The following is a 461373-nucleotide window of genomic DNA, read 5'->3' as shown; positions in this document are numbered from 1 at the left end:
CACTGGCGGAATCCATCACCCAGGCGATCAGGTCAAGACCGTCGACCATCGGTTTGACGGTACCGAGACTCACTAGCAGACGTTTACGGTCGGGCGTCCTCTCCCACCACGGTTCCCACACCGCGCCGCCGTTGTACGGGACGTACTGCATGGGAATAATGGGTTCGCCGTCGTTTTCAAGAATGCTCATGCTCGGTGGTGTTACGTCGATCCAGGCCATATCGCGCGGTGCGGCCCCAACGCCGTGGCGATGATAGGCGTCCGCGAGCGAACGCGTTACGCCTTTGATATGCCAGGGCGTATGGCCGAAGCCGACGGTTTGCATTACGACCGGTATATCGTATTTGGCGGCAATCAGAGGCCCGATGACGCCGAGCGGCGGGTAGATGATGAGATCGGGCCGCCAGTGTCCGGCAAACTCCACCAGGTGGTCGGCCATCTCTTCGCTGAAGAATGAGAAGTTGCCCATTTTTGTGCCGATGTTACTTTCTTTTCGCTGTGCCTCGCGACGGCGATAGTCAGCTTCAGAATCAAAACCGGGTGCGGCGTCAAATACCACCAGCCCCGCTTCTGCCGCTTTTTGGGCGAATTTTCCTCCGCTGGCGATCAGCACTTCATGGCCGTTAACGCGAAACGCCTGTGCCAGAGACAGCACAGGATACAGCAGCCCATAGAGAGGCGGGCCTACAAACAAAATACGCATGAGAAAATCCCTCTCCGCTTGACGAACTAAATCAGGAAGTCGACGCAGTCATATGCCAGCAGCAGGACGTTAATTTTCGTTAAGCCTGCTTTGACAGACGCCGCGTCCTTTTTGAGTTTCACCAGCCTGACGGACGGTCCTGTCGGTGACTATTCCGTGACGTAGGCGGGTGAATCGGGAATTCCTTGTCCCGGCTTCCATTAACGCTTTCGCGCCGTTGTCCTGTTGAATAGCCCAAACGGCGTCGTGCTGCCACGCCGCGGTGTTCTGATGCATTTGTTGAGTGTGAGACCGGTCAACAAACCTGGAGAGGCTTGTTTCCTGATACCTCTGTATACCTTGCCAGATAAACCATCAATGCAAATGCTAATGATAATAATTACTATTATCATATTTGGATTGCAACTATAATTAAGCACGTAATGCACAATGATTCGTTTATGGGAAAAATCGCAGGTTGGGCTCAGCAAAAGGGGACTCTGTGGATTATGCATTCACGTTCGTGCAGACATTTCGGATGGAAAATGTCATGTCTTGAGCAGAACGTGAAGGTAAGCACACAGGATGATGGGCTGGTCACTCAGCGCGCAGAACGACGATGCCCGGTTTTGCGCGCATGTATTCCAGAAACGCCGAATCCACCACTCTTCTGTTTGCATCCAGTGAGGAGGCATTTCTGAACCATACCTGACCGTCGTGGCGGACCACTATACCCACATGCGAAACGTCCAGCCCCTCAAGCGGAGAATAGACGCCGACATAATCTCCGGTTTTCAGACGGTCCAGTACCTGCTGAGTGATGGCGTTTCCAGAAATATAATTAATTTTACGGTAATGGATGCCCAGGCCGGGGATGTACTCACTCCCATCCGGTTTGCGGTTAAGTTGCTTGTCGACGACAACATAATCAGGGCTAATATCCGGCGTAACGTCCCGGGCATTGCGTGGTTGTGTGGCGAACCAGTCAGAGAAGAAGTGCCGACGGCTGAGATAGTCAACATTCCCGTGGGTGTAACGAACCTCCGCCACATTATGCAGAAATGTTGTCTCGTCATGGCTGCGCGTCAGGGCCTCGACGTAATCCACCAAAGTAAAACAGTCCACGCCGTTGAAATTCGCGACAAGCGCTTCGGGAGTGTCGGGCCCTCCGATAAGCGTGTCAGCCTGGTAAGGCGTACCGAGAAAAGCAGACGACACGCGGCTGATAATCTCCCCGTGTTTTTGACCTGAAAAAGGGATGACATCCGACCGGATTATCCGGCTGACTTTTTCCGCCGTCACGCTGTCCATGAGGGTCTGATATTTTTCTGTATGGGGTATGGCACAGGAAGTCAGATATACCGACATCAGTAAAACTGTCCATGCTTTTATTTTCACAGTCATCTTCCTTAAAGGTGCAGGTGGGACTTTTACCTTTAAGAAAGATGATTGTAATTGAAATAAAAAATCGCTATTGGTTTATTCCCGGTTGAAAAATCAGGAACTGAATAATGAAAAATGTGAAAGCCATCATACGACCTGACGCTCTTATGGGGTCTGATCGCTCAGTGATGTCTTTATGCATGTGGTTGCCGGAAATTTTATCGATTCCGGCGCAGAATCCCACTCTGGCGGCGGTTTACAGGCGGACCTGGAGATTCTGCGTAATGGATTGCGGGGTGGAAAAATCCGATGACGTTATTTCACCAAATAGCGCGGTGTTTACTTCCCGTAAATACTGGCGATGTTACTATGATGCCTGATTCACTGCTGTTTATCGTTATGGAAAACCTGCGTAATGCTAACAAAATTCCCTCCCCGACGCGTATTGACCTGTGCTGCGGCTCTGCTAATTATTTTTAGCATCGCCTTGTTTTTCTTCCTGAGAAGCCCCGAGGTCCCTGAGTATGTTACCGCTCCAGTACGCATCGGCGATATTGAAAACGCCGTACTTGCTACCGGTCGAATTGATGCGATTGAGCGGGTCAACGTTGGGGCACAGGTTTCTGGCCAGGTTAAGTCGCTGAAAGTGAAGTTAGGCGATCGTGTCACTAAAGGACAGCTCATCGCTGAAATTGATGACGTGCCGCAGCGTAATGATTTACGCAACGCAGAAGCTGCTCTCAACGTGGTAAAAGCGGACCTTCAGGCTAAGCAGGCGCAGTTGAAGCAAGCCTCATTGCGTTTTAAGCGCCAGCGCCAGATGCTAAATGAGGATGCCAGCTCAAGAGAAGATTTCGAAACGGCTGAAACCACGCTGGCCAGTACCCGCGCTGAGTTATCGGCACTGAACGCCAAACTCGTCCAGGCGCAAATTGATGTCGACAAGAAAAAGGTCGATTTGGGTTATACAAAAGTTGTTGCTCCCATGGACGGCATTGTTATTGCCGTTGTCACCCAACAGGGCCAAACGGTTAACTCCAGCCAAAGTGCGCCGACCATTATTAAACTCGCACGTCTGGACGTGATGACAATTAAAGCCCAGATCTCTGAGGCGGATATCACGCGAATTTCACCGGGACAGAAAGCCAGATTCACCATTTTCTCTGAGCCGGATAAGCATTATGACGCCACGTTACGTACCGTAGAACTGGCCCCTGAGTCGGTTATGAAAGATGATAGCCTGGCCAGCAGTAGCTCATCCTCGGGGTCAGGCACGTCAAATGCTTCGGTGTACTACAACGCGCTGCTGGATGTTCCCAATCCAGAAAATCGGCTGCGAATTGCCATGACAGCACAGGTGACCTTGCTGGCTGGAGAAGCTAAAAATACGTTACTGGTGCCGATTCAGGCTGTGCACAAAGTGAGTGGCAACAAGCAGCAGGTGCAGATATTGACCAGTGATAACCGGCTGGAAACCCGTGAGGTCAAAACCGGCATTACTAACAGTGTGGATATCCAGATCCTGGACGGTGTAAAAGTCGGGGAACATGTTGTGTTATCGCAGCCGGGTGAAAAAGCGCCCGGGGAAGGGTTTGTATCTTGAGTAATATCATAGAACTCAAGGGCATCAGCCGCACCTACCGGAACGGTGGACAGGATCTCACCGTGCTTAAAGGGATTGATTTGACTATCGCTGCCGGGGAGATGGTCGCGATCATCGGTGCCTCCGGTTCCGGTAAGTCAACCCTGATGAATATTATGGGCTGTCTCGATGTCCCTGATTGTGGCGACTACTATATCAGCGGTCAAAATGCCGCCCAGCTTTCACCTGACGATCTGGCAAGGATCCGCCGTGAGCACATCGGTTTTATCTTCCAGCGTTATCATTTAATGCCCGACCTGAGCGCGTTAAGTAACGTTGAAATTCCGGCGATTTATGCCAATAGCGAGCGCGAAAAGCGCCGTCTGCGCGCGGCGACATTGCTTGGAAGACTCGGGCTGGAAGGTCGTGAACATCATAAGCCGGGAGAGCTTTCAGGCGGCCAGCAGCAGCGTGTAAGTATTGCCCGCTCGCTGATTAACGGCGGTGAAATCATTCTGGCGGATGAACCCACCGGCGCGCTGGATACGCAGTCCGGTCAGGAGGTACTGTCAATACTCAGTGAACTGAATCAGCGTGGCCATACCGTGGTTATGGTGACACATGATATGAAGGTAGCGCAGCATGCTAACCGTATTATTGAGCTGCGTGACGGTGAAATTATTTCTGATACCGGCAGTCGTGTTATCTCCGGGATTGCCCTTAAACGACCTGACAGCGTTCAGCAAAGCTGGTGGCAAAGTATTGTTGATCGTACCCGTGAATCCCTGCACATGGCGTTAAAAGCGATGAATGCGCATCGCCTGCGCACGACGTTAACCATGACGGGCATTATTTTTGGTATCGCCGCGGTTGTTACGGTGGTGGCATTGGGTGAAGGCGCGAAACAGCGAACCCTTGATAATATCAAGGAGCTTGGAACCAACGTGGTGAGCATCTACCCGGGAAGGGATTTCTTTGACGACAGCACCGAAGCCATTCGTACACTGGTCCCGGCAGACGCCGAAGCATTAGCAAAGCAGGGGTTTGTTGACAGCGTCAGCCCCGAAGTTAACGCTTCCGACAACATTCGCTTTCTGGGTAAATCCGCTACCGCCACGATCAACGGCGTTGGGCGCGATCATTTTCGCGTAAACGGTATTGAACTGTTGCAGGGATCAACTTTCCAGGACGATCGAAATGCCTCGCAGGAAGTCATCATTGATGAAAACGCCCGCAAGGCGTTATTTGACGATGCGGGACTCAAGGCACTTGGGCAAATCGTTTTTCTGGGTTCCGTGCCTGCACGGGTTGTCGGCATCGCCAAAGGGAACAGCCGAAGCTATGCGCCTAATCGCATTAACGTCTGGATGCCTTACAGCACGGTGATGTACCGAATGACAGGAAAACCGGTGTTGACCAGCATCAGCGTAAGGCTTAAGGATGATGTTGCCAACGAGGCAGCGGTCAGCGCTATTTCTCAGCTTCTTACCCAACGCCACGGCGTGAAAGACTTCCAGCTTTATAATTTCGAGCAGATTCGACAATCAATCGAACGGACCTCAATGACCTTTAGCATCCTGATTCTGATGGTGGCCTGCATCTCACTGATGATCGGCAGCATTGGGGTGATGAATATCATGCTGGTGTCGGTCACGGAACGGACCCATGAGATTGGCGTGCGAATGGCGGTCGGTGCGCGTCAGGGCGATATCATGCAGCAGTTTATGATTGAGGCTGTGCTGGTATGTCTGATAGGCGGAGTGTTAGGTATTGCACTGTCGTATGCTGCCGGAGCGCTGTTCACCGCGCTGGCAGGGGGCCTTTTCACCGCCATTTATTCGTGGCAGGCCGCTGCTGCCGCATTCTTCTGTTCAACGTTAATCGGCATGATCTTTGGTTATCTCCCTGCCCGCAAGGCAGCAAGGATGGATCCGGTCGTTTCACTGGCCAGCGAGTAACGCATGAAAATATTATCCCCTTTAACGGTATGCCTTGCTGTCCTGCTTAGTGCTGGCTGCGCCGACTCTCTGAAAAGCGACTATCAGCCTCCTGAGGTGAAATACCCTGCCAACTGGTATCAAGCGGATGCTGCGGAGGAGAGGATGCCGTTCGACTGGCAGGCCTTTAACGATCCAGACCTCGACGGCTGGCTGCGGCAGGTGATGGTGCGCAATAACGATGTCGCTAGAGCGGTATTGCGTGTGTATCGCGCCCGCCTGGACGAAGAGCGGATCGGCATCGCAAACGATCCGGGACTCAAAGGTTCGCTCGCGCTTGACGGTAAAAAACAGCTGAACAGCTCAGCCAACTGGAGCAGGGGCAGCGTTGCCAGTATTAATACCAGCTATGAGCTGGATCTGTGGGGCAAAATAGCGCGGCAGCGCGATGCGAAGGCGTGGGCACGTTTTGCCTCGGAAGAGGATCTGCGTTCTGCCCGCCTGACGCTGCTTTCAAATGCCAGTAATAATTACTGGCGCTTAGGCTTTATTAACCAGAAGCTGTCTGTCCTGCAACAAAGCATCGACTATGCAAAAGAGACGCTGCGCCTGGCTAACGCGCGTTATGCCGCGGGCGGTGCCTCCTCTCTGGATGTTGTGGATGCGCAGCAGGGCGTGCTTTCGCAGGAAAACAGGCTGGCAGCGTTGAAGAATGAACGTTTACAGGCGCTCAATCAGCAAGCCGTTTTGCTTGGAACCGCGCCGGGCAGCGCGATAGTCGAACCGAAAGCGTTACCAATGGGACCACTGCCGCAGGTCAGTGGAAAGATCCCGGTCAACGTGCTGCGGCATCGACCCGATATCAGCGCTAAAGAGTGGCGGGTACGGGAAGCATTGGCCACCGTTGATGTCCAGCGTACTGCATTTTATCCAGCGTTTAGTCTGACCGGCTCGCTTGGCACCAGCAGCAGCAGCCTTATGGCCTTCCTGGAAAATCCTGTAGGCTCTGTTGGAGCAAACCTGACCCTGCCGTTCCTGGAATGGAGAGAAAGGGGCATGGACGTGAAGATTGCCCGCAACGACTACGAGCAACGGGTTCTGGAGTTTAAACAGGAACTTTACAAGGCGATGAGTAGCATAGAAGATGCGCTTGCTTTGCGTCATCAACTCCTGGAACAGGAGACGCTTCTACGTGAAGGCCTGGAACTGGCGAAAAAATCAGAGAGGCTAAACGAAGTTCGCTACCGCCAGGGCGCGGTGCGAATTTCTTTCTGGCTTGATGCTCAGGAGAAACGCCGTCAGGCCGAACTGGCACTGTATGAAAATCGCTTTAACCAGTTAAATAATCTGGCAAAAATCTATATGGAGTTCGGCGGTTCGGTATCTTTCCCCTGAAGTGCGCAGACTCATTTACGTCTGGCAGCAAAAGGACTTGCTGCCACGGCGCTGTTCGCAAGACATCCCTCGTCATTATTCAAACCCATCTCACAAAAATCGTTCCTCCCCTTTGATCGAAATTTCATCTCCGGCTATATGACTAGTCATATCATTTAAATGACTAGTCATACAGGAGGCAACCATGAATCAATCACTGCCAGCAAACTTCTTATGGGGCAACTCGGTGTCGAGCATGCAGACGGAAGGGGCATGGAACGAGGGCGGAAAGGGGATGTCGGTGTACGACATTCGCGAAGCCGGTGAAAATATCTCTGACTGGAAAGTGGCGACCGACTCTTACCACCGTTACCGGGAAGACTTTGATTTGATGCAGGATCTGGGCATGAACTGCTACCGCTTTCAGATCTCCTGGAGCCGCGTCTGCCCGCAGGGTGACGGCGACTTTAACGACGAGGGTATCGCCTTTTACGACCGCTTTATCGATGATTTGATCGCCCGAGGCATTGAGCCGATGGTCTGCCTCTACCACTTCGATATGCCGCTGGCGCTGGCGCAGGAGTACAACGGATTTAACGATCGTCGCGTCGTGGAGGCGTTTATCCGCTACGGCAAAAAAATGATCGACTGCTACGGCGACCGGGTGAAGTACTGGCTGACCTTTAACGAGCAGAATATTTTCCACATGCCGATAGCCTTCCGCATCTCCGGCTATATGAAAGGGGAGGAAACCCTGCGCGAGCTGTACGAAGTGCAGCATCACACCATGGTGGCGCACATGGCGCTGACCGAGTATCTGCACCAGTCCCGGCCAGGCCAGCTGATGGGCGGCATGCTGGCGCACCAGCTGATCTACCCCGCAACCTGCAAGCCGCGCGATATCTTCTGCGCCCAGCAGTACGACGAATTCCTCAACCAGAACCTGCTGCGCGTCTTTGCCGGCCAGGGCTACAGCCCGGCGGTGATGGCGGTAGTGGAGCAGCAGGGCTTTGGCGATATCTACCGCGCTGAGGATCTGGCGCTGTTCGCCCGCACCAAAAACGATTTTATGGCCTTTAGCTATTACGCCAGTAAAACGCTGGACAGCGACGCGATCCCGGAAGGTACGCCGGTTAACTATTACCTGCAGCACGGTGAAAAGAACAACCCGTATCTCAAGGCAACGGAATGGAACTGGCAGATCGACCCTATGGGCTTTCGCACCATCATCACCCGCTACGCCAACGACTGGCGCATGCCGGTGTTCCCGATTGAAAACGGCATTGGCGTCATTGAGTCCTGGGACGGCGTGAACCCGATTGAGGACACGTATCGCATCGACTATCACCGGGCGCATATCGAGGCGATGAAGGCGGCGATGTTTGAGGATGGCGCCGAGGTGATGGGCTATCTCGGCTGGGGGTTAATTGACATCCTCAGCTCGCAGGGCGATATGCGCAAACGCTACGGCGTGGTGTATGTCAACCGTGAAAACCACGACCTGAAAGACCTCAAGCGCGTGCCGAAGAAAAGCTACGCGTGGCTGAAACAGGTCATCCATACCAACGGACGCGAGATGTAAGCCGTACGCTGCCAGGCCGTTTTTGTGACTGATTGATGGGAAATATCCGCTATGTCTGAAGCAAAAATAACACCGCATATGCAGTCTTTTGTCGACAAATTTGTAGAGTTCTCGGCGCGCCTGGCAAACCAGGTGCACCTGCGCTCGTTGCGCGATGCCTTCGCCACGGTGATGCCGATTTTCATCCTCGCCGGGCTGGCGGTGCTGGTGAATAACGTGGTGTTTCCGTGGATCTTTGAAGGCGACACGTTGGCGCAGTTCAAGGTGTGGGGCGAGGCGATAATCAACGGTACGCTGAATATCGCCGCGCTGCTGCTGGCCCCGATGATTGCCTGGGCGCTGGCGCGTAACAAAGATTTCGACAATCCGGTCTCGGCAGTGGTTATCGCCGTCAGCAGCTTTATCATCATGATGCCGATGCAGCTTTCGCTCACGCCTGCAGGCAGCCAGACGGCGGTCAACGTTACCCAGGTACTGTCGTTTGGCAATATTGGCAGCACCGGGATTTTCGCCGGGGTGCTGATTGGCCTGCTGTCGACGGAAATCTTTATCGCCATTTCGCGCCTTAAGGCGCTGCACATTTCTCTGGGGGAAAATGTCCCACCTGCGGTGAGCAAATCCTTTACCGCGCTGATCCCGACGATCATCACGCTCTCTCTGTTTGCCGTGCTGGCCGCCGTGCTGGCGAATGTCCTGCACACGGATCTGATCCACCTCATTACCACCTTTATCCAGCAGCCGCTGCGCCTGATTAACACCAGTCTTCCGGGGACGATTTTTATCTACAGCTTCGGCAACTTCCTCTTCACGCTGGGTATTCACCAGTCGGTGGTCAACAGCGTGATTCTGGAACCGTTCCTGCTGATTAACACTAACGAGAACATGCTGGCCTTTGCTAACGGTCAGCCGATCCCGCATATCATCAACAACATCTTTGTCCCGACCTTTGGCATGATCGGCGGTACGGGCAGCACCATTTCGCTGCTGATCGCCATTTTCATCTTCTCGCGGCAAAAATCGGCGAAGCAGGTGGCCCGTCTGTCCCTGGCGCCCGGCCTGTTTAATATCAACGAGCCGGTTATCTTCGGCCTGCCGATTGTCTTTAACCTGCCGCTGATGATCCCGTTTGTTCTTCTGCCCGCTATCGGCATCTATTTCGCCTGGCTCTGCACCACCCTGGGGTTGATGTCGCGCTGCGTGGTGATGATCCCCTGGACCACGCCGCCGATCCTCAGCGCCTGGCTGGCAACAGCGGGGGACTGGCGTGCCGTGGTCGTGCAGTTGGCAATCATGACATTTGGTGTATTCTTCTACCTGCCTTTCCTCAAAATAGCCGAGAGAGTGGCGCTGAAAAACAGCGGGATAGAAAACTAAACAGAAGGACAGGACGATGGCGGCGAAGTACATCACCATAGCGCGGGAAATCAAGAAACGCATTATCAGCCAGCAGTACGCCGCCAATGAACCGCTGCCGGACCAGTTCGCGCTGGCGGCGGAGTTCAGCACCAGCCGGATGACCATTCAGCAGGCGATGCGCCAGCTGATTGTCGAAGGGCTGGTCTACACCCGTCAGGGGCAGGGGACGTTTATCCGCAAAAACTTCCTCCAGCTTTCGCAGTGGGATCTCTCCGGCAGCGACTACTTTGGCGCGACCAAAACCTGGGCACACCTTGGCACGGTGAGCAGCCAGGTGGTGCATTTTGAACTGCGCTTCCCCAACGAGAAAGAGCAGGCCTCGCTGATGATTAACGGCGATGCGCCGGTCTATGATTTTATCCGCCTGCGTCTGCTGAACGGCGAGCCGATGTCGCTGGATTCCACGGTCATGCCGCTGAACCTGGTGCCGGGGTTAAACAAGAGCCATCTTGAAAGTTCGGTGTTCCAGTATGTGCAGGAGACGCTCGGGCTGAAGATCATGGGGTCGTATCGGGTGGTGCGGGCGTTAAAGCCCAACGAACTGGATATGCAGCACCTGGTCTGCGAGCAAACCGACCCTGTGCTGGAGGTAGAGCAGGTAATCTATCTTGAAGACGGTACGCCGCTGGAGTACGCCCACTGCCACTATCGGTACGACCACGGCGGGATTGTTATCGTAAATAACGGATAAAAAAAAGCGGGCCTCGAGGCCCGCTTTTTTATGCGTGTTGCTATCAGTTCAGACGCACCGGCATACCGGAACGGTTCTGGATCGCCTGATCGACAACGGTCGTGTCAACATCGGCCTGAGAGGTCACGGCCTGTACCGCGCTGGTCAGGGTGATTGGCACGATTTCGTTGTTGTTGATCTGGTCTTCGCTGGTGGAGAGCGGGTTATGCACCTCAATGTAACGGCTGCCGTCTGGCTCCGTTGTCGCTTTCACCGGTTCATTGATGAACTGCACGCGCGTACCCACCGGCACGTTGTCGAACAGGAATTTGATGTCGTCGTTACGCAGACGCACGCAGCCGTGGCTGACGCGCAGGCCGATACCGAAGTTAGCGTTGGTACCGTGGATAGCGTACAGACGGCCAATGTACAGCGCATACAGACCCATCGGGTTATCCGGGCCGGCAGGGACGACGGCTGGCAGCGGCTCACCGGCAGCGATGTATTCCGCGTGCATTTTGGCGGTTGGCGTCCAGGTTGGGCCGGCTTTCTTACGCTCGACTTTAGTCGTCCAGTTCAGCGGGGTGTCTTTACCGAGCTGGCCGATACCGATTGGCAGCACGATCACGGTGTTGGTGCCTTTCGGGTAGTAGTACAGACGCATTTCCGCGCTGTTGATCACGATGCCTTCATGAACGGTATCAGGCAGGATCAGCTGCTGAGGAATGTTCAGTACGGTGCCTGCTTTTGGCAGGTACGGGTCGACGCCCGGGTTGGCTTCCAGCATGTTAGACAGACCAAGCTGGTATTGCGCAGCGTAGTATTCCAGCGGCTGGGTGTTGCCCTCTTCAACGGTGACAACCTGGTTTTGACCTACCAGACGGCTTCCGTCTGTCGGCAGGGGATAAGTCACCGCAGAGGCGGTTTTGCAAAAACCTACGACGGCTAACGCTGCCGCAAAAAGCGTTGTTAATTTCATGTTCATGTTTTGCGAGGTATCTAAGCCATTCCGGCGATGAGTTGATAAGTCTGAATCTGTGATGGGAGCGCATTATATGTGCATTCCTGCTCACTGGGAATTCAGATGTGTACGAAATCACATTTTTTTCGAATTTGTTAAAGTTTAGTGCATTGCTGCAACACGGGATCTCAATTCGGAATTGTGGCATAATGCCGCGTTTATCACACTTTTCGCAGGAATCTCTCCGTGTTAGTTACCAGCAACGTCACTATGCAGTTTGGCAGTAAGCCGCTGTTCGAAAATATTTCCGTCAAATTTGGCGGCGGCAACCGTTACGGCCTGATTGGTGCCAACGGTAGCGGAAAATCCACCTTTATGAAGATCCTCGGCGGTGATTTGGAGCCGACGCTCGGCAACGTGTCGCTCGATCCTAACGAGCGTATCGGTAAGCTGCGTCAGGACCAGTTCGCCTTCGAAGAGTTCACCGTGCTCGACACGGTGATCATGGGACACGGAGAGCTGTGGGAAGTGAAGCAGGAGCGCGATCGCATCTACGCCCTGGCCGAGATGAGCGAAGAAGACGGCTATAAAGTGGCCGATCTCGAAGTGCTGTACGGTGAAATGGACGGCTACTCAGCCGAAGCGCGCGCGGGCGAGCTGCTGCTGGGCGTCGGTATCCCTGTTGAACAGCACTACGGCCCGATGAGCGAAGTCGCGCCGGGCTGGAAGCTGCGTGTGCTGCTGGCGCAGGCGCTGTTCTCAAATCCTGACATCCTGCTGCTCGATGAACCGACGAACAACCTGGACATCGATACCATCCGCTGGCTGGAGCAGACGCTGAACGACCGCGACAGCACCATGATCATCATCTCGCACGACCGTCACTTCCTGAACATGGTTTGCACCCACATGGCGGATCTGGATTACGGCGAGCTGCGCGTTTACCCGGGCAACTACGACGAATACATGACCGCGGCAACCCAGGCGCGTGAACGTCTGCTGGCTGATAACGCCAAGAAGAAAGCGCAGATCGCTGACCTGCAGTCCTTCGTCAGCCGCTTTAGCGCCAACGCCTCAAAATCGCGTCAGGCAACCTCGCGTGCCCGTCAGATTGACAAGATCAAGCTCGACGAAGTCAAAGCGTCAAGCCGTCAGAACCCGTTCATCCGCTTCGAGCAGGACAAGAAACTGTTCCGTAATGCGCTGGAAGTGGAAGCCCTGGCAAAAGGTTTTGAAAGCGGTCCGCTGTTTAAAAACTTCAACCTGCTGCTGGAAGTGGGCGAGAAGATTGCCATCCTCGGTGCCAACGGCGTGGGTAAATCCACAATGCTGAAAACGCTGGTGGGCGAACTGCAGCCGGACAACGGTACCGTGAAGTGGTCCGAAAACGCGCAGATCGGTTACTACGCGCAGGACCACGAGTACGAGTTCGAAAACGACCTGACGGTCTTCGACTGGATGAGCCAGTGGAAGCAGGAAGGCGATGACGAGCAGGCGGTGCGCAGCATTCTGGGGCGTCTGCTGTTCAGCCAGGACGACATCAAAAAGCCTGCCAAAGTGCTCTCCGGTGGTGAAAAGGGCCGCATGCTGTTCGGCAAACTGATGATGGAAAAACCGAATATCCTGGTGATGGATGAACCTACCAACCACCTGGACATGGAATCTATCGAATCGCTGAACATGGCGCTGGAGATGTATCAGGGGACGCTGATCTTCGTCTCTCACGACCGTGAGTTCGTGAGCTCCCTGGCGACCCGCGTGATTGAGATTACGCCAGAGCGCGTGGTGGACTTCACCGGTAACTACGAAGATTACCTGCGTAGCAAAGGTATCGACGGCTAAAAAATGCCGGGTGGCGGCTTCGCCTTTCCCGGCCTACATTCTGTTCCCTCTCCCCGTGGGAGAGGGTTAGGGTGAGGGCATCAGGCCGCACTACACCTCCCATTCACCCCCTTCAATACCATTGACCCGCAGCGTACGTTTTTCCCCCGCCGGTAACGACACCTTCAGCACCTTCCATGCCGGACGATAGTCGCCGCGTGCCGCAATATTCAGATGAATGCTCGCCCCGTCGCACACCATTTGCCACTCAACCCACAGCGCATTGCCCTGCTGGTAGCCCCAGCTCTCGCCGTCGTCCTCAAACAGCAGGCCCGACGTCGTCCCCACGCCTTTCACCGGGAACAGCTTCAGCTCGCGGGTATCGTCTTTTTCAGCACTCACGTGGGTAATGCGCTCGCTCAGCGGCAAACCGGCCCCGGCGCGTACCAGCAGCGGCAGGGTTTCCAGCGGCGCGTCGCGGACGATCCACTGGCCGCCAGAGAACCACTCGTGGGTGTAATAGTCATACCAGCCGGTTACGTTATCCGGCAGCCAGACGCGGCGCTCGCGCTGACCGGCGTCGACAACGCTTGCCACCAGCAGGTCACGACCGAGCAGGAAATCATCGCACTCTTCAAAGGTCTGCGGATCGTGTTCGTGGTCGAGAAAGGTCGGGCGCAGCATCGGCTCGTCGTCCGCATGCGCCTGCCACAGCAGGGTATAGAGATACGGCAGCAGGCGGTAGCGCAGCTCAATCGCGCCGCGAATGGCAGGCGTGACGCCCGGATACATCCACGGCTCGTTAACGGTGCAATCGTCGTTCCACGAGTGGATGGTAAAACGCGGATGCATCACGCCGTTCTGCACCCAGCGCACGAACAGCTCGGCATCGGGCTTATCGCCGGAGAAGCCGCCCACGTCGTGACCGGCGTTAAACAGCCCGGATAAACTCATGCCCAGCCCCATGCGGATGTTATAGCGCAGGGTGTCCCAGTTGGTGCGGTTATCGCCGCTCCAGGTCTGGACGTAGCGCTGCATCCCGGCGCAGCCGGAGCGGGAGATAAGATACGGGCGTTTTTCCGGGGCAAAGCGCTGCTGCGCTTCCAGCGAGGCGCGCATCATCAGTAGCGGCATCACCGGGCGAATGTGTTTGATGGCAATGTCGTTGCCAAAGCCATGACACCGCGCTTCTCCGTCCCACACTTCATACTCGTTGTTGTCGTTCCAGGTGGAATCGATGCCCATCTCCAGCAGCTGCGTGGTGACGCCGTTCTGCCACCACTGCACCGTCTGTGGGTTGGTAAAATCGAGGTGCGAGCCTTCATCATCCCAGAAGCTGGAACGTTCTGGTGCATCGGTTTCTGAATCACGAATGAACAGGCCTCTTTCCGCCACCTCGTTATAGCGCGGATGATCCTGCAGCAGGCACGGCTTGATGTTGGCGGCCAGTTTTAACCCGGCGTCATGGAACGCCTGGCTCATCACCTTCGGCTGCGGCACTTTGTCATGGTTCCAGTTAAAGACGTAGCGCTTGCCGTTGATCGAGGTATACCCGGACGAAAGCTGGAACGAATCGCATGGAATAGCGTGCTCCTCACACAGGCGGATAAAGTTCATCAGCTGGTTTTGCGCGTCCGGCGCGTCGGTGTAGTGCATGGTTGACCCGCTGTAGCCCAGGCTCCATTTCGGGCCGAACAGCGTTTTACCGGTCAGACGCACAAAGGCTTTGATGACGTCCAGCACCCGCTTACCGGTGAAAATGTAGTAATCGATATCGCCTGCTTCCGCCTGCCAGCGGCGGTAGGCGGTGTGGTAGTTGTCGATCTCGTTGCCCAGATCCAGCCAGCAGCTGCTCAGGTTGTCGTAAAACAGGCCGTAACTTACGTCGTCGCGGCGGGTAAGGGTGAACGGAATATGCTTGTACAGCGGGTCGGTGCTGACGGCGTTATAGCCCATCGCGTCGAGGTTTCGCATCTCGTAGCGTTTACCGTTGCGCTGCAGATCGCCCGATTTTTCTCCCAGCCCGTAGAAGCGCTCGTCCTTGCGGCGGCTCAGGTAGTGCGCCACGCCGTCGCCGTGCGCGTTAAGCAGGTAGGCGCTGGTCGGACGGTCACTGACCAGCGGGTTCCATTGGCCGTCGTCACTGCGGTAATGCCACTCCAGCCACAGCGGCTGGTGCACGGTGACGCGCAGTTTGTCGGTGGCCATCGTCAGCACATCGTCTTGCTGCGAAAGCGTCCAGCAGGGGCAGGTGAAGCCGCTCAGATCGTCGCGGTGGCGGCCTTCCCACGGTACGTCTTTCTCCGGCGCGATGCTCCAGGTGCGGTCCAGCGCCAGCTCGCCTTTGCGTTTAATCAGCACGCGGAACAGGTTCTCTTCCAGCACGTACAGGCACAGGCGGTGCTGATTATCGACCAGCAGTTCCAGATGGTTCGCGGACTGCGTATCGACGGTCCAGTTTTTCAGGGTTTTCATATGCAATACATCCACTATCAGGCGCGCGTGGCGCGACGTTCAGCAATAAATGCCACCAGGAAAACAGCGCCAATCAGGTCAAAGAAACCCATGGCAATGAACAGCGGGTTAAAGCCAATTTTGTCGGCGGTCACCCCAATCAAAAGAGAGAACAGGAAGCTGGCGATCCACGCCGCCGAGCCGCGCATGCCGTTGACGGTCGCCATCTGGCCTTTGTCGAACGACTCCACGACCAGCGCGCTCAGCATGCAGGAGATAATCTGGTGCCCGAAGCCGCCGATGGAGATCAGCGCGATGGTGATATACGGGTCACGGGTTATCGCCACGACGGCGAGCGAGATCATCAGGAATGCGCCGGTTACGGAGCTGGCGACCACGGCGTTCACGCGTGAGCAGCCAAACAGGCGGGTGTACAGCCGGGTAAGGTAACCGCTCGCCACGCTGCCGAGATCTGCTGCCAGGAAGGGGAGCCAGGCGAACGTCGCAATCTGCTTCAGGTCCATCCCGTGCTGTTTGGCGAGGTACAGTGGCACCCAGAAGCTCAGTACCGCCCAGGCAGGCTCGGCCATAAAGGCCGGAATGGCGATACCGTAAAAGCGTTTGTTCTTCGACACGGTTTTCAGCGCGGTGAGGAAGGGGAGTTTGACCGGCGGTGGCTCGTTATCCTTTTTAATAAACGCCAGCTCCTCGTTGCTGAGGTTCGGGTGCTGCTCCGGGTTGTGGTAGAACGCCCACCATAAAATCACCCACAGCAGCGCCAGCACGCCGGTAAACATAAACGCGCCCTGCCAGCCGAACGAGGCATGGGCAAAGTAGATGATGGGCGGGGCCAGCATTGCGCCGACCGAGAAGCCCACGCCCGCCCAGCCAGCCGCGACAGGACGTTCCGATTTCGGGAACCATTCGCCAATGGTTTTGGCGTTCGCGGGTGTGGCGGCCGCCTCAGAGGCGCCCATAAAGAAGCGCAGGATCGCCAGATGCAGCCAGCTTCCGGCCCCGGCATGAAAAATACACATCAGCGCCCACAGACCGGCGCACACCATAAAGCCAATCTTCAGGCCGATAACGTCAATCAGCCAGCCACACAGGGGCTGAAAAAGGGTGTAGGCAATCTGGAACGCCCCGACGATCCAGGAGTATTGTTCGGTGGTGATCCCCAGGCTCTCTTTGAGCTCGGGCGCGAGGATCCCCAGCGAGTTACGGGTGATGTAGTTAACGGTCACGCCCAGTAAAAACAGGACCAGAACGTACCAGCGCAGGTTCTTAATCACGCGGCGGGTTTTGCTTGCCGCAAGGGGTGTATTGATGTCCTGACTCATTTTGATCTCCACAAGACGGACGGCAGGATAGAGAAAGTAAGTTGTCACACACATTTTTATATTTCGCTGAATAGTAACGGTTTTATGCATTAAACCTGTTATACCAATTCGATGCGTTTTGTGTGATAACTGCACAGTAGGGGAGAAAGTGGCTGGACGACAGGGGATTTTATGCAAAACTTTTCATGATCCTTTGTGATTGATCGTTCGTGGCCTGTGAAGCTAAGTTATTGAGCATTGGCGGCGATATGAAAAAATTTTCATGACACAACCGGAGCCAGATCACAAAATGGACAAAAGGTTAAAAATCACTCAAATCGCTGAGCGCACGCAGCTCTCGATCAGCACCGTTTCGCGCGTGCTGGCGGGCAAAGCCAACACCAGCGAACGTGCGCGGGCGAAAGTGCTGGCCTGCGCGCGGGAGCTGGGCGTGATGGACGGTCTGGCAGCGGGCCGTCTGCTGCTCAATAGCCTGGTGATTTTTGCCCCCCAGCGAGCGTTTGACGAACGGTCCGATATCTTTTACTACCGCGTGATCCAGAGCATCAGCAAAGGGCTGGCCTCGTACGAGGTGCGTCTGCGCTACTGCGCGCTGGAGGAAAACGACAGCGACGCTCAGCTGTTTCTGACGCGCATGAACGAGCCGGATACCCAGGCGGCGATCCTGCTGGGTATCGACGATCCGCACATTCACGATCTGGCGGTCGACGTGGGCAAACCGTGCATGCTTATCAACTGCCGTGACCGGCATATGCGCTTGCCTGCCGTTGCGCCGGATCACCGTGCGATTGGCGAAAGAGCGGCGGAGTACCTGTTCGAGATGGGGCATCGTGAGGTGATGACCGTGCTCTGTCTGCGGCGCTATACCATGGAGCTGCGTCTGTCGGGGATCCGCGATGCGTGGCGCACGCATAATCTGAGCTTCGACGACAAACGCGATCTGCTGGAGGTGCAAAGCTTCAGTGCCAAAGAGACCGAGCGCGCGGTCAGCGAATGGCTCGGGCAGCGGCAGGGAAAAGAGCTGCCCACGGCGTTTCTGGTAGGCGGCGATTTTATGGCGGCGGGCGCCATCAGTGCGCTGCAAAATCACGGGCTGCGGGTTCCGCAGGATGTTTCGGTGATGAGCATCGACGGCTTTAATCTGGCGGCGATTCAGGACGTGCCGTTAACCGCAGTCCACGTCCCGCGCGATGAGCTGGGCGTGGAGGCGGTGCACATGCTCCAGCAGCGGTTGATGCGCCCGGACGCCCCGGTCGGCACGCTGTTGCTCAACGGCACGCTGACGGTAAGGGAGTCGGTACGGCGGATACGTCAGGGCAAGCGACGCACCGCCGTCGAGCGGGAAGGGCTGTACGACGATTAGGCCATGCCCAGCGCCCGTTTGCCGTGGATGTTCAGGTCGTTCAGGGTAAAGCGATCCTGCCACGTCTGTTCGTAATCCTCGCGCGGGAAATCGCCCGGCGACGCGCCGGTGTCGAGCGCGGCTTTGACCTTCTTCGCGTAGGCGAGGTTTTTCTCGCACATCGGCGCGGCGGGGATATACATCACGTTGCCCCAGCCCTGCTGGTTTTCAACCGGCGCAACGGAGTGGATCACGTCGCAGTGCCACCAGACGGAATCTCCGGCTTCCAGCGCCGGAATGCTGGTCAGCGCCTCGATAAGCAGCGGGTGCCACTTCTCTGAAACCGGCAGTACGCGTCCCGGCGCGACGCCGCACAGTTCGTCCTCGGGTACATCGTCCAGCAGCGGACGCAGCAGAATATAGGCCATCGCTTCCGGGATCGGCACCACGTGCAGCAGACCCTGACCGGGGATCATGTCCGACAGCGCCGTCCAGCCCTGGAAGGTGCGGAACACTGAACATTTGGTGGTGTTATCCACGGTGTATTCTTCCACCTCGGTACGGTGCGCGGCGTTCCACGGATCGTATTGATCGACGTTGCCGTCAAACACCCGCGCGAAGACCTGCTGATAGGCCGGAAGCAGCCAGCGTTCCAGCGCGCCGGAATCGGTGTGTGCGCCCAATCCTTTCGAGGTGGTTCCCGGCGGGCGGCGGCGAATGCGGTCCGGATAAATCACGCTGACGTCCGGGTCGAACCACCGTTTGCCGTTGCTCTCGAATGTCCATAAACGGTTCAGGAACGACTGTACCTGGGCCATCTCCTCGCTCTGGCGCGCCTGCATTTGCGCCTGCGACCAATAGATCGGGTAAATCTCCGGGCGAGAGGCCGTCAGGCTCCCGAAGAAGTTATCGCCCGGCCCTTTATACACCTCGTCAAAGTGGTTGAGATCGAGGTAATCGAGCATCGACTTATCCCACGCCAGCGCCTGCTCGCGGGGGAAATGACCTTTGATCACCGCACAGCCGCGACGTTTTACCGCGTCGCGCTGTTCCGCAGTTATCGTGCCGTTTTTGACATCCGCAAACGGGATCACCGGCCAGACGCTTTCGCCTTTATTCTTCAGCGCATTAATTTCCGCCACGCGGGTGGCAATCTTATCGCTGAGCTTGTCGAACACCGCCTGAACGTCACCGATCTGTGCGCGTAACTCGCGTTTCAACTGACGTATCGCCGCTTTGTGGTCCGCAGGCAAAATTTCACTGGTAAACGTCATTACTGCCTCGCATCTTTCATTCGAAAGTAAAGTTATCTACAAGTGATACTCTAAGTTAAAAATAAGTTAATGCAAGTTTAAAAACTTGACCTGTGCCACAGGATGGGAAACGCGTGCGGTGCCGGAGCGATGCCCCGGCAGGAGAAGGATCAGATGTCGAACGGGGAGTGAGCGTCGAGCACGGCCTGAATAACGTTCAGCGCGCCCTGATGATTGTTATCGTCGGTGCTGTAGCGGCTAATGTCCTTGATGCTTTCAGCCGCGTTGCCCATGGCAAAGGAGTACTTCACCAGCTTCAGCATTTCCGCGTCGTTGCCGCTGTCGCCGATACCCACGCACGCCTGCGGGGAGATTTTCCAGCGCTTCAGCAGGCGACTGATGCCGTTGGCTTTGTGCAGGCCGGGAATGATCAAATCGACAAACCCGAAACCGCTGGTGACGGGTTTCATGATGCCGTCCAGTGACACGTGCAGTTTGTCGACAAGATTCGGGATATCGCTGTCCGGCAGGTTGAGGGAGAACTTGAACAACACGTCGTCGATTTCACGGTAGTCGCCGATGCGCTTCAGACGGTGGTAGTGCTTTGACATCAGCGCCACAAACGCCTCGGGGGCGCGATCGCTCACGTAGGCGCTTTCCAGCCCGCAGGCGACAAAGTTCAGCCCTTTGTCTTTCAGCAGTTCGCCAATGACGATTTGCGCCTCGTGGCGGGTCAGCTCGCCGTGGAAAATCTGTTCGCCATGATCGAACACCAGCGCACCGTTCTCCGCCACAAAGGAGATCTGATTTTTCAGCTCCGGGAAGAAGGAGATTAGCTGGTAGTACTGGTTGCCGCTGGCAACAATAAATTCAATATCACGGGCCTTAAGCTGTTCGAATTGTGCCTGAAAGCGGTCGCGATCGTACTGCTTGGCGTCATCCAGGAAAGTACCGTCCATATCGGTGACGATAACTTTTACGGTCATACTGTGCTCCAGAGTCACTTCGTTTTGAAACATTCTAATAACAAGGTGACGGGGAGCACAAATTTAATTTCATTCGAAAGTAAAACAAAACGGCAACCGAGGCTGCCGCTGAGTGGTTTCTCCCTCTCCCCGTGGGAGAGGGCCGGGGTGAGGGCATCTGCGTGCGCGTTTCCCCCTCACCCTAACCCTCTCCCTCAAGGGAGAGGGGATAACGCGTTACAACGTGTGCTCGGTACGCGCAATGATATCGTCCTGCGCATCCGGGGAAAGGGCGGTGAAGAACGCCGAATACCCTGCGACGCGCACCACCAGATCGCGGTACTGGTCCGGGTGTTTCTTCGCTTCCAGCAGCGTGTCGCGCGACACGATGTTGTACTGGATGTGCCAGCCCTTGTGCACCTCGAAGAAGGTGCGCAGCAGCACCATCAGCTTCTGACGATCGCTGTCGTTTTCAAGCGTCGACGGGTTCAGCTTCTGGTTGAGCAACACGCCGCCAAGGATCGCTTCGGTCGGCAGTTTGCCCACGGAGCCAATCACCGCCGTCGGGCCGAGGTGGTCCGTGCCGGAGGCCGGGCTTGCCCCTTCCGCCAGCGGCGTATGCGCCTTACGTCCGTCCGGCGTGGCCATGGTTGCGGCACCAAAAGGCACGTTGGCGGAGATAGACGATGTCCCGGCGTAGTAATTACCGCCAATCGGGCCGCGTCCATAGCGCGGGTTGTGGTACTGCTTCAGCTCTTCAATGTAGGTCTGATAAGCCCGGGTCAGCAGCATGTCCACGCTGTCATCGTCGTTGCCATACTTCGGCGCGCCGTTGATCAGACGCTGGCGCAGCTGTTCGTGCGTCAGCCCGTCGAAGTCATCCGCCAGAGCGGCGGCGAGCTGCTGCTGGCCGATGGTGCCCTGCTCGAACACCAGTTTCTTCACCGCGGCCAGGCTGTTCCCGAGGTTAGCAATGCCCACCTGCAGGCCGGATACCCAGTCATACTTCGCGCCGCCCTGTTTGATGCTTTTCGCGCGCTCGATGCAATCGTCCACCAGCGCGGAGCAGAGAATGTCGTGGACGTTCTCTTCCAGCATGGTGTCCACCACGTACTCAATCTCGATGGATTTACGGGTGTAATAACGGATCTGGGTATCCCACGCCGCCATCACCTCCTCGAAGTTATCGAAGTTGCCGGCAGAGAGCGCTTTCTCCTGCGGCAGGAATACCTTACCGCTGGTGGCGTCGCGGCCACCTTCCAGCGCGGCGAGCATCACGCGGGCAAAGTTGATAAAGCTCATGCCGGTACAGCGATAGCCCCACTTGCCGCCGACGGCGGTTTCAATACAGCCAATTGCCGCATAGTCGTAGGCATCGTCTTTCTCGACGCCGAGCTTGATGAATTCCGGAATAACGATTTCATCGTTGTTAAACGCCGGCATCCCAAAGCCGCAGCGGATCACCTGCACGCAGGCGTCGAGGAAGTCGTTGCTCATGCCCGCATGGTAACGCACGCTCAGGTTTGGCTGGGTGGAGCGCAGGCGGCCGCAGGATTCGAGAATGGCGTAAGAGAGCGGGTTCACCGCGTCCATCGGCTCGCCGTTAACCAGCGTCTGCCCGCCGATGGTGACGTTCTGGTACAGCGGGCTACCCGCCGAAGCTTTGGAGTGCGAGCCGGAGCGGATTTTGTTGACCTCCAGCAGCTTCAGCCAGCAGCTGTGCAGCAGCTCAATCGCGTGCTCGCGGTCAAGGCTCTGGTTCAGCTCCACGTCGCGGCGGTAGAACGGATAGAGATACTGGTCCATGCGGGCAAACGACACCGAGTGGCCGTTGGACTCAATCTGCAGGATCAGCTGGATGAAGTAGCACAGCTGCAGCGCCTGCCAGAAGGTGGCTGGCGGCTGGTGGGCAATCACGTCACAGTTTTCCGCTATTGCCAGCAGTTCGTCGCGGCGGCTTGCACGCGTCTCTGTCGAGGCCATATCGCGGGCCAGCGCGGCGAAGCGTTCAATGTGCAGGCTAACGGCGTCCAGCACGATATCGATCGCCTTGAGGAACTGGTCGCCGTGCAGATCGTCCAGCACCGTCAGGTTGATGCGCGAGCGGCGCTCGGCCACTTTGGCGCGCAGGCCGTCGAGGCCTTTCTCCAGCAGCAGCGGGAAGTTCACTGCCAGGTGCGCGTCACCGGAGGTCATGTTGCCTTCGGCTTTGATAATGCCGGTCTCCAGCAGGCCTTTCTGCTCGTCGGTGAACATGCCGTAGCAGCGGTCCTGTACCGTCTGGCCGCGCCACCATGGGCAGATGTCATGCAGCACGCGTTTGTTCTCTTCGCTGACCGCAAAGCCTGCGCCGGGGCGGTCGGCCAGATCGTCTATCTCTTTTTCAATCCACGAAACGGTATATTCCGGGAAAATCGGCGCGGCGCGGACTTCGCTCGCCTGGTTACCGACGATCAGCTCGTCGTGCTTGATCCAGATAGTACGCTGCGCCAGGTGATGCGCCAGCGCCAGGGCACGACGCACCGGGATCGGTTTGTCCATGTGCTGCTGGTACATTTCGGTGTAGTGCTGCGCGCGCTCGGTGCAGACCGGCGGCTTCACAATATGCACCAGGGCGGTTTTGTGCGCTTTAATTCGCTCGCTGAGGGTGGTGAGATTCAGGGTCGTCATAAGTTTATCCTCGTAAGGTCGCGGTTAACCCTTTGTGGCAGGCATACTGCTGTGCAAAGTCCAGCAGGGCAGGGTTATCCAGCGGTTTGTCAGGGGCAGAGTAAGGTTGACCGAGCAGGGTGTATTTGTTCATGCCCAGCGTGTGATACGGCAGAAAATGAATGTCGCGGACGTTGAGTTCGTCGGCGGCGAAGTTGGTGATGGCGGTAATGGACGCTTCATCGGCATTAAAGCCCTGAATCAGCGGCACGCGGATGGTGATGTTTTTCCCTGCCGCCGCCAGACGCCGGAGATTATCCAGGATCCGTTTCGCTGAGCCGTCGGTCCACTGTTTGAACACGTCGCCATCGACGTGCTTCAGGTCGGCCAGGAACAGATCGACATACGGCAGTGAGGGGGCAATAGAGTGCCAGGGGACATGCAGGCAGGTTTCTACGGCGGTATGAATGCCGTGCTCGTGGCTGGCTTTAAACAGATCGTGGGCCAGCGTCGGGTTCATGAAGGGTTCGCCGCCGGAGAGGGTAATGCCGCCGCCGCTACGGTCGTAAAAGGGTTTATCGCGCAGGACGGTAGCCATGATCTCCGCAACCGGCTGCGTGTCTCCGCAGACGGTGAGCGCCTGCGTCGGGCAACAGTCGGTAAGGGCGTCGAGCGTCTCTGCATTCAGCCTTTCCCGATGGATGACCAGCCCGTTCAGCGCACGCTCGATAATGCCCGGCGCGGACTGCTGACACAGGTCGCAACCGTCCAGGCACAGACGCGCATCAAACAGCACGTCGCGGGTGCGGGAGCGGCTTTCCGGGTTCTGACACCAGCGGCAGCCCAGCGAGCAGCCTTTCAGGAACACCACGGTTCGAATTCCGGGGCCATCATGGGTAGAGTAACGCTGAATATTGAAGATCATTTTTTAGCCCTCAGGTTGCATATGAAGATTAAATGACTTTCGAATGAAAGTTATCTTGATGCAGGTCAACTCCTGAGCAGGTTTTATCGTGATAGGTTAGGTACAGGCTAATTTTGAGGGTGACATCATGGAACTTTATCTCGACACATCTGACGTTGCGGCAGTGCGTAAACTGGCGCGTATCTTCCCGCTGGCGGGTGTGACCACCAACCCGAGCATCGTTGCCGCAGGCAAAACGCCGCTGGACGTGCTGCTGCCGGACCTGCACGACGCGCTGGGCGGGAAGGGGCGTCTGTTTGCGCAGGTGATGGCGACGACGGCCGACGGCATGGTAGAGGACGCGCGTAAACTGCGCGCGATTGTTCACGACCTGGTGGTCAAAGTGCCGGTGACGGCAGAGGGGCTGGCCGCCATCAAACTGCTGAAAGCGGAAGGTATCCCTGTGCTGGGGACGGCGGTGTATGGCGCAGCGCAGGGGATGTTGTCTGCGCTGGCGGGGGCGGAGTATGTGGCACCTTACGTGAACCGCGTGGACGCGCAGGGCGGGGACGGGATCCAGACCGTGATTGAGCTGCAACAGCTGCTGACCCTGCATGCCCCGCAGTCAAAAGTGCTGGCTGCGAGTTTCAAAACCCCGCGTCAGGCGCTGGATTGCCTGCTGGCGGGCTGTGAATCCATCACCCTGCCGCTGGACGTGGCGCAGCAGTTTATTACTTCACCGGCTGTGGATGCGGCGATTGTGAAGTTTGAGCAGGACTGGCAGGGCGCGTTTGGGCGGACGTCGATTTGATTCTGTTGCCGGGTGGCGCTGGCGCTTACCCGGCCTACGGTTTTCTCCCTCTCCCTGTGGGAGAGGGCCGGGGTGAGGGCATCAGGCTGCAACAAGGCTTAACCGCCGCACACCTCACATCCCGGATTGCGCATTAACTTCATCTCGCGGAACTGGCAGGTCATCGCGTCGTACATCACGATTTTCCCCGCAGCAGGCGTACCGTAATGCGCCAGCACCTTGATCGCTTCCATTGCCTGCAACGAACCTATCACGCCGACTAACGGCGCCATCACGCCCGCTTCGACGCAGGTCAGCGCATTCTCGCCAAACAGGCGGCTCAGGCAGCGGTAGCAGGGCGCGCCGTCGGCGTAGGTGAAGACGCTGATGTGGCCCTCCATGCGGATCGCCGCGCCGGAGACCAGCGGGACTTTGTGCGCAAAACAGCCTGCGTTGAGCTGGTTACGAATGGCGACGTTATCGGTACAGTCGAGAACCAGATCATGCTGCGCAATCTGTGCGGAGAGCGCTGCGTCATCCAGCGCGGCGTCAATGAGCGTGAACTGAACGTTGGGATTAATACGCGCCAGCGCCGCCTGGGCAGATTCCACTTTCGGCTGACCCAGGGTTGCGTCGCTGTGCAGCGTCTGGCGCTGCAGGTTCGATACCGAGACGGTATCAAAATCCAGCAGCGTCATCTGGCCCACGCCCGAGGCGGCGAGATACTGTGCAGCAGCGCAGCCCAGGCCGCCGAGGCCGACCACCAGCACGCGCGCGGCCTTGAGCGCTTCCTGCCCTTCGAAGTCAAACCCGCGCAGGACGATCTGGCGGTTGTAGCGCATCATCTCCTGGTCGCTCAGTTCCACCGTCATCTTAGCCTCCGAACAGGTGGTTAAAGCGTTCGACCTCAACCCATTCGCCCGCTTCTACGTTGCCGCGCTCGCGCTCCAGCACGATAAAGCAGTTGCCCTGGCTGAAGGAGCTAAAGATGTGCGACCCCTGATGACCCGTAGTGCTCACCTCCAGCTCGCCGTCGGCACCCGTTGCCAGAATGCCGCGCTGGAAATCGAGACGGCCCGGCGATTTTTTCAGGCGCGTCGCCGCCCGCACGCGCAGGCGTTCAGGCAACGGGCGGGTATGGCTGCCAGAAAGTTTGGTCAGCAGCGGGATCACCAGCTGGTAGAAGGTGAGGGCCGCAGAGACCGGGTTGCCCGGCAGGCCGCAGAACCAGCTGTGCTCAAGCTTGCCGAAGGCGAAAGGTTTGCCCGGCTTGATAGCCAGCTTCCAGAAGGCGATTTCACCCAGTTCGTCGAGGATGGTTTTCGTGTAATCCGCTTCGCCAACCGATACGCCGCCGGAGCTGATCACCACGTCGGCCCAGTTATCTGCTTCAATAAATGCCGCGCGCAACCGATCGGGATCGTCAGGAATGATGCCAAGGTTAATCACCTCGCAGCCCAGCTGCTCCAGCATCAGGTGTACCGCCAGGCGGTTAGTGTCGTAAATCTGGCCGTCCTGCAGCGGTTGGCCCGGAAGGCGCAGCTCGTCACCGGTGGAGAACACCGCCACGCGCACCTTGCGAATCACCTCGATGTCGGCAATACCGAGCGAAGCCAGTACCGGCAGTTCGCCAGCCGTCAGCTTTTGCCCGGCGGCAAACACCGTGGCGCCAAGGGTGATGTCTTCGCCCGCGCGACGAATGTTCTGGCCGGCCCTGACGCTGGCGGTAAACCGCACGCCGTCGTCGGTCTGTTCGGTCTCTTCCTGCATCACCACGGCTTCGCAGCCTTGTGGGACCGGCGCGCCGGTCATGATCCGCACGCAGGTGCCTTCAGGCCATTCGCCGCTAAACGGCTGGCCCGCAAATGCTTTACCCGCCACCGGCAGCGACTTGCCCGTCTGGAGATCCGCCAGGCGCACCGCATAACCGTCCATCGCAGAGTTATCGAACCCGGGCACGTTGAGTGGGGAGACGATATCGCGCGCGGCAATCCGACCGAAACAGCGCACCAGCGGCAGCGATTCTGCGTCTTGCAGCGGGGAAATGCGGTCGAGCATCTGCGTGAGTGCCGTCTCAAGCGGCATCAGTCCGGCGTTAAAATCCATGGGTGGCTCCTGCACAGTAACAACGAAAGCGTCCATTATGGCAGAAAAGTGCCGCTAACAGTATGACCCGATGGGTGTACGCTTTACATCACAGTGGCGTCTTTCTATATTCAAAAATCATCTGAAGTTTCAGCGACGATAATGATATTTATAGAAAAAGCCGCAGGTCTGGCTAACGGGTGATGGGAAATGGTCAAAGCGGTAATCGCGATTCATGGTGGCGCCGGGGCAATCACCCGCGCAATGCTCAGTCCCGAACAGGAAAAGCGGTATATTGACGCGCTTTCTGCCATCGTGGAAACCGGCCAGCACATGCTGGAAGCCGGGGAGAGCGCGCTGGATGTGGTCACCGAGGCCGTGCGTCTGCTGGAGGAGTGCCCGTTATTTAATGCGGGGATTGGCTCGGTGTATACGCGCGATGAGACGCACGAGCTGGATGCCTGCGTGATGGACGGGGTGACCCTGAAAGCGGGGGCCGTGGCGGGCGTGAGTCATCTGCGTAACCCCGTCCTGGCGGCGCGTCTGGTGATGGAGCAAAGCCCGCACGTGCTGCTGACGGGAGCAGGCGCGGAACAGTTTGCCCATGATTGCGGGATGGAGCGGGTATCGGCCGATCTGTTCTCGACCCCGGCGCGCTACGAGCAGCTGCTGGAAGCCCGTACGGCGGGCATGACCCGGCTCGATCACGATGCGCCGCTGGACGAGCGCACTAAAATGGGCACGGTAGGTGCCGTGGCGCTCGATAAGGCGGGCAACCTCGCCGCCGCCACCTCGACTGGCGGAATGACCAACAAACTACCGGGTCGGGTAGGCGACAGCCCGCTGCCGGGTGCGGGATGCTATGCCAATAACGCGACGGCGGCGGTCTCCTGCACCGGCACCGGGGAAGTGTTTATCCGCGCGCTGGCGGCGTACGACATTACCGCTCTGATGGACTACGGCGGGCTTAGCCTGGCCGAAGCCTGTGAGCGGGTGGTGATGGAAAAACTGCCGGCGCTGGGCGGCGTCGGCGGCGTCATTGCGGTGGATCGTGAAGGCAACGTCGCGCTGCCCTTCAACAGTGAAGGGATGTATCGCGCCTGGGGTTATGCCGGTGACGAACCCAGTACGGGAATTTATCGTGAATAAGGGGGCAAAACGTGCCGCACGCTGAAGCGATGGACAGCCGGGAAGTACTGTCCGTCCATCAACTGAACATTGCGTTCCAGGAGGAGCGGCAGTTCATCCCCGCCGTGCAAAATTTATCGTTTTCGCTGAACCGCGGCGAAACGCTGGCGATTGTCGGTGAGTCCGGTTCCGGGAAATCGGTCACCGCGCTGGCGCTGATGCGTCTGCTGGAACAGACGGGCGGGCAGGTCACCAGCGACAGGCTGCTGCTGCGTCGTCGTAACCAGCAGGTGACGGATCTCAACGCCCTGAGCGCCTCGCAGATGCAGCGCGTGCGCGGGGCGGACATCGCGATGATCTTCCAGGAGCCGATGACCTCCCTGAACCCGGTCTTTCCGGTGGGCGAACAGATCGCCGAATCAATACGCCTGCATCAGGGGCTGAGCGGCGATGAGGCGCTCCTTGAGGCGAAGCGGATGCTTGACCGGGTGCGCATTCCCGAAGCGCAATCGATTTTAGGGCGTTACCCGCACCAGCTCTCCGGCGGGATGCGTCAGCGCGTGATGATCGCGATGGCGCTGTCGTGCCGTCCGGCCGTGCTGATTGCTGACGAACCGACCACTGCGCTGGATGTCACTATTCAGGCGCAGATCCTCCAGCTTATTAAAGTGCTGCAGCAGGAGATGGAGATGGGGGTGATCTTTATCACCCACGATATGGGCGTGGTGGCGGATATCGCCGATCGCGTGCTGGTCATGCATCAGGGCCAGGTGGTGGAAACCGGACGCGTGGAGCAGATTTTCCATGCTCCGGCTCATCCCTACACCAAAGCGCTACTGGCGGCGGTCCCGCGCTTGGGGGCCATGAGCGGCAGCGATTTACCGCGCCGATTCCCGCTGATTATTCAGGGCGAGGAACCGCAACCGGAAGTCGAGCAGGATACCGTGGTGGCGGGCAAGCCAATTCTGGAAGTGCGTAATCTGGTGACCCGTTTCCCGCTGCGCAGTGGCATCTTCAACCGCGTAAAACGCGAAGTGCATGCGGTGGAAAACGTCAGTTTCGACCTCTGGCCGGGCGAGACGCTGGCGCTGGTGGGCGAGTCCGGCTGCGGGAAATCCACCACCGGACGGGCGCTGCTCAGGCTGGTGGCGTCTCAGGAGGGGAGTATTACCTTTAACGGTGAGCGTATCGATACCCTTGCGGACAGCAGGCTGCAGGCGGTGCGCCGGGATATCCAGTTTATTTTCCAGGACCCGTTCGCCTCTCTCGATCCGCGCCACACGGTAGGCTATTCCATTATGGAGCCGCTGCGGGTGCATAACCTGCTCGACGGCGAAGCCGCCCAGCGTCGCGTGGCCTGGCTGCTGAAGCGCGTGGGCCTCAAGCCGGAACACGCCTGGCGTTATCCGCATGAGTTTTCCGGCGGCCAGCGCCAGCGCATCTGTATCGCGCGCGCGCTGGCGCTGAACCCCAAAGTGGTGATTGCAGACGAATCCGTCTCGGCGCTGGATGTCTCAATCCGCGCGCAAATCATCAATTTGCTGCTCGATCTTCAGCGCGATTTAGGCATCGCGTTCCTGTTTATTTCTCACGATATGGCCGTGGTGGAACGGATAAGTCATCGTGTGGCGGTGATGTACATGGGGCAAATTGTGGAGATTGGCCCGCGGCGGGCGGTCTTTGAGAACCCGCAGCACCCCTATACCCGCAAGCTGATGGCGGCGGTGCCGGTTGCCGATCCTGCCCATCGCCACGCCCGGCGCGTGCTCCTGCAGGATGAAATGCCGAGCAATATTCGTAAACGGGGTGAGCACATGGAGCGCGTGGCGCTGCGTGAGGTCGGCCCCGGACATTTTGTGACCCCCCCGCGCCAGGACAATGCCTTCTCGCGGTTATAACTTACAACAGGCAGGAGAACACCATGGTTAAATTTGTTGCCCGGACAGGGTGGTTAGCCGCGAGCGTGGCGCTGGCACTGGCCGCCGCCCCCGCATTTGCTGCCAAAGATGTGGTGGTCGCAGTGGGGTCTAACTTCACCACGCTGGACCCGTATGACGCAAACGACACTCTGTCACAGGCGGTGGCGAAATCATTCTACCAGGGGCTGTTTGGCCTGGATAAGGATATGAAGCTGAAAAACGTGCTGGCTGAGGGGTACACCGTCTCCGATGACGGGCTGGTGTATACCATTAAGCTGCGCAGCTGCGTGAAGTTCCAGGACGGGACCGATTTCAATGCTGAGGCGGTGAAGGTCAACCTTGACCGCGCCAGCAACCCGGACAACAGCCTCAAGCGGTATAACCTGTATAAAAATATCCGCAGTACCGAGGTGGTGGATCCGACCACGGTGAAAATCACCCTGAAAGAGCCGTTCTCGGCCTTTATCAATATTCTGGCGCATCCGGCGACGGCCATGATCTCCCCGGCGGCGCTGAAAAAATATGGCCAGGAGATCGGCTTTCACCCGGTGGGCACCGGCCCGTACGAGCTGCTGACCTGGAACCAGACCGACTTTGTGAAGGTGAAGAAGTTCGACGGATACTGGCAGCCGGGCCTGCCGAAGCTCGACACCATTACCTGGCGTCCGGTAGTGGACAACAACACCCGCGCGGCGATGCTGCAAACCGGCGAGGCGCAGTTTGCCTTCCCGATCCCCTATGAGCAGGCTGCGATTTTGCAGAAAAACAGCAAGCTGGAGCTGGTTGCCAGCCCGTCCATCATGCAGCGCTACATCAGCATGAACGTGACGCAAAAGCCGTTTGATAACCCCAAGGTGCGTGAAGCCATCAACTACGCCATTAACCGTCAGGCGCTGGTGAAGGTGGCCTTCGCGGGCTTCGCCACGCCAGCAACGGGCGTGCTGCCGCCGTCGATTGACTATGCCCAACAGTACCAGCCGTGGCCGTACGATCCGGCTAAAGCGCGCGAGCTGTTAAAAGAGGCCGGCTTCCCGAACGGCTTTAGCACCACGCTGTGGTCTTCCCATAATCACAGTACCGCGCAGAAAGTGCTGCAGTTCACCCAGCAGCAGCTGGCGCAGGTGGGGATTAAGGCGCAGGTTACCGCTATGGATGCCGGACAGCGTGCGGCAGAAGTGGAGGGCAAAGGCCAGAAAGAGAGCGGGGTGCGGATGTTCTACACCGGCTGGACGGCCTCGACAGGTGAAGCCGACTGGGCGCTGTCGCCGCTGTTTGCTTCACAGAACTGGCCGCCAACGCTGTTTAACACCGCGTTTTACAGCAACCCGCAGGTGGACAAAGACCTGGCCGACGCGCTGAAAACCACCAAACCGGAGGAGAAAGCGCGCCTTTATAAAGAGGCTCAGGACACCATCTGGAAAGAGTCACCGTGGGTCCCGCTGGTGGTGGAAAAACTGGTTTCTGCGCATAACAAAGCGCTGACCGGCTTCTATATCATGCCGGACACGGGCTTTAGCTTTGATGACGCGGATTTAAAATAAGATAACCCATGTTGAATTATGTGTGTAAACGGCTGCTGGGGCTTATCCCGACCCTGTTCATCGTGGCGGTGCTGGTGTTCCTGTTTGTCCATCTGCTGCCGGGCGATCCGGCGCGGCTGATTGCAGGGCCAGAAGCCGATGCGACGGTGATTGACCTGGTGCGCAAACAGCTGGGCCTCGATCAGCCGCTGTATAAACAGTTCCTGCACTACATGGCGAACGTGCTGCAGGGGGATTTTGGTACCTCGATGGTCTCGCGCCGCCCGGTGTCGGAAGAGATTGCCAGCCGCTTCATGCCGACGTTCTGGCTGACCCTTGCCAGCATGGGCTGGGCGGTGCTGTTCGGCCTGGGGGCCGGGATTGTCGCCGCCGTGTGGCGCAACCGCTGGCCGGATAAGCTCGGCATGGCGCTGGCCGTGACGGGGATCTCCTTCCCGGCTTTTGCGCTCGGCATGCTGCTGATGCAGATTTTCTCCGTAGAGCTGGGCTGGCTCCCGACCGTCGGGGCCGATACCTGGAAGCACTATATTCTGCCCTCCCTGACCCTGGGCGCTGCCGTGGCGGCGGTGATGGCGCGCTTTACCCGCGCCTCGTTTGTTGAGGTGCTGAGCGAGGATTACATCCGCACCGCGCGGGCGAAAGGGGTGAGTGAGAAGTGGGTCATTCTTAAACACGGCTTACGTAATGCGATGATCCCGGTGGTGACGATGATGGGGCTGCAGTTTGGCTTCCTGCTGGGCGGCTCTATCGTGGTGGAGAAGGTGTTTAACTGGCCGGGGCTGGGGCGTCTGCTGGTCGACTCGGTCGACATGCGCGATTACCCGGTGATTCAGGCGGAAGTGCTGCTTTTCTCGCTGGAGTTTATTCTTATCAACTTAGTGGTGGATGTGCTTTACGCCGCCATTAATCCGGCCATCAGGTACAAATAAGATGCGATTGTTGAACTGGCGACGTCAGGCCATTTTAAACGCGATGCCGGGGGTGAAACCGGACCATATCCGCACCCCGTGGTTCGAATTCTGGCGGCGTTTTCGCCGTCAGCCCGTGGCGATGGCGGCGGGGCTGTTCGTGCTGCTGCTGATCGCGGTGGCGATCCTCGCCCCGTGGATCGCCCCCTTTGATGCGGAAAACTATTTTGATTACGACCGCCTGAACGACGGGCCGTCGATGATGCACTGGTTTGGCGTTGATTCCCTGGGGCGCGATATTTTTAGCCGCGTACTGGTCGGGGCGCAGATTTCGCTCACCGCCGGGGTGTTTGCCGTGCTGATTGGCGCGGTTATCGGAACGGTATTAGGCCTGGTTGCCGGGTATTACGAAGGCTGGTGGGATCGCATCATCATGCGCGTGTGCGACGTGCTGTTTGCCTTCCCGGGCATTCTGTTGGCTATTGCGGTGGTCGCCATTATGGGCAGCGGCATGGCGAACGTGATCATCGCGGTGGCCGTGTTTTCCATCCCGGCCTTTGCACGCCTGGTACGCGGCAATACGCTGGTGATTAAGCAGCAGACCTTTATCGAGTCGGCGCGCAGCATGGGGGCCAGCGATGCCACGATCCTGTTCAGCCATATTCTGCCGGGCACGGTGTCGTCCATCGTGGTCTATTTCACGATGCGTATCGGGTTGTCGATTATTTCGGCGGCCAGCCTGTCGTTTCTGGGGCTGGGCGCGCAGCCGCCCACGCCGGAGTGGGGCGCGATGCTCAACGAAGCCAGGGCGGATATGGTGATTGCCCCCCACGTCGCCATCTTCCCGAGTCTGGCGATCTTCCTGACCGTGCTGGCGTTTAATCTGTTAGGGGATGGACTGCGCGACGCGCTGGATCCGAAAGTGAAAGGGTAATTCGAGAGGGATTGTGATCCCCTCTCCCGGTGGGAGAGGGGCAGGGTAAGGGCAGAAATTACACCCGGCTTCCCCACAGGTCATACTCGTCAGCGTTTTCAACTTTCACGCGAATGATATCACCCGGTTTCACGTTGGTTTCGCCGTTCAGGTAGACCGCACCGTCGATTTCAGGGGCGTCCGCCATGCTGCGGCCAATGGCGCCTTCTTCGTCCACCTCATCGATAATGACCAGCACTTCACGGCCCACTTTCTCCTGCAGACGTTCGGCGGAGATCTGCTGTTGCAGCTGCATGAAACGGTTCCAGCGCTCCTCTTTTACCTCTTCCGGCACCTGATCCGCCAGTTCGTTAGCGGTCGCGCCGTCCACCGGGCTGTATTTGAAGCAGCCTACGCGATCCAGACGGGCTTCTTTCAGGAAGTCGAGCAGCATCTGGAAATCTTCTTCGGTTTCGCCCGGGAAGCCAACGATAAAGGTCGAACGCAGGGTCAGGTCCGGGCAGATCTCACGCCACTGCTTGATGCGCGCCAGCTGGCGGTCAACGGAGCCAGGGCGTTTCATCAGCTTCAGAATGCGCGGGCTGGCATGCTGAAGCGGGATGTCCAGGTACGGCAGGATTTTGCCTTCCGCCATCAGCGGGATCACATCGTCAACGTGTGGATATGGGTAGACGTAGTGCAGACGCGTCCAGATACCCAGCTTCGCGAGCTGTTCACACAGGCCGACCATGCTGGTTTTCACCGGTTCGCCGTTGTGGAAGCCTGAACGGTGCTTGACGTCAACGCCATAGGCGGAGGTGTCCTGCGAAATCACCAGCAGCTCTTTCACGCCAGCATCGGCCAGACGTTTAGCTTCGGCCAGCACCTCGCCGATCGGACGGCTCACCAGATCGCCACGCATGGACGGAATGATGCAGAAGGTGCAGCGGTGGTTGCAGCCTTCGGAAATCTTCAGGTAGGCATAGTGGCGTGGGGTCAGCTTCACGCCCTGTTCCGGCACCAGGCTCAGGAACGGATTGTGCTTTGGTTTTGGCACATAGTGGTGCACATGTTCCAGCACCTGCTCGTAGCTGTGCGGACCGGTGATCTCAAGAACCTTCGGGTGCACTTCGCGGATTTGATCCACTTTGGCACCCAGGCAGCCGGTCACAATCACTTTACCGTTTTCCGTCAGCGCTTCACCAATGGCTTCGAGCGACTCCTGAACCGCGCTATCGATAAAACCGCAGGTATTCACAATCACCATGTCAGCGTTGTCGTAGCTTGGCACCACGTCATAGCCTTCGGTACGAAGTTCGGTCAGGATGCGTTCAGAATCCACCAGGTTTTTCGGGCAGCCGAGGGAGACGAAGCCAATCTTCGGCGGGTGCGTAACATTGCTCATAGGTTAAAAATTCATCAATTATGGAGTTATCAGGGCGGGATTTTACAGCGTATCGCGGGCGATTTATACACTCTTTGCGGGGCAGATGACGCTCCCGAACGTTGTTACATTGTAAAGAATGTTAATCAGTTACGATTTATTGATCTCATACATTACATTGTACAAAAAATAACCTTATGCTCATTATGCAACATGGCTGACAGAGGAGGAAAAAGCATGTCCGTTGACAGACTGAAGCGCGATCTGCTGAACAAGCTGATCAATGCCCGCATCGACCTTGCCGCCTATCTGCAGTTAAGAAAAGCGAAAGGCTATATGTCAGTCAGCGAAAGCGAACATCTGCGTGATAATCTGTTTGAACTGTGCAATTTCATGCGTGAAAAAGCCCCGATCCTGAAAATGGAGTACGACGAGAGCGAACTGATTGCCCTGCGTCGTGCCGCCGAAATGCTCACCGCAGCAGGGGTATGCCTGATGACCGGACGTCATGACTGCCCAACGTTTATCGCCGTTAACGCAGAGAAGCTCGAAAACTGCCTGACTACGATCTCGCTATGCATTATGTGTCTGAACGAGCACGCGAAGCTCGAACAGCACTAAGCCCCGGGGGAGGCAACTCCCCCTTCTGATTAAGCTTTTGTAAAAGTGGTAACGCGCCCGGACGTTGTGGCTAATCTTTATGCCATATGCTGATAAAGGAGCGCGTTATGCATCGATCCTCGCTGATTTTCCTCCCTGCGTTATTTTTCCCCGTCTCGCTCCTGGCTGCGCCCAATGCGGTTAAGGTTGAGGTGCTGCAAAACCGACTCGATCACCCCTGGTCGATGGCCTTTCTGCCCGACAACAAAGGCCTGCTTGTCACCCTGAAGGGGGGCCAGCTTAAGCACTGGCAGGCCGGGAAGGGGTTATCCGATCCCATCGTCGGTGTGCCAAAGGTATGGGCGAACGGCCAGGGGGGACTGCTGGATGTTGTGCTGGCCCCGGATTTTGACACATCGCGCCGGGTGTGGCTGAGCTACGCCGAAGCGGGTCAGGACGGGAAAGCGGGCACGGCGGTGGGCTACGGCAGGTTGAGCGACGATCTTTCGCGCATTGAAGCCTTCCAGGTGGTCTTCCGCCAGATGCCGAAACTCTCCACCGGTAACCATTTTGGTGGCCGACTGGTGTTTGACGGTAAAGGCTATTTATTCATCGGCCTTGGGGAGAACAACCAGCGTGCAACGGCGCAGGATCTCGACAAACTGCAGGGCAAAGTGGTTCGCCTGACCGAAGAGGGTAAAGTCCCGCCTGATAACCCCTTTGTGAACACCGCCGGCGCACGGCCTGAAATCTGGTCCTATGGCATTCGCAACCCACAGGGCATGGCGATGAACCCGTGGAGCGACACGCTGTGGCTTAATGAGCACGGCCCACGCGGCGGGGATGAGATTAATATCCCGGAAAAAGGCAAAAACTACGGCTGGCCGCTGGCTACGCACGGTATTAACTATAGCGGCCTGAAGATCCCGGAGGCCAAAGGCGAGCACGTCGAAGGCACAGAAAAACCGCTGTTCGTCTGGAAAGTCTCCCCCGCGGTAAGCGGCATGGCGTTCTATAACAGCGACGTTTTCCCGCAGTGGAAAAACAGGCTGTTCATCGGGGCGCTGAAAGAGAAGGACGTTATCGTGCTGAACGTTGATGGCAACAAGGTGACGGAAGAGGGACGGATCCTGGGGGACAGAGATCAGCGTATTCGCGACGTGCGCGTCGGGCCGGATGGTTATCTGTACGTCCTGACCGACGAGACGGACGGGCAACTGCTGAAAGTCAGCCCGTCCGGCGGGTGATCAGCTTACCGGGATCATCACGGTTTTACGGTACGCCGGGCGCTCACTGAGCTGCGCGAGCCAGCGCTCAAGGTGCGGGCGCGGCGTCCATTTAAGCCCCAGGTTGGTCAGGTTCCAGACGAACGGCGCAACGGCAATGTCGCCTGTGCCAAAGGCATCGCCGGAGAACCAGGCGTGTTGAGACAGCTCCTCGTCCATCATGGCGAACAGCCCTTCGCAGGCGTCCTGCGCGGCGTGAATGGCAGGATAATCGCGCTCGGGTTCTGGCGTGCGCACAAGGCCCATCAGGATCACGCGGTGGGTCGGGGAGAGCGTCTGGTTCGCCCAGTCCATCCATTTTTCTCCCTGCGCACGGCTGGCGGGGTTTTCAATCCACAGACGGCTCTGGCCGTACTGGGCGGCCAGATACCGCACGATAGTATTCGACTCCCAGAGCGTGACGCCGGTCTCTTCGTCGCGCAGCAACGGCACCAGGCCATTCGGGTTCATGGCGAGATACTCGGCCTCTTTATTCACCCCAAACTGTAAACCTGCCATCACCTGCTCAAACGGTAAATCCAGCTCTTCCAGCGTCCACAGAACTTTCTTCACGTTGGTCGAGTTGTTCCTGCCCCACAGCGTAATCATTGTATTCCCCAAATAGTCAAACCTGAGAGTCGCCATGGTGAGATAAACCTAACAATTACGCAACAGAAGAGAAAAAAATCCCGTGAATCGAAGCGTATCCGTCGGGTATTGCATAAACTTTAAAAACTTTACCTGGTTGAGGTTTCCTTAACAGTTGTAGTGCGCTATTACTCATCGCTTGTTGCGACACGGTGATGTGACGTAATTTTTAGAATGGACACTCGGGTGGCATTTATGACGCTAAAAACTTCTTCTCTGCGCAGCCTGGCGGCGGGCTCTGCGCTTCTTTTCCTTTTTGCACCCACGCTCTATGCGGCGGAACAGGCGGCGCCCGAAGCGCCTCCGGTTGATGCGCGTGCCTGGATCTTAATGGATTACGCCAGTGGTAAAGTGCTGGCGGAAGGGAACGCCGACGAAAAACTGGATCCTGCCAGCCTGACCAAACTGATGACCAGCTATGTGGTGGGTCAGGCGCTGAAGGCCGGAAAAATTAAGCTCGATGACATGGTGACCGTCGGGAAAGACGCGTGGGCAACCGGTAACCCGGCGCTGCGCGGTTCATCGGTGATGTTCCTGAAACCGGGCGATCGGGTATCGGTCTCCGACCTGAACAAAGGGGTGATTATCCAGTCAGGTAACGATGCCTGTATAGCGCTGGCGGATTACGTGGCGGGCAGCCAGGACTCCTTTATCGGCCTGATGAATGGCTATGCGCAAAGGCTGGGTCTGACCAACACCACCTTCAAGACCGTTCACGGTCTGGACGCGCCGGGGCAGTTCAGTACCGCGCGTGATATGGCGCTGCTGGGCAAAGCACTGATCCACGACGTGCCGGAAGAGTACGCCATCCACAAAGAGAAAGAGTTTACCTTCAACAAGATCCGCCAGCCGAACCGTAACCGTCTGCTGTGGAGCAGCAACGTGAACGTCGACGGCATGAAGACCGGGACGACGGCAGGTGCGGGTTATAACCTGGTGGCATCCGCCACACAGGGCGATATGCGCCTGATTTCGGTCGTGCTTGGCACCAAAACCGACCGCATTCGCTTTAACGAATCGGAAAAACTGCTGACCTGGGGCTTCCGCTTCTTCGAAACCGTCACGCCAATCAAGCCGGATGCGACGTTCATCAGCCAGCGCGTCTGGTTTGGCGATAAGCGCGAAGTGAATCTTGGCGCGGGCGAAGCGGGTTCGGTGACCATTCCTCGCGGTCAGCTGAAAAACCTGAAAGCCAGCTATACCCTGACCGATCCGCAGCTGACCGCGCCGCTGAAAAAGGGCCAGGTTGTCGGGACGATTGATTTCCAGCTGAACGGTAAATCCATTGAGCAGCGTCCGCTGATCGTCATGGAGGCGGTCGAAGAGGGCGGCTTCTTCAGCCGGATGTGGGACTTTGTATTAATGAAATTCCACGGATGGTTTGGCAGCTGGTTTAGCTAAGGGTTTGCCGGGTGGCGTTGCGTTAACCCGGCCTGCAACGGCTCGAACCCAGGCCGGGTAAGGCGAAGCCGCCCCCCGGCGAACCAGAGTGTATTGCGGCCTGATGCCCTCACCCCAACCCTCTCCCACGGGGAGAGGGGGAAAACACGGGCCCGTAGGCCGGGTAAGGCGAAGCCGCCCCCCGGCGAACCAGAGTGCGTTGCGGCCTGATGCCCTTACTCCAACCTGTCCCACGGGGAGAGGGGGAAAACACGGGCTCGTAGGCCGGGTAAGGCGAAGCCGCCACCCGGCGAACCAGAGTGTGTTGCTGCCTGATGCCCTTACTCCAACCTGTCCCACAGGGAGAGGGGGAAAGCACGCACCCGGTAAAACCTCAATACATCAACTTCACCTGCTGCGTTTTCGCGCAGGCCACGATGTCATCATCCGGGCGGCAGTCGCTGACGATGGCGTCAAACTGTGCCAGCTCGCCCATTCTCGCCGGACGCACCTTGCCAAATTTACTGTGATCCACCACCAGCACGTGGTACTGCGCTGCATTGAGCGCCCAGTGCTTCACCGGCAGTTCTTCCAGGTTAAAGCAGGTCGCCCCCTGGCGCACATTGACGCCCGCCGCGGAATAAAACGCGATATCCGGGCAGACATTACTCAGCGTGTCGTGCAGGTTAAGCGGCTTGAAGATGGCGTTGCTGGCATGGAACTCGCCGCCGCAGAGGATAACCCGGCACTCGGGTTTCTCCTGTAACGCCAGAAAGGTGTTCAGGGAATAACAGACCGCCGTGAAGGGGATGGCGCTGTCGATGGCTTCGATGATCCACGGTGTGGTGGTGCCACAGTCAAAAAACAGGGTTTGATGCGGCTGGACCAGGGAGGCGGCAAGCCTTGCGGCCCGGCGTTTCTCTTCAACCAGGCGCGTTTTTTGATCGCTTATCAGATAGTGGCTGGCGCTGCGGGGTTCCAGGACAATGTACCCACCCAGCAGCACCACGGGCGCGCTGTTGCTGTTCAGGTCACGACGAATGGTCATCTCTGAAACGCCAAGCAGCGTGGCGGCCTCTTTGAGATGCAGCTTATCACTGCGCTTCAGCGCCTGTAGCAGCTGGGCTATGCGGTCATCGCGGCGTGTTTCCATAGATCCTCGGGCTGAAAAGTGAACCCCCGCAGGGCGGGGGGTCAAGTGTAACCTGTCAGCGCGGGGTTAGTCACGTATCCAGCCTTTACGGATCGGCAGCGCGAAGAGGGTACGGTACACCCCAGACAGCCCGCGATGCAGCGCCGGACCAAAGAGGCTCCAGAGAATAGCCGCGCTGACGCAGCCAATCAGCCCGACCAGGAACCCGCCGACCATATCCAGCGGCCAGTGAACGCCAAGATAGACGCGAGACCAGGCGATAGCGAGCGCCATGGCCATCAGCAGCGCACCGGACCACAGGCGATGCCAGAACAGGAATGCCAGCGCAAAGGTGAAGATCACCGTGCCGTGGTCGCTCGGGAAGGAGTCGTCCGGGGCGTGATGCAGGAAGTTATAGCCGACGTGATCGACAAACGGACGGTCGTGCGGGAAGGCGTGGCCGAGCAAATAGCTTGTCACCACGCTGACGCCGATAGCCATTGCCACTTTGATCACCAGCTGGCGCTGCGCATCGACCTGCTTGCGCGGCCCCCACAGCCACAGAATAACGGCCAGCACGGGCACTATGCTTATCACATCGCGCGCGATAAAGGTGGCAAAATCGATCATCCACGCCGGGGAAGCGGGGGTGGCGTTAATCAGATAGAACAGACTGTAATTTAGATTTTCTAACATACCCTCGTCACTTTTTTGCAAACCAGGTAGAAACCAGCCCGTAGACGGCCACCTGAGAAAACCAAACCCACCACCCGGCCCACAGGTTGTGAGAGAAAAAATGCGCGCCGCGCATAACCTGCCCGTAGCCCATCGCCAGCCCGGCAATCACGCCCAGTGCGACACAGGCCCAGGCCAGTCGCGGACGTTCGCGCCAGAAGGCAAAAAACAGCCCCATCAGCATAAAGCCGCTCGATGCATGCCCGCCGGGGAAACAACGCCCGGGGCCGCTGCCCTCAGGGACCGCGCTAAACAGCGGGTACGAAAGCGCTTTTCCGCCGTACTCCACCAGGTCCCACGGGCAGCTGTGGTGGCTTATGCTTTTCAGCGCACCGACCACCAGCGCACCCAGCCCCATCAGCAGGGCGGCAGTGACCAGCCGGGTATTGCGTCGCCAGGCCCCGATAATCAGCGCCAGCGCGCCAGTTGTAATCGCAACGTATTTCGCCAGCCGGTGGTTGATCAGATCCAGCAGGTGATTTTGCTGTAGCGGAAAACCGTGTGTCGCCGCGTCATACCAAAAGCCGGTGATCCATTTGTCGAGCGTTTCATCGCGAGACAGCCAGATAAACAGCACCGCGAGGATTAACAGCACGAAAAGCTGATAACCATAAAAGCGTACCGGTAATCGGTAAAGGGATTTAGTCTTATCTGTCTGTAAGTTAGATAATTCTGAAGGGCTGACGCCGTGTGCCATAGTCAAGGTCATTAACGGGAAAAAAGGCTATCTTAAAGGGGGCAACTTAAGGAAACCTTAAACGACAACGATACGTGCTTTATTTCTGTTTCGTCTCGATTATTTACTATCTCAGGCTGCGGCAATTCATTACACTCATCGCGATTTTTTCTTTATAAAGAGATGGCATGTTAAACCGTTCTTCTTCCGGTAACCGTCTGGGTCGTCAGGCGTTACTTTTCCCTCTGTGTCTGGTGCTCTACGAATTCTCTACCTATATCGGCAACGATATGATCCAGCCCGGGATGCTGGCCGTTGTCGAACAGTACAACGCAGGTATTGAATGGGTGCCGACCTCCATGACCGCCTATCTGGCTGGCGGCATGTTTCTGCAGTGGCTTTTGGGGCCGCTGTCGGATCGTATTGGCCGCCGTCCGGTGATGTTGACCGGCGTGGTGTGGTTTATCGTGACCTGCCTCGCCACGCTGCTCGCGCAAAACATCGAGCAATTTACCCTGCTGCGCTTCCTGCAGGGGGTGAGCCTGTGCTTTATCGGCGCGGTGGGCTATGCCGCCATTCAGGAATCGTTTGAAGAGGCGGTCTGTATCAAAATTACGGCGCTGATGGCTAACGTCGCGCTGATTGCGCCGCTGCTCGGGCCGCTGGTGGGGGCGGCGTGGGTACACGTTGCACCGTGGGAAGGCATGTTTGTGCTTTTCGCCTTGCTTGCCGCCATCTCCTTCTTTGGCCTGCACCGCGCCATGCCCGAAACCGCTACGCGCCTGGGGGAGAAGCTCTCCCTGAAAGAGCTGGGCCGGGATTACAAACTGGTTCTCAAGAACGTTCGCTTTGTGGCGGGTGCGCTGGCGACGGGCTTTGTTAGCCTGCCGCTGCTGGCGTGGATTGCCCAGTCACCGGTCATTATCATCAGCGGCGAGCAGCTCAGCAGCTACGAGTATGGCCTGCTGCAGGTGCCGATTTTTGGCGCGCTGATTTTGGGTAACCTGGTGCTGGCCCGCCTGACCGCGCGCCGCACCGTGCGGTCGCTGATCGTTATGGGCGGCTGGCCGATTGCGGCAGGGCTGATGGTGGCGGCGGTTGCAACGGTTGCGTCCTCCCATGCCTACCTGTGGATGACGGCGGGGCTGAGCATTTATGCCTTCGGGATTGGCCTGGCGAACGCCGGTCTGGTGCGTCTGACGCTGTTTGCCAGCGAGATGAGTAAAGGCACGGTGTCCGCCGCAATGGGCATGTTGCAGATGCTGATCTTCACCGTGGGAATTGAAGTGAGCAAGCACGCCTACGCTTTCGGCGGCAATGGGCTGTTCAGCCTGTTCAACCTCGCGAACGGTCTGCTGTGGGTGGGGCTGATGGTGGTATTCCTGAAAGATAAACGCGTCGGCAGCGCGTTACAGCCGTAAGCGAATTGCCCTCTCCGTGCAGGAGAGGGCCTCAACTCAGTTAAACGGCGCTTCCCCGTTCAACGCTTTTTCAATGATATCCAGCACGCCTTCCTCGTTATTGTTCGGGGCTTCGTAGTGGGCGATGGCCTTGATGTGCGGTCCGGCATTGGCCATTGCAAAGCTGTAGCCCGACTGGCGCAGCATTTCCACGTCGTTGCCGCTGTCACCAAAGGCCAGCACTTCGCTGTCCTCAATGCCCCAGCGCTGTTGCAGGATCCGCAAACCATTCGCCTTGTGCACGCCCGGGATAATCAGGTCGATACTGCCGTGGCCGGTGGTCACCGGCACCATAATGTCGTTGAGCTTTTCATGCAGCAGAGCCTGAATGCGCGGGATCTCGTCATCGGAGACGTTAAGCCCGAACTTGAAGAAGATATCGTTCAGGTTGCCAAAATGGCTGACCTTCTCCAGACGGTGATAGTATTTCGCCGCGATGTCGTGGAAGGCGTCGTCATACTCTTTTAGCGTGTAGGCGCTGCTTTTGCCGCAGGCGATAATCTCAATCCCCACGACGTCGTTAAGCACGGCGGCGACGGTATCAAAGTGTTCTTTCGACAGTTCGCCGTTAAAGACATCTTCCCCGGCGCAGACGACCCAGCCGCCGTTCTCGGCCACAAAGGCAATCTCATGGGCGATCTCCGGGAAAAAGGAGATCAGCTGGTAGTATTGATTCCCGCTGGCCACCGCAAAGCGGATGCCCTGAGCTTTCATACGCGCATACTGCGCCAGAAAACGCGGCCGGTTATAGGTTTTGGCATCGCTCAGGAAGGTTCCATCCATGTCTACTGCAATCAGCTTAACGCTCATATCCATTCTCCAGTGTCTGTTCTGCTTCCGGTTTTGCGACCGCACGCGCCACCAGTGCGGCAATAATCACTAACCCTAACACCACCAGCATCGCGCTGCGCAACCCGTAGTGCTCACCCAGGAAGCCGAGCAGCGGCGGCCCCACCAGGAAGGCGAGATAGCCGGTGGTCGCCACCACGCTGACCCGCGTTGGCGCGTCCGGGCCGGTATCGCTGGCGGCGGAAATGGTCAGCGGGAAGCCGAGCGAGGCGCCCAGGCCCCAGAGGATAACCGAGACACCGGCAATCCAGTCGACATCCACAAAGATGATCATCGCAATACCTAACCCGCCCAGCAGGGCGCTGGCGCGAACCACCGCCACGCGGCTGTAACGGTCGATAAACCAGCCGCCGGTAAAGCGCCCGACCGTCATGCCGAGCGTAAATCCGGCATAAATCAGCGAGCCGGAGGTGGGACTGAAGCCGTGACCGTCAACCATCAGCAGCGGCAGCCAGTCGTTGGCGGAGCCTTCGGCGAAGGCCATCGCCAGCACCACCACGCCGATGAGCATGAGCTGAATATCGCGATAGAACGGCAGCCCTTTCGCCGCAGATTTTTGCTCCCCGGTCGAGTTTTTGCCCGTACCGTCGGGGATGGCCCGGATGCCGGTCAAAATGGGGATAATGCATACCAGCGCCGCCAGCAAAATATGCAGATTCGCCGCAATGCCAAACGCCGTCAGCGCCATGCCAACGCCCGCGCCCGCCAGCGTACCGAGGCTGTAAAAGCCGTGCATCATCGGCAGCACCGTTTTGTTCACCTCGCGCTCAACGGCTGCCCCTTCAACGTTGATCGCCACTTCCGCCGCGCCGAAGCTGCCGCCAAAGACCGTCAACCCCAGCGCAAACATCAGCGGAGAAGCAAACCACAGCGCCACGCTCAGGACCACCATGCCCAGCACCGCGCAGCACATGGTGGTGCGGATCACCGCCCGCGTGCCAAAGCGCTTCACCAGCCAGGCGGAGCACAGAATGCCGCTCATGGAACCAATCGACAGACCGAACAGCACGATGCCCATCTCCGCGGTTGAGACGGATAAAATGTCGCGGATAGCGGGCGTACGTGTCGCCCAGGAGGCCATCAGCAGCCCGGGAATAAAGAAGAACATAAACAGCGCCCACATGCGTAGCTGCAGGGCTTTACGAGGGGAGGTCAGCGTCATTGGGTTAGCACCAGAAGTACAACAATAGCGACAACACTAGCAAGTTTGTGTACATTTGTACATAAACTACATGAGGTATTTATGAGCAGACCCCCCAACGATCCTCATCGCCGCGAGAAAATCCTCCAGGCGACCCTGGATACCATTGCCGAGCACGGGATCCACGCCGTCACGCACCGTAAAATCGCCAGCTGCGCAGGCGTGCCGCTGGGGTCGATGACCTACTATTTCGACGGCAAGGAGCCGCTGCTGGAGGAAGCGTTTACGTGGTTTACGCGGAAGATGTCGCAGCAGTATCTGGATTACTTTGCCGGGGTCAGCGGGCCGGAGATGGCGTGCGAGTCCATCACAACCTTAATCCACAGTTCGGAAGTGACCACGCCGCACAACATGGCGCTGATGTACCAGCTGTACGCCTTTATGAACCGTAGCGCGGCGCTGAAAACCGTGATGCAGGACTGGATGAAAATGAGCCAGACCACGCTTGAACAGTGGTTTGATCCGGCGACGGCCCGCGCGCTGGATGCGTTTATCGAGGGGATGACGCTGCACTACGTTACCGACAGAGTACCGTTAACGCGGGAGGAGATCCGCACGATGGTGGGGAGAATTGCAGGCGAGGGGAGCCGCACAGCCCTGCGCTAAACGGCAGGGCCAGTCGGGACTATTTCCCGCGAATTTTGTTTCCCGACGCGTCGACCACCGCTTCGCCGTCCTCTTTGGTAAACGCCGCGCGCTGCGGATCGGGTAAAATATCCAGCACGCGTTCAGAAGGGCGGCACAGGCGCGTCCCCAGCGGGGTCACGACAATCGGGCGATTGATGAGGATCGGGTATTGCAGCATGAAATCAATCAGCTGTTCGTCGCTGAACTGCCCATCGGCAAGCCCGAGTTGCGCATAGGGCTCGACGTTCGTGCGCAGTAAATCCCGTACCGAGATGCCCATGTCCGCGATCAGCTTACACAGCGTTTCGCGCGACGGCGGCGTGTCGAGATACAAGACGATCTCGGGTTCATTACCGCTGTTGCGGATCATCTCGAGAGTATTGCGCGAGGTGCCGCAGTCCGGGTTATGGAAGAGGGTGATGTGGCTCATATCGGTTACTCACTGCAGTGTAAAAGAGAGTCGTAACGCCAGCGCGGCGAGCGTCACGAACAATACGGGCACGGTCATGATGATGCCCGTTCGGAAATAATAGCCCCAGGCGATCGACATATTTTTCTGCGCCAGCACGTGCAGCCAGAGCAGCGTCGCCAGGCTGCCGATCGGCGTGATTTTGGGGCCCAAATCGCAGCCAATCACGTTGGCATAAATCATCGCTTCTTTGATCACCCCGGACGCGGTGCTCCCCTCAATCGACAGGGCGCCAATCAGCACCGTCGGCATATTGTTCATCACCGAAGACATGAAGGCGGTAATAAAGCCGGTGCCCATCGCGGTGGCCCAGAGTCCATGCTGGCCCAGCATAGACAACACGCCGGATAAGGAGTCCGTCAGCCCGGCATTGCGCAGACCATAAACCACCAGATACATTCCCAGCGAGAAGACGACGATTTGCCACGGTGCCCCGCGGAGCACTTTGCCGGTATTGATCGCCTGTCCGCGTTTCGCCACGGCAAATAAAATTAACGCGCCCGACGCCGCAATGGCGCTGACGGGAATGCCGAGCGGCTCAAGCACAAAGAACCCGATCAGCAGCAGAAGCAGCACGACCCAGCCTGTTCTGAAGGTGGCGACATCGTGGATGGCAAGGGCGGGCTGGCGAAGTTTCGCCAGCTCGTAGGTCGGCGGGATCTCTTTGCGAAAGAACAGGTGCAGCATCACCAGCGTGGCGGCGATGGCCGCGATATTCACAGGGACCATGACCGAAGCGTATTCGCTGAAGCCTAGCGTGAAGAAATCTGCCGAGACGATGTTAACCAGGTTCGAGACAATTAACGGCAGGCTTGCGGTGTCGGCAATAAACCCCGCCGCCATCACAAAGGCGAGGGTGGCCTGTTTGCTGAAGCCCAGCGCCAGCAGCATCGCGATGACGATAGGCGTTAATATCAGCGCAGCGCCGTCGTTGGCGAACAGCGCCGCCACCGCCGCGCCCAGCAAAACAATATAGGTAAACAGCAGCCGTCCCCGGCCGTTGCCCCAGCGGGCGATGTGCAGCGCCGCCCACTCAAAAAAGCCGGACTCATCCAGAAGAAGGCTGATGATAATGACGGCGATAAAGGTCGCTGTCGCGTTCCACACGATATTCCAGACCACCGGAATGTCGTTAATATGAACGACTCCGCTTACCAGCGCCAGCACGGCACCCAGCGTGGCGCTCCACCCGATGCTTAGCCCTTTGGGTTGCCAGATAACCAGTACCAGCGTGAAGAGAAAAATAGCCCCTGCCAGCAACATCGTTTTACTCCGTTATATATGTTTTAGTGAATGTGTGAGTTCTGCTCAACACGAGCCCGCCCTGTTTTTGAGCTTCAGGCGGGTCTCCTCTCTCAGGCAGTTCCAGCTGCTGTCGATAATGGCGGCCGCCCACGCCGGAATGGCGGGTGACAATCGGTAATAGACCCACTTGCCGTCCTTGCGATCGAGCACCAGCCCGGACTCGCGCAGCAACGCCATATGACGGGAAATTTTAGGCTGCGACTCACCGGTCACCGCGCAAAGATCGCAGACGCACAGCTCGTCCGCCTCACGCAAAAGCATCACGATGGACAGCCGCGTTTGGTCTGAAAGAGCCTTGAAAAGGTGGACGGGGTGTTGCATTGGGAGTCCTGGATGTTGGGTGAGATATATATGGTTAAGCATATATATTTGGGCGGGGGAAGGGAAGAGGTAAGCCAGATATAAAAACGCTCGATGCCAGGAGTAGCCCTGACCGGAGGCTTGCATGCGTGATTATTTAGATAACAGACAGACTTAAATAAAAAGCCCAGGAGTAAATTGTGCTGCCATTATGCCGCCAATGGCAATTCTGATGTATTTATAATGTTTGATTTTCAAGCATAAAAAAGACAACAAAAAACCCATCAACCTTGAACCAAAACGGCGGGGTTGATGGGCTCCACAAATTGGGGACATCAAAGAAAAGCAGTGGCAATAGTTATGACTGCCCCCTTTCTTAAAAGTTCTGCGCATCACGAAAATATTTTCGTCCGTGCGCAAACTTGAGAGTTATCCGAGTCCCGGCCAGATGATGATGATAAGCGTACCCGCCAGCGTCAGCAGGACGTTAGCGATTGCATAGGTGCCTGCGTACCCCAGTGCCGGGATATTGCTGCGCGCGGTATCGCTGATGATTTCCATCGCAGGCGCGCAGGTACGTGCGCCCATCATGGCACCGAAGAGCAGGGCGCGGTTCATGCGCAGCACGTAGGCACCAAACAGGAAGCAGATCACCACCGGCACCAGGCTGACAATCAGGCCGGACACCAGCATTTGCCAGCCGACTGCGCCAAGGCTGTTGCCAATGCCGCTGCCCGCGCTCAGGCCAACACCGGCCATAAAGACCATCAGCCCAAACTCTTTCACCATGTTGAGCGCACCCTGTGGGATATAGCCGAAGGTCGGGTGGTTGGCACGCAGGAAGCCCAGCATGATCCCGGCGAACAGCAGCCCGGCGGCGTTACCGATGCCAAAGCTAAAGTTGCTGAACTGGAAGGTGATCATCCCGATCATCAGGCCCACGATAAAGAAGGCGCAGAAGGCTAGCAGGTCGGTGACCTGGCTGTGAATGGAGATAAAGCCGATACGGTCTGCAACGGTTTTCACGCGGCGCGCGTCGCCGCTCACCTGTAACACGTCACCTTTGTTGAGCACCACGTTATCGTCGATAGGCATCTCAATCTGGCTGCGGATCACGCGGTTCAGGAAGCAGCCGTGGTCGGTCAGCTTCAGCTGAGCCAGGCGGCGACCAACGGCGTTGTGGTTTTTGACCACAATCTCTTCGGTGACGATACGCATGTCCAGCAGGTCGCGGTCAAAGACCTCTTTGCCGTTACGGAAGCTCGGGTCGAGGCGCGCATGGGCATCCGGATAACCGACCAGCGCGATGTCATCGCCCATCTGCAGCACCGCGTCGCCGTCCGGGTTCGCCAGAATACCGTTGCGGCGAATACGTTCGATATAGCAGCCCGTCTGGCGGTAAATGCCCAGCTCGCGCAGGTTTTTACCGTCGGCCCAGGCCACCAGCTCTGGCCCTACGCGGTAGGCGCGGATCACCGGCAGGTAAACTTTGCGTTTGGAATCGGTATCCAGACCGCGCTCGCGGGCAATCTGCTGGGCGCTGGTCTGCAGATCCTGATGCTGGAGTTTAGGGAGATAACGCGCGCCGACGATCAGGCTCACCAGCCCAATTAGGTAGGTCAGGGCATAGCCAAGGCTCAGATGGTCGAGCGCGGTGGACAACTGCGCTCCGGCCATCCCGGAGTGGCGCAGGGTATCGCCCGCACCCACCAGAACCGGGGTGGAGGTCATCGAGCCGGCAAGCATACCCGCCGTCAGGCCAATGTCCCAGCCAAACAGTTTACCCAGGCCTAACGCAATCAGCAGCGCGCTGCCAACCATCACCAGCGCCAGCATCAGGTAATTTTTGCCGTCGCGGAAGAAAATTGAAAAAAAGTTGGGACCCGCTTCAACACCCACACAAAAAATAAACAACATAAAGCCTAAGTTGAGGGCGTCCGTGTTAATGCTGAAATGCTGCTGACCTAATAATAAAGAGACGACTAAAACGCCAATGGAATTACCAAGTTGAACCGACCCGAGGCGTAATTTTCCCAGGCAAAGGCCCAATGCCAGTACCACAAATAATAACAGGATGTAATTCCCATTTAACAAGTCTGCGACGTTTATATTCACGGAGGCTAACTTCTTGTTTACCAGTAAGTTGTTGAATGAAGTGGTTTTTTGGGCTACTGTTTTGGATGACAGGGCAGCGTTTCAGCATTTCCTGTTTCTTTCTTAATTCCCAAAAACACTAGCAGGTGGGTAGTTTAGTCGTATTAGCTAACGACGGCTACTCATTATCGCACAACGCTGTGCGAGCTTTGGCAAGGATTGCCGCAATGCTTTATCTGACTGGGCGTCCACAGGACGAAGGTGTATTTGATAGAGAAACATCAGGAGGATAGTTTGAATTTAAGGCGAAACTGGGTGGGCGCGATCAGCTGTTTTTTGCTGTTTACCGTTGTCTGCCTGTCGTTAGCGTTTAATGTAAAAGGGGCGTTTCGTGCATCCGGCCATCCTGAGCTGGGTTTGCTCTTTTTCATTCTGCCGGGCGCGGCGGCCAGCTTTCTCTCTCGCGGGGGCGAAGTGTTTAAGCCTTTGCTGGGAGCCATACTGGCGGCACCGCTGTGCCTGCTGTTGATGCGGCTGGTATTGACCTCTTCCAGAACCATCTGGCAGGAGCTGGCGTGGCTGTTAAGCGGCGTGTTCTGGTGCGCGCTGGGGGCGCTATGCTATTTATGTATCAGCAGCCTTTTGCAGCGGCGGCACAAACAATAACGCCCTCATAATGAGGGCGTTTTACGCTTACTGAGCAGCAAACAGGCCCAGGTTTTCTTTGGCGTAGGCTTCAAAATCGGTGAAGCCGCCAATGTGTTGCTGGTCGAGGAAAATCTGCGGTACGGTTTCAACCGGTTTACCCACGGTTTTTTCCAGGTCGGCTTTGCTGATCCCTTCCGCGTGGATGTCCACGTAGCGGAAGTTGAAGTCATCCCGCTCTGCGGTCAGTTTCTCAGCCAGTTCTTTTGCGCGCACGCAGTAAGGGCATCCTGGACGACCAAAAATCACTGCAAACATTTCTCTCTCCTCAAAAAACAAGCCTGACGGCGAATACGACGTATAGTGCACGATAACCTGCCGTCATGGAAAGAAGGTTTCACCTGTCGCTTTAATATCTTCGAGCTATGTTTCGCCAATTACAGCGCGCGGATCATTGCCTATACTGGCTGCGATACGTTTTAAGCAAGACAAAGAGAGACACGATGACGCCAACGATTGACCTGCTCCGTTCCCACCGTTCCATTCGCCACTTTACGGATGAACCAATTACCGAGGCCCAGCGCGAAGCCATTATCGACAGCGCGCGAGGAACGTCCAGCTCCAGCTTCCTGCAGTGCAGCTCTATTATCCGCATTACCGATCCGGCGATGCGTGAAACGCTGGTGACGCTGACCGGTGGGCAGAAGCACGTAGCCCAGGCGGCGGAGTTCTGGGTCTTCTGCGCCGATTTTAACCGTCACCTGCAAATTTGCCCTGAGGCGGAACTGGGCCTCGCCGAACAGCTGCTGCTGGGCGTGGTCGATACTGCCCTGATGGCGCAAAACGCCTTCACGGCGGCGGAATCGCTGGGGCTGGGCGGGGTTTACATCGGCGGGCTGCGCAATAATATTGAAAGCGTAACTGAGCTGTTAAAGCTGCCAAAACACGTCCTCCCGCTGTTTGGCCTGTGCCTGGGCTGGCCTGCGGATAACCCGGATCTCAAACCGCGTATCCCCGCAGCGATGCTGGTGCATGAAAACCACTACCAGCCGGTCGACCAGGAGGTCCTGAATCAATACGATGAGGAGCTGGCGAACTACTATCTGACGCGCGACAGCAACAACCGCCGCGATACCTGGACTGACCATATCCGTCGCACCATCATTAAAGAGAACCGTCCGTTTATTCTCGATTATCTGCACAAGCAGGGCTGGGCGACGCGATAGTCCATTCATCCTGTGCCTCGCTGCGTGTATGATACGCAGGCTTTTACCAGGTCTTTAGAGAGGTGCAGGGTGAAAATTGCCATATTGTCCCGGGATGGAAAGCTCTATTCATGCAGACGCCTGCGGGAAGCCGCGGCGAAGCGCGGGCATCAGATCGAAATCCTCGATCCGATGTCCTGCTATATGAACATCGATCCGGCGGCATCATCGATTCATTATAAAGGCCGCAGGTTGCCGCATTTCGATGCGGTGATCCCCCGCATCGGCTCTCAGATCACCTACTACGGCACCGCTGCGCTGCGTCAGTTTGAGATGCTCGGCAGCTATCCGCTAAACGAGTCCGTCGCCATTTCGCGCGCCCGCGATAAGCTCCGCTCGCTGCAACTCCTGGCCCGACAGGGTATCGACCTGCCCGTTACCGGCATCGCTCATTCACCGGATGACACCAGCGATCTGATCGACATGGTGGGCGGCGCGCCGCTGGTCATCAAGCTGGTGGAAGGCACGCAGGGCATTGGCGTGGTGCTGGCCGAAACGCGCCAGGCGGCGGAAAGCGTGATCGATGCCTTCCGCGGACTCAACGCCCATATCCTGGTGCAGGAGTATATCGAAGAGGCCAAAGGGCGCGATATTCGCTGCTTTGTGGTCGGCGATGAGGTGGTGGCAGCGATTGAGCGTCAGGCCAAAGAGGGCGATTTCCGCTCGAATCTGCACCGCGGCGGCGTGGCGCGTATCGCAGAGATCAGCGAACGAGAGCGCGTGATTGCGGTAAAAGCGGCGCAGACGCTGGGGCTGGACGTGGCGGGCGTCGATTTGCTGCGCGCAACGCGCGGCCCGCTGGTGATGGAGGTCAACGCCTCTCCAGGGCTGGAAGGAGTTGAAAAAACCACGGGCGTGGACATTGCGGGCAAAATGATCGCCTGGATTGAATGCCACGCGACCCCGGGATTTTGCCTGAAAACGGGCGGTTAAATAGATTATCGCGCACTTTTTGCGTACTCTAAGCGAAGTTATTATTTAAGAGGCTGCACAGCGATGGATTTACAGGTCGTTCCAACACTGGATACGTTACGTCAATGGCTCGATGATGCCGGAATTACCTTCTTTGAATGCGACTCCTGCCAGGCGCTGCATCTGCCTCACATGCAAAATTTCGACGGTATTTTTGATGCCAAGATCGATCTGATTAATGACGTCATTCTTTTCTCCGCGCTGGCCGAGGTTAAACCCTCTGCGCTGCTGGCGCTGGCGTCCGATCTGTCTGCCATCAACGCCAGTTCTTTGACGGTGAAAGCATTTCTCGACATACAGGATGATAATCTGCCGAAACTGGTGGTGTGCGAGTCTTTATTCTCCGGGGCAGGGTTATCCTTCAAGCAGTTTGCCTGGTTTATGCGCATGGGCGAAGAGCAGATTTCCATGGTGATGATGGAAGCTAACGCGCATCACCTGTTGTACAGCGCCGAAGATGATGCAGAGAATAATGATGCATCTCCCACTTTTCTGCACTAATGCTGTCTGAGCATGGCGCAGTCGCTGCCACGGCGGCTGCGTAACGCCGTTTTTTCTGCTGTCTTAAACCCTCCTTTCAAGATTATTTCACCTCCTCAAAGGCCATTTCGGCTTATCACATAGACATATTCTGCATAAAAAATTGATAAAAGGCGTTTTTTCGTCTGGGCTATAGCCCGGGACAAGGGCTACAGTTATTCTTGCGATGCTTACAAAAGCGAGCGGATCCTGCCGGAAAAATCTTTTATTCCTTTTCGGCCAGAGCGACAAAGTATGCATGATTCTTGCATATCGTCAGAGTGCACAGTTTTAGTTCGTGTGTTAACGAGCTTTCAGAAGGAATAACGATATGATCACCTTGAATAAAAAATGGGTATCGGGTCTGGTTGCGGGTGCTCTGATGGCCGTCTCTGCCGGCACGCTCGCTGCGGAACAGAAAACGCTCCACGTTTATAACTGGTCGGACTATATTGCGCCGGACACCGTCGCAAACTTTGAAAAAGAGACCGGCATTAAGGTCGTGTATGACGTGTTCGATTCCAACGAAGTGCTGGAAGGTAAACTGATGGCGGGCAGCACCGGCTTTGACCTGGTGGTGCCTTCCGCCAGCTTCCTGGAGCGCCAGTTGACGGCAGGAGTGTTCCAGCCGCTGGATAAGAGCAAATTATCCAACTGGAAAAACCTCGATCCGGAAGTAATGAAGCTGGTCGCCAAACACGACCCGGACAACAAGTACGCCATGCCTTACCTGTGGGCCACCACCGGCATCGGCTATAACGTCGATAAAGTGAAAGCTGTGCTGGGGAAAGACGTTAAGCTCGACAGCTGGGACGTGGTGCTTAAGCCGGAAAACCTTGAGAAGCTGAAAAGCTGCGGCGTCTCCTTCCTTGATGCGCCGGAAGAGATTTTCGCCACCGTGCTGAACTATCTGGGCAAAGATCCCAACAGCAGCAAGGCCGATGATTACACCGGCCCGGCCACCGATCTGCTGCTGAAGCTGCGCCCGAACATTCGCTACTTCCACTCCTCTCAGTACATTAACGACCTCGCCAACGGCGATATCTGTGTGGCGATCGGCTGGGCGGGCGACGTCTGGCAGGCAGCAAACCGCGCGAAAGAGGCGAAAAACGGCGTGAATGTCTCTTACTTCATTCCGAAAGAGGGGGCGCTGGCCTTCTTCGACGTCTTCGCCATGCCTGCGGATGCGAAAAACAAAGACGAAGCGTATCAGTTCCTGAACTACCTGATGCGTCCGGAGGTGATCGCCCACATCAGCGACCATGTCTATTACGCCAACGGTAACAAGGCTTCCACCCCGATGGTCAGCGAAGCGATCCGCAATAATCCGGCTATCTATCCGCCAGCGGACGTCTTTGCCAAGCTGTTCACCCTCAAAGTGCAGGACCCAAAAATTGACCGCGTGCGCACCCGTGCGTGGACCAAGGTGAAAAGCGGTAAATAAACCGCTGTCGTAGGCCGGGCAAGCGAAGCGCCCTCGGCAACAGGTGCACCGTTCTGGTGCGCCTGCACCCTGATTTGATCTTTGCCGGAGAACACCCCGTGAATGACGTGATCCCCCGCCCGCAGGCGAAAGTCCGTAAAGCGCTGACCCCGCTTCTTGAAATCCGTAATCTCACCAAATCCTTCGACGGGCAACACGCCGTGGACGACGTGAGCCTGACGATCTACAAAGGCGAAATTTTTGCCCTGCTTGGCCCGTCCGGCTGCGGTAAATCGACGTTGCTGCGCATGCTGGCCGGTTTTGAACAGCCGACCGCCGGGCAGATCGTGCTGGACGGCGTCGATCTCTCCCGCGTGCCGCCGTATCAGCGCCCGATCAATATGATGTTCCAGTCCTACGCGCTGTTCCCGCACATGACGGTTGAGCAGAACATCGCCTTTGGCCTGAAGCAGGACAAACTGCCGAAGGCGGAGATTACCGAACGCGTGGCCGAGATGCTGAGCCTGGTCCACATGCAGGAGTTCGCCAAACGTAAACCGCACCAGCTCTCCGGCGGTCAGCGTCAACGCGTGGCCCTGGCCAGAAGCCTGGCGAAACGCCCGAAGCTGCTACTGCTCGACGAGCCGATGGGGGCGCTGGATAAAAAGCTGCGTGACCGCATGCAGCTTGAGGTGGTGGACATCCTTGAGCGCGTCGGCGTGACCTGCGTGATGGTAACCCACGACCAGGAAGAGGCGATGACCATGGCCGGGCGTATTGCGATCATGAATCGCGGTAAATTCGTGCAGACCGGCGAGCCGGAGGAGATTTACGAGCACCCGACCACCCGCTACAGCGCGGAATTCATCGGCTCGGTGAATGTCTTTGAAGGGCTGCTGAAGGCGCGCGAGGACGACGGGCTGGTGATTGACTCTCCGGGGCTGGTTCACCCGCTGAAGGTTGATCCTGATAGTTCGGTGGTGGATAACGTACCGGTGTACGTCGCCCTGCGCCCGGAAAAAATCATGCTCTGTGACGAGCCGCCAGCCGATGGCTATAACTTTGCCGTGGGTGAGGTGGTGCATATCGCCTATCTGGGCGATCTCTCTATCTACCATGTGCGTCTACAAAGCGGGCAGATGCTCAGCGCCCAGCTGCAGAACGAACACCGCTATCGCAAGGGCCAGCCGACCTGGGGCGACGAAGTGCGCCTGTGCTGGGATGCGGACAGCTGCGTCGTGTTAACGGCATAAGGAGCGATCGTGAGTACACTTGAACCTCCAGCCCGCGTCAAACAACCGGGCGGTTTTCGCCACTGGCTGACGCGTATGCAGATGGCGCACGGGCGCAAGCTGGTGATTGCCCTGCCGTACGTCTGGCTGATCCTGCTGTTCCTGCTGCCGTTCCTGATTGTCTTTAAGATAAGCCTGGCGGAGATGGCGCGGGCGATCCCGCCGTACACCAACCTGATGGACTGGGCCGACGGGCAGCTGACGCTCACCCTTAACCTCGGGAACTTCCTGCAACTCACCGACGATCCGCTGTACGTGGAGGCCTACTTGCAGTCGCTGCAGGTGGCGGGGATCTCGACGATCTGCTGTCTGCTGCTGGGTTATCCGCTGGCGTGGGCGGTGGCGCACAGTAAACCCTCGACGCGCAACATCCTGCTGCTGCTGGTGATTTTACCGTCGTGGACCTCGTTCCTGATCCGCGTCTACGCGTGGATGGGTATCCTGAAAAACAACGGCATTCTCAATAACTTTCTGCTGTGGCTTGGCGTCATCGACCAGCCGCTGACGATCCTGCACACCAACCTCGCGGTGTACATTGGGATCGTTTACGCCTATCTGCCGTTTATGGTGCTGCCGATCTATACCGCCCTGACGCGCATAGACTATTCGCTGGTGGAGGCCTCGCTGGATCTCGGCGCGCGTCCGCTGAAGACCTTTTTCAGCGTGATCGTCCCGCTGACCAAAGGCGGCATTATTGCCGGGTCGATGCTGGTGTTCATCCCGGCGGTAGGGGAGTTTGTGATCCCGGAACTGCTGGGTGGCCCGGACAGCATCATGATTGGCCGCGTGCTGTGGCAGGAGTTCTTTAACAACCGCGACTGGCCGGTGGCCTCTGCGGTGGCGATCGTGATGTTGCTGCTGCTGATCGTGCCGATCATGTGGTTCCACAAGCACCAGCAGAAACAGATGGGAGACCACGGATGAACAACTTACCGGTAGTGCGCTCCCCGTGGCGGATCCTGATCCTGGTGATTGGCTTCACCTTCCTGTATGCACCCATGCTGATGCTGGTGATCTATTCCTTTAACAGCTCGAAGCTGGTGACGGTGTGGGCGGGCTGGTCGACGCGCTGGTACAGCGAGCTGTTCCACGATGATGCCATGATGAGCGCGGTGGGGCTGAGCCTGACCATCGCGGCGCTGGCGGCCACGATGGCGTCGATACTCGGGACGATCGCGGCGATGGTGATGGTGCGGTTCGGGCGCTTTCGCGGCGCAAATGGTTTTGCGTTTATGATCACCGCCCCGCTGGTCATGCCGGATGTTATTACCGGGCTGTCGCTGCTGCTGCTGTTTGTCGCCCTGGCGCACGCCATCGGCTGGCCGGCAGATCGCGGGATGCTGACCATCTGGCTGGCGCATGTCACCTTCTGCACGGCCTACGTGGCGGTGGTGATCTCCTCGCGACTGCGGGAGCTGGATCGCTCCATCGAAGAGGCGGCAATGGATCTGGGTGCCACGCCGCTGAAGGTGTTCTTTATCATCACTCTGCCGATGATCATGCCGGCGGTCATTTCCGGCTGGCTGCTGGCGTTCACGCTCTCTTTAGACGATCTGGTCATCGCCAGCTTTGTCTCGGGGCCTGGCGCTACCACGCTGCCGATGCTGGTCTTCTCCAGCGTACGCATGGGGGTGAACCCGGAGATCAACGCCCTGGCCTCCATCATCCTTGGGGTGATCGGAATTGTCGGATTTATCGCCTGGTATTTGATGGCGCGCGCGGAAAAACAGCGTGTGCGCGATATCCAGCGTGCAAGACGCGGCTGAAGCATTTAAAATTTCCAGTGAAGTGCCGCGCAAGACGCGGCACTGTTTTTCAGGGAAGTAAAAACATTGGGATTCTTTCAAAAAACACGTCATACGCATGCTCGTCCGAACGTCCCTGCGCTGGTGCAGGTGGCGGCGCTCGCCATTATTATGATCCGCTGTCTGGACGTGTTGATGATCTTCAACACCCTGGGCGTGCGCGGCATGGGAGAATTTATTCACCGCAGCGTCCAGACCTGGAACCTGACGCTGGTCTTTATGAGCAGCCTGGCGCTGGTATTTATTGAAATTTACTGTGCCTTCTCGCTGGTGAAGGGGCGCAACTGGGCGCGCTGGACCTATCTGCTGACCCAGGTGACTGCCGCCACCTACCTGTGGGCCGCCTCGCTGGGCTATGGCTACCCGGAGCTGTTCAGCATCGCGGGAGGCTCTAAGCGCGAGATATTCCATTCGCTGGTGATGCAAAAACTTCCGGATGCGCTGGTGCTGTGCCTGCTCTTTGCACCCGCCGCAAGCAGGCGGTTTTTCCGTCTGCAATAATGTGTATAATCGCAGCCCCCGCCATTCTTAAGGTTTTCATATGCAGTGCGCACTCTATGACGCCGGTCGCTGCCGCTCCTGTCAGTGGATTGAACAGCCGGTCTCCCAACAACTCGCCGCCAAAATGGCCGACCTTCAGCAGCTCCTGGCTGACCATGCGGTGGGCGAGTGGTGCGCACCCGTCAGTGGGCCAGAGCAGGGTTTTCGCAATAAGGCCAAAATGGTGGTCAGCGGCAGCGTGGAACGACCGCTGCTGGGTATGCTGCACCGCGACGGCACGCCGGAAGATTTAATCGACTGCCCGCTGTATCCAGAATCCTTTAAACCGGTTTTTGCAGCACTCAAGCCGTTTATCGCCCGCGCCGGGTTAACGCCCTATAACGTTGCCCGCAAGCGCGGCGAGCTGAAATACCTGCTGCTCACCGAAAGCCAGAGGGACGGCGGCATGATGCTGCGCTTTGTGCTGCGCTCAGAATCCAGGCTGGAACAGCTTCGCGCAGCGCTGCCGTGGCTGCAACAGCAGCTACCGCAGTTAAAGGTCATCACCGTCAATATTCAGCCGGTGCATATGGCGATCATGGAGGGGGAGAAAGAGATCTTTCTTTCCGGGCAGCACGCGCTGGCAGAGACCTTCAACGGCGTGCCGCTGTGGATCCGCCCGCAGAGCTTCTTCCAGACTAACCCGACGGTGGCGAGCGCGCTGTACGCCACCGCGCGCGACTGGGTTCGCGCCCTCAATATCGGCCATATGTGGGATCTGTTCTGCGGCGTGGGCGGCTTTGGCCTGCACTGCGCCACCCCGGAGATGCAACTGACCGGGATTGAAATCTCCGCCGAGGCGATTGCTTGCGCGACGCAGTCCGCCGCCGAACTGGGGTTAACAAACCTCCACTTCCAGGCGCTGGATTCGACCCAGTTTGCGACCGGGCAGGGCAACGTGCCGGAATTAGTATTGGTCAACCCGCCGCGCCGCGGCATCGGCAAACCGCTTTGCGATTATCTGAGCCAGATGGCACCGGCGTACATCGTCTATTCCAGCTGCAACGCCCGGACGATGGCGAAAGATATTGCTCACCTGCCGGGCTACCGCATTGAACGCGTTCAGCTTTTTGATATGTTCCCGCATACCGCGCATTACGAAGTGTTGACGTTGTTAGCCAAAGCGTAGGCCGGGTAAGGCGTAGCCGCCACCCGGCATAAACCCCGCACAATGTTCAACAAAATGTGAACTCTTCCCGCCCTCAAAATCAGGTAAGCTTACCTCATAAGAATTGATTAAAGGCTTACCCATGAAGCAAATCCTGCTGGTGGAGGACGATCGCGATATCGCGGCGCTCCTGCGCCTCAACCTGGAAGACGAAGGCTACACCATTACCCACGAGCCTGACGGGGGCAACGCGTTACGCCTGCTTGAAAAACAGCCCTGGGACGCGGTGATCCTCGACCTGATGCTCCCCAGTGTCGACGGCCTCGAAATTTGTCGCCGCATCCGCCAGATGACCCGCTACCTGCCAGTGATCATTATCAGCGCCCGCAGCAGCGAAACCGACCGTATTACCGGCCTCGAAACCGGGGCCGACGATTACCTCGCCAAACCCTTTTCGGTGCAGGAGCTGATTGCGCGCATTAAAGCGCTGTTCCGCCGCCAGCAGGCGATGGGGCAGGCGCAGAACGACGGACACATTCACGCGCACGGCCTGACGCTGGATCCGCTGGCGCGCACGGTGCGGCTTAACGGGCAGGAGGTTGATCTCACCCCGCGCGAATTCGAGCTGCTCTACTTTTTTGCCCGCCACCCCGGAGAAGTCTTTTCGCGTCTCGAACTGCTGGAGCAGGTCTGGGGCTATCAGCACGAAGGCTACGAGCACACCGTTAACACCCACATCAACCGCCTGCGGATCAAGATTGAAAAAGACGCCGCCGAGCCGGAGATCGTGCGCACCGTCTGGGGCAAGGGCTATAAATTTGCGGAGCTGAACGACGATGCGCCGCTTTAGCCTGAGCCAGCGTCTGACGCTGCTATTTATCCTGCTGATGATGCTCTGCGCCACCGTCGCCTGCGCGGTGCAACTCTACACCAGCATGCAGTACGGTAACGCCATGGTTCAGCGCCTGTCCGGCGGGCTTGCCCAGCAAATTGTGCAGCGTGAGCCGATTCTCGATGCGCAGGGCACCGTTGACCGCAGCGCGCTGAAACCGCTGTTTGACCGGCTGATGACCTTTAACCCGAGCGTCGAGCTGTACGTTATCTCTCCCGATGGTGACGTGCTGGCCGATGCTGCGCCGCCGGGCCATATCCAGCGGCAAAAAATCGACCTTGCGCCCGTGCAGTCCTTCCTGAGCGGCGCCTCAATGCCGGTGCTGGGTGACGATCCGCGCAGCCAGAATAAGAAAGTGTTCAGCGCGACGCCGCTGCGCCAGGACGGGGAGCTGAAAGGCTATCTGTACATCATTTTGCAGGGCGAGGAGTCTAACGCGCTGGCCGGGATGGCCTGGCACAAAGCGCTCTGGAGCACCGTGCTGTGGTCGCTGCTGTGGGTGGCGCTGTTTGGCCTGCTGGCCGGCGTTTTGATTTGGTACTGGGTCACGCGTCCGGTTAAACAGCTTACGCACGAGGTGACCGGGCTTGAGCACGACAGCATCACCGCCATCAAACAGCTGGCGGCAGAGCCGCTTGAGCCGGCCCTGAACGACGAAGTCGCGATCCTGCGCAATACCTTTATCGAGCTGGCTCGCAAAATCACCTCTCAGTGGGATCGACTGGCCGACAGCGACCGCCAGCGCCGGGAGTTTATCGCCAATATCTCGCACGATCTGCGCACGCCGCTGACCTCGCTGCTGGGCTATCTGGAGACGCTGTCGCTCAAATCCGCCACGCTGACTCCGCAGGAGCATCAGCAGTATCTCGCGACCGCCCTGCGTCAGGGGCAGAAGGTGCGTCATCTGTCGCAGCAGCTGTTTGAGCTGGCGCGGCTGGAGCATGGCGGCATCAAACCCCAGCGCGAACGTTTTGCCATGGCGGAGCTGATCTCCGACGTGGTGCAGAAGTTCGAGCTGGCCGCGCGCACGCGTGAGCTGAAGCTGCATGTTGACGTGCCGGGGCCGCTGCCGCTGGTCAACGCCGATGTGTCGATGATCGAGCGGGTAGTGACCAACTTGCTGGATAACGCCATTCGCCATACGCCCACCGGTGGCGAGATCCGCCTGACGGTGTGGCAGGAGAATGGGCAGTTGCAGGTTGAGGTGGCAGACAGCGGAACGGGCGTCGATGACGCGCTGCGTGACGATCTGTTTCAGCGTCCTTCTGCGCTCAATCCACAGGCATCGCGGGAAAACCGGGGCGGGTTAGGGCTGTTGATCGTGAGAAGAATGCTGGAACTGCACGGCGGCGGGATTGGGCTGATGGAGTCGGTGAGCGGGGCCAGGTTCAGGTTTTACGTGCCACTGTGAGAAATCGCCGGGTGGCGCTGCGTTTTACCCGGCCTACAGACCACCCCCGTAGGCCGGGTAAGGCGAAGCCGTCACCCGGCAAAAGGAATTACTGCGGGAACCACTGCTCGCTGATTTTCTGGTAGGTACCGTCAGCTTTAATCGCTTTCAGCGCGCCGTTCAGTTTCTCCAGCAGGGCTTTGTTGTCCGGACGCACGGCAATGCCCAGACCGGTGCCGAAGTACTGCGGATCGGTCACTTTCTCGGTGGCGGTACCCAGCTGCGGGTTGGTTTTCAGCCACTCGTTAACCACGGCGGTATCGCCAAAGACGCCATCGATACGGCCATTTTTCAGATCGATAATCGCGTTCTGGTAGCTGTCGTAGGCCATGGTTTTCACTTCAGGATGTTTGTCCTGCAGGTATTTCTGATGCGTGGTGCCGTTTTCCATCCCAATGCGTTTGCCTTTCAGCTGATCGAAAGCGGTATAAGCACCTTTCTTCGCAATCACCACGGCTGAGTTTGCGTAGTACGGGTCGGTGAAGGAGACCTGCTTGCTGCGCTCCGGCGTGATGTCCATCCCGGAGATCACCGCGTCATATTTTTTGAATTTCAGAGACGGGATCAGGCTGTCGAACGCGTGGTTCGTGAAGGTGCAGTCGGCCTGCATCTGTTTGCACAGCGCTTTTGCCAGGTCGATATCAAACCCGACGATCTGGTTGCTGGCATCCAGCGATTCAAACGGCGGATAGGTGGCGGAAACGCCGAAATTGATTTTATCCGCAGCGGATGCGCCAGCGGCAAAGGTTGCCAGTAATGCGGCCAGGACTAACTTTTTCATTGTACGACTCCCGTCTGTAGGTCTTATGAAAGTACAATGCCATTTAATGAATTTGTATGCAATATAAATGATTAAATATTTATATAGGGATAAAAAAAAGCGGATAACCAGAAAGTTACCCGCGTTTATTAATCACATTTATGCATTTCTTGCCGGATGGCGCTGCGCTTCCCCGCCTACGATCTGCGCTCGAACGCCAGCGCTTTACGTTCAATCAAACGCATCATCAGGGTCAGCAAACCGTTGACCACCAGATAGACCAGACCCGCCGCGCCAAACACCATCACGTCGTAGGTGCGTCCGTACAGCAGCTGTCCGTGGCCCATCACTTCCATCAGGGTGATGGTATAGGCCAGGGAGGTACTTTTGAACACCAGCACCACTTCGTTGGAATACGAAGAGAGCGCACGCTTAAAGGCGTAGGGCAGCAGGATCGCCAGGGTGTCTTTCTTGCTCATGCCGAGCGCCCCGCAGGACTGCCACTGGCCTTCCGGGATGGCGCGAATGGCCCCGTAGAACAGCTGGGTGGTGTAGGCCGCACTGTTGAGCGAGAGCGCAATCAGGGCGCACAGCCACGGCTCCGAGAGCAGATGCCAGATAACCGGATACTCCTGCAGCGACGGGAACTGACCCGGGCCGTAGTAAATCAGGAAGATCTGTACCAGCAGCGGCGTACCGGTAAACAGCGTGATATAGGCGCGCACAATCCACACCAGCACCGGCGTTTTCAGCGTCAGGATGATGGTGAAGATCAGCGCCAGGATCAGCGCCACCACGATGGAGGCGACGGTCAGCGTCAGGCTGGTGTGCAGCCCTTTCATCAACTCGGGTAAATAGTCAAGCATCAGCCTGGTCTCCGTTCAAAACGCGTTGCACGCAGATCAATACGCTTGAGGATGTACTGGCTAAGCAACGTGATGACCAGGTAGATAGCCGCCGCCACGATGTACCAGGTAAACGGCTCCTGAGTGCGGGTAGCGATACTCTTGGTTTGCAGCATTAAATCGTTAACGCTGATCAGGCTGACCAGCGCGGTGTCTTTGAGCAGCACCAGCCACTGGTTGCCCAGCCCCGGCAGCGCGTGACGCCACATCTGCGGCATTACCAGACGGAAGAAGATCGCCGCTTTCGACAGCCCCAGCGCCTGGCCGGACTCCCACTGGCCCTGCGGTACCGCTTTCAGCGCGCCGCGCAGCGTTTGCGAGGCGTAGGCGGAGTAGAGCAGGGAGAGGGCAATCACGCCGCACAGGAACGGGCTAACGTCGAAGTTTTCAATCTGCATCTGCACCGGGATCTGTGCAAAGCCAAGATTGATGTTAAAGCCGTCCGACAGGGTTAACAGCAGCTGTGAGGAGCCGAAATAGATAAACAGGACCACCAGAATCTCGGGTAGCCCACGCAGCACGGTCACCAGCGCGGAGCCTGCCCATGCGACGGGACGCCATTTCGCTGACTCCCACACCGCAAAGAACATCGCCAGCACGAGGCCGATAATCAGTGCACAAACGGCAAGGCCGACGGTCATCCCGGCGGCGCTTGCTAAAGGAAAAATTTCATTCATCAGGAATTACTTCTGGAACCATTTTTTGTAGATGGTTTCGTAGGTGCCGTCTTTCTTCACTTTCTCCAGCGCAGCGTTGAATTTCTGCTGCAGCTCGGTGTTGCCCTGACGCACGGCAATGCCCAGGCCGGTACCGAAGTAATCTTTGTCGGTCACTTTGTCACCCACGGCGGCCAGCTTGTCGTTGGCTTTCAGCCATTCAGTGACAACTGCCGTATCCCCGAACACCGCATCGATACGACCGTTTTGCAGATCCAGCTTCGCATTCTGGTAGCTGTCATACGGCACGGTGGTGATTTCCGGATGCTTATCCATGATGAATTTCTGGTGCGTCGTGCCGTTCTGCACGCCCACTTTCTTGCCTTTCAGCAGATCAACAGAGGCGTATTTCCCTTTCTGACCGATGAACAGCGCAGAATTGTCATAGTAAGGGGTGGTGAACAGAACCTGTTTTTCACGCTCAGGGGTGATGTCCATGCCTGCCATTACGGCGTCGATACGACGGAACTTCAGGCTTGGGATCAGGCTGTCGAAGGCCTGGTTGCTGAAAGTACAGGTCGCATCAATCTCTTTACACAGGGCGTTAGCCAGGTCCACATCAAAGCCGACAATCTTATTGTTGGCATCAATGGATTCAAACGGAGGATAAGACGCTTCAGTGGCGAAACGAATGGTCTGAGCTGCGGTAGCGGAAAGGCTGACGCTAGCGAGCAGCGCGGCAATCAATACTTTTTTCATTATCTTTTTCCCTAACACATCAGTGTGATAAGTAGTTTTTGAAGGCGTCGGTTTGCGGTTGAGTGAAACAACTCGCATCACCTTGCTCAACGATATACCCGTTTTCCATGTACACCACGCGGCTGGCGGTTTTGCGCGCCACTTCCACTTCATGGGTAACGATGACCTGCGTAATATTGGTTTCCGCCAGTTCACGAATAATGCTGACGATCTGGGCGGTAATTTCCGGGTCCAGCGCGGCGGTAGGCTCATCAAACAGCAGCACGGCTGGCTCCATCATCAGCGCACGGGCAATGGCCACGCGCTGCTGCTGACCGCCGGAAAGGTGCAGCGGATAACGATCGCTGTACGGCTTAAGGCGCAGACGCTCCAGCAGCTTTTCGGCACGCGCCATCGCCTGGTCTTTGCTTAAGCCAAGCACGCGGCACGGCGCTTCAATAAGGTTCTGCACCACCGTAAGGTGAGGCCAAAGATTGTATTGCTGGAATACCATGCCGACGTTTTGACGCAGTTCGCGGATCGCTTTATCAGAAGGCGTTTTGGCGAAATCGAAATGGTTACCGGCGATCGCCAGCGTACCTGAACGGGGCATTTCAAGCAGATTAAGGACACGCAGAAGAGAGCTTTTACCCGCGCCGCTTGGGCCAAGTAAAACCAGGGTTTCGCCTTCGGGGCAGCTCAGCGTGATGTCGAACAGCGCCTGGTGTGCGCCGTAGAAGCAGTTAATGCCGTTTAGTTTAATACTCATCGGGGCAGTCTTTACTCATCCAGGCAATCTATAGCAATTGAGGCCGCAGATAGTACCGTTGACAGAATAGTTATGCAATATTTCTGCGTTAAAAGTTAAATATAACCCGTTAACTCCTCTAAACATAGCACAAAATAGCGATGCTCTAAGACCGCGAGAATAAATGTCGGCATTCCATCAGAAATGCCGGACATTTTACCGGGTTAACACATTTCCACCGATGGGTTTAGCGGTTCTCAATCGACTGGCGAAGCGTGCCTGCCGGGGCATGAACGTTGCCGCCGATGTAGCGCACGTCGTCAACGGCCCAGCACTGGCCCTCGCGGATCATCAGCACTTCATCCTGCCAGGTCTGGGAGCCCTGGGTCAGTTTTACGCGCAGTGGAATGTTGCGCGCATCGGTGTTTGGGATGGTGGACGCGCTGGAGACCTCGGCGCTGTCCGGCAGCGTTGCACGGCTTGAGAACGGATCGGCGCTCAGCAGGGCGTTATGCTGAGGATTGCGCGACGCATCGTTAAGCAATTTTACCAGGCCATCGCTCAGATAAGGGCGCAGGGCAGTCATGTCGTTACCGCGATGCTGAATGCGATAATCATAGAATTGCTGCGCGACGGCATCCGGGCCACCCTCGATGCAGGGGCCGCTGCGGGTACCAATATCCTTAAAGGCGGGTGTCACCGGGGTGGTGCACGCGCTGAGCACCAGCGCGCAAGGCACTAAAAGCGTTAAAGCAGAGTAGCGCATGTTGATTTCCTTATTTATTAACTATCCTTTCAATCATAGCGTAACGAACCGATAATGCTGATGAAGTTATGGCCTAAGGCATTGAACGCTAAAGAAGGAGATTAACCATGCAATTTTCAACGACCCCAACCCTGGAAGGGCAGCCTATTACCGAATATTGCGGCGTCGTCACGGGCGAAGCCATTCTGGGCGCCAACATCTTCCGCGACTTTTTTGCCGGGATCCGCGATATCGTCGGCGGACGTTCTGGCGCGTATGAGAAAGAGCTGCGTAAGGCGCGAGAAATTGCCTTCAAAGAGCTGGGCGAGCAGGCGAAAGCCCTCGGGGCGGATGCGGTGGTCGGCATTGATATCGACTACGAAACCGTCGGCAAAGATGCCAGTATGCTGATGGTCAGCGTCAGCGGTACGGCGGTGAAAACCCGTCGATGAAACGTACGCTCTCAACGCTCCTGCTGGCGCTGATGCTGGCAGGCTGTGCCACGGAAAAAGGCATCGTTGATAAGGGTGCCTACGAGCTGGATACACGCCATCAGGCGCAGGCGGCCTACCCGCGTATCAAGGTGCTGGTTATTCACTATACCGCCGATGATTTTGATACCTCGCTTGCCACGCTGACGGACAAAAATGTCAGTTCGCACTATTTGATCCCCGCCCGTCCACCCGCGCCCGACGGCAAACCGCGCATCTGGCAGCTGGTCCCCGAAAGCGAGCTGGCCTGGCACGCGGGCATCAGCTTCTGGCGCGGAACCAATCGCATAAACGACACCTCGATAGGCATTGAGCTGGAAAATCGCGGCTGGCAAAAAGCGGCAGGCATGAAGTATTTCGCGCCGTTTGAACCGGCACAGATCGCCGCGCTGATCCCGCTCGCCAAGGATATTGTCGCCCGCTACAACATTAAGCCCGAAAACGTGGTGGCCCATGCGGATATCGCCCCGCAGCGCAAAGACGATCCGGGGCCACTTTTCCCGTGGCGTGAGTTGGCGGAGCAGGGTATTGGCGCCTGGCCCGATCCGCACCGCGTCGCCTTTTACCTGGACGGACAGCCGCCTTATCAGCCGGTGGATACCGCTGCACTGCTCGGTCTGCTGGCGCGCTATGGCTACGAGGTGCCGGAAAACAGCACCGCCGCGCAGCAAAAGCGCGTCATTATGGCTTTCCAGATGCATTTTCGCCCGTATCGCTGGGACGGTGTAGCCGATCGGGAAACCATGGCGATTGCTGAAGCGCTTTTAGAAAAATACGGACAGGGGTAATCCTTCGGGATTACTCCGAACCTGGTAGTTTTACTTTTACTTTCATCAGATTAATCCTAGATTCAATCTAAATTAATTTTTAGTAAATTGACTTAAATTTACCCGCATTTAATATAGACACATAGCTTGCTAAGTAATCATAAAAAATAAACAAGACGATTTTCTCTCATTTCTTTTTTTGCCAGTCAGGACCTCATTTTTAGGTTTCGGTTTTCTTCCGTAACCTCATTTTATTTTAACTTTAATCTTATGCGGGTATAACAATGTTAAGTATCTACGGTAAAAAATTACGTCCTCAACAGGAAATGGAAACCATTATTTCTGCAACCTCAGGTTATGAAGAAAAAACCTTAAAGAAATGGCAAAAAATTTCCACGTCTGATTCAGGCAAAATCCATATCATCGTCAGCGGTGACGTGGAGTTCCGCCGCGAATCTGACGAGCTGTGCATGTTCTCTCTGCAAGGGCAGTGCATCTTCGGCCTGTCGTCCATTTACTATAACTCATCCCATATGTACGGCCTGGTGCGGGCCAACACGGTGGTTCGCTCCATCGACAAAGAGGAGTTTATGGCGTTAATGACCGACAAAAACCTGTGGCCGCAGCTGACAAAAGTGCTCTCCTGGTACATCTGCATGCTCAGCAAGCGTGACGATGTTCTCGTTGCCCGCAGCGCCTATTCGGTTGTACGTGAATTCCTGTTAGAAATTAATGAGCTGATTGTTCATCATCAACGCGATATTAATGTTTATGATTATATTCAGGAATACACCAACCTGGCCCGCAGTACCATCATTAAAATTCTCTCCGACCTGAAAAAAGGTCAATATATCGTGGTGGAAAAAGGACGTCTCCTGAATCTCACTACGCTGCCAGAAAAATATTAATCACTCCAGCCGATCTCCTTTTTGACTTAAAGGAGACGGCGCTTTCTCCTGATGAGTATCGTTAATATGTGATATATCCTGCGTTTCATCAATCGGCGGCGCGGGCGTTTTTCCTTGAGAATAATCTTGCTGTTGTTCTTTTAATGCCTTCATAAACAACGTCTTCAGGGACGATGAATCGTCATCGGACTCTGCGCTCGCCGCGTCATGTTCTTCCGTTCCGGGAAGGGTATCCCGCGAGGTATCGTGCTCGGGTTCTGCAACGCCGTCCGGCGCCTGCTGCCAGTCTGCATCGTCACTGTTAATCGGTACATCCTGCATCGCGGGAACATCCTCATGCACCGGGATCGGCTTAGGCTGCGGATGCGGGAATGGCTTGCTGACATAGATGTAATGCATATCAGACAAGGTGGCTTCCGGCTTCACCGTGTTGACCTTCGTTGTGACCGGCGCAGGGTGGCGCAGGTTCCAGTAAACGTGCGCGTACAGTCCTGCGCCAATCAGGACGCACAGCCCCAGCAGCCATAAGAAGGTGGTGCCGAAGATTTTTTTCAGGCCGGGGAAGCGATACGAAAACCAGACCGCTTCCCCGGTCTCGTAGCTGCGCTGGGCAGCGAGACATATCGTAGACATTATGATTTCTTCTCTTGCGTGGTCGCATCCGATCCCGACTGCGATGCCTGGATCAGCACGCTGGGGGTAGTATTGGTTTCACGCATCAACTGCATCAGCGTATCTTCGCCGGGGATGCCATCGACATGGAGATCCATTTTTTGCTGGAACTCACGGGTGCGTTTCATCATTTCAGCGGTCCAGCTCTGCGCGTGGGTTTCAGGCTCCGCAAGCGCCTGGCTCAGCTGCTGATCGAGCCATTCCAGATCTTTACCGCTGCTGGCAGCGCTGATTTCGTCTTTGCCCTGCGGCGTCAGGCGATGCAGCTGGGTGTAGTTCCCCGTCGCATGCTGGCTATACCAGTTGCGGGTCACCTGCCAGGTCCGGCCGTTCATTAAGAGATCCAGGGTGTTATCCCCGACGCGGGCGACAACGGCATAGTTAAGGTGGCCGCCGGTGTGCATTTCGCTGACCCACGGATACCCCTCTTTTGCCAGTTCACTCAGCGGCGCGTTGCCCTGGCGACACATCAAATTCACCTTCGACGCGTTCTGGCACAGCGCATCGTCGGCGGAAGCGTCATACCCCCACATCTGATAAAGCTGATGCATGGCATCCGGCTGGTTAACCACTTCGTGGTCGATAACCGGTACAACCGGTGCCTTTTTAGGCGGCGTCTGCTGTTTCCAGCTCACCGGGACGGGCAGTTGCACCGGCAATTTTGCGGTGATCGCCGAGGTCATATACCAGCCGCAGGCGGCAAACAGCACCGACGCAAATAAACCGACGGTCGCCAGGCGCGTCCCGTGTTTTTTGGCCGGTAAAATTTCGCTGGTGGCCAGACGTAAATGACGTGGACCCACCGCCGACGCACGCTCTGTCCAGGCGGCAAGCAGGGCGAGGTGGGCCAGGGCGTTGAATTTACTGATGCTGCCTTTGGTCAGCGTATGCATTTTGCGCACGCGGGCCGGGGCGAGCGGTGACGTTTCACAGCCGTTGTCTTCGCACTGGGCCTGAACATAGCTCAGGGTTTCTCGGCAGGTCATGGATCGCAGGGTGTGGTGGGTGTGGACATACTCCTGAAGGCCGGAGTGCTGCATCAGCACCGCTTCCTGCTCGGCTGACCCCATCAGCACAATCGACAAGCGAAACTCCAGCTCCTGTGCGCGGGTCAACAACATGCCCAGGACCTCACGGCAGTTATCCTTCATGGCTTCCATGTGAGAGACGATCACCACTTTGCCGGCAGGTTTGCGTGAAGAGGCAGAGTCCTGCCACTGGCGGATCACGGCGTCGATGGCCTGAATGCGGGTTTTACTCTCTTTCGTACCTGGACTGAGCTTGTACAGCAGGCTACTGGCGCTCAGTTTAGGGAAAGCGTTAATCGCAAGGACCGTCTGGCTGTGAGATTTCAGCGCATCGCTGAATTCGCCGAGCAGGGGGGCATCGTTGCAAAAGAGTCCCGTAATACCCGCCTGCTGGGTTTTTTCCTTCAACAGATTAAAGATGTCCTGATGATAAGGCACAAAAAAATCACCCGAGGCGCGAGTGACTTTTTTAAACGGCGGCTTCTGGAAATTAAAATGACTCTGATACATACGACTTACCGTCTCTTCACATGAATAGCAATAGTGCAGAAAAGTACGTTAAGCCCGTCGGGTGGTCAATTTGCCATCAGGGTAAAAATAACCTGTTGTGACCCTCTAACATCCCGTTTTTTCTCGGTCAATATTTTTCTTCATCAAAGTTAATGGCGAAGCAGGTGGTCGCTTCGCGAGCAGATAATTACTATTTATGTCACATATTGGCGCAGCACGATGCTGCTTATTATCGCTTTGCTAAAGGCCAGATGAATAATGAGGTTCTCATTTCTTCCCCGGTTGATGATGCCCTGTATTATGTTTTTGACCCTGATTTTTTGCGGTCAGCAGGGATACGTCATCTTTAAAGATTATAAAAGAGTGTCAAACAAACTGGCGAACGCGAATGTAAAACCGCAAAAAAAACGTCAGGATGAAAAAGCGTTTGCGCTTTTCACCGCCGCCGTCCGTCAGCAAAGTCTGCCAGCTGCGGCAAAAGCCCCACTGGCTGCTGAAATCGAAGGTATTGTCAGCAGCGACGAGGCGTGGCTGTCGTTTGCCGTGATTAAAACGCCTGCGGGCCAGAAAAGCTACCGGGAGGGGGAAAACCTCACCGGATTTGACGATGCGTATATCGAAGAAATTAACAGCGATAACGTGGTGGTCAACTACGCAGGCACCGAGCAGGTGCTGGCGCTCAAAAAACCAGACTACTTTAAGGGCGGCGTCGACAGCGGCCCGGTAACCAAATCGACAAAAGATCCAGGCGCGGACAGTGTGCATCTGGATGATTATCTGGTGTTAAAGCCGTTAATCGAAAAGGGCGAACTGGAGGGATATAAGATCAATCCACGCAATGCCTCTGCCTTTTATAGCCACTCCGGCCTGCAAAAAGGCGATGTGGCGGTGAAAGTCAATTCTGTCGATATGACCAAACAAGCTGAAGCAAAAAACATTATTGCCAGCTGGTCAAAAATGAAAGAAGCGGAGGTCGTTGTGAAACGTCACGCTCACCTTGAAAATATTCGGGTTAATGTTCTAAACAATTAACAAGTGTACAGACATGAAGAAATTTCCATGGGCGTGCGTGGCGCTGACCGCATTGTCGTTATATTCCGGTTCGCTGTTTGCAGCTAACTTTAGCGCAAGTTTTAAAAATACCGATATCCGTGAATTTATCGATACGGTTGGTCGTAATCTTAATAAAACGATTCTGGTCGATCCTTCCGTTCAGGGAACGGTCTCGGTCAGAACCTATAACGTGCTGTCGGAAGATGAATATTATCAGTTCTTCCTGAGCGTGCTGGACCTGTACGGTTTGTCGGTGATCCCGATGGACAACGGGATGGTGAAAGTGGTGCGCTCAAGCGTAGCACGTACCGCTGGCGTGCCGCTGGCGGACAGCAAAAACCCCGGCAAGGGCGATGAGATCATCACCCGCGTCGTGCGGATGGAAAACGTGCCGGTGCGTGAACTGGCCCCGCTGCTGCGCCAGCTTAACGACGCCTCGGGCATCGGTAACGTGGTGCATTTCGAGCCGTCTAACGTGCTGCTGTTAACCGGTAAAGCCTCGGTGGTGAACCGCCTGGTGGACCTGGTGCAGCGCGTTGACAGAGACGGCGTGCAGCGCCGTGAGATCGTGCCCCTGCGCTACGCCTCTGCCAAAGAGCTTTCGGAAATGTTGAATAATCTCAACAACGAAGAGCAAAAAGGGCAGAACGCGCCGCAGTTGGCGACCAAAGTCGTGGCCGACGACGAAACCAACAGCCTGGTGATCAGCGGGTCGGAAGATGCGCGTTCGCGCACCCGCACCCTGATCGGCCAGCTGGATCGCGAGCAGAACAACGAGGGTAACACCCGCGTGTTCTACCTGAAATATGCTAACGCCGCCAAGGTGGTTCCGGTGTTGACCGGCATCGGCGAGCAGCTGAAAGACAAACCGGGCGCGCCGAAAAGCAAAACCGCCACGGCCTCAAGCGATCTGAATATTACCGCCGACGAGTCCACCAACTCACTGGTGATCACCGCCCAGCCTAACGTGATGAACTCGCTGGAAAAAGTGATCGACAAGCTCGATATCCGTCGTCCGCAGGTGCTGGTGGAAGCCATCATTGCGGAAGTGCAGGACGGTAACGGCATGGATCTGGGCGTGCAGTGGACCGGTAAGCACGGTGGCGTTCAGTTTGGCGCAACGGGCCTGCCTATCAGCCAGGTGAAAAACGGCACCATGAAAGGCACCGCGTTTACCGGCCTGGCGACCGGCTTCTTCAACGGCGACTTCGGTGCGCTGGTGACCGCGCTCTCCACCGGGTCGAAGAACGATATTCTCTCTACGCCGAGCGTCGTGACGCTGGATAACAAAGAAGCGTCGTTCAACGTGGGTCAGGATGTGCCGGTACTGTCCGGTTCCCAGACCACCAGCGGCGACAACGTCTTTAACTCCGTGGAGCGTAAGACGGTGGGTACCAAGCTGAAGATTGTGCCGCAGATCAACGACGGCGACATGATCCACCTGAAGATTGAGCAGGAAGTGTCCAGCGTGGACGCCAGCGCCACCGAAGATGCGAGCCTCGGCCCGACCTTTAACACCCGTACCATCAATAACGAAGTGATGGTACACAGCGGCCAGACCGTGGTGCTGGGCGGCCTGATGGAGAACGTCACCAAAGAGACCGTCTCCAAGGTGCCATTGCTGGGGGATATCCCGCTGGTGGGCCAGCTGTTCCGCTACACCTCCGAGGATACCTCGAAGCGTAACCTGATGGTGTTTATCCATACCACGGTGCTGCGCGACGACGATAACTACAGCGCCGCGTCGAAGGAGAAATATGACCAGATCCGCGCGCGTCAGCAGCAGCGTCTGGAAGAGCAGAAGCTTGGGATCGTGACGAACGCCAACAACCCGGTGATGCCCGCTTACCCGAGCGAGCCGTCAGTGAGCGCTGCGCCGGTGAAAGCCAGCGCAACCACGACGCGTAATCCGTTTAAACAATAAGGCGGAGGCGCAACGTGGACGAACTGAGCAAAACCCTGTGCAGCAGTAGCTACGCAAAAGACAACGGCGTGCTGTTTTATAACGATGACGTTTATGTCCGTGACGATGCGCCTGCGTTTGCGCTGCTTGAGATGCGTCGGGTGCTGGGGCGGTCCTTTGTTCCCGTCACCCTGACGCCGGAAGCGTTTGAGGAGCTGCTGGCGAAAATCTGGCAGCAGAGCAGCGGCGTGTCGCAGCAGCTGGTTGACGATATGGATGCCGACATCGACTTAATGGCGTTAACCGAGGAGATCCCCGACAACGAGGATCTGCTGGATAACGACGAAAACTCGCCGGTGATCCGCCTGATCAACGCCATTCTCGGTGAAGCGGTGAAAGAGGGTGCCTCAGATATTCATATCGAAACCTTCGAGCGCACCCTGAGCATCCGTTTTCGCGTTGACGGCGTGCTTCGCCCGGTGCTGCAACCGGCGCGCAAGCTCGCGCCGCTGCTGGTGTCGCGTATTAAAGTCATGTCCAAACTGGATATTGCGGAAAAACGCCTGCCGCAGGATGGCCGTATTTCACTGCGCATTGGCCGCAAGGCCATCGACGTGCGTGTCTCGACCATTCCGTCACAGTACGGCGAGCGCGTGGTCATGCGTTTGCTGGATAAAAGCAACCTGAAGCCGGATATCAACAAGCTCGGGCTGATTGATGAGGAGCTGGAAAAGTTAAAAGGGCTGATCGACCGCCCGCACGGCATTATCCTGGTCACCGGGCCGACAGGCTCCGGTAAAAGTACCACGCTGTACGCCATTCTGTCGGCGCTGAACGGCCATGAACGCAACATCCTGACCGTTGAAGACCCGATTGAATATGAACTGGAAGGGGTGGGACAGACGCAGGTTAACCCGCGCGTGGACATGACCTTTGCCCGCGGGCTGCGCGCCATTTTGCGCCAGGACCCGGACGTGGTGATGATCGGGGAAATCCGTGACGGTGAAACCGCGCAAATCGCGGTGCAGGCGTCGCTGACCGGTCACCTGGTCATGTCTACGCTGCACACCAACAGCGCCGCGGGCGCGATTACGCGTCTGCGCGACATGGGGCTGGAGTCGTTTTTAATTGGATCATCGTTGCTCGGTGTCATTGCCCAGCGTCTGGTGCGTCGGCTGTGTACCCACTGCCGCACCACCAGTCCGCTGGATGACAATGAAAAGGCGCTGTTCAGCTTTATGCCCACGCCACCGAAGGCGATTTATCGTGCGGTTGGCTGCGAACATTGCCGCCAGAGCGGCTATCAGGGGCGCGCGGGTATCCACGAGTTCCTGGTTGTTGATACGCCGATGCGCCGCGCCATTCACGAAGATAAAGACGAAATGTCCATCGAAACGCAGCTCTTTAAGCAGGCCTACAGCCTGCGTGAAAACGGGCTGCTGAAGGTGATTAGCGGCGTGACCTCCCTTGAAGAGGTGATGCGCGTTACCGCCGAACGCGGGGGAGACGTCTGATGGCCTTCTACGCATGGACGGCTACGGACGCGGCGGGCAAAAGCCAGCGCGGCACGCTGCAGGCGGAAGGGCAAAAGCAGGTTCGCCAGTGGCTACGTGAGCAAAAGCTGATGCCGGTGAGTATCAGCGAAACGCGCGAAGCGGCGGTGGCCGGAAAAGCCAAAACCGGGACGAAGCTCTCCACGCCGGTGCTGTCGATGTTCACCCGTCAACTTTCGACGCTGGTCAACGCGGCGCTGCCGCTGGAGAGCGCGCTCAAAGCGATTTCCAAACAGACGGAAGACAAAAAGCTGGCGGCGATGGTGGTGGAGATCCGCGAGAAGGTGGTGGAAGGGCATACGCTGTTTGACGCATTCAGCCAGTTCCCGCGCACCTTCGACAAGCTCTACTGCACCCTTGTGATGGCCGGTGAAAAAACCGGTCACCTGGGCGACGTGCTGGAAAAGCTGGCCGAGTACAACGAGCAGCGTCAGAAGATGAAAAGCAAGCTGACGCAGGCGATGGTCTACCCGATCACCCTGACGGTGGTCGCCATCGCGGTGATCAGCATTCTGCTGGTGGCGGTGGTGCCGCAGGTGATCGAACAGTTCACCCACATGAAGCAGCAGCTGCCGATCACCACCCGCACGCTGATTGCAGTGAGCGATTTTTTACAGGCTTACGGTATTTATATCGCGGGCGGCATCGGCGGGGGAATTGTCGGCTTCAAAGCCTGGGTCAGAAACGTCAAAAACCGTTTTCGCTGGCACAGCTGGCTGGTTAACGGTTCGCCGATTAAAAAGCTGGTCTGCGCCATTAACAGCGCGCGCTATATCCGTACGCTGAGCATCCTGCAGGCCAGTAGCGTCCCGCTGCTGGAAGGGATGTACATCGCGATGGACGGGATTGAAAACCTCTATGCCCGGCAGGTGCTGGAGCAGGCGGCGGATACCGTACGTCAGGGGGCCTCGCTGTATGCCGCGCTGGAACAGGCGAAGCTCTTTCCGCCGACCATGCTGTATATGATCGCCTCCGGTGAGGAGAGCGGCGAATTAGGCAATTTGATGGACCGCGCGGCGGAAAACCAGGAGTCGGCGCTGCAGCATCGAATTACGTTAACACTGTCGGTATTTGAACCGGCGCTGGTGGTCAGTATGGCGACAATTGTTTTATTCATTGTGCTGTCAATATTACAACCGCTTCTGCAACTTAATAACATGGTAGGGTAAATAATGGCTGTAAAACGTAAAAACCTGGCTCGCCAGGCGGGCTTCACATTGCTCGAATTAATGGTGGTAATTGTTATTCTCGGCGTGCTGGCGAGTATGGTGGTACCGAACTTAATGGGCAATAAAGAGAAAGCTGACTCGCAAAAAGCGACCAGCGATATTGTCGCGCTCGAAGGCTCTCTGGATATGTATAAGCTGGATAACCACCGTTATCCGACCACCGAACAGGGCCTGCAGGCGCTGGTCACCAAACCTGAAATCGCGCCAATTCCGAACGGCTACCGCGCTGACGGCTATATTCGCCGCCTGCCGCAGGACCCGTGGGGCAGCGACTATCTGATGGTCAGCCCGGGCGAACATGGCGCGGTTGACGTATTTTCCGCAGGCCCTGACGGTGAAGCCAATACCGCAGATGATATTACTAACTGGTCTCTCGATAAAAAAGAGAAATAATGAATAAGCAACGCGGGTTTACGCTGCTGGAAATTATTCTGGCGCTGGTGATATTTGCCAGTTGCGCCATGATGGTGGTGTCGACAATACCTTCACGTAGCGGTGCGGATATATTTGGACAGCAGTTAAAAGCCCTCGTTGATTATGGTTCTGACCGTGCGGTGATGGATGGAAATATCGTTGGGTTAGTGATTACCGCGGATAAATACCAGCTGGTGACGCTTGACGTTAAAAGCGCAGAACAGCGCTGGGTGCCGTTAACCGCAGGGCGTATTACAACCAAAGGTGATTTCCCCGAAGAGATGCACGTTTCTCTGTCGCCGCAGCGGCTGGCCGCCACGATCGATGCCGATCCGCAGATTGTGTTTTTACCTGACGGCGAGATTGGCCGCTTCACGCTGTCGCTGCAAAGTTATGACAAGCAGCACCGCTTCCGCGTGGTGTCGCAGGGTGCCGCTCCGGTATCGGTAGAGAACGATGACTAAAGGCAAGAGAACGCAAAAGGGGATGACCCTGCTGGAGGTGATGGTCGCGCTGGTCATCTTCTCTACCGCCGCGCTGGCGCTGATGAACTCGGTGTCGCTTAACGTGCGTTTCACCCAGGGTCTGGGCGAAACGCTGCAGGCCAGCTGGGTGGCGGAAAACCAGTTAGCGGAAGCGCAGCTCACGCGATCCGATTTCCCCGACGCCGAACAGCAGGGAACCGAGACCATGGGCGGGCGCAGCTGGAACTGGCGCAAGCAGCGTATCAAGAAGGCCGATGGCGTGTGGGCCAATGAGATCCGCGTCTATGCCGAAGGCGACGAAAGCCAGCCGGCCATCACGCTGCAGATTATTCCGCCGGGAGAGATCAAGTGAACAACACGCGACGCCAGCGCGGTTTTACCCTGCTGGAGATCATGATTGCCCTGACCATCTTTGCGGTGATCAGCACGCTGGCCTGGCAAATTCTCGACGGTGCCATGCGGACCAGCTCCGCGACCGACGCCAGTGCAGCAAAGCTTAACCAGCTCCAGCGCGCCTGGAGCCTGATGGAGCGCGACTTCTTTCAGCTTCAGGCGCGCGCGCCGCGCAACGAGCCGGATCTGTTTCGCCAGGATGACAACGGCCTGGAGATGACCACGCTCAACGGCGTGAGCGGCACGGTTCAGCTGGAACGCGTGCGCTGGCGGCTGGAGGAGGGGCGGCTGTATCGCGACGTCTGGCCCGCGATTGACGGCCCGGCGGACGTCAAGCCGGAAGCGGTGCCGATCGTCAACGAGGTGAAATCCCTGGAGTGGCGTTTCTACCGCAACGGCTGGCTGAAAAGCTGGACGGATGCAGGCCATCAGCCTGATGGCGTGGAGGCGACGCTGACAATGGAGAATGGCGATACCTGGCGCTGGGTGTTTACTACCCCGGGGGATCTGCCTGCGCCACAAGTCGCGCCAAAAGAGGGCGGCGAAACGCCTGCTCCGACAGGTGACAAGGTTCCTGCAAACGGCGCAACGCCGCCGGTCGCGCCACAGCCTGTGCCCGGGAGCAAACCATGAATCGCATCGCTAAACAGAAAGGGGTTGCGCTGCTGGTGGTGCTGATCCTGCTGGTGATGATGTCGGCGCTCGCCGCCAAAATCAGCCAGCAGTTCTGCCGCAACCTGCAAAAAACCCATTATCAGGTGGGCCAGCAGCAGATCCGCTGGGCCATTCAGGCGCAGGAAAAAGAGATAAAAGACCGTTTGCAGACCGATGCGAGCGGCGAAAGTAAAGCGCTGGCACCCGACGGTGACTGGCATCAGCCGCTGGAAACCCAGGGCGATGACTACACCGTGGTGGGCCAGGTCGAGGACGCGCAGGACTGCTTTAACGTCAATACCCTGCTGGCGGCGGAGAAAACCCCCGCCGCGACGGATGCGGCCGCCGTGCCGGAAAAACCGCGCAGCGAGAAGAGCCTTGAGCAACTCCTCACCGAAAGCGGCTTAAGCCAGGCAAACGCCGAAGAGGTGTATCAGCAGCTGGTGGATTATCTCGACGGTGACGCGACCACGGTAAAAGAGGGCGCGGAGAGCGACGCCTGGGCCGGGGTGATACCCGCCCGGCAACCGGCAAACCAGATGATGCGCACCATTGCGGAAATAAAGCAGCTGCCGGCGTTTCCTGCCGCCGCGTGGCCAAAGGTCAGCAAACTGCTCTGTGCGCTGCCGGATACGGCCACCAAAGTGGACATCAACACCCTTGATCCGGCGCGGGCTGCGGTAGTCGCGGCGCTCTTCCCCGGGAAATTAACCGAAGAAGAGGCCCGGCGTCTGATTGAGGCCCGTCCGGAAGAGGGATGGGAAAGCATGGAAACGTTCAGCAAAGCGCTGGAACAGAATTTTCCGCAGCTAAAAGATGATTTGCCCCAGGTGGCTGAACTGATAGCCATTAATAGCCGATATTTCCGCGTCAACTATACCGGCAACACTGACGAGCTAACGCTTCGCGTGGTGAGCCAGCTTCAGGTCAATAACGAAGCCGGTGAGATCGTGACGTGGCAACGTCGTTACCGAATGATTGAATAACCAAAGTCGAACTCTATGAAACAGGTGCTTTTTATTCGTCCCGACAGCCGCAAGGACGGGAAAATATGGTGGTGCGGATCCGGTAGTCAGGAGGTGGGTACTCTGGACAGCCTGGAGGCGCTTGCCACCCTGGCGGACCATCCTCTGGCGGCGCGCGTCTGCCTGCTGCTGCCCGCCAGCGACATGATCTTCCGCCACTTTACGCTGCCAAAGAAGATGGCCTCGCAGGCGACGGCGTTCTCCTGGATGGCGGAAGAGACGCTGATTGGTGACGTGGATAATCTCCACTGGACGGTGCTGCACAAAAAAGGGCGCGAAGTGGATGCGGTGGCGATAGACGCCACGCGTCTGCGTCACTGGCTGACCCGCTGCCGCGACGCCGGGCTTCAGGTGATCCAGGCGCTGCCGGATGCCTGGCTGCTGCCCGTTTCAGCGGGCGGCAGTACGCTGGTTTCACTGGACGATAACTACTGGCTGCGGCTTAGCGACCACACCGCAACGGAGGTGGATGCCACCCTCGTTTCGCTGCTGATGCAAAAAGCGGGCGAGGGGGAGATCTACTGTTACGGCGACGCCCCTGCCGGCGTTGACGCAGACACGCTGCCCTGGGTGCACCCGCTGGTGCTGATCCAGCCCCAGTGGGAGAAATGCCGCATCACGCTTCTGCACGGCGAGTTCAGCGACGCAGCCGCCAGTGCGAAAGTGGAAAAAAGCCTCAGAAGAGCGATGGTGGCGATGGGCATTCTGTCGCTCGGCCTGCTGTTAGGGCCGCGCGTGGGGATGGCATGGATGCTGGTGCAGCAGGAAAACCGCGTGCAGCAGGAGATTGTGGAGGTTTATCAGCACCACTTCCCCAGCATGCGCCAGCAAACCAACATCAAGTACCACTTTGGTCAGAATCTTAAGAAGCAGCGCAAAGGATTCTTCCTGCAGCTCGACGAGCTGGCGCAGATTAAGCAGACAGTCCCGGCGATGGAAATTGACCTGCTGGAATATGACAGCAATCAGGATGCATTAACGCTGAGCGTCAGCGCGCAAAACCAGCCAGCGTTACAGGAATTTATTAATCAGGCGAATACGAAATTTGATTTTACCTTACAGCCTATTTCGAAGGACGCGCCGTACACCGCCATGATAACAGGGAAATTTAAATGAAAGAGCGAATTGCGCAGCTGAAATCACGTTATCAAAACTATTCAGCTCGCGAAAAAACACTATTTAAGGCCGGAGCGATAACCCTGTTCTGCGCCGTGGTTTATTATGCAGGAGTTACCCCGTTGGATAATATTATTCAAAATAGCCGATCAACGCTGGCGCGCCAGCAGGAAACGCTGAACTGGATGCGCACTGAAATTGATAAAAACCATCTTCAGGTGCAGCAGATTAAAACCAATAATCCCCGCAGCGTAATTGAAAGCAGCGCGCATGAGATTGATCTCTCCCTGACGGAGCTGCATCAGGATGGGCAGTCGCTGGCGTTTGTGGTGCCCCGGGTGAACGTGTATGAGCTTAAAAACTGGCTGCGGGAAATCAACCAGACCTCCGGCGTCCGGCTGGAAAAGATGACGCTGAAACCTGTCGATCATCTTAGCGACGTGCGGGCAGAGATTCAGCTTACCTGGAAAAAGAACGCATGATGACGCTCCTGCCAATCCGGGAGGTTTACCCGATTGGGTTTGCGGCGATGAGTACCGCGTTAGGCGCGATAGTCGGGAGTTTTCTCGGCGTGGTGGCCGAGCGCGTCCCGGCGATGGTGCTGGAGGAGGACGGGAGCGGTAATTTGCTTTTTCCCGCCTCGCACTGCCCGGACTGTCAGCACGCCCTGGCGGCCTGGGAAAACATTCCGCTGGTAAGCTGGCTTCTGCTGCGCGGACGGTGCAGCCAGTGTCGACGCCCCATCCCGCTGCGCCTCTTTTTCATTGAACTGATTACCGCACTCTTTTTCGGCACCACCGCCTGGGCCGTTCCTGGCCTTCAGGACCTGTTTTCACTCTGGCTGATGGCGGCGTTTTTGCTGCCGTTAGCGATGATCGACTGGCGCTATCAGCTGTTGCCAGACTGCCTGACGCAGCCGCTGCTGTGGGCCGGATTGCTGGTCCATGCCTGCGGAACGGGCCTGCCGCTGCGTGATGCGCTCTTTGGCGCCGTAGCGGGGTATCTGTCGCTGTGGCTGCTGTACTGGGCGTTTCGTCTGACGACCGGCCGGGAAGGGCTGGGATACGGTGACTTTAAGCTGCTGGCGGCGCTGGGTGCCTGGTGCGGCTGGCAGGCACTGCCAACAATTGAATTACTGGCCGCGCTCAGCGGTATTATTGGGTATCTCGTATTTGCTGCGCAGAATAAAAATACCCAAACAATTGCTTTCGGACCTTATTTAGCGTTCGCCGGTATTGCCGTTATGGCTGGACAGATTTTCTCTGTCACTTTCTAAAAAAACGGTCAAGTTTTTTTTAAATCTTTTTCGATAAGCAAACAGAAGGAATCTGTTTTGCCTTATGTGTATCGTAAAGAACATAAGCTACACGGAATTGCGGCTTGTGTTTTTTTATGGAGGAATACAGCACATTATTATTGTTTTTGGTAACGGGTCGTTTAGTTGTAAATAAAGTATGCCATGTTTTAAGGAAGACATGGTGAATTACGTTCACGAATGAATTTATCAGGAAATAAAAATGAAATTTTTGAAGCCTAAATATCTGGCGCTCTTTGTTGCTGCCGCAACAAGCTCAGTATTTGCAGCTGCTCCGGGCACACCGTCTCTTACCAGCGGCAACGACAAATTTGCGCTGGTTGAAGTCGACCAGGCCGCACAGGACTACAACAGCCTGCTTAAAGTCCACAAAGACGGCGTAGACGTGAAAGTTGAGTGGAACGTCTGGAGCGGCGATGCGCCTACCTCCGCGAAAGTTCTGCTGGACGGCAAAACCGTCTGGACCGGTGCAGGCAGCACTGCAGGCTCTGCGACCTTTAAAGTGAAAAAAGGCGGCCGTTATCAGGAGCAGGTTGAACTCTGTAACGACAGCGGTTGCACCAAAAGCGCCAGCAAGTTGATCATCGTTGCGGATACCGACGGTGCCCACCTGCTGCCGCTTACCACGACGCTGCAGGAAAACAACAAAGCCTTCGCCACCCACACTAACAAAGTGGTTGCCGCCTACTTCCCTGAGTGGGGCGTATACGATCGCGGTTTCCCGGTTGATAAAATCCCGGTTGATAACCTGAACCACATCATTTACGGCTTCATCCCAATGTGTGGCGACAACATCAACGCCAGCGCGGCCTCCTCCGGTGCCCTGGAATCCCTGAAGCGCGCGTGTGCTGGCCGCCAGGACTACACCGTGGCGATCCACGATCCGTGGGCTGCGCTGCAGATGCCACAGAAAGGCGTGACCAACTGGGACGACCCGTACAAAGGGACCTACGGTCAGATGATGGCGCTGAAAAAAGCGCATCCGGGCCTGAAGATTCTGCCATCCATCGGTGGCTGGACGCTTTCTGACCCGTTCTTCCAGCTGCACGACAAAGTGCTGCGTGACCGCTTCGTTGGCTCCGTTAAAGAATTCCTGCAGACCTGGAAATTCTACGACGGCGTGGATATCGACTGGGAATTCCCGGGCGGCGGCGGTGAGAACGCGACCCTCGGCAACCCACAGGTTGATAAAGAGACCTACACCCTGCTGATGCACGATCTGCGCCAGATGCTGAACGGCCTCTCCGCTGAAACCGGTCGTCAGTACGAGCTGACCTCTGCTATCGGCTCCGGCTGGGACAAAATTGAAGACGTAGACTACAAAGCTGCTCAGCAGTACATGGACTACATCTTCCTGATGAGCTACGACTTCTACGGCGCGTGGAGCAACACCGACCTGGGCCACCAGACGGCGCTGTATGCACCGTCCTACAAGCCTGACACAGCGTACACCACCGACAACGCGGTTAAAGCGATGCTGGCGCAGGGCGTACAGCCAGGCAAGATCGTGGTGGGTGCTGCAATGTATGGCCGCGGCTGGACGGGCGTTCACGGTTACACCGGCGACAATCCGTTCACCGGCACTGCAACCGGCGCAATCAAAGGCACGTGGGAAAACGGCATCGTTGACTACCGCAACATCGTAAACGACATGAAGGGCAAACCAGGCTGGGAGTACAAATATGATACTACCGCTGAAGCGCCATACCTGTTCAACAAGTCTACCGGCGAGCTGGTGACGTACGATGACGCGCGTTCCGTTAACGCTAAAGGTAAGTATGTCCTGAACAAAGATCTCGGCGGCCTGTTCGCATGGTCCATCGAATCTGATAACGGCGACATCCTGAACGCCATGAACGAAAGCCTGCTGGGCAGCTCTTCCGGTTCCGATGAACCTGTGGTGACCAACCATGCGCCAGTGGCTTCTGCGTCTGACGTGACCGTGACAGGCCCGGCAACCGTGACGCTGGACGGCTCTGCCTCCACCGATCCGGACGGCGATGCGCTGACCTACAAATGGACCCAGATTTCTGGTTCTACGGTCACGCTGACCAACAGCACCAGCAAGAAAGCGACCTTCAACGTCCCTGCGGTGACCAGCAACCAGTCCATGGCCTTCCGCCTGACGGTGAAAGATCCGAAAGGCCTGACCAGTACTGCTGACGTTCAGGTTGTGAACAAAGCGCCTAAAGCGAACCAGGCACCGGTGATCAACCAGATGGAAAACGTGACCCTGGAAGCGGGCCAGTCTCTGTCCCTGCACGCTCAGGCTGCGGATCCGGACGGCGATGCACTGACCTACTCCTGGAGCATTCCGGCTGATATGAACGCGACCGGTACCGACACCGCGAACGCCACTATCACCGCGCCAGAAGTGAGCTCCGAATCGTCTTACACCCTGAGCGTTGTCGTCTCTGACGGCAAAACCAGCGTGCAGTCAAACGTCCAGGTAACCGTAACGCCTAAAGCCGCTCCGGCTCCGGCGGATGAAGATACTAACCCGTCTGACGAAGGCACCACCCCAGCTGACGAAGGGACGACCCCATCTGATGAAGGTACTACGCCAGCAGATGAAGGGACGACCCCGGCAGACGAAGGTTCCGCAACCGGCAGCTGTGATGCACCTGTTGATGCCAATGCCAGCAAATATGCAGCATGGAGCGCAAGCACCGTGTACAACGGCGGCGATACCGTCAGTTCTGACAACCTGGTCTGGAAAGCGAAGTACTGGACTCAGGGCGACAAACCTGGCTTCGGTTCAGAAGCCTGGGAACTGGTCAGTAACGTGAAGTTCAACTGGCGTGCGGAAGTCGTTTATAACGGCGGCGAAACCACTACCTACCAGGGTTCTGTATACCGTGCGAAATGGTGGACGCAGGGCGACAAACCAGGCAACAGCGATGTATGGGTGAAAGAAGGCGCAGCAACAGACTGCAAATAATCTTCTGAGCCTTAAATTGCGGGCGTGACGTTCGCCCGCAATGACTGGCTGTTCCCGCGTTGGGTGCAGCCAGTTCTTTAAAGTTAGCAGGTACGCGCAAGGAGAAGAGAGTACATATCAAGCGAGTGAAATAATGAAACGCCTAATATTGTTGTTGATGATTTTTAGCCAAAGTGTATTTGCGAACTGCTGGGATACCGCTGCACATCATTATCACGTCGATCCCTATTTATTATACGCCATCGCAAAAGTTGAATCGGGAATGAATCCCTACGCCGTCGGCAAAAATCATGACGGAACCCGCGATGTGGGGTTGATGCAAATAAACAGCTCGCACTTTAGTGAACTTGAACGCCGCGGTATAGATGAGCGACGCCTGATGGCTGAGCCTTGTACCTCGATTATGGTCGGCGCATCCATTTTGTCCGGCATGATCAAAGTGTACGGATATAACTGGGAAGCCGTTGGAGCCTATAACGCCGGGCTTAAAAAAGAGAACTATCCGCAGCGCATGATCTATGCCCATAAAGTGTGGCGTAAATATCAGCAGATTAAAGCGAGCCGATATTATCAGGATTGATTTTTATTTTTTGAAGCGTGCCGTCAGGCGCGTTTCAAAAAGTGAAAAAGACCGCATCTCTAGGTTTATTTATTAAAGGACTAATACATAAGCCGGAAATGTAATTCTCATTGTTGCTGAAAATAAACAGGACTATTTAAGATGACCAAAAGGACATTACTGAGCGTACTGGTTGCTGGGGCATGTATTGCTCCATTCATGGCTCAGGCAACGATGCTGCAGGAAACCAGCAGCGAGCCATACACCATCAAAGCCAGCGACCTGGCAAAAAAAGAGCAGGAACTGACCAACTTTCCCCTGATGCAGTCGGTGAAAGCGACCATCCGCACCCTGGATAACAGCCTGGTGGAGCAGATTGAACCGGGTAAAGCCACTAACCCTGCTAATGTGAAGCGCGTTGAAAGCATTCTCAAAGAGAGCGACTGGGAATACCTGTTCCCACTGCGCGCCAAAGAGTATAGCTACAGCAACTTCCTGAAGGCCGTGGGTAAATTCCCGGCGCTGTGCGATACCTACAATGATGGCCGCGACAGCGACGCCATCTGCCGTAAAGAGCTGGCGACCATGTTTGCTCACTTCGCGCAGGAAACCGGCGGTCACGAAAGCTGGCGTCCGGAAGCCGAATGGCGTCAGGCGCTGGTCTACGTGCGTGAGATGGGCTGGAGCGAAGGGCAGAAGGGCGGCTATAACGGCGAATGTAACCCGGACGTCTGGCAGGGTCAGACCTGGCCATGCGGTAAAGACAAAGACGGCGACTTCGTGAGCTACTTTGGCCGCGGCGCGAAGCAGCTGTCTTACAACTACAACTACGGTCCGTTCTCCGAATCCATGTTCGGCACCGTGCGTACTCTGCTCGACAAACCTGAGCTGGTGGCGGACACCTGGCTGAACCTGGCGAGTGCGATCTTCTTCTTCGCCTATCCACAGCCGCCAAAACCAAGCATGCTGCAGGTTATCGACGGAACATGGCAGCCGAACGATCACGATAAAGCTAATGGCCTGGTGCCGGGCTTCGGCGTGACCACGCAGATCATCAACGGCGGCGTTGAGTGCGGCGGCCCGACTGAGATTGCCCAGTCGCAGAACCGTATTAAATACTACAAAGAGTTCGCCAACTATCTGAAAGTGCCGGTCCCGGAAAACGAAGTACTGGGCTGCGCTAACATGAAACAGTTCGATGAAGGCGGCTCCGGCGCGCTGAAAATATACTGGGAGCAGGACTGGGGATGGAGCCCGGATACGCCAAGCGGCTCAACCTACGCGTGCCAGCTGGTGGGCTACCAGACGCCGTTCAGCGCCTTCAAAGCGGGCGACTACACCAAGTGCGTGCAGAAGTTCTATAAAGTTAACATCGTTAACGACGACGGCACCCCGGCTGATGGCAGCGTAACGCCGACGCCAGCACCAACGCCGACGCCATCTGAAGATGTGACGCCTGCTCCAGTACCGTCTGAAGACGTGACGCCAGCGCCATCCGACGATACCACGCCATCTGAAGACACCACCCCGGCGGTTGTCAATCACGCGCCTGTCGCGCAGATTGCTGGCCCAATCGGTGCGGTAGAAGCCGGTGCGCAGGTTTCCCTGAGCGCGGAAGGGTCCACCGATGAAGACGGTAACAAACTGACCTACACCTGGCGCTCCCAGGATGGCCAGACCGTGACCGGTGATGACAAAGCCGTAGTGACCTTTACTGCGCCAGAAGCGGCGACGGCGAAGCAGTATGAAGTTAGCCTGACCGTGAGCGACGGTGAGCTGAGCAGCACCACGTCTTACCTGCTGAACGTGAAAGCGAAAGCGGCGACGCCATCTGATGAAGGCACGTCCGGTTCTTACCCAGGCTGGAGTGCGAACGATAAGTACAAGGAAGGGGATATCGTGAACAACCACGGTAAACTGTTCCAGTGCAAACCGTTCCCGTACAGCGGCTGGTGTAACAACTCTCCGACGTACTATGAACCAGGTGCAGGCCTGGCATGGTCCGACGCCTGGACGGCTCTGTAATCACAAACGGCAACCTTCGGGTTGCCGTTTTTAATTTTATGCTGTCACTCTTTCGTTCCACGAATCCTTGTACAGTATATTTCCGTCGGTGTATTTCCATTCAATTGATTCATAACGGATCTCAATTTCTTCCATATGTTTACTTGCGATCCCAAATGGAAATAAAACGGGAGAAATCTTTGTGATTTTCACATTCTCCAGGGTTATATTAAAATATTCCACCTCTATCCCTGCGTCATTAATCCTGTACATTTTGATTATCGCCTCTTTAAAGATCCTACCCTGGCATAAACCCCGAAATAAAATTGGTGTGAGGCGATCAATTTCTTTTTCAAATGTGACAGGAACATGAAGTCGTGTTCCAGTAAGTTTCCCTGTATTATGATCGGCAGGTATCCATACGGAATGATTGAATCATTTAAGCTCAGTGGAACCCAATCGTGTCGGCATTAAGCATTCACCAATTAAAGGTGAATTATTTTCATCGGTAAGCCAGATATGTGCTGGTATAGACATTTATTTTTTTCTCTCATAAAAAAATGAAAAATATAGAACGGTAACAATTATAATTCCGACTACGCCAATAGTAATAGCAGGATTATCAATATATTTTACAGGTATATATGATAATAAAATTATAACTAAAATCGTTAAGTACGTTTTCAATTGTAGTATTAAATCATCAAAGATAAGCCTAAATATTTCTTTTAATATCTTATTCATAGGCCAGTCATTCGTTTTAATGCATTAATTATTTCAGCATTAGATGCTGTGCTTATATTTATATAACCAACATCTAAGACTAATGGTTCTATTAAAAAGTACATCATTTCAAGGTTTTCAGTGTAAAGAGCATTATAGTACAGCGGCAGAAAATATTTTAAATTATGCGCACTATCAGCAGCATGTTGAACCGTACCGTATGTGCTTAATGCTATTAACCCCCCTGATGTAAGGCCACCAATTTTTTTCATCAATGCACTTTGTATTACTCCATTGATTTTACTCCCGTAGCAAATATATCTTACAACAGAATAGACTAGTGCAAGTCTTGAAGTTTGCATAACTGAATAGTGTGTTGTAGGCGGCACAACTTTTCTAAGAATAATGTTTCGTTCACTTTCATCTTTATTCTTAAGCAATGTCTGAACATAAATTAATATCATCCTAAAAATTATATTTCTATGCTTATAAAGTTCATACAAACCTAGCATAAAACGCTTATCTTCATTTCCAAGCCGTTTACAAACATCTTTATATTTTTCTGTAAAGCAAGAAGTGTAATAAAGTGCTCTTGTTGCACCATCACCAAGATTACCCAAATAATCAATAAAGCCATCCTTGACACCAGCCATAGCTTTATCTAATCTTAAGGCTAATTCTTTGTCGGTTCCTATTTTTTTAATAATAAAGTTACTGTAATACATAATATTTTCCTGTGATTTGATACGTTGATCATCTTATACGTTTCGCTTTGTTTAAAGTGATCACGCTCTCAATTCTTGTAAATAGTAAAAAAGCCACCTTCATATTATTTAGATAGATAGGTGGCTTTAAATAATTAAACTGGTGAATGTAATGTATAATTAATTGTTGTCCATTATTTCTTTCAACTTACTTTCCCATTTTCAAAAGGGCTTCCAGTTATTCATCATTATAATCATATCTGTCATAATGCACGCTTGAAGAATCATTCATTGCATGATTCTGTATTCTGTCACGAATTTCTTATGTTATTTTATTTTGACATCTTTCCCTGTGGGAGAGGGTGAGGAAATCAGGCCGCAATGCGCTGTATTTTGCCGGGTGGCGGCTTCGCCTTACCCGGCCTACGGGTACGTGCATGAGGGCAGGGGGGAGGGAATCAGGCCGCAATGCGCCGTATTTTGCCGGGTGGCGGCTTCGCCTTACCCGGCCTACGGGTTCGTGAATGAGGGCAGGGGTGAGGGCATCAGGCCGCAATGCGCTGTATTTTGCCGGGTGGCGGCTTCGCCTTACCCGGCCTACGGGTTCGTGCATGGGGGCTGGGGTGAGGGCATCAGGCCGCAATATGTGTATTTTGGCCTATCCGGCTAGCGGTGCAGTTTCCCGTGATCCCGTAGCCACGCCGCTGTACGCACAATCCCTTCATCCAGCGACACCACCGGCTTATAGCCCAGTTCACGCTCGGCGCGGGAAATATCCAGCGTAAAATCAAAGTTCAGCTTCGATACGCCATAGTGCGTCAGCGCCGGCTCTCTGGCCGATTTATTGCCAAAGCGTTCCATGCTGCGGGCGATCATATCCAGCATCGGATACGGCACCGAGCGAATGCGGCAGTGGATGTTTAGCTCATCGATCAGGCGCTGAACAATGCTGCGCAGCGTTTGCGGTTCGCCGTTGGTGATGTTATAGGCCCGGCCTGACACCAGCTTATCGCAGTCAGGCTGGCTGGCCAGCCACATGGCGTGGACGGCGTTTTCATAGTAGGTCATGTCTACCAGCGCATCGCCCCCGCGCGGGAGCAGCACGCTGCCATAGTGGTGCATCATCTGCGCCAGTCGCGGGATAAACACCTTGTCGTGCGGCCCGAAAAGGCTCTGCGGACGCAGGACGGTAAAGCGGGTATGCGGGTTTGACTGCGCCAGCAGGTCGATCACCTCTTCGCTGGCAGCCTTGCTGCGGGCAAATTCACAGGCAAAGCGCGCCGGACGGAAATCTTCCTGAATATGGCGGTGGTGATGATAATCAAAATAGAGTGACGGGGAAGAGATATGAATGAAGTTACGCACGCCCCAGGCGACGGCCCATTCACCCAGACGGCGCGTGGCGCGCACGTTGGCGAGGTCGAACGCTTCCTGCGTTCCCCACGGGGAGGTAAAACTGGAGCAGTGCCACAGCGTATCAATACCGGCCAGCATCACTTTGGCCTGAGAGGAGACCAGCTCCGTCAGGTCGGCATGGACAAATTCAGCGCCCATTTTTTGCAGCAGCTTGCCCATCGCTTCATTGCGACCGGTCGCCCTGACGCTGATGCCTTTGTTGCGCAGAAATTCGACCGCATTTCGGCCTAAGCCGCTGGTCGCCCCGGTCACCAGTACCTTCATATCAATCCACTGTGTTGAAAAGAATTTCGTGCGCATTCTTTCGTGAATTACGGTCGTATGCAATGGGAAACGTGAAAGAATAAGCGTTTTATTTAGATCTTTTCCCGCTTTGCTTCTGCAATTTGCGCAATGCGCTTCGCCATGCCGCGGAAGATAAACAGGTGCGCCGGGATCATAAACAGCCAGTAGAACAGCCCCGGCATACCGTGCGGATGCCACCAGGCACGGACGTCGAGTTCACGGCGATCGCCCTTGTCTTTCAGCGTAAAGCAGAGCCGCCCAAGCCCCGGCGCTTTCATGCCAAACAGCAGCGCCAGCTGCTTTTCAGGCTCAACGATAATCACCTTCCAGCTGTCGACCGTATCCCCCACCTTAAGCCAGGGATGCGCCGGGCGGCCTTTCGCCAGCCGATGACCGACCAGCAGATCCAGCGCGCCCCGCGTTTGCCAGAGAATATTGCCGAAGAAATAGCGCTCTTTGCCGCCAATCTGGTTGATGGTTTCCCACAGCGATGCCAGGCTCGCCTGGGTTGTGACGGTAAAGCCGGCCTGCTTCGGGTAGTAACCGTACTCGGGGCGCCAGCGGGCAAAGGCCTGCGCGTCGTAGCCCCAGTCGCTGGAGTTGACCAGCTTCTCTTCCTCTTTCAGGGTGTGGCGCACGGCGTCGTCAAAGCGGATCAGATCCTGCGGGATGAGGGCGCGTAGCGCGCGATCGTCGGCTAACAGATCGTGTTTCAGCCCCTGAATCAGCGCTTTCGCGGTGGTTGGCGGCACGGAGGTGATGACGTTTAAAAACCACACCGAGATCCAGCGGGTCGGGAAGGGGATCGGCACCAGCCAGCGGCGGCGTCCGCTTACGCGCATAAAATGCTCGAACTGCTCCTGATAGCTCAGCACCTCCGGGCCTGCGGCTTCCAGCACACGATGCTGCTCGCCCGGATGGTCCAGCAGTGCAACCAGATAGTGCAGCAGGTTCTCCAGCGCGATGGGGGTGGTGCGCGAGCGCACCCAGCGTGGCGGCGTCAGGATCGGAAGGTTATAGACCATGTCGCGCATCACTTCGAAGGCGGCAGAACCGGCACCGACGATGATCCCGGCGCGCAGTTCGGTGACCGGGATGGCGGCGCTGCGCAGGGTCTCTGCCGTCAGCTGGCGGGCGCGAAGATGGTCGGACTGCTCGCTTTCCGGGGCCTGCAGCGAGCTTAAAAAAATCACCTGTTTTACCGGCGTTTGCAGCAGGGCGTCGCGAACGTTCATCGCCACCTGGCGCTCGTGAGCGATGAAGTCGCCGCCTTCGCCCATGCTGTGAACCAGGTAATAAAGCGTATCGACCCCTTCCAGCAGCGCGGGCAGCTCTTTCGGCCAGGTCAGGTCGACGCTGTGGCAGGTGACGCCGGGCAGGTTTTGCTTTTGCAGGCGCTCAACGCTGCGTGCCACCGCCAGCACCTGATGCCCCTGCTGGCTTAACGCGACGGTCAGATGCTGGCCGATATAACCGCTGGCGCCGAGCACCAGAATACGTTGTGGCACGTTGCTCTCCTTAATTAACGCTGTAAAAACGCCTGCCAGTGTTTGACCACGTCCGTGAGCTGCTCGCGGTTGACGTCGAGATGCATGACCAGGCGTACCACCGGTGAGGCGTTGATCAGCACGCCACGCGCCTTCATAAATTCACCCAGCGCCGCAGCGTGCTCGCCGCCCACGCGGACAAACAGCATGTTAGTGTCGTGGCGCATGACGTCCGCGCCAATCTCACGCAGCTGTGCCGCCATCCACGCGGCGTTCTCGTGGTCGTCCTTCAGGCGTGCAACGTTGTTGTTCAGCGCATACAGCCCGGCTGCCGCCAGGATCCCGGCCTGGCGCATTCCGCCGCCGGTCATTTTGCGCCAGCGATTCGCACGCTTGATGTAATCCGCGCTGCCGACCAGCAGCGAGCCAACCGGCGTGCCTAATCCCTTCGAGAGGCAAATGGTGAACGAGTCACAATATTGAGTGATGGCTTTCAGCTCGCAGCCGTACTCGACCACCGCGTTGAAAATGCGCGCGCCGTCAACGTGCAGGCCCAGCCCGCGCTCGCGGGTAAATTCCCACGCCGCTTTCAGGTATTCGCGCGGCAGGACTTTGCCGTTATGGGTATTTTCGAGGCTCAGCAGCTTAGTACGGGCAAAGTGGATGTCGTCGGCTTTGATTTTCGCAGCGACTTTATCCAGGGGAAGGGAGCCGTCCGGCGCGGCGTCAATCGGCTGCGGCTGAATGCTGCCGAGCACCGCTGCGCCGCCGGCTTCGTACAGATAGTTATGCGCACCCTGGCCGACAATGTACTCTTCGCCGCGCTCGCAGTGGCTGAGCAGCGCCACCAGGTTGGCCTGGGTTCCGGTCGGCAGGAACAGCGCCGCCTCTTTACCGCTCAGCTCTGCGGCATAGCGCTGCAGTTCGTTAACCGTCGGATCATCACCGTAGACGTCATCCCCGACCGGGGCGACCATCATTGCATCAAGCATGGCGCGGCTCGGCCGGGTGACGGTATCACTGCGTAAATCAATCATCTCACATCCCTATAGTTAAAAAGGTAATGTGAGATGTTTTACCTGAGCCAGTTGGTTTTTGCCAGTTCCATCACCTCGTCACCGCGTCCGCTGATAATGGCGCGCAGCATATAGAGGCTAAAGCCTTTGGCCTGCTCCAGCTTGATCTCCGGTGGGATCGCCAGCTCGTCTTTGGCGACGACGACGTCCACCAGCACCGGACCGTCGATGGAGAACGCGCGCTGCAGGGCTTCATCAACCTCTGAGGCTTTCTCCACGCGGATGCCGGTGATGCCGCAGGCTTCGGCGATGCGGGCAAAGTTGGTGTCGTGCAGGTCGGTGCCGTCCGTCAGGTAGCCGCCAGCCTTCATCTCCATCGCCACGAAGCCCAGCACGCTGTTGTTGAAGACCACGATTTTGAGCGGGAGCTTCATTTGCACCACTGACAGGAAATCCCCCATCAGCATGCTAAAGCCGCCGTCGCCGCACATCGCCACCACCTGACGTTCCGGTGCGGTAGCCTTCGCGCCCAGCGCCTGCGGCATGGCGTTTGCCATCGAGCCGTGGTTGAACGAGCCGAGCAGGCGGCGTCTGCCGTTCATCTTCAGATAGCGTGCTGCCCAGACGGTCGGCGTGCCGACGTCGCAGGTGAAGATGGCGTCATCGTCCGCGAAGCGGCTGATCTGCTGAGCCAGATACTGCGGGTGAATTGCCTTGTCGCTTGGCTTCGCGAGGTCGTCCAGATCCTTGCGCGCATCGCGGTAGTCGCTCAGCGCTTTGTCGAGGAATTTACGGTCGGTTTTCTCTTCCAGAAGCGGCAGCAGGGCGCTAAGCGTGGACTTAATATCGCCTATCAGCGCCATATCGACCTTACAGTGCGACCCGATGCTGCCCGGGTTGATGTCAATCTGGATGATTTTTGCATCCGTCGGGTAAAACGCGCGGTACGGGAACTGGGTGCCGAGCAGCACCAGCGTATCGGCGTTCATCATGGTGTGAAAGCCGCCGGAAAAGCCGATCAGCCCGGTCATGCCGACGTCGAACGGGTTGTCGTACTCGACGTGCTCTTTGCCGCGCAGGGCGTGAACAATCGGCGCTTTAAGCTTTTCAGCAAACGCCAGCAGCTCCTGGTGCGCACCCGCACAGCCGCTGCCGCACATCAGGGCGATGTTGCTGGAGTAGCGCAGCAGTTGCGCCAGCTTTTTCAGCTCCTCTTCGGCAGGGGTGACCACCGGCTGCGGCGCGTGATACCAGTGGCTGCTGGCACCCTCCGGCGCGGCCTTGAGCGCCACGTCGCCAGGCAACACCACCACCGAAACGCCGCGGTTCAGCACGGCTTTGCGCATTGCAATCGCCAGCACCTGCGGGATCTGCTCCGGGGATGAAACCAGCTCACAGTAGTGGCTGCATTCACGGAACAGCTCCTGCGGATGCGTCTCCTGAAAATAGCCGCTGCCGATTTCGCTCGACGGGATATGGGCGGCAATCGCCAGCACCGGAACATGGTTACGGTGGCAGTCGAACAGGCCGTTAATAAGATGCAGGTTACCCGGCCCGCACGATCCCGCACAGACCGCCAGTTCACCCGTAAGCTGCGCTTCTGCGCCTGCGGCAAAGGCGGCAACCTCCTCATGGCGGGTCGGCATCCATTCGATGGTTTTCATCTTATTGAGGCTGTCGCTGAGTCCGTTCAGGGAATCGCCGGTGACGCCCCAGATACGTTTTACGCCAGCCTGTTCAAGGGTTTTCGCTATGTAAGCAGCCACGGTTTGTTTCATGGGTGTCCTTCTCCTTTTTGTGATATCGCTTACAAGCTTAGAAGAAAGTCGGCGCATTGCCCGTTAAATCCCCCGTTGCGCACAGCGATTTGCGGGAGCGTGGTGGGTGTTGTTCATGGGGAACTACCACACCAGTGCGGGTGAAAACCCTTTTTTTTAGAGCATGTGTAAGTTGTTGATTTTTCATGGAGCGGTGGAGGTGCCTGGAAAAAGGGTGTGCAGAAGAATGTGAGGGGATAAGATTTATTTTACAATGAGATAGGTGTAGATTGTGTGAGTTCACTGCCGTACAGGCAGCTTAGAAACCGATCCTCACGCCGACAATCAGTTTGTCGGGGTTCACTGCCGTACAGGCAGCTTAGAAAATTGACGGTTCGTTAGTCGTCATGATTGACTGGTTCACTGCCGTACAGGCAGCTTAGAAATGATTGCGCAGTGGTTCCAAGATGGCGAGCTAGTTCACTGCCGTACAGGCAGCTTAGAAAGCAGGCGGCAGGCCATGATGTAAGCCCGCAGGGTTCACTGCCGTACAGGCAGCTTAGAAATAAAACGTGGTTCTGGCAGGACGTCTACAGCCGTTCACTGCCGTACAGGCAGCTTAGAAAATTCCCGGCACCGCGTCGCCAACCAAGTCAGCGTTCACTGCCGTACAGGCAGCTTAGAAAAGCGATACCGCTATCCCCAGAATCGCTATCACGTTCACTGCCGTACAGGCAGCTTAGAAATTTAACTTACAACTACATTAACGGGACGTGGAGTTCACTGCCGTACAGGCAGCTTAGAAAGTGCGAGTGACATGTCGCCATCGGCCTTCGAAGTTCACTGCCGTACAGGCAGCTTAGAAATAGCATAGTATGCCCCGACTCGAGCGCGTGCAGGTTCACTGCCGTACAGGCAGCTTAGAAAAGTTCGTGGCAATCACCTGGCTGCGCGTCGAAGTTCACTGCCGTACAGGCAGCTTAGAAAAAAGGCACTGTTAAGCCCAACGGGTAGACCAAGTTCACTGCCGTACAGGCAGCTTAGAAAGAGTGACCGAGCAACATCGCCACTGCGATTTCGTTCACTGCCGTACAGGCAGCTTAGAAACCGTAAAGCCGTGAAGTACAGCGATTTCGAAGAGTTCACTGCCGTACAGGCAGCTTAGAAAGTTAGCGGCTTCTGCTGTTCTCATTCTCTTTTGTTCACTGCCGTACAGGCAACTTAGAAAATATTGCGATCCCTTTGTGAAAAGAGGAAAAAGTTCACTGCCGTACAGGCAGCTTAGAAAATTACGCCCTCCGCTGATAACGAGTCGGCCAGGTTCACTGCCGTACAGGCAGCTTAGAAATGTATCGCGAACAGTTACAGCCTCGGCTGGGAGTTCACTGCCGTACAGGCAGCTTAGAAAGCACACGTCTAGTTTGTGGGGACTTATGCTGGGTTCACTGCCGTACAGGCAGCTTAGAAAAGTAGCGGCAATTTCTGCGCGCACTTTATTGAGTTCACTGCCGTACAGGCAGCTTAGAAAGAAGAGAGGATCTCAGAGTCATATTTTTGGCCGTTCACTGCCGTACAGGCAGCTTAGAAATATGTTGTGCGCATCCCTACAGTTTGCTTTTGGTTCACTGCCGTACAGGCAGCTTAGAAAATCGAACGGGAAAACACTGGCCCCTTTAATATGTTCACTGCCGTACAGGCAGCTTAGAAAGGAGCCGGACATCGACTTTTCGGCAGTCTACGGTTCACTGCCGTACAGGCAGCTTAGAAACTGAAGACGGAGATCACGCCGTTCGAGTTGGCGTTCACTGCCCCACAAGCAGCTTATAAATCCCCACCACACTCCCCGTAGGTCGGGTAAACGCAGTGCCACCCGACAAAAAAGCCCGGTGGCGCTAACGCTTACCGGGCCTGTGAGCGAACCTTTACGTTTTATGCGAGGACAAGATCGCCCTGCGGATGACAGGAGCAGGCCAGCACGTAACCGTCGGCGATTTCTGCGTCCGTCAGCGTCATGGTGCTGCTCACGGTATATTCGCCGGAAACCACCTTCGTCTTACAGCAGCCGCACACGCCAGCGCGACAGGCCGCGACTACCGGCACCTTGTTGCTTTCCAGCGCTTCCAGCAGCGTGGTGCCCACGCGGCCAAAGAAGGTTTGCGCAGGTTGCAGCTTAGTGATCTTGATCCCGCTGGTTGCCGCTTCGGCGACAGGCGTGAAGAACTGCTCTTTAAAGAAGCGGGTCACACCCAGCGCTTTAACCTCTTTTTCCACGATATCCATGTACGGCGCAGGGCCGCAGGTCATCACGGTGCGGGAGGCAATATCCGGCACGCTTTGCAGCAATTCCCGGCTTAAACGACCAGAGACAAAACCGTGGGTAGCGTTATTTTCCGCTACCAGCGTGACCGGGTAGTTACGCCACTCCTCGGCAAAAATCACATCGTCTGGCGAGCGGACGCTGAAGATCACCTGCACGTCGGCCTGCGGGCGGTTTTTCGCCAGCCAGCGGCGCATTGACATTACGGGCGTCACGCCGCAGCCGGCGGCCAGCAGCAGGAATTTATCATCGGCTTTGTCGTCACAGGTAAACTCGCCCTGCGCGTCTGAAAGCCAGATGTAATCCCCACGCTTCACGTCGCGGGTCAGCCATTCGGAACCTGCACCCTCATCAATGCGACGGATGGTAAGCGTAATGTACTCGCTCACGCCCGGCGTGGAGGAGAGGGTGTAGGCGCGCAGGGTGTCCGCAGAGTTGCGGACACTGACCAGCGCATACTGACCTGCACGATACGGATAGTAGTCATGGCACAGCAGTGACAGCGTCCACACATCCGGCGTCTCCTGATGGATGTGATGAACCTGCATCCGCCACGGACATTGTGAGGTTGGCATGGTCATGAATCTCTCCTTACGCGCTCAGCAGCTCTTTCATATCTTCTTCAACGGTGGTCACGGAACGCAGACCAAATTTCTCGTTCAGCACGGCCAGCAGGTCCGGCGTCAGGAAGCCAGGCGCGGTCGGGCCGGTCACGATGTTGGTCACGCCCAGTGAGAGCAGGGTCAGCAGGATGACAATCGCTTTTTGCTCGAACCAGGAGAGCACCAGTGACAGCGGCAGGTCGTTCACGCCGCAGCCCAGTTTCTCTGCGAGTGTAACGGCCAGAATGATGGCTGAGTAGGCGTCGTTACACTGACCGGCATCGACCAGACGCGGCAGGCCTTCGATGTTGCCGAAGTCCAGCTTGTTGAAACGGTATTTCCCGCACGCCAGCGTCAGGATCAGGCAATCATCCGGTACGCTGGTGGCGAAATCGGTGAAGTAGTTACGCTCGCCGCGCGCGCCGTCACAGCCGCCAATCAGGAAGATGTGGCGCAGTTTTTCACGGCTCACCAGGTCGATGAGGGAATCCGCCGCACCCAGCAGGGTTTCGCGGCCAAAGCCCACGGTGATCAGGTGTTCAATTTCGCTGTAAGGGAAGCCAGCCATCTGCTGCGCCTGGGCGATAACCGGGCCGAAATCGTCGCCTTCGAGGTGGCTCACGCCCGGCCAGCCGACGATGCTGCGGGTCCAGATGCGGTCATCATACGCGCCCACGGTAGGGTCGATGATGCAGTTAGAGGTCATCACGATTGGGCCAGGGAAGCGGGCAAATTCAACCTGCTGGTTCTGCCAGCCGCTGCCGTAGTTCCCGACCAGGTGTTTGAATTTACGCAGCTCCGGGTAGCCGTGTGCAGGCAGCATTTCGCCGTGGGTATAGACGTTAACGCCGGTGCCTTCGGTTTGCTTCAGCAGGTTGTAGAGATCTTTCAGGTCATGCCCGGAGATCAGGATACATTTGCCTTCGGTCGCTTTAACGTTGACCTGGGTTGGCGTTGGGTGGCCGTAGGTGCTGGTTTCACCGGCATCCAGAATGCTCATCACCTTGAAGTTCATCTGGCCGATTTCCATTGAGCACTCCAGCAGAGCGTTCATGTCGGAAGGCCAGGTGCCGAGCCATGCCATGATTTTGTGGTACTGGGCATAGATGTCGTTGTCGTACTGGCCGAGAACGTGCGCATGTTCCATATAGGCCGCGGCACCTTTCAGACCGTACAGGCACAGCAGACGCAGGCCAAGAATGTTCTCGCCAATCGCCGCTTTGTCTTTGTTCGGGGTAAATTCCGCCGCCTGACGCTGCAGGTCGCCCAGGTCGTCGCTCACCAGCTGCAGCTCGGCCATTGGGTTATCCACGCGCGCGCTTGCGTCGGCGTTCAGGCATTGGGCCTTCAGCGCTTCACGCAGGGCAATGGCTTCGCGGGCATAGCCGACGATGCGAGGAGAATCAAAGTTAACGTTGGTCAGCGTGGAGAAAAATGCGCGTGGCGCGAAGCTGTCGACGTAGTGGTCGATAATACCGTATTCGCGGGCTTTGAATGCCCATGCGGAAAGCCCTTGCAGGGAAGCGATCAGCAGATCCTGCAGGTCTGACGTCTCGGCGGTTTTACCGCACATCCCCTGCGCCCAGGAGCAGCCATTGCCTGCCGGAGTACGGATGGTTTGTTCACATTGCACACAAAACATAATCACACCTGTTAAAGTTATATTTGATATACATGTTTAAGGTTATGCCTGTGCCACAGCGGAGAAAAGGGGTTTCTTCTACAAAATAGAGGGATATTGATTTAGCGCAATTTTGGCGGCCTGAATCGGCCGCCTCGTGACGATCAGGCGGAGAAAAAGGCCATCAAAACAGGGACCAGCAGGCTTAAAATAAACCCGTGTACGATGGCGGCAGGGACCATCTCAAGGCCACCTGAACGCTGCAGGACCGGCAGGGTGAAGTCCATCGACGTGGCACCGCACAGGCCGAGCGCGGTGGAGCGGCTGCGGCGCACCAGACCGGGGATCAGCATGATGGCAATCAGCTCGCGCGCCAGATCGTTAAAGAACGCCGCGCTGCCAATGACCGGGCCGAACGATTCGGTCAGCAGAATGCCGGAAAGCGAATACCAGCCAAACCCCGAGGCCATCGCCAGCCCGGTTTTCAGCGGCAGGCCAAGAATAAAGGCGTTAATGACGCCCGCCACCAGGGAACTGACCACCACGATCACCGCCACCATCATACCGCGACGATTAAGGACAATCTGTTTTAAGGTCATGCCGTTATTGCGCAGCTGAATGCCAATCAGGAACAGCAGGAAAATCAGGGTATATTCGCTGGCCTCGGTGGCATGCTGTAAAAAAGACCATCCGGTCAGTCCCAGCAGAAAACCCAATACCACGACACCGCATAATTTTAACGATTCGAGCGCCATGGCAATACGGGACGGCAATTTTTCCTGATGGTGGGTATTTTTCCATGGAATAGATCGTTCCAGCCAGAAGAGGGCGGCAATATTACAGGCTAAAATAACCACTGCCGTCACAGCAGAATAATGCAGGATGGAAAGTAAATTGGTCGCCAGGTTATCCAGGAACGCCAGGCTGATCCCCATAAAGAAAAGAATAACGTAGACAATCCAGCTGAGAAAACGGTTGATGAGCCTTAAGGCTGATTCACGACGCAGCGGAATGAGGTAGCCCACAATCAGGGGCAGAAGAATGATGAGGAGTCCTGAAAACATGAACAGCCGGTCCTTATGGGGTATTTGTTAAGCGCCAAAGACACTACCCAATAACGGCTGCCCAGTAAAGCCACAAAAATAAACCGGGTGGGACCCGTAGGCCGGGTAAGACGAAGCCGCCACCCGGCACAATACCGCGCGTTGCAGTCTGATTCCCTCACCCCAGCCCTCTCCCACGGGGAGAGGGAGAAAACACGCATTCTCTGCCACAGGGAGAGGGAGAAAGAGAAAAACGTTAATCGCGTTTTTCCAGCAGGGTGCGGTAGAGCAGGCCGCCCAGAATACCGCCGACGATCGGCATCACCCAGAACAGCCACAGCTGCTCAAGCGCCCAGCCGCCCTGGAAAATGGCGACCGCGGTGCTGCGCGCCGGGTTAACGGATGTGTTAGTGACGGGAATGGAGATCAGGTGGATAAGCGTCAACGCCAGGCCAATGGCAATGGGGGCAAAACCTGCGGGCGCGTGTTTATCCGTTGCGCCGTGGATCACCAGCAGGAAGCCTGCGGTAAGGACAATCTCAATCACAATTGCAGACAGCATAGAGAAGCCGCCTGGCGAGTGCGCACCATAGCCGTTAGAGGCGAAACCGCTGGCTGCGGCGTCAAAGCCCGCTTTACCGCTGGCAACAACGTACAGCACTGCGGCGGCAATAATACCGCCCACAACCTGAGCAATAATATAACCAAGGATATCTTTCGCCGGGAAACGACCGCCTGCCCATAAACCTAAGGTTACCGCCGGGTTAAAATGACCGCCGGAAATAGGGCCGACGGCATAGGCCATGGTTAATACGGTCAAACCAAAAGCCAGCGCCACACCGACAAAACCAATGCCTAATTCCGGAAATGCGGCTGCAAGAACGGCGCTACCGCAGCCACCAAACACCAGCCAGAATGTACCAAAACATTCTGCCGCCAATTTTCTAAACATAACCACCTCAAATAATAAACTACCGCACACGTATTGCCGCGCGCGGGGGATATCGTCAAAAAAGGATGACGATTTAAAGAGCCGCTATTTTAAAAACCCATTCCATACCTTCGCCACTCAAATAAATTCGTTTAATTTGATTTAAGGCAAGGTGTTGTGAATCCTTGCTTCAGATTGACCTTACACAGGCAATGGGTATTTCTTGACAAGACTATTCATATCTTGCGGTGTTCCGAAAGCGTGCATCCCGCTATACTGCTGATAACTTGAAGGAAAAAGTGGCCATCTCGCGGGGGATTTATGCTTCTCGAACGTGTGGAAATTGTCGGGTTTCGCGGTATTAACCGTTTGTCGCTGCAGCTTGAGCAGAACAACGTCCTGATCGGTGAGAACGCCTGGGGTAAATCCAGCCTGCTGGACGCGCTGACGCTGCTGCTTTCGCCTGAAGAAAAGCTCTACCATTTTGTTCATGATGACTTCTGGTTCCCGCCGGGCGATGTGACAGGCCGCGAGAAACACCTGCATATTATTCTGACCTTCCGTGAGTCCGAGCCGGGGCGGCATCGCGTGCGCAGGTTCCGCCCCATGTCGCCCTGCTGGGTACCGTGCGCCGATGACTATCACCGCATTTTCTATCGTCTGGAAGGGGAGCTGGCCGGGACGGACAGCGTGTTAACCCTGCGCGAATTTCTGGATGAGAAAGGCAACCCCATTCCCCTGGAGAATATTGACGAACTTGCCCGCCATCTGAACCGGCTGATGCCCGTGCTCCGGTTGCGCGACGCGCGTTTTATGCGCCGTATCCGCAACGGCACGGTTCCGGATATGCCGGACGTTGAAGTCACCGCCCGCGAGCTGGATTTTCTGGCGCGCGAGCTGGTCTCCCGGCCACAGAATCTTACCGACGGGCAGATCCGCCAGGGGCTTTCGGCCATGGTACAGCTGCTGGAGCACTATTTCTCCGAGCAGGGGATGTCGCCTTCCCGCCACCGGCTGATGCGCCGCCGCTCCCACGATGAACAACGCAGCTGGCGCTACCTGGATATCATCAACCGGATGATCGACAGGCCCGGCGGGCGCACGCATCGGGTTATTCTGCTGGGGCTGTTCTCAACGCTGCTGCAGGCGAAAGGCACCGTCCGTCTGGACCGCGATGCGCGGCCGCTGCTGCTGGTGGAAGACCCCGAAACCCGTCTGCATCCGATCATGCTCTCTGTAGCGTGGCATCTGCTCAATTTGCTGCCTCTCCAGCGCATCACGACCACCAACTCCGGGGAGCTGCTCTCCCTTACGCCGGTCGAATACGTCTGTCGCCTGGTGCGCGAGTCATCCCGCGTCTCCGCTTACCGGCTGGGGCCGGGCGGCTTAAATGCCGAGGACGGGCGGCGCATTGCCTTTCATATCCGCTTTAATCGCGCCTCCTCGCTTTTTGCGCGCTGCTGGCTGCTGGTGGAAGGGGAAACGGAGACCTGGGTGATCAACGAGCTGGCGCGCCAGTGCGGTCATCATTTTGATGCCGAAGGGATCAAGGTGATTGAGTTTGCCCAGTCCGGGTTAAAACCGCTCATTAAATTTGCCCGCCGGATGGGCATTCAGTGGCATGTGCTGGTAGACGGTGACGAGGCGGGGAAAAAGTACGCCTCCACCGTGCGCAGCTTGCTGAACAATGACCGGGAAGAAGAGCGCGATCATCTGACCACGCTGCCCGCGATGGACATGGAACACTTTATGTATCGTCAGGGTTTCGATGATGTGTTTCACCGCGTGGCCATGGTGCCGGTGGATGTCCCGATGAATATGCGTCGGGTCATCGCCAAAGCCATTCACCGTTCGTCAAAACCGGATCTGGCGATTGAGGTGGCAACGGAAGCGGGAAGACGCGGCGTGGAGTCGGTGCCGACGCTGCTGCGCAAAATGTTCTCCCGCGTGCTGTGGCTGGCACGCGGGAGAGCGGATTAACTGCGGCTGGCCTGGGCCACCTGGGCGATCAGGCTGTCGAGCAGTTCATAGCGGCGGCGGTATTCTGAGCGTTTTTTGCTCGCTATCTCTTCCATTGGTTTGCGCGGCATGGTCAGCGGCAGGGCAAAATTGCCGTCGTCCTGCGGTTGGCCGCCAATCGAGCGCCAGAAGCTGTCGTAATCGGCCAGCAGTTTTCCCTCTTTTTTCTTGCGGTAGCGCCAGCTGCGATAGATATGGGTGGCGTTACTCACCGCGATAATCTGCTCTACCGGGAAGGCCGCGCCAAGCGTCATGGCCGCTTCCACCAGCAGGCGTTTCGGGAATAACCCGTGGCAGGCTTTGGTCGCACCCTGAATCAGCTCGTGCGGGACGTGCGCTTTGGCGCCCTGAAGCCCGCCAATAAAGAGGGTGGATTTTCCGTTAAACTCGCATAACGTGAAGGTCATCTCGGCCAGCACGGTATGTTGATGGTCGCAAAAGGCGAGAGTCGCTTCGCCTTCTTTATCCAGAAACGCGTCTGCGCACAGGCGAACGGTAAACTGCTGTTCATCTTTACCGGTTAAGGTCAGCAGCGTCACACCCTGATTTGACAGATAACCGTTGAGCAGCGCAGCAGGAAGATGACGACTCATGGCCTGATAGTGCCAGTTAATTGACGCCAGCGCGCGTGCGCGGTCCATATTGACGGTCAGCCACGGGCGATGCAGGCGGCACGGCAGGCCGGGCTGTACCCGAAGCATTTGCATAAGACGCGGTTGCTTTGCCAGGTCTGCCAGCAGCCGGGCGGTGCTGAAAGGCGTGGTCAGCGAACGTAACAGGAATTTACGCCGATAGGCCGGGTTTTGCCACGCCAGGCCCGGAGTGAGGGTACCGCGCGCCAGGCATTTGAAAAGCTGCCAGCCGGATTTGGGTTGTGGCAGGTGTGAATAAGGTGTATCGACGATGGAAGACATGATAGATCCTGCTTCTTAGGGAATAGCGCTATTTCAGCAGGGGATTTATCAACATCTCGTCAACAAATTCCGACGTTGTCAGGAAAGAGGGGGTTTCGTTGACGAGTGGTTTAGATAGAATCAGCAGTTATGATTGCCAGAACATTTATTTGGAATATTTATGAACCTCAAGGGAAAACGCGGAAAACTGTTTCTGCTGTTGGCGGTAGTGGTATTAGCGGGTGGATTCTGGCTATGGCAGGTGCTTAACGCGCCTGTACCTCAGTATCAAACGTTGATCGTTCGTCCAGGCGAGCTGCAACAAAACGTGCTGGCGACGGGCAAGCTCGATGCCCTGCGCAAAGTTGACGTCGGCGCGCAGGTTAGCGGCCAGCTGAAAACGCTGTCGGTCGAGATTGGCGATAAGGTCAAGAAAGGCCAGCTTCTGGGGGTAATTGACCCGGAGCAGGCAGAAAACCAGATCCGTGAAGTGGAAGCCACACTGATGGAGCTGCGCGCCCAGCGTAGCCAGGCGCTGGCCGAGCGCAATCTTGCGCAGGTCACGCTGACGCGCCAGCAGGCGCTGGCAAAAACGCAGGCGATCTCAAAGCAGGATCTGGACACGGCGGCCACCGAGCTGGCGGTAAAACAGGCGCAGATCGGCACCATCGACGCGCAGATCAAACGCAACCAGGCCTCGCTGGATACGGCGAAAACCAACCTCGACTACACCAAAATCGTCGCGCCAATGGCCGGCGAAGTGACCCAGATCACCACGCTCCAGGGGCAAACGGTGATTGCGGCGCAACAGGCACCGAACATTCTGACGCTGGCGGATATGAGCACGATGCTGGTCAAAGCACAGGTGTCCGAGGCGGATGTGATCCATCTTAAGCCGGGTCAAAAAGCCTGGTTCACGGTGCTGGGCGACCCGCAGACCCGCTATGAAGGGGTGTTGAAAGATATCCTGCCGACGCCTGAAAAGGTTAACGACGCTATCTTCTACTACGCCCGTTTCGAGGTGCCGAACCCGCAGGGCGTTCTGCGTCTGGACATGACCGCCCAGGTGCATATCCAGCTGACCGCCGTGAAAAACGTGCTGACCGTTCCGCTCTCTGCGTTGGGTGAAGCGGCAGGCGACCGCCGCTATAAGGTTAAAGTACTGCGCAACGGCGAGACCCGCGAGCGTGAGGTCACAATCGGCGCGCGTAACGATACCGACGTGGTGATCGAGAAAGGGCTGGAAGAGGGCGAAGAGGTGGTCATCAGCGAAAGTTTACCCGGAGCCGCTAAATGACGGCGCTGCTTGAGCTGAATGATATTCGTCGCAGCTATCCTTCCGGAGACGGGCCGGTGGAGGTGCTCAAGGGCATCTCCCTGCGCGTTGAAGCGGGCGAGATGGTGGCGATTGTGGGGGCCTCCGGCTCCGGCAAATCCACGCTGATGAACATCCTCGGGTGTCTGGATAAGCCGACCAGCGGCACCTATCGGGTAGCCGGGACGGACGTCTCGACGCTGGACAGCGACGCGCTGGCGAAGCTGCGTCGGGAACACTTCGGGTTTATCTTCCAGCGCTATCATCTGCTGTCGCACCTGAGTGCGGCGCAAAACGTGGAAGTGCCTGCCGTCTATGCGGGTGTGGAACGCAAAAAACGCCTGGAGCGTGCGAAGGCGCTGCTCACGCGGCTGGGGCTGGCGGAGCGTGTGGACTATCAGCCGTCGCAGCTATCCGGGGGCCAACAGCAGCGCGTGAGTATCGCACGCGCCCTGATGAACGGCGGGCAGGTGATCCTCGCGGATGAACCCACCGGGGCGCTCGACAGCCATTCCGGTGAAGAGGTGATGGCGATCCTCCACCAGCTGCGCGATCAGGGGCATACGGTGATTATCGTTACCCACGATCCGCAGGTGGCGGCGCAGGCGGAGCGGATTATTGAGATCCACGACGGCGAGCTGGTCAGCAATCCGCCGCCGCGTGCGTCCAGAGCGGCCGCGCCGAAAGAAGCGCTGCCTGTTTCAACGGGCTGGGGACAGTTCTCCAGCGGATTTCGCGAGGCGCTGACCATGGCCTGGCTGGCGATGGCGGCCAATAAGATGCGCACATTGCTGACCATGCTCGGTATCATCATCGGCATCGCCTCGGTGGTGTCGATTGTGGTGGTGGGAGATGCCGCCAAGCAGCTGGTGCTGGCGGATATCCGCGCGATTGGCACCAACACCATTGATGTCTATCCCGGCAAGGATTTTGGTGACGACGAGCCGCAGAATCAGCAGGCGCTGAAATATGACGACCTGGCGGCGCTCCAGAAGCAGCCGTGGGTTAACTCGGCGACGCCTGCAGTATCGCAGAACCTGCGTTTGCGCTACGGCAACATTGACGTCGCGGCCAGCGCAAACGGCGTGAGCGGGGACTATTTCAACGTCTACGGCATGACCTTCAGCGAGGGCGCAACCTTTAATGCCGAACAGCTGGCGGGCAGGGCGCAGGTGGTGGTGCTGGATGCCAACTCGCGCAAGCAGCTGTTCCCGGATAAGGCCAGCGTGGTGGGCGAAGTGATCCTCGTCGGAAATATGCCGGCCACGGTCATCGGCGTGGCAGAAGAAAAGCAGTCTATGTTTGGCAGCAGCAAGATCCTGCGCGTCTGGCTGCCCTACAGCACCATTTCCGGGCGCATTATGGGACAGTCGTGGCTTAACTCCATCACCGTTCGTGTGAACGAGGGCTACGACAGCGCGCTTGCTGAGCAGCAGATTGAGCGGCTGTTAACTTTGCGCCACGGGAAGAAAGATTTCTTCACCTGGAACATGGACGGGATCTTGAAAACGGCAGAAAAGACCACACGTACTCTACAGATGTTCCTGACGCTGGTGGCGGTGATCTCTTTAGTCGTCGGCGGTATTGGGGTGATGAATATCATGCTGGTGTCGGTCACGGAGCGTACGCGCGAGATTGGCATCCGTATGGCGGTGGGTGCCCGCGCCAGTGACGTGTTGCAGCAGTTTTTGATTGAGGCGGTGCTGGTGTGTCTGGTGGGCGGCGCGATGGGCATTGCGCTGTCGATGATGATTGCTTTCGCGCTCCAGCTCTTTTTACCCGGCTGGGAGATTGGTTTTTCGCCGCTGGCAATTCTCACCGCGTTTTTGTGCTCAACCTTTACCGGCATCCTGTTCGGCTGGCTACCGGCACGCAATGCGGCGCGGCTCGATCCGGTGGATGCCCTGGCGCGGGAATAACCCGAAAATAAAAATGCCAGCCGATCGGGCTGGCATTTTGTCTGCAGGGTGTACACAATGAAACTAAGCGCTATGCAACCGCTTCAGCTTCTACGGGCACGATAAGACTGGCGTGATTGCCTTTTGGCCCCTGGTGTACATCGAACCGAACGGATTGCCCGGCTTTGAGCGTCCTGTAACCATCCATCTGAATGGTGGAATAGTGAGCGAAGATATCTTCGCCGCCGCCTTCAGGGCAGATGAAGCCAAACCCTTTGGCGTTGTTGAACCACTTAACAGTACCCATTTCCATGCTTCGACATCCTTCGTAAATCTTATAAATTAAGATGGAATGAACCGGTGGTGGAGTGGGGGCTGTTCAAAACCTCGCCAACTCACGCTTGTACAATTTAGATAAACGAAAGAAGCCGTCAAGCGTTTGGCGCTGGAGTTGGGACAATAATCAACCAAAATTTGAGGCAGTTAACGCTATTGCAGCGGTTTGTGACAGACATCGCGGATGACAGTAATAGATGATTGTTATCTAACTTCTGAGGTAGATTCAACGTGGTTATGCAAAATGGGTAAGACCAACGATTGGCTGGATTTTGACCAGCTGGCGGAAGATAAAGTGCGCGACGCGCTAAAACCGCCATCTATGTATAAAGTTATGTTAATGAACGATGATTACACGCCGATGGAATTTGTTATTGACGTGCTACAAAAGTTCTTTTCTTATGATGTAGAACGTGCAACGCAACTGATGCTTACCGTTCATTATCGAGGCAAAGCCATCTGCGGCATCTTTACGGCAGAAGTGGCGGAAACCAAAGTGGCGATGGTGAACGATTATGCGAGGGAGAACGAGCATCCGTTGCTGTGTACGCTGGAAAAAGCCTGATAAGGCATAAAATTGGGGGAGGTGCCTATGCTCAATCAAGAACTGGAACTCAGTTTAAACATGGCTTTCGCCAGAGCGCGTGAGCACCGACATGAGTTTATGACCGTCGAGCATTTACTGCTCGCACTGCTTAGCAACCCATCTGCCCGCGAAGCGCTGGAAGCCTGCTCCGTGGATCTGGTGGCGCTACGTCAGGAACTCGAGGCCTTCATCGAACAAACCACACCGGTGCTGCCAGCCAGTGAAGAAGAGCGCGACACGCAGCCGACGCTCAGTTTCCAGCGCGTGTTGCAGCGTGCGGTATTCCACGTCCAGTCTTCCGGGCGTAGCGAAGTGACTGGCGCGAACGTATTGGTCGCCATCTTCAGCGAGCAGGAGTCCCAGGCGGCTTATCTGCTGCGCAAACATGAAGTCAGCCGACTCGACGTGGTGAACTTTATCTCTCACGGTACGCGAAAAGACGAGCCGAATCAGGCATCCGATCCCGGCAACCAGATTAACAACACCGATGAGCAAGCAGGCGGGGAGGATCGTATGGAAAACTTCACCACCAACCTTAACCAGCTTGCTCGCGTGGGCGGTATCGACCCGCTGATTGGCCGCGACAAAGAGCTGGAGCGCGCGATCCAGGTGCTGTGTCGCCGCCGTAAAAACAACCCGCTGCTGGTGGGGGAATCCGGTGTCGGTAAAACGGCGATTGCCGAAGGCCTGGCCTGGCGGATCGTGCAGGGCGACGTGCCGGAAGTGATTGCCGATTGCACCATCTATTCGCTGGACATCGGCTCGCTGCTGGCGGGCACCAAATACCGTGGCGATTTTGAAAAACGCTTTAAGGCGCTGCTGAAACAGCTGGAGCAGGACACCAACAGCATCCTGTTTATCGATGAAATCCACACCATCATCGGTGCAGGTGCCGCCTCCGGTGGCCAGGTGGATGCCGCTAACCTGATCAAACCGCTGCTTTCCAGCGGCAAGATCCGCGTGATGGGCTCCACTACGTACCAGGAGTTCAGCAACATTTTCGAGAAGGACCGCGCGCTGGCGCGTCGCTTCCAGAAAATCGACGTCACTGAGCCGTCGGTCGACGAAACGGTGCAGATCATCAACGGCCTGAAAACCAAGTACGAAGCGCACCACGACGTGCGTTATACCGCGAAAGCGGTGCGTGCGGCGGTGGAGCTGGCGGTGAAATACATCAACGATCGTCACCTGCCGGATAAGGCCATTGACGTGATTGATGAGGCAGGGGCGCGTGCGCGTCTGATGCCGGTCAGCAAGCGTAAGAAAACCGTTAACGTGGCCGATATTGAGTCCGTGGTGGCACGTATCGCGCGTATCCCTGAGAAGAGCGTTTCTCAGAGCGACCGCGACACGCTTCGCACCCTCGGCAATCGCCTGAAAATGCTGGTCTTTGGTCAGGATAAAGCCATTGAGGCCTTAACCGAAGCGATCAAGATGGCCCGCGCCGGGCTGGGGCATGACCATAAGCCTGTTGGTTCCTTCCTGTTCGCTGGCCCAACTGGCGTCGGAAAAACCGAGGTGACGGTGCAGCTCTCTAAAGCGCTGGGCATTGAACTGCTGCGCTTTGATATGTCCGAGTATATGGAGCGTCACACCGTCAGCCGTCTGATTGGTGCGCCTCCGGGCTACGTGGGCTTTGATCAGGGCGGCCTGCTCACCGACGCGGTGATCAAGCATCCGCACGCGGTACTGCTGCTCGATGAAATCGAGAAAGCGCACCCGGACGTGTTCAACATCCTGCTGCAGGTGATGGACAACGGGACGCTGACCGATAACAACGGGCGCAAGGCGGACTTCCGCAACGTGGTGCTGGTGATGACCACCAACGCCGGCGTACGTGAAACCGAGCGTAAATCCATCGGCCTGATCCACCAGGATAACAGCACCGATGCGATGGAGGAGATCAAGAAGATCTTCACGCCGGAGTTCCGTAACCGTCTGGACAACATTATCTGGTTCGATCACCTCTCTACCGAAGTGATCCATCAGGTGGTGGATAAGTTCATCGTCGAGCTGCAGGTTCAGCTGGATCAGAAAGGCGTGTCGCTGGAAGTCAGCCAGGAGGCCCGCAACTGGCTGGCCGAGAAAGGCTACGACCGTGCGATGGGCGCGCGTCCGATGGCGCGAGTGATTCAGGATAACCTGAAGAAACCGCTGGCGAACGAGCTGCTGTTTGGCTCGCTGGTGGACGGCGGCCAGGTCACCGTAGCGTTGGATCAGGCCAAGAATGAGCTGACCTACGACTTCCAGAGTGCGGCGAAGCACAAGCCGGAAGCGGCTCACTGATTTTAAACATCAGTCTTAAAAACCGGGTGAAAGCCCGGTTTTTTTATGGCTGGACAGAAGCCAGTAATATTGCGCGCATCTGCCTCCTTTTCTATAAAAGAAAAGGAACGAGGTGAGGGGGATATTTCTGGGGTGGGGATTATGGAGGTTTTTACACTTTTCACTTCCTGACGTAATGGAAAAACCCTTTTTTTAATCCCTTTCGTAAGGTATTGATTTATGGTTGGGTTATTTGAGCGCTGGAAAAAGGGGTTTAAGCAGGAATATTGCTTTTATTTTTCTTAAACAATAGGATAAGTGAGTTCTCTTCCAGTTCACTGCCGTGCAGGCAGCTTAGAAGGAGAGAGTCATTCTCGTCGTCAAACGTGTAGTGTTCACTGCCGTGCAGGCAGCTTAGAAGAGTAATTTTAGATTGCGCGTATCGATATTCAGGTTCACTGCCGTGCAGGCAGCTTAGAAGTGACACCGGAAGTAAAAGCCAGCCTGTTAGCCCGTTCACTGCCGTGCAGGCAGCTTAGAAGAATGATTGTCATCATGCAGCGTATCCACTACCGTTCACTGCCGTGCAGGCAGCTTAGAAGAATGGTTACAGCGATACCCATGATGGCAACAACGTTCACTGCCGTGCAGGCAGCTTAGAAACCCATCAGGTAACCAGAGGCAAGAAAGAAGAAGTTCACTGCCGTGCAGGCAGCTTAGAAATGCTGCTGAATGGTTCCGCGCTCGTTTTTGATGTTCACTGCCGTGCAGGCAGCTTAGAAATGAATTGAAAATGGCACACCTCATAAACAAATTGTTCACTGCCGTGCAGGCAGCTTAGAAACAGGACGAGCTGCAAGAACGCTATACAAAATCGTTCACTGCCGTGCAGGCAGCTTAGAAAGTTTGAGGGTGAATGGCTCATTCAGATACACGAGTTCACTGCCGTGCAGGCAGCTTAGAAATGTAAAGCGATGGCGCGCTCTGTTGCTTTGGAGTTCACTGCCGTGCAGGCAGCTTAGAAAGCGAACTGCTGGGTTAAATGAGGAAATAAAAAGTTCACTGCCGTGCAGGCAGCTTAGAAAGCGTAGTTAAAAGCCTATTGGCGGCAGCCAGCGTTCACTGCCGTACAGGCAGCTTAGAAACAGAACAATAGGACATCGGTTTGCGATTCTGCGTTCACTGCCGTACAGGCAGCTTCGAAATGGCGGTTTATCAGCGACGACAACGACCATTATGTTCACTGCCGTACAGGCAGCTTTTAAAGTAAACCAGCCGACAGTGCGCCGCACCGCTAGTTCACCGCCCTGCAAACAACCCATAAATCCCTACAAATTCCCAACAGTAATTCATCACCAAAAATAATATATTCAATCAAGAAATTAATCATTCCTCTCAATATCATTCATCAACTCATTACACCCATATAAAAACAAAAGTACGTATATTTATTTTGTATGGATAATTTATTTATATGAATGCCAATAATGATTAATAACAAAATTAGACCGTTGCGTGCGAAAATACCTGTCAACATCACGACTTATTTGAAATAGATCACATCCAGGACCTGCAAAATGCCGATACCATAAACGCCATTGATATTTCATTTGATGTATTTTATGTCGCAGCCAACTATTACCCCCTCAGATTTGAAAACGATTCTTCATTCTAAACGTGCAAATATCTATTACCTGGAAAAATGCCGCATTCAGGTGAACGGTGGGCGGGTAGAGTATGTCACGCAGGAAGGTAAAGAATCGTTTTACTGGAACATCCCCATTGCGAATACGACGGCGGTAATGCTGGGAATGGGGACGTCGGTCACCCAAATGGCCATGCGGGAATTTGCGCGGGCGGGGGTGATGGTGGGCTTTTGCGGTACAGACGGCACACCGCTTTATTCCGCTAACGAAGTGGATATTGATGTCTCCTGGTTATGCCCGCAAAGCGAATATCGGCCCACTGCGTATCTCCAGAACTGGGTCTCATTCTGGTTCAACGAAGAAAAACGGCTGCAGGCGGCAAAGCAGTTTCAAATGATCCGGCTTCAGCAAATAGAGAAACACTGGCTGAGCGCGAAAATGCAGCGCGAAGAGGCTTTCCAGCCTGACAAAACCCGGCTGCTGGCGTCTCTGGCGCGCGCCCGGGAGAGCATGTCGGACGCCGCCGATCATACTTCGTTGATGCTGAAAGAAGCGCTCCTCACCAAATCCCTCTATAAACAGGTCAGCCAGGCGGTCGGCTACGGCGATTTTAGTCGCGCAAAACGCGGTGGCGGTGTGGATATGGCTAACCGGTTTCTCGACCAGGGTAATTATCTGGCCTACGGACTGGCGGTGATGCACGGCAAAACCCGTCGGGGCGGGCTGGTCTTCGATCTTGCGGATCTGATTAAAGATGCGCTGGTGATGCCCCAGGCGTTTATCGCGGCGATGCAGGGAGAAGACAACATGCAGTTTCGCCAGCGCTGTATCAACGCCTTTCAGCAGGCCGACGCGCTGGACGTCATGATCACGACGCTTCAGGAAACGGCTTGCTCACTGGCGGGTGTGGCAGAATGAACGTCCTGATTATCTCCCGCTGTACCAAACGCGCCCGTGAAATCAGCTGCCAGATTATTGACCAGTTTGCCGAACGCACCGGCGACGCGGCCTGGCAAACCCCCATAACCCTTGATGGCCTCAATACCCTGCGAAAATTATTGCGCAAACACGCGCGACGTAATACCGCGGTGGCCTGTCACTGGATTAAAAAAAGCGGTGAGACGGAATTGCTCTGGATCGTGGGCAACCTGCGTCGCTTCAACGCTCAGGGACGCGTGCCGACAAACCGCACGACGTCCAACGTGTTGAAAAGCGGAGCTGAACATCACTGGCACTGCGCAGAAAGTATTGCGCTGCTGGCCGCCATCGCCGGCCTGTTTCACGATTTTGGTAAGGCGGGAAAATGCTTTCAGCAGACCCTGACGGGTAAAAGTGATTATCGCTGCCAGCCTTATCGCCATGAATGGATTTCAGCCCGGCTGTTTCAGGGGTTTGCCGCAGGGCAGACCGACGAGGCGTGGCTGGCATCGCTTGAGCACCTGAAGCCTGCCGACGAAACGCGAATGCTGAAAGCAATGCTCAAGGAGCCGCAGCTGACGGACGGCAGTCCGTTAAAGGGACTGCCTCCGCTGGCGAGGATCGTGACATGGCTGATCCTGTCTCATCACCGCCTGCCGCAATCCCTGCAATCCAGACCCAACCTTCAGTACTGTGACGGCTGGCTTGATCGGCAACTGAATGTCCACTGGAACGCCCTCAATCATCAGATCAATGAGAAACATAAGTGGCAAGCCAGCGATTTAAAAAGCGTCTGGACATTCCCCAACGGTACGCCGTTTAAAAGCGCCGTCTGGCGTGAAAAAGCCAGGCAGATCGGCAGGCGTGCCCGCCATGCAGCGTCGTTACGCCAGTATGGCACGCTGGACAATCTGTTTACCGCGCACCTTGCCCGTCTGTCATTGATGCTGGCCGATCACTTTTATTCTTCACAACCTCCCTGCGCCCAGTGGCAGGCGCAAGACCTTGATCTGTGGGCCAACAGCGATCGCGCCACCACTCAGCTAAAACAAAAGCTGGATGAACATAACACAGGCGTGGCGCATCACGCCCTGCTGCTGGGGCGATCGCTGCCCTGGCTGCGGCGTTCGCTGCCTGCGATTGCGCGGCACAACACCTTTCGCGAGCGGGCGAAGGGCGAGCGGTTTCAGTGGCAGAACAGAGCCTGGGATGTCGCGTCGGCGCTGCGCGAACGCAGTGCAGCGCAGGGATTTTTTGGCATCAATATGGCGTCTACGGGCTGCGGTAAGACCTTCGCCAATGCCCGCATCATGTATGCCCTGGCGGATGAGCACGAAGGCTGCCGCTTCAGCATCGCACTGGGCCTGCGTACCCTGACGCTGCAAACCGGGCAGGCGCTGCGCGAACGTCTGAGACTGGATGAGGACACGCTTGCCGTGGTCACCGGTTCGGCTGCCGTGCGTGAACTTTATGAACGACAGCTTAAAGAGCAGAAAAAGCAGGAAGAGCCGGACGACAATAGCGCCAGCGACGAAGGATTTTTCGCCAGCCATCAGTACGTTCACTATGAAGGCAGCGTGTGTCAGGGAATCACGCAACAATGGCTCTCTTCCGAGCCCGCGCTTAACCGGCTGGTGAGTGCCCCGGTGCTGGTCACCACCATCGATCATCTGATGCCTGCCACCGAAGGCATTCGCGGCGGCAGGCAGATCCCCGCGATGCTGCGCCTGATGACCAGCGATCTGGTGCTGGACGAGCCTGATGATTTTGATATTGACGACCTGCACGCGCTCTCCCGGCTGGTTAACTGGGCCGGGATGCTGGGTTCACGCGTGCTGCTCTCGTCTGCAACGCTGCCGCCCGCGCTGACGCAGGCCCTGTTTGAGGCCTATCGGGCGGGGCGGGAAGCGTATCAGCAGGCATGCGGTGAACCGAACAGGCCTGTGAATATTTGCTGCGCCTGGTTTGATGAATACGGCGCGCAGTCCCAGGATGTGGCTGATAGCGGGATGTTTCAGCAGGCGCACGCCCGGTTTGTCGCCGGGCGGTTGAAAAAGCTTCCTCAACAACCCGTTCTGCGCAGGGGGAAACTTGCCCGCGTCGAGCCTGAATCTCCCGATGTGCAGGCGGTGATTTCTGCGGTCGCGAAAACGTTGCATCAGTACATGCCTGAACTTCACCATGCTCACCACAGCGTGCATAACAGCGGCAAAAGGGTTTCATTCGGCCTGATACGGCTGGCCAATATTAACTCGCTGGTGGCCGTGGCGCAGGCGCTGATGACCATGCCAGCACCGGAAAATACCTCCATCCACTACTGCGTGTATCACGGGCGGCACCCGCTGGTGGTGCGCTCGCATATTGAAGCCCGGCTGGACAGTGCCTTTACGCGCCACGATCCCGACAGTATCTGGCAGCTCCCCGAGGTGAAACAGGCGCTGGAATCGCCCTGCCAGCACCATCTTTTTGTGGTGCTGGGGACCTCTGTTTTAGAAGTCGGGCGCGATTTCTGTGCAGACTGGGGGATTATCGAACCCAGTTCCATGCGCTCGCTGATCCAGTTCGCGGGCCGCATTCAGCGCCATCGTCAGTTAGTGCCAGAGACTGAAAATCTGGTGATTCTGAACCGCAACATTAATGCACTGCGCGGCGAGAGTATTGCGTACTGCAAGCCGGGTTTTGAAACGGAAAAACACGCGTTCAGCGATCATGATTTGCAGACGCTGCTGCCCGCGTCGGCGTATTGCGCCATTAATGCCATACCACGAATAACGGATGCCCTGGCGGATAACGCATTTGCCGCTCAGGAACACACCCGGCTGCGCGCCGCGCTGCTGGATGCCGCTGACAAGAATGAGGCCATCGCTGCCCACTGGTGGAGACTGCCGCTCACCTGGTGCGGCGAGCTGCAACGGCGCACGCCGTTTCGTCAATCGGCATCACAGGAAACGTTTTACCTGGGAATGCAAGAGGAAGACGACAAGCCCGCTTTTTGTCTGATACAGACCAACGGCGGCCTGAAAGATGCGGGGCGATTTGAACGCCAGGAGATTACGCTGGCCGCCGGCGTGGAGCCGTGGTTTGCAGTGGACTATCAGGAGATATTGCTGGCGCAGGCCGAGGCAAATCAGATGGCGCTGGAGGCGGTGTCAAAGCGATATGGGGAGATAACGGTGAGAACGGGAGAGGAGGATGCAATAGAACAATGGCGATACCACCCGATTCTGGGTGTTTTCAGAGATTATTACTAAATTGTCAGGAGCAGGTATGTCTGTAGAAGCACTGACCGCTTTTATTGCTGAATACATTGCCGCACGACGGCAAACGAAGCTGGAAGCGTTTGATAAAGAAGCAGCAAAGCGTGACGAAGCGGATCGCGCAGCTCTGGCAAGTGAACGCAGGGAGCTTGAGCTTCGCTATGATCCGCAGACGTGGCTCACCGATGCTGCACGACGAGCCGGGCAGATTAGCCTGGTCACCCATGCGGCGAAGTTCACGCACGGGGATTCAAAAAGCAGCAGCCTGTACAGTGAAACGACGCAGAAGGAAGGCTATCTCAGCAGCGCCGCGTTAGACGACGTCGAGCCGGATGCCGTCGGGAACGCCGCTGCGCTGGACGTCGCAAAGCTGCTGCAAACCCGCGTTGAAGGAGATTCGCTCCTTGCCTGCCTGAAACGAGGTGACTATAGCCCGCTTGCTGCCTTCACGGAGGATGCGGCTCAACTCGAGGAATGGATTATCGGTTTTTCCCGTGCGCTCACGCCCGGTGAGCCCACTTCGCACAAGCTGGCAAAGCAGAACTATTTCCCGGTGGGTGACGATTACCATCTCCTCAGTCCTCTCTTTGCCACCTCGCTGGTGCATGCTTACCACCAGAAAATGATCGCGTTTCGTTTCGGTGACGATGTAAACGCCATCCGCAAAGCGCGACGCGAGAAAACCTGGCATTCGCAGCCTCTTGTGCTCTTTCCTGAAAGCGCTGAAATGCATTTTGGCGGTACCAAGCCACAGAATATCTCCTATCTGAACAGCGTGCGCGGCGGGCGGGTCTGGCTGCTTTCGGCGCAGCCTCCGCAGTGGAAGCGTGCGGATAAACCCCCGGTAACTTTGCGCTCGGTATTTACCGAGGGTGGCCAGTTTGACCGCAGAGCAAATGTGACGGTGCAGCGGCTGGTAACACTACTTACGCGATCAACGGATTACAACAATCGACGCATCCGTGAAGCACGCGATAATTACATCGACGATCTTATCGATCTTCTGTTTCTTGTGGTGTCAGAACTTCAGCGTGAAGAATGGCAAAACTGGACGCTCAAATGCCCGACGCTGAAAACACACCAGCAGCTCTGGCTCGATCCGTGGCGAACCAAAACCGACGAGGCATTTCGTAAAGAGCGGGATAAAGACGACTGGCTGGAAGAAGTCGCCGCAGATTTTTCTATATGGCTGAACACTCGCTTGCGTAAAAATTTACCCGACGTTGGTGCAGTGGAAAAACGGGAATGGGCGACGCGCGAAAAGCTTCGTACCAATCTGCGTGAAACGGAAAAAATGCTCCGGGAGGCGCTGAAATGAGCACGCTGATCCTTTTACGCCACGTGCGCGTTGAAAACGCCAACGCCATTGCAGGCATCACTTACGGTTTTCCGGCCATCACCCACTTTTTAGGTTTCACCCACGCGCTGTCGCGCATCCTGACGCAAACGCACGGGTTGACGCTGGAAGGCTGTGCCGTTGTCAGCCACGGACATCAGATCCACGCGCACACGTCTGGCCGCGACTATCAGTTTGCCCTGACGCGCAACCCGCTGACCCGCGAAGGTAAAACCGCCTCCTTCAACGAAGAGGGCCGGATGCATATGACCGTCTCCCTGCTGCTGGAGTGTCACGGTGAAATCCTTAACGGCGATTACGGGCAGCAGGCGCTGGCAGAGTTTCTGAAAGCGCGTTGCCCGACGCTGCGCCTGGCGGGCGGCATTATCGTCAGCATTAAAGATATTGCGGTTATGGATAAGCCGACGACGGATGAACAGCTGGCTTACCTGAAGTGGCAGCTGACGCCGGGCTTTGTCCTGCGCGATCGCAGCGCCTGGCTTGGCGAGCATCATCAGAACCTGCTCCAGGATAACCCGCAGGCCACCATGCTGGACGCCTGGCTCGATTTTGCCGCCCTGAAATTCCAGGCTGAAACGCTGGAAGAAGACGATATCCAGGAAGGTGAACCAGCCGCCTGGCAGCGCGTTCCCAAACCCTACCCGGGGTATCTGGTTCCGCTGATGACGGGTTACCAGCGCATTTCTGAACTCTACGCGCCGGGGGTGGTGACCCATGCCCGGGACGACCAGACGCCGTTTGCCTTTACCGAAGCGGTGTATGGCGTGGGCGAATGGTGTGGACTGCACCGCATTACGTCGCTGGAGGATATTTTCTGGCGCTACCACACCACGGAAACCGGCTACTACTGCCAGGGTGCCAACGCGCCGCAGGCAGCAAAACAACATTCATAAAAAGGACTATCACATGGCAAAGGCTCCAACTGCCGTTAAAACGGCTTCTGTACTGGCATTCGAACGCAAGCTGGCAACGTCAGACGCGGTAATGTATGCGGGGAACTGGCAAGGAACTGACTGGCAGCCGATCCGGCTTCAGGAAAAGGCGGTGCGCGGAACGATTTCCAATCGTCTGAAAAATGCGCTCCTTAACGACACAACGAAACTGGATGCGGAAATCCAGAAAGCCAACCTGCAGCGCGTGGATGTGGCGGCGCTGCCGGCAGAGGCCGATACCCTCCAGGTGAGATTCACCCTGCGCGTGCTGGGCAACCTTTCTGTGCCGTCGGTTTGTAACGATCGCGCCTATCAGGATGCCCTGCAGCAGGTTATTGAAGGTTACATTGCCGAGCATGGGTTTAGCGTGCTGGCCCACCGCTATGCCACCAACCTGGCGAACGGTCGCTTCCTGTGGCGCAACCGCATAGGTGCAGAAAAAATCGAGATTACGGTGAAGAAGGGGAGTGAGACCTGGACGTTCAACGCCCATGACTATCCGCTGCGGGATTTCTCCACCCAGGATGAGAAGCTAGAAACGCTTTCCCGGGAAATTGAGAAAGGAATGCGCGGTGAAAGCTATGTCCTGCTCGAGGTCAGCGCTAACGTTCTGCTGGGGAACGGGCAGGAAGTGTTTCCATCGCAGGAGCTGGTGCTCGACAGCAACAGTGATAAGAGCCGCCTGCTTTATCAGGTCGATAACGTTGCGGGTATGCACTCGCAGAAGATCGGCAATGCGGTCCGAACCATTGATACCTGGCATCCACGCGTTGACGAACTCGGCGCGATTGCCGTGGAGCCATACGGTTCAGTCACCAGTCGCGGTATTGCATGCCGCCAGCCGAAAGAGAAAACGGACTTTTATACGCTGCTGGATAACTGGGTGACGAAAGGGCACAAGCCAGAGGTAGATCAACAGCATTACGTGATGGCGATTTTGATCCGCGGCGGCGTGTTTGGCGAGAAGAGCGAATAAGGAGTCATGATGGATCACTACCTTGAGATCCACGTACGGCCCGATCCCGAGTTTCATGAAGAGATGCTGATGGCGGCACTCTTTGCCAAACTTCACCGGGCGTTAGGCGCGCGGGGAAAGGGCGATATCGGCGTGAGCTTTCCGTTGCATAACCTTAAGCCAGGCACCTGCCTTCGTCTGCACGGCAGTGCGCCCGCGCTGCAGGCGCTGGAGTCGACAGCGTGGCGAAAAGGGCTGACGGACTATTGCCATTGTTCGGACGTGCGCCCGATTCCGGCGGGAGTGAGCTGGCGCTGCGTGAGCCGCGTGCAGGTGAAAAGCAGCCCGGAGCGGTTACTGCGTCGTTCGGTCAAAAAAGGCTGGCTGACGGAGGAAGAGGCCCGGCTGCGGCTGCCGGGCATGAGCGAACAGCAGACCGATTTACCGTGGCTCACTTTGCGCAGCCTGTCCACGGGGCAGACGTTCCGTCTGTTTATACGCCATGGTGAGATCGGCAATACGCCCGTTCCGGGGACGTTTTCCACCTACGGATTAAGTGGCACAGCAACCATCCCGTGGTTTTAAGCTGCCAGATATCCGATAAAACCCTGTAAAAAAATAAGGCCGGGAAAACCCGGCCTTATTTCATATTCATCTGCCATTACAGGCGAAAACGATTAGCGACTACGGAAGACAATGCGGCCTTTGCTCAGGTCGTACGGGGTCAGTTCAACAGTCACTTTGTCGCCCGTTAAAATGCGGATGTAGTTTTTGCGCATTTTACCGGAGATGTGCGCAGTTACCACGTGACCGTTTTCCAGCTCTACGCGAAACATGGTATTAGGCAACGTATCAAGTACGGTACCCTGCATTTCAATATTGTCTTCTTTGGCCATCTAATCCTCTGGGGTATCACTACCAAGTTTTGAACCGGCAAGATAATGCCGAAATTCATCAATTAAGTAAAGAATTGCGCGTTTAAAACGCAGCAAAACAGTCTCAGCGTATTGCCCAGGCGTCACGGTACAACCGAACAGGAAGCGCATTCGTAAAGGGGAGACAACAGGATAAACGTCAGGACGTTATCTGAAGCGGGGGTCCCAAACGGCGGCGGGGCAACAGGCAGAACCTATTCTGCGGCGTAATTATAACACCCTCATAAAAAATGTGCGGAAAACATTTAGGCTCCGGGCATAAAGAGTGTTCGGGGTAGCCAAAAATCGCGCGGGAGCGTCTCCTGGCGGCAGGTATCCAGGTGTTCAATGTAATGGCGACGGGGGATTTCAACCGCGCCCAGCGAGGCGGTATGGTCATTAAGTACCTGACAATCCATTAGCTTTCCGCCGCGCCCGGCAAATTCCTCGCAAAAAACCAGCAGTGCCGTTTTGGATGCGTTTACGGCGCGGGAGAACATCGATTCACCGCAGAACAGCGTGCCCTGAGCAACGCCGTACATGCCGCCAATCAGTTCGCCGCCCTCATTCCAGACCTCGATTGAATGCGCATAGCCAAGCTCATGCAGTTGATGGTAAGCGGTAATAATGTCGCGCGTGATCCACGTGCCTTCATGACGATCTTCGGCGCAACCTTCTATGACCTGGCCAAAGGCGTGGTTCAGGGTGACGCGCCAGGTTGACCTGGCGTGAAAACGTTTCATGCTGCGGCTCAGGTGAAACTGCGCGGGCCACAGCACGGCACGGGGATCGGGCGACCACCATAAAATGGGATCGCCGGGGGAAAACCACGGGAAAATGCCGCGCTGGTACGCCATCAACAGCCGCGCCGGGCTGAGATCGCCACCCAGGGCCAGCAGCCCGTTAGGCTCACGTAGCGCGCCCTCCGGGGAGGGGAACGCAATATTATGACGAGAAAGCTGGACCAGGCGCATGACAGCAAAACTCCAGTACGCGAGTAGTATCGGTACAATATTAGTCTACAGACGTTGTTTAAACTGGTAGTAGCGACCCTGTTTCGCCAACAATTCTGCGTGACTACCTTGCTCAATAATGTGTCCGTTGTCCATCACAATTATCCGATCAAAGCTCGCCAGGCCGCGCAGACGGTGGGTGACCATCAGCACGGTTTTGCCTTCCATGACGTTTGCCAGTAAATCAAGAATTTGGCTCTCGGTGGTGGCATCCAGCCCCTCGGTGGGTTCATCGAGCAGCATCAGCGGCGCATCGTGCAGCAGCGCGCGTGCAATCGCCAGACGGCGCAACTCGCCGCCGGAGAGCTGACGTCCGCCTTCTCCGAGCCAGCTGTTTAACCCCTCGTCTTCGAGCAGTTTATGCAGCCCGACCTGCTCCAGCATCGCACGCAACGCGTCGTCAGATGCCTGAGGGGCCGCCAGAAGCAGGTTATCGCGAAGCGTAGCGCTAAACAGATGTACGCGCTGTGGCACGACGCTGACGGTCCGACGTAAGCTCTGCTCGCTAAAGTCGGCCAGCGGCGTGGCGTTAAGCTGAATGTGACCCTGTTGCGGATCCCAGGCGCGCGTTAACAGCTGTAAAAGGGTCGATTTGCCGCAGCCGGTACGCCCAAGAATGGCAATACGCTGGCCCGCCTTCACCGAAAGGTTAATGCCTTCCAGCGCATTCTGCGCCTGGTTGTCGTAGGCGAAGGTGACATCGCTGAGCGTCAGGGAAACCTGGTCGGGCACGGCAGTTTGCGCTGCGGTGAACGTAACCTGCGGATCCTGCTCAGCGATCTCCGTAATGCGCAGGGCAGAGGCGATAACCTGGCCGAGATGCTGAAACGCCCCCGTAACCGGGGCAAGCGCTTCAAAAGCCGCCAGCGCACAGAACACAAAGAGGGCAATCAGCGCGCCGGGCTGGGTGTTACCGCCCACGCCGCCCGAGGCCATCCACAGCATAGCGATGACCGCCACGCCGCCGATTAACATCATCACAGCCTGTGAGAAGGCGGTCAGCTCTGACTGGCGGCGCTGGGCTTCGTGCCAGTTCAGCTCGGTGCTTTCCATGCGCGCGCGGTAGCGTTTGCTGGCACCAAAGATGGTGAGTTCGGCCTGACCCTGCAGCCAGGCGGTCAGCTCCTGACGGTACTCTCCACGCAGGCGCGTCAGGTTTTCGCCAGTGGACTTACCGGCACGATAAAACAGCGGCGGCAGGACAATCAGCGTCAGCAGCATGATCCCGCCGAGCGTCAGGGCAATCGGAACATCGAGAACGCACAGCCCCAGTGTGACCACCACAATCACCACAAACGCGCCGACGATCGGGGAAATCACCCGCAGGTACAGATGGTCCAGCGTATCGACATCCGCCACCACGCGGTTAAGCAGTTCGCCCTGACGAAAACGGGCCAGCCCGGCAGGGGAGAGGGGCAGCAGTTTGCTGAAGGTGTAGATACGCAGGTGCTGAAGCACGCGGAACGTCGCATCGTGGCTGACCAGACGCTCAAAGTAACGCCCGGCAGTACGGGTAATGGCGGTGCCACGGACGCCCGCCGCCGGAAGCATGTAGTTAAAACTGTATAAGCCAGCGAAACCCGCGACGGCGGAGGCAGACAAGAACCAGCCGGACAGTGTGAGCAAACCAATGCTGGCAAGCAGGGTCACGATGGCGAGGATTATCCCCAGCGTCAGCATCCATTTGTGGCGTTTATACAGTGCGAGGTAAGGTAACAGGGCGCGCATCAGATATCCTCCTGACGGTTCGCCAGCAGAGTGGCAAACGCCCCCTGCGAAGCAACAAGAGAGGCGTAATCGCCTTGTTCCACGAGCTGACCGTTTTCCATAACCCAGATCTGATCCCACTCGGCAATCCCTTCCAGCTGGTGCGTAACCATCAGGGTGGTTTGCTGCACGGACGCGGCATTCAGGGCCGCCATCACGCGCTGTTCACTGTGTGCATCCAGGCTGGCGGCAGGTTCATCCAGCAGCATTAGCTGGCAGGGATTCAGTAACGCACGGGCAACCGCAATGCGCTGCGCCTGACCAACGGATAGCCCGGCGGACTGATCGCCGACCACCGTGTCTACGCCCTGCGGGAGCAGCGGCAGAAACTCGCTGACCCAGGCGCGATCCAGCACCGACTGCAGCTCATCTTCACGGGCATCCGGGCGAGCCAGAAGCACATTTTCGCGAAGCGTAGAGGCAGGCAGTTGCGGATTTTGACCGACCCAGCTCAGCTGTTTGCGCCAGGCGTCGGGGTCCAGATCGCGCAGCTCGGTTTTGTTGATTTGCAGCGAGCCGGTATAGGCCATAAACCCGGCGAGGGCGTTCAGCAGGGAGCTTTTCCCGGAACCACTGATCCCGACCAGAACCACACGTTGCCCGGCCTGGAGAGTAAAGTCCAGCGGGCCTGCCAGAACGTTGCCCTCGGGGGACAGGACGCAAAACTGACGCGCTTCGATGGTCACCGGCTCTTTGGCATTCAGCGTGATTTCACCGCGCTCCGGATGCGCCAGCGGCGTCTCCATGAAGGTTTTCAGGCTATCGGCTGCGCCTACCGCCTGCGCTTTTGCATGATAAAAGGTGCCGAGATCGCGAAGCGGCTGGAAAAATTCCGGTGCCAGTATCAGGGCGAGGAAACCGGCGGAAAGGGTGACCGCCGTGCCGTAATGGCCGAAATCCAGGGCACCGAGATAGGAGAAGCCAAAGTAAACCGCCACCAGGGCAATCGACAGGGAGGTAAAGAACTCAAGCACGCCAGACGAAAGAAACGCCAGACGGAGCACTTCCATGGTGCGCTGGCGAAAATCCTGCGAGGCCAGACGGATGTTCTCGGTTTCTGCTTCACCCCGGCCAAAGACGCGCAACGTTTCCATGCCGCGCAGGCGGTCAAGGAAATGGCCGCTTAAACGGCCCAGTGCGAGGAAGTTACGGCGGTTGGCATCCGCAGCGCCCATTCCGACCATCGCCATGAACAGCGGGATCAGCGGGGCGGTGCCCAGCAGAATCAATGCCGCGACCCAGTTAATCGGGAATATCGTGATAACGATAAGCAAGGGTACGAAAACAGCCAGCGCCAGCTGGGGAAGGTAGCGGGCATAGTAGTCGTGCATATCGTCGATCTGCTCCAGGATCAGCGTCGCCCAGCTTCCGGCAGGCTTACCCTGGATCCACGCTGGGCCAGCTTCCTGAAGGCGATCCAGCACCTGACGGCGTATCGCATAGCGAATTTGTTGCCCGGCGTGGAAGCCGACGCGCTCGCGCAGCCAGACCACCCATGCACGCAGGACAAAAACCAGCACCAGAACGACAAACGGCATTAGCAGCGCTTCGCGCGGGATGTTCTCCATGATCATATGGTTGAGAATGCGGGCCAGCAGCCATGCCTGGGCAACAATCAACAGACCGCTGATTAGCCCCAGAACGCGGGAAAACATAAGCCAGCGGCGGGAAAGAACGCTTTGCTGTTTTAGCCAGCGGGTTAATTCTTGTTGACGGTTTTTTTCCATTGCGTACTTTGCAGGTGACGTTATAAGAAATTAGACACCAGCATGTTACACGCGGGGCAAAATAAAGGCGACCAGTGGCCGCCTTTATTTACGTTTGTTACTGACTTGTAAAGATTATTTGGCCTGCTCAGCCAGTCCGTCCAGATAGCGTTCGGCGTCCAGCGCGGCCATGCAGCCGGTGCCCGCAGAGGTGATCGCCTGGCGGTAAATATGGTCCATCACGTCGCCTGCAGCGAACACGCCCGGGATGCTGGTCTGGGTCGCGTTGCCGTGAATACCAGACTGAACCTTGATGTAGCCGTTTTCCAGCGCCAGTTGACCTTCGAAGATGCCGGTGTTTGGGCTGTGACCGATTGCCACAAACAGACCCGCCACGTCCAGGGATTCGATGTTATCCGCGTTCTGGGTATCGCGCAGACGCAGGCCGGATACGCCCATCTGATCGCCAGTGACCTCTTCCAGCGTGCGGTTGGTGTGCAGCACGATGTTGCCGCTCGCCACTTTATCCATCAGACGTTTGATCAGGATCTTCTCCGCGCGGAAGGTTTCACGACGGTGGATCAGGTGAACCTCTGAGGCGATGTTCGCCAGATACAGCGCTTCTTCTACCGCCGTGTTGCCACCGCCAATGACCGCCACTTTTTGATTACGATAGAAGAAACCATCGCAGGTTGCGCAGGCAGACACGCCGCGGCCTTTAAACGCTTCTTCAGACGGCAGGCCGAGGTAGCGAGCAGATGCGCCGGTCGCGATGATTAGCGCGTCGCAGGTGTATTCGCCGCTGTCGCCCGTCAGGCGGAACGGACGGTTCTGCAGATCGACTTTGTTGATATGGTCGAAGAGAATTTCAGTTTCGAACTTGGTCGCATGCTCGTGCATACGCTCCATCAGCAGCGGCCCGGTCAGGTCGTTCGGGTCGCCTGGCCAGTTTTCGACTTCGGTCGTGGTGGTCAACTGACCGCCTTTTTCCATGCCGGTGATTAATACCGGCTGCAGGTTAGCGCGTGCAGCGTAGACCGCCGCGGTATATCCCGCAGGTCCAGAGCCAAGGATTAGCAGCTTACTGTGTTTAGCCGTGCCCATGAGATCCCCATTGTTGTTGGCAGACGTTTGGCTGGATTGTAGGGAATTTGTTGCCGTAAAAAAAGAGCACAGCAGTTTTGATACCGATATGTGCAATAGCCACGAGCGATGGAAGTGGCGCTATAACATAACGCTTCATCTGTGAATCCGCTCGTTTATAAGACAATAAAATGAGGATTAATACCCTGCCGTAATGAATATCCGGCATGTTGTACTAAAAATCGATGTTTTGCTTTGACAATCCCCTGCGCTTTTGCGAAAACATTCAAGGAAGAAAAAAAACCGCGTTAACTGCATGTCGCATAGACATGCACGTAAATGCCATTTTTACCGGGTCAGTGAAATCTACGCATGGCGTGGACAGACGCCATACGTGATGTCGGTGACGGCCTTCGGGCAACGGTTTTCTTACCATCAGAACCCGAATCTGCGTCGCGTCTAATACATAACCAGGCGATGTGATAAACAACGGGTACAGGCTCTGAACAGTGATGTGCACAGGGTCCAGGCAGGAGTAGGGAAGGAATACAGAGAGACAATAATAATGGTAGATAGCAAGAAGCGCCCTGGCAAAGATCTCGACCGTATCGATCGTAACATTCTTAATGAATTGCAAAAGGATGGGCGTATTTCCAACGTCGAGCTTTCAAAACGTGTGGGACTTTCCCCGACGCCGTGCCTCGAGCGTGTGCGCCGACTGGAAAGACAGGGTTTTATTCAGGGCTATACGGCTCTGCTGAACCCGCATTATCTGGATGCCTCACTTCTGGTATTTGTTGAGATTACTCTGAATCGTGGCGCACCGGATGTGTTTGAGCAATTTAACTCCGCTGTACAAAAACTTGAAGAGATTCAAGAGTGTCACCTGGTTTCCGGTGATTTCGACTACCTGTTGAAAACCCGTGTGCCTGATATGTCCGCCTACCGTAAGCTGCTGGGTGAAACCCTGCTGCGTCTGCCAGGCGTGAACGACACCCGTACCTACGTGGTGATGGAAGAGGTCAAACAGAGTAATCGTCTGGTTATTAAGACCCGCTAACACGGAACAGGTGCATTATCAGCGTAGTTTGATTACACTCCTGTTAATCCATACAGCAACAGTGCCGGGGATACCCGGCGCTGTTGTCCGTTTTAGCAAACAGGCAGGATATGCCTGATACCTGGAGAGCCTTTCTTGAGCCAGGAATACACTGAAGACAAAGAAGTCACACTATCGAAGCTAAGCAGCGGACGTCGTCTCCTTGAGGCGTTACTGATTGTTATTGCCCTTTTTGCCGTCTGGCTGATGGCAGCGTTACTGAGTTTCAATCCTTCCGATCCCAGCTGGTCGCAAACCGCCTGGCATGAGCCTATCCATAATTTAGGCGGCGTTCCCGGTGCCTGGCTTGCTGACACGCTCTTTTTCATTTTCGGTGTGATGGCGTACACCATTCCCGTCATTATTATTGGCGGATGCTGGTTTGCCTGGCGTCACCGTCAGAACGACGACTACATCGACTATTTTGCGGTTTCACTGCGCCTGATAGGGGCGCTGGCGCTGATCCTGACCTCCTGTGGTCTGGCGGCCATTAACGCCGATGATATCTGGTACTTTGCTTCCGGCGGGGTGATTGGCAGCCTGTTAAGCTCCGCCTTGCAACCGATGCTTCACAGCAGCGGCGGCACGCTGGCATTGCTTTGTATCTGGGCCGCCGGTTTGACGCTGTTCACCGGCTGGTCGTGGGTGAGCATCGCCGAGAAGATTGGCAGCTTTATCCTGACGGTTCTCACTTTTGCCAGCAACCGCACCCGCCGCGATGATACGTGGGTCGATGAAGACGAATATGAAGATGACTATGAGGATGACGATGCACCCGTTGAACGTCGTGAATCCCGTCGTGCACGCATTCTGCGCGGTGCGCTGGCGCGTCGTCAGCGCGTAGCGGAAAAATTTGCCAACCCGCTTGGCCGTAAAACGGATGCGGCGCTTTTCTCTGGCAAACGTATGGATGAAGAGGATCGGGTTGAGTACCGCGCCGGGGGCAGCGCCGTTGATCCGGATGACGTTCTTTTCTCAGGGCATCGCGCAACGCCAGACGATTATGACGAGTACGATCCGCTTATGAGCGGTCACTCTGTCACGGAGCCGGTTGCCGCTGCTGCCGCGGCGACAACCGCTGCGCAGGCTTATGCTGCACCGGCTGATGCAGTCATGCCGTCCGCGGCTGTACCCGCGCCGGATTCTGTGATTCAGCAGCCGCAGGTTGCCTGGCAAACCGCGCCGGGTGTCCACACGCCAGAACCGACTATTGCGCCGGAGCCGGAAAGCTATGTGCCCGTGCAGCAGGAGCCGTGGCAGCAGCCTTATCAGCCAGAGCCTGCTTACGCTCCGCAAGAGTATCCGCACTACGAGCAGCCGGTGGCCCAGCCGTATCATGAACCTGCGCCTGAGCCGGTTGAACCTGCCCAGCCGTATGCTGCGCCTGAGCCGGTTGAACCCGTGCAGCTGTATGTCGCTCCTGCGCCAGAACCGGAACCAGTGGAAGAGGCGAAACCGTCTCGTCCGCCAATGTATTACTTTGAAGAGGTTGAAGAGCGCCGCGCCCGCGAACGCGAGCAGCTGGCGGCCTGGTATCAACCTGTGCCGGAACCGGCGCAGCCAACGTCATCACCTGCACCGTCTGTTTCCGTACCACCGGTCGACCCAACGCCAGCCGTTGCGCCAGTGGCTGAAAGCGTTAAACAGGCGACGGCTGCCGCCGCCGCAGCGGCACCGGTATTTGGCCTGGCCGGAGGCGCACCGCGTCCTCAGGTAAAAGAGGGCATTGGTCCACAGCTGCCTCGCCCTAACCGCGTGCGCGTACCTACTCGCCGCGAGCTGGCCTCCTACGGTATCAAGCTGCCTTCTCAGCGCATGGCGGAAGAGAAAGCGCGCGAGGCTGACTACGAAGATGATGGCGATGAGCTGCATCAGGATGAGCTGGCTCGCCAGTTCGCCGCACAGCAGAATCAGCGTTACGGTGATGAGTATCAGCACGATGTGCAGACTACCGAAGACGATGATGATGCCGCAGAGGCAGAATTAGCACGTCAGTTTGCGGCCACGCAGCAGCAGCGCTACTCCGGTGAGCAGCCGTCTGGCGCAAATCCGTTCTCGCTGTCGGATTTCGAATTCTCGCCGATGAAAGATCTGGTGGATGATGGCCCGAGCGAACCGCTGTTTACGCCGAGCGTCATGCCGGAAGCGGAACCCGTTCGTCAGCAACCGGCTCCACAGGCTTATTCGCAGCCGCAGCAGCCGGCTCCGCAGACTTATGCCCAGCCGCAGCAGCCGGCTCCACAGGCTTATGCGCAGCCGCAGCAGCCGCAGTTCCAGCAGCCACCGGCACAGCCGCAGGAGAGCCTTATTCATCCGCTGCTGATGCGTAACGGCGACAGCCGTCCGCTGCAGCGTCCGAGCACGCCGCTGCCGTCTCTGGATCTGTTAACGCCGCCACCGGCAGAAGTCGAGCCTGTCGATACTTTTGCGCTGGAGCAGATGGCCCGTCTGGTGGAAGCTCGCCTCGCGGACTTCCGCATCAAGGCCGATGTGGTGAACTACTCACCGGGTCCGGTGATCACCCGCTTCGAGCTGAATTTGGCCCCGGGCGTTAAGGCGGCACGGATTTCAAACCTGTCCCGTGACCTGGCGCGTTCGCTGTCGACGGTTGCGGTGCGTGTGGTTGAAGTGATCCCAGGCAAGCCGTACGTCGGGCTTGAACTGCCGAATAAAAAGCGCCAGACCGTTTACCTGCGCGAAGTGCTGGATAACACCAAGTTCCGTGACAACCCATCCCCGCTGACCGTGGTGCTGGGCAAAGATATCGCGGGCGACCCGGTGGTCGCCGATCTGGCGAAAATGCCGCACCTGCTGGTAGCGGGTACCACCGGTTCCGGTAAATCCGTCGGTGTGAACGCCATGATCCTGAGCATGCTTTACAAAGCACAGCCGGAAGACGTGCGCTTCATTATGATCGACCCGAAAATGCTGGAACTCTCCGTCTACGAAGGTATTCCGCATCTGCTGACCGAAGTTGTGACCGACATGAAAGATGCTGCTAACGCGCTGCGCTGGAGCGTCAATGAGATGGAACGTCGCTACAAACTGATGTCGGCGCTGGGCGTGCGTAATCTGGCGGGCTATAACGAGAAAATTGCCGAGGCGGCACGCATGGGCCGTCCGATCCCGGACCCTTACTGGAAGCCGGGTGACAGCATGGATGCGCAGCATCCTGTACTGGAAAAACTGCCTTACATCGTGGTGCTGGTGGACGAGTTCGCCGATCTGATGATGACCGTGGGTAAGAAAGTCGAAGAGCTGATTGCTCGCCTGGCGCAGAAAGCGCGTGCGGCCGGTATTCACCTCGTTCTGGCGACCCAGCGTCCGTCCGTTGACGTTATTACCGGGCTTATCAAAGCGAACATCCCGACCCGTATTGCGTTTACCGTCTCCAGTAAAATTGACTCGCGTACCATCCTCGATCAGGGCGGCGCAGAGTCATTGCTGGGTATGGGTGACATGCTGTACTCCGGCCCGAACTCGACCTCTCCGGTGCGCGTACACGGCGCATTTGTCCGCGATCAGGAAGTGCACGCGGTTGTTCAGGACTGGAAGGCCCGCGGTCGTCCGCAATACGTGGATGGCATTACCAACGACACCGAAAGCGAAGGCGGCGGTGGCGGGTTTGACGGCGGCGAGGAGCTGGATCCGTTATTCGATCAGGCGGTTAATTTCGTCACCGAAAAACGCAAGGCCTCTATTTCCGGCGTGCAGCGTCAGTTCCGTATCGGCTACAACCGCGCGGCGCGCATCATCGAGCAGATGGAAGCGCAGGGGATTGTCAGCGAGCAGGGGCATAATGGTAACCGTGAGGTGCTGGCTCCACCGCCGTTTGAATGATCCTTCGAGATTGCAAAGAAGGGTAAATCAGTCAAAATTAAGCATATTCTTCTGTCACCTGCCTGCGGGCAGGTCCAGAATAGAAACGGAACCCGCTTCGGGACGACGTATTTTAAGGAATAAGAATGAAAAAAATCGCAATCGCCTGTGCATTACTTACCAGTTTTGTTGCCAGCAGCGTCTGGGCTGATGCCGCCAGCGACCTTAAAAGCCGCCTGGATAAAGTGAGCAGCTTCCACGCCAGCTTTACCCAAAAAGTCACAGACGGCAGCGGCAACGCGGTGCAGGAAGGCCAGGGAGATTTATGGGTAAAACGCCCTAATCTGTTCAACTGGCATATGACACAGCCGGATGAAAGCATCCTTGTGTCTGACGGCAAAACGCTGTGGTTCTATAACCCGTTTGTTGAGCAGGCTACCGCGACCTGGCTGAAAGACGCCACGGGCAACACGCCGTTCATGCTGATTGCCCGTAACCAGGCCAGCGACTGGCAGCAGTACAATATCAAGCAGACCGGTGACGAGTTTGTTCTGACGCCAAAAGGCAACAACGGTAACCTGAAACAGTTCACCATCAACGTGAGCAGCAACGGGACCATTAATCAGTTCGGTGCAGTTGAGCAAGACGATCAGCGCAGCAGCTATCAGCTCAAATCACAGCAAAATGGCGCTGTCGATGCATCGAAATTCACCTTTACCCCGCCGCAGGGCGTAACGGTGGACGACCAACGTAAGTAAGAGGCATGAGTGGGCAACCTGTCGCTCGATTTTTCAGATAACGCGTTTCAACCTCTGGCCGCGCGTATGCGGCCAGAAAATTTAGCGCAGTACATCGGCCAGCAGCATCTGCTGGCTGCGGGAAAACCCTTGCCGCGCGCCATTGAGGCCGGGCATCTGCACTCCATGATCCTCTGGGGGCCGCCGGGAACCGGTAAAACCACCCTCGCAGAAGTGATTGCCCGCTACGCTAACGCGGATGTTGAACGTATCTCCGCCGTCACCTCCGGCGTGAAGGAGATCCGCGAGGCTATCGAACGCGCGCGACAGAATCGCAACGCCGGGCGGCGTACCATTCTTTTTGTCGACGAAGTCCATCGCTTCAACAAAAGCCAGCAGGATGCTTTCCTGCCGCACATTGAAGATGGCACCATCTTCTTCATTGGTGCGACCACCGAAAACCCGTCGTTTGAACTCAATTCAGCGCTCCTTTCCCGGGCGCGTGTCTATCTGCTTAAATCGCTGACGACCGAGGATATTGAGCACGTCCTGACGCAGGCCATGAGCGATAAAGCGCGCGGCTACGGCGGACAGGATATCGTTCTGCCTGACGAAACGCGTCTGGCGATAGCGCAGCTGGTGAACGGCGATGCGCGCCGGGCACTCAATACGCTGGAAATGATGGCCGATATGGCCGAAGTTGACGATGCCGGCAAGCGCGTGCTGAAACCTGAACTGCTCACTGAAATTGCGGGTGAGCGCAGCGCACGGTTCGATAATAAAGGCGATCGTTTTTACGATCTTATCTCGGCGCTGCATAAATCCGTGCGCGGCAGTGCGCCGGACGCGGCGCTGTACTGGTATGCGCGCATTATCACCGCCGGTGGCGATCCGCTGTACGTGGCGCGTCGCTGCCTGGCCATTGCCTCGGAAGATGTCGGCAATGCCGATCCGCGTGCGATGCAGGTGGCGCTCTCCGCCTGGGATTGTTTCACCCGCGTCGGGCCTGCTGAAGGCGAGCGCGCCATTGCCCAGGCGATTGTTTATCTTGCCTGTGCCCCGAAAAGCAACGCCGTCTATACCGCCTTTAAAGCGGCTATGGCCGACGCGCGCGAGCGCCCGGATTACGATGTCCCGGTTCATCTGCGCAACGCCCCGACCAAACTGATGAAAGAGATGGGTTACGGGCAGGCGTACCGCTACGCCCACGATGAACCCAACGCCTATGCTGCCGGAGAGGAGTATTTTCCGCAGGAGATGGCACAAACCCGCTACTATCAGCCGACAAACAGAGGTCTTGAGGGCAAGATTGGCGAAAAGCTCGCCTGGCTTGCCGGACAGGATCAAAATAGCCCTATAAAACGCTACCGTTAGCGCTAACGTTGCGGTAATGTTGGCAATCTATACCCGTTATACTTCAAGTTGCATGTGCGTTGGCTGCGCTTGCTCACCCCAGTCACATAGTTTTCTATGCTCCTGGGGAATTCGCTCGCTTGCCGCCTTCCTGCAACTCAAATTATTTAGGGTAAAAACCTTGTGGCCGCAGGCTGTGGTCACTTTTCCTCTTTTAATTCGATAAGCACAGGATAAGCATGCTCGATCCCAATCTGCTGCGTAATGAGCCAGACGCAGTCGCTGAAAAACTGGCACGCCGGGGCTTTAAGCTGGATGTAGATAAGCTGCGCGCTCTTGAAGAGCGTCGTAAAGTTCTGCAGGTACAAACTGAAAATCTGCAGGCAGAGCGTAATTCTCGATCGAAATCCATCGGCCAGGCGAAAGCGCGCGGGGAAGACATTGAGCCATTACGCCTGGAAGTGAACAAACTGGGTGAAGAACTGGATCAGGCGAAAGCCGAGCTTGACGTTCTTCTGGCCGAAATTCGCGATATTGCGCTGGCGATCCCAAACATTCCTGACGACAGCGTGCCTGTGGGTAAAGACGAAAACGACAACGTTGAAGTGAAACGCTGGGGTACGCCTCGCGAGTTCGACTTCGAGGTTCGCGATCACGTTACGCTGGGCGAAATGCACGCGGGGCTGGACTTTGCGGCCGCGGTTAAGCTGACCGGCTCACGCTTTGTGGTGATGAAAGGCCAGATTGCCCATCTGCACCGCGCGCTGGCGCAGTTCATGCTGGATCTGCACACTGAACAGCACGGCTACAGTGAAACCTACGTCCCGTATCTGGTTAACCACGATACGCTGTACGGTACGGGCCAACTGCCGAAATTTGCCGGCGATCTGTTCCATACCCGTCCGCTGGACGAAGAAGCGGACAGCAGCAACTACGCGCTGATCCCGACGGCGGAAGTGCCGCTGACCAACCTGGTACGCGATGAGATCATCGACGAAGACGATCTACCGATCAAACTGACCGCGCACTCTCCGTGCTTCCGTTCTGAAGCGGGTTCTTACGGTCGCGATACCCGCGGTCTGATCCGTATGCACCAGTTCGATAAAGTCGAGATGGTGCAGATCGTGCGTCCGGAAGACTCCATGGATGCGCTGGAAGAGATGACCGGTCACGCGGAGAAAGTGCTGGAGCTGCTCGGCCTGCCGTACCGCCGTATGGCGCTCTGCACGGGCGACATGGGCTTTGGTGCCTGCAAAACCTTCGACCTTGAAGTCTGGGTGCCTGCGCAGAACACCTACCGTGAAATCTCCTCCTGCTCTAACGTCTGGGATTTCCAGGCGCGCCGTATGCAGGCACGTTGCCGCAACAAATCCGACAAGAAAACCCGTCTGGTTCACACCCTGAACGGTTCGGGTCTGGCTGTAGGCCGTACGCTGGTTGCCGTGCTGGAAAACTACCAGCAGGCGGACGGTCGTATTGAGATCCCGGAAGTGCTGCGCCCGTATATGAAAGGCCAGCAGTTCATCGGCTAACGAAAGCCGTAATGTAAAAAGCGCCTCCCGGCGCTTTTTTTATGCCCCTCGTTTGATACTAAGCAATAACCCCTCCCTCTAAAGTAGTAATACTTCGGTAGATGATATTTAGCGTAACTCGCTGAAAACGAAGTACTTCGTTATAAATAAAAATATACAGCGGCTGGGGCCGCCTCTCTTTTCTTTGTGAGCAACCAAAGTGAGTTTTTATGAAAATCAAAGCGCCTGATGCATTAATGGCTGCCGAGGTCACTCGCCGTGGGTTAATGAAAACCACGGCAATAGGCGGCCTGGCCGTTGCCAGCAGCGCCTTCACGCTCCCTTTTTCTCGTCTGGCTTCGGCGGCGGATGCACTGTCTCCGTCTGCTGCCCAGGAAAAAGTGGTGTGGAGCGCCTGTACCGTGAACTGCGGAAGCCGCTGTCCACTGCGTATGCATGTAGTGGACGGTGAAATCAAATATGTCGAAACCGATAATACCGGGGATGACAATTACGAAGGGTTACACCAGGTCCGTGCCTGCCTGCGCGGGCGCTCTATGCGCCGTCGGGTCTATAACCCGGACCGTCTGAAGTATCCGATGAAGCGCGTAGGCAAGCGCGGGGAAGGTAAGTTCGAGCGCATCAGCTGGGACGAAGCCTACGACATCATCGCGACCACGATGCAGCGGTTGATCAAAGACTACGGCAATGAGTCCATCTACCTGAACTACGGTACGGGCACGCTGGGCGGCACCATGACCCGTTCATGGCCACCTGGAAAAACGCTTATCGCCCGCCTGATGAACTGCTGTGGCGGTTATCTTAACCATTACGGCGACTACTCTTCAGCGCAGATCGCTGCGGGGCTTAACTACACCTACGGCGGCTGGGCCGACGGCAACAGCCCGTCCGATATCGAAAACAGCAAGCTGGTGGTGCTGTTCGGTAATAACCCCGGCGAGACGCGCATGAGCGGCGGTGGGGTAACCTACTATCTTGAGCAGGCGCGCGCCAAATCAAACGCCCGAATGATCATCATCGATCCGCGCTACACCGATACCGGAGCAGGGCGAGAAGATGAGTGGATCCCCATTCGTCCGGGCACCGATGCGGCACTGGTCAACGCCCTGGCGTGGGTGATGATCACCGAAAATCTGGTCGATCAGCCTTTCCTCGATAAATACTGCGTCGGCTACGATGAGAAAACCTTGCCTGCCAGCGCGCCGGCCAACGGTCACTATAAAGCCTATATTCTCGGCCAGGGCAGCGATGGCGTGGCGAAAACGCCGGAGTGGGCTTCCACTATCACTGGTATTCCGGCTGAGCGCATTGTTCAACTGGCGCGCGAAATCGGCTCGGCGAAACCGGCCTATATCAGCCAGGGCTGGGGACCACAGCGTCACGCCAACGGTGAAATCGCCACCCGCGCGATCTCTATGCTGTCGATTCTGACGGGTAACGTCGGCATTCACGGCGGTAACTCCGGCGCGCGTGAAGGCTCTTATGAAGTGCCGTTTGAACGTATGCCCACGCTGGACAACCCGGTACAGACCAGTATCTCCATGTTTATGTGGACCGATGCCATTGAGCGTGGCCCGGAAATGACCGCCCTGCGCGACGGTGTGCGGGGCAAAGACAAGCTGGACGTGCCGATCAAGATGATCTGGAACTACGCCGGAAACTGTCTGATCAACCAGCACTCTGAGATCAACCGCACGCACGAGATCCTGCAGGACGACAAGAAGTGCGAAATGATTGTGGTGATCGACTGCCACATGACCTCGTCGGCGAAATATGCCGACATTCTGCTGCCGGACTGCACCGCCTCCGAGCAGAGGGACTTCGCGCTGGACGCCTCATGCGGCAACATGTCCTACGTGATCTTCACCGACCAGGCCATCAAGCCGCGCTTCGAGTGCAAAACCATCTATGAGATGACTACCGGGCTGGCGAAACGTCTGGGCGTGGAGCAGCAGTTTACCGAAGGGCGTACTCAGGAAGGGTGGATGCGCCACCTGCATGAACTGTCCCGCCAGGCCATCCCGGACCTGCCTGACTTCGACACCTTCCGCAAGCAGGGGATGTACAAGCAGCGCGACCCGGAAGGGCACCATGTGGCTTACAAAGCCTTCCGTGAAGATCCGCAGGCGAATCCGCTGACCACGCCGTCGGGCAAAATTGAAATTTACTCCGAAGAACTGGCGAAAATTGCCTCCACCTGGGAGCTGCCGGACGGGGATGTTATCGATCCGCTGCCTATCTATACGCCTGGATTCGAAAATTATAACGATCCGCTGACGGCGAAATTCCCGCTGCAGCTGACGGGCTTCCATTACAAAGCCCGCGTTCACTCCACCTATGGCAACGTTGACGTTCTGAAAGCCGCCTGCCGACAGGAGATGTGGATCAACCCGATGGATGCTAAAGCGCGTGGCATCAGCAACGGCGACCGTGTGCGCATCTTCAATGGCCGCGGTGAGGTGCACATTGAGGCCAAAGTCACACCGCGCATGATGCCTGGCGTTGTCGCGCTGGGGGAAGGGGCCTGGTATAGCCCGGATGCAAACCGCATCGACCAGGCAGGCAGTATTAACGTACTGACCACGCAGCGCCCGTCGCCGCTGGCGAAAGGCAACCCGTCCCACACGAACCTTGTTCAGGTTGAAAAGGTGTAAGGAGTAACCGATGACAACCCAGTATGGATTTTTTATTGATTCGAGTCGGTGCACCGGGTGCAAAACCTGCGAGCTGGCCTGTAAAGACTACAAAAACCTCACCCCGGACGTCAGCTTCCGCCGTATCTACGAATACGCGGGCGGCGACTGGCAGGAGGATAACGGCGTCTGGCATCAGAACGTCTTTGCCTACTATCTGTCCATTGCCTGTAACCACTGCGAAGATCCGGCCTGTACCAAGGTCTGCCCGAGCGGCGCGATGCACAAGCGTGAGGACGGTTTTGTGGTGGTGGACGAAGATGTCTGTATCGGCTGCCGCTACTGCCACATGGCCTGCCCGTACGGCGCACCGCAGTATAACGCCGCCAAAGGCCACATGACCAAGTGCGACGGCTGCCACACCCGCGTGGCGGAAGGCAAAAAGCCGATCTGCGTTGAGTCCTGCCCGCTGCGCGCGCTGGACTTTGGCCCGATTGAGGAGCTGCGTAAAAAGCACGGCCAGCTGGCGGCGGTTGCGCCGCTGCCGTCCGCGCACTTCACGAAGCCGAGCATTGTGATAAAACCTAACGCCAACAGCCGCCCGACCGGGGATACCACCGGCTATCTGGCAAACCCGAAGGAGGTGTGAGATGGGAAGTGGATGGCATGAATGGCCGCTGATGATCTTCACGGTCTTTGGGCAGTGCGTGGCGGGCGGGTTTATCGTGCTCGCGCTGGCGATGTTAAAGGGCAATCTGAATGCCGAACAGCTGCAGCGTCTGGTACTCAGCATGTTTGGCCTGTGGGTGCTGATGGGGATTGGCTTTATCGCCTCTACGCTGCACCTGGGTTCGCCGATGCGCGCCTTTAACTCCCTGAACCGCGTGGGTGCCTCTTCGCTCAGTAACGAGATTGCCAGCGGGGCGATCTTCTTTGCCGTCGGCGGCCTTGGCTGGTTGCTCGCGGCGCTGAAAAAGCTCCCTTCAGGGCTGCGTAACCTGTGGCTTATCGTGACGATGGTGCTCGGCGTTGTGTTCGTCTGGATGATGGTGCGGGTGTATAACACCATCGACACCGTGCCGACGTGGTACAGCGTCTGGACACCGATGAGCTTCTTCCTGACGATGTTTATCGGTGGGCCGATCCTGGGCTTCCTGCTGCTGCGTGTGGCGGGCGTGGATGGCTGGGCAATGCGTCTGCTGCCGGCGGTTTCGCTGCTGGCGCTGGTGGTCAGTGCGATGGTCGCCCTGATGCAGGGTGCTGAACTGGCAACCATTCACAGCTCCATTCAGCAGGCGTCCGCGCTGGTGCCGAATTACGGCACGCTGATGGCCTGGCGTCTGGCGTTGCTGGTGGTTGCGTGCGTATGCTGGATTGCGCCTCAGTTGAAAGGCTATCAGCCTGCGCTGCCGTTGTTGTCGCTGGCCTTCGTGCTGGTGCTGGCAGGGGAGCTCATTGGTCGTGGCGTCTTCTACGGATTGCATATGACCGTGGGTATGGCTATCGCCAGTTAATCATACTCTTCGTTATAAAAAGCCGGGACAGCGTGCCCGGCTTTTCATTTTTCAATCATGAAATTTTTCGACTGTCGTTTGGCTTCGATTTTAGCCATAAATAAATAAAAACAAATACATAATAAAAATTTATAACTCGCCCGGCATGGGCTGGATGAGTTTTTTAAATCGACGAGGAACATATTGTGCGAGCGACCTGAAACGGCGGATTGACTTTGTTTTTGCCAGTGGCATGATGCGCACGAAATCTGAACTTCCTCACGGTTTTTAATCCATGACTACCTATACCCGGCCAGTGCTCCTGTTGCTCTGTGGCCTGCTTTTGTTGACCCTGGCGATCGCCGTGTTAAACACGCTCGTCCCGCTTTGGCTCGCCCATGAAAACTTACCGACCTGGCAGGTGGGTATGGTTAGCTCGTCCTTTTTTACGGGTAACCTGCTCGGCACGCTGCTTACCGGCAGCCTGATAAAGCGCGTGGGATTTAACCGCAGCTACTATCTGGCCTCGCTGATTTTCGCCGCCGGATGCGCCGGACTGGGCCTGATGGTCGGCTTCTGGAGCTGGATGGCCTGGCGCTTTATCGCGGGCGTCGGCTGCGCGATGATCTGGGTGGTGGTGGAAAGCGCCCTGATGTGCAGCGGCACCTCGCGCAACCGTGGACGCCTGCTGGCGGCCTACATGATGGTCTATTACATCGGTACCGTGCTGGGGCAACTGATGGTCAGCAAACTGCCGACCGATCTGGTGAGCGTCCTGCCGTGGGTGACGGGCATGGTCCTGGCTGCGATCCTGCCGCTACTGTTCACCCGCATCGTGAACCAGCACAGTGAACATCAGGAAGCCACGCACGTCTGGCCGATGCTCAGATTGCGCCAGGCGCGTCTGGGCGTGAACGGCTGTATCATCTCCGGTATTGTGCTTGGCTCGCTCTATGGCCTGATGCCGCTTTATCTTAACCACCAGGGCGTCAGCGACTCCGGCATTGGCTTCTGGATGGCGGTGATGGTGAGCGCAGGCATCGTCGGGCAGTGGCCTGTTGGTCGCCTGGCCGATCGCTTTGGCCGTTTGCTGGTTCTGCGCGTGCAGGTCTTCGTGGTTATCATGGGATGCCTGGCGATGCTCAGCAACGCCGCGATGGCGCCCGCGCTGTTTATCCTGGGCGCAGCGGGCTTTACTCTCTATCCGGTGGCGATGGCCTGGGCCTGTGAAAAGGTCGAGCACCACCAACTGGTGGCGATGAACCAGGCGCTGCTGCTGAGCTACACCATCGGCAGTTTATTAGGGCCAACCTTTACCGCCATGCTGATGCAAAATTATTCTGACAACCTGCTGTTTATTATGATCGCCAGCGTGTCGTTTATTTACCTGCTCATGCTTTTGCGAAAAGTGGGAGAGCACCCGACGCCGGTTGCCCATGCCTGATGAAATAAAAGCCTGTCGATGACGGGCTTTTTTGTCTCCATCACATATCAGAGTTTTACGCATTGTGTGTTTATTGCGCCAGGCGATAATTCAGGTGAGTTCTATCACTAAAAGGCAGCCATCATGTCTACTCGTCGTCTTACCACTACTGCCCTGGTCGTAGTGTTGTCTTTAACCTTTGCCAGTGCGCCGGTTATGGCCAACCCCGGAAACGGGAATGGAAATGGTCACGGTAATGGGCAAGGCAATAGCGGCAACCATGGGAACGGTAATTCCGGCAACCATGGCAATAAGCACAATAACGATAACCAAAAACCGGGGAAATCGAATAAGAGCGTGAGTGATGATGTCGACGCCCGCGTGAGCTTCGATCATGCCCGTCATCTGGCGTTGAACTACGGTTTGACGGGTTATGATTCACTGCCGCCGGGCATTGCGAAGAACCTCGCGCGCGGTAAACCGCTGCCTCCGGGCATTGCGAAAAAAACGGTACCCGCCTCTATGCTCGGCCAGCTTCCGTCTTATCCCGGATATGAATGGCGGGTGGTGGGGGATGACCTGGTCTTAATTGCGCTCAGCACGGCCATCGTCACGACCATTATTAACGGCGTATTTAAATAGAATACAAAAGGGCCCGGTTTAACCGGGCCCTTTTTTTAATACATCACCTTGTGACCGTACTGCTCAAGAATACCTTTGACGCGCTCCATGGTCTCTTTCTTCGGCGGCTTAACGCCATCGAGCTTATACTCTTCACCCATCGCCACCCACTTATGTTTACCCAGTTCGTGATAGGGCAGCAGCTCAATTTTCTCGACGTTGCCCATGTCGCGGGTAAATTCGCCCAGACGATGCGCGGAGTCGTCGTCATCTGACCAGCCCGGCACCACCACATAGCGGATCCAGGTTTTAATACCTTTGCCCGAGATGTATTTCGCAAACTCCAGCGTACGGTGGTTGGACACGCCCACCAGATTCTGGTGGATCTCGTCGTTCATCTGTTTGAGATCGAGCATCACAAGATCGGTCACTTCAAGCAGCTCATCAATGACCGGATCGTAACGGCGCACAAAGCCGTTGGTATCAAGGCAGGTATGAATGCCTTCTTTGCGGCAGGCGCGGAACCAGTCACGCACGAACTCTGCCTGCAGGATCGCCTCGCCGCCGGATGCGGTCACGCCGCCGCCGGATGCGTTCATAAAGTGGCGGTAGGTCACCACCTCTTTCATTAAATCTTCAACGGTGACCTCTTTCCCGCCGTGGGTATCCCACGTGTCGCGGTTGTGGCAGTACAGGCAGCGCATCAGGCAGCCCTGGAAGAAGGTAATAAAGCGGATCCCCGGGCCATCGACGGTGCCACAGGATTCAAAGGAGTGAATGCGACCAATAGTTGACATTGCGGTGATATCTCCGAATTTGGCCCATCCGGGGGCCTATGTAGTTGCACAGCTCAAAGGCTATGTCGAGTCTGTTTTGGCTGTTATCCATTAAGTATAGATAGCGGACAAAAGAGACTGATGAAGCGAGGGTGTTAAAAAGGCCCCACTTGCGTGGAGCCTTTATTGTACGCCTTTTAACGCGTGATTTCAGTCAAATCCACTTACATGGACTGAGTGAAAGTACGGGTGATAACGTCCTGCTGCTGTTCTTTAGTCAGGGAGTTAAAACGTACTGCGTAGCCAGATACGCGGATGGTCAGCTGAGGATATTTCTCAGGGTGTTCCATTGCGTCGAGCAGCATTTCACGGTTCATCACGTTCACGTTCAGGTGCTGACCACCTTCGATGGACGCTTCGTGGTGGAAGTAACCATCCATCAGACCCGCGAGGTTGGTTTTACGCACTTCGTCGTCTTTACCCAGCGCGTTTGGCACGATGGAGAAGGTATAAGAGATACCATCTTTCGCGTAGGCAAACGGCAGTTTAGCAACGGAGGTCAGAGAGGCAACAGCACCTTTCTGGTCACGACCGTGCATTGGGTTAGCACCTGGGCCGAATGGCGCGCCAGCACGACGACCGTCTGGGGTATTACCGGTTTTCTTACCATACACAACGTTAGAGGTGATGGTCAGAACAGACTGAGTCGGGATAGCGTTACGGTAAGTCGTCAGTTTCTGAATTTTCTTCATGAAACGTTCTACCAGGTCAACCGCCATGTCATCAACGCGAGAGTCGTTGTTACCAAACTGCGGATATTCGCCTTCGATTTCGAAGTCGACAGCCAGACCGTCTTCGTCACGAATTGGTTTAACTTTCGCATATTTGATTGCAGACAGGGAGTCAGCTGCAACGGACAGACCCGCGATACCGCATGCCATGGTGCGAACAACGTCACGGTCGTGCAGCGCCATCAGAGAAGCTTCGTAGCTGTACTTGTCGTGCATGTAGTGGATAACGTTCAGCGCAGTCACGTACTGCTTAGCCAGCCAGTCCATGAAGTGGTCCATGCGTTTCATGACTTCGTCATAGTTCAGCACGTCGCCTTTGATTGGTTCAGACTTAGGACCAACCTGCATTTTCAGTTTTTCATCAACGCCGCCGTTGATTGCGTACAGCATGGTTTTCGCCAGGTTTGCACGCGCACCGAAGAACTGCATTTGCTTACCAACAACCATTGGGCTTACGCAGCAAGCGATAGCGTAGTCGTCGTTGTTGAAGTCCGGACGCATCAGGTCATCGTTCTCGTACTGCAGAGAAGAGGTATCGATGGACACTTTAGCGGCGAATTTCTTGAAGTTCAGAGGCAGTTTTTCAGACCACAGAACGGTGATGTTCGGCTCCGGAGAAGGACCCATAGTGTACAGGGTGTTCAGGAAGCGGAAGCTGTTTTTGGTTACCAGGGTACGGCCATCAACGCCCATACCGCCGATAGATTCGGTTGCCCAGATTGGGTCACCAGAGAACAGCTCATCATATTCTGGGGTACGCAGGAAGCGAACCATACGCAGTTTCATGACCAGGTGGTCAATCATTTCCTGAGCGTCTTGCTCGGTGATTTTGCCAGCTTTGATGTCACGTTCGATGTATGCATCCAGGAAGGTGGATACACGACCGAAGGACATGGCTGCACCGTTCTGAGACTTAACTGCGGCCAGGTAGCCGAAGTAGGTCCACTGGATAGCTTCCTGAGCGTTAGTCGCAGGACCAGAGATATCGCAGCCGTATTTCGCTGCCATTTCTTTGATCTGACCCAGCGCACGGTGCTGTTCAGCAATCTCTTCGCGCAGACGGATAGTCGCTTCCAGGTTTACGCCGTTTTCCAGATCAGACTGCAGGGAAACAAACTGCGCGTATTTGTCTTTCATCAGGAAGTCGATACCGTACAGCGCAACGCGACGGTAGTCACCGATGATACGGCCACGGCCATACGCATCTGGCAGACCGGTCAGAACGCCAGACTTACGGCAGTTCAGAATGTCTTTGGTGTAAACATCGAATACGCCCTGGTTGTGGGTCTTGCGGTATTCGGTGAAGATTTTTTTCAGCATTGGATCCAGCTCGCGGTTATACGCTTTGCAGGAACCTTCAACCATTTTGATACCACCGAACGGGATAATCGCACGTTTCAGTGGCGCTTCAGTTTGCAGACCAACGATTTTCTCAAGGGCTTTGTTGATGTAGCCAGCATCGTGAGAAGTGATGGTGGAAGCAACGGAGGTGTCAAAATCAACTGGCGCGTGAGTGCGGTTTTCCAGTTTAACGCCTTCCATTACGCTGTCCCACAGCTTGGTGGTCGCGTCAGTTGCGCCAGCCAGGAAGGATTCGTCACCTTCATACGGGGTATAGTTTTTCTGAATGAAGTCACGGACGTTTACTTCATTCTGCCAGTCACCTTTAGTAAAACCTTCCCAGGCTGTGGCTAACTTTTCATTAAGCTCGGACATGTAACACCTACCTTCTTAAGTGGATTTTTTATTTACTGCCTGAGGAAACCATTAATGATGGTCGCCGCCACGCAGGTAAATGACCCAGTATGTCAACCCAACTAATAAACCCCCACCGATAATGTTCCCTATAGTGACTGGGATCAGGTTATCAGTAATGAAATTCATAATAGTCAGGTGAGAGAAACTATCCGGGGTTGAACCAACTGCAGTCCAAAACTCCGGGCTCGCAAAGTTGCGGATTACGATACCCATCGGGATCATAAACATGTTCGCGATACTGTGCTCAAAGCCGCTGGCAACAAACATCGCAACCGGCAGAACCATAATCATGGCTTTGTCCATCAGGCTACGACCCGAGTAGCTCATCCATACAGCCAGGCAGACCATCAGGTTAGCCAGGATGCCGAGAGCAACGGCTTCGATAAATGTGTGATGCATTTTGTGGTCGGCGGTTTGCAGGACGTTCAAGCCCCAGCCGCCGTTGGCGGTCATGTACTCGCCAGAGAGCCACATCAACAGAACAAAGAGCAGACAGCCAATCAGGTTGCCAACGTATACGTTAAGCCAGTTGATTGCCAGTTGACCCCAGGTAATTCGTCCGCTGGCTTTCGCCACAACAATCAGCACCGTCGAGGTGAAGAGGTCGGCGCCGCAGATGACGCAGAGGATAAGACCCAGTGAGAAGCAGATACCGCCAATCAGTTTGGCTATGCCGAAAGGCATGGCAGCAGTACCGGTAGTGGCAGTGATGTAGAAGACGAAGGCGATTGAGATGAACACACCGGCCGTGATCGCCAGATAGAACGTCTTCATCGGGTGCTTCGTTGCTTTATAGACGCCCGCTTCCTCGGCAACTTTTGCCATCGCAGCAGGGAGTAAAAGATCAAAAGGGTTGTCAGCTTTCACACTAACTCTCTCTTTATTAAGTCGGCGACGAGATACTAACAAAGCATTATAGAAGAGAAATTGATATAGATCATATCTCGCCTGGCTTATAGGCCCGCTATGTGTATGGTTTTACAGCAAAGGCGGAGTAAGTATTTGATTATCCGTATAAAAATAAATTTTAAAAGTTACAAAAAGAGTTGAGTTTTTTTGGTTCACCCCCTCTGAAACGGTTAATTAAAATGGAGTATTTGCCATAATAAGTAACAGTAATATCCAGGTAAGTATTCATATATTTACCCGTATTTAACTTAATTATTACATTCAAACATCATTGCTTATAAAATAAAAAAACGGGGCAATGAAATTGCCCCGTAATATAGCCCAGACGACAGAATACGCCTACTGCCAATAATGTTATATGCGCTTATTTTGACCAGTACGCCGCTTTGGCTTTCTGCAGCTTCTCATAGGCTTTCAACAGCGACTGATGCGCAGGGAAGGCGTGAAGATCGCTGTCGACAGCCTGCAAACCGTAGAATGGCTCTTCACCGCTCAGCGCCGCGCTGGCCGCTTCAACCGCCTCTGCGCCGTACATACGCACGAAGGCATTAAGATATTGCAGCGGCTCGCGGTCTTCTTCCTGAGAGAGCAGCAGCAGCGTCTGCAGGCAGCGGTAGTAATTGGTGCGCTCGGCAGAGAATACGGACTGGTTGAATTCCATGGTCCATTCCGTCCACGCAAGAGCCTGATCCAGATCGCCGCCCGCCAGCGCCAGCATTGCCTTCAGCTCGCCAATGCGCAGGGTATACCAGCCGTTGTCTTTTCCGGTTGCCAGACCCAGCAGTTCACGCACGCGGGTAAAGTCATCGTGACCTTCTTCGTCCAGCTGGGCGATCAGGTTCAGATAATCTTCTTTCTTCCACTCGCTGCCCGGCAGGGACAGCAGCGTTTCACGCAGGTGTGCGCCCATGCTGTTATTTGCCAGCCACAGATCTTCTGCCGGATAGATGTCGGACATGCCCGGAACAATAATGCGGCACGCGTATACGCTCAGGTGTTCGTAATCCGCAATGTAAACGTCCTGGTCTTCCGCTTTAAAGATGGCCATCAGGGTGGCGAACTCTTCTTCCGTGGTGCCGGCAAAGCTCCAGTCCACGAACGGATAGTCTGCGTCCTGCTTAAACATATCCCAGGAGATCAGGCCGCTGGAGTCGATGAAGTGCGTTTCGAGATTGGTGTGCTCGGCCACTTCTTCGTCATCAAACGTAGGCGGCGTGAACACGTCCAGATCTTTCAGGCTACGGCCCTGCAGTAGTTCGGTTACCGTACGCTCCAGCGCCACGCCGAAGTCCGGGTGAGCACCGAAGGAGGCGAAGCAGGTTCCGTTTGCCGGGTTAAACAGCACCACGCAGATAACCGGATACTTGCCGCCCAGCGAGCCATCGTAGGCAAAGATAGGGAAACCTTCCGCTTCGAGTTTGGCGATGGATTCCACCACGCCCGGATAACGCGCCAGCACATCGGCCGGGATTTCAGGCAGGCTGATAGATTCGGCAATAATGCGGTTTTTAATATGGCGTTCAAACACTTCAGACAGACCCTGAACGCGCGCTTCGTTGCGGGTGTTCCCGGCGGACATCCCGTTGGATACGTACAGGTTGCCGACGATGTTCATCGGAATATAGACGGTCTGTTCATCCGACTGGCGGGTGAACGGCAGGGCGCAGATACCACGCTCTTCATTACCTGACTGCAGATCGATCAGCATGCTGGCGGTCAGTTCGTTTTCCGGATCGTAAAACGCACGCAGGCGCGCATCCAGAATGCCCTCCGGCAGTGCGTCGTCTTCGGTCAGCGGGAACCATTTTTCGTTCGGATAGTGTACGAACGGACCATTGGCAATGGTTTCGCCCAGCCAGAAATCGGCGAAAAAGTAGTTGGTCGACAGACGTTCAAAATACTCACCCAGCGCAGAGGCCAGTGCCGCTTTTTTGGTCGCACCTTTACCGTTGGTAAAGCACAGCGCACAGTCTTTGTCGCGAATATGGACGGACCAGACGTGAGGCACCGGGTTCAGCCAGGAGGCTTCTTCGATATTAAAGCCCAGGTCGGTCAGTTTCTGCTGGAAGCGAGCGATGGAATCTTCCAGAGCGGCGTCTTTGCCGGGGATAAACGTTTGAGTCATGGCGTTCACTTTTATCGTACGTAAAGCGCGCAATGATACGGGTTTTGCGTGACGGGTGCTATCTTCGGCGAAAATAAAAGGCTGGACTATGCTTAGAGTCAGTAACCTACTGTTAAGGCATAGAAAAATGAAAGCATTTGATCTCCAGCGGATGGCGTTTGATAAAGTTCCTCCCGAGTTTTTAGGCGAAGTGGCGCTGCGCAGCCTCTATACCTTCGTGTTGGTCTTTCTGTTTCTCAAAATCACTGGCCGCCGCGGCGTCCGCCAGATGTCGCTCTTTGAGGTGCTGATCATCCTGACGCTCGGCTCGGCGGCGGGGGACGTGGCCTTTTATGACGATGTCCCCATGGTGCCGGTGTTTATCGTCTTCCTCTCGCTTGCCCTGCTGTACCGGCTGGTGATGTGGCTGATGTCGAAAAGCGAAAAGCTGGAAGATCTGTTTGAAGGCAAGCCGGTGGTTATTGTGGAAGAAGGGCAACTGGCGTGGGAAAAAGTGCAACGCGCCAACATGACGGAATTTGAATTCTTCATGGAACTGCGTCTGAACAGCGTCGAGCAGCTGGGCCAGGTCCGGCTGGCTATTATGGAAACCAACGGGCAAATCAGCGTTTACTATTATTCTGACGATGAGGTTAAGCCCGGTCTGTGTATCTTGCCCGATAATTTAATTGAGCGATTTACCACCGTCCCCGACGCCGGAGAATATGCCTGCATAAAATGCAGCCATGTGATTCCGATGCAGGCAGGTTCTCATCAATTATGTCCGCGCTGTGCCAATCCAGAATGGACCAGGGTTAGCAGGGCTAAACGTATCACCTGACAGCCATTTTGTCGGTTTCTTATGAACAGGGTGGCAGATTGTTTTGTGTGACGGCGGACACATTTTACCGCTCGTCAGTTTTAGACATTGCGGCGCGTGTCACTGAATGATAAAACCGATATCCACAGTTATAACTTATGGCTTTTAGCGTGGTGAGGGGAAATGACTCAAGTCTTTAATTTCAGTTCAGGTCCGGCAATGTTACCGGCGGATGTACTCAAGCAGGCTCAGCAGGAGCTGTGTGACTGGAACGGTCTGGGTACGTCGGTGATGGAGATCAGCCACCGTGGTAAAGAATTTATTCAGGTGGCGGAAGAGGCAGAAAAGGATTTTCGCGATCTGCTGAACATCCCCTCGAACTACAAAGTATTGTTCTGCCACGGCGGGGGACGCGGTCAGTTTGCTGGCGTTCCGCTCAATATTCTGGGCGACAAAACGACCGCTGACTACGTTGATGCGGGATACTGGGCAGCCAGCGCGGTGAAAGAGGCGCATAAATACTGCACCCCAAACGTCATCGACGCCAAAGTGACCGTTGACGGCCTGCGTGCCGTGAAGCCAATGAGCGAATGGCAACTCTCCCGCGATGCGGCTTACCTTCACTACTGCCCGAATGAAACCATTGACGGCATCGCCATTCACGAAGAGCCAGATTTCGGCGAAAACGTGGTCGTGGCGGCGGATTTCTCCTCCACCATTCTCTCCACACCGCTGGATATCAGCCGCTACGGCGTGATTTACGCCGGTGCGCAGAAGAATATCGGTCCTGCCGGCCTGACGCTGGTTATCGTGCGGGAAGACCTGCTCGGAAAAGCGCATAAAGCCTGCCCGTCGATTCTGGATTACACCGTCCTGAACGATAACGATTCGATGTTCAACACCCCGCCGACCTTTGCCTGGTATCTCTCTGGCCTGGTCTTCAAATGGCTGAAACAGAACGGCGGCGTGGCGCAGATGGACAAAATCAACCAGCAGAAAGCCGAACTGCTGTATGGCGTCATTGATAAGAGCGACTTCTACCGCAACGACGTCGCAAAAGCCAACCGCTCCCGCATGAACGTGCCGTTCCAGCTGGCGGACAACGGCCTGGATAAGCTTTTCCTGGAAGAGTCCTTTGCTGCAGGCCTGCACGCGCTGAAAGGCCACCGTGTTGTTGGCGGCATGCGTGCCTCCATTTATAACGCCATGCCGCTGGAAGGCGTTCAGGCGCTGACCGACTTCATGATTGACTTCGAACGTCGTCACGGTTAATTGCACCGTTTTTCACCCCCGTAGCCTGGCTGCGGGGTTTTTATTCAGTTGAGTTGAGAGTTAAGTTTCATGGAATCCCTGACGTTACAACCTATCGCGCGGGTAGATGGCACCATCAATCTGCCTGGTTCAAAAAGTGTCTCGAACCGCGCTCTGCTGCTGGCAGCTCTGGCAAACGGCACCACCGTCCTCACGAATCTGCTGGACAGCGATGACGTGCGCCATATGCTTAATGCGCTGAAAGCGTTGGGAGTTCACTACACGCTCTCCGAAGACCGTACCCGCTGTGACGTCACCGGCAACGGCGGCGCGTTACGCTCGTCTGAGGCGCTGGAACTGTTTCTCGGCAACGCCGGGACGGCAATGCGCCCGCTGGCGGCGGCGCTGTGTCTCGGCAGCGGCGACGTTGTGCTGACCGGCGAGCCGCGCATGAAAGAGCGTCCGATTGGTCATCTGGTGGATGCCCTGCGTCAGGGCGGCGCGCAGATTGACTATCTGGAGCAGGAAAATTATCCGCCGCTGCGTCTGCGCGGAGGTTTCACCGGCGGTCATGTTGAGGTTGACGGCAGCGTGTCAAGCCAGTTCCTGACGGCACTGCTGATGACCGCGCCGCTGGCACCGCAGGACACGACGATTGTCATCAAAGGTGACCTGGTCTCTAAGCCCTACATCGATATCACGCTGCACCTGATGAAGACCTTCGGTGTTGAGGTCGACAACCAGTCGTATCAGCGTTTCGTGGTGCGCGGTGCGCAGCAGTATCAGTCGCCGGGCCACTATCTCGTTGAAGGGGATGCCTCGTCAGCCTCCTATTTCCTGGCGGCGGGCGCGATTAAAGGCGGCACTGTAAAAGTCACCGGTATTGGCCGCAACAGCGTGCAGGGCGATATTCGTTTTGCTGACGTGCTGGAGAAAATGGGCGCGGTTGTGACCTGGGGAGAGGATTTTATCGCCTGCACCCGCGGTGAACTGAACGCCATTGATATGGACATGAACCACATTCCGGATGCGGCGATGACCATTGCGACGGCGGCACTGTTCGCCAAAGGCACCACGACGTTACGTAACATCTACAACTGGCGCGTGAAAGAGACTGACCGCCTGTTTGCGATGGCGACCGAGCTGCGTAAAGTGGGTGCAACGGTTGAAGAGGGTGAAGATTACATTCGCATCACACCGCCGGCAACGCTGCAATTCGCCGAGATTGGGACTTACAACGATCACCGCATGGCGATGTGCTTCTCGCTGGTGGCGCTGTCCGATACGCCGGTCACCATCCTCGATCCGAAATGCACGGCAAAAACCTTCCCGGACTATTTCGAACAGCTGGCCCGCATTAGCACGCTGGCCTGATAACGTTCTGCCGCATCTCCCGATGCGGCATTTGCTTACGCTTTCTGACACGCATTCCCGTCCATTTCTTCTACACTCTGCTTCATTAATTCCGTAATTTGCACGCAAAGGTAACAGTTGCGTACATTGGCGCGTATAATGCGCGGCGTTTATGTTAACGGTATGCCTTTATTAAGGAGAAAACGATGACGGCAGTTGCCCCGGTAATCACCATTGATGGGCCAAGTGGCGCAGGGAAAGGGACCTTGTGCAAAGCGATGGCAGAAGCCTTGCAATGGCATCTTTTAGATTCGGGAGCAATCTATCGCGTGCTGGCTCTGGCTGCACTGCATCACCATGTGGATGTTGCCTCAGAAGAGGCCCTGGTTCCCCTGGCTGCCCATCTGGATGTCCGTTTTGTCTCAACCAACGGCAACCTTGAAGTGATCCTTGAAGGGGAAGACGTCAGCGGTGAAATCCGTACCCAGGACGTCGCGAATGCGGCCTCTCAGGTCGCCGCGTTCCCACGCGTACGCGAAGCACTGCTGCGCCGCCAGCGAGGTTTCCGTGAGGCCCCTGGGCTGATTGCTGACGGACGTGACATGGGAACGGTGGTTTTCCCTGATGCACCAGTGAAGATTTTCCTTGATGCCTCTTCGGAAGAACGTGCTCAACGCCGCATGCTTCAGTTGCAGGAAAAGGGGTTTAGTGTTAACTTTGAACGCCTTTTATCCGAGATAAAAGAGCGCGATGACCGCGATCGTAACCGCGCCGTCGCCCCACTTGTTCCCGCAGAAGATGCATTAGTTCTGGATTCCACCAGTTTAACTATTGAGCAAGTGATTGAAAAAGCGCTACAATATGCGCGCCAAAAACTGGCACTCGCGTAATCGCGACAGATTTAGCAGTACCCCCGCTGCAAAGGATTGACGGCGGGTATGTGAAACAACCCCATCCGGCACGGAGCCAGGTGGACGTTAATATTAACCTGAAGATTAAACATGACTGAATCTTTTGCTCAACTATTTGAAGAATCCTTAAAAACAATCGAAACCCGTCCGGGTTCCATCGTTCGCGGTGTTGTTGTTGCTATCGACAAAGACGTAGTACTGGTTGACGCCGGTCTGAAATCTGAGTCCGCCATTCCGGCTGAGCAGTTCAAAAACGCCCAGGGCGAGCTGGAAATCCAGGTCGGTGACGAAGTTGATGTTGCACTGGACGCAGTAGAAGACGGCTTCGGCGAAACCCTGCTGTCTCGTGAGAAAGCTAAACGTCACGAAGCATGGATCACGCTGGAGAAAGCTTACGAAGAAGCTGAAACTGTGGTCGGTGTTATCAACGGCAAAGTTAAAGGTGGCTTCACTGTTGAGCTGAATGGTATTCGTGCGTTCCTGCCAGGTTCACTGGTAGACGTTCGTCCAGTCCGTGACACCCTGCACCTCGAAGGCAAAGAGCTTGAGTTCAAAGTAATCAAGCTGGACCAGAAGCGTAACAACGTTGTTGTATCCCGTCGTGCCGTTATCGAATCCGAAAACAGCGCAGAACGCGATCAGCTGCTGGAAAACCTGCAGGAAGGCATGGAAGTCAAAGGTATCGTTAAGAACCTCACTGACTACGGCGCATTCGTTGACCTGGGCGGCGTTGATGGCCTGCTGCACATCACCGACATGGCGTGGAAACGCGTTAAGCACCCAAGCGAAATCGTGAACGTGGGCGACGAAATCACTGTTAAAGTGCTGAAGTTCGACCGCGAGCGTACTCGTGTATCCCTCGGCCTGAAACAGCTGGGCGAAGATCCATGGGTAGCTATCGCTAAGCGTTACCCAGAAGGTACTAAACTGACTGGTCGCGTTACCAACCTGACTGACTACGGCTGCTTCGTTGAAATCGAAGAAGGCGTTGAAGGTCTGGTACACGTTTCCGAAATGGACTGGACCAACAAAAACATCCACCCATCCAAAGTTGTTAACGTTGGTGATGTAGTGGAAGTGATGGTTCTGGATATCGACGAAGAACGTCGTCGTATCTCCCTGGGCCTGAAACAGTGCAAAAACAACCCATGGCAGCAGTTCGCGGAAACCCACAACAAGGGCGACCGTGTTGAAGGTAAAATCAAGTCTATCACTGACTTCGGTATCTTCATCGGCCTGGACGGCGGCATCGATGGCCTGGTTCACCTGTCTGACATCTCCTGGAACGTTGCAGGCGAAGAAGCAGTACGTGAATTCAAGAAAGGCGACGAAATCGCTGCAGTTGTTCTGCAGGTTGACGCAGAACGTGAGCGTATCTCCCTGGGCGTTAAACAGCTCGCAGAAGATCCGTTCAACAACTGGGTTGCACTGAACAAGAAAGGCGCAATCGTAAACGGTAAAGTGACTGCAGTTGACGCTAAAGGCGCAACCGTAGAACTGGCTGACGGCGTTGAAGGTTACCTGCGCGCTTCCGAAGCTTCACGTGACCGCGTTGAAGATGCAACTCTGGTTCTGAGCGTTGGTGACGACGTTGAAGCTAAGTTCACCGGTGTTGACCGTAAGAACCGTGCAATCAGCCTGTCTGTTCGTGCGAAAGACGAAGCTGATGAGAAAGATGCAATCGCAACTGTTAACAAACAGGAAGATGCAAACTTCTCTAACAACGCAATGGCTGAAGCTTTCAAAGCAGCTAAAGGCGAGTAATATCAGGTTCTCTCCTTCTCTTGACCTGTAAAGCATTTACAGCGCAAAGGATGTGAGGCGGACTTGACAGATTGCAGGATTCATCCTGTAATCAATAACAAAGGGCGGCTACGGCCGCCCTTGTTTAATGAGCTGTTAAGCTAATTGGTTTGAAAGGAACCGGAGGAATCATGACCAAGTCAGAATTGATTGAAAGACTTGCCAGTCAGCAACCGCATATCCCTGCCAAGGCAGTGGAAGATGCCGTAAAAGAGATGCTGGAGCATATGGCCACCACTCTTGCCCAGGGCGAGCGCATTGAAATCCGCGGTTTCGGTAGTTTTTCTCTGCACTATCGTGCACCACGTACCGGGCGTAACCCGAAGACGGGCGATAAAGTTGAGCTGGAAGGTAAGTACGTTCCGCACTTTAAGCCGGGTAAAGAGCTGCGCGATCGCGCCAATATTTACGGTAACTGAGTTTAGCCATCGGGTTAAACTGGGTTAAAAGAAAGCACCTGCGGGTGCTTTTTTTGTTTTTCTCGCCTTAGATCCTGAAGGCACCTCGCAATGCTTTCTGTCCTTCCTGCAAACGAGTGAAAAAGTTTACAGCCAGGGCTGTAACGTGCATTTTTTCTGTCTGACCACGCCCTGAACTGCCCGCATACTTCCCAAAACAGGGAGGGACATGTGGGAATATCCGTCATCAGCGTCTGTGCCATTCTGGCCATTATTCCATTGTATTGGTTACCCGTACTGCCAGGGCTTCATAGCGTCTGGGTATTGATTGCGGCCGGGGTAGCACTTGGCGTTCAGAAAAAAAATGCACTGAAACTAACGGGGGCAGGATTACTCTTTTTTTGCTGGGGCATTCTCGCCGCGCAAGAAAGCGTCTGGCCTATGGCGCATTTAACCGCGGGGCCACAGCAGGCCGAGGTGATGATCACCGCCACCGATGGGGCAACGATGCATCAGGGAAAGATCGTTACCCTGAACGGAAAACGCTGGTGGGCCTCAACGGGTATCACGCTGTATGGAAACTATCTGCCGCAACCCGTGTGCGTGGGACAGCGCTGGGCTATGACGCTTCGCCTGCGGGCGGTGCATGGTGAACTCAATGATGGAGGCTATGACACGCAGCAAAGCGCCATTGCCCGCCATCAAACGCTGAGCGGGCGGTTTACTCAGGCCACGATCGTCGACGCGCATTGCAGTTTACGCGCAACCTATCTGACATCACTGCAAAACAGGCTCACGTCCTATATATGGGGGCCGGTAATGTTGGGGTTGGGTATGGGAGAGCGGCTTAACGTCACGCGCGAAATAAAGGATCTGATGCGTGAGACAGGGACGCTGCATCTGATGGCGATATCAGGATTGCACATTGCGCTGGCGGCATCCCTCGCCTGGTTGCTCGCCCGGGGACTTCAGTTTTTATTACCGGTGCACTTGATCTGCTGGCAGGTACCGGTGCTGGCGGGGCTGCTCTTCGCTGTGTTTTATTCGTGGCTTACCGGCATGCAGCCGCCCGCGCTACGAACGGCTGTTTCGCTTGCCGTGCTCGCCGCGCTGCGGATAAGTGGCCGCCAGTGGTCCTCCTGGCAGGTCTGGCTGAGCTGTGTCGCGATGATTTTGATCCTCGATCCGCTGGCCGTGCTGTCACAAAGCTTTGCGCTGTCGGCTTTTGCCGTTGCCGCGTTAATTTTCTGGTTCCAGTGGCTGCCGTTGCCAGACTGGCGCTGGAGCCGTCGGTTACGCCCAATCGTGAATCTGGTTCACCTGCAGGCGGGAATGCTGGTGCTGCTTCTGCCGCTGCAGGTATTGATATTTCACGGCGTGAGTCTCTCCTCGCTGGTGGCAAACCTTTTTGCCGTGCCGCTGGTGACGTTTGTTTCGGTCCCGTTGATTCTGCTCGGCATGGCACTGCATTTACTTCCGCTGACCTCGCTGGAAACCATAATCTGGTTTGCCGCGGATAAATCCCTCGGTGTGCTCTTCTGGCTGTTAATGCGCTTGCCGGATGGCTGGCAGGGGGTCGATCAGCGCTGGCAATATCTCACCTTATTCCCCTGGTTTGCCCTGATTGGGTGGCGTTTCCGTGCATGGCGTGTTGTTCCCGCGGTGTGTCTGGCCACAAGCGTGATGCTGGCGTTTCCACTCTGGCGCGCGGATAAAAACGCGGGCTGGACCCTGCATATGCTGGATGTCGGACAGGGGCTGGCGATGGTGGTGGAACGCCACGGCAAAGCGATCCTGTACGATACAGGTCTCGCCTGGCCCGGGGGAGACAGCGCCCAGCAGCTCATCATTCCCTGGCTACGCTGGCATAACCTGAAACCAGAAGGGATTGTCCTCAGCCACGAGCACCTCGATCACGCTGGAGGGTTAGCATCTTTGCAGAAAACGTGGCCACAGCTGTGGGTCAGAAGCCCGTTGGGGTGGGCCGGACATCTTCCGTGCTTTCGTGGGCAGCGGTGGCAGTGGCAGGGGTTAATCTTTACCGTGCGCTGGCCTCCGGCGGGCTTTGTGGGGAAGGGCAATAATCGCTCCTGCGTTGTTAAAATTGATGATGGTGAGCAAAGCGTGCTTCTGACAGGGGATATTGAGGCAGCGTCTGAACAGGCGATGCTGAGCCATCGCTGGCGCGATCTTACGTCTACACTGATTCAGGTACCTCACCATGGCAGTAATACATCGTCATTTGCCCCCATGGTGCAGCGTGTTGAAGGCAAAATAGCGTTAGCTTCTGCGGCGCGTTATAACGCCTGGCATTTTCCTTCAGCGAAAGTGGTCAGGCGTTACATGAAAGAGGGATATGCCTGGTTTGACACGCCGCATTCCGGGCAAATTTCGGTAACATTTTCGCTACATGGCACGCAAATCCGACGGTTACGGGATGGCTGTTTACCTCGTTGGTATCATCAGTGGTTTGGCGTGCGCGTAGATAACGGGTAGAATATGCGGCTATTTCAACAAATGCTGGTTTTTTGAATGCATAACGACAAAGATCTCTCCACGTGGCAAACGTTCCGCCGACTCTGGCCGATGATTGCACCTTTTAAATCAGGCTTGATCGTGGCGGGCGTAGCGTTAATCCTCAACGCAGCCAGCGATACCTTTATGCTATCGCTTCTTAAACCGTTACTGGATGACGGTTTTGGTAAAACAGATCGATCGGTGCTGCTATGGATGCCGCTGGTGGTTATTGGCCTGATGATCCTGCGCGGTATCACCAGCTACGTCTCCAGCTACTGCATCTCCTGGGTATCGGGAAAAGTGGTAATGACCATGCGTCGTCGACTGTTCAGCCACATGATGGGCATGCCGGTCGCATTCTTTGACAAGCAGTCTACCGGCACATTGCTGTCGCGTATTACCTATGATTCAGAACAGGTTGCTTCTTCCTCGTCCAGCGCGTTGATCACCGTGGTGCGTGAAGGTGCTTCGATCATCGGCCTGTTTATCATGATGTTCTACTACAGCTGGCAGCTGTCGATCATTCTTATCGTTTTAGCGCCGATTGTTTCGTTCGCTATCCGCCTTGTTTCTAAGCGTTTCCGCAATATCAGTAAAAACATGCAGAATACGATGGGGCAGGTGACTACCAGCGCAGAGCAGATGCTCAAAGGTCATAAAGAAGTGTTGATCTTTGGTGGCCAGGAAGTCGAAACCAAACGTTTTGATAAGGTCAGCAATAAAATGCGTCTGCAGGGGATGAAGATGGTGTCGGCCTCTTCCATTTCCGATCCGATTATTCAGCTGATTGCTTCTCTGGCGCTGGCCTTTGTTCTGTATGCGGCGAGCTTCCCGAGCGTGATGGATACCCTGACGGCAGGTACGATTACCGTTGTCTTCTCGTCTATGATTGCGCTGATGCGTCCGCTGAAATCGCTGACTAACGTCAACGCGCAGTTCCAGCGCGGGATGGCGGCGTGCCAGACCTTGTTCAGCATCCTCGATTCCGAGCAGGAAAAAGACGAAGGTACGCGCGAAATTGTCCGCGCCAAAGGAGACCTTGAGTTCCGCAATGTCACTTTCACCTATCCTGGCCGCGAAACGCCTGCGCTGCGTGATATCAGCCTTAATCTCCCGGCGGGTAAAACCGTTGCGCTGGTTGGGCGTTCTGGCTCCGGTAAATCAACGATTGCCAGCCTGATCACCCGCTTCTACGACATCGACCAGGGCGAGATTCTGCTGGACGGTCACGATCTGCGGGAATATACCCTGCAGTCGCTGCGTAACCAGGTTGCGCTGGTTTCCCAGAACGTACACCTGTTTAACGACACGGTTGCCAACAACATTGCGTATGCGCGTACGGAAGAGTACAGCCGCGAGCAGATCGAAAACGCCGCTCGCATGGCCTATGCCATGGACTTTATCAACAAGATGGATAACGGCCTGGATACGATCATCGGCGAGAACGGCGTTCTGCTCTCTGGTGGTCAGCGCCAGCGTATTGCCATTGCGCGTGCCCTGCTGCGCGACAGCCCAATCCTGATCCTTGATGAAGCCACCTCTGCGCTGGATACCGAGTCTGAGCGTGCCATCCAGTCCGCGCTGGATGAGCTGCAAAAGAACCGTACGTCGCTGGTCATTGCGCACCGTCTGTCGACCATTGAAAAGGCTGACGAAATTGTTGTCGTTGAAGATGGCGTTCTCGTTGAACGCGGCAGCCATGCCGATCTGCTGGCTCACCGCGGCGTGTATGCCCAGCTTCATAAGATGCAGTTTGGTCAATGATTGCACGCATCTGGTCAGGTGAATCTCCTCTCTGGCGACTGCTGCTGCCGCTCTCCTGGCTGTATGGCCTGGTGAGCGGTGCTATTCGCTTGCTGTACCGGCTTGGGCTGAAGCGTGCATGGCGAGCGCCGGTGCCGGTTGTTGTGGTGGGGAATTTAACCGCAGGCGGAAACGGTAAAACGCCGGTGGTGATCTGGCTGGTGGAGCAATTGCAAAAACGCGGTATCCGCGCCGGGGTTGTGTCGCGGGGGTATGGCGGAAATGCGGTGCAGTATCCGTTGCTGCTGACCCCTGATACCACTACCGCCGAAGCGGGTGATGAGCCGGTGCTGATTTTTCAGCGTACCCACGCGCCGGTAGCAGTCTCGCCGGTGCGCAGCGAGGCTGTGCAGGCCCTGCTGGCAGAACACTCGGTTCAGATTGTCATCACTGACGATGGCCTGCAGCATTATGCCCTCGCGCGTGACAAAGAGATTGTTGTCATTGACGGTGTTCGCCGTTTCGGGAACGGCTGGTGGTTACCGGCCGGGCCAATGCGTGAGCGAGCCTCTCGCCTGAAAAGCGTTGATGCGGTTATCGTCAACGGCGGTGAAGCCAGAGCGGGGGAGATCCCGATGCACCTTCATCCGGGGCTGGCGGTAAATCTGCTTACCGGTGAAAGGAAAGCGGTCGCCCAACTGACCTCACTGGTGGCGATGGCGGGCATTGGCCATCCTCCGCGTTTCTTCGCGACGCTGGAACAGTGCGGCGCAAAACTTGAAAAGCGTGTTCCGCTGGCCGACCATCAGGCGCTGGTACCGGAGCAGGTTAACGCCCTGGCGTCGCCTGAGCAGACGCTGATCATGACCGAAAAAGACGCGGTGAAATGCCGTGCCTTCGCGAAAGAAAACTGGTGGTATCTGCCGGTTGACGCTGAGCTTAGCGGCGAGCAACCGGAGCAACTGCTTAAAGAACTGATTGCGTTAGTGCATTAACAGCAACTGCGGTTCTGGTGGCGCTTTTACGGACAGGAAAACGCATGTCTTTACCGCAACTCTCGCTTTCAGCCGCACGTCATCTTCACCTTGCCGCGCAGGGGCTTTTGAAAAAGCCGCGTCGTCGCGCTCAGCCCACCGATATTCTCTCTACCGTGCAGCGCATGTCGCTACTGCAAATCGACACCATCAATATCGTGGCGCGCAGTCCTTATCTGGTGCTGTTTAGCCGTCTGGGGAACTATCAGCCTCAGTGGCTCGACAACGCCCTCAGGCAGGGCGAGCTGATGGAATATTGGGCGCACGAGGCCTGTTTCCTTCCGCGCAGCGACTTCGCGCTGGTCCGCCATCGGATGCTCTCCCCGGATAAGATGGGCTGGAAATACCGCCAGGAGTGGATGCTGGAGCACGCCGCTGAAATTGAGCAACTGATCGCGCATATTCAGGAGAAGGGGCCGGTACGGTCCGCTGATTTTGAACATCCCCGTAAAGGGGCCAGCGGCTGGTGGGAATGGAAGCCGCACAAACGACATCTGGAAGGGCTATTTACTTCCGGCAAAGTCATGGTGATTGAGCGGCGTAACTTTCAGCGTGTATATGACCTGACGCACCGCGTGATGCCGCACTGGGACGACCAGCGCGATCTCCTCACTCAGGAGGCGGCTGAAGCCGTCATGCTTGAGAACAGCGCCCGCAGCCTGGGGATTTTCCGCCCGCAATGGCTGGCGGATTACTATCGTCTTCGCCAGCCTGCGCTGAAACCGCTGCTGGAGAGGTGGCAGCAGGAGCAGCGTGTCGTCCCCGTTTCGGTGGACACGCTGGGCGAAATGTGGCTGCATGCGGATCTCCTCCCGCTGCTGCCACAGGCGCTTGATGGCAAACTGCAGGCAACCCACAGCGCGGTACTCTCGCCATTCGACCCGGTAGTCTGGGACAGAAAACGGGCTGAGCAGCTCTTTAATTTCAGCTACCGGCTGGAGTGCTATACCCCGGCACCGAAACGCCAGTTCGGTTACTTCGTGTTACCGTTACTGCACAAAGGGCAGCTTGTCGGGCGGATGGATGCCAAAATGCACCGCAAAACCGGCACGCTTGAAATCATTGCGCTTTACCTTGAGGACGGCGTGAAAGTCACCGCGACCTTAGAAAAAGGATTAACGTCCGCGATTAGCGAGTTTGCGCGCTGGCAGGACGCCCACCGCGTGACGCTGGGGCGTCTGCCCGACGGGCTGTTTAACGCCTGTCGACATGGCTGGGAAACAGGCACTCCCTGAAAAAGGAATGTGTTAAGATTTAGCGATTACCCCTACGGAGGAACTATGGATCACCGTTTACTTGAAATCATTGCCTGCCCGGTATGCAACGGCAAGCTGTACTACAGCCAGGACAAACAAGAGCTGATTTGCAAACTGGATAGCCTGGCGTTCCCGCTGCGTGACGGTATTCCGGTCCTGCTGGAAAACGAAGCCCGTTCCCTGGTCGCGGAAGAGAGCAAACCATGAGTTTTGTTGTCATCATTCCTGCCCGCTACGCCTCAACGCGCCTGCCGGGTAAACCGCTGGTGGACATCAACGGCAAGCCGATGATTGTGCACGTTCTTGAGCGTGCCCGTGAATCGGGTGCCGAGCGCGTGATTGTTGCCACCGATCACCCGGACGTGGCGCGTGCGGTGGAAGCGGCAGGCGGAGAAGTTTGCATGACCCGTGCCGATCATCAGTCCGGTACCGAACGTCTGGCGGAAGTGGTTGAAAAATGCGGCTTCAGTGACGACACGGTTATCGTGAATGTCCAGGGCGACGAGCCGATGATCCCGGCGGTTATCATTCGTCAGGTGGCGGAAAATCTGGCGCAGCGTGAGGTGGGGATGGCGACGCTCGCCGTGCCGATTCACCACGTAGAAGAAGCCTTCAATCCGAATGCGGTGAAAGTGGTGATGGATGCCGAAGGGTATGCCCTCTATTTTTCACGCGCTGCAATTCCCTGGGATCGCGATCGTTTTGCCGTCTCAAAAGAGGCGATTGGCGACACCTTCCTGCGCCATCTGGGCATCTACGGCTATCGCGCCGGTTTCATTCGCCGTTATGTCACCTGGGCACCAAGCCCGCTGGAACATATCGAGATGCTGGAGCAGCTTCGCGTCCTGTGGTACGGGGAGAAGATCCACGTTGCGGTTGCCCAGGAAGTGCCGGGTACTGGCGTAGATACCCCTGACGATCTTGAGCGCGTTCGCGCCGAAATGCGTTAATTTTTCCGTCGTCCCCCCGCCTGGGGGGACAGTTTCCCGCCAGGTTATTTCCCTTTTCAGTGCCTTAATTGATCTCTGTCGGGTGACATCTTCCCCTGACGCGCTCATTATAAAAGCAGTAGTCTTAATGGGGGTAATCTCATATGGAACAACTGCGTGCCGAACTTAGCCATCTGCTCGGGGAGACATTAAGCCGGGTGGAGTGCGTGAATGAAAAGGCCGATACCGCGCTTTGGGCGTTGTATGACAGTCAGGGAAACCCGATGCCGCTAATGGCGAGGAGTTTTTCCTCGCCGGGCGTTGCCCGACAGCTGGCCTGGAAAATGTCGATGCTGGCGCGCGAAGGGACGGTCCGTATGCCGACAGTCTACGGTGTGATGACCCATGAGGAACATCCCGGCCCGGACGTGTTGTTGATTGAGCGGTTACGCGGTGTCCCGGTGGAAGCCCCGGCGCGCACGCCAGAGCGCTGGGAGCAGTTAAAAGACCAGATTGTGGAAGCGCTGCTCGCCTGGCACCGGCAGGACAGCCGTGGTCTCGTTGGCCCGGTTGACAGCACGCAGGAGAACCTGTGGCCGCTCTGGTATCGCCAGCGCATTGAGGTGCTGTGGGGAACCTTAAACCAGTTCAACAACACCGGCCTCACCATGCAGGACAAACGCATTCTGTTCCGCACCCGGGAATGCCTGCCGGCCCTGTTCGAAGGTTTTAACGACAACTGTGTGCTGGTACACGGTAATTTTACCCTGCGCAGCATGCTTAAAGATCCGCGCAGCGATCAACTGCTGGCGATGGTCGGGCCGGGCATCATGCTTTGGGCACCGCGTGAGTACGAGTTGTTCAGGCTAAGCGACAGCGGCGCGGCAGAAGGTTTACTCTGGCACTACTTGCAGCGCGCGCCGGTGGCAGAGGCCTTCCTGTGGCGGCGCTGGCTCTACTTGCTCTGGGATGAAGTCGCGCAACTGGTCAATACCGGGCGTTTCAGTCGCGCCAACTTCGATCTTGCGGCAAAATCACTCCTGCCGTGGCTCGCCTGACACACCTTTGAGCCACTGCCAGATCCGCCCAAGCGTCTCATAGCCCACGCGATCGCTGTGCATTAACCACACCGGGGACGGGATCGCCCGCTCCCACGGATTCAGCGGTGCGGTGATGGCCAACTGGTTAGCCGGTGCCGGCAGCGGGTGTAGCCCCTGGCTCTCAAAGAAAATCATCGCTCTCGGCAGATGGGAGGCAGAGGTTACCAGCAGGAACGGAACGTCGCCGATGGCTTTTTTCACCGCGGCGGCTTCTTCTTCAGTGTCTTTGGGGCTGTCCAGCGTGATGATTGACGAGCGCGGTACGCCCAGCGATTCCGCCACTCTCGCCCCGGCTTCCGCCGTGCTGACCGGGTTCGTTTTCGCGGCGGCACCGGTGAAAATCAGTTTGGCACCCGGATTAGCCAGCCACAGGCGAATGCCTTCATTAAGCCGCGGCAGGCTGTTGTTGATCAGATTTGAACTGGGCGCCCAGTCCGGGTCCCAGGTATACCCTCCGCCGAGCACGACGATATACCCCACTTTCTGATTGCCCTGCCAGGTTGGATATTTATTCTCAATGGGGCGCAACAGCCCATCCGCCACCGGCTGCAGGCTTAACAGCAGCAGCGCCAGCCAGCCCAGGGTAATAAGCGATTTTCCACTTTTCTGGAAACGGCTAAACCACACCAGCGCCAGACCAAGCGCGATGACGAGCAGCAGCAGGGGAAGGGGAAGCATCATGCCGCCGATGTATTTTTTTAGGGTAAAAAGCATCCTTTTTGGTTCCTTTTTTAACCATATAGCAGGTGAATGCCAGTGATATTACACCAGAGAGGTTCATTCTCCGCTCGGGTGTGACAAAATAGCGGTTTTGCAGTTAGCGAGTGGAACTCTCCCAATGCGGGATCGCAATTTTGATGACATCGCGGAAAAGTTTTCGCGCAACATTTATGGCACGACTAAAGGCCAGCTGCGTCAGACGATCCTCTGGCAGGATCTCGACAAGCTTCTTGCCGACTATCCGGGCCAGAGGTTGCGTGTGCTTGATGCGGGCGGTGGCGAAGGCCAGACTGCCATCCTGATGGCACAGCGGGGTCATCACGTCACCTTGTGCGATCTCTCTGCTGAAATGGTGGCGCGTGCCCGGCAGGCGGCAGACGAGAAAGGTGTGAGCGACAACATGCATTTTATACATTGCGCCGCTCAGGACATTGCGCAGCATTTGGAAACGCAGGTTGATCTGATATTGTTTCATGCTGTGCTGGAATGGGTGGCCGATCCGCAGGCGGTGCTAAAAACGCTGTGGTCGATGTTGCGCCCGGGCGGGGCGTTATCGCTGATGTTCTACAACGCAAACGGCTTGTTAATGCGAAACGTGCTGGTGGGCAATTTCGGCTACGTTCAGCAGGGCATGTATAAAAAGAAACGGCGCACGCTGTCGCCGGATTTTCCGCGTGAACCGCAGCAGGTCTATGGCTGGCTGGAGGAGATCGGCTGGGAGATCACCGGTAAAACGGGCGTGAGGGTGTTTCATGACTATCTGCGTGATAAACAAAAACAGCATGACTGCTTAGACGCCTTAACAGAAATTGAAACGCGGTACTGCCGCCAGGAGCCTTATTTAAGCCTTGGCCGCTATATCCACGTCACCGCGCGCAAGCCGCAGATGCAAGGATAATCTATGAGTGAATTTTCCCAGACAGTCCCCGAACTGGTTGCCTGGGCCAGAAAAAATGATTTCTCCATCTCGCTGCCGGTAGACAGACTCTCTTTCCTGCTGGCGGTGGCTACGCTGAACGGCGAGCGGCTTGATGGTGAAATGAGCGAGGGTGAACTGGTGGATGCCTTCCGCCATGTCAGTGATGCGTTTGAGCAAACCAGCGAAACCATTAGCGTGCGTGCCAACAACGCGATCAACGACATGGTGCGTCAACGTCTGCTGAACCGCTTTACCAGCGAGCAGGCGGAAGGAAACGCCATTTATCGTCTGACGCCACTGGGTATCGGCATTACCGACTATTACATCCGCCAGCGTGAGTTTTCGACGCTGCGCCTCTCTATGCAGCTCTCGATTGTTGCGGGCGAGCTGAAGCGTGCCGCGGATGCTGCAGATGAGAATGGCGATGAATTCCACTGGCACCGCAACGTCTACGCGCCGCTGAAATATTCGGTAGCCGAGATCTTTGACAGTATCGATCTGACCCAGCGTCTGATGGACGAACAGCAGCAGCAGGTGAAAGACGATATCGCACAACTGCTGAATAAAGACTGGCGGGCGGCCATCTCCAGCTGCGAACTCCTGCTGTCAGAAACCTCTGGTACGCTGCGCGAACTGCAGGACACCCTCGAGGCGGCAGGGGATAAGCTGCAGGCTAACCTGCTGCGTATTCAGGATGCCACGCTTGCCCACGACGATCTGCACTTTGTCGACCGTCTGGTATTTGATTTACAAAGCAAGCTTGACCGCATTATTAGCTGGGGCCAGCAGTCGATTGACCTGTGGATTGGCTACGACCGACACGTGCATAAATTTATCCGTACCGCGATTGATATGGATAAAAACCGCGTCTTTGCTCAGCGTTTGCGCCAGTCGGTACAGACCTATTTCGATGCGCCCTGGGCGCTGACCTACGCAAGTGCCGATCGCCTGCTGGATATGCGCGATGAAGAGATGGCGTTGCGTGATGAAGAAGTGACCGGTGAACTGCCACCGGATCTGGAATTCGAAGAATTCAACGAAATTCGCGAGCAGCTTGCGGCGATGATCGAAGAACAGCTCGCGGTCTACAAAACCAGACAAGTGCCGCTGGATCTTGGTCTCGTGGTGCGCGACTATCTGGCGCAATATCCTCGGGCGCGCCATTTCGATATCGCCCGCATTGTCGTCGACCAGGCCGTACGCCTGGGCGTCGCGCAAGCAGATTTCACCGGGCTGCCGCCGAAGTGGCAGCCGATTAACGATTACGGAGCCAAGGTACAGGCGCATGTCATTGACAAATATTGAAAACGTGATGCCAGTTAAGCTGGCACAGGCGCTGGCGAATCCGTTGTTTCCGGCGCTGGACAGCCAGCTACGTGCCGGTCGTCACATTGGCCTTGACGAGCTGGATAATCACGCCTTTTTGATGGACTTCCAGGAGTATCTGGAAGAGTTTTACGCGCGTTACAACGTTGAGCTTATTCGTGCGCCGGAAGGTTTTTTCTATCTGCGCCCGCGCTCCACGACGCTCATTCCGCGCTCCGTGCTTTCCGAGCTGGACATGATGGTCGGGAAAATTCTCTGCTATCTCTATCTCAGCCCGGAACGTCTGGCGAACGAAGGTATTTTCACGCAACAGGAGCTTTACGATGAGCTGCTGGCGCTGGCGGATGAAAGCAAGCTGCTCAAGCTGGTGAACAACCGTTCGACGGGGTCAGACCTTGATCGTCAGAAATTGCAGGAAAAAGTTCGCTCTTCTCTGAACCGTCTGCGCCGACTGGGTATGGTCTGGTTTATGGGCCATGACAGCAGCAAGTTCCGCATTACGGAATCAGTCTTCCGCTTTGGTGCCGACGTGCGCGCGGGCGACGATGCGCGTGAGGCGCAGCTACGCATGATCCGTGACGGTGAAGCGATGCCGGTGGAAAACCATTTGCAGCTCAATGATGAGCATGAAGAGAATCAGCCGGAAAGCGGGGAGGAAGAGTAATGATTGAACGCGGTAAATTTCGCTCACTGACGCTGATTAACTGGAACGGCTTCTTTGCCCGAACCTTCGATCTGGATGAGCTGGTCACCACGCTCTCCGGCGGTAACGGGGCGGGTAAATCCACCACCATGGCGGCGTTCGTCACGGCGCTGATCCCCGATTTGACCCTGCTGCACTTCCGAAACACCACCGAAGCGGGCGCGACAAGCGGCTCCCGTGACAAAGGCCTGCACGGTAAGCTGAAAGCGGGCGTCTGTTATTCGGTGCTGGACGTGATCAACTCCCGTCATCAGCGCGTGGTGGTTGGCGTGCGTCTGCAACAGGTGGCAGGCCGTGACCGTAAGGTTGATATCAAACCTTTCGCCATTCAGGGCCTGCCGACTTCCGTGCAGCCGACCGCGCTGCTGACGGAGACCTTAAACGAACGTCAGGCGCGCGTGCTGACGCTTCAGGAGCTGAAAGACAAGCTTGAAGCTATCGAAGGCGTGCAGTTTAAGCAGTTCAACTCCATTACCGAATACCACTCCCTGATGTTCGATCTGGGCGTGGTTGCCCGTCGTCTGCGGACTGCATCCGACCGTAGCAAATATTACCGTCTGATCGAAGCGTCCCTGTACGGCGGTATCTCCAGCGCCATTACCCGCTCGTTGCGCGACTACCTGTTGCCAGAAAACAGCGGCGTGCGTAAAGCCTTCCAGGACATGGAAGCCGCACTGCGTGAAAACCGCATGACGCTGGAAGCGATCCGCGTGACCCAGTCTGACCGCGATCTGTTTAAACATCTGATCAGCGAAGCCACTAACTACGTGGCGGCAGACTATATGCGTCACGCCAACGAGCGCCGCATACATCTCGATCAGGCTCTGGAGTACCGCCGCGAACTGTTTACATCCCGTAAGCAGCTGGTGGCTGAGCAGTATAAGCACGTCGAAATGGCGCGCGAACTGGGTGAGCACAACGGTGCGGAAGGGGATCTGGAAGCCGATTACCAGGCCGCCAGCGATCACCTGAACCTGGTGCAGACCGCGCTGCGTCAGCAGGAAAAAATCGAGCGCTACGAAGCGGATCTCGATGAGCTGCAAATTCGTCTTGAAGAGCAAAACGAAGTGGTGGCCGAAGCCGCCGATCTGCAGGAAGAGAACGAAGCGCGCGCCGAAGCGGCCGAACTGGAAGTGGATGAGCTGAAAAGCCAGCTCGCCGATTACCAGCAGGCGCTGGACGTGCAGCAGACCCGTGCGATTCAGTACACCCAGGCGCTGCAGGCCCTGCAGCGTGCGAAAGAGCTGTGTCACCTGCCGGACTTAACGCCAGAGAGCGCGGAAGACTGGCTGGACACCTTCCAGGCGAAAGAGCAGGAAGCCACCGAGAAACTGCTGTCGCTCGATCAGAAAATGAGCGTGGCGCAAACGGCGCACAGCCAGTTTGAGCAGGCATACCAGCTGGTCGTGGCGATCAATGGCCCGGTTGCGCGTAGCGACGCCTGGAGCGTTGCCCGCGAACTGCTGCGTGACGGTATGAACCAGCGCCATCTGGCCGAACAGGTTCAGCCGCTGCGTATGCGTCTGAACGAACTGGAACAGCGTCTACGCGAACAGCAGGAAGCCGAGCGTCTGCTGGCCGATTTCTGCAAACGTCAGGGCAAAAATTACGATTTCGACGATCTTGAAGCCCTGCATCAGGAGCTGGAAGCGCGAATTGCTTCACTTTCTGACAGCGTTTCCAGCGCCAGCGAACAGCGCATGAACCTGCGTCAGGAAATGGATCAGCTCCAGTCTCGTTCGCAAAAGCTCCTGCAACGCGCGCCGATCTGGCTTGCCGCGCAAAGCAGCCTGAGCCAGCTCAGCGAGCAGTGCGGGGAAACGTTTGAATCCGGCCAGGACGTTACGGAATACCTGCAACAACTGCTGGAGCGTGAGCGTGAAGCGATCGTTGAGCGTGATGAAGTCGGTAACCGTAAACGTGAAGTTGACGAAGAGATTGAACGCTTAAGCCAGCCGGGCGGTGCAGAAGATGCGCGCCTGAATGCGCTGGCGGAACGTTTTGGCGGCGTACTGCTGTCGGAAATTTATGACGACGTGGGTCTGGATGACGCGCCGTACTTCTCGGCGCTGTACGGCCCGTCGCGTAATGCGATCGTCGTGCCCGATCTGTCGCAGATTTCTGAGCAGCTGGCCGGTCTGGAAGATTGCCCGGAAGATCTCTATTTAATCGAAGGGGATCCGCAGTCATTCGATGACAGCGTGTTCAGCGTGGACGAGCTTGAAAAAGCGGTGGTGGTGAAAATTGCCGACCGCCAGTGGCGCTATTCTCGCTTCCCGGAACTGCCGCTGTTTGGTCGTGCCGCGCGTGAAAACCGTATCGAAAGTCTGCATGCTGAACGTGAAACGTTGTCAGAGCGTTTTGCCACCCTGTCGTTCGACGTTCAGAAAACCCAGCGTCTGCATCAGGCCTTCAGCCGCTTTATCGGTAGCCATCTGGCGGTGGCGTTTGACGCCGACCCGGAAGCCGAAATTCGCAAGCTCAACACCCGCCGGGGTGAACTGGAACGCGCGCTGGCGAATCATGAAAATGATAACCAGCAGAGCCGTGTACAGTTCGAACAGGCGAAAGAGGGCGTAGCCGCGCTCAACCGCATTCTGCCGCGTCTTAACCTTCTGGCGGACGAGACGCTGGCCGATCGCGTCGATGAAATTCAGGAACGTCTGGATGAAGCGCAGGAAGCGGCACGTTTCATTCAGCAGCATGGTAATCAGCTGGCGAAACTGGAACCGGTGCTTTCGGTGCTCCAGAGCGATCCGGAACAGTATGAGCAGCTGAAAGAAGATTACGCCTGGTCTCAGCAGGTACAGCGCGAAGCCCGCCAGCAGGCATTTGCCCTGACGGAAGTGGTGCAGCGTCGCGCCCACTTTGGCTACTCTGATTCCGCTGAAATGCTCAGCGGTAACAGCGATCTTAACGAGAAACTTCGCCAGCGTCTTGAGCAGGCGGAAGCGGAACGTACCCGCGCCCGTGAAGCCATGCGTACGCACGCTGCGCAGCTGAGTCAGTACAGCCAGGTCATGGCCTCGCTGAAAAGCTCCTATGACACCAAGAAAGAGCTTCTTAACGATTTACACAAAGAGCTGCAGGATATCGGGGTTCGCGCCGACAGCGGCTCGGAAGAGCGGGCGCGTATTCGTCGCGACGAGCTGCATGCCCAGTTAAGCAACAACCGTGCGCGCCGTAATCAGCTGGAAAAAGCGCTGACCTTCTGTGAAGCGGAGATGGACAACCTGACGCGTCGCCTGCGCAAGCTGGAACGTGACTATCACGAAATGCGCGAGCAGGTTGTGACCGCCAAGGCGGGCTGGTGCGCGGTGATGCGCATGGTGAAAGACAATAACGTTGAGCGTCGTCTGCACCGTCGCGAGCTGGCCTACCTTTCCGGGGATGAACTGCGCTCCATGTCGGATAAGGCATTGGGTGCGCTGCGTCTGGCGGTAGCGGATAACGAACATCTGCGCGACGTGCTGCGCATGTCCGAAGATCCAAAACGTCCAGAGCGTAAAATCCAGTTCTTCGTGGCGGTTTACCAGCACCTGCGCGAGCGTATTCGCCAGGATATCATCCGCACCGACGATCCGGTCGAAGCCATCGAGCAGATGGAAATCGAGCTGGGTCGCCTGACGGAAGAGTTAACCTCCCGCGAGCAGAAGCTGGCAATCAGTTCCCGCAGCGTGGCAAATATCATCCGCAAAACCATTCAGCGCGAGCAGAACCGTATTCGTCAGCTGAACCAGGGACTGCAGAGCGTGTCGTTTGGACAGGTTAACAGCGTGCGTCTGAACGTGAACGTACGTGAGGCCCACTCGACGCTGCTTGATGTGTTGTCCGAGCAGCACGAACAGCATCAGGATCTGTTTAACAGCAACCGCCTGACCTTCTCGGAAGCACTGGCGAAGCTGTACCAGCGCCTGAACCCGCAGATTGATATGGGGCAGCGCACGCCGCAAACCATCGGCGAAGAACTGCTGGATTACCGTAACTATCTTGAGATGGAAGTGGAGGTCAACCGTGGTTCAGACGGCTGGCTGCGCGCCGAGTCCGGTGCGCTCTCAACAGGTGAGGCTATCGGTACCGGGATGTCTATTCTGGTGATGGTGGTGCAGAGCTGGGAAGATGAGGCGCGTCGTCTGCGCGGCAAAGATATCTCCCCATGCCGCCTGCTGTTCCTTGATGAAGCGGCGCGTCTTGATGCCCGCTCTATCGCCACGCTGTTTGAGCTGTGCGACCGTCTTGATATGCAGCTTATCATCGCGGCACCAGAGAACATCAGCCCGGAAAAAGGCACTACCTATAAGCTGGTGCGTAAAGTCTTCCAGAACAGCGAGCACGTACACGTCGTGGGTCTGCGCGGCTTTGCACCGCAGCCACCGGAGTCGTTACCCGGCACGGCTGACGCTTCCTGAGGCGTTTTGTTACAAAGAGCGGCGCAGTAGCGCCGCTTTTTTTATTCACTTAACTTGTGCTGATAGCGGGGTTATCTTTAAACTTCTTTACATAAGGCAAGGCAACTGCGGTTATGCCTTCCTATACTAACTAAACATAAGCCCCAGAATGATGGGCATGTCGTGAAAAACAGGGGGCAAGGGATGTTGCTAAAGAAAAATCGTGGTCGTCAGCTGTCAGCGCTGGGTTTGTGCCTGACAGTGATGTTTGCTCCACTGTTTACCGCACAGGCGGATGAGCCTGAAGTTGTGCCTTCGGACAGCTCTGCAACGACGGGTACACAACCGATGTCGCTGTCTCTGCCGCTGGATCAATCTCCGGCGACGGCGATCATGGCGGGAATCCGGCCGCTACCCGAAGGGATCGACACTGGTTCACTTCGCCAGCAGCTGATGACGGGCTTGCCGTCAGGCTACACGCCAGCCTATATCAACCAGCTCACGCTGCTGTATGCCGCGCGTGATATGAAACCTATGTGGGAAAACCGCGACGCGGTGCGCGCGTTTCAGCAACAGCTTGCGGAAGTCGCGATTGCAGGTTTCCAGCCGCAGTTCACCACCTGGGTGGAGCTGCTGACCGACCCTTCCGTTACCGGCCAGGCGCGGGATGTGGTGTTGTCTGATGCGATGATGGGCTACCTGCAGTTTGTGGCGGGCATTCCGGTTAATGGCAACCGCTGGCTGTATAGTCAAAAGCCTTACAAGCTGGCGACCCCGGCGCTGTCAGTGATTAACCAGTGGCAGCTGTCGCTGGATAATGGTGAACTGCCGCGCTTTATCGCAAGCCTTGCGCCTGCGCATCCGCAATACGCCACGATGCATCAATCCTTACTGGCGCTGGTGGCGGACTCGCGGCCGTGGCCGCAACTGCGCGCCACCGCGACGCTTCGCCCTGGCCAGTGGAGCAGCGATGTTCCCGCCCTGCGTGAAATCCTCAGCCGTTCCGGCATCCTCGACGGCGGGCCTAACATTGCTCTTCCTGGCGACGATTCGCAAAACGTGGTGGTCAGCCCGTCTGCCCCGGTCAAAGAGAAAAAAGCCGTAGGGCTAAACAACAAGCCCGCGGCGTACGATCGTGAACTGGTGGCAGCCGTGAAGCAATTTCAGGCCGCGCAAGGGCTGGGGGCTGATGGCGTCATTGGTCAGTCCACGCGTGACTGGCTGAACGTCTCTCCTGCGCAGCGGGCAGGGGTGCTGGCGCTGAATATCCAGCGTTTGCGTTTGCTGCCGGGTACGCTTTCGACCGGCATCATGGTCAATATTCCTGCTTACTCTCTGGTTTATTATCAGGACGGAAACGAAGTGCTGGCGTCCCGCGTCATTGTCGGGCGGCCAGATCGTAAAACGCCGATGATGAGCAGCGCGCTGAACAATGTCGTGGTGAACCCGCCGTGGAACGTTCCGCCGACGCTTGCGCGCAAAGACATCCTGCCTAAGGTGTGGAACGATCCGGGCTATCTGGAACGCCACGGTTATACGGTGATGCGCGGCTGGAACAGTAAAGAAGCGATTGACCCGTATATGGTCGACTGGTCTACAATTACGGCCTCGAACCTGCCGTTCCGTTTCCAGCAGGCACCGGGCGCGCATAACTCGCTGGGACGTTACAAGTTCAATATGCCGAGTTCCGACGCTATCTATTTGCACGATACGCCAAACCATACCCTGTTCCAGAAAGACACCCGCGCACTCAGCTCCGGCTGCGTTCGTGTAAACAAAGCGTCTGAACTGGCGAACATGCTGTTGCAGGATGCCGGCTGGAACGATACGCGGATCTCTGATGCGCTGAAACAAGGTGATACCCGGTACGTGAATATCCGCCACAATATTCCCGTCAATCTTTACTACCTGACGGCGTTTGTCGGGGCCGACGGGCGTACCCAGTATCGTACAGATATTTACAATTATGATCTCCCCGCGCGATCCGGCGCACAAATTTTGCCAAAAGCGGAACAATTAATCAGGTAAATGAAGTAGTTCGGGAAAAATGATTGTCGTAAGTTATGGTGAATACGGGGCAATATGGCTGTAGGCCGCGTATTTACTGGGGTTGGGCGCCTTGACGTTGTCGGCTTTGCCAGTTAAGGTGCCCTTCGTGCGCTAAGCATATTGACGATTTCATTGACCTGTAGACCTGATTATCATGGACAAATTTGACGCTAATCGCCGCAAACTGCTGGCGTTAGGTGGTGTTGCGCTGGGCGCAGCGGCCATCTTGCCGACGCCAGCATTTGCCACCCTCTCGACCCCACGTCCGCGTATTTTAACGCTCAACAATCTTCACACCGGTGAGTCGCTTAAAGCGGAGTTTTTCGATGGCAGAGGCTATATTCAGGATGAATTAGCAAAACTAAACCATTTTTTCCGTGATTTCCGCGCGAATAAAATAAAAGCCATCGATCCAGGACTGTTTGATCAGTTGTTTCGCCTTCAGGGCCTGTTGGGGACCAGCAGACCTGTGCAGCTCATTTCTGGCTATCGCTCGCTCGATACCAATAACGAACTGCGTGCCCACAGCCGTGGGGTAGCGAAAAAAAGCTACCACACCAAAGGGCAGGCAATGGATTTCCACATTGAAGGCGTTTCGTTAGCCAATATTCGCAAAGCTGCGTTATCTATGCGCGCAGGTGGTGTAGGATATTACCCACGTAGCAACTTTGTGCATATTGATACCGGGCCGGTCAGGCACTGGTAATAACGAAACACAGGAGCAGTATGAACTATCGTATTATTCCGGTTACCGCGTTCTCCCAGAACTGTTCATTAATCTGGTGTGAGCAAACCAAACTGGCCGCGCTTGTTGATCCCGGCGGCGACGCTGAGAAAATCAAGCAGGAAGTCGCTGCAAGCGGCGTCACACTGATGCAGATCCTGCTCACTCACGGTCACCTTGACCACGTGGGGGCAGCAGCTGAACTGGCGCAGCACTACGGTGTGCCGGTTATCGGTCCGGAAAAAGAAGATGAGTTCTGGCTTGAGGGGTTACCTGCCCAAAGTCGCATGTTTGGCCTTGATGAGTGTCAGCCGCTGACGCCCGATCGCTGGCTGAACGAAGGAGATCGTGTAAGCGTAGGGAATGTGACGTTACAGGTGTTGCATTGTCCCGGGCACACGCCGGGCCATATCGTCTTCTTTGATGACCAGTCGCGTCTGCTGATTTCCGGCGATGTGATTTTCAAAGGTGGGGTAGGACGCAGTGATTTTCCGCGCGGCGATCACGGACAGCTGATCCAGTCGATTAAGCAGAAGTTATTGCCGTTAGGCGATGACGTGACGTTTATCCCCGGGCACGGTCCGATGTCGACGCTGGGCTATGAACGGGTACACAATCCGTTCCTTCAGGATGAAATGCCTGTCTGGTAACCAGAATGAAAAAAGCCTGCATATGCAGGCTTTTTTGTGGGCGCGAGTTACAGAACGGCGACAATCGCCTCGCACAGCGGTGCCATATTATCTGGCGTCATGCCCGCCACGTTTACGCGGCCAGAGGCAACGGCGTAGACGCCGAACTCTTCACGCAGACGCAGAACCTGTTCTTTAGTCAGGCCGCTGAACGAGAACATGCCGTTTTGCTTGATGATGAAGCTGAAATCACGGTCAGCCCCTTTCTCCGCCAGCGTGCTCACAAACAGCAGACGCATGCGCTGGATACGCTGGCGCATATCGTTCAGCTCCTGCTCCCAGATCGCGCGCAGCGCGTCGTTGCTCAGGATGGTCGCCACCACAGAGGCACCGTGTGCCGGTGGGTTAGAGTAGTTTGCACGGATCACGGATTTCATCTGGCTGAACGCGCGGTCGACGGTCTGATCGTCGGCGGCGACCAGCGTACAGGCACCCACGCGCTCATTGTACAGGCCGAAGTTCTTGGAGTATGAGCTTGCGACAATCAGCTCCTGATGAACAGCCGCGAACGCGCGCAGGCCTTCGGCATCTTCTTCCAGCCCGCGAGCAAAGCCCTGGTAGGCGAAGTCGAACAGCGGCAGCCAGCCTTTTTCAACGGACAGTTTTGCCAGCTGTTCCCACTGTTCCAGCGTCGGATCGATACCGGTTGGGTTATGGCAGCAGCCATGGAACAGAACAACGTCACCCGCCTGCGCGTCGTTCAGGCTGGTCAGCAGACCGTCAAAGTCCAGCGCGTGGTTTGCTGCATCGTAGTAAGCGTATTCACACACTTCCAGACCCGCAGAGTTAAAGACGTTTTTATGGTTTGGCCAGCTTGGGTTGCTGACCCAGACGCGCTTAACGGAGGTGTTTTTCGCCAGGAAATCCGCCGCAACGCGCAGGGCACCGGTGCCGCCTGGCGTTTGTGCTGTACGAGCGCGTTTGCTGCTCACAATCTCACTGCCTTTACCGAACAGCAGTTCCTGCGTGCAGCGACCAAATTCAGGGATACCATCAATACCGAGGTAGTTCTTGGTGGTTTCGTTTTCCAGCAGGTACTGTTCCGCTTTTTTAACGCTGGTCAGTACCGGTGTTTTGCCGGTTTCATCTTTATATACACCAATACCCAGGTTGATTTTGCCAGGGCGGTCATCGGCACGAAACAGATCGGCCAGGCCCAGAATTGGGTCGGCAGGAGCGGCGGTAATGTTCTCAAACATGACGAAGTTCCATTGTGATTACAGAAGTGAAATCCGCTATCAGGTTAACGGTAGATTTACAAAATGCCAACCGTTTGCGACGAAAAGCGTGCAGCTTCTCAAAAGTCGCCATTTTTTGCTTTCAGGCAAAAAAAAACAGGGCCGAAGCCCTGTTCATTAAGCATATAACATTGTGGCGTGCTGATTAGAACTGGTAAACGATACCCAGAGCAACGGTGTCATCATTGTTGATACCGAGCTTGTTGTCGTCTTTCAGCTGGTTGATCTGGTAGTCAACATAGGTGGACATGTTTTTGTTGAAGTAGTAAGTCGCACCCACTTCGATGTAGTTGATGAAGTCTTCGTCGCCGATACCTTCTACGTCTTTCGCTTTAGATTTGTAGTAGGAAATGGACGGACGCAGGCCGAAATCGAACTGGTACTGTGCAACAACAGAGAAGTCCTGAGACTTGTTAGCGAAGCCACGGCTGCCCAGACGCGCTGCGTTCTGCATTTCGCCGTACAGTGCTGCCAGGTAGATGTTGTTCGCGTCGTATTTCAGACCGGTCGCCCACTGCTCAGCTTTATCACCGTTACCCCATTCCAGAGTCTGCTGGTTGTTGGTACGGTCAGCGGCGCCGTAAGCACCCAGTACTGCGAAGCCATCAAACTCGTAGCTCAGAGAGGTTGCCCAGCCGTCGCCGTTAGAACGGGTAGCGTCGGTACGCTCGTTTTTACCCAGGTACTGAACGCCAAAGTTCAGACCGTCAACCAGACCGAAGAAGTTGTTGTTACGGTAAGTTGCCAGACCACCGGTACGGCCCGCGAAGAAGTCATCGCTTGCGCCAGTGTCGCCGCCGAACTCAGGTAGCATATCGGTGATACCGATAACGTCATACACCAGACCATAGTTACGACCGTAGTCGAAGGAGCCTGCGTCACCGAATTTCAGACCTGCGAATGCCAGACGAGTTTTGTTGCCGCTCTGTGCGTCGCTGCCTTCAGAGTTGTTACCCTGGAAGTTGTATTCCCACTGGCCGTAACCGGTCAGCTGGTCGTTGATCTGGGTTTCGCCTTTGAAGCCCAGACGCGCGTAAGTCATGTCGCCATCGTTGCCATCATTGTCAGAGAAGTAATGCAGGCCAACAGCTTTCCCGTAAAGATCTAATTTGTTGCCGTCTTTGTTATAGATTTCTGCAGCGTTAGCTGCACCGGCTACCAGCAGGGCAGGGATAACCACTGCCAGGATATTGCGCTTCATCATTATTTATTACCCTCATTGGTTTTTTTATGACACTCGCCACTGCCGCCAATAAATTCTGTCAATAAATATTTCCGGAACTATTGATGAGAGTTAGGTGTCTTTATGTGTCTGACAGGCATCTTTCCATTCATAGAACCGTTTCGCTAGCCTGAAAGTGCTACAATCCTCAAGATTCAGTAACAAAAAGAAATAATGTGTAAAAATTTGTGTATTTTCGGGAACTTTGTGAACCACCTCAAACTTCAGAACTGATTGCCTAAATAAACAGCGTTTTCATTCCTATATATATGAATTTCTTATATTTATTTTCGATAAAAGGATTTCATATAAACAGAAGTTAAACGGTGCATCTTTTCTTATGACCACGAATAGCCTTCCGGAAGGCTGCATAGTGGCGTTAATTTTGTGCTATTGCTTAAGAATTCAATAAGCACAATAAGACTGTGGTTTATTTTTTGTTCGCAGATGTTTCGTGGAAATAAAACGTAACAAGCAGGGGATTTGACGGGGTTGCAGCTTAATCAAGCTGACTTTGACCTGACGAAAATTGACATTGCAGAATAAAATAATGGCCAGCATGTGCTGGCCATTATCATTGATAACGCGATTAGAAACTGGCGTTACGCGGCGTGCGTGGGAAAGGAATCACATCACGCACGTTCTGTACACCGGTGACGTAGGCAATAAGACGTTCAAAGCCAAGGCCAAAACCGGAGTGCGGAACGGTGCCGTAACGACGCAGATCGCGATACCAGCCGTAGTCAGCAGGGTTAAGACCCATCTCTTCCATACGGGCGTCCAGCACGTCCAGACGCTCTTCACGCTGAGAACCGCCGATGATTTCGCCGATGCCCGGCGCAAGCACGTCCATCGCTGCCACGGTTTTACCGTCTTCGTTAAGGCGCATGTAGAAGGCCTTAATGTCTTTCGGATAGTTTTTCACAACCACCGGTGCTTTGAAGTGTTTCTCTGCCAGATAACGCTCGTGTTCGGAGGAGAGGTCAACGCCCCAGTAAACAGGGTTCTCAAACTTCTCGCCGCATTTTTCGAGGATAGCAACCGCATCGGTGTAATCCACCTGCGCAAAGTCAGCGGAAACGAAACGCTCAAGACGGGCAATCGCGTCGTTATCCACGCGTTCAGCGAAGAATTTCATATCATCAGCACGTTCTTCAAGAACCGCTTTGAACACGTACTTCAGCATGGCTTCTGCCAGGCCTGCTACGTCATTCAGATCCGCGAAAGCCACTTCGGGCTCCAGCATCCAGAACTCCGCCAGGTGACGGCTGGTGTTGGAGTTTTCGGCACGGAAGGTTGGGCCGAAGGTGTAGATTTTAGACAGCGCACAGGCGTAGGTTTCGCCGTTGAGCTGGCCGGACACCGTCAGGAAGGCTTCTTTCCCGAAGAAGTCTTTGTCGTAATCCACTTTGCCTTCCGGCGTGCGCGGCAGGTTTTCCATATCCAGCGTTGAAACGCGGAACATTTCGCCGGCACCTTCGGTGTCAGACGCGGTGATAAGCGGGGTAGAGACCCAGAAATAACCCTGCTCATCGAAGAAGCGATGCAGCGCCTGCGCCAGCGTGTGACGCACGCGGGCAACCGCTCCAATCAGGTTGGTGCGCGGACGCAGGTGCGCCACTTCACGCAGATACTCAATGCTGTGGCGTTTTGCCGCCATCGGGTAGGTATCAGGATCTTCAACCCAGCCCGTGACTTCGATAGCGGAAGCCTGAATTTCGAAACTCTGACCCTGACCAGGCGATGCCACAACCACGCCGGTGACAATAACGGAACAACCCGTTGTCAGGTGCAGAACGTCATCATTGTAATTGGGCAGAGAATTATTGATGACGGCCTGTACAGGATCAAAGCAGGAACCGTCATAGACGGCGAGGAAGGAGATGCCAGCTTTAGAATCTCGGCGAGTACGCACCCATCCGCGCACGGTGACTTCTTGGTCAACGGCGACACGGCCCTGGAGTACGTCGGCTACAGGCACAACGCTCATAATATTCTCTCTGTTAATAGTCGGAAAAAATAAACACTTGTCCGCCCTTATAGGGGGGATATCTATGTTACCTGGCATCCGCCATCAGACAAGCAGATTTCGCAGTCAAAAGAGAAGAAATCAGAAATAAATAAGGTGAGAGGGAGCCTGAAAGGCTCCCTGAGGCGGTCAGCTTGCTTTTTTAACCTGCGGCAGATCGAAGGCTTCGCGCAGGGCGCGGACAAATGCTTTGTCGTGACAGATGGTTTTGCCTGGGCTGTCAGAGAGTTTTGCCACCGGCTTGCCGTTACATTCCACCAGCTTTATGACGATGTTCAGCGGTTTTACCTGTGGGATATCACAGGTCAAACGGGTCCCGATACCGAAACTCAGGTTCACTCGGGAAGAGAAGTGGCGATAAAGGTCGACGGCTTTCGCCAGATCGAGGTTATCGGAGAAGACCAGCACCTTGCTCATTGGGTCGATGCCCAATTTTTGGTAATGGGCGATGGCCTTCTCGCCCCATTCAACCGGGTCACCGGAGTCATGGCGCAAGCCCTGATAGCGTTGTGCAAACTCAGGACCAAAGTCACGCAGGAACGCGTCCATGGTAATGCAGTCAGTGAGGGCGATACCTAGCTGGTCAGGGTACTCGTCCAGCCAGGCGGCAAGCGCAGCGCGCTGGCTGTTGGCAAGGTCGGGGCTGATCTGCTGGTGTGCCTGGAACCATTCGTGTGCCTGGGTGCCCATGGGGGTCAGATCCAGACGACGGGCCAGGTCATAATTGCTGGTGCCTACAAACCATGGTTCCTGCTTCAGACGCTCAACAATGGCCTGCTGTACCTCGCGGGAGAAACGGCGGCGCGTGCCGAAGTCCATCAGACGGAAGCGGGACATATCCAGCCCTTCGGTCAGATGCGAGAATTCAACGAGTTTATGTTCAAGCGAAGCAATCGCCTGCTCAACGCCGGTGTCGGGCGAGCGGTAGCGGTGGGCCAGTTCACTGATGACGGCCAGCAGCGGCACTTCCCACATAATGACTTCACGCCACGGGCCTTCAAGGCGAATGTCCAGCTTGCCATTGTCATTGGTCACGGTCACCTGATCGGGGTTATAGCGGAACTCGCGCAGCCAGTTCAGGTAATCGGCGTGGAAGAAAGGCAGGCCCGAAAGCCAGTGATATTCGTCGTCCTGCAGCGCCAGATGCCGCATGGCATCGACCTGTTCACGAATGGAATCTGCGTAGATACCCAGCAAGTCGTCGCCCCGGCAGCGAAACTCAGCCGCAACCTGAACGTCATGGTAATGGTGAAAAACGGCTTGCTGCATATGCAGTTTATACGCGTCGGTATCCAGCAACGTATGCAGAACAGGAGAAGCGAATCGAGTCATAGGTGCGCAGTAGCATCCTCTCACAGGAGCGTTTAGTACATTAAACAACTCCGGAGTATACCTTGTTTAGTGATTTATTGAACCCCGATCACAACATAAGCTGACTTTAGGGTCGAGCGCATTTCGTGCCCCTGTTAAATAAATGTAGCGAAAAAGCGGTTTGTAACTGAAAAGATGAACATTCTGCGTAGCGCGTTTTACGCAACAGGAATATATTGAAACGTTACTCGACAAACGATGCATAAGGTTTTCTATGACACAACAGCCTCAAGCCAAATACCGCCACGACTACCGTGCGCCGGAATACCTGATTAGCGATATCGATCTGACTTTTGACCTGGATGCCACTAAAACCGTTGTAACGGCGGTAAGCCAGGTGACGCGTCAGAGCGCGACGGCCGTCCCGCTGCGTCTTGATGGTGAAGACCTGACGCTGGTTTCTCTGCATATTAATGACGCCGCCTGGACCGACTATAAAGAAGAAGACAATCAGCTGGTCATTAACAACCTGCCTGAACGCTTTACCCTGCGCATCGTGAATGAAATTAGCCCTGCCGCCAACACCGCGCTGGAAGGGCTTTACCAGTCAGGCGTGGCGCTGTGCACCCAGTGTGAAGCGGAAGGTTTCCGCCACATTACCTGGTATCTGGATCGCCCGGACGTTCTGGCGCGCTTCACCACCAAAATCATCGCCGATAAAACTCTCTATCCGTTCCTGCTTTCCAACGGTAACCGTGTGGGCGAGGGCGAGCTGGAAAACGGACGTCACTGGGTACAGTGGCAGGATCCGTTCCCGAAACCATGCTACCTGTTTGCGCTGGTGGCGGGTGATTTCGACGTGCTGCGCGACACCTTTAAAACCCGTTCCGGACGCGACGTGGCGCTGGAACTGTTCGTTGACCGTGGCAATCTCGATCGCGCGCCGTGGGCGATGACCTCGCTTATCAACTCCATGAAGTGGGACGAGGAGCGCTTTGGCCTCGAATATGACCTCGACATCTACATGATCGTCGCCGTCGACTTCTTCAACATGGGGGCGATGGAGAACAAAGGCCTTAACGTCTTTAACTCGAAATATGTCCTGGCGCGTACCGATACCGCGACCGATAAAGATTACCTGGATATCGAACGCGTCATTGGCCACGAATATTTCCACAACTGGACCGGTAACCGTGTGACCTGCCGCGACTGGTTCCAGCTGAGCCTGAAAGAGGGCTTAACCGTGTTCCGCGATCAGGAGTTCAGCTCCGATCTGGGTTCGCGTGCGGTTAACCGCATCAACAACGTGCGCACCATGCGCGGCCTGCAGTTTGCCGAAGATGCCAGTCCGATGGCGCACCCGATTCGTCCGGACAAAGTGATTGAGATGAACAACTTCTACACCCTGACGGTGTATGAGAAGGGCGCTGAAATCATCCGCATGATCCACACTCTGCTGGGCGAAGAGAATTTCCAGAAAGGGATGCAGCTCTACTTCGAACGTCACGACGGCAGTGCCGCCACCTGCGACGACTTCGTGCAGGCGATGGAAGATGCCTCAAACGTCGACCTGTCTCATTTCCGCCGCTGGTACAGCCAGGCCGGTACGCCGATTGTGAGCGTAAAAGACGACTACAACCCGGAAACCGAGCAGTATTCTCTGACCATCAGCCAGCGCACGCCGCCAACGGCTGAGCAGGAAGAGAAACACCCGCTGCACATTCCGTTTAGCATTGAGCTGTACGATAACGAAGGGAACGTCATCCCGCTGCAGAAGGGCGGCCATCCGGTGCACCACGTGCTGAACGTTACCCAGGCAGAGCAGACCTTTATCTTCGATAACGTTTACTTCCAGCCGGTGCCAGCGCTGCTGTGCGAATTCTCTGCCCCGGTGAAGCTGGAGTACAAGTGGAGCGATCAGCAGCTGACGTTCCTGATGCGTCACGCGCGCAATGACTTCTCTCGCTGGGATGCGGCGCAAAGCCTGCTGGCAACCTACATTAAGCTCAACGTTAACCGTTACCAGCAGGGCCAGCCGCTGACGCTGCCGGTGCATGTGGCCGACGCGTTCCGTGCCATCCTGCTCGATGAGCAGATCGATCCGGCCCTGGCGGCGGAAATTCTGACGCTGCCTTCTGCCAGTGAAATCGCTGAGCTGTTCGACATCATCGACCCGATTGCGATCGTGACCGTTCGCGAAGCGCTGACCCGCACCCTGGCGACCGAGCTGGCGGACGAATTCCTGGCGATTTACAACCTCAACAAGCTGGATGCCTATCGCGTAGAGCATGAGGACATCGGTAAGCGCTCCCTGCGTAACACCTGCCTGCGCTACCTGGCCTTCGGTGATGTCGAGCTGGCGAATACGCTGGTAAGCAAACAGTACCACGAGGCGGACAACATGACCGATGCGCTGGCGGCGCTGGCGGCAAGCGTTGCTGCCGAACTGCCGTGTCGCGATGCGCTAATGCAGGAGTACGATGACAAATGGCATCAGGACGGCCTGGTGATGGACAAGTGGTTTGTTCTGCAGGCCACCAGCCCGTCGGCAGATGTGCTGAGCACCGTGCGCAGCCTGCTGAAGCACCGCTCCTTCACCATGAGCAACCCGAACCGCGTACGTTCTCTGATTGGTGCATTTGCCAGCGCCAACCCGGCAGCGTTCCACGCCGAAGACGGCAGCGGTTATCAGTTTATGGTTGAAATGTTGACCGAGCTGAACAGCCGTAACCCGCAGGTGGCGTCACGTCTGATTGAGCCGCTGATCCGCCTCAAGCGTTATGACGCCGAGCGTCAGGCGAAAATGCGCGCCGCGCTGGAGCAGCTGAAAGGGCTGGAAAACCTGTCTGGCGATCTGTACGAGAAGATCGCTAAAGCGTTAGCGTAAAAAAATTGCCCGGTGGCGCTGCGCTTACCGGGCCTACATAGGGTTTTCGCCCTCTCCCTGTGGGAGAGGGCCGGGGTGAGGGCATCAGGCATTCGCCGTAATCAACGCCCGCTCATTCACCCCGCGCTTCATCACCCGATCCAACACTTCCGCTTCCAGCTCCGCCAGTCTTGCTGACCCCACGCGGCGCGGGCGCGGGATATCCACGCTCAAATCCAGGCCAATTTTCCCTTCTTCTATAAGCAACACGCGATCGGCCATCGCAACGGCTTCGCTGACATCATGCGTTACCAGCAGTACCGTAAACCCATGTTCCTGCCACAGGGACTCAATCAAGGCCTGCATCTCAATCCGCGTCAGGGCATCGAGCGCGCCGAGCGGCTCATCCAGCAGCAACAGCCCCGGACGGTGGATCAGCGCGCGCGCCAGCGCCACGCGCTGCTTCTGCCCACCGGATAACGCCACAGGCCATTCACCGGCGCGATCCGCCAGGCCCACGGCGGCCAGCGCCTGCCTTGCCGCCTCCCGCCAGTCACCTTTCAGGCCCAGCCCAACGTTATCGATAACCGTTTTCCACGGCAGCAGGCGCGCGTCCTGAAACATCATGCGGGTATCATCCTGAATATTTGCCAGCGGCGTGGTACCAGCCAGAATATCGCCGCCGTTTGGCGCCTCCAGCCCGGCCAAGAGCCGTAGCAAGGTACTCTTTCCGCCGCCGCTGCGGCCCACTACCGCCACAAACTGTCCGGCGGGAATATGTAAATCCAGTGCGTTCAGAATGGAGTTATCGCCGTAGCGTTTCGTGACGCCGCTGAGCAACAGCGGCGTTCCCTGGTTAAGTCGGGCAGTGTTCATGCTTTAGCCTCCTGAGGGGAATAGGCCGGGTTCCAGCGAAGCCAGCTGCGTTCCAGCCACTGGGCGCTGACGTCGGCGAGTTTGCCGAGCAGGGCGTAAAGAACGATGGCGACCACCACCACGTCCGTTTGCAAAAACTCACGGGCATTCATCGCCAGATAGCCGATGCCGGAGTTGGCCGAAATGGTTTCTGCCACAATCAGGGTCAGCCACATCAGCCCGAGCGCGAAGCGCACGCCAACCATGATTGAGGGCAGGGCACCCGGCAGGATCACATGGGTAAAAAGCGCAAAGCCGGATAGCCCATAGCTGCGCGCCATCTCCACCAGTCCACGATCGATATTGCGTATGCCATGCCAGGTGTTGATGTAAATCGGGAACAACGTCCCGAGCGCCACGAGGAAAATTTTGGCGCTTTCATCAATGCCAAACCACAGGATCACCAGCGGGATCAGCGCCAGATGCGGCACGTTGCGCAGCATCTGTATCGACGTATCCAGCAACCGCTCACCCCAGCGGGACAAACCGCTAATCAGCCCAAGCGTCAGGCCGATGCTTCCACCGATTGAGAAGCCGATCACCGCGCGCCATGAGCTGATAGCCAGGTGCTGCCACAGCTCACCGCTCACGCTCAGCGACCAGAACGCTTCGACCACGCCCTCCGGAGAGGGCAGAATGCGGCTGGATAACCAGCCAGCAGACGACGCCAGCTGCCAGACGAGGACAATACCGACGGGTAAAAACCATGGAGCAGCGCGTAACAGCCATTTTTGCGGGGTGGCAGACATAGCGGCTCCTTAGCTCTGTGCGACGCGGCGCGGAATAAATTCATTCGCTATCGCTTCGCCCTGCAGTTGATGCTGTTGAGGCTGCGGGATCGCCGGAATGGCAACATCCAGATGCGGGAACAACAGCTCGCCGACCTTGTACGCCTCTTCAAGATGCGGATAGCCCGAGAGAATAAAGCTGTCGATACCGAGATCCGCATATTCGTTAATGCGCGCCGCCACGGTCGGGCCATCCCCCACCAGCGCAGTGCCCGCTCCGCCGCGAACCAGGCCAACGCCCGCCCACAGGTTTGGACTGATCTCCAGGTTCTCGCGCTTGCCGTTATGCAGCGAGGCCATGCGGTGCTGCCCGACGGAATCGGTTTTCGCAAACGCCGCCTGTGCTTTCGCGATGGTGGCATCGTCAAGGTGGGATATCAGCTTGTCTGCCGCCTGCCACGCCTCTTCGTTGGTTTCGCGCACAATCACATGCAGGCGAATACCGAAGCGCACCTGACGGCCATGCGCTGCGGCTTTGGCGCGCACCTGCGCAATCTTTTCTTTTACCAGCTCGGGCGGCTCGCCCCACGTCAGATAGAGATCGACCTGCTCGGCTGCCAGATCCTGCGCGACATCAGACGAGCCGCCGAAATAGAGGGGAGGGCGGGGCTGCTGGAGCGGCGGGAAGTAGAGCTTCGCGTCTCGAACATGAATATGTTTGCCCTCGAAGGTGACGGTTTCACCTTCGAGCAGGCGTCGCCAGACGCGGGTAAACTCTGCGGAGGCTTCGTAACGCTCGGTATGATCGAGAAACACGCCATCGCCCGCCAGCTCCTGCGGGTCGCTGCCGGTCACCAGGTTAAACAGGGCGCGTCCGTTAGAAAGCCTGTCCAGCGTCGCAGCCTGTCGTGCCGCCACGGTGGGGGAAACCACGCTCGGACGCAGGGCGACCAGGAATTTCAGGCGCTGCGTCACCGGGATCATCGACGCGGCCACCAGCCAGGCATCTTCGCACGAGCGCCCCGTCGGGATCAGCACGCCGGTAAAACCGATTCTGTCCGCGGCCTGCGCAATCTGTTGCAGGTAGCCATGGTCAACCGGGCGAGAGCCCGCGTCGGTGCCAAGATAGTGCCCATCGCCGTGGGTCGGTAAAAACCAGAAAAGGTTAAGGCTCATGATTTTGCTCCTTCTTTGCCTGCGGGTTGCCAGATACGGTCGCGGATATCCACCTGTTTGGGGACCAGGCGGTTTTGATAGAAGAGATCAGCGGTTTGCTGCTGGAGAGCGGCGACGTGGGCGTCCACCGGGGCGATGGTGGTGGGCGGCCGATGGTCGAGATAGCTGGCGATCACCGGCTCGGGCAAGCCCATCGTTTTCGCCAGCAGGGTGATGCTCTCCTGGCGCTGGCTTTGCGTCAGCGCATCCGCCTGGGTAAAGGTCTCCAGCACGCCCTGTATAAAGGCTCCGTTCTTTTCGGCATACGGGCGTGCCGCCAGGTAAAACGAGCCGGTCTGTTTCAGCGTGGTACCGTCTTTCAGGACGCGCACGCCACCCTGCAGAAGCGCGGCGGAGTAATACGGGTCCCAGATTGCCCAGGCATCCACGTTTTTCTGCTGGAACGCCGCGCGGGCGTCAGCTGGCGTCAGGTACACAGGCTGGATATCGGCGAACGTAAGTCCAGCCTCCTGCAACGCACGCAACAGCAGGTTGTGCGAACTGGAACCTTTCTGGAAAGCGACCTTATGTCCTTTGAGGTCGGCGACGCGTTTTATGTCGCTATTTTCCGGCACCAGGATCACTTCGGCCTTAGGCTTGGCAGGTTCAACACCCACGTACACCAGATCGGCCCCAGCCGCCTGGGCAAAGATCGGCGGGATATCGCCGGTGCTGCCAAGATCGATACTGCCGACGTTAAGCGCCTCCAGCATCTGCGGACCGGCCGGAAACTCCACCCACGAAAAGTGCGTATCCGGGTAGCGTTTTTCCAGCAGCTTATGACTTTTTGCCAGCACCATGCTGACGCTGCCTTTTTGATAGCCGATACGCAGGCTTTCCGGCGCCGTCTCAGCCGCATGGCTCAGAGAGGAAATGGTCAGCACGCCTGCCAGGGCGAGACGGGTCAACATTTTACGCATGAGCCACTCCTTGAGATGTCCACGCGGGTACCTGCACATCACGGCGGTGCAAAGCCTGCCAGAAGGTTTCGAGGGCGCTATCGAGGCGGGTCTGCAGGTTCGGCGTGAACTGCGGTTTATGCTGATAATCGATGACCTGAGAATCGTCGGCGAATACGCCGTGCAGGATCTCCTGGGCCTTCAGGGCGTTCAGCACCGGCTTCAGGGCATAATCGACGGCCAGTAGATGGGCGACCGTTCCCCCTGTCGCCAGCGGCAGCACCACTTTGCCGTCCAGCGCACGTTCGGGCAGCAGGTCGAGCAGGGTTTTCAGCCCGCCGGCAAAAGAGGCTTTATATATCGGCGTCGCGACGATCAATCCGTCTGCGTCCTTGAACTGCTCGGTCAGGGCCATCAGCGCCGGGCTGTCGAAACGGGCATAAAGCAGATCTTCGGGTTCAAAGTTATGCAGGTTCCAGTGGCACACCTCCACGTCCAGGGCGCTGAGCCTGTCGCGGGCGTACTCCAGCAGAGCGCTGGAACGAGAAGGGAATCGTGGACTTCCGGCCAGGGTGATGACGCGCATGCTTTCTCCTTATAACTAATTGTTTGCTTTTATCTAACATTCATAACAATTTTCAGGAGTGTGACATCGCAGGCTTATTCCACTAAATGATTTATCCGCAATTAAACTGCCGGAAACTGCATAAGAAACGAACGGCGAAGTAAACGATTGCGTTTTAACCCGCTTTTTTTGCCACAGGTCAATTCCCTTTCCGGGCCGGATCGCTGATAATCCCCTCCCGGTTTGCACACCGGGAATCCAGGAGAGTTCATGTACTACCCCTTCGTTCGTAAAGCCCTTTTCCAGCTCGATCCTGAGCGCGCTCATGAATTTACATTCCAGCAGTTACGCCGTATTACCGGAACGCCGCTGGCCGCTCTGGTGCGTCAAAACGTGCCGGAAAAACCTGTGCAATGCATGGGGCTGACCTTTAAGAACCCGCTGGGCCTGGCTGCTGGTCTGGATAAAAATGGCGAGTGCATCGATGCCCTGGGCGCGATGGGCTTTGGCGCCATTGAAATCGGTACGGTGACCCCGCGCCCGCAAACGGGTAACGATAAGCCGCGCCTGTTCCGCCTGGTTGAAGCCGAAGGGCTAATCAACCGTATGGGCTTTAATAACCACGGCGTCGATCATCTGGTCGAGAACGTGAAAAAAGCCCATTTCGACGGCGTATTAGGCATCAATATTGGCAAAAATAAAGACACGCCGGTCGAGCAGGGTAAAGATGACTATCTGATTTGTATGGAAAAAGTCTATGCCTATGCCGGATATATTGCGGTCAATATCTCCTCACCCAATACGCCGGGCCTGCGTTCACTGCAATATGGTGAAGCGCTGGACGATCTGCTTAGCGCGATAAAAAATAAACAAAATGCACTCCAGGCGATCCACCATAAATATGTGCCGGTGGCAGTGAAGATCGCACCCGATCTTTCAGTTGAAGAATTGATCCAGGTCGCCGACAGTTTAGTGCGCCATAATATTGATGGCGTCATTGCGACCAATACCACCCTCGATCGTTCTCTGGTTCAGGGAATGAAAAACTGTAACGAAGCGGGTGGGTTAAGCGGACGTCCAGTACAATTAAAAAGCACTGAAATTATTCGGGCATTGTCTGCTGAATTAAAAGGTCAGCTGCCGATTATTGGCGTGGGCGGTATCGACTCGGTTATTGCGGCGCGCGAGAAGATGGCGGCTGGCGCTTCGCTGGTCCAGATTTATTCCGGCTTTATTTTCAAAGGCCCGCAATTGATTAAAGAAATCGTCACGCATATCTAATCTTTTCCCTTTATCAGACAACCAGGGCTTTATTTCCAGCCCTGGTTGATTTATATTCCCTCGTTGTTGCTTATTTAGACGTTATGGTCTTTTATTAATGTTGCTAAAAGCGAGACGGCAAACGAGACATTTTTAGAACAGGACGTTCGGGAAGGGGGGAAGTCACATGCGAATTAAACCTGACGATAACTGGCGCTGGTATTATTGTGACGAGCACGATCGAATGATGCTCGATTTAGCCAATGGCATGTTATTTCGCTCACGTTTTGCGCGCCGAATGTTGACCCCGGATGCCTTTGATCCGTCAGGATTTTGCGTTGATGATGCCGCGCTGTATTTCTCTTTCGAAGAAAAATGCCGCGATCTGGAACTCACTAAAGAACAACGCGCTGAGCTGGTGCTAAATGCGCTGGTCGCGATCCGTTTCCTGAAACCGCAAATGCCCAAGAGCTGGCATTTTCAGGCGCACGGCATGAGCTGGACGCCTGCCGTGGGTGATGCCGCCAGCGTAAACTTAAGCGATACCGCGGAAGAGGTGAGCCTGCTGGTGGTTGAGCCGGGTGAAAACGCCGCGCTTTGTCTGCTGGCCCAGCCCGGTGTGACCATTGCCGGTCGAGTGATGCAGCTTGGCGATGCGATCAAGGTGATGAATGACAGGCTGAAGCCCCAGCTTCGTGTGGATGCCTTCAGCCTTGAGCAGGCCGTTTAAGCCTCTAACTGTACCGACGTTTTTGGAATACAGCTGCAGCAGAGGATCGTACCGTCATCCCCAATCGCGGATTTCTTCAGACCCTGGACTTCGCCACTCACCAGCTTGATTCGACAACATCCGCAGATGCCCGCCCGACAGGAATACGGCACGCGAATGCCCGCCTGTTCCAGCTGCTCCAGTAACACCTGTTGATTATTGCCACGGATCGCTTTGCCTTCCCAGTGAATATCGACAGCCGCGCTTGCCTCTGTGACGACGTCCACGAACGCATCTTCCTGACTCGCACCGTACACTCTGGCAGGCCCACGGGCGAGGATCTCCACCTCGTCACCCACGCGGATCACACCGCTGGCGCGGGGGATCAGGTTCTGGCCGAAATCGACATCGCCGTTATCCTGGGCGGTACGGAACGACTGCAGCGTTTTCAGCGGTTCACCGGAAGGATGCTTCTGGCCTTTCTCCGGGCTGACGGTGGTGAAGATACAGCGGCTGCACGGCTTCACCACGTCAAAAATGACGCTGCCGATGCGGATCGTTTTCCAGGTGTCTTCTTCCCAGGCGTCTGCTCCGGTTACGACCAGATTGGGGCGGAACTGCTCCATCTGGACGCTGGCGCGACAGCGGCTCTGCAGATCGCGCAGCGAGGCTTCGTTTGTCAGCAGGTAAGGAAAACCGTCGGCAAAGGAGAGGGGAACTGCATCGTGGCGCTTAACGCGACGCGTCAGCGCCGGACCCACCCAGCGCAACTGGACGTCGCGGGAGAAGTACCCGGTTAGCCAGCGGTTAATCTCGTCCGGGGCAATGCGTGCGGTAAAATGATTCCCCCACACTTCCGTTGGCGCGTCGACTGGCGCAAAATCAGCAAAGCGGATCACCGCGCTGGCACCGTCCGGTGCGGTCAGGTGCAGGCCGTCATGCAGCGGCGAAGGGGTAAAGCGAACCATTTGCGGGAACTGGCGCGCGGTGATAAACGTACCGTCAGGCTCGGTGACCATAAAAATACGATCGAAGGCAAAACCGCTCATGTCAGCGAGCGCGTGAGACACGCCAATCCCGCGCATGGATTTTACCGGATGAATAAAAAGCCTGGATAACGTTGCCACCGCACACTCCTGCAAATGAAAATAAGCCTTCAACTTTATGACATACACGCCATATTAGCTATAATGCGCGACAATTTTCTAAGAGTAAAAGTGACGATATGAATTCTCTGTTTGCCAGTACGGCCCGTGGGCTGGAAGAGCTGTTAAAAACTGAACTGGAAGCCTTAGGCGCGCAAGCGTGTCAGGTGGTTCAGGGTGGTGTCCATTTCGAGGGCGACACGCGGCTTATTTACCAGAGCCTGATGTGGAGCCGTCTGGCGTCGCGCATCATGCTGCCGATGAAAGAGTGCAAGGTCTACAGCGATCTCGACCTCTATACCGGCGTTCAGATGATCGACTGGACAGAGATCTTCTCCCCTGACGCAACCTTTGCGGTGCACTTTAACGGCGTCAACGATGAGATCCGCAACAGCCAGTACGGTGCCCTGCGCGTAAAAGACGCCATCGTGGACTGTTTCACCCGTAAAAATAAGGAACGTCCGAACGTCGATCGTGAAAATCCCGATTTGCGGATCAACGTCTGGCTCAATGGCGACACCGCCAGCATCTCTCTCGATCTGAGCGGAGCGGGCTTACACCTGCGCGGCTATCGCGACAGCACCGGTATGGCGCCCATTAAAGAAACCCTCGCCGCCGCCATTGTTATGCGCTCTGGGTGGCAACCGGGTACCCCGCTGCTCGATCCGATGTGCGGTTCCGGTACACTGCTGATTGAAGCGGCCATGCTGGCAACCGACCGTGCGCCAGGGCTGCACCGCGGGCACTGGGGCTTCAAAGGGTGGGCACAGCACGACGAAGCGATCTGGAAAGAGGTGAAAGCCGATGCGCAGACCCGTGCGCGTAAAGGCCTGGCAGAATATACCTCCCATTTCTACGGCTCTGACAGCGACGCACGCGTCATTGAACGCGCGCGCAGCAACGCCCGCCGTGCAGGTATCGGCGAGCTGGTAACCTTCGAGGTAAAAGACGTTGCCAACCTGACCAATCCGCTGCCAAAAGGCCCGTACGGCACCGTTATCAGCAACCCGCCATACGGTGAGCGCCTTGACAGCGAACCGGCGCTGATTGCCCTGCACAGCCTGCTCGGTCGCAACATGAAAGACCACTTCGGCGGCTGGAACCTGTCGCTGTTTAGCGCCTCGCCTGAGCTGTTAAGCTGCCTGCAGCTGCGCGCCGATCGCCAGTTTAAGGCCAAAAACGGTCCGCTGGATTGCGTGCAGAAAAACTACCATCTGGCAGAGAAAACGGCGGACAGCAAGCCTTCTGGCGTGGCGGAAGATTACGCCAACCGTCTGCGTAAAAACCTGAAGAAGTTTGAAAAGTGGGCGAAACAGGAAGGCATTGAATGTTATCGCCTGTACGATGCCGATCTGCCGGAGTATAACGTGGCGGTAGACCGCTATGCGGACTGGGTAGTCGTTCAGGAATATGCCCCGCCTAAAACTGTTGATGCACAGAAAGCGCGTCAGCGTATGCTGGACGTGATCGCGGCGACCATCAGCGTGCTGGGTATTGCCCCTAACAAGCTGGTCCTCAAAACCCGCGCGCGCCAGAAGGGTAAAAATCAGTACCAGAAGATGAATGAGAAGGGTGATTTTATCGAAGTGGGTGAATACAACGCCCGTCTTTGGGTCAACCTGACCGACTATCTTGATACCGGACTGTTCCTCGATCACCGTATTGCCCGTCGTATGCTGGGCCAGATGAGCAAAGGTAAGGACTTCCTGAACCTGTTCTCCTACACCGGCAGTGCCAGCGTCCATGCTGGCCTGGGCGGGGCGCGCAGCACGACCACCGTCGACATGTCTCGCACCTATCTGGAATGGGCCGAACGAAACCTGCGCCTGAACGGTTTGACCGGGCGTCAGCATCGTCTGATGCAGGCCGACGTGCTGGGCTGGCTGCGCGACACCCATGAACAGTTCGATCTGATCTTTATCGATCCACCAACGTTCTCTAACTCCAAGCGTATGGAAGATAGCTTTGATGTTCAACGCGATCACCTGCGCCTGATGACCGACCTGAAACGCCTCCTGCGCAAGGGCGGTACCATTATGTTCTCGAATAACAAACGCGGATTCCGCATGGATCACGACGGCCTGGCCGCTCTGGGACTGAAAGCACAAGAAATCAGTCAAAAAACGCTGTCTCAGGACTTCGCCCGTAATCGTCAGATCCATAACTGCTGGTTAATCTCCGCGGTCTGAAAGGAAAATTAAATGTCACTAATTAGTATGCATGGCGCCTGGCTGTCCTTCAGCGATGCGCCTCTTCTCGACGACACTGAACTGCATATCGAAGATAACGAGCGCGTTTGTCTGGTAGGCCGTAACGGCGCGGGTAAATCCACGCTGATGAAGATCTTAAACCGTGAGCAGGGTCTGGATGACGGACGCATCGTTTACGAGCAGGATCTGATTGTTTCCCGCCTGCAGCAGGATCCACCGCGTAACGTGGCGGGGACCGTGTACGACTTCGTCGCGGAAGGGATCTCTGAGCAGGCTGAATACCTGAAGGGCTATCACGAAATTTCGCATCTGGTGATGACCGATCCGAGCGAGAAAAACCTGAATGAGATGGCGCGCCTGCAGGAGCTGCTGGATCACCACGGCCTGTGGCAGCTTGAAAGCCGTATCACCGAAGTGCTGGATCAGTTAGGCCTGGATGCGGACATGGAATTGGCGTCGCTCTCCGGTGGCTGGCTGCGTAAAGCGGCGCTTGGCCGCGCGCTGGTCAGCGGCCCGAAAGTACTGCTGCTGGACGAACCGACCAACCACCTGGATATCGAAGCCATCGACTGGCTGGAAGGGTTCCTGAAAACCTTCAACGGCACGATCATCTTCATCTCGCACGACCGTTCGTTTATTCGCAATATGGCCACCCGCATTGTCGATCTCGATCGCGGTAAGCTGGTGACCTATCCTGGCGATTACGATACCTATCTGCTGGAAAAAGAAGAAAACCTGCGCGTTGAGGAGCTGCAAAACGCCGAGTTCGACCGCAAGCTGGCGCAGGAAGAGGTCTGGATCCGCCAGGGCATTAAAGCCCGTCGTACCCGTAACGAAGGCCGCGTGCGCGCGCTGAAAGCGATGCGCAACGAGCGCAGCGCCCGCCGTGAAGTGATGGGTAGCGCGAAGATGCAGGTAGAAGAAGCCGCCCGCTCAGGCAAGATTGTGTTTGAGATGGAAGATGTCAATTACCAGGTCGACGGCAAAGTTCTGGTGAAAGATTTCTCCGCGCAGGTACAGCGTGGCGACAAAATCGCGCTTATCGGCCCGAACGGCTGCGGTAAAACCACGTTGCTGAAGCTGATGCTGGGTCAGCTGCAGGCTGACAGCGGCCGCGTGCACTGCGGTACTAAGCTGGAAGTGGCCTATTTCGACCAGCACCGCGCGGAGCTGGATCCAGACAGAACGGTGATGGATAACCTTGCCGAAGGTAAGCAGGAAGTGATGGTCAACGGCAAGCCGCGCCACGTGCTGGGCTACCTGCAGGACTTTCTGTTCCACCCTAAACGGGCGATGACGCCGGTACGCGCGCTGTCCGGTGGGGAACGAAATCGTCTCCTGCTTGCACGTTTGTTCCTGAAACCGAGCAATCTGTTAATTCTCGATGAACCGACCAACGATCTGGATGTCGAAACGCTGGAACTGCTGGAAGAGTTGATCGACGGCTATCAGGGCACCGTCATGCTGGTGAGCCACGATCGTCAGTTCGTTGATAACACTGTTACCGAATGCTGGATCTTCGAAGGCGAAGGCCGCATTGGTCAGTACGTGGGCGGGTATAATGACGCGCGTGGACAGCAGACGCAGTCCCTGGCGTTAAAGCAGGCGAAAGCCAAAAACGTCCCAGAACCTGCTGTCGCGAAAGCAGAAAGTGCAAAAAAATCACCTGCTAAAATGAGCTATAACCTGCAGCGCGAGCTGGAAGCATTGCCGCAGCGTCTTGAAGAGCTGGAAGCGGCGCTTGAAGCGCTGCAAACCCAGGTGGCGGATGCCTCCTTCTTTACGCAGCCTCACGACTATACTCAGAAAGTACTGGCAGACCTGTCCCAGGCAGAGAAGGCGCTGGAAGAGGCGTTTGAGCGCTGGGAATACCTTGAATCACTGAAAAACGGCGCATAACAGGGATCAACAATGTGTGACCAGCACCATGCCGACCGACATATATTATGTTCGCAATGCGATATGCTCGTGGCGATACCAGAGCTGGGTCACGGACATAAGGCGACGTGCCCGCGCTGCGGAGCAACCTTAACGACGGAGTGGGACGCGCCAAGGCAGCGTCCTACCGCCTACGCTATTGTCGCGCTGTTCATGCTGGTGCTCTCGAATCTCTTCCCCTTCATTTATATGAAGGTGGGAGGGATGACCAGCCAGGTCAAATTACTTGAAATACCGGGGGTGATGTTCACCGAAGATTACGCCAGCCTCGGTACCTTCTTTCTGTTATTCGTCCAAATCGTTCCGGCGTTTTGCCTGATCGCCATCCTGCTTCTGGTCAACCGCGTCCGGATGCCCACGCCCGTTAAAATCAGGCTCGCGCGAACCCTGTTCCTGCTGAAAAGCTGGGGAATGGCAGAGATTTTTCTGGCGGGGATCCTGGTGAGCTTTGTGAAGCTGATGGCCTACGGCGACGTCGGGATTGGCAGCAGCTTTATTCCCTGGTGTCTCTATTGTGTGCTGCAGCTTCGTGCGTTTCAGTGCGTGGACCGACGCTGGACGTGGGACGACATCGCGCCTGCTCCCACCCTTAACCAGACGGTTAAGGTGGGCGTGCCCGGTATCCGCCAGGGGCTGCGCTCCTGCTCTTGCTGTACTGCCGTGCTGCCGGCCGATCGGGAAGTGTGCCCGCGCTGTGGAACGACGGGGCACGTGCGGCGTAAAAATAGCCTGCAGTGGACCATGGCGCTGCTGTTGACGTCGATCATGCTCTATCTGCCCGCCAATATTTTGCCGATCATGATTACCGATCTGCTCGGTGACAAAATGCCCTCGACAATCCTTGCCGGGGTCATTTTGCTGTGGGGGGAGGGGTCCTACCCCGTTGCTGGCGTGATATTCATTGCCAGTATTATGGTGCCCACCTTAAAGATGATCGCCATCGCCTGGCTGTGCTGGGATGCGAAAGGGCACGGCAAGCGCGACAGCGAACGTATGCACCTGATTTATGAAGTGGTGGAGTTCGTCGGGCGATGGTCAATGATCGATGTCTTTGTGATTGCGGTGCTCTCTGCGCTGGTGCGTATGGGGGGACTCATGAGTATTTATCCCGCGCTGGGCGCGCTAATGTTTGCGTTGGTCGTGATTATGACCATGTTTGCGGCCATGACCTTCGACCCTCGTTTATCGTGGGATCGTGAGCCAGATTCAAGCCATGAGGAAGAGTTAGAGCATGGAAAATAAGAGTGGAGAGGCGAAAGTGCGCAAGGTCAAGAACTGGTCGCCGGTGTGGATTTTCCCCATCGTGACCGCGCTGATCGGTGCATGGATCCTGTTTTATCATTACAGCCATCAGGGACCGGAAGTCACGCTTATCACCACTAACGCGGAAGGCATTGAGGGTGGGAAAACCACCATCAAAAGCCGCAGCGTGGACGTCGGTGTGGTAGAGAGCGCGACGCTGACGGATGATTTAACGCACGTTGAAATCAAGGCGCGCTTACATGCCGGGATGGAGAAGCTACTTCATAATGATTCCGTATTCTGGGTGGTTAAACCCCAGGTCGGAAGAGAAGGCATCAGCGGCTTAGGCACGCTGTTGTCCGGCGCCTATATTGAGCTGCAGCCGGGGAGCAAAGGCACCCAGCCTGCCCAGTATCAGTTGTTAGACTCACCGCCGCTTGCGCCACCGGATGCAAAAGGGATTCGCGTTATCCTCGACAGCAAAAAAGCCGGTCAGCTCTCGCCTGGCGACCCGGTATTGTTCCGGGGCTATCGCGTTGGCTCGGTTGAAACCAGCACTTTCGATCCGCAAAAGCGCACCATCAGCTATCAGCTGTTTATCAATGCGCCAAACGATCGTCTGGTGACCAGCAACGTTCGTTTCTGGAAAGACAGCGGGATCGCCGTGGATCTGACCTCTGCCGGAATGCGCGTTGAAATGGGATCTCTGACCACGCTCTTTGGCGGTGGAGTGAGCTTCGATGTGCCAGAGGGGATCGACATCGGGCAGCCTGTTGCTGAGAAAACCGCCTTCAGGCTCTTTGACGATCAGAAAAGCATTCAGGATGCGCTCTATACCGATCACATCGACTACCTGATGTTCTTTAAAGATTCCGTACGTGGCCTGCAGCCGGGTGCGCCGGTTGAGTTCCGTGGGATCCGCCTGGGTACGGTCGGACAGGTACCGTTCTTCGTTCCAGGCCTGCGTCAGGTGCTGGACGACGATTATCGCATTCCGGTGCTGATTCGCATTGAGCCAGAGCGTCTCATCAACCAGATTGGCGAAAATCAGGATATCGGCGCGCATATCACCGAGCTGATGAACCGCGGGCTGCGCGGCTCGCTGAAGACCGGCAACCTGGTGACGGGCGCGCTGTATGTCGATATGGATTTCTATCCTAAAGCACCTGCCATCACCGGCCAGCGCGAATTTGGCGGCTACAAAATCATTCCAACGGTCAGCAGTGGTCTGGCACAGATCCAGCAGCGTCTGATGGATACGCTGGATAAGATTAACAATCTGCCGTTGAACCCGATGATTGAAGCGGCGACCAACTCGCTGAGTCAGAGCCAGGCGACCATGCGCCGTCTGCAGACCACGCTTGATAATATCAACAAGATCACTGCAAGCCAGTCCATGCAGCAGCTGCCGCAGGACATGCAGAAAACGCTGCGTGAACTGAATCGCAGCATGCAGGGCTTCCAGCCGGGATCGGCGGCCTACAATAAGATGGTGGCCGATATGCAGCGTCTTGATCAGGTGTTGCGTGAACTCCAGCCGGTTCTGAAAACGCTCAACGAGAAGAGCAACGCGCTGGTGTTTGAAGCGAAAGATAAAAAGGATCCTGAGCCTAAGAGGGCGAAACAATGAAAAAATGGCTGGTAATTGTCGGAGCGCTGGTATTAACGGCCTGTAGCTCGGGGAGTGAAAATAAAAGCTACTATCAGCTGCCGTTGAACGCCCAGTCGGGCGCGCAAAGCAGCGCTTCGCAGGGTAACCGTCTGCTGTGGGTAGAACAGGTAGCGGTTCCGGATTATCTGGCGGGTAACGGCGTGGTGTACCAGACCAGCGATGTCCAGTACGTGATTGCCAACAATAATCTTTGGGCCAGCCCGCTGGATCAGCAGTTGCGTAACACGCTGGTGGCGAATCTGAGCAGCCAGCTTCCCGGGTGGATTGTCGCGTCTCAGCCGCTGGGAAGCGATCAGGATACGCTGAACGTCACGGTAACGGGCTTCCATGGCCGCTATGACGGTGCCGTGGTGATCAGTGGCGAATGGCTGCTGAATCACCAAGGACAGCTGATTAAGCGCCCGTTCCATCTGGAAATGAAGCAGCAAAAAGATGGTTATGACGAGATGGTGAAAGTGCTGGCCCAGGGCTGGGCACAGGAATCGGCGAATATCGCGCGTGAGATCGCCCGGCTTCCATAAGTAAAATTCATAATCAAAAACCGCCGTCAGCCATCCGCTCACGGCGGTTTTTTTTTCGGTTTACCATCAGGTTGTTACTTGTGCTTCATCACATTTTTTGTACAAATGAACTTCCGTATAGTTCACAAATATGACATCCGTATGAATTTTGACCGTTGACGCAGAAGATGATTCGGGTTATTCGTTTACTGTGCTTGCATACTTTGCAACCACTGTTTTCTTTCCACCAGACAAAAGAATGAGGGAAACGAGGCATGAAGAGACAGAAACGAGATCGCCTGGAAAGGGCTCATCAACGTGGTTATCAGGCTGGCATCGCCGGACGTTCAAAAGAAATGTGTCCCTATCAAACCTTGAATCAGAGGTCGCAATGGTTAGGGGGCTGGCGAGAAGCCATCGGAGACAGGGCAGTACTTGCTTGATAACGTCTCTTTAAAAAAGAAACCTCCGCACTGCGGAGGTTTCGCCTTTCTGGGGAGTGCTACAGCGCGGTCATCAGAACGCGGAGGTGTCCTGGAACAGACCCACTTTAAGATCGCTCGCGGAGTAGATCAGACGACCGTCTACCAGCACTTCGCCATCCGCCAGGCCCATGATCAGGCGACGGTTAACAATACGTTTGAAGTGAATACGGTAAGTCACTTTCTTCGCAGTAGGCAGAACCTGGCCGGTGAATTTCACTTCGCCCACGCCCAGCGCGCGGCCTTTACCTTCGCCACCCAGCCAACCCAGGTAGAAGCCAACCAGCTGCCACATAGCGTCCAGGCCCAGGCAGCCAGGCATTACCGGATCGCCAATAAAGTGGCAACCGAAGAACCACAGGTCCGGGTTGATATCGAGTTCCGCTTCAACATAACCTTTATCAAAGTTGCCGCCGGTTTCGGTCATTTTCACGACACGATCCATCATCAGCATGCTTGGGGCCGGTAACTGCGGGCCGTTAGCGCCAAACAGTTCACCACGACCAGAGGCAAGAAGGTCTTCTTTTGTATAGGATTCGCGTTTATCTACCATGTTCTCAGTAAGCCTTATTTTAGTGAAGCACGCAGGATAGCTAACACGTGTACGCTGAACAAGTCCGATCAGTTCGGACTAAACCAGCTTAACCAGCGTAATGGCCATGGATAACGATGGCGTGCATCCTGTTGTGTCGCCTGAGCGATGCGTTCCTGAATGGTCTGCATGAGGGTTGTCTGGCCTTCACCATCCCAGTTCAGGTTTGTCAGTAAGGGTAGCGCATCCTCAATGCCTTCGATGGCCCAGATGGCGAATTGCTCCTGTTCTACGGCCTCGAGCAACGCCTGGCTAAGGCTCAGATGGCGAGCGTTCGGCGCAGGAATGATCACACCCTGTTTGCCGTTCAGGCCGCGCTGCTGGCAGATGGAGAAGAAGCCTTCGATTTTCTCGTTCAGGCCGCCAACCGGCTGAGCGCGACCAAACTGATCGACTGAACCCGTAATCGCAATATTCTGGTTAATGGGCACTTCTGCCAGGGCGCTGATTAACGCACACAGCTCCGCCATCGAAGCGCTGTCACCGTCTACTTCACTGTAGGATTGCTCAAAGGTCAGTGAGGCCGAGAAGGGGATCTGCTGCTCAAGCTGCAGTTCCGACATCAGGAACGCCTGCATGATCATCATGCCTTTGGCGTGAATATTCCCGCCCAGCTCTGCTTTACGCTCAATGTCGGTAAACTCACCGTCACCAACATGAACAACGCAGCTGATACGGGAAGGTTCGCCAAACGCGCGCGGGTGCCCCGGGAACTCAATCACGGAGAGGGCGTTAATCTGCCCAATACGCTCGCCTTCGGTTTCGACGAGGATCTGCTCCAGCAGGATCTCATCCTGCATGCGCTCGGCCAGATATCCTTCGCGCCATTCACGCTGCGCAAGCATCTGGGAAAGTTGCTCGCTGCTGAAGGCCGCGTCACCGCTTATCACGCCCACTTCGCGCAGCTGTCTGGCGATCCACAGCGGAGAGAGCGGCAGGGTTTCCTGATCGCCGGTGTAGCGTACGGCTTCCCGGATGAGACCGGGCCAGGCATCCGGAGCAGGCGTTGGCAGCGAAGCACGCTGCGCCAGGCCCATCACCCAATGGCACCATTGCGCCATATCATCCGCATCGGTTATCTGGAGCGTATCTTCAAATTCGCTGTAAATAGCCTGCTCGGCCAGTTCTGGCTCCATTTCCTGGAAATCGGCCAGAGATTCACGATCGCCGGTCAACACCACGGTAAGGGACAGCGGCATCGACGGTACTGCGACGGGAAGAGGGCGCGATTCATCGTAACTCACCCAGTCGAAGCGCTGCTGGGTCACGATCGTTTTCAGGCGCATCCAAAGCAGCGGCTGAGAGAGGAGGGTGCGCAGCGAGATAATCAACACGCCGCCATTTGCGCGGTGCACCAGCCCCGGCTGCAGCGTCAGCTCGCCGTTAAACTGACGGAGGCAGCCAAAGAGCTGTTCTGCTTCTGCCCAGTTGGTGGTAATGACATCCCCTTTCGACGCAAAAAGCCCATCCGCCTCGTCAGCGGGTGTAAAGGTGATATGTTGCCCTGCGATACGATAGTGGCCGCCAAAGACGTCGTTCGTTTCTGACCGCAACTGGCGCATGGCATCACCCAGAAGCGTCAAATACTCGGCTTCTTCCGGGGCTTTGAGCAGCATGAAAGGAGATGTCGCCCACGGGCTTAACACCTGCTCCAGCGCATAATGCAAACGCGGTTGTGTATCGCTAAGTATGAATTCGTTTTCTTTTGTGAGGTCTGGCTGTGCAAACAGCTCCTGATAGCTCTCGGTATCGGGAACCAGGTCACGCCATGCAAGTTTCGTAATGGTCAAAGTTGATGTTTTTTAGTCAGATGTAAAACCGTGGAGTATACCGTAAGCGGAGGCCTCTTCCCAAGCGGGAATGGGGATTTCGACAGGGGATTCTCCTGCAATGCTGCACAGGTTATGATTTCTTTTCAGCAGATTGCTAAAAAACTGATATTCTGAACAGAGTTACGTGGTAACACTGAGATCGCAATGAAATATCAACAACTGGAAAACCTCGAAAGCGGCTGGAAATGGAAGTACCTGGTCAAAAAGCACCGTGAGGGCGAGTTGATCACCTGCTACCTCGAAGCCAGCGCGGCGCAAGACGCCGTAGATATTTTGCTGACCCTCGAAAACGAACCGGTATTGGTTAACGGCTGGATTGAAAAGCATATCAACCCGGCACTGTTGAACCGGATGAAGCAGACGATTCGGGCGCGTCGCAAGCGGCATTTTAATGCCGAGCATCAGCACACCCGTAAAAAATCAATCGATCTGGAGTTTATGGTCTGGCAACGGCTGGCGGGGCTTGCGCAGCGGCGCGGGAAAACCCTGTCGGAAACGGTGGTGCAGCTGATTGAAGATGCGGAACATAAAGAAAAGTATGCCAGTCAGATGTCGACGTTGAAAAACGATCTGCAGGCGCTGCTGGGCAAAAAATAGTTTCTGGCTTTCTTCAGGCAATAAAAAACCCCGCAATGCGGGGTTTTTTTATAAGACGCTAACTTATGCCGCTGGCTGAGTTACAACGTCTTTGATGCCTTTAACTTCGATCTCTACGCGACGATCTGGAGCCAGGCAGTCGATCAGTGCAGCGCGAGGTTTCACGTTGTCACAGGTGTTGCCAGTCACTGGGTTAGATTCGCCCATACCACGTGGGGAGATCTTGTTAGCTGGGATACCTTTAGATACCAGGTAATCAACTACAGACTGTGCACGTTTCTCGGACAGACCCTGGTTGTAAGCGTCAGAACCGATACGGTCGGTGAAGCCCAGAACCACTACAGAACCGTCTTTAGGATCCAGGTTGCTCAGCTGGGTGTACAGCTGATCCAGTGCCTGCTGACCTTCTGGTTTCAGGGTAGCTTTGTTGAAGTTGAACAGAACGTCAGACTTCAGAGTGAAGTGCTTGGTCTGTACTTCTGGCGCTGGAGCCGGTGCTGGAGCTACGACTGGCGCATCTTCCTGCTGACCGAAACGGTAAGAAACACCAACGCTCAGCATGCCGTTGTCTGGACGAACGCCAACGGTAGCACCGTCGCCGATGTTGTTAACCCACTGGTATTCCAGACGGGTAGCGATGTCACGGGTCATAGCCCACTCAACGCCACCAGCGAATACTGGGGAAACGCCAGTGTCATGGTCGTCGCCAGCGATGCTGTTGCTGGAGTCTGCACGCCATACCATGCCGCCCAGACGGGTGTACACGTCCAGATCGTCAGTTACTGGGTAACCCAGTTTAGCGGTCAGCTGAACGCCTTGAGCTTTGAAAGCGCCATTTACGTTGTCGCCTTTGTATGGCATACGACCTAACCAGTCGTAACCCATTTCAAAACCAACATACGGGTTAACCTGATAGCCACCGAACGCGCCTGCACCCAGCTGGCTCTCGTGAGTTGGGCCATCGTTGTTCAGGCTGCTGTTGTACCAGCCGGTGTCATGGAACTGAGACCAGCCCAGTTTACCACCTGCATACCAGGTATTATCTTTCGGAGCGGCCTGCGCTACGGTAGCGAAGCCAGCCAGTGCCACTGCAATCGCGATAGCTGTCTTTTTCATTTTTTGCGCCTCGTTATCATCCAAAATTTGCCATGAAGATCTCCACGGAGAAATCACGGTTAAATCCTTCACCGGGGGGCGTGGTCAAATATAAGTCTACCGATATCTTCGGCTTAGGCCGAGCACCCCTAGCGATGTAAAGTCTACAACGTAGATGAAAACTTACAAGTGTGAACTCTGTCAGGCATATGAAAAAAAAAGTTCCGTATAGCGAATATTTAACATTTTACGAACGAATTTTGTACAGTAAAATTAACGAGAACCGCTCCAGACAAGCCTTGCCGCAGGTTTTGCTTTTTGAACTATTTACACAACTGAGTGTCGAAAAAAATTCCAGGAAAACTCTTAAATTTACTCAGTGATACAAATTCGAGTGAATTTTTAGCCCTGAATGTTGTCCTCTGCGATAAGAATCGGCACGTACGGGACGCATAATAAACCCGATTGCATGACCATCTTCTGCTGCTTCGGTCAAACGATGATGCTCTTCTTCCGTCAGTTCTTCCGACAGCCACCCGATCACCACGCTGTAATTTCCGGTGCGTAACGCGCGGATCATCGACTCAACCGTATCACACGGGGAGAGTTGGTTGATCTGCATCACCTTGGTCAGCGGCAGGCCCGCAGACTGAACCCATTCCCGGCTTAATTTTTGCTGTGGCGTCAGCCAAAGCTGCCAGCGCGATTGTTGTCCGAGCTGTTGTAACAGCGGCAACAGCAACAGCTGCGTTAACATGGGCTGGTCTTCACGATAAACCACTTCACTGATAAGACCTGTCGACACGCGACCGGTGGAATTTTGCGCGACATCGCCAGCAGAAGTTGAGAGAGATGTTGAGCGATTTGCATAGCCTGAAGTGTACATATTCATTCCAGCCCTGTAGTTACTGTATGGATATACAGTAACCCCTGTGTGCATAAAGATCAACCTCATTTTCGGAAAGCAACTCGCAAATTTGGTCCTTTCCTGGCGTGTCCGAAAAAATCATCTTGCTCATGAGCCATAAGTTGCCTATGTTCCTGCTAACGGATCCGCTAGTGATAAATTTTGTCGTTAATAGTTGATTTTTAATGGAAATATCATGAAAAAGATATCATATGAACGGATTTATAAATCGCAGGAATACCTCTCCCCTCTGGGTGAAATTCACCATCGGGCGCTGTTCGGCGGCTACACCCTGGCGGTAGACGATGCGGTGTTTGCCATGGTGTCAGACGGTGAACTTTACCTGCGTGCCTGCGAGGAGAGCGCGACCTATTGCGTCAAGCATCCTTCTTCTTTCTTAACGCTTGTTAAGCGAGGCCGCCCCGTCCTGCTGAATTACTATCGCGTGGATGAAGGGCTGTGGCAGGATCGGCAAAAACTGCTTCAGCTTTCCACTTATGCCCTCGATGCGGCACGAAAAGAGCGTAGCCTGCGCTATCAACGAAACCGGCTCAAGGATCTGCCTAACCTGACTTTCCAGATTGAAGTGTTGCTCTACGAAGCCGGCATTACGAATGAAGAGACGTTGCGGGAACTCGGCGCAAAGACCAGCTGGCTAAAAATTAGATCGAAAAACCGGGCGCTCAGTATCAAGGTGCTTTTTGCCCTTGAAGGGGCCATTGAGGGGATGCATGAGGCGGCACTCCCGGCGAACATTCGCCGGGAGCTTACGGAGTGGTTTAATACACTGCCTGAGGTGCAGGAGAGTCGTTCCGCCAGGTAGCAATCTGCTGTTGCAGTCGGCAAATTTCCGGCAGCAAAGCAATAAGCAGGCCGATCTGCTGCAAAACCAGCGGAGCTTTGTTGTCGGTTCCCGGATCGAGATGCGCAATTCGCTGGGACAGTTCATCCAGCGCCTGCTGAACTTTCGGCTCGTCGGCTGGCTGATGGTGAAGGGCATCGTCGACGTAGCACACAGCATCATCCAGCAGGTTCAGGATGGCGGTGTTTTTCAGCTTCTCGCGGTGGGCACCCAGCGTGGAAATATAGCTGGTAAACGTATGGTTCAGGCACAGCAGGCGAAAGGCGGTTTCCCGGATGTCGGGTGTGGCCCGGGGTTCCGTAGACATATTCGAGACCACGGAAGCCAGTTCGGCATCGCTGTTGTGCGCATCCCGGCGGGCTATACGGTAGGCCAGACGGTTATCACGCCCCTGGTGGTATTGCTCAAGAATGGCGTCAAGGTAACGACAGTTTGCGTTCATCGCTCTGTCTACCACGCGCGGCAGATTGCGAAAACGCCAGTCGGGCCAGATAAAACTCACCGCCGCCCAGGCGATAGCGCAGCCGATTAAAGTATCAATCACGCGCGGCAGGGCAACCTCGAAGCCTTCGCCCAGCAGGTTGAAGCAGAGCAGCACTAGCAGGGTAATGAACATGGTGGCATGCGCGTACTGGACGTTTCGAAACGCAAAGAATAACACCCCCGTTATGACGATAAGAATGAGTTGCCCTTCAACGGACGGAACGAAATAGAGCACCGGTAGCCCAATAGCAACGCCCACCAGCGTACCGATAACACGCAGCGCAAGGCGGTGTCGCGTGGCGTTATAGTTAGGCTGGCAGACAAACAGGCTGGTCAGCAGGATCCAGTAACCGTGTTGCAGGCCGGTTATCTGAATGAAGGCATAACCCACACACAGTACCAGCGACATCCTCAACGCGTGGCGAAACAGCGCGGATTCCGGCGTGAAGTTGCGGCTCAGGCGCAGCCACATGTCGCTAAATCCGTGCAGGCTATCGTCCGCCAGCTGGTTTTCGGCATCGTTACCCGGCAGGGCCATCGCCTGCTCGGATTCAATGGTCGCCAGCTGAGCATCAATCGCCCGCAGGTTATTGAGCAGAAAACCGAGTGCCTTGATCTGCTCCGGCGACGTTCCACTGGCCTGCACGCGATCGAGCGCCGCATCAAGATGGCTAAAGGCATGTTCAAAACGCGGGTCATGCTGGTAGGGCGTGCGCAGCAGTATGGATCGCGCCAGCTGCTGGCAGGCCTGGGACTGCATCGACAGCAGCCGCTGGAAACGGAACATCACGTCGCTGTAGCGGAACTTCTCACGCAGAGCCGCATACTGCACGTGCGAGGAGCTTGCGCGCTCGTGGATATCCTGCGCGACAAAGTAATAGTGCAACGTTCGGCGGGTGCCGCGCTGTCCGCGATCGCCGCGCAGACGGGTGAGCAGCGAGGCTTTAGTCTGGTTTAACGTCGCCACCAGTTGGCCATTCGCCAGCGCCAGATTGTAAAGCGGTGCCTGGCTCTCTTCGTCGATATCCGGGTCAAAAAGCCGGGATTTCAGTTCGAGATACTGGGCAAGCTGTTCATAGCTCCGCGCCAGGTTGTCCTGCAACGCCCGCACGGGAAAAATCAGATGCCCGGTTAACGTCAGCAGGTTGTACCAGATTGCGCCGAGTAACAGCAGAACGGGCTGCTGATACCATTGATCGTAAAGAGAGACGCCCAGCATGGTGTAGATCGCAATCAGCAGAGCGCCAAAGGCGATAGTGGCATAGCGTTGTCCCAGCCCGCCCAGCAGGATAAAACCGCTGGTCGAGAGCGTCAGCCCCAGGGCAAACAGCCACGGCCAGGGAAACAGCAGCTCAACCGAGGCTGAAGCAATGAAAAAACAGATCAGGGTGATGACTAAATTGCGCAGACGTCCTGTCAGGCGGTCGTCCAGGTCGGCCAGCGCCCCGGCGACCACGCCGAGGGTGAGTGGAATGGTAAGCTTTACGTCATCGAGCCACCACGGCAGGGCGACCGTGCCACACAGGGCGATAAAAATCCTGGCGTTGTATAGCCAGGTACTGTTCCAGGTATAACGGCGAATCAGTGGGCTTAGCATGAGCTCGGCCTGTCCTTATTTACTGGAAACGACGACGGGCATTGGCTTCACGCGCGGCGCGCGCCACTTCTACCGGGACGACACGACGCCCAACCGGCCACAGGGCAATGGCGGCAATTTTGAAATTCGCAATCCCAACCGGGATGCCGATGATCGTGATGCACAGGGCGATACCGGCAATGATATGCATTACGCAGAGCCACCAGCCGAAGAAGATCAACCACAGAATATTCAGCAGGGTGCCGCCGGTGTTCATCAGGGCGTTTTTACCGTCGGGGTTCAGTTCGTCAACGTGAACCGCCTCATTCCCGAAAGGAATGAATGAAAGCCGGGTGATTTCCCAGCATGAGCGCGTCAGCGGCAGGGTGAAGATGAGCACGATGCTCACCAGCGTGGCAAAAAGCCATGAAAGGGTGGTGGCAAAACCGCCAAGGACAAAATTCAAAACATTCAGAACGGTACGCATAAACCCGCATTTCCTTTCGATATGATTAACGCGAAGTGATTGTAACGTTTTTTGGGCTGGAGCACCTTAAAACTGGCAGTTAAACTGTCAGACAAAATATCACTCGTGGATCCGGCTGGATATGGAACTGAAAGCAACTTCAATGGGCAAACGCCTGGCGCAGCACCCTTATGACAAGGTTGTCCTCCTCAATGCGGGAGTGAAGGTCTCCGGGGAGCGCCATGAATACCTCATTCCGTTTAACCAACTACTGGCCATCCATTGCAAGCGCGGGCTGGTATGGGGGGAGCTGGAGTTTGTGCTGCCGGACGATAAAGTCGTGCGCCTCCACGGGACGGAGTGGGCGCAAACGCAGCGCTTCCATCACCATCTCAGTACGCGCTGGCAGCAGTGGAGCGAGGACATGAGCGTCATTGCCGCCCAGGTGTTGCAGCAGGTGCTGGATGACATCGCCCACAGCAACGAGCAGCAAAAATGGCTAACGCGCCAGCAAACCGCCGGGTTGCAGCAAAAGATAAAGCACGCCCTAACCGCGCTGCCGCTTCCCGCATCGCGCCTTGATGAGTTTGAAAATTGCCGTGAAGCATGGCGCACCTGTCAGGCCTGGCTGAATGATATCGATAAGCGCCGTCTGGCGCATAATCAGGCCTGGACCGATGCCATGCTCACGCAATATGCCGATTTCTTCAGAACCGTGGAATCATCGCCGCTTAACCCTGCCCAGGCGCGCGCCGTGGTGAACGGGGAATCGTCGCTGCTGGTACTGGCGGGGGCCGGGAGCGGTAAAACTTCCGTGCTGGTGGCGCGGGCAGGCTGGCTGCTGACAACTGGCGAGGCGGTAGCGGACCAAATTTTACTTCTGGCATTTGGCCGCAAGGCCGCGCAGGAGATGGATGAGCGCATTCAGTCGCGTTTGCATACTCAGGATATCGCGGCGCGAACCTTCCATTCGCTGGCGCTGCATATTATCCAGCAGGGCAGTAAAAAAGTACCTGTCGTCAGCAAGCTGGAAAACGACGCTCAGGCCCGACAGGCACTGTTTGTGAAGACGTGGCAGCAGCAGTGCAGCGAGAAAAAAGCTCAGGCAAAAGGGTGGCGTCAGTGGCTGGAAGACGAGCTGAACTGGGAGGTGCCGGAAGGCAGTTTCTGGCAGGATGACAAACTGGCACGCCGTCTTGGCTCGCGCCTCGATCGCTGGGTGAGCCTGATGCGCATGCACGGTGGCTCTCAGGCTGAGATGATTGAAAGCGCACCGGAGGCGATCCGCGCCGTATTTTCGAAGCGAATCAAGCTGATGGCCCCGATGCTGAAAGCCTGGAAAACGGCGCTGAAGGCAGAAAATGCCGTCGATTTCTCCGGGCTTATCCATCAGGCGGTCATCATTCTGGAAAAAGGGCGCTTTGTCAGCCCGTGGAAGCATATCCTCGTAGATGAATTCCAGGATATCTCCCCGCAGCGTGCCGCACTGCTTTCAGCGCTACGGGCGCAAAACAAACATACCTCGCTGTTTGCCGTCGGCGATGACTGGCAGGCAATCTACCGATTTAGCGGGGCACAACTCGCGCTCACCACCGCCTTCCACCACTATTTTGGCGAGGGCGATCGCAGCGATCTGGATACCACCTACCGTTTTAACTCGCGTATTGGTGAAATTGCCAACCGCTTTATTCAGCAAAACCCGCATCAGCTGGCGAAGCCGCTCAACAGCCTGACGACCGGCGATAAAAAAGCGGTCACCCTGCTGGCGGACGAACAACTGGAGCCGCTGCTGGATAAACTTAGCGGCTACGCCAAACCCGAAGAGCGCATTCTGGTGCTGGCGCGCTATCACCATCTTAAACCGGCGGCGCTGGAAAAGGCGGCTACCCGCTGGCCGAAGCTTCAGCTCGAATTTATGACCATTCATGCCAGTAAAGGCCAGCAGGCTGACTATGTGATTGTGGTTGGGCTGAAAGAGGGGAGTGATGGGTTCCCGGCGCCGGCGCGCGAGTCGGTGATCGAGCAGGCCCTGCTGCCGGTGCCAGAAGATTTTCCGGATGCCGAGGAGCGACGCCTGCTGTACGTGGCGTTAACCCGCGCGCGTCATCGGGTATGGCTGCTGTTTAATAAAGAGGCGCCATCGACGTTTGTTGATATTCTCAAGAGTCTTGACGTGCCGGTGGCGAAGAAGCCGTAGCAAAGTTGCCGGGTGGCGGCTTCGCCTGACCCGGCTGGCAAAATCTGCAGGCCCGGGCAAGCGTAGCGCCGCCGGGCAAACAGGCTACTTCAGTCTTTCAGCCAGATAGCGCGGGTAATCCGGGATCAGGATCTCAACCGGCGCGCTGAACTGCGGTGACTCAATAATAAAATCCGCCGTCGACACGTTGGTCGCTACCGGGATGTTCCACACCGTTGCCAGGCGCAGCAGCGCTTTTACATCCGGGTCGTGGGGAACCGCGTTGAGCGGGTCCCAGAAGAAAATCAGCACGTCAATTTTCCCCTCGGCGATCTGCGCGCCCACCTGCTGATCGCCGCCCATCGGGCCGCTCATCATGGCGTTGACCTCTAACCCCGTTGCCCGGTGGATCAGGTTCCCGGTCGTTCCCGTGGCGGAAAGGGCGTGACTGGCCAGCAGTGGCTGATGGCGGCGCACCCAGTTAAGCAGCATGTCTTTGCAGTGATCGTGTGCCACCAGTGCAATGTGTTTACGTGAAGGCAGCGTGCGTGTTGTCAGTTCCATAATCTTATCCGTGAGGTTATCTGACTACACGATGACGGGAACCGCCTGATGCTGCAAGAGAAAGGGCAAAAAAATGTGGCTTATGACGAAGGTTGTTGCTTCACCCATTGCAGAAAACGGGCCCGCGTGTCCGGGTCGGCCTGCTGGAACCAGAACTTCAGGCGCTGCTCGGTGAGCGTCTGGGACTGAGGCGGAATGACATCCAGCTCAGAGACGCCGGACAGCAAGGTACTGTCGTCCGCCATCATCGTTGCAAACTGGGGCAGCGACGCGGGTTTACCGGCTTTATTGTAGATCTCGGTATCCGCCTCGTAGTTGGCTCCCTTCGCGGTTGCGGTTATCGCCAGAATGTCCAGCTTCACCGGGATGGGCATGGCATCCCCGTCCAGCAGTTCTATGCGCGGCGCGGAATCAAACGCGACCGACTCTTTTTCGGTTTCCAGGCGCGGCAGATGAAAGTTAACCTGGCTCACGCGCTGGGTGTTAAAGCTGATAATCAGCGGCGGGGAGATGTACATACGCTGTTCGTGATTCGAAAGGCGAACTGTTTTTTCGACCCGGAACACTACCTGATGCGGCCCGTTATCCAGCTCGATGCTGTCAGCACCCCGCAGGAGCGAACTGGACACCTTTTTCCCGTCCAGCACCAGCAAATCGATATCCGTAGAGAGCCGCAGCGTGGTTGCGAAAACGCAAACCGGCATCACTAACGCAATCACAGCAGAGATAATGCCGGTTTTCATAGTGCGCTCCTGTCTAAACGCGTGTCGCAATAATGTATCTAAATTTTTCGATAATCACGTTTACTAACATATAGACATATTCCGCTGTTTTGCCCTCATACATCGGTATGGGATGGATGGTTGGGATGTCCGCGATGGCGTACACTTTAAAAAAAGCCTGGAGAAAGAAGATGAAAGAGAACGATATTGCCGAGATCCTGACATCGACACGCACCATCGCGCTGGTGGGGGCGAGCGATAAACCCGACCGTCCCAGCTATCGGGTGATGAAATACCTGCTGGATCAGGGCTATCACGTTATTCCGGTTTCGCCAAAGGTCGCCGGTAAAACCTTGCTGGGCCAGCAGGGTTACGCGTCGCTCGCCGACGTGCCGGAGAAAGTGGATATGGTTGATGTCTTCCGCAACTCTGAGGCGGCATGGGGTGTAGCGCAGGAGGCAATCGCCATCGGGGCAAAAACGCTGTGGATGCAGTTGGGTGTGATCAATGAACAGGCTGCGGTGCTGGCGCGCGAGGCGGGGCTGGCAGTGGTGATGGACAGATGCCCGGCAATTGAAATTCCCCGGCTGGGGCTGACAAAGTAATATAAAAAAAGCCCGGTTATCGGGCTTTTTTACAGCGTTAGTTACGCAGCCTTGGAGCCTGTAACTGTTTGCGGATGGTTTGCGCTAGCTCATCCATGGTGGGTTGTTCCGGATGCTCATCCCGCTGTTCGCCGCTCAGCTGCGCTTCGGCAAGATAGGTGTGAACGGCCTGACCGTCATCATCTTCCATTACCACATGATACCAGGGCGCGGCGCGAAGCTCTGCGTTAACCGCCAGCTCATCTGCCGACGGTTCATCAAGGGAATACTCCGGGTCGATATCCACGACCACACCCAAATACCCTAGCAAGGTGTGGCGGACCTGCTGGCCGATACCGAATTTGCTGGCAATCATAGTCACCTCCCGGGAAACATTACTTACACTCTATGTGCGGGCAATATTTCTCTTTTCAAGTTACATGACGCGACAGGCAAACCCTTTCAGATACAGCCCTTCCGGGTAGGTAGCGATCACAGGATGGTCTGCTGCCTGACGGAACTGCTCTATAAATTGTACATCACGACCCGCATCTATTGCGGCATCCGCGATGATTTTCTGAAATAAATCGGTGGTCATCAGCCCCGAGCAGGAGAAGGTCAACAGCACGCCGCCAGGATTCAGCAGCTGAATGGCCAGCATGTTGATGTCTTTATACCCACGGCACGCGCCCATCAGCTGGCTTTTGTTCTCCACGAATTTCGGCGGGTCCATCACGATGACGTCGAATTTTTCGCCCTGATCGCGGTATTTGCGCAGCAGCTTAAAGACGTCGTCACGCACGAACTCGGCTTTGCTCAGGTCCAGCTTGTTCAGCTCAACGTTTTGCTTTGCCACGTCCAGCGCTTCCTGAGACGTATCCACGCTCACCACCTGAGCACAGCCGCCCATCAGCGCAGAGACGGCAAACCCGCCGGTGTAGGAGAAACAGTTCAGGACGCGTTTGTTGGCAACGTACTGGCGCGTCGCCAGACGGCTGTCGCGCTGGTCGAGGTAATAACCGGTTTTATGCCCGCCCTGGATGTCCACCAGCAGCTTCATGCCGTGCTCTTCGATAGGCAGCAGGGCAGGTGGCAGTTCGCCGGTGACCGGGCCTTGCGTCAGCTCCATACCCTCTTTTTTACGCACCGCCACGTCGCTGCGGTCGTATATGGCACATTCCGGGAACTGAGACTGTAAGGCGCTGATCAGCGCGGCACGCTGATATTCCGCACCTGCGCTCAGCAGCTGCAGCACCAGGAAGTTGCCGAAGCGGTCAATGGTCACGCCCGGCAGGCCATCGGACTCGCCGGCAATCAGACGATAGCTGTCCAGCCCGTCACGCTGTGCCAGCCACTCGCGCCACTGGTGCGCCTGCTGCAGGCGACGAACAAAGAAATCGATGTCGATGGTTTCATCTTTATCGAAGGTCCACACGCGAGCGCGGATCTGAGACGCAGGCGAGTATGCGCCGCGCGCTAACCATTTCCCCTGATGGTCAACGATATCAATGGTCTCACCGAGGCTGGCTTTGCCTTCCATGCGGGCAACCGCGCCGGAGAAGACCCAGGGATGACGGCGCAGTAATGACTTCTCGCGCCCTTTGGCTAACACTAAACGTACACTCATAATTTGCTATTCTGTCGATTCCAATGAAATGGCCGCCATTTTCCCGAGTTCAGTGAGGAAATGCAACGCGCCAGACGGATAAGGAGAAGGAAGATGTCAAAAGTCTGCACAATCGCGTGGGTTCACGGCATGGTTCAGGGCGTCGGGTTTCGTTACAGCACCCAGCGCGAAGCACTCCAGCTTGGGCTGACGGGCTATGCGCGCAATCTGGACGACGGCAGCGTGGAGGTTTTAGCCTGCGGCGAGGCGGAGCGGGTGGAAACCCTGATAGCCTGGCTGAAGGCGGGCGGGCCGCGCAGCGCCCGGGTTGATAAAGTCTTAACGCAACCGCATCAACCCGACCGGGAATACGCTGACTTCGGTATTCGCTATTAAATACACTTCACCGGTTTTGGCAGGCCGGCAATTTTGGTCGCCTGCTTGGCCGGGCCTTTCGGGAACAGACGGTACAGATAACGGCTGTTGCCTTTCTCTTCACCAAATGTGTTCGCCATCGCCTTCACCAGCATACGGATTGCGGGTGAGGTGTTAAATTCGAGATAAAACTCGCGAACGAAGCGCACCACTTCCCAGTGCTCGGGGGAGAGGGTAATGCCTTCTTTTTCGGCAATCACTTCCGCCAGCGCTTCGCTCCACTGACCGCTCTCTTTGAGATAACCGTCGTTATCGGTTTCGATCTCTTTACCTTCAAAGTTCAACATAGCCTTTCACACGTCAGTCAAAAACCGCGGCAGTGTACCAAAAAACAAAGCCCCGCATAAGCGGGGCTGAGTTCATAGCACTGTTGATTAATCGCGGCTTGCAAAGCCCAGGATGCTCAGCAGGCTGACGAAGATATTGTACAGCGACACATACAGGCTCACGGTAGCACGGATGTAGTTGGTCTCACCGCCGTGAATGATGTTGCTGGTTTCATACAGAATGGCGCCCGATGAAATCAGGATGAACACCGCGCTGATAGCCAGGTGCAGGGCAGGCAGCTGCAGGAAGATGTTCGCCACCATACCAATCAGCACCACCACGATACCCGCCATCAGCATCCCGCCGAGGAAGGACATGTCTTTCCGGGTGGTCAGCACGTAGGCCGAGCAGCAGAAGAACACCAGTGCGGTACCGCCCAGCGCCATGCCGATCACGTCACCCATACCGGCCGACAGATAGGCGTTCAGAATCGGCCCCAGAATGTAGCCCAGGAAGCCGGTAAAGGCGAATGCGGACAAAATTCCCACCGGTTTGTCAGCGGTTTTGTAGGTCAGGAACATCAGACCGTACATCCCCACCAGCGTCAGGATCAGACCCGGAGACGGCAGCATCAGCACGGTGCTGGCCGTGGCGGTGATAGCGGAAAACGCCAGCGTCAGGCTGAGCATGAAATAGGTGTTGCGCAGCACTTTATGCGTGCTGAGTAGCGATGTGAGGTCGCGTGAAGAACTTACAATACGATCCATGAGTCACTCTCTTATGACAGATGTAATTAACGGCAAGAATAGGAAACGGGACGCCAGACTCAAAATGGTTTTACCCATCTTTACTCAGCGCCTTAGCGCCGTGGCTGGTTATTTATTCTACAAAAATGGCATTTGGCAGAATGAACGGCGTTATAAAGATTTTATCCAGATCGGGCTCTTATAGGTTACTGAAAAATATTGCGTTATTACAGCCGCGGCGCTAAGAGTTATTGCGGGATCGTCAGAATACAGACAATAAGGCGAAGGAAATGAAACCACAAACACGCAATATCTTTACACTCTCTTTGGTCACCGCCGCGCTTCTCGGTGCGAGCGCACCCTCCTGGTCCGCCAGCGTGCCGGCAGGGACTGAGCTTGCGCAAAAGCAGGAGTTGGTCCGCAACAACGGTAATGAACCGGCGTCGCTGGATCCTCATAAGGTGGAAAGCGACGTCGAATTCAATATTATCAGCGATTTATTCGACGGGCTGGTAAGCGTTTCTCCGAAGGGCGAGATCCAGCCGCGGCTGGCGGAGAAATGGGACAATAAAGACAACACCGTCTGGACGTTCCATTTGCGTCCGGGCATCACCTGGAGTGACGGTACGGCCATCACCGCGCAGGATGTCGTCTGGAGCTGGCAGCGTCTGGTTGACCCAAAAACGGTGTCACCATACGCCAGCTATCCCGGCAGCATGCACATTGCTAACGCTGCCGACATTGCCGCAGGCAAAAAGTCTCCCGAGACGCTGGGCGTAAAGGCGATTGACGATGCCACGCTCGAGGTGACCTTAAACCAGCCAAACGCGGCCTTCCTGGCGATGCTGGCGCACCCGTCGCTGGTGCCGATTGATAAGGTGCTGGTGGGACGTTACGGCGAGAAGTGGACTAAACCTGAGCACATTGTCACCAGCGGGGCGTACAAACTGTCGCAGTGGGTGGTGAACGAACGCATCATCGCCGAGCGCAACCCACACTACTGGGATAACGCCCATACCGTCATCAATAAAGTCACCTATTTGCCGATCACCTCCGAGGCTTCGGACGTCAACCGCTACAAGGCGGGCGAAATCGATATCGTTTATACGGTCCCGATCAACCAGTTTGCGCTGCTGAAAAAAACGCTGGGCAGCGAGCTGGACGTTTCGCCGCAGCTTGCAACCTACTACTACGAATTCAACACCGCTCGTCCGCCGTTCAACGATGCCCGCGTGCGCAAGGCGCTGAACCTGGCGCTGGATAAAGAGATCATTGCGGAGAAGGTGTTGGGGCAGGGGCAGCGTCCCGCCTGGCTTATCAGCCAGCCGGATATCGGCGGCGTGACGTTAAAAAACCCGGATTATGCCAGCTGGCCGATGGACAAGCGCATTGCCGAGGCGAAAAAGCTGCTGGCAGAGGCCGGATTTAATGCCGATCATCCCCTCAGCTTTAATCTGCTCTATAACACCTCCGAATCGCATCAGCGCATTGCAATCGCCGCCAGCTCAATGTGGAAGAAAAATCTCGGCGTGGAGGCGAAGCTGCAAAACCAGGAGTGGAAAACCATGCTGGATACCATGCACACCCACAACTTTGACGCGGTGCGCTACGCGTGGATTGCAGACTACGACGACGCCTCCACCTTCCTGAACAACTTCCGGACCGGCGATAGCCAGAATACCACCCAGTACAGCAATCCAGAGTATGACCAGGCGATGATAAGCGCCGCTAAGGCCAAAACGGCGGAGGAGCGCGGTACGTTTTATCAGAAGGCGGAAGATCTGCTGAGCCGCGACGTGCCAGCCATACCGGTTTATCACTACGTTCGTACGCACCTGGTGAAGCCGTGGGTCGGCGGGTTTACGCCGGATAAGCTCGGGTACTACTACACCAAAGATATGTACATTAAGAAGCACTAAGCCGTAGCGGGGAGATTTTGTGCTGAGAAAATGGCCGATTTGTCGTCTATTCAACCGATTAAACGCATTTTGGCTATTTTTCAGGCGAACGATAAGGCTGATGCTTTACAGGGCGCGGGCAGGTGTTTATAGTTCGCCTCACTTAGGAAGCGTGGCCGAGCGGTTGAAGGCACCGGTCTTGAAAACCGGCGACCCGAAAGGGTTCTAGAGTTCGAATCTCTACGCTTCCGCCAAATTTGAAAGCCCTGCGATAGCAATATCGCGGGGCTTTTTGCTTTTTTGACCCTGAATCGAAAAATAGAAAAAATGTTGCTTTACAACGCGCTAATAGATGTTTATAGTGCGCCTCACTTTGGAAGCGTGGCCGAGCGGTTGAAGGCACCGGTCTTGAAAACCGGCGACCCGAAAGGGTTCTAGAGTTCGAATCTCTACGCTTCCGCCAAATTCGAAAACCCTGTGATAGCAATATCACAGGGTTTTTTCGTTTCTCGCCTCCAGCTTAGCCGCGCACGACCTCCTGCAGGATCCCCAACGCTTGGCTGAACTGCGCGTCCGGGATGGTCAGCGGATAGAGGAAGCGGATAACGTTGCCGTACTGCCCGCAGGTCAGCAGCAGCAGCCCTTTCTCGAGCGCTTTCTGCTGGATCCGCTGCGCAATGGCGGCGGAAGGTTCGCGCGTCGTCGGGTCAAAAAATTCGGCGGCAATCATCGACCCTACGCCACGCACGGCGGCAAGCGACGGACAGCCGCTTTTGATCTCCTCAAGCGTTGACTTCAATCTGTCGCCCAACTGCCGGGCACGTTCGCACAGTGCCTCGTTATCGATGATGTTCAGCACCGCATGCGCGGCGGCTATCGACAGCGGGTTCCCGGCATAGGTACCGCCCAGGCCGCCCGGCGCAGGAGCGTCCATGATGTCCGCTTTACCGACGACGCCTGAAAGCGGCATGCCGCCCGCCAGGCTTTTCGCCATTGTCATGATATCGGGCTTGTCGTCATAGTGGTCCATGGCGAACAGTTTGCCGGTGCGGGCGAAGCCGCTCTGCACTTCGTCGGCAATCATCACAATTCCGTGGGTGTCACAGAGGCGGCGAATGGCGGCAACCAGTTCCGCTGGCGCAACGTTAAAACCGCCTTCACCCTGCACGGGTTCGAAGATAATGGCTGCCACCTGTTTCGCCTCGATATCGGCCTTGAACAGGCGTTCAATCGCGGTGAGGGAATCCTGGGTGGTCACGCCGTGCAGTTCAGAAGGGTACGGAACGTGGTAAACGGAGCCGGGGAAGGGGCCAAATCCCAGTTTATAAGGCGCGACTTTGCCGGTCAGCGCCATGGTCATGTAGGTCCGGCCATGGAAGCCGCCGCCAAAGGCAATCACACCAGGGCGGCCAGTATGGGCGCGGGCGATTTTAATCGCGTTTTCCACCGCTTCTGCCCCCGTTGAGAAGAAGGCGGTTTTCGCCGGGCCCGGGATCGGCGCCAGCTCGTTGAGTTTCTCGGCTAAGGAGACGTAGCTCTCGTAGGGCACAATCTGATACGCCGTATGGGTAAACTGCTGGAGCTGTTTTTCCACCGCGCTTACCAGTTCAGGGTGGCAATGGCCGGTGTTCAGCACCGCAATCCCGGCGGCAAAGTCGATATAGTCATTGCCTTCCACATCGGTGAGCGTGGCATTCCTGGCCGAGCGGGCAAAGAAATTGCACATTACGCCCACGCCGCGCGGCGTGGCAGAGAGTCGACGCTGATGAAATTCATTATTGCTCATGATAAAGACCCTTATTAAAACGCCAGTCGATGAAGGAAATTACACGCCGAGACGGTCGCGCAGGCTGTAGTACGCCGCGCCCATGGCGGTAAACGGAATGCGCAGGCTGCGTCCGCCGGGGAACGGGTAATGCGGCAGGTTGGCAAAGGCATCAAAACGCTCGGCGTCGCCGCGCAGCAATTCTGAAATCAACCGGCCGGCGAGGTGCGTACAGGTCACCCCGTGCCCGCTGTAGCCCTGCATGTAGTAGATGTTGCTGTCGAGGCGGCCAAACTGCGGCATGCGCGACAGCGTTAGCAGGAAGTTGCCGGTCCAGCGATAGTCAATTTTTACGCCTTCAAGCTGCGGGAAGGTTTTCAGCAGTTTCGGCATGACCAGACGCTCCACATCCTCGGGATCGCGCGCGCCATAGACGACACCGCCACCGTACAGCAGGCGGTTGTCGGCGGTCAGACGGTAATAATCCAGCAGATAGTTACAGTCTTCCACGCAGTAGTTGTTAGGCAGCAGCGAGCGGGCAAGATCGTCAGAGAGCGGAGCGGTCGTGACCACCTGCGTGCCGCAGGGCATGCTGCGCTTCGCCAGGTCCGGCTCTACTTTGTCGCCCAGATAGGCGTTACCGGCGACGATAACGTAGCGCGCGGTCACTTGCCCTTTAGCCGTGGAGACCACCGCCGGACTGGTGTGCGCAATGTGGGTCACCGGAGACTGCTCGTAGACGCGTCCGCCGTTCAGACGAATCGCGTCCGCTTCGCCGATGGCTAAGTTCAGGGGATGGATATGCCCGCCGCTGCGATCCAGCAGCGCGCCGGTGTAGCGTTCGCTGTTCACCTCGCGGCGGATAGCGCTGGCGTCAAGCAGCTCCAGCTGCGTGTTGCCGTAACGCTCCCAGTTCTCCTTTTGCTCTTCCAGTGTTTCGAGCTGTTTATGGTTGAGCGCCACGAACAGGCCGCCGGGGCGATAATCGCACTGGATCTGGTAGCGCTGAATACGCTCACGAATAATCTCCCCGCCTTCGAACATCATGCTGCCCAGCATGCGGGCCGTATCGGGACCGTAGGTTTTCTCGATAACGTCGATGTCGCGGCTGTAGGAGTTAACCAGCTGGCCGCCGTTGCGTCCGCTGGCGCCAAAGCCGATGCGCGCCCCTTCCAGCAGCACCACGTCGTAGCCCATTTCGGCAAGGTGCAGGGCAGAGGAGAGGCCGGTGTAACCGCCGCCGACCACGCAGACGTCGCAGCTAATTGATTCGCTCAGCGTCGGGAAGGGTTCATATTTATTGGCGCTGGCGGCGTAATAGCTGGTGGTATGTTCAGTCATGATTAAGGCTCCAGGGCAATCCAGATGGTTTTCAGTTCGGTGAATTTTTCAAGCGCGTGCAGGGACTTGTCCCGCCCGTTGCCGCTCTGCTTATAGCCGCCAAAGGGGACGGTCATATCGCCATCGTTGTAGTTGTTCACAAAGACCGATCCCGCTTTCAGACGGCGGCTCATGCGGTGGGCGCGGGAGAGATCGCGCGTCCATACCGCCGCGCCAAGGCCGTACTGGCTGTCGTTCGCCAGGCGCAGCGCCTCCTCTTCGGTTTTAAAACGGGTAACAACCAGCACCGGGCCAAAAATTTCCTCCCGGCAGATAGCCGCCTCGGGCTTGACGTCGACAAACAGGGTGGGACCAACGGCGGCAGGCCAGGCGCTGTTACGCCCGTCGAGCAGCAGAGTGCCGTTATTCATTCCGTCGCGAATAAAACCGTGCACCGCGTCGGCGTGACCGGCGTCAATCAGCGTACCCATGGTGGTGTCAGGATCCAGCGGGTTGCCCGGCTGCCAGTTCTGCGCCTCGGCTTTCAGGCGGCTGAGAAACGCGTCAGCGATGCTCTCCTCCAGCAGCAGGCGTGTACCGGCGATGCAGACCTGACCCTGGTTGTAGAAAATGCCCGCAGCGGTGGTGCTGACGGCTTTGTCGAGATCCGGGCAATCAGCGAAAACGATATTGGCGCTCTTACCACCCGCCTCCAGCCAGACGCGCTTCATATTGCTGTCGCCCGCATCTTTCAGCAGCTGTTTCCCGGTGCGGGTTGAGCCGGTAAAGGTCATCACCTCCACGTCCGGATGCAGCGCCAGCGCCTGGCCCGCCTCGTGACCAAAACCGCTGATCACGTTGAGCACGCCGTCCGGCAGCCCGGCCTCTTTCGCCAGCGCTGCCAGCCGGATAGCCGTCAGCGGCGATTTTTCAGAAGGCTTGAGGATGACGCTGTTGCCCGCCACCAGCGCCGGGCCGAGCTTCCAGCAGGCCAGCAGCAGCGGGAAATTCCACGGCACAATGGCCGCCACCACGCCGACCGGCTCGCGAACGATCATGGCCAGATCGTTATTCCCCGTGGGCGCAACTTCGCCATACACCTTATCGGCCGCTTCGGCGTACCAGCGAATGGCGCGCGCGGCACCGGGAATATCGTCCCGCAGGCTGTGACGGACAGGCTTGCCGGTATCCAGCGTTTCCAGCAGCGCTAATGTTTCGCGGTCGCGCTCGATCAGGTCTGCAAGGCTGTTGAGCACCGCTTTACGTCGGGCAGGAGAGGCCTGCGACCATTCGCCACGATCGAAGACCGCACGCGCGGCCTCAACCGCCCGGTCGACATCGGCCTGTTTGCCGCGTGCCACCTGCGCCAGCGTCTTTTGCGCCGCCGGGTCCAGCGTGTCGAACGTGGAATTATCGGCGGCATCGCAATATTCGCCGTTAATAAATAAACGCGTTTCGATGTGGATATTTTTCGCTTTATCCTGCCAGTAGGTCAGGTCCTGAAAATGCATATTCACTCCTTCCTGTCGCAATCAGATAAATAAAGGCGGTCGCAGATAACAGGCGTCAAAAGGCCGCAGGGCGTCCCAGGTGATGACCTGTTAAATACCGTCAATAGGGCTTTTTATAAGCCCCGACAATAAGGCGTTATCGTCGGGGCGGGTCTGAAATCAGAATGTGGTGGGGGTGTGGGCACTGATAATTCGGCAAATCCCTGCCGAGGTGTTGCTGAAGCTGTGCGGTATGCCGGTATTAATGGCATAGCTCTGCCCTGCAACCAGGTGATAGTGCTGACCGTTAATGGTCAACATAATTTCACCTTCCAGAACGGTGCCTATCTCCTCACCCTGATGTTTGATTCTCTCCCCGGTTGTGGTTCCAGGCTGGTAAGTTTCAAAAATCATCGCCAGCGTACGGTTCGGGTTTCCGTTGTGAACCAGCTTCATCGAAACGCCCTGACTGCCCATTTCGATAAGATCGTCCTGATTGATAACCACCTGCGGTTCATCAGGCTTTTCGGGTTCAGAAAAGAATTCCGAGAGCGACAGCCCATAGACTTTCAGCAGCTTTTGCAGCGTACTGATGGCAGGACTGACTTTGTCCTGCTCTATGGTGCTGATGGCACTGTGTGTCAATCCAGACAGTTCGGCGGCACGGCGTTGTGAGAGACCCAGCTGTTGGCGGATCTCAGACAGACGTTTCCCTGGCGCCAGTCCGTCATCGCTCATAGTTGCATTTCCTTAACTGTAGTGGTCAAAGCCGCTGTTTTTCAGCAATGTGGCTCTGACAGGCGGTGATAAAACCCTCAAACAACATACGCGACAGGGCATATTCGCTACTGTTCCATTCGGGATGCCATTGTACGCCAAGCGCGAAAGGATGGTCATTTACGCTGACCGCTTCCACCAGCCCGTCTGTGGAACGTGCTTCCACACGCAGCCGTGGCCCTAACGTTTTTGCTCCTTGTCCGTGCAGCGAGTTTACCCAAAACGTGTTGCAGCCCGGTATCAACTGAGAAAGTAAACCTCCTTCCTGAACCTGTACTTCATGAGAGGGCGCGTACTGCATCTCAGCCGGCAGTTCAGGATCTTCGCGATGTTCAAGCAGCGCTGGCTCATCGAAAAGACGACGATACAGAGTCCCTTCGGTGGCGACAACCAGTTCCTGTAAACCACGGCAGATGGCGAAAATGGGGATGCGCCTTTCGAGCGCGGCGCGGAGCAACGCCATGCTCAGAAGATCACGCCCGGGATCGGCGTCAGGCTCATCGCCGTTTTCACCATAAAGGTGCGGCTGCACGTTGCTGGGGCTGCCCGGCAGGTAAATGCCGTCAAGCTTTGAGAGTAAAACAGAAAGCAGCTCTGGCTCTGCCAGCGCGTGGGGCAGGGCAATCGGTAATCCGCCTGCGTGAATAATGGCATTCAGGTACTTTTCTTGCAGGGTCTGGGTCTCATGACCCTTAAGCCTGTTTCGACACATCACCACGCCAATAACTGGCTTGTACATTATATTTTCCATGATCGCCCTCACAAAGTGGACTAAATTTAGGCCGGTTTCGCATATTAAACGGCCATTTCGTTCAATATTTTCTCAATCTAGCAGTGGGATCTGCCATTTGCAAACTTAATTTAACATTTGACAAACAATTTGTTTGCATACAGATTCGATAGTATGGACATTATATTTGACAGTCGAAGTCCGCGAACGCAAACCCAAAACGGTGGTAAATCATGGAAACCAATATCGTAGAAGTTGAGAACTTTGTGCAGCAGTCGGAAGAGAGGCGGGGCAGCGCATTTAGCCAGGAGGTGAAGCGCTATCTGGAAAACTATCCGAATACCCAGTTTATCGACGTACTGCTTACCGATTTGAACGGGTGTTTCCGCGGCAAGCGCATTCCGGTTGCTGGCCTGAGCAAGCTGGAAAAAGGCTGCTACTTCCCGGCGTCGGTCTTTGCCATGGACATTCTCGGTAATGTGGTGGAAGAGGCCGGATTAGGGCAGGAGCTGGGTGAGCCGGATTGCACCTGCGTCCCGGTGCCGGGCACCTTAACCCCGTCAGCCGCCGACCCTGAATATATTGGTCAGGTTCAGCTGACGATGATTGATGAAGATGGCGCTCCCTTTGACGTTGAGCCACGGAACGTTCTCAACCGACTCTGGCAGCAGCTGCGCCAGCGCGGTCTGTTCCCGGTGGTAGCGGTAGAGCTGGAGTTCTATTTACTCGATCGCAAACGCGACGCCGAAGGGTATCTCCAGCCACCGTGCGCGCCGGGTACCGACGTGCGTAATACCCAGAGCCAGGTCTATTCCGTCGACAACCTTAACCACTTTGCCGACGTGCTGAACGACATTGACGAGCTGGCGCAGCTCCAGCTGATCCCCGCCGATGGCGCGGTGGCGGAAGCGTCGCCGGGGCAGTTTGAAATCAACCTTCACCATACCGAAAACGTGCTTGATGCCTGCGATGATGCGCTGGCCTTAAAACGTCTCGTGCGTCTGATGGCGGAAAAACATAAGATGCACGCCACGTTTATGGCGAAGCCGTACGAAGAGCATGCGGGAAGCGGGATGCACATCCACATCAGCATGCAAAACAGCAAAGGCGAGAACGTGCTGGCTGATAAAGACGGGGAAGATTCCGCGCTGCTGAAGCGGGCGCTGGCGGGGATGATCGACCTGATGCCCGCATCGATGGCGCTGCTGGCACCCAACGTCAATTCGTATCGCCGTTTCCAGCCGGGGATGTATGTGCCAACCCAGGCGTCCTGGGGGCATAACAACCGCACGGTTGCCCTGCGCATTCCGTGTGGCGATCGCCATAACCATCGCGTCGAGTATCGTGTGGCGGGAGCGGATGCTAACCCGTATCTGGTGATGGCCGCCATCTTCGCCGGGATCCTGCACGGGCTGGACAATGATTTACCGCTGCAGGAAGAAGTGGAAGGTAATGGGCTTGAGCAGGACGGGCTGCCGTTCCCTATCCGCCAGAGCGACGCGCTGTGGACGTTTATGCAAAACGACGATCTGCGCGAACGTCTGGGCGAGCGTTTCTGCCATGTTTATCACGCCTGCAAAAACGATGAACTGCTGCAGTTTGAGCGTCTTATCACAGAAACCGAAATTGAGTGGATGTTGAAAAACGCCTGATATCGTGCCCCGCGAGGGGCCAGTTGAGACAGTCTAATAAGTAGCATCATACGGTCTGCGCGGAGCCTGGCCGAAAAATCTGCTGGTGATCCAGCCATTTCCCGGGTGTCGCGTTAAGGAGCGCAGGCGGCAACGGGGCTTCAGTTAACGACACTGTGTGTGACGAGGAAATGAAATGATGCAGATGTTCAAATATCCGCAAGGTGAGGGAGGCCACGCTCTCCTTCGCCCTGAATGCCAGACCGCGCTGTCCTGCTGTGACGTACTCTCTCCCTTTTTATTATTTCCTCCCTTGCCAGGCAGGTGTGTCCTGAGGCGCATGCCCCGACACGCAACCCTAAGCATGGGAGGTCAGGTCTATGGCGACTAATACCTCTCTGAACGCCCCGTCAGCCGTTGAAAAACCCCGCCTGCGCAAGTCGCTAAAGCTTTGGCAGGTGGTGATGATGGGGCTGGCTTACCTGACGCCGATGACGGTTTTCGACACCTTCGGGATTGTCTCCGGCATCAGTAACGGCCACGTGCCAGCCTCTTATCTGCTGGCCCTGGCGGGCGTGCTGTTCACCGCCATCAGCTACGGCAAGCTGGTGCGCCAGTTCCCGGAAGCGGGATCGGCGTACACTTACGCGCAAAAATCAATTGGCCCGCACGTAGGCTTTATGGTGGGCTGGTCGTCGCTGCTCGACTACCTGTTCCTGCCGATGATCAACGTCCTGCTGGCAAAAATTTATCTCTCCGCCATGTTCCCGGAGGTGCCGCAGTGGATCTGGGTGGTCGGCTTTGTCACCATCCTGACGCTGGCAAACCTGAAAAGCGTGAGCCTCGTTGCCAACTTCAACACCCTGTTCGTCCTGGTGCAGGTGTCGATCATGGTGGTCTTCGTGGTGCTGGTGGTGCACGGGCTACACAACGGCGAGGGGGTGGGGACCGTCTGGTCGCTCCAGCCGTTTATCAGCCAGAACGCCCATCTGATACCGATCATCACCGGGGCAACCATCGTCTGCTTCTCGTTCCTCGGGTTTGATGCCGTTACGACGCTCTCCGAGGAGACGCCGAACGCCGCGCGGGTCATTCCGAAAGCGATCTTCCTGACCGCGCTGTACGGCGGGCTGATCTTCATCATCGCCTCGTTCTTTATGCAGCTCTTCTTCCCGGACATTAGTCGCTTTAAAGACCCCGACGCGGCGCTGCCGGAAATTGCGCTGTACGTGGGCGGCAAACTGTTCCAGTCGATTTTCCTCTGTACCACGTTTGTTAATACGCTGGCGTCGGGGCTGGCGTCGCATGCCAGCGTTTCTCGTCTGCTGTATGTCATGGGCCGCGACAACGTCTTCCCGGAGCGCGTGTTTGGCTACATCCACCCGAAGTGGCGCACGCCTGCTTTGAACGTGGTGATGGTTGGCGTCGTTGCGCTTTCCGCGCTGTTCTTTGATCTCGTCACCGCCACGGCGCTGATCAACTTTGGCGCGCTGGTCGCCTTTACCTTCGTCAATCTGTCGGTGTTTAACCACTTCTGGCGGCGCAAAGGCTACAACAAAACGTGGAAAGATCGTTTTCACTATCTGTTGCTGCCGCTGATCGGCGCAGCAACGGTCGGCGTGCTGTGGATCAACCTTGAAGCGACGTCCCTGACGCTGGGGCTGGTGTGGGCCGCAGTGGGTATTCTGTACCTGACCTACCTGACCCGACGCTTCCGTAAGCCACCCCCGCAGTATCAGGCCGCCAAGGTTGAGCAGGCCTGGGATTCCTGATTGCTCCCCATGGCGCGCGCCGTCGTTGAAAAGGCGCGCGCCGTTCATCCATTACTCCAGGCCCAGCGTGTACTGCGCAATTTTGAAGTAGATAATCAGACCGGTGCCGTCGATAAGCGTGGCGATAAACGGCGCGGAAACCACCGCCGGATCGATACCGCAGCGCTTAAGCACCATCGGGATCACCGAGGAGACAATCGCGCTCCACAGGGTGATGCAGACAAGCGTCAGGCTGACGATAATCGTAATCTCGACCCCGATACCCATCATCCAGGCCCGGAAACAGCCCGCCATGCCCATGGTGATGGCAATCATCATTGAGGTGGTCATCTCTTTACGCAGCACGCGTCCGACATCCTTCAGCCCGACTTCCCCCAGCGCCATGGCGCGTACCAGCGTGGAGGTGATCTGCGTCCCGCTGTTCCCGCCGGTGCCGATCAGCAGCGGAATAAAGAACGCCAGCGCGATGGCGGACTCCAGCGCTTCTTCGAAATGCTGGAGCACCGTGCTGGTGTAAGCCTCCGCCACGAACAGCAGCAGCAGCCAGACCGCGCGCTTCTTCCACAGACTGACCGCACTGGTCTCAAGATAGGGCTTTTCCAGCGGCAGGGTGGCGCCCTGAAGCTGGGCATCCTCGGTGACATCGTCTTCCAGCAGATGGGCAATTTCGCGCTCGGTCAGGCAGCCCACCAGCTTGCCGTGGGTGACCACGGGCACGACATCTGCGCTACCGTGGGCCAACAGCCCGGCGATATCAGCGCGCTCATCTTCCGGTTTTACCTGCACAAACTGTGAAATCATCAGCGCTTTTACCGGCTGTTCCATATCGGCGGCCTGTAATAATTTACGCACGGCAACCATGCCCGCCAGGCGGCCACTGTCTTCGATAAAAATATGCGACGGAATATCATCGTCTTTTAATTTTTCGAAAAAATGCGCGCGTGCCAGCGCCACGCTTAATGAAATATCGAGAACAATAAAGTCGGTATTCATATATTGCGCAACGGCGCTGTCATTGAATGCCAGAGAGTGATTGTGAATAGCGTAAGACATAGTGAATTCCCTTTGAATAATAAAATCTCTCAGGGGCGAGCAAGACAGGGCATGTCGAAGAAGAGATCCCCACGTCCTGGGTTCAGCACTGTACACCGTATCCCGCAAGGGAAGTTATACTGACAAAGCCTTGATTCGACAGTGCCTGTTTTACCCTGTGCCGGTTCTCTCGAACCCACCAGAGCGATAACGTGTATTTGTACAGGAGCCTCGCCATAACGAGATCGTTGTAAATCGAGGGGAATAATACGCATTTTTTAACGGCGTGCTGTGGAATTTAAATGACGTTTATGAAGCGTTTAAAAGAATATATTTTTTAAGATGATTGATGTGCGGTTTAATAACGCCTCCGCAGAGGCGTTGATTGTTCACTTATTCGTTATCCAGTACGCGCTGGCGAATTTCCGCAGGATAACCCTGGTCAAAAGAGGCATGCAGATGGCGAGTGGTTTGCAGGGTATCAAAGACCACTTTCGGCCCTTTGCCCGCGACGTACTCCTCTTCGTCGTAGCACTGGGGCAGGCGAATCACCCGCCGATCGTGAAACACCGCGCGGCGGCCAACAGGATGCACGCGGGTCGACAGCACCCACACCACCTCGCGCAGATTGGTGGGGTCGAAATCGTCATCCACCACGTACACTTTCGGGATAAACACCATCGCGTCGGTACTAAACAGCACCTCACCGATACGCTGTGACAGCGCATCGCTGGTCATGCCCGGCAGACGTTCCCGCCAGTTTTGCGGCATCACTACCAGCAGCCAGTGCACGGTTGAATCCTCCGGGATCCAGGCAGTTTTGACGGGCAGGTTTGCGTCGCGCAGGTGGGTTAACGCATCGGCAGCCAGCCCCATGGCCCACAGGGTGTGAGACTCATCGGTTGGCCGTCCGGTGATCGACATCGGCCAGATCGGGTCATCGCGGTGGGTAATGGTGTCGACGTGGAAGGTGGGCTGCGCCGAAGAGCCTTCGCCGAGATAACCGCCGTACTCCCCGTACGGGCCTTCCTGGCAGTCGCGCTCGATGGAGACGTGCCCTTCAATGACAATTTCCGCGGTAGCCGGCACGTCCAGATCGATACTCACGGCCCTGACCACCGGGACCGGCGCACCTGCCAGCGTGCCGATGTAGTCAGCCTCATCGGCGTGGGCCGGAATGGGGATCCCGGAGACGCAGGAGATGGCAGGGGCGGGCCCCTGAACCAGCGCATAGGGCATCGGCTGCCCCCGTTTGACCCATTCGGTCCAGATTTGCCCGATATGCTGGCTTGGCACGATCAGCCCTACCATGCGCTTACCGTCAACCTTCATCACCCGGGCAATCGACCAGTTGACCCATTTGCCGTCTGGCGTTTTGACGATCAGCGTGCCCCAGGTATTGGCATAGCGACCGCCGTCTTTATCATGCGCAAAGGGGATTGGGAAGCGGTCCAGCGTGGCCTCGCCACCGCGTAAAATATTCTGCTGGCAGGGGGCGTCGGCGGATCCCACGCGCACGGGCGGGATACCGGGCTGGCTGCGCGCTGCCGACAGGGCTTCGATAATCTCGGGTCCGCTGGCGTTGGGTGCCAGCCCTAACGACATGGCAACCCGGGCGTAGGGCATGTCGGCGCGGGAGGAGAGGCTCGCCGGGGCACCAAACAGGCGAAAGCCCGGGGCCACTCCCGCAACGTTGTGGAACAGCGGGGCAGGAGACTGAGTTTCGTAGCTGCGGCGGGTTATCGCGCTCGGTTCATAATCGCAATCAACTTCACGAGTAACGTGCGCAATGTCGCCCATCTCATCCAGCGCAGTGATAAAACTTCTTAAATCATCATAATATTTCATGCGGCACTCCTCAGGCCTGGCATGGAAACATCCTGTAGAATGCGATAAAGTCCGTTCAGGTTTATAGTTTAAGTTCAAACTGTTTGTGTTCGAACTATATGTTTGTCGTTATCAGGAGTCAAGAGAGCCGATGTCAGAAAAGCCCGATCTCATTCTTGCCGCGCCGCTATGGCCACACGGTGACAGTTCGTTAATGCATCTGATGCGTCGGGCAGGGCAGTACTCCTCGACGTGCTGGTCAAAGTGCGTTGATACCGGGCTCTCTGCGGTGCAATACGCCATACTGGTGGTGCTGGCCGAAGAAACCGTCTGCGACCAGCAAACGCTGGGCAACCGGGCGGGGTTTGATAAAGCCACCGGAACCTATGTCATCGATCGCATGACCAAAAGCGGACTGCTCAACGTGCAGACCGACCCTGCCAATCGTCGCCGCAAGCGGGTCACGATGACCGCCGACGGGGAAGCGATGCTCGCCCGAATGATTGAGCAGGCGAAAAATGCCGAAAAAACTATCGCAGCGGGGCTGGACGCGCAGGACATCGCCGATCTCAAGCGCTTGCTGAGCAAGCTGGGCGGATTGCAGGAGCTAACCTAATGTCCTTACTCCACGCCGGACCGAAGCCGGATTTGACCATCGGTTTTTTGCTGATGCCCCAGTTCACCCTGGCATCCGTTGCCGGGCTGGTGGAGTCTTTGCGCTTTGCGGCAGATGAATCCTTCTCCAGTCGCCAGATATTCTGCCGCTGGGAGTGGATGACCTGCGATAACCAGCCGGTCACGGCCAGCTGCGGGCTGCCGGTCTCCCCGACGGCGACGCTCGATTTCAGTAAAGCGTGGGACTACTTTGTGGTGGCGGGCGGGCTGCTTGAGGAGACGCGCAACCCGCCGCCCTGGCTGCTGCAGGCGCTGCGCGAGTTGCACGCGAGGAATATCCCGATAATCACCCTGTGCAGCGGGGCATTTGTGGCGGGTAACGCCGGGCTGCTGGACGGGCGTCACTGCGCGATCCACTTCACCACCCGCGACGAGTTCCGCATGCGTTTCCCCAGGGCGATTCCGGTCATCGACAAAACCTACATCAAGGACGGCGGCATTATCTCCTGTCCCGGCGGCACGGCGATCGATCTGGCGGCCGATCTTATCCGTCAGCACTGCGGGCTGGTTCGCTCCCAGAAGGTACTGAAATATCTGCTGGTGGACGACGCCAGTCAGCCCGCCGGTAAGGCGAAGCAGAAAGCCCCACTCAACGCCCCGGACGTGTATGAAAACGAACTGGTGAGCAAGGTGATCGGCTTTATGAAACATCATCTTGATTCACCGATCCCGCTGAGCGACGTAGCGACGTTTGCGGGCGTCACCTTCCGCCAGCTCAATTTGATTTTTACCAAGTGCACCGGCCATTCCGCAGCGGTTTACTGGCGCACCCTGCGCCTTGAGCAGGCCCGTAAGCTGATGGCAGACTCAAGCAACAGCATTACGGCCATCGCTGCCGCCACCGGCTTTTCGGACGCCTCGCATCTGATCGCGTGGTTTCGCAAGCAGTACGGCGAAACGCCCAGCTCGTTTCGTAAACGGCGTCGGGAAGTTGAGAAACTGGTGAGGGAATAACGCAGTTTGCGTGCCGGGCCAGCGCAGCGCTACCCGGCGTAAGACGTCAGAAACTCTGCCGTTTCGGCATGACCGCCTGAATGGAGACCTTGTCACGCGGAGGCGTCTCTTCAAGCGATGAGGCATCTTCCAGGCTACGGGCAGTGGTCTCAGGTGCAAGGAACCATGACACCACCAGGCCAAAGAAGGTGATGGCCGCCGCAATATACATCGTCGGGCCTATGCCCAGGCTTTGCAGTGATACCGGCACCAGCCAGGTCCCCACGGCCGCGCCAATACGCGACAGCGAAGTGCCAACGCCAACTGCGCCCGCGCGGATTTCGGTGGGGAAAATCTCGTTCGGGTAGACCAGCTGCAGCACCTGTGCGCCGCCAATGAACAGGGCGTACAGGCCAAACATCAGCAGGATCACCGCAGAGGGGCCGTCGCGCAACAACCCTAGCAGCAGCAGCGCCAGACCCGACCACAGGAAACTGTGCAGCAGCAGCCTGCGGCGGCCAAGGATGTTTACCAGGCGGGTAGCGATAACGCAGCCGACCACAAACAGCAGGGTAATGGCAACCGAGCCGTAGGATGCCCAGCCGCCGGTCAGGTGCAGCGCGTCCAGCACTTTTGGGGCAAAGGCGTACACGGCGAAAACAGGGATGACGGAGCAGGTCCAGAAGACGGTGACAAACGCCATCCGTTTGCCATAGCCGGAATGCAGCAGGCTGGCAAAGGAGAGGTTTTTGCTCTCGGCCTGCACGGGCAGGTTATCCAGACCAAAACCGGGACCATAGACGCGGCGAATAATCGCTTCGGCCTCTGCATGACGCCCTTTACTCATCAGCCAGCGCGGCGATTCCGGGGTACCCAAACGGACCAGGAACAGCAGCACGCCAATAACGGCGGTGCTGGCAAGCGCCAGACGCCAGGCGTCAGGCCCGCCAAATCTGAGGATGGCTTCGCCCGTCAGATAGGCGGTTGCCGCCCCCGCGAACCACAGAATAGTCAGGGTGGCGAGACAAGGCCCTCGATTTTTCTTTGGCAGAAACTCCACCAGGAAGGCGGTTGCTACCGGGTACTCAATCCCCACGGCCACGCCATTCATAAAGCGAAGGGCAAACAGCATCTCGCCGCTCTGCACCCAGTATTGCGCCACGGAGCAGACCACGAACAGCGTCGGGCCAACGAAATAGAGCACGCGGCGGCCGAGTCGGTCGGTCAACGCGCCGCCGATAAACCCGCCGAAGAAAATACCGATCAGCGCCGAGGCGGCAATCAGCCCCTCCCAGAAGGCGCTCAGGCCCAGTGCGGGCGAGACTTTCATCATCGCGATGCCGATGATGCTCAGCACGTAGCCATCGACAAAGGATCCGCCGCCCGATCGCACGGTCAGCAGTCGGTGGAAACGATTAAGGGGAACATCTTCTACAGAAATGGTCTTTGACATGGTAACTCCTGTCTTTCCCCGACGTCGTTGAATTAACGGCTGTAACAGTCCTTAAAAGCGATGTAGGCTTATTACAGGCGCACGCAGACGGTGCCGTTAATCAAACGATTACGGTATAAATGTCGGTCAGGTAAAATAAGTAAAGCGTGATGAATAAACGGGCTTTTCTGTTATTGAGAGTTTTTCATTATCAATACTCCTCCGGTGCAGGATGGTCGGATAAGATGTTTTTTTATTATTAAGGTCTTACTTACTTTCATTGATGACGGGTAATTTCTTTGCGGCCACGCTGCGGGTAGACCACCAGCACATCAGCGACCCCAGGCTCACCATCGCGGTTCCTTGCCAGAAGGAGAGCGTCAGATGTGAGTTCAACATAAACGCGGCGAGCACCGCCGAGATAATCGGAATAAAATACGAAGCGGCAGCCAGTACCGTCACGTTGCCGTGAAGAATACCGACGTTCCAGGCGGCGTAACCAAAGCCCATGGCGATGGCGGCCAGCAGCAGGCTAATACAGGCGTGCCACGAAAGCACAAATTCCGGCTGCGGCGACGTCAGGTATTTCACCCATAATGTCAGGGCGGTTAACATAAAGAACAGGGTGATCCCGTTACTGCCTTTGGCAATTATTTTGGTAACCACACAATATATTGCCCAAATAATGGCACCGCTAAAGGCCAGTCCATAGCTGAGCGGGTTTTCCATGACGTTGCGCGTCATTTCGCTGAACGAAAATCCCTGTTCCCCGCCTAATACCCGGCATATTCCTGCGACCGCTAAAATCACCCCCGGAATAATCAGCGGGCGGGTTTTTTGCCGGTTGACGATCACCGCCAGCAGGATGGTCATGCTCGGCCAGAGATAATTCACCATCCCGACTTCAATGGCCTGCCGACCCGAGTGGGTAAAGCCCAGCGACAGTGACAGACAGAGTTCGTAGCACACGAACAGAATGCTGCCGAGGATCAGATAGCCCGGCGGAAACTGCCGCAGCTTCGGAAAGCCAACGGTGAACAGCAGCAGCACTGCGCTACAGCTGTAAATCAGTGCCGCGCCGCCCACCGGCCCGAAGCCTTCGCTCACGCTTTTAATCAACCCAACGATCGCGCTCCACAGCAGGATGGCGAGTAATCCGATAAGCGTGGCTTTCTTCTGGGGCATACCCTGTACCTCTGTTTACATTTGGATCACAACCAGGGCGGCTGGCTGTTAAATTCTGGTTAAATCTTGCCTTAAAACTATGCCGCCGTCGGAGCGCTGTAAATACGTCCAGGACGCCAAAAATTCTGGAATGTGATCGTTATCTGAAATCATGTAGAAAATTACTACGACGAAAAATAACTTCTAATACATTGATATTTAATGTTTTTATTTTTAGTGTGCGTAGAAATATACAACAGAAGCGTATTTATTTTGTATTTTTTATGTATACACAAAATATTCATTTATTGACCTCCTTCACGCCGATGTGCAAATTTTTAACAAACGCAGCCTGGCGGGCTGCCGTATCGACCCGAGGGTCGCGCATTTCTCTGGAGGTTAACGTGTTAACATTTGAAGGTATTTACACCCCGGCAATTACCCCTTATGCGGCCGATGGCAGCATTGATTTTGCGCGCTTCGCCGAGGTGCTGGAGTCGCTGATTGAAGCTCGCGTTCACGGCATCATCATCGGCGGCTCAACAGGTGAGTATTATGCCCAGAGCGCGCAGGAGCGTAAGGCGCTGGCCGAACATGCGCGTCAGGTGATTGGCACTCGACTCCCGCTGATTGTCGGCACGGGGGCAACCCGCACCGAAGACGCGGTGGACTATGCGAAGCACGCCCGCGAAATCAAGGCCGATGCGATTCTGGTGACCTCGCCGCCGTACGCGCTGCCGACCGAGCTGGAAAACGCCCATCATGCGCTGACGGTCGATAAAGCCGCCCAGCTGCCGATCATGCTCTATAACTATCCCGGCCGGATGGGGATCACCATGGGTGAAACCTACTTCCGTGAGGTGAGCCGCTCGTCCAACGTGGTCGCCATCAAAGAAAGCTCGGGCGATTTTAACAACCTGCACCTGCTGGCCTGCACATTCCCTGATATTGCGCTCTCCTGTGGCTGGGACGATCAGGCGCTGGAATTCTTCGCCTGGGGCGCACGCAGCTGGGTGTGCGCCGGGTCTAACTTCATTCCGCGTGAACACGTGGCGCTGTATGAGGCCTGCGTGGTGGAGAAAGACTTCGACAAAGGTCGTCGGATCATGGCGGCCATGATGCCGCTGATGCATTTCCTGGACGGCGGCAAGTTTGTACAGTCCATCCGTTACGGCTGCGAACTGAACGGCCTGACATCCGGTCAGGTGCGCGCGCCGTTACAGGATCTGAATGAAGCAGAAAAAGCGCAATTGAAAGCGGTGATTACTGAAGTTAAACGCAACGTGGCGGCGGTAACGTCGGCGTAAGGAGAAAAGATGAACAAGCTTCAGACGCTCGGGGACGTGATGCGCCTTACGGACCATCTTCAGATCCCGGATAACGCGTTTATCAATGGCCGTTTCACCGCGGCCCATTCCGGCCAAACCCTGACAACCTATAATCCGGCGACCGGTGAACCCCTGGCCGCAATCGCCGCCTGCGATGAAAACGACGTGAACGCGGCAGTCAGCGCGGCGCGTGGTGCATTTGAGACAGGCAGTTGGCGCAAGCAGACGCCGGGTGAACGTAAGGCGGTCTTGCTCAGGCTGGCGGCGCTGATGGAGCAGGAGTGTGAGTCGCTGGCGGCGCTGGAAAGCCTTGACAGCGGCAAGCCGTTCAGCGAGTGCCTGGCGGTGGACGTGCCGGAAACTATTCATGTTCTGAAGTGGCACGCGGAAGCCATCGACAAGCTGTATGACCACACCGCGCCAACGGGCAACGCGCTGGCGCTGGTGGTGCGTGAGCCGATTGGCGTGGTGGGCTGCGTCCTGCCGTGGAACTTCCCGCTGCTGATGCTCGCCTGGAAGATCGGTCCGGCGCTGGCGGCAGGCTGCTCCGTCGTGGTTAAACCGGCAGAGCAAACCTCGCTGACGTCGCTGCGCGTGGCGGAACTGGCGTATGAGGCGGGCGTTCCGGCGGGCGTGCTGAATATCGTCACCGGAACCGGCAAGGCGGTTGGTGAGCCGATTGGGCTGCATCCCGACATCGACATGGTCAGCTTTACCGGATCGACCGCAACCGGGCGTCGTTTCCTGCATTACGCCGCCGAATCTAACCTGAAAAAGGTTGTACTGGAGTGCGGCGGCAAAAATCCGGCGCTGGTGTTTAATGATGCCGATGATGTCGCGGCGGTTGCCGGGCATGTGCTTAACGGTGCGTTCTGGAACATGGGCGAGAACTGTTCTGCCACGTCGCGCCTGCTGGTGCAGGAAGGGATAAAAGAGGCGCTGCTGGCAGAGATGGCGAAACAGATCGGCACCTGGACGATGGGCAATCCGCTCGATCCGAACAACCGTCTGGGAACGATGGTCTCGCCGGAACACTTCAGTAAGGTAAGCCGCTATCTTGATATTGCGCGTCAGGAAGGGCTGCGCGTGCTGCACGGCGGCAGTACGGAGAAGGGCGCTTATGTGCAGCCGACGGTGATCGACGGCGTTACGCCGGAAAGCGCGCTGTTCCGCGAGGAGATATTCGGCCCTGTGCTGTGCGTCACGACGTTTAAAACCGAAGCCGAAGCCGTTGCGCTGGCGAATGACACCCCTTACGGGCTGGCTGCGTCGGTTTATACCGGCAGACTCAATCGCGCCGTTCGCGTCTCCCGTGCTATTCGCGCCGGGACGGTGACCGTGAACTGCTTCGGGGAAGGCGACGCCACGACGCCATTTGGCGGCTATAAGCAGTCCGGTTTTGGCGGGCGTGATAAGTCAGCCTTCGCGCTCGATCAGTACACCGAACTGAAAACCATCTGGATTGACGTTTCTGATGAGGATGACTGAGGAAATTTGCCGTCGCGCGCCTTTATCTGTAGGTTAATCAGCATTACAGGCAGTTTCAGGAGGCGATAATGAGAACGGGCAAAGCTGCGCTTTATGAGGATCTCAAGCGGCTTATCTTGACGATGGAACTGGATCCCGATGCGCTGCTGGATGAAGCCAGCCTGACGGCGCAGTACGGCCTGTCACGCACCCCGGTACGCGAAGTGTTTCAGCGCCTTGCGGGGGAAGGGTATCTCGAGATTGTCGAAAAGCGGGGCGTAAGGGTGATCCCCATGAGCCACGCTACGCTGCGCAACTTCTTCCTCGTGGCCCCGATGATCTATGCCGCGGTGGGGCGCCTGGCGGTTCAGCATTACAAGCCTGTGCAGTTAAAGGCGCTGAAAGAGGCGCAAAAGCGCTTTCGCAAAGCGGTTCAAAACCAGGATGCCGACGCGCTGGCGCTGGAGAACAACCGCTTTCACGAGATCATGGGCGAGATGGCGGCGAACCCCTATCTGCAGCCGAGCCTGGGCCGTTTGCTGATAGACCACTGCCGTATCGGCCACACCTTTTTCCGTCCGCAAAATGAGGACATGGAGCGGCGGTTACTGTTGGCCGCCGATCATCACGATGCGTTTATCGCCGCGCTGGAAGCACGCGATGAACAGACGGTAGTCGATCTGGTATTTGAACACTGGGAGCTGTCCCGGGAAAACATGGAGATCTTCATTGCGCCGCAGGGGCTGAAGGCCGATGAGCGCGTTTAGATATTTGATTAATCTCACCTGACGTTCCGCCCGCGGCCTCCGCTGGCGGGCGTTTTTCACGACATTTTTTTCCTTTATTCGCCGTTTATCGGGGGCTTTTCTACGCCCAAAATTAACCTGGATTTAACTATTTTTATACTTGTTGTATACATGAGATATACATCACGTATTCATTATTCCAGTCTGGCTACCATGTTTTTCAGCAACGCTTAGTGGTCGTAAGCGAAAAGAAAAAATGACAGCGTACCGGAGTAAATCACGTGCAAAAGATCACCTCACTGCCTGCCGATGACGCCCTGCCAGGGTGGTATCACACCAGTCCATCGCGCATCCCTCGTCCTGCCCATGTAGGGCAAAAACATGCCCGCTGGGCGATCGTTGGAGCTGGATTAACCGGGCTTGCCGCCGCCCGACAGATGGCGCTGAATTTCCCCGATGATGAAATTGTCTTGATTGAGGCGCAGGAGGTGGGCTTTGGCCCGTCCGGTCGCAACGCGGGCTTTGCCATCGACGTCCCGCACGACATTGGGGCGAAGGACTACATCGGCGATGTCAAAACGGCAAATCTGATCCTCCGGCTCAACACGCTGGGGCAAAACTATCTGCGTGAGGTTGTTCAGGAGCACGGTATTGCGTGCCAGATGTCCGAGTCCGGGAAATACCAGGCGGCGGTTGGCGAGCAGGGGATAGCGATTCTGGAAGCTTATCGCAGGGGGCTGGAGAAGATTGGCCGGGAAACGCAGATGATTGCGGGTCACGATCTTCCCGACCACATCGGCACGTCGTATTACAAACAGGCGCTTTATATTCCGGGCACCATCCTTTTGCAACCCTCGGCGCTGGTAAAAGGGCTGGCAAACAGCCTGCCCGCGAACGTCACGCTCTATGAGTACACGCCCATTACGTCGATAAACTACGGCGACAAAGTGACACTGGTGCATGATAAAGGCAGCATCACGGCAGATACGCTGATTCTGGCGAACAATGCCTTTGCGTCGCACTTTGGCTTTCTGCGCGGACGCCTGCTGCCGACCTTCCTGTACGGTAGCCTGACGCGGCCCCTGACCGCTGCTGAGCAATCTCAACTCGGCGGCAAGCCGGTCTGGGGGGTGATCCCGGCGCATCCCTTTGGCAGTACCGTGCGCCGGACGGTGGACAACCGCATCCTGGTGCGTAACAGCTTCAGCTTCCATCCGGATGGTCGCCCGCGCGAGCAGCACCTGAAACGGTTTATCGCCAACCACCGTAAATCCTTTGAACGCCGCTTCCCGACCCTGAAACAGGTGGATTTTGAATACTCCTGGAGCGGTGCGATTTGCCTGTCGGAGAATCACGAGGGCTTTTTCGGCCAGCTTGCGCCAAACGTGTACGGCGCGCTGTGCTGTAACGGCCTGGGGATCACCCGCGGCACGGCTACCGGCAAGCTGCTGGCGGATATGATTGCCGGCGAGCGCAATGAGCTGATTGATTTTCTTGCCGCCTCGCCGGGGCCGAATAAGACGCCGCCGGAGCCGTTCCTCTCTGTAGGCGTTAACTCGGTGCTCAGGTGGGGGCAGTACCGGGCAGGGCTCGAGGTCTAAGCGGTTTAGACGCCATTCAGGCACGTTCGTTTCTAATAGCAGGACTGACGAAACAACGATCCGGAGTGAAGCATGGCGTGGCTGGACAATCTGCTGAACCATTTTGCGCACTACCCGGCGCATCTGTTCGCGCTGCTCTTTGCAATGGCGCTGGCCAAATCGACGGTTATCATCTCCTCCGTGCTTCCGCCCGCCTCGGTAATGCTGATCGCTGGGATTGCTGCGGGCCTGTCCAGCCTGCATCCGGGGCTGGCGTGGCTCGCCGTCGCGCTGGGTGCCGCCCTGGGATCGGTGCTCAATTACCACCTCGGCCAGCGGATGGGGAACACGCGCACCATTACGCGGCTCACCGCAAAACATGCCGATACGTTTTTGCGCGTGCAGCACCGGCTGCAGAAAAACGACATCCTGGTACTGTTCACCGCGCGCTTTCTGGCGGTACTGCGCTATATCGTCCCGCTGACCGCCGGTATGCTAAGGCTGAACGCCGGCAAAGTGTATCTCGTGAGCCTGATTTCAGCCTGCGTCTGGGCAGCGTTATACGTTGCTGCGGCCATGGGGATCGCGATTTTCTAATCTTATGAGCGGTTTGAGAAATGCTTCCCGGAAAATTGTCATCAATCTGTCACACTTAACGCGACATCAAAACCGAGTGAGGAATAAGGGATGAGAAAAGCACTACTCGCTGTTGCAGTGGCAGGTTGCGTATCAGTCACCTTTGGCGCTCAGGCGCAGGACACGCCCGAAGGATACCAGCTGGAACAGGTCTTAATCATGAGCCGCCACAACCTGCGCGCGCCGCTCGCCAATAACGGCAGCGTTCTGGAGCAGTCCACGGCGAAGCAGTGGCCTGAGTGGGATGTGCCGGGCGGCCAGCTGACCACCAAGGGCGGCGTGCTTGAAGTCTACATGGGCCACTATATGCGCGAATGGCTGGCAGCGCAGAAGATGGTGACCTCCGGTGAATGCCCGCCAGCCGACACCGTGTATGCCTACGCCAACAGCCTGCAGCGCACCGTGGCAACCGCGCAGTTCTTTATTACCGGGGCTTTCCCGGGCTGCGACGTGCCGGTGCATCATCAGGAAAAAAAGGGCACCATGGACCCGACCTTCAACCCCATCATTACCGACAGCTCGCCGGAATTCCGCGAAAAAGCGCTCAGTGCGATGGCATCAGAACGACAGAAAATGCAGCTGGACGAGAGCTACAGGCTGCTGGAGCAGATGACCAACTTTGCTGATTCGCCGTCCTGCAAGGAGAAGAAGATCTGTTCCCTGACGGATGCAAAAGATACCTTCAGCGCGGACGTCGACAAAGAGCCGGGCGTCTCCGGGCCGCTGAAAACAGGGAATTCACTGGTGGATGCCTTCACTCTGCAGTATTACGAAGGGTTCCCGATGGACCAGGTCGCGTGGGGCGAAATCAAAACCGACCAGCAGTGGCGCGTGCTGTCGAAGCTGAAAAACGGCTATCAGGACGCGCTGTTTACCTCTACAGCGGTGGCACAAAACGTCGCGAAACCGCTGGTGAAGTATATCGACAAGGCGATGGTCACCGACCGGACCACCTCGCCAAAAATAACGCTGCTGGTGGGTCACGACTCCAACATCGCCTCGCTGCTGACGGCGCTGGATTTCCAGCCGTATCAGCTTCATGACCAGCTGGAGCGCACGCCGATTGGCGGGAAAATCGTCTTCCAGCGCTGGCACGATAAGAACGCCAACCGCGAGCTGATGAAGATTGAGTATGTCTACCAAAGTACGGAGCAGTTGCGTAACGCCAGCGTGCTGTCACTGGCATCCCCGGCGCAGCGCGTGACCCTGGCGCTGAAAGGGTGCCCTATTGATGCAGACGGATTCTGTCCGATTGATAAGTTTGATGCGGTAATGAACAGCGCGGCAAAATAGCGGAAAATCCCCCGCCGCGGCGGGGGACATTGTCAGACGTTTTTACGTTCGATGGTTTGCTCACCCCAGAACAGGGAGTCTTTGTCCGTTTTCCCGAAGGCCAGTTCCAGAACCTCATCGCTGCCTTCTTCCCATATCTGCTCTGCCAGCTTCTCGTCATATTTTGCGACTTCAAAGATAGCTTCGGCGATCTCCGGCGAGGTGTTGCGTAAACTGGCCCATTCACCTACGCGGTGGGCTTTCGATTCTTGAGTTGGCATGCTTGTCCTCCTGTTGGGTTAGCCGAAAAGTTTTTTGGCCAGACCCGCGACGTGTTCACCCTGATAACGGGCGATGGAAAGCTCTTCATTACTTGGCTGGCGAGAGCCGTCGCCACCGGCAATGGTGGTTGCGCCGTAAGGTGTGCCGCCCCGAACCTCAGACACATCAAACAGCTCTTGCGCGCCGTAGCCAATCGGCACAATCACCATCCCATGATGAGCAAGGGTAGTCCAGGTTGAGGTAATCGTCTGCTCCTGGCCGCCGCCGGTCCCGGTTGAGCTGAATACGCTCGCCAGCTTGCCGTACAGCGCGCCAGACGCCCACAGTCCTCCGGTTTGGTCGAGGAAGGTGCGCATCTGGCCTGACATATTGCCGAAGCGTGTTGGGGTGCCGATGATAATGGCATCGTAGTCGGCCAGCTCCTGCGGCGTGGCCTGCGGGGCGTTTTGTGTTTTTCCCCCGGCTTTGGCGAACGCCTCGGCGTTCATGGTTTCCGGTACGCGCTTCACCACAACATCCACGCCGTCTACTCTGTTTGCGCCTTCTGCAACCGCGTGAGCCATGGTTTCAATGTGTCCATACATGGAATAATAGAGCACCAGAACTTTTGCCATTTTGCATCACTCCTCGTTTGTTGTTCTGACAGCGAATCGCTGCGTTACTTTAAAGATATGTTGTGATGGGCAGACTGCAACTTTTCAGGCCATTTCTTTGATTTATAACAATATGTTAAAGTTTCGTCTCTGTAGCAAAATGAAACAACTTTCGGCCGTCAAATTTTTGGAATGATAAGAGAGGCTTATGGATGACCGTCACGTTATCTCATACAAAAGGCTCAGATCATGTTGCAGGATATTACCTCTGGCTTGCCGGATAGCCCTACTCCGCTAAGCTTAGTTTCACGCGACGCAGATAAAGGTACTGCGCTGACGTCGCCAGGTGAAAGAATACTCTTTTACTGAATGCAATATGATGTCTAATGTTTCACACTCTGGAGGTTAGAGATGGCAAACCATCGTGGTGGTTCAGGTAATTTCGCAGAAGACCGTGACAGAGCATCAGAAGCAGGTCGTAAAGGTGGCCAGTCAAGCGGGGGTAATTTCAAAAATGACCCTCAGCGTGCATCAGAAGCTGGCAAAAAAGGGGGCAAAAACAGCCACGGCAGCAGCAACAAGTAGTACGCCGGGTTGACTCCCTGCCGCCGGGTCTCCCGGCGGTTTTTTTATGCCCGTAACATTGAACTGGAACGCAAGGCATCGCACACTAGGGCATTGATTATTTTCGCCGGTGCCGCATGTCAGTTTCACGCCTTACACTCTCCATTAAACCCCAGGAAGCCATTCTCATTTTGATCACCATGTTCTGGGGCGGAACCTTCCTCGCCGTCCAGTACGCGGTCACCCTGAGCGATCCCTTCTTTTTTGTGGGTCTGCGCTTTGCCACAGCGGCGATTGCCGTGGCGTTAATCTCACTGAAAACTCTGCGCGGGCTGACGCTCAAAGAACTGAAGGCCGGTGTGGCAATTGGTATTGCCATCGCCATGGGCTACAGCCTGCAAACCTGGGGGTTGCAGAGCATCTCCAGCAGTAAATCTGCATTTATTACCGCCATGTACGTGCCGCTGGTGCCGCTGTTGCAGTGGCTCTGTCTGGGGCGGATGCCGGGGCTGATGTCCTGCATCGGGATTGTGCTGGCCTTTATTGGCCTGATTTTGCTGGCCGGACCGGAAAATAACCTGCTGGCGCTGGGGCCGGGCGAGCTGATCACCCTCACGGGTGCCATTGCCATTGCGGCAGAAATTATTTTGATCAGCGCCTGGGCGGGAAGCGTGGACGTTAAGCGGGTGACGGTGGTGCAGCTTGCCACCGCCTCGCTGGTGGCGTTTGCCGCCATGGTTCCGGCGGGGGAGTCGGTTCCGCCAATGTCCACCGGGCTGGTTGTGGTTGCCCTGGGGCTGGGCATTTTCAGCGCCATTATTCAGGTCACCATGAACTGGGCGCAGCGCAGCGTATCACCCACGCGCGCGACGGTTATCTATACCGGTGAGCCGGTCTGGGCGGGTATTTTCGGGCGCATCGCCGGCGAGCGTCTGCCGCTGCTCGCGCTGCTGGGGGCGGCGTTTATCATCGCGGGCGTGCTGGTCAGCGAGCTAAAGCTCAGGCGCAAGAAAAAGACGCGAGTCTGTGACGAGCCGGGAGAGCAGGTATGAGCCCGCGCGCAGCGCCAAAAACCGGCAAGCGTTCCCTGGCCGTCAGCGCCAAAAAGCAGGCCATTCTCAGCGCGGCGCTTGAGACCTTCTCGCAGTTTGGCATTCACGGCACGCGTCTTGAGCAGGTCGCTGAACAGGCCGGGGTGTCGAAAACCAATCTGCTCTACTACTACCCGTCAAAAGAGGCGCTCTATGTGGCGGTGATGAAGCAGATCCTGGATATCTGGCTCGCGCCGCTGAAAGCGTTTCGCGAAGAGCTGGCACCGCTGGTCGCCATCGGGGAGTACATCCGCCTGAAGCTCGAAGTTTCCCGCGACCATCCGCAGGCGTCCAGGCTGTTCTGTCTGGAGATGCTGCAGGGCGCGCCGCTGCTGCAGGCTGAGCTGACGGGCGATTTAAAGCAGCTGGTTGACGACAAGTCGGCAATCATTGCCGGATGGGTAGCCGCCGGGAAGCTGGCTCCGGTCGACCCGCAGCATCTGATCTTTATGATTTGGGCCTCAACGCAGCATTACGCTGACTTTGCGGCCCAGGTGGAAGCAGTGACCGGAAAAACGCTGCGGGATGAGGCGTTTTTCCAGAGCACCCTTGAAAACGTCCAGCGGATGATAATCGAAGGGATCCGCGTGCGTTAGTGCGCCGGGGGAAGGGGGCAGCTCAAATCGCCCTCTTCACACTGCATTAAGGACGCAAGATAGGCCTCGCGCTCGGTGGTTTTTTCCGCCAGACACTGATTGGCGATCATCGGCTGGACGCTGCCCCCCGCGCTGCCGGAGGCGGCAAACGCGCAGTCTGCATCCCTTAAGACAATCCATGCCTGCTGCGCTTTTTTCAGCAGCGGCTGCTGTGCGGCGTCGGCGCGCTTCATCACCGTCTGATACGTTTGGTTCAGCTTTTTATCTGCTGCCTGATACTGCTGCGCGGTACAGCTGTTCATGTCCGCCTGGGTGTTGGCGCTGGTGCAAACATCGGCCAGCGCGCTGGTGCTAAACAGCAGTGCGGCGCCCGCAATAAGTAATGGTTTCATCTTCTCTCCCTACAAAAAAGCCGGATGCGCTGCGCTTATCCGGCCTACGGTAACGTATGTAGCCCCGGTAAGCGTAGCGCCACCGGGGGATTTTACACAATTAGCCGATAGTCATCAGGCTGGCGTTGCCCCCTGCGGCGGCGGTATTCACGCTGAGCGAGCGTTCAACGTACAGACGCTCCAGCAGCAGATTTGTTTCACCGCGGGCAAAGCCCTGCACCGACACGATGGCCCCGCTGCGGGCCGCCACCTGCTCGCACAGTTCGCGCAGCTGATCCGAGTCGCCGTGGTAGATCACCGCGTCAAACGGCTGGGTGAGAAGCGCATCCGGTTTCGCAAAGTGAATGCGGGCGGCCACCTCTTTCGGCAGTTGCTTGGCGAGATCGCGGTGCAGTGCGTCTTCCGGCCACAGCACCTCACAACCCGTGGCGGCAGCGGCGGCCAGCTGAACCAGCGCGTCCTGCTCGTTATCGGCCATGCACAGTACGCGCTCGCGCGGCATCAGCGTCCAGGTGTTGCGCTCGCCGGTCGGCCCCGGCAGCAGACGCTGGGTACCAGCCTGCGCCAGCTCGCCGTACTGCTGCGCCAGGGTGCGCAGTTCCGGACGCTTGTCGGCCCATTTGATGAGCGCGTCCAGCGGCTGCGTGAGCGCGGCCTTGAGCTGCGCATCTACCGGGTAGGCGGCATCCTGGCGCGCCAGGGTAACGCTCAGCGCATTTTCCGGACGGTTTGCCAGCAGACGGTACAGGTACATCGGTCCACCCGCTTTCGGACCGGTGCCGGACAGGCCTTCGCCGCCGAACGGTTGCACGCCCACCACGGCACCCACCATGTTGCGGTTGACGTACAGGTTGCCGACTTTCGCGCTGCCGGTAACCTGAGCGATGGTTTCATCGATGCGGGTATGCACGCCAAGCGTCAGGCCATAGCCGGAGGCGTTAATCTGCCCGATAAGCTCGTTCAGGTTGTTTCGGTTGTAACGCACGACGTGCAGCACTGGCCCGAAGACCTCTTTTTTCAGCTCGTCGAAGCTTGCCAGCTCAATCAGCGTTGGCGGGATAAAGGTGCCGGTCTGCCATTCGCGGGCGTCTTCGCTGTTCTCACGCACCGCCTGGAACACCGGGCGGCCTTTGGCACGCATCGTCTGAATGTGGTTCTCGATATTCTCTTTCGCCTCGGCGTCAATCACCGGCCCAATGTCGGTGGTGAGGCGTCCCGGGTTGCCCATGCGGCATTCGGCCATCGCGCCGCGCAGCATTTTCAGCGTATGGTCGGCAATGTCATCCTGCAGGCACAGCACGCGCAGGGCCGAGCAGCGCTGACCTGCGCTGTCAAACGCCGAGGCCAGAACGTCAACCACCACCTGCTCGGTGAGCGCGGAGGAGTCGACGATCATGGCGTTCATCCCGCCGGTTTCCGCCACCAGCGGCGTTGGGCGTCCTTGCGCATCCAGACGCGTGGCGATGTTGCGTTGCAGCAGCGTCGCCACCTCGGTGGAGCCGGTAAACATCACGCCGCGCACGCGGTTGTCTGAGGTCAGTTTTGCCCCAACCGTTTCACCGCGGCCCGGCACCAGCTGGACCACGCCCGCAGGCACGCCCGCTTCGCGCAGGATAGCGATACCCTGGGCGGCAATCAGCGGTGTTTGCTCGGCCGGTTTCGCCAGCACGCTGTTGCCTGCGGCGAGAGCGGCTGCAATCTGGCCGGTAAAGATCGCCAGTGGGAAGTTCCACGGGCTGATACAGACAATCGGGCCAAGCGGACGGTGCGTTTCATTATCGAAATCATCGCGTACCTGCCCGGCATAGTAATGCAGGAAGTCAACCGCCTCGCGCACTTCGGCGATGGCGTTGCTGAAGGTTTTACCCGCTTCGCGCACCAGAATGCCGATGAGCTGCTGCATCTGATCTTCCATCAGCACCGCCGCGCGTTCCAGAATGGCGGCACGCTCCTGCGGCGGCGTCGCGAACCAGATTGGCGCGTTGTTCACCGCGCTCTCCAGCGCCTGCTCCACTTCCGCTTCCGTGGCTTCACGCGCGTAGCCGACGATATCTTTTGGCTCCGCCGGGTTGATCACCGGCTGCATTTCACCGTCGTCGACGGCGTGCTCAAGAATCGGTTTTGCCTGCCATTTCTGCAACGCGCTGTTGAGCAGGGCAGAGGAGAGGGATGCCAGACGGTGTTCGTTGGCCAGATCCAGGCCCGCGGAGTTAACACGGCCTGCGCCGTACAGTTCGCGCGGGAGGGCAATTTTCGGATGCGGCAGACCAACCTGACCTTCCTGCGCCGCCATTTTTTCAACGGCCAGCACCGGATCGGCCACCAGTTCATCCAGCGGCAGCGTAGTGTCGGCGATGCGGTTGACGAAGGAGGTGTTCGCGCCGTTTTCCAGCAGACGACGCACCAGGTAGGCCAGCAGAGTTTCGTGCGTCCCGACCGGGGCATAAATACGGCACGGGCGGTTCAGCTTGCCGTCGGCCACTTTGCCGGTCACCTGCTCGTACAGCGGTTCGCCCATGCCGTGCAGGCACTGGAACTCGTACTGTCCCGGATAGTAGTTCTGCCCGGCCAGGCTGTAGATTGCCGCCAGCGTGTGGGCGTTGTGGGTGGCGAACTGCGGGTAGATCAGGTTCGGCACGCCGAGCAGTTTTTTCGCACAGGCGAGGTAAGAGACGTCGGTGTAAACCTTGCGGGTGTAGACCGGATAGCCTTCCAGGCCTTCCATCTGCGCGCGTTTGATTTCGCTGTCCCAGTAGGCGCCTTTCACCAGACGGATCATCAGGCGGCGACGGCTGCGGGAGGCGAGATCAATCAGATAGTCAATGACGAACGGGCAGCGTTTCTGGTAGGCCTGGATCACAAAGCCAATCCCGTTCCAGCCCGCCAGCTCCGGTTCAAAGCACAGTTTTTCCAGCAGATCGAGGGAGATCTCCAGACGGTCGGCCTCTTCGGCGTCGATGTTAATCCCGATGTCGTACTGACGCGCCAGCAGGGTCAGGGATTTCAGGCGCGGATACAGCTCTTCCATCACCCGGTCATACTGTGCGCGGCTGTAGCGCGGGTGCAGGGCAGAAAGCTTGATGGAGATGCCCGGCCCTTCATAAATGCCGCGCCCGTTGGAGGCTTTACCGATGGCGTGGATCGCCTGCTGGTAAGAGACCATGTACGCCTGTGCGTCGGCGGCGGTCAGCGCCGCTTCGCCCAGCATGTCGTACGAGTAGCGGAAGCCTTTGTCCTCGAGCTTGCGGGCATTTGCCAGCGCTTCGGCAATGGTTTCCCCGGTGACGAACTGCTCGCCCATCAGGCGCATCGCCATGTCCACGCCTTTACGGATCAGCGGCTCGCCGCTCTTGCCAATGATGCGGTTCAGCGAGCGGGAGAGATTCGCTTCGTTATGGGTTGATACCAGTCTGCCGGTAAACAGCAGCCCCCAGGTGGCGGCGTTGACGAACAGCGACGGGCTGCGGCCAATGTGTGACTGCCAGTTGCCGTTGCTGATTTTGTCGCGGATCAGCGCATCGCGGGTGGCTTTGTCCGGAATACGCAGCAGCGCTTCCGCCAGGCACATCAGCGCCACGCCTTCCTGAGAGGAGAGGGAAAATTCCTGCAACAGGCCTTGCACCATCCCGGCGCGGCCGGTGGCATTTTTTTGGTTACGCAGCTTGTCGGCCAGCTGATACGCCAGGCTGTGTGCCTGAGCGGCGATATCCTGCGGCAGGCGGGCCTGCTCCAGCAGCATCGGCACGGCGTCGGTTTCGGCCCGACGGTAAGCGCCGGTAATGGCTGCGCGGCTGACGGACTGCGGCAGGATCTGCTCGGCGAACTCCAGGAACGGCTGATGGGTCTCTTCGACAACAGCGGCGGTTTCTTCGCTTTCGTTCGCTGCGCCGGCGAGCAGGGCAGGCAGCTCGGGCAGCCCTTCGTCGCTCTCCAGCCTTTCGAGATAATTATAGATCGCCTGCTTGATTAGCCAGTGCGGCGTGCGGTCAATGCGGGTCGCCGCGGTTTTAATCCGTTCGCGGGTAGCGTCATCCAGCTTAACCCCCATGGTGGTCATCCCCATGCCAAAACTCCTGTTGTTCTGTAAGCGTGTTCAATCGTTAGCGTGAAATATCCACCATGTTGCAACTTTGTGCAACCGTGTTAAATGTGACCTGTGCTGCAAGCTGGCAAATGGCTTAATTGTTAATGGCTGGTTAGCTAAAAAATGACGAAGGCGAGGTCGACCGTGGCGCGGTTTCATGCGGAACTTAACAGTTTTGAAAGGTGCAACCCGTAAAAGCGTGAGCGAGTGCAACCTATAGGAAAGACGTATCAAACCTGGGATGTATTTGATGTAAATGCCGTGTTAAATCGTTTGTGTGCGAGCACTGCTTCCGGCAGGATACGCGCGGCCAACAGAAATACAGACACTCATTACCCCGTTCCGGTAATGACATAACAAGGCAACCCGGACGGTTGTCGCTCGACAATTTGGAGAATTTGAATGGCAATTAGCACACCGATGCTGGTGACATTTCTCGTTTATATCCTCGGCATGATCCTGATAGGGTTTTTGGCATGGCGTTCAACGAAAAACTTTGACGACTATATTCTGGGCGGTCGCAGCTTAGGCCCGATGGTGACCGCGCTCTCTGCGGGTGCCTCCGATATGAGCGGCTGGCTGCTGATGGGGCTGCCGGGCGCGATTTTCATTTCCGGGATTTCAGAAAGCTGGATCGCCATCGGCCTGACCGTCGGCGCATGGATCAACTGGAAGCTGGTGGCGGGCCGCCTGCGCGTCCACACCGAAGCCAACAATAACGCCCTGACGCTGCCGGACTACTTCACCGGCCGCTTCGAAGACAACAGCCGCATCCTGCGTATTATCTCTGCGGTGGTGATCTTGCTGTTCTTCACCATCTACTGCGCCTCCGGCATCGTAGCCGGTGCCCGTCTGTTCGAAAGCACCTTCGGCATGAGCTATGAAACCGCGCTGTGGGCCGGTGCCGCCGCAACCATCATCTATACCTTCGTGGGCGGGTTCCTGGCGGTAAGCTGGACGGATACCGTGCAGGCCAGCCTGATGATCTTCGCCCTGATCCTGACGCCGGTGATTGTGATTTTCACCGTCGGCGGTTTTGGCGAATCGCTGGAAGTGATCAAGCAGAAGAGCATCGAAAACGTCGATATGCTGAAGGGGCTTAACTTCGTGGCCATTGTCTCCCTGATGGGCTGGGGTCTGGGCTACTTTGGTCAGCCGCATATCCTGGCGCGCTTTATGGCGGCGGATTCTCACCACACCATTGTCCATGCACGTCGCATCAGTATGACGTGGATGATCCTCTGTCTGGCTGGTGCATGTGCGGTCGGCTTCTTCGGGATTGCGTACTTCAACAACAATCCGGCGCAGGCAGGGGCGGTGAACCAGAACGCCGAGCGCGTGTTTATTGAGCTGGCGCAGATCCTCTTTAACCCATGGATTGCCGGTATCCTGCTGTCTGCGATTCTGGCGGCGGTGATGTCGACCCTGAGCTGCCAGCTGCTGGTCTGCTCCAGCGCAATCACCGAAGACCTCTACAAGGCGTTCCTGCGCAAAGGGGCGAGCCAGAAAGAGCTGGTTTGGGTGGGACGTATCATGGTGCTGGTGGTGGCGCTGGTCTCCATCGCGCTGGCGGCTAACCCGGAAAACCGCGTGCTGGGGCTGGTGAGCTACGCGTGGGCAGGCTTCGGCGCGGCCTTTGGTCCGGTGGTGCTCTTCTCGGTACTGTGGTCGCGCATGACCCGTAACGGCGCGCTGGCGGGGATGATTATCGGTGCGGTCACCGTCATCGTCTGGAAACAGTTCGCGTGGCTGGGCCTGTACGAAATCATTCCGGGCTTCATCTTCGGCAGCATCGGCATTGTGGTGTTCAGCCTGCTTGGCAAGGCACCGTCTGCTGCGATGCAAAAACGCTTCGCTGAAGCGGACGCGCATTACCACTCTGCACCACCGTCTAAGCTGCAGGCAGAATAATTTTTCCACGTCACACCGTAGGCCGGGTAAGCGCTAGCGCCACCCGGCTTTTTTCTTGCCAAAATCCGTCATTTACGGTGATATCGCTGCACTTATAACGATGAGGATAGCGAACAATGACAATTAAAACAGGGTTGATAGTGGCGGCATTACTGATGCTGGCAGGCTGTAACGCGCCCGCGCAACGCACAGCCGTGGAGACCTGCAAAGCAGATAACCAGATGCAGCAGACCACGCTCTATTTCGGTTTAAACCGTCCTGCTGGCGCGCAGATCACCGGCAACGAGTGGCAGCAGTTTGTCGATCAGGACGTGACGCCGCGTTTTCGCGACGGCTTAACGGTGTTTGACGCGCGCGGTCAGTGGCTGGGTAACGATGGAAAAGTGGCGCGGGAGCCAAGCAAAGCGCTGATGCTAATCCATGCTCACGATGCGCAGAGCGAAAAGAATATCGAAGCGTTGCGCGGGATCTATAAATCTCGCTTCGCGCAGGAGTCGGTGATGCGGGTCGATCAGCCGGTGTGCGTGCAGTTTTAATAAAACCAGGCCTGGTGGCGGCTACGCCTTACCGGGCCTACAAATCCCGTAGACCCGTGCAAGCGAAGCGCCACCCGGCAAAGCATCTTACAATACCAGCCCCGCAAAACTCGCCGACAGCAGGCTCACCAGCGTTGCGCCATACACCAGACGCAGACCGAAGCGCGAGACCACGTTGCCCTGACGCTCGTTAAGGCCTTTAATCGCTCCGGCGACAATGCCGATAGACGCAAAGTTAGCGAACGACACCAGGAAGACGGATAAAATGCCCAGCCCGCGCGGTGACATCTGATGGGCAATTTTTTGCAGCTCAATCATCGCCACAAACTCGTTCGCCACCAGTTTGGTTGCCATAATGCTGCCGGCGTGCAAGGCATCGTGGAGCGGGATCCCAATAAGCCACGCCAGTGGATAGAAGACGTAGCCCAGGATCTGCTGGAAGCTCATACCAAATACGCTGGAGAAGAGGGCGTTGACCGCACTAATCAGCGCAATAAAGCCAATCAGCATCGCCAGAATAATCATCGCTACTTTAAACCCGGCCAGAATATATTCGCCGAGCATTTCAAAGAAGCTTTGCGATTCATGCAGTTTTTCCAGCTTAATCTCTGATTCCGCTTCCGGGCGCGCCGGGTTAATAATCGAGAGAATAATAAAGGTGCTGAACATGTTGAGAATAAGCGCCGCAACGACAAATTTGGCGTCGAGCATGGTCATATAGGCCCCGACAATCGACAGGGAAACGGTCGACATGGCGGTGGCAGCCATCGTAAACAGACGGCGCGAGGAGAGATCGCCCAGGACGCCTTTGTAAGCAATGAAGTTTTCCGACTGGCCGAGGATCAGCGAGCTTACCGCGTTAAACGATTCCAGCTTGCCCATGCCGTTCAGCTTTGACAGCAGCGTGCCGATCACGCGAATAAAAATCGGCAGAATACGCCAGTGCTGGAGAATACCAATCAGCGCCGAAATAAATATAATCGGGCACAGTACGCCGAGGAAAATAAACGCCAGCCCTTTTTCACCCATCCCCCCGAAGACAAAATTCGTCCCTTCGGCCGCGAATTTCAGCAGGGATTCAAAGAATCCCGAGACATAACGAATAATAAACAGGCCGCTTTGCGCGTGCAGGAAAAAAAAGGCCAGCGCAATTTCAATAACGATCAACTGTAAGACAAAGCGAATACGAATTTGGCGGCGATCGAAACTCACCAGCCAGGCAAGGGCGAGGATTATGACCAGCGCCAGCAGGAAATGGACAATGTTATACATAGTGTGGTTACGGTTGGTTTTTGAGGCGGACATTTAGCCACAGTGCCGATTAACCGTAAATGGGCATTTTCGTTATAACTTATAAACTTAATCATAACTACGCTAACTATTACCCGGCGATCCGTTTACATCTCGTCATCAAAACGCCCCATATTTCGCTTGTTTTTCTTTCCGCCGTAATGATAATCACTATCAAAAGAATTTACCTTTCTTTGCATCAGTTGACCGCGATAAACATTTAAGGTGTCGGCATGTTTGTTCCATTTCTCATTATGTTACGTGAAGGCCTTGAAGCGGCCCTGATTGTCAGCCTTATCGCCAGTTATCTGAAGCGAACCCAGCGCGGGCGCTGGATTGGCGTGATGTGGGTGGGCGTTTTTCTGGCGGCCGCACTCTGTCTGGGGTTGGGCATCCTTATCAACGAAACCACCGGCGAATTCCCGCAGCGGGAACAGGAGCTGTTTGAAGGGCTGGTCGCAGTGATTGCGGTGGTGATCCTCACCTGGATGGTGTTCTGGATGCGCAAAGTGTCGCGCAACGTGAAGGTGCAGCTGGAGCAGGCGGTGGACAACGCGCTGCAAAAAGGCAATCACCACGGCTGGGCGCTGATCGCGATGGTCTTTTTCGCCGTCGCGCGTGAGGGTCTGGAATCGGTGTTCTTCCTGCTGGCGGCATTCCAGCAGGATGTCGGCATCTGGCCGCCGCTGGGTGCCATGCTCGGGCTGGCAACCGCCGTCGTGCTCGGCTTTCTGCTCTACTGGGGCGGCATCCGCCTTAACCTGGGCGCGTTTTTCAAATGGACCAGCCTGTTTATTCTGCTGGTCGCGGCCGGGCTGGCGGCGGGGGCGATCCGCGCCTTCCATGAAGCCGGGCTGTGGAATCACTTCCAGGACGTGGCGTTTAACCTCAGCGGCATTCTCTCCACCCATTCTCTGACCGGAACGTTACTGGAAGGCATTTTTGGCTACCAGGAAACGCCGAGCATCAGCGAAGTGGCGGTGTACTTCCTCTACCTTATTCCGGCGCTGGTGCTGTTCTTTATGCCTTCGCGCCCCAGCACTCAGCCGTCGCAAATCGCGCCGTGAAGTGCACAATTTAGTTACAACATACTTTTAAACGGGAAAGGTCATGGCAATTCAATTTCGTCGTAGTGCGTTACAGGTTGGTATGGCGGCGCTCTTTGCGTCTGCATTATCCGCGCAGGCCGCTGATATTCCGCAGGTGAAAGTCACCGTGAATGATAAGCAGTGTGAACCGATGACCATCACGGTTAACAGCGGTAAAACCCAGTTTATTATTCAAAACCACAGTCAGAAGGCGCTGGAGTGGGAGATCCTCAAAGGCGTGATGGTGGTGGAAGAGCGCGAAAATATCGCGCCGGGCTTCACCCAGAAGATGACCGCTAACCTGCAACCGGGTGAATATGACATGACCTGCGGTCTGTTGACGAACCCGAAAGGGAAACTGATCGTTAAGGGCGAAGCCACTGCTGACGCGGCCAAAGGGGATGCCCTGCTGAGTCTGGGTGAGGCCATCACCGCGTATAAAGCGTATGTCACGAAAGAGACCGCGGATCTGGTTGCCGGGACAAAAGCCTTTACCGACGCGGTGAAAGCAGGGGATATCGAAAAAGCGAAATCCCTGTATGCCCCAACCCGCCAGCACTATGAGCGTATCGAACCGATTGCCGAGCTGTTCTCCGACCTCGACGGCAGTATTGATGCCCGCGAAGATGACTACGAGCAGAAAGCAGCCGATCCTAAATTCACCGGCTTCCACCGCCTTGAAAAAGCTCTGTTCGGCGACAACGCCACCAAAGGGATGGAGAAATACGCGGAGCAGTTGAACAGCGACGTGCTGGACCTGCAAAAACGCATCAGCGAGCTGGCGTTCCCACCGTCAAAAGTGGTGGGCGGAGCAGCAGGCCTGATTGAAGAAGTGGCGGCGAGCAAAATCAGCGGTGAAGAAGATCGCTACAGCCACACCGACCTGTGGGATTTCCAGGCGAACGTTGACGGCGCGCAGAAGATTGTTGATTTGCTGCGTCCTCAGCTGCAGAAAGAGAACGGCGAACTGCTGGCGAAAGTCGATGCTAATTTCAGGAAAGTCGACGCTATTCTGGCGAGGTACCGCACCAAAGACGGATTTGAAACCTACGACAAACTGACCGACGCTGACCGTAACGCGCTGAAAGGCCCTGTGACCACCCTGGCGGAAGATCTGGCTCAACTGCGCGGCGTGCTGGGTCTGGACTGAGTAGAATGAACAAGCAAGACGAGTATGACGTCGCACAACCGTCGCGACGTCGGTTACTGAAAGGGGTAGGGGCGCTCGGCGGCGCGCTTGCCCTGGCGGGAGGGTGTCCGGTGGCACATGCGGCAAAACCGCAGAGTGCCCCCGGCACGCTGTCACCGGATGCCCGCATGGAGACCCAGCCGTTTTACGGCGTGCACCAGTCGGGCATTTTGACCCCGCAGCAGGCCTCCATGATGCTGGTGGCTTTCGATTCGCTGGCAAGTGACAAAGCCGACCTGGAGCGTTTGTTCCGCCTGCTGACGGCACGTATCGCGTTTCTCACCGCGGGTGGACCAGCCCCGGATACGCCAAATCCGCGCCTGCCGCCGATGGACTCCGGTATTCTGGGGCCGTTTATCGCCCCCGATAATCTGACAATCACCGTATCGCTGGGTGAATCTCTGTTTGATGCGCGCTACGGGCTGACCAAACAAAAGCCCATTTCGCTGCAAAAGATGACGCGTTTTCCCAACGACTCCCTCGACGCGGCTCTCTGTCACGGCGATCTGCTGCTGCAGATCTGCGCCAATACGCAGGACACGGTGATCCACGCCCTGCGGGACATTATTAAGCACACGCCGGACCTGCTGAGCGTGCGCTGGAAGCGGGAAGGGTTTATCTCTGACCACGCTGCCCGCAGTAAAGGAAAAGAGACTCCGGTCAACCTGCTGGGCTTTAAGGACGGCACGGCCAACCCGGACAGCAGCGATGCCACGCTGATGAACGAGGTGGTCTGGGTGACCGCCAGCCAGGGGGAACCGGCATGGGCGGTGGGCGGCAGCTATCAGGCGGTGCGGATCATTCAGTTCCACGTCGAGTTCTGGGATCGCACGCCGCTTAAAGAACAGCAGACGATCTTCGGTCGCGATAAGCAAAGCGGCGCGCCGCTCGGCATGAAGAACGAGCATGACGTGCCCGACTATGCCCGCGACCCGCAAGGGGACGTGATTGCGCTGGATAGCCATATCCGGCTCGCCAATCCGCGCACGCCAGAAACACAGTCCAGCCTTATGATGCGCCGCGGCTACAGTTACTCCCTGGGCGTGACAAATGCCGGCCAGCTCGATATGGGGCTGCTGTTTGTCTGCTACCAGCACGACCTTGAGAAAGGCTTCCTGACCGTGCAGAAGCGGCTCAACGGCGAAGCGCTGGAGGAGTACATTAAACCTATCGGCGGTGGCTATTTCTTTGCTCTGCCTGGACCGCGCACGCCAGATGCCTATCTCGGTCAGGGTCTGATCGAAGCCTGATAATCGTCCCTGCGATTGTTCGCAGGGACATTATTTTTCGCGATGACTATCTTGTTGTTATTTTTCTGTAATATTTCTATATAAGACTGAATCCACTGCAGGTACAGTCTTAAAAGTTGCATTATGGTAAAATAAATGTTGCATTTATGATAATCCCTGATGTACTTAAGATAAGACAGCGGTAGTTCCCGGCAGTGAAACTGATTCACTATGGAGATCGCGAATGGTAGCGTCCTGTACTGGACAAGGTAAACGTAACACCCGCAGCACCCGGCGCGGAGGCTCTGACTCCGGCAGCGATCTCTTCACTACAGATTTATCCCCCTCAACGCAACACCCTCTTACTACCGACGTGCAAAATGGTGCGCGTAGCCGTTTTGTGTCGTCATCCGGCAAAGCAAGCAATGGCTTACAAGGAAGCCAACCCTCTGATGTTTGTGCGCATAATCGTGCCGACGCTGGCGCGTGTGATGAATACCAACAACTCAAGGTGCTATCCATGGGAAGACAAAAAGCAGTGATCAAAGCTCGTCGCGAAGCAAAACGTGTGCTGAGACGGGATTCACGTAGTCATAAACAGCGTGAAGAAGAGTCGGTCACCTCGCTTGTGCAGATGAGTGGCGTAGAAGCAATTGGCATGGCGCGGGACTGCCGTGATACTTCCCCAATTGTGGCGCGGAATGAAGCTCAGGCGCACTACCTGAATGCTATCGAGAGTAAACAGCTCATCTTTGCAACCGGTGAAGCCGGATGCGGGAAAACCTGGATTAGCGCGGCCAAAGCGGCAGAGGCGCTGATCCATAAGGACGTGGACAGAATTATTGTCACCCGTCCGGTACTGCAGGCTGATGAAGATCTCGGTTTCTTACCCGGAGATATCTCAGAGAAGTTTGCCCCCTACTTCAGGCCCGTCTATGACGTGCTGGTGAAGCGGCTGGGCGCATCCTTTATGCAGTACTGCCTGCGGCCAGAGATTGGCAAGGTGGAAATCGCGCCGTTCGCCTATATGCGCGGACGTACATTTGAAAATGCGGTCGTGATCCTTGACGAGGCTCAGAACGTGACCGCTGCGCAAATGAAGATGTTTTTAACGCGCCTCGGGGAGAACGTGACGGTCATCGTCAATGGCGATATCACCCAGTGCGACCTGCCGTCGGGCGTCAAGTCCGGCCTGAGTGACGCCATGGCTCGTTTTGAAGAAGACGAGATGATTGGGGTGGTACGCTTTACCAAAGATGACTGCGTGCGTTCGGCGCTGTGCCAGCGAACGCTTCAAGCGTACTACTGAGTGACGTGTTGTGTTCAAGGCCCGGGGAACCGGGCTTTGTTTTTTTGTGCAGTTTGTTGCGCCGGGTGGCGCTGCGCTTACCCGGCCTACGGGGCCGGTGCGGTTTTACCAAAGGTTAGGACGTTTTCCCTCTCCCCTGGGGAGAGGGTGAGGGGCCCAGACCGCACAAGGGTAGTGTGCAACATGCAAAAAAAAAGCCCGTACTTTTGTACGAGCTCTTCTTCAAATATGGCGGTGAGGGGGGATTGACTCGCTGCGCTCGCCCTTCGGGCAGCCTGTTCGCTGCGCGCCCAGTCTGTCCAACGGGCTGCCGCCCGTTGTCGAACCCCGGTCGGGAGTTCTCATCCCCCGGGGGTGTGCAACATGCAAAAAAAAGCCCGTACTTTCGTACGAGCTCTTCTTCAAATATGGCGGTGAGGGGGGGATTCGAACCCCCGATACGTTGCCGTATACACACTTTCCAGGCGTGCTCCTTCAGCCACTCGGACACCTCACCATATTGTTTTGCTGCCTGACCGCTTGGGGGGCAACGGGGCGCTACTATAGGGAGTTGCGCTAAAACGGTCAAGCAGATTTTCTGTATTCGTGCTTGTTCGGTTAAGCCTTAATCAGCTTAGGTCGCAGCACCGGGTATTAACGCTGTGAATCGAGCATTTCGCCGTTTTTCACAACCTCCTGCGCCTTGCCGTAGCTTTCGATCAACAGCTGATAGGCCGGGAAGATATGCGTATAAACCTCAGCCCACTGTGCAGCGTCTTCACGATTCCATGTCCGCTGGATCTCGGAGGCCACGGCAGCGGTATCCATTGGCACAACGCCCGCCTGAACCACACGGGCCAGGGTGATCTCCTGCGCCATTTTGCTGTAGGTGCCAGAGGCATCAATCACCGCAAACACTTTATAGCCGTCCGCCACCGCGCTGATGGACGGGAACGCCATGCAGACGCTGGTGATGGTCCCGGCAATAATCAGCGTGTTACGCCCGGTGGCTTTTACCGCCGCCACAAACTCCGGGTTATCCCAGGCGTTAATCTCACCTTTTCGGGCTACGTACTGGGCGTGCGGCGCGTTGGCGTGGATCTCCGGGATCAGCGGTCCGTTTGGCCCCTGCGGAACGGATGCAGTGGTAATCACCGGGATCTGCGCAAGCGTTGCGATTTTTGCCAGTGCTGCCGCACGGGCGCGCAGTTCCGGCATAGGCATGTCACCAACGGTCTGGAACAGCCCGCTCTGATGATCGATAAGCAGCATGACCGCATCATTCGCATCAATGACCGGGCGGGAACCGTTAAAATTTGCAGGTGTAGACATGTTCTTCTCCTTTATGACGAGAGGATCTGACCAAAACGGCCTGAGTTGAAATCACGGATAGCTTCTGCGATTTCGGTTTTACTGTTCATCACAAACGGGCCGTAACCGACGATCGGCTCGTTCAGCGGTTCGCCCGCCATCAGCAGCACTTTGGTATCGCTGTTGGCTTCCAGGTGGACGCTGTCACCTTGCTGGCTGAGCACCACCAGCTGCGCTTCACCCGCCTGGGCAGTGCCGTTCACCGTGACACTTCCTTCCAGCACCACAAGCGCTGTGCTCCAGCCTTCGGGCTGATGGAACGTGTGGTAGCTTCCCTGATTCAGCGCCATATCCCAGACGTTCAGCGGGGAGAACGTTCGGGCCGGGCCGTCAGTCTCGCCGTAGCGGCCTGCGATCACCCGCAGCGTTCCACTGTCGTCCGGCAGCGTCACCACCGGGATCGTCTCTTTGGTGATGCTTTGATAGCCGGGTGCGGCCATTTTGTCTTTCGCAGGCAGGTTAACCCACAGCTGCATCATTTTGAGTTCCCCTCCTTTTTGCGAGAACGCGCTGGAGTGAAACTCTTCGTGCAAAATGCCCGAGCCTGCCGTCATCCACTGCACATCGCCCGGTCCAATCACGCCGCCTTGTCCCGTCGAATCGCGATGCTCCACTTCGCCGGAATAGACAATGGTGACCGTTTCAAATCCACGATGAGGATGCTGACCAACGCCGCGTTTTGCCCCGTCAGCCGGGAAGGTAAAGGGACCGGCGTAGTCCAAAAGCAGGAACGGGCTGAGCGGTTCACCGTGCGTCTGATAAGAAAACATCGAGCGAACCGGAAAACCGTCGCCGACCCAGTGCTGTCGCGGTGCGGTATAAACGCCTGTGACCTGTTTCATGATGAACTCCTGATGTTCTGATGATGTAATTAGCTTATATTCAGGTCTAATATTCCGGTAGAGCGTGAAAATGACACTCACTGTTCCGTTTGTGGAACGATGGAGAGGGTATGCAGGATCTCAACGATTTAGCCTGGTTTGTGAAAGTGGTCGAGCACGGAGGATTTGCGGCAGCGGGGCGGGCGCTTGATGAGCCTAAATCGAAACTGAGCCGCCGGATAGCTCAGCTGGAGGAGCGGCTTGGCGTGCGCTTAATTCAGCGTACCACGCGGCAATTTACGGTGACGGAGGTCGGGCAGACGTTCTATCAGCACTGTAAGGCAATGCTGGTGGAAGCAGAGGCGGCAGAGGAGGCCGTGGCTGCGCTGCAGGCCGAACCGCGCGGTATCGTCAGGATCACCTGTCCGGTTACGTTGCTGCATGTCCACGTAGGGCCAATGCTGGCACGCTTTCTGGCGCGCTATCCCGGCATCAATCTGCAGCTGGAGGCAACCAATCGGCGGGTCGATCCGGTTGCCGAGGGGATTGATGTGGCGATCCGCGTGCGGCCGCGTCCGTTTGATGACAGCGATCTGGTTCTAAGGGTGCTGGCCGACAGGGGACATTGTCTGGTGGCGGGGCGGCAGCTGGTTGAACGCCTGGGCGCACCGCTTACCCCCTCGGCGCTGAACGACTGGCCGGGCTTAAGCATGGGAGCCGGTAAACAGGTACATAAATGGGATCTCTGCGGTCCGCAGGGCGCAAAAGCGGAGATCCATTTCACGCCGCGCTTTATTACCACCGACATGCTGGCGCTACGCGAAGCGGCGATGGCGGGTGTGGGCGTAGTGCAATTGCCGATTTTGATGGTAAAAGAGCAACTTGCCTCCGGTGAACTCGTTCGGGTACTGGAAGACTGGGAGCCAAGGCGAGAAGTGATCCACGCGGTTTATCCGTCCCGGCGCGGGCTGTTGCCATCCGTCAGAACGCTGGTGGATTTTCTCACCGAAGAGTATGCACGTATGGTGGAGGAGTAATAATCCCCTCTCCCCTGGGGAGAGGGCTAGGGTGAGGGGCCCAGACCGCACAAGGGTAAAGTGCGACATGCAAAAAAAAAGCCCGCATTTTCATGCGGGCTCTTCTTTAAATATGGCGGTGAGCGGGGGATTGACTCGCTGCGCTCGCCCTGCGGGCAGCCTGTTCGCTGCGCGCCCAGTCTGTCCAACGGGCTGCCGCCCGTTGTCGAACCCCGGTCGGGGGTTCTCATCCCCCCGGTAGTGTGCAACATGCAAAAAAAGCCCGCATTTTCATGCGAGCTCTTCTTCAAATATGGCGGTGAGGGGGGGATTCGAACCCCCGATACGTTGCCGTATACACACTTTCCAGGCGTGCTCCTTCAGCCACTCGGACACCTCACCATATTGTCATCCCGTTGTTGTCGGGACGGGCGCTAATGTAAGGAAAAGCCGAACTGCCGTCAACTCACTTTTTCAGTAATGTCGTGCGTTTAGACAAACTTCAGGCAACCTGATTCCTAAATGCACGGAAACCGTCTTTTTTATCAGCAACGCGGATGACGATGAAATTTGTTATGCTGGCAATCCAGTTGAAAATGAAAATAAAACAGCGCAATAAAAGGCAGGAATGACTATGGATATTATTTTCTATCACCCCACTTTTGATACGGCTTACTGGATTAATGCACTTTCAGCGGCGCTGCCGGGCGCACGGGTACGTGAGTGGAAACGCGGTGATAACGACCATGCTGACTATGCGCTGGTCTGGCACCCGCCGGTAGAAATGCTGCAGGGCCGCGAGCTGAAAGCCGTATTTGCCCTGGGCGCTGGCGTGGATTCGATCCTCAGTAAACTGAAAGCCCACCCGGAAATGCTGCCGGAACATATTCCGCTGTTCCGCCTGGAAGACACCGGCATGGGTCAGCAAATGCAGGAGTATGCAGTTAGCCAGGTACTGCACTGGTTCCGCCGTTTTGATGACTATCAGGCGTTGAAACAGCAGGCCCGCTGGGAGCCGCTGTCTGAGTACCCCCGCGAGACCTTCACGATTGGTCTTCTCGGGGCCGGCGTACTGGGATCGAAAGTGGCCGAAGCCCTTGCCCCGTGGGGGTTCCCGCTGCGCTGCTGGAGCCGCAGCCGCAAGGATTATCCGGGGGTAGTCAGCTTTGCAGGAACACAGGAGCTGCCAGCGTTCCTGAAAGACACCCGCGTGTTGATAAACCTGTTGCCAAATACTGCTGAAACCGTGGGCATCATCAACGGCGAACTGCTGAACCAGCTGGCAGACCAGAGCTACGTCATGAACCTCGCGCGCGGCGTTCACCTTGTGGAAGCCGATCTGATTAAAGCTCTGGACAGCGGTAAGCTGAAAGGTGCAATGCTCGATGTCTACAGCCGTGAACCGTTGCCAGAAGAAAGCCCGCTGTGGGCGCATCCGCGGGTGGCGATGACGCCGCACATTGCGGCGGTCACGCGGCCTGCCGAAGCCGTGGCGTACATTTCTCACACCATCAGCGAGATTGAAAAAGGAAAAACCGTCACCGGTCAGGTCGACAGACAGCGTGGATACTGACAGTAACCCGGCGTTGGCCGGGTTTTTGCTAATATTCGCCGCTGATAACTGCTATCCTTTGAAAAAATAGCCGAGGAGAGAAAGATGTATCCCGTTGACCTGCATATGCACACCGTCGCCAGCACTCACGCCTACAGCACCCTTCATGACTACATCGCGCAAGCAAAGCGTAAAGGCATCAAGCTGTTTGCCATTACCGATCACGGTCCTGATATGTCTGATGCACCGCACTACTGGCACTTCGTGAATATGCGTATCTGGCCACGCCTGGTGGATGGCGTCGGGATACTGCGCGGCATCGAAGCGAACATTAAGAATACCGACGGTGAAATTGACTGCACCGGCCCGATGCTGACCTCGCTGGATTTAATTATTGCTGGCTTCCATGAGCCGGTTTTTGCGCCGCAGGACAAAGAGACCAATACCGCGGCGATGATTGCCACCATTGCCAGCGGCAATGTGCATATCATCAGCCATCCGGGAAATCCGAAGTACCCTGTTGATATCGAGGCGGTTGCGCAGGCTGCGGCGAAACACCGCGTGGCGCTGGAGATAAACAACTCCTCTTTCGTTCACTCCCGCAAGGGCAGTGAAGCTAACTGCCGCAACATTGCTGCGGCGGTACGGGATGCTGGCGGCATGGTAGCCCTGGGATCCGATTCACACACGGCGTTTACCCTCGGCGATTTCAGCGAGTGCCTGAAGGTGCTGAATGACGTTGGGTTCCCGGAGGAGCGGATCCTGAACGTCACCCCGCGCCGCATGCTTGATTTTCTGGAATCGCGCGGAATGGCGCCGATCGATGAATTTGTCGACCTTTAATTACGTAACGGAATAAAAAAATGAATGAGTTTTCCATCCTCTGCCGCGTGCTGGGTACGCTCTATTATCGTCAGCCGCAGGATCCGCTGCTGGTTCCGCTCTTCACGCTGATTCGTGAAGGGAAGCTGGCGCAGAACTGGCCGCTGGAACAGGATGCGTTACTGGAGCGGCTGCAGAAGAGCTGCGATATGCAGCAGATTTCAACCGACTTCAATGCCCTGTTTGTGGGCGACGAGTGTCGCGTTTCGCCGTATCGCTCTGCGTGGCAGGAAGGCGCAACGGAAGCGGAAGTGCGCGCCTTTTTATCCGAGCGCGGTATGCCGCTGACGGATACCCCGGCCGACCACATCGGGACGCTGCTGCTGGCGGCCTCCTGGATTGAAGATCATGCGGGCGACGATGAAAATGACGCCATCCAGACCCTGTTTGAAGAATACCTGCTGCCATGGTGTGGCACCTTCCTCGGCAAAGTGGAAGCGCACGCGACATCTCCTTTCTGGCGAACGCTGGCCCCGCTGACCCGTGACGCTATTGCCGCAATGTGGGATGAACTGGAAGAAGAGAGCGAAGAGTGATTTGAATCACATAAGTTCTGCAACGATACATTTCATCTTGCACATAATGTGCTCATGATCGCATTTTCATGGCGCGCTTCTGCTAATATGCGCGCCATGAACATATTACTCTGCATTGCACTTACAACAGGCATTCTCTCCGGGCTGTGGGGATGGGTGGCCGTGTCTCTCGGTTTGCTGAGCTGGGCCGGTTTCCTGGGCTGCACTGCCTATTTCGCCTGCCCTCAGGGCGGCCTGAAAGGGCTGTTTATCTCTGGCTGTACGTTGATGAGCGGCGTTGTCTGGGCGATGGTGATCATGAAGGGCAGCGCGCTGGCACCGCACCTAGAGATTCTGGGGTATGTCATGACGGGCGTGGTGGCCTTTTTGATGTGCATTCAGGCGAAACATCTTCTGCTGTCGTTTGTCCCGGGTACCTTTATGGGCGCTTGCGCAACTTTTGCAGGGCAGGGTGACTGGCAGCTGGTGGTGCCATCGCTGGTGCTGGGCTTACTGTTTGGTTATGCGATGAAAAACAGCGGCCTCTGGCTGGCTGCCCGGCGGGAGCGAACGCAAAACGCCACGGCACTCAGTGAATAAAAAAAGGCGAGATAACGTTCTCGCCTTTTTTATGCGCGTCGGATCAGGATTCCGGCGGAACGGACATTTCGCGGTATTTTACCAGAACCGGGTTTTTCGCTTCGGCCTTGTTCTGCAGATCCCACAGTCCGCGGTCGATCCCGTCGTTAATCAGGAAGATAACCCCCGTTTCGATGGCGGACATCAGACACATCATCACCGGTTCGTTAGAGGTATAGCCAATTTCACCCTCAAGCAAGCGCTGGTAGTCGATGAAGCGGAACACCCCAGCCTGCACCTCATACGAGAGGATGGTTTTGCTGGTGGTGACCGACGACAGCACCTCCCCGGTGCTGACATTGACCACGCGCAGGTTCACCGCTATTTGATCAAGTTGATACTGGGTATCTGCCCCAATACCAAAATAGCGCGCACCCACGCCGCCGGATTTAACGTTGCTTTCATAACCGATTATCGAGCCTTCGATCATGACGTTGGCCGCCGCCAGCGATTGCAGCGGCATACGGTTGTTATTCGCCACGGTGCCATTTTCCTGCGCGGCACGAATGATTTTACGCTCGTTCAGCAGGTTCTGTAGCCCCTGACGTTCCAGCGGAATAAACCAGCGTGAATCCTTCAGAGCGGTGACCAGCATCGCGGTGGCGCTTTGCGGCACAGCCGTAGAGAAGTTACTGGCCGGATAAGGCTTAAACTGTCCCGTTTCATCCTGAATATTGTAAACCGAGACGAATATCTTTCCGGTAGGCGACGGGAGATGCGTTAAATCACGGTAGCTTTGGGCCCGAGGCATTAATGTCGGTTTTGCACCTTCTTTTGGCGGAGCAGTTAAACATCCGCTTAATAAGCACACTGCAACAATTAACAGGAAGCGCTGCATGGTCATTGTCCTTATTTCGTGGTTGTTTAGAAATCAGCGGCGTTATTTTGTAAACCGGACACCTGAATGGTGGATGTTTTCCCCGTTTTACGATCAGTCACATTGAGCTGAAGCTGTCCGTCTTTATTGGCTATATCGACAATAAAGTCATTCGTCACCATTCGCCCGGGTTTACCGGTATTAATATTGGTGAGTAAGCCGCCTAAAATCTGCGACTGAATCGCCTGGGTGAAGTTGTCCAGCGCAGAGGGCGTGTCAACGCTGTAGTCCTCATAGCTGGGGTCTTTGTACGAGTTTTGAGCCTGAGCTTCGTTGAGCAGAAATGCCCCGTTGTTAGGGTTGCCACCAAAGTTAGGGTTACGAAACTGGAACGTCATATTCCCGGCCCAGCTTACAGGTGTAATAAGCATTAACGAAACCACTGCATATGCAATACGCATGACAGCCTCCGAATATTGGGTGACTAGAATTCGTCTTTTGCTAAATCGCGGGTGCTTAATAGCGCTTTATCTATTTGCAGGCGATTAATAGCGTCTTCAGTATGTGCCAGTGCTAAGTCAACGTTTTTATCGAAGTCTATTTTGGTGGGGAATAAAAATGTCTGGTAAATAACGTCCTGATTGGCCGTTATGGTTATCCAGCTTCCCCATCGCGCACTGGGCCGTTCGTTAATCGTGATATTTCCAGGATACGACGTGTCCCATTTATCGCTAAAAGCACGGTAAAAATTGTGCCCGACGGACGAGACGGTGTGGTCAGTTAACAGCCCGGGAACTTCAACCTCTACGGCCTGGAGTTTCCCGGCAGCGAGCAGAATGCCCGCTGCGGCAATCCAACTCAACGTGCGTTTCATGTTATTAACGCCTGAGGTTATCGTTTGCCCATGACACCGCCTGGGTCCGGTTTTTAACGGCTATCTTCTTGAAAAGATTATAAAGATGCGTCTTTACGGTATTTTCGCTGATAAATAACGAACGGGCGATTTCAATATTGGAGGCGCCTATGCGCAACTTGTTGAGGATCTCTTTCTCACGGTGAGTGAGAAGGGCAGATTCTGAACTGTTGTAGCGATAGTTTCCGGAATGGGTGATGAGATAGCTGGCAAGCTTCTGCGAAAAATAACATTCACCGCGCAATATCCCCTGCAACCCTTCAACGACACGGCCTTCCTCTTCAGTGACGTAAAAAACGCCATTGATATGCGGCCAGCTTTCAATGTCTCTGAACGGATACTCATCAGGGGTATTCAATAACAGCACACGGATATTATTGTTTTTCCTGCTTAAGTTATCTTGCCAGTAATGGATAAGCTTTTTATCCGCTTCCATCATATCAAGAAGAATGATGCTGCCTGAGGCAATATCATCAAAAGAGCGTTGAATATTGTGCAGTTTACCGTTCAGTGCGAGCGATTGCTTTAAATGTTGTAATAAGGCGGTCGCTTGTAAAGAAGGCTTTGTGATCAACAGTAACGTATGACCCTGTAAACTATGGACTTCATTAAACATGATGAAACCCCACTTTTTAGGACACCTGGCAGCTGCCCTCTTAATTAAAAGAGGGCACCAGAAGTACTGACAGATGTTGCACTGCTGTGTGTAAAATCAGACCATAACCTCCAGCAGGAGGTAAATATAAAACGAATTGCTTACTTCTGATTTCAATCTAGCTATTACGAATTTTAAAGCAAGTGTTAATGGTGTAACAAGATGTAAAAATCAATATTAATTTGTGAAATACTAGGCGGAGAATTGTGAGGATTTGATAGGAAAGTTGTACAGAGTAATAATTATGGACAGTTTTTAAAAATCATACAAATAAATGTATCACCATGATTTTAAAGCGATATATTTATTGTTCCTCGCTGCTGTTAAGGTATGACTCAGCAAAAAAATCTACGCCTGAAAAATCCATGGGAATCATCTTAAGAAAACACGATTTGTGTCACGGCATGAACAAGATGTTGTTAAGCGAAACGGTAAACAGGCTCTGGATAAGGCGCGGCAGCGCGTTCTCCGGTGTGATGCAGGGCTTAACGGCGTCGCAGAATAAAAACTCACATTATCTGAACGCAGCGCTTTTTTGGCCTTATTTAATACTTTGAGGTGATGCCCTAAATAAAAATAAGCCGCGCGGGTGAGATATTTAAAATGTTTCGGCGGACATACTCATCACCGTAACGACGCGTTAACAAAATGATGAATGAGTTAACACGAGGTCACATAACTGTTGATATATAGCCAGGTCCAGGGTGACAACATGAAAAACAGCTCGTTATTTATGATGTTTACATTACTGGGAGTGCCTGGGTTTGTCACCGCGGCAGGTTCAGATTTAGCACATGCTGAATATAACTTCGCGGTGAATGAATTAAGTCGTTCCTCATTAAATCAGGCAGCCATTATTGGTCAGCAGGGCGTAAATAATGACGCTCAGGTTCGGCAGGGCGGTTCTAAATTACTGTCTGTTGTCTCCCAGGAGGGGACAGGAAACCGAGCGAGAGTTGATCAATCAGGGACTTATAACTTTGCCTATATCGCGCAGAGTGGCAGTTCGAACGATGCGAGTATTACGCAAGGGGCATTTGGTAACACGGCGATGATTATCCAAAAAGGCTCGGGTAATAAAGCCAATATTACGCAGTACGGTACGCAGAAAACCGCAGTTGTAGTGCAAAGACAGTCGCAAATGGCCATTCGCGTTATTCAACGCTAGCTGTTTCGCGGCGACTTTAATCAATCCGATGGGGGTTTACCATGAAATTTATCAAAGTGGCAGCACTTGCAGCAATCGTCGTTTCAGGTAGTGCTATGGCAGGTCTTATTAATCAAGGCGGCTGGGGTCATGGTGGCGGTCATAATAATAATGGTCCTGATTCAACCCTGAGCATTTACCAGTACGGCGGCGGTAACTCAGCTCTTGCACTGCAATCAGACGCCCGGGATTCCTCCCTGAGCATCAGCCAGAGCGGTGGCGGTAACGGCGCGGATGTCGGACAAGGTTCCGATGACAGCACCATTACCCTGACCCAGAACGGTTTCGGTAACAGCGCAACGCTCGATCAGTGGAATGGTAAAGACTCCACAATGACCGTGAGCCAGTTTGGTGGTGGTAACGGTGCGGCGGTTGATCAAACGGCTTCCGGCTCTACTGTGACTGTTCAGCAGGTTGGCTTCGGTAACAACGCGACAGCGCATCAGTATTAAGACAAACTTCAGTTCGACATAAAACAGGGCCTGCGCCCTGTTTTTTTTCGGGAGTTCATCATGCATACCTTAGTCCTCCTTGCTGCGCTCTCCAGCCAAATTACCTTCAAAACCTCGCAAGAGGGCGAGATGACCACCATCATTCCGCAGGTCACCCTGACGCACGCCTGTCTTTGTCAGGTACATATTGATTTTAGCCGCCATGGACTGGGGGGCAACAGCACCTCGACGCAGCGAAATACCTTAAATATTCCCGCCAATCAGCCGATAGATCTTTCACGCCTGAGCGTTAATATTCACGCCCTCGACTCGGTAACGCTTGTAGTTACTGTCTCCGACGGCGAATCGTTACATTTAACGCAACGCTGGCCGTCCTCTGAGTGATGACGTCATAATATTCATCAAATCAATAATTTGTGTGAGATGGCGCCACCCGGGAGTTATTACTATGATCATGAGAGCGGCGCTACGTGGCCGCAAGGGATCAGAGTGACGTTTTGGCTGTACCAAGGAACATATCAACCCCTCAAGGACGATTTATCATTGAGGAGCTACTGATGGCTGCGTCCATTTCCCGATTCATCTCTGGCATTGCTTTTATCTGTACCGCTGCGCTAACTCCCGCGATGGCGGCCACCACGGCGCAGGGCGGCGTGATCCACTTCCGCGGGCAGATCGTGGAAGACCCTTGCGTGGTAAACCCTCAACATCAGAAATTTGCGTTAACCTGCCCTCAAAACGGGCGGATGCAAACAACGCACATCAGTTATCAGGATGCCCTGGATGGACATCATACGTCTGCAAATACGGTGCAGGTCAGCATGAAGTACCTGGATCCAGAGAAGAAATTAGCGGTCGTTGAACTCGACTACCGTTGAGTCTTTCTTGCCCCGTCTCAGGCCGGGGGCCATTCAAATCCCTTTTTCATTGAATTCCCTCTGCTATACACTGAACCGAAAGGTGGAGAGCAGGGGGAAATATGAAACCACAAATAGAGATCGTCCAGGGCGATATCACCACGCTACGGGTTGACGTGATCGTCAACGCGGCAAATCCATCGTTAATGGGGGGCGGGGGTATTGATGGTGCCATCCATCGGGCTGCCGGACCGCAGCTGCTTGAAGCCTGTAAGGTGGTGCGCCAGCAGCAGGGCGAGTGCCCGCCGGGGCATGCTGTCATTACGCTCGCGGGCGATTTGAACGCCAAAGCCGTCATCCACGCCGTGGGGCCTGTCTGGCACGGTGGAGACCGTAACGAGGCCAGCATACTGGAAGAGACCTACCGTAACTGCCTGCGCCTCGCGGCTGACAATGGCTATAACACCATGGCATTTCCGGCCATCAGTACGGGCGTGTACGGCTATCCGAAAGCCGAGGCCGCCAGGATAGCCGTAAACACGGTTTATCACTATCTCTCGCTCAAGCCTGTGCCGGAGAAGGTCATTTTTGTCTGTTTTGATGAAGAGACGGCGCGTCTGTATGAGCAGATGCTGATCCAGCGCGAGCAGGAGTTAGGTATCGGATAAAAAAAGCGGCGCCAGATGGGCGCCGCTCTGCTATCAGGCTTTAACCTGCGGTTTGCCGGAGAAGAGGAAACGCAACAGCGGGATCCGCAGGTGGATCTCGTACAGCACAATCGCAATCCCAATCACAAAGACCAGCCCGGTAAAGAAGCCCACCGTATTCGAGGCAATGTGCGGGGTGATAAACGCCCCGAAGAACAGCGTTAACGGGTGATGCACCAGATAAATAAACAGTGACGCATTGACGAAGTAGGTAACGCGGCTGGATTTAAAATTCAGCAGGCGATGGCCCAGAGCGAACACCACGTTCACCATCCACAGCCCCATGAGCGTGGTAATCACGCTCTCGGTTTCATACATCCACGCGTCGTCGCTGCCGTAGCGTTGGTTCAGCAGATAGGCTGCAAACGCCAGCGCCGCGCCCGCCGCACACCACGGAGAAGGGGTCGTGAAGAGCGATTTCAGCTGCGGATAGACAAACGCCAGCGCCCCAATCAGGAAGAAGGGGAGGTAGAACAGCGTTTGCATAACGACGAAATTAAACAGCCCGTCGCTCAGAATCGGTGGGTAGACGATAAACAACGTGCGTCTGATGGCGGCATAGATTATGCCCAGCACCAGAAAGAGCAGCGACAGTTTGCCGAGGGTAATGTTGGCAAAGAACGCATCGGATTTTTCGCTGACGTGGCGGCGCAGCCGGGAAAAGAGCACCAGACTCACCGTAGTGAGCACGACCAGCACCAGCAGGAACCAGAGGTGAGAAACTAGTTCCCAGACCAGGGTGTTGTACTTTTCATACAGCGAAAGCGTAGGCCAGTTTGCCGCCTTACCGTTGACATACTGCAGCATAATAAATTGCGGCAGCGTAAGCAGGGGAATGGCGGTTAACATCGGGATGCCCACGCGCTCCACGCGCACCTTCCACCAGCGCTTAAGCGGATAGCGCAGGAAAAGCATGTAGGAGAAGTAGCCCGAGATGACGAAAAACACCTGCATACGGAAGGCGTGAATAAAGTCATTGAACAGCGTAAGCCACCAGGAAGGCGCAAGACTGTTAACGTGCCAGGTGTGGCTCGAGTAAATCAGTGAAATATGGAACGGGATCCCTAAGAGCATCAACCATGCCCGGATCGAGTCGAGGAAATATTCGCGTTGTACGGGTGTTGTGCTCATATAACTTTGTGCATTCTCAGACTTTTCGCCTTATCCCTAAGACTCATAATGGTTACATTCGGAGCCAACCCTACACCAAGACCGACACCCTGTCTCCAGGATAAGCACGCAAAGTGAAAAGCGGGTTCTTTCATTTGCTTAATCCATGAGCCAGCGAGCTGAACAAAGCAGTGATAATGTTGTCGGATTGCCTGAGTTTCCATTAAAATGGATCGGATCGATATAAGCACACAAAGGGGGAAGTGCTTACTTATTATGAAACATAAACAACAAATGATGAAAATGCGTTGGTTGGGTGCTGCAGTGGTGTTATCACTGTATACCTCATCGGCTCTGGCCTTTAACATCGATGACGTCGCAAAACAGGCAAAATCGATGGCGGGGAAGAGCTACGAAGCGCCGAAAAGTAACTTGCCCTCCGTTTTCCGCGACATGAAATACGCGGACTATCAGCAGATCCAGTTCAACCATGACAAAGCGTACTGGAACAACATTAAAACCCCGTTCAAGCTTGAGTTTTATCACCAGGGTATGTATTTCGACACCCCTGTTGCCATCAATGAAGTGACGGCGACCGCGGTCCGTAAAATCAAGTACAGCCCGGATTATTTCAATTTTGGCGACGTACAGCACGACAAAGACACGGTGAAAGACCTCGGCTTCGCAGGCTTCAAGGTGCTTTACCCGATCAACAGCAAAGATAAAAACGACGAAATCGTCAGCATGCTGGGCGCCAGCTACTTCCGCGTGATTGGCGCAGGGCAGGTGTACGGGCTTTCCGCGCGTGGCCTGGCCATTGATACGGCATTGCCATCCGGTGAAGAGTTCCCGCGTTTTCGCGAGTTCTGGATCGAACGTCCTAAACCTACGGACAAACGTCTGACGATTTATGCGCTGCTGGACTCCCCTCGTGCGACCGGCGCTTATCGCTTCGTGATCATGCCGGGCCGTGACACGGTTGTTGACGTGCAGTCCAAAGTGTACCTGCGCGATAAAGTAGGCAAGCTGGGCGTGGCACCGCTGACCAGCATGTTCCTGTTCGGCCCTAACCAGCCGTCTCCGGCAACCAACTTCCGCCCTGAGCTGCACGACTCCAACGGTCTCTCCATCCATGCCGGTAACGGCGAATGGATCTGGCGTCCGCTGAACAACCCGAAACATCTGGCCGTCAGCAGTTTCGCTATGGAAAACCCGCAGGGCTTCGGTCTGCTGCAGCGTGGCCGTCAGTTCTCTCGCTTTGAGGATCTGGACGACCGTTACGACCTGCGCCCAAGCGCCTGGGTAACGCCGAAAGGTGACTGGGGCAAAGGCAAAGTCGAGCTGGTTGAAATTCCAACCAACGATGAAACCAACGACAACATCGTCGCTTACTGGACGCCGGATCAGCTGCCGGAAGCCGGTAAAGAGATGAACTTCAAGTACGCGATTACCTTCAGCCGTGACGAAGATAAACTGCACGCGCCGGACAATGCGTATGTGATGCAGACGCGTCGCTCTACGGGCGATGTGAAGCAATCTAACCTTATCCGTCAGCCGGACGGCACCGTCGCGTTTGTGGTGGATTTCACCGGCCAGGACATGAAAAAACTGTCCCCGGATACCGCAGTGACCGCCCAGGCCAGCATCGGTGATAACGGTGAGATTGTGGAAAATGCTGTGCGTTATAACCCGGTAACCAAAGGGTGGCGTTTAACCCTGCGTGTGAAAGTGAAAGATCCGAAACAGACCACTGAAATGCGTGCTGCGCTGGTCAGTGAAGATCAGCCACTGAGCGAAACCTGGAGCTATCAGCTACCTGCCAATGAATAATACAACTGAATATATTGATGCGATGCCGCTGACGGATATTGAAAAAGCGGCACTGCCCAGGAGCGACATTCAGGCGGTGCATGCCGCCCTGGATGGTGAACATCGTCACTTTACCCGTGAGGATGATTCACCGCTCGGGTCAGTCAAAATGCGTCTGGAGCGTACGTGGCCGGACTCGCTGGCAGAAGGGCAGCTGATTAAGGACGATGAAGGGCGCGACCAGCTTCAGGCAATGCCGAAAGCAACGCGTTCCTCGATGTTCCCCGATCCCTGGCGCACCAACCCGGTGGGCCGCTTCTGGGATCGCCTGCGCGGGCGTGAAGTTACGCCGCGCTATCTGTCCCGTTTGACCAAAGAAGAGCAGGCCTCTGAGCAGAAATGGCGTACCGTGGGTACGCTGCGTCGCTATACCTTGCTGCTGCTGACGCTGGCGCAGACGGTCGTTGCGACGTGGTACATGAAGACGATCCTGCCTTATCAGGGCTGGGCGCTGATTAACCCTGCTGACATGATAGGCCAGGATATCTGGGTCTCCTTTATGCAGCTGCTGCCGTATATTCTGCAGAGCGGCATCCTCCTGCTGTTCGCCGTGCTGTTCTGCTGGGTATCGGCCGGGTTCTGGACCGCGCTGATGGGCTTCCTGCAGCTGCTGATGGGCCGCGACAAATACAGCATTTCCGCGTCGACGGTCGGGGATGAACCCCTGAATCCCGAGCATCGTACCGCGTTGATTATGCCTATCTGTAACGAGGACGTTGACCGCGTATTCGCGGGTCTTCGCGCCACCTGGGAGTCCGTTAAGGCGACCGGCAACGCGGCGCATTTCGACGTCTACATTCTTAGCGACAGCTATAACCCCGATATCTGCGTGGCAGAGCAAAAAGCCTGGATGGAGCTGATTGCGGAAGTGCAGGGCGAAGGGCAGATCTTCTATCGCCGTCGTCGTCGTCGCGTGAAGCGTAAAAGCGGTAACATCGATGACTTCTGCCGTCGCTGGGGCAACCAGTACAGCTACATGGTGGTTCTGGATGCTGACTCGGTGATGAGCGGCGACTGTCTGAGCGGCCTGGTTCGCCTGATGGAAGCTAACCCGAATGCCGGGATTATTCAGTCCTCGCCAAAAGCGTCCGGAATGGACACGCTGTACGCACGCTGTCAGCAGTTTGCGACGCGCGTTTACGGGCCGCTGTTTACCGCGGGTCTGCACTTCTGGCAGCTGGGTGAATCCCACTACTGGGGTCACAACGCCATTATCCGCGTGAAGCCGTTTATCGAGCACTGTGCGCTTGCGCCGCTGCCGGGCGAAGGCTCCTTCGCAGGCTCTATCCTGTCGCATGACTTTGTTGAAGCCGCGCTGATGCGCCGTGCAGGGTGGGGCGTCTGGATCGCCTACGATCTGCCAGGCTCCTACGAAGAATTGCCGCCGAACCTGCTGGATGAACTGAAGCGTGACCGCCGCTGGTGTCACGGTAACCTGATGAACTTCCGCCTGTTCCTGGTGAAAGGGATGCACCCGGTTCACCGTGCGGTCTTCCTGACGGGCGTGATGTCTTATCTGTCTGCACCGCTGTGGTTTATGTTCCTGGCGCTGTCGACGGCGTTGCAGGTTGTCCACGCGCTGACGGAACCGCAATACTTCCTGCAACCGCGCCAGCTGTTCCCGGTCTGGCCGCAGTGGCGTCCGGAACTGGCGATTGCGCTGTTTGCGTCGACCATGGTGCTGCTGTTCCTGCCAAAACTGCTCAGTATTGTGCTGATCTGGTGTAAAGGCTCTAAAGAGTACGGTGGTTTCTGCCGCGTGACGCTGTCGCTGCTGCTGGAAGTGCTGTTCTCCGTCCTGCTGGCACCAGTACGTATGCTCTTCCACACCGTATTTGTGGTGAGCGCGTTCCTGGGCTGGGAAGTGGTCTGGAACTCGCCGCAGCGTGACGATGACTCCACGCCGTGGAGCGAAGCCTTTATGCGTCACGGTTCGCAGCTGCTGCTGGGGCTGGTGTGGGCGGCCGGGATGGCGTGGCTGGATCTGCGTTTCCTGTTCTGGCTGGCTCCGATTGTCTTCTCCCTGATCCTGTCGCCGTTTGTGTCGGTGATCTCCAGCCGCTCAACGGTTGGCCTGCGCACTAAACGCTGGAAGCTGTTCCTGATCCCGGAAGAGTATTCCCCGCCGCAGGTGCTGGTGGATACCGACCGTTATCTCGAGCTGAACCGCAGCCGCTCGCTGGCAGATGGCTTTATGCACGCGGTGTTTAACCCGTCGTTTAACGCCCTGGCCACCGCAATGGCTACCGCGCGTCACCGTGCCAGCCATGTACTGGAGATTGCCCGCGATCGTCACGTTGAGCAGGCGCTGAACGAGACGCCGGAGAAACTCAACCGCGACCGTCGTCTGGTGCTGCTGAGCGATCCGGTAACAATGGCGCGCCTGCACTACCGCGTCTGGTCTGCGCCGGAGAGATACTCGTCGTGGGTGAGCCACTACAATGAGCTGAAACTGAATCCGCTGGCACTGAAGGCGAAGTAACGCTTCTTTGCCCGGCGGCGCGACGCTTGCACGGGCCTACACATAAACGTAGGGCGGGTAAGCGAAGCGTCACCCACTAAATAAAATACCGGCTTAATCGCCGGTATTTTTTATGAGGTAAGGCATGAAAATAATCGCAGTGGTGGTCATGGCGATGCTGCTCAGTGGCTGCGGCAGCATCATCAGCCGTACCATTCCTGGGCAGGGCCACGGGAATCAGTATTACCCTGGCGTCCAGTGGGATGTTCGCGACTCAGCGTGGCGTTACCTTACGGTGCTCGATCTGCCGTTCTCGCTGATCTTCGACACGCTGCTGCTGCCCATTGACGCCAGTCACGGCCCGTACGAATAAGCGTTAATTAACGCTCGTCCCACTCATCCGCTGCGGCCTGGCCCTCTTCGGTATCCAGCGGCGGTTCGAGCTGAAACTCACCTTCATCCCATTCGTGCAGCGTATTCTCTTCAAGCCACTCCTGACGCAGTTCGATTTCATCGTAGTCGCCGTCAAAGACAGCCTGCGCACCTTCACCACTCAACACCGGCAAACATTCTCCGTCCTGGCCATCATCGGCAAAGAACTCGGCCTGCCACATAATATCGCCATCCTGCAGCACATATTTTTGAATGTTGAGCTGTTGCACGTCAGCATCTTCTTCCTCAAGGCCGGGTTTATCGGCGAGGAACTCTTCGCGAGCGGCATCAATAGCTTCTTCCAGCGTGGCGTACATGGTCATCGGTGTCTCCCTGTTTTTCGATAAGGTATTCAGGGAAAGAATAGCTGAATATGAGATTTTGCAAGTATGAAAGCGCAAATAAGCCGTCACGCTTCTGACTTCTTCACGGGTGTGCGTAACGCCCGTGAAAGGCTAAACCACGAGTACACGGCGTTAAACAGCACGACGCATGCCGTCACGATAAAGACGGTACGGAATCCGAAAGTGGCAGAGACTCCCGCGCCGACAAGCGGCCCGGTGACGTTACCGATATCGCGAAATGACTGGTTGTAGCTGAATATCCGCCCGGAAATTTGGTTGGTGGAGTTATAGACCAGCAGGGTTTGTACCGCGGGAAGCAATGCGCCATCCGCCGCGCCCAGTAAAAAGCGCAGTACCCCCAGCTGCCACGGGGACTGTACCATCGACATCGGGATCAGCAGCAGGACAGAAATCACCAGGGCGCAGATCAGGATCTTCTCCGGGCCAACCCGATCGCCCAGCTTGCCAAGCCGCGGCGCGCTCAGAAGCGCTGCCACGCCAGGGACCGAGGCGATAAGCCCGCTGATAAACGCGATATTACTGACATTTCCGGCAAGTTCACGCACGTAGAGCGTGAGGATGGGGGCGATCGATCCGGTTGCCACCTGGATAATCATGGTGGTGACGAACAGGCTCAACACCAGCCTGGGGTTTTTTAACGACCCCAGCACATCCCGGGCGTGGAGCATCTCTTTTTTGGGCACGGGGGTGAAGTTTTCGCGAATACAGGCAAGCGTAACGATAAAGCAGAGGAACAGGACGCTGGCGGTAATAAAGAATACCGGACGCAGGCCGTAGGTGTCCGCCAGCAGACCGCCCGCAAGCGGCCCCAGCAGTGCGCCGCTCACGCCGCCGGTCGACAGCGTACCTAACGCCCAGCCGCTTTTATGGCGGGGGATCTGTGTGGCAATCAACGCATTGGCATTCGGGACAAAGCCGCCCAGCAGGCCAAGCAAGGCGCGTAATATCAGGAACTGCCAGACGTTCTGCGCCACCCCCATCAGCAGCATAATGATGGCCATCCCAAGCGCGGAGCGCAGCAGCATGATTTTTCGCCCCTTACGGTCGGCAAGACCGCCCCAGAACGGCGAGGCAATGGCGGAGAACAGGAAGGTGATACTGAATACCAGCCCGGACCACATATTGAGCTCGCTGTGGCCCGTCACGCCCAGCTGCTCAACGTAAAGGGGGAGGAAAGGCATCACGAGGCTAAAGGCCGCACCGGTAAGAAAACAGCCAAACCAGGCAACCGCGAGGTTACGTTTCCAGTTTATGGGGGCATCTGAGGGTGACATAACGTTCCGCATGATGAGGTGCAGCGCACCGTGAGCAGTAGGGTAATAAGCCTGCTAATTATGCGCCTGGGTTAGGGTTGTCGCAATGTCGGGGAGCGTTTAAAGCTAAAACAGGTGCGGCCAGAGGCTGGCCGCATCAGCATTAATAGCGAGAAGGTACGCCTTCGGGGCGCGTTTTAAAGCGGCGGTGCAGCCACATGTACTGCTCCGGGGCGAGCATGATGCACTTCTCGACGACGCCGTTCATCCAGCGAGCGGTGGTTTCCGCGTCGTCCAGCGGGGGGGGCATTTCTGGCTCCAGCATGATCAGCTGATAGCCTGAACCGTCCGGTTTGCGGCGGGGCACAAACGGAACAATTGCCGCTTTCGACATTCGCGCCAACATCCAGGTACCGCTGGTGGTTGCAGCCTGCTCAACGGCGAAAAAGGGAACGAACACGCTGGCTTGACGACCGTAGTCGTGGTCGGGGGCATACCAGATCACTTCGCCTGCTTTTAAGGCGCGGATCATGCCTTTGAGATCTTTCCGGTCAATCATGCTTTTATTGGAACGCATGCGGCCCCAGGTCTGGAGCAGATCAATCACCGGGTTATCGTTCGGACGGTATACGCCAATGCCCGGTGCCTGCATACCAAACATGCGCGCACCAATCTCGAGGGTCAGGAAGTGGATGCCGATCAGCAGCACGCCGGTCTGATTAGCCTGAAGGGTATGAACCGGTTCCATGCCGGTGCCGGCCACTTCCGTCCAGCGCGCCATGCGTTTATCGGACCAGAACCACGCCATGCCCGTCTCCATCAGGCCCATGCCGACGGATTCGAAATTCTTCACGACCATCTCATGACGTTCGGCTTCGCTCATCTGCGGGAAACACAGTTCCAGGTTGCGCCAGGCGATCCGCGCGCGGCGTTTCATCAGATGCCGGGCGAGATGCCCCAGCCCTTTACCCAAACGGAAAATGACAGGATAAGGAAGTTGTACGATAAGCCACAACAAGCCAATGCCTAGCCAGGTTAACCAATAACGGGGGTGTAGGAGGGCGGCAGTAAATTTGGGTAACTGGGTCATGTCTGTCCTGTGTTCTAACGTCCTGAGTGGCCATTGTCTCATTTTTTGAGGCATAGCCAAAATATCTGTCATCGAAACGCGCACGAATGCAGCAAATGTTAAGCCTGATTAATCAGACAGGGAGAAATGTAGCGTAAATTGTATGGATGTAAATTGTTATTGTTTGCTATATGATGCCGACCGAATTTTATTTCTCTAACGATTGCAGGACTTGTACACCATGCCAGTGTTACACAACCGCGTGTCGAATGAGATGTTGAAAGCGCGTATGTTGGCCGAGACCGAACCGCGTACCACCATCTCATTCTATAAATACTTCACCATCGTCGATCCGCAGGCGACCCGTGACGCCCTTTACCAGGCCTTCACGGCGCTGAACGTTTTCGGCCGCGTCTACCTGGCGCGTGAAGGGATCAATGCCCAGATTAGCGTGCCGGAAAGCAACGTGAGCGCCTTTCGCGAGCTGCTTTACGGCTTTGATCCGGCGCTCAACGGGCTGCGCCTGAATATTGCCCTCGACGATGACGGTAAATCCTTCTGGGTACTGCGCATGAAGGTGCGCGAACGCATCGTGGCTGACGGGATCGACGATCCGAGCTTCAACGCCAGCGATGTGGGCGACTATCTCAAAGCGGCTGAAGTGAATGCGATGCTGGACGACCCGGATGCGGTGTTCATCGATATGCGTAACCACTACGAATACGAAGTGGGGCATTTTGAGAACGCGATGGAGATCCCGGCCGACACGTTCCGCGAGCAGCTGCCGAAAGCCGTTGAGATGATGCAGGAGCATAAAGATAAAAAAATCGTGATGTACTGCACCGGCGGGATCCGCTGTGAAAAAGCCAGCGCGTGGATGAAGCACAACGGTTTTAATAAGGTCTGGCACATTGAGGGCGGCATCATCGAGTATGCCCGCCGCGCCCGCGAGCAGGGGCTGCCGGTACGCTTTATCGGGAAAAACTTCGTGTTTGATGAGCGCATGGGCGAGCGTATCTCCGAGGACGTCATCGCGCAATGTCATCAGTGCGGTGCGCCGTGCGATACCCACACCAACTGCAAAAACGATGGCTGCCATCTGCTGTTTATTCAGTGTCCGGCCTGTGCCGAGAAGTTTAACGGTTGTTGCAGCGAGGTGTGCAGTGAAGAGAGCGTGCTTCCTGAAGAGGAACAGCGTCGGCTGCGCGCGGGTCGTGAAAACGGCAATAAGATTTTTAATAAATCTCGCGGTCGTTTAAATACCAAACTGGGCATTCCTGACCCTGAATAATCGTCACGCCCGGCATAGCGAGAGCCTGCCGGGCGTCATTATTACGACTTCTGCTGAACGCCTTCCACAGAAATAATCAGGTCCACGTCCTGAGACGCCGGGCCTAAATCCGTCGTGATATTAAAATCTTTCAAACGAATTTTACCGGTCGCTTCAAAACCAGCGCGTTTACCACCCCAGGGATCGTCACCCTGGCCGATTAATTTCGCATCAAGGGTGACTGGTTTGGTCACACCATTGAGAGTAAGGTTGCCGGTAATATCCAGCTTGTCGCCATCCTTTTTCACTTCAGTCGACGCGAATGTTGCCTGCGGGAATTTCGAGACGTTCAAAAACTCCGCGCTGCGCAGGTGTTTATCACGTTCCGCGTGGTTGGTATCGACGCTGTTGGTATTAATGGTCACGTTCACTTTATCAGAGGCCGGGTTTTTCTCGTCAAAGGTAAAGGTACCGTCGAAATCATTAAAGCTGCCGTACAGCCAGCTATAACCCAGGTGCTGAATGCGGAAATTGACGAAGGCGTGCTGGCCTTCTTTATCAATTTTGTAATCAGCGGCCACAGCGGAACCCGTGGTAAATAACAGGGAACCTAATGCGATACCCAGCAGGCGTTTTTTCATTTTATGCTCCAGAGTCAACTGACGAACGGCCAAGCATGCGCTTAAGCGTGTCGTCTTTATCGATGAAATGGTGTTTAAGGGCAGCAAGCCCATGCAGGACGGACAGAATAACCACGCTCCACGCCAGCCACAGATGAATAATGCCTGCGATATCTGCCTGTGAACCCGCATCGGCCAGGGTAGCCGGGACGTCAAACAGGCCAAACACGCTGATGGGTTTGCCATCTGCCGTGGAAATTAAATAGCCGCTAATCAAAATGGCCAGCAGCAGGGCGTAGAGCGTAATGTGCGCGGCGGTTGCGCTCAGTCGTGTGAATTTGCTGTGGCTGTCGGGTGCCGGTGGTGGCGGGGAGATATGTCGCCAGATAATCCGAACCACCAATCCCATCATCAGCAGCACGCCAATGCTTTTATGCAATTCAGGCGCCTGGTGATACCAGCCGTCATAATAGCTTAACGTGACCATCCAGAGACCCAGCCCGAACATGGCATACACCGCCAGAGCGAATATCCAGTGTAAGAGCATGGATATCATTCCGTAGCGATGGGTGGAGTTACGCAATTGCATGAAAATTACCATTCTGAATAATTTGAACAATAAAAATGAACGGCTGGAAAAGATAATGCAACTTAAAAAATGAGATAATGATATTTATTTAATTTATTTCAGGTAATTTGAATGTCTTCTGCGAATGTATTTCAGTGGCTTCGTTCAATATTTTATGGGGAATATTTGGGAGGAGTGGATTAACTCAATTAACCTAAAGTAATGTCAATATTTGTAAGCCGGTGCGTTCAGTAAAACATCACATAAAGAAAATCGATCAGCGCCAGCAACGACCACAGCAGGATATAGAGCATGAAGTGCTCACGGATATTATTAATAAGATAGCTAACGATCCTGCGCATCATTCCCCGCGAGTAAGCAAAGTCACAGGCCCCGGACATCCGGAGCCTGCGGGATATTATCGGTCAAAACGGGCGAGCGAGAAGGGAGTGAGATCAAACTGCGGCGTAATACCTTGGGCAAACTGTGCAGCAATTTCACCGAGGACAGAGGCAAACTTAAAGCCATGCCCGCTCAGGCCGGTGATGAGCAAGGTATTGTCATGGCCCGGCAGGCGATCGATGATGAAATCTTCATCCGGCGTGTTGTCGTAGGTGCAGGCTGCGCCGTAAAGCAAGCCACCGACACCCGGCAGAATATTTCGCAGGAACATAAAGGCTTCTGAGCCATCCTGCGGGTAAGCGCCAAAAGGTTTGCGATCTTCCGGTGAGGCGATGGTCTGCCCGCCGTTATGCTTGCCGATTTTCAGCGCGTCCTTTTCAGAAGGGAAGCCGTAGAACTGGTCACCGTTAGGCAGTTCGCCGGTAAACGCCGGGAATTTATTCTGGCTGCTGTAGCGACCGTCGGACTGGAACCATGAGAAGACTTTACGCACCGGCTGAATGGGCAGGTCCGGCAGCAGTTTGGTCACCCACGTCCCTGCGCTGACAAGCAGGCGCGCGCCGTCGTAATCGCCTTCAGGCGTCGTCACGGTCACGCCATCAGCATGATGGGTAATACCGGTTACCGGGCAGTTAAACAACTGCCCACAGCCTGCTTTTGCGGCCAGGTCGATCCAGGTCTTGATGGCGGTTTCACAATGCAGGACGCCGGAGTGTGCTTCATAAAGCCCGATATAGTCATCCGGCACGGTGATTTCCGGCCAGCGGCTCATCACGCCCTGCGCATCCAGACGCTCAACCTCAAGGTTAAAGGCTTTCGCGCTCTGTTCCACCGAGGCGAGAAACGCAGAGTGGGCCGGGCCCAGGTTCACGACGCCGGTGCGCTCAAAAATGCGATCTTCCGTCTGCTTCGCCAGTTCGTCCCACAGCGTCTGGGCACGCAGAACCAGCGGCACATAGCGCTCGCCTTCGCCGTAGGCATGGCGGATAAGGCGGGTATCGCCATGATGACTACCTTCTGAATGCGGGGGAAGGTGGGCATCAATCATCAGCACCTTCAGGCCTGCCTGCGTGGCGTAATAACCTGCGGCCGATCCAACGGAGCCGCTACCAATAATGATCAGGTCGTATTTCATGGTCATCCCGTTAACTAACGCTTTGTTAGCAGAGTAATTAACATCGGCGGGTTATACAAGGGAGAAATAAATAAGGCACCCCGAGGGTGCCTGTTGAGTGAAAAGTGGGCATAAAATTAATGTCGTTTATACTCATTTTCCTGGTAGTCGCCAGATTCTATTTTGGCAATACCTGCCTCTAAAATAGAAATAAACTGACGGGCGACGTCTGTTGTAAGCCACAGCGTCTGTCCAACTTCCGCTTCTTCACGGTTGAGTTGACTTGGGGTCTGGTAGTGCAAACGCAGCATCAGCGCGTCGTAGCTGTCTACGGTGCTGATATCCCAGCCGACAAGCGGATGGGTCTGGATGACTTCACTATTCTTTTCCATTATAACCCCCTAAATGCGTGTTAGAAGACAACGGCTTTGAGGTTCAATGCATGTTTTTCTGAAAGCATCTTCAGTATATCAATAGATAAGGGTTCTTATGGGAAAAATAAATAGGTAGCAACACATTTTTCTGCATTTTAGGATTGTTCGAGCAATAAAACGCCATCTTGTTCACGATTTTTTAAGAAGATGCTGAAATAATCTGAACTAAACATAATTGAGATGAAAAAAAGCCGGGGCGACCCGGCAAAAAACACAATGAGGGAGCAAGTGTTAATCGGTGATAAACCAGTCGTCAGCGCTTTCCCAGGTTTCCTGCAAAATTTCACTGATACGCTCTTTATCTTCTTTAGCGCCACCGATAACCGACAGGTTGTTCGCGGTCGCATAACGCACCGTTACGGGATTCTCATTATCAGGAAAATTTTCGTCAATACGGCGGGATAGCTCGCCTGCCAGTGCATCAAGCGCGCCGGCAGGCAGAACGGTGGTTTTGGCAATGGTGACTTCAATACGCATAAATGCCCCCTGTGTAATATACTGTGCATTTATACAGGTATATTGGTGTTTTGACAACACGGGGGCGGGGTTTTTTAGCGTTTGACGGTCCACTGCACGGTTTCACCCGCGAGGAACGGGATCAGCGTGTCATCCGTAAGCGCGATCGCCTCTTCAACCTGGCTCGCTTTGCGTTCCAGCTCAATGAAGGTCTCATTGACCGGCAGGCCGTAGAAACGGGGGCCATTCAGGGAACAGAACGCCTCGAAATGCTCAAGGGCATTCATCTCTTCGAATACGGTGGCATAGCTCGCCAGGGCGGTAGGGGCGTTAAAACAGCCTGCGCAGCCGCAGCTTGCCTCTTTACGGTGGCGGGCATGCGGCGCGGAGTCGGTGCCGAGGAATGCGCGGGAGAACCCGCTGGCAACCAGCTCACGCAGCGCCTGCTGGTGGATGTTGCGCTTGAGGATCGGCAGGCAATAGAGGTGAGGGCGTACGCCACCGACCAGCATGTGGTTGCGGTTGAACATCAGATGCTGAGGCGTGATGGTGGCGGCAATCAGCTCATTGCCGTCACGGACATACTCTGCCGCATCTTTGGTGGTGATGTGCTCAAACACCACTTTCAGCGCGGGCAGGCGCTGGCGCAGCGGCTCCATCACCGTCTCGATAAACCGGGCTTCGCGGTCGAAAATATCGATATCCGCATGGGTCACTTCACCGTGCACCAGCAGCGGCATGCCCAGCTTCTGCATGCGTTCCAGCACCGGCATGATGGCATCAATGCTGGTCACGCCGTGGCTGGAGTTGGTGGTGGCATTCGCCGGGTAAAGTTTAGCGGCCGTGAACACCCCTTCGTTAAACCCGCGCTCCACTTCGTTCGGATCGAGAGAATCCGTGAGATAGCAGGTCATCAATGGCGTGAAATCATGTCCTGCCGGGACCGCATCCATAATGCGCTGGCGATAGGCGATGGCTGCATCGACGGTGGTAACGGGCGGAACCAGGTTTGGCATGACAATCGCGCGGCCATAAATTTCGCTGGTATACGGCACGACGGTTTTGAGCATATCGCCATCACGCAGATGGATATGCCAGTCGTCAGGGCGGCGGATTTTAAGAACCTGGGATTGTGCAGTCATGGAAGCTCCGGCTTGAAAAGAATCAGTCATAAGAGGGCTGTTTTTGCCGGACACAAATCATAAGCGGAAACGTTTTCGTTTGCACACTTTTCCGTAAAAAAAAGGGCGCCTGAGCGCCCTGATGTTAATCGGTGAAAGGAATAATAATTTCGCCGGGTTTTACCTCAATGCCCTTGGCATACTTTTTAGCAAGCGACTCGCCCTTGCTCTTGTCCTCGCTGAGAACGTAGGCCGGCTGCTGGTTGAAGTAGTTGCGCAGCGACTGATTCAGATACGGCATGAGCGTCTGCAGCACCGGCTTCATCTTATCCGGTGAGACAACCGCATCGACCACTTCCATCTCCTGGAGGAAAATCGCCCCTTTCTCTTTATTAAAGACCGGCAGCGCCTTCAGTTTGAGTTTGATATTGGCTTTCTGATTACCAAAGAGGGAGGTCATGTCCAGATTAGCGTCCCCGGAAAGGGTGACTTTATTCGGCTCTTCACGTCCGATCTGGCTGACGAGATTGCTGAGGACGATGTGTGCATCGGCGAGGCCCGGCACACCAATGTCTTTGGAAAAGTTGTTATGTTTTTCCAGCGCCTGATTGATTTCCTGCTCACTGACGGTGTATTGGGTAAGCTGATTGCAGCCTACCAGCAGACCACTGACAATCAACGCAGCGGCAATAACAATTTTCTTCATAGTGTTCCTCAACGAAAAATCGGCGCTTCTGTCCTGTGGCGTCAGTATGTCAGTGTGAAATGGCAGAAACCAGCAGAAAAAACTGATAAGCGCGGCGGGAGGGGCCTCCCGCCGACGTGAGGTATTACGCGCCAGGCTCGAGCATGCCGCTCGCGCTGCGCTTCTGGCTGAACTGCCACCACAGGGCAATGAAGGTGATAAACCCCACCACGCCGAGCATGACCCAGGGCAGTTCCGGCTGGCTCATCGCTTTGCCCGCATCGAACAGCCAGCCACCGCCCGCATAGCCCAGCGCACCACCCAGCGCCAGGCCCAGACGGCTGAACCCCATATAGCTGCCGCGCGCCCGTGCATCCGCCAGCGAGGCGCTAAGGGTTTCACGGGCCGGTTCGGCGATAACAGAGCCGATGTAGAACGTGCAGATAAGCGTAAACAGCTGCTGAAGCGAGCTCACTAAACCGATGGGCATCATGCTCAGCGTCATGATCAGCAGACCCGCCATCAGGCGGTGCTCAAGACGAAAGCGCCGTTCACTCCAGCGGGCAATCGGATAGAGCAGCGTGAGCGACAGGCAGGCTTCAATGGCGTACATCCATTTGACCGCGGTCGGCGTACCGGCGATGTCATTCACCATGATCGGTAGCATCAGCATCACCTGAACCGCCAGCATGTAGTAGCCGGTCAGGGTTAATACATAGGTCACAAAACGCTTATCGCTCAGCACGCGCCCAAGCCCTTCCCGCACCGGCGCTTTCACCGTCGACAGTTTCCACGCGGGCAGATACAGCCCGTTAAACAGCGCACACAGGATAAAGAGCACGGCACCGGTCGCGCAGACCAGACGGAAGTCATACTGCAACAACCAGCTTCCCAGCAGCGCACCCACAACCGCGCCGGCGCTGTCCTGCATCATCAGAATGGAGAAGAAACGCCCCCGGTGCTGTGGACGAATTAACTTCACCACCAGCGCGGTACGCGGCGGGTCGAACAACGTGCCGCCAATGCCGGACAGGAAGCAGGAGAACCACAGCACCCACGGCTCATGGGCGATGGCCATCGTGGCAAAGCCTGCCGCGCGTAGCAGCATGCCGGTGACGATCATTGGTTTTGCGCCAAAGCGGTCGGCGATAGCACCGCCAAACACGCCTAACCCTTGCTGAACAAGCTGGCGTAATCCCAGCGCAATACCGACCATTAATGCCGCCCAGCCCATTTGATCGACAAAACGGATCGATATCAGGGGAAACACGACAAAAAAGCCGAGCACGACCAGCATGTTATCGACGAGCAGGAAATATTTACCCAGGCTCCTGGCCTGTGATACGCGGGACATTTTCCCTCCAGGGAAAATAAGAAGGTGAGCACGCTAACATTCTGCGGTGTCGCCGCGCGTTTTCCCACCCCCGGGCGTGACAATATTTTTTTATCAAAAAGGTGCTTTGATAGAGAGTTCTCATCGAAAGTTGTGAAAAGAGGTAAAAATGGTATGTCACTGTTTTCACAGACGGCACTGCCGCAGGTATAGTAAAGCTAACAGGTAGAGCAGAAGCGACGGGAAGGAGTGGTATCGATGTTTGGCTATCGCAGTAACGTGCCAAAAGTGCGTCTGACAACGGACAGGCTGGTTGTTCGTCTGGTGCACGAGCGTGATGCCTGGCGTCTGGCGGATTATTACGCCGAGAATCGCCAGTTTTTAAAACCCTGGGAACCCGTTCGGGATGAAAGCCATTGCTACCCTTCCGGCTGGCAGGCGCGGCTCAGTATGATCGCGGAATTTCACAAGCAGGGGAGCGCATTTTATTTCGCGCTGCTGGATCCTGATGAAAAAGAGATTATCGGCATCGCCAACTTCTCTAACGTGGTGCGCGGGTCGTTTCACGCCTGCTATCTCGGCTACTCCATCGGCCAGAAATGGCAGGGGCAGGGACTGATGTACGAAGCGTTAACGGCGGCAATCCGGTATATGCAGCGCACGCAGCATATCCATCGCATTATGGCGAACTACATGCCCCACAATCAGCGCAGCGGTAGCCTGCTGGCGCGGTTAGGGTTTGAAAAAGAAGGGTACGCCAAAGACTATTTGTTGATCGACGGTGAGTGGCAGGATCACGTCCTGACGGCGCTCACGGCTCAGGACTGGACGGCGGGTCGTTAAGGAGAAAAGATGAAATATCAGTTGAACGGTGCCGAAGCGCGCGTCATTGGATGCTTGCTGGAAAAGCAGGTTACCACCCCGGAACAGTATCCGCTGTCGGTCAATGCCGTGACCATGGCCTGCAATCAGAAGACCAACCGTGAACCGGTGATGAATCTCGGGGAACATGAGGTGCAGGATTGCCTGGATGCGCTGGTCAAGCGCCACTACCTGCGAACGGTGAGTGGTTTCGGCAACCGCGTGACCAAATATGAGCAGCGCTTTTGCAACTCCGAATTTGGCGATTTGAAACTGAGCGCGGCAGAAGTGGCGGTGATTACCACGCTGTTGCTGCGCGGAGCGCAAACGCCGGGGGAACTGCGCACGCGCGCAGCGCGGATGCATGAGTTCCGCGATATGCAGGAGGTTGAGCAGACGCTCGAAGGGCTGGTCTCACGTGAAGACGGGCCATACGTGGTACGCCTGCCGCGTGAGCCGGGCAAGCGTGAAAGCCGCTATATGCACCTGTTTAGCGGAGAGGTGGATACGTCAACGGCAGCGGCAGAGCCTGATCTGGCAGCGGCGGATAACGGCCTGGCGGCGCGAGTGGCGGTGCTGGAAGACGAGGTTGCCGGGCTGAAACAGCGTCTGGATGCACTGCTGGCACATTTGGGGGATTAACGGTGGCAAAATTACGTGTAGGGGTAGTGGGGCTTGGCGGTATAGCCCAGAAGGCCTGGCTGCCGGTACTGAGCGTGGCGGCGGACTGGACGCTGCAGGGAGCGTGGTCGCCCACGCGTGAGAAAGCCGAGCGTATCTGCGAAACCTGGCGAATGCCCTGTGCGAGCTCTCTGCAGGATCTGGCTCGCGAGTGCGATGCGGTGTTCGTGCATACCTCGACAGCAAGCCACTATCAGGTGGTCAGCGAGCTGCTCAACGCCGGTGTTCACGTCTGTGTCGATAAACCGCTGGCCGAAAACCTTCAGGATGCCGAACGCCTTATTGAACTGGCGGCACGCAAAAACCTGACGCTGATGGTCGGTTTCAATCGCCGGTTCGCGCCGCTCTATCAGCAACTGAAAGCGCAGCCCGGCACGCTCGCATCATTACGTATGGACAAGCACCGAACCGACAGCGTCGGGCCTCAGGATCTGCGTTTTACCCTGCTGGACGATTATCTTCATGTGGTGGACACCGCGCTGTGGCTGACGAACGGTAACGCGCAGCTGAAAAGCGGGACCCTGCTGACGAACGACCAGGGGCACATGCTTTATGCCGAGCATCATTTCGCCGCGGAGCATCTGCAGGTGACGACCAGCATGCATCGCCGCGCCGGCAGTCAGCGCGAATCCATTCAGGCCGTGGCCGATGGGGCGCTGTATGACATTACCGACATGCGCGAATGGCGCGAAGAGAAGGGCAGCGGCGTGGTGACGCTGCCTGTTCCCGGCTGGCAAAGTACGCTGGAGCAGCGCGGGTTTGCCGGTTGCGCGCGCCACTTCATTACCTGCGTGCAAAATCAGACGGTTCCGGAAACGTCGGGCGAGCAGGCCATCATGGCGCAGCGTATCGTGGAAAAGCTCTGGCGTGACGCCATGAGTGAATAATTGTCTGTAACATCTGCCGATAGTAATTCCCTTAAATCCGGGTAGACTACTCGCTTCATCAACGCCTGCACTGCAGGCGTTTTGCCGTATGGTTGTGGAAATTCACGTTAATGAACTTATTAAAATCGCTGGCGGCAGTCAGCTCGATGACCATGTTTTCTCGCGTGCTGGGCTTTGCACGCGATGCCATTGTGGCACGGGTTTTTGGCGCAGGGATGGCAACTGACGCCTTTTTCGTCGCATTCAAGTTACCGAACCTGCTGCGCCGTATTTTTGCAGAAGGGGCTTTCTCGCAGGCGTTCGTGCCAATCCTTGCGGAATACAAAAGCAAGCAGGGCGAAGATGCCACGCGCGTCTTTGTGGCCTACGTCTCGGGCCTGTTAACGCTGGCGCTCGCCGTGGTTACGGTTGTTGGGATGCTGGCGGCACCGTGGGTGATCATGGTAACTGCCCCCGGTTTTGCCGATACGGCCGATAAATTCGCCCTGACCAGCCAACTGCTGCGCATTACCTTTCCTTATATCCTGCTGATCTCGCTCGCCTCGCTGGTGGGGGCCATCCTCAACACCTGGAACCGGTTTTCCGTTCCGGCGTTTGCGCCGACGTTCCTTAACGTCAGCATGATCGGGTTTGCTCTGTTCGCGGCGCCGCACTTCAACCCGCCGGTGCTGGCGCTGGCCTGGGCCGTGACCGTAGGCGGCGTGCTTCAGCTTGCCTACCAGCTTCCGCATCTCAAAAAGATTGGCATGCTGGTCCTGCCGCGCGTCAGTTTTAAGGATGCCGGAGCGATGCGGGTGATCAAGCAGATGGGGCCGGCGATTCTCGGCGTTTCCGTCAGCCAGATCTCCCTTATCATCAACACCATTTTCGCCTCTTTCCTGGTCTCCGGCTCGGTTTCGTGGATGTACTACGCAGACCGTCTGATGGAGTTTCCGTCGGGAGTCCTGGGTGTGGCGCTGGGGACCATCCTGCTGCCGTCGCTGTCGAAAAGTTTTGCCAGCGGCAACCATGATGAATATTGCCGTTTAATGGACTGGGGCCTGCGTCTTTGCTTCCTGCTGGCGCTGCCAAGCGCGGTGGCGCTCGGCATTCTGGCGAAACCGCTCACCGTGTCGCTGTTCCAGTACGGCAAGTTTACCGCGTTTGACGCCGCCATGACCCAGCGGGCGCTGGTGGCCTACTCGGTCGGCCTGATGGGGCTGATTGTGGTGAAAGTTCTGGCGCCGGGGTTCTATTCACGTCAGGACATCAAAACGCCGGTGAAAATAGCCATCGTGACGCTGATTATGACCCAGCTGATGAACCTGGCCTTCATTGGCCCGCTGAAGCATGCCGGGCTGTCGCTGTCGATTGGTCTGGCGGCCTGTCTGAACGCCGGCCTGCTCTACTGGCAACTGCGTAAGCAGGATATCTTTACCCCGCAGCCCGGCTGGATGCGCTTCCTGCTCCGTCTGGTCATTGCGGTACTGGTGATGGCGGCAGCGCTGATCGGCATGCTGTATGTGATGCCTGAGTGGTCGCAGGGGACCATGCCATTGCGTCTCATGCGCTTGATGGCCGTCGTGGCAGTCGGCGTAGTGGCTTACTTCGCAACGCTTGCGGTGCTGGGATTCAAAGTCAAAGAGTTCGCCCGCCGCACGGTATAAACGCAAAAAGGGGAGTTCACCGAAAGGTGCTCCCCATTAGATGATGTGGCGCTAATGCGTCAAATCGAAATCTTTTTCCCGCCCGTTACGCGCGCGCTGGATGCCTGACCATCTGCACCATACAGACCTGTCTCTTTATGCGGTTTTAAAACCTCAAGCGCCTGCTGATTACGAATAATCTGCCCTTCCAGCAGCCAGCCATTGTGCTGGTTGAGATCGCGAAGGTGCTGGGTCTTTTCAGTAATGGTCTGCCAGCGCTCAAGGATCTCATCGTTGGCGCTGCGCTGAGGATCTTGCTCTGCACGACGTTGCTGCTCGAGATAGTCCAGCGTCGCCAGCAGCGAACTTTTATCTTCGGTAATGCGTTGTAACGCACTGCCGTTGACCTGTCCGGAAGACAGGTGCTGCTGTTCTGCGTCCATAACCGTTTTCAGGTCATTCAGGACAACCGTCATTTGATCCAGTATTTCTGACAGTCGACTCATACGGTTAGTTACTCTGCAGGAAACTCTGTGCATCCTGAATCAGCGCATCAGCAATTTTGCTGGTGTCCATTTTCAGTTCGCCGTTACGGATCGCCGTTTTCAACGCTTCAACACGTTCCATGTTGATATCGTTGCTGCCGGGCTGCATCAGTTTGGCCTGAGCGTCGCTGAGGGTCACGCTGGTGCTGTGGGCCGTGGACGGTTTTTCCAGACGCGCTTTCTGTGGCGTAGCGTCATTCGTTTCGCGAGGCTGTACAGTGCTAACCGGCTTCAGGGCTGATGTACGATCAATGCTCATAGTGGTGTCCTCATCGAGGGTTCGCGGCGTTTGCGCCTGACATCATCATTTGTTGATTATTTATCGGCAGTCGCCGCGAAATCTTTAAAAGATTATAGGTTAATCAGAATATTCCCATCAGAACCGACGGTTCCACTGACCACCTGGCCCGAGGACATTCTTACCCGGGCATTTTGCGCCACGGCCGCATTGTTCAATGCCTTGCCTTCACTGTTGATGCTAAAGCCGTCGCCGTTAGCTACAACCATCACCTGCTGACCCGCCTTCACCCGCCACGCCTGACGGATCATCGAGAGCTGGATTGGCTGGCCTGGGGCAACGTCCCGCAGACTTACGGCATCCTGCGCCTGGTTAATATCCAGCATCGTTCGCGGAGGCAACTGGTCAAGACGGCCGCGTTTTAACGTCACGCTGCTGGCCTGCAGCTGGCTTCCCCGAACAATCGGCTGAGCGGCGACAACATAATTCCCCGTCGCCTGAACCGCAACCTGCAAATAGCGTTTTTCATTCGGACAGCGGGCCTGCACGTTCACATTGCCCCACAGCTTTGCGCTGCCGGTCACGCTGAAAGAGGGGGCTTCGCAGGACGGCAGAAGGTTGGGCGGCGTGCGTACGCTGACGGTCACTTCATCGCTAAAGCCGGCCAGCTGCTGGGCAAAATAAGCGTTGAGCTGTGCCTGCAAATCTTCTGCCTGCGCCAGTGGGCTTAAAAACAGTAAGGTTGCCGCCAGGCCTTTTGTTAACGTCCGCATCGCAAGTTCCACCGTGTCCAGAGTTTGAAGGATTTTACCCGCAGTGGATTTCCATCAACGCAATAAATAGCGACGCATTTTGCGCTTATTCCTTCGATAGGGGTGACGGGTTGAGATTTAAGCTGTGAACTGAAATTTTCCCATCAGCGGAGGAGACATGCTCGATAAACTCGATGCCGCGCTACGTTTTCAGCAGGAAGCGCTCAATTTACGCGCCCAGCGGCAGGAAATCTTAGCCGCCAATATTGCCAACGCCGATACCCCAGGGTACCAGGCGCGCGATATTGATTTTTCCAGTGAGCTTAAAAAAGTGATGGAGCGTGGACGTGCCGAAGGAACGGGTGTGGCACTTGCCATGACATCCTCACGCCACATTCCCGCTCAGGCAATGACCGCACCGACAGCCGATTTACTTTACCGCATTCCCGATCAGCCCTCGCTTGACGGTAACACCGTCGACATGGACCGGGAGCGCACACAGTTTGCCGACAACAGCCTGAAGTACCAGATGGGCCTGACCGTTCTCGGCGGGCAGATCAAAGGCATGATGAACGTCCTGCAGGGGGGCAACTGATAAATGGCCTTGCTGAACATTTTTGATATCGCCGGTTCGGCGCTAACGGCGCAGTCCAAACGCCTTAACGTCGCGGCCAGTAACCTGGCGAACGCCGACAGCGTGGCCGGTCCTGACGGACAGCCTTATCGTGCGAAACAGGTGGTCTTTCAGGTGGATGCTGCACCGGGCGCGGCGACGGGCGGCGTGAAAGTTTCTGATGTGGTGGAGAGCCAGGCACCGGACAAGCTGGTGTATGAGCCGGGTAATCCGCTCGCGGACGCCAACGGGTACGTGAAAATGCCGAACGTGGACGTCGTGGGTGAAATGGTGAACTCCATGTCCGCCTCGCGCAGCTATCAGGCAAACGTCGAAGTGCTTAATACCGTGAAGAGCATGATGCTCAAAACACTCACTCTCGGCCAGTAAAGGAGACACGAATGTCCATTGCCGTAAATGTGAATGACCCGACGAACTCGGGTGTCGGCGGCACCAGCAGTGCCACGGGCTCCAGCTCCCTGACGGGAAGCAACGCCAGCGATCTGCAAAGCAGCTTTCTGACGCTGCTGGTGGCCCAGTTGAAAAACCAGGACCCGACCAACCCAATGCAGAACAACGAACTGACCACGCAGCTTGCGCAGATCAGCACCGTTAGCGGCATTGAAAAACTCAACACCACGCTTGGCTCCGTCTCCGGGCAAATCGACAGCAGCCAGTCGCTGCAGGCGGCGAACCTGATTGGCCACGGTGTGATGATCCCGGGCACGACGATCCTCGCGGGCAGCTCCACAACCGATGGCAACACCACCACGTCCACCACACCGTTTGGGGTTGAACTCCAGCAGCCGGCGGACAAAGTGACGGCGACCATCACCGATGCCAACGGCGCGGTGGTTCGCACCATTGATATTGGTGAACTGAAAGCGGGCGTCCATACCTTCACCTGGGATGGCAGCATGACGGACGGCACCACGGCACCAAACGGTTCGTATAAGGTCGCGATCAGCGCCAGCAACGGAACCACCCAGCTGGTCGCCCAGCAGCTGCAGTTCGCGCTGGTTCAGGGCGTGATCAGAGGTAGCGACGGCAACAAACTGGATTTGGGTACCTCGGGTACCACCACGCTCGACGAAGTTCGGCAGATTATCTAAGCCTTAACACTTATCAGGAGTAAGTCATGGCCTTTTCTCAAGCGGTCAGCGGCCTGAATGCTGCGGCCACCAACCTGGACGTCATTGGCAACAACATCGCCAACTCCGCGACCTATGGTTTTAAATCCGGCTCCGCCTCATTCGCCGACATGTTTGCCGGTTCCAAAGTCGGCCTGGGTGTGAAAGTTGCTGGCATCACTCAGGACTTCACCGACGGCACCACCACCAACACCGGTCGCGGTCTGGACGTGGCGATCAGCCAGAACGGTTTCTTCCGCATGGTGGATGCAAACGGTTCTGTCTTCTATAGCCGTAACGGCCAGTTCAAACTGGATGAAAACCGTAATCTGGTGAACATGCAGGGCCTGCAGCTGACTGGCTATCCAGTGGCGGGTACACCGCCAACCGTGCAGACCGGTGCGAACCCGCAGGCGATCAGCATTCCGACCACGCTGATGGCGGCGAAGTCCACCACCACGGCGTCCCAGCAGATCAACCTCAACTCCACCGATACGGCGCCAACCAAAGCCTTCGATGCGACTAACCCGGATACCTACAACAAAAAAGGGACCGTCACCGTTTTTGACAGCCAGGGTAATGCGCACAACATGAACCTGTATTACGTCAAAGACGCGACCCCGGCTAACTCCTGGAAAGTGTATGCCCAGGACGGAAGCGTGGCGGGCAGCCCGGTCTCTCTGGCGACCACGCTGACCTTTAACGCCAGCGGCGTACTGACCGGCGGCGACAACGTGAATATCACCACGGCGACAGTGCCCGGCGCAACCCCGGCCACGTTCGCGATGAGCTTCGCTAACTCCATGCAGCAAAACACCGGTGCAAACAACATCGTGGCGACCAACCAGAACGGCTATAAGCCGGGCGATCTGGTGAGCTACCAGATCAACGATGACGGCTCCGTGGTGGGTAACTACTCCAACGAACAGACTCAGGTACTGGGTCAGATCGTGCTGGCAAACTTCGCCAACAACGAAGGGCTGAAGTCAGAAGGGGACAACGTCTGGTCTGCAACGCAGTCTTCCGGCGTGGCGCTGCTGGGTACGGCAGGTTCCGGTAACTTCGGTACGCTGACGAACGGCGCGCTGGAAGCCTCGAACGTGGATCTGAGTAAAGAGCTGGTGAACATGATCGTCGCGCAACGTAACTACCAGTCGAACGCGCAGACCATCAAAACCCAGGATCAGATCCTCAACACGCTGGTTAACCTGCGTTAAGCGGCTAACAGGAACGCGCAATGGATCACGCAATATATACGGCGATGGGCGCGGCAAGCCAGACGCTCAATCAGCAGGCCGTTACCGCCAGCAACCTGGCCAACGCCTCCACGCCCGGCTTTCGTGCGCAGCTGAATGCGCTGCGCGCGGTGCCGGTAGAAGGGCTTTCTCTGCCGACGCGTACGCTGGTTACAGCCTCCACGCCCGGTGCGGATATGACGCCAGGCCAGATGGACTACACCTCGCGTCCGCTCGACGTGGCGCTGCAGCAGGATGGCTGGCTGGCCGTGCAGACGGCAGACGGCAGCGAAGGGTATACCCGCAACGGTAATATCCAGGTGAGCGCGACCGGGCAGTTGACCATTCAGGGTCATCCGGTCATGGGCGAAGCCGGTCCGCTGACCGTGCCTGAAGGCTCAGAGCTGACCATCGCGGCAGACGGGACGATCTCGGCGTTAAACCCGGGCGACCCGGCGAACACCGTTGCGCCCGTCGGACGTCTGAAGCTGGTTAAAGCCGACGCACGGGAAGTACAGCGTGGCGATGACGGGATGTTCCGTCTGACCCAGGCGACCCAGGCGACGCGCGGCGCGACGCTGCAGGCCGACCCGAGCATCCGCGTCATGTCGGGCGTGCTGGAAGGCAGTAACGTCAAGCCGGTCGAAGCCATGACCGATATGATCACCAGTGCGCGTCGCTTTGAAATGCAGATGAAGATCATCAGCAGCGTCGATGAAAACGCGAACAAAGCTAACCAACTTCTGGCAATGAGTTAACAGGACTTCCTATGATCAGTTCTTTATGGATCGCGAAAACCGGCCTCGACGCACAGCAAACCAATATGGACGTGATTGCCAACAACCTGGCAAACGTCAGCACCAATGGGTTTAAGCGTCAGCGCGCGGTATTCGAAGATTTGCTTTACCAAACCATTCGCCAGCCGGGTGCGCAGTCTTCTGAGCAAACGACGCTGCCGTCCGGTTTGCAGATTGGTACCGGCGTACGCCCGGTTGCCACCGAGCGTCTGCACAGCCAGGGCAACCTGTCCCAGACCAACAACAGCAAAGATGTGGCGATCAAAGGCCAGGGTTTCTTCCAGATCCAATTGCCTGACGGAACCTCGGCGTATACCCGCGACGGCTCCTTCCAGGTGGATCAGAACGGCCAGCTGGTCACGGCGGGCGGTTTCCAGGTGCAGCCTGCGATTACCATCCCGGCCAACGCCCTGAGCATCACCATTGGCCGTGACGGCGTGGTGAGCGTGACCCAGCAGGGCCAGGCGGCACCGGTTCAGGTTGGGCAGCTCAACCTGACCACCTTCATGAACGATACCGGTCTGGAAAGCATTGGTGAGAACCTCTACACCGAGACGCAATCCTCCGGTACGCCAAATGAAAGTACGCCAGGCCTCAACGGCGCGGGTCTGCTGTACCAGGGCTATGTCGAAACCTCTAACGTCAACGTTGCGGAAGAGCTGGTGAATATGATCCAGGTCCAGCGCGCGTATGAAATTAACAGTAAAGCAGTGTCGACGACCGACCAGATGCTGCAAAAACTGACGCAACTCTAAGGGGTCGCCCGGTGCGGTGAACGCCGCGCCGGTGCCCTTTTTTCGAAGATGAAGGCAATGCAAAAAAACGCGGCGTTTCGTTATCCAATACTGACCGTTCTGGCCGTCACCCTCAGCGGGTGTGCCTGGATCCCGTCTAAACCGTTGGTGCAGGGTGCGACTACCGCCCAACCCGTTCCTGGCCCCGCGCCCGTTGTGAACGGCTCCATTTTCCAGACCGCGCAGCCGATTAACTACGGTTATCAGCCGCTGTTTGAAGACCGTCGCCCGCGTAATATCGGCGATACCTTGACCATTGTGCTGCAGGAAAACGTCAGCGCGAGCAAAAGCTCGTCTGCCAATGCCAGCCGCGATGGCAAAACCAATTTTGGCTTCGATACCGTTCCTCGCTACCTGCAGGGCCTGTTTGGCAATGCGCGTGCCGATGTCGAGGCGTCTGGCGGCAATACCTTTAATGGTAAAGGTGGCGCGAACGCCAGCAATACCTTCAGCGGTACGCTGACGGTCACGGTTGACCAGGTTCTGGTTAACGGCAATTTACACGTAGTGGGTGAAAAGCAGATCGCGATCAATCAGGGCACTGAGTTCATCCGCTTCTCCGGTGTGGTTAACCCTCGCACCATCAGTGGCACCAATACCGTGCCGTCCACTCAGGTGGCGGATGCGCGCATTGAGTACGTCGGCAACGGCTACATCAACGAAGCGCAAAACATGGGCTGGCTGCAGCGCTTCTTCCTTAACTTATCGCCGATGTAAGCGAGGTGACCTATGTATAAATTCCTCTTCGCCATGGTGTTGGCTCTGGGCGCGACCTGCGCCCACGCCGACCGCATTCGCGATCTCACAAGCGTACAGGGCGTGCGAGAAAACTCACTGATCGGCTATGGCCTGGTCGTGGGGCTGGACGGGACGGGCGACCAGACCACCCAGACGCCGTTTACCACCCAGAGCCTGAACAACATGCTCTCCCAGCTCGGTATTACCGTGCCGACTGGCACCAACATGCAGCTGAAAAACGTGGCGGCGGTAATGGTGACCGCCTCCTTCCCGGCGTTTGCGCGCCAGGGGCAGACCATCGATGTCGTGGTTTCGTCGATGGGTAACGCCAAAAGCCTGCGCGGCGGTACGCTGCTGATGACCCCGCTTAAAGGTGTCGACAGCCAGGTGTATGCGCTGGCGCAGGGGAACATCCTGGTCGGCGGGGCGGGTGCATCGGCGGGGGGCAGCAGCGTGCAGGTTAACCAGCTTAACGGCGGGCGTATCACCAACGGGGCAATCATCGAACGTGAACTGCCGACCCAGTTTGGCTCCGGCAACACCATTAACCTGCAGCTGAACAACGAAGATTTCACGATGGCGCAGCAGATTGCGGACACCATCAACCGCAGCCGCGGCTACGGCAGCGCCACCGCGCTGGATGCCCGTACCGTGCAGATCCGCACCTCGACGGGCAACAGCAACCAGGTACGCATGCTGGCAGACATCCAGAATATGGAAGTCAACGTGCCGGTGCAGGATGCAAAAGTGATTATCAACTCGCGCACCGGGTCGGTGGTCATGAACCGCGAAGTGTCGCTGGACAGCTGTGCCGTGGCGCAGGGCAACCTTTCGGTCACGGTTAACCGCAGCGCCAACGTCAGCCAGCCGGACACGCCGTTTGGCGGTGGTCAGACGGTGGTGACGCCGCAAACGCAGATCGATCTCCGCCAGAGCGGCGGTTCGCTGCAGAGCGTGCGCTCCAGCGCTAACCTGAACAGCGTGGTACGCGCCCTCAATGCGCTCGGCGCGACGCCGATGGATCTGATGTCCATTCTGCAATCGATGCAAAGTGCAGGCTGTCTGCGTGCCAAACTGGAAATCATCTGATGCTGACCGATAGCAAACTGCTGAGCAGTGCCGCCTGGGATGCCCAGTCGCTTAACGAGCTGAAAACCAGCGCCGGGAAAGATCCGGCGGGCAATATCCGTCCGGTGGCTCGCCAGGTCGAAGGGATGTTTGTGCAGATGATGTTGAAAAGCATGCGTGAGACCCTGCCGAAAGACGGGCTTTTCAGCAGCGATTCAACGCGACTGTACACCAGCATGTATGACCAGCAGATTGCACAGCAGATGACGGCCGGAAAAGGACTCGGTCTGGCCGACATGATTGTCAAACAGACCGAAGCCGCGCAGGGCATTCAGCCGGAGAACCCGCCGCAGGTGCCGATGAAGTTCGACCTGGAAACGGTGACCAGTTATCAGAATCAGGCCATGACGCAGATGGTGCGCAAGGCAATTCCGAAGCCAACGCCGACCAGCGATGAGCCGCTCACCGGCGACAGCAAAGACTTCCTGGCGCAGCTTTCACTGCCCGCACGCCTTGCAAGCCAGCAGAGCGGCGTGCCTCATCACCTGATTCTGGCGCAGGCCGCGCTGGAGTCCGGCTGGGGGCAGCGGCAGATCCGTAAGGAAAATGGCGAGCCGAGCTTTAACATCTTTGGCGTGAAGGCAACCTCCAGCTGGAAGGGGCCAACAACTGAGATCACCACCACCGAGTACGAGAACGGTGCGGCGGTGAAGGTGAAAGCCAAATTCCGCGTCTACAGCTCCTACCTTGAAGCCCTGTCGGACTATGTGGGCCTGCTGAGCCGAAATCCGCGCTATACCGCCGTGACTCAGGCCGCCACGCCAGAGCAGGGGGCACAGGCGTTGCAGAATGCCGGCTACGCGACCGATCCGAACTACGCGCGCAAGCTCACCAGCATGATCCAGCAGCTGAAATCGATGGGTGAGAAGGTCAGCAAGGCCTATAGCACAGATATCGAAAATCTGTTCTGAAAGTTCTCAAGTCCCGGTGGAGGCTGCCGATAACCTTCATCAGGACGCGTGTCTGAAAGTCTAAAAGGAACCCCCATGTCCAGTTTGATTAACAGCGCCATGAGTGGCCTCAGTGCTGCACAGGCGGCACTTAATACCGTCAGTAACAATATTTCAAGCTACAACGTGGCAGGGTATACCCGCCAGACCACCATTCTGGGCGCCTCGAACAGCACCCTGACCGGCGGTGGCTGGGTGGGTAACGGGGTGTATGTCTCCGGCGTACAGCGTGAGTACGATTCGTTTATCACTAACCAGCTGCGTGCGGCGCAAAACCAGAGCAGCGGCCTGACGACGCGCTATCAGCAGATGTCGAAAATTGACGATGTGCTCTCGGATACCACCAACTCCATTTCCACCACGCTGCAGGATTTCTTTAAAAGCCTGCAGACGCTGGTCAGCAACGCGGAAGATCCGGCTGCTCGCCAGACGGTCCTCGGCAAGGCTGACGGGCTGGTAAACCAGTTCAAGGTTAACGATCAGTACCTGCGTGACCAGGATTCTCAGGTCAACACCGCGATTTCGACCAGCGTCGATCAGATCAATAACTACGCGAAGCAGATCGCGAACCTCAACGATCAGATTTCTCGTCTGACCGGCGTGGGCGCAGGGGCATCGCCAAACAATCTGCTCGATCAGCGTGACCAGCTGGTCAGCGAGCTGAACAAAATTGTTGGGGTGGAAGTCTCCGTTCAGGACGGCGGCACCTACAACATTTCGTTCGGCAATGGTTACAGCCTGGTTCAGGGCAGTAAAACGAACCAGCTGGCAGCAGTCGCATCCAGTGCTGATCCTACGCGTACCACGGTGGCGTATGTCGATGACGTGGCGGGCAACGTTGAAATTCCTGAAAAATTGCTTAACACCGGTTCGCTGGGCGGGCTGTTAACGTTCCGTTCGGAAGACCTGGACAACGCGCGTAACACCCTCAACCAGCTGGCGCTGGCCTTTGCGGACGCGATGAACACCCAGCACGAAGCGGGTTTTGATGCTAACGGTGCTGCCGGCGGCGCGCTGTTCAACATGGGGTCTCCTGCGGTGGTTGGCAACAGCCATAATTCCGTACCAGGCGCAACGATGACCGCCAGCGTAACGGATAGTTCAAAGGTGCAGGCGACGGACTACAAGTTCGAATTCAACGGCACGGACTGGACGGTAACGCGGCTTTCTGACAAGACCTCTTTCACCGCGACACCTGATGCCAGCGGCAAGATGACCTTTGATGGCCTGACCGTGAACGTCAGCGGCACTGCTGCAACCAAAGACAGCTTTACCGTTAAGCCGGTTGTGAACACCATCGTCAACATGAGTCTGGCGATCAGCGATGAATCTAAGCTTGCCATGGCTTCTGTGGCCGACGGCGGCGAAAGCGATAACCGTAACGGTAAGGCGCTGGTTGACCTGCAAAACAGCAAAGTGGTGGGCGGCAATAAGACCTTCAACGATGCCTATGCGGCGCTGGTCAGTACCGTGGGCAGCACGACGGCCTCGCTGAAAACCAGCAGCCAGACCAAAGCCAATGTTGCAACACAGTTGAGCAACCAGCAGCAGTCTATCTCTGGCGTCAACCTCGACGAAGAGTACGGCAACCTGCAGCGCTACCAGCAGTACTACTTGGCAAATGCCCAGGTGCTGCAAACGGCCAATACGCTTTTTGATGCGTTAATCAATATTCGCTAACGACGAGGTAATCCATGCGTATTAGCACCCAGATGATGTACGAGCAGAACATGCGCGGCATCACCGATTCTCAAAGCCGCTGGCTGGGCTATGGCGAACAGATGTCTTCGGGCAAGCGCGTGAACCGCCCGTCCGACGATCCGATCGCGGCCTCTCAGGCGGTTGTGCTGTCTCAGGCACAGTCACAGAACAGCCAGTTCGCGCTGGCGCGTACGTTTGCCACGCAAAAAGTCTCTCTGGAAGAGAACGTGCTGGGCCAGGTTACCACGGCGATCCAGTCCGCGCAGGAGAAAATTGTCTATGCGGGCAACGGTTCGTTAAGTGACAACGACCGGGCGTCGCTGGCAACCGATTTAAAAGGTATTCGCGATCAGTTGATGAACCTGGCGAACAGCACCGACGGTAATGGGCGGTATATTTTTGCCGGTTATAAGACCGACAACGTGCCGTTTGATCAGGCTAACGGCGACTATAGCGGCGGATCTGAGGCCATCTCTCAGCAGGTCGACTCTGCGCGCAATATGCAGATCAGCCATACCGGTTCCGAGGTCTTTGACAAATTTACCAGTAATGCGAAACCGGAGCCTGATGGCAGTACGCCTGAAACGAACCTGTTTAAGATTCTGGATAAGGCTATCGACGCGCTGAACACCCCGACCGAAAGCGACCAGACCAAAATGGATGCGCTCACGGACAGCATTAACCAGGCGAACCGTGGCCTGAGCAACGCGCTGGATAACGTGCTGACCGTGCGTGCCGATCTGGGGACCAAGCTGACGGAACTGGATAAACTGGATGCGCTTGGCGATGACCGCGCGCTGGGGCAAACGCAGCAGATGAGCGACCTGGTGGATGTGGACTGGAATGCCGCGATCTCCTCGTACACCATGCAGCAGGCGGCCCTGCAGGCCTCTTATAAAGCGTTCAGCGATATGCAGGGCATGTCCCTGTTCCAGCTGAACAGATAATAGTCTGACCGATTAGAGCACGTTCTGAAACTGGGCGTGTTTTGACTGCCCAATCCTGATTCGGATTGGGCATTTTTTTATGCCGCTTCCGCCGGCGAAGCGGCTGTACGCGCGCTTTCAACCAGACGGATAGCCAGCGCAATGGCTCCGCTCACCGTTGCCAGGGCGACCACGCCAGACCACCCCGCCAGAGTATAGACCTGACTCCCCAGCGCTGAGCCAAGCGCCATGCCGATGAAGATCACCGTAAACAGCAGGGCGTTAAGACGTCCGCGCGCCTGCGGTTCAAGGCTGTAAACCAGGTTCTGATGGGCTACCAGGCTCGACTGCAGGCCCAGGTCGAAGCCGATGGCAGAAACGGCAATCAGGATGAGCTGGCCATAAACCCCAAGGGCAGGCATCAAAAACATCAGCGCAAATGACACGGTCACCAGGGCAGCGCCCAGCTGTGTAACCTTTCCGGCCCCGAGTTTATCCGCCAGTCCGCCTGCCAGCGGTGCGGCTAATGCGCCTGCGGCACCGGCAATCCCAAATCCTCCGGCGACGGCGCTGCCAAGGTGGAAGCGTTCGAGCAGCATGACCGCAAGCGTTGACCAGAAGGCGCTGAAGGCAATCGACAGGAAGCCCTGCGCCAGCGCTGCCCGGCGCAGCGCCGGATAGCGGCCCCACAGGTGCGCCATCGAGCGCATCAGTGCGGGGTAGCCGAGCGTGGAGTGAACCGCAAAGCGGGGCAGTACCGCCCACATCATAAGGCCTACAAAGGCGATGCTTGCGGCAGCCAACTGGTACATGACCCGCCAGCCGAAGGCTTCACCGACGGCACCGCTCACTGTCCGGGAGAGTAGGATCCCCAGCAGCAGGCCGGTCATCACCGTGCCGACCGTTTTACCCTGTTTCCCCTCCGGGGCGAGGATTGCCGCGGCAGGGACAATATCCTGTGTCATAGTGGCGGCCATGCCAATCAGCAGGCTGGCGAGCAGCAGGGAATGCAGTTGCCCGGTCAGGCTACAGCCTAGCAGGAAAAGGGCCAGGGCTGCGCTTTTGATTAAAATTAACGTCCGGCGATCGTGACGGTCACCCAGGGGCAACAGGAATAAAATCCCCAGCGCATAGCCCGCCTGGGTCAGGGTGGGGACCAGGCCCATTCCCTCAATGCTCAGATGAAGGTCCGCGCCGATCAGCGGCAGTAAGGGTTGTGCGTAGTAAATGGCGGCGACGCTAAAGCCCGCGCCCAGAGCCAGCATGAAAATTACCCAGCGATTCACCGCATGGGGGGCAGTCGTTGTGTTCATAAGCTATTCCTCATTCATCGTGTGCGGCTATTTTTTATCAGCACGGCTTGCGACGGTAGACGGCCCGGTGGTAAAACGCTTATACGTTGAACGTATGGCAGATAAAAATATGAAGCGGGTAGAGCGTATAGATCGGGTTGAATTAATGCGCACCTTTGTGCGAATCGTCGAAGCGGGGTCTCTCTCGGCGGCCGCGCGCCAGCTCTCGACAACCCAGGCTACCGTCAGCCGACGGCTACAGTCCCTTGAGACGCTGCTGGGCGTGCGCCTGCTGGTGAGAACCACGCATACGACCCGGCTCACCGACGACGGCGAACGCTGCTATCAGCATGCCCGACGGGTGATTGATAGCTGGCTGGCGCTGGAGGATGAGGTCGGGCAAAACGAGGACGAACCGGTCGGGGTTTTGCGCGTGCGGGCCCCGCATGCCTTTGGTCAGGATCAGCTTCTGAAGCCCCTGACGACGTTTTTGCAGCGCTACCCGCAGCTCTCCGTCGAATGGTTGCTGAATGATAAGTCGGTCGACTTTTTAGGGGACAATCTCGACTGTGCTATCCGTGTCGGGGCCGAGGTGGATCCCGCCACGGTCTCGGTTTTGCTGGCGGAAGTGCCGCGCTGCGTGGTGGCCGCGCCCTCGCTGCTGGCTCAGTTTCCGCCTGTCTCATCTCCGGACGATCTGCAGCATCTTCCGTGGGTGGCCATCAGTACCTTCTATCAGCGCCACGTAGAGCTGTATGACGGTAAATCCGATCGCCCGGTGCGCATTGCCATTACGCCGCGCCTGAGCACGGACAGCCTGTACGTGGCGCGTAATACCGCATTAACAGGGCTGGGCGTTGCGGTTGTCTCAAGCTGGACGGTTCAGGAAGATATCAGGGAGGGGCGGTTGGTGCATCTGCTGCCGGAGTGGCAACCGGCGGCGCTGCCGGTTCATCTGGTTTACCCCTGGTCTCGTTATTACCCGGCGCGCTTGCGGCGTTTTCTGGAGATGATCCGACAGGTTATGCCAGACATTGCCGGCATGACAAAGCCTGCAGAATAGCAATAAAAAAGCCGACCCGAAGGTCGGCTTTTCGCTTTAACGCGCGTTAGTCAACAGACTGTGGGCGGGTTGCTGGTGCAGTCGCCTGGTGCGTAGCACTGTGACCACCGGCAGAACCTTTCCCGTCAAAGTGGAACTCAGGACGAACCCAGTCGCTTCGGCGCGGCGCTTCCGGCACATATTCCGGTGCAGGAGCACGCGTCATCGGCGCGGTGGCAACGTGGGCTGGCGTCACGGCAGCGGTAACCGGCTCGGGTTTCACCTCTGGCGCTTTCTCTTCCACGGTTTCGGCTTCACGCACAGGCTCGACGTCAAGTTCGACGTCCTGAACCACATCTTCAGTAACGGTTTCGACAACCACGTCAGCGGTTTCTTCGACAGTGGCTGCTGGCTCAGCGTCTTGCGCGACGTCTTGTGCGACAACCGCGTCTTCTTCAGCAATGAACTGCGGTGCGGCTTCAACCGGCGCAGCAATCACTTCAGGGTGCGTGGTTTCAACGTCAACGGCCTGAGGCGCTGTTTCAACGGCCTGTGGTTCAACGACCTGAGGCTCAACTTCCTGTGGCTCAACGACCTGAGGTTCGACAACGGCAGCCGCTTGCACCGCAACGTCTTCTACGGTGGCGACGGGTGCGATAACCTCTTCGGTGACAGCCTGTTCTTCAACAGCCTGCTCCGGACGAGCAACCGGATAGCGGATCCACACTTTACCTGAAGCCATTTCCGGCGATGCGCAGGCTACGGTCAGCGGCATCGGTGATTGAGTTGGGTAACGCTCATCACGATAGCGACGACGACGCTGGCCGCTCACACGCAGATGGCGTGGAGAACGACGGGAGCGACGCGGCATACCGGCGTTATCGCGGCCTTCAGTGTTATCGTCCTGCTCAACGTTGGTGTCGACCACGGCAGGCAAGTCAACTTTCGCCAACTGCGTACCGGTTTCGATTTCAGTGGTTTCCACTGCGCTAACCACAGCCTCTTCCGCCTGTACGGCACCCACACGTACTTTTTGTGAGAGCTGGCGTGGCTTGCGACGCGGCATAACCTGAGTGCGTTCTTCCTGCTCGGATTCCTGCTGCTCAACCGGTGCTTCGCGGTTCAGGCTTTTAACTTCCTGCTGCGCCTGGCGTTTCTCGTCGTTACGACGACGGCTGCGCTCACGGCGAGGTTGCTGCTCGTCACGCTGTTTAGTCTTGTCAGACTCGTCACCTGCCGGCTGGCGAATTTCACGATCTTCCACGTTCTGCTGTGGCTTCTCGCGACGGTTGCGACGGTTGTCTTCGCGTTGTTCACGACCTTCGTTGTTATCGGCACGATTGTCACGACGCTCGTTGCGGTCATTGCGTTCGTTACGCTCGTTACGGTCACTGCGGTCATTACGATCGCGGCGGTTGTTCTGACGCTTACGACGATCCTGCTGACGTTCAGGCTTAGCTTGCTTCGGCGCTTCTTTTGGTTGCTCCGGCTGAGCTTCTTCGCCAGCAAACATTTTCTTCAACGCACCGATGATACGGCTCAGAAGACCCGGCTGTTCCGGCTGGGCTTTCGCCACTTCTGGCGCGGTTTTTTGCGCAGCAGGTTTAGCGGCCGGTTTTTCCATTGCGGCTTCCGGCGGCGCTTCCGGCATGATGAAGGTGGCTAACGCAGGCTGCTCAGGCAGTTTACGCTCGGAGGGTTCTTCATCGGATGGCAGGGCCATCTCTTCTTCATGCAGCTTAGGCAGCAGGTAGCTGAGCGTTGACGTCTCTTCACCTTTGCGAACGCGCAGGACGTGGTAGTGCGGGGTTTGCATCTGATCGTTTGGCACGATGATGCAACGTACGCCGCCCTGACGCGCTTCAATGGCGCTAACCGCGGCACGTTTTTCGTTCAGCAGGTAGGAGGCAATTGGCACGGGAACAATCGCGTGAACCTCCTGGGTGTTCTCTTTCAGCGCTTCTTCTTCAATCAGACGCAGAATGGAGAGAGACAAAGATTCGTTATCACGTACGGTGCCGGTACCGGAACAGCGCGGGCAGACGTGGTGGCTTGATTCACCCAGCGACGGGCTGAGGCGCTGGCGTGACATCTCCAGCAGGCCAAAGCGAGAAATATGGCTAATCTGGATACGCGCACGGTCCTGACGTACCGCTTCACGCAGACGGTTTTCAACCGCGCGCTGGTGACGAACCGGGGTCATGTCGATGAAGTCGATAACGATCAGTCCACCCAGGTCGCGCAGGCGGAGCTGGCGGGCGATTTCATCAGCGGCTTCAAGGTTGGTGTTGAACGCGGTCTCTTCGATATCACCGCCGCGCGTAGCACGTGCGGAGTTGATGTCGATAGCGGTCAGCGCTTCGGTGGTATCGATAACGATAGAGCCGCCGGATGGCAGACGCACTTCACGCTGGAAGGCAGACTCAATCTGTGACTCAATCTGATAATGGCTGAACAGCGGGATTTCACCGGTGTACAGTTTGATTTTGCTTGTGAAATCCGGACGACCCAGCGCGGCAATGTGCTGGCGAGCCAGCTCAAGCACTTTCGGGTTATCAATCAGAATTTCGCCGATGTCCTGACGCAGGTAGTCACGGAAGGCACGCACGATAACGTTGCTTTCCTGGTGGATCAGGAACGGAGCAGGGCGGCTTTCAGCTGCTTTCTGGATGGCTTCCCAGTGCTTAAGACGGAAGCTCAGGTCCCACTGCAGCGCTTCGGCAGATTTGCCCACGCCTGCGGTACGAACGATAAGCCCCATGCCGTCTGGCAGCTCAAGGCTTGCCAGCGCTTCCTTCAGCTCGGTACGGTCATCACCTTCGATGCGGCGAGAGATACCACCCGCACGCGGGTTGTTTGGCATCAGAACCAGATAGCTCCCCGCCAGGCTGATAAAGGTGGTCAGCGCGGCGCCTTTATTGCCACGTTCTTCTTTATCAATCTGAACGATAACTTCCTGGCCTTCGCGCAGAACATCTTTGATGTTCGGACGACCATGGGAGTTGTAGTTGGCAGGGAAGTATTCGCGGGCAATTTCTTTGAGAGGGAGGAAACCGTGACGCTCAGCACCGTAATCGACAAATGCAGCTTCAAGGCTGGGTTCAATGCGGGTGATCTTGCCTTTGTAAATGTTCGCTTTTTTCTGTTCGTGTCCAGGACTTTCGATATCCAGATCGTACAGGCGCTGCCCATCCACGAGGGCGACACGCAACTCTTCTTGCTGAGTTGCGTTGATTAACATTCTTTTCATCGTAACTTACTCATTATTCTTACATTGACGACTAAGCTGCGGGCAAGGTGACGCTTTCCTGGGTATGAACCGATGGCCTCGTGTCTATTCACGTCGCCAACCTCACGGTTGTCGCTCGCTTAAGAGGCGCAGAGTGTCGGTTGCCTGTATTTCATACGGAAACACAGCGCAATTATCAGGGGAATTGCCTGGGTAAAACTCTCCAGAGAACAATCCTTATACCGGGAAGTACTGCAACCCGCAGCCCGCTAACTGCCTGAAAGATCAATACGTCTTACGCCATTGCTGCGTGGATGATCGGTCAGACAAAATGGGTTATTCCGTTGACATCCTTTTATAACCTGGATTTAACACGGAAAACGGCTTCATTATTCCATTGCTCGCCGGGTTATAGCAAGATGACTTTTACCAATTATCACCCGGTTACTCACAGTTTCTCCACTTCAATGTCGTGATTGGTTTAATAACCACCAAATCGATTGCGCGAAACGAAGGGCAGGCCGGGTAAAAGTAAATATAAGCATAGAAAAATGAGTGGCGCTAATGCCAGACGATATTTAGAATCGCCAACCATGAAAACAGAGACTCCAGCCGTAAAAATGGTTGCTATCGCCGAAGATGACGCGGGGCAACGTATCGATAACTTTTTGCGTACCCAGCTTAAGGGTGTACCAAAGAGCATGATTTATCGCATCCTGCGTAAGGGCGAGGTGCGGGTTAACAAAAAGCGCGTGAAGCCAGAGTATAAGCTCGAAGCAGGGGATGAAATTCGTATCCCGCCGGTCCGCGTGGCGGAACGTGAAGAAGAGGTTGTTTCCCCTAAGCTGCAGAAAGTGGCCGCGCTAAGCGATGTGATCCTCTATGAAGATGACCATATTCTGGTGCTGAATAAACCGTCGGGTACGGCGGTGCATGGCGGCAGCGGCCTGAGCTTTGGCGTGATTGAAGGACTGCGTGCGCTGCGCCCTGAGGCCCGTTTCCTTGAACTGGTGCACCGCCTTGACCGCGACACGTCCGGCGTACTGTTAGTGGCGAAAAAACGTTCTGCGCTGCGTTCTCTGCACGAACAACTGCGTGAGAAAGGGATGCAGAAAGACTATCTGGCGCTGGTGCGCGGCCAGTGGCAATCGCATGTAAAAGTGGTGCAGGCACCGCTGCTGAAAAATATTCTGCAAAGCGGCGAGCGCATCGTGCGCGTGAACCAGGAAGGCAAGCCGTCTGAGACGCGCTTTAAAGTTGAAGAGCGCTATGAGTTTGCGACTCTGGTTCGCTGCAGCCCGGTCACAGGCCGTACCCATCAGATCCGCGTGCATACCCAGTATGCCGGGCATCCTATCGCGTTTGACGACCGCTATGGCGATCGTGAATTCGATAAGCAGCTGGCCGGTACAGGGCTGTCTCGTCTGTTCCTGCATGCGGCTGCGTTGAAGTTTACCCATCCGAACACGGGTGAGGTTATTCGCATTGAAGCGCCGCTGGACGAGCAGTTAAAACGTTGCCTGAAAGTGCTGCGCGGTTGATTACGTGCCGGGTGGCGCTGCGCTTACCCGGCCTACATGTTTTTCTCCCTCTCCCTGTGGGAGAGGTCCGGGGTGAGGGCATCAGGCCGCAACGGTTACACCGTCAATGGATTATACTCTTCGCGCCTTAACATCTGGCACAGCGCAATCAGCGGTAATCCCACCAGCGTGTTGGGGTCACGGCCGTCCAGCTTGTCGAACAGTGCAATGCCCAGTCCTTCACTTTTAAAGCTTCCCGCGCAGTTCAGCGGCCTTTCACGACGCACGTAATCCACAATCTCCTGCTCGCTGAGGTGGCGGAAATGCACGTCGAAAGGCTCGCATTCGGTTTGCAGGTGGCCCGAGGCCGAGTTGTAAAGAGCAAGCCCCGTATAAAAGGTCACAATGGTGCCGCGGGCGCGCATCAGCTGCTGGCAGGCTTTTTCTTCGGTATGGGGCTTTCCGGTGATTTCACCGTCCAGTACACAAACCTGATCGGAGCCTATAATCAAATGAGCAGGATAACGTGCGGCTAGCGACTGGGCCTTCTCCTGAGCCAGACGGGTAACCAGATGACGTGGCGTTTCGCCGGGTTGAGGTGTTTCATCAACGTCCGGTGCGGCACATTCAAAAGGGATCCCCAGTTTTTCCAGCAACATTCGGCGGTAGGGTGAAGTGGATGCGAGAACGAGATTTGGCATATTTTTTTCACCAGATATAGCGTATCGATGCCAGCCATTTTAAACTACAGGCCGCAATGTGTGCGAATAATTGGCAAAAGGCAGCTCTGGTTGCCTTTTTCTTTGACTCTATGACGTTACAAAGTTAATATGCGCGCCCTATGCAAAAGGTAAAATTACCCCTGACTCTTGATCCGGTTCGTACGGCTCAAAAACGCCTCGATTATGAAGGAATCTATTCTTCCGATCAGGCAGAGCGTATTGCCGAATCCGTAGTCAGTGTGGACAGTGATGTAGAATGCTCCATGTCGTTCGCTATCGACAACCAGCGCCTTGCCGTTTTAACCGGTGATGCAAAGGTGACGGTAACGCTCGAATGCCAGCGTTGCGGGAAACCGTTTGTACAGCATGTTCACACAACGTATTGTTTTAGCCCGGTGCGTTCCGACGAACAGGCTGAAGCACTCCCGGAAGCGTATGAGCCGATTGAGGTTAACGAATTCGGTGAAATCGATCTTCTGGCGCTGGTTGAAGATGAAATCATCCTCACCTTGCCAGTCGTTCCGGTGCATGATTCTGAACACTGTGAAGTGTCCGAGGCGGACATGGTCTTTGGGGAACTGCCTGATGAAGCGCAAAAACCAAATCCATTTGCCGTATTAGCCAGCTTAAAGCGTAAGTAATTGAGGAGTAAGGTCCATGGCCGTACAACAGAATAAACCAACCCGTTCCAAACGTGGCATGCGTCGTTCCCATGACGCGCTGACTGCAGTTACCAGCCTGTCTGTAGACAAGACTTCTGGTGAGAAACACCTGCGTCACCACATCACCGCTGACGGTTTCTACCGCGGCCGCAAGGTTATCACTAAGTAATCACGCGTTTGCGTGATTAGGCTTAGTGAGGATTTCCCCGTGCAAACGGGGAATGTACCTAACCAGGCTGCGACGATACCTTGACACGTCTAACCCTGGCGTTAGATGTCATGGGGGGAGATTTTGGCCCTTCCGTGACAGTGCCTGCAGCTTTGCAGGCACTGAACTCTAATTCGCAACTCACACTTCTTTTAGTCGGCAATCCCGACACAATCACGCCATTACTTGCAAAAGCTGACTTTGAACAACGTTCACGTCTGCAGATTATTCCTGCGCAGTCAGTTATTGCCAGTGATGCACGGCCATCGCAGGCCATCCGCAATAGCCGCGGTAGCTCTATGCGCATCGCGCTGGAGCTGGTGAAAGAAGGTCGAGCGCAGGCCTGCGTCAGTGCGGGGAATACCGGCGCGCTGATGGGGCTGGCGAAATTATTGCTCAAACCTATCGAGGGTATTGAGCGCCCGGCGCTGGTCACGGTGTTACCGCATCAGCAGAAGGGCAAGACGGTGGTACTGGATTTGGGTGCCAACGTTGATTGTGATAGTAGAATGCTGGCGCAGTTTGCCGTGATGGGCTCGGTGCTGGCAGAAGACGTGGTCGGGATCCGTAATCCCCGCGTGGCGTTACTCAATATTGGTGAAGAAGAGACCAAAGGCCTGGACAGCATTCGCGATGCCGCAGAATTGCTTAAACAGGTACCGTCCATCAACTATATTGGTTATCTCGAAGCCAATGAGTTATTGACGGGAAAAACGGATGTATTGGTGTGTGATGGCTTCACCGGGAACGTAACGCTGAAGACCATGGAAGGGGTTGTAAGAATGTTTCTTTCCCTGCTGAAATCGCAGGGAGAGGGTAAAAAAAGGTCCTGGTGGCTCATTTTATTAAAGCGTTGGTTACAAAAAAGCCTGACGCGGCGATTCAGTCACCTCAACCCCGACCAGTATAATGGCGCCTGTCTGTTAGGATTGCGCGGCATCGTGATCAAGAGTCACGGTGCGGCTAATCAGCGAGCATTTTCCGTCGCGATTGAACAGGCAGTGCAGGCGGTGCAGCGACAAGTCCCTCAGCGGATTGCCGCTCGCCTGGGATCTGTATTAGCTAAAAGTGACTGAGCGTACATGTATACGAAGATTTTAGGTACCGGCAGCTATCTGCCACAAAACGTGCGAACCAACGCCGATCTCGAAAAAATGGTAGATACGTCTGACGAGTGGATTGTCACGCGCACAGGTATCCGTGAACGTCGTATCGCCGCGCCAGACGAAACCGTTTCGACCATGGGCTTTGAAGCCGCACAGCGTGCCATTGAGATGGCGGGCATTGATAAAGAGCAGATTGGTTTGATCGTGGTTGCCACGACCTCCGCCACGCACGCGTTCCCAAGCGCAGCGTGTCAGGTGCAGAACATGCTCGGTATTAAAGGTTGCCCGGCATTTGACGTGGCGGCCGCCTGCGCAGGTTTCACCTATGCGCTGAGTATTGCCGATCAGTATGTAAAATCCGGCTCCGTCAAATATGCGCTGGTGATCGGTGCAGACGTGCTGGCGCGTACCTGCGATCCTGCCGATCGCGGCACGATCATTATTTTTGGCGACGGCGCAGGCGCAGTCCTGCTGGGGCAGTCTGAAGAACCGGGTATCATCTCCACGCATCTGCATGCAGATGGCCGCTACGGTGAATTGCTGACCCTGCCTAACGCCGATCGCGTCAATCCGGATAGCTCCATTTACCTGACGATGGCGGGTAATGAAGTATTCAAGGTGGCAGTAACCGAGCTGGCGCACATTGTTGATGAGACGCTGGAAGCGAACAATCTTGAACGCTCCGCGCTCGACTGGCTGGTTCCGCATCAGGCGAACCTGCGCATCATCAGTGCGACCGCGAAAAAGCTGGGTATGTCGATGGATAACGTTGTGGTGACGCTCGATCGTCACGGCAATACCTCTGCGGCATCGGTACCGTGCGCATTTGATGAAGCGGTACGCGATGGACGAATCAAACGGGGCCAGCTGGTCCTGCTTGAAGCCTTCGGTGGTGGGTTCACCTGGGGTTCCGCGCTGGTTCGTTTCTAGGATAAGGATAAAAAATGACGCAATTTGCTTTTGTGTTCCCGGGTCAGGGCTCACAAGCCGTTGGGATGTTGTCTGAAATGGCAGCGACCTATCCGGTCATTGAAGAGACTTTTCGTGAAGCTTCCGATGCGCTGGGTTATGATCTTTGGGCATTGACCCAACAGGGCCCGGCCGAAGAGCTGAACAAAACCTGGCAAACTCAGCCAGCGCTGCTGACGGCTTCCGTTGCGCTGTGGCGCGTATGGCAGCAGCAGGGCGGCAAAGCGCCAGCTCTGCTTGCGGGTCATAGCCTGGGTGAATACTCTGCGCTGGTCTGCGCCGGTGTGATCGCGTTCGCTGACGCGGTGCGTCTGGTAGAGCTGCGTGGCAAGTTCATGCAGGAAGCGGTGCCGGAAGGCACGGGCGGCATGTCTGCCATTATCGGTCTGGACGATGCGGCTATTGCGAAAGCCTGTGAAGAATCTGCAGACGGTCAGGTCGTTTCACCGGTGAACTTCAACTCGCCAGGCCAGGTGGTTATCGCCGGTCATAAAGAAGCGGTTGAACGTGCGGGTGCCGCTTGCAAAGCGGCGGGCGCAAAACGTGCGCTGCCTCTGCCTGTTAGCGTGCCGTCCCACTGTGCGCTGATGAAGCCTGCTGCCGATAAACTGGCGGTTGAGCTGGAAAAAATCACCTTTAACGCACCGACGATTTCCGTTGTGAACAACGTCGATGTGAAATGCGAAACGGCGCCGGACGCTATCCGTAACGCGCTGGTTCGTCAGCTTTATAGCCCGGTACAGTGGACCAAAACCGTTGAGTTTATGGCTTCCCAGGGCGTTGAGCATCTGTATGAAGTCGGTCCTGGTAAGGTCCTCACCGGTCTGACAAAACGTATTGTTGACACCCTGACTGCTTCGGCGATTAACGAGCCGGACGCACTGTCAGCGGCACTCTCGCAATAAAAGAGGAATACCATGAGTTTTGAAGGAAAAATCGCTCTCGTGACCGGCGCAAGCCGCGGTATCGGGCGCGCTATTGCTGAAACACTGGTTGCGCGCGGCGCGAAGGTGATTGGTACAGCAACCAGCGAGAATGGCGCTCAGGCCATCAGTGACTATCTGGGTGCGAACGGTAAAGGTCTGGTGCTGAATGTGACCGAACCTGCATCTATCGAATCTGTTCTGGAAAATATTCGCGCAGAATTTGGTGAAGTGGATATTCTGGTCAATAATGCCGGGATCACTCGCGACAACCTGCTGATGCGAATGAAAGATGATGAGTGGAACGATATTATCGAAACCAATCTTTCATCTGTATTCCGTCTGTCAAAAGCGGTAATGCGCGCTATGATGAAGAAGCGTCATGGTCGTATTATCACTGTTGGTTCCGTGGTTGGTACCATGGGAAATGCTGGTCAGGCTAACTACGCTGCGGCGAAAGCGGGTCTGATTGGTTTCAGTAAATCGCTGGCGCGTGAAGTCGCGTCCCGCGGTATTACTGTAAACGTTGTTGCTCCGGGTTTTATTGAAACGGACATGACGCGTGCGCTGACTGATGAGCAGCGTGCGGGTACGCTGGCAGCAGTTCCGGCGGGTCGTCTTGGCGACCCTAAAGAAATCGCCAGCGCGGTTGCATTTTTAGCCTCTGACGAAGCGAGTTACATCACTGGTGAGACTCTCCACGTCAATGGCGGGATGTACATGGTTTAACCACGATAAAAAAATTTGCGTTATTAGGTCGAATGGCCTCAAAATAACGTAAAATCGTGGTAAGACCTGCCGGGATTTAGTTGCAAATTTTTCAACATTTTATACACTACGAAAACCATCGCGAAAGCGAGTTTTGATAGGAAATTTAAGAGTATGAGCACTATCGAAGAACGCGTTAAGAAAATTATCGGCGAACAGCTGGGCGTTAAGCAGGAAGAAGTTGTGAACTCCGCTTCCTTCGTTGAAGACCTGGGCGCAGATTCTCTTGACACCGTTGAGCTGGTAATGGCTCTGGAAGAAGAGTTTGATACTGAGATTCCGGACGAAGAAGCTGAGAAGATCACCACCGTTCAGGCTGCCATTGATTACATCAACGGTCACCAGGCGTAAGTGAACATCTCCAGGCGGTCATTCGACCGCCTGAGTTTTATCTTTTTTAGTCCCACGAATCTCTTTTTTTATCCCTCCCTGGAGGACAAACGTGTCTAAGCGTCGTGTAGTTGTGACCGGACTTGGCATGTTGTCTCCTGTCGGCAATACCGTAGAGTCCACCTGGAAAGCTCTCCTTGCCGGTCAGAGCGGCATCAGCCTAATCGACCATTTCGATACTAGCGCCTACGCAACGAAATTTGCTGGCTTAGTAAAGGATTTTAACTGTGAAGAGATCATCTCGCGCAAAGAACAGCGCAAGATGGATGCCTTCATTCAATATGGAATTGTCGCTGGCGTTCAGGCCATGCAGGATTCTGGCCTTGAAATTACGGAAGAGAACGCAACCCGTATTGGCGCCGCTATCGGCTCCGGTATTGGCGGTCTTGGCCTGATTGAGGAAAACCATACATCGCTGATGAATGGTGGCCCACGTAAGATCAGCCCATTCTTCGTTCCGTCAACGATTGTTAACATGGTGGCAGGTCACCTGACCATCATGTTCGGCCTTCGTGGTCCAAGCATTTCTATCGCCACCGCCTGTACCTCCGGCGTGCATAACATCGGCCAGGCCGCACGTATCATCGCTTACGGTGATGCAGATGCGATGGTTGCTGGCGGTGCAGAAAAAGCCAGTACCCCACTGGGTGTAGGCGGCTTCGGTGCGGCGCGTGCGCTTTCAACCCGGAACGATAATCCTCAGGCGGCGAGCCGTCCGTGGGATAAAGACCGTGATGGTTTTGTGCTGGGCGACGGTGCTGGCATGATCGTGCTGGAAGAGTACGAACATGCTAAAAAACGTGGCGCGAAAATCTATGCTGAAATCGTTGGTTTCGGTATGAGTAGCGATGCTTACCACATGACGTCTCCTCCAGAGAACGGCGCAGGTGCTGCGCTGGCGATGGAAAACGCGCTTCGCGATGCAGGTATTACCCCTGCACAGATCGGTTACGTGAACGCCCACGGGACGTCTACGCCAGCTGGCGATAAAGCAGAAGCCCAGGCGGTTAAGTCCATCTTCGGCGACGCGGCCAGCCGCGTGATGGTGAGCTCCACCAAATCCATGACCGGCCACCTCCTGGGTGCGGCAGGCGCGGTAGAGTCTATCTACTCTATCCTTGCGCTGCGCGACCAGGCCGTACCGCCAACCATCAACCTGGATAACCCGGATGAAGGTTGCGATCTGGACTTCGTTCCACACGAAGCGCGCCAGGTCAGCGGTATGGAGTATACCCTGTGTAACTCCTTCGGCTTCGGGGGCACCAACGGCTCTCTGATCTTCAAAAAGATCTGAGTCTGTTTGCCGCAAGGCACTAAAAAAGGTCCGCTTGTCGGGCCTTTTTTATTAAGGGAAATCCCCTTGTCTGGCGACAGGCATCCTGCCAGACTGAGCCTCCATGCATAAGGAGCCACCATGTTTTTAATCAATGGCCTTGAGCAGAATCAGCTGCCCGCAAGCGACAGGGCGACGCAATTTGGTGACGGCTGTTTCACCACGGCGCGAATTGTTAACGGCGCTGTGAGCCTGCTTGATGCGCATATTCGTCGCCTGCAAAGTGCCTGTGAAACGCTGCTGATCCCCTTTACGCAGTGGGATATTCTCGAAAGCGAGATGCGCCAGCTGGCCTTCGGAAAACCGAGTGGCGTACTGAAAGTGATCATCAGCCGCGGCAGCGGTGGCCGGGGTTACAGCGGTTCTGCCTGCCATCATCCCACGCGCATCCTCTCCCTGTCAGATTACCCCGCGCATTATGAGCGCTGGCGGCATGAGGGCGTTACGCTGACGCTCAGCCCCGTTCGCCTGGGCCGTAACCCGATGCTGGCAGGGATAAAACATCTCAACCGTCTTGAACAGGTGCTCATCCGTACTCATCTTGAGCAGACGGACGCCGATGACGCGCTGGTCCTTGACAGCGAAGGGTTCATTACGGAATGCTGTGCGGCTAATTTATTCTGGCGGCAGGGCAGTGATGTCTTCACGCCTTCACTGGAACAGGCGGGCGTCAAGGGTATTATGCGGCAGTTTTGTTTACAGCTTTTGGCACGCTCCGGCTATAACGTTGTCGAAGCCAGCGTGAAGGAAGCGGCGTTGCTGTCTGCTGATGAGGTCGTTATATGTAACGCCCTGATGCCGGTTGTGCCCGTTCGGGCCTACGATCGGCAGCGCTGGTCGTCCCGTGAGCTGTTTCAGTTTTTAGCCCCGTTATGTGAGCAAACCAGAAAGTCATGAAGAAAATGTTGCGCTTTGTCCTCCTCCTCATTGTTGTGCTGGGTATCGCTGGCGGCGCGGGAGTGTGGAAAGTTCGCCAGCTGGCGGACAGTAAAATCCTGATTAAAGACGAGACGATTTTTACCCTGAAAGCCGGTACCGGTCGTCTGGCCCTGGGTGAACAGCTTTACGCTGACAAAATTATCAACCGTCCGCGCGTTTTCCAGTGGCTGCTGCGCGTTGAGCCGGAGCTTGCCCACTTTAAGGCCGGAACCTATCGTTTCACCCCCGGGATGACCGTGCGGGAGATGCTTCAGCTGCTGGAGAGCGGTAAAGAGGCCCAGTTCCCGCTGCGTTTTGTTGAAGGGATGCGCCTGAGTGATTATCTCAAACAGCTGCGTGACGCGCCGTACATCAAGCACACGCTGAAAGATGACCGTTATGAGACGGTGGCCGAGGTGTTGAAATTTGACCATCCGGAATGGGTGGAAGGCTGGTTCTGGCCGGATACCTGGATGTACACGGCAGGGACGACTGACGAGGCGATCCTGAAACGTGCGCACAAAAAAATGGTTGCGGCGGTTGAGTCGGCCTGGAGCGGCCGTGCGGATGGCCTGCCTTATAAAGATCAAAACCAGTTCGTGACGATGGCCTCGATCATTGAGAAAGAGACTGCCGTAGCGGCTGAGCGCGACAAAGTGGCCTCGGTGTTTATCAACCGCCTGCGCATCGGGATGCGTCTGCAAACTGACCCGACAGTCATCTATGGAATGGGCGAGCGCTACACCGGCAAGATTTCCAGAAAAGATCTTGAGACCCCGACGGCGTATAATACCTACCAGATTAGCGGTTTGCCGCCAGGCCCGATTGCCACGCCTGGCGAAGCATCGCTTCGCGCCGCGGCACATCCGGCCAAAACGCCGTATCTCTATTTTGTGGCTGATGGAAAAGGCGGTCATACCTTTAACACGAACCTTGCCAGCCATAATCGTTCCGTTCAGGACTATCTGAAGGCACTTAAGGAAAAAAATGCGCAGTAAATACATTGTCATTGAGGGACTCGAAGGGGCGGGGAAAACCACGGCCCGTAACGTGGTGGTTGATACCCTGAATACGCTTGGTGTGGCGGATATCATCTTCACCCGTGAGCCTGGGGGAACGCAGCTGGCAGAAAAACTGCGCAGCCTGGTGCTGGACATCAAATCCGTAGGCGACGAGGTAATCAGTGATAAAGCCGAAGTGCTGATGTTCTACGCGGCACGCGTACAGCTGGTGGAGACGGTGATTAAGCCTGCCCTGGCGGACGGAAAATGGGTCATTGGCGATCGTCACGATCTCTCGACGCAGGCCTATCAGGGCGGCGGTCGCGGCATTGACCAGACGATGTTAGCCACCCTGCGCGACGCGGTACTGGGCGATTTCCGTCCCGACCTGACGCTGTATCTCGACGTTACGCCGGAGGTGGGCCTCAAACGCGCCCGCGCCCGCGGCGAGCTGGACCGCATTGAACAAGAGTCCTTCGACTTCTTTAACCGTACGCGTGCGCGCTACCTTGAACTGGCCGGGCAGGATAAGACGATCCGTACCATTGATGCAACGCAATCTCTGGACGACGTAACGCGTGCTATCCAACAAACGGTGACCACCTGGCTACAGGAGCAGCAGGCATGAAATGGTACCCATGGCTGCGCCCGCATTTTGAACAGCTGATTAGCAGCTATCAGGCAGGGCGGGGGCATCATGCGTTACTGATTCAGGCTTTACCTGGTATGGGTGATGATGCGCTAATTTACGCCATTACCCGCTTTCTGATGTGTCAAAAGCCGCAAGGGCATAAAAGCTGCGGCCAGTGTCGTGGCTGCCAGCTGATGCAGGCTGGCACGCATCCTGATTACTACACCCTTGAACCTGAGAAGGGCAAAAACACGCTCGGTATTGATGCGGTGCGCGACGTCAGCGAAAAACTGTATGAGCACGCGCGGCTGGGCGGGGCAAAAGTGGTCTGGCTGAAGGATGCGGCGATCCTCACCGAGGCGGCGGCCAACGCTCTGCTCAAAACCCTGGAAGAGCCGCCGGAAAAAACCTGGTTCTTGCTGTCTTGCCGCGAGCCGGGCAGGCTGCTGGCAACGTTACGTAGCCGGTGCCGTCTTCATCACCTCGCGGCCCCTCAGGAAGCCTGGTCGCTGGCCTGGCTGGAGCGAGAGGTGACAACGTCACAGGACGCCATGCTCTCCGCGTTGCGTTTATGCAGCGGCGCGCCCGCAGCGGCACTGGCCCTGTTGCAACCGGATGTCTGGTCGCAGCGCGAGGCGCTATGCCGTGCCGTTGCGTCTGCCATAGACAGCGGTGACTGGCTGAGTTTACTGCCTGCGCTGAATGGCGATCAGGCCGCCGAACGCCTGCAGTGGCTGGCGACGCTTTTGCTGGACGCGCTGAAAATTCAGCAGGGGGCCACGCTTCTGACCAACCCCGATGTCTGGCCACTGGTGAACACGCTGGCCAATGGTCTTTCAGGCACTACGCTGCAGGCTATCCTTCATGATATCTGCCAGAGCCGCGAACATCTTTTAACCGTCACTGGCGTCAATCGCGAACTGCTGTTGACCGACCAGTTACTGCGTATTGAACACTACCTGCAACCCGGCATTACGCCGCCGGTTTCCCATCTCTGAGAGAGACATTATGTTTTTAGTCGACTCACACTGCCATCTTGATGGCCTGGATTATCAATCTCTGCATAAAGACGTGGATGACGTGCTGGCGAAAGCTGCCGCCCGCGATGTGAAATTTTGTCTGGCCGTCGCGACCACCTTACCGGGCTATCGTGCCATGCGCGACCTGGTTGGCGTTCGCGATAACGTGGTCTTCTCCTGCGGCGTTCATCCGCTTAATCAGGATGAAGAGTACAACGTAGAAGATTTACGTCGACTGGCGGCAGAAGAGGGCGTGGTCGCGATGGGGGAGACCGGGCTTGATTATTTTTACACGCCTGAAACTAAACCCCGTCAGCAGGCCTCGTTTCGCAACCATATCCGCGTGGGCCGCGAGCTGAACAAGCCGGTTATCGTTCACACCCGTGATGCGCGCGCAGACACCCTGGCGATCCTCAGGGAAGAAAAGGTGACGGATTGCGGTGGCGTACTACACTGTTTCACTGAAGACAGAGAAACGGCGGGTAAGCTGCTTGATTTAGGATTTTATATTTCGTTTTCCGGGATTGTGACGTTCCGTAATGCTGAGCAGCTGCGTGACGCTGCACGTTATGTCCCGCTCGATCGCATTCTGGTGGAAACAGATTCTCCTTATCTGGCCCCGGTACCGCATCGAGGGAAAGAGAACCAGCCGGCGATGACGCGAGATGTGGCTGAGTACATGGCCGTTCTGAAGGGAGTCAGTATCGATGAACTGGCTCGCACCACGACGGAAAACTTTGCCAGCCTGTTCCACATCGACCCCGCCCGCCTGCAATCTCTCTGATACACCTGTTTTTTTTAGGCTCGTAATTAATAAGCAAAGCGAGTAAAGTTCACCGCCTCATTTGGGGCGGTGATGGTGTTTTTAGACACATCCAGAAACGCTTTTTGTAAATTACTGAAAGTTTTTTGACCGTCTTAAGCCGAAACGTGATAGCCGTCAAACAAACTCAGAGGGAATTATTTTACTCTGTGTAATAAATAAAGGGCGCTTAGATGTCCTGTCCACGGCGCGGTACTCCCCCCGGGCCAATGCGTGAAAGCGTAAAAAAAAGCACAAATACTCAGGAGCACTCTCAATTATGTTTAAGAATGCATTTGCTAACCTGCAAAAGGTCGGTAAATCGCTGATGCTGCCAGTATCCGTACTGCCTATCGCAGGTATCCTGCTGGGCGTCGGTTCTGCAAACTTCAGCTGGCTGCCAGCCGTAGTGTCCCACGTGATGGCAGAAGCAGGCGGTTCTGTTTTTGCTAACATGCCGCTGATCTTCGCTATCGGTGTTGCGCTGGGCTTCACCAATAACGATGGTGTATCCGCTCTGGCCGCCGTTGTTGCTTACGGCATCATGGTGAAAACCATGGCGGTGGTTGCACCGCTGGTACTGCATTTACCTGCAGAAGAGATCGCTGCCAAACACCTGGCCGATACCGGCGTGCTCGGCGGTATTATTTCCGGTGCGATTGCAGCGTATATGTTTAACCGCTTCTATCGCATCAAGCTCCCTGAGTATCTGGGCTTCTTCGCGGGCAAGCGTTTCGTTCCGATTATCTCTGGTCTGGCCGCGATCTTCACTGGCGTGATCCTCTCCTTCATCTGGCCACCAATCGGTTCTGCTATTCAGACTTTCTCTCAGTGGGCGGCTTACCAGAACCCGGTTGTGGCGTTCGGTATCTACGGCTTCATTGAGCGTTGCCTGGTGCCATTTGGTCTGCACCACATCTGGAACGTTCCATTCCAGATGCAGATTGGTGAATACACCAACGCTGCGGGCCAGGTGTTCCACGGTGATATCCCACGTTACATGGCGGGTGACCCAACTGCAGGTAAACTGTCTGGTGGCTTCCTGTTCAAAATGTACGGCCTGCCGGCGGCTGCGATTGCTATCTGGCACTCTGCGAAACCAGAGAACCGTGCAAAAGTGGGCGGTATCATGATCTCCGCGGCGCTGACCTCGTTCCTGACCGGTATCACCGAGCCGATCGAGTTCTCCTTCATGTTCGTTGCGCCGATTCTGTACATCATTCACGCGATTCTGGCGGGTCTGGCGTTCCCAATCTGTATCCTGCTGGGTATGCGTGACGGTACGTCCTTCTCTCACGGCCTGATCGACTTTATCGTTCTGTCCGGTAACAGCAGCAAGCTGTGGCTGTTCCCAATCGTGGGTATCTGCTACGCGCTCGTTTACTACACCATCTTCCGCGTGCTGATCAAAGCGCTGGACCTGAAAACCCCAGGTCGCGAAGATGCAACGGAAGACAGCAAAGCTGGCGCGACCAGCGAGATGGCTCCGGCTCTGATTGCAGCGTTCGGAGGTAAAGACAACATCACTAACCTGGACGCGTGTATCACTCGTCTGCGTGTAAGCGTTGCTGACGTAGCGAAAGTTGACCAGCCGGGTCTGAAAAAACTGGGCGCAGCGGGCGTGGTTGTTGCAGGTTCGGGTGTTCAGGCGATCTTCGGAACGAAATCCGATAACCTGAAAACCGAAATGGATGAGTACATCCGCAACCACTAAGTTGTGACCGGGGAGACTAAGGCAGCCGAATGGCTGCCTTTTTTATTGGCTTAGCCAGGGCGGGGAAGAGTAGATATAAAAAAGGGAGCCAGCAGGCCTAATGCCAGTCTGCGAAGCTCGGTGGAAGGAGCCGTTCACCTCAATACACGCAGAATATACTGCGTTCGGGACCTGTGAACGGGATAAGGGGGCCACCGCGGCCCCCTTATCAATCCCCGCGGCCCCGCGAGAAATCGGTGCTTCGCACTGCGCTCACCTCCCGACCGGCTGCCTGCGGTCGGCTCGACTCGACGTCCTGTCTCGTTTCGCCTCTGGCCGCCATCCATGGCATCCAGCCCTTGTCCTCCGGCCTCCGGCTCGCCGATTTCAGCGGGGACTCAACACCAGTGCCATATTCAGGCGGCTGAGAAGGTTGAAGGGTTAAGGAAGTGGCGAAAAGTTGCGTTGAGCAGGTGGCAGGAATGCTTTGGTGAAAGGAAAAAGCCACTGCTATAACACAGTGGCTTTTAAGACTATCTACTTAGAAACTGTAACTTCCGCTCACGGAGAAGTTACGAGGCGCGCCATACACGCCGTATGTTCCCAGGTAGTCGTAGTACTCTTTGTCGAAGACGTTGTTCAGGTTGCCCTGGATGGCAAAGTTCTTTGTGACCTGATAGCGGGTGAACAGATCCACCACCGTGTAACCATCCTGCGTGATCTGGCTGATGCCGTTCGGCCCTGGGGTTTCAAAGTCATACCAGGTTTTGTTCTGCCACCGCGCGCCGCCGCCGACCGTCAATTCTGGCAGCATAGGCAGCTGGTAGCGGGTAAACAACTTCAGCGTGGTGCGTGCCTGCTGTGGATTCACCGCGTTGCCGTCTTCATCTTCCGCGATATAGCGGCTGCCGCCGAAGGTCAGCTGCCAGTTATCGGTTAATGCACCGTTCAGTTCGAACTCCACGCCTTTACTCACGGTTCCGTCTACCGATTTATAGGCTGACTGGCCGCCGGAGCCAGGAATAGTCACGCCGGTATTGACTGCCACATTATCCTGCTCAATGCGGAACACTGACAGGCTGGCAGTCAGACGGGTGTTAAACCAGTCTCCCTTCACGCCGGCTTCGTAACTTTTGCCCGTGGTAGGATCGATAAAGTTACTGTTGATGTCACGCTGGCCTGAAGGCTGGAAGATAGACGTATAGCTGGTATAAACCGACCAGGTATCATCGATATCGTAGATCAGCCCGGCGTACGGCGTGACGTCATGGAACTTCGCATCGCGGATTTCGTCCGGCTTGCGCTCCAGGTTGTATTTGGCGCTCCATTCGGTGTAACGCGCACCGAGGATCAGGTGAAGCGGGTCAGCCAGCGACAGACGCGTTGCGGCATAGACCGACTTCTGGCGGATCACATCGCGCTGGTAAAGCGCGAAGCCAGACCAGGTCGGATCGGCCAGATTACCGTTGTAATCGTAGATGCTGCCGACATCCATCAGGCCGTAGTTATCATTCACCGGATATGAGTTGTCGTAATTGTTGCGCTGGCGGCTGTAGCTGCCTCCCAGCATCAGCTCATGCTGACGTCCCAGCAGGTCGTACCCACCGCGCACGAAAGCATCCACGGAATCCTGCTTACGCTCGCCCCGGTTCCAGCCGCCCCAGGCACCCTGGAAGCTGGACGCATCGTACAGGCCGGTGGTTTTATCCGGATAACCATCGATATACATCAGCTTGCTGTCGAAGTTGGTCTCCGCATGCATGGCGTTAACCTTTGCTTCCCAGCCGTTATCGAAGCGTTGGGTCAGGTTAGCAAAGATTTTGGTGGAATCCTGATTCGAGTAGGTCCAGTCTGCAGCGGTGTTGAAGCCACGACGGAAATCCGTTTTGCTGCCGTCGCTGAACAGCGAAGGGAAACCGCCCCATGTTGGGCTGTCTTCTTCACTTTCCTGATAGTCATAACCCAGAGAGAGGGTGGTGGAGTCGGTCAAATCGGCATCAACCACGCCATAGATGAATTTTTTGCGATAGTGGTTGCGCTCCACCCAGGAGTCGTTGTCCTGGTAGCCGGTGATGACGCGGCCACGCACATTGCCGGATTCAGTCAAAGGTGCCTGCAGGTCAAGCACGTAGCGCTGCTTGTCCCAACTGCCGTAAGTGGCTGAGGCCGAGCCTTTAAATTCTTTGCTGTCGGCGTGCTTGCGCACCATATTGACGTAGGCTGACGGGTTGCCCGTTCCGCTCATCAGGCCTGCCGCACCGCGCACCACTTCAATTTTATCGAAGATGGCCGTATCGCCCGCCGTATCGCCAAAGTTCCAGCGGTTATCAAGAAACGTCGGCATATCTTCGTAGGCGAAGTTGCTGATAAAGAAACCGCGCGCGTAATAGTTTGTCCGGCTGGTATCGATACGCGAAGCGCTCACGCCGGTGGTGTTATCCAGCACCTGACCGATAGTGTTCAGCTCCTGATCCTGCATACGCTGCTGGCTGATCACACTGACCGACTGTGGAATATCGCGAGGAACTAACAGCAGCTTGGTGCCGGTGGTGGTGGTTTTTACGCTGTAGTCCTGATCCTGTTCAGCGGACGGATCCTGTGCGTTATCGAATCCACCGTCTACTACCACGGTGTCTTCTGAAGAGGAGGCGGCGAAACTTACGGCTGGCGTCAATGCCATAGCAATGCAGGCTGCCAGCAACGACGGTGCTGCGGCAGGCTGGCGTTGCCCATCCCTGGTGTGATTAATGAAAGACATCATCAAACCCTTAATGAATGGTGAAAGTGGGTCGCGTCAGTCTCGCTAGCACGGGCTGACGTCGTTTTCTATGTTAAAAATGCGCATGAAAATGCAAATGCGAAATATACGCATTGTGATTAACGCTGTAAACAGATGTTTCGGAGGCAAATGAAATAATGTTTCAGACGTTTCTCGCCGGGGAGCGGTCATACTTCATGCAGCTGCGGTACATTAAGGAAAGAAATCGCGGGAGAAGGTTGAAAGGACAGGAGAAAGTCGCTCATACTCATCAACTGTAACGCACAGTATGAGACACAAAATGTGTGATTAGCGGATGCACCACGCCAGAGTAAACAAATAAGGACAAGGTCATGGCCGAAGAAACGATTTTCAGTAAAATTATCCGCCGCGAGATCCCGTCGGATATCGTCTATCAGGACGATCTGGTGACGGCGTTCCGGGACATTTCACCGCAGGCCCCAACGCATATCCTCATTATTCCCAATATTCTGATTCCTACCGTAAATGACGTGAAAACCGAGCACGAAGTGGCATTAGGCCGTATGCTTACGGTGGCCGCGAAAATCGCAGAGCAAGAGGGGATTGCCCAGGACGGATACCGTCTGATCATGAACTGCAATCGTCATGGCGGCCAGGAAGTTTATCATATCCATATGCATCTGCTGGGTGGACGTCCACTCGGCCCGATGCTGGCACATAAAGGTCTTTGATATGTTAAGAGGGCGTATTGCAGCGCTGATTATCGCAGTGCTGATAGCGGGGTGCAGCGCGCGTCCGGCGATCCCGGTCAGCGATGAACAGTCGCTGGTCATGGAGGCCTCGGTGCTTGCCGCAGGCATCACGGCGGAGCAGCCTGCGCTGACCATCAGCGAAATCCAGTCTTCTGCCTCCTCTACGCTCTTTAACGAAAGACACGAGCCGGTGACGGTGCATTACCGTTTTTACTGGTATGACGTTAGAGGTCTTGAAATGCACCCGCTCGAAGCGCCGCGCAGTGTGACCATTCCGGCGGGATCGTCGGTGACGCTCTATGGCAGCGCCAACTCGTTGGGTGCGCATAAGGTGAGACTTTATCTTTACTTGTAAGGGGTAAACCTTGATTAAAAATATAAGCCGCTATGCGCTTGTGACCGCATTTGCACTTTTTCTTGCCGGTTGTGTAACGCGAACCGAAGAACCCGCGCCCGTGGACGAGGCAAAACCGGGGACAGAACAGCCGACGCCGCCAACGCAGCCGGTGCCAACGGTGCCATCTGTGCCAACTATTCCGGCGCAGCCAGGCCCGATTGAACACCCGGATCAAACCTCTCAGCCAACGCCGCGCGTGCGCCACTATGACTGGAACGGCGCGATGCAGCCGATGGTCGGCAAAATGCTGCAGGCTCAGGGCGTCACGGCGGGCAGCGTGCTGCTGGTGGACAGCGTGAACAACCGTACTAACGGCTCGCTGAATGCGGGTGAAGCGACGGAAACCCTGCGCAACGCTTTAGCCAACAACGGTAAATTTACGCTGGTCTCCTCGCAGCAGCTGGCGGTGGCGAAGCAGCAGCTTGGCCTGTCACCGCAGGACAGCCTTGGCTCGCGCAGCAAAGCGATCGGGATTGCCCGTAACGTTGGCGCACAGTATGTCCTGTATTCCAGCGCCACCGGCAACGTCAATACCCCGGCCCTGCAAATGCAGCTGATGCTGGTTCAGACAGGCGAGATTATCTGGTCAGGTAAAGGTGCCGTTTCGCAACAATAAGCCGACGCGTGAGGAAATTCTGACGCGTTATTTTCCTCAATACCGTCTTGTCGCGCCGCAGGCCTCTTCCGGGCTTGGCGGCGCGAGTTGCATTATTGAGCAGGGCGAACATCGTCTGGTTCTGCGCCAGCATCACGATGCCTCTGCGCCCGCCGCCCATTTTCGTCGTCAGTATCTTGCCCTGAAACGCCTTCCGGCCGGACTCGTACCCGAACCCTGTTTTTTCAGCCAGGGCTGGATGGCCGTGGAGTATCTTGCGGGCGAGATCAAAACCACGCTACCGGATACCCCAACGCTTGCTGCTCTGCTGTATCATCTGCATCGTCAGCGACGGCTGGGCTGGCGCATCGCGCTTATGCCGTTGCTTGAACAATACTGGCAGCAGGCCGCGCCCGCGCGCAGAACGCCATACTGGCTGGCTCAGCTTAAAAAACGCCGTGCAAGAGGTGAGCCGCAGCCGTTGCGGCTCGCGCCGCTGCACATGGATGTTCACGCGGGCAATATCGTTCACACGGCGGCAGGGGAAAGGCTCATCGACTGGGAATATGCCGGAGATGGGGATGTCGCGCTGGAGCTGGCTGCCGTCTGGACACCGGACAAGGCCGCGCGGGACGCGCTCATTGCGGCCTATGCCGAACAGGCGCAGATGGACACCCGGACGCTGGCGCGCCAGGTCAGCCGCTGGCGGCCATGGGTATTGATGCTGATGGCGGGCTGGTTTGAGGTGCGCTTTGCGCAGACGGGCGACAAACAATTTATTACGCTGGCAGATGATGCCTGGCGTCAGTTAAACACTAAAGGATAAGAGAGGTTCGTGTGGGTCCAGTGATGTTGGATGTTGAAGGGTTTGAGCTGGATGCGGAGGAGCGCGAGATCCTGGCGCATCCGCTGGTGGGCGGCCTGATTCTGTTTACCCGCAACTATCACGATCCGGCGCAGTTGCGCGAACTGGTGCGCCAGATCCGAGCGGCATCGCGTAACCGGCTGGTGGTGGCGGTCGATCAGGAAGGAGGGCGCGTACAGCGCTTCCGCGAGGGATTCACCCGCTTACCGGCTGCACAGTCTTTTGCTGCGCTGCTTGGCACAGAAGCGGGCGGGAAACTGGCGCAGGACGCCGGTTGGCTGATGGCAAGCGAAATGATTGCCATGGATATTGATATCAGCTTTGCGCCGGTGCTGGATGTGGGGCATATCAGCGCCGCTATCGGCGAACGCTCGTACCATGAGGACCCGCGCATTGCTCTGGCAATGGCCACACAGTTTATTGACGGTATGCACGACGCGGGCATGAAAACCACCGGCAAACACTTCCCGGGACACGGCGCGGTAACGGCTGATTCACACAAAGAGACGCCACGCGATCCTCGCCCTGAAGCGGAGATCCGCGCCAAAGATATGTCCATCTTCCGCTCGCTCATCACTGACAATAAGCTGGATGCGATTATGCCTGCGCATGTGATCTACAGCGATGTCGATCCGCGCCCGGCGAGCGGTTCCCCGCACTGGCTGAAAACCGTCCTGCGTCAGGAGTTGGGCTTCAACGGCGTGATTTTCTCGGATGATTTGTCCATGGAAGGGGCGGCAATCATGGGCAGCTATGCGGAACGCGGGCAGGCTTCACTGGATGCAGGTTGCGATATGATCCTGGTCTGTAATAATCGTAAAGGAGCGGTCAGCGTGCTGGATAACCTGTCGCCGATCAATGCCGAACGTGTTACACAATTGTATCATAAAGGTTCATTTAGCCGTCAGGAGTTGATGGACTCGGCGCGCTGGAAGACGGTCAACGCGCAACTTGAAGCGCTCAACGAGCGCTGGCAGGCCCATAAAGCAGGCCTGTAATCACTCCCGTAAGGCGTAGCAAGGTGGGAAGACAATGATCATCTATTTACACGGTTTTGACTCAAACAGCCCAGGTAACCATGAGAAGGTACTGCAGCTGCAGTTTATCGATCCGGACGTCCGGCTGATTAGCTACAGTACCCGCCACCCTAAACATGATATGCAGCATTTGCTCAAGGAAGTGGACAAAATGCTGCAGCTCAACGTTGACGAGCGTCCGCTGATTTGCGGCGTCGGGCTGGGAGGATACTGGGCAGAGCGCATTGGATTTTTGTGCGATATTCGTCAGGTCATTTTCAATCCAAACCTGTTCCCGAACGAGAACATGGAAGGCAAGATTGACCGCCCGGAGGAGTACGCCGATATCGCGACGAAATGCGTCAGTAATTTCCGTGAAAAGAATCGCGATCGTTGTCTGGCGATCCTCTCCCGTCATGACGAAGCGCTGGACAGCCAGCGTTCAGCGGAGATGCTGCATCACTTCTATGAGATCGTCTGGGACGATGAACAAACCCACAAGTTCAAAAACATCTCCCCGCATCTGCAGCGCATAAAAGCCTTCAAAACGCTGGGCTAACCAGCCCTCTAAAAGCCTCAGGCCCGGCCGCAAAAGCGTGCCGGGCTTTCTTTTTTGTCAGACTTGTCTACTTTTAAGCCATCAAAACTTGATGCATATCAATTTTGGTATGACCAATGCGCCTGACGTGTTATCCTCAATGCACTTGAATGGTTTCAGTGCTGTAACCTGTTGTTAATTAAGGGTTATTTTCATAACTTTTAATTAACAATTGGTTAATAATTTAGGGGGTCGCGTTGACTACACCATTGAAAAAAATAGTGATTGTAGGCGGTGGTGCTGGCGGGCTGGAGCTGGCGACGCAGCTGGGCAAAAAGCTGGGTCGCGGTAAGAAAGCCAAAATTACGCTGGTAGATCGTAACCACAGCCATCTGTGGAAACCGCTGCTGCACGAAGTGGCGACCGGATCGCTGGATGAGGGCGTGGATGCGCTGAGCTATCTGGCACACGCGCGTAATCATCATTTCCAGTTCCAGCTGGGATCCGTGGTGGATATCAACCGTGAGAGCAAAACCATTACGCTGGCTGAGCTGCGCGACGACAAAGGCGAACTACTGGTTCCTGAGCGCAAGCTGCCGTATGACACACTGGTCATGGCGCTGGGCAGTACATCGAACGACTTCAATACGCCGGGCGTGAAAGATCACTGCATCTTCCTGGACAACCCGCATCAGGCGCGTCGTTTCCATCAGGAAATGCTCAATCTGTTCCTGAAATACACCAATAACCTGGGTGCCAACGGCAAGGTTAACATCGCGATTGTGGGTGGGGGCGCGACGGGCGTTGAGTTGTCTGCTGAACTGCACAACGCGGTGAAACAACTGCACAGCTACGGCTACAAAGGCCTGACGAATGATGCGCTGAACGTGACGCTGGTTGAGGCGGGCGAACGCATTCTGCCGGCGCTGCCGCCGCGCATTTCCGGCGCAGCGCACAGCGAGCTGACCAAACTCGGCGTACGCGTGCTGACGCAAACCATGGTCACCAGCGCCGATGCGGGTGGTCTGCACACCAAAGACGGCGAGTACATCGAAGCGGATCTGATGGTCTGGGCGGCAGGGATTAAAGCGCCTGATTTCATGAAAGATATCGGCGGGCTGGAAACGAACCGTATTAATCAGCTGGTGACGGAGCCTACGCTGCAAACCACGCGCGATCCGGACATTTACGCCATCGGCGACTGTGCCTCCTGCGCGCGCCCGGAAGGCGGGTTCGTTCCTCCGCGTGCTCAGGCCGCGCACCAGATGGCAAGCCTGGTGCTGCACAACATCCTGGCGCAGCGTAAAGGCAAACCGATGAAGGCGTATGTCTACAAAGACCACGGCTCTCTGGTGTCGCTCTCCAACTTCTCGACCGTCGGCAGTCTGATGGGCAACCTGATGCGTGGCTCAATGATGGTAGAAGGGCGCATTGCGCGCTTTGTGTATATCTCACTTTACCGTATGCACCAGATTGCGCTGCACGGCTACTTCAAAACCGGCCTGATGATGCTGGTTGGACGCATCAACCGGGTTATTCGCCCGCGTCTGAAGCTGCACTAATCGTATTATCCCTCCGGGTCCTCCGGAGGGATTTTTTAGCATATCATGCTGTCCAGTGCCCTTCAGGCGCTTAAGAGTTCTCCTAAATCCGATATATCCCTCCTGCACTCCGCGTTTTTACGCCTTTGTCTTATTGGCGAGTCCAGCCATTGATTGCAAAATTGTTACCAATAGCAACAAAGGAGGATGTCCCGTGAATAAATCAATGTTGGCGGGTATAGGGATTGGCGTAGCGGCTGCGTTAGGTGTGGCTGCGGTTGCCAGTCTCAACGTGTTTGAACGTGGCCCGCAGTATGCGCAAGTGGTTTCCGCAACGCCCATTAAAGAGACGGTCAAAACGCCCCGTCAGGAGTGCCGCAACGTTGCGGTCACCCACCGTCGTCCCGTACAGGATGAAAACCGTATTGCCGGTTCTGTTCTCGGCGCGGTTGCAGGCGGCGTAATTGGCCATCAGTTTGGTGGCGGTCGCGGTAAAGACGTGGCTACCGTTGTCGGCGCGTTGGGCGGTGGCTATGCAGGGAATCAGGTGCAGGGTGCGATGCAGGATAACGACACCTACACCACAACCCAGCAGCGCTGTAAAACCGTCTATGACAAATCCGAGAAAATGCTGGGTTACGATGTCACCTACAAAATCGGCGACCAGCAGGGCAAAATCCGCATGGATAAAGACCCCGGCACCCAGATCCCGCTGGACGGAAATGGTCAGCTGATCCTGAACAACAAAGCGTAAAAAAGATCTTCTCTGAACTTAGCTCCTCACGCGCTCAGGCTGAGGAGCTTTTTTTTGGCCGTCAGAAGGTCAGGGCATAGTTCAGCCCGAAGGTGCGGCCACGCCCTTTGTACTCATACAAAGCAGCGCTACCGTAGGTCGGGCTGTAGAGCAGCGGCGCACGCTGGCCCCAGACGGTGGTGTAGGTTTTATCCAGCAGGTTTTCGATACTGAAGGACAGTTTACCCACCGGCAGGGCATAGCTGCTGAGGAAATCAACGGTGTTATAGCCATCAATTTTATTGCCCGCCGCGTCCGTCAGGTCGAAGGTTTGCTGGGTCTGCAGGCGCAGTGACCAGGGTTCAGGGGACCAGCCGACGTATGCCGTGGCTTTTGACGGTGAGGCCTGTGTCACATCCCACTTCTCCCACGATCCGTTCGTTTTAATCTCTGACTTCAGCACGTTGAAATTCCCGCCGAGGCTCCAGGCGCTGTCAGGAATGAAATAATCCACCGCGCCCTCCACGCCGTAAATCCTGCGCTCCTGCTGATTGACGTCGATTGTCATATCGCGGCGGTTAATGTCGACCGATTTATCCGACAACGAGTAGTAGGCCGCAATCTGGGTGCGCAGATTATTGCCGGTATAACGCCAGCCCAGCTCATAGGAGTTCACTTTGATGCCTTCGAGCTTCGCATCCTGCGGGTTAACACTTTTCACCAGCGCAAGATGGCCCTGTGCATCGGCCCTTGCATAGGAACCGTTGCCGTAATATTTACCGGGGTCGGGCAACTCCACGCCCTGAGAGAAGTTAAACCAGGCCTGCTGATTTTCCGTGAGATGCGCAAGGATCCCGGCATTGAACAGCAGGTTGTCGTAATCGGTTTTGCCGCCCGGGATGGCCTCTGCGGACCGCGCCTTACCGTTGGCAATCGCCTGTTGCTGGGTATAGCCGATAAAGTCATCAACGCGGTTTTCGGTCCACTGGTAGCGTACGCCGCCGCTCAGAGTGAAGACATCACTCAGATCAATGCTGTTCTGCAGAAACGGCGCGATGTTGGTGATGCTGTAGCCCGGATAACGTCCCGTGGAATATATAGCGTGGTTATTCATACCGCCCGAGGGAACGGACTGCGCCAAATCAAAGAACATCTGATTGGAGTCGAACGTCTCGTGATCCGCATCCAGCCCCCAGGTCATCTGCCAGCCGTCCAGCGGCGTGCTGTTTAACGTCAGTTTCGCGCCGTACTGGTCGGTATTCTGCTCGGAGGCGGCGAAGCTGGTAACGGCTTTGGTCTGCGCGTCCAGCGTCGGGAAAGGGTAGAAGCGCAGGGACTCATCCCGGTAATAAATCTGCCCGACCAGCTCCTGTCCCCAGAAATCGGTATCCGAGTATTGCAGGCTGATAAGATGGCGCTCGGTGCCGGGAACACGATCGGAGTTAAATCCGCTTTGGGTAGAGGCCGTTCCACTGCCTGTAACGGCACCCATGTTTTTGCCCAGGTTTAACCCGTAATCGTCGTCGCCCTGGCTTTTGTAATACTGGGTGACCACCTGCAACTGACGCGTCTCGTCAATCTCAATCGTGCCGGTGCCCATCACGTCCAGGCGGTCCGAGTGCTGTAACCCGGTTTGCGTATTGTCGAAGGTGAGGGCGTCACCGTTACCATCGTACCAGCCGCCGAAACGCTGCCAGGCAACGGACAGCCGACCGAAAGCATGATCGTTCCCGCCGCTGACGGCGGTTGCCACGCGTTCGTCACGATCGTTGCTGTTGTTAAAACCCGTTTTACCGCCAAGCTCCAGGTCGACCTGGCTTTCCGGCTGCCCTTTTTTGGTCACAATATTGATCAGGCCGCCCGTACTGCCGCCGCCGTACAGGGACGTGGAGCCAGAGATCACCTCAATGTGATCAACGTTGAAAGGATCGATGGCATCCAACTGACGGCTGTCCGTGCGCGATGAGTTCAGGCGAACGCCGTCCACCAGCACCACAATCGCGCGGCCACGCATGTTCATGCCGTAGTTGGTTCGTCCCTGGCTGCTGACGTCCATACCCGGGATCAGCTGTCCAAGGATATCCTTGAACTCTTTGCCGCCCTGAACCTGCTGTTCAATCTCATGGCCTTCAATGATCCACGTGGTCTGCGCCATCTCGGCCACGGTGCGGTGGCTGCGGTTGGCGCTAACCACCAGGTTCTCTTCTGTGTTTTGTTCTGCATAAAGGGGCATTGCCATAGCCAGCAATACCGGATTGAGCACCCAGAGGCTCGTCTTCATCATCATTCCTTATTAAGCGATTGTTATTATGCGGGCAGGTTGTTTTTGTCGTGTTAAAAAATGTAAATGCGAATACTGCCGATAATAAAACGCATTATCAACCTGAGAAAATTTGGGGGGTTAGATGAAAACGAGGAAGGAAGAAAACAGAAAGGGCGGATGGCCGCCCTTAAGATTACAGCTTGAGAAGTTCAGGCCACAGGCGCAGCGTGGTCTGGGTGATGCTTTGCAGTTTTTCCAGGCCAGCGCCTTCGCGGGCGCTAATCGACATGCCCTGCAGAATGCAGCTTAAGTATTGCGCCAGCGCCTGCGGGCGACAATGCGCGGGGATCTCGCCGCGCTGCTGGCGCTGGGCAAGGAACGTGCTCAGCGTCTCCTCCTGCATCGCATGGCGCGATTTCACCGTGTTGGCGATCTCTGTAGACGAGGCCGCGAGGGTGGCAGAGGTGTTGATCATAAAACACCCGGCAGGGGTCTCTTTGCTGGTGAAGCAGGTGGCGATGGCGGTGAAGTAATCCCGCAGCGCCTGCTCAACGGATTTTTCTTCGCAGAACAGCTGTGCTTCGTACTTCGCCGCAAAACGGGAGATGTATCGATCCAGAACCGCCCGGAACAGCCCCTCTTTATTCGTAAACTCCGCGTACAGCGTCGGCGCTTTGGCTCCGGTAGCTTCCACCAGGTCCGAAAGCGACGTTGCCTCGTACCCGTGCTGCCAGAAGAGCGTCATGGCCTTATCCAGCGCCGCATCCCTGTCGAACACTTTTGGTCGGCCACGGCTTTTCTTCGCACAACTCGTGACATCGGTTGTCATTGCCGTTGGTCCTCTGTTGGTTTGTTGAATGACCATTATAAAAATAAACCACAGCCGGGACCAGCGCTGTTTGCTTAAAAATAAATTAATCCTATCGATATGAATAATAACGGAATTTAAATTTATTTAATGGTCGTTATAAAAATGGGTTGACGTGTGACCTGGATCACATCTATCATTTACCTATCGATCGTTAAGTAAATAAATTACGACATCAATTCATCTGCCTAAAGGTATAAAAACATGAAAAACGTTAAAACCCTCATCGCTGCCGCTGTTCTGAGTTCACTCTCTTTCGCAAGCTTCGCCGCTGTTGAAGTGCAATCCACCCCTGCTGACCAGCAGAAAGTGGGCACCATCTCCGCGAATGCCGGGACTAACCTGGGTTCACTGGAAGATCAGCTGGCGCAAAAAGCGGATGAAATGGGTGCAAAATCTTTCCGCATCACCTCAGTGACCGGTCCTAACACCCTCCACGGTACTGCGGTCATCTACAAATAAGCCTGGCTAAACCCTCATTTATGCCACTGCTATAAAAAACGCCCTGCATATGCAGGGCGTTTTTCGTTGGGTCTTACATCGACTGTTGCGCAATATTGTGGTGCCGCGTGACGTCAGTCGGCATGCCTGAACGTACCTCCATGGCTCTCCCCATCACGGCCTCATCGGTGCTGGCATTCGTTTTAAAACTCACCATCGCAGCATTCAGATTGATGGGCAGGGTTTGCGGATCGTCACCTATGTTTTTCGATAACGGCTGATGGATTTCGACCAGCCGCACGCCGCCAGGCTCCTCAGAAACCTTAATCGGCGTATTAATGATATTCACTTTGGTGCCCGGCGTGATCTCGCTGTAAAGCGTCTTGATGTCGTCATCGCGAAGGCGAATACAGCCGGAGCTGACGCGCATCCCAATACCGAAATCCGCATTGGTTCCATGCAACAGATAGACACCGCCGTAGGCGGCGAGGCGGATCGCGTGATGTCCCATGGGGTTATCAGGCCCTGCCGGCACAACCGCCGGAAGCTCGATACCCTGCGCTTTGTAGCGGGCGCGAATATTGGCCGTTGGCGTCCACGTCGGGTTTGCCCGCTTATCGGAGACGGTGGTCACCATCGTTGGGGTGAGCGTGTCGCCGCCCAGCTGCCCAATGCCGATAGGATAGACGGTCACTTCGTTTTTACCCGGTGGATAATAGTAAAGCCGAAGCTCAGCTAGGTTGATCACGATCCCCTCGCGCGGCGCGTCCGGCAGCAGCGTCTGGAGCGGGATCGTCAGCACGCTGCCGGCACGAGGCACATAAGGATCTACACCTGGGTTGGCCTGAAGCAGCGCCAGGAACCCAACGTTATATTTTTTAGCAATCGCCTCAAGCGAACCGCCATTATTTTCCACGACGTGAAAACGATTTTCCCCGACAAGTTTGCTGCCAGGGGGCGGGAGAGGCCAGGTGTTTGCCCGGGCGGGTAACGCAATGGTTACCGTTGCTATCAGCGCAGACAACGTAATCCAGCGGATAAGACGCGAAGAGATCATCATCACTATAATCCATATAAATGATAAGGTTATTATTTTATAAGCTGTGAATCATAATTATGGTCAATGGGTGTGTCGGGAAGATCGGGCGAAGTGCAAAGAGTTTGTAAATTGTTGCTCCCGGCAGCGTTGCGCTACCGGGAGCCTGTGGTGCCGGTCAGGCGATGGCGTTCTCTTCAAGCTGACGCATGAAGTTACGGACCCACTCCATGCGGTTCTTACGCTCGGCCAGCTCCTGCGTAAAGCGCAGACGCGTCGGGCCATCCAGACGGAAGTGCTGAGGCTGTTTTTGCAGCAGGCCGATCAGCCACATCGGATCGACATGGTTTTTCTCGGCAAACTCAATCATCCCGCCTTTCTCATTGCCCTCCAGCTTGCGAATGCCCAGCTTTTGCGCCTGCTGACGCAGACGGGCGATGTCCAGCAGGTTGCGCGCGGCGTCCGGCAGCAGGCCAAAGCGGTCGATCAGCTCGACTTTGATCTCTTCCAGCTCGCCTTCATTTTTCGCGCTGGCAATACGCTTGTAGAATGACAGGCGGGTATTCACGTCTGGAATAAAATCATCCGGCAGCAGGGACGGCATCCGCAGCTCGACTTCGGTTTGCTGGCTGGTTAAATCTTCCAGCGACGGTTCCCGACCGGCCTTCAGCGCATCGACGGCGTTTTCCAGCAGCTCCATATACAGCGAGAAGCCGATGGTTTCCATCGAACCGCTCTGATCTTCGCCCAGCAGTTCGCCCGCCCCGCGGATCTCGAGGTCGTGCGTTGCCAGCGCGAACCCGGCGCCGAGATCTTCCAGCGAGGCGATGGCTTCCAGACGTTTTTGCGCGTCGGTGGTCATCGCCTTCGGATGCGGCGTCAGTAGCCATGCGTAGGCCTGATGGTGCGAACGACCTACGCGGCCACGTAACTGGTGAAGCTGCGCCAGGCCAAAGTGATCCGCCCGTTCAATGATGATGGTATTGGCGGTAGGAATGTCGATGCCGGTTTCAATAATGGTGGTACAGACCAGCACGTTAAAGCGCTGGTGGTGGAAATCGTTCATCACGCGTTCCAGCTCGCGCTCGCGCATCTGCCCGTGGCCGATGGCAATACGCGCCTCCGGCACCAGCTCCGCCAGCCTGTCGGCGGCTTTCTGAATATTTTCCACGTCGTTGTAGAGGTAATACACCTGGCCGCCGCGCAACACTTCGCGCAGGATCGCCTCGCGGACCACCAGATTATCGTACTCCCGCACGAAGGTTTTCACCGCCAGACGGCGCGCCGGAGGGGTGGCGATAATCGACAGATCGCGCATGCCGCTCATCGCCATATTCAGCGTACGCGGGATCGGCGTTGCGGTCAGGGTCAGAATATCGACGTCCGCGCGCATCGCTTTGATCCGCTCTTTGTGACGCACCCCGAAGCGGTGTTCTTCGTCGACGATCAGCAGGCCCAAATCTTTCCACTTCACGTCGCTTTGCAGCAGCTTGTGCGTGCCGATCAGAATGTCGATCTTGCCTTCGCTTGCCTGCTCCAGAATGCTCGTTTGCTCTTTGGCGCTGCGAAAACGCGACAGCATTTCGATGCGCACCGGCCAGTTGGCAAAGCGGTCGCGGAAGTTGTCGAAGTGCTGCTGGGCCAGAAGGGTGGTAGGGACCAGCACCGCCACCTGCTTGTTGTTCTCCACGGCGAGGAAGGCTGCGCGCATCGCCACTTCGGTTTTGCCGAAGCCCACGTCGCCGCAGACCAGCCGGTCCATCGCCAGCGGCTGGCACATATCGCTCAGCACGGCGTTAATGGCCTGAGCCTGATCCGGCGTGGTTTCGAACGGGAAGCTATCGCAGAACAGCTGATACTGCTCTTTGTCATGCTTAAAGGCATAGCCCTCTTTGGCCGCACGCTGGGCGTAGATATCCAGCAGTTCAGCCGCCACGTCGCGAACTTTTTCCGCCGCTTTCTGGCGCGCTCGTGCCCAGGCATCGCCGCCCAGCTTATGCAGCGGGGCGTTATCTTCCGCACCGCCCGCATAGCGGCTGATCAGATGCAGGGACGATACCGGCACGTACAGTTTGGCGTCGTTGGCATAGGTCAGCATCAGGTATTCACCTTTGATGCCGCCCGCCTCCAGCGTCGTCATCCCCTGATAGCGCCCGACACCGTGTTCAAGGTGAACAATCGGCTGACCCGGGTGCAGTTCCGCCAGGTTACGGATCAATGTGTCCGGGTTGATGGTACGGCGGCTGTCCTGGCGGCGGCGCGCAACGCGCTCCCCGAGCAGGTCGCTTTCGCAGATCAGGGCGCGGTTGTTAAGCGTATCAATAAACCCGTGCTCGGCCGCGCCGATCATCAGATAACGGCCATTGCCGGTGGCTTCATCGAGTCGCAAAATGCGCTTTGGTGCCACCTTAATGCGGCTCAGTAGTTCGCCCAGCGCCTCGCGACGGCCTTCGCTCTCAACCGAGAACACCACCGGGCCGGTAAAGGACTCGAGGAACTTACGCAGATTATCGAGCGGCGATTTCTGCTGCGCCTGCACGGCGAGATCCGGAAGCGTCTTAAACGCGAGGTTCGTGTTGGCCGCTTTTTTCGCAAGTGAATCGGTTTTGAGCTGCATCCGTGGCCAGCGTTTTAGCTCGGCATTCAGTTCATCGGTGCGTAGCCACAGCTTCTCGGGCGGCAGCAACGGGCGCATAGGATCCACGCCGCGGTTTTCGAAACGGGCGCGGGTCTCGCTTTCAAACCGGCTGGCGCTGGCATCAATATCGCCTGTATTCACGATCAGCGTGTTTTTCGGGAAGTAGCTGAACAGCGGCGGCAGCGGCTCGCTGAAGAACAGCGGCTGCCAGTATTCGATCCCGGCGGGCAGCGTGCCTTTACTGACCTGCTGATAAATATGTTCAGCGTCGCGCTTAACCTCGAACGTGTCTCGCCACTGGCTGCGGAACAACTCAATGGCGGTTTTATCCGTCGGGAATTCATGCGCCGGGAGCAGGTTAATCGCCTCAACTTCTTCCAGCGTGCGCTGGGTGTCGGCGTCGAACACGCGCAGGCTGTCGATTTCATCATCGAAAAAGTCCAGACGGTATGGCTGTTCGCTGCCCATGGGGTAGAGGTCAAGCAGCGCGCCGCGGGTGGCGTATTCCCCATGCTCCATGACCTGATCAACATGGCGATACCCGGCGTTGTCCAGCTGCGCGCGAAGGGCGTCGCGGGAGAGGCGCTGACCTTTTTTCATCATCAGGGCGTGGCCGTGAAGATAGCTGTGCGGGCAGACGCGCTGCATCAGCGTATTCACCGGCACAATCAGCACGCCGCGTTGCATGGTTGGAAGCTGATACAGCGTCGACAGGCGCGAAGAGATAATTTCCTGATGCGGCGAGAAGCTGTCATACGGCAGCGTTTCCCAGTCGGCCAGGCTAAACACCAGGCTGTCGGTGAACTGCCGGATTTCGTCATGCAGGCGCAGGGCATTTTGCATATCCGGCGCAACCAGGACTACCGGCCCCGGATGGCGCTCAGTGATTTCTGCCACCAGCGTGGCGCACGCCGCGCCCGTGAGTTCGCCCAGTTGGCGTTGGTCGCCCGCGTTGACAGGCAAGGAATAACGATCGTGTTCAGGCATGGCTTTGTCAGAGTCTCTTATGGATATACCAACAGTATTGGGGCATATCACTGATACGCAATGTCTTTATTATCCTCGATCGTTTTGCATAAGCAAATTGTAACCGCACGGGGTGCAAATTCGCCCCCGGAGAGGGGGCGAGAAGGGTATTAACGGGTGGCTGGCGCAGGGGAAAGCCGCGCGGGCGGGGAGAAGAACAGATCGCCAAAGAGCGCGGTGGAGAGCTTACGTACGCCCAGCCCCACCAGCGTGCAGGCGAGCAGGCTGGCAAAAGGATAGACCACAATCAGCGTCAGTTCGGCCCACACCGGCCAGTGACCCGCGTTCATCTCACCGATCAGAATCAGACTCAGTGCCTCGATCAAAATGCGGTGGGTGGTGTAAATCGCAATGGTGTTCGAGCCGACCACGTTGAGCAGGTTGTCGGGATGAACGGCATAGCGCTGTTCGACGCTGTAAAAGAGCTTCAGGATGACCAGGATCGACAGCAGCGAGAGGAACAGAGGGACGTTCGCAAACCACAGCACCACGGAAACCATGGCAAACGCCGCGATCGCCAGTCCGTAACGGCGCAACTCCAGGCCCTTCATCCACGCCATCAGCTGCGCGCCGTACCACGCGCCCAGGCTGTAGTAAATCATGTTGCGCACCACGCTGTTCATGCCCCACCACGGCAGCGGCAGGAAGTTAATCGCCACGCTTGCCAGGGCGAGCAGGGCCAGCACCGGAAGCTTCCAGCGGCTCAGCAATTTACACAGCGTGAAATAGACCACCAGAGCGTACAGATACCACAGGCTGGTGCTGGCGGTCAGCATGCCGTGCAGGAAGCCCGATATCGAATCGGCATAGGCGGCGTTTGACGAGGTAGCGAGTTCACGCTCCGGCGCCAGCCAGGCATTCAGGTGGCTCAGCGCCTGCCACTGCAGCACGCCCCACAGCGCCAGCACCCAGACAATGCTCCAGATGCGCTTGTCGAGGCTGGTGCGCCAGTCCACTTCATCGATATAGCGGCGAATGAGATACCCGGAAATAAAGAAAAACACCGGCATACGGAAGGGCGCGAGATAAAGATTAAAATAGACCCAGCATTTGGCGATAAGGCCAGACAACGGATGCTGAAGCCCGCTCAGGTGAGGATAAAAGGTGATGACCGAGTGATAGATCACCACCAGGCAGATGCACAGCCCCTTTATCTGGTTTATCCATAATGCTTTTTGTTTCATTGTTCGCGACTACCTTAATTGCCATAAACGAAGGCTCGATTGTGGTTAAGCGCTACCGGGATGTAATGGGTAAGAGTCTGTATCAGTACGTTTTTCGGAAAAGGTGGAGGAGGGCAGAAGGGCGTTCTACAACTAGCACTATGATTTATCTGAATTTTTCAGAAAAATGATTACCAAAGCTTACGGTTTCAGTCATTTACGCTTAGCGGATTCGCTTATATACTCGTGGGTCTGCTATCAGCAACCAGACGGATTTCATGTATCAACCTGTCGCACTTTTCATAGGCTTACGTTACATGCGTGGGCGCGCCGCGGACCGCTTCGGTCGCTTTGTCTCCTGGCTTTCGACTATTGGCATTACGCTTGGCGTGATGGCACTGGTGACGGTGCTTTCCGTCATGAACGGCTTCGAGCGCGAGCTGCAAAACAACATCCTGGGGCTGATGCCGCAGGCCGTTCTCTCGTCGACCAACGGCTCCGTTAACCCCCAGCAGCTGCCGGAAAGCGCGGCGATGCTGCAGGGTGTGACGCGCGTTGCGCCTTTAACCACCGGTGACGTGGTGCTGCAAAGCGCCCGCAGCGTGGCGGTAGGCGTAATGCTGGGGATTGACCCGGCACAAAAAGACCCGCTCACCCCTTACCTGGTTAACGTCAAACAGACCGATCTCGAAGCCGGTAAGTACAACATTATCCTCGGCGAGCAGCTTGCCGGGCAGCTTGGCGTCAACCGCGGCGACCAGCTGCGCGTGATGGTGCCTTCTGCCAGCCAGTTTACGCCGATGGGGCGCCTGCCGAGCCAGCGTCTGTTTAACGTTATCGGGACCTTTGCCGCCAACAGCGAAGTGGATGGTTACCAGATGCTGGTGAACATCCAGGATGCCTCGCGCCTGATGCGCTACCCGGCGGGCAATATCACCGGCTGGCGCTTGTGGCTCGATGCGCCGCTGCAGGTGGATACCCTCAGCCAGCAAACGCTGCCTGAAGGGACGAAGTGGCAGGACTGGCGCGACCGTAAAGGCGAGCTATTCCAGGCCGTGCGCATGGAAAAGAACATGATGGGGCTGCTGCTGAGCCTGATCGTCGCCGTGGCGGCGTTTAACATCATCACCTCGCTGGGTCTGATGGTGATGGAGAAACAGGGCGAAGTCGCGATTCTGCAAACCCAGGGGCTTACCCCACGCCAGATTATGGCGGTGTTTATGGTGCAAGGAGCCAGCGCCGGCATTATCGGGGCGCTGCTGGGTGCCGTGCTGGGGGCACTCCTTGCCAGCCAGCTGAATAATTTAATGCCGATTCTTGGCGCACTGCTTGATGGCGCGGCGTTGCCGGTGGCTATCGAGCCGCTGCAGGTGGTTGGCATTGCGCTGGCCGCGATGGCCATTGCGCTGCTCTCTACGCTTTATCCTTCCTGGCGCGCTGCCGCCACTCAACCCGCTGAGGCTTTACGTTATGAATAAGATCCTGTTGCAATGCGACAACCTGTCCAAACGCTATCAGGAAGGCACTGTGCAGACCGACGTGCTGCACAATGTGAGCTTCAGCGTGGGCGAAGGCGAAATGATGGCGATTGTCGGCAGCTCCGGCTCCGGTAAAAGTACCTTGCTGCATCTGCTGGGCGGGCTGGATACCCCAACCGAGGGGGATGTGATTTTTTCAGGCCAGCCGCTGAGCAAAATGTCCTCTACCGCGAAAGCGGAGCTGCGCAACCGTGAGCTGGGCTTTATCTACCAGTTCCACCACCTGCTGCCGGATTTCACGGCGCTGGAAAATGTGGCAATGCCGCTGCTGATTGGCAAAAAGAAAGCGGCAGAAATCAACGCGCGTGCCAGCGATATGCTGAACGCGGTAGGGCTGGGGCACCGTGGTAATCACCGGCCGTCCGAGCTTTCCGGCGGTGAGCGCCAGCGTGTGGCGATTGCCCGCGCGCTGGTCAATAACCCGCGTCTGGTGCTGGCGGATGAACCGACGGGCAACCTCGATGCGCGTAATGCAGACAGCATCTTCCAGCTCCTGGGCGAACTCAACGCTTCGCAGGGGACCGCGTTTCTGGTGGTCACGCACGATTTGCAGCTGGCGAAGCGGATGGGCCGTCAGCTTGAAATGCGCGACGGTCATCTGAACGCTGAACTGACCCTGATGGGAGCGGAGTAATGGCTTCACCGTTATCCTTACTGATCGGTTTACGCTTTAGCCGCGGTCGTCGTCGCGGCGGCATGGTATCGCTGATTTCCGTGATTTCTACCGTGGGCATCGCGCTGGGCGTGGCGGTGCTTATCGTCGGCCTCAGCGCGATGAACGGCTTTGAGCGCGAGCTGAATAACCGCATTTTGGCCGTGGTCCCGCACGGCGAGATCGAGCCGGTTAACCAGCCCTGGAACAACTGGAGCGATGCGCTCGCCAGAATGGAAAAAGTGCCGGGCGTTGCAGCGGCGGCCCCTTACATCAACTTCACCGGGCTGGTGGAGAGCGGAGTTAACCTGCGCGCCATTCAGGTGAAGGGCGTTAACCCGGCGCAGGAAGCGCGGTTGAGCGCGCTGCCCAACTATGTCCAGAACGGCGCGTGGTCCAGTTTCAGGGCAGGTGAACAGCAGATTATCATCGGTAAAGGCGTCGCCGATGCGCTTAAGGTGAAGCAGGGCGACTGGATCTCCATCATGATCCCCAACGCCAGCGCGGACCATAAGCTGCAACAGCCTAAACGTATCCGTCTGCATGTGACCGGCATTCTCCAGCTCAGCGGTCAGCTGGACCACAGCTTTGCCATGGTGCCGATGGACGATGCCCGCCAGTATCTGGACATGGGCGACAGCGTGACGGGGATCGCCATTAAGGTGAACGACGTCTTTAACGCCAATAAACTGGTACGGGATGCCGGCGAAGTCACCAATAACTATGTCTATATCAAAAGCTGGATAGGCACTTACGGGTATATGTACCGTGATATCCAGATGATCCGCGCCATTATGTATCTGGCGATGGTGCTGGTGATCGGTGTGGCGTGCTTTAACATCGTCTCGACGCTGGTGATGGCAGTTAAAGACAAGAGCGGCGACATTGCCGTGCTGCGAACGCTCGGGGCAAAAGACGGTCTTATTCGCGCCATCTTTGTCTGGTACGGTTTAATGGCAGGGCTGTTTGGTAGCCTGTGCGGTGTGGCGATCGGGGTGGTGGTTTCTCTGCAACTGACGCCAATCATCAACGGCATTGAAAAGCTTATTGGTCACCAGTTCCTGTCGGGTGATATCTATTTTATTGACTTCCTGCCGTCTGAATTGCACTGGCTGGACGTTATTTATGTGCTGGTTACAGCACTTTTACTGAGTCTGCTGGCAAGCTGGTATCCGGCGCGTCGCGCTAGCCGAATTGATCCGGCGAGGGTATTAAGTGGCCAGTAATTACGTCATGGTCTGGTGAGCTTTGCCGCCAGATCAAAAGAGGAATGCGTTATGTATTATGGATTTGATATTGGCGGCACTAAAATTGCGCTGGGCGTGTTTGATAAAGACCTCAAGCTACAGTGGGAAACCCGTGTTCCCACCCCGCGCGAAAGCTACGACGACTTTTTAACGGCCATTGCCGCGCTGGTGGCGCAGGCGGATACCCGCTTTGGCGTCAAAGGCAGCGTCGGTATTGGTATCCCGGGGATGCCCGAAACGGACGACGGTACGCTGTATGCCGCCAACGTCCCCGCCGCCAGCGGCAGAACGCTGCGCGCCGATCTCTCTGCTCTCCTTGAACGCGACGTGCGTTTAGACAATGATGCCAACTGTTTTGCCCTCTCCGAAGCCTGGGATGACGAGTTTCGCCGTTACCCACTGGTGATGGGGCTGATCCTCGGCACGGGCGTTGGCGGGGGGATCATCATCAATGGCAAACCCATAACCGGGCGCAGCTACATCACCGGCGAATTTGGGCATATCCGCCTGCCGGTGGATGCGCTAGACGTTGTGGGGCGTGATTTTCCGCTCACGCGCTGCGGCTGCGGCCAGCATGGCTGCATTGAGAACTATCTCTCGGGCCGCGGGTTTGCATGGCTGTATGAACACTTCTATCATCAGAAACTTGAAGCCCCCCAGATCATAACCTTGTGGGAGCAGGGTGATGCGCAGGCGCGGGAGCACGTCGAGCGCTACCTCGACCTGCTGGCGGTGTGTCTTGGCAATATCCTGACCATTGTCGATCCGGATCTGCTGGTGATTGGGGGAGGGCTGTCAAACTTTACCGCGATTACGGAACAGTTGTCCGGGCGACTGCCCCGACATTTATTGCCGGTCGCCCGCGTGCCGCGCATCGAGCGCGCGCGGCACGGGGACGCAGGAGGCATGCGCGGAGCCGCATTCCTTCATCTCACCGATTAGTTTATGAGGTTACTATGCTGTCGCGTCGCTTAGGTCGACTCAGCCGTTTTCGCAAAAATAAACGCCGCTTACGTGAACGCTTGCGCCAGCGGATCTTTTTCAGAGACAGGATGATGCCAGAAGCGATGGATAAACCCAGAGTGGTGGTGCTGACCGGGGCGGGGATCTCCGCCGAATCCGGGATCCGAACCTTCCGCGCGGCGGACGGGCTGTGGGAAGAGCACCGTGTAGAAGATGTGGCGACGCCGGAAGGCTTCGCCCGCGATCCGGAATTAGTGCAGGCATTTTACAATGCCCGCCGCCGCCAGCTTCAGCAGCCGGAAATTGTACCGAACGCGGCGCATGTTGCACTGGCGAAGCTGGAAGAGGCGCTGGGCGATCGTTTTCTGCTGGTGACGCAGAATATCGATAACCTGCACGAACGCGCCGGTAACAAGAACATCATTCACATGCACGGTGAATTACTCAAGGTGCGCTGCGCCTGGAGCGGCCAGGTGCTGGACTGGAAAGAGGACGTGCTGGACGATGACAAATGTCACTGCTGCCAGTTCCCGGCGCGACTGCGTCCGCATGTGGTCTGGTTCGGTGAAATGCCGCTGGGGATGGATGAGATCTACAGCGCGCTGGCGATGGCGGACGTGTTTATCGCCATCGGCACCTCCGGGCATGTTTATCCGGCAGCCGGATTTGTTCACGAAGCCCGGTTGCAGGGCGCGCATACGGTAGAACTGAATCTTGAACCCAGCCAGGTTGGCAGTGAGTTTGAGGAGAAGCACTACGGCCTTGCGAGTGAAGTAGTACCGGCGTTTGTAGACAAGCTACTCAAAGGGTTATAACAAAACGGGCAACCTTGCGTTGCCCGTTTTTGTTTGATTATCGACCCGCTTTCAGCTTCTGATAATACTCTTCGTAAAGGCGGCTCGCGTCGCCCACATCGTTCTGCCACTCCCCTTTGCTGATGGTGTCGGCATCCGGATAAAGTGATTTGTCATTCGCGACTTCCGGCTTCAGCAGCTTGCGTGCGGCCAGGTTTGGCGTTGGATAGCCAATGGTCTCAGCAACCTGTTTCGCCACGTCCGGGCGCAGCAGGAAGTTAATGAGCTTCAGGGCACCCTCAACGTTTTTCGAATTTGACGGTATCGCCAGACTGTCCATCCAGAAGATCCCACCCTCTTCAGGCCAGACCACCTCCAGTGGCGTACCGGCCTGACGCGCGACGTACGCTGAGCCGTTCCAGACCATCCCCAGATTCACTTCGCCTTCCATATACGGGTTAGCCGGGTTATCAGAGTTAAACGCCGCGACGTTAGGCATCAGTTTTTTCAGCTCATTGTAGGCGGCTTCAATCTCTTTCGGGTCGGTGGTGTTGCCGGAGTAGCCGAGTTTGCGCAGGGCAACCTGGAACACTTCGCGCGCGTCATCGGTCAGCAGCAGGCTGCTCTTGTATTCCGGTTTCCACAGATCCGCCCAGCGGGTCACGCTTTTAGGATCAAGCTCATCGCTGTTCACCCCGATGGCCGTTGCACCCCAGATGTAAGGGATCGAGTAATCGTTGTTCGGGTCAAACGGCTTGTTAAGCATCTGCGGATCGAGGTTTGAAAAATTGCTTAGCTTCGTTTTGTCGATCTTCTGGATCATGCCCTCTTTGCGCATCTTATCGACGAAATAGGTCGAAGGAACCACCAGATCGTACGCACCCTCTTTATACGTTTTGAGCTTGGCGTACATGGTTTCGTTCGACTCATAGGTCGAGTAGATCACCTTGATGCCGGTCTCTTTAGTGAACTGCTCCAGCAGGCCTGGCGGCACATACTCGGTCCAGTTGTAGAAATAGAGCGTTTTGCTGTCATCAGCGTGCGCCGCACCCATTCCGAGCACCAGCGCCGCAGCGGCGAGCATTTTTTTCATTTCATTGTCCCCTGAGATTTTGTTTTATCACGCGCAATAAGCTGGCTGGCAATCACCAGGACCAGCGAGAGCACCAGCAGGATAGTCGCCAGCGCGTTCACCTCCGGTGAAACACCGACTTTCACCATTGAATAGATCTTCAACGGCAATATTTCATAGCTCGGCCCCGTCACGAAGGAGGAGACCACCACGTCGTCCATCGACAGGGTAAAGCTGAGCAGCCACCCGGCCGCAACGGCAGGCATCGCCAGCGGCAGGATGATTTTACGCAGGATTGTCATCTCGCTGGCACCCAGGTCTTTAGCCGCCTCCAGCATGCGCACGTCGAAGCCTTTCAGGCGCGCAAAGACGGTCACTACCACAAACGGCAGGCAGAAGGTGATGTGCGAGAACAGCAAAGACCAGAAGCCCAGCTGCACGCCCAACAGCATAAACAGCACCAGCAGCGAAATCGCCATGACGATGTCCGGCGACATCATCACCACAAACAGCATGCCGCTGACGAACGGCTTGCCGCGAAAACGGTAGCGATAAAGCGCCACGGCGGTGAGTGAGCCAATCAGCGTTGAGAAGGTGGCGGAAAAAATCGCCATCGTCAGCGAGTGCTGGGCGGCCTGTAACAGGCTGTCATTGTTCAACAGCAGGCTGTACCAGTTGGTGGTAAACCCCTTCCAGCCGATCCCGAAGCGCGAGCTGTTAAACGAATTCACGATCAAAATAATAATCGGAATATAGAGATAAGCATAAATGGCGGTCATAAACCCGCCGCGAAGCAGTCGACCGATCATTCCAGCTCCACCCTTTTATTCAGCATACGCGACGCGCGCCAGTAGACCAGCAGCATCAGGCCCATCACCACCGTCAGCGTAATACTCGTTGCAGAGCCAAACGGCCAGTCGCGGATATTAAGGAACTGGCTCTTAATCACGTTACCAATCAGCAGGTTTTTTGCCCCGCCCATCAGGTCAGAGACGAAGAACAGGCCCATCGCGGGCAGCATCACCAGCAGGCAGCCGGCGACAATGCCCGGCATGGTCAGCGGAATGATGATGCGGATAAAGGTCTGCAGCTTACCGGCACCAAGATCTTTCGCCGCTTCCAGCAGAGGCTTATCCAGCTTTTCAATGCTTGAGTAGAGCGGCATCACCATAAACGGCAGCAGGATGTAGACTAGGCCGATGATGACCGCGCCCGGCGTATACATGATGCGGACAGGGGTATCGATCACCCCCAGCCACAGCAGGAACTCGTTGAGATAGCCTTTGGTGCTGAGGAAAATTTTCAGCCCGTAAATGCGGATCAACGAGTTCGTCCAGAACGTAACAATCAGTAAAAACAGCAGCAGAGGCCGCACCTTTTGCGGCAGCCGGGCCAGGAACCAGGCGAACGGGTAGCCCAGCACCAGACAGGCAACGGTGGCGATCAGCGCCATGTTGAGCGAGTGAAGGAGCACGTCAAAATAGAGCGGATCGAGCAGACGCGCGTAGTTATCCAGCGTAAAGACCAGCGTGACGAAGTGAGTATCGTCGCGGGTCAGGAAGCTGGTGGCGATAATCATCAGGTTGGGTAAAAAGACGAACAGCACAAGCCAACCGACGATCGTGGCAATCACCACCTTCTGGAATTTACTTGTGTTGTTCATCAGCCAGTACAACCTCCCAGCTTTCTACCCAGTTGATGACCATTTTCTGATCGAGGGAGTGGTCAAAGTCAGGATCGTCCTCGTTAAAGAACTCGCTGACCATCACCATCTTGCCGTTTTCCAGCTCCACCACGGATTCGAGCGTCATTCCTTTATAGTTGCGCTCGCGGATATAGCCAATTAAGCCTTCCGCCTCGGTGTTGTCGTGGATCTCATCGACACGCAGGTCTTCAGGGCGCAGCAGGACGTTGAGCTTTTGACCCCGCTCGACGGGGAAATTCACGGTGATATTGCACTCGCGGCCTTCCACGCTGGCGCGCACCCGCTGGTCGTCGAGACGTTCAATGACGGTTGCATCAAAGATATTGATTTCACCAATAAAGCTGGCGACAAACAGGTTTTTCGGCTCTTCGTAGATCTCGCGCGGGGTACCGTCCTGCTCAATTTTGCCTGCGCGCATCACCACGATACGGTCGGACATGGTCAGCGCCTCTTCCTGATCGTGAGTGACAAAAACGAAGGTAATGCCGAGCTTTCGCTGCAGGGCTTTCAGCTCGTTCTGCATCTGCTTACGCAGCTTGTAATCCAGCGCGGACAGAGATTCATCCAGCAGAAGCAGGCGCGGTTTATTGACCACCGCCCGGGCAATGGCAACGCGCTGCTGCTGGCCGCCGGAGAGCTGGTGGGGTTTACGCTGGGCAAACTCTTCCAGCTGAACCATTTTCAGGGCCTCGTTGACGCGAGGAGGGATTTCGCCAGCGGGCGTTTTTTGCATCCGCAGGCCAAACGCCACGTTTTCGAACACGGTCATATGCGGGAATAACGCATAGCTCTGAAAGACGGTATTAACGTGACGATCTTCGGCAGGAACCTCGGTGATATCCTGGTTCTCAAGGTGAATATGGCCGCTATCGACGCTTTCCAGCCCGGCGATAAGGCGCAGGACGGTGGTTTTGCCACAGCCAGAAGGGCCGAGCAGCGTGAGAAACTCACCGTCTTTGATGGTCAGATTGAGATCGGAAATGACATCTTTACCATCGAAACTTTTACGAATTCGTTCCAGCTTCACCAGCGGTGAAAGGGAACGGGGTTGTGTTTTCAATTTTTGCGCTGTCCCATATAGACGCTTCAGGCAGCAGACCGAAGCGGGGTTTGTGTGTAACCACCTTGGTGACTCGTAATGAGGGCGGACATTCTACGGCAAACCCATTGAATCGCCAATCCTTCTCACTGATCCATAAGCTACATTTATTAACGTATAACGATACAAACGTAAAAAGTTCTCGTTTGCGGGATAAAAGTGACCTGACGCAATATTTGGGTTTTGATGCTTATTGATAATGTTGTCACAAAAAGTGAGGGTGACTGCATGGATAAATTACTTGAACGTTTTTTACAGTACGTTTCGCTGGATACCCAATCTAAACCGGGTGTCCGACAGGTGCCCAGCACCGAAGGCCAGTGGAAGCTTTTAAACCTGCTGAAAGAGCAGCTTGAGGCGCAGGGGCTGGTCAGCGTCACGCTCAGCGATAAAGGCACCGTGATGGGCACGTTGCCAGCGAACATCGACGGTGATATCCCGGCGATTGGTTTTATCTCCCATGTCGATACCTCACCTGATTTTAGCGGTAAACACGTCAATCCGCAGATTGTCGAAAACTACCGCGGCGGGGACATTGCGCTGGGAATCGGCGATGAAGTGTTATCCCCGGTCATGTTCCCGGTGCTGCATCAGCTGTTGGGGCAGACTCTGATCACCACCGACGGCAAAACGCTGCTGGGGGCGGATGATAAAGCCGGTATCGCCGAAATCATGACGGCCCTGGCGGTGCTGAAGGAAAAAAACATTCCCCACGGTGATATCCGCGTGGCGTTCACGCCGGATGAAGAGGTCGGAAAAGGGGCCAAACATTTCGACGTCGAAGCCTTTAACGCCCAGTGGGCCTATACCGTCGACGGTGGTGGCGTGGGCGAACTGGAGTATGAGAACTTCAACGCGGCCTCGGTCACCATCAAAATCGTCGGTAACAACGTTCATCCCGGCTCCGCCAAAGGGGTGATGGTTAATGCGCTGTCGCTTGCCGCACGCATTCATGCCGAGGTTCCGGCAGATGAAAGCCCGGAGATGACGGAAGGCTATGAGGGGTTCTATCACCTGACCAGCATTAAGGGCACCGTGGACAGCGCGCAGATGCACTACATCGTGCGCGACTTTGACCGTAAAGCCTTTGAAGCCCGCAAGCGTAAGATGATGGAAATCGCTAAAAAGGTCGGCAAAGGGCTGCACCCGGATTGTTATATTGAGCTGATCATCGAAGACAGCTATTACAACATGCGCGACAAGGTGATGGAGCACCCGCATATTCTCGACATCGCCCAGCAGGCGATGCGGGATTGCGACATTGAGCCGGATCTCAAACCGATTCGCGGCGGCACCGATGGCTCACAGCTTTCCTTCATGGGACTACCGTGTCCGAACCTGTTTACCGGGGGCTACAATTACCACGGCAAGCACGAGTTCGTCACGCTGGAAGGGATGGAGAAAGCGGTGCAGGTGATTGTGCGGATCGCGGAGTTGACTGCGAAACGGTAGGTGCTTTTAGCCGGGTGGCGGCTACGCCTTACCCGGCCTACGTTTATGGATTTTGTAGGCCCGGTAAGCGCAGCGCCACCGGGCTTTCAGGCAAGGAGCACTCATGTCAAACTACCGTCGTCATTACGTCCCCGGCGGAACCTGGTTTTTCACCGTTAACCTGCAAAACCGCCAGAGCGATCTGCTCACCCGCCGTATCCAAAGCCTGCGTGCTGCCACGGCAACGGTTAAACGTTCTAAACCCTTTCACATCAACGCCTGGGTCATCCTCCCGGAACACATGCACTGTATCTGGACCTTACCGGAAGGGGACTGCGACTTTTCTGGCCGCTGGCGCGACATTAAAAAGACCTTCAGCCGCAACATTGAGATGCGCCACATCTGGCAACCCCGTTTCTGGGAGCACACCCTGCGTGATGAGGAAGATTACCGGCGGCATATGGATTACATCTACATCAACCCGGTAAAGCATGGCTATGTCCGGCAGGTCGCCGACTGGCCGTTTTCAACCTTTCATCGTGATGTCGCCGAAGGGCTATATCCGGTGGACTGGGCGGGAGAGAAAGACGATTTTATGGCGGGGGAGCGGAAGTGAAAGAAGCCGGGTGGCGGCTACGCTTATCAGGCCTACAACACTGAGTCGTAAACATTGCCGGGTGGCGGCTACGCCTTACCCGGCCTACAAGAGTACTGCCCTGTAGGCCCGGTAAGCGCAGCGCCACCGGGCATAATCGCGACTCAGTCCTCAAAGAACCAATACCCGCTGTTCACCAGCGCGGACAGCATCGCAAGGAAGGAGGGATCTTCAAGTGCGTCACCGAAGATATCCGCCGTTAACACCATATGGCTGGCGATCGCGTCCAGGGCCGGGCGGTGCGGGGAATCCAGCTTCTCGCCGTTGACGAAAACGTCCTCTCCAATGCGCAGTACGCGTAACCCCCCCAGACGAACCAGCTTGTCACCCTGTTGCAGCGCATCGTAAATCTCATCGGCCTGATACGGCGGCTCCGGCGGTGCGACGTCCAGCTCGTGTCGGGACTGGCTGACAAATTCGCCGAACCACTGCCTGAAATGCTCCGGCTCGTTGATCAGATCCAGCATCATGCCGCGCAGCTTATCCAGCTCCTCAGGCAAAATATCGGCCGGATGTTCACGTGCAGGCACATCCGGATCGCTGTAACGGTAGCTGCCCAGCTCGCGCTGTAAAACGTAGTCGGCAAAACCGCTGATCATCTCGCGACCGCTTGGCGCACGGAACCCGACGGAATAGTTCAGCGAGTTTTCCAGGGAGTAACCCTCATGCGGGAATCCCGGCGGAATATAGAGGATATCGCCCGGCTCCAGCTCTTCGTCGATGATGGCCTCGAACGGGTCCACCTGAAGCAGATCGGGGTGCGGGCAGTGCTGTTTCATCGGCACTTTCTCACCCACGCGCCAGCGGCGACGGCCTGTTCCCTGGATGATAAACACGTCATACTGATCCAGATGCGGACCTACGCCGCCTCCCGGCACCGAGAAGGAGATCATCAGATCGTCCATTCGCCAGTCGGGCAGGGCGCGGAACGGACGCATTAACGCCGCGGTCGGTTCGTGCCAGTTGTTTACCGCCTGAACCAGTAACGACCAGTTGTTTTCACCCAGGTGATCGTAGCTTTCGAAAGGACCATGGCTGACCAGCCATTTTCCGTCCTGGTGGCTCACCAGACGGCTGTCCACTTCGTTTTCCATGGCCAGACCGGCCAGTTCGTCAGGGGAGATAGGGTCGACAAAATTGCTGATCCCGCGCTTCAGAACGACCGGGCGTTTTTGCCAGTAACGTTCGATAAACTCGGGCCAGTTAAGCGTTAAGTGATAATCCATGTTTTTTTATTCCGCAGGCTCTTACTGAGACGGATTATAACGGAAGGACGGGAGCCTGCGTGCGAGATCATCGCTTTTTTCACATAACGGCTTAACTATTATCCGATGTAGGCTGCTGACGGCCAAAAATCACTTCCATTCGCGCGCCGCCGAGCAGGCTATCGCCGGTGTCTATCTTGCCATCGTATTGATCGACAATCTCGCGTGCGACGGATAATCCCACGCCCTGGCCGGGTCGCAGGGTATCGGCGCGCTGTCCGCGATCGAAAACGACATCGCGTTTGTTATGGGGAATACCCGGACCATCATCCTCGACGATAATGTGCAGCTCGTTATCCGTCTGGCGGGCGGAGACTTCCACAAATTCCAGGCAATATTTACAGGCGTTATCGAGCAGGTTGCCCATCACTTCCATGAAGTCATTTTTTTCACCGACGAAGCTGATCTCCGGCGAAATATCCAGGCTAATGTTCACCCCTTTACGCTGGTAAACCTTGTTCAGCGCCGACGTCAGGTTATCCAGCAGCGGCGCGACCGGGTGCAGTTCGCGGCTGAGCAACGCGCTGCCGGAGCGCATGCTGGCCCGGTGCAGGTAGTAGCCAATTTGCTGGGAGATACGGCTGATTTGCTCCAGCATCACCGGCTCGGCCTCGTCGACGCTAAGCTTTTCGCCGCGCATCGACCGCAGCGTACTCTGCATCACCGCCAGCGGCGTTTTCAGGCTATGGGTAAGGTCGGTAAGCGTGGTGCGGTATTTATCATAGCGCTCCCGCTCGCTTTTCAGCAGACGGTTGAGGTTACGCACCAGGCTGGTCAGTTCGCGCGTGGTTTCGGGGTTAAGCTTCTCACGATGATGCTCTTCCAGCTCACGTACCTCTTTCGCCAGCGACTCAATTGGGCGCAGGCTCCACCACGCGGCAATCCATAGAAGCGGGATCACCAGCAGCAGGTTGGCCGCCAGAACGTACACGAACCAGCTCCAGACCTTATAAGAGCGTTTAAGCTCAACCGGGATCGTGTCGATCACCACGATAGTCAGCTGTGGCATATTCATGGTGGCAGGATAGAGATTAATGGCGACGGAGTGGGTCATTTCTGTGTCGTCATCATCCTCGCGGATCTCGTTCAGTTTTTGCTGCAGAGAACGATCGTCGCGCAGCAACACGCTGGAGGCGTTAAGGTCGGCCTCAATCTCATGAAAACCGTTGGTCTTGAGCCATTCCGGGCGAATACGCTTTTTCAGCCACGGGACATCGCGCTGGGCCCACAGCAGTTTGCCTTTTTCGTTATAAATCATCGCCAGCGTCGGACTTTGCTGGTTCAGGTGTTCAGGCATGTCCACGGTGATGTGGTTATCTTCCCACTTCGCCAGGGTGTAAAACAGGTTACTTTCGCCACGTAGCAGGCGGAAGGTCGTTTTATCAAAGCTCACGCTATAGCCGACCAGCGCCACCATCCCATAAGAGAGGGAGAGCACCAGCACCACGGCTGCGGTGGCCAGCAGAAAGCGAACCCGCAAAGAGAGGGGGAAAAGATGGCGTACGATCCCTTTCATTTAGCGTAATTCGAACAGATAGCCCTGACCACGCACCGTCGTGATCACATCCTGCGGATACTGTGCCTGAATTTTTTTGCGTAAACGTCCCATCAGCACGTCGATGGTGTGGCTTTCACGCAGCTCCGCATCGGGATAAAGCTGGAGCATTAAGGAATCTTTGCTGACGACCTTGCCGTTGTTGCGGATCAGCGTTTCCATAATCGTATATTCAAACGCGGTGAGCTTAATCACCTCATCGTTAATCGAGAATTCACGGCGGGAGAGGTCAACCTGGAACGGCGGCAGGGAGATAACCTGCGAGGCAAGCCCGCTGTTACGGCGCAGCAGCGCCTGCATACGTGCGGCCACCTCTTCAATATGAAACGGCTTGGTGACGTAATCGTCCGCGCCTGCGCTGAGGACTTCTACTTTGTCCTGCCAGCCTTCACGGGCGGTCAGCACCAGCACCGGCAGGGAGACGTCATGGCTGCGCCAGCGACGGATCAGCGACAGACCGTCCTCATCGGGCAAACCTAAATCGACGATGGCGATATCCGGCAGGTGTTCATTGAGATAATAATCCGCTTCTTTCGCATCTTCGGCATCGTCCACCTGATGTCCCATCTCCTGAAGCTGCACTTTCAGGTGGTGGCGTAGCAATGCGTTATCCTCAACAACCAATACGCGCATCATCTGTTCTCCCTAAATAAATGGTATGAATAGTTTAACGCCGATTATGTTGTTTTGGGGATAAACATTGAATAAACCAGTGAAAAGCAACCCCCTTTTCGGGCGAAAAGGGGGAAAGGAGATTACTTCAGCTCGTCAACCATGGTGGTTGCGCGGCCAATGTAATTGGCAGGGGTCATCGCTTTCAGGCGAGTTTTCTCTTCTTCCGGCAGTGCCAGACCGTCGATAAACTGTTTCATGCCTTCTGCGTCAACGCGTTTCCCGCGCGTCAGCTCTTTCAGTTTCTCATACGGTTTTTCAATGCCGTAGCGGCGCATAACGGTTTGAATCGGCTCCGCCAGCACTTCCCAGTTGTGATCCAGTTCGTCCAGCAGACGGTCGCGGTTCACTTCCAGCTTGCTCACACCCTTCAGGGTAGACTGATAGGCGATCAGCGCGTAGCCGATACCCACGCCGAGATTACGCAGCACCGTGGAGTCGGTCAGGTCGCGCTGCCAGCGGGAAACCGGCAGTTTGCTCGCCATGTGCTGCAGTACGGCATTCGCCAGGCCCAGGTTGCCCTCGGAGTTTTCGAAGTCAATCGGGTTAACCTTGTGCGGCATGGTGGAAGAGCCAATTTCACCAGCGATGGTTTTCTGCTTGAAGTGGTTAAGCGCGATATAGCCCCACACGTCGCGATCGAAGTCGATCAGAATGGTGTTAAAGCGCGCGATGCAGTCGAACAGCTCGGCGATGTAATCGTGCGGCTCAATCTGGGTGGTGTACGGGTTCCACTGAATGCCCAGAGAGGTCACGAACTCTTCGCTGAACTGATGCCAGTCCACTTCCGGGTAGGCGGCGATGTGGGCGTTATAGTTACCTACCGCGCCGTTGATTTTTCCGAGGATCTCAACCTGTTCCAGCTGGCGATACTGGCGTTCCATACGGTACGCCACGTTGGCCATCTCTTTACCCATGGTAGAGGGGGTGGCTGGCTGGCCGTGAGTGCGGGAAAGCAGCGGAATATCACGGTACTCTACGGTCAGCGCTTTTACCGCATCAATGATTTTGCGCCAGTAAGGCAGCACCACGTCTTTGCGTGCGGTGGAGAGCATCAGCGCGTGTGACAGGTTATTGATGTCTTCAGAGGTGCAGGCGAAGTGGATGAATTCCGACACTGCCTGCAACGCAGGGACGCTTGCCACTTTTTCTTTCAGGAAATACTCAACCGCTTTAACGTCGTGGTTGGTGGTGCGTTCAATGGTTTTAATGCGCGCGGCATCTTCTTCGCTGAAGTCAGCGACGATTTTATCGAGGTAATCGTTTGCCTGGGCGTCAAAAGCAGGAACTTCCTTGATTGCTGCCTGAGCGGCCAGCTTTTGCAGCCAGCGCACTTCTACCTGTACGCGGAACTTCAGCAGACCGTATTCGCTGAAGATCCCGCGCAGCGCGCTGACTTTATCGCCGTAGCGTCCGTCGACAGGGGAAACGGCGGTCAGTGAGGATAATTCCATAATTCGCAACTCCGGGAGGTTAACAATGAGCAAGAATTTGTTTTGCCTGAGTCGTCAGGCGTTGACGAGAAAACATTAACTGCAGGCGGCCACCGCCAACCTGATGCCACAGCACGGCGGCACGAATGCCAGCCAGCAGCGAAGCGCGAACTTTCGCCTGCACCTGTGGGCTTTGCAGAACGGCAGGGGAGCCGGTGACCTGAATACGCGGCCCCAGCGGGCTGATCACGTCGACATAAATACCGGCCATGGCGCTCAGCAGGGTTTCAGACTGCAGATCAAAGTGATCGAGCTGGCGTTGAAGCCCCGCGATGCGATCGCCCAGGGTATCCAGCGCACCTTTCGCGGCGCTGAGTTTACGCTCCAGCACCATCAGGCTTAAGGTGTAGCGGGTCAGTTCGGCGTTTAAACCCTGGCGACTGCTGGCGTTGAGCACGCCGAGTAAGGTTTCAAGACCGAGGCGAAGGTTCGTCTCACTGCCGCCGAAAACCCCCAGCGTGGAGCCGGGGTTGAGGTCGATAACGCTGTTAAGTGAAACGTGCAGGGCGTCAGCGTCGCAATGACCCTGATGCGCTAACTGTTGCACCAGACGGGCTGACTGGCAAATTCCTGCCAGCGCCAGGGTGATGTCGTAATAGTTCTTCGCCACACGTTCTCCTTTATGTGTGCAATCGTGTTAAACAGCGGGCAGCGGCAGGCGCTGTTCAATGATCCCACCGCCCAGGCAAATTTCACCGCTGTAAAACACCGCGGACTGGCCCGGCGTGACGGCGGCAACCGGCTCGTCGAAACGCACGTCAATGCGATCGTCGTCGAGCGCGGTGACGGTGCAGGGAATATCGGTCTGACGGTAGCGCGTTTTCACCGTGCAGCGCAGGGTGCCTTTTACCGGCTCGCGATCGACCCAGTGCAGCTGCTGCGCAATCAGCCCTACGGACATCAGGCGCGGATGGTCATGGCCCTGAGCGACAATCAAAATATTGTTTTCGACATCTTTGTCGACCACGTACCACGGATCTTCGCTTCCCTCTTTGGTGCCGCCGATACCCAGCCCTTTACGCTGACCAAGGGTATGGTACATCAGCCCCTGATGCTGACCGATTTCGTCGCCGTCAACGGTGACGATTTTGCCCGGCTGTGCAGGGAGATAGCGCCCGAGGAATTCACGGAATTTACGCTCGCCGATAAAGCAGATGCCGGTCGAGTCCTTTTTCTTAGCGGTGATCAGGTCCAGCGCTTCGGCGATTTTACGCACTTCCGGCTTTTCCAGCTCGCCAACCGGGAACAGGCTTTGGGCAATCTGTTCGTGGCTTAGCGTATAAAGGAAGTAGCTCTGATCTTTATTGCCATCCAGACCGCGCAGCAGCTGGCTTTTGCCATTCACATCTGCACGACGCACGTAGTGGCCGGTCGCAATATAATCTGCGCCCAGGTCTTCAGCGGCGAATTCCAGGAAGGCTTTAAATTTGATCTCTTTGTTGCACAGAATATCCGGGTTTGGCGTGCGGCCCGCCTTATACTCTTCGAGGAAGAGTTCAAAGACGTTGTCCCAGTATTCTGCGGCAAAGTTAACGGTGTGTAGCTCAATGCCGAGCTTATCGCACACGGCCTGCGCATCGGCAAGATCCGCAGCAGCGGTGCAATATTCCTCGCCATCGTCTTCCTCCCAGTTCTTCATGAACAGGCCCTCCACCTTATAACCCTGCTGTTGCAACAGGTAGGCGGAAACGGAGGAATCGACACCGCCGGACATGCCGACGATCACTTTTTTCTGGCTGTTATCTGACATGGAATACTCACGACATTGAACTTCAAGGCGGCGTATTCTATCACGCCACCCCACCATTGACACCCTCTGTAAACGGCCAGTTAAACTCGCCGATAACCTCAAGCGGCAGGCGCGCGGCGGACTGCCAGCAGCGGATGCTTTCGGCAACCAGCGGGGAGCGCAGGTTTGGCGCGTTCAGGATCTCATCGGCAGTGACCCACAGGCAGCGATCGATATCGTCATCGTGCGGTTCAGTAGCGCATGTTTCGTTAAGTTCGACAGCGAATAAGAAACGCAGGAAAGGGGTATGGTCCGGGGCAATCCACTGGTGCATACGGACGAAATGCTGCGGTTCGGCGTGGATCCCGGTCTCTTCCCACAGCTCGCGTCTGGCAGCCTGTACCAGCGTTTCGTCGGCTTCAAGATGCCCGGCAGGCTGGTTCCACAGCGCCTTGCCGTTGATGGTCTCTTCAACGACCAGGAATTTGCCCTGCGCGTGCACCACGCAGGCGACCGTAACATGCGGTTTAAACATCATTTCTCCTTAAGGGGCAATGTCTCGCCATGCGCCGTTTGCCAGGGAATCCAGCGTGTAGCGACCCATGGCGTAGCGTATCAGGCGCAGCGTAGGGAAGCCAACGTGGGCCGTCATGCGGCGCACCTGACGGTTACGTCCTTCATAAAGGGTGATTTTGAGCCAGCTGGTCGGAATCGATTTGCGCTCGCGAATGGGCGGATTGCGCGGCCATAACCACTCGGGTTCGCTGACAAGTTCAACTCCGGCCGGAAGCGTGGGGCCATCGTTTAACGTCACGCCCGTGCGCAGTTTCGCCAGGGCGTCTTCATCCGGCTCGCCCTCAACCTGCACAAAATAGATTTTTCCGGTACGTTTCCCCGGCTGGGTGAGCGTCGCCTGAAGTGCGCCATCATTGGTTAAGACCAGTAAGCCTTCGCTATCGCGATCGAGACGACCGGCGGCGTAAACCCCCTGAACGGGGATGTAATCCTTGAGCGTGCTGCGTCCGGCTTCGTCAGTAAACTGCGGCAAAACATCGTAGGGTTTATTGAACAGAATCACCCGCGTTGGCTGGGTTTTCTTTGGGCTTCTGGTGGCTTGTTGTGAGCTGAATCGCTCAACCCGGTGTTTTCTAAAAGAAGTTTTCTTCATGGTATTTTCAGGCTGTATCAATTGCCGCATTATAGCCTAATAACGAAGACCTTTCATGGCGTCGGACAATCAGGTACTATCGGAAGGCTCATTACAATTTATTAACATAAGATCAGTAACAACCAGAAGCGCTCGAAGGAGAGGTTAATGGAAAGCAAAGTAGTTGTTCCGGCGGAAGGTAAAAAGATCACCCTGCAAAACGGCAAGATTAACGTTCCTCACAACCCAATTATCCCGTTCATCGAAGGTGACGGTATCGGTGTAGACGTTACCCCGGCAATGCTGAAAGTGGTTGATGCCGCTGTTGAGAAAGCCTACAAAGGCGAGCGTAAAATTTCCTGGATGGAAATTTACACCGGTGAAAAATCAACGCATGTTTATGGCCAGGATGTCTGGCTGCCAGCCGAAACGCTGGACCTGATCCGCGACTACCGCGTAGCCATTAAAGGCCCACTGACCACCCCGGTCGGCGGCGGTATTCGTTCCCTGAACGTCGCACTGCGTCAGGAGCTTGACCTGTACGTGTGTCTGCGTCCGGTCCGTTACTATCAGGGCACCCCAAGCCCGGTTAAACATCCTGAACTCACCGACATGGTTATCTTCCGTGAAAACTCAGAAGATATTTATGCGGGTATCGAGTGGAAAGCGGACTCTGCTGATGCAGAAAAAGTGATTAAATTCCTGCGCGAAGAGATGGGCGTGAAGAAAATTCGCTTCCCGGAACATTGCGGTATCGGCATCAAGCCGTGCTCCGAAGAAGGGACCAAGCGTCTGGTTCGCGCAGCCATTGACTATGCTATTACCAACGACCGTGACTCCGTGACCCTGGTTCACAAGGGTAACATCATGAAATTCACCGAAGGCGCGTTCAAAGACTGGGGCTACCAGCTGGCGAGCGAAGAGTTCGGCGGTGAGCTGATCGACGGCGGCCCATGGCAGAAAATCAAGAACCCGAACACCGGTAAAGAGATCATCATTAAAGATGTGATCGCCGATGCGTTCCTGCAGCAGATCCTGCTGCGTCCTGCCGAGTACGACGTTATCGCCTGTATGAACCTCAACGGTGACTACATCTCCGATGCGCTGGCTGCACAGGTTGGCGGTATCGGGATTGCGCCAGGCGCAAACATCGGTGACGAGTGCGCGCTGTTCGAAGCGACCCACGGTACTGCACCAAAATATGCAGGCCAGGACAAAGTGAACCCAGGCTCTATCATCCTGTCCGCAGAAATGATGCTGCGTCATATGGAATGGTTCGAAGCCGCAGACCTGATTGTTAAAGGTATGGAAGGCGCGATTAACGCGAAAACCGTAACTTACGATTTCGAACGTCTGATGGAAGGCGCTAAGCTGCTGAAATGTTCAGAGTTTGGCGACGCGATTATCGCGAACATGTAATCCAGAGTATGGGTTAAAGAAGAACGGGAGCCGATGGGTTCCCGTTTTTTTATTAGTGTTCGAATGGTTGTCAAAATTTTATTAAAACAAATTATCAAAACCATGCCTCTAGGACTTTGTCGGAGTTGTTAAGATAATGTTTGTATTATACAGGTCCGCATTAACGGAATATTAATATGTATTAATTGGTCCAAAGTGTTTGCGAGTATGATTTAAAGGTTGGCAGTTTTAATCGCTCTGGCAGGATTTTGAACAATGTAGTATCTTTATTCGTCATATTCGACTTTTTAGGTTTTATTATGCACAGTTCTTTAGAAAAATTGAAAGATGCTCTCGATAACCTTTCAGATGCTGTAAACGAGGCTATACCTGAGGGTGAAAATACTTTGTTACTTGATAAAAATGGCATAAGTTATCCTGCATTATATCCAGGCGATTTAGTCGATTTAGTCAACTATCTAACAGATAGATTAGACGGTGTCAACCTTGACTCATTAGAAGATGATGAAATTAAAGAGATCAATTTTATTATAAATAAAATAAAAAAAATAAAAGAAAGCTTAGTGCCTCATTTGTTTAATGGGAATGGTATCACTGCAATTCCATCATTTATCAACTCTCTAAATTACATATCATTCTTCTTTAGCAAGCTATTTGATTTCAATCGGTTACAAGATACAAATTTGCTTCCTCAAAAATTGTCCAGAAGAATAAAAGTCATGGATGCAAGAGTGAAGCAAATTTCACCAGACATAGAAGGCTTGGAACAAAAAGTCAAAACGATCCTTGATGCTCATGCTACTGCCGATAACTTACCTTTACTTTTAGACGAACTTCAGAAATATCGTAATGACCTTACAGAGGCTAAAGATGATGTTCAAAAATCTAAGGAGAATAGTGACCACGCTATGGCTCTGATGAATATTACTTTAGATGAAAGTGAGAAAGTTGTTGATGAATTAAAAAATCATAGCTTGAAGGCTCAAAAATATCTTGCTATGTGTGAGCAAGCTATTAGGGCGTCAACTTCTAAAGGATTGGCTGGAGCTTTTGAAATTAAAGCTGAAAAATTAAATTGGAGTATTCGTTTTTGGGTTGTTGGATTAGCTTTAGCACTAAGTGTAGGGGGCTTTGTTGGTTATGAAAGGCTGAAGGCGTTGTCCGTAGTGCTATCTTTACCAGAACCAAGCGTTATCGTCATAATTACTCAGCTTCTATTATCGGTTTTAAGTATTGGCGCTCCATTATGGTTTGCGTGGCTTTCTACCAAGCAAATCAACCAGAGATTTAAATTAGCTGAGGATTATGCATATAAATCTTCAGTTGCTAAAGCCTACGAAGGTTATAGAAATGAAGCATCCAAGTTAGATGATAATGCATTTTCAACTCGGTTATTTGATTCTGCTCTTACAAGACTAGAAGAACCACCATTGCGTTTTGTGCAAGGTGAAGATCATGCAACACCTTGGATGGAAATGTTAAACTCAAAAGCTTTTGAACGGTTTTTAGATTCTTCAATCGAAAATGTTAATTATCTTAAAAATATTATTGATAAAAAATCAAAACCTAGCGCAGTAACAGAGAAAGGAGGTTAATAAATGTTTCCTCGGCCAGATTGCTCTGGCCTTTATTTTTTATGGTTTCAGAACGAAATCTTTGTCCATTATTTGCCTCTATCATCATGATACCGTGCCGTTTGGTTTGGTGAATTGTGCTCTAATAATTTCTGGGTATCGATGCTTTGAGTCTGATATAGACGTTCTGCTAAAGACCGCTGTTCATGAAATGTTGCTGGAGTACCATCCCCCACTCAATACCCGCTTTGTCACGTGCTTTACTAAAATTCATCGTTATGGTGTTTGACTTTACCTGTGCCCCTCATTCTGCCAGAGAGGTTGCCCGAAAGAAGTGGATCAGGTACGGACTCAGTGCCTAGTCGCGGGCAATTCTCCACTACATATCTCAAACTCCAGACAATAGCGTTAAGTCCAAGGTATAGGTTCATTAGGGATATTTTTTGTTGGGAAAAACACTTCATATAAACGTATAATGTCGATCTTATTTAAATCAGAGTCAGGACGCAATGTACGGTTTAGTGGATCAGGAAGCAGTCTCTATGCACGTCGTGGGAAATGATAGTCTCCCTTTAAATGCAGTTTGTAAAATTGGGCGTGAGGATGGCAGATTTGGTTTTGTTTTGGAATCGTGGGGACCAAAAGACAGAAATCGTGATTATAACCAAGCGTTGGATTTAGTCATTGAACGATTAATCAGTTTCGGCGTAACAAGGTTGAAGGCTTATATCGCCTCAGCAGACTTGCGTGAAAATATTCCTGATATAGAAGACCGAAAACTTCATAACGAAGAATTCGTTTTTTTTAATTCTAGGCCTGCAAAAGAAATTCGTTTGGAAATTGGAAGGTTGCAGACTTTTTTTGACAAATTTGGACGCCGTGATAAATCGCAAGGAAATAGAACGAAGCGTATTATGCTCATTGTAGAGGGCTTTGATGACAACGATGCGTGGATTTCCCTAGCTTTGAATTCGATGCAAGATGCCTATGCCCCGACATTTGATGAGCATGAACTTCTAGTTAAGACGCGTAAAATTTTAAATTGTTCAATCCCAGTACCAAATGGGGAGTTAATACCTGAACAAAAAATTGTGCAACGTGTAATATATGCACGATCCCCAAAGGTTAGGGCATGGGTGTTGAGAAACAGCCATGGTGTATGTGAGCTATGTCTCCACCCGGCCCCTTTTGAGATAGAAGGTGACATACCCTTTTTAGAAGTTCATCATATAGTTCCACTCTATGACGGAGGAGCCGATACATTAGATAATTGTGCAGCGCTATGTCCTAATTGTCATCGTGCAATTCATCTAAGTAAGGATGCTCATTCGCTGAGGATGAAATTATTAAAGATTAAGTTTGAAAAAAGCTGCTTACAATAAATAATAATAACTTTTAGACTTTTTCATTTTAACCAAATGATAAAATATTTGTTTTAGTCGGCTTGAACAACTGACTACCTGTGGGTGACCGTCAACTTTCACCGGTTACTACACTCGCATCGAATGGAATAGATTTGTCATTCTCTATCACTGTCTCAATGCGAATAGAAGTTTCCAAATTCGTCTCAATTCAGTCCAAATGTGATTTTCAAAACTTTGTGTAAATTTCACAAAATGAGTTAGTGAAGGTGTAGGTAAAAGTGGTGAGTATGGATGTATCCCGTTTTTTTATGTCGAACAGACTCGCCAGGGGCAGGGGGCATTCTCTATACTCGACTGCTGGCTTGCACCATTACTCACGCTCACATAAGAGACATGCTATGAACAACGACATTCCACTGAAATATTATGACATTACCGATGAATACGCGACGGAAACGGCCGAACCGGTTAATGAAGAGGAGCGTACGCCGCTGGCACACTATTTTCAGCTGTTGATCACGCGCCTCACGGACAGTGGTGAGATCAGCGAAGAGGCGCAAAAAGAGATGGCTGAGCAGGCCGGTATCAAGGCCAGCCGCATCGACGATATCGCTAACTTCCTGAATACCTGGGGCAACGAGTAGGCCATCAATAACCGGTAAGTGAAATGGACGCATCAGACCTGGACGCGCTTTACGAGTCGACCAACTGCAACACGCTGGCGATGTGGCAAGAGCACGCTGACACCGGCGGCCCGATACCTGCGTACTACGCACCGCATAAATTTGCCCTGGCAACTGGGTTTCAGCCGCCGATGTCGGTGGAAATCGCCGGGCTTTTCACTGCGCTGCATACGCTCACGCACCACGATCCGCGTGTGGATCTTCAGCCCGTGGACGGTTTCCATTTTACCTTTTTACCGTTGACGTTACCGCTTTATGAGGCTCATCAACACCTTCCGTCGCATGTCGAGGCGCTCACCCACGCATGGGCACCTTATGACGGGCAATCCATCAGGATCAACGAATTAAGGCTGGTGGCCTTACCGGGACAACTGCTGCTGGCCGGCATACCTAACCCGACGGCAGTGGCCTGGCGCAAGGCTTTTTGTGAGGCAGTTCTTAACACGCCGTGGAGAAACGAGCTGCTCGCCAGACATGAAAATGTGCCCCTGCCAGCGCCGTTCTGGCATACCACGCTGCTGCGCTATCAGGCTGCTCGTATGCCGGAATATCTCAGGGCGTTTTTCCTGCAGCATCGGACGCAGCGCTACGGGGACGTGGCGGGAAAACTCCAGCTGATGCGTATCAATTACAACTGGACGGCGCGCTGGCCCGTCGGGGCCACTTCAGCGTGATGTGCTCGTCAGCCGTTTTGATAATTCTTCAATGGTCAGGGACTTTGAGAAATACCACCCCTGAATCAGGGCGCTGGGATAGCGCCCGGCGATAAAGCGATATTGCGCCTCATTTTCCACCCCCTCAAACACCAGCGTCTTATTGAGCTTTGAGAGCGCGTCGCTGAAAATGACAAAAATGTCCCGCTTGTAATGCTCGTTAATACCATCCACCAACGATTTATCGATTTTGATTTCGTCGTACTCAAGGTCCGATAGCCTGGCGAGATTCGAATTTTGTACCCCAAAATCGTCTATCGAAATATTCATGCCCGCTGAATGTAGCGCCTTGCAAAACTCCTCCAGAATACCCGCGTGTGACACCGCATTTTCAGACAGCTCGATTTTGATTAACGCCAGCGGGATAGCATTCAGCTGGCACTCACGGCGGATCAGATCGATAAACTGCCCGTCTTCAATTTCCGTCCGGCCCACGTTGAGGGAGATCATCAGCTGATGCTGGCGGGCAAGTGGCGCAATTTCGCAGAGAGATTTTTTGATCATGTTGCGGTAGTAGGTGTTATACAGCCCGATCTTTTTAATCAACGGAATAAAGAGTTCAGGCGAAACGTCCGTATGCGCGTTGTCCCGCCAGCGGGATAACACCTCTACACCCACGGTTTTATGACTGCTGATTTGCACGACCGGCTGGTAGTGCACATCGATGGTGTTGTTTTTCACTGCCCTGACCAGCGTCCGCTCAAGCGAGGATCGGTCTTCATAGAGCCGAATCGAAAACAGCGTCAGGGAGAGCCAGATAAAATAGAAAACCACGCACAGGAGAATAAAGACCGTAACGGATAAGGATGCCAGACCGGCATCATGATGTTTTACCGTCACGCAGAGATCCCAACGCGTACTGCACTGCGTCTCGCTCAGCGTAAATAACGATGACCGTAACCAGCTACGCTGATCCGATGGCGCGGTTGAGAAGAAGGTTCTGCCGAAATCTTTGGTTGTTGAGCTGAGCGAATAGGTTGCGGTGACGGGGCTGAATTTATCGTAGGCGTGTTGCGAGGTGAAAATAATCACATTGTGATAAATCGCCGCGTTGCCGGTGAAAAAATCAGGCTGCGAAAATTGCGCCAGGGTAAAGCCGTTGGGGGTGGTATGAAGTTCGGCTGGAAGCGCAACCGGGGAGGACAGCGTGCCCCAGAAAGCCGTGCAGATGACGTTCCCGTCTTTAATTATGCCAATGTCATCAAAATAGAGGCTGTTGAGTTTGATTTTCCTGAAGCTGTCCAGGCTCGCGTTATCGCACCCCTGCGAGGACGTGCGCTTGAGCGTGCTCGCCACGCTCAGGGTTAAGCTTTCAGAGTAGCGTAAAAACGTATGGGCAATTTCATGCTGCTTACTCTGCTGCTGTTCGACGATAACCGCATTAACAGCGTAGAGAGACAGCAGAACCAGCAGTGTTGAAACGATCGCAACGGCAATGATCTTTTTCATTTTCCTGTGTCCTGTCAGCTCCCTGAGGCCGAAATTTTAACACAGGGCTGAACAGGGACAAGCCTGATGATCCTGGTGGGGAGCGTTGGCTTTTGCCTGGCGGGTGAGGGAGGGCCTGCGCCACGCGATGCGTCAGGCAAAAAAAAGCCCACTAAAAAGTGGGCAAGAAATACTGGAAGCAATGTGAGCAATGTCGTACTGAATACCTGAGTGTTTTGCTCAACTATTCAGTATTGAGAAAGATAATCTTTCTCAACTGAAGATGCAACCCCAGGTTTCGTGTGGAGCACGATTTTTTTTGATAGCTCATTAAACAGGCAGTCAGGCACTGTGATGCTTATCACAAATTTCCTTTCTGAAATCCTGTGCTATGCTTTTCCGTGTTGTTGATTTAACGACAAAAACCATACGGAGAGGAAAGCTATGGGAATTTTATCCTGGATTATCTTTGGTCTGATTGCGGGTATCCTGGCGAAGTGGATTATGCCGGGCAAAGATGGCGGTGGTTTTATCGTCACCGTAATACTGGGTATTATCGGCGCGGTGGTTGGCGGCTGGATCAGCACCCTGTTCGGATTCGGTAAAGTGGACGGATTCAACTTCGGCAGTTTTGCCGTCGCGGTGATTGGTGCGCTGGTTGTTCTGTTTATCTACAGAAAAATCAAAAGTTAAGTTCAAGATGCGTTGAAAAAGGCTGCCTGATGGCGGCCTTTTTTATGCGCGGGCGTCACCACCAGCCAAGCTGCGTTCCGGCAACGGCGACGACAGCCACCAGCAGCATAATAAATGTTGTCTTTCTCATTTATGCCCCCGGCGCGGCGTAACCACCGACAAAAAACCATGCCAGAAAAACTAACGTCGTGATAAAGATCACGACCGGGAAGAGGATTCCGATTCTCATGCTATCACCTGTTTCGGTTTATCAAACGCCCCAGAGTGTACGGGGTTAATCCATCATGAGAAAGCCTGTTTTGCTTTTCCCTTTTTTATCCTGATACATCGCGATATCCGCCACGCGCAATGCGCTGTCGGCATCGGTTTTGGCTGGATCGACGGCAATCACCCCAAGGCTCGCGCCGGGATAAACGATATGTACGTTATCCAGCCGGTACTCACCGGCAATACAGGCGCTCAGTCGGGTTTTAAGCGGAGTAATTTGCGCGTGTTCATCGTCAGTGCCGCTGGTGCTCAGACAGGCCACCATAAACTCATCGCCCCCCAGCCTGCCAATAATATCGTCCTGGGTTTGTGCCGCCGTCAGGCGTTTACCCACCTCAATCAGGAAACGATCGCCGGTTTCGTGTCCATAACGGTCATTAATGGATTTGAAATCATCGAGGTCGATAAAGGCAATAATGACGTGGCGCTTCAGGTGCCGCGCCAGCGAGAACAGGGTGTTGAGGTTCTCAAATATCGCGCGACGGTTGGGTAACCCGGTGAGGGCATCCGTGTAGGAGTGCGCAATAAGCGCCGCGTTGGCTTCCCGTAACTGGGAAAGGAGGGACTCTTTCTGAATGTACTGGGCAATCAATCCTGCAAACAGTCTCAGCACCTGTTCGGCGCGATCGCTGAGCTGCTTTTTCTGCGTGCTGGTCGCGCACAGCGTACCGTACAGCGAGCCATCAGCAAGATAGATCGGGATACTGGCGTAGGTGGTTATCCCCAATGCCTTCGCCGCGTCGCAGTCGGCCCAGCGCACAGCCACCTCGTTACTGAAAATCGCATTGCTGTCCAGCGCCCGCTTGCACAGCGTATCGCCCCAGGGGACGCTCAGTCCTTCGGGGATCTGCATCTGTTTGCTGTTGCGGGCGTACAAAATATGCTGCAGGCGCGCGCTGATATCGACTTTCGTCAGGTAGGTCGACTCCATGTCGGTCACAATCTCCAGCATTTCCAGCAGCTGGCGAACAAGGCTTTCAAGAGATTGCTCGGTTGAGAGGGTTTCAGAGACCCGGGCAAGGATAGTATCCGACATGACGTAGATAGACTCCCATGCAGAAGACGTTCGGACCTGCATGTTATGCTGAAATTTTAGACTTCAGCCATAGTAAAACATGAATATAAGAAATTTTATATATGCAGAAAGGAAGGGCGAAAAGAAAAAAAAGCCCCGATGGTGAACCGGGGCAAAACATCTTGATTACGGAATGATGTTCTCTGGTCATATCGAGAACAGGCATGAGATTACGCATCAAAAGTGCAGTTATGATGGAGAAATCATGGAGAAAGCGCGGCCGACCCGTTACCCTAACGTTCATGAAATTCAGGAGGATGATAATGAAGAGATATTTGCTACTGGCTCTGGCCTTGCCCCTTGCCGCGTGTACCACCCATTCCACACCGCCCGACGCGCCGAAACCGCCGCAGACCATCGGCATGGCCAATCCCGCCTCTGTCTATTGCCTGGAAAAAGGGGGAGAGCAGGTCCCCGTTCAGAGCCCTCAGGGTGTGCGCACCGAGTGTAAACTGCCCGGTGGCGAGGTGATTGAGGAGTGGGAGCTCTTCCGTCGCGATCATCCGCAACCTGCCAGGTGACAGCGGTATTAAGAGTACGCTACACTTCTCTTTAGGATTATTCTTAGCCAGTTTCTGGCCCTTATGACCACGAGAGAAGTATGTTTCAGCTAAAACCGGGCAGCCTCGCGATAATCATCGGTGCCCGCACGACGGCAGGGCGTCGTAATATCGGTAAGTCTGTTGAGTTGTTTGGCCTGTGCCAGCCGGGCCAGCGTTTTGTGAACCCGGTAAACGGCGTGATGACGCAGTTACCCACTACCTCAGAGCGCGCGCTTTGGCTGGTTACGGGCGATGTTTACGCCTTCGATAACCAGCACGGCTTTGCGTTCGTGCGCCCGGAACATCTCATGCCGCTTACTCCGGATAACGCCCTGCAAACGCAGGATGAGCAGGCGCTTACGCGTTCATAAATGACGCAGCCAGTCCGCCAGCACCAGGGCGTGATTCTGCGTTTTATCTTTTGCGCCGTAGAGCAAGGTAACGGTCTGTTTTTTTGCCCGTTCAGCAAGGCGCTGGCCTTCATCCCGATGGTGCGCCAGCTCCTCTTTGTATGCCTTGCTAAAGGCCGTAAAGTCGATCGTTTCGCTGTGAAACGCCTTGCGTAACTCGCCTGATGGGGCGAGCGTCTTACACCACTCGTTACAGTCGAGGTCGGTTTTTTTCACCCCGCGTGGCCACAGCCTGTCCACCAGCACCCGGTAGCCATCTTCCGCACTGGCCTGCTCATACACGCGTTTAATCTGGATCATTTTCCCTCCTTAATGCCGCAATATGTTCGCGGGTTCACTATAGCACCTCAGGTATGCCCACCCAATTTAAGGTATTGTGAGAACTGCAAAAGATCGGTAGTCTGAGGTTCCTTATGTTATTGAATACTCCACAGGCGTAAGGAATCCCCCCATGGAACATCTTCCGGTTAAAACGACGCTGCGCATTGCGCTGGTCGGCGATTACAATCCCGAGGTTATTGCGCACCAGGCCATCCCGCTGGCTATTGACGACGCTGCCGCTGTTCTGGAGCTCACGGCGGACTACGACTGGATTTCGACGACCGAGCTGACCAGTCCCGAAGATTTGGTTGGCTACGATGCCATCTGGCTGGTGCCTGCAAGCCCTTATAAAAACACGCAGGCGGCCTTTATTGCCGCGCGCTATGCGCGTGAAAACAGCGTTCCCTTCCTGGGCACCTGCGGCGGGTTCCAGCATGCGCTGATTGAATACGCGCGTAACGTGCTGGGCTGGGATGATGCGAGCCATGCCGAGACCGACGCGGAAGGGCGATGGGTTATCGCGCCGCTGGCCTGCTCTCTGGTTGAGCAAACCGACGTCATCGAACTGCGCAGTAATACCCTGATTGCCAAAGCCTATGGTAAAGACGAGATCCGCGAGGGATATCACTGCAATTATGGCGTGTCGGCGGAATTTGCGCAGGAGCTGGAGAGCGGCGCTATGCGTGTCACGGGCTGGGATGAAAATGGCGAGGTCCGTGCAGCCGAGCTTGTGGCGCATCCTTTCTTTGTGATCACCCTGTTCCAGCACGAGCGTGCTGCGCTTGAGGGTCGTCCGGTTGTGCTGGTGCAGGCGATGCTGCGCGCCGCACGGGAATAAAAAACAGGCAGACCACCGGGTCTGCCTGAGTCGTTAGCGGGGCGCGATGACCCGGTCACGCCCGGCAAACACGCCGCACACGGCCATCACTACGGCGGCCAGCGCACAGGCCAGCAGTGGGATGTGCCAGTCTCCCGCCGTATCATGAATTTTCCCCATCAGCGGCGGGCCGGATGCCGCAAGCAGATAGCCAATCGACTGCGCCATTCCCGACAGCGCCGCCGCCTGGTGCGCAGAGCTGGCGCGCAGGCCGATAAACGTCAGGCCAAGGATCATCGTGGCCCCGGAGCCAAAACCAAACACCAGCGTCCACACCACCGCCATATCAGGCGCAAACCAGAAACCTGCCGCGCTGACGGCGCACATCAGGGCCACCAGCCCGGCGATCCCGCGCTGGTCGCGCAGTCGATGGAGGATCAACGGCACGGCAAGCCCGGGTACGGCGGTCGCCAGTTGAAGCAGTCCATGCATGGAGCCCGCCTGGGTTTCGCTATAGCCGTGGCTAATCAGGATCGCCGGCAGCCAGCCGATAATGACGTAGTAGATCAGCGAGTTGATGCCTAAAAACAGCGTCACCTGCCAGGCCAGCCCCGAGCGCCAGATGGCACGGTTGTGCAGCGCACCGGCCCCGGTCACCGTGGCGGCAGGCGCCTGACGCCACTGGGGTAACCACAGCAACAGCGCCGCCAGCGGAAAGATCATCAGCATCAGCAACGCGCCGTGCCAGCCCGCGCCACCTAACGCCAGGGGCACAATCAGCGCAGAGCCTAGCGCAGCAGAGGCCCCCATCGTCAGGGAGTAGGCGCCGGTCAGTTTCGCGACCTGGCCCGGAAAATCACGCTTGATAAGCCCCGGCAGGAGCACGTTACCCAGCGCGATACCGCAGCCGATCACCGCCGTTCCGACGAACAGCAGCGTGGCGGACGGCAGGGAACGCACGCCAATCCCCGCGCAGATCAACAGCATGGCGATGAACAGGCTGCGCTCCATGCCGATGCGCCGGGCCACGCCTGCAGCAAGCGGTGATATCAGCGCGAACGCCAGTAAAGGCAGGGTCGTCAGCAGGCCGGTTTGCGCTGTACTAAGGCCATAGTCCTGACGGATGGTGTCGAGCAGCGGCGCGGCACCGGTAAAGGTCACGCGCAGCGTTGTGGCAATCATCAGGATACCTGCGATCAGCAGCGCACCCTGTTTTCCTGAAGTGCGAATAGCAGTAGTCATTATGTTCTCATACGTTCAAGCGAGGGCACACAATACCGATTTTCTGCGCGGTTGAAATCAGGCTAAAATGACAGTTTATCGCTAAAATCGGACAATATGATGAACAGTCTCGGCCTGGATGGCTACGATCCGGACAGCCAGCACGATGCGGCAGTGGCGTTTCGCATCCGCGTCGTCGCCGAGGAGCAGCACATTGCGCTGCACAAGCACCGCAAAGGCCAGCTGATCCTGGCGCTGGGGGGCGCGATAACCTGCGACGTCGCAAACGCCATGCTGATGGTACCCCCGCAGTACGCGGTGTGGATCCCCGGCCAGATGCCCCACAGTAATACCGCCACGCCCGGTGCACAGCTGTGCTTTTTGTTTATTGAACCCGGCACGCTCGGCCTGCCGGAACGTTGCTGCACGCTCAAAATATCACCGCTGGTGCGGGAATTGATTCTGGCCCTGGCGGATAAAGCCCGGGAGCAGCTGCATGAGCCTGCCACCGCGCGGCTGGTGGATGTGCTGTTTGACGAGCTGCCGCTGCAGCCTCAGGAGCATCTCCAGCTGCCTGTCTCTCCGCACCCCAAAATCCGCATGATGAGCGAGAGAATGGCGAAAGAGCCGGCGGCCTGGCAAACCCTGGGGCAGTGGGCAAGCCATTTTGCCATGAGCGAGCGCAACCTGGCGCGGCTGGTGGTCAAAGAGACCGGGTTGAGCTTTCGTCGCTGGCGGCATCAATTGCAGCTGATTGTCGCGCTGCAATTATTGATTGGTGGGAAGTCGGTACAGGACGCGGCACAGTCGCTGGGGTATGACTCGACCACCGCGTTTATCACCATGTTTAAAAAAGGATTGGGTCAGACTCCGGCGCGCTACATCGCCAACCTGACTACGACTTCCCAATAAACAGCGAGACAAGACCGGCGGCAATCAGCGGCCCCACCGGTACGCCACGAAAGAGCGCCACCCCCAGCACCGTGCCCACCAGTAAACCGGCCACCAGCGAGGGCTGGCTGCTCATCAGCGTGACGCCGCGCCCACCCAGCCACGAGACAAATACCCCGACCGCAATCGCCACCAGCGATTTCCAGTTGACGAAGGAGTGCAGCAGCGTGGAGGCGGGAAGCGTACCGCTGGCGATGGGAGCCATCACCCCGATGGTCAAAATGATAATCCCAAGGGTAAGCCCCTGTTTTTCTATCCACGGGAAGAAGGTGTTCAGCGGGGTCACGCGGACGATGATCAGCACCAGAATAGAGATCGCGACGGTGGTGTTATGGCTGACAAAACCGAGCGCAGCCAGGGCCAGAAGAATGAGCAGAGTAGGGTCAAACATGACGGGATCCTTGCCAAAAAGAGTAAGCCTGCTAACTTTACGCGCAAACGCGAAAGCAAGCAGGCTTTTATAAAAAAATCCTCTATTTTTTGGGCGCTTGCCCGATCTTAACCTACCAGTTCGCTGACCAGTGGGCTGCCTTCACGGACAAATACCGGGATGGTGTCGAGGGCAGCAGGCACGCATACGCGTGCGCCTCCGGCATAGCGCTCACCGTTCAGGGCAATCCAGCCGTGCCCGGCAGGGAGCCACACCTCGCGTTCACGTTGGCCCGCATGCATCACCGGCGCCACGAGCAGGTCTTCGCCAAACAGATACTGGTCTTCAACTTCCCAGCTTTGTTTCTCCTGTGGATAGTGCCAGAACAGCGGGCGCATCAGCGGGTCGCCGTGCTGGTGGGCGTTTTCATACAGTGCATCAATGTACGGACGCAGTTTTTCACGTACGCTGAGCCAGTGCTGCATGATGGCAAAATTATCCTCTCCGTAGCTCCACAGTTCATTAGGCGAGCCGCTGTTACACTGGGGGATGCCGTCCCGGTAGCGTTCCGGCGGCTGAATTTGCGGTTCACGATAGCCGTGCATGCGCAGAACCGGGGTGAACACCGCCCACTGGAACCAGCGGATCAGCAGTTCGTGAAATGCCGGATCGTTAACGTTACCGCCCTGGAAACCGCCGATGTCGGTGGTCCACCATGGGATGCCCGCCAGCCCCATATTCAAACCGGCCGCGAGCTGGTTACGAAACGCGTGGAACGAGGAGTGAACGTCGCCCGACCACGCCAGCACGCCGTAACGCTGGCTTCCGGCCCACGCGCAGCGCACCAGATTAACGATGTCGGTTTCACCGTTCGCCTGCAGACCATCGTAAAAGCCCTGGGCGAAGTCTCTCGGATAGCGGTTGCCCACCTCCAGCACCGGTCCTGCGTAGTAGCGATAGTTGTCGAAGTCATAGGCCCGGTATTCCGGTTCCGCCTCGTCCAGCCAGAACAGCTTGATGCCCAGGTCGTAGTAATTTTTCTTCACGGTGTCCCAGACAAACTCACGCGCCTGCGGGTGGGTGGCGTCGAAAAAGGTGGTGTTGCCCATAAAGTCGAGATTCACCTGCACGCCGCGTTCGCTGCTGACCAGCCAGCCCTTGGCCTTCATCAGCGGATAAAGCGGGCTTCGCGCCTCAACCGTCGGCCAGACCGAGACCATCAGGGCAATGCCCAGCTCGCGAAGTTCATCGACCATCGCTTTGGGATCGGGCCAGTCGAGGGGATCAAAGCACCAGGTGCCCTGATTCGGCCAGTGGAAGAAGTCGATCACCATCACCGAGAGCGGCAGGTGACGACGGCGGTATTCGCGTGCGACCTCCAGCACCTCCTGCTGCGTGCGGTAGCGCAATTTGCACTGCCACAATCCGCTGATAAACGCCGGTGCCTGAGGCGGCGCGCCGGTCGCTTTTACATACTGGCGGGTGATGTCGGCCACCGTATCCGCGGCGGTGATCCAGTAGTCCATCTCGCCCGTCACGCGGGCACGCCATTCGGTCTGGTTTTTGGCGAAGCTGGCCTCGCCAATGGCCGGGTTGTTCCACAGCAGGCCGTAGCCGAGGCTGGATTGCATAAACGGCACGCTGGCCTGGGAGTTACGCTGCGCCAGCTCCAGCGTACAGCCTTTGAGATCCAGCCACGGCTGCTGGTACTGGCCCATGCCGTAGATACGCTCATCCGCGCGCGATTCAAAGCGTACCGTCAGCTGATACTTACCGCCCGCCAGCGGCTTAAATTCACGGCCATCCAGCTTCAGGGCGCTAACGTATTTATCCTGGCTCTTTTCACTGGCGCCGATGCCGACCGTTGAACGTTGCCGCCACATCTCCTCTAACAGCAGCTCACCGCGCGCGTTATAAAATGCCAGCTGGCCCTTCAGGTTGAGCGTGGCGAGAATATTCCCGTTGCGCAGGGTCAGGCGTTCGGCTTCCGCCGTGATCTCGGCGGAACAGGGGGACGCGGGCAGGAGTGCCTGCAGTGCGTCGCTGAAATCCGCAGCGCAGGTTGCCCGGACGCGCAGGCTGTTCTCGCCCCAGGGTTCAATGCGCAGGATCTGACGTTCAAAACGCCACTCAATACTGTTGGAATGTTGAATCAGCTCACTCATAAATAGCGCGTCCTTTTAAACGGGGTGTTTGGCGAGTTGGATAGTTTTCATTGTGTTATCGTCGAGCCTGTACCAGCGCAGCGTGGCAAACGCGCAGAGCGACAGAATGCCGGGCACGAGGGTGAACAGGGCGATGATGCAGTACATCGCGGTGGTGGTCTGTTCCGGGGCGTTCGCCACATAGCCGCTAAAGCCCAGGGTCCAGCCGACGATGGCGCCGCCGATCGCCATGCCGAGCTTCAGTACGGCGAGGAACGTCGAGAAGATCACCCCGTCCATGCGCTTGCCTTGCTTCCATTCGCCGTAGTCGGCTACGTCAGCCATCATCACCCACATCAGCGTAGTGGTGGCCTGGTAGAGCGTGGAGACGATAAAGGTGAGCGGCACCAGGACCAGCACCGATTTAGGGGCAAAGAACAGGCCGATACTTAATACGCCCGCGAGCACCGAGCAATAGCCGAACATCTGCACCTTGCTGTAGTTTTGCGTCAGCCGTTTTGCCAGCGCGCTCCCGGCGGCTTTACCTAAAATATGTGCGCCCAGCATCCAGATAAAATAGCTGGCGCTGCCAAGGTAATAGGTGACGAAATACATCATTGCCCCGAGGCGAATAACCCCAAAGCCAATATTGGTTAATACCAGAACGGCAACCACGCGCCACTGATCGTTACGGAATAAATCCCGGAGCTCAGACAGGTAATTATTATGGGTAGGCGGGGCATTAATGCGTTCACGGGTATTCGCAAAGCAGATCCAGAACATAATCACTGCTACGGTTGCCATAATCGCCATCGCCCAGCGGTAGCCCAGTAATTTATCGTCGCCCCCAATAAATTCTGCCAGCGGCATCATAAAGAATGTCGACAGTGCGCCGCCCAGCGTGGCGAGGAAAAAGCGGTACGACTGCAGGGAAATACGGGCATCGTTATCAGGGGTAATCACCGCGCCCATGGAGCAGTACGGAATGTTAATGGCGGTGTACATCAGCATCATCAGGGTGTAGCTGACGGTCGCGAAAATCATTTTACCGTGCAGGTCGAGTGACGCCGGCACCGCGTACGTCAGCAGGCAGCTTGCGCCAAAAGGCAGGGCCAGCCACAACATCCACGGGCGGAATTTCCCCCAGCGCGTGCGGGTTCTGTCGGCGATATAACCCATGGCCGGATCGATAATGGCATCCGCCGTGCGCGCCAGCAGGAACATAGTGCCGACGAATGCGGCAGGCAGCCCGACGACGTCGGTATAATAAAAGGTGAGAAAAATGATCACGTTATCCAGCCCGATATGGCTGGCCATATCGCCGAGTCCATAGCTGATTTTTTCTTTGCGGGTAATCTTATCGGTCATGGTAATCGCCTTGCCCGTATGAGGTTATTTATGATGTGTTGTCATAACTATGTTTAACCACGCCCGCCCGGTTCACAATTGCGAGATTTGGCAACGGAGTTATGGAAACTCCTTTTCGTGATACCGGTAACAAATTAACGTAACGAATAATGATTTTGCGGCGAGAGCGGGAATGCCATTCACGAATCGTTTCAGCGACAGCGTCTTTATTCCGCCGTGGAAATGTCATACCGCTGTCATTATCTGGCGCTACAAAAGAGAAAAGTTACCCTGGAGAGAGAAAATGAACGATCCCGCCTTTGTTGATATGCTCTGTATTTCAGGAACCTTTTTTACCATTGCGGCAATCCTGGTGGCATCGGTATTATTTCTTGAACGCCACGGTTAACCTCCCTTACTGACAAATTCGCGTACCTGCATTACCCTTCTTTTTCAAGTCTCTTATTCACTTCATATTCTCCTCAGTCGCCGTTGTTCCGGGCAGCCCATCCCTGCAAAATTTTATGCCTAAAACTCGTTCAGCCGGACAGCTGTTTTCGGCGGGACATCATTCTTTTATTCCCCGGGCTTACGAATGGAAAACGACCTTTTTAAACCTCATCCGCTGGTATTATCGCTGCTGGTGGCGTTGTCATGCTCTTCGGTTGCGGCAGAGACCAACCCGGCGGCGCAGTTAAACGATGATGATGTGATCACCGTAACGGCACCGGTGCTCTCGCCGCTGGAAGTGGTGACATCGCCAAAAACCCCGCGCCAGCCGGTGCCAGCCAGCGACGGCTCTGATTACCTGAAAACCATCCCGGGGTTTAGCCAGATCCGCAACGGGGGCAGTAACGGCGATCCGGTGTTTCGCGGCATGTTTGGCTCACGCCTGCGCCTGTTAACTAACGACAGCGAAATGCTCGGAGCCTGCCCGTCGCGTATGGACGCGCCCAGCTCGTATATCTCCCCTGAGAGCTACGACCTGTTGACGGTCACCAAAGGGCCGGAAACGGTACTCTGGGGGCCGGGAAACTCTGCCGGGACGGTACGGTTCGAACGCGAACCGCCGCGCTTTGATAAAGCCGGAATCAAAGGTGACGCCAGCTTCCTTGCGGCCTCAAACGACCGTTTCGACGAGAACGCTGACGTCAGCTTTGGTAATGAAGATGGCTACGTGCGTCTGAACGGCAACAACTCAACGTCTGGCGATTATAAAGACGGCAATGGCGATCGCGTGGCCTCGAAGTGGGACAAATGGAATACCGATATGGCCATCGGCTGGACGCCGGATGCCGACACGCTGCTGGAGCTGACTGCCGGGCAAGGTAATGGCGATGCCAGCTACGCCGGGCGCGGGATGGACGGCTCACAGTTCAAACGTGAAAGCCTGGGGCTGCGCTTCAAAAAAGAGAATATCGGTGAGGTGTTCGACTCGCTGGATATGAGCCTGTACTACAACTATGCCAACCATATCATGGACAACTACTCCATGCGTTCATCATCGGATATGTCTTCCGGCACCATGGGTGGTATGCCGATGGGGACAATGGACATGTCGATGCCAATGGACAAGCAGGTCGATCGCCGCACGGTGGGTGGCAGAGTGATGGGTACCTGGCTGTGGTCCGATTTCCAGTTGCAAAGCGGCGTTGATATGCAAACCAATACCCATCGCAGTAACGAAGAGGATGAGGACGCAGGCTGGCAGGAAGATGCCCGCTTCCACGATTACGGCACCTTTGGCGAGCTGACCTGGAACGCCACCGACCTGAGCAAAATCATTGGCGGCGCGCGTCTGGACAAAGTGGAGGTGGACAATTATTCCGGCGTGGGCAGCAGCAGCCGGGATGACACGCTGCCGGCGGGCTTCCTGCGCGTTGAGCATAATCTCGGCTCTGCGCCTGCGATGGTCTACGCCGGTTTGGGCTACACCGAACGCTTCCCGGACTACTGGGAACTCTTTTCCCCGACCTACGGGCCGGACGGTACATCCGATGTTTTCGACAATCTTAAACCGGAAAAAACAACGCAGCTCGATATTGGCGCGCAGTATAAAGGGGAGCACACCACCGGCTGGATCTCTGCCTACGTGGGTCGGATCAACGACTACATCCTCTTCCTGTACGACCCTGACGACAGCCATGTCAGCCAGGCGGATAACGTTGATGCCACCATTATGGGCGGCGAAATGGGCGCGTCCTATCAGCTAAACGATCAGTGGAAAACCGACGCCACGCTGAACTACTCGTGGGGAGAAAATACCGACGATAACCAGCCGCTGCCGCAGATGCCGCCCCTGGAAGCGCGTCTGGGCCTGACGTGGGAGAAGGGCGACCTAAGCTCAACGGGGCTGTTGCGCATGGTCAGCCCTCAGCACCGGGTGGCGCTGAACGAAGGCAACGTGGTGGGGAAAGACTTTGACCAGAGCGCGGGCTTTGCGATCGTCTCCGCCAACGCGGCCTATAAGGTGAACAAGAACCTTAAGCTGAGTAGCGGCGTCGATAACCTGTTCGATAAAAGCTATAGCGAGCACCTCAACCTGGCGGGGAACAGCAGTTTTGGCTACTCCTCCGACACGCCGGTTAACGAGCCTGGTCGCACCTTCTGGGCAAAAATGAACGTCACCTTCTGACGCTATCCGGCCCGGCCTACTGGCGGCGAAACGCCACCAGCTCGGGCCGGGCGATCCGCAGATAATCCTGGGTGTCCATAATGACCGATTTTTCCAGCAGCCCGGCGTTGAAGGCGATTTCATCAAAACGCTCAAACAGCAGTGGATCGGCAACCAGCGTCAGGTCCGGGTGAAAGCTAAACGGCGGGATCGCGCCAAACACGCAGGCGGTGAGGGCATCGACCTCGGCCGGGCTGGCGAGAGAGGCCTTTGACCCGCCGAAATGGCTGGCAAGCTGGCTCAGGTCGGCCTGCAAATCAGCCGCCAGGATCGCCAGAACGTGTTTTTTCACGCCGTTTCCCTTCACCCTGCACACCAGCGCTTTTGCGCCCTGGCCGAGCGCGGTGCCGCGGATTTCGCTTACCGCTTCGCATTTTCCTACCGCGTCGTGTTCCATCACGCGAAAGCGCGCACCCTGCGCGGTGAGTAACGCAATAAGCTGCTGGTGGGTGGTTGTCCCCATGGTTTCATCAGACATCGTGATTTCCCTGTTAAACGCCAATACGCAACTGACTACAGTAGCACAGATGGTGTAACCGGGGGGGGAGAGGGCAGAGAGAGAAAACAGCCAGCGGAGCCGCTGGCTGTGGGATCAGGCATTGCTGGTGGCTGATTGTTTCTGGAACAGCTCCCGGAACACCGGATAAATATCATCCTGGTCGCGGATATGCTGCATCGCAAAGTTATCGAACATCGACTGCAGATGTTCATATTCGCGCCACAGCGACTGATGCGCGCGTCGGGTGATTTCGATATAGCTGTAGTAACGTACTACCGGCAGAATTTTTTTCGCCAGAATGTCGTGGCACAGCGGGGAATCGTCCGCCCAGTTATCGCCATCGGACGCCTGAGCGGCATAGATGTTCCATTGTGCCGGGTCGTAACGCTCTTTCACCACGTCATCCATCAGCTTCAGGGCGCTTGAGACGATGGTGCCGCCGGTCTCCTGCGAATAGAAGAACTCGTGTTCATCCACCTCTTTGGCCTGAGTGTGATGGCGGATATAGACCACTTCCACGTTCTTATAGGTTCTGCTCAGGAACAGATAGAGCAGAATATAAAACCGCTTCGCCATATCCTTGGTAGCCTGGTCCATCGAGCCGGACACGTCCATCAGACAGAACATGACGGCCTGGCTGGAAGGTTCAGGACGTTTTTCGTAGTTCTTGTAACGTAAATCGAAGGTGTCGATAAACGGTACGCGGTCGATCTTCGCGCGCAGTTCCGCGATCTCCTTACGCAGGCGCTCCTCTTCCAGCAGTTGCGCCGGTTCGGTGTTTTCCACCACCTTCAGGCTGGTTTCCAGTTCGCGTAGCGCCCGCCGTTTACCTGCGGTCATCGCCGTGCGTCGTGCCAGCGAATTCTGCAGGGAACGCACCACGCTGATATTGGCGGGCACGCCGTTGGCGGTGTAGCCCGCGCGATGGGTTTTGTATTCGTTAAGTTGCCGGTGCTGATTTTTTTTCAGGTTGGGCAGGGCCAGATCCTCAAAAAGCAGATCGAGATATTCATCTTTCGAAATCTGGAAGACGAATTCATCCTGACCTTCGCCGTCCTGGCTGGCCTGGCCTTGTCCACTGCCGGAACCGCCGCCACCGCCCTGAGGACGTTCGATGCGGTCGTTCTGAATAAAGTGATCATTACCGGGATGGACGCGATGGCGCAGGCCGCCTCGCCCCTGATGAAACATCGGTTCACTGATGTCATCGGTTGGAATGGAGACAGATTCGCCGCTGTCGACGTCGGTCACCGAGCGTTTGTTGATGGCCTCGGAGATCGACTGTTTAATTTGCGCTTTATAACGACGCAAGAAGCGCTGGCGATTCACCGTGCTCTTGTTTTTGCCGTTAAGACGCCGGTCAATGAACCAGGTCATAGTTCCCCCGTACTGCATTTGCCAACTTGCATGTTGTCGGCCCGGTAAGCGCGAGCGCTACCGGGCACTTGTTTTAGGACGATTTGCGCACGCGCAGATACCACTCGCAGAGCAGGCGAACCTGTTTGCGGGTATAGCCTTTCTCCATCATGCGGTCGACAAAATCGTCGTGCTTTTTCTGCTCGTCGGTTGAAGTTTTGGCGTTAAACGAAATGACCGGCAGCAGCTCTTCGGTATTCGAGAACATTTTCTTCTCGATAACCGTGCGCAGTTTTTCGTAGCTGGTCCAGTTCGGGTTACGTCCGTTGTTATGCGCTCTGGCACGCAGAACGAAGTTCACGATCTCGTTACGGAAGTCTTTCGGGTTGCTGATCCCGGCAGGCTTCTCGATTTTTTCCAGCTCGGCGTTCAGGGATTCACGGTCAAACAGCTGGCCGGTATCCGGGTCGCGGTACTCCTGATCCTGGATCCAGAAGTCGGCATAGGTGACGTAACGGTCGAAAATGTTCTGACCATATTCCGAATAGGATTCCAGATAGGCCGTCTGGATCTCTTTGCCAATAAACTCGGCGTATTTCGGGATCAGGTAGCCTTTGAGGAACTCAAGATACCGTTCGGACAGCTCCTGCGGGAACTGCTCGCGTTCAATCTGCTGCTCCAGAACGTAGAACAGATGCACCGGGTTAGCCGCCACTTCCGCATGGTCAAAGTTAAACACGCGGGAGAGGATTTTAAACGCGAATCGGGTAGAAAGACCGTTCATCCCCTCATCGACCCCGGCGTAGTCCCGGTACTCCTGATACGACTTCGCTTTCGGGTCGGTATCTTTCAGGCTTTCACCGTCATACACGCGCATTTTCGAATAGATGCTGGAGTTTTCCGGCTCTTTCAGGCGTGACAGGATAGAGAAGCGCGACAGCGTTTCCAGCGTTCCCGGTGCGCAAGGCGCATGCACCAGTTCACTGTGGTTGAGCAGCTTCTCGTAGATTTTAATCTCTTCAGAGATCCGCAGGCAGTAAGGCACCTTGACGATGTACACGCGGTCAAGGAACGCCTCGTTGTTCTTGTTGTTACGGAAGGTGACCCATTCTGATTCGTTCGAGTGCGCCAGAATGATGCCGTTAAACGGCAGGGCGGAGATACCTTCCGTCCCGTTATAGTTCCCTTCCTGCGTGGCGGTCAGCAGGGGGTGCAGCACCTTGATAGGCGCTTTAAACATCTCGACGAATTCCATGATCCCCTGGTTCGCCCGGCAGAGCGCGCCGGAATAGCCGTAGGCATCCGGATCGTTTTGCGCGTGGTGTTCCAGCTTACGGATATCGACTTTACCGACCAGCGCCGAGATGTCCTGGTTGTTCTCATCACCCGGTTCCGTTTTGGCGATGGCGATCTGTTCCAGAATCGACGGCCACACCTTCACGACGCGGAATTTGGTGATATCGCCGCCAAACTCATGCAGGCGCTTCGCCGCCCACGGCGACATAATGGTCCCGAGGTAGCGATGCGGGATGCCAAACTCTTTATCGAGGATCTGCGCATCTTCCTGCGGATTAAACAGGCACAGCGGATGGTCATTCACCGGGCTGCGCTCGCCGTTGGCACTGAGCACGTAAATCGGCACGCGCTGCATCAGCGCTTTCAGGCGTTCGGCCAGAGAGGATTTACCGCCCCCGACAGGCCCCAGTAAATAGAGGATCTGTTTCTTCTCTTCCAGGCCCTGAGCGGCATGCTTGAGGTAGGAGACGATTTGCTCAATGGCATCTTCCATGCCGTAGAACTCTTCAAACGCCGGGTATCGGGCAACCACCCGATTCGAAAAGAGACGGGAAAGCCGTGGCTCAAGGGCAGTGTCAACCATGTTTGGCTCACCGATGGCCATCAATAGCCGTTCTGCCGCATTGGCATAGGCACTGCGATCTTGCCGACAAGTGGTAAGAAACTCCTGCAGTGTGAACTCTTCGTCCTTGGCAGCTTCGTAGCGCTGGCGATAGTGATCGAATATATTCATGGCATGCCGTCCTTTCGTTTTTTAGCACAGGAAAAGAGCCGTTCGTATGAGTAGTGGAGGCTCCCGGAAGAGTATTTCTCGCACCTCGCTGCCAGAGCAGCAACCTGTATGCCAGGTCGAACGCTAAGCACTGCAGGGTGTTCAGCAAAATCTCCTCTTAAATTAAAGCGTAGATGGCATTTGCAAAACTTGCATGCCGGTAAAATCCAATTTCAATGACATATCAATAACTCATCCAAAAAAATCCATGGATGAGATAAGCCGAACGGGCATTTGTCATTACGCGTTCACATGACTGAAAGCAGGCTGTCATCTGAAAAGTAAAAAATAACAGGTTAATTAACGTGTTTAGTGGGTAAAAAATTTGAGGATAGATGTAAATGGCGGTTACACTTCACCCGCTGATTATTTGACTACAGGAAAGAATGGATTGTGACCAAACTCAAACTTCTTGCATTGGGCGTACTTGCCGCCACCGCAGTTAGCACCGCACAGGCGGAAAGTCAGTGGACCGTTGGTGCGGGCGTGGGAGTCATCAACAGCCCATACAAACAATACGATCGCGATGTTTATCCCGTTCCGGTTGTCACCTATGAAGGGGATAACGTTTGGTTCCGTGGCCTGGGCGGCGGCTATTATCTGTGGAACGATACGTCAGATAAACTCTCCATCATGGCGTATTACGATCCTACGCACTTCCGTCCGGGCGACAGCGACAGCCGTGCGCTGCGCGAACTGGACAAGCGTAAAGGCACCCTGATGGCGGGTCTCTCTTACGTCCACAATACCGAGTATGGTTTCCTGCGTACCGCGCTGGCAGGCGATACGCTGGATAACAGCAACGGCTATATCTGGGATCTGGCGTGGCTTTATCGCTACAACAACGGCGCGCTGACCATTACCCCGGGTATTGGCGTGCAGTACAGCAGCGAAAACTATAACGACTACTATTACGGTGTTTCTAAAAACGAATCCCGCCGCAGCGGCCTGAAAAGCTACGATGCGGACGATGGCTGGGATCCGTACCTGGAGCTGAGCGCCAACTACAACTTCCTCGGTGACTGGAGCGTGTACGGCACTGGCCGCTACATCCGCCTGAGCGATGAAGTGAAAGATAGCCCAATGGTCGACAAGTCCTGGTCGGGTATCTTCTCTGTGGGTGTGACCTACAAGTTCTGATGATGCACGGTGAACGTGCATAATGAGTATCACAACGGGGCGCTTGCGCCCCGTTTGCTTTAGGCTGGTGCACCCAAACAGGAGAGTGATATGAGCGTAAAAACCGTGACATTTTCCGGACAACGTCCGCTGCCTGCCATCCGCTCATCAATGAGATTGCCCATCGGCGTCCATTGAACATGTTAAAGCGAATGCGGGCGCGTTAGATATTCTGCTGACTGCGGCTTTTCCCTCTCCCCGGGGGACTGAGGAATCCCCAGAAATTACAGCCAGGCACAGAATACTCCCTCTCCATTCAGGGAGAGGGCTGGGGTGAGGGGGAACATACGGCTGTGGTGGTTATTCCGTTCACTTTACGAGCCTTGCTACTCTGGAATCACACGACTTGTGAACGTGTTAAGGAGGCTCACCGCCGCCTCCTTAACAATCCGGGCTCCCGGCAAAGAAAATCGCCGCTTCGCGGTGCCTTCGGCTAATCCCTTCCGGCTTATCGGGGACGGGCGGAGGCAACGTCCCTGTAAATCCGCCCTCTCGGCGCATCCCTGCGCCTCGCCCCGGCCGAAAGGCAAACGCCTCAGCGATTTTCAGCCGGACCGGGATGTCGCTTTAACTTATTTATTCTGTTAATAAAATCCTAATCGCTTCCGGTTAAAAATTTTCTGGGGAACCCTCTCCCCGAAGGGAGAGGGGCGTTTCGTCTTAGCGCTTAACGATGCTAATGGTCTGGCCTAAACGAGACGGATTTTCTTCACTGGTTTTCTGCGGCGCGGTCACGCAGGCGGTTTCTACACAGACAAAGGTCTTGTAGCCGTCATCCGGCACGTCGGCCATGCTGACGGAGAGCGCCGGACCAGGGTTCCAGCCCACCACGTTGCTGTGGTGATGGTGTACAACGTTGATAGCGCGATTCAGGGCGCTGTCGTGGATCACGCTACAGGCTTCCGGATGCAGGTACACGCGGTCGGTGCGGTCCGGGAAGGTCTGTACGCCGTCGTCCAGTTTGCCCTCTTTGGCGTTATCCACTTTGTCGATAAAGGTATCGCCGAGTCCACTCACCTTGACCGCGCTGATGTCACCCACGTTGAAATAGGTGTGCAGGGCGCTGGTGGTCTCGAACACGCCGTGAGCTTCCAGCTCGATTTCGCAGGTTTTACCCAGCTTGAAACGCGCGTACAGCGTGAAGTCGTGCGGCCACAGAACGCGGGTTTCATCATTCGCCTGAAGCTCAAAGGTGAGCACCGCGCCGTTGTCATCGTCATTGTGGGCTTTCAGCGTCCACTGCTGGTTGCGGGCAAACCCGTGCGCCGGCAGACCCTGCTGCGCGGCCGGGCCAAACCACGGCCAGCAAACAGGTACGCCGCCGCGAATGGCTGCGCCTTTTTTAAAAGAGGTCGCTTCACTCAGCCACAGCGCTTCATCTTCACCCTCGGGTTTCCACGAAAGAAGGTGCGCACCGTTCAGGGCGATTGAAGCCTTGACGCGCGGGTGGTCTACGACGATCACGTCAGCACCGTCAATCTGACGGCGGGAAAGCACAGGGGTAAGTTGTTCGACTACCGGAAGTGCAAATATTTTATTAATCATTCAGCAATCCTCTGTCTTTAAACAATAAAAAAAGGCGACCGAAGTCGCCTTTTTGGATCAGGTTCTCATCTCAACTTATTTGGAGATGTGAGCGATCAGGTCCAGTACTTTGTTAGAGTAGCCGGTTTCGTTGTCGTACCAGGAAACCAGTTTAACGAAGTTGTCGTTCAGCGCGATACCTGCTTTAGCATCGAATACTGAAGTGCAGACTTCGCCGTTGAAATCGGTAGAAACAACGTCGTCTTCGGTGTAGCCCAGAACGCCTTTCATTGCGCCTTCGGAAGCAGCTTTGATTGCTTTCTTAATTTCTTCATAAGAAGCAGCTTTTTCCAGACGAACGGTCAGGTCAACAACGGATACGTTAGGAGTTGGAACGCGGAACGCCATACCCGTCAGTTTGCCATTCAGTTCTGGCAGCACTTTACCTACAGCTTTAGCAGCACCGGTAGAAGATGGGATGATGTTCTGAGCCGCGCCACGGCCGCCGCGCCAGTCTTTGTGAGACGGGCCATCAACGGTTTTCTGGGTTGCGGTCGTTGCGTGAACGGTGGTCATCAGGCCTTCAACGATACCGAAGTTGTCGTTGATAACTTTAGCCAGTGGTGCCAGGCAGTTGGTGGTGCAGGATGCGTTGGAAACGATGTCCTGGCCAGCGTAAGTTTCGAAGTTTGCACCGCGAACGAACATTGGGGTGTTGTCTTTGGAAGGACCAGTCAGAACAACTTTCTTCGCACCCGCAGTGATGTGTTTACGCGCAGTTTCGTCGGTCAGGAAGATACCGGTCGCTTCTGCAACAACGTCAACACCGATTTCGTTCCATTTCAGGTTAGCTGGGTCTTTCTCAGCAGTCACGCGGATGGTTTTGCCGTTAACAACCAGGTGGCCGTCTTTCACTTCAACGGTGCCGTTGAAACGACCGTGAGTTGAGTCGTACTTCAGCATGTACGCCATGTATTCAGCGTCCAGGAGATCGTTGATACCAACGATTTCGATGTCAGAACGTTCCTGAGCAGCACGGAAAACAATACGGCCGATACGGCCAAAACCGTTGATACCTACTTTGATAGTCATATATTCCACCAGCTATTTGTTAGTGAATAAAAGGTTGCCTGTAAAATTACAAAAACCTTACGCAGCGTCAAGCGGAATCGTGTCAATCATTGCGACAAATCAATCCTATGACCAACGTTTGTGCGACTGACTCGCCTCACTTTCCCTTTGAGCTAGCAACCACATGGGGGCTGCGCCCGGAATTTTAAAGGCCTCTCAGGAATAAAGTGTGAAATAGATCACAATTGCCTGTCCGCCTTTTCGCGACTAATAAGTTTAGAACAAAAGTCTACGCGCGGGTGTTAATGTTTTGTTAGAATCGGGGTTAAAAGATGTCTGTTTCTACAGCGAGATGTGAGCATATGTCGAACCAACGTAACCCCGAAGATCTGAAAAAAGACCTGACCGAGATGCAGTTTTACGTGACGCAGAATCACGGGACTGAACCCCCATTCACCGGGCGTTTGCTGCACAACAAGCGCGACGGCGTCTACCACTGTCTGGTGTGCGATGCCCCCCTGTTCAATTCACAAACAAAATATGATTCCGGCTGCGGCTGGCCGAGTTTTTATGAGCCAGTAGGCGATGACGCCATTCGTTATCTGACCGACTCGTCGCACGGCATGGTACGCACCGAGATCCGCTGCGGTAACTGTGATGCGCACCTCGGACATGTCTTCCCGGATGGCCCACAACCTACGGGCGAGCGTTTTTGCGTTAACTCTGCGTCCATGAGCTTCACGGATGACGAAAATGGCGACCAGACCAAAGGTTGAAGAAACGATTCAGCAAATTATTCCTTTGAACGGGAGACATCATGAATATTGATGACATGATCGGCGGAATGACGCAGGAAATTTATCAGCGCCTGGTCACGGCGGTCGAGCTGGGAAAATGGCCGGATGGCGTGGCCCTGACGCCAGAGCAAAAAGAGAACAGCCTGCAACTGGTGATGTTGTGGCAGGCGCGCCATAACACCGACGCGCAGCACATGACGATCGACACCCAGGGGCAGATGGTGATGAAGAGCAAGCGGGAACTGAAGGAAGATTTCGGCATTGCGCCGAAGCCGATTGCCACCTTCAAATAGTGCTCTCTGAGCATGCCGGGTAACGTTGACGCCACCCGGCTGCTTCACTTAGTGCTTAATCCCCAGCGATGTCGCCAGCTGCTTCGCAAGCTGGTTGTTATCGTCCGCGCCATACTCCCAGAACATCGCCCCGGCCAGACCTTTCTCCTTGATGTAGTCCGCTTTGAGCGCCACTGAGCGTGGGTTCTCATAAGAGAGGGCAAACAGCGCCTTACCGTCGCCAGACGTCACGGAGAGCCACGGCACTTTCGCCTGATCGTCCCAGTGCTCCGTAAAGCGTTTCTGCGGATCGTTCAGCAGCTTTTTCACGATGTCGTTGTACTTCACATAGGTGTCTTTGGTCAGGTCATAACCGAGAGATTTGAACAAACCGATCTCCTGTGGCCCGAAATAGGGCTGTGTCACCGGATTTTTCTGCGCATCCGGTTTGCTCCAGTCGATGCCCGGCTCCACGGAGCGTTTTGGAACGCGGCCATAAAAACCGATCCCGAGATTCATCTGCTGGGGTTTCACGCCGGCAGCCAGGTAGTTGTTGACCACAAAATCGACGCTGTATTTATCGGCCGCGGCGACCGTTGGCCAGGCGCTGGAGTCATACAGATTGGCATTGAAGTACTGAGTGCCGTACGCCATGTCGTAGGTCATCAGGTTGATGTAGTCGAGCAGGGGGGCAACCGCTTTCATGTCAACCCAGCTTTTCGGACTTTCCGCATTCGCCCCAACGGCAATCGTAACCAGCTTCTTGTCCCCGAAAGCATCGCGCAACCCTTTCAGCAGCGCGGTGAAATTATCCCGGTCCGCCGGTTGGCTGGCGACCAATCCCCACGCGCCGTTCACCGGAAACTCCCAGTTGAGATCGATCCCATCCAGACCGTATTGATTGACGATCTCCTGCGCGGAGCGGATAAACACCGCGCGCGATGCCTGGGTTGCCGCCGCGCCGGAGAAGCCGCGCGCGCCCCAGCCGCCGACGGAGAGCAGTACTTTCAGGTTCGGGTTCTGTTTGCGCAGGGCAGGGATCAGCGCCAGATCGGACGCCACTTTTGGCGAGAGCCAAGTCTGGTGCAGTTTTGAAGGATCTTTCAGCGCGGCGTTGGTTTCGTCTTTTTCATCGTTGTAGACCAGACCAAACGAGTAGTTGAGGTGGGTTATCTGGCGCACGTCGAGCGTGTTGATATCGCCACCCGGTCCGGCGGTTACATCGCCGCCGCCGTTGAAATAGCCGACGGACATCAGAGAACTGGCGGAAGCAACCGACGCGCAAAGCAAGGGCAATGCTGCCAGCAAGGGCAAACGTTTCATACAATTTCCTCTTTGACTAAACAATAGTAACCACGCCACGGAAAGGCGTGGCGAAAAAACAACCGGAAAAGAATAGCATTGCCGCTTCGCCTGAGATGCGAGGGAGTTCACTTTATGAGGGATTAGAATGAAATGCCGGGTGGCCCGGCCAAAAGACAGGGTAGGCCGGGTAAACGTTAGCGCCACCCGGCTAAAATGCTTACGCCTGCGTCTCCTGCCAGTCAGCCAGCGTATACAGCGTGGCACCTTCCGCCGCCATATCCATAAACGCCTGGGCGCTGTCCTGCGGCTGAATGTTCACGCCGCGACAGCCGTCGGTTATCACGCTGACTGTGTAGCCAAGCTGCAACGCATCCAGCACGGTGAACTTCAGGCAATAATCCGTTGCCAGCCCCATAACGATCAGCTCGGTGATTTCATGGTGCCGCAGCCACGCGTCCAGCGCCGTTTTCTGACGATGACCGTTGTCGAAAAAGGCGCTGTAGCTGTCGATGGCCGGGTTTTCCCCTTTATGGAACACCGCATCAATGGCTTTCTGATTGAGCAGCGGGTGCAACTCCGCGCCCTCGGTCTGCTGTACGCAGTGATCGGGCCAGAAGGTTTGCGCCAGTCCGTCCAGTTCACCCTGGCTGTAAGGCTCAGCGTTGTGCTGGCTGGCAAAGCTACCGTGGTTGGCCGGATGCCAGTCCTGGCTTGCCACTACCGCTTCGCCGCGTGCTTTACACCAGTCGATCAGCGTATTCGCCACGTCAACGGTGCTGTCGCCTTCCGCGACGGCGAGCGCGCCGCCCGCACAAAAATCATTTTGCAAATCGACCAGTAACAGAGCGCGTTGCTTCATAAAGCCTCCTTATTCGTCCGGGGTCAGTTCGCCGCGCAGGTTTTGCATCATCGCGCGGCGAATGGACGCTATGTCCAGATCCTGACTCAGTAAATAGTGAAGTTTAGTCAGCGTGGCCTCGACGGTCATATCAAAACCGCTAATTACGCCCGCATGGGCCAGCGCGTTGCCGGTGGCGTAGCCGCCCATATTCACCTTGCCGGACATGCACTGGGTCAGGTTGACTACCACGATCTCGCGATCGCTTGCCTCCTGAAGCTCTTTCAGGAACTCACCGTTTTGCGGGGCATTACCCACGCCGTAGGAGCGCAGGATCAGCGCCTTCACCGGCTGGCGCAGGAAGTTGCGCACCACATCGGCCGAGATCCCCGGATAAATGGTGACCACGCCAATCGGCTGCGGTGTGATCGGGTGGACGATCAGCTCGCCTGCGGTATTGGGTGCCGGTGGGGTGCCAAGACGACGAATATGAATGCCCGCTTCAAGCAGCGGCGGCAGGTTGGGGGAGGCAAACGCGTCGAAGCCATCCGCGTGCGCTTTCGTCGTGCGGTTGCCGCGATAGAGGCGGTTATTGAAGAACAGGGACACTTCGTTAATCGGGTAGTTGGCCGCAACGTACAGGGAGTTCAGCAGGTTGATCTGTCCGTCCGAGCGCAGTTCCGCCAGCGGAATTTGTGAGCCGGTGACGATAACCGGTTTACTCAAATTCTCGAGCATGAACGAGAGCGCCGAGGCGGTGAAGGCCATCGTATCGGTGCCGTGCAGGATCACAAACCCATCGTAGTCGTCGTAATGGGCTTTGATGTCTTCCGCAATATGCTGCCAGTCTTCCGGCGTCATGTCTGAGGAGTCCATCAACGGCGCATACTCGTGAATGGTAAAGTCAGGCATTTCCGGGCGGTGGAACTCCGGCATCAGGGCAAGCTGACGCTGGAGATGGCCGGAGACCGGAATATAGCCGTTTTCGGAACGCTGCATACCAATGGTACCGCCGGTATAGGCGACGTAAATCGATTTCTTCTGCATGAGGTTGAATTCTGTTGCTTAAACGAAAAATCCCCTCTTCATGGAAGAGGGGACGAATTTAACGGACGTTAGCACAGGTCAGACAAAACGCGTAACGGCTTTGCGGGTCGTTAAAGGCCGCGAGTTTGTCGCTCTCCGCCTTCATCGCTTTTGCCGCAGTGGCGACAGGCGCAGGCAGATAAGCCTGCATCGCTTCAGGCAGCATCGCGCGCACGGAAACGGACATGCTGTTCATCACCATATCGAAGAACGATGGCTCGTCCTGATAATAGTCCACATGCCACTGCTTGAGTTTTGCCAGCTCTGCCGCTTTTTTCACGGCGTCATCGAAATCACCCAGGCTGTCTACCAGACCGTTGCTTTTCGCATCCTGACCGGTCCAGACGTGGCCTTGCGCAATCTGGTCAATCTGCTCTGGCGTTTTTTTACGGGAGTCTGCAACCAGGGTGATAAAGCGCTTATACCCGTTCTCAATGCTGAGCTGCATCATTTCCGAGACTTCCGGTGGCAGAGACTTGGTTACCGAAACATCGGCCAGCGGTGAAGTGGCGACGCCATCGGTATGCACGCCGAGATAATCCAGGCTGTTTTCAACGGTGTTAATAACTCCGAAGATACCAATTGAGCCAGTCAGCGTGCTGGGGTTCGCCACGATGTAGTTCGCAGGCGTGGAGATCCAGTAGCCGCCGGATGCTGCCATTCCGCCCATCGAGACCACCACCGGCTTACCTGCGGCACGCGCGGCGGCCAGCTCGGCGCGGATCACCTCAGAGGCGCTGACGCTGCCGCCTGGGCTGTTTACGCGCAGAACAATCGCTTTCACCTTCGGATCGAGACGCGCATCGCGGATTTGTGATGCGGTCGTATCGCCGCCCACGTTCCCCGGCGTTTCCTGGCCGTCCATAATCGCGCCGTTAGCAAAGACCACCGCGATGCTGTCGCCGCTGTCATCCGGTTTTTTCGCCGCGTAATCGTACATGCTGATGGCGCTGTAGTTTTTGTCCTCTTTGCTCCAGCCAAACTGTTTGGTCAGCGCTTTTTCAACGTCAGCGCTTGAGCCGAGCGCATCGACCAGTTTGTTGTCGAGAGCATATTTGGCGGTATCACCGTCGGCCTTACGCAAGCCGTCCAGCACGCCCTGCGCGCCAGGGAAGACTTGCTCTTTGGTGATTTGACGGTTCGCGGCGATGGTGCCCAGATAGTTTTGCCACAGCTCGCCAATCCAGCGGCTGTCCGCTTCACGGGCCGCAGGCGACATATCGTCACGGATGAACGGTTCAACGGCAGATTTATAGGTGCCGACGCGGAAGACGTGGGTTGTGACTTTCAGCTTGTCGAGCAGCGATTTGTAGTACAGGCCGTTGGTCGCGAAGCCGTGCAGGTCAACCGTGCCCTGCGGCGAGAGCCAGATTTTATTGGCGAAGCTTGCCAGATAGTATTGCCCCTGGCTGTAGCTGTCGCCGACGGCAATCACCGGCTTACCGGCGTCACGGAATTCGCGCAGCGCTTTGCCGATGTACTGCATCGACGGCTGATCGGCCCCGGCAAAATCTTTCAGGTCGAGCACGATACCGGTGATGTTGCGGTCGTCTTTTGCCTGACGGATGGTATCCACAATATCGAACAGGGAGTTTTCCTGCAGGCGGTCGGAGGTTGCGCCAAACAGCTGGCGGCCAATCACGCCCAGGCGGTTGCTGGTGGATGGTTTATCCACGATCACCCCGGTGATATCAAGCAGCAGCGCACCGCGCGTTGAATGCTGTGCCTGGCTTGTGCTGCTGATGTGCATCCAGATGCCTACGCAAACCAGCACCAGGAAGATGAAGAAAATGTTCATCACCAGGTTGCGGACGAAGTTGAGCAGTCGCCACGTCCATTTAAAGAAACCGGCAAAGATTCGCCAAAGGGTTCGCATGTATTCTCCCTAACCAGAAAATGACTGTTTCCGTCGACACGAGACGGCAATGTGGGGTTATCGTAATGACCCAACCGCCTCTTGTCAGCAGGAATCGCCTGCCGCGCTGTAACAAAATCTGCTGCCGTGTTAATTTTGTGAGCAAATTTCAAGACAGGAGTTAACCAATGGACGCACTTGAACTGCTCGTTAACCGTCGTAGCGCTTCCCGCCTGGCCGAACCGGCCCCTGTGGGGGAGCAGCTGGAAAATATTTTGCGTGCCGGCCTGCGTGCGCCGGATCATGGCACCCTTCAGCCGTGGCACTTCTTTATTATTGAAGGTGAAGGACGCGAGCGCTTCAGCGCCCTGCTGGAAAAAGGGGCCGTGGCAGCAGGTCAGGATGAGAAGGGCATCGAGAAAGCGCGCAGCGGGCCATTCCGCGCGCCAATGATTATCGCCGTGGTGGCGAAATGCCAGCCTGACCATAAAGTGCCCGTCTGGGAGCAGGAGATGTCCGCGGGCTGCGCGGTCATGGCGATGCAAATGGCCGCGCTTGCCCAGGGCTTTAACGGCATCTGGCGTACCGGCCCGCTGACCGAAAGTGCCGCCGTCCGCGAGGGGTTATCCTGCGGTGAGCATGATAAAATTGTCGGTTTCCTCTATCTCGGCACGCCGCAGCTTAAAGCCTCCAGCACCATAAACGTGCCGGATACCTCGCCTTTCGTCAGCCGTTTTTAATTCCCCGCGCTAAACTGTCTGGATTCTGAGCATCCGCCGCAGAATTCAGACAGTCATACTTACCTCTTTATGGAATGAGCGCTACCATAGCGCGATTGCAATGACAGGAGATGTCCATGAGCGAGCAAACCATTCGTTTAACGCAATACAGCCACGGAGCCGGTTGCGGTTGTAAAATTTCCCCGAAGGTGCTGGAAACCATCCTGCACAGTGAGCAGGCGAAGTTTGTCGACCCGAACCTGCTTGTCGGCAACGAAACGCGTGACGATGCAGCGGTATATGACCTGGGGAACGGCACCAGCATTATCAGCACCACCGATTTCTTTATGCCGATTGTCGATAACCCGTTTGATTTCGGGCGCATTGCGGCCACCAACGCCATCAGCGATATCTTCGCGATGGGCGGCAAGCCGATCATGGCGATTGCGATCCTGGGCTGGCCGATCAACACCCTTGCGCCGGAAATTGCCCGCGACGTAATCGAAGGCGGACGTTTTGCCTGTCAGCAGGCGGGTATTGCGCTGGCGGGCGGGCACTCTATTGATGCGCCGGAGCCGATTTTTGGTCTGGCCGTGACGGGCGTGGTACCAACCGAGCGCGTGAAGCGCAACAGCACCGCGCAGGCGGGCTGCAAACTGTTCCTCACCAAGCCGCTGGGCATTGGCGTGCTGACCACCGCCGAGAAGAAATCGCTGCTCAAGCCGGAGCATATCGGGCTGGCAACGGAAGTGATGTGTCAGATGAACCTGGCCGGTGCGGCGTTTGCCAACATCGACGGGGTGAAAGCCATGACCGACGTCACCGGCTTTGGCCTGCTCGGTCACCTGAGCGAAGTGTGTCAGGGCGCAGGCGTGCAGGCGCAGGTCTGGTATCAGGACGTGCCGAAGCTGCCGGGCGTGGAAGAATACATTGCGCAGGGCGCGGTACCGGGCGGTACGCAGCGTAACTTCGCCAGCTACGGTCATCTGATGGGTGAGATGCCTGAGGCGTGGCGCGACCTGCTGTGCGATCCGCAAACCTCCGGCGGCCTGCTGCTGGCGGTCACGCCGGAAGCAGAAGCGGATGTACAGGCGACCGCCGCTGAGTTTGGCATCACCCTGACGGCGATCGGCGAGCTGGTTACCGCCCGCGGTGGCCGTCCGATGATTGAGATCCGTTAATTCGATGCGGTTGTTTATTGCCGAAAAGCCAAGTCTGGCCCGAGCCATTGCCGATGTGCTGCCTAAACCGCATCGCAAAGGCGACGGCTTTATCGAATGCGGAAACGGGCAGGTGGTGACCTGGTGTATCGGTCACCTGCTCGAGCAGGCGCAGCCGGATGTCTATGACAGCCGCTATGCCCGCTGGAACCTCAATGACCTGCCCATCGTGCCGGAAAAATGGCGGTTGCAGCCCCGGCCCTCGGTGACCAAACAGCTCAACGTCATCAAGCGCTTCCTGCATGAGGCGTCTGAAGTCATCCACGCGGGTGACCCGGACAGAGAAGGGCAACTGCTGGTGGACGAGGTGCTGGATTATCTTGAGCTGGCCCCGGAAAAACGCCAGCAGGTGCAGCGCTGCCTGATCAACGACCTCAACCCGCAGGCGGTGGAGCGTGCAATTACGCGTCTGCGCGCCAACAGCGAATTTATCCCGCTGTGCGTCTCGGCGCTGGCGCGTGCGCGTGCGGACTGGCTCTATGGCATCAATATGACCCGCGCCTACACCATTCTCGGGCGCAACGCGGGTTATCAGGGCGTGCTCTCCGTCGGGCGCGTTCAGACGCCGGTGCTGGGGCTGGTGGTACGGCGTGATGAAGAGATTGAAAACTTCGTCGCCAAAGATTTCTTCGAAGTGAAAGCGCACATCGTTACCCCGAAGGATGAACGGTTTACCGCCGTCTGGCAGCCGAGTGATGCGTGCGAATCTTATCAGGACGAAGAGGGGCGACTGCTGCACCGCCCGCTGGCGGAGCACGTCGTTAACCGCATTACCGGTCAGCCCGCTATCGTCACCAGCTATAACGATAAACGGGAATCAGAACCCGCGCCGCTGCCGTTTTCGCTCTCTGCCCTGCAGATTGAGGCCGCCAAACGCTTTGGTCTGAGCGCGCAGAACGTGCTGGACATCTGCCAGAAACTCTACGAAACCCATAAACTTATCACCTATCCGCGTTCGGACAGCCGTTATCTGCCGGAAGAACATTTTGCCGGGCGTCACGCGGTGATGAACGCGATTGGCGTCCACGCGCCGGACCTGCTGCCGCAGCCTGCCGTGAACCCGGATACCCGTAACCGCTGCTGGGACGATAAAAAGGTGGATGCCCACCACGCCATCATCCCGACGGCGCGCACCAGCAACGTCAATCTCACGGAAAACGAGTCAAAGGTCTATAACCTGGTGGCCCGTCAGTACCTGATGCAGTTCTGCCCGGATGCGGTATTCCGCAAATGCGTGATTGAACTCGACATCGCCAAAGGCAAATTTGTCGCTAAAGCGCGTTTCCTGGCGGAAGCGGGCTGGCGCACGCTGCTGGGCAACAAAGAGCGTGACGAAGAAAACGACGGCACGCCGCTGCCGGTGGTGGCAAAAGACGATGAACTGTTGTGTGAGAAAGGCGAAGTGGTGGAGCGTCAGACCCAGCCGCCGCGTCATTTCACCGATGCGACGCTGCTGTCGGCGATGACCGGTATCGCTCGTTTTGTGCAGGACAAAGATCTGAAGAAGATCCTGCGGGCCACCGACGGACTGGGGACGGAAGCGACCCGCGCGGGGATCATCGAGCTGCTGTTTAAACGCGGCTTCCTCGAGAAAAAAGGGCGCTACATTCATTCAACGGAACCGGGCAGGGCGTTGATCCACTCCCTGCCGGAGCTGGCTGCGAGGCCGGACATGACCGCGCACTGGGAATCGGTGCTGACGCAAATCAGTGAAAAGCAGTGCCGCTATCAGGACTTTATGCAGCCACTGGTCGGGACACTGTATCAGCTGATCGACCAGGCGCGCAGCACGCCGGTGAAGCGCTTCCGGGGAATGGTTGCGCCAGGCGGCGGCGCGAAGAAGCCGTTTAAAAAGAAAAAGAGCGCGGCAGCCTCTTAAACCGTAGGCCGGGTAAGGCGCAGCCGCCACCCGGCGGTTGACGGTGCTGTTGCCAAAAAAAGCCCGGTGGCGCTGACGCTTACCGGGCCTATACGGCGATTCGGTCTGAAATCTTAAATCACACCCTGCCCAATCATCGCATCCGCCACCTTCACGAAACCGGCGATATTGGCACCGCGCACATAGTTGGTCTGCGATGCCTCTCCGCCGTACTCCACGCAGGCGTGATGGATATCCAGCATGATGTGATGCAGGCGCGCGTCCACTTTCTCCGCTTTCCAGCCCATACGCGCGGCGTTTTGTGCCATCTCCAGGCCGGAGGTGGCAACCCCGCCCGCGTTCGCGGCTTTTCCTGGCGCAAACAGCACGCCCGCGTCCAGGAACAGGTCCGTCGCTTCAATGGTGGTTGGCATGTTTGCGCCTTCTGCCACCGCCTTCACGCCGTTGCCAATCAGGGTACGCGCAGCGTCCACGTCCAGTTCGTTCTGCGTGGCACACGGCAGCGCGATATCCACCGGCACTGACCACGGCTGTTTGCCTTCGAGATAGGTCAGGCCAAACTCGCGGGCATAATCGGCCACGCGCCCGTCGCGGCTGGCTTTAATTTCGCACAGGCGAGCCAGCTTCTCAGCCGTAAAGCCTGCTTCGTCCACCACGGTACCGCTGGAGTCAGAGGCCGTAATAACGCGTGCGCCAAACTGCATCGCTTTTTCAATCGCATACTGCGCCACGTTGCCGGAGCCGGAGACGGCCACGCGCATACCTTCAAAGCCTAAACCGTGGCGTTTGAGCATCGCTTCGGTGAAGTAGACCAGGCCGTAGCCGGTCGCTTCCGGGCGGATCAGGCTGCCGCCAAACGACAGGCCTTTACCGGTAAAGACGCAGGCGCTGTTGTTGGAGAGCTTTTTCATCATGCCGGCCATAAAGCCGACCTCGCGACCGCCCACGCCGATATCACCGGCTGGCACGTCGGTGTCCGGGCCAAGATGACGATACAGCTCGGTCATCAGCGCCTGGCAGAAGCGCATGACTTCACCTTCGCTTTTGCCTTTTGGATCGAAATCGCTGCCGCCTTTACCCCCGCCCATCGGCAGCGTGGTCAGGGCGTTTTTGAAGGTCTGCTCAAAGCCGAGGAACTTCAGAATGGAAAGGTTGACGGAAGGGTGGAAGCGCATCCCGCCCTTAAACGGCCCGATGGCGGAGTTAAACTGCACGCGCCATGCGCGGTTAACCTGTACCTGATTGCGATCGTCCACCCACGTCACGCGAAACTGGATCACGCGCTCTGGCTCTACCAGACGTTCCAGCAGGGACAGTTGACGATAGCGCGGGTTCGCTTCAAGGAAAGGCCACAGGGTGGTCATGACTTCACGAACGGCCTGCGCAAACTCGCTTTGATGCGGGTCGCGCTGTTGAACATGGGTAAGGAAACTGTCCAGAGAGCGTGTCTGATCCATAGATATAAGAACCTCTTATAATCGTTTGTATAATGGTTTATGCGATTTGTGTTGTTTTTTTGACTATACCACCCGCACGGCCCGCCGAGGCAAGCGGAAATTTCTCGCGAAAGGGAAATTCATTATTCGCCTCGGGTCATAACAAAAAACGATGATGAGATAAATTAAAGGTTCGACCCGGGTTTACCGTTATAGTCATTATCAGGACACAACAGGAAGAACCGTCTATGAACCGTTATATCGCTACCGCCTTACTCGCGCTTCTGTCCGCAACGGCGCAGGCCGACCGTATTCGCCCGGACGTGGAGGTGAACGTCCCGCCAGAGGTGTTCAGCTCCGGGGGGCAGCGTGCGCAGCCCTGTAACCAGTGCTGCATCTATCAGGATCAAAACTACTCGGAGGGCGCGGTCGTTAAAGCGGACGGCGTGCTGTTACAGTGCCAGCGCGATGAACGCACTATCAGCACGAACCCGCTGGTCTGGCGGCGCGTAAAAGCATAAAGGCCTCAAGCAGAGGGATATCCGCTGGTGCCAGGGCGTAGCGCAAGGCCTCCTCGGGAGAGCACCACGCCAGCGCGCTGTGATAGTGTGCGGTGAGTTCTCCGCGCCAGGCGGGAACATGCCAGGCATGCAGATGGATAATCCGCTGCGACACTTCACGCTGGTGGCTGGCGACATATACCCCCGGTTCGGCGTCGATACCCAACTCTTCGCGCAGCTCGCGGATCAACGCCTGAGGCTGGGTTTCACCGGCCTCGACTTTGCCGCCCGCGAATTCCCACATCCCGGGCTGATCGGCATGTGGCGGTCGCTGGGCCAGTAAAATTTTGTCGTCTTTTTCGATAATTGCCGCAACGACATCGACTATTTTCAGCATGGTCATCAATGATTGGTAAAGAAAAACGACATATTATCGTGCCCTTTGAAAGAGTCCAGTCATCAGGAGAAGCAGGTGAAAGAGACAACCACCTGGGTTGCACCCGTCAAAAACCTTCCCGTCAGCCTAAAACCGATTGCCGCCATGCAGAAGAAACACTTCGGCGCGGTGCTGAACCCCACGCGCTGGTGGGCGCGCATGCCGCCTCTGTTTTGGCTGGTGGCGCTGTTTGTCGGTTTTCTTGAACGGCGTAAGGCGCGCCTCAGCCCGGTGCTCCGGTCGCTGCTGATGACCCGCGTCTCCCAACTTTGCCACTGCGCATTCTGTATTGATGCCAACAGCCTGCGCCTGGCCGAGCGTGCGGGAGCGCTGGATAAAGCACAGGCCGTCAGCGACTGGTACCATTCTGCGCTGTTCAGCGAGGAGGAGCGCGCCGCGCTGGCGTATGCCGAGGCGGTAACGGCTACGCCACCTCGGGTGGATGATGAACTCAAACAGCGTCTGCATCGCCACTTTTCCGATGCGGCCATCACCGAGATGACGGCGCTGATCGCCTTTCAGAATCTGTCAGCCCGCTTTAATGCCGCCCTGGACATTCCATCCCAGGGGCTGTGCGCCACCGTTAAAGAGACTCCCCATGCTTGATCGCCACCTGCACCCGCGCATCAAACCGATGTTGAACACGCTCGTCGCCGCACTAGACAAGCCTTTTGTTACGCCAGATGGCGTAACCCTGGTCGGGTTTGCGGTGGGGGTACTGGCGCTGCCGTTTCTGGCGCTGGGCTGGTACCCGGCGGCACTGTTCGTCATTCTGGTAAACCGGCTTATGGATGGTCTGGACGGTGCGCTGGCGCGCCGCAGAGGGCTGAGCGATGCCGGGGGCTTTCTTGATATCGCGCTCGATTTTCTGTTCTACGCGCTGGTGCCGTTTGGTTTTGCCCTTGCTGCGCCTGCAGAAAATGCGCTGGCCGCCGCCTGGCTGCTGTTCGCCTTTATCGGTACCGGCAGCAGCTTTCTGGCGTTTGCCGCGCTGGCGGCGAAGCACAACATTGATAACCCGGGCTATGCGCACAAGTCGTTTTACTATATCGGCGGGTTAACGGAAGGGACGGAGACTATCGCGCTGTTCGTGCTGTGCTGCCTGTTCCCGGCACACTTCACGCTGTTTGCGTGGGTATTCGGCGCGTTATGCTGGCTGACCACCACAACGCGCATCTGGAGCGGCTACGTGACGCTGAAGTCACTTACCCGCTAGCGAACGCTTTCAGGCCCGCGCTCACCGGTGACGATCGGGTTTTTCGGATCGGCACTCCATTCGTACCAGCCGCCGTCGTATACGGCGACGTTTTTCCAGCCCATTGCGCGCGCGTACATGAAGGTTTCTGACGCGCGCCAGCCGGTACCGCAGTAGAACGCCACGTGCTGATCCGGCAGGATGTTCCACGTTTTCCACATGGCGGCAATGTCATCGGCGCTGCGCATGGTGCCGTCCGGGTTATGGAAGTCTTCCATGTGCGTAGCGTCGCTGCCCGCATGGCCCCAGCGTGCCCCGGCGATTTCACCTTTTGGCTTGATGTAGCTGTAGCCGCTGGTTTCGCCGATAAACTCCGGCCATGAACGAATACTCACCAGCGAAGCGTCCTGGCGATGCAGCATCCCTCTGGCCTGTTCCATATCCACCATCAGCTGAGGCTGGCCGGGGAGCGGTGCGCCAAAGTCAGGCGCGGGTTTGACCTTCGCAGGCATACCACGCTCTACCGGCAGCCCCGCATCGGACCATGTTTTCCAGCCGCCATCGAGAATGCGCACATCCTTCACGCCGGCATACAGCATGATTTGCGCCACGCGCGCGGCGGCGTACACATCGCGACCATACAGAATCACGGTGGTGTCATGACGGATACCGTTTTTGGCCAGCAGCGCTTTCAGCTTGTCGTCCGACACTTTGTTCCACAGCGGCTCGCTTTCCACATCGTTGGTGTCAATGTAGCCCGCGCCGGGAATGTGGCTCAGCAGGTAGAGTTTCGGCGCGCCCCAGGCGGCTTCAACTATTTTCCAGTCGCCCGCCGGGGCGGCAGTGACGGGCTTACCCTGCTGCAAATTATGGATCCACTCGGGATAGACCAGTTGCTCAAAATGCGGCAAACGTTGCAGACGATCGGCGTGCGTCAGGGCATCGCTCAGCAATGACACGTGGGTAAAGCCCGCTTTTTCCAGGCGCGCTTGTACGGCCTGATTGTCACTGTCGCTGCCGTAGAGGGCAATCGCCGTGGCGGGTGTCAGATGGTGCTGTTTCGCCCAGGCGCTGAGCTGGTCATCGCTCATCGCCCCAAGCCAGGATGCCGAAAGGTTCAGGGCGGCAGGCTCATGCCCGGAGGATGCCCCCGGCGTCTGCGGCCAGCCGTTATAAAACGCACTCGGGCGGGTATCGATCGCCGCGCCATGCTGTTGCTGAAGCTGGGCGAGGGTCAGTGAAGTAGCCATATCAGCCGCAACGGAGGAGAAAGAGGCGAGGCCGCAAAGCAGGGCCAGCGCGGTCAGTTGAGAAACACGTTTCATCGTAAAACCTGACGTCAGTAAAAGAGTGCGCCATTGTCCTCTCTCCGGTCACAAAAAACATTGCGTTAGCACATTATTGCCAGCGGGAAAGCGCAATCACCTCGCCGTCAGGCGGGATGTCCTCTTCATCGTGGGTAACCAGCACCACCGGAATATTGCGGGTGCGAACGGCATCAAAGACCCATTCCCGAAAAGAGACCCTTAACGCCTTGTCGAGGCGGCTGAACGGCTCATCAAGCAGCAGGGCCTGCGGCTCGGCGAGCAGGGCGCGCAGCAGGCTTACTCTGGCGCGCTCCCCGCCAGAAAGCGTAGCCGGATCGCTGGCGTAGCGGTGCGCCATACCGGCAGACGCCAGCGCCTGCTGGACGGCCTCGCGCCGGGCGTGTCCGGCGATCCGGGCCGGGAGGGCCAGCATCAGATTTTGCCCGACGCTGAAGTGATCGAACAGCAGGGCATCCTGAAACAGAATGCCCAGCCCGCGCTGTTCCACGGGCAGGGTATCGCAGCGGCGGCCATTCAGCCATAGCTCGCCGCGCGCCTGAAAATCGGCTGACAGCGCACCCACCATCCAGGAAAACAGCGTCGATTTCCCGCAGCCGGAGGGGCCCATCAGCGTGACGATGTGCCCCGCCGGGACGCAGAAACTGACCTGCCGAAAAAGCGGCTCAATGGTGAGGTTGTCTATTTTCAGCACTAGCGTAGTCCTTTGCGGTAGCGGCCTGCAAGCCGGGATAACAGCGCGGCGGCAGCAAATATACTGCCGGTGACCAGCAGCAGGCCCAGCGCCAGGTTTGCCAGCACCGGGACACTGCCGCCGCTACCGAGCGCGACGGCCTCGGTGGTCAGCGTGGCGTAGCGCCCCGCACCCAGCCAGAGCGTCGGCATGTATTGCGCCATGCTCACCGAAAAGCCCGTGGCAAACGCCAGCAGGGCAGGCCGGATCAGCAGGGGGCATTTCAGCAGAACGAAAATTTTAGTCCGACGCCAGCCGAGGGTTTTGGCCGTCAGGATCAGCCTCGGGTCAAGCCTGCGCCACGCGGGTTGCAGAATCAGCAACATCCACGGCACCACCCACAGAAGGTGGCCCCACAGGACGGCGGTAAACTGCCCGTCCATCCCCAGTCGTAGCGCAAGGTCATACTGGCCGGAAACCAGCGGCAGTGCGGGAAGCGCCAGCGGAAGCCACACCCACAGCGCGCTGCGTTGCGGCCCCCATTCGAGCCAGAGAAAAATGATGACCAGCGCCAGCAGGCTGGATAGCAGGCCAAGCGACAGGCTGGTGGTGTAGAGGGCAAGGTCGACCTCGCGATAGCGCGCCAGCATCACCAGCACTGCGGCGCAAAGCACGCCGCAGCCGGGCAGAAACCCGGCCCCTGCGCTGAGGGGGAGTCGGGCGTGTGATGCCCGCCGTATGCCGGACATATCCGGCAGCGTGCGCCGCCAGATATTCCAGATGCCATAGCTCATCGCGGCCAGTACGGCCAGCAGCACCAGCAGGATCACGCACAGCAGCGTTCCTTTCACCTGCTGCTGGGCATCGCCCTGGCTCAGCCAGTGCCACGCCAGCACCGCCAGCGTCGGCGGGTTGCCTGGCCCCAGAACGATGGCGACATCGACCACGGAGAGCGACCAGGCGAGCACGGCCAGCATTACAGCGCCCAGCGCAGGGGCAATGGTCGGCAGGATCAGCAGGCGCAGCGTCTGCAGGCGGCCATAGCCGAGGGTCTGTAACACCAGTTTTTGCTGCGCAAGCGGGTGCTCAGACAGTACGGCGTACAGCATCCACAGCACAAACGCGCTCTCCTTGACGGCAAGCGTCAGCCCAAGGCCGATCCCGTACCGGTCCATCTGCGCGGTACACAGCGTGCAAATTTGATAGAAAAGGCCGCCTTCAGCAAAGGTCAGCAGCACGCTGGTGGCGAAGGCCACGTGAGGAATGGCTAAAAGCCACGGCAGGCGGCTGCTCAACTGCCGCCAGCGCTCGCCGGGCCAGAGAAGTGTCACCAGGCTCAGGGCGATAAACAACGCGCCGAGCGTGGCAATCAACGCCGAGACCAGCGTGGCGGCCAGCGCCTGCGGCAACTGGGGATCGCTCATCAGCGACAGCCAGTTGTCGGGGCTGAACGCCGGCGCCAGCAGTAAGCCCGCCGCCGGGAGCATCGGCAGATAGATGACCGCCATCGCCAGCCAGACCAGGGCGCTTAACGCGTGCCGTAGCGGCGCAGCCATTCCTGCTCCAGTGCGTTAACCCAGGCGGCATGCGGCTCGGCAAGCATTGCGGGCAGGCCCGCAGGCGTGTGTGCGGCAAGCCTCTGCGCTGCTTTTGCGGGAAGGGTTCGGGCATCAAGGACGCTCGGATCGCCCCAGATTGCCGGATCGGCCTTGCGGATCTGCGCCTCTGGAGAGAGCAGGAAATTGGCGACCACTTTCGCGCCTGCGCCCGAGCGGGCGTTGGCCGGTATGGCGACAAAATGAACGTTGCCGATCGTGCCATCGCGAAAACCGAAGCTGTAGCTATCGTCAGGCAGTTCACCGCTGGCAACCTTTTGCCGGGCGTGCGCCGGGTTGAAGGTCAGCGAGAGGTTCAGGCTGCCGCTGGCGAGCAGCGCGTCCATGCGCGCGGGCGACGGCGGGAAATCTTTCCCTTCGCGCCACAGCAGCGGATGCAGTTGGTCGAGATAGCGCCACAGCGGGGCGGTGACCTCGGCAAAGGTATCATCGGGGGCGTTGCGCAGTGCCTCAGGCCGTGGGGTGAGCGTCAGGAGCAACTGCTCCAGAAACGCAGTACCGGTAAAATCCGGCGGACGCGGATAGCTGACTTTACCCGGATGCTGCCGGGCGTAATCCAGCAGGGCCTGAGGATCTTCCGGCGGCACGGGTAGGCTGGCTTTGCGGGCGATAAAGGTCAACTGCGCGCCGCCCCACGGCGATTCTGCGCCCTCGGTCGGGATGGCAAAATCTTCGGTCACCGGTTTGCGGGTATCGACATAGCGCCAGTTTGGCAGCGCCTGCGCCCACCCGGTTTGCAGCAGGTTAGCCTCTTTCAGCGTGCGGAAGTTTTCGCCGTTAACCCACAGCAGATCAACCGAGCCGCGGGTGGTGCGTCCGGCGGCATGCTCGGTCTGAATGCGTTTCACCGCATCGGCGGCATCCGCCAGATGCACGATCTTAACGGTGATGGCGTAATGCGTTTTCATCTCGTCGCTCACCCAGTCAAGGTAGCGATTCACCGCGGGGTCGCCGCCCCAGGCGTTAAACCAGACGGTCTGGCCCTGGGCCTCGTGCTGGAGGGTTTGCCAGTCGTCGGTGGCAAAGACGGGGGCCGCCATCAGCAGGCCGGTAAGAAACGCGCAAAAACGCACACGGCGCATAATGCCTCACTTTTTTGATGAAAGGGGATAACGAGAAAACAGCCAGCGGGTAACCAGCGGCAATAACCCCAGTAGTGTAAGGGCGAATACCAGGCCTGGCGACAGAATATCGCCAGGCCTGGTCAGTTTTCCCAGCTCGCGCCCGGCATTAAGAAAGATAGCCGTGGCGGGCAGCATCGCAAGCTGGCTTATCCACCAGTAGCGCCACACGCTGAGATGCGTCAGCCCCATCAGCAGATTAACCAGGAAAAACGGGAACAGCGGCATCAGGCGCAGGGCGAAAAGATAGCGCGCGCCGTCGCGGTCCATACCCGCATTAATCGTGGACATCTGCCGGGCAAAGCGCTGCTGAACCCACTCACGTAACACGTAGCGGCTGGCAAGCATCGCAAGCGTAGCCCCGAGCGTCGAGGCAAACGAGACCAGCACCAGGCCTTCCCCCAGGCTGAACAACGCCCCGCCGAGCAGCGTCAGGATCGCCGCGCCGGGGATCGAGAGCGCCGACACCAGCGTATAGATCGCAAAAAAGAGCGCAGCACTTTGCAGCGGTGCCTGTGCTTTCGCCGCGAGCAGCGACTGGTGGTGGGTTTGTATGGCGTTCAGGGAGAGCATGCCCGGTGGAAGCCAGGCCCACGCCAGCGCAAATGCGCCCAGAAGGGCGCACAGGAAAAGCGTTTTACGAATGTTCACACAGAATTACAGCTTAAATTTCGCCCACACCGGCGCGTGGTCAGACGGCTTTTCCATACCGCGGATGTCGTAGTCGATCCCGGTTTCGATGCAGCGCTCGGCCAGCGGCGCGCTTGCCAGCAGCAGGTCAATGCGCAGGCCACGGTTGTCATCAAAGCCTTTTGAGCGGTAGTCAAACCATGAGAAACGATCCTGCGTGTCCGGGTTGGCGGCGCGGAAGGTATCCACCAGGCCCCAGCCCATCAGGCGATCCATCCACTCGCGTTCTTCCGGCAGGAATGAACATTTGCCGGTGCGCAGCCAGCGCTTACGGCTCTCTTCACCAATGCCGATATCCAGATCGGTCGGGCTGATGTTGACATCGCCCATGATCAGCACCGGGTTCTCTTTGTTCAGTTCAGTTGTCAGGTAGTCCTGCAGATCCTGATAGAACTTCGCTTTAGCCGGGAACTTGGTCGGATGGTCGCGGCTTTCGCCCTGCGGGAAGTAGCCGTTGATCACCGTGATATTGCCAAGCGGGGAGGGGATCTCCGCCATGATGATGCGACGCTGCGCTTCACCGTCATCGCCCGGGAAGCCGCGGCGCACGGAAACCGGCGTCTCTTTGGTCAGCAGCGCCACGCCGTAGTGGCCTTTCTGGCCGTGATAAAAGACGTTGTAGCCCAGTTTCGCCACCTCTTCGAGGGGGAACATGTCGTCGTGAACTTTTGTCTCCTGCAGGCCAATAACATCAGGCTGATGTTGCTCAACAATTGCTTCAAGCTGGTGTGGGCGGGCGCGCAGGCCGTTGATATTAAAAGAGACAAATTTCATAGTCGCTGCCAGTGCAAGGTGAATAGTGCAGGGATGGTAGCAGAATTTTGGCCCGCTGTTATCGGGTTTGACCAATAACTGCGACAGAGGCTCCCGACGGTGCAATTTTTGCACCATTCTGAGGCGCGTTGCCCTGATAAAGCGCGTAAACGGTCGGGAAATTTCGCGAGCGATCACAATTCCAGAATTATATTTGGCCTCTGCATACTCTTTCTGGTTTTCATATCGCCGGATGCCGCTTTGCGTAAAAATATTCACTTTTTATGCATCAACAGTGAATAACTCCATATCGCAACTCCTTGATATTGTGTCCTCATGACCCGTTTATGCATTTTTATCGCTGGCTGGCACGAACTCTGCAATCTACATTCACAGTGCAAACACTCAATTATTTAACATTTAAACAACCTTTTATTTACCGGATGAGGTCGCTATGTCTCTGTCAATTACGCGTGAAAATTTTAATGAATGGATGATGCCGGTTTACGCGCCGGCGGCTTTTATTCCGGTACGTGGGGAAGGTTCGCGCCTGTGGGATCAGCAGGGCAAAGAGTATATCGATTTTGCCGGTGGCATTGCGGTAAATGCGCTGGGCCATGCTCACCCGGCGCTGCGCCAGGCGCTGAATGACCAGGCGGCAAAATTCTGGCATACCGGCAATGGCTACACCAACGAGCCGGCGCTGCGGCTGGCGAAAAAGCTGATCGACGCGACCTTTGCTGAAAAAGTGTTTTTCTGCAACTCGGGGGCAGAAGCGAATGAGGCAGCGCTGAAGTTGGCGCGCAAATACGCCCACGATAAGTTTGGGGCGCACAAGAGCGGCATCGTGGCGTTTAAAAATGCTTTCCACGGACGCACGCTGTTCACCGTCAGCGCGGGCGGCCAGCCCTCTTACTCGCAGGATTTCGCGCCGCTGCCGCCGGACATCCGTCACGCCAGCTATAACGATTTGCAGTCGGCCAGCGAACTGATTAACGATTCCACCTGCGCGGTGATTGTCGAACCGATGCAGGGCGAAGGCGGTGTACTCCCGGCGCAACAGGCGTTTTTACAGGGGCTGCGCGAACTGTGTGACCGCCATAACGCGGTGCTGATTTTCGACGAAGTGCAGACAGGCGTTGGCCGCACTGGCGAGCTGTATGCCTACATGCACTACGGCGTGACGCCGGACGTACTCTCCACGGCCAAAGCGCTGGGCGGCGGGTTCCCGGTGGGGGCGATTCTGACGACCGATAAATTCGCCAGCGTGATGACCGTCGGCACCCACGGGACGACGTACGGCGGTAACCCGCTCGCCTCAGCCGTCGCCGGGCAGGTGCTGGACATCATTAACACGCCGGAGGTGCTGAACGGCGTCAAGCAGCGCCACGACTGGTTTGTAGAACGTCTTACCGCCATTAACGCTAAGACCGGCCTGTTTAAAGAGATCCGCGGCCTGGGGCTGTTGATTGGCTGCGAACTCGCGCCTGAGTTTGCCGGGAAAGCGAAGCTCATCTCGCAGGAAGCGGCAAAACTGGGCGTGATGGTACTGATTGCCGGTGCCAACGTGGTGCGATTCGCGCCCGCGCTGATCGTGACCGAAGAGGAGATCCGCACCGGGCTGGATCGCTTCGCACTGGCCTGCGAACAGGTGAAATCCGGGGTGTCATCATGATGGTTATCCGTCCCGTTGAGCGCGGCGATCTCGCCGGGCTCATGCAACTTGCCGGTAAGACAGGGGGCGGGCTGACCTCGCTGCCTGCCGATGAAACTACGCTGTCGGCGCGCATCGAGCGCGCCCTGCAAACCTGGCAGGGGACGTTGCCAAAAAGCGAACAGGGTTACGTGTTCGTGCTGGAAGATACTGACACCGGCACCGTGGCCGGGATTTGCGCCATTGAAGTGGCCGTCGGGCTAAACGACCCGTGGTACAACTACCGTGTTGGCACCATGGTTCACGCCTCAAAAGAGCTGAATGTCTATAACGCACTGCCGACGCTGTTTCTTTGTAACGACCACACCGGCAGCAGCGAGCTGTGCACGCTGTTCCTCGATCCGCAGTGGCGCAAAGAGGGCAACGGTTATCTGCTGTCCAAATCGCGCTTTATGTTTATGGCCGCGTTTCGCGACCGCTTCAATGAAAAAGTGGTCGCCGAAATGCGCGGCGTGATCGACGAGAAAGGCTACTCGCCGTTCTGGGAAAGCCTGGGCGAGCGCTTCTTCTCGATGGAGTTCAGCCGGGCGGATTACCTTTGCGGCACCGGGCAGAAAGCATTTATCGCCGAGCTGATGCCAAAGCATCCTATTTATACCCATTTCCTCAGCCCGCAGGCGCAGGCGGTGATTGGCGAAGTACATCCGCAAACCGCGCCTGCCCGCGCGGTGCTGGAGAAAGAAGGTTTCCGCTATCGTAACTACGTCGACATCTTTGACGGCGGGCCGACGCTGGAATGCGATATCGATCGCGTGCGCGCGATCCGTAAAAGCCGCCTGGTGACGGTGGCCGAAGGCCAGCCCGCACCTGGCGAATGGCCTGCCTGTATGGTCTCGAACGAGCAGGATGAAAATTTCCGCGCCACGCTGGTGCGCACCAACCCGAAATGCGAGCGCCTGATATTGACGGCGGCGCAACTGGATGCCCTGAAATGTAACCCCGGCGACAAGGTTCGCCTGGTGCGACTTTGCCCTGAGGAGAAAACAGCATGACTTTATGGATTAACGGCGACTGGATCACGGGCGAAGGCGAACCGCGCGTCAAAACTAACCCGGTGGGAAAAGAGGTGCTCTGGCAGGGTAACGATGCCAGCCCGGCGCAGGTGGAACAGGCGTGCCACGCGGCACGCCGTGCCTTTCCGGCCTGGGCGAAGCAGCCGTTTTCGGCACGCCAGTCCCTCGTTGAAAAATTTGCCGCGCTGCTGGATGCCAACAAAGCCGAGCTGACGCGGATCATTGCCACCGAAACCAGTAAACCGCGCTGGGAAGCCGCCACCGAAGTGACGGCGATGATCAACAAAATCGGCATCTCGGTGAAGGCCTACCATACGCGCACCGGCGAGCAGCACACCGGGATGCCCGATGGTGCCGCCACGCTGCGCCATCGTCCGCACGGCGTGCTGGCGGTTTTTGGCCCGTATAATTTCCCCGGCCATCTGCCGAACGGTCATATCGTGCCCGCGCTGCTGGCGGGGAATACCGTTATCTTCAAACCGAGTGAGTTAACGCCCTTAACCGGCGAAGCGGTGGTAAAACTCTGGGAGCAGGCCGGGCTGCCGCCGGGCGTGCTTAACCTGGTGCAGGGTGGACGTGAAACCGGTCAGGCGCTGAGCGCGCTGAACGATATTGACGGCCTGCTGTTTACCGGCAGCGCCGGAACGGGCTATCAGCTGCATCGCCAGCTCGCCGGTCAGCCGGAGAAGATCCTGGCCCTGGAGATGGGCGGCAATAATCCGCTGATCGTCGACGATCCAGATGATATTGACGCTGCGGTACATCTGACGATCCAGTCCGCCTTTATTACTGCCGGGCAGCGCTGCACCTGCGCGCGCCGTCTGCTGGTGAAACGCGGGGCGCAGGGCGATGCGTTTCTAACGCGGCTGGTAGAGGTATCCGTGCGTCTGGTTCCCGGGCGCTGGGATGCCGAACCGCAGCCGTTTATGGGCGGGCTGATCTCCGGGCAGGCGGCACAAAATGTGCTTAACGCCTGGCAGGAGCAGAAGGCCCGCGGCGGCAAAACGCTGCTGGAGCCGCGCCTGATCGAGCCGGGGACGTCGTTGCTGTCGCCGGGCATTATTGAGATGAGCGGCGTTAGCAGCGTGCCGGACGTAGAGGTCTTTGGGCCACTGCTGTGCGTCTGGCGTTACGACGCGTTTGACGACGCCATTGAGATGGCGAACAACACCCGCTATGGACTGTCGAGCGGGCTGATCTCACCCCAGCGCGAGAAATTTGAACAGCTGCTGTTAGAGGCGCGTGCAGGCATCGTCAACTGGAACAAACCGCTCACCGGGGCCGCCAGCACCGCGCCGTTTGGCGGCGTCGGGGCATCGGGCAACCATCGCGCCAGCGCATGGTATGCGGCAGATTACTGCGCGTGGCCGATGGCAAGCCTCGAAACGCCGACGCTAACGCTGCCGGAGACCCTTAATCCAGGGCTGGACTTCACTCAGGGAGACCGCCATGAAAGCGCGTGAAGTTAACTTTGACGGGCTGGTGGGGCTGACGCACCACTATGCCGGGCTGTCGTTTGGGAATGAAGCCTCGACGAAGCACCGCTTTCAGGTGTCGAATCCTAAACTGGCGGCAAAGCAGGGCTTGCTGAAAATGAAAGCCCTGTCGGACGCCGGGTTTCCACAAGCGGTGATCCCGCCGCAGGAGCGACCGAACGTCACGGTTCTGCGCCAGCTCGGGTTCAGCGGCAGCGACGAGCAGGTGGTCGAGAAAGCGGGAACGCAAACGCCGCACCTGCTCTCTGCCGCCAGCTCGGCCTCCTCGATGTGGGTAGCAAATGCGGCTACCGTTGCGCCGTCGGCGGATACGCTGGATGGCAAAGTGCATTTTACGGTGGCGAACCTTAACAACAAATTTCACCGGGCCACCGAAGCCGACACCACCGAGCGCGTGCTGCGCGCCATCTTCAACCATGATGGCCATTTCAGCGTGCATCAGGCGCTGCCGCAGGTGGCGATGTTCGGTGACGAAGGGGCGGCCAACCATAACCGTCTGGGCGGTGATTACGGCGAGCCTGGCCTGCAGCTCTTTGTCTATGGCCGGGAAGAGGGCGGTCACGCAGCGCCTTCGCGCTACCCTGCGCGACAGACGCTGGCAGCGAGCCAGGCGGTCGCGCGTCTGAACCAGGTGAACCCCTCACAGATGCTGTTTGCCCAGCAGAATCCCCGCGTGATTGACCAGGGTGTATTCCACAACGACGTGATTGCCGTATCCAACCGTCAGGTGCTCTTTTGTCACGAAGAGGCGTTTGCCCATCAGGACAGACTGCTCTCCACGCTGCGCGAGAAAGTGCCAGGATTTATGGCGATTCAGGTTCCCGCGCAGGCGGTGAGCGTGAAGGATGCGGTCGAAACGTACCTCTTTAATAGCCAGCTCCTGAGCCGTGACGACGGCAGCATGATGCTGGTGCTGCCGCAGGAGTCGCATAACCACGACGGCGTGTGGCGCTACCTTAACCAGCTGGTGAAGGCCGACAACCCGATCGATGAACTGCGCGTGTTTGACCTGCGCGAAAGCATGGCCAACGGCGGCGGGCCGGCCTGTTTACGCCTGCGGGTGGTGTTAACCCCAACGGAAATGCAGGCCGTGAATCCGGCGGTCATGATGAATGACGCGCTGTTTGAAGCGCTCAACAACTGGGTGGATCGTTACTACCGTGACCGGCTGACGCATGCCGATCTGGTTGACCCGCAGCTGTTGCGCGAAGGTCGCGAGGCGCTGGACGATCTGACGACGATCCTGCGCCTCGGCTCTGTTTATCCGTTCCAGCGCTAAAGGAGAGGAAATGGAAACATTACTGGCGCTGACGCTGGCCGGGGACACACCCGCGCAGAAGCAGGGAGAAGGCCCGTCGTTTAACTGGCAGTGGCACGGAGACGGTGTACTCGAACTGACGCCGCATGCCGACAGCGAACGTTCGCTTTTGCTCTCGGCTGGCATTCATGGCAATGAAACCGCGCCGGTCGAGATTGTCGACCTGCTGCTGCACGCGCTCTTTCGCGGTGAGATCGCTCTGCAAAACCGTCTGCTGGTGGTGCTTGGCAACCCGCCCGCGCTGGCAGAAAACAAACGCTACCTGACAAGCGACATCAACCGCATGTTTGGCGGGCGCTGGTCGCAGTTCACTGAGTGCGGGGAAACGGCGCGCGCAGCCTGGCTGGAAGGCGTTGTGGCCGCGTTTTTTGCCACGCAGGGAGAAGAACGCTGGCATCTGGATCTGCATACGGCGATCCGCGCCTCCTGGCACATGCGTTTTGGCGTACTGCCGCAGCGCAGCCAGCCGTGGGATGAAGCCTTCCTCACCTGGCTCGGCGATGCTGGCCTTGAGGCGTTAGTTTTCCATCAGACGCCGGGCGGCACCTTCACCCATTTCACCTGTGAACGTTTTGGCGCGCTGGCCTGCACGCTGGAGCTGGGAAAAGCGTTGCCGTTTGGTCACAACGATCTGACGCGTTTTGCCGCCACCCATCAGGCGCTGCGGGCGCTGCTCGGCGGCACGCCGCTGGCACATGCGCCCGGGCCGGTGGAGCGCTATCGGGTAGTGCAGCAGATCACCCGGCGCAGCGAGGCGTTCCGGCTGCACATGCCAGCGCATACCCTGAATTTCACGCCGTTTCGCCAGGGAGTATTGCTGGCCGAAGACGGCGAGGAGCGTTATGAGGTGCGTCAACGCACGGAGTATGTGTTATTCCCCAATCCCACCGTTGCATTGGGCCTGAGAGCCGGACTGATGCTGGAAAAAATGACCTGACAGTATCCCCCTCTCTTTGCGGAGAGGGGCGCTAAACATTATTTTCTTAGCGATTCACGTGATTGCCATTATTTTGCAGATTATTCCTGGTGAACTGCTTTTAAAATAATCACGACTTCGATATACTTCTTCATAATCTCTTTAAAATCATTCTGTTGAATATTTTTGTTTCATCTCTCCACGCTTTTTCCTTAATTCCTCCACAATTGGCGATAAAGTGTTTTTTACACTTTCATTGTTTTACCGTTGCTCTGACTAATTGACGATAAACCCCGTAAAGTTAATCTCGTCAACACGGCATAGCGCCGAAGAATAACTGAAAGAAAGGAAATAAATTATGCGTAAATTCACTGCACTGTTTGTTGCTTCTACCCTGGCTCTGGGCGCTACCAGCATGGCCTTCGCCGCAGATACCGCGACCACTACCGCTGCTGCGCCAACCGAAGGCAAAATGATGATGCATCATAAAGGCAAGCCGGGTATGCACCACGATATGATGTTTAAAGATCTGAACCTGACCGATGCGCAGAAGCAGCAGGTTCGCGACATCATGAAAAGCCAGCGCGACCAGATGAAGCGTCCGCCGCTGGAAGAACGCCGCGCAATGCATGACATCATTGCCAGCGACAGTTTCGATAAAGCGAAAGCTGAAGCGCAAATCGACAAGATGGCCGAACAGCATAAAGCCATGATGCTGTCCCGTATGGAAACCCAGAATAAGATCTACAACATTCTGACGCCGGAACAGAAAAAACAATTTAATGCCAATTTTGAGAAGCGTCTGACAGAACGTCACGCGCCGGACGCTAAAATGCCAACACCAGCCGAATAACAGGCTCACACACTTAAGACCGCCGGGATCCTGTCCACAAAGCACAATTGCTGTGGACAGGACCGGCGGTTTTTTCTTTCATCCTCCTCTTGCCTGCCGCCAGAAGCGCGGTATTCTCCTGTTGTCGCTCCAGAGAAAAAGTAAAAGAGTCATGACGTTATATTTTTTATCAACGTCCGCCTAAGGCATGTCTGCTCTGCTGCCGATACTGTTTCCGGGAGTACCTAACGATAACAATCAAGACTGCAGAGGGCGTAATGCCGCTGGGCTGGCGTATGAGCGCCCTTCAGGAGTGGTGATGAAGTTCTTTGATATCCGCAAGATGCCGGTCAGCCTCTGGCGTAATGGGGCCGGTGAGACCCGCGAAATTTGCTGCTTTCCTTCCGCGACGCGTGATTTTTCCTGGCGCGCCAGCATTGCGTCCATCGCCAGCAACGGCGAGTTCTCCTCTTTTCCGGGCGTTGACCGGGTCATTACGCTGCTGGAGGGGGGAGAGGTGACGCTGGATGCCGGGAAGGCGTTCTGCCATACCCTTAAGCACCATCAGCCTTACAGCTTTGCCGGCGATCTGCCGGTAAAGGCGCTGCTCACCGACGGGCAGATGTCGATGGACTTCAACATCATGACGCGTCGGGAGCAGTGTCGGGCAAAGGTTCGCGTTGCGGACAGAACCTTCACCACCTTTGGCTCACGCGGGGGCGTGATCTTCGTGCTGAGCGGCGCGTGGCAGTTGGGTGAAAAACTGCTGAGGGCCGATCAGGGGGCCAGCTGGGAAAACGGCTCGCACACCCTGCGGTTACTGGAAACGAAAGGGACGTTGCTGTTCAGCGAAATTACCTGGCTTCCAGGTCATTGAGCAAAATGACCTCGTACTGCCCGGTCAACAACGGCTTACAGAGAATTTTGTAGCCGTCCTGATCGAACCCGGCGGGCGTGCGGAGCAGCGAAACGGCATCGTTCAGGCTATCCACGGCGCCCAGCCATAGCCAGTTATGAATGATGTGGTAGTGGGTCATCCCGTCCCCGGTCTCTTTCAGCGCCACGGCACCTTCCCAGGGCCAACAGTTGACGCGAATCGAGGCCAGCCCGTCGAGAAAACGTGCATGGTGCGCTTCCACGCTCTCCTTTCCACAGCAGGCTCCTGCGCAGCGCTTGAGCGCCGAGCGGAAGCAGGCGCGCCCGCGCGTGGTGGCCTCCAGGCCCAGCAGGCCATAGCAAAGCTGGAGTTCGTCCGCCAGCGTTTGTACGGTCTGCAGCGCCGCGCGTTTGTTGGCAAACAGGCCATAGAGATTAGGTTCTTGCGAAAAATCGACTTCACGCGCGTAAACCACCTGTGGTTTACCGGCCAGGACCTGGATAGAGCAGAGCTGGCGGTTACGGCGCAACCGTTTGTTGAACAGCGGCTGCTGTTCTTTGATCAGCCGGGCTTCCAGCAGTAACGCCCCCAGCTCACCGGCCGTCTGGATCCAGGTGATGCGCCGGGACTGACGCAGCATCGCCGCCTCGTCCGGGGTACGCAAATGGGATAACACGCGGCTGCGAATATTGACGCTTTTGCCGATGTAAAGCGGCATGGTGTCGCTTTCGCCATGGAAAAAATAGACGCCAGGCTGTTTTGGCAGGGCCTCAAGCCAGGGGCGAAGATGTTCCGGATATTCATAGATAGCCGCCGCTTCAAATTCAAGGCGCGGGGCTGATTGACGCCTGCTCACATACTGCTCCATATACTGTTCAGGCATACAGTGTAGCAGGTGTTTAGTGGTTAAAAAAGAGGCGAATGAGCAGGGGGGCAAGGGGCGATGACCGGGCCTGGAAGGATCACAGGCCCGTGCAGGCGTAGCGACGCCGGGTTATTTCTTCCAGAAATCGTCAAACACCGTGATCGGCGGACGACGCTTGTGCTCGGTTTTGAGATACCAGCCTTCAATAATTTTCGCGGTGCCTTCGTCCAGCGTTTTACCTTCCAGATAGTCGTCGATATTGTCGTAGGTGACGCCCAGCGCGGTTTCATCCGGCAGGGAAGGGCGATCGTCTTCCAGATCGGCGGTAGGCGCTTTCTTATAAAGGTGTTCAGGGCAGCCAAGCGCTGCCAGCAGTTGCTTACCCTGGCGCTTGTTCAGGCGGAAGAGCGGGTTGATGTCGGTGCCGCCATCGCCATATTTGGTGAAGAAGCCGGTGATGGCTTCTGCGGCGTGATCGGTGCCGACCACAATTCCCCTGGTCATTCCCGCAATGCTGTACTGGGCTTTCATTCGTTCACGCGCTTTTTCATTGCCGCGAACGAAATCACTCAGCTCAATGCCCGCTTCACGCAGCGCCTGCTCGCTCGCAAGGACCGAGCCTTTGATGTTCACCGTGAGAACCCGATCGGGCTGGATGAAGGCGATGGCATCCTGACAATCCTGCTCATCAGCCTGCACGCCGTAGGGCAGACGAACGGCAATGAACTGCAGCGCATTATCCCCGGTCTCTTCACGCAGCTCAGAGATAGCCATCTGGCTCAGCTTACCCGCAAGCGTGGAGTCCTGGCCGCCGCTGATGCCCAGCACCAGGGATTTCAGGAAGCTATTGGTTTTAAGATACGACTTTAAAAAATCGACGCTCCGGCGGATCTCTTCGTTTGCGTCAATCGCAGGCTTTGCGCCCAGCGCCTGAATAATCTCTTGTTGCAGAGCCATTACGCCCCCCTTTGCAGAATCGAACAGAATTGGTCATCTGTTAAAACTAACCCTTTGGACGTAAAACGACAAGGTTCACGGTTTTGAGTGCGCTGAATTACGCCAATTTCGCGAGTTAATATTGTTTTATTAGATTTTTCTGAAATTCGTCTGGCGTAACTCGCAAAGTTGAACAATAGTGTTTTTTATTCCATGCTTAGATAACACGCTGATAAACAAGAGGACGGAATATGAACAAGAACGTAGCAGGAATTTTAAGCGCAGCGGCGGTACTGACTATGCTGGCAGGGTGTACAGCTTACGATCGCACGAAAGATCAGTTCACACAGCCAGTCGTTAAAGATGTCAAAAAAGGGATGACGCGTTCCCAGGTTGCCGCGATTGCCGGTAAGCCATCTTCTGAAGTCACCATGATCCATGCGAAAGGTACCTGCCAGACCTACATCCTGGGTCAACGTGATGGTAAGGCAGAAACCTACTTCGTCGCGCTGGATGATGCAGGACGCGTGATGAACTCAGGTTACCAGACCTGTGCTGAATACGACACCGATCCGCAGGCACCTAAGGCGCAGTAACCGCGCTTGCCAGAGGATGATAAAGAACCGGCCAGCAGGCCGGTTTTTTTTCGCCCGCGTGAATCTTATTTCTTTGCGCGAATTATTTGCCCGAAATGTGAAGGTAGTCAACAAGCCAGGTCAATGAGAGACAATTTCAGCCTGTTCAGAATTATCCCCGCCTTGTACCATTGCGTATACTCACTTCAACGATAAACAACAGTAAGCCATCTGCCCGTCAGCCAGGATAGCAAGTCGAGTGAGAGTGCGACGGTGGGTAGTGATACAAGAGGGAAATTATTATGGAAAAGAAACATATCTATCTGTTCTGCTCAGCGGGCATGTCAACCTCACTCCTGGTTTCCAAGATGCGCGCGCAGGCCGAAAAGTATGAAGTTCCCGTCGTAATCGAAGCGTTTCCAGAGACGCTGGCGGGCGAGAAAGGCCAGACGGCAGACGTCGTGTTGCTGGGGCCACAAATCGCTTACATGCTGCCTGAAATTCAACGTCTGTTACCGAATAAGCCTGTCGAAGTTATCGATTCTGTGCTGTATGGCAAAATCGATGGGTTAGGTGTACTGAAAGCTGCTGTTGCGGCCATTAAAAAAGCTGCTAATTAATTTTTTATTTTTCCCGTCAAAGAGTAATTTCACACACAATACGCCGTAACGTCAGTTGCGGCATTTAAGGGTATTTTCCTATGAGTAAAGTCATCGCTTCACTTGAAAAGGTACTCCTTCCTTTTGCTGTTAAAATAGGAAAGCAGCCTCACGTTAATGCCATCAAAAACGGCTTTATTAAATTAATGCCGCTGACGCTGGCCGGGGCAATGTTCGTTTTAATTAACAACGTTTTTCTGAGCTTCGGGGAAGGTTCCTTCTTTTATTCATTAGGAATCAGGTTAGACGCTTCCACCATTGAAACCCTCAATGGTCTTAAAGCCATCGGCGGCAACGTATACAACGGTACGTTGGGTATTATGTCGCTGATGGCCCCTTTCTTTATTGGCATGGCGCTGGCGGAAGAACGTAAAGTGGATCCGCTGGCGGCCGGTTTATTATCGATTGCCGCCTTTATGACGGTAACACCATACAGCGTGGGCGAAGCCTATGCCGTTGGCGCAAACTGGCTGGGTGGCGCAAATATTATTTCCGGTATTATTATCGGCCTGGTCGTGGCGGAAATGTTCACCTTTATTATCCGTCGTAACTGGGTTATTCGCTTACCGGATAGCGTACCGGCCTCTGTTTCTCGTTCATTTTCCGCGTTGATTCCAGGTTTCATTATCCTCTCTATTATGGGGATTATTGCCTGGGCGCTTTCTCACTGGGGTACAAACTTCCACCAGATCATCATGGACTCTATCTCCACGCCGCTGGCGTCGATGGGTGGCGTGGTCGGTTGGGCGTATGTGATTTTCACCTCCCTGCTGTGGTTCTTCGGCGTGCATGGTTCACTGGCACTGGCGGCGCTGGACAGCGGCATCATGACCCCGTGGGCACTGGAAAACGTTGCGCTTTACCAGCAGTACGGTTCCGTTGATGCGGCACTGGCAGCAGGTAAAACCTTCCATGTGTGGGCGAAGCCGATGCTGGACTCCTATATCTTCCTGGGGGGTACCGGGGCGACGCTGGGTCTGATCATCGCGGTCTTTATTGTGTCTCGCCGCGCTGACCATCGTCAGGTGGCGAAACTGGCGCTGCCTTCCGGCATCTTCCAGATTAACGAGCCGATCCTGTTTGGTCTGCCAATCATCATGAACCCGGTGATGTTCATTCCTTTCGTGCTGGTTCAGCCTCTGCTGGCGGCAATTACGCTGATTGCGTACTACCTGGGCATTATCCCGCCGGTAACCAACATTGCACCGTGGACGATGCCGACCGGTCTGGGCGCGTTCTTCAATACCAACGGTAGCGTGGCCGCCTTCCTGCTGGCGATATTCAACCTCGGAATTGCCACCCTGTTGTACATGCCGTTCGTGGCGATAGCGAACAAAGCCGCAACGGTCATCGACGAAGAAGAGAGCGAAGAGGATATCGCCCTCGCACTGAAATTCTAAAATTGCACGGCGCGGGGCAGCCCGCGCCAGCCACAAGGAGCGAAAAGATGTTAGATTTGGACAGTATCGTAGCCGAAGAAGCCGCAGAGAACGATCTGGAAGAAGTGGTGATGGGCCTCATCATCAACTCAGGACAGGCCCGTAGCCTGGCCTACGCCGCGCTGAAGCAGGCCAAGCAGGGCGATTTTGCAGCAGCCAAAACGATGATGGATCAGTCGCGCACCGCGCTGAATGAAGCTCACCTCGTGCAGACTAAACTTATCGAAGGCGATCAGGGCGAAGGGAAGATGAAAGTGAGCCTGGTGCTGGTTCATGCTCAGGACCATCTAATGACGTCCATGCTGGCCCGCGAGCTGGTGGCTGAGTTGATTGAGCTTCACGAGAAGATGCAGTAAGTCAGGTAGCAGGAGGTCAGCACGATGGAAATTAAAACCGCTTTTGAGCAGCAGCTGTTTAATGGCAAAAATTTTCATGTGGTTATTTACAACAAGACGGAGAGCGCGAGCGGTCTGCACCAGCACGACTACTACGAGTTCACGATTGTTCTGACCGGCCGCTACTATCAGGAGATCAACGGCAAGCGTGTCCTGCTGGAACGCGGTGATTTCGTCTTCCTGCCGATGGGCTCCTATCACCAGAGCTTTTATGAATTCGGTGCAACGCGCATTCTCAACGTTGGGGTAAGCAGACGTTTCTTTGAGAAACACTACCTGCCGCTGGTGCCGTTCTGCTTCGTGGCCTCGCAGGTCTATCGCGTCAAAAACGAGTTCATGACCTGGATTGAAACGGTGATTGCATCGCTTAACTTCCGCGATAACGAATTTGATGAGTTTATTGAAACCGTCACCTTCTACGTGATGAACCGTCTTCGTCATCACCGTGAAGAACAGCAGGTGATTGATGATATTCCCCAGTGGCTGCGCGGCACCGTTGAAATGATGCACGATAAATGTCAATTCAGTGACAATGCGCTGGAGAATATGGTGGCGTTATCGGGTAAGTCGCAGGAATATTTAACCCGCGCGACCCAGCGCTATTATCGCAAAACGCCCGTGCAAATAATTAATGAAATCCGCATTAATTTTGCCAAAAAACAGCTGGAAATTACGAACTACTCTGTCACCGATATTGCCTATGAGTCGGGCTACAGCAGTCCCAGTCTGTTTATTAAGACCTTTAAGAAATTTACCTCATTCACACCGAACAGTTACCGAAAGAGTTTAACGGTAATGAATTAACTTTTGGCGGTTATATCCGCCACGAATACTGTCTTGATTGCTTGCCCAAAATAGCGGGAACAGCACGCTATACGTTGCAGGCGGTTAACCTGATATGCGAAGGGAGATATTTATGCAACAGAAATTAAAAGTCGTAACCATTGGTGGCGGCAGCAGCTATACCCCGGAATTACTGGAAGGTTTCCTGAAACGTTATCATGAACTGCCGGTGAGCGAATTATGGCTGGTGGACGTTGAGGAAGGTCAGGAGAAGCTGAATATTATTTTCGACCTCTGCCAGCGTATGGTTGAAAAAGCGGGCGTTCCGCTCACCGTGCATAAAACCCTCGACCGCCGTCTGGCGCTGAAAGATGCTGATTTTGTAACGACCCAGCTGCGTGTAGGCCAGCTGAAAGCCCGCGAGCTCGACGAGCGTATACCGCTCAGCCACGGCTACCTCGGTCAGGAGACTAACGGCGCAGGTGGCCTGTTCAAAGGGTTGCGTACCATCCCGGTGATTTTCGACATTATCAAAGATGTGGAAGAGATCTGCCCGAATGCCTGGGTGATCAACTTTACTAACCCGGCGGGCATGGTCACCGAGGCGGTGTACCGCCATACCGGCTTCAAGCGTTTTATCGGTGTATGTAATATTCCGATTGGCATGAAGATGTTTATTCGCGACGTACTTGCGTTGAGCGACAGCGACGAGCTGTCCATCGACCTGTTCGGCCTGAACCACATGGTATTCATCAAAGATGTGATCGTTAACGGCACATCACGCTTTGCCGAGCTGCTCGACGGTGTGGCCTCCGGCCGTCTGACTGCCGCATCGGTGAAAAATATCTTTGACCTGCCGTTCAGCGAAGGGCTTATTCGCTCGCTGAATCTGCTGCCGTGCTCCTATCTGCTTTACTACTTCAAGCAGAAAGAGATGCTGGCGATTGAGATGGGTGAATACTACAAGGGCGGCGCGCGTGCACAGGTTGTGCAGAAAGTTGAAAAGCAGCTGTTTGATTTGTATAAAGATCCGAACCTGAACGTTAAGCCAAAAGAGCTTGAGCAGCGCGGCGGGGCGTACTATTCGGACGCGGCGTGTGAAGTGATTAACGCCATCTATAACGACAAGCTGGCGGAACACTATGTGAACGTGCCGCATCACGGACACATCGATAACATTCCGGCAGACTGGGCCGTTGAGATGACCTGTATCCTGGGCCGCGACGGCGCAAAACCGCACCCACGCATCACCCATTTTGATGACAAAGTGATGGGCCTGATCCATACCATCAAAGGGTTTGAAGTGGCGGCGAGCCACGCTGCGTTAAGCGGCGAGCTGAACGATGTGCTCCTGGCGCTGAACCTTAGCCCACTGGTGCATTCCGACCGCGACGCGGAACAGCTGGCGAGTGAGATGATCCTGGCGCATGAGAAATGGCTGCCAAACTTTGCTGCTACGGTTGAGAAGCTGAAACACCGTTAAGAGGGGGCGCAATGGAAAACCTGCTGATTGTGAATGCCGATGATTTTGGCCTGTCGAAAGGGCAGAACTACGGCATCATTGAAGCCTGTCGTCGGGGCATCGTGACCTCGACCACCGCCATGATCAATGGTGAAGCGGCCGGGCACGCGGCGCAGCTCAGCCGGGACGTACCTGAGCTCGGTGTCGGTATGCACTTTGTGTTGACGCTGGGCATGCCGCTTTCCCCCATGCCGGGCCTGACGCGCGACGGCGCACTGGGCAAATGGATTTGGGAAATGGCCGAGCAGGGGACGTTGCCGCTCGACGAAATCACCCGCGAGCTGGACTGCCAGTTTAACCGCTTTGTTGACGTGTTTGGTCGTGAGCCGACACATATCGACAGCCATCATCACGTGCATATGATCCCGGCGATTCTCCCGATTGTCGCGGAGTTTGCCCGGCGTAAAGGGGTGGCGATGCGCGTGGATCGCACTGAGCTGGCGCTTCATGGCCTGAGCAGCCCGTCTGTGTCCACGACCGACGGGTTCAGCAGCGCATTTTACGGGGATGAAATCGACGAAGCACTGTTCCTGAAGGTACTGGATGAGTCTGCCGCACGAGGCGAGCATTCGCTGGAGGTTATGGCGCACCCGGCTTTTGTTGATAATACGATACGCAAAAGTGCCTACTGCTGGCCGCGGCTGACAGAGCTGGATATCCTGACCTCATCCTCGCTGAAGTATGCGATTGCCGAGCGCGGTTATCGTTTAGGGACGTTTAACGATCTGTGAGTAAAAAGCCCGGGGGCGAGGTAAAAGTAAAAAGGCAACGAACGTTGCCTTTTTTTATGTTTGCTCCCTCTCCCGTGGGAGAGGGTTGGGGTGAGGGTATCAGCCCGCACGGCCACCCGGCTTTTTTTATGCCGGGATCTGCGCAGTTTTACTGCTTCGCGACCACACGCGGTGGGCGGCGAGCAGGTCGAACAGCTGGGTCATAAACGCATCATCAACGCTGTCACCCTCGACAATCCCTTCTTCGCCTTGATCCGCTACTTTCAGCAACGGTTTAAACTGGCGTGCGTCGCCAGCAAACACAATCGGCTTCAGGTGCTTGTAGGCTTCCAGCAGGTAGTAGTTGGCATCACCGTTGCCAAGCAGGCTGGCGATATCGCCGCACGGCACAATCACCGCATCCACCGTCAGCGACGGCGCCCCCGCAAAGGTGGCCGCTATCGGCAGTACTGAGCCGTCATCAGCCGTCACTTCGCCCATGCGCGAGTAGAGCAGTTTGGCGTGCACCCCTTTGGCTTTCAGCGCTGTCATGATCGCCAGCAGATCGCTGGCGCGGGTTTTGTCGTTAAGCAGGATCCCCACGACGCGGCCCTTGATTGACCCGCCCGGTACCGCATAGAGGCTCAGGGACGGATCTTTCCTGATGCCGTTGACGTCTTTCGGCGGGGCGGCATGACGCTGTTCGTCGGTGAGCGTAATGCCGAGATTGTCGGCAACGCTCTGGGCAAGCTGGATATCGATATGCGCGAGCTGATCCACCACGCGCTCGCGGATGTAGGTGCGCACCACTTTACTCAGTTCGAAGCTAAAGCCGCCGATAATATGCTGTTGCTCAATTGGCGTCTGGCTGTTCCAGAACAGGCGAGGGTGGGCGTAATACTCCCCAAAGGAGGGGCTGCGTTCGCGGATTTTTGCCCCGTCCACACGTTCCTGATAAGACTCAAACCCGCCGCGCTTCGGCCCCGGCGGCGTTTCACGCGGCCAGTTATCGTTGATCGAGTTAGGTTCGTAGTTGGCCGGGTTGGTGTCGATATCCTGGCGGTGCATCCCGTCGCGCTGGAAGTTGTGGTAAGGGCAGGTGGGGCGGTTGATCGGGATTTCGTGGAAGTTTGGCCCGCCAAGGCGGCTGATTTGCGTATCGGTATATGAGAATAAACGCCCCTGCAGCAGAGGATCGTTGGTGAAGTCCAGGCCGGGGACGATATGCCCTGGGTGGAACGCGGCCTGTTCGTTTTCGGCGAAGAAGTTATCCGGGTTACGGTTGAGCACCATTTTGCCCACCAGCTGCACGGGAACCAGCTCCTCGGGGATCAGCTTGGTCGGGTCGAGCAGGTCGAAATCAAACTTGAACTCGTCCTCTTCCGGGATTAACTGCAGCCCCAGTTCGTATTCCGGGAAATCACCCGCTTCAATGGATTCCCACAGCTCGCGACGGTGGAAGTCCGGGTCACGACCGGTCAGCTTCTGGGCTTCATCCCACACCAGCGACGCTTTACCGGCGACCGGTTTCCAGTGGAATCGCACAAACGTGGCTTTACCTTCGGCGTTGATCAGGCGGAAGGTGTGGATCCCGAACCCTTCCATGGTGCGATAGCTGCGCGGGATCCCACGGTCGGACATCGCCCACATCACGTTGTGTAAGGTTTCGGGCTGTAGGGAAACATAGTCCCAGAAGGTGTCATGTGCACTTTGTCCCTGCGGTATGGCCCAGTGTGGCTCTGGTTTTACCGCATGGACAAAGTCAGGAAACTTATGTGCATCCTGAATAAAGAAGATCGGCGTATTGTTCCCTACCAGATCGAAAATCCCTTCGTCGGTGTAAAACTTGGTGGCAAAGCCGCGGATATCACGCACCGTGTCGGCAGAGCCTGCGCCGCCCTGGACGGTAGAGAAGCGCACAAACACCGGCGTTTTTTTGTCGGGATCGGAGAGGAAGTCCGCTTTAGTGATATCTTTCAGGCTCTTATAGGGCTGGAAATAGCCGTGTGCCGCAGAGCCACGCGCGTGAACGATGCGTTCCGGGATGCGCTCGTGGTCGAAATGGGTAATTTTTTCCCGCAGGATAAAATCTTCCAGCAGGGTAGGCCCGCGAGAGCCTGCGCGCAGGGAGTTTTGGTCATCGGCAATACGTACGCCCTGATTAGTTGTCAGCGCATGGCCTTCGCCGCCTTTGCGGTGAGGCTCGAGAGCATTCAGTTTTTCATTTGCGTTGCCCGGGGATTTGAAACTTCCCGGCGCAGTAGGTTGTTCGCCCGGTGCGGAAGGGCCCGGTGAAGGCTTATGCGATCCGTCCGCTGGAGCAAGTGAATCCATTCCCGGTTGAGATTCTTCAGTGCCATGAATGGGTGATTGATGTGTTTTATCATTGTTCGACATTGCACGCTTCTCCTGTATACGTTCCTAAAAACCCTATTAAGGATAGAACAATGTCATGAACAGGCTAACGAACCAGGCGTTTTAGGACATTTTTCTTAACGAAAGCTGTCATCATCGGCCCCCGAGGCGCGACGGGTGGGGGGAGAATCGGCTATGATAGAAATTTCCTGTATTCAGAATCTGTATTAGTGAACCCGTCGCTTATGAAACCTCTTCGCCAACAAAATCGCCAGGTTATTAGCTATGTACCCCGCGTCGAACCTGCGCCGCCTGACCATGCCCTGAAGGTTGAGGGCTTTCGCGATGTCTGGCAGCTGCGTGGGAAGTACGTGGCATTTGTGCTGATTGGTGAACACTTCCGCCGCTCCCCCGTGTTTACGGTCCCCGAGTCGGCGCAGCGCTGGGCGGTGCAAATCCGCCAGGAAGAAGAGGTTGAAGATTAACAGACATAAAAAAACCGCCATCAGGCGGTTTTTTTTATTGTGCAGTGATTAGCGGTGCGCCAGTTCGACGTCATCTTCACTTTCAAGGATAGTTTTGTCCGTCTGCTTCAGCCACTGGCTGGTCAGCGTCCCGGCAGTCATGGAGCCGCTGACGTTCAGAGCGGTACGACCCATGTCGATCAGCGGTTCAACGGAAATCAGCAGTGCAACCAGCGTTACCGGCAGACCCAGCGCAGGCAGTACGATCAACGCAGCGAAGGTTGCCCCACCGCCAACACCCGCCACACCGGCGGAGCTGATGGTGACAATACCCACCAGAGTCGCAATCCAGACCGGATCCAGCGGGTTGATCCCCACGGTTGGCGCAACCATCACCGCCAGCATCGCCGGGTAAAGCCCCGCGCAACCGTTCTGACCAATGGTGGCACCAAAGGAAGCAGAGAAGCTGGCGATGGATTCTGGTACGCCCAGGCGACGCGTTTGCGCTTCAACGTTCAGCGGAATAGAGGCGGCGCTGGAGCGACTGGTAAAGGCGAAGGTCAGCACCGGCCATACCTTACGGAAGTATTTCAGCGGGCTCACGCCGTTTACGCCCAGCAGGATACCGTGCACTACAAACATGATGGCGAGACCCAGGTAAGACGCAATCACGAAGCTACCGAGCTTGATGATGTCCTGCAGGTTGGAGCCTGCTACCACTTTGGTCATCAGGGCCAGCACGCCGTAAGGCGTCAGCTGCATGACCAGGCGAACCAGCTTCATGACCCAGCTTTGCAGGGTATCGATGGCGACCAGCACGCGTTCACCTTTCGGCGCATCGTCTTTCAACAGCTTCAGTGCCGCTACGCCCAGGAACGCCGCGAAGATCACTACGCTGATAATGGACGTCGGGCTTGCACCGGTCAGGTCAGCAAACGGGTTCTTCGGAACAAAGGAAAGCACCATTTGCGGAACGGTCAGATCGGCGAGTTTACCAACATAGTTGGTCTGGATTGCCGTCAGGCGCGCGGTTTCGGCTGAGCCTTGTACCAGACCTTCGGCGGTCAGACCAAACAGGTTAGTCACCAGTACACCGACCAGCGCGGCGATAAGCGTAGTGAACAGCAGGGTCCCGATGGTCAGAAAACTGATTTTACCCAGTTGGGTGGCGTTGTGCAGACGCGCAACCGCGCTCAAAATAGAGGCAAACACCAGCGGCATGACAATCATCTGCAGCAGTTGCACATAGCCGTTACCGACAATGTTGAACCACTGGATAGACTCTTTCATTACCGGGCTATCGGAACCGTAAATGGCGTGTAATGCCAGACCAAATACGACACCCATACCCAGACCGACGAGTACTTTCTTCGCCAGGCTCCACTGTTTGTGGCGCGTCTGTGCGAGAAGCAATAGCAATACAACGAACACAATAATGTTCGCGATGAGTGGAAAATTCATCCCCGTTCTCCTGATTTATTATCCGGTCGGTTTTTACCGAGCCTGTTGGCGCAAGGTTAGCAGAAGTGTGATGTGGCGCTTATATCCAAATGGAATGGTTTATGACAAATGTGATTATTTTGTCGGTTTAATGTTCAATCTGGTGATTAATAAAACGATTAAACTGGAATTGCAGGGAGTTAATCATTTGCGATGACCAGCGGACTGCACTGTTTTCGGGCAGCGTTTGCGGCATCCAGACCGCCCAGGCAAACAGCGCCATGCACAACACGCGCTCAAGCTGGTTGCCTTTCTGGGGGGCGAGGATCGGTAAGCGGAAGCGCCACCGGCAGGGCCAGAGAAGCGGCACGCCCGCCGGGGTGAGCATGTCGGCAAGAATATGGCTCAAATAGCCCAGCACCATGCCCTGAATGGCATCGGCAGGCACTATCCAGCTATCAGGGACCTTAAGATAGAAAAGCGTCAGCAGGCCAAAAACAGCCAACAGACTGTGGGTAAACCCGCGATGACCAAAGGCCCTGGCAATAGGTTTGGATATCCACTTCAATCGTTGGCCAAGGAAAGACTTCGGATGATCGATATCCGGCAGCAGGCAGGTCAATACTGCGGAAGGGACAATATGCCACCAGTCCCCCTGCGCCAGCACAGGGGTAAGTTCAGCGTTTTTAGAAAACACCGCGCAGGCAATTGAAAAAAGCAGGTGGCCTTCCGCCGTCATGATAAAACCCAACAAACTGTCAATTCATACAGTATAGGTTTTTTATACAGTGTACGGAAGAGGTGACGGTGTAACCCTTTGTCACAAACGGGCACTATTCATGCGCTTTCGTGCCCGGTCATACGCTTTCAGGCAGCGATGCTGCCTGAAAAGGGTTACTCGCCGCGCAGGTGCTGCGGGGTAAGTTCGGTTAGCGATGACAGTTTGACATCGGCCAGCGCAAAGCGGGGATCGTGCTGACCTTCTTCGGCCGGGACAACAATCGAGCGCATACGCGCCGCTTTCGATGCCACCATGCCGTTGACCGAATCTTCCAGCGCCACGCAGGACAGCGGGTCAAGGCCCAGCTTCGCGGCACAATCCATATAAACCTGCGGGTGGGGTTTGCTATAGGGCAGCTTTTCCGCCGAGGCCAGCGCGTCGAAGCTGTCGCGCAGCTCAAACATCGTCAGCACTTTTTCCAGCATATGCAGCGGTGAGGCAGACGCCAGCCCCACTTTTAAGCCTTGTGCCTTACAGAGCGCAACGGCTTCACGCACGCCGGGCAGAAGAGGCTTGTTTTCCTCAACCAGGGAAATCGCGCGACTGATAATCCGGTTGGTCACTTCGTTGCGGTCAGGGCCAACCCACGGCTGGTGGGCATACCACAGCTCAACGACCATATCGATGCGCAGCCCAAGCGTGTCGGGCAACTCGTTCCGGCGAGAGATATCTACGCCAAGGCTGGCCATAACGTCCAGTTCAGCGCGATCCCACAGCGGTTCGGAATCGATCAGCAGTCCATCCATGTCAAAAATAGCGGCAAGAATCTGGCGCGGTGCCGTCATTATTACGTCTCCTTCTCTCAGGTGTCCGACAAACGATAAATGCTAAGTCCAGTCTGCAATTTAGCATATTGCCTTCAAAGAACGGGCGAAAATCACGGTCAGCAGGTAGACTTAGGCACAAATAACGCGTCTTTTTTGAAGGGGAACTGATGACGTATCAACAAGCTGGACGCATCGCTGTCTTAAAACGTATTGCCGGGTGGGTCATTTTTATTCCGGCGGTGATTTCAACGCTGATTTCCATCTTTAAATTCATGTTCGATCACAGCGAAAAGCAGCCGGGCATCAATGCGGTTATGCTGGATTTCGCACATGTGATGATTGAGATGATGCGCTTCAACACGCCATTCCTGAATTTTTTCTGGTACAACTCGCCGACGCCGGATTTCCACCAGAAGCTTAACGTTGGGTTTTGGGTAATCTATGCGCTGATTTTTATTGCGATGGCGCTACAGGCCTCGGGCGCACGCATGAGCCGTCAGACGCGTTTTTTGCGTGAAGGGGTGGAGGACCAGCTGATTCTGGAGCAGGCCAAAGGGGCCTCAGGGCTGACGCGCGAGCAGATTGAATCGCGGATTGTGGTTCCGCGTCACACCATTTTCCTGCAGATATTTCCGCTCTACGTCTTGCCGGTGATCATCATTGTGGCGGGCTATTTCTTCTTCTCGCTGCTCGGCTTCCTGTAAGAAAACGCAGGGTGGCACATTAGCCACCCTGTGAGATCAGGCCGCGAGCACGCGATCCAGCGCGCGCTGCGCGTTAACCAGATGCTCGCCGCCAAACAGGATCGCCCGGTTGAGCAGGGTATAGAGCTGGTAAACCGGCTGTCTGTCGAGGAAATCGCCAGGGAGCGGGGAGACGGACTGATACCCATCGTAGATTTGCGGCGGCTGCTCAGGATGGAGCGGCAGCATGGCGAGATCGCACTCCCGGTCACCCCAGTAGCAGGCGGGGTCAAAGATATAAGGGCCGTTTGGCCCCAGCGCGCAGTTCTCGGACCACAAATCACCGTGCAGTAATGATGGCTGTGGCTGATGCGAGGCGAGCCGTTGTTGCACATGTTCGACGATGGCGTCGATGTTACCGAATTCCAGCCCTCTCTCTGCGGCAAGCTCAAGCTGCCAGCCAATGCGCTGCTCGGCAAAGAACGTCGACCAGCGGCGCTGCCAGGCGTTAGGCTGTGGCGTGGTGGAGAGATCGTTGTCAAAGTCGAGGCCAAACTGCGGCTGATCGCTCCACTGGTGCAGGCGGGCAATTTGCTGTCCCAGGATGAAGGCGCTGTGGGCATCCAACGGGCGCGCCGGCAGATACTCCATCACCAGAAAACTGTAATCTCTGTCGGTTCCCACGGCCCAGACCTGCGGAACCGTGACCGTTTTACTGCGCGATAACAGTTCCAGCTGATCGGCTTCGGCGGTAAAGATAGGAAGTAATTCCCGCTCATCGCATTTTACGAAAAGATCGCGTCCAGCGTAGCGCAAATGCCACGCGGCGTGGATCTCTCCGCCTGGCAGTTCGTTACGCAGTTCAATTTCACCTTCTCCCAGTTGCTCACTTAAAAGATGACTGATAGCCTGCCACATGATCTCTCTCCCATGTTGTCTGCCAGATCATAACGTTAGCGCAAAACGGCTGTTAAAAAACAGGAACTAACGCACACATGAGCGGTTTACTGCACTACAAGGCACTTATTGTTCTTTTTTTCACCCAGCTCTCCCAGGTGTCCACGTCTATCTCCGTGGCTTTATCGGTCACGCTTTCTGCCAGGCTGTTCGCCAGGGCGTTGACCTCTTCCTGGCTAAGCGCGCTGATCAGGCCAAACGTCATCGTCCCCAAATCATGAATATTGCCGTCTTCGTCAGTCAGGGTGAGCAGGAAATTGGCGCGCGTGAACGCATTGTTCAGCTCATTGATTTCGGTTAGCGACGCTTCATGGATCCTTACCGTTACGACGTAGCGGGTGATATCACCACTGCTCATATTTCACCTCATTGTTATCACGAAAGTTTTTTTAGCATAGTCGATAGTGTGGGTTTGGCGACTCTGGCACGCTTACCCCCTCGCGCGGAGGGGGCGGCGTTATCAGGCTTTCGACAGATAATTGACAATCTTCTGGGTATCCTCCAGCGAGCACAGGCGTGTTCCCTGATTGATGGTTGCAGCACTACCGGCGGCCACGCCGTAGCGTGTCATCTCAAGCAGAGACGCACCTTCTGCCAGCTTTAACACCATCGCACCGACCATGCTGTCACCCGCACCCACGGTGCTCTGGCTTTTCATGGGCGGCGGAACCACCTGAGCAAAGCCGGTTTTGTCGACGGCCAGCGCCCCCTGAGGACCCAGGGAGACGACCACGCGCAGCGCTTTACCGCTGCGAACCAGCTCCTCGGCGGCGGTCCGCACGTCGTCAGGCTGGGTCAACGCGCGATTAACCAGCGCGCTTAACTCTTTTTGGTTGGGTTTAACGAGTTCAAGCTGACCAGGTTCAAGGGCCGCCTGGAGCGCTTCACCTGAGCTGTCGACAATGCAGCGAATGCCGCGCTGCTGGACGGATGCGATCAGTGCCGTCAATTTTTGCGTGCTGATGCCGGGCGGCAGGCTGCCGCTGATGACCAGCAGCGCGCCGGGTTCAATCGCCAGCACTTTCTCTTCGAGCTGGCGAAACTCGTCGTCGCTGAGCCTGGCACCTGGCATGACGAAGCGGTACTGCTCGCCGCTGGACTCAACATGGACGTGCAGGTTTTGCCGCGTCCAGTCTTTGGCATTCACGGTCTGGGTGGCGACCTGTTCATCCGCCAGCAGCGACTCGAGGTGTTCGCCGGTGGCACCGCCTGACGGGAATATTGCAGTGGCTTTGCCGCCGAGGTGCGTAATCGCGCGGGCCACGTTGATGCCACCGCCACCCGGTTCAAAGACGGGGGCGCTACAGCGCAGTTTCCCTTCGGGGTAAATCTGGGGTGTCAGAGTCGCGGAGTCGAGGGAAGGGGAGAGTGTCAGGGTGTATATGGAAACCATGTTGACCTCCTTTTAGTATGGGCTTCCTTAAGTCTGGCACCGATTACCAGGAAGGCAATGTAAATAACAATATGATTTTAAATATGAATACTGACAAAAATTGAAAACCCGACATATAAATTAAATGTCGTTTTGGGATCGTTCTTATTCAAAAAATGAAATAAGAAAACATTGCTATGTTATTTGCGGCTTTTTATAATTTGTTACCTTTCTCTGGACGCCTTGTCATTGATCCTCAAGAAAGTTTCCGAGACCGTGATGGTCTCTTTTTTTGTTGTATGGACTCCCTAATAAAATGAAGCTTTTGAAGACAGTTCCTGCTGCACTGATGCTGGCGGGTGGTGTGTTTGCGTCGTTGAACGCAGCCGCCGATGATTCCGTTTTTACTGTCATGGACGATCCAAGCTCCGCGCAAAAACCGTTTGAAGGTAACCTGAACGCGGGTTATCTGGCGCAATCGGGTAACACGAAAAGCTCCTCTCTGACGGCAGACAGCACCCTGACCTGATACGGCAACACCACGGCGTGGTCGCTGTGGGGGAACGCCAGCAACACATCCGCGAATGATGAACGCTCCTCAGAGAAATATGCCGTAGGGGGACGTAGCCGCTATAACATGACCGACGCCGATTATCTGTTCGGTCAGGCCAGCTGGTTAACCGACCGCTATAACGGCTACCGCCAGCGTGACGTGTTCACGGCAGGTTATGGTCGCCAGTTCCTCAACGGACCGGTGCACAGCTTCCGCTTCGAATTCGGTCCAGGTGTTCGCTATGACGAGTTCACCGACGGCGAAACCAAAACTCAGCCGTTAGGTTATGCTTCCGGCACCTACGCCTGGCAGATGACCGACACCACTAAGTTCACTCAGGGCGTTTCCGTTTTCGGTGCCGACGATACCACGCTGAACTCCGAGACGGCGCTGAACGTGGCCATCAACGAACACTTTGGCCTGAAACTGGCGTATAACGTGACCTGGAACTCTTCCCCGCCGGACTCTGCACCGGACCATACCGACCGGAGAACAACCATTTCACTGGGCTATAAAATGTAATAAACACGGGCCGAATACGCGGCCCGTTTTTTATTTTTTATTTTTTGAAACTGTGCTGTTTTATATTAAACGCCGTTTTAAAATATGTGGTCCGTCAAACGCCTTAATTCCTCCATAATTGCTGCCAATACGTATATTCAATTTATTTGACACGTTTTGATAAATTAATTGACTAGGAAAAAGTGTGATCCAGATCTACACTTAGGCAACAGGCAAAATGTTGCCTCAGGCTGTTCAGTATTAATGAAAATAGAGAATTAAGATGATGAATAAAATTAAAAACGCCGCCGCAGCAATGGTGCTTTCCGCACTTTCGTTTGGCACCTTTGCTGCCGATAACCTGGCTTCACCTGCCGCAGATACTCATGTTGCCACAGGCATTTCCCGCGCCTCTGACGTTGAAGCAGGTTCTAATATCGCGCCAGGCACGCAGTCTACCGGGCAATCCATGAATGATGCGTTTGATGTGCATAAACTGGTTGCAGGTGAGTGGTCCTGATCGCGTTATTGTCGCGTAGGTATTGAATCAGATATCAATTACCTTACCCGTCAAAAACCGGATGTTGATGTACCGGTTTTTGCGGCGCAGGGAGTGACTGGGTATAAAAGGCCAGGTCACGTCTTCTATTTCTTATTGAGTTTGCTCGTGTCACCGGAATGTATTACCCGGTTAGTTCTTTCTTAAGTCGTTTTCCCCACGGGGTTAACCCCAAATCATGGCGGCCCAGCGCAGCAGCAGCATCGCGCCGCAGATAGCAATAAGTACTACCACCATTTTCCAGTGCTTAACGGCAAAACGTTTCGTTGGCATAACCTAATCCTTGTCAGTTGATTCCCTTAGTCTATCAAACTATGCGCCAGGGTGTGCAATGCGAAGGCCAGAAGGCTATGCCACATTACCGGACAAAATTAAAACCAGTGGAATCGGTCGGCAAGAATCAGCACCAAAACGGCGGCTGAGAGGACATTTAAAATCACGACGGTTCTGCTGGAAACATTCATCGGATGCTCCTTAGAGAGATTAAGACCAGTTCAAGGATAGCTTAGCAATACTGGATTGCGAGCTGTGGGCGGTAAAACTTAACAAACTCATACAAATGGATGAGTCGCAAAAAAGTTGCAGAGGGTGCATTCGCCCTTGCATTAGTGTTACCATTACGTCGCCTGCCGTAAATCCGCATTAATCTGAATTCGGCCGGTCCAGGATGGCGAGCCAATTTGACGATTGTTGGTTAGATGGTTCGTAATCTATTGTTTACTAACGATTATTTTCTTTGTATATGCTCTTATGTGTGGGGCATCACTGCAAATAAGGATATAAAATGCCTGTAATTACTCTTCCTGATGGCAGCCAACGCCACTACGACCACGCTGTTAGCCCAATGGATGTTGCCCTGGATATTGGTCCTGGCCTTGCGAAAGCGACCATTGCCGGCCGCGTTGATGGCGAACTGGTTGATGCGTCCGATCTGATCGAAAACGATGCGAAGCTGTCTATCATCACAGCGAAAGACGAAGAAGGTCTGGAGATCATTCGTCACTCCTGTGCGCACCTGTTAGGTCACGCAATCAAACAACTGTGGCCCAACACCAAGATGGCGATCGGCCCGGTTATCGACAACGGTTTCTATTATGACGTTGACCTTGACCACACCCTGACTCAGGAAGATATCGACGCGCTCGAAAAACGTATGCACGAGCTCGCCGAATCCAACTATGACGTCATCAAGAAGAAAGTCAGCTGGCACGAAGCGCGTGAAACGTTCGTGAAGCGTGGCGAGAGCTATAAAGTCTCTATTCTTGACGAGAACATTTCTCATGATGATAAGCCAGGCTTGTATCATCACGAAGAATATATCGACATGTGCCGTGGTCCGCACGTGCCGAACATGCGCTTCTGTCATCATTTCAAACTGATGAAAATCGCGGGCGCCTACTGGCGTGGCGATAGCAACAACAAGATGTTGCAGCGTATTTATGGTACCGCGTGGACGGATAAAAAAGCCCTGAACGCCTACCTGCAGCGCCTGGAAGAGGCGGCTAAGCGTGACCACCGTAAAATCGGTAAGCAGCTTGACCTGTACCATATGCAGGAAGAAGCGCCGGGTATGGTCTTCTGGCATAACGACGGCTGGACTATCTTCCGCGAACTGGAAACTTTCGTGCGCTCTAAGCTGAAAGAGTACCAGTACCAGGAAGTGAAAGGCCCGTTCATGATGGACCGTGTACTGTGGGAAAAAACAGGCCACTGGGACAACTATAAAGATGCGATGTTCACTACCTCTTCTGAGAACCGTGAATACTGCATCAAGCCAATGAACTGCCCGGGTCACGTTCAGATCTTTAACCAGGGTCTGAAATCCTACCGCGATTTACCGCTGCGTATGGCGGAATTCGGTAGCTGCCACCGTAACGAACCATCAGGTGCGCTGCACGGTCTGATGCGTGTTCGTGGCTTTACTCAGGATGATGCGCATATCTTCTGTACGGAAGATCAGGTACGTGATGAAGTTAACGCCTGCATTCGTATGGTCTACGATATGTATAGCACCTTTGGCTTCGAGAAGATCGTTGTCAAGCTCTCAACGCGTCCGGAAAAACGTATCGGCAGCGATGAGACATGGGATCGCGCGGAAGCGGATCTCGCCGTGGCGCTGGAAGAGAACGGTATCCCGTTCGAATACCAGCTGGGCGAGGGCGCGTTCTACGGTCCGAAAATTGAATTTACCCTGTATGACTGCCTCGATCGCGCATGGCAGTGCGGAACGGTACAGCTGGACTTCTCCCTGCCGCAGCGTTTAAGCGCCTCTTATGTTGGCGAAGACAACGAGCGTCAGGTACCGGTAATGATTCACCGTGCAATTCTCGGTTCTCTGGAGCGCTTCATCGGCATCCTGACCGAAGAGTTCGCCGGCTTCTTCCCAACCTGGCTTGCGCCAGTGCAGGTGGTGGTGATGAACATTACCGATTCTCAGGCTGATTACGTTAAAGAATTGACGCAGAAACTACAAAATGCGGGCATTCGCGTAAAAGCAGACTTGAGAAATGAGAAGATTGGCTTTAAAATCCGCGAGCACACTTTACGTCGTGTCCCGTATATGTTGGTCTGTGGTGATAAAGAGGTGGAAGCAGGCAAAGTGGCCGTTCGCACCCGCCGTGGTAAAGACCTGGGAAGCCTGGACGTAAGTGAAGTGATTGAGAAGCTGCAACAAGAGATTCGCAGCCGCAGTCTTCAACAACTGGAGGAATAAGGTATTAAAGGCGGAAAACGAGTTCAAACGGCACGTCCGAATCGTATCAATGGCGAGATTCGCGCCCAGGAAGTTCGCTTAACAGGTCTGGAAGGCGAGCAGCTGGGGATTGTGAGTCTGAGAGAAGCGATCGAAAAAGCTGAAGAAGCTGGAGTAGATTTAGTTGAAATCAGCCCTAACGCCGAACCGCCAGTTTGTCGTATTATGGACTACGGCAAGTTCCTTTATGAAAAGAGTAAGTCTTCTAAGGAACAGAAGAAGAAGCAAAAAGTTATCCAGGTTAAGGAAATCAAATTCCGTCCTGGTACCGACGATGGCGATTATCAGGTAAAACTCCGCAGCCTGATACGCTTTCTGGAAGATGGCGATAAGGCCAAGATCACACTGCGTTTCCGCGGTCGTGAAATGGCCCACCAACAGATTGGTATGGAAGTGCTGACGCGCGTCCGTGACGATCTGAGTGAACTGGCAGTAGTCGAATCCTTCCCTACGAAGATCGAAGGCCGCCAGATGATCATGGTGCTCGCTCCTAAGAAGAAACAGTAAGGCCTTCAAGCAGCAAAATCTGTGGAGCTTTCGGGTTTCATAGGTTTTGTTCGCCTATGTTTCGTTTATTTAACAATGCGAAGTGGAAGTTATTAAGATGCCAAAAATTAAGACCGTACGCGGTGCTGCTAAGCGCTTCAAAAAAACCGGTGGTGGTGGATTTAAGCGTAAGCACGCAAACCTGCGTCATATTCTGACCAAAAAATCTACTAAGCGTAAACGTCACCTGCGTCCAAAAGGCCTGGTTTCTAAAGGCGATCTGGGTCTGGTTATCGCGTGCCTGCCGTACGCATAAGCCGTTAACGTTTAATTTTTTACTAAGAATATAGATACAGGAGAGCACATATGGCTCGCGTAAAACGTGGTGTAATTGCACGTGCACGTCACAAGAAAATTTTGAAACAAGCTAAAGGCTACTACGGTGCGCGTTCACGTGTTTACCGCGTTGCCTTCCAGGCTGTTATCAAAGCAGGTCAGTACGCTTACCGTGACCGTCGTCAGCGTAAGCGTCAGTTCCGTCAACTGTGGATTGCGCGTATCAACGCAGCAGCACGTCAGAACGGTATTTCTTACAGCAAATTCATCAACGGCCTGAAAAAAGCCTCTGTTGAAATCGACCGTAAGATCCTGGCTGACATCGCAGTATTCGACAAAGTAGCGTTCACCGCTCTGGTCGAAAAAGCGAAAGCAGCACTGGCATAAGCCAGTTGAAAGAGGGGGCTTTGCTCCCTCTTTTCATTTAACACCATCAGAAGATTGACATTTATCCGTGCAGGCTTTTCAATAAGGTCTTAACGGTTTTTACCATACAAGGTAACGCAAGCATGAATGCTGCTATTTTCCGCTTCTTCTTTTACTTTAGCACCTGAATTCAGGAGGCTAGCGCGTGAAAGATGAAACGAAAAACAGCGCCAGATAAGCCTCCTGATGGAGGCTTTTTTTGTGTCTAAATTCGAGAGATTAAGTCCACCAAATCGGTGTCTGCACCGACATAATGAGGAAAACCATGTCACATCTCGCAGAGCTGGTTGCCAGTGCAACGGCCGCCATTAACCAGGCCTCAGATGTTGCCGCGTTAGACAACGTCCGCGTCGAATATCTGGGCAAGAAAGGGCATTTGACCCTTCAAATGACTACCCTGCGTGAGTTGCCTGCTGAAGAGCGCCCGGCAGCGGGTGCGGTCATCAACGAAGCGAAAGAGCAGGTACAGCAGGCGCTGAACGCGCGTAAAGCCGCGCTGGAAAGCGCAGTGCTGAACGCCCGTCTGGCAGCCGAAACCATCGACGTTTCACTGCCAGGCCGTCGGATTGAAAACGGCGGATTGCACCCGGTCACCCGCACCATCGATCGTATTGAAAGTTTCTTCGGTGAGCTCGGCTTTACCGTGGCGACTGGCCCGGAAATTGAAGATGACTATCACAACTTCGATGCCCTGAACATTCCCGGCCATCATCCGGCACGTGCTGACCACGACACTTTCTGGTTTGACGCGACGCGTCTGTTGCGTACACAGACCTCTGGCGTTCAGATCCGCACCATGAAGGATCAGGCACCCCCTATCCGTATCATCGCGCCGGGCCGCGTTTATCGTAATGACTACGACCAGACGCATACCCCGATGTTCCACCAGATGGAAGGTCTGATTGTTGATAAAAACATCAGCTTCACCAACCTGAAAGGTACGCTGCACGATTTCCTGAACAACTTCTTTGAGGAAGATCTCCAGGTGCGTTTCCGTCCGTCCTACTTCCCGTTCACCGAGCCGTCTGCTGAAGTTGACGTAATGGGTAAAAACGGCAAATGGCTGGAAGTGCTGGGCTGCGGTATGGTCCACCCGAACGTGCTGCGCAACGTAGGCATCGACCCGGAAGTTTACTCCGGCTTTGCTTTCGGTATGGGCATGGAGCGTCTGACCATGCTGCGTTACGGCGTAACCGACTTACGCGCTTTCTTCGAAAACGATCTGCGTTTCCTCAAACAGTTTAAATAAGGGCAGGACAGAACAATGAAATTCAGTGAACTGTGGTTACGCGAATGGGTGAACACCACGCTTGATAGCGAAGCGCTTTCTAACCAAATCACCATGGCAGGCCTGGAAGTGGACGGCGTAGAGCCGGTCTCCGGCGCGTTCACCGGCGTGGTGGTCGGTGAAGTGATGGAGTGCGGTCAGCACCCTAACGCCGACAAGCTGCGCGTGACAAAAGTGAACGTGGGCGGCGATCGCCTGCTGGACATCGTCTGCGGTGCGCCGAACTGCCGTCAGGGTCTGAAAGTGGCCGTGGCGACTGTGGGTGCCGTGCTGCCGGGTGATTTCAAAATTAAAGCCGCGAAGCTGCGCGGTGAACCGTCTGAAGGCATGCTCTGCTCGTTCTCCGAGCTGGGTATTTCCGACGATCATAACGGCATCATCGAGCTGCCGCTGGATGCACCAATTGGTACCGATATTCGTGAATACCTGAAACTCGATGACAACACCATCGAAATCAGCGTAACGCCGAACCGTGCTGACTGCCTGGGCATCATCGGCGTGGCGCGCGACGTTGCCGTGCTCAATCAGACCGAGCTGAACGCACCGGAGATCGTGCCGGTGGAAGCCACCATCAGTGATACGCTGCCCATTCAGGTGGAGGCCGCTGATGCGTGCCCGCGCTACCTGGGCCGTGTGGTAAAAGGCATCAACGTTAAAGCCGCAACCCCGCTGTGGATGAAAGAAAAACTGCGCCGCTGCGGTATTCGTTCCATCGACGCGGTGGTTGACGTGACCAACTACGTTCTGCTGGAACTGGGCCAGCCAATGCACGCGTTCGATAAAGATCGTATCGAAGGCGGCATCGTGGTGCGTATGGCGAAAGAGGGCGAAACCCTGGTTCTGCTGGACGGCAGCGAAGCGAAGCTGAACGCGGATACGCTGGTTATTGCTGACCACAACAAAGCGTTGGCCATGGGCGGTATCTTCGGCGGCGAACACTCCGGTGTGAATGATGAAACGCAGAATGTGCTGCTGGAGTGTGCGTTCTTCAGCCCGCTGTCCATCACCGGTCGCGCGCGCCGTCACGGCCTGCATACCGATGCGTCTCACCGCTATGAGCGCGGCGTGGATCCTGCGCTGCAGTATAAAGCGATGGAGCGCGCTACGCGCCTGCTGATCGACATCTGCGGCGGTGAAGCAGGCCCGGTTATCGACGTAACCAACGACGCAACGCTGCCGAAGCGTGCCACCATCACGCTGCGTCGCAGCAAGCTGGATCGTCTGATTGGCCACCACGTTGCCGATGCGCAGGTGAGCGATATTCTGCGCCGTCTGGGCTGCGACGTCACCGAAGGCCAGGACGAGTGGCACGCCGTTGCGCCATCCTGGCGTTTCGACATGGAAATTGAAGAAGACCTGGTGGAAGAAGTGGCCCGCGTTTACGGCTACAACAACATCCCGGACGAGCCGGTGCAGGCTGGCCTGGTTATGGGAAGCCACCGTGAAGCCGACCTGTCCCTGAAGCGTGTGAAAACCATGCTGAACGACAAAGGCTATCAGGAAGTGATCACCTACAGCTTCGTCGATCCTAAGCTGCAGCAACTGATCCACCCGGGTCAGGAAGCACTGATCCTGCCAAGCCCAATCTCCAGCGAGATGTCGGCGATGCGCCTGTCGCTGTGGACCGGTCTGCTTGGCACCATCGTGTACAACCAGAACCGCCAGCAAAACCGCGTGCGCATTTTCGAAAGCGGCTTGCGCTTTGTGCCGGATACGCAGGCAAATTTAGGCATCCGTCAGGATCTCATGCTGGCAGGTGCCATCACCGGTAACCGTGTTGAAGAGCACTGGGACCTGGCAAAAGGCACGGTTGATTTCTACGATATGAAGGGCGATCTGGAAGCAATTCTCGATCTGACCGGTAAATTATCCGAAATTGAATTCCGCGCTGAAGCCATTCCCGCCCTGCATCCGGGCCAGAGTGCAGCGATTTATTTAGACGGCAAACGCGTTGGTTTCATTGGCGTTGTGCATCCTGAGCTGGAACGTAAATTCGACCTCAATGGCCGTACTATCGTGTTCGAGCTGGAGTGGAACCCGGTCGCAGACCGCGTGATTCCTCAGGCGCAGGACATTTCTCGCTTCCCGGCGAACCGCCGTGACATCGCTGTTGTGGTCGCGGAAAACGTTCCCGCAGCAGATATTTTGGCCGAATGTAAGAAAGTTGGCGTAAATCAGGTAGTTGGCGTAAACTTATTTGACGTGTACCGCGGCAAGGGCGTAGCAGAAGGTTTCAAGAGCCTCGCTATTAGCCTTATCCTTCAGGATACCAGCCGTACACTCGAAGAAGAGGAGATTGCCGCTACCGTCGCCAAATGTGTAGAGGCATTAAAAGAGCGATTCCAGGCATCATTGAGGGATTGAACCTATGGCGCTTACAAAAGCTGAAATGTCAGAATATCTGTTTGATAAGCTTGGGCTTAGCAAACGGGATGCTAAAGAGCTGGTAGAGCTGTTTTTCGAAGAGATCCGTCGTGCTCTGGAAAATGGTGAGCAGGTAAAACTCTCCGGCTTTGGCAATTTTGATTTGCGAGACAAAAACCAACGTCCGGGCCGAAACCCGAAGACGGGGGAAGATATTCCCATTACAGCCCGCCGCGTGGTGACCTTCAGACCCGGACAGAAGTTAAAAAGCCGGGTCGAAAACGCAACGCCCAAAGCAGAGTAATATGAACTAACTAAAAAGGCCGCTTCTGCGGCCTTTTTTCTTTGTGCAATTGATTAAATCCGCCGTAAAATCAATATCATTACACGTTGATAACACATGCCTATGCTTGATTTCGCCCGCCAACAGCACCGCTCCGATATCCGCCGTCTGCTTCTGCTGGTGCTGCTGCTGACTGCCGCTACGGTCGTCAGCCTGTGTGCAGGAGACCGCTGGCTGGGCCCGCAAAGCTGGTTTAGCCCGGACGGGCAGCTCTTCGTCTGGCAAATCCGCCTGCCGCGAACGCTGGCGGTGATCCTCGTCGGCGGCGCGCTGGCGTTGTGCGGCACCATGATGCAGGCGCTGTTTGAAAACCCCTTAGCTGAACCGGGGCTTCTGGGCGTCTCTAATGGCGCGGGCGTGGGGCTGATTGCAGCCGTCATGCTCGGTGGGGGCGAACTCTCTGGCTGGGGAATTAGCCTGAGCGCCATTCTCGGTGCCTTGCTGATCACCGTCATTCTGCTGCGCTTCGCGCGGCGGCACCTTTCGACCAGCCGATTACTGCTTGCCGGGGTCGCGCTGGGGATCATCTGTAGCGCGCTGATGACCTGGGCGGTCTACTTTTCCACCTCCTTTGATTTACGCCAGCTAATGTACTGGATGATGGGCGGTTTCGGCGGCGTTGACTGGCGTCAGGGCTGGTTGATGCTCCTGCTTATCCCGGTCATGCTCTGGGCGTGCGTCCAGTCGCAGCCGCTGAATATGCTGGCGCTGGGCGAAACCTCAGCCCGCCAGCTTGGGATGTCGCTTGGACTCTGGCGCAACGTACTGGTGGTGGCTATTGGCTGGATGGTGGGCGTGAGCGTCGCGCTGGCCGGGGCAATTGGCTTTATCGGGCTGGTTATCCCGCACATGCTGCGTCTGTGCGGCATAACGGACCATCGAACGCTGCTTCCTGCCTCGGCCCTTGCCGGGGCGACCACGCTGCTGGTGGCCGATATCATCGCCCGGCTTGCCCTGACGGCAGCCGAACTGCCGATTGGTGTCGTCACCGCAACGCTGGGCGCGCCGGTCTTTATCTGGCTACTATTAAAAGCCGGACGTTAAAACACTACCCGTAAGACAACCTGAGGGAATGCTATGCAGTCTGATATTCTGAACACCGAAGTGACCACCATTGATGGCGAGAAAACCACGCTGGAACGCTATAAAGGCAAGGTTTTGCTGCTGGTCAATGTGGCGTCGAAATGCGGCCTCACCCCGCAGTACGAGCAGCTGGAGAACATTCAGAAAGCCTGGGAGAAAGACGGCTTTGTCGTGCTGGGCTTCCCGTGCAACCAGTTCCTGGGCCAGGAGCCGAGTAGCGAAGAAGAGATCAAAACGTTTTGCAGCACCACCTACGGTGTGACCTTCCCGATGTTCAGCAAGATTGACGTAAATGGCGAAAATCGTCATCCGCTGTACGCCAGGCTGATTGCCGCTGCGCCGACGGCAGTCGCCCCTGAAGAGAGTGGTTTCTACGAACGCATGGCCAGCAAAGGACGTGCGCCGCTGTATCCGGATGACATTCTGTGGAACTTTGAGAAGTTCCTGGTAGGGCGTGACGGGCAGGTTGTCCAGCGCTTTTCACCGGATATGACCCCTGAAGATCCGATCGTCATGGAGTCAATTAAGCTGGCGCTGGCAAAATAATGACCGTGCTGATGCAGCTCACAGACGTCGCGGAGAAGGGACGCCTGGCACCCATTACCGCGTCCGTCAATGCAGGCGAAATCCTGCATCTTGTCGGGCCGAATGGCGCGGGCAAAAGCACGTTGCTGGCGCGGATGGCGGGGCTGACCTCGGGCAGCGGGACGCTCTCGCTGCTGGACCGTACGCTATCTGAATGGTCGCCGGCTGCACTGGCGCACCGGCGGAGCTATCTGATTCAGCAGCAGGTGCCGCCGTTTGCGATGCCCGTCTGGCACTATCTGATGCTGCATCTGCATGATAAACAGCACGCGGCGCTGATCGAGTCTGTCGCCGCGGCGCTTGGGTTAGAGGATAAACTCAGCCGCCACGCCAGCCAGCTCTCGGGCGGAGAGTGGCAGCGGGTACGCCTGGCCGCAGTGATCGTGCAGATCCATCCCGAAGGGAACCCGCACGGGCGTCTGCTGCTTCTGGATGAGCCGATGAGCGGCCTGGATGTGGCCCAGCAGTCTGCGCTGGACAGCTTGCTCAGCGCGCTCTCCCGTCAAGGTATCGCCATCGTGATGAGCAGCCATGATCTGAACCATACCCTGCGTCATGCGCATCGGGTGTGGTTATTATCGCAGGGCAAAACCATCGCCTGCGGCGCTCGTGACAGCGTGTTAACGCCGCCAAACCTGGCAAAAGCCTATAATATGTCGTTTCGACGCCTGGATATCGAAGGGCATAAGATGCTCATTTCGACCGCGCAGGCGTAAGCGTTTCTTGCGTCGCGGCGCGATTGCACGCTAAATTACGGAAACAACAATAAAAGCAGAGGAATCGTCTGAAAATGCGAGTGTGTTTTCTCCTTGTGGCGACGTTAATTCTTGCGGGATGCAGCAGCCACCGTGCGCCTCCGCCGAATCCGCGGCTTTCGGATTCCATCACGGTGATTGCAAGCCTGAACGACCAGCTAAGCAACTGGCGTGGTACGCCGTATCGTTACGGCGGCATGAGCCGGGGCGGGGTGGATTGCTCGGGGTTTGTGCTGATGACGTTTCGCGATAAGTTTGATTTGCGGCTGCCGCGCGAAACGCGCAAGCAGGCTGAAATCGGAACGGAAATTGATAAAGACGATCTGCTTCCGGGCGATCTGGTCTTTTTCAAAACCGGATCGGGGGAGAGTGGACTCCACGTTGGCATCTATGACACCGATAACCAGTTTATTCACGCCTCGACTAGCCGCGGCGTAATGCGCTCCTCGCTGGATAATGTTTACTGGCGTAAAAACTTTTGGCAGGCGCGGCGTATTTAGTCACGCCAGGCAACGATGTTAAGACGGCATGGTAACTAATAAGCCATGCCGTTTTTTCTGAAAAAAAGATGATTAAAGTTAAATTTACCCCACATGAATTATGTCTGTATGTGTCTGTTTTATCTAAAACTGGCTATTAACCAACAACCAGGATAAGATTATTTAAGATTCAGGGATAAATCTGAAAATTAATACGGATCGAATGAAATTAAACTTATTAAAATCAATACAGTGGAATTGTGTCGGCAATTGCTCCAGGATGTCCTCTTTCATCTTTAACGCGGGGCGAGCGCAATGATAATCACGCTAGATAATGCCTACCAGTCTGAACTTTTACTTTTGCCTGCCCGGAATAGTGCAGGGGAACTTAAAGGTTTAGAGGTGTTGGTTAACTTCGTTGGCGTGGGCTCAGACGTGCGTATCCCTACTGAACTGGTTATCCCGCGCCTTTCAGCGGCCGATGAACTGGCGCTTTTTCATGAAAAACTGCAATTGCTCGATACCTGTAAACTGTTTTTTATTCAGCATCAGTTAATTGCATGGATCAATATTACACCTGCAATTGTTGAGTTTTTATTAACTGACGGAAACAGTGTTTCATTACTTGAGCGCTACCCGTTTCTGGAGTTTACCGTTAATGAGAACTATCCCGGTTTAAATAACGGAAAGGACAATCTCAATCTGGCGAGAATGGCGATTCGTTTCCCGCTGGTGCTGTCGAACTTCGGCGCGGGAGCAGCCACCCTCAAAGCGATTTACGATGGATTGTTTAAACGGGTCACCCTTGATAAAGGCTTTATTCAGCAGCGTGCGTTTGAACTCTCCTTCGAGCCATTTATGCGCGCGATCCTCTGGCAAATAACGCCGCATTGCCAGTCGGTAATGGTTGCCGGAATTGACGATCACGGTCTGTTACAACGCGTTCTTTCATTTAATTTCGGTGCCATGCAGGGCAGCCTGTGGCCAGCCGTAACGGCAGAGCACGTCACGACGCTCGTTCAGTGATAACCCTTTTCTTCGCCCGTGTTTAATTTCCGGTAAAACCTCTACACTAAAAGCAGGAGGACCTATGACCCTGTCTTTTACCGCACACTGGCACGATGAATTGCCCGGCTTCTATACCGCTCTCAATCCCACTCCGTTAGATAACGCCCGTCTGATCTGGCATAACGAGACGCTGGCGGATTCGCTTGCGATCCCCCCGGCATTATTCCAGCCGTCCGAAGGGGCAGGCGTGTGGGGCGGCGAAACGCTTTTGCCGGGTATGCGACCGCTTGCGCAAGTCTATAGTGGACATCAGTTTGGCGTCTGGGCAGGGCAACTCGGCGATGGCCGTGGGATCCTGCTCGGCGAACAACAGCTCGCCAACGGCGAAACCGTAGACTGGCACCTCAAAGGGGCTGGCCTGACGCCTTATTCGCGTATGGGCGATGGGCGCGCCGTGCTGCGTTCAACCATTCGCGAAAGCCTGGCCTCAGAAGCGATGCATGCCCTGGGTATTCCGACATCGCGCGCGCTGTCGATTGTCACCAGCGATACGCCCGTTTCACGAGAAACAATTGAGCAGGGGGCGATGCTCATCCGCGTTGCCCAAAGCCATCTGCGTTTCGGCCATTTCGAACATTTCTACTATCGCCGCGAGCCGGAAAAGGTTCGCCAGCTTGCCGATTTCGCCCTTCGCCACCACTGGCCGCATCTGCAGGACGAGGCGGACAAATACCTTTTATGGTTCCGCGATATTGTCGCCCGCACCGCGTCGATGATTGCGCGCTGGCAGACCGTCGGTTTCGCGCATGGCGTAATGAACACCGACAATATGTCCCTGCTTGGGCTGACCTTTGATTATGGGCCTTTTGGTTTCCTCGATGATTATCAGCCGGGCTACATCTGTAACCATTCTGATTACCAGGGTCGCTACAGCTTTGATAATCAGCCTGCCGTCGGGCTGTGGAATCTCCAGCGTCTGGCGCAGTCGCTGTCGCCGTTTATCGACGTGGAAGGCCTGAACGATGCGCTCGATAGTTACCAGGAAGTACTTTTGCGGGAGTATGGTTCCCTGATGCGCAGCAAGCTGGGGCTGCTGACGCAGGAGAAAGGGGATAATGCGCTTCTCAATACCCTGTTCTCCCTGATGGCACGCGAGGGGAGCGACTACACCCGCACCTTCAGAATGCTGGGCCAGACCGAGCAGCAGAGCGCCGCCTCACCGCTACGCGATGAGTTCATTGACCGACAGGCCTTTGATGACTGGTTCACCGCTTACCGCACGCGCCTGCAGGGTGAGCAGATTGATGACGTCACCCGTCAGGAAAAAATGAACGCTGTAAACCCGGCGATGGTGCTGCGCAACTGGCTGGCTCAACGGGCGATTGAACAGGCAGAGCAGGGGCAGTATGACGAACTGCACCGCTTGCATGCTGCGCTACGCACGCCGTTTGCCGACAGGGAGGATGATTACGTCAGCCGCCCGCCGGACTGGGGCAAGCGGCTGGAAGTGAGCTGCTCAAGCTAAGGGGCAAGAAAAACCTGCGGCGCGGCGTGAGCCGGGTGCTGGCCGACGTGAACCTGCGCGCCATACCAGTGGGCCAGCGCATCGGCCTGCAGAACCTGCTCCGGCGTGCCGTTAGCCACAATGTGCCCGTTGTGCAAAAGCAAAATCCTGTCCGCCCAGAGTGCCGCCAGATTGAGATCGTGCAGCACCACGCAAACGTGGAGATGGCCCTTGTCGGTCAGCGACTTCAGCAGCCTGAGTAGATGCTGCTGGTGGTAGAGATCGAGCGCCGAGGTCGGTTCATCGAGAAAAAGCCAGCCGCGAGGCGCACCGTCTTGCCAGAGTTGCGCCAGCGCGCGCGCAAGCTGGACGCGCTGCTGCTCGCCGCCGGAGAGAGCGTTGTACTGTCTTCCGGCCAGCGGCAGACAGCCGGTCAGCGCCATCACCTGATGAATAATTGCCGGTTCCGGCTGGCGACTCCACGGCGCGCGTCCCATCCCGATAACGGCCTCAACGGGCCAGTCGAAGCCGAGCTGAGTATGCTGGCGCATCACCGCGCGATAGCGCGATAAGGTGTCCGGCGCCCATTCGCTCAACGCTTTTCCCGCCAGAAAACAGCGGCCACTGACGGGTTTCAGGTAACCCGTTAGCAGCCGCAGTAACGTGGATTTCCCCGCGCCATTCGGGCCAATCAGCGCCACCAGTTCGCCCTTTGACAGCGTGAGCGAAACGTCTTTGATAAGCGTGCGCCCCGCGAGCGTACAGCACACATTTTCAGCGCAATACCGTTCAGCCATGTCGGCCTCCCCGACGAAAGATGAGCCACAGGAACCAGGGGGCACCGATAAGGCTGGTCAGCAACCCGACCGGCATTTCCGCGGGCGCGACCAGCGTGCGTGCCACCGTATCGGCCACCAGCAGCAACAGCGCGCCTGCCAGCACCGAGCCGGGAAGGGTCGCCCGATGATCCGCGCCCAGCCACATGCGCATCAGGTGCGGGACGACCAGCCCGACAAAGCCAATAACGCCGCTGACGGCAACGGCCGCAGCCACCAGCAGCGCGCTGCACAGAAGTAATATCCGCTGCACCACCACGACATCCACCCCCAGATAGTGCGCCTCTTCCTCACCCAACTGGAGCAGGTTGAGCGCGCTGGCGAGACGCCAGATAATCAGCACCGTCGGCACCATCAGTGAGGTCACGGCCAGCAGCGTTGACCACTGCGCCTGACCGAGGCTGCCCATACCCCAGAGTGACAGCTGGCGAAGCTGCGCGTCGTTGCTAAGCCATGAGAGGACGCCCACCGCGGCACCGCATAAGGCATTTATCGCAATTCCCACCAGCAGCAGGCGCGACAGAGAACTGTCACGCTGCTGGCTGAGCACAAAGATCACCACCGTCGCCGCCAGCGCGCCAAGAAAGGCCGCTAGCATGGGGGCATACAGCATGACCAGCGCGGGCAGCGAAAGCGGGATGACCACCCACAGGGCAACGGCCAGCGCCGCGCCGCTGCTGATCCCGAGCAGGCCGGGGTCTGCCAGCGGGTTACGAAACAGCCCCTGCATCACGCAGCCCGCCAGCGCCAGCGAGCCGCCGATCGTCAGGGCCAGCAGCACGCGCGGCAGTCGAATGGTCAGCCAGATCTGACGCAGCGCCTCATCGCTGCTGTTCCACAGCAGGCTTACCGGCAGACGCAACGCGCCAAAGCCAGTTGCCATGAGGGTCATCACGGCGAGAAAGAGGGCCATTCCCCACAGCGACAGGGTTATCCGGCGGGTCATCAGGGCAATTGCTCCGCTTTGGCGCGCAGCTGCTGGATGGCCTGTGGCGTGCGCACGCTAAAGCCCAGTAGCGCCATATCATCAATGGCCAGCACCTGCCTGCCGCGTCCCGCCGGGGTCTGTGCCAGACCCGGCAGCTTCCAGAGATTCTCTTCCCCGCCCAGCGCTTTTATGCCGTCCTGGGAGATGACCACCAGGTCGGGCTGGCTGGCGATGGTACCCTCCTGCGAGAGCGGCTGGTAGCGGGTGAAGCCCTGCATCGCATTCTGCAGCCCCGCCGCCCGGATCGCCGCATCCGCACCGGTCTGCTGTCCGGCTGCCATGGCGGTCATCCCGCCGTGGTTGAGGATAAACAGCACCCGTTTTCTGAGCGGTGAAGCGGGCAGCGCCGCCAGTTCCGCGCGCAGCGTGTTGCGCAAGGTTTCCCCCTGCGCCTCACGGTGAGTGGCTTCGGCAACGACGCGGATCTTTTCGTCGATGACGTCCAGCGTATTCCGGGCGGGCACGGTGATGACCCTGACGTGACTCTGCGCAACCTGTTCGAGCGCCAGAGAAGGCTGCGCCTGCGCGCTCGCCAGAACCAGCGTCGGGCGCACGGATAAAATGCCTTCGGCGTTAAGCTGGCGCAAATACCCCACGTCGGGCAGACGCGTCGCCGCCTGCGGCCAGCGGCTGGTGCTGTCGCGCGCCACCAGCGAAGACCCTGCGTCAAGGGCGTAGACAATCTCCGTGACGTCGCCGCCGAGCGTGACGATTTTCTCCGGCGTGGCGGCAAAGGTCACCCACGGCAGGATGCCAAGCAGGGCAAGCCATTTTTTCATGCGGCCAGTCCTTTCGGCGTCAGGGCGTCAATCTGGCTGCGCCACTGGCTTTGCTCCGGCTCACCTTCGGTGCGTTGGCCGTACAGCTGGGCGATTTGCGTGCCGTCGGCGGCGAACAGCTCCAGGCTGGTGACATGGCCGTCTGCGGTTGGTTTACGCGTCACCCAGGTTTCCGCGACGGTCTCTTCCAGCAGATGCAGGGTAAAGGCCTTATTGAAGATGTTCAGCCAGCCTTTCATCGGCACCAGCTTTTCTACCACGCCGGTGAAGATCTGCACGCAGCCGCGGTTGCCCACGAACACCATGATTTCATTGCCGTCCTGACGCGCGGTCTCCAGCAGCTTCGCCAGCGCACCGTTGTCCACCTTGCAGGCGAGGTCGTCGCCCACCAGGCGGAACGCCTGCTGGCGGCTGAGGCTGTGGCGCTTAAGCAGGCTGAAGAACTGATGCACGTCGGTCATGGCGCGCCACTCTTTGTCTACCGTGTCTGCGTCAGCATGTTCAGCGTGCGCAGGTGTTTCGGCCGGTTTTAACGCCAGCGGCGGGTTATCGGCAATGATGAAGCGCGTCAGCACGTCACCCCAGGCGCTGACGTCGGTATTGTCGGTGGTGTACACCTTGAGCAGGGCGTCGCCCTGATGGTCAAAGAACTGAATGCTCTGGCGCTCGCCGCGTGCCGTGGCTTCGCTGACGTGAAACACGCTTGCCCACTGATTGAGGAACAGGCGGAGGTCCAGCGCGCGCGGGTTCAGCACCAGCCCGGCGTGGCCTTTGAGATGCTGGTTTGTAAACGCGCCCACCTGCTCGTGCACGGCGTATTCGTTGCGGCAGATGCACTTGGTTTCACCCACGGCTTCCAGCGCGCCTAAAATTTCGCGGATTTCACCGCGCAGCCGCCAGGCGTCGTGGCCCACGCGGGCAAAGGTCAGCTCCGCTTCGCTGATGTTCATCAAGCCTGCGATGTCACGTGCGTACTTACCCGGGTTTTGTTCTTTTAGCTCAAGCCAGCGTGTGTAGTGATTCATTATCTTTTCCTTGCAGATTCTTGCCCCGGTGAACCGGGGCGGGGATTACCACTGATAACTTACAAAAATCTTGCCGTTACGGCCGTCCTGCGGGATGCCCTGCGGTGACCAGTATTCTTTATCGAAGGCGTTGCCCAGCACCAGCGTGGTGGTCACGCCTTTGAACTGTTCCTGACCCTGATAGCTGACGTAGAAATCGTTGACCGCATAGCCCGGCTGCTTGCTGTAGCTGCTGCTGATGTGGGTTGAGCGATCGACAAAGGTACCGATCCAGCCCACGGAGAAGCCGCTTTGTGCCACCGGAATGTCGAGCTTGCTGGTGACGGTGTCCGGGTTAATGCTGGAGATATACTCGCCCGTATCGGTGTCTTTACCCCGCGTGCGGTTGTAGGCCACGTCAAGGTTGAAGAGGTTGGCCGAGTACTTCGCCATCACATCCCAGCCCCAGATTTTGGCGTTAGGTACGTTATAGGACATGGTGGTGGCCGCAGCAAAATCGACGGTGGTAGAGATGTAGTCTTTGGCTTTGGTATCGAAGTAGCTGGCTTTGAACTCCAGCGCATCGTTGGCGAGCATCAGATCGTCAAAGCGCAGGCCAAAACCGTACTCCTGGGTTTCGTTGGTTTCCGGTCGCAGGTTGGGGTTTGGCACCCAGTAGTTAGTGTAGAAGCTGCCGATGGAGAAATGTTTGGAGTCGTTGTACATCTCGCCCATCGTCGGCGCGCGGAAGGCCTGCGCCCAGGAGCCAAACAGCATCAGCCAGTCGGCAGGGCTGACGGTTAACCCGGCACGGGAGGACCACTTATCGGCATCCACATCGTCGTAGCCGTTGCTGCTGCCGCGATAGTTATCGTAACGGGTACCGCCGAGCAGGGTAACGGGCAGGTCGCGCAGGGTGATTTCGTCCTGCAGCCAGCCGGAGCTGAAGTCAATTTTCGCCTCCGGGAAGCCGGTGGTCGCGCCGCCAGGGGTCTGCTCCTGACGGTAATATTCACCGCCATAGGTCAGCAGGTGAGAGGCAAAGGAGTCGCTGAACAGGCGGGTACGGTTCTCGACTTTTCCGCCTTTGGTCGTCTGCTTGCGGAACTCACCGGTTCCGTCGATGTTCTGGGCGTTGATGCGCGCTTCGGACCAGTAGAGCTTCGCATCAGCGTTCAGCCAGTCGTTGCCCGGCGGCGCAATGTTATACCCGAGCTGGGCATCGCGCTGGATGGTGGAGCGGTTGGTCATCGGGTTACTGCTGTCGCTCGCGTCGGTAGTTTGCGGGTTTTTCGGCTCCTGCGCATCGTTATTGTAGTAGCGCAGGGAGCCGCTCAGCGTCTGGGCCGGATCTATTTTCCAGCTGCCTTTCGCCAGCATGTTGTTGATCGACTCATCATTGGGGGCCGTTGCGCCGTCGCTCTGACGAATGTCCCCGCGGTCGCGGCTGGACCATGAGACCACGCCGTCCAGGGTATCGGTGCGGCCAAAGGCGCTCGCCCCCATACCGAGGCTGTGATCGCCCGTCGCACCGGTACCAAACACGCGATAGCCGCTGTTTTTGCCCGGTTCCAGCAGGTCTTTAGCATCGACGGTGTCGTAGGAGATCACGCCACCCAACGCGCCGCTGCCGTACAGCAGGGCCGACGGACCGCGAACCACTTCGATACGCTTAATCAGCGCCGGGTCCAGGAAGGTGCTGTTCAGGTGTCCGGTGTCGGTCCCCTGACGGATGCCGTCTACCAGCACCAGCACGCCTCGACGGTCATAGCCGCGCAGGTTAACGTCCTGGCCGTTGGTGCGCCCGCTGCCATCCAGCGTCAGGCCGGGCACTTTGCGCAGCAGGTCGGCAGCCGAACTGGCGGTCTGGTTTTCCGGGGCGGAGGCGTCAATCACATTGACCATCATCGGGGCTTCAAAGGCGCTTCGGGCGTTGCCCGTGGCGGTAACGGTAATGTCTTCTGCTGCGGCAGCAAACGCGGTGCCCGGAAGTGCACTGGCAATCGCCAGTGCCAGGAGGGAAGGGCATAAAGACGCGGAACGCGGGTGTGGCATAGCAACTCTCCATTAAGAATCGAAAGCGCTGGCTGCCTGGGGATCACCTGGGTGGCTGGCGTATTGTTGTTTACTTTATTTCGTGAGGATCAGTTTTCCGGCATTCGTCTGGCGCAGCAGGTAGAGCTGGCCGTCATGCTCGATAATCACCCGCCCTTCATCGCCGAGCAGCGTTTTGCTGTCAATGCGGCGATCGGCGGAGGCGGGGGACGGTGCTGTGTGTTTTTTTACTGGCGTTGCCGCGCTGTTATCCGTACGTGACATAGTGTTTATAAATAACAATCAATGTAACAATGATAATCATTATCAATAAACTGCAAATTCACGGCAAGCGTTTTTGTGAAAATATTGTGACGGGATCAAATTTGGGGTGGGAAGAGGGATGGTGCGGTCTGGTGCCCTCACCCCGGCCCTCTCCCACGGGGAGAGGGAGAAAACATTAAAAAAGGCAACTACGTTGCCTTTTTGCTTTTACCTTGCTACCCGGCATAGCCTCAGAAGCGGCTGTCCACTGCCGCCGCCAGTTTCTCCACCAGCAGCTCGCTGTCTTCCCAGCTCAGGCACGGATCGGTAATCGACTGGCCGTAAACCATCTGCTGACCGGCAACGATTTTTTGGGTGCCTTCTTTGATGAAGCTTTCAGCCATAATGCCCGCCACGGCGGTCGAGCCGCTGCGGATCTGCTGGCAGATCTCATCGCAGACGTCGAGCTGGCGACGGTGCTGTTTCTGGCAGTTGCCGTGGCTGAAATCCACCACCAGGTGCTCAGGCAGGTCAAATTCTGCCAGCGTCTCGCAGGCGGCGGCAATATCCTCCGCGTGGTAGTTCGGTTTTTTACCGCCGCGCATGATGATATGGCCGTACGGGTTGCCGCTGGTCTGGTAGATGGTCATGTGCCCGTTCTTATCCGGGGAGAGGAACATGTGGCTGGCACGCGATGCGCGAATAGCGTCAACCGCGATACGGGTATTACCATCGGTCCCATTCTTAAAGCCCACCGGGCAGGAGAGCGCGGAGGCCATCTCGCGGTGGATCTGGCTTTCAGTGGTACGCGCGCCAATCGCGCCCCAGCTGATGAGATCGGCGATAAACTGCCCGGTCACCATATCCAGAAATTCGGTGGCGGTCGGTACGCCCAGCTCGTTCACCTGCAGCAGCAGTTTGCGCGCCAGCTCAATACCGTGATTAACGCGGTAGCTCCCGTTAAGGTCCGGGTCGGAGATCAGCCCCTTCCAGCCCACCACGGTGCGCGGCTTTTCAAAGTAGGTACGCATCACAATCTCGAGGCGATGCTGGTACTTCTCACGCAGCCCCTGCAGACGTTTTGCGTAGTCCATGGCGGCATCAAGGTCGTGGATAGAGCACGGGCCAATCACCACCAGAAGGCGCTTGTCTTCACCGTTGAGGATTTTTTCAATGCGTCGGCGCGAGGCGGTGACATGGTCAGCCACGCCTGCGGAAACGGGATGGCGCTGTGCCAGTTCAGCCGGTGTGACCAGGCTATCAATGCGCGCCGTGCGGAGTTCGTCGGTTTTATTCATGGAATATCTCAGAAATTTTTTGCTTCATCGGCAGACTACCGGGAAGTGATGGGCATCACCTTAAACCAATCCCCGCTGATTTCAAGTTCGGGGCGAGGCCGCCCCGACGATGCGGCTGATGATACCCGAATCCGTGATAATGTACTAGCGTATTAGTACATGCGGCGATTCAGCCCCATGATATCGAGGATTTTGGTGGCAATCTCTTCCACCGAATAGTTAGTGCTGTTCAGCCACGGGATCTGGTTTTTGCGGTACAGGGCTTCAACCTCGGAGACTTCCATCCGGCACTGACGCATCGACGCGTAGCGGCTGTTTTCGCGGCGCTCCTCGCGAATGGCCGCCAGGCGTTCCGGGTTGATGGTCAGGCCAAAAAGCTTATGCTGGAGCGGCTTGAGCGCGGCGGGTAGCACCAGGTTATCCATATCGTCGGCAATAAAGGGGTAGTTCGCCGCCCGGATGCCAAACTGCATCGCCAGATAGAGGCTGGTCGGCGTTTTGCCGCAGCGCGACACGCCAAGCAGGATCACCTGCGCCTGATCGAGATTGCGCATTGAAATCCCATCGTCGTGGGCGAGGGTGTAATCGATAGCCGCGATGCGCGCGTCGTATTTGATGAGGTTCCCGGGGTTCAGCCCGTGGGTGCGATGCGCGACCGGCGTCGGGTCCAGCTGCAGTTCGCTCTGAAGCGGGGCAACCAGCGCCTGCACAATATCCTGGCAGAAGCCTTCACTTTGCAGAATGATGGCGCGGATCTCGGGGATGACAATCGAATAGAAGACCAGCGGGCGAATGCCGGTTTGCTGGAAAATGGCGTCAATCTGGTCCTTCACCGCTTTGGCCCGGCTCTCATTTTCCACGAACGGCAGCGTGATGCTGTTAATCGATACGGGGAATTGCGACATCACCGCATGGCCTAACACCTCGGCGGTGATCGCCGTACCATCAGAAATATAAAAAACGTGGCGATCAACAGCATTATCCATTTTATTCACCCTGAAGTGCGTACGTAATTGCCTGAAAGCATAAATTAAAAAAGTTAATTGCACAGCAAAGAACTTGTCCTAAATATAAATGAAATGGTGTTTTTAATTTTCCTGAAAAGTGGATTTCATTTTTCAAATAGCGGCTTTATTTCTATGGTTTTTCATTGAATCTATAGGAATCATCGGGTTAGTAGCCGGGTGGAAACTGTCCTAAAAGTTGAAAATTTAAATTGCTTACACGATTCACCGTTTTTTTAGCGCAAACAATTATGCCAGTATAAATACGTAGTCAGGCGTTTCTTACTCCGATCAAATATCACAAAAGGATTGTTTCGATGTCCAACAATGGCTCGTCACCGCTGGTGCTTTGGTATAACCAACTCGGCATGAATGATGTAGACAGAGTTGGAGGCAAAAATGCCTCCCTGGGTGAAATGATTACAAACCTGTCCGGCATGGGTGTCTCCGTGCCAAACGGGTTTGCCACAACGGCCGATGCGTTTAACCTGTTTTTAGACCAGAGCGGCGTGAACCAGCGCATTTACGACCTGCTGGATAAAACGGATATTGATGATGTTACCGAGCTTGCCAAAGCCGGGTCTCAAATCCGCCAGTGGATTATCGACACACCTTTCCAGCCGGAACTGGAAAAAGCCATTCACGATGCCTATAACCAGCTCTCCGCCGATGATGCGCAGGCCTCGTTTGCCGTGCGTTCTTCTGCTACTGCGGAAGATATGCCGGATGCCTCGTTCGCCGGACAGCAGGAGACCTTCCTGAACGTCCAGGGCTACGACGCGGTGCTGGTGGCGGTGAAGCACGTGTTTGCTTCCCTGTTCAACGACCGCGCGATCTCCTACCGCGTGCATCAGGGCTATGACCACCGCGGCGTGGCGCTTTCCGCTGGCGTGCAGCGTATGGTGCGCTCCGATGTGGGCTCTTCCGGCGTGATGTTCTCCATCGATACTGAATCTGGTTTTGACCAGGTGGTGTTTATCACCTCCGCGTGGGGGCTGGGTGAGATGGTGGTACAGGGTGCCGTGAACCCTGATGAATTCTACGTTCACAAACCTACCCTGGCCGCCAACCGTCCGGCGGTGGTGCGCCGCACCATGGGGTCGAAAAAAATTCGCATGATCTATGCCCCGACCCAGGAGCATGGCAAGCAGGTAAAAATTGAGGATGTGCCGCAGGAGCAGCGCGACCGTTTCTCACTGACCGATGCCGAAGTGGAAGAGCTGGCGAAACAGGCCGTGCAGATTGAAAAACACTACGGTCGCCCGATGGATATTGAATGGGCGAAAGACGGTCATACCGGCAAGCTGTTTATCGTGCAGGCGCGCCCGGAAACCGTGCGTTCCCGCGGCCAGGTGATGGAGCGTTACACGCTGCACGCCCAGGGCAAAATCGTGGCCGAAGGCCGCGCCATCGGCCACCGTATCGGTGCCGGCCCGGTGAAGGTGATCCACGACATCAGCGAGATGAACCGTATTGAACCGGGTGACGTACTGGTCACCGACATGACTGACCCGGACTGGGAACCGATCATGAAGAAGGCGGCCGCCATCGTCACTAACCGCGGCGGGCGCACCTGCCACGCGGCGATCATCGCCCGCGAGCTGGGGATCCCGGCGGTAGTGGGCTGTGGTGATGCCACCGAGCGCATGAAGGACGGCGAGAGCGTGACCGTCTCCTGTGCGGAAGGGGATACCGGCTATGTGTACGCCGATATTCTCGACTTCAGCGTGAAAAGTTCCAGCGTCGATACCATGCCGGACCTGCCGCTGAAGATCATGATGAACGTCGGTAACCCTGACCGCGCGTTCGACTTCGCCTGCCTGCCGAACGAAGGGGTTGGCCTGGCGCGTCTGGAATTTATCATCAACCGGATGATTGGCGTGCACCCGCGCGCGTTGCTGGAGTTTGACGAGCAGGACACGAAACTGCAGAACGAAATCCGCGAGATGATGAAAGGCTATGACTCGCCGAAAGAGTTCTACGTGGGTCGTCTGACCGAGGGGATCGCGACGCTGGGCGCGGCGTTCTATCCGAAACGCGTCATCGTGCGTCTGTCTGACTTTAAGTCTAACGAATACGCCAACCTGGTGGGCGGCGAGCGCTACGAGCCAGAGGAAGAGAACCCGATGCTGGGCTTCCGTGGCGCCGGACGCTACGTGTCCGAGAGCTTCCGCGACTGCTTTGCGCTGGAGTGTGACGCGGTGAAACGCGTGCGCAACGACATGGGGCTGACCAACGTCGAGATCATGGTTCCGTTCGTGCGTACCGTGGATCAGGCGAAGGCGGTGGTGGACGAGCTGGCGCGCCAGGGGCTGAAGCGCGGCGAGAACGGGCTGAAGATCATCATGATGTGTGAGATCCCGTCCAACGCCCTGCTGGCCGAGCAGTTCCTCGAGCATTTCGACGGCTTTTCTATCGGTTCAAACGACATGACGCAGCTGGCGCTGGGTCTTGACCGTGACTCGGGCGTGGTTTCCGAGCTGTTCGATGAACGTAACGAGGCGGTGAAAGCGCTGCTGTCGATGTCCATTCGCGCGGCGAAGAAGCAGGGGAAGTATGTCGGCATTTGCGGGCAAGGGCCTTCTGACCACGAAGATTTTGCCGCCTGGCTGATGGAGGAGGGCATTGACAGCCTTTCCCTGAACCCGGACACCGTGGTACAGACCTGGCTGAGCCTGGCGGAACTGAATAAGTAATATTGCTTGTGTCATCAAGCCGGGGAGCTAACCACTCCCCGGCTTTTTTTATGCCTTGCGCGTACGCAGGGCAAAAAAAAGCCCATCGTGGGAGATGGGCAAAGACTACACACAGCAATTCGTTGTTTCACTCAGGGGATTTCCATGCTTATAAATCAAGGTGTTGATTTATAACCGTGTCCTAATAGTAGGCATCTCAACTTTTAGCGTCGATCAGATTCCTCTCAATAGTTAAAGAGAAGTAAAGATTTCGCATGTTTAATTGCAGATGGGCGGGATATAGGGCGGGTCTGACCAGTGGGCAGAGAATAAATAGTTTAGCGTTGTTTAAGTATTCGAAGAGCAGGCCGGGTAAGCGAAGGCGCCACCCGGCAACAGGTTTACTGCGTATTCTTATCTTCCAGCGCTTCCAGTTCGCTCAGGATCGCGTCCGGGTCGGTGCCCGGCGGTGGGATTTCATGCACCCAGGCGGAGAACAGACGCCAGGTCACGGCCAGCAGAACCGGGCCAATAAACAGGCCGATCATCCCGAAGGCAATTAGCCCGCCGATCACGCCGGACAAAATCAAAATCAGCGGTAAATCGGCACCCATGCGGATCAGTATCGGGCGGATGACGTTATCCATGGTCCCGACCACGCAGCTCCACACCAGCAGGACGGTGCCCCAGGTGGTATCGCCCGTCCAGTAAAGCCAGATGATGCTCGGCACCAGCACCAGCAAAGGGCCCAGTTGCGCAAGGCAGGTCATCAACATCACCACGGTAAAGACGGTGGCATACGGCACGCCGGAGACAGCAAGGCCGATGCCGCCGAGGATCGCCTGCACCAGCGCGGTAACCACTACACCAAGCGCGACAGCGCGAACGGCCTGAGCGGCCAGCAGAACGGCGGCGTCGCCGCGTTTACCGGCGAGGCGGGTCGCGAAGTGGCGTACGCCGAGCGCAACCTGCTCACCGCGCCAGTACAGCAGGGCGCTAAACACCAGCATCAGCGCACAGTGCATCATAAAGCGACCGATATGCGCCGCCTGGCCGACAAACCAGGTGGTCGTGGTGCCGATGTACGGGCGGACTTTTGCCATCAGGGCGCTGCCGCCCATCTCCAGCAGACCGTGCCAGCCGCTGTAGAGCTTTGCGCCAATCATCGGAATGCTGTTGAGCCACGCGAGGTCCGGCAGCGTCATGTCGCCGCTGCTCACGGCGCGGATCACCGGGCCGCTGGAATCAACGAGGCTGTTCACCAGCAGGGCAATCGGAATAATAAAGAGCAGGAACAACAGCAGGGTCATCACCAGAACGGCTAAAGCGCGGCGACCAAACAGCATCTTCTGCAGACGCAACAGCAGCGGCCAGGTAGCGACAACGACGGTCCCGGCCCATGCAAACCCGAGAATAAACGGCTGAACAATCCACAGACACGCAATGATCATAAGTGCCAGAAACAGCACCGACAGCAATATTTGCGCAACATCCCTGGGCTGACGAAGATTGACCATAAACGAAACTTTCCTTTTTAGAACGCCAGAACGGCTGGCGGGAACATAAACCGCGTATCACTAATCATTAGTGATTTCAGCGATTTTTGACAGGCGGATTCTGCCTGTAATTCACCAGAGCACATAAGAAAAAAATGTGATAAAACTTTCCAGACACAACGCAAACGATTTCACACCTCTTATTAGGGTCGACAGTAATGATCCCACAGATTTCTCAGGCACCCGGCGTCGTTCAGCTGGTGCTTAATTTTTTGCAGGCACTGGAGCAACAGGGTTTTACAGGTGATACCGCCACGAATTATGCCGACAGGCTGACGATGGCGACGGATAACAGTATCTACCAGCTTCTTCCTGATGCGGTCGTCTTTCCGCGTTCTACCGCCGATGTCGCGCTGATTGCACGCCTGGCGTCGCAGGAGCGGTTTCTCTCTCTGGTCTTCACCCCGCGCGGCGGCGGGACGGGCACCAACGGGCAGGCGCTGAACCAGGGCATTATCATTGATATGTCGCGCTATATGAACCGCATCATCGAAATTAACCCGGAAGAGGGGTGGGTGCGTGTCGAGGCGGGCGTCATTAAGGATCAGCTCAACCAGTACCTTAAACCTTTCGGCTACTTCTTTGCCCCTGAGCTCTCCACCAGTAACCGCGCGACCCTTGGCGGGATGATCAATACCGATGCGTCGGGGCAGGGGTCGCTGGTGTACGGCAAAACGTCCGATCACGTTATGGGCGTGCGCGCCGTGTTGCTCGGTGGCGATATCCTGGATACGCAGCCGCTGCCGGTTGAACTGGCCGAGACGCTGGGCAAAGAGAACACCGTCACCGGGCGCATCTACCGTACCGTGCTGGAACGCTGCCGCGACAATCGCCCGCTTATTCTTGATAGATTCCCGAAACTGAACCGCTTCCTGACGGGCTACGACCTGCGCCACGTTTTCAACGACGACATGACGCAGTTCGATCTGACCCGCATCCTGACCGGTTCGGAAGGGACGCTGGCCTTTATCACCGAGGCGCGCCTTGATATTACCCGGCTGCCGAAGGTGCGGCGGCTGGTGAACGTCAAATACAACTCCTTTGATTCCGCGCTGCGCAATGCGCCATTTATGGTTGAGGCGCGAGCGCTGTCGGTGGAAACCGTCGATTCCAAGGTATTAAATCTGGCCCGGGAAGATATCGTCTGGCACTCCGTCAGCGAGCTTATCACCGACGTGCCGGACAAAGAGATGCTTGGCCTGAACATTGTGGAGTTTGCCGGGGATGATGCCGCGCTGATTGACGGCCAGGTGGCGGCATTATGTCAGCGTCTGGATGAACTTATGGCGCGTGGCGAAGGCGGGATCATTGGCTGGCAGCTCTGTCAGGATCTCTCTGGCATCGAACGTATCTATGCGATGCGCAAAAAAGCCGTGGGGCTGCTTGGCAATGCCAAAGGGGCCGCCAAGCCGATCCCGTTTGCGGAAGATACCTGCGTTCCGCCGGAGCATCTGGCCGATTATATCGTTGAGTTCCGCGCACTGCTGGACAGCCACGGCCTGAGCTACGGCATGTTTGGGCATGTCGATGCCGGGGTTCTCCACGTTCGCCCGGCGCTGGACATGTGCGACCCGCAGCAGGAGATCCTGATGAAAGAGATCTCCGATGACGTGGTGGCCTTAACGGCGAAATACGGTGGATTGCTGTGGGGCGAGCACGGCAAGGGCTTTCGCGCCGAGTACAGCCCGGCGTTCTTCGGCGAGCAACTGTTCGGCGAGCTACGCAAGATCAAAGCCGCCTTCGACCCGGATAACCGCCTTAACCCCGGCAAGATTTGCCCGCCTGAGGGCGTGGATGCGCCGATGCTGCAGGTGGATGCGGTTAAGCGCGGCACCTATGACAGGCAGATCCCGATTGCGGTGCGCTCGTCCTGGCGCGGGGCGATGGAGTGTAACGGCAACGGGCTGTGCTTTAACTTTGACGTCAACAGCCCGATGTGCCCGTCGATGAAAATCACCAGCAACCGGATCCACTCTCCGAAAGGGCGTGCGACGCTGGTGCGTGAATGGCTGCGCCTGCTGGCCGATCGCGGAGTGGATCCGCTGAAGCTGGAGCAGGAGCTGCCGGAAAAAAGGGCCAGCCTGCGCTCGCTTATCGAACGCACCCGCAACAGCTGGCATGCGGACCGGGGCGAGTACGATTTCTCGCACGAAGTCAAAGAGGCAATGTCCGGCTGTCTGGCCTGCAAAGCCTGTTCCACCCAGTGCCCGATTAAAATTGACGTGCCGGATTTCCGCTCGCGCTTCCTGCAGCTTTACCACACGCGGTATCTGCGCCCGATGCGCGATCACCTGGTGGCAACGGTCGAAAGCTACGCTCCGCTGATGGCGCGCGCGCCTAAAACCTTCAACTTCTTTATTAACCAGCCGCTGGTGCGCAAACTTTCCGAAAAACATATCGGGATGGTGGATCTGCCGCTGCTGTCCACGCCGTCGCTGCAGCGCCAGCTGGTGGGGCACCGCTCGGCGAACATGACGCTGGAACAGCTTGAGGCGCTCAGCCCGGAGCAAAAATCCGGCACGGTGCTGGTGGTTCAGGATCCGTTCACCAGCTATTACGACGCCGAGGTCGTGGCCGACTTCGTGCGGCTGGCTGAAAAAATTGGCTATCAGCCGGTGGTGCTGCCGTTCTCACCGAACGGTAAGGCGCAGCACATCAAAGGTTTCCTGACGCGCTTTGCGAAAACCGCACAGAAAACGTCTGATTTTTTAAATCGCGTTGCGCAACTGGGTATCCCGATGGTCGGCGTCGATCCTGCGCTGGTGCTCTGCTATCGCGATGAATACAAGCAGATCCTCGGCGATAAACGCGGTGATTTTCACGTGATGCTGGTCCACGAGTGGCTGCCCGCCGCGCTGGATAAGACCGCGCAAACCGACGTCAGCGGCGAGTCGTGGTACCTGTTTGGCCACTGTACTGAAGTGACCGCTCTGCCCGGCGCGCCGGCGCAGTGGGCCTCCATTTTTGCGCGTTTTGGCGCGAAGCTTGAGAGCGTCAGCGTGGGCTGCTGCGGGATGGCAGGCACGTACGGCCATGAAATCAAAAACCACGCGAATTCGCTCGGCATCTATGAGCTGTCGTGGCACCAGGCGATGCAGCGTCTGCCGCGTAACCGCTGTCTGGCAACGGGCTATTCGTGCCGCAGCCAGGTAAAACGTATTGAGGGTAACGGGGTTCGCCATCCGCTACAGGCCTTACTGGAGATTATTGGATGATCTGGAAACGTGAAGTGACGCTTGAGACGCTCAACGCCATGGGTAACGGGAATATGGTGGGGCTGCTGGATATCCAGTTTATCCGCATTGGTGAGAATGAACTCGAGGCGACGATGCCGGTAGATCATCGCACGCATCAGCCGTTTGGCATGCTGCACGGCGGCGCATCCGTTGTGCTGGCCGAAACGCTGGGTTCGGTGGCTGGGTACCTGTGTACTTCCGGCGAGCAGAAGGTTGTCGGGCTGGAGGTGAATGCCAATCACATCCGCGCCGTGCGCAACGGTCGGGTGCGTGGCGTGTGCCGCGCGCTGCACGCCGGGAGCCGTCATCAGGTGTGGCAGATTGATATTCTGGACGAAGAATATCGCCTCTGTTGCTCGTCGAGGCTGACGACGGCGGTGGTGTAAAGTTTCCAGATGCTTTGCTTTTGGTCAAAAACTGGTCAGCATGTTGTGATATACTGGTCACGTTTTGTACATAAGTGAGGACATCATGGATTCTGAAATAACCCCAACCCAGCTGGCAATTGAATATTTACGTCGCGATTCGAGCAACCTGTCTCCGGCGCAGTACCTGAAAAAGCTGAAACAGCTTGAACTCGAATTTGCTGACCTGCTTGCACTCTCTTCAAATGAACTCAAAGAAGAGATCTATTTTGCCTGGCGGTTGGGCGTTCATGTCCACTAAGCACTGAAAAAAGGTCGCGCTTGCGGCCTTTTTTGTGCCTGTCATTCAGTATTTGGCCGGCAGTTTGTTGATGGTAATCAGCCTGCCTTCCTCCATTTCGATAAACCCGCCTGTTTTAAGATCCGCCAGAATACGCATCACGCCGCTTCGCGAAAGCTGGGTTTTGTCGCGGATGTAGCGTTCTGCCGTGACTGCGGAACGGTAGCTCTCATCTTCTTCCATCAGCCGGAGCAGCTGCTGGCGGATCATCTCATACGCCGTTGGGGCTCCCTGAGGCATGACGGCGTTATACAGCCGGTTATACATGAACATCAGGTGGCTGGAGAGCAAACCCCAGAGCGCATTCTCTTCGATGATGTGGTTAACCTGAGCCGTAGT

The 461373-nt window shown here is 56.1% G+C and carries 418 protein-coding genes, 4 tRNA genes, 1 other RNA gene, 3 pseudogenes, 2 CRISPR repeat arrays, 1 riboswitch and 1 other annotated feature (2 of these 430 cut by a window edge); of the genes and pseudogenes, 244 read left to right on the top strand and 182 right to left on the bottom strand.

Annotated features, from left to right (window positions below; all coding sequences use genetic code 11):
- Together iroB and ACWKX3_RS08780 are read right to left on the bottom strand one after the other, a co-directional pair.
- Nucleotides 1-703, bottom strand: the 5' portion of a protein-coding gene (gene iroB, locus ACWKX3_RS08785) for a salmochelin biosynthesis C-glycosyltransferase IroB (RefSeq protein WP_058610605.1). The gene continues 413 nt to the left of window position 1, outside the view; 703 of the gene's 1116 nt are visible here — the first part of the coding sequence; it begins with the start codon at nt 701-703; its stop codon lies off the left edge, out of view.
- A 576-nt stretch (nt 704-1279) separates the two neighbouring features.
- Nucleotides 1280-2086 (bottom strand): DUF1460 domain-containing protein, encoded by an 807-nt coding sequence (locus ACWKX3_RS08780; RefSeq protein WP_152996872.1) that lies wholly within the window; start codon nt 2084-2086, stop codon nt 1280-1282.
- Between the two features lie 394 nt (nt 2087-2480).
- Here ACWKX3_RS08780 and ACWKX3_RS08775 point away from each other — a divergent pair, with 394 nt between their 5' ends.
- The 6 genes from ACWKX3_RS08775 (at nt 2481) to ACWKX3_RS08750 (ending at nt 10647) form a co-directional block, all read left to right on the top strand.
- Nucleotides 2481-3668 carry a macrolide efflux RND transporter periplasmic adaptor subunit EtsA gene (locus ACWKX3_RS08775; protein WP_006177320.1) on the top strand — a complete coding sequence of 396 codons (1188 nt, stop codon included), beginning with the start codon at nt 2481-2483 and terminating at the stop codon, nt 3666-3668.
- On the top strand, nt 3665-5605 hold the full coding sequence (locus ACWKX3_RS08770) for a MacB family efflux pump subunit (RefSeq protein WP_454541604.1): 1941 nt from the start codon (nt 3665-3667) through the stop codon (nt 5603-5605). The genes ACWKX3_RS08775 and ACWKX3_RS08770 overlap by 4 nt, the downstream gene beginning before the upstream one ends.
- 3 nt (nt 5606-5608) lie before the next feature.
- The gene (locus ACWKX3_RS08765) at nt 5609-6979 is read left to right on the top strand and encodes an efflux transporter outer membrane subunit (RefSeq protein ID WP_454541603.1); all 1371 of its coding nucleotides are present in this window, start codon (nt 5609-5611) and stop codon (nt 6977-6979) included.
- 184 nt (nt 6980-7163) lie between these two features.
- A complete protein-coding gene (locus ACWKX3_RS08760) occupies nt 7164-8540 on the top strand; it encodes a glycoside hydrolase family 1 protein (protein WP_042321087.1) in 1377 nt (458 codons plus the stop codon).
- A 51-nt stretch (nt 8541-8591) separates the two neighbouring features.
- On the top strand, nt 8592-9914 hold the full coding sequence (locus ACWKX3_RS08755; RefSeq protein WP_042321090.1) for a PTS sugar transporter subunit IIC: 1323 nt from the start codon (nt 8592-8594) through the stop codon (nt 9912-9914).
- Nucleotides 9915-9930: 16 nt separating this feature from the next.
- The gene (locus tag ACWKX3_RS08750; RefSeq protein ID WP_006177325.1) at nt 9931-10647 is read left to right on the top strand and encodes a GntR family transcriptional regulator; all 717 of its coding nucleotides are present in this window, start codon (nt 9931-9933) and stop codon (nt 10645-10647) included.
- 43 nt (nt 10648-10690) lie between these two features.
- On the opposite strand, the gene ldtB is transcribed toward ACWKX3_RS08750, so the two are convergent.
- Nucleotides 10691-11611 carry a L,D-transpeptidase gene (gene ldtB, locus ACWKX3_RS08745; RefSeq protein WP_006177326.1) on the bottom strand — a complete coding sequence of 307 codons (921 nt, stop codon included), beginning with the start codon at nt 11609-11611 and terminating at the stop codon, nt 10691-10693.
- A 222-nt stretch (nt 11612-11833) separates the two neighbouring features.
- Between ldtB and ACWKX3_RS08740 the strand changes: the two genes are divergently transcribed.
- Nucleotides 11834-13429 (top strand): ABC-F family ATPase, encoded by a 1596-nt coding sequence (locus tag ACWKX3_RS08740; RefSeq protein WP_042321096.1) that lies wholly within the window; start codon nt 11834-11836, stop codon nt 13427-13429.
- Nucleotides 13430-13519: 90 nt separating this feature from the next.
- Here ACWKX3_RS08740 and ACWKX3_RS08735 read toward each other — a convergent pair whose 3' ends face one another.
- Entirely contained in the window at nt 13520-15883 is a 2364-nt protein-coding gene (locus tag ACWKX3_RS08735; RefSeq protein WP_454541602.1) for a TIM-barrel domain-containing protein, read from the bottom strand.
- Between the two features lie 17 nt (nt 15884-15900).
- A complete protein-coding gene (locus ACWKX3_RS08730; RefSeq protein ID WP_454541601.1) occupies nt 15901-17202 on the bottom strand; it encodes an MFS transporter in 1302 nt (433 codons plus the stop codon).
- A 289-nt stretch (nt 17203-17491) separates the two neighbouring features.
- On the opposite strand from ACWKX3_RS08730, the gene ACWKX3_RS08725 reads away from it, so the two are divergent.
- Complete coding sequence (locus tag ACWKX3_RS08725; protein WP_454541600.1) at nt 17492-18565, top strand: LacI family DNA-binding transcriptional regulator; 1074 nt, start codon at nt 17492-17494, stop codon at nt 18563-18565.
- Here the strand turns inward: ACWKX3_RS08725 and ACWKX3_RS08720 are convergent.
- From ACWKX3_RS08720 to ACWKX3_RS08705, 4 genes are all read right to left on the bottom strand, one after another.
- A complete protein-coding gene (locus ACWKX3_RS08720) occupies nt 18562-19818 on the bottom strand; it encodes a DUF1479 domain-containing protein (RefSeq protein ID WP_454541599.1) in 1257 nt (418 codons plus the stop codon). The two genes, ACWKX3_RS08725 and ACWKX3_RS08720, sit on opposite strands and share 4 nt — an antisense overlap.
- Before the next feature lie 149 nt (nt 19819-19967).
- Nucleotides 19968-20783 (bottom strand): Cof-type HAD-IIB family hydrolase, encoded by an 816-nt coding sequence (locus tag ACWKX3_RS08715; protein ID WP_101737992.1) that lies wholly within the window; start codon nt 20781-20783, stop codon nt 19968-19970.
- A gap of 216 nt (nt 20784-20999) precedes the next feature.
- Nucleotides 21000-23432, bottom strand: a complete 2433-nt coding sequence (locus tag ACWKX3_RS08710; RefSeq protein WP_006174239.1) for a formate C-acetyltransferase/glycerol dehydratase family glycyl radical enzyme — start codon at nt 23430-23432, stop codon at nt 21000-21002.
- A gap of 4 nt (nt 23433-23436) precedes the next feature.
- A complete protein-coding gene (locus ACWKX3_RS08705; RefSeq protein WP_006174241.1) occupies nt 23437-24336 on the bottom strand; it encodes a glycyl-radical enzyme activating protein in 900 nt (299 codons plus the stop codon).
- Nucleotides 24337-24463: 127 nt separating this feature from the next.
- On the opposite strand from ACWKX3_RS08705, the gene fsa reads away from it, so the two are divergent.
- The gene (gene fsa, locus ACWKX3_RS08700) at nt 24464-25126 is read left to right on the top strand and encodes a fructose-6-phosphate aldolase (protein WP_006174242.1); all 663 of its coding nucleotides are present in this window, start codon (nt 24464-24466) and stop codon (nt 25124-25126) included.
- 98 nt (nt 25127-25224) lie between these two features.
- Here the strand turns inward: fsa and moeB are convergent, their stop codons facing one another.
- Both moeB and moeA read right to left on the bottom strand, forming a co-directional pair.
- Nucleotides 25225-25977 carry a molybdopterin-synthase adenylyltransferase MoeB gene (gene moeB, locus ACWKX3_RS08695; RefSeq protein ID WP_454541598.1) on the bottom strand — a complete coding sequence of 251 codons (753 nt, stop codon included), beginning with the start codon at nt 25975-25977 and terminating at the stop codon, nt 25225-25227.
- Nucleotide 25978: 1 nt separating this feature from the next.
- Complete coding sequence (gene moeA / locus ACWKX3_RS08690; RefSeq protein ID WP_454541597.1) at nt 25979-27211, bottom strand: molybdopterin molybdotransferase MoeA; 1233 nt, start codon at nt 27209-27211, stop codon at nt 25979-25981.
- A 189-nt stretch (nt 27212-27400) separates the two neighbouring features.
- Between moeA and iaaA the strand changes: the two genes are divergently transcribed.
- The 5 genes from iaaA to gsiD are packed head-to-tail and all read left to right on the top strand — an operon-like array spanning nt 27401 to nt 33620.
- Nucleotides 27401-28339 carry a beta-aspartyl-peptidase gene (gene iaaA / locus ACWKX3_RS08685; protein ID WP_058610378.1) on the top strand — a complete coding sequence of 313 codons (939 nt, stop codon included), beginning with the start codon at nt 27401-27403 and terminating at the stop codon, nt 28337-28339.
- Between the two features lie 11 nt (nt 28340-28350).
- Nucleotides 28351-30216: a glutathione ABC transporter ATP-binding protein GsiA gene (gsiA, locus tag ACWKX3_RS08680; RefSeq protein ID WP_454541596.1), complete on the top strand. Its 1866-nt coding sequence runs from the start codon at nt 28351-28353 to the stop codon at nt 30214-30216.
- Nucleotides 30217-30239: 23 nt separating this feature from the next.
- Nucleotides 30240-31778: a glutathione ABC transporter substrate-binding protein GsiB gene (gene gsiB / locus ACWKX3_RS08675; RefSeq protein ID WP_454541595.1), complete on the top strand. Its 1539-nt coding sequence runs from the start codon at nt 30240-30242 to the stop codon at nt 31776-31778.
- Nucleotides 31779-31786: 8 nt separating this feature from the next.
- A complete protein-coding gene (gene gsiC / locus ACWKX3_RS08670) occupies nt 31787-32707 on the top strand; it encodes a glutathione ABC transporter permease GsiC (RefSeq protein ID WP_006174252.1) in 921 nt (306 codons plus the stop codon).
- A gap of 1 nt (nt 32708) precedes the next feature.
- Nucleotides 32709-33620: a glutathione ABC transporter permease GsiD gene (gene gsiD / locus ACWKX3_RS08665; RefSeq protein ID WP_058610376.1), complete on the top strand. Its 912-nt coding sequence runs from the start codon at nt 32709-32711 to the stop codon at nt 33618-33620.
- Nucleotides 33621-33678: 58 nt separating this feature from the next.
- Here gsiD and rimO read toward each other — a convergent pair whose 3' ends face one another.
- Entirely contained in the window at nt 33679-35004 is a 1326-nt protein-coding gene (gene rimO, locus ACWKX3_RS08660) for a 30S ribosomal protein S12 methylthiotransferase RimO (RefSeq protein WP_058610375.1), read from the bottom strand.
- Nucleotides 35005-35220: 216 nt separating this feature from the next.
- Between rimO and bssR the strand changes: the two genes are divergently transcribed.
- The gene (gene bssR, locus ACWKX3_RS08655; RefSeq protein WP_042319373.1) at nt 35221-35604 is read left to right on the top strand and encodes a biofilm formation regulator BssR; all 384 of its coding nucleotides are present in this window, start codon (nt 35221-35223) and stop codon (nt 35602-35604) included.
- Nucleotides 35605-35711: 107 nt separating this feature from the next.
- Nucleotides 35712-36830 carry a PQQ-dependent sugar dehydrogenase gene (locus tag ACWKX3_RS08650; protein ID WP_042319377.1) on the top strand — a complete coding sequence of 373 codons (1119 nt, stop codon included), beginning with the start codon at nt 35712-35714 and terminating at the stop codon, nt 36828-36830.
- Here the strand turns inward: ACWKX3_RS08650 and ACWKX3_RS08645 are convergent, their stop codons facing one another.
- Entirely contained in the window at nt 36831-37457 is a 627-nt protein-coding gene (locus ACWKX3_RS08645) for a glutathione S-transferase family protein (RefSeq protein ID WP_088207610.1), read from the bottom strand. It lies immediately after the preceding gene.
- Nucleotides 37458-37691: 234 nt separating this feature from the next.
- On the opposite strand from ACWKX3_RS08645, the gene dacC reads away from it, so the two are divergent.
- On the top strand, nt 37692-38897 hold the full coding sequence (dacC, locus tag ACWKX3_RS08640) for a serine-type D-Ala-D-Ala carboxypeptidase (RefSeq protein WP_088207910.1): 1206 nt from the start codon (nt 37692-37694) through the stop codon (nt 38895-38897).
- A 373-nt stretch (nt 38898-39270) separates the two neighbouring features.
- On the opposite strand, the gene deoR is transcribed toward dacC, so the two are convergent.
- The 3 genes from deoR to ACWKX3_RS08625 all read right to left on the bottom strand — a co-directional run bounded on the left by deoR (nt 39271) and on the right by ACWKX3_RS08625 (nt 41440).
- The gene (gene deoR, locus ACWKX3_RS08635; protein WP_088207609.1) at nt 39271-40029 is read right to left on the bottom strand and encodes a DNA-binding transcriptional repressor DeoR; all 759 of its coding nucleotides are present in this window, start codon (nt 40027-40029) and stop codon (nt 39271-39273) included.
- A gap of 66 nt (nt 40030-40095) precedes the next feature.
- Nucleotides 40096-40704, bottom strand: coding sequence for an undecaprenyl-diphosphate phosphatase (gene ybjG, locus ACWKX3_RS08630; RefSeq protein WP_006174269.1), 609 nt, complete (start codon nt 40702-40704; stop codon nt 40096-40098).
- A 7-nt stretch (nt 40705-40711) separates the two neighbouring features.
- Nucleotides 40712-41440, bottom strand: a complete 729-nt coding sequence (locus tag ACWKX3_RS08625) for a phosphatase PAP2 family protein (protein ID WP_454541594.1) — start codon at nt 41438-41440, stop codon at nt 40712-40714.
- Between the two features lie 167 nt (nt 41441-41607).
- On the opposite strand from ACWKX3_RS08625, the gene ACWKX3_RS08620 reads away from it, so the two are divergent.
- Nucleotides 41608-42840, top strand: coding sequence for an MFS transporter (locus tag ACWKX3_RS08620; protein ID WP_102891181.1), 1233 nt, complete (start codon nt 41608-41610; stop codon nt 42838-42840).
- Between the two features lie 36 nt (nt 42841-42876).
- Here ACWKX3_RS08620 and ACWKX3_RS08615 read toward each other — a convergent pair whose 3' ends face one another.
- Both ACWKX3_RS08615 and ACWKX3_RS08610 read right to left on the bottom strand, forming a co-directional pair.
- Entirely contained in the window at nt 42877-43689 is an 813-nt protein-coding gene (locus tag ACWKX3_RS08615) for a Cof-type HAD-IIB family hydrolase (RefSeq protein WP_454541593.1), read from the bottom strand.
- Nucleotides 43679-44890, bottom strand: coding sequence for an MFS transporter (locus tag ACWKX3_RS08610; protein ID WP_006174280.1), 1212 nt, complete (start codon nt 44888-44890; stop codon nt 43679-43681). Before ACWKX3_RS08610 ends, ACWKX3_RS08615 begins: the two co-directional genes overlap by 11 nt.
- Before the next feature lie 81 nt (nt 44891-44971).
- Here ACWKX3_RS08610 and ACWKX3_RS08605 point away from each other — a divergent pair, with 81 nt between their 5' ends.
- Nucleotides 44972-45535: a TetR/AcrR family transcriptional regulator gene (locus ACWKX3_RS08605; protein ID WP_454541592.1), complete on the top strand. Its 564-nt coding sequence runs from the start codon at nt 44972-44974 to the stop codon at nt 45533-45535.
- A 19-nt stretch (nt 45536-45554) separates the two neighbouring features.
- Here the strand turns inward: ACWKX3_RS08605 and arsC are convergent, their stop codons facing one another.
- The 4 genes from arsC to ACWKX3_RS08585 form a co-directional block, all read right to left on the bottom strand.
- On the bottom strand, nt 45555-45986 hold the full coding sequence (gene arsC / locus ACWKX3_RS08600; RefSeq protein ID WP_058610366.1) for a glutaredoxin-dependent arsenate reductase: 432 nt from the start codon (nt 45984-45986) through the stop codon (nt 45555-45557).
- 9 nt (nt 45987-45995) lie between these two features.
- Nucleotides 45996-47288: an arsenic transporter gene (locus ACWKX3_RS08595; RefSeq protein WP_102891178.1), complete on the bottom strand. Its 1293-nt coding sequence runs from the start codon at nt 47286-47288 to the stop codon at nt 45996-45998.
- Between the two features lie 45 nt (nt 47289-47333).
- Nucleotides 47334-47651: a metalloregulator ArsR/SmtB family transcription factor gene (locus ACWKX3_RS08590; protein WP_102891177.1), complete on the bottom strand. Its 318-nt coding sequence runs from the start codon at nt 47649-47651 to the stop codon at nt 47334-47336.
- Nucleotides 47652-48059: 408 nt separating this feature from the next.
- Entirely contained in the window at nt 48060-49745 is a 1686-nt protein-coding gene (locus tag ACWKX3_RS08585; protein WP_006174289.1) for an aspartate:alanine antiporter, read from the bottom strand.
- A 273-nt stretch (nt 49746-50018) separates the two neighbouring features.
- On the opposite strand from ACWKX3_RS08585, the gene ACWKX3_RS08580 reads away from it, so the two are divergent.
- A complete protein-coding gene (locus ACWKX3_RS08580; protein WP_042319396.1) occupies nt 50019-50390 on the top strand; it encodes an inner membrane protein YbjM in 372 nt (123 codons plus the stop codon).
- 27 nt (nt 50391-50417) lie between these two features.
- On the opposite strand, the gene ACWKX3_RS08575 is transcribed toward ACWKX3_RS08580, so the two are convergent.
- The gene (locus tag ACWKX3_RS08575) at nt 50418-50687 is read right to left on the bottom strand and encodes a GrxA family glutaredoxin (RefSeq protein WP_042319398.1); all 270 of its coding nucleotides are present in this window, start codon (nt 50685-50687) and stop codon (nt 50418-50420) included.
- 185 nt (nt 50688-50872) lie between these two features.
- On the opposite strand from ACWKX3_RS08575, the gene nfsA reads away from it, so the two are divergent.
- The 11 genes from nfsA to ACWKX3_RS08520 all read left to right on the top strand — a co-directional run bounded on the left by nfsA (nt 50873) and on the right by ACWKX3_RS08520 (nt 61596).
- Nucleotides 50873-51595 (top strand): nitroreductase NfsA, encoded by a 723-nt coding sequence (nfsA, locus tag ACWKX3_RS08570; protein ID WP_042319399.1) that lies wholly within the window; start codon nt 50873-50875, stop codon nt 51593-51595.
- Between the two features lie 69 nt (nt 51596-51664).
- Nucleotides 51665-52567 carry a 30S ribosomal protein S6--L-glutamate ligase gene (rimK, locus tag ACWKX3_RS08565; RefSeq protein WP_454541591.1) on the top strand — a complete coding sequence of 301 codons (903 nt, stop codon included), beginning with the start codon at nt 51665-51667 and terminating at the stop codon, nt 52565-52567.
- 63 nt (nt 52568-52630) lie between these two features.
- Nucleotides 52631-53107, top strand: a complete 477-nt coding sequence (locus tag ACWKX3_RS08560; RefSeq protein ID WP_006174300.1) for a YbjN domain-containing protein — start codon at nt 52631-52633, stop codon at nt 53105-53107.
- 349 nt (nt 53108-53456) lie between these two features.
- A complete protein-coding gene (potF, locus tag ACWKX3_RS08555; RefSeq protein ID WP_454541590.1) occupies nt 53457-54569 on the top strand; it encodes a spermidine/putrescine ABC transporter substrate-binding protein PotF in 1113 nt (370 codons plus the stop codon).
- Between the two features lie 98 nt (nt 54570-54667).
- Nucleotides 54668-55801, top strand: a complete 1134-nt coding sequence (gene potG, locus ACWKX3_RS08550; protein ID WP_058610382.1) for a putrescine ABC transporter ATP-binding subunit PotG — start codon at nt 54668-54670, stop codon at nt 55799-55801.
- A 9-nt stretch (nt 55802-55810) separates the two neighbouring features.
- Nucleotides 55811-56764 carry a putrescine ABC transporter permease PotH gene (gene potH / locus ACWKX3_RS08545; protein ID WP_042319404.1) on the top strand — a complete coding sequence of 318 codons (954 nt, stop codon included), beginning with the start codon at nt 55811-55813 and terminating at the stop codon, nt 56762-56764.
- Nucleotides 56761-57606, top strand: a complete 846-nt coding sequence (gene potI, locus ACWKX3_RS08540; protein ID WP_101737979.1) for a putrescine ABC transporter permease PotI — start codon at nt 56761-56763, stop codon at nt 57604-57606. Before potH ends, potI begins: the two co-directional genes overlap by 4 nt.
- Before the next feature lie 42 nt (nt 57607-57648).
- Nucleotides 57649-58146 carry a YbjO family protein gene (locus ACWKX3_RS08535; RefSeq protein WP_088207598.1) on the top strand — a complete coding sequence of 166 codons (498 nt, stop codon included), beginning with the start codon at nt 57649-57651 and terminating at the stop codon, nt 58144-58146.
- 40 nt (nt 58147-58186) lie between these two features.
- The gene (gene rlmC, locus ACWKX3_RS08530) at nt 58187-59314 is read left to right on the top strand and encodes a 23S rRNA (uracil(747)-C(5))-methyltransferase RlmC (RefSeq protein ID WP_454541589.1); all 1128 of its coding nucleotides are present in this window, start codon (nt 58187-58189) and stop codon (nt 59312-59314) included.
- Between the two features lie 121 nt (nt 59315-59435).
- The gene (locus ACWKX3_RS08525; RefSeq protein WP_058610357.1) at nt 59436-60143 is read left to right on the top strand and encodes a response regulator transcription factor; all 708 of its coding nucleotides are present in this window, start codon (nt 59436-59438) and stop codon (nt 60141-60143) included.
- Entirely contained in the window at nt 60130-61596 is a 1467-nt protein-coding gene (locus ACWKX3_RS08520) for a sensor histidine kinase (protein WP_058610356.1), read from the top strand. The genes ACWKX3_RS08525 and ACWKX3_RS08520 overlap by 14 nt, the downstream gene beginning before the upstream one ends.
- Before the next feature lie 88 nt (nt 61597-61684).
- Here ACWKX3_RS08520 and artJ read toward each other — a convergent pair whose 3' ends face one another.
- The 6 genes from artJ to ACWKX3_RS08490 form a co-directional block, all read right to left on the bottom strand.
- Nucleotides 61685-62416 (bottom strand): arginine ABC transporter substrate-binding protein ArtJ, encoded by a 732-nt coding sequence (gene artJ / locus ACWKX3_RS08515; protein WP_454541588.1) that lies wholly within the window; start codon nt 62414-62416, stop codon nt 61685-61687.
- Nucleotides 62417-62592: 176 nt separating this feature from the next.
- The gene (gene artM / locus ACWKX3_RS08510) at nt 62593-63261 is read right to left on the bottom strand and encodes an arginine ABC transporter permease ArtM (protein WP_058610354.1); all 669 of its coding nucleotides are present in this window, start codon (nt 63259-63261) and stop codon (nt 62593-62595) included.
- Complete coding sequence (gene artQ / locus ACWKX3_RS08505) at nt 63261-63977, bottom strand: arginine ABC transporter permease ArtQ (protein ID WP_006174319.1); 717 nt, start codon at nt 63975-63977, stop codon at nt 63261-63263. The genes artM and artQ overlap by 1 nt, the downstream gene beginning before the upstream one ends.
- 6 nt (nt 63978-63983) lie before the next feature.
- A complete protein-coding gene (gene artI, locus ACWKX3_RS08500; RefSeq protein WP_006174322.1) occupies nt 63984-64715 on the bottom strand; it encodes an arginine ABC transporter substrate-binding protein ArtI in 732 nt (243 codons plus the stop codon).
- A gap of 19 nt (nt 64716-64734) precedes the next feature.
- Nucleotides 64735-65463, bottom strand: coding sequence for an arginine ABC transporter ATP-binding protein ArtP (gene artP, locus ACWKX3_RS08495; protein ID WP_006174323.1), 729 nt, complete (start codon nt 65461-65463; stop codon nt 64735-64737).
- A gap of 226 nt (nt 65464-65689) precedes the next feature.
- The gene (locus tag ACWKX3_RS08490) at nt 65690-66208 is read right to left on the bottom strand and encodes a lipoprotein (RefSeq protein ID WP_448891653.1); all 519 of its coding nucleotides are present in this window, start codon (nt 66206-66208) and stop codon (nt 65690-65692) included.
- A 107-nt stretch (nt 66209-66315) separates the two neighbouring features.
- On the opposite strand from ACWKX3_RS08490, the gene ACWKX3_RS08485 reads away from it, so the two are divergent.
- From ACWKX3_RS08485 to ACWKX3_RS08475, 3 genes are all read left to right on the top strand, one after another.
- Nucleotides 66316-66639: a heavy metal-binding domain-containing protein gene (locus ACWKX3_RS08485; protein ID WP_006174327.1), complete on the top strand. Its 324-nt coding sequence runs from the start codon at nt 66316-66318 to the stop codon at nt 66637-66639.
- Nucleotides 66636-67466, top strand: coding sequence for an N-acetylmuramoyl-L-alanine amidase (locus tag ACWKX3_RS08480; RefSeq protein ID WP_448891652.1), 831 nt, complete (start codon nt 66636-66638; stop codon nt 67464-67466). Before ACWKX3_RS08485 ends, ACWKX3_RS08480 begins: the two co-directional genes overlap by 4 nt.
- A gap of 263 nt (nt 67467-67729) precedes the next feature.
- Entirely contained in the window at nt 67730-68353 is a 624-nt protein-coding gene (locus tag ACWKX3_RS08475; protein WP_006174329.1) for a helix-turn-helix domain-containing protein, read from the top strand.
- On the opposite strand, the gene ACWKX3_RS08470 is transcribed toward ACWKX3_RS08475, so the two are convergent.
- Together ACWKX3_RS08470 and ACWKX3_RS08465 are read right to left on the bottom strand one after the other, a co-directional pair.
- Nucleotides 68354-68986, bottom strand: coding sequence for a hypothetical protein (locus ACWKX3_RS08470; RefSeq protein ID WP_101737973.1), 633 nt, complete (start codon nt 68984-68986; stop codon nt 68354-68356).
- On the bottom strand, nt 68986-70563 hold the full coding sequence (locus ACWKX3_RS08465; protein ID WP_454541587.1) for a peptidoglycan-binding protein: 1578 nt from the start codon (nt 70561-70563) through the stop codon (nt 68986-68988). The genes ACWKX3_RS08470 and ACWKX3_RS08465 overlap by 1 nt, the downstream gene beginning before the upstream one ends.
- A gap of 300 nt (nt 70564-70863) precedes the next feature.
- On the opposite strand from ACWKX3_RS08465, the gene gspC reads away from it, so the two are divergent.
- The 15 genes from gspC (at nt 70864) to ACWKX3_RS08390 (ending at nt 87228) form a co-directional block, all read left to right on the top strand.
- The gene (gene gspC, locus ACWKX3_RS08460) at nt 70864-71595 is read left to right on the top strand and encodes a type II secretion system protein GspC (RefSeq protein ID WP_006174337.1); all 732 of its coding nucleotides are present in this window, start codon (nt 70864-70866) and stop codon (nt 71593-71595) included.
- A gap of 13 nt (nt 71596-71608) precedes the next feature.
- Nucleotides 71609-73540, top strand: coding sequence for a type II secretion system secretin GspD (gene gspD, locus ACWKX3_RS08455; RefSeq protein ID WP_006174339.1), 1932 nt, complete (start codon nt 71609-71611; stop codon nt 73538-73540).
- A 14-nt stretch (nt 73541-73554) separates the two neighbouring features.
- On the top strand, nt 73555-75033 hold the full coding sequence (gene gspE / locus ACWKX3_RS08450) for a type II secretion system ATPase GspE (RefSeq protein WP_006174340.1): 1479 nt from the start codon (nt 73555-73557) through the stop codon (nt 75031-75033).
- Nucleotides 75033-76241 (top strand): type II secretion system inner membrane protein GspF, encoded by a 1209-nt coding sequence (gene gspF / locus ACWKX3_RS08445; protein WP_006174341.1) that lies wholly within the window; start codon nt 75033-75035, stop codon nt 76239-76241. The genes gspE and gspF overlap by 1 nt, the downstream gene beginning before the upstream one ends.
- A 3-nt stretch (nt 76242-76244) precedes the next feature.
- Nucleotides 76245-76694, top strand: a complete 450-nt coding sequence (gspG, locus tag ACWKX3_RS08440) for a type II secretion system major pseudopilin GspG (protein ID WP_006174342.1) — start codon at nt 76245-76247, stop codon at nt 76692-76694.
- Nucleotides 76694-77179: a type II secretion system minor pseudopilin GspH gene (gene gspH / locus ACWKX3_RS08435; RefSeq protein WP_006174343.1), complete on the top strand. Its 486-nt coding sequence runs from the start codon at nt 76694-76696 to the stop codon at nt 77177-77179. Before gspG ends, gspH begins: the two co-directional genes overlap by 1 nt.
- Nucleotides 77172-77552, top strand: a complete 381-nt coding sequence (gene gspI, locus ACWKX3_RS08430) for a type II secretion system minor pseudopilin GspI (protein WP_006174344.1) — start codon at nt 77172-77174, stop codon at nt 77550-77552. The genes gspH and gspI overlap by 8 nt, the downstream gene beginning before the upstream one ends.
- Nucleotides 77549-78226 (top strand): type II secretion system minor pseudopilin GspJ, encoded by a 678-nt coding sequence (gene gspJ / locus ACWKX3_RS08425; RefSeq protein ID WP_088207593.1) that lies wholly within the window; start codon nt 77549-77551, stop codon nt 78224-78226. Before gspI ends, gspJ begins: the two co-directional genes overlap by 4 nt.
- Entirely contained in the window at nt 78223-79233 is a 1011-nt protein-coding gene (gspK, locus tag ACWKX3_RS08420) for a type II secretion system minor pseudopilin GspK (protein ID WP_454541586.1), read from the top strand. The genes gspJ and gspK overlap by 4 nt, the downstream gene beginning before the upstream one ends.
- A gap of 15 nt (nt 79234-79248) precedes the next feature.
- The gene (gene gspL / locus ACWKX3_RS08415; RefSeq protein ID WP_400443251.1) at nt 79249-80388 is read left to right on the top strand and encodes a type II secretion system protein GspL; all 1140 of its coding nucleotides are present in this window, start codon (nt 79249-79251) and stop codon (nt 80386-80388) included.
- Nucleotides 80385-80870: a type II secretion system protein GspM gene (gspM, locus tag ACWKX3_RS08410; RefSeq protein WP_006174356.1), complete on the top strand. Its 486-nt coding sequence runs from the start codon at nt 80385-80387 to the stop codon at nt 80868-80870. Before gspL ends, gspM begins: the two co-directional genes overlap by 4 nt.
- Nucleotides 80867-81664, top strand: a complete 798-nt coding sequence (locus ACWKX3_RS08405; protein ID WP_006174357.1) for a prepilin peptidase — start codon at nt 80867-80869, stop codon at nt 81662-81664. The genes gspM and ACWKX3_RS08405 overlap by 4 nt, the downstream gene beginning before the upstream one ends.
- Before the next feature lie 241 nt (nt 81665-81905).
- Complete coding sequence (locus ACWKX3_RS08400; protein ID WP_006174358.1) at nt 81906-84644, top strand: glycosyl hydrolase family 18 protein; 2739 nt, start codon at nt 81906-81908, stop codon at nt 84642-84644.
- Nucleotides 84645-84777: 133 nt separating this feature from the next.
- Nucleotides 84778-85224, top strand: a complete 447-nt coding sequence (gene iagB / locus ACWKX3_RS08395; RefSeq protein ID WP_042319413.1) for a type III secretion system invasion protein IagB — start codon at nt 84778-84780, stop codon at nt 85222-85224.
- Nucleotides 85225-85365: 141 nt separating this feature from the next.
- Nucleotides 85366-87228: a glycoside hydrolase family 19 protein gene (locus tag ACWKX3_RS08390; protein WP_088207590.1), complete on the top strand. Its 1863-nt coding sequence runs from the start codon at nt 85366-85368 to the stop codon at nt 87226-87228.
- Between the two features lie 36 nt (nt 87229-87264).
- Here the strand turns inward: ACWKX3_RS08390 and ACWKX3_RS08385 are convergent.
- From ACWKX3_RS08385 to aqpZ, 10 genes and pseudogenes are all read right to left on the bottom strand, one after another.
- A pseudogene (locus tag ACWKX3_RS08385) lies at nt 87265-87744 on the bottom strand (Hcp family type VI secretion system effector).
- A gap of 203 nt (nt 87745-87947) precedes the next feature.
- Complete coding sequence (locus tag ACWKX3_RS08380) at nt 87948-88655, bottom strand: hypothetical protein (RefSeq protein ID WP_006174365.1); 708 nt, start codon at nt 88653-88655, stop codon at nt 87948-87950.
- Nucleotides 88656-89300: 645 nt separating this feature from the next.
- Entirely contained in the window at nt 89301-90314 is a 1014-nt protein-coding gene (locus ACWKX3_RS08375) for an NAD-dependent epimerase/dehydratase family protein (RefSeq protein WP_042320495.1), read from the bottom strand.
- A 92-nt stretch (nt 90315-90406) separates the two neighbouring features.
- Nucleotides 90407-91843, bottom strand: coding sequence for an SDR family oxidoreductase (locus tag ACWKX3_RS08370; protein ID WP_058609254.1), 1437 nt, complete (start codon nt 91841-91843; stop codon nt 90407-90409).
- A 14-nt stretch (nt 91844-91857) separates the two neighbouring features.
- Nucleotides 91858-92859 (bottom strand): low-specificity L-threonine aldolase, encoded by a 1002-nt coding sequence (ltaE, locus tag ACWKX3_RS08365; protein ID WP_454541585.1) that lies wholly within the window; start codon nt 92857-92859, stop codon nt 91858-91860.
- A gap of 38 nt (nt 92860-92897) precedes the next feature.
- The gene (poxB, locus tag ACWKX3_RS08360) at nt 92898-94616 is read right to left on the bottom strand and encodes a ubiquinone-dependent pyruvate dehydrogenase (protein WP_454541584.1); all 1719 of its coding nucleotides are present in this window, start codon (nt 94614-94616) and stop codon (nt 92898-92900) included.
- A 277-nt stretch (nt 94617-94893) separates the two neighbouring features.
- A CRISPR array of direct repeats spans nt 94894-96423; the repeat unit is 28 nt; unit sequence GTTCACTGCCGTACAGGCAGCTTAGAAA.
- Nucleotides 96424-96524: 101 nt separating this feature from the next.
- On the bottom strand, nt 96525-97493 hold the full coding sequence (gene hcr, locus ACWKX3_RS08355; RefSeq protein WP_088207585.1) for an NADH oxidoreductase: 969 nt from the start codon (nt 97491-97493) through the stop codon (nt 96525-96527).
- 10 nt (nt 97494-97503) lie between these two features.
- Complete coding sequence (hcp, locus tag ACWKX3_RS08350; protein WP_088207584.1) at nt 97504-99156, bottom strand: hydroxylamine reductase; 1653 nt, start codon at nt 99154-99156, stop codon at nt 97504-97506.
- 143 nt (nt 99157-99299) lie between these two features.
- Nucleotides 99300-100199 carry a lysine exporter LysO family protein gene (locus ACWKX3_RS08345; protein WP_006174379.1) on the bottom strand — a complete coding sequence of 300 codons (900 nt, stop codon included), beginning with the start codon at nt 100197-100199 and terminating at the stop codon, nt 99300-99302.
- 235 nt (nt 100200-100434) lie between these two features.
- Nucleotides 100435-101130, bottom strand: a complete 696-nt coding sequence (aqpZ, locus tag ACWKX3_RS08340) for an aquaporin Z (protein WP_088207582.1) — start codon at nt 101128-101130, stop codon at nt 100435-100437.
- A gap of 300 nt (nt 101131-101430) precedes the next feature.
- On the opposite strand from aqpZ, the gene ACWKX3_RS08335 reads away from it, so the two are divergent.
- A complete protein-coding gene (locus ACWKX3_RS08335; protein WP_006174385.1) occupies nt 101431-103089 on the top strand; it encodes an ATP-dependent endonuclease in 1659 nt (552 codons plus the stop codon).
- On the opposite strand, the gene ACWKX3_RS08330 is transcribed toward ACWKX3_RS08335, so the two are convergent.
- Nucleotides 103086-104042, bottom strand: a complete 957-nt coding sequence (locus tag ACWKX3_RS08330; protein WP_454541583.1) for a VirK/YbjX family protein — start codon at nt 104040-104042, stop codon at nt 103086-103088. The two genes, ACWKX3_RS08335 and ACWKX3_RS08330, sit on opposite strands and share 4 nt — an antisense overlap.
- A gap of 160 nt (nt 104043-104202) precedes the next feature.
- On the opposite strand from ACWKX3_RS08330, the gene macA reads away from it, so the two are divergent.
- Entirely contained in the window at nt 104203-105318 is a 1116-nt protein-coding gene (gene macA, locus ACWKX3_RS08325; RefSeq protein ID WP_006174387.1) for a macrolide transporter subunit MacA, read from the top strand.
- Nucleotides 105315-107255, top strand: coding sequence for a macrolide ABC transporter ATP-binding protein/permease MacB (gene macB, locus ACWKX3_RS08320; protein WP_006174388.1), 1941 nt, complete (start codon nt 105315-105317; stop codon nt 107253-107255). The genes macA and macB overlap by 4 nt, the downstream gene beginning before the upstream one ends.
- Nucleotides 107256-107325: 70 nt before the next feature.
- Here macB and cspD read toward each other — a convergent pair whose 3' ends face one another.
- Nucleotides 107326-107547 (bottom strand): cold shock-like protein CspD, encoded by a 222-nt coding sequence (gene cspD / locus ACWKX3_RS08315; protein WP_006174390.1) that lies wholly within the window; start codon nt 107545-107547, stop codon nt 107326-107328.
- Nucleotides 107548-107814: 267 nt separating this feature from the next.
- Between cspD and clpS the strand changes: the two genes are divergently transcribed.
- From clpS to cas6f, 8 genes are all read left to right on the top strand, one after another.
- Nucleotides 107815-108135 carry an ATP-dependent Clp protease adapter ClpS gene (gene clpS / locus ACWKX3_RS08310; protein WP_006174393.1) on the top strand — a complete coding sequence of 107 codons (321 nt, stop codon included), beginning with the start codon at nt 107815-107817 and terminating at the stop codon, nt 108133-108135.
- 27 nt (nt 108136-108162) lie between these two features.
- Nucleotides 108163-110442: an ATP-dependent Clp protease ATP-binding subunit ClpA gene (gene clpA / locus ACWKX3_RS08305; RefSeq protein ID WP_058609246.1), complete on the top strand. Its 2280-nt coding sequence runs from the start codon at nt 108163-108165 to the stop codon at nt 110440-110442.
- 312 nt (nt 110443-110754) lie between these two features.
- Nucleotides 110755-111687: a CRISPR direct-repeat array (repeat unit 28 nt; unit sequence GTTCACTGCCGTGCAGGCAGCTTAGAAA).
- A 356-nt stretch (nt 111688-112043) separates the two neighbouring features.
- Nucleotides 112044-112985, top strand: a complete 942-nt coding sequence (gene cas1f / locus ACWKX3_RS08300; protein WP_454541582.1) for a type I-F CRISPR-associated endonuclease Cas1f — start codon at nt 112044-112046, stop codon at nt 112983-112985.
- Entirely contained in the window at nt 112982-116236 is a 3255-nt protein-coding gene (gene cas3f, locus ACWKX3_RS08295; protein WP_454541581.1) for a type I-F CRISPR-associated helicase Cas3f, read from the top strand. Before cas1f ends, cas3f begins: the two co-directional genes overlap by 4 nt.
- 16 nt (nt 116237-116252) lie before the next feature.
- On the top strand, nt 116253-117560 hold the full coding sequence (gene csy1, locus ACWKX3_RS08290) for a type I-F CRISPR-associated protein Csy1 (RefSeq protein WP_454541580.1): 1308 nt from the start codon (nt 116253-116255) through the stop codon (nt 117558-117560).
- Nucleotides 117557-118492 carry a type I-F CRISPR-associated protein Csy2 gene (gene csy2, locus ACWKX3_RS08285; protein WP_454541579.1) on the top strand — a complete coding sequence of 312 codons (936 nt, stop codon included), beginning with the start codon at nt 117557-117559 and terminating at the stop codon, nt 118490-118492. The genes csy1 and csy2 overlap by 4 nt, the downstream gene beginning before the upstream one ends.
- Nucleotides 118493-118505: 13 nt before the next feature.
- Nucleotides 118506-119507 carry a type I-F CRISPR-associated protein Csy3 gene (gene csy3 / locus ACWKX3_RS08280; protein ID WP_454541578.1) on the top strand — a complete coding sequence of 334 codons (1002 nt, stop codon included), beginning with the start codon at nt 118506-118508 and terminating at the stop codon, nt 119505-119507.
- 9 nt (nt 119508-119516) lie between these two features.
- Complete coding sequence (cas6f, locus tag ACWKX3_RS08275; protein ID WP_042319429.1) at nt 119517-120071, top strand: type I-F CRISPR-associated endoribonuclease Cas6/Csy4; 555 nt, start codon at nt 119517-119519, stop codon at nt 120069-120071.
- A 92-nt stretch (nt 120072-120163) separates the two neighbouring features.
- Here the strand turns inward: cas6f and infA are convergent, their stop codons facing one another.
- From infA to trxB, 5 genes are all read right to left on the bottom strand, one after another.
- Nucleotides 120164-120382, bottom strand: a complete 219-nt coding sequence (gene infA, locus ACWKX3_RS08270) for a translation initiation factor IF-1 (protein WP_002211347.1) — start codon at nt 120380-120382, stop codon at nt 120164-120166.
- Nucleotides 120383-120666: 284 nt separating this feature from the next.
- The gene (gene aat / locus ACWKX3_RS08265) at nt 120667-121374 is read right to left on the bottom strand and encodes a leucyl/phenylalanyl-tRNA--protein transferase (RefSeq protein WP_337277785.1); all 708 of its coding nucleotides are present in this window, start codon (nt 121372-121374) and stop codon (nt 120667-120669) included.
- Nucleotides 121375-121419: 45 nt separating this feature from the next.
- The gene (gene cydC, locus ACWKX3_RS08260; protein WP_088207576.1) at nt 121420-123141 is read right to left on the bottom strand and encodes a heme ABC transporter ATP-binding protein/permease CydC; all 1722 of its coding nucleotides are present in this window, start codon (nt 123139-123141) and stop codon (nt 121420-121422) included.
- Nucleotides 123141-124907 (bottom strand): heme ABC transporter permease/ATP-binding protein CydD, encoded by a 1767-nt coding sequence (gene cydD / locus ACWKX3_RS08255; protein WP_454541577.1) that lies wholly within the window; start codon nt 124905-124907, stop codon nt 123141-123143. Before cydD ends, cydC begins: the two co-directional genes overlap by 1 nt.
- Before the next feature lie 114 nt (nt 124908-125021).
- Nucleotides 125022-125990: a thioredoxin-disulfide reductase gene (gene trxB, locus ACWKX3_RS08250; protein ID WP_006174416.1), complete on the bottom strand. Its 969-nt coding sequence runs from the start codon at nt 125988-125990 to the stop codon at nt 125022-125024.
- Between the two features lie 544 nt (nt 125991-126534).
- Between trxB and lrp the strand changes: the two genes are divergently transcribed.
- From lrp to ACWKX3_RS08200, 10 genes are all read left to right on the top strand, one after another.
- Nucleotides 126535-127029: a leucine-responsive transcriptional regulator Lrp gene (gene lrp / locus ACWKX3_RS08245; RefSeq protein WP_002439523.1), complete on the top strand. Its 495-nt coding sequence runs from the start codon at nt 126535-126537 to the stop codon at nt 127027-127029.
- Between the two features lie 135 nt (nt 127030-127164).
- Nucleotides 127165-130908: a DNA translocase FtsK gene (gene ftsK, locus ACWKX3_RS08240; protein ID WP_454541576.1), complete on the top strand. Its 3744-nt coding sequence runs from the start codon at nt 127165-127167 to the stop codon at nt 130906-130908.
- Between the two features lie 125 nt (nt 130909-131033).
- The gene (gene lolA / locus ACWKX3_RS08235; RefSeq protein WP_006174426.1) at nt 131034-131645 is read left to right on the top strand and encodes an outer membrane lipoprotein chaperone LolA; all 612 of its coding nucleotides are present in this window, start codon (nt 131034-131036) and stop codon (nt 131643-131645) included.
- A gap of 9 nt (nt 131646-131654) precedes the next feature.
- Nucleotides 131655-132998: a replication-associated recombination protein RarA gene (gene rarA / locus ACWKX3_RS08230; protein ID WP_058609241.1), complete on the top strand. Its 1344-nt coding sequence runs from the start codon at nt 131655-131657 to the stop codon at nt 132996-132998.
- Between the two features lie 218 nt (nt 132999-133216).
- Nucleotides 133217-134509 carry a serine--tRNA ligase gene (gene serS / locus ACWKX3_RS08225; RefSeq protein WP_006174430.1) on the top strand — a complete coding sequence of 431 codons (1293 nt, stop codon included), beginning with the start codon at nt 133217-133219 and terminating at the stop codon, nt 134507-134509.
- A gap of 209 nt (nt 134510-134718) precedes the next feature.
- The gene (dmsA, locus tag ACWKX3_RS08220) at nt 134719-137163 is read left to right on the top strand and encodes a dimethylsulfoxide reductase subunit A (protein ID WP_454541575.1); all 2445 of its coding nucleotides are present in this window, start codon (nt 134719-134721) and stop codon (nt 137161-137163) included.
- Nucleotides 137164-137173: 10 nt separating this feature from the next.
- A complete protein-coding gene (locus tag ACWKX3_RS08215) occupies nt 137174-137791 on the top strand; it encodes a DMSO/selenate family reductase complex B subunit (protein ID WP_454541574.1) in 618 nt (205 codons plus the stop codon).
- Between the two features lies 1 nt (nt 137792).
- A complete protein-coding gene (locus tag ACWKX3_RS08210; protein ID WP_454541573.1) occupies nt 137793-138656 on the top strand; it encodes a dimethyl sulfoxide reductase anchor subunit family protein in 864 nt (287 codons plus the stop codon).
- Between the two features lie 274 nt (nt 138657-138930).
- A complete protein-coding gene (locus tag ACWKX3_RS08205) occupies nt 138931-140079 on the top strand; it encodes an MFS transporter (protein WP_006174438.1) in 1149 nt (382 codons plus the stop codon).
- Nucleotides 140080-140202: 123 nt separating this feature from the next.
- Nucleotides 140203-140700, top strand: coding sequence for an anti-virulence regulator CigR family protein (locus ACWKX3_RS08200; RefSeq protein WP_454541572.1), 498 nt, complete (start codon nt 140203-140205; stop codon nt 140698-140700).
- Nucleotides 140701-140735: 35 nt separating this feature from the next.
- Here the strand turns inward: ACWKX3_RS08200 and pflA are convergent, their stop codons facing one another.
- From pflA to ycaO, 4 genes are all read right to left on the bottom strand, one after another.
- Nucleotides 140736-141476 carry a pyruvate formate lyase 1-activating protein gene (gene pflA, locus ACWKX3_RS08195; protein ID WP_006174441.1) on the bottom strand — a complete coding sequence of 247 codons (741 nt, stop codon included), beginning with the start codon at nt 141474-141476 and terminating at the stop codon, nt 140736-140738.
- Between the two features lie 203 nt (nt 141477-141679).
- Nucleotides 141680-143962: a formate C-acetyltransferase gene (gene pflB, locus ACWKX3_RS08190; protein ID WP_454541571.1), complete on the bottom strand. Its 2283-nt coding sequence runs from the start codon at nt 143960-143962 to the stop codon at nt 141680-141682.
- 51 nt (nt 143963-144013) lie between these two features.
- Complete coding sequence (focA, locus tag ACWKX3_RS08185) at nt 144014-144871, bottom strand: formate transporter FocA (protein ID WP_042319447.1); 858 nt, start codon at nt 144869-144871, stop codon at nt 144014-144016.
- A gap of 406 nt (nt 144872-145277) precedes the next feature.
- Entirely contained in the window at nt 145278-147038 is a 1761-nt protein-coding gene (gene ycaO, locus ACWKX3_RS08180) for a 30S ribosomal protein S12 methylthiotransferase accessory factor YcaO (RefSeq protein WP_454541570.1), read from the bottom strand.
- A 127-nt stretch (nt 147039-147165) separates the two neighbouring features.
- Here ycaO and ACWKX3_RS08175 point away from each other — a divergent pair, with 127 nt between their 5' ends.
- The 13 genes from ACWKX3_RS08175 to ACWKX3_RS08115 all read left to right on the top strand — a co-directional run bounded on the left by ACWKX3_RS08175 (nt 147166) and on the right by ACWKX3_RS08115 (nt 162090).
- Entirely contained in the window at nt 147166-147858 is a 693-nt protein-coding gene (locus ACWKX3_RS08175) for a DUF421 domain-containing protein (protein ID WP_404599536.1), read from the top strand.
- A 162-nt stretch (nt 147859-148020) separates the two neighbouring features.
- Nucleotides 148021-149109 carry a 3-phosphoserine/phosphohydroxythreonine transaminase gene (gene serC / locus ACWKX3_RS08170; RefSeq protein WP_400403069.1) on the top strand — a complete coding sequence of 363 codons (1089 nt, stop codon included), beginning with the start codon at nt 148021-148023 and terminating at the stop codon, nt 149107-149109.
- A gap of 69 nt (nt 149110-149178) precedes the next feature.
- Nucleotides 149179-150462, top strand: a complete 1284-nt coding sequence (gene aroA / locus ACWKX3_RS08165; RefSeq protein WP_454541569.1) for a 3-phosphoshikimate 1-carboxyvinyltransferase — start codon at nt 149179-149181, stop codon at nt 150460-150462.
- Nucleotides 150463-150647: 185 nt separating this feature from the next.
- Entirely contained in the window at nt 150648-151331 is a 684-nt protein-coding gene (cmk, locus tag ACWKX3_RS08160; RefSeq protein WP_006174460.1) for a (d)CMP kinase, read from the top strand.
- Nucleotides 151332-151442: 111 nt separating this feature from the next.
- Complete coding sequence (gene rpsA, locus ACWKX3_RS08155; RefSeq protein WP_006174462.1) at nt 151443-153116, top strand: 30S ribosomal protein S1; 1674 nt, start codon at nt 151443-151445, stop codon at nt 153114-153116.
- 170 nt (nt 153117-153286) lie between these two features.
- Entirely contained in the window at nt 153287-153574 is a 288-nt protein-coding gene (gene ihfB, locus ACWKX3_RS08150; RefSeq protein WP_003858233.1) for an integration host factor subunit beta, read from the top strand.
- Between the two features lie 210 nt (nt 153575-153784).
- Nucleotides 153785-156049, top strand: a complete 2265-nt coding sequence (locus ACWKX3_RS08145) for a ComEC family protein (RefSeq protein ID WP_102891143.1) — start codon at nt 153785-153787, stop codon at nt 156047-156049.
- Between the two features lie 36 nt (nt 156050-156085).
- Nucleotides 156086-157834 carry a lipid A ABC transporter ATP-binding protein/permease MsbA gene (gene msbA, locus ACWKX3_RS08140; RefSeq protein WP_088207568.1) on the top strand — a complete coding sequence of 583 codons (1749 nt, stop codon included), beginning with the start codon at nt 156086-156088 and terminating at the stop codon, nt 157832-157834.
- A complete protein-coding gene (gene lpxK / locus ACWKX3_RS08135; protein WP_400403111.1) occupies nt 157831-158808 on the top strand; it encodes a tetraacyldisaccharide 4'-kinase in 978 nt (325 codons plus the stop codon). Before msbA ends, lpxK begins: the two co-directional genes overlap by 4 nt.
- A 44-nt stretch (nt 158809-158852) precedes the next feature.
- Nucleotides 158853-160082 carry a winged helix-turn-helix domain-containing protein gene (locus ACWKX3_RS08130; protein WP_137271884.1) on the top strand — a complete coding sequence of 410 codons (1230 nt, stop codon included), beginning with the start codon at nt 158853-158855 and terminating at the stop codon, nt 160080-160082.
- Nucleotides 160083-160127: 45 nt separating this feature from the next.
- Nucleotides 160128-160310: a protein YcaR gene (ycaR, locus tag ACWKX3_RS08125; protein WP_006174474.1), complete on the top strand. Its 183-nt coding sequence runs from the start codon at nt 160128-160130 to the stop codon at nt 160308-160310.
- Nucleotides 160307-161053, top strand: coding sequence for a 3-deoxy-manno-octulosonate cytidylyltransferase (gene kdsB / locus ACWKX3_RS08120; RefSeq protein ID WP_454541568.1), 747 nt, complete (start codon nt 160307-160309; stop codon nt 161051-161053). Before ycaR ends, kdsB begins: the two co-directional genes overlap by 4 nt.
- 143 nt (nt 161054-161196) lie before the next feature.
- Complete coding sequence (locus ACWKX3_RS08115; protein ID WP_058609227.1) at nt 161197-162090, top strand: YcbJ family phosphotransferase; 894 nt, start codon at nt 161197-161199, stop codon at nt 162088-162090.
- Here the strand turns inward: ACWKX3_RS08115 and elyC are convergent.
- A complete protein-coding gene (elyC, locus tag ACWKX3_RS08110) occupies nt 162067-162846 on the bottom strand; it encodes an envelope biogenesis factor ElyC (protein ID WP_058609226.1) in 780 nt (259 codons plus the stop codon). The two genes, ACWKX3_RS08115 and elyC, sit on opposite strands and share 24 nt — an antisense overlap.
- Before the next feature lie 124 nt (nt 162847-162970).
- Here elyC and cmoM point away from each other — a divergent pair, with 124 nt between their 5' ends.
- The 7 genes from cmoM (at nt 162971) to ACWKX3_RS08075 (ending at nt 173611) form a co-directional block, all read left to right on the top strand.
- Nucleotides 162971-163750, top strand: coding sequence for a tRNA uridine 5-oxyacetic acid(34) methyltransferase CmoM (cmoM, locus tag ACWKX3_RS08105; protein WP_006174481.1), 780 nt, complete (start codon nt 162971-162973; stop codon nt 163748-163750).
- 3 nt (nt 163751-163753) lie between these two features.
- The gene (gene mukF, locus ACWKX3_RS08100; protein ID WP_088207562.1) at nt 163754-165076 is read left to right on the top strand and encodes a chromosome partition protein MukF; all 1323 of its coding nucleotides are present in this window, start codon (nt 163754-163756) and stop codon (nt 165074-165076) included.
- Nucleotides 165057-165761: a chromosome partition protein MukE gene (mukE, locus tag ACWKX3_RS08095; protein WP_042319452.1), complete on the top strand. Its 705-nt coding sequence runs from the start codon at nt 165057-165059 to the stop codon at nt 165759-165761. The genes mukF and mukE overlap by 20 nt, the downstream gene beginning before the upstream one ends.
- Complete coding sequence (mukB, locus tag ACWKX3_RS08090; RefSeq protein WP_088207561.1) at nt 165761-170209, top strand: chromosome partition protein MukB; 4449 nt, start codon at nt 165761-165763, stop codon at nt 170207-170209. The genes mukE and mukB overlap by 1 nt, the downstream gene beginning before the upstream one ends.
- A gap of 183 nt (nt 170210-170392) precedes the next feature.
- The gene (gene ldtD / locus ACWKX3_RS08085; protein WP_088207560.1) at nt 170393-172216 is read left to right on the top strand and encodes a L,D-transpeptidase; all 1824 of its coding nucleotides are present in this window, start codon (nt 170393-170395) and stop codon (nt 172214-172216) included.
- 175 nt (nt 172217-172391) lie between these two features.
- Nucleotides 172392-172943: a YcbK family protein gene (locus tag ACWKX3_RS08080; protein ID WP_006174497.1), complete on the top strand. Its 552-nt coding sequence runs from the start codon at nt 172392-172394 to the stop codon at nt 172941-172943.
- Between the two features lie 20 nt (nt 172944-172963).
- A complete protein-coding gene (locus ACWKX3_RS08075; protein WP_058609221.1) occupies nt 172964-173611 on the top strand; it encodes an MBL fold metallo-hydrolase in 648 nt (215 codons plus the stop codon).
- Nucleotides 173612-173658: 47 nt separating this feature from the next.
- Here the strand turns inward: ACWKX3_RS08075 and ACWKX3_RS08070 are convergent, their stop codons facing one another.
- From ACWKX3_RS08070 to pncB, 4 genes are all read right to left on the bottom strand, one after another.
- On the bottom strand, nt 173659-174849 hold the full coding sequence (locus ACWKX3_RS08070; RefSeq protein ID WP_454541567.1) for an amino acid aminotransferase: 1191 nt from the start codon (nt 174847-174849) through the stop codon (nt 173659-173661).
- A 184-nt stretch (nt 174850-175033) separates the two neighbouring features.
- Nucleotides 175034-176092: a porin OmpF gene (gene ompF, locus ACWKX3_RS08065; protein ID WP_006174505.1), complete on the bottom strand. Its 1059-nt coding sequence runs from the start codon at nt 176090-176092 to the stop codon at nt 175034-175036.
- A 607-nt stretch (nt 176093-176699) separates the two neighbouring features.
- Nucleotides 176700-178100, bottom strand: a complete 1401-nt coding sequence (gene asnS, locus ACWKX3_RS08060; RefSeq protein ID WP_042319454.1) for an asparagine--tRNA ligase — start codon at nt 178098-178100, stop codon at nt 176700-176702.
- 168 nt (nt 178101-178268) lie between these two features.
- Nucleotides 178269-179471 (bottom strand): nicotinate phosphoribosyltransferase, encoded by a 1203-nt coding sequence (gene pncB, locus ACWKX3_RS08055; protein ID WP_088207558.1) that lies wholly within the window; start codon nt 179469-179471, stop codon nt 178269-178271.
- Between the two features lie 253 nt (nt 179472-179724).
- On the opposite strand from pncB, the gene pepN reads away from it, so the two are divergent.
- Nucleotides 179725-182337, top strand: a complete 2613-nt coding sequence (gene pepN / locus ACWKX3_RS08050) for an aminopeptidase N (protein ID WP_088207557.1) — start codon at nt 179725-179727, stop codon at nt 182335-182337.
- 84 nt (nt 182338-182421) lie between these two features.
- Here pepN and ssuB read toward each other — a convergent pair whose 3' ends face one another.
- The 5 genes from ssuB to ssuE are packed head-to-tail and all read right to left on the bottom strand — an operon-like array spanning nt 182422 to nt 186659.
- On the bottom strand, nt 182422-183192 hold the full coding sequence (ssuB, locus tag ACWKX3_RS08045; protein WP_454541566.1) for an aliphatic sulfonates ABC transporter ATP-binding protein: 771 nt from the start codon (nt 183190-183192) through the stop codon (nt 182422-182424).
- Nucleotides 183189-183980 (bottom strand): aliphatic sulfonate ABC transporter permease SsuC, encoded by a 792-nt coding sequence (ssuC, locus tag ACWKX3_RS08040; protein ID WP_088207555.1) that lies wholly within the window; start codon nt 183978-183980, stop codon nt 183189-183191. The genes ssuB and ssuC overlap by 4 nt, the downstream gene beginning before the upstream one ends.
- A gap of 9 nt (nt 183981-183989) precedes the next feature.
- Nucleotides 183990-185135 carry an FMNH2-dependent alkanesulfonate monooxygenase gene (ssuD, locus tag ACWKX3_RS08035; protein WP_088207554.1) on the bottom strand — a complete coding sequence of 382 codons (1146 nt, stop codon included), beginning with the start codon at nt 185133-185135 and terminating at the stop codon, nt 183990-183992.
- Nucleotides 185132-186094: a sulfonate ABC transporter substrate-binding protein gene (locus ACWKX3_RS08030; RefSeq protein WP_202561951.1), complete on the bottom strand. Its 963-nt coding sequence runs from the start codon at nt 186092-186094 to the stop codon at nt 185132-185134. Before ACWKX3_RS08030 ends, ssuD begins: the two co-directional genes overlap by 4 nt.
- Complete coding sequence (gene ssuE, locus ACWKX3_RS08025) at nt 186087-186659, bottom strand: NADPH-dependent FMN reductase (RefSeq protein WP_202561952.1); 573 nt, start codon at nt 186657-186659, stop codon at nt 186087-186089. The genes ACWKX3_RS08030 and ssuE overlap by 8 nt, the downstream gene beginning before the upstream one ends.
- 249 nt (nt 186660-186908) lie before the next feature.
- Between ssuE and pyrD the strand changes: the two genes are divergently transcribed.
- Nucleotides 186909-187919, top strand: a complete 1011-nt coding sequence (pyrD, locus tag ACWKX3_RS08020) for a quinone-dependent dihydroorotate dehydrogenase (protein WP_454541565.1) — start codon at nt 186909-186911, stop codon at nt 187917-187919.
- A 166-nt stretch (nt 187920-188085) separates the two neighbouring features.
- Entirely contained in the window at nt 188086-188628 is a 543-nt protein-coding gene (gene zapC, locus ACWKX3_RS08015) for a cell division protein ZapC (protein WP_006174525.1), read from the top strand.
- Here the strand turns inward: zapC and ACWKX3_RS08010 are convergent.
- Nucleotides 188625-189734, bottom strand: coding sequence for a YcbX family protein (locus ACWKX3_RS08010; protein ID WP_042319458.1), 1110 nt, complete (start codon nt 189732-189734; stop codon nt 188625-188627). The two genes, zapC and ACWKX3_RS08010, sit on opposite strands and share 4 nt — an antisense overlap.
- Nucleotides 189735-189832: 98 nt before the next feature.
- On the opposite strand from ACWKX3_RS08010, the gene rlmKL reads away from it, so the two are divergent.
- The 6 genes from rlmKL to rmf all read left to right on the top strand — a co-directional run bounded on the left by rlmKL (nt 189833) and on the right by rmf (nt 197757).
- Complete coding sequence (gene rlmKL, locus ACWKX3_RS08005; RefSeq protein ID WP_454541564.1) at nt 189833-191941, top strand: bifunctional 23S rRNA (guanine(2069)-N(7))-methyltransferase RlmK/23S rRNA (guanine(2445)-N(2))-methyltransferase RlmL; 2109 nt, start codon at nt 189833-189835, stop codon at nt 191939-191941.
- Nucleotides 191942-191953: 12 nt separating this feature from the next.
- Nucleotides 191954-193861: an ABC transporter ATP-binding protein gene (locus ACWKX3_RS08000; RefSeq protein ID WP_454541563.1), complete on the top strand. Its 1908-nt coding sequence runs from the start codon at nt 191954-191956 to the stop codon at nt 193859-193861.
- A 12-nt stretch (nt 193862-193873) separates the two neighbouring features.
- Nucleotides 193874-195142 (top strand): membrane integrity-associated transporter subunit PqiA, encoded by a 1269-nt coding sequence (gene pqiA, locus ACWKX3_RS07995; RefSeq protein WP_042319461.1) that lies wholly within the window; start codon nt 193874-193876, stop codon nt 195140-195142.
- Complete coding sequence (gene pqiB / locus ACWKX3_RS07990; RefSeq protein ID WP_006174533.1) at nt 195132-196772, top strand: intermembrane transport protein PqiB; 1641 nt, start codon at nt 195132-195134, stop codon at nt 196770-196772. Before pqiA ends, pqiB begins: the two co-directional genes overlap by 11 nt.
- Nucleotides 196769-197335, top strand: a complete 567-nt coding sequence (pqiC, locus tag ACWKX3_RS07985) for a membrane integrity-associated transporter subunit PqiC (protein ID WP_137271897.1) — start codon at nt 196769-196771, stop codon at nt 197333-197335. The genes pqiB and pqiC overlap by 4 nt, the downstream gene beginning before the upstream one ends.
- A 254-nt stretch (nt 197336-197589) precedes the next feature.
- On the top strand, nt 197590-197757 hold the full coding sequence (gene rmf / locus ACWKX3_RS07980) for a ribosome modulation factor (RefSeq protein WP_010429337.1): 168 nt from the start codon (nt 197590-197592) through the stop codon (nt 197755-197757).
- 73 nt (nt 197758-197830) lie between these two features.
- Here rmf and fabA read toward each other — a convergent pair whose 3' ends face one another.
- Both fabA and ACWKX3_RS07970 read right to left on the bottom strand, forming a co-directional pair.
- Entirely contained in the window at nt 197831-198349 is a 519-nt protein-coding gene (fabA, locus tag ACWKX3_RS07975) for a 3-hydroxyacyl-[acyl-carrier-protein] dehydratase FabA (protein ID WP_006174537.1), read from the bottom strand.
- 68 nt (nt 198350-198417) lie between these two features.
- Complete coding sequence (locus tag ACWKX3_RS07970) at nt 198418-200178, bottom strand: AAA family ATPase (RefSeq protein WP_454541562.1); 1761 nt, start codon at nt 200176-200178, stop codon at nt 198418-198420.
- 186 nt (nt 200179-200364) lie between these two features.
- Here ACWKX3_RS07970 and matP point away from each other — a divergent pair, with 186 nt between their 5' ends.
- Nucleotides 200365-200817, top strand: coding sequence for a macrodomain Ter protein MatP (gene matP, locus ACWKX3_RS07965; protein WP_006174540.1), 453 nt, complete (start codon nt 200365-200367; stop codon nt 200815-200817).
- A gap of 63 nt (nt 200818-200880) precedes the next feature.
- Here the strand turns inward: matP and ompA are convergent, their stop codons facing one another.
- Together ompA and sulA are read right to left on the bottom strand one after the other, a co-directional pair.
- The gene (gene ompA / locus ACWKX3_RS07960) at nt 200881-201933 is read right to left on the bottom strand and encodes a porin OmpA (protein ID WP_127463528.1); all 1053 of its coding nucleotides are present in this window, start codon (nt 201931-201933) and stop codon (nt 200881-200883) included.
- Between the two features lie 355 nt (nt 201934-202288).
- Nucleotides 202289-202798, bottom strand: coding sequence for an SOS-induced cell division inhibitor SulA (gene sulA / locus ACWKX3_RS07955; protein ID WP_042319464.1), 510 nt, complete (start codon nt 202796-202798; stop codon nt 202289-202291).
- 217 nt (nt 202799-203015) lie between these two features.
- Here sulA and ACWKX3_RS07950 point away from each other — a divergent pair, with 217 nt between their 5' ends.
- A complete protein-coding gene (locus ACWKX3_RS07950; RefSeq protein WP_058609205.1) occupies nt 203016-203642 on the top strand; it encodes a TfoX/Sxy family DNA transformation protein in 627 nt (208 codons plus the stop codon).
- On the opposite strand, the gene yccS is transcribed toward ACWKX3_RS07950, so the two are convergent.
- The gene (yccS, locus tag ACWKX3_RS07945; protein ID WP_454541561.1) at nt 203599-205761 is read right to left on the bottom strand and encodes a YccS family putative transporter; all 2163 of its coding nucleotides are present in this window, start codon (nt 205759-205761) and stop codon (nt 203599-203601) included. The two genes, ACWKX3_RS07950 and yccS, sit on opposite strands and share 44 nt — an antisense overlap.
- 19 nt (nt 205762-205780) lie before the next feature.
- Complete coding sequence (locus ACWKX3_RS07940) at nt 205781-206227, bottom strand: YccF domain-containing protein (protein WP_454541560.1); 447 nt, start codon at nt 206225-206227, stop codon at nt 205781-205783.
- A 121-nt stretch (nt 206228-206348) separates the two neighbouring features.
- On the opposite strand from ACWKX3_RS07940, the gene helD reads away from it, so the two are divergent.
- The gene (gene helD / locus ACWKX3_RS07935) at nt 206349-208403 is read left to right on the top strand and encodes a DNA helicase IV (protein WP_454541559.1); all 2055 of its coding nucleotides are present in this window, start codon (nt 206349-206351) and stop codon (nt 208401-208403) included.
- An 84-nt stretch (nt 208404-208487) separates the two neighbouring features.
- On the opposite strand, the gene mgsA is transcribed toward helD, so the two are convergent.
- Nucleotides 208488-208946, bottom strand: coding sequence for a methylglyoxal synthase (gene mgsA / locus ACWKX3_RS07930; protein WP_042319468.1), 459 nt, complete (start codon nt 208944-208946; stop codon nt 208488-208490).
- Nucleotides 208947-209026: 80 nt separating this feature from the next.
- Nucleotides 209027-209689 carry a curli synthesis inhibitor gene (csgI, locus tag ACWKX3_RS07925; RefSeq protein WP_058609201.1) on the bottom strand — a complete coding sequence of 221 codons (663 nt, stop codon included), beginning with the start codon at nt 209687-209689 and terminating at the stop codon, nt 209027-209029.
- 170 nt (nt 209690-209859) lie between these two features.
- On the opposite strand from csgI, the gene ACWKX3_RS07920 reads away from it, so the two are divergent.
- Complete coding sequence (locus ACWKX3_RS07920) at nt 209860-210273, top strand: CoA-binding protein (RefSeq protein WP_042319470.1); 414 nt, start codon at nt 209860-209862, stop codon at nt 210271-210273.
- 37 nt (nt 210274-210310) lie between these two features.
- Here the strand turns inward: ACWKX3_RS07920 and hspQ are convergent, their stop codons facing one another.
- Both hspQ and rlmI read right to left on the bottom strand, forming a co-directional pair.
- On the bottom strand, nt 210311-210628 hold the full coding sequence (hspQ, locus tag ACWKX3_RS07915; RefSeq protein WP_006174557.1) for a heat shock protein HspQ: 318 nt from the start codon (nt 210626-210628) through the stop codon (nt 210311-210313).
- 60 nt (nt 210629-210688) lie between these two features.
- Nucleotides 210689-211879 carry a 23S rRNA (cytosine(1962)-C(5))-methyltransferase RlmI gene (rlmI, locus tag ACWKX3_RS07910; RefSeq protein ID WP_042319473.1) on the bottom strand — a complete coding sequence of 397 codons (1191 nt, stop codon included), beginning with the start codon at nt 211877-211879 and terminating at the stop codon, nt 210689-210691.
- Between the two features lie 93 nt (nt 211880-211972).
- On the opposite strand from rlmI, the gene yccX reads away from it, so the two are divergent.
- Complete coding sequence (yccX, locus tag ACWKX3_RS07905; RefSeq protein WP_088207543.1) at nt 211973-212254, top strand: acylphosphatase; 282 nt, start codon at nt 211973-211975, stop codon at nt 212252-212254.
- On the opposite strand, the gene tusE is transcribed toward yccX, so the two are convergent.
- Complete coding sequence (gene tusE, locus ACWKX3_RS07900; RefSeq protein ID WP_006174562.1) at nt 212251-212580, bottom strand: sulfurtransferase TusE; 330 nt, start codon at nt 212578-212580, stop codon at nt 212251-212253. The two genes, yccX and tusE, sit on opposite strands and share 4 nt — an antisense overlap.
- An 87-nt stretch (nt 212581-212667) precedes the next feature.
- On the bottom strand, nt 212668-213327 hold the full coding sequence (gene yccA / locus ACWKX3_RS07895) for an FtsH protease modulator YccA (protein ID WP_454541558.1): 660 nt from the start codon (nt 213325-213327) through the stop codon (nt 212668-212670).
- 269 nt (nt 213328-213596) lie between these two features.
- Here yccA and ACWKX3_RS07890 point away from each other — a divergent pair, with 269 nt between their 5' ends.
- From ACWKX3_RS07890 to ACWKX3_RS07880, 3 genes are all read left to right on the top strand, one after another.
- A complete protein-coding gene (locus ACWKX3_RS07890) occupies nt 213597-215225 on the top strand; it encodes an ABC transporter substrate-binding protein (protein ID WP_088207542.1) in 1629 nt (542 codons plus the stop codon).
- 145 nt (nt 215226-215370) lie between these two features.
- Nucleotides 215371-215458: transfer RNA gene (locus tag ACWKX3_RS07885), tRNA-Ser, on the top strand.
- Between the two features lie 121 nt (nt 215459-215579).
- Nucleotides 215580-215667 (top strand) — tRNA-Ser (locus ACWKX3_RS07880).
- Nucleotides 215668-215724: 57 nt separating this feature from the next.
- On the opposite strand, the gene puuE is transcribed toward ACWKX3_RS07880, so the two are convergent.
- The 5 genes from puuE to puuD form a co-directional block, all read right to left on the bottom strand.
- A complete protein-coding gene (gene puuE / locus ACWKX3_RS07875) occupies nt 215725-216990 on the bottom strand; it encodes a 4-aminobutyrate transaminase (protein ID WP_454541557.1) in 1266 nt (421 codons plus the stop codon).
- A 39-nt stretch (nt 216991-217029) separates the two neighbouring features.
- Complete coding sequence (locus tag ACWKX3_RS07870; RefSeq protein ID WP_058609195.1) at nt 217030-218310, bottom strand: NAD(P)/FAD-dependent oxidoreductase; 1281 nt, start codon at nt 218308-218310, stop codon at nt 217030-217032.
- 2 nt (nt 218311-218312) lie between these two features.
- The gene (puuC, locus tag ACWKX3_RS07865; protein ID WP_454541556.1) at nt 218313-219800 is read right to left on the bottom strand and encodes an aldehyde dehydrogenase PuuC; all 1488 of its coding nucleotides are present in this window, start codon (nt 219798-219800) and stop codon (nt 218313-218315) included.
- A gap of 159 nt (nt 219801-219959) precedes the next feature.
- Entirely contained in the window at nt 219960-220517 is a 558-nt protein-coding gene (puuR, locus tag ACWKX3_RS07860; protein WP_006174575.1) for an HTH-type transcriptional regulator PuuR, read from the bottom strand.
- A 25-nt stretch (nt 220518-220542) separates the two neighbouring features.
- The gene (gene puuD / locus ACWKX3_RS07855) at nt 220543-221295 is read right to left on the bottom strand and encodes a gamma-glutamyl-gamma-aminobutyrate hydrolase (protein ID WP_454541555.1); all 753 of its coding nucleotides are present in this window, start codon (nt 221293-221295) and stop codon (nt 220543-220545) included.
- A 224-nt stretch (nt 221296-221519) separates the two neighbouring features.
- Between puuD and ACWKX3_RS07850 the strand changes: the two genes are divergently transcribed.
- Both ACWKX3_RS07850 and ACWKX3_RS07845 read left to right on the top strand, forming a co-directional pair.
- Nucleotides 221520-222938, top strand: a complete 1419-nt coding sequence (locus ACWKX3_RS07850; RefSeq protein ID WP_006174579.1) for a glutamine synthetase family protein — start codon at nt 221520-221522, stop codon at nt 222936-222938.
- 359 nt (nt 222939-223297) lie between these two features.
- Nucleotides 223298-224689 carry an APC family permease gene (locus ACWKX3_RS07845; RefSeq protein ID WP_088207539.1) on the top strand — a complete coding sequence of 464 codons (1392 nt, stop codon included), beginning with the start codon at nt 223298-223300 and terminating at the stop codon, nt 224687-224689.
- 51 nt (nt 224690-224740) lie between these two features.
- Here ACWKX3_RS07845 and ACWKX3_RS07840 read toward each other — a convergent pair whose 3' ends face one another.
- Together ACWKX3_RS07840 and ACWKX3_RS07835 are read right to left on the bottom strand one after the other, a co-directional pair.
- On the bottom strand, nt 224741-225742 hold the full coding sequence (locus ACWKX3_RS07840; RefSeq protein WP_202561958.1) for a magnesium transporter: 1002 nt from the start codon (nt 225740-225742) through the stop codon (nt 224741-224743).
- 60 nt (nt 225743-225802) lie between these two features.
- Nucleotides 225803-225972: riboswitch (M-box (ykoK) riboswitch) on the bottom strand.
- 142 nt (nt 225973-226114) lie between these two features.
- Nucleotides 226115-227569, bottom strand: a complete 1455-nt coding sequence (locus tag ACWKX3_RS07835) for a UbiD family decarboxylase (RefSeq protein ID WP_446187714.1) — start codon at nt 227567-227569, stop codon at nt 226115-226117.
- A gap of 130 nt (nt 227570-227699) precedes the next feature.
- Between ACWKX3_RS07835 and ACWKX3_RS07830 the strand changes: the two genes are divergently transcribed.
- Both ACWKX3_RS07830 and ACWKX3_RS07825 read left to right on the top strand, forming a co-directional pair.
- Nucleotides 227700-228164: a MarR family winged helix-turn-helix transcriptional regulator gene (locus tag ACWKX3_RS07830; RefSeq protein ID WP_454541554.1), complete on the top strand. Its 465-nt coding sequence runs from the start codon at nt 227700-227702 to the stop codon at nt 228162-228164.
- Nucleotides 228164-229177, top strand: a complete 1014-nt coding sequence (locus tag ACWKX3_RS07825; RefSeq protein ID WP_058609190.1) for a GlxA family transcriptional regulator — start codon at nt 228164-228166, stop codon at nt 229175-229177. Before ACWKX3_RS07830 ends, ACWKX3_RS07825 begins: the two co-directional genes overlap by 1 nt.
- Before the next feature lie 46 nt (nt 229178-229223).
- On the opposite strand, the gene ACWKX3_RS07820 is transcribed toward ACWKX3_RS07825, so the two are convergent.
- Entirely contained in the window at nt 229224-230609 is a 1386-nt protein-coding gene (locus tag ACWKX3_RS07820) for an MFS transporter (RefSeq protein WP_454541553.1), read from the bottom strand.
- 246 nt (nt 230610-230855) lie between these two features.
- The gene (yddG, locus tag ACWKX3_RS07815) at nt 230856-231773 is read right to left on the bottom strand and encodes an aromatic amino acid DMT transporter YddG (RefSeq protein ID WP_006174587.1); all 918 of its coding nucleotides are present in this window, start codon (nt 231771-231773) and stop codon (nt 230856-230858) included.
- A 383-nt stretch (nt 231774-232156) separates the two neighbouring features.
- On the opposite strand from yddG, the gene ACWKX3_RS07810 reads away from it, so the two are divergent.
- From ACWKX3_RS07810 to agp, 6 genes are all read left to right on the top strand, one after another.
- Complete coding sequence (locus ACWKX3_RS07810) at nt 232157-233059, top strand: dihydrodipicolinate synthase family protein (protein ID WP_102891124.1); 903 nt, start codon at nt 232157-232159, stop codon at nt 233057-233059.
- A 9-nt stretch (nt 233060-233068) separates the two neighbouring features.
- Nucleotides 233069-234568 (top strand): aldehyde dehydrogenase, encoded by a 1500-nt coding sequence (locus ACWKX3_RS07805; RefSeq protein ID WP_006174592.1) that lies wholly within the window; start codon nt 233069-233071, stop codon nt 234566-234568.
- A gap of 68 nt (nt 234569-234636) precedes the next feature.
- Nucleotides 234637-235314, top strand: a complete 678-nt coding sequence (locus tag ACWKX3_RS07800; protein ID WP_006174596.1) for a GntR family transcriptional regulator — start codon at nt 234637-234639, stop codon at nt 235312-235314.
- Nucleotides 235315-235574: 260 nt separating this feature from the next.
- The gene (locus ACWKX3_RS07795) at nt 235575-236894 is read left to right on the top strand and encodes an NAD(P)/FAD-dependent oxidoreductase (RefSeq protein ID WP_058609185.1); all 1320 of its coding nucleotides are present in this window, start codon (nt 235575-235577) and stop codon (nt 236892-236894) included.
- Nucleotides 236895-236966: 72 nt separating this feature from the next.
- A complete protein-coding gene (locus ACWKX3_RS07790; protein ID WP_454541552.1) occupies nt 236967-237470 on the top strand; it encodes a DedA family protein in 504 nt (167 codons plus the stop codon).
- Between the two features lie 90 nt (nt 237471-237560).
- Nucleotides 237561-238802 (top strand): bifunctional glucose-1-phosphatase/inositol phosphatase, encoded by a 1242-nt coding sequence (gene agp / locus ACWKX3_RS07785; protein ID WP_454541551.1) that lies wholly within the window; start codon nt 237561-237563, stop codon nt 238800-238802.
- A 32-nt stretch (nt 238803-238834) separates the two neighbouring features.
- Here the strand turns inward: agp and ACWKX3_RS07780 are convergent, their stop codons facing one another.
- Nucleotides 238835-239062, bottom strand: coding sequence for a YccJ family protein (locus ACWKX3_RS07780; protein WP_006174601.1), 228 nt, complete (start codon nt 239060-239062; stop codon nt 238835-238837).
- Nucleotides 239063-239080: 18 nt separating this feature from the next.
- A complete protein-coding gene (wrbA, locus tag ACWKX3_RS07775) occupies nt 239081-239677 on the bottom strand; it encodes an NAD(P)H:quinone oxidoreductase (RefSeq protein WP_006174602.1) in 597 nt (198 codons plus the stop codon).
- Nucleotides 239678-240067: 390 nt separating this feature from the next.
- Between wrbA and ACWKX3_RS07770 the strand changes: the two genes are divergently transcribed.
- The 3 genes from ACWKX3_RS07770 to rutR all read left to right on the top strand — a co-directional run bounded on the left by ACWKX3_RS07770 (nt 240068) and on the right by rutR (nt 241907).
- A complete protein-coding gene (locus ACWKX3_RS07770; protein ID WP_042319491.1) occupies nt 240068-240241 on the top strand; it encodes a con-10 family general stress protein in 174 nt (57 codons plus the stop codon).
- A 116-nt stretch (nt 240242-240357) separates the two neighbouring features.
- Complete coding sequence (locus ACWKX3_RS07765; protein ID WP_454541550.1) at nt 240358-241272, top strand: DMT family transporter; 915 nt, start codon at nt 240358-240360, stop codon at nt 241270-241272.
- Nucleotides 241269-241907 (top strand): HTH-type transcriptional regulator RutR, encoded by a 639-nt coding sequence (gene rutR / locus ACWKX3_RS07760; RefSeq protein ID WP_006174606.1) that lies wholly within the window; start codon nt 241269-241271, stop codon nt 241905-241907. The genes ACWKX3_RS07765 and rutR overlap by 4 nt, the downstream gene beginning before the upstream one ends.
- On the opposite strand, the gene ACWKX3_RS07755 is transcribed toward rutR, so the two are convergent.
- Nucleotides 241904-242299, bottom strand: a complete 396-nt coding sequence (locus tag ACWKX3_RS07755; RefSeq protein ID WP_400443328.1) for a lysozyme inhibitor LprI family protein — start codon at nt 242297-242299, stop codon at nt 241904-241906. The two genes, rutR and ACWKX3_RS07755, sit on opposite strands and share 4 nt — an antisense overlap.
- A gap of 100 nt (nt 242300-242399) precedes the next feature.
- Entirely contained in the window at nt 242400-246362 is a 3963-nt protein-coding gene (gene putA / locus ACWKX3_RS07750; protein WP_400443330.1) for a trifunctional transcriptional regulator/proline dehydrogenase/L-glutamate gamma-semialdehyde dehydrogenase, read from the bottom strand.
- Nucleotides 246363-246785: 423 nt separating this feature from the next.
- Between putA and putP the strand changes: the two genes are divergently transcribed.
- Together putP and ACWKX3_RS07740 are read left to right on the top strand one after the other, a co-directional pair.
- The gene (gene putP / locus ACWKX3_RS07745; RefSeq protein ID WP_454541549.1) at nt 246786-248294 is read left to right on the top strand and encodes a sodium/proline symporter PutP; all 1509 of its coding nucleotides are present in this window, start codon (nt 246786-246788) and stop codon (nt 248292-248294) included.
- 116 nt (nt 248295-248410) lie between these two features.
- The gene (locus ACWKX3_RS07740) at nt 248411-248830 is read left to right on the top strand and encodes a DUF3574 domain-containing protein (protein ID WP_454541548.1); all 420 of its coding nucleotides are present in this window, start codon (nt 248411-248413) and stop codon (nt 248828-248830) included.
- Nucleotides 248831-248917: 87 nt separating this feature from the next.
- Here the strand turns inward: ACWKX3_RS07740 and ACWKX3_RS07735 are convergent, their stop codons facing one another.
- Nucleotides 248918-250102 (bottom strand): NupC/NupG family nucleoside CNT transporter, encoded by a 1185-nt coding sequence (locus ACWKX3_RS07735; protein ID WP_454541692.1) that lies wholly within the window; start codon nt 250100-250102, stop codon nt 248918-248920.
- Between the two features lie 251 nt (nt 250103-250353).
- Between ACWKX3_RS07735 and efeU the strand changes: the two genes are divergently transcribed.
- The 4 genes from efeU (at nt 250354) to phoH (ending at nt 254935) form a co-directional block, all read left to right on the top strand.
- Nucleotides 250354-251187: an iron uptake transporter permease EfeU gene (gene efeU / locus ACWKX3_RS07730; RefSeq protein WP_088207526.1), complete on the top strand. Its 834-nt coding sequence runs from the start codon at nt 250354-250356 to the stop codon at nt 251185-251187.
- A 43-nt stretch (nt 251188-251230) separates the two neighbouring features.
- Nucleotides 251231-252358 carry an iron uptake system protein EfeO gene (efeO, locus tag ACWKX3_RS07725; RefSeq protein ID WP_454541547.1) on the top strand — a complete coding sequence of 376 codons (1128 nt, stop codon included), beginning with the start codon at nt 251231-251233 and terminating at the stop codon, nt 252356-252358.
- 5 nt (nt 252359-252363) lie between these two features.
- Nucleotides 252364-253647, top strand: a complete 1284-nt coding sequence (efeB, locus tag ACWKX3_RS07720; protein ID WP_102891114.1) for an iron uptake transporter deferrochelatase/peroxidase subunit — start codon at nt 252364-252366, stop codon at nt 253645-253647.
- 499 nt (nt 253648-254146) lie between these two features.
- Nucleotides 254147-254935: a phosphate starvation-inducible protein PhoH gene (gene phoH, locus ACWKX3_RS07715; RefSeq protein WP_006174616.1), complete on the top strand. Its 789-nt coding sequence runs from the start codon at nt 254147-254149 to the stop codon at nt 254933-254935.
- Nucleotides 254936-255343: 408 nt separating this feature from the next.
- On the opposite strand, the gene ACWKX3_RS07710 is transcribed toward phoH, so the two are convergent.
- From ACWKX3_RS07710 to ACWKX3_RS07700, 3 genes are all read right to left on the bottom strand, one after another.
- Nucleotides 255344-255431, bottom strand: a tRNA-Ser gene (locus ACWKX3_RS07710).
- A gap of 137 nt (nt 255432-255568) precedes the next feature.
- Entirely contained in the window at nt 255569-256246 is a 678-nt protein-coding gene (locus ACWKX3_RS07705; protein ID WP_006174618.1) for an isochorismatase family protein, read from the bottom strand.
- Between the two features lie 11 nt (nt 256247-256257).
- Nucleotides 256258-257127 (bottom strand): pirin family protein, encoded by an 870-nt coding sequence (locus tag ACWKX3_RS07700; protein WP_454541546.1) that lies wholly within the window; start codon nt 257125-257127, stop codon nt 256258-256260.
- Between the two features lie 110 nt (nt 257128-257237).
- Here ACWKX3_RS07700 and ACWKX3_RS07695 point away from each other — a divergent pair, with 110 nt between their 5' ends.
- A complete protein-coding gene (locus tag ACWKX3_RS07695; RefSeq protein WP_202561965.1) occupies nt 257238-258143 on the top strand; it encodes a LysR family transcriptional regulator in 906 nt (301 codons plus the stop codon).
- A 293-nt stretch (nt 258144-258436) separates the two neighbouring features.
- Here ACWKX3_RS07695 and ACWKX3_RS07690 read toward each other — a convergent pair.
- Nucleotides 258437-258524, bottom strand: a tRNA-Ser gene (locus ACWKX3_RS07690).
- A gap of 232 nt (nt 258525-258756) precedes the next feature.
- Between ACWKX3_RS07690 and ghrA the strand changes: the two genes are divergently transcribed.
- The 4 genes from ghrA (at nt 258757) to ACWKX3_RS07670 (ending at nt 261671) form a co-directional block, all read left to right on the top strand.
- Nucleotides 258757-259695 carry a glyoxylate/hydroxypyruvate reductase GhrA gene (gene ghrA, locus ACWKX3_RS07685; RefSeq protein ID WP_058609171.1) on the top strand — a complete coding sequence of 313 codons (939 nt, stop codon included), beginning with the start codon at nt 258757-258759 and terminating at the stop codon, nt 259693-259695.
- 84 nt (nt 259696-259779) lie between these two features.
- Nucleotides 259780-260517 carry a PHP domain-containing protein gene (locus ACWKX3_RS07680; RefSeq protein WP_454541545.1) on the top strand — a complete coding sequence of 246 codons (738 nt, stop codon included), beginning with the start codon at nt 259780-259782 and terminating at the stop codon, nt 260515-260517.
- A gap of 20 nt (nt 260518-260537) precedes the next feature.
- Nucleotides 260538-261092 carry a TorD/DmsD family molecular chaperone gene (locus tag ACWKX3_RS07675; protein ID WP_137271919.1) on the top strand — a complete coding sequence of 185 codons (555 nt, stop codon included), beginning with the start codon at nt 260538-260540 and terminating at the stop codon, nt 261090-261092.
- 96 nt (nt 261093-261188) lie between these two features.
- Nucleotides 261189-261671 carry a DUF1097 domain-containing protein gene (locus ACWKX3_RS07670; protein ID WP_148401647.1) on the top strand — a complete coding sequence of 161 codons (483 nt, stop codon included), beginning with the start codon at nt 261189-261191 and terminating at the stop codon, nt 261669-261671.
- Between the two features lie 43 nt (nt 261672-261714).
- On the opposite strand, the gene csgG is transcribed toward ACWKX3_RS07670, so the two are convergent.
- From csgG to csgD, 4 genes are read right to left on the bottom strand one after another with little or no spacing between them, the layout of a single operon-like run.
- A complete protein-coding gene (gene csgG, locus ACWKX3_RS07665) occupies nt 261715-262548 on the bottom strand; it encodes a curli production assembly/transport protein CsgG (protein WP_042319504.1) in 834 nt (277 codons plus the stop codon).
- A gap of 26 nt (nt 262549-262574) precedes the next feature.
- Complete coding sequence (csgF, locus tag ACWKX3_RS07660) at nt 262575-262988, bottom strand: curli production assembly/transport protein CsgF (RefSeq protein WP_042319506.1); 414 nt, start codon at nt 262986-262988, stop codon at nt 262575-262577.
- A 23-nt stretch (nt 262989-263011) separates the two neighbouring features.
- Nucleotides 263012-263401 carry a curli production assembly/transport protein CsgE gene (gene csgE, locus ACWKX3_RS07655; protein ID WP_454541544.1) on the bottom strand — a complete coding sequence of 130 codons (390 nt, stop codon included), beginning with the start codon at nt 263399-263401 and terminating at the stop codon, nt 263012-263014.
- A gap of 4 nt (nt 263402-263405) precedes the next feature.
- A complete protein-coding gene (gene csgD / locus ACWKX3_RS07650; RefSeq protein WP_006174629.1) occupies nt 263406-264056 on the bottom strand; it encodes a biofilm master transcriptional regulator CsgD in 651 nt (216 codons plus the stop codon).
- A 751-nt stretch (nt 264057-264807) separates the two neighbouring features.
- Between csgD and csgB the strand changes: the two genes are divergently transcribed.
- From csgB to ymdB, 5 genes are all read left to right on the top strand, one after another.
- Nucleotides 264808-265263 (top strand): curli minor subunit CsgB, encoded by a 456-nt coding sequence (csgB, locus tag ACWKX3_RS07645; RefSeq protein WP_006174631.1) that lies wholly within the window; start codon nt 264808-264810, stop codon nt 265261-265263.
- A 41-nt stretch (nt 265264-265304) separates the two neighbouring features.
- Entirely contained in the window at nt 265305-265754 is a 450-nt protein-coding gene (gene csgA, locus ACWKX3_RS07640; protein WP_006174632.1) for a curli major subunit CsgA, read from the top strand.
- Nucleotides 265755-265814: 60 nt separating this feature from the next.
- The gene (gene csgC / locus ACWKX3_RS07635) at nt 265815-266138 is read left to right on the top strand and encodes a curli assembly chaperone CsgC (protein WP_058609166.1); all 324 of its coding nucleotides are present in this window, start codon (nt 265815-265817) and stop codon (nt 266136-266138) included.
- Nucleotides 266139-266311: 173 nt separating this feature from the next.
- Nucleotides 266312-266632 carry a fimbrial protein gene (locus tag ACWKX3_RS07630; RefSeq protein ID WP_006174634.1) on the top strand — a complete coding sequence of 107 codons (321 nt, stop codon included), beginning with the start codon at nt 266312-266314 and terminating at the stop codon, nt 266630-266632.
- A gap of 101 nt (nt 266633-266733) precedes the next feature.
- Entirely contained in the window at nt 266734-267279 is a 546-nt protein-coding gene (gene ymdB, locus ACWKX3_RS07625) for an O-acetyl-ADP-ribose deacetylase (RefSeq protein WP_454541543.1), read from the top strand.
- 33 nt (nt 267280-267312) lie between these two features.
- Here ymdB and mdoC read toward each other — a convergent pair whose 3' ends face one another.
- Nucleotides 267313-268449 carry a glucans biosynthesis protein MdoC gene (gene mdoC, locus ACWKX3_RS07620; RefSeq protein WP_454541542.1) on the bottom strand — a complete coding sequence of 379 codons (1137 nt, stop codon included), beginning with the start codon at nt 268447-268449 and terminating at the stop codon, nt 267313-267315.
- Nucleotides 268450-268722: 273 nt separating this feature from the next.
- Here mdoC and mdoG point away from each other — a divergent pair, with 273 nt between their 5' ends.
- The 3 genes from mdoG (at nt 268723) to ACWKX3_RS07605 (ending at nt 273131) form a co-directional block, all read left to right on the top strand.
- Complete coding sequence (mdoG, locus tag ACWKX3_RS07615) at nt 268723-270258, top strand: glucans biosynthesis protein MdoG (RefSeq protein WP_167519807.1); 1536 nt, start codon at nt 268723-268725, stop codon at nt 270256-270258.
- The gene (gene mdoH, locus ACWKX3_RS07610; protein WP_058609164.1) at nt 270251-272779 is read left to right on the top strand and encodes a glucans biosynthesis glucosyltransferase MdoH; all 2529 of its coding nucleotides are present in this window, start codon (nt 270251-270253) and stop codon (nt 272777-272779) included. Before mdoG ends, mdoH begins: the two co-directional genes overlap by 8 nt.
- A gap of 124 nt (nt 272780-272903) precedes the next feature.
- Nucleotides 272904-273131, top strand: coding sequence for a YceK/YidQ family lipoprotein (locus tag ACWKX3_RS07605; protein ID WP_006174640.1), 228 nt, complete (start codon nt 272904-272906; stop codon nt 273129-273131).
- A 7-nt stretch (nt 273132-273138) separates the two neighbouring features.
- Here ACWKX3_RS07605 and ACWKX3_RS07600 read toward each other — a convergent pair whose 3' ends face one another.
- The 3 genes from ACWKX3_RS07600 to ACWKX3_RS07590 form a co-directional block, all read right to left on the bottom strand.
- On the bottom strand, nt 273139-273513 hold the full coding sequence (locus ACWKX3_RS07600; protein WP_006174641.1) for a MysB family protein: 375 nt from the start codon (nt 273511-273513) through the stop codon (nt 273139-273141).
- 86 nt (nt 273514-273599) lie between these two features.
- Complete coding sequence (mdtG, locus tag ACWKX3_RS07595; protein WP_088207518.1) at nt 273600-274829, bottom strand: multidrug efflux MFS transporter MdtG; 1230 nt, start codon at nt 274827-274829, stop codon at nt 273600-273602.
- A 142-nt stretch (nt 274830-274971) separates the two neighbouring features.
- A complete protein-coding gene (locus tag ACWKX3_RS07590) occupies nt 274972-275898 on the bottom strand; it encodes a Kdo(2)-lipid IV(A) acyltransferase (RefSeq protein WP_454541541.1) in 927 nt (308 codons plus the stop codon).
- A gap of 220 nt (nt 275899-276118) precedes the next feature.
- On the opposite strand from ACWKX3_RS07590, the gene trhO reads away from it, so the two are divergent.
- Nucleotides 276119-277168 carry an oxygen-dependent tRNA uridine(34) hydroxylase TrhO gene (gene trhO, locus ACWKX3_RS07585; RefSeq protein WP_006174644.1) on the top strand — a complete coding sequence of 350 codons (1050 nt, stop codon included), beginning with the start codon at nt 276119-276121 and terminating at the stop codon, nt 277166-277168.
- A gap of 41 nt (nt 277169-277209) precedes the next feature.
- Here the strand turns inward: trhO and ACWKX3_RS07580 are convergent, their stop codons facing one another.
- The 9 genes from ACWKX3_RS07580 to mdtH form a co-directional block, all read right to left on the bottom strand.
- Nucleotides 277210-277788, bottom strand: coding sequence for a YceI family protein (locus ACWKX3_RS07580; protein ID WP_006174645.1), 579 nt, complete (start codon nt 277786-277788; stop codon nt 277210-277212).
- Between the two features lies 1 nt (nt 277789).
- Nucleotides 277790-278356, bottom strand: a complete 567-nt coding sequence (locus tag ACWKX3_RS07575) for a cytochrome b (protein WP_400403243.1) — start codon at nt 278354-278356, stop codon at nt 277790-277792.
- 227 nt (nt 278357-278583) lie between these two features.
- A complete protein-coding gene (locus tag ACWKX3_RS07570) occupies nt 278584-278697 on the bottom strand; it encodes a YceO family protein (RefSeq protein ID WP_153688606.1) in 114 nt (37 codons plus the stop codon).
- A gap of 56 nt (nt 278698-278753) precedes the next feature.
- Nucleotides 278754-279872: an N-methyl-L-tryptophan oxidase gene (gene solA, locus ACWKX3_RS07565; RefSeq protein ID WP_102891101.1), complete on the bottom strand. Its 1119-nt coding sequence runs from the start codon at nt 279870-279872 to the stop codon at nt 278754-278756.
- A gap of 116 nt (nt 279873-279988) precedes the next feature.
- A complete protein-coding gene (gene bssS / locus ACWKX3_RS07560; protein WP_006174649.1) occupies nt 279989-280243 on the bottom strand; it encodes a biofilm formation regulator BssS in 255 nt (84 codons plus the stop codon).
- Between the two features lie 273 nt (nt 280244-280516).
- Nucleotides 280517-280762: a DNA damage-inducible protein I gene (gene dinI, locus ACWKX3_RS07555; RefSeq protein WP_006174651.1), complete on the bottom strand. Its 246-nt coding sequence runs from the start codon at nt 280760-280762 to the stop codon at nt 280517-280519.
- Nucleotides 280763-280836: 74 nt separating this feature from the next.
- Complete coding sequence (pyrC, locus tag ACWKX3_RS07550) at nt 280837-281883, bottom strand: dihydroorotase (protein WP_454541540.1); 1047 nt, start codon at nt 281881-281883, stop codon at nt 280837-280839.
- Between the two features lie 124 nt (nt 281884-282007).
- A complete protein-coding gene (locus ACWKX3_RS07545; protein ID WP_006174653.1) occupies nt 282008-282568 on the bottom strand; it encodes a lipoprotein in 561 nt (186 codons plus the stop codon).
- 124 nt (nt 282569-282692) lie between these two features.
- A complete protein-coding gene (mdtH, locus tag ACWKX3_RS07540) occupies nt 282693-283901 on the bottom strand; it encodes a multidrug efflux MFS transporter MdtH (RefSeq protein ID WP_006174654.1) in 1209 nt (402 codons plus the stop codon).
- Nucleotides 283902-284138: 237 nt separating this feature from the next.
- Between mdtH and rimJ the strand changes: the two genes are divergently transcribed.
- The 4 genes from rimJ to murJ all read left to right on the top strand — a co-directional run bounded on the left by rimJ (nt 284139) and on the right by murJ (nt 287955).
- Nucleotides 284139-284723 (top strand): ribosomal protein S5-alanine N-acetyltransferase, encoded by a 585-nt coding sequence (gene rimJ, locus ACWKX3_RS07535; RefSeq protein ID WP_006174655.1) that lies wholly within the window; start codon nt 284139-284141, stop codon nt 284721-284723.
- Nucleotides 284724-284732: 9 nt separating this feature from the next.
- Nucleotides 284733-285383, top strand: coding sequence for a YceH family protein (locus ACWKX3_RS07530; RefSeq protein ID WP_368748001.1), 651 nt, complete (start codon nt 284733-284735; stop codon nt 285381-285383).
- Nucleotides 285384-285385: 2 nt separating this feature from the next.
- The gene (locus ACWKX3_RS07525; RefSeq protein WP_058609157.1) at nt 285386-286309 is read left to right on the top strand and encodes a Gfo/Idh/MocA family protein; all 924 of its coding nucleotides are present in this window, start codon (nt 285386-285388) and stop codon (nt 286307-286309) included.
- 110 nt (nt 286310-286419) lie between these two features.
- Nucleotides 286420-287955, top strand: a complete 1536-nt coding sequence (murJ, locus tag ACWKX3_RS07520) for a murein biosynthesis integral membrane protein MurJ (protein ID WP_006174658.1) — start codon at nt 286420-286422, stop codon at nt 287953-287955.
- A gap of 59 nt (nt 287956-288014) precedes the next feature.
- Here murJ and flgN read toward each other — a convergent pair whose 3' ends face one another.
- The 3 genes from flgN to flgA all read right to left on the bottom strand — a co-directional run bounded on the left by flgN (nt 288015) and on the right by flgA (nt 289490).
- Nucleotides 288015-288440, bottom strand: a complete 426-nt coding sequence (flgN, locus tag ACWKX3_RS07515; RefSeq protein ID WP_006174659.1) for a flagella biosynthesis chaperone FlgN — start codon at nt 288438-288440, stop codon at nt 288015-288017.
- A gap of 4 nt (nt 288441-288444) precedes the next feature.
- Entirely contained in the window at nt 288445-288738 is a 294-nt protein-coding gene (gene flgM, locus ACWKX3_RS07510) for a flagellar biosynthesis anti-sigma factor FlgM (protein ID WP_006174660.1), read from the bottom strand.
- 92 nt (nt 288739-288830) lie between these two features.
- Nucleotides 288831-289490 (bottom strand): flagellar basal body P-ring formation chaperone FlgA, encoded by a 660-nt coding sequence (flgA, locus tag ACWKX3_RS07505; protein WP_058609155.1) that lies wholly within the window; start codon nt 289488-289490, stop codon nt 288831-288833.
- A gap of 157 nt (nt 289491-289647) precedes the next feature.
- On the opposite strand from flgA, the gene flgB reads away from it, so the two are divergent.
- The 11 genes from flgB to flgL all read left to right on the top strand — a co-directional run bounded on the left by flgB (nt 289648) and on the right by flgL (nt 299502).
- Nucleotides 289648-290064, top strand: coding sequence for a flagellar basal body rod protein FlgB (gene flgB, locus ACWKX3_RS07500; RefSeq protein WP_006174662.1), 417 nt, complete (start codon nt 289648-289650; stop codon nt 290062-290064).
- Nucleotides 290065-290067: 3 nt separating this feature from the next.
- Nucleotides 290068-290472, top strand: coding sequence for a flagellar basal body rod protein FlgC (flgC, locus tag ACWKX3_RS07495; RefSeq protein WP_006174663.1), 405 nt, complete (start codon nt 290068-290070; stop codon nt 290470-290472).
- An 11-nt stretch (nt 290473-290483) separates the two neighbouring features.
- Entirely contained in the window at nt 290484-291194 is a 711-nt protein-coding gene (flgD, locus tag ACWKX3_RS07490) for a flagellar hook assembly protein FlgD (protein ID WP_454541539.1), read from the top strand.
- A 26-nt stretch (nt 291195-291220) separates the two neighbouring features.
- Nucleotides 291221-292429 carry a flagellar hook protein FlgE gene (flgE, locus tag ACWKX3_RS07485; protein ID WP_006174665.1) on the top strand — a complete coding sequence of 403 codons (1209 nt, stop codon included), beginning with the start codon at nt 291221-291223 and terminating at the stop codon, nt 292427-292429.
- Nucleotides 292430-292449: 20 nt separating this feature from the next.
- Nucleotides 292450-293205, top strand: a complete 756-nt coding sequence (locus ACWKX3_RS07480; RefSeq protein ID WP_454541538.1) for a flagellar basal body rod protein FlgF — start codon at nt 292450-292452, stop codon at nt 293203-293205.
- A gap of 11 nt (nt 293206-293216) precedes the next feature.
- Nucleotides 293217-293999 (top strand): flagellar basal-body rod protein FlgG, encoded by a 783-nt coding sequence (flgG, locus tag ACWKX3_RS07475; protein WP_006174667.1) that lies wholly within the window; start codon nt 293217-293219, stop codon nt 293997-293999.
- Nucleotides 294000-294056: 57 nt separating this feature from the next.
- Complete coding sequence (gene flgH / locus ACWKX3_RS07470) at nt 294057-294755, top strand: flagellar basal body L-ring protein FlgH (RefSeq protein WP_058609153.1); 699 nt, start codon at nt 294057-294059, stop codon at nt 294753-294755.
- Nucleotides 294756-294767: 12 nt separating this feature from the next.
- The gene (locus ACWKX3_RS07465) at nt 294768-295865 is read left to right on the top strand and encodes a flagellar basal body P-ring protein FlgI (RefSeq protein WP_058609152.1); all 1098 of its coding nucleotides are present in this window, start codon (nt 294768-294770) and stop codon (nt 295863-295865) included.
- Nucleotides 295865-296815 carry a flagellar assembly peptidoglycan hydrolase FlgJ gene (gene flgJ, locus ACWKX3_RS07460; protein ID WP_058609151.1) on the top strand — a complete coding sequence of 317 codons (951 nt, stop codon included), beginning with the start codon at nt 295865-295867 and terminating at the stop codon, nt 296813-296815. Before ACWKX3_RS07465 ends, flgJ begins: the two co-directional genes overlap by 1 nt.
- 75 nt (nt 296816-296890) lie before the next feature.
- Complete coding sequence (gene flgK / locus ACWKX3_RS07455) at nt 296891-298534, top strand: flagellar hook-associated protein FlgK (RefSeq protein ID WP_088207510.1); 1644 nt, start codon at nt 296891-296893, stop codon at nt 298532-298534.
- Nucleotides 298535-298548: 14 nt separating this feature from the next.
- The gene (gene flgL / locus ACWKX3_RS07450; protein ID WP_102891097.1) at nt 298549-299502 is read left to right on the top strand and encodes a flagellar hook-associated protein FlgL; all 954 of its coding nucleotides are present in this window, start codon (nt 298549-298551) and stop codon (nt 299500-299502) included.
- Nucleotides 299503-299579: 77 nt separating this feature from the next.
- Here flgL and ACWKX3_RS07445 read toward each other — a convergent pair whose 3' ends face one another.
- Nucleotides 299580-300794, bottom strand: a complete 1215-nt coding sequence (locus ACWKX3_RS07445; protein ID WP_454541537.1) for an MFS transporter — start codon at nt 300792-300794, stop codon at nt 299580-299582.
- A 109-nt stretch (nt 300795-300903) separates the two neighbouring features.
- Here ACWKX3_RS07445 and ACWKX3_RS07440 point away from each other — a divergent pair, with 109 nt between their 5' ends.
- Nucleotides 300904-301836: a LysR family transcriptional regulator gene (locus ACWKX3_RS07440; RefSeq protein WP_161975900.1), complete on the top strand. Its 933-nt coding sequence runs from the start codon at nt 300904-300906 to the stop codon at nt 301834-301836.
- A 46-nt stretch (nt 301837-301882) separates the two neighbouring features.
- Here the strand turns inward: ACWKX3_RS07440 and rne are convergent, their stop codons facing one another.
- Complete coding sequence (rne, locus tag ACWKX3_RS07435; RefSeq protein WP_454541536.1) at nt 301883-305065, bottom strand: ribonuclease E; 3183 nt, start codon at nt 305063-305065, stop codon at nt 301883-301885.
- Between the two features lie 572 nt (nt 305066-305637).
- On the opposite strand from rne, the gene rluC reads away from it, so the two are divergent.
- Nucleotides 305638-306585, top strand: a complete 948-nt coding sequence (gene rluC, locus ACWKX3_RS07430; protein WP_006174676.1) for a 23S rRNA pseudouridine(955/2504/2580) synthase RluC — start codon at nt 305638-305640, stop codon at nt 306583-306585.
- A 95-nt stretch (nt 306586-306680) separates the two neighbouring features.
- On the opposite strand, the gene ACWKX3_RS07425 is transcribed toward rluC, so the two are convergent.
- On the bottom strand, nt 306681-307265 hold the full coding sequence (locus ACWKX3_RS07425; RefSeq protein ID WP_042319538.1) for a Maf family protein: 585 nt from the start codon (nt 307263-307265) through the stop codon (nt 306681-306683).
- A 140-nt stretch (nt 307266-307405) separates the two neighbouring features.
- Here ACWKX3_RS07425 and yceD point away from each other — a divergent pair, with 140 nt between their 5' ends.
- From yceD to ptsG, 14 genes are all read left to right on the top strand, one after another.
- On the top strand, nt 307406-307927 hold the full coding sequence (yceD, locus tag ACWKX3_RS07420) for a 23S rRNA accumulation protein YceD (protein WP_006174678.1): 522 nt from the start codon (nt 307406-307408) through the stop codon (nt 307925-307927).
- 16 nt (nt 307928-307943) lie between these two features.
- A complete protein-coding gene (rpmF, locus tag ACWKX3_RS07415) occupies nt 307944-308117 on the top strand; it encodes a 50S ribosomal protein L32 (RefSeq protein ID WP_003857964.1) in 174 nt (57 codons plus the stop codon).
- A gap of 80 nt (nt 308118-308197) precedes the next feature.
- Complete coding sequence (gene plsX, locus ACWKX3_RS07410) at nt 308198-309232, top strand: phosphate acyltransferase PlsX (RefSeq protein ID WP_071599697.1); 1035 nt, start codon at nt 308198-308200, stop codon at nt 309230-309232.
- A gap of 6 nt (nt 309233-309238) precedes the next feature.
- Nucleotides 309239-310192 carry a beta-ketoacyl-ACP synthase III gene (locus tag ACWKX3_RS07405; protein WP_058609147.1) on the top strand — a complete coding sequence of 318 codons (954 nt, stop codon included), beginning with the start codon at nt 309239-309241 and terminating at the stop codon, nt 310190-310192.
- Between the two features lie 14 nt (nt 310193-310206).
- Nucleotides 310207-311136 carry an ACP S-malonyltransferase gene (fabD, locus tag ACWKX3_RS07400; RefSeq protein WP_088207505.1) on the top strand — a complete coding sequence of 310 codons (930 nt, stop codon included), beginning with the start codon at nt 310207-310209 and terminating at the stop codon, nt 311134-311136.
- Between the two features lie 12 nt (nt 311137-311148).
- Nucleotides 311149-311883, top strand: a complete 735-nt coding sequence (fabG, locus tag ACWKX3_RS07395; protein WP_058609145.1) for a 3-oxoacyl-ACP reductase FabG — start codon at nt 311149-311151, stop codon at nt 311881-311883.
- 153 nt (nt 311884-312036) lie between these two features.
- The gene (gene acpP, locus ACWKX3_RS07390) at nt 312037-312273 is read left to right on the top strand and encodes an acyl carrier protein (RefSeq protein ID WP_003857954.1); all 237 of its coding nucleotides are present in this window, start codon (nt 312037-312039) and stop codon (nt 312271-312273) included.
- Between the two features lie 91 nt (nt 312274-312364).
- Nucleotides 312365-313606 (top strand): beta-ketoacyl-ACP synthase II, encoded by a 1242-nt coding sequence (gene fabF / locus ACWKX3_RS07385; RefSeq protein WP_058609144.1) that lies wholly within the window; start codon nt 312365-312367, stop codon nt 313604-313606.
- A 120-nt stretch (nt 313607-313726) separates the two neighbouring features.
- A complete protein-coding gene (gene pabC, locus ACWKX3_RS07380; protein WP_101737907.1) occupies nt 313727-314542 on the top strand; it encodes an aminodeoxychorismate lyase in 816 nt (271 codons plus the stop codon).
- Nucleotides 314539-315561, top strand: coding sequence for a cell division protein YceG (yceG, locus tag ACWKX3_RS07375; protein ID WP_101737906.1), 1023 nt, complete (start codon nt 314539-314541; stop codon nt 315559-315561). The genes pabC and yceG overlap by 4 nt, the downstream gene beginning before the upstream one ends.
- Nucleotides 315551-316192, top strand: coding sequence for a dTMP kinase (gene tmk / locus ACWKX3_RS07370; protein ID WP_454541535.1), 642 nt, complete (start codon nt 315551-315553; stop codon nt 316190-316192). Before yceG ends, tmk begins: the two co-directional genes overlap by 11 nt.
- A complete protein-coding gene (gene holB, locus ACWKX3_RS07365; protein ID WP_006174688.1) occupies nt 316189-317193 on the top strand; it encodes a DNA polymerase III subunit delta' in 1005 nt (334 codons plus the stop codon). The genes tmk and holB overlap by 4 nt, the downstream gene beginning before the upstream one ends.
- 10 nt (nt 317194-317203) lie before the next feature.
- Nucleotides 317204-317998: a metal-dependent hydrolase gene (locus tag ACWKX3_RS07360; protein WP_454541534.1), complete on the top strand. Its 795-nt coding sequence runs from the start codon at nt 317204-317206 to the stop codon at nt 317996-317998.
- A 298-nt stretch (nt 317999-318296) separates the two neighbouring features.
- Nucleotides 318297-319730: a PTS glucose transporter subunit IIBC gene (gene ptsG / locus ACWKX3_RS07355; protein WP_006174691.1), complete on the top strand. Its 1434-nt coding sequence runs from the start codon at nt 318297-318299 to the stop codon at nt 319728-319730.
- A 520-nt stretch (nt 319731-320250) separates the two neighbouring features.
- On the opposite strand, the gene fhuE is transcribed toward ptsG, so the two are convergent.
- Entirely contained in the window at nt 320251-322467 is a 2217-nt protein-coding gene (fhuE, locus tag ACWKX3_RS07350) for a ferric-rhodotorulic acid/ferric-coprogen receptor FhuE (RefSeq protein ID WP_102891089.1), read from the bottom strand.
- Nucleotides 322468-322820: 353 nt separating this feature from the next.
- Here fhuE and hinT point away from each other — a divergent pair, with 353 nt between their 5' ends.
- The 8 genes from hinT (at nt 322821) to ACWKX3_RS07310 (ending at nt 328907) form a co-directional block, all read left to right on the top strand.
- Nucleotides 322821-323180, top strand: coding sequence for a purine nucleoside phosphoramidase (hinT, locus tag ACWKX3_RS07345; protein ID WP_006174700.1), 360 nt, complete (start codon nt 322821-322823; stop codon nt 323178-323180).
- A 1-nt stretch (nt 323181) separates the two neighbouring features.
- Nucleotides 323182-323556 (top strand): YcfL family protein, encoded by a 375-nt coding sequence (locus ACWKX3_RS07340; RefSeq protein WP_006174701.1) that lies wholly within the window; start codon nt 323182-323184, stop codon nt 323554-323556.
- Between the two features lie 13 nt (nt 323557-323569).
- Nucleotides 323570-324214: a penicillin-binding protein activator LpoB gene (lpoB, locus tag ACWKX3_RS07335; protein WP_088207906.1), complete on the top strand. Its 645-nt coding sequence runs from the start codon at nt 323570-323572 to the stop codon at nt 324212-324214.
- Nucleotides 324195-325019 carry a thiamine kinase gene (thiK, locus tag ACWKX3_RS07330; protein WP_454541533.1) on the top strand — a complete coding sequence of 275 codons (825 nt, stop codon included), beginning with the start codon at nt 324195-324197 and terminating at the stop codon, nt 325017-325019. The genes lpoB and thiK overlap by 20 nt, the downstream gene beginning before the upstream one ends.
- 11 nt (nt 325020-325030) lie before the next feature.
- Nucleotides 325031-326056 carry a beta-N-acetylhexosaminidase gene (nagZ, locus tag ACWKX3_RS07325; RefSeq protein ID WP_088207498.1) on the top strand — a complete coding sequence of 342 codons (1026 nt, stop codon included), beginning with the start codon at nt 325031-325033 and terminating at the stop codon, nt 326054-326056.
- Between the two features lie 34 nt (nt 326057-326090).
- The gene (gene ycfP / locus ACWKX3_RS07320; protein ID WP_088207497.1) at nt 326091-326633 is read left to right on the top strand and encodes an alpha/beta hydrolase YcfP; all 543 of its coding nucleotides are present in this window, start codon (nt 326091-326093) and stop codon (nt 326631-326633) included.
- A 236-nt stretch (nt 326634-326869) separates the two neighbouring features.
- Nucleotides 326870-328174: an NAD(P)/FAD-dependent oxidoreductase gene (locus ACWKX3_RS07315; RefSeq protein ID WP_042319553.1), complete on the top strand. Its 1305-nt coding sequence runs from the start codon at nt 326870-326872 to the stop codon at nt 328172-328174.
- Nucleotides 328175-328367: 193 nt separating this feature from the next.
- On the top strand, nt 328368-328907 hold the full coding sequence (locus ACWKX3_RS07310; protein ID WP_042319556.1) for a glycine zipper 2TM domain-containing protein: 540 nt from the start codon (nt 328368-328370) through the stop codon (nt 328905-328907).
- Between the two features lie 61 nt (nt 328908-328968).
- Here the strand turns inward: ACWKX3_RS07310 and ACWKX3_RS07305 are convergent, their stop codons facing one another.
- A complete protein-coding gene (locus ACWKX3_RS07305; protein WP_454541532.1) occupies nt 328969-331167 on the bottom strand; it encodes a TonB-dependent siderophore receptor in 2199 nt (732 codons plus the stop codon).
- Between the two features lie 175 nt (nt 331168-331342).
- The gene (gene comR / locus ACWKX3_RS07300) at nt 331343-331978 is read right to left on the bottom strand and encodes a TetR family copper-responsive transcriptional repressor ComR (protein ID WP_042319562.1); all 636 of its coding nucleotides are present in this window, start codon (nt 331976-331978) and stop codon (nt 331343-331345) included.
- Between the two features lie 243 nt (nt 331979-332221).
- Between comR and bhsA the strand changes: the two genes are divergently transcribed.
- On the top strand, nt 332222-332479 hold the full coding sequence (gene bhsA / locus ACWKX3_RS07295; RefSeq protein ID WP_006174713.1) for a multiple stress resistance protein BhsA: 258 nt from the start codon (nt 332222-332224) through the stop codon (nt 332477-332479).
- 73 nt (nt 332480-332552) lie between these two features.
- Here the strand turns inward: bhsA and ldtC are convergent, their stop codons facing one another.
- From ldtC to ACWKX3_RS07280, 3 genes are all read right to left on the bottom strand, one after another.
- Complete coding sequence (ldtC, locus tag ACWKX3_RS07290) at nt 332553-333518, bottom strand: L,D-transpeptidase LdtC (RefSeq protein WP_454541531.1); 966 nt, start codon at nt 333516-333518, stop codon at nt 332553-332555.
- Nucleotides 333519-333672: 154 nt separating this feature from the next.
- Nucleotides 333673-337119: a transcription-repair coupling factor gene (mfd, locus tag ACWKX3_RS07285; protein ID WP_454541530.1), complete on the bottom strand. Its 3447-nt coding sequence runs from the start codon at nt 337117-337119 to the stop codon at nt 333673-333675.
- Between the two features lie 149 nt (nt 337120-337268).
- Nucleotides 337269-338342 (bottom strand): acyltransferase family protein, encoded by a 1074-nt coding sequence (locus ACWKX3_RS07280; protein WP_454541529.1) that lies wholly within the window; start codon nt 338340-338342, stop codon nt 337269-337271.
- A 257-nt stretch (nt 338343-338599) separates the two neighbouring features.
- Between ACWKX3_RS07280 and lolC the strand changes: the two genes are divergently transcribed.
- From lolC to cobB, 5 genes are read left to right on the top strand one after another with little or no spacing between them, the layout of a single operon-like run.
- Entirely contained in the window at nt 338600-339799 is a 1200-nt protein-coding gene (gene lolC, locus ACWKX3_RS07275; protein ID WP_236345612.1) for a lipoprotein-releasing ABC transporter permease subunit LolC, read from the top strand.
- Nucleotides 339792-340493, top strand: a complete 702-nt coding sequence (gene lolD, locus ACWKX3_RS07270) for a lipoprotein-releasing ABC transporter ATP-binding protein LolD (protein WP_058609129.1) — start codon at nt 339792-339794, stop codon at nt 340491-340493. Before lolC ends, lolD begins: the two co-directional genes overlap by 8 nt.
- On the top strand, nt 340493-341737 hold the full coding sequence (gene lolE, locus ACWKX3_RS07265; protein ID WP_088207492.1) for a lipoprotein-releasing ABC transporter permease subunit LolE: 1245 nt from the start codon (nt 340493-340495) through the stop codon (nt 341735-341737). Before lolD ends, lolE begins: the two co-directional genes overlap by 1 nt.
- A 51-nt stretch (nt 341738-341788) precedes the next feature.
- The gene (gene nagK / locus ACWKX3_RS07260; RefSeq protein ID WP_006174730.1) at nt 341789-342700 is read left to right on the top strand and encodes an N-acetylglucosamine kinase; all 912 of its coding nucleotides are present in this window, start codon (nt 341789-341791) and stop codon (nt 342698-342700) included.
- A 14-nt stretch (nt 342701-342714) separates the two neighbouring features.
- Entirely contained in the window at nt 342715-343536 is an 822-nt protein-coding gene (cobB, locus tag ACWKX3_RS07255; protein ID WP_042319571.1) for a Sir2 family NAD+-dependent deacetylase, read from the top strand.
- 37 nt (nt 343537-343573) lie between these two features.
- On the opposite strand, the gene potD is transcribed toward cobB, so the two are convergent.
- The 4 genes from potD to potA are packed head-to-tail and all read right to left on the bottom strand — an operon-like array spanning nt 343574 to nt 347382.
- The gene (potD, locus tag ACWKX3_RS07250; protein WP_058609126.1) at nt 343574-344608 is read right to left on the bottom strand and encodes a spermidine/putrescine ABC transporter substrate-binding protein PotD; all 1035 of its coding nucleotides are present in this window, start codon (nt 344606-344608) and stop codon (nt 343574-343576) included.
- Entirely contained in the window at nt 344605-345396 is a 792-nt protein-coding gene (gene potC, locus ACWKX3_RS07245; RefSeq protein ID WP_006174735.1) for a spermidine/putrescine ABC transporter permease PotC, read from the bottom strand. The genes potD and potC overlap by 4 nt, the downstream gene beginning before the upstream one ends.
- Nucleotides 345393-346250 carry a spermidine/putrescine ABC transporter permease PotB gene (gene potB, locus ACWKX3_RS07240; RefSeq protein WP_454541528.1) on the bottom strand — a complete coding sequence of 286 codons (858 nt, stop codon included), beginning with the start codon at nt 346248-346250 and terminating at the stop codon, nt 345393-345395. Before potB ends, potC begins: the two co-directional genes overlap by 4 nt.
- The gene (potA, locus tag ACWKX3_RS07235; protein WP_199559881.1) at nt 346234-347382 is read right to left on the bottom strand and encodes a spermidine/putrescine ABC transporter ATP-binding protein PotA; all 1149 of its coding nucleotides are present in this window, start codon (nt 347380-347382) and stop codon (nt 346234-346236) included. Before potA ends, potB begins: the two co-directional genes overlap by 17 nt.
- Before the next feature lie 237 nt (nt 347383-347619).
- Between potA and pepT the strand changes: the two genes are divergently transcribed.
- Complete coding sequence (gene pepT, locus ACWKX3_RS07230) at nt 347620-348843, top strand: peptidase T (RefSeq protein ID WP_454541527.1); 1224 nt, start codon at nt 347620-347622, stop codon at nt 348841-348843.
- A 103-nt stretch (nt 348844-348946) separates the two neighbouring features.
- Nucleotides 348947-349438: an REP-associated tyrosine transposase gene (locus tag ACWKX3_RS07225; RefSeq protein ID WP_454541526.1), complete on the top strand. Its 492-nt coding sequence runs from the start codon at nt 348947-348949 to the stop codon at nt 349436-349438.
- A 143-nt stretch (nt 349439-349581) separates the two neighbouring features.
- Here the strand turns inward: ACWKX3_RS07225 and ACWKX3_RS07220 are convergent, their stop codons facing one another.
- The 8 genes from ACWKX3_RS07220 to rluE all read right to left on the bottom strand — a co-directional run bounded on the left by ACWKX3_RS07220 (nt 349582) and on the right by rluE (nt 357389).
- A complete protein-coding gene (locus ACWKX3_RS07220; RefSeq protein ID WP_454541525.1) occupies nt 349582-350703 on the bottom strand; it encodes a ribosomal protein uL16 3-hydroxylase in 1122 nt (373 codons plus the stop codon).
- A gap of 91 nt (nt 350704-350794) precedes the next feature.
- Entirely contained in the window at nt 350795-352258 is a 1464-nt protein-coding gene (gene phoQ, locus ACWKX3_RS07215; RefSeq protein ID WP_101737895.1) for a two-component system sensor histidine kinase PhoQ, read from the bottom strand.
- Entirely contained in the window at nt 352259-352930 is a 672-nt protein-coding gene (phoP, locus tag ACWKX3_RS07210; protein ID WP_042320504.1) for a two-component system response regulator PhoP, read from the bottom strand.
- Between the two features lie 122 nt (nt 352931-353052).
- The gene (gene purB / locus ACWKX3_RS07205; protein WP_006174750.1) at nt 353053-354423 is read right to left on the bottom strand and encodes an adenylosuccinate lyase; all 1371 of its coding nucleotides are present in this window, start codon (nt 354421-354423) and stop codon (nt 353053-353055) included.
- Between the two features lie 19 nt (nt 354424-354442).
- Nucleotides 354443-355072, bottom strand: a complete 630-nt coding sequence (gene hflD / locus ACWKX3_RS07200) for a high frequency lysogenization protein HflD (protein WP_006174752.1) — start codon at nt 355070-355072, stop codon at nt 354443-354445.
- Nucleotides 355073-355099: 27 nt separating this feature from the next.
- Entirely contained in the window at nt 355100-356212 is a 1113-nt protein-coding gene (gene mnmA / locus ACWKX3_RS07195) for a tRNA 2-thiouridine(34) synthase MnmA (protein ID WP_006174754.1), read from the bottom strand.
- Between the two features lie 40 nt (nt 356213-356252).
- Nucleotides 356253-356726, bottom strand: a complete 474-nt coding sequence (locus tag ACWKX3_RS07190; protein WP_137903914.1) for an NUDIX hydrolase — start codon at nt 356724-356726, stop codon at nt 356253-356255.
- Nucleotides 356727-356735: 9 nt separating this feature from the next.
- Nucleotides 356736-357389, bottom strand: a complete 654-nt coding sequence (gene rluE / locus ACWKX3_RS07185; RefSeq protein ID WP_088207485.1) for a 23S rRNA pseudouridine(2457) synthase RluE — start codon at nt 357387-357389, stop codon at nt 356736-356738.
- Between the two features lie 117 nt (nt 357390-357506).
- Between rluE and icd the strand changes: the two genes are divergently transcribed.
- The gene (gene icd / locus ACWKX3_RS07180; protein ID WP_006174760.1) at nt 357507-358757 is read left to right on the top strand and encodes an NADP-dependent isocitrate dehydrogenase; all 1251 of its coding nucleotides are present in this window, start codon (nt 357507-357509) and stop codon (nt 358755-358757) included.
- A 299-nt stretch (nt 358758-359056) separates the two neighbouring features.
- Complete coding sequence (locus tag ACWKX3_RS07175; protein WP_454541524.1) at nt 359057-360352, top strand: hypothetical protein; 1296 nt, start codon at nt 359057-359059, stop codon at nt 360350-360352.
- A gap of 68 nt (nt 360353-360420) precedes the next feature.
- Here the strand turns inward: ACWKX3_RS07175 and ACWKX3_RS07170 are convergent.
- A pseudogene (locus ACWKX3_RS07170) lies at nt 360421-360756 on the bottom strand (tyrosine-type recombinase/integrase); the annotation flags it as partial.
- A gap of 84 nt (nt 360757-360840) precedes the next feature.
- On the opposite strand from ACWKX3_RS07170, the gene ACWKX3_RS07165 reads away from it, so the two are divergent.
- The 3 genes from ACWKX3_RS07165 (at nt 360841) to ACWKX3_RS07155 (ending at nt 363052) form a co-directional block, all read left to right on the top strand.
- Nucleotides 360841-361713, top strand: coding sequence for an HNH endonuclease (locus ACWKX3_RS07165; RefSeq protein WP_454541523.1), 873 nt, complete (start codon nt 360841-360843; stop codon nt 361711-361713).
- 380 nt (nt 361714-362093) lie between these two features.
- Nucleotides 362094-362339: a DUF2543 family protein gene (locus tag ACWKX3_RS07160; RefSeq protein ID WP_006174784.1), complete on the top strand. Its 246-nt coding sequence runs from the start codon at nt 362094-362096 to the stop codon at nt 362337-362339.
- Nucleotides 362340-362362: 23 nt separating this feature from the next.
- Complete coding sequence (locus ACWKX3_RS07155) at nt 362363-363052, top strand: hypothetical protein (RefSeq protein ID WP_448891354.1); 690 nt, start codon at nt 362363-362365, stop codon at nt 363050-363052.
- Here the strand turns inward: ACWKX3_RS07155 and ACWKX3_RS07150 are convergent.
- A complete protein-coding gene (locus tag ACWKX3_RS07150) occupies nt 363044-364540 on the bottom strand; it encodes an EAL domain-containing protein (protein ID WP_454541522.1) in 1497 nt (498 codons plus the stop codon). The two genes, ACWKX3_RS07155 and ACWKX3_RS07150, sit on opposite strands and share 9 nt — an antisense overlap.
- 423 nt (nt 364541-364963) lie before the next feature.
- Here ACWKX3_RS07150 and ACWKX3_RS07145 point away from each other — a divergent pair, with 423 nt between their 5' ends.
- Nucleotides 364964-365212 carry a GlsB/YeaQ/YmgE family stress response membrane protein gene (locus ACWKX3_RS07145; RefSeq protein WP_006174788.1) on the top strand — a complete coding sequence of 83 codons (249 nt, stop codon included), beginning with the start codon at nt 364964-364966 and terminating at the stop codon, nt 365210-365212.
- A 130-nt stretch (nt 365213-365342) separates the two neighbouring features.
- On the opposite strand, the gene ACWKX3_RS07140 is transcribed toward ACWKX3_RS07145, so the two are convergent.
- Both ACWKX3_RS07140 and ACWKX3_RS07135 read right to left on the bottom strand, forming a co-directional pair.
- Complete coding sequence (locus ACWKX3_RS07140) at nt 365343-365441, bottom strand: YoaK family small membrane protein (RefSeq protein ID WP_454541521.1); 99 nt, start codon at nt 365439-365441, stop codon at nt 365343-365345.
- A gap of 45 nt (nt 365442-365486) precedes the next feature.
- Entirely contained in the window at nt 365487-366515 is a 1029-nt protein-coding gene (locus ACWKX3_RS07135) for a sensor domain-containing diguanylate cyclase (RefSeq protein WP_137272020.1), read from the bottom strand.
- Nucleotides 366516-366811: 296 nt separating this feature from the next.
- Here ACWKX3_RS07135 and ACWKX3_RS07130 point away from each other — a divergent pair, with 296 nt between their 5' ends.
- On the top strand, nt 366812-367075 hold the full coding sequence (locus ACWKX3_RS07130; RefSeq protein ID WP_454541520.1) for a putative hemolysin: 264 nt from the start codon (nt 366812-366814) through the stop codon (nt 367073-367075).
- An 80-nt stretch (nt 367076-367155) separates the two neighbouring features.
- Entirely contained in the window at nt 367156-367467 is a 312-nt protein-coding gene (locus ACWKX3_RS07125) for a hypothetical protein (protein WP_006174793.1), read from the top strand.
- On the opposite strand, the gene ACWKX3_RS07120 is transcribed toward ACWKX3_RS07125, so the two are convergent.
- Nucleotides 367462-367806, bottom strand: coding sequence for a DUF488 domain-containing protein (locus ACWKX3_RS07120; protein WP_058609067.1), 345 nt, complete (start codon nt 367804-367806; stop codon nt 367462-367464). The two genes, ACWKX3_RS07125 and ACWKX3_RS07120, sit on opposite strands and share 6 nt — an antisense overlap.
- A 151-nt stretch (nt 367807-367957) precedes the next feature.
- Between ACWKX3_RS07120 and ACWKX3_RS07115 the strand changes: the two genes are divergently transcribed.
- Nucleotides 367958-368665, top strand: a complete 708-nt coding sequence (locus tag ACWKX3_RS07115) for a CTP synthase C-terminal region-related (seleno)protein (protein ID WP_454541519.1) — start codon at nt 367958-367960, stop codon at nt 368663-368665.
- Nucleotides 368666-368698: 33 nt separating this feature from the next.
- Here the strand turns inward: ACWKX3_RS07115 and ACWKX3_RS07110 are convergent, their stop codons facing one another.
- Nucleotides 368699-369886 (bottom strand): CynX/NimT family MFS transporter, encoded by a 1188-nt coding sequence (locus tag ACWKX3_RS07110; RefSeq protein WP_058609066.1) that lies wholly within the window; start codon nt 369884-369886, stop codon nt 368699-368701.
- Between the two features lie 99 nt (nt 369887-369985).
- Between ACWKX3_RS07110 and ACWKX3_RS07105 the strand changes: the two genes are divergently transcribed.
- Nucleotides 369986-370777 (top strand): AraC family transcriptional regulator, encoded by a 792-nt coding sequence (locus ACWKX3_RS07105; RefSeq protein WP_454541518.1) that lies wholly within the window; start codon nt 369986-369988, stop codon nt 370775-370777.
- Here the strand turns inward: ACWKX3_RS07105 and ACWKX3_RS07100 are convergent.
- The 3 genes from ACWKX3_RS07100 to ACWKX3_RS07090 form a co-directional block, all read right to left on the bottom strand.
- Entirely contained in the window at nt 370761-371207 is a 447-nt protein-coding gene (locus ACWKX3_RS07100; protein WP_006174798.1) for a DUF441 domain-containing protein, read from the bottom strand. The two genes, ACWKX3_RS07105 and ACWKX3_RS07100, sit on opposite strands and share 17 nt — an antisense overlap.
- A gap of 107 nt (nt 371208-371314) precedes the next feature.
- On the bottom strand, nt 371315-373351 hold the full coding sequence (locus ACWKX3_RS07095; RefSeq protein WP_202561998.1) for a glycoside hydrolase family 31 protein: 2037 nt from the start codon (nt 373349-373351) through the stop codon (nt 371315-371317).
- Between the two features lie 15 nt (nt 373352-373366).
- On the bottom strand, nt 373367-374698 hold the full coding sequence (locus ACWKX3_RS07090) for a glycoside-pentoside-hexuronide (GPH):cation symporter (RefSeq protein WP_058609064.1): 1332 nt from the start codon (nt 374696-374698) through the stop codon (nt 373367-373369).
- Nucleotides 374699-374981: 283 nt separating this feature from the next.
- Between ACWKX3_RS07090 and yoaI the strand changes: the two genes are divergently transcribed.
- Both yoaI and ACWKX3_RS07080 read left to right on the top strand, forming a co-directional pair.
- Nucleotides 374982-375086 (top strand): small membrane protein YoaI, encoded by a 105-nt coding sequence (gene yoaI / locus ACWKX3_RS07085; protein ID WP_088207477.1) that lies wholly within the window; start codon nt 374982-374984, stop codon nt 375084-375086.
- A gap of 186 nt (nt 375087-375272) precedes the next feature.
- Nucleotides 375273-377312: a TonB-dependent copper receptor gene (locus ACWKX3_RS07080; RefSeq protein WP_454541517.1), complete on the top strand. Its 2040-nt coding sequence runs from the start codon at nt 375273-375275 to the stop codon at nt 377310-377312.
- 16 nt (nt 377313-377328) lie between these two features.
- Here ACWKX3_RS07080 and ACWKX3_RS07075 read toward each other — a convergent pair whose 3' ends face one another.
- The 3 genes from ACWKX3_RS07075 to yeaG all read right to left on the bottom strand — a co-directional run bounded on the left by ACWKX3_RS07075 (nt 377329) and on the right by yeaG (nt 381235).
- Entirely contained in the window at nt 377329-377829 is a 501-nt protein-coding gene (locus ACWKX3_RS07075; RefSeq protein ID WP_141114440.1) for a YbaK/prolyl-tRNA synthetase associated domain-containing protein, read from the bottom strand.
- Between the two features lie 114 nt (nt 377830-377943).
- Complete coding sequence (locus ACWKX3_RS07070) at nt 377944-379227, bottom strand: YeaH/YhbH family protein (RefSeq protein WP_454541516.1); 1284 nt, start codon at nt 379225-379227, stop codon at nt 377944-377946.
- A gap of 73 nt (nt 379228-379300) precedes the next feature.
- Nucleotides 379301-381235, bottom strand: a complete 1935-nt coding sequence (gene yeaG, locus ACWKX3_RS07065; RefSeq protein ID WP_454541515.1) for a protein kinase YeaG — start codon at nt 381233-381235, stop codon at nt 379301-379303.
- Nucleotides 381236-381667: 432 nt separating this feature from the next.
- Between yeaG and ACWKX3_RS07060 the strand changes: the two genes are divergently transcribed.
- On the top strand, nt 381668-382414 hold the full coding sequence (locus ACWKX3_RS07060) for a MipA/OmpV family protein (protein ID WP_006174807.1): 747 nt from the start codon (nt 381668-381670) through the stop codon (nt 382412-382414).
- Between the two features lie 699 nt (nt 382415-383113).
- On the opposite strand, the gene ACWKX3_RS07055 is transcribed toward ACWKX3_RS07060, so the two are convergent.
- Nucleotides 383114-383998 carry a D-hexose-6-phosphate mutarotase gene (locus tag ACWKX3_RS07055; protein WP_454541514.1) on the bottom strand — a complete coding sequence of 295 codons (885 nt, stop codon included), beginning with the start codon at nt 383996-383998 and terminating at the stop codon, nt 383114-383116.
- Nucleotides 383999-384073: 75 nt separating this feature from the next.
- Nucleotides 384074-385069: a glyceraldehyde-3-phosphate dehydrogenase gene (gene gapA, locus ACWKX3_RS07050; protein ID WP_006174810.1), complete on the bottom strand. Its 996-nt coding sequence runs from the start codon at nt 385067-385069 to the stop codon at nt 384074-384076.
- A 341-nt stretch (nt 385070-385410) separates the two neighbouring features.
- Between gapA and msrB the strand changes: the two genes are divergently transcribed.
- Nucleotides 385411-385824 (top strand): peptide-methionine (R)-S-oxide reductase MsrB, encoded by a 414-nt coding sequence (msrB, locus tag ACWKX3_RS07045; RefSeq protein ID WP_454541513.1) that lies wholly within the window; start codon nt 385411-385413, stop codon nt 385822-385824.
- A gap of 41 nt (nt 385825-385865) precedes the next feature.
- Complete coding sequence (locus ACWKX3_RS07040; protein ID WP_006174813.1) at nt 385866-386138, top strand: YeaC family protein; 273 nt, start codon at nt 385866-385868, stop codon at nt 386136-386138.
- A 48-nt stretch (nt 386139-386186) separates the two neighbouring features.
- Here ACWKX3_RS07040 and ACWKX3_RS07035 read toward each other — a convergent pair whose 3' ends face one another.
- From ACWKX3_RS07035 to sppA, 4 genes are all read right to left on the bottom strand, one after another.
- Nucleotides 386187-387440, bottom strand: a complete 1254-nt coding sequence (locus ACWKX3_RS07035) for a glycoside hydrolase family 18 protein (RefSeq protein ID WP_454541512.1) — start codon at nt 387438-387440, stop codon at nt 386187-386189.
- 199 nt (nt 387441-387639) lie between these two features.
- Nucleotides 387640-388281: a bifunctional nicotinamidase/pyrazinamidase gene (pncA, locus tag ACWKX3_RS07030; RefSeq protein WP_454541511.1), complete on the bottom strand. Its 642-nt coding sequence runs from the start codon at nt 388279-388281 to the stop codon at nt 387640-387642.
- 9 nt (nt 388282-388290) lie between these two features.
- Nucleotides 388291-389307 (bottom strand): asparaginase, encoded by a 1017-nt coding sequence (ansA, locus tag ACWKX3_RS07025; RefSeq protein WP_454541510.1) that lies wholly within the window; start codon nt 389305-389307, stop codon nt 388291-388293.
- 58 nt (nt 389308-389365) lie between these two features.
- Nucleotides 389366-391222, bottom strand: coding sequence for a signal peptide peptidase SppA (sppA, locus tag ACWKX3_RS07020; RefSeq protein ID WP_006174817.1), 1857 nt, complete (start codon nt 391220-391222; stop codon nt 389366-389368).
- A gap of 167 nt (nt 391223-391389) precedes the next feature.
- Here sppA and ACWKX3_RS07015 point away from each other — a divergent pair, with 167 nt between their 5' ends.
- The 3 genes from ACWKX3_RS07015 (at nt 391390) to ACWKX3_RS07005 (ending at nt 395019) form a co-directional block, all read left to right on the top strand.
- Complete coding sequence (locus tag ACWKX3_RS07015) at nt 391390-391941, top strand: NAD(P)H nitroreductase (protein ID WP_006174818.1); 552 nt, start codon at nt 391390-391392, stop codon at nt 391939-391941.
- Nucleotides 391942-392057: 116 nt separating this feature from the next.
- Nucleotides 392058-393101, top strand: coding sequence for a selenide, water dikinase SelD (gene selD / locus ACWKX3_RS07010; RefSeq protein WP_058609057.1), 1044 nt, complete (start codon nt 392058-392060; stop codon nt 393099-393101).
- A gap of 4 nt (nt 393102-393105) precedes the next feature.
- Entirely contained in the window at nt 393106-395019 is a 1914-nt protein-coding gene (locus ACWKX3_RS07005) for a DNA topoisomerase III (RefSeq protein ID WP_058609056.1), read from the top strand.
- A gap of 113 nt (nt 395020-395132) precedes the next feature.
- Here the strand turns inward: ACWKX3_RS07005 and gdhA are convergent, their stop codons facing one another.
- Nucleotides 395133-396476, bottom strand: a complete 1344-nt coding sequence (gdhA, locus tag ACWKX3_RS07000; RefSeq protein ID WP_058609055.1) for an NADP-specific glutamate dehydrogenase — start codon at nt 396474-396476, stop codon at nt 395133-395135.
- A 227-nt stretch (nt 396477-396703) separates the two neighbouring features.
- Here gdhA and ACWKX3_RS06995 point away from each other — a divergent pair, with 227 nt between their 5' ends.
- Nucleotides 396704-396976 (top strand): YnjH family protein, encoded by a 273-nt coding sequence (locus ACWKX3_RS06995; RefSeq protein ID WP_042319595.1) that lies wholly within the window; start codon nt 396704-396706, stop codon nt 396974-396976.
- Here ACWKX3_RS06995 and ACWKX3_RS06990 read toward each other — a convergent pair.
- On the bottom strand, nt 396936-397352 hold the full coding sequence (locus tag ACWKX3_RS06990) for a pyrimidine (deoxy)nucleoside triphosphate diphosphatase (protein WP_280115135.1): 417 nt from the start codon (nt 397350-397352) through the stop codon (nt 396936-396938). The two genes, ACWKX3_RS06995 and ACWKX3_RS06990, sit on opposite strands and share 41 nt — an antisense overlap.
- 75 nt (nt 397353-397427) lie before the next feature.
- Between ACWKX3_RS06990 and ACWKX3_RS06985 the strand changes: the two genes are divergently transcribed.
- The gene (locus ACWKX3_RS06985; RefSeq protein ID WP_137272031.1) at nt 397428-397997 is read left to right on the top strand and encodes a carboxymuconolactone decarboxylase family protein; all 570 of its coding nucleotides are present in this window, start codon (nt 397428-397430) and stop codon (nt 397995-397997) included.
- Nucleotides 397990-398607, top strand: coding sequence for a CDP-alcohol phosphatidyltransferase family protein (locus ACWKX3_RS06980; RefSeq protein WP_454541509.1), 618 nt, complete (start codon nt 397990-397992; stop codon nt 398605-398607). Before ACWKX3_RS06985 ends, ACWKX3_RS06980 begins: the two co-directional genes overlap by 8 nt.
- On the opposite strand, the gene ACWKX3_RS06975 is transcribed toward ACWKX3_RS06980, so the two are convergent.
- The 6 genes from ACWKX3_RS06975 to xthA all read right to left on the bottom strand — a co-directional run bounded on the left by ACWKX3_RS06975 (nt 398604) and on the right by xthA (nt 404785).
- Nucleotides 398604-399911 (bottom strand): rhodanese-like domain-containing protein, encoded by a 1308-nt coding sequence (locus ACWKX3_RS06975; RefSeq protein ID WP_454541508.1) that lies wholly within the window; start codon nt 399909-399911, stop codon nt 398604-398606. The genes ACWKX3_RS06980 and ACWKX3_RS06975 overlap by 4 nt on opposite strands.
- A gap of 73 nt (nt 399912-399984) precedes the next feature.
- Nucleotides 399985-400605: an ATP-binding cassette domain-containing protein gene (locus ACWKX3_RS06970; protein ID WP_454541507.1), complete on the bottom strand. Its 621-nt coding sequence runs from the start codon at nt 400603-400605 to the stop codon at nt 399985-399987.
- Nucleotides 400605-402140, bottom strand: a complete 1536-nt coding sequence (locus ACWKX3_RS06965; RefSeq protein ID WP_454541506.1) for a thiamine ABC transporter permease — start codon at nt 402138-402140, stop codon at nt 400605-400607. The genes ACWKX3_RS06970 and ACWKX3_RS06965 overlap by 1 nt, the downstream gene beginning before the upstream one ends.
- Nucleotides 402113-403282, bottom strand: coding sequence for an ABC transporter substrate-binding protein (locus tag ACWKX3_RS06960; protein WP_454541505.1), 1170 nt, complete (start codon nt 403280-403282; stop codon nt 402113-402115). Before ACWKX3_RS06960 ends, ACWKX3_RS06965 begins: the two co-directional genes overlap by 28 nt.
- Before the next feature lie 6 nt (nt 403283-403288).
- A complete protein-coding gene (locus tag ACWKX3_RS06955; protein WP_454541504.1) occupies nt 403289-403972 on the bottom strand; it encodes a TVP38/TMEM64 family protein in 684 nt (227 codons plus the stop codon).
- Nucleotides 403973-403978: 6 nt separating this feature from the next.
- Entirely contained in the window at nt 403979-404785 is an 807-nt protein-coding gene (gene xthA, locus ACWKX3_RS06950; protein ID WP_088207463.1) for an exodeoxyribonuclease III, read from the bottom strand.
- Between the two features lie 433 nt (nt 404786-405218).
- Here xthA and astC point away from each other — a divergent pair, with 433 nt between their 5' ends.
- From astC to ves, 7 genes are all read left to right on the top strand, one after another.
- Complete coding sequence (astC, locus tag ACWKX3_RS06945; RefSeq protein WP_006174831.1) at nt 405219-406439, top strand: succinylornithine/acetylornithine transaminase; 1221 nt, start codon at nt 405219-405221, stop codon at nt 406437-406439.
- Entirely contained in the window at nt 406436-407470 is a 1035-nt protein-coding gene (astA, locus tag ACWKX3_RS06940; protein WP_058609045.1) for an arginine N-succinyltransferase, read from the top strand. Before astC ends, astA begins: the two co-directional genes overlap by 4 nt.
- Nucleotides 407467-408954 (top strand): succinylglutamate-semialdehyde dehydrogenase, encoded by a 1488-nt coding sequence (astD, locus tag ACWKX3_RS06935; protein WP_454541503.1) that lies wholly within the window; start codon nt 407467-407469, stop codon nt 408952-408954. Before astA ends, astD begins: the two co-directional genes overlap by 4 nt.
- On the top strand, nt 408941-410266 hold the full coding sequence (gene astB, locus ACWKX3_RS06930; protein WP_454541502.1) for an N-succinylarginine dihydrolase: 1326 nt from the start codon (nt 408941-408943) through the stop codon (nt 410264-410266). The genes astD and astB overlap by 14 nt, the downstream gene beginning before the upstream one ends.
- 10 nt (nt 410267-410276) lie before the next feature.
- Nucleotides 410277-411242 (top strand): succinylglutamate desuccinylase, encoded by a 966-nt coding sequence (astE, locus tag ACWKX3_RS06925; RefSeq protein ID WP_454541501.1) that lies wholly within the window; start codon nt 410277-410279, stop codon nt 411240-411242.
- A gap of 337 nt (nt 411243-411579) precedes the next feature.
- On the top strand, nt 411580-412074 hold the full coding sequence (spy, locus tag ACWKX3_RS06920; protein WP_006174836.1) for an ATP-independent periplasmic protein-refolding chaperone Spy: 495 nt from the start codon (nt 411580-411582) through the stop codon (nt 412072-412074).
- 298 nt (nt 412075-412372) lie between these two features.
- Nucleotides 412373-412930, top strand: a complete 558-nt coding sequence (gene ves / locus ACWKX3_RS06915; RefSeq protein WP_454541500.1) for an environmental stress-induced protein Ves — start codon at nt 412373-412375, stop codon at nt 412928-412930.
- Here ves and cho read toward each other — a convergent pair.
- A complete protein-coding gene (gene cho / locus ACWKX3_RS06910; RefSeq protein ID WP_282484279.1) occupies nt 412908-413786 on the bottom strand; it encodes an excinuclease Cho in 879 nt (292 codons plus the stop codon). The genes ves and cho overlap by 23 nt on opposite strands.
- Nucleotides 413787-413924: 138 nt before the next feature.
- On the bottom strand, nt 413925-414752 hold the full coding sequence (nadE, locus tag ACWKX3_RS06905; RefSeq protein ID WP_454541499.1) for an ammonia-dependent NAD(+) synthetase: 828 nt from the start codon (nt 414750-414752) through the stop codon (nt 413925-413927).
- 230 nt (nt 414753-414982) lie between these two features.
- Here nadE and osmE point away from each other — a divergent pair, with 230 nt between their 5' ends.
- From osmE to chbG, 7 genes are all read left to right on the top strand, one after another.
- Nucleotides 414983-415327, top strand: a complete 345-nt coding sequence (gene osmE / locus ACWKX3_RS06900) for an osmotically-inducible lipoprotein OsmE (protein ID WP_058609040.1) — start codon at nt 414983-414985, stop codon at nt 415325-415327.
- A gap of 281 nt (nt 415328-415608) precedes the next feature.
- Nucleotides 415609-415926: a PTS N,N'-diacetylchitobiose transporter subunit IIB gene (gene chbB, locus ACWKX3_RS06895; protein WP_006174842.1), complete on the top strand. Its 318-nt coding sequence runs from the start codon at nt 415609-415611 to the stop codon at nt 415924-415926.
- A gap of 80 nt (nt 415927-416006) precedes the next feature.
- Nucleotides 416007-417365: a PTS N,N'-diacetylchitobiose transporter subunit IIC gene (gene chbC / locus ACWKX3_RS06890; RefSeq protein ID WP_006174843.1), complete on the top strand. Its 1359-nt coding sequence runs from the start codon at nt 416007-416009 to the stop codon at nt 417363-417365.
- A 47-nt stretch (nt 417366-417412) separates the two neighbouring features.
- A complete protein-coding gene (gene chbA / locus ACWKX3_RS06885; RefSeq protein ID WP_006174844.1) occupies nt 417413-417760 on the top strand; it encodes a PTS N,N'-diacetylchitobiose transporter subunit IIA in 348 nt (115 codons plus the stop codon).
- Nucleotides 417761-417784: 24 nt separating this feature from the next.
- Complete coding sequence (gene chbR / locus ACWKX3_RS06880; RefSeq protein ID WP_006174845.1) at nt 417785-418603, top strand: transcriptional regulator ChbR; 819 nt, start codon at nt 417785-417787, stop codon at nt 418601-418603.
- 112 nt (nt 418604-418715) lie between these two features.
- On the top strand, nt 418716-420065 hold the full coding sequence (locus ACWKX3_RS06875) for a 6-phospho-beta-glucosidase (protein WP_454541498.1): 1350 nt from the start codon (nt 418716-418718) through the stop codon (nt 420063-420065).
- An 11-nt stretch (nt 420066-420076) separates the two neighbouring features.
- Nucleotides 420077-420835, top strand: coding sequence for a chitin disaccharide deacetylase (gene chbG, locus ACWKX3_RS06870; RefSeq protein ID WP_454541497.1), 759 nt, complete (start codon nt 420077-420079; stop codon nt 420833-420835).
- Between the two features lie 126 nt (nt 420836-420961).
- Here chbG and katE read toward each other — a convergent pair whose 3' ends face one another.
- Entirely contained in the window at nt 420962-423211 is a 2250-nt protein-coding gene (katE, locus tag ACWKX3_RS06865) for a catalase HPII (RefSeq protein ID WP_454541496.1), read from the bottom strand.
- A 167-nt stretch (nt 423212-423378) separates the two neighbouring features.
- Here katE and cedA point away from each other — a divergent pair, with 167 nt between their 5' ends.
- Nucleotides 423379-423654 (top strand): cell division activator CedA, encoded by a 276-nt coding sequence (gene cedA / locus ACWKX3_RS06860; protein WP_153681542.1) that lies wholly within the window; start codon nt 423379-423381, stop codon nt 423652-423654.
- 48 nt (nt 423655-423702) lie between these two features.
- Here the strand turns inward: cedA and ACWKX3_RS06855 are convergent, their stop codons facing one another.
- From ACWKX3_RS06855 to hxpB, 3 genes are all read right to left on the bottom strand, one after another.
- Nucleotides 423703-425094, bottom strand: a complete 1392-nt coding sequence (locus ACWKX3_RS06855; protein ID WP_202562011.1) for an L-cystine transporter — start codon at nt 425092-425094, stop codon at nt 423703-423705.
- Nucleotides 425095-425221: 127 nt separating this feature from the next.
- Complete coding sequence (locus ACWKX3_RS06850) at nt 425222-425824, bottom strand: metal-dependent hydrolase (protein WP_172980133.1); 603 nt, start codon at nt 425822-425824, stop codon at nt 425222-425224.
- Between the two features lie 143 nt (nt 425825-425967).
- Nucleotides 425968-426639 (bottom strand): hexitol phosphatase HxpB, encoded by a 672-nt coding sequence (hxpB, locus tag ACWKX3_RS06845; protein ID WP_006174853.1) that lies wholly within the window; start codon nt 426637-426639, stop codon nt 425968-425970.
- 149 nt (nt 426640-426788) lie between these two features.
- On the opposite strand from hxpB, the gene ACWKX3_RS06840 reads away from it, so the two are divergent.
- Entirely contained in the window at nt 426789-427325 is a 537-nt protein-coding gene (locus ACWKX3_RS06840) for a YniB family protein (protein WP_006174854.1), read from the top strand.
- A 36-nt stretch (nt 427326-427361) separates the two neighbouring features.
- Here ACWKX3_RS06840 and ACWKX3_RS06835 read toward each other — a convergent pair whose 3' ends face one another.
- The 3 genes from ACWKX3_RS06835 to pfkB form a co-directional block, all read right to left on the bottom strand.
- Nucleotides 427362-428222 carry a fructosamine kinase family protein gene (locus ACWKX3_RS06835; RefSeq protein WP_058609036.1) on the bottom strand — a complete coding sequence of 287 codons (861 nt, stop codon included), beginning with the start codon at nt 428220-428222 and terminating at the stop codon, nt 427362-427364.
- A gap of 94 nt (nt 428223-428316) precedes the next feature.
- A complete protein-coding gene (gene ghoS / locus ACWKX3_RS06830; RefSeq protein WP_454541495.1) occupies nt 428317-428619 on the bottom strand; it encodes a type V toxin-antitoxin system endoribonuclease antitoxin GhoS in 303 nt (100 codons plus the stop codon).
- 102 nt (nt 428620-428721) lie between these two features.
- Nucleotides 428722-429654 carry a 6-phosphofructokinase II gene (gene pfkB, locus ACWKX3_RS06825; RefSeq protein WP_006174857.1) on the bottom strand — a complete coding sequence of 311 codons (933 nt, stop codon included), beginning with the start codon at nt 429652-429654 and terminating at the stop codon, nt 428722-428724.
- Between the two features lie 295 nt (nt 429655-429949).
- Here pfkB and ACWKX3_RS06820 point away from each other — a divergent pair.
- Together ACWKX3_RS06820 and ACWKX3_RS06815 are read left to right on the top strand one after the other, a co-directional pair.
- Nucleotides 429950-430708 (top strand): annotated as a pseudogene (locus tag ACWKX3_RS06820) (DUF481 domain-containing protein).
- A 265-nt stretch (nt 430709-430973) separates the two neighbouring features.
- Complete coding sequence (locus ACWKX3_RS06815) at nt 430974-431207, top strand: hypothetical protein (RefSeq protein ID WP_042320512.1); 234 nt, start codon at nt 430974-430976, stop codon at nt 431205-431207.
- A gap of 204 nt (nt 431208-431411) precedes the next feature.
- Here ACWKX3_RS06815 and yniD read toward each other — a convergent pair whose 3' ends face one another.
- Together yniD and yncL are read right to left on the bottom strand one after the other, a co-directional pair.
- A complete protein-coding gene (gene yniD, locus ACWKX3_RS06810; RefSeq protein WP_003857815.1) occupies nt 431412-431519 on the bottom strand; it encodes a small membrane protein YniD in 108 nt (35 codons plus the stop codon).
- Nucleotides 431520-431617: 98 nt separating this feature from the next.
- The gene (gene yncL / locus ACWKX3_RS06805; RefSeq protein ID WP_071599699.1) at nt 431618-431710 is read right to left on the bottom strand and encodes a stress response membrane protein YncL; all 93 of its coding nucleotides are present in this window, start codon (nt 431708-431710) and stop codon (nt 431618-431620) included.
- 320 nt (nt 431711-432030) lie between these two features.
- Between yncL and thrS the strand changes: the two genes are divergently transcribed.
- The 14 genes from thrS (at nt 432031) to selO (ending at nt 444676) form a co-directional block, all read left to right on the top strand.
- Nucleotides 432031-433959, top strand: a complete 1929-nt coding sequence (thrS, locus tag ACWKX3_RS06800) for a threonine--tRNA ligase (protein ID WP_454541494.1) — start codon at nt 432031-432033, stop codon at nt 433957-433959.
- A gap of 3 nt (nt 433960-433962) precedes the next feature.
- On the top strand, nt 433963-434505 hold the full coding sequence (gene infC / locus ACWKX3_RS06795) for a translation initiation factor IF-3 (protein WP_043000875.1): 543 nt from the start codon (nt 433963-433965) through the stop codon (nt 434503-434505).
- A 97-nt stretch (nt 434506-434602) separates the two neighbouring features.
- Nucleotides 434603-434800 (top strand): 50S ribosomal protein L35, encoded by a 198-nt coding sequence (gene rpmI / locus ACWKX3_RS06790; protein ID WP_003030583.1) that lies wholly within the window; start codon nt 434603-434605, stop codon nt 434798-434800.
- A gap of 50 nt (nt 434801-434850) precedes the next feature.
- Nucleotides 434851-435207, top strand: coding sequence for a 50S ribosomal protein L20 (rplT, locus tag ACWKX3_RS06785; protein ID WP_000124850.1), 357 nt, complete (start codon nt 434851-434853; stop codon nt 435205-435207).
- Nucleotides 435208-435324: 117 nt separating this feature from the next.
- Nucleotides 435325-435449: a sequence feature (Phe leader region), on the top strand.
- A complete protein-coding gene (gene pheM / locus ACWKX3_RS06780) occupies nt 435330-435374 on the top strand; it encodes a pheST operon leader peptide PheM (RefSeq protein WP_001386830.1) in 45 nt (14 codons plus the stop codon). (Overlaps the previous feature by 45 nt.)
- Nucleotides 435450-435511: 62 nt before the next feature.
- Nucleotides 435512-436495 carry a phenylalanine--tRNA ligase subunit alpha gene (gene pheS, locus ACWKX3_RS06775; protein WP_454541493.1) on the top strand — a complete coding sequence of 328 codons (984 nt, stop codon included), beginning with the start codon at nt 435512-435514 and terminating at the stop codon, nt 436493-436495.
- A 15-nt stretch (nt 436496-436510) separates the two neighbouring features.
- Nucleotides 436511-438898, top strand: a complete 2388-nt coding sequence (gene pheT, locus ACWKX3_RS06770) for a phenylalanine--tRNA ligase subunit beta (protein WP_006174864.1) — start codon at nt 436511-436513, stop codon at nt 438896-438898.
- Nucleotides 438899-438902: 4 nt separating this feature from the next.
- Nucleotides 438903-439202 (top strand): integration host factor subunit alpha, encoded by a 300-nt coding sequence (gene ihfA, locus ACWKX3_RS06765; protein ID WP_003857805.1) that lies wholly within the window; start codon nt 438903-438905, stop codon nt 439200-439202.
- A gap of 102 nt (nt 439203-439304) precedes the next feature.
- Complete coding sequence (gene btuC / locus ACWKX3_RS06760) at nt 439305-440285, top strand: vitamin B12 ABC transporter permease BtuC (protein ID WP_454541691.1); 981 nt, start codon at nt 439305-439307, stop codon at nt 440283-440285.
- 33 nt (nt 440286-440318) lie between these two features.
- On the top strand, nt 440319-440870 hold the full coding sequence (locus ACWKX3_RS06755; RefSeq protein ID WP_454541492.1) for a glutathione peroxidase: 552 nt from the start codon (nt 440319-440321) through the stop codon (nt 440868-440870).
- Complete coding sequence (btuD, locus tag ACWKX3_RS06750) at nt 440870-441625, top strand: vitamin B12 ABC transporter ATP-binding protein BtuD (protein WP_400403498.1); 756 nt, start codon at nt 440870-440872, stop codon at nt 441623-441625. The genes ACWKX3_RS06755 and btuD overlap by 1 nt, the downstream gene beginning before the upstream one ends.
- 74 nt (nt 441626-441699) lie before the next feature.
- Nucleotides 441700-442164: a C40 family peptidase gene (locus ACWKX3_RS06745; protein WP_137272048.1), complete on the top strand. Its 465-nt coding sequence runs from the start codon at nt 441700-441702 to the stop codon at nt 442162-442164.
- Between the two features lie 294 nt (nt 442165-442458).
- Complete coding sequence (locus tag ACWKX3_RS06740; protein ID WP_006174869.1) at nt 442459-443169, top strand: EAL domain-containing protein; 711 nt, start codon at nt 442459-442461, stop codon at nt 443167-443169.
- Between the two features lie 64 nt (nt 443170-443233).
- Nucleotides 443234-444676, top strand: coding sequence for a protein adenylyltransferase SelO (gene selO, locus ACWKX3_RS06735; RefSeq protein WP_454541491.1), 1443 nt, complete (start codon nt 443234-443236; stop codon nt 444674-444676).
- Here the strand turns inward: selO and ACWKX3_RS06730 are convergent.
- The 8 genes from ACWKX3_RS06730 to ppsR form a co-directional block, all read right to left on the bottom strand.
- Nucleotides 444673-445452 (bottom strand): heme ABC transporter ATP-binding protein, encoded by a 780-nt coding sequence (locus ACWKX3_RS06730; protein WP_137272051.1) that lies wholly within the window; start codon nt 445450-445452, stop codon nt 444673-444675. The two genes, selO and ACWKX3_RS06730, sit on opposite strands and share 4 nt — an antisense overlap.
- Nucleotides 445445-446437 (bottom strand): FecCD family ABC transporter permease, encoded by a 993-nt coding sequence (locus tag ACWKX3_RS06725; RefSeq protein WP_058608974.1) that lies wholly within the window; start codon nt 446435-446437, stop codon nt 445445-445447. Before ACWKX3_RS06725 ends, ACWKX3_RS06730 begins: the two co-directional genes overlap by 8 nt.
- On the bottom strand, nt 446437-447258 hold the full coding sequence (locus tag ACWKX3_RS06720; RefSeq protein WP_137272052.1) for a heme/hemin ABC transporter substrate-binding protein: 822 nt from the start codon (nt 447256-447258) through the stop codon (nt 446437-446439). Before ACWKX3_RS06720 ends, ACWKX3_RS06725 begins: the two co-directional genes overlap by 1 nt.
- A complete protein-coding gene (gene chuS, locus ACWKX3_RS06715) occupies nt 447255-448283 on the bottom strand; it encodes a hematinate-forming heme oxygenase ChuS (protein ID WP_058608972.1) in 1029 nt (342 codons plus the stop codon). The genes ACWKX3_RS06720 and chuS overlap by 4 nt, the downstream gene beginning before the upstream one ends.
- A gap of 45 nt (nt 448284-448328) precedes the next feature.
- A complete protein-coding gene (locus tag ACWKX3_RS06710) occupies nt 448329-450317 on the bottom strand; it encodes a TonB-dependent hemoglobin/transferrin/lactoferrin family receptor (protein WP_368746804.1) in 1989 nt (662 codons plus the stop codon).
- A gap of 75 nt (nt 450318-450392) precedes the next feature.
- Entirely contained in the window at nt 450393-450581 is a 189-nt protein-coding gene (gene hemP, locus ACWKX3_RS06705; RefSeq protein ID WP_058608970.1) for a hemin uptake protein HemP, read from the bottom strand.
- A 230-nt stretch (nt 450582-450811) separates the two neighbouring features.
- On the bottom strand, nt 450812-451858 hold the full coding sequence (gene aroH / locus ACWKX3_RS06700) for a 3-deoxy-7-phosphoheptulonate synthase AroH (protein WP_058608969.1): 1047 nt from the start codon (nt 451856-451858) through the stop codon (nt 450812-450814).
- A 152-nt stretch (nt 451859-452010) separates the two neighbouring features.
- Nucleotides 452011-452844, bottom strand: coding sequence for a posphoenolpyruvate synthetase regulatory kinase/phosphorylase PpsR (gene ppsR, locus ACWKX3_RS06695; RefSeq protein ID WP_006174879.1), 834 nt, complete (start codon nt 452842-452844; stop codon nt 452011-452013).
- A 335-nt stretch (nt 452845-453179) separates the two neighbouring features.
- Between ppsR and ppsA the strand changes: the two genes are divergently transcribed.
- On the top strand, nt 453180-455558 hold the full coding sequence (gene ppsA / locus ACWKX3_RS06690; RefSeq protein ID WP_368746801.1) for a phosphoenolpyruvate synthase: 2379 nt from the start codon (nt 453180-453182) through the stop codon (nt 455556-455558).
- A 70-nt stretch (nt 455559-455628) separates the two neighbouring features.
- Here the strand turns inward: ppsA and rprA are convergent.
- Both rprA and ydiK read right to left on the bottom strand, forming a co-directional pair.
- Nucleotides 455629-455736: antisense sRNA RprA (gene rprA / locus ACWKX3_RS06685), an RNA gene on the bottom strand.
- A gap of 202 nt (nt 455737-455938) precedes the next feature.
- On the bottom strand, nt 455939-457054 hold the full coding sequence (ydiK, locus tag ACWKX3_RS06680; protein WP_137272055.1) for an AI-2E family transporter YdiK: 1116 nt from the start codon (nt 457052-457054) through the stop codon (nt 455939-455941).
- 197 nt (nt 457055-457251) lie between these two features.
- Between ydiK and ydiJ the strand changes: the two genes are divergently transcribed.
- The 3 genes from ydiJ (at nt 457252) to ACWKX3_RS06665 (ending at nt 460995) form a co-directional block, all read left to right on the top strand.
- Nucleotides 457252-460308, top strand: a complete 3057-nt coding sequence (gene ydiJ / locus ACWKX3_RS06675) for a D-2-hydroxyglutarate dehydrogenase YdiJ (protein WP_454541490.1) — start codon at nt 457252-457254, stop codon at nt 460306-460308.
- Nucleotides 460305-460715: a 1,4-dihydroxy-2-naphthoyl-CoA hydrolase gene (menI, locus tag ACWKX3_RS06670; protein WP_454541489.1), complete on the top strand. Its 411-nt coding sequence runs from the start codon at nt 460305-460307 to the stop codon at nt 460713-460715. The genes ydiJ and menI overlap by 4 nt, the downstream gene beginning before the upstream one ends.
- A gap of 85 nt (nt 460716-460800) precedes the next feature.
- Nucleotides 460801-460995, top strand: a complete 195-nt coding sequence (locus ACWKX3_RS06665) for a YdiH family protein (protein ID WP_042319632.1) — start codon at nt 460801-460803, stop codon at nt 460993-460995.
- A 45-nt stretch (nt 460996-461040) separates the two neighbouring features.
- Here ACWKX3_RS06665 and ACWKX3_RS06660 read toward each other — a convergent pair whose 3' ends face one another.
- Nucleotides 461041-461373: the 3' portion of a helix-turn-helix domain-containing protein gene (locus tag ACWKX3_RS06660; RefSeq protein WP_006174886.1), read on the bottom strand. The gene runs 297 nt beyond the window's last position; 333 of the gene's 630 nt are visible here — the last part of the coding sequence; its start codon lies beyond the right edge, outside the window; its stop codon occupies nt 461041-461043.

This window comes from Enterobacter sp. UPMP2052 (assembly GCF_053709675.1).
Note: the sequence above shows the minus strand (reverse complement) of the source record. Positions and strands in the feature narration are given on the sequence as shown.

Bases quoted from the DNA above. Each gene is read 5' to 3' on its own strand.
- ACWKX3_RS08650 (WP_042319377.1), top strand. From the start codon at position 35,712: ATGCATCGATCCTCGCTGATTTTCCTCCCTGCGTTATTTTTCCCCGTC.
- hemP (WP_058608970.1), bottom strand. From the start codon at position 450,581: ATGTCACGTACGGATAACAGCGCGGCAACGCCAGTAAAAAAACACACA.
- artJ (WP_454541588.1), bottom strand. From the start codon at position 62,416: ATGAAAAAGTTAGTCCTGGCCGCATTACTGGCAACCTTTGCCGCTGGC.
- pqiA (WP_042319461.1), top strand. From the start codon at position 193,874: ATGTGTGACCAGCACCATGCCGACCGACATATATTATGTTCGCAATGC.
- flgK (WP_088207510.1), top strand. From the start codon at position 296,891: ATGTCCAGTTTGATTAACAGCGCCATGAGTGGCCTCAGTGCTGCACAG.
- ACWKX3_RS07075 (WP_141114440.1), bottom strand. From the start codon at position 377,829: ATGTCTGATGAAACCATGGGGACAACCACCCACCAGCAGCTTATTGCG.
- chbC (WP_006174843.1), top strand. From the start codon at position 416,007: ATGAGTAAAGTCATCGCTTCACTTGAAAAGGTACTCCTTCCTTTTGCT.
- ACWKX3_RS07735 (WP_454541692.1), bottom strand. From the start codon at position 250,102: ATGTATAACATTGTCCATTTCCTGCTGGCGCTGGTCATAATCCTCGCC.
- yoaI (WP_088207477.1), top strand. From the start codon at position 374,982: ATGAACGATCCCGCCTTTGTTGATATGCTCTGTATTTCAGGAACCTTT.
- serS (WP_006174430.1), top strand. From the start codon at position 133,217: ATGCTCGATCCCAATCTGCTGCGTAATGAGCCAGACGCAGTCGCTGAA.
- bssR (WP_042319373.1), top strand. From the start codon at position 35,221: ATGTCCGTTGACAGACTGAAGCGCGATCTGCTGAACAAGCTGATCAAT.
- ACWKX3_RS07035 (WP_454541512.1), bottom strand. From the start codon at position 387,440: ATGAAACGTTTGCCCTTGCTGGCAGCATTGCCCTTGCTTTGCGCGTCG.
- ldtD (WP_088207560.1), top strand. From the start codon at position 170,393: ATGTTGCTAAAGAAAAATCGTGGTCGTCAGCTGTCAGCGCTGGGTTTG.
- ACWKX3_RS08175 (WP_404599536.1), top strand. From the start codon at position 147,166: ATGAAAGCATTTGATCTCCAGCGGATGGCGTTTGATAAAGTTCCTCCC.
- ycaO (WP_454541570.1), bottom strand. From the start codon at position 147,038: ATGACTCAAACGTTTATCCCCGGCAAAGACGCCGCTCTGGAAGATTCC.
- ACWKX3_RS07440 (WP_161975900.1), top strand. From the start codon at position 300,904: ATGAAGCGGGTAGAGCGTATAGATCGGGTTGAATTAATGCGCACCTTT.
- ACWKX3_RS07150 (WP_454541522.1), bottom strand. From the start codon at position 364,540: ATGAAAAAGATCATTGCCGTTGCGATCGTTTCAACACTGCTGGTTCTG.
- artP (WP_006174323.1), bottom strand. From the start codon at position 65,463: ATGAGTATTAAACTAAACGGCATTAACTGCTTCTACGGCGCACACCAG.
- ACWKX3_RS07890 (WP_088207542.1), top strand. From the start codon at position 213,597: ATGAAACCACAAACACGCAATATCTTTACACTCTCTTTGGTCACCGCC.
- ACWKX3_RS08595 (WP_102891178.1), bottom strand. From the start codon at position 47,288: ATGTTGCTGGCAGGGGCTATTTTTCTCTTCACGCTGGTACTGGTTATC.
- ACWKX3_RS06745 (WP_137272048.1), top strand. From the start codon at position 441,700: ATGCGAGTGTGTTTTCTCCTTGTGGCGACGTTAATTCTTGCGGGATGC.
- ACWKX3_RS08760 (WP_042321087.1), top strand. From the start codon at position 7,164: ATGAATCAATCACTGCCAGCAAACTTCTTATGGGGCAACTCGGTGTCG.
- ompA (WP_127463528.1), bottom strand. From the start codon at position 201,933: ATGAAAAAGACAGCTATCGCGATTGCAGTGGCACTGGCTGGCTTCGCT.
- phoP (WP_042320504.1), bottom strand. From the start codon at position 352,930: ATGCGCGTATTGGTTGTTGAGGATAACGCATTGCTACGCCACCACCTG.
- ACWKX3_RS07790 (WP_454541552.1), top strand. From the start codon at position 236,967: ATGGCGTGGCTGGACAATCTGCTGAACCATTTTGCGCACTACCCGGCG.
- ptsG (WP_006174691.1), top strand. From the start codon at position 318,297: ATGTTTAAGAATGCATTTGCTAACCTGCAAAAGGTCGGTAAATCGCTG.
- ACWKX3_RS08715 (WP_101737992.1), bottom strand. From the start codon at position 20,783: ATGACCGTAAAAGTTATCGTCACCGATATGGACGGTACTTTCCTGGAT.
- ACWKX3_RS08200 (WP_454541572.1), top strand. From the start codon at position 140,203: ATGTCTACTCGTCGTCTTACCACTACTGCCCTGGTCGTAGTGTTGTCT.
- flgA (WP_058609155.1), bottom strand. From the start codon at position 289,490: ATGCGGACGTTAACAAAAGGCCTGGCGGCAACCTTACTGTTTTTAAGC.
- mdtG (WP_088207518.1), bottom strand. From the start codon at position 274,829: ATGTCACCCTCAGATGCCCCCATAAACTGGAAACGTAACCTCGCGGTT.
- ACWKX3_RS07695 (WP_202561965.1), top strand. From the start codon at position 257,238: ATGCAGGATCTCAACGATTTAGCCTGGTTTGTGAAAGTGGTCGAGCAC.
- ihfB (WP_003858233.1), top strand. From the start codon at position 153,287: ATGACCAAGTCAGAATTGATTGAAAGACTTGCCAGTCAGCAACCGCAT.
- cspD (WP_006174390.1), bottom strand. From the start codon at position 107,547: ATGGAAATGGGTACTGTTAAGTGGTTCAACAACGCCAAAGGGTTTGGC.
- osmE (WP_058609040.1), top strand. From the start codon at position 414,983: ATGAACAAGAACGTAGCAGGAATTTTAAGCGCAGCGGCGGTACTGACT.
- gspG (WP_006174342.1), top strand. From the start codon at position 76,245: ATGGCTGTAAAACGTAAAAACCTGGCTCGCCAGGCGGGCTTCACATTG.
- ACWKX3_RS07140 (WP_454541521.1), bottom strand. From the start codon at position 365,441: ATGAGAATCGGAATCCTCTTCCCGGTCGTGATCTTTATCACGACGTTA.
- lolD (WP_058609129.1), top strand. From the start codon at position 339,792: ATGAATAAGATCCTGTTGCAATGCGACAACCTGTCCAAACGCTATCAG.
- ACWKX3_RS07465 (WP_058609152.1), top strand. From the start codon at position 294,768: ATGTATAAATTCCTCTTCGCCATGGTGTTGGCTCTGGGCGCGACCTGC.
- ACWKX3_RS08560 (WP_006174300.1), top strand. From the start codon at position 52,631: ATGGATTTACAGGTCGTTCCAACACTGGATACGTTACGTCAATGGCTC.
- mukE (WP_042319452.1), top strand. From the start codon at position 165,057: ATGTCATTGACAAATATTGAAAACGTGATGCCAGTTAAGCTGGCACAG.
- chbA (WP_006174844.1), top strand. From the start codon at position 417,413: ATGTTAGATTTGGACAGTATCGTAGCCGAAGAAGCCGCAGAGAACGAT.
- dinI (WP_006174651.1), bottom strand. From the start codon at position 280,762: ATGCGTATTGAAGTCACCATTGCCAAAACCACCGTTCTGCCTGCCGGC.
- ACWKX3_RS06960 (WP_454541505.1), bottom strand. From the start codon at position 403,282: ATGCGCCGTGTGCGTTTTTGCGCGTTTCTTACCGGCCTGCTGATGGCG.
- pflB (WP_454541571.1), bottom strand. From the start codon at position 143,962: ATGTCCGAGCTTAATGAAAAGTTAGCCACAGCCTGGGAAGGTTTTACT.
- ACWKX3_RS08400 (WP_006174358.1), top strand. From the start codon at position 81,906: ATGAAATTTTTGAAGCCTAAATATCTGGCGCTCTTTGTTGCTGCCGCA.
- puuR (WP_006174575.1), bottom strand. From the start codon at position 220,517: ATGAGCGATGACGGACTGGCGCCAGGGAAACGTCTGTCTGAGATCCGC.
- ACWKX3_RS07850 (WP_006174579.1), top strand. From the start codon at position 221,520: ATGGAAACCAATATCGTAGAAGTTGAGAACTTTGTGCAGCAGTCGGAA.
- ACWKX3_RS07840 (WP_202561958.1), bottom strand. From the start codon at position 225,742: ATGTCTTACGCTATTCACAATCACTCTCTGGCATTCAATGACAGCGCC.
- sppA (WP_006174817.1), bottom strand. From the start codon at position 391,222: ATGCGAACCCTTTGGCGAATCTTTGCCGGTTTCTTTAAATGGACGTGG.
- helD (WP_454541559.1), top strand. From the start codon at position 206,349: ATGGAACTGAAAGCAACTTCAATGGGCAAACGCCTGGCGCAGCACCCT.
- ACWKX3_RS07480 (WP_454541538.1), top strand. From the start codon at position 292,450: ATGGATCACGCAATATATACGGCGATGGGCGCGGCAAGCCAGACGCTC.
- yccS (WP_454541561.1), bottom strand. From the start codon at position 205,761: ATGCTAAGCCCACTGATTCGCCGTTATACCTGGAACAGTACCTGGCTA.
- ACWKX3_RS07055 (WP_454541514.1), bottom strand. From the start codon at position 383,998: ATGATTAATAAAATATTTGCACTTCCGGTAGTCGAACAACTTACCCCT.
- potI (WP_101737979.1), top strand. From the start codon at position 56,761: ATGAACAACTTACCGGTAGTGCGCTCCCCGTGGCGGATCCTGATCCTG.
- ACWKX3_RS06815 (WP_042320512.1), top strand. From the start codon at position 430,974: ATGAATAAAATTAAAAACGCCGCCGCAGCAATGGTGCTTTCCGCACTT.
- kdsB (WP_454541568.1), top strand. From the start codon at position 160,307: ATGAGTTTTGTTGTCATCATTCCTGCCCGCTACGCCTCAACGCGCCTG.
- ACWKX3_RS08720 (WP_454541599.1), bottom strand. From the start codon at position 19,818: ATGACGTTTACCAGTGAAATTTTGCCTGCGGACCACAAAGCGGCGATA.
- chbB (WP_006174842.1), top strand. From the start codon at position 415,609: ATGGAAAAGAAACATATCTATCTGTTCTGCTCAGCGGGCATGTCAACC.
- ACWKX3_RS07600 (WP_006174641.1), bottom strand. From the start codon at position 273,513: ATGACCATGTACGCCACGCTGGAAGAAGCTATTGATGCCGCTCGCGAA.
- yccX (WP_088207543.1), top strand. From the start codon at position 211,973: ATGTCAAAAGTCTGCACAATCGCGTGGGTTCACGGCATGGTTCAGGGC.
- yncL (WP_071599699.1), bottom strand. From the start codon at position 431,710: ATGAATGTTTCCAGCAGAACCGTCGTGATTTTAAATGTCCTCTCAGCC.
- aroA (WP_454541569.1), top strand. From the start codon at position 149,179: ATGGAATCCCTGACGTTACAACCTATCGCGCGGGTAGATGGCACCATC.
- cas3f (WP_454541581.1), top strand. From the start codon at position 112,982: ATGAACGTCCTGATTATCTCCCGCTGTACCAAACGCGCCCGTGAAATC.
- mdoH (WP_058609164.1), top strand. From the start codon at position 270,251: ATGAATAATACAACTGAATATATTGATGCGATGCCGCTGACGGATATT.
- yniD (WP_003857815.1), bottom strand. From the start codon at position 431,519: ATGCCAACGAAACGTTTTGCCGTTAAGCACTGGAAAATGGTGGTAGTA.
- ACWKX3_RS08705 (WP_006174241.1), bottom strand. From the start codon at position 24,336: ATGATCTTCAATATTCAGCGTTACTCTACCCATGATGGCCCCGGAATT.
- lolE (WP_088207492.1), top strand. From the start codon at position 340,493: ATGGCTTCACCGTTATCCTTACTGATCGGTTTACGCTTTAGCCGCGGT.
- yccA (WP_454541558.1), bottom strand. From the start codon at position 213,327: ATGGATCGTATTGTAAGTTCTTCACGCGACCTCACATCGCTACTCAGC.
- infA (WP_002211347.1), bottom strand. From the start codon at position 120,382: ATGGCCAAAGAAGACAATATTGAAATGCAGGGTACCGTACTTGATACG.
- icd (WP_006174760.1), top strand. From the start codon at position 357,507: ATGGAAAGCAAAGTAGTTGTTCCGGCGGAAGGTAAAAAGATCACCCTG.
- ACWKX3_RS06990 (WP_280115135.1), bottom strand. From the start codon at position 397,352: ATGCTGAAAATAGTCGATGTCGTTGCGGCAATTATCGAAAAAGACGAC.
- mgsA (WP_042319468.1), bottom strand. From the start codon at position 208,946: ATGGAACTGACAACACGCACGCTGCCTTCACGTAAACACATTGCACTG.
- katE (WP_454541496.1), bottom strand. From the start codon at position 423,211: ATGTCGAACAATGATAAAACACATCAATCACCCATTCATGGCACTGAA.
- cas1f (WP_454541582.1), top strand. From the start codon at position 112,044: ATGTCGCAGCCAACTATTACCCCCTCAGATTTGAAAACGATTCTTCAT.
- ACWKX3_RS06725 (WP_058608974.1), bottom strand. From the start codon at position 446,437: ATGACCCGCCGGATAACCCTGTCGCTGTGGGGAATGGCCCTCTTTCTC.
- ACWKX3_RS08520 (WP_058610356.1), top strand. From the start codon at position 60,130: ATGCGCCGCTTTAGCCTGAGCCAGCGTCTGACGCTGCTATTTATCCTG.
- zapC (WP_006174525.1), top strand. From the start codon at position 188,086: ATGCGAATTAAACCTGACGATAACTGGCGCTGGTATTATTGTGACGAG.
- ACWKX3_RS07160 (WP_006174784.1), top strand. From the start codon at position 362,094: ATGAACAACGACATTCCACTGAAATATTATGACATTACCGATGAATAC.
- selO (WP_454541491.1), top strand. From the start codon at position 443,234: ATGACCCTGTCTTTTACCGCACACTGGCACGATGAATTGCCCGGCTTC.
- ACWKX3_RS08750 (WP_006177325.1), top strand. From the start codon at position 9,931: ATGGCGGCGAAGTACATCACCATAGCGCGGGAAATCAAGAAACGCATT.
- fabG (WP_058609145.1), top strand. From the start codon at position 311,149: ATGAGTTTTGAAGGAAAAATCGCTCTCGTGACCGGCGCAAGCCGCGGT.
- ACWKX3_RS08605 (WP_454541592.1), top strand. From the start codon at position 44,972: ATGAGCAGACCCCCCAACGATCCTCATCGCCGCGAGAAAATCCTCCAG.
- comR (WP_042319562.1), bottom strand. From the start codon at position 331,978: ATGACAACCGATGTCACGAGTTGTGCGAAGAAAAGCCGTGGCCGACCA.
- bssS (WP_006174649.1), bottom strand. From the start codon at position 280,243: ATGGAAAAGAATAGTGAAGTCATCCAGACCCATCCGCTTGTCGGCTGG.
- asnS (WP_042319454.1), bottom strand. From the start codon at position 178,100: ATGAGCGTTGTGCCTGTAGCCGACGTACTCCAGGGCCGTGTCGCCGTT.
- ydiK (WP_137272055.1), bottom strand. From the start codon at position 457,054: ATGGTCAATCTTCGTCAGCCCAGGGATGTTGCGCAAATATTGCTGTCG.
- ACWKX3_RS06740 (WP_006174869.1), top strand. From the start codon at position 442,459: ATGATAATCACGCTAGATAATGCCTACCAGTCTGAACTTTTACTTTTG.
- ACWKX3_RS06835 (WP_058609036.1), bottom strand. From the start codon at position 428,222: ATGTGGCAGGCTATCAGTCATCTTTTAAGTGAGCAACTGGGAGAAGGT.
- ACWKX3_RS07800 (WP_006174596.1), top strand. From the start codon at position 234,637: ATGAGAACGGGCAAAGCTGCGCTTTATGAGGATCTCAAGCGGCTTATC.
- lolA (WP_006174426.1), top strand. From the start codon at position 131,034: ATGAAAAAAATCGCAATCGCCTGTGCATTACTTACCAGTTTTGTTGCC.
- pqiB (WP_006174533.1), top strand. From the start codon at position 195,132: ATGGAAAATAAGAGTGGAGAGGCGAAAGTGCGCAAGGTCAAGAACTGG.
- ACWKX3_RS06720 (WP_137272052.1), bottom strand. From the start codon at position 447,258: ATGAAAAAATGGCTTGCCCTGCTTGGCATCCTGCCGTGGGTGACCTTT.
- ssuE (WP_202561952.1), bottom strand. From the start codon at position 186,659: ATGCGCGTCATCACCCTGGCCGGAAGTCCACGATTCCCTTCTCGTTCC.
- gspK (WP_454541586.1), top strand. From the start codon at position 78,223: ATGAATCGCATCGCTAAACAGAAAGGGGTTGCGCTGCTGGTGGTGCTG.
- gspF (WP_006174341.1), top strand. From the start codon at position 75,033: ATGGCCTTCTACGCATGGACGGCTACGGACGCGGCGGGCAAAAGCCAG.
- ACWKX3_RS07680 (WP_454541545.1), top strand. From the start codon at position 259,780: ATGTATCCCGTTGACCTGCATATGCACACCGTCGCCAGCACTCACGCC.
- poxB (WP_454541584.1), bottom strand. From the start codon at position 94,616: ATGAAACAAACCGTGGCTGCTTACATAGCGAAAACCCTTGAACAGGCT.
- dmsA (WP_454541575.1), top strand. From the start codon at position 134,719: ATGAAAATCAAAGCGCCTGATGCATTAATGGCTGCCGAGGTCACTCGC.
- ldtC (WP_454541531.1), bottom strand. From the start codon at position 333,518: ATGATGATCTCTTCGCGTCTTATCCGCTGGATTACGTTGTCTGCGCTG.
- fhuE (WP_102891089.1), bottom strand. From the start codon at position 322,467: ATGTCTTTCATTAATCACACCAGGGATGGGCAACGCCAGCCTGCCGCA.
- mdtH (WP_006174654.1), bottom strand. From the start codon at position 283,901: ATGTCCCGCGTATCACAGGCCAGGAGCCTGGGTAAATATTTCCTGCTC.
- flgG (WP_006174667.1), top strand. From the start codon at position 293,217: ATGATCAGTTCTTTATGGATCGCGAAAACCGGCCTCGACGCACAGCAA.
- ACWKX3_RS08780 (WP_152996872.1), bottom strand. From the start codon at position 2,086: ATGACTGTGAAAATAAAAGCATGGACAGTTTTACTGATGTCGGTATAT.
- efeB (WP_102891114.1), top strand. From the start codon at position 252,364: ATGAACAAGCAAGACGAGTATGACGTCGCACAACCGTCGCGACGTCGG.
- ACWKX3_RS07165 (WP_454541523.1), top strand. From the start codon at position 360,841: ATGTACGGTTTAGTGGATCAGGAAGCAGTCTCTATGCACGTCGTGGGA.
- mfd (WP_454541530.1), bottom strand. From the start codon at position 337,119: ATGCCTGAACACGATCGTTATTCCTTGCCTGTCAACGCGGGCGACCAA.
- ACWKX3_RS07145 (WP_006174788.1), top strand. From the start codon at position 364,964: ATGGGAATTTTATCCTGGATTATCTTTGGTCTGATTGCGGGTATCCTG.
- ACWKX3_RS07830 (WP_454541554.1), top strand. From the start codon at position 227,700: ATGTCAGAAAAGCCCGATCTCATTCTTGCCGCGCCGCTATGGCCACAC.
- csgG (WP_042319504.1), bottom strand. From the start codon at position 262,548: ATGCAGCGCTTCCTGTTAATTGTTGCAGTGTGCTTATTAAGCGGATGT.
- cas6f (WP_042319429.1), top strand. From the start codon at position 119,517: ATGGATCACTACCTTGAGATCCACGTACGGCCCGATCCCGAGTTTCAT.
- gspC (WP_006174337.1), top strand. From the start codon at position 70,864: ATGTTTTTGACCCTGATTTTTTGCGGTCAGCAGGGATACGTCATCTTT.
- ACWKX3_RS07530 (WP_368748001.1), top strand. From the start codon at position 284,733: ATGAAATATCAGTTGAACGGTGCCGAAGCGCGCGTCATTGGATGCTTG.
- rpsA (WP_006174462.1), top strand. From the start codon at position 151,443: ATGACTGAATCTTTTGCTCAACTATTTGAAGAATCCTTAAAAACAATC.
- msbA (WP_088207568.1), top strand. From the start codon at position 156,086: ATGCATAACGACAAAGATCTCTCCACGTGGCAAACGTTCCGCCGACTC.
- astB (WP_454541502.1), top strand. From the start codon at position 408,941: ATGAAAGCGCGTGAAGTTAACTTTGACGGGCTGGTGGGGCTGACGCAC.
- yeaG (WP_454541515.1), bottom strand. From the start codon at position 381,235: ATGAATATATTCGATCACTATCGCCAGCGCTACGAAGCTGCCAAGGAC.
- pepN (WP_088207557.1), top strand. From the start codon at position 179,725: ATGACACAACAGCCTCAAGCCAAATACCGCCACGACTACCGTGCGCCG.
- ACWKX3_RS08525 (WP_058610357.1), top strand. From the start codon at position 59,436: ATGAAGCAAATCCTGCTGGTGGAGGACGATCGCGATATCGCGGCGCTC.
- ACWKX3_RS07220 (WP_454541525.1), bottom strand. From the start codon at position 350,703: ATGGATTATCACTTAACGCTTAACTGGCCCGAGTTTATCGAACGTTAC.
- gsiC (WP_006174252.1), top strand. From the start codon at position 31,787: ATGTTGAATTATGTGTGTAAACGGCTGCTGGGGCTTATCCCGACCCTG.
- ppsA (WP_368746801.1), top strand. From the start codon at position 453,180: ATGTCCAACAATGGCTCGTCACCGCTGGTGCTTTGGTATAACCAACTC.
- rlmKL (WP_454541564.1), top strand. From the start codon at position 189,833: ATGAATTCTCTGTTTGCCAGTACGGCCCGTGGGCTGGAAGAGCTGTTA.
- chbG (WP_454541497.1), top strand. From the start codon at position 420,077: ATGGAAAACCTGCTGATTGTGAATGCCGATGATTTTGGCCTGTCGAAA.
- pflA (WP_006174441.1), bottom strand. From the start codon at position 141,476: ATGTCAACTATTGGTCGCATTCACTCCTTTGAATCCTGTGGCACCGTC.
- ACWKX3_RS07175 (WP_454541524.1), top strand. From the start codon at position 359,057: ATGCACAGTTCTTTAGAAAAATTGAAAGATGCTCTCGATAACCTTTCA.
- yceG (WP_101737906.1), top strand. From the start codon at position 314,539: ATGAAGAAAATGTTGCGCTTTGTCCTCCTCCTCATTGTTGTGCTGGGT.
- ACWKX3_RS07825 (WP_058609190.1), top strand. From the start codon at position 228,164: ATGTCCTTACTCCACGCCGGACCGAAGCCGGATTTGACCATCGGTTTT.
- ACWKX3_RS06855 (WP_202562011.1), bottom strand. From the start codon at position 425,094: ATGAATTTTCCACTCATCGCGAACATTATTGTGTTCGTTGTATTGCTA.
- pabC (WP_101737907.1), top strand. From the start codon at position 313,727: ATGTTTTTAATCAATGGCCTTGAGCAGAATCAGCTGCCCGCAAGCGAC.
- potF (WP_454541590.1), top strand. From the start codon at position 53,457: ATGATCACCTTGAATAAAAAATGGGTATCGGGTCTGGTTGCGGGTGCT.
- ACWKX3_RS07670 (WP_148401647.1), top strand. From the start codon at position 261,189: ATGAACATATTACTCTGCATTGCACTTACAACAGGCATTCTCTCCGGG.
- ACWKX3_RS07765 (WP_454541550.1), top strand. From the start codon at position 240,358: ATGTCAGTTTCACGCCTTACACTCTCCATTAAACCCCAGGAAGCCATT.
- phoQ (WP_101737895.1), bottom strand. From the start codon at position 352,258: ATGAAAGGGATCGTACGCCATCTTTTCCCCCTCTCTTTGCGGGTTCGC.
- rluE (WP_088207485.1), bottom strand. From the start codon at position 357,389: ATGCGGCAATTGATACAGCCTGAAAATACCATGAAGAAAACTTCTTTT.
- ACWKX3_RS07130 (WP_454541520.1), top strand. From the start codon at position 366,812: ATGATAATGAAGAGATATTTGCTACTGGCTCTGGCCTTGCCCCTTGCC.
- gspM (WP_006174356.1), top strand. From the start codon at position 80,385: ATGAAAGAGCGAATTGCGCAGCTGAAATCACGTTATCAAAACTATTCA.
- gsiD (WP_058610376.1), top strand. From the start codon at position 32,709: ATGCGATTGTTGAACTGGCGACGTCAGGCCATTTTAAACGCGATGCCG.
- astA (WP_058609045.1), top strand. From the start codon at position 406,436: ATGATGGTTATCCGTCCCGTTGAGCGCGGCGATCTCGCCGGGCTCATG.
- ACWKX3_RS08765 (WP_454541603.1), top strand. From the start codon at position 5,609: ATGAAAATATTATCCCCTTTAACGGTATGCCTTGCTGTCCTGCTTAGT.
- flgD (WP_454541539.1), top strand. From the start codon at position 290,484: ATGTCCATTGCCGTAAATGTGAATGACCCGACGAACTCGGGTGTCGGC.
- ACWKX3_RS08330 (WP_454541583.1), bottom strand. From the start codon at position 104,042: ATGTCTTCCATCGTCGATACACCTTATTCACACCTGCCACAACCCAAA.
- purB (WP_006174750.1), bottom strand. From the start codon at position 354,423: ATGGAATTATCCTCACTGACCGCCGTTTCCCCTGTCGACGGACGCTAC.
- ACWKX3_RS08485 (WP_006174327.1), top strand. From the start codon at position 66,316: ATGCAATTTTCAACGACCCCAACCCTGGAAGGGCAGCCTATTACCGAA.
- ACWKX3_RS08755 (WP_042321090.1), top strand. From the start codon at position 8,592: ATGTCTGAAGCAAAAATAACACCGCATATGCAGTCTTTTGTCGACAAA.
- elyC (WP_058609226.1), bottom strand. From the start codon at position 162,846: ATGCTTTTTACCCTAAAAAAATACATCGGCGGCATGATGCTTCCCCTT.
- ihfA (WP_003857805.1), top strand. From the start codon at position 438,903: ATGGCGCTTACAAAAGCTGAAATGTCAGAATATCTGTTTGATAAGCTT.
- rplT (WP_000124850.1), top strand. From the start codon at position 434,851: ATGGCTCGCGTAAAACGTGGTGTAATTGCACGTGCACGTCACAAGAAA.
- ACWKX3_RS06665 (WP_042319632.1), top strand. From the start codon at position 460,801: ATGGATTCTGAAATAACCCCAACCCAGCTGGCAATTGAATATTTACGT.
- phoH (WP_006174616.1), top strand. From the start codon at position 254,147: ATGGGAAGACAAAAAGCAGTGATCAAAGCTCGTCGCGAAGCAAAACGT.
- ACWKX3_RS08375 (WP_042320495.1), bottom strand. From the start codon at position 90,314: ATGAAGGTACTGGTGACCGGGGCGACCAGCGGCTTAGGCCGAAATGCG.
- ACWKX3_RS08335 (WP_006174385.1), top strand. From the start codon at position 101,431: ATGCTTCTCGAACGTGTGGAAATTGTCGGGTTTCGCGGTATTAACCGT.
- ACWKX3_RS08030 (WP_202561951.1), bottom strand. From the start codon at position 186,094: ATGCGTAAAATGTTGACCCGTCTCGCCCTGGCAGGCGTGCTGACCATT.
- rimO (WP_058610375.1), bottom strand. From the start codon at position 35,004: ATGAGCAATGTTACGCACCCGCCGAAGATTGGCTTCGTCTCCCTCGGC.
- aroH (WP_058608969.1), bottom strand. From the start codon at position 451,858: ATGAATAAAACCGACGAACTCCGCACGGCGCGCATTGATAGCCTGGTC.
- rimJ (WP_006174655.1), top strand. From the start codon at position 284,139: ATGTTTGGCTATCGCAGTAACGTGCCAAAAGTGCGTCTGACAACGGAC.
- flgL (WP_102891097.1), top strand. From the start codon at position 298,549: ATGCGTATTAGCACCCAGATGATGTACGAGCAGAACATGCGCGGCATC.
- pyrC (WP_454541540.1), bottom strand. From the start codon at position 281,883: ATGACTGCACAATCCCAGGTTCTTAAAATCCGCCGCCCTGACGACTGG.
- deoR (WP_088207609.1), bottom strand. From the start codon at position 40,029: ATGGAAACACGCCGCGATGACCGCATAGCCCAGCTGCTACAGGCGCTG.
- puuC (WP_454541556.1), bottom strand. From the start codon at position 219,800: ATGCATTTTCAGGACCTGACCTACTGGCAGGATAAAGCGAAAAATATC.
- rpmF (WP_003857964.1), top strand. From the start codon at position 307,944: ATGGCCGTACAACAGAATAAACCAACCCGTTCCAAACGTGGCATGCGT.
- artI (WP_006174322.1), bottom strand. From the start codon at position 64,715: ATGAAAAAAGTATTGATTGCCGCGCTGCTCGCTAGCGTCAGCCTTTCC.
- moeA (WP_454541597.1), bottom strand. From the start codon at position 27,211: ATGGATTTTAACGCCGGACTGATGCCGCTTGAGACGGCACTCACGCAG.
- cobB (WP_042319571.1), top strand. From the start codon at position 342,715: ATGCTGTCGCGTCGCTTAGGTCGACTCAGCCGTTTTCGCAAAAATAAA.
- ssuC (WP_088207555.1), bottom strand. From the start codon at position 183,980: ATGTCTGCCACCCCGCAAAAATGGCTGTTACGCGCTGCTCCATGGTTT.
- ACWKX3_RS07135 (WP_137272020.1), bottom strand. From the start codon at position 366,515: ATGTCGGATACTATCCTTGCCCGGGTCTCTGAAACCCTCTCAACCGAG.
- ACWKX3_RS06730 (WP_137272051.1), bottom strand. From the start codon at position 445,452: ATGGCTGAACGGTATTGCGCTGAAAATGTGTGCTGTACGCTCGCGGGG.
- ACWKX3_RS07280 (WP_454541529.1), bottom strand. From the start codon at position 338,342: ATGAAACAAAAAGCATTATGGATAAACCAGATAAAGGGGCTGTGCATC.
- iagB (WP_042319413.1), top strand. From the start codon at position 84,778: ATGAAACGCCTAATATTGTTGTTGATGATTTTTAGCCAAAGTGTATTT.
- nadE (WP_454541499.1), bottom strand. From the start codon at position 414,752: ATGGCTCTGCAACAAGAGATTATTCAGGCGCTGGGCGCAAAGCCTGCG.
- csgB (WP_006174631.1), top strand. From the start codon at position 264,808: ATGAAAAACAGCTCGTTATTTATGATGTTTACATTACTGGGAGTGCCT.
- cydD (WP_454541577.1), bottom strand. From the start codon at position 124,907: ATGGAAAAAAACCGTCAACAAGAATTAACCCGCTGGCTAAAACAGCAA.
- pfkB (WP_006174857.1), bottom strand. From the start codon at position 429,654: ATGGTTTCCATATACACCCTGACACTCTCCCCTTCCCTCGACTCCGCG.
- ghoS (WP_454541495.1), bottom strand. From the start codon at position 428,619: ATGAGCAGTGGTGATATCACCCGCTACGTCGTAACGGTAAGGATCCAT.
- agp (WP_454541551.1), top strand. From the start codon at position 237,561: ATGAGAAAAGCACTACTCGCTGTTGCAGTGGCAGGTTGCGTATCAGTC.
- trxB (WP_006174416.1), bottom strand. From the start codon at position 125,990: ATGGGCACGGCTAAACACAGTAAGCTGCTAATCCTTGGCTCTGGACCT.
- ACWKX3_RS07580 (WP_006174645.1), bottom strand. From the start codon at position 277,788: ATGAAAAAACGCCTGCTGGGTATCGCATTAGGTTCCCTGTTATTTACC.
- ACWKX3_RS08710 (WP_006174239.1), bottom strand. From the start codon at position 23,432: ATGACGACCCTGAATCTCACCACCCTCAGCGAGCGAATTAAAGCGCAC.
- ACWKX3_RS06995 (WP_042319595.1), top strand. From the start codon at position 396,704: ATGAACCGTTATATCGCTACCGCCTTACTCGCGCTTCTGTCCGCAACG.
- btuD (WP_400403498.1), top strand. From the start codon at position 440,870: ATGACCGTGCTGATGCAGCTCACAGACGTCGCGGAGAAGGGACGCCTG.
- ACWKX3_RS08480 (WP_448891652.1), top strand. From the start codon at position 66,636: ATGAAACGTACGCTCTCAACGCTCCTGCTGGCGCTGATGCTGGCAGGC.
- ves (WP_454541500.1), top strand. From the start codon at position 412,373: ATGAAGTTCTTTGATATCCGCAAGATGCCGGTCAGCCTCTGGCGTAAT.
- ACWKX3_RS07340 (WP_006174701.1), top strand. From the start codon at position 323,182: ATGTTAAGAGGGCGTATTGCAGCGCTGATTATCGCAGTGCTGATAGCG.
- efeU (WP_088207526.1), top strand. From the start codon at position 250,354: ATGTTTGTTCCATTTCTCATTATGTTACGTGAAGGCCTTGAAGCGGCC.
- gsiB (WP_454541595.1), top strand. From the start codon at position 30,240: ATGGTTAAATTTGTTGCCCGGACAGGGTGGTTAGCCGCGAGCGTGGCG.
- ACWKX3_RS08645 (WP_088207610.1), bottom strand. From the start codon at position 37,457: ATGATTACGCTGTGGGGCAGGAACAACTCGACCAACGTGAAGAAAGTT.
- nagK (WP_006174730.1), top strand. From the start codon at position 341,789: ATGTATTATGGATTTGATATTGGCGGCACTAAAATTGCGCTGGGCGTG.
- ACWKX3_RS08775 (WP_006177320.1), top strand. From the start codon at position 2,481: ATGCTAACAAAATTCCCTCCCCGACGCGTATTGACCTGTGCTGCGGCT.
- pncA (WP_454541511.1), bottom strand. From the start codon at position 388,281: ATGAAGCAACGCGCTCTGTTACTGGTCGATTTGCAAAATGATTTTTGT.
- csgI (WP_058609201.1), bottom strand. From the start codon at position 209,689: ATGAAAACCGGCATTATCTCTGCTGTGATTGCGTTAGTGATGCCGGTT.
- gapA (WP_006174810.1), bottom strand. From the start codon at position 385,069: ATGACTATCAAAGTAGGTATCAACGGTTTTGGCCGTATCGGCCGTATT.
- murJ (WP_006174658.1), top strand. From the start codon at position 286,420: ATGAACTTATTAAAATCGCTGGCGGCAGTCAGCTCGATGACCATGTTT.
- lolC (WP_236345612.1), top strand. From the start codon at position 338,600: ATGTATCAACCTGTCGCACTTTTCATAGGCTTACGTTACATGCGTGGG.
- mdoC (WP_454541542.1), bottom strand. From the start codon at position 268,449: ATGAGCACAACACCCGTACAACGCGAATATTTCCTCGACTCGATCCGG.
- rpmI (WP_003030583.1), top strand. From the start codon at position 434,603: ATGCCAAAAATTAAGACCGTACGCGGTGCTGCTAAGCGCTTCAAAAAA.
- gspI (WP_006174344.1), top strand. From the start codon at position 77,172: ATGACTAAAGGCAAGAGAACGCAAAAGGGGATGACCCTGCTGGAGGTG.
- hcp (WP_088207584.1), bottom strand. From the start codon at position 99,156: ATGTTTTGTGTGCAATGTGAACAAACCATCCGTACTCCGGCAGGCAAT.
- ACWKX3_RS07110 (WP_058609066.1), bottom strand. From the start codon at position 369,886: ATGACTACTGCTATTCGCACTTCAGGAAAACAGGGTGCGCTGCTGATC.
- ACWKX3_RS06710 (WP_368746804.1), bottom strand. From the start codon at position 450,317: ATGCCACACCCGCGTTCCGCGTCTTTATGCCCTTCCCTCCTGGCACTG.
- solA (WP_102891101.1), bottom strand. From the start codon at position 279,872: ATGAAATACGACCTGATCATTATTGGTAGCGGCTCCGTTGGATCGGCC.
- efeO (WP_454541547.1), top strand. From the start codon at position 251,231: ATGGCAATTCAATTTCGTCGTAGTGCGTTACAGGTTGGTATGGCGGCG.
- serC (WP_400403069.1), top strand. From the start codon at position 148,021: ATGACTCAAGTCTTTAATTTCAGTTCAGGTCCGGCAATGTTACCGGCG.
- ssuD (WP_088207554.1), bottom strand. From the start codon at position 185,135: ATGAGCCTTAACCTTTTCTGGTTTTTACCGACCCACGGCGATGGGCAC.
- astC (WP_006174831.1), top strand. From the start codon at position 405,219: ATGTCTCTGTCAATTACGCGTGAAAATTTTAATGAATGGATGATGCCG.
- rmf (WP_010429337.1), top strand. From the start codon at position 197,590: ATGAAGAGACAGAAACGAGATCGCCTGGAAAGGGCTCATCAACGTGGT.
- ACWKX3_RS08130 (WP_137271884.1), top strand. From the start codon at position 158,853: ATGTCTTTACCGCAACTCTCGCTTTCAGCCGCACGTCATCTTCACCTT.
- mdoG (WP_167519807.1), top strand. From the start codon at position 268,723: ATGATGAAAATGCGTTGGTTGGGTGCTGCAGTGGTGTTATCACTGTAT.
- chuS (WP_058608972.1), bottom strand. From the start codon at position 448,283: ATGAATCACTACACACGCTGGCTTGAGCTAAAAGAACAAAACCCGGGT.
- ACWKX3_RS07820 (WP_454541553.1), bottom strand. From the start codon at position 230,609: ATGTCAAAGACCATTTCTGTAGAAGATGTTCCCCTTAATCGTTTCCAC.
- flgB (WP_006174662.1), top strand. From the start codon at position 289,648: ATGCTCGATAAACTCGATGCCGCGCTACGTTTTCAGCAGGAAGCGCTC.
- ACWKX3_RS08000 (WP_454541563.1), top strand. From the start codon at position 191,954: ATGTCACTAATTAGTATGCATGGCGCCTGGCTGTCCTTCAGCGATGCG.
- acpP (WP_003857954.1), top strand. From the start codon at position 312,037: ATGAGCACTATCGAAGAACGCGTTAAGAAAATTATCGGCGAACAGCTG.
- moeB (WP_454541598.1), bottom strand. From the start codon at position 25,977: ATGACGGTGGAACTGAGCGACCAGGAGATGATGCGCTACAACCGCCAG.
- aat (WP_337277785.1), bottom strand. From the start codon at position 121,374: ATGCGCCTGGTCCAGCTTTCTCGTCATAATATTGCGTTCCCCTCCCCG.
- csy1 (WP_454541580.1), top strand. From the start codon at position 116,253: ATGTCTGTAGAAGCACTGACCGCTTTTATTGCTGAATACATTGCCGCA.
- ACWKX3_RS07080 (WP_454541517.1), top strand. From the start codon at position 375,273: ATGGAAAACGACCTTTTTAAACCTCATCCGCTGGTATTATCGCTGCTG.
- ACWKX3_RS07570 (WP_153688606.1), bottom strand. From the start codon at position 278,697: ATGCGCAGGATCGTTAGCTATCTTATTAATAATATCCGTGAGCACTTC.
- flgJ (WP_058609151.1), top strand. From the start codon at position 295,865: ATGCTGACCGATAGCAAACTGCTGAGCAGTGCCGCCTGGGATGCCCAG.
- ACWKX3_RS08380 (WP_006174365.1), bottom strand. From the start codon at position 88,655: ATGTATTACAGTAACTTTATTATTAAAAAAATAGGAACCGACAAAGAA.
- flgN (WP_006174659.1), bottom strand. From the start codon at position 288,440: ATGAGTCGACTGTCAGAAATACTGGATCAAATGACGGTTGTCCTGAAT.
- hxpB (WP_006174853.1), bottom strand. From the start codon at position 426,639: ATGACGGCACCGCGCCAGATTCTTGCCGCTATTTTTGACATGGATGGA.
- lrp (WP_002439523.1), top strand. From the start codon at position 126,535: ATGGTAGATAGCAAGAAGCGCCCTGGCAAAGATCTCGACCGTATCGAT.
- ldtB (WP_006177326.1), bottom strand. From the start codon at position 11,611: ATGAACATGAAATTAACAACGCTTTTTGCGGCAGCGTTAGCCGTCGTA.
- ACWKX3_RS07005 (WP_058609056.1), top strand. From the start codon at position 393,106: ATGCGGTTGTTTATTGCCGAAAAGCCAAGTCTGGCCCGAGCCATTGCC.
- arsC (WP_058610366.1), bottom strand. From the start codon at position 45,986: ATGAGCCACATCACCCTCTTCCATAACCCGGACTGCGGCACCTCGCGC.
- matP (WP_006174540.1), top strand. From the start codon at position 200,365: ATGAAATATCAACAACTGGAAAACCTCGAAAGCGGCTGGAAATGGAAG.
- ACWKX3_RS07950 (WP_058609205.1), top strand. From the start codon at position 203,016: ATGAAAAAGATATCATATGAACGGATTTATAAATCGCAGGAATACCTC.
- artM (WP_058610354.1), bottom strand. From the start codon at position 63,261: ATGCTTGACTATTTACCCGAGTTGATGAAAGGGCTGCACACCAGCCTG.
- hcr (WP_088207585.1), bottom strand. From the start codon at position 97,493: ATGACCATGCCAACCTCACAATGTCCGTGGCGGATGCAGGTTCATCAC.
- ycaR (WP_006174474.1), top strand. From the start codon at position 160,128: ATGGATCACCGTTTACTTGAAATCATTGCCTGCCCGGTATGCAACGGC.
- astD (WP_454541503.1), top strand. From the start codon at position 407,467: ATGACTTTATGGATTAACGGCGACTGGATCACGGGCGAAGGCGAACCG.
- rluC (WP_006174676.1), top strand. From the start codon at position 305,638: ATGAAAACAGAGACTCCAGCCGTAAAAATGGTTGCTATCGCCGAAGAT.
- rne (WP_454541536.1), bottom strand. From the start codon at position 305,065: ATGAAAAGAATGTTAATCAACGCAACTCAGCAAGAAGAGTTGCGTGTC.
- ACWKX3_RS07225 (WP_454541526.1), top strand. From the start codon at position 348,947: ATGTCAAACTACCGTCGTCATTACGTCCCCGGCGGAACCTGGTTTTTC.
- ACWKX3_RS08610 (WP_006174280.1), bottom strand. From the start codon at position 44,890: ATGACGCTGACCTCCCCTCGTAAAGCCCTGCAGCTACGCATGTGGGCG.
- ansA (WP_454541510.1), bottom strand. From the start codon at position 389,307: ATGCAGAAGAAATCGATTTACGTCGCCTATACCGGCGGTACCATTGGT.
- mnmA (WP_006174754.1), bottom strand. From the start codon at position 356,212: ATGTCAGATAACAGCCAGAAAAAAGTGATCGTCGGCATGTCCGGCGGT.
- pyrD (WP_454541565.1), top strand. From the start codon at position 186,909: ATGTACTACCCCTTCGTTCGTAAAGCCCTTTTCCAGCTCGATCCTGAG.
- pncB (WP_088207558.1), bottom strand. From the start codon at position 179,471: ATGACTCGATTCGCTTCTCCTGTTCTGCATACGTTGCTGGATACCGAC.
- ACWKX3_RS07835 (WP_446187714.1), bottom strand. From the start codon at position 227,569: ATGAAATATTATGATGATTTAAGAAGTTTTATCACTGCGCTGGATGAG.
- fabA (WP_006174537.1), bottom strand. From the start codon at position 198,349: ATGGTAGATAAACGCGAATCCTATACAAAAGAAGACCTTCTTGCCTCT.
- dacC (WP_088207910.1), top strand. From the start codon at position 37,692: ATGACGCTAAAAACTTCTTCTCTGCGCAGCCTGGCGGCGGGCTCTGCG.
- ACWKX3_RS07445 (WP_454541537.1), bottom strand. From the start codon at position 300,794: ATGAACACAACGACTGCCCCCCATGCGGTGAATCGCTGGGTAATTTTC.
- ACWKX3_RS08470 (WP_101737973.1), bottom strand. From the start codon at position 68,986: ATGTCTACGATATGTCTCGCTGCCCAGCGCAGCTACGAGACCGGGGAA.
- fabD (WP_088207505.1), top strand. From the start codon at position 310,207: ATGACGCAATTTGCTTTTGTGTTCCCGGGTCAGGGCTCACAAGCCGTT.
- csgC (WP_058609166.1), top strand. From the start codon at position 265,815: ATGCATACCTTAGTCCTCCTTGCTGCGCTCTCCAGCCAAATTACCTTC.
- fsa (WP_006174242.1), top strand. From the start codon at position 24,464: ATGGAACTTTATCTCGACACATCTGACGTTGCGGCAGTGCGTAAACTG.
- flgM (WP_006174660.1), bottom strand. From the start codon at position 288,738: ATGAGCATTGATCGTACATCAGCCCTGAAGCCGGTTAGCACTGTACAG.
- hinT (WP_006174700.1), top strand. From the start codon at position 322,821: ATGGCCGAAGAAACGATTTTCAGTAAAATTATCCGCCGCGAGATCCCG.
- astE (WP_454541501.1), top strand. From the start codon at position 410,277: ATGGAAACATTACTGGCGCTGACGCTGGCCGGGGACACACCCGCGCAG.
- ACWKX3_RS07705 (WP_006174618.1), bottom strand. From the start codon at position 256,246: ATGTCTACACCTGCAAATTTTAACGGTTCCCGCCCGGTCATTGATGCG.
- ACWKX3_RS08075 (WP_058609221.1), top strand. From the start codon at position 172,964: ATGAACTATCGTATTATTCCGGTTACCGCGTTCTCCCAGAACTGTTCA.
- potD (WP_058609126.1), bottom strand. From the start codon at position 344,608: ATGAAAAAAATGCTCGCCGCTGCGGCGCTGGTGCTCGGAATGGGTGCG.
- ACWKX3_RS08575 (WP_042319398.1), bottom strand. From the start codon at position 50,687: ATGTTTGCAGTGATTTTTGGTCGTCCAGGATGCCCTTACTGCGTGCGC.
- gspH (WP_006174343.1), top strand. From the start codon at position 76,694: ATGAATAAGCAACGCGGGTTTACGCTGCTGGAAATTATTCTGGCGCTG.
- ACWKX3_RS07115 (WP_454541519.1), top strand. From the start codon at position 367,958: ATGGAACATCTTCCGGTTAAAACGACGCTGCGCATTGCGCTGGTCGGC.
- ACWKX3_RS07780 (WP_006174601.1), bottom strand. From the start codon at position 239,062: ATGCCAACTCAAGAATCGAAAGCCCACCGCGTAGGTGAATGGGCCAGT.
- csgE (WP_454541544.1), bottom strand. From the start codon at position 263,401: ATGAAACGCACGTTGAGTTGGATTGCCGCAGCGGGCATTCTGCTCGCT.
- ACWKX3_RS08070 (WP_454541567.1), bottom strand. From the start codon at position 174,849: ATGTTTGAGAACATTACCGCCGCTCCTGCCGACCCAATTCTGGGCCTG.
- ymdB (WP_454541543.1), top strand. From the start codon at position 266,734: ATGAAACCACAAATAGAGATCGTCCAGGGCGATATCACCACGCTACGG.
- ACWKX3_RS08590 (WP_102891177.1), bottom strand. From the start codon at position 47,651: ATGCAACACCCCGTCCACCTTTTCAAGGCTCTTTCAGACCAAACGCGG.
- tmk (WP_454541535.1), top strand. From the start codon at position 315,551: ATGCGCAGTAAATACATTGTCATTGAGGGACTCGAAGGGGCGGGGAAA.
- csgA (WP_006174632.1), top strand. From the start codon at position 265,305: ATGAAATTTATCAAAGTGGCAGCACTTGCAGCAATCGTCGTTTCAGGT.
- ACWKX3_RS08490 (WP_448891653.1), bottom strand. From the start codon at position 66,208: ATGCGCTACTCTGCTTTAACGCTTTTAGTGCCTTGCGCGCTGGTGCTC.
- ACWKX3_RS08735 (WP_454541602.1), bottom strand. From the start codon at position 15,883: ATGAAAACCCTGAAAAACTGGACCGTCGATACGCAGTCCGCGAACCAT.
- ACWKX3_RS07575 (WP_400403243.1), bottom strand. From the start codon at position 278,356: ATGCAATTGCGTAACTCCACCCATCGCTACGGAATGATATCCATGCTC.
- potC (WP_006174735.1), bottom strand. From the start codon at position 345,396: ATGATCGGTCGACTGCTTCGCGGCGGGTTTATGACCGCCATTTATGCT.
- putP (WP_454541549.1), top strand. From the start codon at position 246,786: ATGGCAATTAGCACACCGATGCTGGTGACATTTCTCGTTTATATCCTC.
- msrB (WP_454541513.1), top strand. From the start codon at position 385,411: ATGTCGAACCAACGTAACCCCGAAGATCTGAAAAAAGACCTGACCGAG.
- ACWKX3_RS06965 (WP_454541506.1), bottom strand. From the start codon at position 402,140: ATGGCTGCGCCGCTACGGCACGCGTTAAGCGCCCTGGTCTGGCTGGCG.
- cmk (WP_006174460.1), top strand. From the start codon at position 150,648: ATGACGGCAGTTGCCCCGGTAATCACCATTGATGGGCCAAGTGGCGCA.
- yceD (WP_006174678.1), top strand. From the start codon at position 307,406: ATGCAAAAGGTAAAATTACCCCTGACTCTTGATCCGGTTCGTACGGCT.
- ACWKX3_RS07920 (WP_042319470.1), top strand. From the start codon at position 209,860: ATGAAAGAGAACGATATTGCCGAGATCCTGACATCGACACGCACCATC.
- ACWKX3_RS07125 (WP_006174793.1), top strand. From the start codon at position 367,156: ATGTTTCAGCTAAAACCGGGCAGCCTCGCGATAATCATCGGTGCCCGC.
- puuE (WP_454541557.1), bottom strand. From the start codon at position 216,990: ATGAGCAATAATGAATTTCATCAGCGTCGACTCTCTGCCACGCCGCGC.
- ACWKX3_RS07155 (WP_448891354.1), top strand. From the start codon at position 362,363: ATGGACGCATCAGACCTGGACGCGCTTTACGAGTCGACCAACTGCAAC.
- ACWKX3_RS08205 (WP_006174438.1), top strand. From the start codon at position 138,931: ATGACTACCTATACCCGGCCAGTGCTCCTGTTGCTCTGTGGCCTGCTT.
- pqiC (WP_137271897.1), top strand. From the start codon at position 196,769: ATGAAAAAATGGCTGGTAATTGTCGGAGCGCTGGTATTAACGGCCTGT.
- putA (WP_400443330.1), bottom strand. From the start codon at position 246,362: ATGGGGATGACCACCATGGGGGTTAAGCTGGATGACGCTACCCGCGAA.
- csgF (WP_042319506.1), bottom strand. From the start codon at position 262,988: ATGCGTATTGCATATGCAGTGGTTTCGTTAATGCTTATTACACCTGTA.
- ACWKX3_RS07630 (WP_006174634.1), top strand. From the start codon at position 266,312: ATGGCTGCGTCCATTTCCCGATTCATCTCTGGCATTGCTTTTATCTGT.
- ACWKX3_RS07590 (WP_454541541.1), bottom strand. From the start codon at position 275,898: ATGACCCAGTTACCCAAATTTACTGCCGCCCTCCTACACCCCCGTTAT.
- ACWKX3_RS07015 (WP_006174818.1), top strand. From the start codon at position 391,390: ATGGACGCACTTGAACTGCTCGTTAACCGTCGTAGCGCTTCCCGCCTG.
- ACWKX3_RS07870 (WP_058609195.1), bottom strand. From the start codon at position 218,310: ATGACTGAACATACCACCAGCTATTACGCCGCCAGCGCCAATAAATAT.
- clpS (WP_006174393.1), top strand. From the start codon at position 107,815: ATGGGTAAGACCAACGATTGGCTGGATTTTGACCAGCTGGCGGAAGAT.
- menI (WP_454541489.1), top strand. From the start codon at position 460,305: ATGATCTGGAAACGTGAAGTGACGCTTGAGACGCTCAACGCCATGGGT.
- bhsA (WP_006174713.1), top strand. From the start codon at position 332,222: ATGAAAAACGTTAAAACCCTCATCGCTGCCGCTGTTCTGAGTTCACTC.
- gspD (WP_006174339.1), top strand. From the start codon at position 71,609: ATGAAGAAATTTCCATGGGCGTGCGTGGCGCTGACCGCATTGTCGTTA.
- gspL (WP_400443251.1), top strand. From the start codon at position 79,249: ATGAAACAGGTGCTTTTTATTCGTCCCGACAGCCGCAAGGACGGGAAA.
- pheT (WP_006174864.1), top strand. From the start codon at position 436,511: ATGAAATTCAGTGAACTGTGGTTACGCGAATGGGTGAACACCACGCTT.
- ACWKX3_RS08725 (WP_454541600.1), top strand. From the start codon at position 17,492: ATGGACAAAAGGTTAAAAATCACTCAAATCGCTGAGCGCACGCAGCTC.
- ACWKX3_RS07040 (WP_006174813.1), top strand. From the start codon at position 385,866: ATGAATATTGATGACATGATCGGCGGAATGACGCAGGAAATTTATCAG.
- ACWKX3_RS08345 (WP_006174379.1), bottom strand. From the start codon at position 100,199: ATGTTTTCAGGACTCCTCATCATTCTTCTGCCCCTGATTGTGGGCTAC.
- ACWKX3_RS07105 (WP_454541518.1), top strand. From the start codon at position 369,986: ATGAACAGTCTCGGCCTGGATGGCTACGATCCGGACAGCCAGCACGAT.
- flgE (WP_006174665.1), top strand. From the start codon at position 291,221: ATGGCCTTTTCTCAAGCGGTCAGCGGCCTGAATGCTGCGGCCACCAAC.
- ACWKX3_RS07805 (WP_006174592.1), top strand. From the start codon at position 233,069: ATGAACAAGCTTCAGACGCTCGGGGACGTGATGCGCCTTACGGACCAT.
- ACWKX3_RS07100 (WP_006174798.1), bottom strand. From the start codon at position 371,207: ATGTTTGACCCTACTCTGCTCATTCTTCTGGCCCTGGCTGCGCTCGGT.
- ACWKX3_RS06840 (WP_006174854.1), top strand. From the start codon at position 426,789: ATGACGTATCAACAAGCTGGACGCATCGCTGTCTTAAAACGTATTGCC.
- pheS (WP_454541493.1), top strand. From the start codon at position 435,512: ATGTCACATCTCGCAGAGCTGGTTGCCAGTGCAACGGCCGCCATTAAC.
- ACWKX3_RS08615 (WP_454541593.1), bottom strand. From the start codon at position 43,689: ATGAGCGTTAAGCTGATTGCAGTAGACATGGATGGAACCTTCCTGAGC.
- rlmI (WP_042319473.1), bottom strand. From the start codon at position 211,879: ATGAGTGTACGTTTAGTGTTAGCCAAAGGGCGCGAGAAGTCATTACTG.
- ACWKX3_RS07070 (WP_454541516.1), bottom strand. From the start codon at position 379,227: ATGACCTGGTTCATTGACCGGCGTCTTAACGGCAAAAACAAGAGCACG.
- ACWKX3_RS08115 (WP_058609227.1), top strand. From the start codon at position 161,197: ATGGAACAACTGCGTGCCGAACTTAGCCATCTGCTCGGGGAGACATTA.
- ACWKX3_RS07360 (WP_454541534.1), top strand. From the start codon at position 317,204: ATGTTTTTAGTCGACTCACACTGCCATCTTGATGGCCTGGATTATCAA.
- csy3 (WP_454541578.1), top strand. From the start codon at position 118,506: ATGGCAAAGGCTCCAACTGCCGTTAAAACGGCTTCTGTACTGGCATTC.
- ACWKX3_RS06875 (WP_454541498.1), top strand. From the start codon at position 418,716: ATGCAACAGAAATTAAAAGTCGTAACCATTGGTGGCGGCAGCAGCTAT.
- ACWKX3_RS07545 (WP_006174653.1), bottom strand. From the start codon at position 282,568: ATGAAGAAAATTGTTATTGCCGCTGCGTTGATTGTCAGTGGTCTGCTG.
- csy2 (WP_454541579.1), top strand. From the start codon at position 117,557: ATGAGCACGCTGATCCTTTTACGCCACGTGCGCGTTGAAAACGCCAAC.
- mukB (WP_088207561.1), top strand. From the start codon at position 165,761: ATGATTGAACGCGGTAAATTTCGCTCACTGACGCTGATTAACTGGAAC.
- ompF (WP_006174505.1), bottom strand. From the start codon at position 176,092: ATGATGAAGCGCAATATCCTGGCAGTGGTTATCCCTGCCCTGCTGGTA.
- holB (WP_006174688.1), top strand. From the start codon at position 316,189: ATGAAATGGTACCCATGGCTGCGCCCGCATTTTGAACAGCTGATTAGC.
- pepT (WP_454541527.1), top strand. From the start codon at position 347,620: ATGGATAAATTACTTGAACGTTTTTTACAGTACGTTTCGCTGGATACC.
- potB (WP_454541528.1), bottom strand. From the start codon at position 346,250: ATGAACAACACAAGTAAATTCCAGAAGGTGGTGATTGCCACGATCGTC.
- rlmC (WP_454541589.1), top strand. From the start codon at position 58,187: ATGCAGTGCGCACTCTATGACGCCGGTCGCTGCCGCTCCTGTCAGTGG.
- flgH (WP_058609153.1), top strand. From the start codon at position 294,057: ATGCAAAAAAACGCGGCGTTTCGTTATCCAATACTGACCGTTCTGGCC.
- ACWKX3_RS07845 (WP_088207539.1), top strand. From the start codon at position 223,298: ATGGCGACTAATACCTCTCTGAACGCCCCGTCAGCCGTTGAAAAACCC.
- ACWKX3_RS06755 (WP_454541492.1), top strand. From the start codon at position 440,319: ATGCAGTCTGATATTCTGAACACCGAAGTGACCACCATTGATGGCGAG.
- ycfP (WP_088207497.1), top strand. From the start codon at position 326,091: ATGATCATCTATTTACACGGTTTTGACTCAAACAGCCCAGGTAACCAT.
- ACWKX3_RS08215 (WP_454541574.1), top strand. From the start codon at position 137,174: ATGACAACCCAGTATGGATTTTTTATTGATTCGAGTCGGTGCACCGGG.
- clpA (WP_058609246.1), top strand. From the start codon at position 108,163: ATGCTCAATCAAGAACTGGAACTCAGTTTAAACATGGCTTTCGCCAGA.
- macA (WP_006174387.1), top strand. From the start codon at position 104,203: ATGAACCTCAAGGGAAAACGCGGAAAACTGTTTCTGCTGTTGGCGGTA.
- ACWKX3_RS07770 (WP_042319491.1), top strand. From the start codon at position 240,068: ATGGCAAACCATCGTGGTGGTTCAGGTAATTTCGCAGAAGACCGTGAC.
- ACWKX3_RS07740 (WP_454541548.1), top strand. From the start codon at position 248,411: ATGACAATTAAAACAGGGTTGATAGTGGCGGCATTACTGATGCTGGCA.
- thrS (WP_454541494.1), top strand. From the start codon at position 432,031: ATGCCTGTAATTACTCTTCCTGATGGCAGCCAACGCCACTACGACCAC.
- spy (WP_006174836.1), top strand. From the start codon at position 411,580: ATGCGTAAATTCACTGCACTGTTTGTTGCTTCTACCCTGGCTCTGGGC.
- puuD (WP_454541555.1), bottom strand. From the start codon at position 221,295: ATGTACAAGCCAGTTATTGGCGTGGTGATGTGTCGAAACAGGCTTAAG.
- ACWKX3_RS07675 (WP_137271919.1), top strand. From the start codon at position 260,538: ATGAATGAGTTTTCCATCCTCTGCCGCGTGCTGGGTACGCTCTATTAT.
- chbR (WP_006174845.1), top strand. From the start codon at position 417,785: ATGGAAATTAAAACCGCTTTTGAGCAGCAGCTGTTTAATGGCAAAAAT.
- ACWKX3_RS07305 (WP_454541532.1), bottom strand. From the start codon at position 331,167: ATGAAGACGAGCCTCTGGGTGCTCAATCCGGTATTGCTGGCTATGGCA.
- ACWKX3_RS07605 (WP_006174640.1), top strand. From the start codon at position 272,904: ATGAAAATAATCGCAGTGGTGGTCATGGCGATGCTGCTCAGTGGCTGC.
- ACWKX3_RS07940 (WP_454541560.1), bottom strand. From the start codon at position 206,227: ATGCGTACCGTTCTGAATGTTTTGAATTTTGTCCTTGGCGGTTTTGCC.
- ACWKX3_RS07700 (WP_454541546.1), bottom strand. From the start codon at position 257,127: ATGAAACAGGTCACAGGCGTTTATACCGCACCGCGACAGCACTGGGTC.
- tusE (WP_006174562.1), bottom strand. From the start codon at position 212,580: ATGTTGAACTTTGAAGGTAAAGAGATCGAAACCGATAACGACGGTTAT.
- ACWKX3_RS07120 (WP_058609067.1), bottom strand. From the start codon at position 367,806: ATGATCCAGATTAAACGCGTGTATGAGCAGGCCAGTGCGGAAGATGGC.
- lpxK (WP_400403111.1), top strand. From the start codon at position 157,831: ATGATTGCACGCATCTGGTCAGGTGAATCTCCTCTCTGGCGACTGCTG.
- csgD (WP_006174629.1), bottom strand. From the start codon at position 264,056: ATGTTTAATGAAGTCCATAGTTTACAGGGTCATACGTTACTGTTGATC.
- ACWKX3_RS07405 (WP_058609147.1), top strand. From the start codon at position 309,239: ATGTATACGAAGATTTTAGGTACCGGCAGCTATCTGCCACAAAACGTG.
- ACWKX3_RS08620 (WP_102891181.1), top strand. From the start codon at position 41,608: ATGTTAAACCGTTCTTCTTCCGGTAACCGTCTGGGTCGTCAGGCGTTA.
- ACWKX3_RS08390 (WP_088207590.1), top strand. From the start codon at position 85,366: ATGACCAAAAGGACATTACTGAGCGTACTGGTTGCTGGGGCATGTATT.
- flgC (WP_006174663.1), top strand. From the start codon at position 290,068: ATGGCCTTGCTGAACATTTTTGATATCGCCGGTTCGGCGCTAACGGCG.
- ACWKX3_RS08210 (WP_454541573.1), top strand. From the start codon at position 137,793: ATGGGAAGTGGATGGCATGAATGGCCGCTGATGATCTTCACGGTCTTT.
- cydC (WP_088207576.1), bottom strand. From the start codon at position 123,141: ATGCGCGCCCTGTTACCTTACCTCGCACTGTATAAACGCCACAAATGG.
- ACWKX3_RS07095 (WP_202561998.1), bottom strand. From the start codon at position 373,351: ATGAGTGAGCTGATTCAACATTCCAACAGTATTGAGTGGCGTTTTGAA.
- ghrA (WP_058609171.1), top strand. From the start codon at position 258,757: ATGGATATTATTTTCTATCACCCCACTTTTGATACGGCTTACTGGATT.
- xthA (WP_088207463.1), bottom strand. From the start codon at position 404,785: ATGAAATTTGTCTCTTTTAATATCAACGGCCTGCGCGCCCGCCCACAC.
- ppsR (WP_006174879.1), bottom strand. From the start codon at position 452,844: ATGGATAATGCTGTTGATCGCCACGTTTTTTATATTTCTGATGGTACG.
- rutR (WP_006174606.1), top strand. From the start codon at position 241,269: ATGAGCCCGCGCGCAGCGCCAAAAACCGGCAAGCGTTCCCTGGCCGTC.
- mukF (WP_088207562.1), top strand. From the start codon at position 163,754: ATGAGTGAATTTTCCCAGACAGTCCCCGAACTGGTTGCCTGGGCCAGA.
- ssuB (WP_454541566.1), bottom strand. From the start codon at position 183,192: ATGAACACTGCCCGACTTAACCAGGGAACGCCGCTGTTGCTCAGCGGC.
- ACWKX3_RS07190 (WP_137903914.1), bottom strand. From the start codon at position 356,726: ATGTTTAAACCGCATGTTACGGTCGCCTGCGTGGTGCACGCGCAGGGC.
- macB (WP_006174388.1), top strand. From the start codon at position 105,315: ATGACGGCGCTGCTTGAGCTGAATGATATTCGTCGCAGCTATCCTTCC.
- ACWKX3_RS08405 (WP_006174357.1), top strand. From the start codon at position 80,867: ATGATGACGCTCCTGCCAATCCGGGAGGTTTACCCGATTGGGTTTGCG.
- aqpZ (WP_088207582.1), bottom strand. From the start codon at position 101,130: ATGTTTAGAAAATTGGCGGCAGAATGTTTTGGTACATTCTGGCTGGTG.
- ACWKX3_RS06980 (WP_454541509.1), top strand. From the start codon at position 397,990: ATGCTTGATCGCCACCTGCACCCGCGCATCAAACCGATGTTGAACACG.
- trhO (WP_006174644.1), top strand. From the start codon at position 276,119: ATGCCAGTGTTACACAACCGCGTGTCGAATGAGATGTTGAAAGCGCGT.
- ydiJ (WP_454541490.1), top strand. From the start codon at position 457,252: ATGATCCCACAGATTTCTCAGGCACCCGGCGTCGTTCAGCTGGTGCTT.
- wrbA (WP_006174602.1), bottom strand. From the start codon at position 239,677: ATGGCAAAAGTTCTGGTGCTCTATTATTCCATGTATGGACACATTGAA.
- yddG (WP_006174587.1), bottom strand. From the start codon at position 231,773: ATGCCCCAGAAGAAAGCCACGCTTATCGGATTACTCGCCATCCTGCTG.
- ACWKX3_RS08730 (WP_454541601.1), bottom strand. From the start codon at position 17,202: ATGAGTCAGGACATCAATACACCCCTTGCGGCAAGCAAAACCCGCCGC.
- ybjG (WP_006174269.1), bottom strand. From the start codon at position 40,704: ATGTTAGAAAATCTAAATTACAGTCTGTTCTATCTGATTAACGCCACC.
- gdhA (WP_058609055.1), bottom strand. From the start codon at position 396,476: ATGGATCAGACACGCTCTCTGGACAGTTTCCTTACCCATGTTCAACAG.
- artQ (WP_006174319.1), bottom strand. From the start codon at position 63,977: ATGAATGAAATTTTTCCTTTAGCAAGCGCCGCCGGGATGACCGTCGGC.
- btuC (WP_454541691.1), top strand. From the start codon at position 439,305: ATGCTTGATTTCGCCCGCCAACAGCACCGCTCCGATATCCGCCGTCTG.
- hspQ (WP_006174557.1), bottom strand. From the start codon at position 210,628: ATGATTGCCAGCAAATTCGGTATCGGCCAGCAGGTCCGCCACACCTTG.
- cmoM (WP_006174481.1), top strand. From the start codon at position 162,971: ATGCGGGATCGCAATTTTGATGACATCGCGGAAAAGTTTTCGCGCAAC.
- nfsA (WP_042319399.1), top strand. From the start codon at position 50,873: ATGACGCCAACGATTGACCTGCTCCGTTCCCACCGTTCCATTCGCCAC.
- ACWKX3_RS08625 (WP_454541594.1), bottom strand. From the start codon at position 41,440: ATGGCACACGGCGTCAGCCCTTCAGAATTATCTAACTTACAGACAGAT.
- iaaA (WP_058610378.1), top strand. From the start codon at position 27,401: ATGGTCAAAGCGGTAATCGCGATTCATGGTGGCGCCGGGGCAATCACC.
- ltaE (WP_454541585.1), bottom strand. From the start codon at position 92,859: ATGATTGATTTACGCAGTGATACCGTCACCCGGCCGAGCCGCGCCATG.
- ACWKX3_RS08475 (WP_006174329.1), top strand. From the start codon at position 67,730: ATGTTAAGTATCTACGGTAAAAAATTACGTCCTCAACAGGAAATGGAA.
- ACWKX3_RS06975 (WP_454541508.1), bottom strand. From the start codon at position 399,911: ATGAAACGTGTTTCTCAACTGACCGCGCTGGCCCTGCTTTGCGGCCTC.
- ACWKX3_RS08465 (WP_454541587.1), bottom strand. From the start codon at position 70,563: ATGTATCAGAGTCATTTTAATTTCCAGAAGCCGCCGTTTAAAAAAGTC.
- ACWKX3_RS07090 (WP_058609064.1), bottom strand. From the start codon at position 374,698: ATGACCGATAAGATTACCCGCAAAGAAAAAATCAGCTATGGACTCGGC.
- ACWKX3_RS07755 (WP_400443328.1), bottom strand. From the start codon at position 242,299: ATGAAACCATTACTTATTGCGGGCGCCGCACTGCTGTTTAGCACCAGC.
- ACWKX3_RS07425 (WP_042319538.1), bottom strand. From the start codon at position 307,265: ATGCCAAATCTCGTTCTCGCATCCACTTCACCCTACCGCCGAATGTTG.
- sulA (WP_042319464.1), bottom strand. From the start codon at position 202,798: ATGTACACTTCAGGCTATGCAAATCGCTCAACATCTCTCTCAACTTCT.
- selD (WP_058609057.1), top strand. From the start codon at position 392,058: ATGAGCGAGCAAACCATTCGTTTAACGCAATACAGCCACGGAGCCGGT.
- ACWKX3_RS08080 (WP_006174497.1), top strand. From the start codon at position 172,392: ATGGACAAATTTGACGCTAATCGCCGCAAACTGCTGGCGTTAGGTGGT.